This is a genomic window from Rathayibacter sp. Leaf248, from assembly GCF_920939495.1.
In the GTDB taxonomy this organism is placed as follows: Bacteria; Actinomycetota; Actinomycetes; order Actinomycetales; family Microbacteriaceae; genus Rathayibacter; species Rathayibacter caricis.
Genome location: NZ_CAKLAV010000001.1, coordinates 1969419 through 2430791, shown reverse-complemented (window position 1 = coordinate 2430791; position 461373 = coordinate 1969419). Strand labels below are relative to the sequence as shown.

Genomic DNA, 461373 nt, shown 5'->3' with positions numbered 1-461373 from the left:
CCTCCCGGTGCAGAGCGACGAGTCGCGCTACGAGACCACCGCGGCGATCGCCGAGTGCCTGACGTCGACCGACAACCTCGTCACGACCGACGACACGCTCTCGTACATCGCGCCGACCGCTGCCGCCCAGGAGGCGCAGGTCGCCGGGAACGCCGACCTCGAGCCGTGGGTCGAGGCGGTGCAGTCCGCCAAGGGCCGCACCTCGGACGATCTCGGCACGAAGTACCCGCAGATCTCGGAGCAGCTCTGGACGGCCGTGCAGAACGCGCTGAGCGGCTCGCAGTCGCCCGAGGACGCACTGAAGGCCGCGCAGGCCGCGGCCGAGTCCGCCACGAAGTAGCCGGATGAGCCGGGTCGGTGCCGCGCGCACCGACCCGGCCGTCAGAGGGAAGAGACCATGACCACCACCACCGAGACCGCCCGGCTGCTGCAGCGCGCAGGCGAGCGGAGGGACGCCGCCCCGGCGGTCGTCGCTCCGCCCCGGCGCCGCACGCGCCTCGAGGGCAGCCAGCTGATCGCCTGGGCGTTCCTCGCTCCGCTGGTCGTCTACCTGCTCGTCTTCTACGCGTTCCCGCTCTACCGCAACCTCGAGTTGAGCCTGAAGGACTACACGGTCCGCTCGTTCGTGCAGGGCGACGCGGCGTTCATCTGGTTCGACAACTACATCCAGGTGTTCCAGGACGCGACCTTCGGGCCGGCGCTCCTGCACACGGCCGTCTTCACGGTCGTGTCGATCGCGTTCCAGTTCTCGATCGGGCTCGCGCTGGCGGTCTTCTTCTACCGGACCTTCCCGCTCTCCTCGACGCTGCGGGCGCTGTTCCTGGTGCCGTGGCTCCTGCCGCTGATCGTGTCGGCGTCGACCTGGTCGTGGATGCTGAACAGCGAATCCGGGATCGTCAACGCGTTCCTGCAGTCGTTCGGCATCGGGCAGATCAACTGGCTCACATCGCCGTCGACCTCGCTGATCGCGGTGCTGATCGCCAACATCTGGATCGGCATCCCGTTCAACCTCGTGATCCTCTACTCCGGTCTGCAGAACATCTCGCAGGACCTCTACGAGGCGGCCTCGCTCGACGGCGCGACCGGCGCCCAGCAGTTCTGGCGCATCACGCTGCCGCTCCTGCGACCGGTCTCGGCGATCACGATCCTGCTCGGCCTGGTCTACACGCTGAAGGTGTTCGACATCATCTGGATCATGACGAAGGGCGGCCCGGCCGACTCGTCCACCACGCTCGCGACCTGGACCTACCAGCTCGGCTTCGGCTCGATGCTGCCCGACTTCGGACCCGCGGCGGCGGTCGGCAACCTGCTGATCCTCCTGGCCCTCGCGTTCGGCGTCGTCTACATCCGGGTGCAGCGGAAGCAGGCGCAGTCGTGACCGCGCGCAGGCCCTGGTGGCTGACCGCGATCGGCATCGCGCTCACCGCGATCATGCTGTTCCCCGTCTACTGGATGGTGAACGTCTCGCTCACTCCGACCGGCTCGATGCGCAAGGATCCGCCGGACTGGTTCCCGCTCTCGCCCACCTTCACCGGCTACGAGGCGGTTCTGCGCGAGCAGCTGCCGTTCCTCGGCACCAGCCTGATCGTGGGGCTCGGGACGGTCGCGCTCACCGTCGCCATCGCCGCTCCGGCCGCGTACTCGCTGGCGAAGCTGCGGCCGCGCGGAGGCAACGGAGTCTCGTTCGTGCTGCTGATCGCGCAGATGATCCCGGCGATCATCATGGCGATGGGCTTCTACGCCATCTACCTCAACCTCGGGCTCCTCAACTCGGTGGCCGGGCTGATCGTGGCCGACTCCACCATCGCGGTGCCGTTCGGCGTGCTGATCTTCACCGCGTTCATGTCGGGGATCCCGGACGAGCTGACGCAGGCGGCGCGGATGGACGGCGCGAGCGCCTGGCGCACCTTCACGTCCGTGATCATGCCGATCAGCCGCAACTCCGTCGTCACGGTCTCGCTCTTCGCGTTCCTCTGGGCGTGGTCCGACTTCGTCTTCGCGTCGACGCTCGACAGCGGAGGCGACCTGCAGCCGATCACGCTCGGCATCTACCGCTACATCGGCAACAACAACCAGGAGTGGAACTCGATCATGGCGACCGCCGTCGTCGCCTCCCTCCCGGCCGCCGTGCTCCTCGTCGTCGCCCAGCGCTACGTCTCCGCAGGAGTCACCGCCGGCGCCGTCAAGGACTGACCGTTCCACCTAGGAGAACTCCGTGACCACGACGTCCCCCGCGACCACCACCGCCCTCGGCGGGCCGGTCGCACCCGGCTCCGGTCGGCTGCGCCCGCTCGGGCAGCACGAGATCCGCCTGACCGGCGGTTTCTGGAAGCAGTACCAGGATCTCGGCGCGCGGGCCGTGATCGGCCACTGCCTCTCGTGGATCGAGCGCGTGGGCTGGGCCGGCAACTTCGACCGCGCGGCCGACGGCACCCTCTCGGACGCCTCCGGGAACCGCCACGCGGGCATCGAGTTCGTCGACTCGGAGGTCTACAAGCTGCTCGAGGCGATGGCCTGGGAGCTGGGCCGCTCGGACGACGCGGCGCTCGCCTCCTCCTACGACGCCCTCGTCGCCCGGGTCGCCGCGGCGCAGGAGGAGGACGGCTACCTGCACACGAGCTTCGGCCGCGAGGGCCAGCCCGCCCGGTACTCGAACCTGGAGTGGGGGCACGAGCTGTACTCGTTCGGGCACCTGATCCAGGCGGCCGTCGCGCGGCTGCGCACGGGGCACGACGACCTGCTGCCCGCGGTGGCGCGGCGGCTGGCCGAGCACGTCTGGCGGGAGTTCGGAACCGGCGGGCGCGTCGCGGTCTGCGGGCACCCCGAGATCGAGCCTGCGCTCGCCGAGTTCGCCCGCGCCACGGGCGACGGACGCTGGCTCGAGCTCGCCCGCCTCTTCGTGGAGCGCCGCGGCACGGGCACCCTCGGCGCCGTGCAGTTCGGGCCGGAGTACTTCCAGGACGACGTCCCCGTCCGCGAGGCGGACGTGCTGCGCGGCCACGCGGTCCGCGCGCTGTACCTCGCCTCCGGAGCCCTCGACGTGGCGGTCGAGACCGGCGACGCCGAGCTCGAGGACGCCGTGCGGCGCCAGTGGTCGAGCACCGTCGCGCGGCGCACGTACATCACCGGCGGCATGGGCTCGCACCATCAGGACGAGGCGTTCGGAGCCGACTACGAGCTGCCCTCGGACCGCGCCTACGCCGAGACCTGCGCGGCCATCGCCTCCGACATGCTCAGCTGGCGGCTGCTGCTGCGCTCGGGCGACACCGCCTACGCCGACCTGATCGAGCGGACCCTCCTGAACGCGGTGCTGCCGGCGACGCGTGCCGACGGCCGCGCCTTCTTCTACACGAACACCCTGCAGCAGCGGGTCGACGGAGTGGAGCCCGACGAGTCCGTCGAGACCGACCGGGCGCAGTCGAGCCTGCGGGCGCCCTGGTTCTGGGTGTCCTGCTGCCCGACGAACACGGCGCGGACGCTCGCGAGCGTCGAGCTGGGCTTCGCGACGGCAGACGAGGACGGCGTGCAGCTGCACCAGTACGGCGCCTACCGGATCGAGACCGGCGGCATCGCCCTGCAGGTCGAGACCGAGTACCCCGCCGACGGAGAGATCGCGGTGCGCATCGAGCAGGACGCGGAGTTCTCGCTCACCCTGCGCATCCCGCCGTGGGCCCGCGGATCGGCGCTGCTCGACGGTTCTCCGGTCGAGGAGTCGCGCGACACGGTGACCGTGCGGCGCGCCTTCCGCGCAGGCGAGGTCGTGCGGCTGTCGCTCCCGATGACCGCGCGATTCGTGACGCCCCACCCGCGCATCGACGCCGTTCGCGGGCAGGTCGCGCTCGAGCGCGGACCCTTCGTGCTGGCGGTCGAGTCGATCGACCTGCCCGCCGGGCTCGACACGGAGCACATCGCGATCGACCGCTCGGTGGAGCCGGTGCCGACGCCCGGAGGCGGCGCGCGCGCGGCGATCGCGGCGGTCGGCGCGCAGGAGGAGGAGTGGGCGTACGGGGCCGCGGCGGTCTCCGTGGAGCGGCGCGTCGACGTCGAGTTCCGGCCGTACTACACCTGGGCGAACCGCGGGCCGTCGACGATGCGCATCTGGACTCCCGCGCTCTGAGGGCGTAGGACTGTCGTGCCCGCGGGGGCGCGGATCTTCGGGTGATCCGCGCCCCGGCGGGTTCTCGCGATGCGCGCGGGTCTCTGAGGAGATGTCTCACCAGGCGTATGGCCGCCTGCTTGCTGATCGAGTAGCCCGCGCAGCGGGCATGTCGAGATCCACCCTCTCCAGAAGACGTGATCATGGTCCCGATCTGCTGAACCCCGACGGTCTCGATACGCGTGTCCGGGCGGTGGTGGGTCGCGACTCAGTGCTGAGCCGGGCGGCGCCCGCCTACTGCGAGAGCTGCAGGTCGAGGCGGTCGAGGAGGGTCTCGAGGGAGATCTCGAACTCCTCCGTGCTGCGGTCCTCGCTGAGCAGGGTGCGCAGGCGCCGGACCTCGGGCGCGGAGTCGAGGGAGAGGTTGCCGTCGCGCTGCGGGATGTCGGCGTCCCCCTCGTCGAGCGGGAGGTCCGTCGGGGACGTCTCGGCGCCCAGGACGGCGGACTGCAGGAGCAACTGGCCGAGCAGGAAGCTGCTGAAGGACCGGTAGGCGCCGACGGCCTGCTCGTCGGTGAAGCCGTTGGCCGTCAGCGTCGTGAGGAACGTGTTGACGACCTCGATACTCCGCAGCGGCGGGCGCAGCCAGGGTGCGGCCGGGTGCCGGGTCGCGACCAGGGGGAACGCCTTCGGGTGGTCGATCGCGATGCGGCGTACCGCGTGGGCGGCGGTCTGCAGGAACTCCTGCCAGTGCTGGGCGTCCGCGTCGGCGAGAGTCGCGGTGAGATCCTTCATCAGGGCGGCGATGACGCCCTCGAGGAGGTCCTCCTTGCCGTGCACGTAGCGGTAGAGCGACATGGCCTCGACGCCCAGCTCCTGCGCCAGCGACCGCATCGAGAGGGCCTCGGCTCCCGATCGGTCGATGTGGGAGAGGGCCGTGTCGATGATCAGGTCGCGGCTGAGCCGCGGCGCGGACGAGCCGGATCGGGACGGTCGTGCGTGATCGACCACGGATGACACCTCTCTGCAGTGCTCGGGGCGATCCGGATATCAGGTCGGAGAGCGACGCACAAGCTCTTCCACCCTAATGACGCTTACACCGTAAGGTTCACCAGGGCTTACACCGTAAGTCCGTTCCCAGCGGAGCGACGGAACGAGCTCGCTCCGCGGCCGGTCCTGCTCCTCCGGGGGAATCGGAGAGCGCTCCCAGTGTGGGAGCGCCTCCGGACCGCTCGTCCGTCCGTCACCGCTATCCGGGCCAGTGCCCGGCGAAAGAGAGTGCACCATGATCGACAGCAGCACCGTCAACGACCTGATGGGCGCCGACGTCCACGGCACCGACGACGCCAAGATCGGCACCGTCGGCCAGGTCTACGTCGACAACGACAGCCAGCAGCCCACCTGGGTCACCATCCGCACCGGCCTCTTCGGCTCCTCGGAGTCGTTCGCGCCGCTGAGCGACGCCTCGTTCGACGGCGGAGTGGTCCGCGTCGCCTACGAGAAGTCGTTCGTGAAGGACGCCCCGCGCATCGAGGACGACGGCGCCCTGACCGCCGACGACGAGCAGGCCCTGTACTCGTACTACGGAGTCGGCGGCACCCGCACCGAGAGCCCCCTCTACGACCAGGACGCCGACAACGGTTCGACCACCGACTTCGTGACAGACGGGCACGACACGGCGGGCCGCGGTGACGACGCCCACCGCACCGAGGGTCACGACACCTCCGGCCCCACGACCGACGACGCCATGACGCGCTCCGAGGAGCGCCTGCGCGTGGGCACCGAGACGGTCGAGGCCGGCCGCGCCCGCCTGCGCAAGCACATCGTCACCGAGCAGGTCACCCGCACCGTCCCGGTCAGCCACGACGAGGTCACCCTCACGCGCGAGCCGATCACCGAGGCCAACGCCGGCGACGCCCTCGCGGGCCCCGACCTCAGCGAGGAGGAGCACGAGGTGATCCTCACCGAGGAGCGCGTCGTCACCGCCAAGGAGACCGTCCCCGTCGAGCGCGTCAGCCTCGGCACCGAGACCGTCACCGAGCAGCAGCGCGTGGACGAGGAGGTCTCCCACGAGGAGATCGAGCTCGTCGACCCGACCACGACGCGCACCACGACCACTGACGAGACCGGCACCCGCTAGTCGCGCACCGGTGCGGCCGACCCGATCGGCCGCACCGTCCCTTCCCCGCCCCTTCCCCGCCCGAAAGGCTCCCCATGGACTTCCCCGCCGCACTGCAGAACGGCCTGGCCGCGGTCATCGCGTTCGTCCCGCTCGCGCTGCTCTTCCTGCTCATCCTCATCGTCGGACTCATCGTCGCCAAGCTCATCGAGAAGGGCCTCTCGCGCCTGCTGACCAAGGTCGGCTTCGACCGCGCCGTCGAGCGCGGCGGCATCAAGAAGGCGCTCGCGAACTCGAAGCTCGACGCCTCCGACATCGTGTCGAAGATCATCTACTACACGCTCGTGCTGTTCGTGCTCCAGTTCGCGTTCGGTGTCTTCGGCCCGAACCCGGTCAGCGATCTGCTCCAGGGCATCATCGGCTTCCTGCCGAAGATCATCGTCGCGATCATCATCATCGTGATCGCCGCCGCGATCGCCGCGGGCGCCAAGGGGCTCATCCAGAACACCCTGGGCGGACTCTCCTACGGCAAGCTCCTCGGCAACATCGTCGCGATCTTCATCCTGTTCCTCGGAGCCACCGCGGCCCTGAACCAGATCGAGGTCGCCACGACCGTCACCACGCCGATCCTCATCGCCGTGCTCGCGATCATCGCCGGCGTCATCATCGTCGGTGCCGGCGGCGGCCTCATCAAACCGATGCAGCAGCGCTGGGAGGCGATCCTCACCAAGGCCGAGGCCGAGGCGCCGAAGATCCAGCAGGAGGCGAAGAACGCCCCGTCCGTGACGGAGCAGGCCTCGCGCGCGGCCGAGGCCGCGAAGCAGCAGACCGGTCAGAAGACCAGCGCGCGCCGCGCGGTCTGACCCGAGCAGCACTCCTCCGGCCGGTCCCGCTCCTCGGAGTGGGGCCGGCCGTTCCCTTCTTCCCCGGCGCTCCCGTCGCCGGCTCGCTCCTCGCATCGCATCGGAGAGACCATGCATCCCTGTTCCCGGCTCCTCGCATGAGCGCATCGCCCGAGACCCCTCCGTCCGTCGTTCTGCACGAGGAGCGACTCGTCGTCTCGACGCGGCGGTTCGCCACCGAGCGCGTCCGGCTCGAGCGCGTCGTCGTCACCGAGCAGCGGACGATCACCGTCGACGTCCGCCGCGAGGAGATCCGGCTCGTGCGGGAGCCGCTGCCCGGCGACGATCCGCTGCCGGGTGACGGAGCCGCCGCGTCTGTCGAGCCGGTCGTCGTGATCCTGCACGAGGAGCGGATCGGGATCACCAGGACCGTCGTGCCGGTCGAGCGGGTGACGCTCCGGGTGGCCTCGGTCGCGGGCGAGCGGGACGTGACCGCGGAACTGCGGCGCGAGGTGGTGGACGTGGACCGGACGGACATCTGAGGGGTCGGTCCTCGGCGGACGCGGGTCTCGATACGCCCCTGCGGGGCTGCTCGACCAGCAAGGGGTTCGGGAGGTGCTGCGGGGTGGGGCGGCGCGCTCTGCTGATCGAGTAGCCCGCGGAGCGGGCGTATCGGGATCCGCCGACGCCGAGCGCGGCGCGCATGGGACCCTGATCCGACACGACGGAGGGGGCGCACCGTGGGCGCGATGGACGACCTGATCGGCCCGGAGGTCGTCGAGCGGCTGGCCGCGTCGATCCGGGCGGTGGGTCCGGAGGAGCTGCCGGCGCTCGCCGCGGTGAGCGACTCGCTGGACGGCCTCCGGCTCCGACAGCGCGCGGACCTCGTGCGCGACGCGCTGCTGAGCGACCTGCCCGCAGGGTTCCCGGCCGTCGAGAGCCTCGTCCTCGACCTCGTCGAGCAGCCGCTCCTCGAGGGCTGGATGATCTGGCCGGTCACCGAGCTCGTCACCGTCCGCGCTCTCGAGAGCGGATCCGCCGAGCACTTCGACGCGGCGCTCACGCTGCTCGCCCGGCTCACGGTCGGACTGACCGGCGAGTTCGCGATCCGCGACCTGCTGATCGCGCGTCCGGAGCGGGCGCTCGCCGTGATGCTGACCTGGACGGACCACGAGAACGAGCACGTGCGGCGGCTCGCCACCGAGGGCTCGCGCGCCTTCCTGCCCTGGGCGAAGCGCGTGCCGTGGCTGCTCGCGAACCCGCGCGCGACGCGGGGGATCCTCGACGTCTCCTATCGGGACGAGTCCGAGTACGTGCGCCGCTCGACGGCCAACCACCTCAACGACCTCAGTCGCGTCGATCCGGAGCTCGTGATCGAGACAGCCGCCGGCTGGGCGGCGGACCCGGACGCGAACACGCCTCGGGTGGTGCGTCACGCGCTCCGGACCCTGCTGAAGAAGGGCCACCCGGCCGCCCTCGTCCTCGCGGGCTTCGACGGCGGACTGCTGCGGGTCGGCCGCCCGAGTCTCTCCGTCGACGCGGTGCCCTGGGGCGGCTCCGTCCAGATCTCCGCCGAGATCGTCAACGAGGGCGGGACGGAGGCGACGGTCGTCATCGACTACTCGATCGGCTTCCAACGGGCCGACGGCTCCGTCCGACCCAAGACCTTCCGGCTCGCGACCCGGCGCCTCGCCGCGGGCGAGAGGACGACCGTGACCCGGACGCACTCGTTCCGCGAGATCACGACCCGGCGGCACTATCCGGGCGCCCACTCCGTCACCGTGCAGGCGAACGGGGTGGTGTCGACGCCGGTCGACTTCGTGCTCGAGCGCTGACGGCACGGCGCCGCCCTACGGCACAGCGCCGCTCACAACGCAGCGCCGCCCGGGAGGAACGGCCTCCCGGGCGGCGCTGCGTGCGGTGAGGAGTGCTACGCGTCGGTGCGCGAGTCGACGTCCTTCGCGGTCTCGATCGGCTCGCCCTCGACGCTCGCGCGGTCGGACTTGCCACGGTCGCCGCGCGTCTTGAGCAGGCTCGCGATCGTGGCGACGGCGATCGTCGCTCCGATGAAGGTGAGCGAGAACCAGATCGGGATCTCGGGCACCCACAGCAGCGGCTCGCCGCCGTTGATGAAGGGCACCTCGTTGACGTGCAGGGCGTGGAACACGAGCTTCACGGCGATGAACGCGAGGATCACGGCGAGGCCCTGGCTGAGGTAGACGAGGCGCTCGAGCAGTCCGCCGATGAGGAAGAACAGCTGGCGCAGACCCATCAGCGCGAAGGCGTTCGCGGTGAACACGATGTAGGCCTCGCTGGTCAGGCCGTAGATCGCGGGGATCGAGTCGAGCGCGAAGACGAGGTCGATGAAGCCGATCGCGACGATCGTCAGCAGCATCGGAGTGACGAAGCGCTTGCCGTCCTTCTTCACGGTCAGCTTGTCGCCGTGGTACTCGTCCGTGACGGGGAGGATGCGGCGCACCAGGCGCATGAAGGCGTTGTTTGACGGGTCGCCGTGGTCGCCCTTGATCTGCTGGTAGGCGAGGACGAAGAGCAGGGCGCCGAACAGGTAGAAGACCCACGAGAAGTTCTCGATCAGCGCCGCACCGACGGCGATGAAGGCTCCGCGCATGATCAGCGCGATGACGATGCCGATCATCAGCACCTTCTGCTGGTACTTCTTCGGCACCGCGAAGCCGCTCATGATGATGAGGAAGATGAAGAGGTTGTCGAGCGACAGCGCCTTCTCGGTCAGGTAGCCGGCGAAGTACTCGCCGCCGTAGCGCCAGTCGGCGACGACGCCGATACCGACGCCGAACAGCAGCGCGAGGCCGATGTAGAAGGCCGACCAGCGGGCGGATTCGCCGATGGTCGGTTCGTGGGGCTTCCTCACGTGGACGAAGAACTCGTAGACGAAGAAGGCGATCGTCACGGCGATCGTGATCAGCCAGACGGCGGGGGTGACCTGCACGGCGTACTCCAAGGGGTGGGTGGTCGGGATGACACCAAGGTCTCCTCCACTCCGCCGCGGACCTGAGGTCTTCGCGGGCGGAGCCGATGGCCCGGGATGCTCTGTCGCATCCGTAATGACGGGCTCACCGCAGACGGGAGTACTCCCCTTGCTGGGGACAACTGTAGCGAAGGGTCCGACTCGCCAACCTGGGAAGGGACTGCGGTGGAGCCGCCGAGAAGCTGGGCGGGGGTGCGCGGCGGGAGGCAGCGATGCCTCGACCGTCGGCGTCCGAGCCCACGTCGTGTTCCGCCTCAGCCTCTGCAGATCGACTGTTCAGTTCTAAACTGAACAGGGAGGTGTCCGATGCTGCGAAGAACCCGTTTGCGCTTGGGCCTGGGCGTCCGCGATCTCGCACGCAGAGCCGGAGTCGCGCCGAGCGCGGTCACGCAGTGGGAGCAGTCGGAGGCGCGAGGAGTTCTCCGACGATCCACTCTGGAGCGTGCGCTCGGGGCCATGGGGACGTCGATCGAGGCCGAGGACATCGCGCTCCACTCGTCGACCCCGCTGGAACGTCGCGAGGATCGTGTCGCGCTCGAACTCCATCGGGCGGTGGCCCGTCAGCTGGTCGACCGTCCGGACGACGTCCTCGATCGCGTCCCGGAGAACGTCCGGCGGATGCGGTCGCGCGTTCGCGGCGGCGCCGTCGCGCTCCTCGAGCTCTGGAGCGACCTGGCCGCGCAGCGGGAGATCGGCCGCCTGGTCGACGTGATGCTCTCCCCCTCCCTCCGCGCGATCGAGATGCGCCAGATCTCGCCGTTCGCCGGGGTGCTCAGCGAGGAGGAACGCGCACGGGCGATCGCGCGGGCCGCGCGATGAGAAGAGAAGAGCTGGAACTCGCGATCGCGACGGCGGCTCGCATCGTTCAGCAGGATCGGGTCCTCGTGATCGGATCGCAGGCGATCCTCGGCAGCTACTCCGAGGACGTCCTTCCGGAGCGCGCGACGATGTCCCGCGAGGCCGACATCGCTCCGCTCGAGGACGATGCGCAGGAGTCGCTGGCGACGCGGATCGATGTTCTCGTGGGCGAATGGTCCCCTTTCGACGACGAGCACGGCTTCTACGTCCAGGGCGTCAGCGTGCGCACCGCGTATCTGCCTGAAGGATGGGCGGAACGCGTCGTCCGGGTCGAGGTCGAGGGCGGCTCGACCGGACTCTGCCTCGAACCGCACGACCTGTGCGCGGCCAAGCTCGGACGCAACGACATCAAGGACAAGGAGTTCGTCCACGCGCTGATCACCGCCGGACTGATCGATCCCACCCTGCTGGGCACGCGCTTCGAGGCGATAGCGGATCAGCGGCTCGAGGGGGCCCGGAGGGTCGCGGTGCGCTCGTTCCTGCGGAGCTACGTCGATGGCCGTACCGTGGGAGAACGCGAGGATCGAGCATGATGTCCTCCCCAGCGGAGATCCGCAGCAGACTCGAGGCGGCTGCGGCGTCGCAGCGGCTCGTACGGCTCGAGCGCGTCTCACGGCCCGGGCAGTCGATCGACGGCTTCGTCATCGGCGTGGGCGCGAAGTGGGTGCTGCTCGCGCGGATCATGGCGGGCGGCTACTTCGACGGAGTCACTGCTGTCCGGTCGCGCGAGATCTCGCGGGTACGGCATGACCGGTCGTTCGAGAGCCGCTCCGCCTCCGTCCAGCCGGAGTGGCCGCCGCAGGCGCCGAGTGGAGTGGAGCCCTCGGATCTGGACACGACCGCCGGCATGCTCGCGGCGCTCCTGCGACCGGGAGTGCTCGCGAGCATCGAACGCGACCGGAGGCACGACTCCCTCTGGGTCGGGGTGCCGAACGAGCTCGTCGGCCGCTGGCTCTACCTCTCGGAGATCCGGCCGGACGGGACCTGGCACGAGCGACCATTCGGCTACCGGTTCCGGACGATCACGGTCGTGACCGTCGACGACCACTACCTCAGGGGTCTGGCTCTCGTCGCGGGGGAACCGCCGGTCGAGGAGCTGCCGCACCATTGGACGGCCCGCGCGCGGACGCGGGTCCGCTCGGACGCTCAGTCGTGACGACGGGGCCGTCGCCGCAGCCGGTAGACGCCGAGACCTGCGAACGCGAGGGCGACCACCAGGCCGCCGACCGCGAATCCGGTGTTCGGGATCGCGAATCCCCAGATGCTGATGCCCGCCCAGAGTGCGGCGATGACGAAGGCGGCCGTCGGGGTCATCGTGGGGCGCATGCGCCCACGGTACGCGTGCCGGCCCGTCAGCGCGGGTAGGTCCTCAGGGGCACCGGCGGCAGGGCGGCCAGCTCGGGGGAGACGAAGCCGACGACGTCGGAGTAGTGGTCGACTCCGTCCTGGCGGAGGAACGACCAGCATTTGAGGGATCGAGGGCGCTTCGCCAGGGGCAGCGGCGTCGCCTCGACGACGATCAGTCCGCGGTCCTGGAGGAGGATGCGGGCGGTGAGCTTCTCGGCTCGGCCGTCGACCGTCCACAGGCCCACCGCGCGCAGGCGGCCCTCGCGGCTGTCGACTCCGAGGGACATCACCGAGCTGTAGTCGTCGGAGGCGGCGCCCATGCCGATCTGGAAGTCGCCCGCGGCGCCGTCGAGCACGAACGCGACATCGAGCCCGGGACGGTGCCGCACCGAGTACGTCGAGACCAGGCGACCGCGCCCGAACGACTCGGACCGGCTCTGCGCCGCGCGGACGTGATCCTCGGCCTGCCTGCGCTCCACGCCGTCCTCCTCCGCTCCGAGCACGGCGGTAGCGGCGCTGCCCCCGACCCTAGTGGGCGGTGCGAGCGCGTCGGCCGCCGTCCGAGGCCGGGGCCGACCAGCGTCCGGGAGCCGGCGACCCGCCGGCCGGTACGGTGGAACGGTTCCGAGCACCACCCCGCACCGACGAAGGAGCCCCCATGCCCACCACTGTGAGCGGCGTCATCGCCCGATCGAAGGGCGCTCCCGTGGAGCTCGTCGACATCGTGATCCCCGACCCCGGGCCCGGCGAGGCCGTCGTCGACATCGAGACGTGCGGCGTCTGCCACACCGACTACCACTACCGCGAGGGCGGGATCAGCGACGACTTCCCGTTCCTGCTCGGCCACGAGGCCGCGGGCCGGGTCAGCGCGATCGGCGAGGGAGTGACGCACGTCGCCGTCGGCGACTTCGTCGTGCTCAACTGGCGCGCGGTCTGCGGCGAGTGCCGGGCGTGCGTGCGCGCGGAGCCCTGGTACTGCTTCAACACCTTCAACGCCACCCAGAAGATGACCCTCGAGGACGGCACCGAGCTCAGCCCGGCGCTGGGCATCGGCGCCTTCGCCGAGAAGACGCTCGTGCACGCCAAGCAGTGCACGAAGGTCGATCCGTCGGCCGATCCGGCGGCGGTCGGGCTGCTGGGCTGCGGCATCATGGCGGGCCTGGGCGCCGCGATGAACACCGGGAACGTGACGCGCGGCGACTCCGTCGCGGTCATCGGCTGCGGAGGAGTCGGCACGGCAGCGGTCGTCGGCGCGAAGCTGGCCGGAGCGAGCACGATCATCGCGATCGACCGCGACCCCAAGAAGCTGGTCGCCGCGCAGAAGCTCGGCGCGACCCACGTCCTCGATTCGAGTGGACTCGACGAGGCGGGAGTCGTCGCGGCCGTGCAGGAGTTGACGGACACCTTCGGCGCCGACGTCGTGATCGACGCGGTCGGCCGTCCCGAGACCTGGCGCCAGGCGTTCTACGCCCGCGACCTCGCCGGCACCGTTGTGCTGGTCGGGGTGCCGACGCCCGAGATGACCCTCGAGATCCCCCTCCTCGACGTCTTCGGCCGCGGCGGATCGCTGAAGTCGAGCTGGTACGGCGACTGCCTGCCCGAGCGCGACTTCCCGATGCTGACCGACCTCTACCTGCAGGGCCGACTGCCGCTGGACGAGTTCGTGAGCGAGCGGATCGGCATCCGCGACATCGAGCAGGCCTTCGCGACGATGGCCGGCGGCGACGTGCTGCGCTCGGTGGTGGTGCTCTGATGGGCGCGCGGATCGACCACCTCGTCACGAGCGGCACGTTCAGCCTCGACGGCGGGACCTGGGACGTCGACAACAACGTGTGGATCGTCGGCGACGACTCCGAGTGCGTCGTCATCGACGCCGCGCACGACGCCGACGCGATCCTGGCGGCGGTCGGCGACCGGACCCTCGTGGCCGTGCTGCTGACCCATGCCCACGACGACCACATCGACGCGGTGGCGGGCGTGCGCGAGGCGACGGGCGCGCCGGTGCTGCTGCACGACTCCGACCGCATGCTCTGGGACGTGGTGCACCCCGACAGTGCGCCGAGCGCGGCGCTCGTCGACGGCGAGCGTATCGCCGTGGCCGGCCTCGAGCTCGAGGTGCGGCACACGCCCGGCCACTCGCCGGGAGCGGTGTGCTTCGTCGCCGAGGAGCTCGGCACGGTCTTCACGGGCGACACCCTCTTCCAGGGCGGGCCGGGCGCGACCGGTCGCTCCTACAGCGACTTCCCGACGATCATCGAGTCGATCACCGACCGGCTGCTGACGCTGCCGACGGAGACGGTCGTGCGCACCGGGCACGGCGACTCGACGACGATCGGGGCGGAGGCGCCGCACCGCGAGGAGTGGATCGCGCGCGGGCACTGAGGGCGGGCCGGCCGCGATCGGCTCCGTCAACGGCGCTCCTCACCGCACGAATGCCCACGACCGCGTGAAGCGATCGACTACCAGCGGATGGTCACCGGCAGCGGTGGTCGATGCTCCTCCAGTCGTACTGTCACTCGCCGCTGGGCTGCGCCCGGCGGGAGCCTCGGCTCACGATCGGCGGCACCTCGAGGATCGGAACGGCTCGCTTCATGAAGCGGTCGAAATCCGGGACCGTGAATGCGGCGTAACCGTGCTGAGGGGTGAAGAGGAGCCCCATCTCGATCAGTTCGGCTCGAGTCGGGCCGAGTTGTTGGGACGACCGCTCGAGGAGGACGGCGACGTCCCCCGCCTTCTGAGGTTCGGGGCCGAGTTCGGCCATCGCACGCATGTACGCGGTCTGAAGCGGCGTCGCCCGATCGAGTCGGACGCGGAAGAAGGAGCTGTCGAGCTTCGCTTCGTAAGCGTCCCTGGCGAGTTCGACGTCCTCCTTGACGATCCGGTTGTTCCTCGCCACGGTCCAGACCTGATAGCCCAACTCCTGAATGAAGTAGGGGTATCCGCTCGTGATCTCGACGGCGAGTTCGACGGCCTCGTCCTCGTACACCGCTCCTTCCGCCGCAGCCGGCTCCCGGAGCGCTGCTGCAGCGTCGTCGTGATCGAGGGAATCGATGAGGGGGAACTTGAAGAGCCGCTCCGCATACGACTTCGCGTCTCCGACGAGCTCGGCGATCTGCGGCAGTCCGGCACCGACGAAGGTGACGGGCAGGTTCCGCTGAACCGTCTTGTGGATGGCCTGGATCAGCGCTTCGAGCTGAGGCGAGTCGAGGAACTGGACCTCATCGATGAGGAGGACGATGCCCTCGCCCTGCTCGGCCGCCGCTTCCCCGACGGCGACGAGGACGTCGGTCAGATCGAGGCCGAGATCCCGGTGATCGGCGAGCCCTTCCGCCGGCGGGACGTCCCATCCGATGGACCAGACACCGTCAGCACCGACCGACACCGCGAACGCGCTGAGGACCGCTGCAGCGTGTCGGCTCCGGTCCGTCCAGCGAGCACGCGGGGAGAGCCGCAGCAGTGCGGCCTTCAGCTGGGAGGCGATGACCTGGCGGAAACGGCCTTCGCCGTGCTTCACGGCCTCGAACTCGATGACCTCCCAGTTCTCCTCCTGGGCGATCGAGCGGAAGCTGTTCAGGAGGACCGTCTTGCCGACCCCTCGCAGACCCGTGATGATCATCGACTGGTCGGTCCGGCCGCGTCGCAGCCGCCTGAGGAGGGTGCGGAACGCCTCGGTCTGCTCGTCGCGACCGATGAGGATCTCGGGTCTCGCTCCGGCGTTAGGGGTGTACGGGTTGTCGACGGCGTCCATGACGACGACTTTAGGAGTGTTAGAGCGTTTTATCCAGATCTCCTAAAACGCTCTAACTTCCCCAAACCCACATCCGGAGAGGGTGGTGAGCCGCGGGCGCCGCGCTCAGATCCAGCCGTGCTCGCGGGCCTCGATCACCGCGCGCTGGCGGGTGTCGACCTGCAGCTTGCGGAGGATCGACGACACGTGGTTGCGCACGGTGCCGTTCGAGAGGTGCAGCGCGGCTCCGATCTGGCCGATGGTCTCGCCGCGGGAGCCGGCGCTGAGCACGTCGAGTTCGCGGTCGGTGAGGGGGCTGCGCGTCGTGGCGAGAGCGTCGGCGGCGATCTCGGGATCGACGTAGCGGCGTCCGCTCGCCACGAGGCGGATGACCTGCGCGACGTCCTCGGCGCGGCGCGACTTGGGGAGGAAGCCCGCCACTCCGACGGCCAACGCGCGGCGCAGCACCCCGGGGCGGGCGTGGCGGGTCACGACCACGACGCGGGTCGCTGAGGACCGGCGCAGTCGCTCCGCGGCCTCGATGCCGTCCATGCCCGGCATCTCGACGTCGAAGAGGCAGACGTCGGGCTCGAGGCGCAGCGCCTCGGCCACCGCCTCCTCGCCGTCGCGGCACTCCCCGACGATCTCGAGGTCGTCCTCGAGGCGGAGCAGCGCGGCGAGGGCGGTGCGGATCATGTCCTCGTCGTCGGCGAGGAGCACGCGGATCACCGCGCACCTCCGACGGGCAGGCGCGCCTCGAGCTCGAAGGTGCGCCGCGTCGGACGGGTGCGCAGGGTGCCGCCGGCGCGCTCGATCCGCTCGGTCATGCCGGCGATGCCGGCGCCCTGCTCGTCGGGTGCCTCGGGCTCGGCGGGGAGGTCGTTCTCGGCGTGGAACCGCCACTCGCCCTCGTCGCGGGCGAGCCGCAGGCGGGCGGACTCGCCTCCGCCGTGCTTGAGGATGTTGGTCGTGCTCTCGCGGACCACGGGGCCGAGCGCGTCGGCGGGCGCGAGGTCGGCGTCCGGGCCGATGTCGAGCTGCACGCGCAACCCGGCCGAGCGGAGGAGGTCGGCGGCGTTCTCGAGCTCGTCCGAGAGCGAGACGCTGCGGAAGCGGGTGGCGAGCTCGCGGGTGCCGGTGCGGGCGCCGTCGACGCTGCGCTGGGCGGCGCGGAGCTGATCGAGGGCTCCGTCGGGGTCGTCGCGGAGGAGGCGCTCGGCGAGCTCGAGCTGCAGGGCGATCACCTGCAGGTGGTGCCCCTGCAGGTCGTGGACGTCGCCCGCGAGGATCAGCCGCTCCTGCGCGGCCGCGAGGCGACCCTCCGCCGCCCGCGCGCGGTCGAGCTCGCGCACGATGTCCCACCACCAGAGCATGCTGACGATCGAGAACGGCAGGGCGGCGGCGAAGATCAGCATCATCGGCCAGAGATCGGCCGCGGACAGCGGCCCGGCGCTCAGCCGCTCGTGCTCGAGCGCGGCGGACACCACGAGGACGACGGTGAGGAGCCCGGTGAGGCGACCGCGGACGCCCTGCGGCCACGGCAGGACGCCGACCAGGGCGAAGGCGAGGGAGAGTGCGGAGGTCACGCTGCCGGTGGCGACCCCGCCGCCGGCCGCCGCTGCGACTCCGACGACGAGGACCGCCGACGGGCCGACGGGCGAGTCCTCCCGCGCCCGGCGGTAGCGCAGGATCAGCATCGCGAAGGCGGCGCACCAGACCACGGCGCTCCCGTAGTACGCGGCGACGCGCCACGGCTGCGGATCGCCGACGAGGATCGGCACGGACCAGACGAACAGCACGGCGAGCACGAAGGAGCCCGCCGAGACGAGGGTGTACCACCAGGTGGCCGACACGCCGCGGCCGGACGGCGGGGCGTCGATCGTCTCGGGCGCAGTGCTCATGCCGCCCACAGTACGACCATGACGGATGTCACCCCTCGGGGGTGCGTTCCTCCCCTGCGGAGGTGACCCGGCGGCACTGCCCGGGCGCTCGCGACTCCGGTCGGATGGAGTCATCCCGAGAGACGGGAGGGCCGCCGACGCGGTCAGCAGAGCGGAGAGACGACATGTCGAACATCGCAGCCGACGCCATCCTCGGATTCCAGGACCTCCTCGCCCGGGTCCCCGACCTCGTGCAGCCCCTCGTGGTGGCCGCCGCCGGGGCCGTGCCGTTCATCGAGGGCGAAGGTGCGGCGACCATCGGGATCATCGGCGGCATCGACCCGGTGATCGCCGCGATCTCAGGTGCGGTGGGGAACTTCGTCTGCGTGGCGCTGCTGGTGCTGCTGGGCGCGGGGGTGCGCTCGGCCGTCACGAAGGGGCGGACGCGGAAGTCCTCCGCGCGGCGCGAGAAGTTCCAGCGCGCGTTCACCCGCTACGGGGTGCCCGGAGTGAGCCTGCTGGGGCCGCTGCTGCTGCCGACGCACTTCACGGCGGTGATGCTCGCGGGGGCCGGAGTGGCGAAGGGGCGCGTGCTGCTGTGGCAGGGCGTCGCGATCGTGCTGTGGACGACGGCGCTGACGGTGGTGGTGAGCCTCGCGGTGGGCGGGGCGGGGCTGGCCTGAGGACGCGTTCGGAACCGAGGTCGGGAGGGTGTGGCGAGGCCGTTCCGGGCCGTTCGCCGGCTCTGGCCCTCGGTTGCGGACGAGATCCGCGCGCCGGACCGTCGGAAGTAAGGCGGAGAGGCCGGAATCGCGTGGAGTGCGCGATATCCGGCCTCTCAGCCTCACTTCTGCAGGCGCCGGCGCCGGGATCCGGGCCTCAGGCGCTCACGCCGCGACGCGGGCGTGCGCGTCGGCCAGCAGCTCCACCGAGCGCAGGCGGGCGGGGGTCGCGAGCGACGCGTGGGCGACGATGACCTCGTCGGCGTCGGCCGAGCGGGCGAATCCGGCCACGTAGTCCGCGACCTCGTCGCCGGTGCCGACTCCGGTGTAGTGGGTCATGCTCGCCACGTGCGCGCCGACCGGGGCGCTCAGCAGGCTGTCGAGTTCGTCGTCCGAGAACTGCTGGTCGAGCGGGATCTGGCCGCTCTGGCGCAGCAGCATCAGCAGGCGCGCCCGCTTCATCTCGGCGAACTGGCGCTCGGCGTCGGCGGTGGTGTCGGCCGCGATGGCGTTCACTCCGGCGATCACGTAGGGGGTGTCGAGCTGCTCGGACGGGCGGAAGCCGCGGCGGTACTCCGCGACGGCCTGGTGCAGCGCGTCGGGCGCGAAGTGCGAGGCGAAGGCGTAGGGGAGGCCCAGAGCCGCGGCGAGCTGGGCGCCGAAGAGCGAGGAGCCGAGGATGTAGAGGGGCACGCGGGTGCCGGCTCCGGGCGTCGCGCTGACGCCGGGGATCCGGGACTCGCCGGCCAGGAAGGCCTGCAGCTCGAGGACGTCCTGCGGGAAGCGCTCGGACGACTCCGGATCGCGGCGCAGCGCCCGGAACGTCGCCTGGTCACTGCCCGGCGCGCGGCCGAGCCCCAGATCGATGCGGTCGGGGTGCAGCGTCGCCAAGGTGCCGAACTGCTCGGCGATGGTCAGCGGGGAGTGGTTGGGCAGCATGACGCCGCCGGAGCCGAGGCGGATCGTCGAGGTCTGCGACGCGACGTGCGCGATGAGCACAGAGGTGGCGCTCGACGCGATCGAGGCCATGTTGTGGTGCTCGGCGTACCAGACCCGGCGGTACCCGCTGCGCTCGGCCTGCTGCGCCAGCGCCACCGAGGCGGCGAAGCTGTCGCGCGCGGTCTCTCCGGGGGCGATGGGGGCGAGGTCGAGGATCGAGAGGGGAACGGTCATGTCAGAGGGCAACGCGGGGGAGGCGGTCGGTGTTCCCGTCGACAGCGGTGAGTTCTCTGCGCAACGTCAGCCGTGAGGCACCCCTGACCGCTGACAGCCGACAGACCCCCCGCTCAGCTGATGTTCCGCAGCGCACCGCCGCTCGCCGGGGCCTTCCGCCCGCCCCGCGCTCCTGCTACGGTGCTCTGAACCGGTTCAGTAAACCGGTTCAGACTCGACGAGGAGGCGCACGATGGCGAGCAGGCCCACGATCCTCGACGTCGCCCGCGAAGCCGGGGTCAGCAAGGCGCTCGTCTCGTTCGCGCTGAACGATCGGCCGGGCGTCTCGGTCGGGACGCGCGAGCGGATCCTGCAGGTCGCCTCCGAGCTGGGCTACCGGCCCAGCGTCACCGCCCGCTCCCTCTCGACCAGCGTCTCGTTCGCCGTCGGCCTCGTCGTCGCGCGCGACCCCGAGGTGATCGCCGCGGATCCGTTCTTCCCCTCCTTCATCTCGGGCGTCGAGCGCGTGCTCGCCGAGAACGGCCGGGTGCTCGTGCTGAGCGTCGTCGAGCCGGGCCCCGCGGAGGAGGCGGTCTACCGCACCCTCGCGGCCGACCGCCGCGTCGACGGCGTCTTCCTCACCGACCTGCGCGAGGGCGACTCCCGGTCCGCGCTGCTCGCCGAGCTCGGCCTGCCCGCCGTCACCCTCGGCCGCTACGACGGGTCGGCGTCCCCGGCTGTCGTGATGGACGATGCGGCCGGCATCGCCGACGCGGTCGCCCACCTCGCCGCCCTCGGCCACGAGCGCATCGCCCACGTCGCCGGACCCGACCACCTGCTGCACTCGCAGCGGCGCCGCACCGCGTTCCTCCGCTCCTGCGCCGCCGCCGGCCTCGAGCCGGGCCCCGTCGTGGCCACCGACTTCAGCGCGGGCCAGGGCGCCCGGGCGATGGAGCAGCTGCTCGACCTCGCCGAACCGCCCACCGCGGTCGTCTGCGCGAACGACCCGATGGCCATCGCCGGCCTCGGTGTCGCGCACACCCGCGGGCTCCGGCTGCCCGACGACCTCTCGATCACCGGATTCGACGACTCCGAGATCGCCGCCCACGTCTACCCGTCGCTGACCTCCGCCCGCACGCGCCCCGCGCGCTGGGGGGAGGCGGCGGCCCGCACGCTCCTGGATCTCATCGAGACAGGGAGCGCCCCCGACGTCGACCTCGAGCCCGCCGGGCTCGTCGTGCGCCACTCGACCGCTCCGCCGCGGCCGACCCACTGAGAGGCGCGCGCACCGCCGCGCGCGCCGAGCACAGGACAAGGAGAACACCATGAGCAGCTCGACGACGAGACGATGGCTCACCGGGATCGGCATCGCCTCACTGGCGACGATCGGCCTCACCGCCTGCAGTGGAGGAGGTGGAGGAGCGTCCACCGACCTCACCGCGACCGGCCCGATCACGATCTGGTACTCGAACAACGAGCAGGAGGTCGCCTGGGGAGAGGCGATGGTCGAGGCCTGGAACGCGGACAACCCGGACCAGGAGATCACCGGCCAGGAGATCCCCGCCGGCAAGAGCAGCGAGGAGGTCATCGGAGCCGCGATCACCGCCGGCAACGCGCCGTGCCTCGTCTTCAACACGGCCCCCAGCGCGGTCGGCCAGTTCGAGCGACAGGGCGGCCTCGTCGACCTGTCGGAGTTCGAGGACGGCGACGACTACATCGAGACCCGCAGCGGCGACCTCGCCGAGCAGTACCAGAACGCCGACGGCGACTACTTCCAGATGCCGTGGAAGAGCAACCCGGTCGTCATCTTCTACAACAAGGACCTCTTCGCGCAGGCCGGACTCGACCCCGAGAACCCCTCGCTGGCGACCTACGAGGAGTTCGTCGCGACGTCGAAGACGCTCGTCGAGTCCGGAGCCGCGCCCGCCGCGATCCAGCCCGCGCCCACCAGCGAGTTCTTCCAGACCCAGTTCGACTTCATGCCGCTGTACGCCGCGGCCACCGGAGGGACGGGCCTGGTCGAGGACGGCGAGGCCACCTTCGCGAGCGAGGACGGCTACGCGGTCGCCGAGTTCTGGAAGAGCCTCTACGACCAGGGCCTCGCCGGCCGCGAGCAGTACCAGGGCGACGCGTTCGCCGACGGTCAGGCCGCCATGTCGATCGTGGGCCCGTGGGCCGTCTCGGTCTACGAGGACCTGAACTGGGGCTCCGTCTCGGTGCCCACCCCCGACGGCACCGCGGCCGAGGACACGTGGACGTTCAGCGACGCGAAGAACGTCGGCCTCTACTCCGCCTGCGAGAACAAGGGCACCGCGTGGGAGGTGCTGAAGTTCGCGACCAGCGAGGAGCAGGACCGCTCGCTGCTCGAGACCACCGGCCAGATGCCGCTGCGCACCGACCTGCAGACCACCTACGCCGACTACTTCGAGGCGAACCCCGCCTACCAGCGCTTCGGCGATCAGGCGAGCCGCACCATCGAGGTGCCGTCGGGACCGAACACCGTGCAGATGCTGCAGGCGATCCGCGACGCGTGGGGCAAGACCGTGATCTTCGGGGAGGGCGACGTGGAGTCGGCGCTCGACGGAGCGGCCGAGACCGTCACCGGGCTCGCCGGCCAGCAGTGAGCCGGCCGTGACCACGCTCACCCCGAAGGCTCCGGCGTCCACGGGCGCCGGGGCCCCGGGTCCGGCCGCGAAGCGGAGCCTGCTCCGCCGCGTGCTCGGACCCCAGCCGCTCGGGCTGCTGTTCGGCGGCCCGTACCTGGTCTTCGTGCTGGCGGTGTTCGCGTTCCCGGTCGGGTACTCGGTGTACATCGCGTTCCACGACTTCTTCTTCGCCGCTCCCGGTGTGCAGGTCGACCGGCCGTTCGTGGGGCTCGAGAACTTCGTCACCGCGTTCTCCAATCCGCAGGTCATCCGCTCGTTCGGCAACATCGGGATCTTCCTGATCATCAACGTGCCGCTCACGGTGATCCTGGCGCTGCTGCTCGCCTCGGCGCTGGACAAGGTCGTGCACCTGCGCACGTTCCTCCGGGTGTCGTTCTACGTGCCCTACGTGACGGCGAGCGTCGCGATCGTCGCGGTGTGGCTGTTCCTGTTCAACGGGAACGGGCTGGTCAACAGCCTGCTCGGCCCGCTGGCGCCGGATCCGTCGTGGCTGATCAACGAGAACCTCGCCATGCCGGTCATCGCGATCTTCGTCACGTGGAAGCAGCTCGGGTTCTACATCCTGCTGTACCTGGCGGCGCTGCAGAACGTGCCGAAGGAGCTCTACGAGTCGGCGTCGACCGACGGAGCCGGGCGCATCCGCCAGTTCTTCTCGGTCACCGTGCCGAGCGTGCGGCCCGCGACCCTGCTCGTGCTGCTCGTCTCGACGGTCACCGGAGCGAACCTCTTCACCGAGCCGTACCTCCTGACCGGCGGCGGCGGGCCCAACGGCGCCTCCGCCTCGCCCGTGCTGCTGATGTACCAGCTGGGCCTCCAGCAGGGGCAGCCCGATGTGGCGTCGGCCATCGGAGTCGTCCTCGTCATCGGCGTCCTGATCATCGCCTACCTGCAGAACCGGTTCGCCGGGGAGAGGAACTCATGAGCGCGCAGGTCAGCGCGGGAGGAGCGGCCCCGGCCGTGCCCGCCGTCACTCCGATCAGAACGCGCCGACGCCCCGTGGGGATGAGCCGCTCGGCGGTCGTCCTGCGCGGCGTGGTCCTGGGGCTCGGCGCGATCGTCTTCCTGTTCCCCTTCTACTACATGGTCGTCGGCTCGCTGCAGACCGACCCCGACCCGACCCTCGCCGGGGCGGTCCCCGATCCGGCGAACCTCACGCTCGACAACTACGTCAACGTGAACGAGCGGATCAGCCTGCTCACCGGCCTGGTCAACTCCGGGATCTTCACGGGCGGCGTGCTGCTGTGCACCGTGGTGCTCGGGGTGCTGGCCGGCTACGCGCTCGCGATGCTGCAGTGGCGCGGCCGCAACGCCGTCTTCGCGCTCGCGCTGCTCGTGCAGGTCATCCCGTTCCAGCTGCTGCAGATCCCGCTCTACGTGCTGATCGCCCGCGACTACGGACTCGCCGACAGCCACGTGGGCATGATCCTGCCGTTCGCGATCAACTCCACGGCGGTGATCATCTTCCGGCAGTACTTCCTGCAGCTCCCCAAGGAGCTGTTCGAGGCGGCCCGGATCGACGGCGCCGGCGAGCTGAAGCTGCTCTGGAACGTCGCCCTCCCGCTGGTGCGGCCCGCGCTCGTCACGGCGGTGCTCCTCACCTTCATCGGCCCCTGGAACGAGTTCCTCTGGCCCTTCCTCATCACCAAGGACGCGTCGCTGCAGCCGCTCGCCGTGTCCCTGGCCAACTACATCTCGAACGTCGCGTCGTCGACCGACAACCCGTTCGGGGCGATCCTGGCGGGCGCCGTCGTGCTCGCCGCCCCTGTCGTCGTGCTGTTCATCGTGTTCCAGCGCTACTTCGTCTCGACCGATCTCGGATCCGGAGTGAAAGGATGACCATGACTCCCACCCTCACCACCGTCCCCTACCGACTCGAGCGCGTCGGCATCGTGATGGAGCCCCTGCCGGGCGACGACCTCGAAGCCGAGGGCGTGCTGAACCCGGGCAGCGGACGCGGCCCGGACGGCGAGCTGTACCTGCTGCCGCGGATGGTCGCGACCGGCAACGTCTCGCGCGTGGGCCTCGCCCGGGTGCTCGTCGAGGACGGCGTGCCCGTCGGCGTCGAGCGCGAGGGCGTCGTGCTGGCACCCGACCGCGGGTTCGAGCGGGGCGCGGCGAACTCCGGAGTGGAGGATCCGCGCGTCACGTTCGTCGAGGCGCTCGGGCTCCACGTGATGACGTACGTGGCGTACGGGCCGCTCGGCCCGCGGACGGCGCTCGCCGTGTCGGAGGACCTGCACGAGTGGCGCCGGCTCGGCCCGGTGACCTTCGCCTACGACGACGCGCTCGACATCGACCTGGGGCTGTTCCACAACAAGGACACCGTGTTCTTCCCCGAGATCGTGACGGCGCCCGACGGCACGCGCGCGTTCGCGGTGCTGCACCGGCCCATGTGGGACCTCGGCGAGACGAAGCCGGGGGAGGGCGTGCGCCTGCCCGCCGGCGTCGAGGATCCGCGGCAGAGCATCTGGATCAGCTACGTGCCGGTCGCCGACGTGGACCGCGACCTGGCGAACCTCACGCGGTGGACGCGGCACCGGTTCCTCGCGGGGCCAGAGTTCCCCTTCGAGGAGCTCAAGATCGGAGGCGGCCCGGCGCCGCTCCGGGTGCCCGAGGGCTGGCTCCTGATCCACCACGGGGTCACCGGAGTGATCGACAACGCGTTCGCGCAGCAGCAGAAGGTCAACTACGCGGCCGGAGCGATCCTCCTCGACGGCGACGACCCGTCGCGCGTGATCGCGCGCACCGCCGAGCCGCTGCTGGCCCCCGAGACGGAGGAGGAGCGCTCGGGCATCGTGCCGAACGTCGTCTTCCCGACGGCGATCGAGGAGATCGACGGGCAGCACTTCGTCTTCTACGGCATGGCCGACTCGAAGATCGGCGCGGCCCGGCTCGTGCGGACGGACGGGTGAGCCCGCTGCGCCCCTCTTGCTGATCGAGTAGCCCGCGGAGCGGGCGTATCGAGATCCCCGTCTCCGGGCGGTGGTGGGTCTCGATACGCCCCTGCGGGGCTGCTCGACCAGCACGCAATCGCGACCACCCCTGCTTCGCCGGCGGCAGCCGCCCCTCCTCGTCCCTTGCTGATCGAGTAGCCCGCGGAGCGGGCGTATCGAGATCCCCCACGACCAGAAGCACCACCCACCCCCACCCATCGGAGAGTTCAATGACGAACGCCAGAACACGCACGGCGGCCGCCCTGGCCGCCACCGCCCTCGTCGCCGGGGGTCTCACCCTCGGCGCGGCCCCCGCGCACGCGGCGGACCCCCTCGCGAACACCGCGCACCTCGACTTCCTCCTCGACACCGCCACTCCGACTCCGGAGCCCGGCCACACCACCTACCGCCTCGCGGAGGAGCCCGAGCTGGTGATGCCGTGGACCTACGCGGACGCCCGCGACGGCGGCACGTTCGAGCGCGTCGGCGGCGGTCCGCTCGACGCCGCGACCGGCGACTGGGGGCAGGGCGCCTACAACACCGACGACATCTCGCGCGCCGCGGTCGCCTACCTCCGCCACTGGCAGCAGACCGGATCGACGGCCAGCCGCGAGAACGCCTACGAGACCCTGCGCGCCCTCGCCTACTTCCAGACCACCGACGGCGACGACGCCGGCAACGTGGTGCTCTGGATGCAGCCCGACGGCGAGCTGAACCCCAGCGCCGAGCCGATCGAGCTGCCGGACCCGAGCGACTCCGAGGACAGCTACTGGCTCGCCCGCACGCTCTGGGCCCTCGGCGAGGGGTATGCGGCGTTCGAGGACGACGACCCCGACTTCGCCGCGTTCCTGCAGGAGCGCCTCCGCCTCGGTGTCTCCGCGGTCGACCGCGAGGTGCTGACGCGCTACGGCCAGTACGCGACGGCCGACGGCGTCCGAGTGCCCGCCTGGCTGATCGTCGACGGGGCCGACGCGACCGCCGAGGCGCTGCTGGGCCTCTCGGCGTACGTCGAGGCCGTACCCGACGACTCCGCCGTGCGCGCCAGCACCGTGAAGCTCGCCGAGGGCGTGGCGGCGCTCGCGCGCACGACGACGGAGGGGGACACCACATCGTGGCCGTACGGCGCGATCCTGCCGTGGGCGAAGTCGCGCTCGCTCTGGCACTCCTGGGCGTCGCAGATGCCCGCGGCGCTCGCCGAGTCCTCCGTCGCGCTCGGTGACGCCTCGCTCCTCGAGCCGGCCGTCGTCGACGGCTCCCGCTTCGCGCCCGAGCTGCTGACCTCGGGCGGTCCCGACAACGGCCGCTACCCGAGCCCGACCGAGACGGTGCAGATCGCCTACGGAGCGGATTCACGGCTGCAGAACTCGCTCGCCCTCGCCGACGCGACCGGGTCGAGCGCCTTCACGGACCTCGCCGGTGTGCAGGGCGCGTGGTTCTTCGGCCTCAACCGCAGTGGTGCGGCCGTCTACGACCCGGCGACGGGAATCACGTTCGACGGCGTGCAGGCCGACGGCAGCGTCAACCGCAACAGCGGGGCCGAGAGCACGATCCACGGGCTGCTCGCGATGATCGCGCTCGACGACCGGCCCGAGCTGGCCGACCGCGCGCGGTCCGTCGCGACCCAGGTGAGCCGCGAGGGCCTCGAGGTCGTCGAGGCCGAGACGGCGCAGGGCGGCACGGTCGTCACTCCGGAGTCGAGCTGGACCGGCGAGTCGTCGTGGAGCGGCTCGTACCTGTCGCTGACGAACTGGCGCCGCTCGGCGACGATCGGCATCGGCTCCTCGACGCAGGAGCGCGTGATCGAGCCGGTGATCCAGCGCGTCGGGAAGGGGACGGCGACGACTCCGCTCAGCGTGTGGACCACCGGGAAGCGCCCGCTGGACCTGCTGAAGAGCACGGTCGGCGCACGCGGGATCACCGAGGCGTCGGGCGCGCTGCTGCCGCAGAAGCTGCGGCGCACGGTGCCGGCGGACGCTACGACCGTCGAGGTGCGCGGAGTGACGGGCGAGACGGCGCTCGACGCGCTGCTCGTTCGACCTGTCGTCTCGCGCCTCGTGCTCGAGGGCGACGGCGGGCGCACCGAGCTGGTGCGCAACTCGACCACGACGACCCGCTCGGCGACGCTCGAGGGCTCGGGCACGCTGCGCGTGTACTCGGCCGACGGCGTGCTCGTGAGCGAGCAGACCGCGGCCGGCGCGGTCACGGTGCCGGTTCCCGCCGAGGGCTTCGCGGTGCTGATCGGCTGACGCCGCGCCGTTCGCGACGGATCGGCGGGCGCGAGTGCGTCGATCCGTCACGAACGGCCGGGTGGCCCCGTCGATCCGTCACGAACGGCCGCTCGGATCGACGAGCGGCGGCCGTCCGTGACGGATCGCGCGTCAGGCGACGGAGCGCAGGTGCCGGAAGGCCGACGCGTGGAACACCAGGGGCTCGATCGTCTCGTCGTTGTGCAGCGCGGTGACCTCGAGCAGCACGACGTGGTGGTCGCCGGCCGGGATCTCGCCGAAGATCGAGCACTCCAGCCAGAGCGGCGAGTCGTGCACGAACACGGCGCCCGACTCGCTCCTCTCGATCGCGAGGCCCGCGAAGCGCCCGGCCTTGTCGCGCGAGGCGAGCTGTCGGACCGCGGCGTCGTGCCCCGCGCCCATCACCGAGACGCCGAGGCGATCGGCCGCCCGCAGCACGGGCCAGGTGGTCGACGAGTTCTGGATGGCGAACATCACCAGCGGCGGGTCCATCGAGACTCCGACGCTGAAGGACGAGGCGACCATCCCCTCCAGCCGCCCGTCGACCTGCGCGGCGAACGCCGCCACTCCCGACGGGAAGTGCGAGAAGGCCTGTTGGAGCAGCGCCGGATCGGGCGAGTAGGTCGTGAGCGGCACGGGAGGGTCCTTCCGGGGGGACGGGTGCGGGAACGGAGGCGACGGCGGGCGGTCAGACGGCCGCGGCGGCCCTCAGGCGGGCTCCGGGGTGGTCCGGCGCGAGTCGGGCCCGGCCGTCCGCGCGGAGGCGTCCGCGCAGGGTCAGCCCGGCCGGGACGTCGACGACGTGGCCGCGGGCGCGCAGCTCGGGCATGACGAGGTCGAGGAAGCTGTCGAAGTCGCCGAAGGGACCGGGCTGGACGAGGAAGCCGTCACCTCCGGTCGCCGCCAGCGCCGCCTCGGCCTGGTCGACCACCTCGGCGGGGTCGCCGATGAAGGGGGCGCCCATCACGGAGTTGGCCTGGAACTCCTCGAGCACCTCGCGGACCGTGGGCGCACCGGGGCCCAGGAAGCGCTCGAGGTTGGTTCGGCCGGTCTGCGACACGGTCGACGGGTCGATCGGCTTGTCGGGGTCCATGACCGAGAGGTCGACGCCGGTGTAGAAGGCGTAGGAGGCCGCGGCCTCGTCGAGGGTCCGGCTCGCGACCTGCCTCTCGCGCAGCTCCTGCGCCTGCGCGCTGGTCGGGGCGACGATGAAGGTGCCGGCCTGCAGGCACGCGATGCTCGCAGGGTCCCGGCCGAACGACTCCGCTCGGCGGCGGATGTCGGTGATCTGCTCGGCCATCTTGGCGATCTCGGCCGCCAGGAACACGCCCTCGGCGTACTTCGCCGCGAGATCGCGGCCCGGTCCGGAGGCCCCGGCCTGGAAGAGCATCGGGGTCCGCTGCGGCCCCGGCGGCACGTTCAGCAGGCCCTTGCTGCGGAAGTGGGGCCCGTCGTGCTCGATCTCGCGCACCTTCGACGGGTCGGCGTAGACGCCGCCCTCGCGGTCGACGACGATCGCGTCGTCGTCCCAGCAGCACTCCCAGAGCTTGAGGGTGAGCTCGACGTGATCGGCCGCGATCTCGTAGCGCAGGTCGTGCTCGATCATCGGAGCGCCGAAGAGCCGGGCCGAGGCGTTCTGGCCGGCGCCGGTGACGATGTTCCAGCCGATGCGCCCCTGGGTCATGTGGTCGAGGGTCGCGAGCTTGCGCGCCACCATGGGGGGCTTCTCGACCGAGGTCGACTGCGTGGTCACCAGGCCGAGCCGTTCGGTGACCGCGGCGAGGGCGGGCAGGATCATCGACGGATCGGCCTTGGGCACCTGGATCCCGTTGCGGATCGCGGCGTCCGGGACCGAGTCGTTCACGACCGGGTAGCCGTAGTCGTCGGCCATGAACAGGAAGTCGACCCCCGCCTCCTCGCAGCGCTTCGCCATCCGGATCCAGTGGTCGAGCTCGAGGAACCGGGTGGACGTGTTCTCGGGCAGGCGCCACGAGCCCATCAGCATCGCGGACTGGAACATCCCGATCTTCCAGCGCTCTGTCATCGCGTCTCCTCGCGTCGTCGTCGCCGGTTCGAGTGAACCGATCAGTTCAACGGTAGGCGAGCGATGTTTCCGGCACGTCACAGTCGGGGAACGGTCTGCGTCCAGGGGCGCGGGACGGCCGCGGATCAGCGTCCCGCGTCGAGCTCGGCGACGAGCGAGCGCACCCGCAGCGCGTAGCTCGCATCGAGCTCGGCCGCGGGAGCACCCGTCAGGAGCAGGATCTGCAGGCCCCGCCAGAGCGACAGGATCTCGATCGCCGCGGTGCGGCTCCGCTCGGGCCCGAAGCCGTCGGCCAGCAGCTGCGCGCCGAGCGACTCGAGCCACTGCGTCGCCGAACGGGCCAGGAACGGCGCCCAGGCGTGCCCCTCGTGCACGGCTGTGCCCAGCTGCTGGAAGTAGAGCCGCAGATAGGGCAGGTGCTCCGGGAGCGAGAGGTCGTGCCACGCGCGCAGCAGCCGGGTCTCGAGGCTGCCGGGGCCGGCGAGGTGCACGAACAGGTCGCGCAGCAGGGGGAACCGGTCGAAGGCGCGCACGGCGGCCTCGTCGAGCAGGTCCTCGCGGGAGGCGAAGTAGTACAGCAGCATGCGGTTGTTCGAGCCGATGCTGCGGGCGATCCCGCTGAGGCTCATCTGGATCATGCTCTCGTCGAGGATCCTGTCCACGACCAGTTCGAGGAGTCTGTCCCGCTCCGATCGCCCCGCCACTCGTCCGACCCTACTGGGCGAGTGGACGGCCTCCGCGCTCCGAGGGGACTGCACCGCGGCCGGCCCTCGAGGTCAGGCCAGCCAGGCGTCGATGCGGCGCCGGGCCTCCTGCTTGAGCGCGTCCGGGGCCGCGGTCGTCTCGATCGACGTCCAGGCGCACTCCGCGAGCTGCTCGTCGCTCAGCCCGAGCGTCGAGCGGCACAGCTCGTACTCCGAGAGGATCTGCGGTCCGAAGATGATCGGATCGTCGGCGTTGATCGAGCAGCGCACTCCCGCCGCGAGCAGAGCGGGCAGTGGATGGGCGTCGAGCGACTCGACCACGTCGAGCAGCAGGTTCGAGGTCGGGCAGACGTCCAGCGGGATCCCGCGCTCGGCCAGCTCGGCGACGAGCGCCGGGTCCTCGACGGCGCGGACGCCGTGCAGGATGCGGTCGGCGTGGAGCACGTCGAGCGCCTCCCGGATCGACTCCGGTCCCACCAGCTCGCCCGCGTGCGGCGTCGACTGCAGCCCTGCCGCCCGCGCCAGCGCGAACGCGTCGGCGAAGGCCGCTCCGGGGTGCCCGCGCTCGTCGCTCGCGAGCCCCAGCGAGACCACTCCGCGACCGGCTGCGCCGACCGCCGCGCGTGCGACCAGGAGGGAGTCCTCGACGCTCCCCGTGCGGTCGATCGTCACCATGAAGCCGAAGGCGACTCCGTGGCGTTCGGAGGAGCGGTGCGCGTGCTCGAGCATGACCTCCAGCGCCGCCGCGTGCGAGCCGTAGCGCTCGACGTAGAAGGACGGATCGACGCCGAGCTCGAGGTAGACGACGCCGTCGGCCGCCTGGTCCTCGAAGATCTCGTCGATCAGCCGCGCCAGGTGCTCCGGCTCCTGCAGGACTGCGAGGAGGGTGCGGTAGACGACGTCGAACTGCGTGAATCCGCTGAAGACCGTGGTCTCGGGTGCCGCGATGCCGACGGCCGCGGCCATCGACGCCAGGGTGGCGGGTCGGACGGACGCCTCCATGTGCAGGTGGAGGTGCCCCTTGGGCAGGTCGCGGAGGTCGCGGAGGTCGCGGAGGTCGCGGAGGTCGCGGAGGGGCGCGGAGCCGGTCGCGAGGGTGCTCATCGTGTCGGTCACGGCGGTCACTCGACCCGCGCCGCGGCGGCCTCGAGGTAGGACATGTCGACGTACTCGGCGGGGTCGGGGAGGTCCTCGTAGCCGGCGGCCTCGAGCCCCGGGTACATCTCGTCGCGCAGGCGCGCCTCGCTCATCCAGAGCAGCGGGTCGCCCGTCGTGCCGACCACCAGCGGCTGCTGCAGCTCGTTCTCGCGCGTCTGCTGCACGAGGTCGAGTCCGAGGTCGGCGCCGTACTCGTCGACCGAGAGCTGTGCGCCGACGGCCGGGTCCTCGCCGTTCTCCTCCCAGCCTCGGAGCGACGCCGCGAGGAAGCCCTCCATCACGTCGGCGTTGTCCTCGACGTAGGCCGAGTCGCCGTAGATGATGTTGCCGTAGGTGGGCAGACCGAGGTCCGAGTAGAGGGTCACGACGTAGTCGTCGGGAGCGAGGTCGTACTGCTCCTCGAGCATGATCGGCTGGTTCGTGGCGTAGGCCGTGTAGGCGACGCCCTGTCCCTCGACCAGCGGGGCGATGTCGAAGCCCGCCGGGAGGAACTCGTAGTCGGGCTCGAGGCCGGCGACGCGGAAGACGGCGTCGTAGTCGATCTGCGTGCCCTCCTGGCCCAGCACCGTCTTGCCCACGAGATCCTCGGCCGAGGTGACCGGGTCGTCGGCCAGCGAGACGATCGAGGAGGGGCTGTCCTGGTAGACGGTTCCCACCGCGGTCCAGTCGTTGCCGTCGGCGAAGCTCGCGAGCCACGCCTGCGCTCCGGGCTGGATGCCGAGGTCGGCGTCTCCTGCGGCGACGGTGGCCATGGTGGTCGGCGCGTTGGGCCCGCCGCCGATCCACTCGATGTCCAGGCCCTCGTCCTCGTAGTAGCCGTTGGCGTCGGCGAGCCAGAAGCCCGCCCACTCGACGTTGGTGATCCAGCCGAGTGAGACGCGGACGGTGGTGAGGTCGTCGGCCGCGGCCGCGGAGCCGTCGGACGACGAGCAGCCCGCGAGGGCGGCCGCGGTGGCGGCGACGAGGCCGATGCCGGCGGTGCGGAGCAGGCGGGGCGGGATGGATCGGGACATGGGACTCCTTCGGAAGACGGCGGGAGGGGAGGAAGAGGACAGAGGTGCAGAGGACGTCAGCCCACGCGGGCGACGACGCGGCGCTCGAGTCCGCGGGCGGCAAGGAACACGAGCACCGAGAGGACGGTCGCGACCAGCGCGACGCCCCACGAGCGCTCCATGTCCATGTAGCTGCGCGACTCCGAGAAGAGAGCGCCCAGTCCGTGCGCGCCCATCAGGAACTCGGCGAGCATCGCTCCGAGCACCGCGGTGGGGGCGGTGATGCGGACCGACACCATGAGCTGGGGCAGGGCGTGCAGGATGCCGAGCCGCCTCAGCACCTGCACCTTGCCCGCGCCGAGCACCGCGAACAGGTCGCGACCGGCGGAGGGGATCGAGGTGAGCCCCGAGAGGGTGAAGACGAACGCGGGGAAGAAGCAGATCAGCACCGTCGAGGTGATCACCGCCGGGTCGCCGTAGCCGACGATCCGGGCGATGATCGGGATCATCGCGGTGATCGGCACCGAGCGGATGATGAGCGCGGCCGGAGTGACGACGCCCGCCACCGCGGTCGAGGACCAGACCAGCACCGCCGCGGCGAAGCCGATGGCCGTTCCGCCGACGAGGCCGACCAGTGCCACGCCGAGCGTGTAGCCGACCGACGGGAGGTAGTCCACGAAGCCCAGCACGACGTCGCCCACCACGGGCCACGGTCGGGGCGCGACGGTGGCGGTGTAGCCGTTGAGCACGACCCAGAGGTCCCAGGCGACGAGGACGAGCAGGACCGGCCAGAGGTGCACCAGGCCGCGGAGGGCGGGGCGGATCACGAGAACCTCCCGACGGCCAGGCGCTGCAGCTGCACGAAGACGAGGTAGGCCGCGAGCGAGACCACGGTCGCGACCAGCGCCGCCGACCACAGCAGGGTCATCTGGTAGTTCTGCATCGCGCTCACGAGGAGGAGCCCGAGGCCGCGCGGGGCGCCGAACCACTCGCCGATCGTCGCTCCGAGCACGGCGGCGGGTGCGCTCATGGTGAGCCCGTCGAAGAACGCGGGCACCGCGCGGGGGAGCTCGAGGCGGCGCAGGCGCTGGGCCCGGCTCGCTCCGAGCACGGTCAGCACGTCGGAGTGCGCCGACGAGCCGGTCGAGAAGGCGGAGGTCATCGTCACGAACATCACGAAGCCGACGCTCAGCGCGGCGATGACGAGCGGGGTGTTCTCGCGGCCGACGGTGGTGATCAGCAGGGGCGCGAGGGCGATCGTGGGGAACGCGTTCAGGATCGCCGCGAAGCGGTCGAAGCCGGGGCGCAGCGCCGGGACGATCAGCGCGAGACCGGCGCCGAGGACCGCGACGACCGCTCCGAGGACGAGCCCCTGCCCCGCGGCCGTGATCGTCACGACTCCGTTGCGCCAGAGCAGGCTCGACCCGGCGGAGGTCGCCGCGTAGGCCAGCACCTCGGTCAGCGGGGGCCACGCCCGCCCGGCGAGGCCCGAGCGGCCGACGAGCTCGGCGACGACGAGCAGGAGGACCGCGCCTGCCACGGCGGAGAGGGCCGCCGAGCGTGCGCGCGTCACCTCGGCACCGTCTCGGCGCCGTCGAGCAGAGCCGTGAGCTCGTCGACCAGCTCGTGGAACTCGGGAGTGCGCGTCGTCACCGCGTCGCGGGGCCGGGCGAACGAGACGTCGCGCACGGTGCGCACCTGCCCCGGTCGGCCGCTCATCACGATCACGCGGTCGGCCAGGATGAGCGCCTCGTCCACGTCGTGGGTGATGAGGACGGTGGTGATCCGCTCCTCGCTCCAGATACGGGCGAGCTCGGCGTTCATGCGGCGGCGCGTGACCGCGTCGAGAGCGCCGAAGGGCTCGTCGAGGAGGAGGAGGTCGGGGCCGAGCGCGAGCGCCCTGGCGATGGAGGCGCGCTGACGCATGCCGCCCGAGAGCTGCTTGGGTCGGGCGTCCTCGAAGCCGGTCAGGCCCACGAGCCGGATCAGCTCGTCGACGCGAGCGTCGTCGATCCGGCGCCCGGCGACCTGGAACGGGAGCGCGATGTTGGCGCGGACGCTGGCCCACGGCAGCAGCGCGTGCTCCTGGAACGCGACTCCGAGGCGGTGCTGGCGCGCGAGTCGGTGCGGGTCGTCGCCGAAGACCTCGACCGTGCCGGAGGTCGCGACGTCGAGGCCCGCTGCGAGGCGCAGGATCGTCGATTTCCCGCAGCCGGACGGGCCGATGATCGCGACGAACTCGCCGTGAGCGACCTCGATGTCGATGCCGGTCAGGGCCTGCACGCTGCGTCCCCGACCGAGCGGGAACACCTTCTCGACGCCGCGGATCGACACCGCGGACGTGCTCTCGGCACCGCGGGGCGGCGCCGCGATCGGGCTGGTCTCGCGCATGGGGGACTCCGCTCCGGGGGGTCGCTCCCGGTTCGGGAGGGACGAGTGAACTGATCAGTACAAACCCTACGAAGGCTCTGTTTCGCCCGTGTGTCGGGCCGATGCGGTGCGTGTTAAGTCCACCGAGGGGGTCGGAGCAGGACCGCGCGCCTGCGCCGGTACCTGGCCGCGACGTCGTCCCCGTTCATTTTGAGAGCGCTCTCTCAAAACTCTTGACCTCTCCGCAGAAGTGTTCGTACACTCGCCCTACACCTCGTGAGAGCGCTCTCACGGACGCAGCACAGCCGCGTGAGAGCGCTCTACGGGATGCCCTCACCAACTCACGAAGGAGTGACCGTGCTCGCATCACGACGCGCCAGGATCGCCGCAGCGATCTCCGGCGCCGCAACCCTCGCCCTCGTCGTCACCGGATGCTCGTCGTCCGGTTCCGACGCCGCCGAGGGCGGGAACATCGAACTGACCGTCACCACGTTCAACGCGATGGGGTTCGAGGACCTCTACGCCGAGTACGAGGAGGCGAACCCCGGGATCACCATCGTCCCGAACAACATCGACACCGGCGGCAACGCCCGCACCGACGCCTTCACCAAGCTCGCAGCGGGCTCCGGCCTCGCCGACGTCCTCGCGATCGAGGAGGGCTGGCTCGGCCAGATCATGGAGGTCGCGGACCAGTTCGTGGACCTCCGCGACCACGGCATCGAGGACCGCAAGGCCGACTGGGTCGACTGGAAGTACGAGCAGGCGACCGACCCCGACGGCCGCGTCATCGGCTACGGCACCGACATCGGCCCCGAGGGCCTCTGCTACAGCACCGCCGCCTTCGAGGCCGCCGGTCTGCCGACCGACCGCGAGGCCGTGGCCGAGCTGCTCGGCGGCGCGGACGCGACCTGGGACGACTACTTCGCCGCCGGCAAGCAGTACAACGACGCGACCGGCAAGGCCTGGTTCGACCACTCCGGATTCGTCTGGAACGCCATGGTCAACCAGCTGCCCGAGGGCTACTACACCGCCGACGGCGAGCTCAACATCGAGGGCAACCCCGAGCTCGAGGAGCGCTGGGGCCAGCTGACCGATGCCGCGGCCGCAGGCCTCTCGGCCGGCCAGAAGGCCTGGGACTGGAACAAGGGCAAGTCGTTCACCGACGAGACCTTCGCCACCTTCGTCTGCCCGGCGTGGATGTTCGGCACCCTCAAGGGCGGCGTGGAGGCCGGAGGCGGCGACCCCGCCAGCACCGGCTGGGACTTCGCCGACGTGTTCCCCGGCGGTGCGGCCAACTGGGGCGGCTCGTTCCTCTCGGTCCCGACCCAGTCGGAGCACCCCGCCGAGGCCGCCGCTCTCGCCTCGTGGCTGAGCGAGCCCGAGCAGCAGATCAAGGCGTTCGAGGCGGCCGGTCCGTTCCCGAGCACCCTCGCCGCTCAGGAGGAGCTCGCCTCCGCCGCCGAGCCGGACCCGGCGCTGAACGGCTCGCCCACCGGTGCGATCCTCGCGAAGCGCGCCGAGGGGGTCGTCGCCCAGTACAAGGGACCGGACGACTCGCTCATCCAGGAGAACGTCTTCGGCCCCGTGCTGCAGAAGGTCGACCGCGGCGAGCTCGACGGCGACGCCGCCTGGGCCGAGGCGCTGAAGCTCCTCGGCGAGCTCGTCGACTGACGCGCCTCTCCCACCTCGGGCTCCCATCCGGCGGCACCGTTCCGCCGGGTGGGAGCCCCTCCCTCCGAGCCCTCCCATCGAGGAAAGCGATCGCGCCATGACGAGCACACTGACCCCGCCGGCGACGGCGACCCCGCCGAGGGGCGAGCGGCCCACCGCCCGCGTCCCCCTGACCTTCCGCCAGCGGCTCGGCCGCTTCGACGTGAAGGCCTCCCCGTACCTCTACATCTCGCCGTTCTTCCTGCTCTTCGCGATCACCGGCGCGTTCCCCCTCGTCTACACACTCGTCGTGTCGCTCTTCGACTGGGAGCTGCTGCAGGGCCAGGGCGACTTCGTCGGCCTCGGCAACTTCGCGGCGGTGCTCGGCGACCGCTTCTTCTGGAACTCGATCGTCAACACCATCAGCATCTTCCTGCTGTCCACGATCCCCCAGCTGCTCGTCGCGCTCCTCCTGGCGGCGGCCCTCGACCAGTCGCTGCGCGCCAGCACCTTCTGGCGGATGAGCGTGCTGCTGCCCTACATCGTGTCCCCGGTCGCGGTGGCACTCATCTTCTCGAGCGTCTTCAGCGAGCAGGAGGGTCTCGCCAACAACCTGCTCGGCCTGATCGGCGTCCCGCAGATCGACTGGACGAACGACCGTCTCGCCAGCCACGTCGCCATCGCCTCGATGGTGAACTGGCGCTGGACCGGCTACAACGCCCTGATCCTCCTGGCCGCCATGCAGGCCGTGCCGCGCGATCTGCACGAGTCGGCCGCGATCGACGGCGCCGGCGCCTTCCGCCGCTTCGTCTCGATCACGATCCCGAACATCCGCCCGACCCTGATCTTCGTGATCATCACGGCGACCATCGGCGGCCTGCAGATCTTCGCCGAGCCGCGCCTGTTCGACGTCTCGAACGCCGGCGGCATCGGCGGCTCCGACCGTCAGTTCCAGACCACCGTGCTCTACCTGTGGGAGATGGCGTTCTTCCGCGGGAACTTCGGCGAGGCGGCCGCGATCGCGTGGCTGCTGTTCCTCCTGATCGTGCTGATCGGGCTGGTGAACTTCGCGGTCTCGCGGAGGATCGCCTCGGTCGAGAACCAGGTGCTGGGCAAGCGCGCGCAGAAGAAGGCCGCGGCCGTGCTCGCCTCCTCGGCCGACCGCGCCGACGAGATCGCCGCGACCGACCCCCTCCTGTCCTCCACCGGCCTCGGCCAGAAAGCGAGCGAGCGATGACCGCCCCCGCACCCACGGCCGCGTTCCCGGTCCGCCGCCCCGTCGAGGGGGAGGCCCCTGCGAAGGAGCCGCGCCGCCGCCGCGGAGGCGCCGGGCGCGTCGACCGTCCCGGCTTCCTCGTCTACGGACTGCTCAGCGCGTTCATCCTCGGCTCGACCTACCCGCTGTGGTGGTCGTTCGTGGTCGCGAGCGGCACCAACGCCACGCGCAGCGAGACGCTGCCGCTCGTGCCGGGCGGCAACTTCCTCGCCAACGCGGCGAAGGTCTTCGACGCCCTGCCGTTCTGGACGGCGCTGCTGAACAGCATCATCGTCTCGGGAGTCATCACCGTCTCGGTCGTGACCTTCTCGACCCTGGCCGGCTACGCCTTCGCGAAGCTGAAGTTCCGCGGCCGCGACGGGCTGATGATCACGGTCGTGGCGACCATGGCGATCCCGACGCAGCTGGGCATCATCCCGCTGTTCATCCTGATGCGGCAGCTGGGCTGGACCGGCGAGCTCGGCGCGGTCATCGTGCCGACCCTGGTCACCGCGTTCGGCGTGTTCTTCATGCGCCAGTACCTGATCGACGTGATCCCGGACGAGCTGATCGAGGCGGCCCGGATGGACGGGGCGAACCAGTTCCGCACGTTCCTCACGGTCGCGGTTCCCGCCGCCCGACCGGCCATGGCGATCCTCGGGCTCTTCACCTTCATGATGGCGTGGACCGACTTCCTCTGGCCGCTGATCGTGCTCAGCCCCACGAACCCCACGCTGCAGACGGCGCTCGCGCAGCTGCAGTCGGGCTACTACATCGACTACTCGATCGTGCTCACCGGAGCGGTCATGTCGATCGTGCCGCTGCTCGTGCTCTTCGTGCTCGCCGGACGCCAGCTGATCGCGGGCATCATGAGCGGCGCGGTCAAGGGATAGAGGGGCGCCGAGCGGTGTCGCGGCTCCACTACCCTCGGATCACTGATCCGAGAGGCCCGTTATGAGTCACGACACCGCCTCGGCCGCGCCGACGCTCGAAGAGGTCGCCGCCCTCGCAGGAGTCTCGCGCTCCACGGTCAGCCGCGTCGTCAACAACTCGCCCCGGGTGAAGGACGACGCGGCCCAGGCCGTGCGCAAGGCGATCGAGGAGCTCGGCTACGTGCCGAACCGCGCGGCCCGGTCGCTCGCGAGCCGCAAGACCGAGGTCATCGCGCTCGTGGTGCCGGAGTCGACCGCGAAGGTGTTCTCGGATCCGTTCTTCGCCTCGGTGGTGCAGGGGGCGGCGCTCCGCCTCGCCGACACCGAGTACACGCTCAACATCGTCATCGCCTCGGAGGCGGCGCCCGAGAAGACCCGCCGCTACCTCCTCGGCGGCAACGTCGACGGGGCGCTCGTCGTCTCGCACCACAGCGGCGACCACTCCTACGCCCGGCTCGGCACGAGCCTCCCGGTGGTGTTCGGCGGTCGGCCGCTCAGCGCCGAGGAGCAGGGCAGCTACTTCGTCGACGTCGACAACATCGCGTCGGCCCGCGAGATCACCGAGCACCTGCTCGGCCTCGGCCGCCGCGAGCCGGCCATGATCGCGAGCCGCCAGGACATGCCCGCCGCCGTCGACCGCCTGCTCGGCTGGCGCGACGCGGTCCGCGAGGCCGGACTCGACGACTCCCGCGTCGAGATCGGCGACTACTCGCCGGCCGACGGAGCCGCGGCGATGCACCGCCTGCTCGACTCGGGTCGCCCGATCGACGCGGTGTTCGCCTCCAACGACCAGATGGCGGCGGGCGCACTCGCCGCGCTGCGCGACCGCGGACTGTCGGTTCCCGGGGACGTCGCCCTCGCGGGCTTCGACGGCGACTACTTCGCGCAGGCCGCGGATCCGCCCATCACGACGATGCGCCAGCCCTCGACCGAGCTCGGCTCGGCGATGGCGGAGGTGCTGGTGCGCCTGCTCGCCGGCGAGACGGTCGAGCGCGTGACGATCATGCCGACGGAGCTGCTGGTCCGCGGCTCGACGGTGCCCGGGGCCTCCTCGCCGATCGAGTAGCCGCGGAACGGCGTATCGAGATCCGCGTCTGCGGGAGTCGGCGGGTCTCGATACGCGCCTGCGGCGCTACTCGACCAGCAGAGGCCGCGCCTGCGGCGCCACTCGACCAGCAGGGAGGCCGCGAGTGGTCACTGAACGGTGCCTGCCGGCCTCGCAGGCCCCGTTCCGGGTCGACTCGGCGTGAGCCGGCGTGCCGAGTGGTCGCGAGCCGGGCCCTGGCTGAGGCACCGCGCCCGGTTCGCGCCCACTCGCTGATCGAGTAGCCGCGCAGCGGCGTATCGAGATCCGCGTGTCCGGGGGTCGTGGGTCTCGATACGCGCCTGCGGCGCTACTCGACCAGCGGAGTGGGGGGCGGCGGGCCTCGCTGATCGAGTAGCCGCGCAGCGGCGTATCGAGATCCGCGTGTCCGGGAGTCGGTGGGTCTCGATACGCCCCTGCGGGGCTACTCGACCAGCAGGGGGGGGCGTCACTCCACCAGCGTGTACACGCTCGACGGCCGCCCCGTCGAGTAGCGCAGCGTCCGCGCAGCGCGGCCCGACGCCACCAGGTGCTCCAGGTACCGCCGCGCGCTCACCCGCGAGATGCCGACGGCGACGCTGACCTCGGTCGCCGACGCGTCCGCATCCGGTCGCAGCGCGCCCAGCACCGACGCGAGCGTCTCGGTGCTCAGCCCCTTCGGCAGCGCCTGCGCCCGCGCGCCCGAGGTGAAGAGCACGTCGATCTCGTCCTGGTGCAGCCCCGCCGCCCCCTCGAACAGCCGGCGGTCGTGCGCCACCTCGTCCAGCCGGTTCCGCAGCGCCGTCGCGCTGAACGGCTTCACCAGGTAGTGGTGCACCCCCGCCGCCCGCGCCGCGCGCACGCTCTCCACGTCGCGCACCGCCGTCACCGCGATGAAGTCCGGCTGCGGCCCGGCGGTCGCCCGCACCGCCCGCAGCACGTCGAGCCCCGAGAACCCGGGCAGGTGGAAGTCGAGCAGCACCACGTCGGGCTGATGCGCCTGGATCGCGGCGACCGCGGACGGTCCGTCGCCCGCCACCTCCCGCACCTCGAACCCGGGGTGCGCGGCGACGAACCGCTCGTGCAGGGCGGCGATGGCGGAGTCGTCGTCGACGATGACGACCGACAGCGGGCCGGTCACCGCACCACCTGGACGGCCGCGACCGGCGGCAGGTGCAGGCGCGCGGTGAGACGCGCCCCTCCCCACTCCGACGCCCCCGCCGTGACGGTGCCGCGGTTGCGCTGCGCCACGCGGCGCACGAGAGCCAGCCCGATGCCGCGCCCGTGCACCCGCTGCCCGGAGTCGGGGCCGCCCTTGGACGACACGCCCTCCTCGAACACCTGCTCGCGGTGCTCCGGCGGGATCCCCGCTCCGTCGTCGTCGACCTCGATCACGAGGTCCTCGCGGTCGATCGAGAACTGCACGCGCACGCGGTGCCCGGCCGAGCAGGCCTCGAGCGCGTTGTCGACGAGGTTGCCGACCACGGTGACGACGTCGTCGCGCAGGGTCGAGGGCAGGCGGCCTGCGAGGGCCTCGGCGTCGGGAGTCGCGGAGACGGCGAGGTCGATCCGCAGCTCGCGTGCGTGGGCGCTCTTGACCATGAGCAGCGCCGTGAGCTCCGGATCCTCCATCAGCATCTCGGGTGCGATCGCTCCGCCGACTCCGAGCGGGCCTCCGCTGCCGAGCCGCGCGATGAACGCGCGCGCCTCGTCGACGCAGTCGAGCTCGAGCAGCCCCGAGACGACGTGCATGGTGTTCGCGAACTCGTGCGCCTGAGCGCGCAGGCCGGCGGCGAGCGACTGCGCGCCGTCGGTGTCCTGCATCAGCTGGTGCAGCTCGGTGTGGTCGCGGAGCAGGAGGGTCGCGCCGACCGTGCGCTCGCCGCGGCGCGTGCCGGTGCCGCGCGCGATCAGGATCCGCTCGCCCGCGAGGACCAGCCGTCCTTCGCGCTCGCCCGCCTCGAGCACCTCGAGCAGCGACGGCTCGAGCACGTCGCGGGCCAGCGGAGGAGGCTGGGCCGGATCCGGCGACCAGCCCAGCAGCGCCGTCGCCGCGTCGTTGACCAGCACGATCCGCCCTGCCGCGTCGACCGTCACCACGCCCTCCGAGAGCCGGTGCAGCATCGTCTCCTGCTGCGTCACGAGCGACGCGATCTCCTCCGGCTCGAGGCGGAAGATGCGGCGGCGGATGATCGCGGTGACCCAGGCGGCGCCGAAGATCCCGAGCACGGCCGCGCCCGCCATCGCCCAGAGCAGCCAGCTGAGGTGGCCGAGGAAGTCCTTCCGCAGCGCCGACTCGAGGATCCCGACCGAGGCCGTGCCGATCACCTCCCCGTCGGAGCCGAACACCGGCACCTTCACCCGCCACGACTCGCCGAGCGTGCCGGTCTGCGTGCCGACGAAGGTCTGCCCGGCGAGAGGCACGGAGGGATCGGTCGAGACGCGCTCGCCGATCCGCTCGGTGTCGGGGTGCGAGAACCGCACGCCCGCGCGGTCGGTGACGACCACGTAGGTGACGTCGGACGCCTCGCGGATCACCTCGGCGATCGGCTGGATCACGATCGAGGGGTCCTCGTCGTCGAAGGCCTCGGTGATCGCGGGCAGGTTCGCGACCGAGCGCGCGACCCCGGTCATGCGGTCGAGGTAGGAGGAGCGCAGCGAGCGCTCCTGCAGCGATCCGGCGACGAGGCCGGTCGCGACGACGGCGACAGCGACGATCAGCGCCTGCAGCAGCAGGAGCTGTACTCGAAGCGACATTGCCCGAACCACCCGCCCATCATGTCGCGCCACGGGTGCCGCTGCGTCGCTCCGGGACCGGATCGAGACCGACCGGTCGCCGACCAATAGTTACGAAAGCCCGTACTTAGTTTCCGAAGCCGCGGCCGCCGCGCCGCTCTCATTAGGTTCTGACTCGCGCGCCGCAGCGGCGCATCACCCCGATCTCGCACTCGGGAGTTCTCAAAGGAGAGAAAGAACCATGCGATCCAAGCCCTTCCTCGTCGTGCTCGCCGCCTCGACCCTCGCCCTCACCGCCTGCTCGTCCGGAGGGACCGCCTCCGAGGAGCCCGCGGCCGCCGGCGGCGCCGTCGAGTCGCTCCAGATCATCGTCCCCGCCGACCCGGGCGGCGGCTGGGACCAGACCGGCCGCGCGATGTCGCAGCTGCTGACCGCCGAGGAGCTCGTCGGCTCGGCCCCCGTCACCAACGTCGGCGGCGCGGGCGGCACCGTCGGCCTCGCCTCCCTCGCCAACGAGAAGGACCCGAACACCCTGATGGTCACCGGCCTCGTCATGGTCGGCGCGGTCGAGACCAACGCCGCCGACGTGCGGATGGAGGACACCACTCCGATCGCCCGCCTCACCGAGGAGTCTCTCGTCATCGTCGTGCCGGCCGACTCCGAGTACGAGACCCTCGAGGACCTCGCCGACGACATCGTCGACAAGGGCCAGGAGGTCACCGTCACCGGCGGCTCCGCGGGCGGCGCCGACCACATCCTCGCGGGCCTGCTCCTCGAGTCGGCCGGCCTCTCGGGCGACGAGATCGCCGAGAAGCTCAACTACATCCCCAACTCGGGCGGCGGCGAGGCCGTCTCGCTGATCCTCGGCAACAACGTGGGCGCCGGCATCTCGGGCGTGGGCGAGTTCCTCGAGCACATCGAGGCGGGCACCATGCGCGCCCTCGCCGTCTCGTCGGCCGAGCCCGTCGAGTCACTGCCGGACGTCGAGACCATGACCGAGGCCGGTTACGACGTGACCCTCACCAACTGGCGCGGCGTGCTGGCCCCCTCCGACATCACGGAGGAGGAGACCGCAGCCCTCACGGACCTCGTCACCGAGCTGCACGGCACCGAGGCGTGGACCGAGGAGCTCGCGACCCGCGGCTGGACCGACGCGTTCCTCACCGGCGACGAGTTCGGCGACTTCCTCGAGTCCGACATCACCGAGGTCGGCGCGACGCTGAAGAACATCGGGCTGGTCGACTGATGTCGACCTCCGCTCCTCCGGTGGCCCCGGGGACGGATGCGGCCCGCGCCGACCGGGGCCGCCTGATCGGCGAGCTGATCTTCGCGGTGCTCGCCGTCGCCCTCGGGATCTTCGTCTTCGTCGGCGCGTTCTCGATCCGCGCTCCCGGCGCCGGCTCGCAGGTCGGCCCGCGGGTCTTCCCGTTCCTGGTCAGCGGCATCCTCACCTTCTCGGCGGTCATGGTGCTGATCGACGTCCTCCGAGGCCGCCTCGGCCCGCAGGAGGAGGGCGAGGACATCGACTCCTCGGCGAAGACCGACTGGGTCACCCTGGGCAAGCTCGTCGCCTTCGTCATCGCGCACATCGTCCTCGTCGATCTGATCGGCTGGGCGCTCGCCGCGGCCGTGCTCTTCGGCGGAGTGGCCTGGTCGCTGGGCGCGAAGAAGTGGTGGGTCGCGATCCTCGTCGGCCTGGCGCTGGGCCTGGTCGTGCAGATCGTCTTCGGCGGTCTGCTCGGGCTCTCGCTGCCGCTGGGTCCGCTCCTGGGCTGGCTGCAGCCCCTCCTCGATGCGATCGGAGGCTGACGTGGACAACATCTCGGCACTGCTCGAGGGCTTCGCGATCGCCGCGCAGCCCGAGTACCTGGTCTTCGCGTTCCTGGGCGTGCTGGTCGGCACCGCCGTCGGCGTGCTGCCCGGCATCGGCCCGGCCATGACGGTGGCGCTGCTGCTGCCGCTGACCTACACGCTCGACCCCACCGCGGCGCTGATCACCTTCGCCGGCATCTACTACGGCGGCATGTACGGCGGCTCGACCACGAGCATCCTGCTGAACACGCCGGGGGAGTCGGCCTCGATCGTCACCGCGCTCGAGGGCAACAAGATGGCGAAGATGGGGCGCGGAGCCGCGGCCCTCGCCACCGCGGCCCTCGGCTCGTTCGTCGCCGGCACCGTCGCCACCGTGCTGCTGACCCTCCTCGCCCCGACCATCGCGGCCTGGGCCGTGAACCTCGCTCCCGCCGACTACGTGGCCCTGATGGTCATCGCGTTCATCACCGTGGGCGCCCTGCTCGGCTCCTCCGTCTGGCGCGGACTCAGCTCGCTGGGGCTGGGCCTCTTCGTGGGCCTGGTGGGCACCGAGATCCTCTCGGGCCAGCAGCGCTACACCTTCGGACTGCTGCCGCTCGCCGACGGCATCGACGTGGTGCTCGTGGCGGTCGGCCTCTTCGCGGTCGGCGAGACGCTCTACGTGGCGTCCCGGATGCGGCACGGCGGCATCCAGGTGATCCCCGTGACCCGCGGATGGCGCAGCTGGATGACCCGCGACGACTGGAAGCGCTCGTGGAAGCCGTGGCTGCGCGGCACCGCGATCGGCTTCCCGATCGGCACGATCCCGGCCGGCGGCGCGGATGTGGCGACGTTCCTGTCGTACGCGACCGAGCGCAAGCTCTCGAAGCACAAGCACGAGTTCGGCCGTGGGGCGATCGAGGGCGTGGCCGGTCCGGAGTCGGCGAACAACGCGGCGGCGGCGGGCGTGCTCGTGCCGCTGCTGACCCTGGGCCTGCCGACGACCGCGACCGCCGCGATCATCCTCTCGGCGTTCCAGAGCTACGGCATCCAGCCCGGACCGCAGCTGTTCACCAACCAGCCGGGACTCGTCTGGGCGCTGATCGCGAGCCTCTACATCGGCAACGTGATGCTGCTGGTGCTGAACCTGCCGCTGGTGGGCATGTGGGTGAAGCTGCTGCAGATCCCGCGCCCGTACCTCTACGCGGGCATCCTGACCTTCGCGGTGCTGGGCGCGTACGCCGTCAACTTCTCGACGGTCGACATCGTGATCCTGCTGGTCGTCGGAGTGGTGGGCTACTTCCTCCGCCGCTTCGGCTACCCGGTGGCGCCGCTGGTGATCGGGCTGATCCTCGGTCCGATGGCGGAGGCGCAGCTGCGCCGGGCGCTGCAGCTCTCGCAGGGCGACCTGACCGCGCTGGTCACCCGTCCGTTCGCGGCCTTCGCGTACCTCGCGCTGATCGTCATCATCGCGCTCGGCCTCTACCTCCGCTCGCGCCAGAGCCGGATGGAGCGGGCGATCGCCGCGGCGACGGTCGTCGACGAGTCGGTGCAGTCGGCGGTCGACACCGCCTACCGCCCGGGCGAGCGCCCGACCGACATCGACACCACCGGCGTGAACCAGGTGACGGGCACGACCGGCATCCGCACCGTCGAGAAGGGCCCTCGCCGCAAGAAGTAGGAGGGATGTCGAGACGGCCGCTGCGCGGCCTACTCGATCAGCAAGGACCCCCTTGCTGGTCGAGTAGCCGCGCAGCGGCGTATCGAGACCCGCCCCTCACGAGACGTCCTCGGACCGTCGAGACACCCCGCAGCAGCGGGACGTGTCGACGGCACGGGGACGTCTCGTCGTTCGGGCCTCGGGAGGCACCGATTCAGTCGACGGCAGAAGGTCCGATCGAGAGTCGCTCGATCTCGCTGGTCGGCCAGTCGGGCTCGTCCCTCGCATCCGCCGCCGTCACGACCTTGTCGAACATGCGGATGAGGGGGCCGAGGTCCATCTGGTCGGAGCCTGCGCGCGCTGCGGCGTGGTTCTCCTCGCCGTGAACAGGGCGCCAGTCGAGCTGCCAGCCCGCGCGCAGAGCCACCCGGTTCCAGAAGATCCGCTGAGTGCGACCGTTCCCCTCTCTGAAGGGATGGAGGTAGTTGATCTTCTCGTAGTGGTACGCCAGCTTCTCGACGAAGACCGGACGGCTCAGTCCCACTAGGAGGCCGTCGTCGACCAGCTCGGCGAACGAGGTCCGCGCGGCCCGTTCGATGAGTCCCCAGGGCAGGAAGTACTCGGCGCCGGGCACGTCTTTCCGGACGTCCACGATGCGGATCTGCCCAGCCCAGTCGTACACGTCCTGGAAGAGGTGGCGGTGGATGGCGCGCAGCTCGGCCAGATCGTTCGTCGGAGGAACCGGGGCGTCGATGAGCTGCAGGGCCCGCGCGAAGGAGAGATCCGCTTCAGCGCGAGCGAGGACGGAGTCGCTGTCCGCACCGACGAGATTCCGGAGAATCGACGTGCCCGGTATCAGGTACGGGTCGACGAAGTCAGGAGAGGCCATAGCGGGCTCGGACCCGATCGACCAGTTCGGTCGAATCGATCTGCCCTGCGACGTAGCGATCGGCATCCGCGAGAGTCTCGTCGGAGACGGTCAGCCCCTCGATCTCGGCGCTGTGAACGGCTGCTTCGACGTGCGACGCGCGCGTCTCGGTGATCGTCATCGTGCCTCCTCTCGCTGTCCGTCCATGCTAACCAGTGCCTCCGACAGGGAGGGGCGCCCGCGCGTTCGACCGCTTCTGGAGCGCAACCCCCGACGGCTCCGGTCTCGGGCTCGCGATCGCCCGGCAGGTCGTCGAGCACGACTCCGGCACCATCGAGCTGCTCGACACCACGGGGGGGCGGAGTCACGGCGCGCCTGGTGCTGCGGCGCGCGGGGTGACGACGGATCTTCTGGGAAGCGCGGGTCTCGATACGCCCCTGCTCGGCTACTCGACCAGCATGCAGAGGAGGAGTCTCCTCCCGGTGGACCCACCCTCACGAGACGTCCTCCGAACGTCGAGACAGCCCGCAGCACCGGGACGTCCCGACGGTCCAGGGACGTCTCGTCGTCGGTACCGCCGGCCGCGCGAGGGCCGTATCAAGACCCGCGTCCGCCGACGGCCGGCGTCAGCCCTCGACGGGCTCCCACCCGTTCTCCCGGCAGGCGTCCGCGAAGGCGGCCGACGCCGTGGTGAAAGCGGCCTCGTCGCCGGATCCGAGCGCCGCCGTCATCGCGGCCGACGCGCTCCGGAGCTCCGCCGGATCCTCGCCCGTCAGCAGCTCGGCGACGGTCTCGACGATGCGCTCGCGCCGTTCCTCCAGCCGTCCTCCGCTCACCCATCCCGCGTGAGCGTTGCACGCCTCGGTCGCCGGGGTCGAGAGGCCGGGCGCGCAGCCCGCCAGCGCGAGCACCAGCGCGGTCGCCACTCCGACCTGCGCGCCGAGTCGCCCGGGAAGGCGCGTTCTCCCGGCGTGTCGGCAGCCGTTCCGGGCAGCTGAGCGCGGGCCGGTCATGCCGGCAGCAGGCCGATGATCACCGACATCACCAGGATCGTCACGAGCTCGTGCGTGACGTTGAGGATCGTGAGCTTCGCGGGGCGGCCCTCGAAGGCGTCGTGGGTGATCATCCGGGCTGCGGTGAAGCCGACGAAGAGGAACAGGCCGGTGATCAGGGAGTTCGCGAACCAGCTTCCGCCGTAGAAGGCGTGCGCGATGTCGACGCAGCCGGCCAGGACCAGCGCGGTGACGAGGCTGACGACCAGGGTCACCAGGATCGGCACCACCGCGCTGCGGGTGCGCATGCTCTCGTCGGTGATGCCGGTGAGGCGCATCCAGAGCGTGCCGAAGACCTTCGGGGTGTACCAGACCGAGCCGACGATCATCGTCGAGAGGGTGGCGAGGGCGACGGCCCAGGGATTGATGTCGGGGACCACGGCGGGGCCTTCCTCGAGGGGCGCCGCGGGTTCGGCGTGCCGCTCACCCTAGGGCCGCGGCGCCCGCTCCGGGCGGCCCCTCAGCGCGCGGGCGGCACCTCGATCGCGTGCGCGCTCCCGCTCACCGTGATCCCTCCGGAGGCGGGGACATCGACGAGCAGCACGCTCGGCCGGCCGACGTGGCGACCCTGGCGCACGACGACGCGGGTGGGAGGCGCGGCCGCGCCGATCGCGCGCAGCCAGCCGCCGAGCGCGGCGGCCGCGGAGCCGGTGGCGGGGTCCTCCGAGAGGGTGCCGACGGGGAACAGGTTGCGCGTTTCGAACGCGCCGTCGGGCAGGGCCCGCGCGATCGTCACCGTGCCGCTCCAGCCGCGCGCGTCCATCAGCAAGCGCATCGCCGCCGGCTCGAACGAGAACCCGTCGAAGACCGCGGCGTCCTCGAGCACCAGGATCGGATGCCGGTTGCCGGCGTACGACTCGGCCGGCGCGAACCGCGCATCCAGCGCCGCCCGATCCAGGCCCAGGAGCCTCAGGATCGCGTCGATGTCGGCGTCCGGCAGCGGGACGACCCGCGGCTCGACGCTCGTGAACGAGGCGAGCACGGCGCCGTCCTCGACGCGCGTCCCGATCGCGACCTCGCCGACGGGGGTGTCGAAGACGAACGCTCCGGCTCCGTCGCGCTCGGCCAGGGCGACCGCCGTGGCGATGGTCGCGTGGCCGCAGAACGGCACCTCGGCGACCGGCGAGAAGTAGCGCATCCGGAACCGCCGCGGCCCGATGCGCTCGATCGCGAAAGCGGTCTCGGCGTAGCCGACGTCGGCGGCGATGCCCTTCATCGCGGCGTCGTCGAGGGCGGTCGCGTCGAGCACGACCCCGGCGGGGTTGCCGCCGTCGGGGGTCGCGGGGAAGGCGGCGAGGCGGAGGATCTCGGTCACGCGGTCCACCGTGCCCGACCCGGGCGGGGTGCGGTAGGGCCGATGCGGGGTGCGCGGCCCTCCCCGGGCGCCGATCCGTCGAGAACGGCCGGCCCGCGCGCTCTCCGCCGGCCGTTCGTGACGGGTCAGCGGCCGCAGGACGCCACCGACCGCCGAAGCCGCGCCGACCGGACGGCGCTCAGAGCGACGCGAGGTACGAGCGCCACCCGCCGAAGCGGGTGATGTCCTCGGCGCCCTCGACCGCGATCGGCTCGACCAGGAACCCGCTCACGAGTGTCCCGTCGGCCAGCGTCACCTTCCCGATCGCCATCGGCTGCGGCAGCGCGGCGACGAACGAGCCGAACGCTGCGTCGTCCAGCCGCCACACCTCCACCTCGAGGGCCGAGCCGTCGGCGACGCGCACCACTCCGGGCTTCGGCGGCGTCGTGGCCAGGGCGACCAGCCGGTAGTCGGTGCTCGTCGTGGTCGTCGAGACGAGCTCGGCGCCCCGATCGGTGAGCTGCCCGTTCAGCGGCTGGCCGGTCAGGTGGGCGCCGGCGACGGCGAGGAGGACGGTCATGAGCGGTTCCAGACGAGGTCGGCGAGTCGGTGGTCGGAGAAGGCGGGGCCGATGAGCTGGACGCCGAACGGGAGCCCGTCGACGACGCCGGCGGGGTAGGCCACGGCCGCCAGATCGAGCAGGTTGGCGAAGTTCGTGAAGCGGCCGAGGCGCGAGTTGACGCCGATCGGATCCGCGGCCACGGCTGCGAGCGTCGGATGCTCGACCGTCGTCGGCAGCAGCAGGGCGTCGATCCGCTCGAAGACCTCGTCCGAGACGACGCGGGCCCGGTCCAGGCGCTCCTGGTCCTGGAAGAGCTTCCACGCCGGCAGCTCCCGCGCCGCGCCGATGATGCGGCCCACGGTCGGGTCGACCTCGTCGGGGTGCGCGTCGACGAAGGCGCCGACGGCGGCGTAGCGCTCGGCGACGAACGCGCCGTCGTAGAGCATCCGAGCGGTCTCGAGGAACACCTCGATGTCCAGGGGGACCACCTCGGCCCCCGTCGCGACCCAGCGCGCGACCTCCGCGTCGAAGGCCTCGGCCCAGCCGGGGGCCAGTTCGCCGACCTGCCCCGGCAGCGGCACGCCGATCCGCGGGGTCCCGGCGACCGGAGCCGTGGATCCGGAGCGGCTGAGCGGGTCGCGCGCGTCCGGCCCCGCCATCACGTCGAGTGCCCGCCGTGCGACGGCGGGGTCGGCCGCCATCACCGTCACGACGTCCAGACTCCGGCAGGCCGGCACGACACCCGCCGCGCTCACCCAGCCCTTCGTCGGCTTCAGCCCCACGAGTCCGTGGAACGCAGCGGGAACGCGTCCGGAGCCCGCGGTGTCGGTTCCGAGCGCGAAGTCGGCCGCACCCAGCGCGACCGCGACGGAGGAGCCCGAGGACGAGCCTCCGGAGATGCGCGTCTCGTCGACCGCGTGCCGCACCGCCCCGTAGGGGGAGCGGCTGCCGACGAGCCCGGTCGCGAACTGGTCGAGATTGGTGGAGCCGAGGACGACCGCTCCGGCCGCGCGCAGCCGCGCCACCGTCGTCGCGTCCTCGACGGGCTCGAAGGCGAAGGCCGGGCACGCCGCGGTCGTCGGCAGTCCCGCCACGTCGATGTTGCCCTTCACCGCGAAGAGCAGCCCGGCGAGCGGCAGCGCCGGATCGACCGCTGCCAGCTCGGCCACCACGTCGGCCTCGGGTCGCAGCGCGATGAACGCCTCGGGTCGCGACCGCAGCCGCTCGTAGCGCTCGGCGACGTGCGCCGCCGTGTCCCGGATCATGCCGCCTCCTCCTCGATCAGCGGTTCGAGCACGACGAGCACCGTCCCCGCCGTCACCTGGACGCCCACCTCGGCGACCACCTCGACCACGCGGCCGGCCGTCGGCGCGGTGACGGGCGCCTCCATCTTCATCGCCTCGAGGGCGACGAGCGTCTGACCGGCCTCGACGAGATCGCCGACCGCCACGTCGAGCCGGAACACCGTCGCGACGAACGGCGCCTCCACGGCCTCGCAGCCCTCGGGCACGACGACCGCGGGGCCATCGGCCGGAGCCGGCACCGCGTCCTCGCGGTCGAACTCGCCCGAGGCGCGCCACGCGTCGCGCTCGGCGCCGAACGCGGCGGCCTGCCCTTCGCGGAACTCGGCGATGCCGGAGGCGTTCTCCGCGAGGAACTCCTCGTACTCGGCGAGCGAGAACTCGCCGTCCTCGATCCGCAGCGGCAGGCGTCCCGCGGCCATCTCGGCGCGCAGCTCGAGCAGCTCCTCCGGCTCCACCGGGTACCAGCGGATGCGGTCGAAGAAGCGCAGCAGCCACGGCACTCCGTCCTCGAACGCCCCGGCCGGGTGGTGCGTGGACCAGATCGGCACCGTGCGGCCGACGAACTGGTACCCGCCGGGGCCCTCCATCCCGTAGATGCAGAGGTAGGCGCCGCCGATGCCGACCGCGTTCTGCGGAGTCCAGGTGCGCGCCGGGTTGTACTTCGTGGTCACCAGGCGGTGCCGGGGGTCGAGCGGAGTCGCGACCGGCGCGCCGAGATAGACGTCGCCGAGCCCCAGCACCAGGTACTCGGCCTCGAACACCGTCCGGTACACGTCGTCGACGCTGTCGAGGCCGTTGATGCGGCGGATGAACTCGATGTTCCACGGGCACCACGGAGCGTCGTCACGGACCCCGGCCATGTAGCGGCGGATCGCCTCGCGCGTCGACGGGTCGTCCCACGCCAGCGGCAGGTGCACGGTGCGGCTCGCGACCCGCAGGTCCGCGGTCGCCGGCAGCACCGCCTCGGCCGCGAGGACCGCCTGCGCGACGGCCTCGGTGCTCGTGGTGCGCGGATCGAAGTGGACCTGCAGCGAGCGGATGCCCGGGGTCAGCTCGATCACGCCCGGCAGGCCGGCGGCCTCGAGCGTCTCGGCGATCGCGTGCACCCGCATGCGGGAGGCGATCTCGAGGCTCATCTCGCCGACCTCGACGAGCAGGTTGGCGTCTCCGCTGCGCCGCAGCACGACCGAGGGTGCGCCGTCGCGGGCCGGCAGCCGGTGCAGGACGCCCTGGTCCTCGACCGGTGCCCGTCCCGCGCTCGGCACGTCCAGCGGCGCGTCCAGGAGTCCCGTCGCCTGCGCGGAAGTGACCGGCACGAACCGCACGGTGTCGCCCGGACGGAGCTGACCGAGCCGCCAGAGGTGCCCGGTCGCGACCGTCGCGGGGCAGGTGAAGCCGCCCAGGCTCGGACCGTCGGGGCCCAGCAGGATCGGCAGGTCGCCGGTGTAGTCGACCGCGCCGACCGCGTACGGGGTGTCGTGGATGTTGGAGGGGTGCAGTCCCGCCTCGCCGCCGTCCGAGCGGGCCCAGCGCGGCTTCGGCCCGACGAGGCGGACGCCGGTGCGGGCTGAGTTGAAGTGCACGTCCCAGTCGGTGGCGTAGAAGACGGCCATGTCGTCCTCGGTGAAGAACTCCGGAGCGGCGTGCGGGCCCTCGAGGGCCGCGATCGTCCACGCCTTCGGGAACTCGGGGCGCTCGGCCGACGGCACCGGAGCGACGGGCTGCGGTGCCGCCGGAGTCCGGATCCCGAGGACGTCGCCCGGCGCGAGGGCGCGTCCGGCGTGTCCGCCGATCGCGCCGAGGTCGAAGGTGCTCGCCGATCCGAGGATCAGCGGCACGTCGAGGCCGCCCTCGACCAGGAGGTACATCCGCATGCCGCGCTCGGCCGTGCCGACGGCGAGCACGCCGCCCGCGGGCACCTCGACCGGCTCCCAGGCCGCGACCGGTGCTCCGTCGAGCGTCGCGGGAGCGGGGGCGCCGGTCAGCACGATCCGCGTGGCGCTGTGGAAGCGGAGCGTCGGCCCGCTCATCGTCATCTCGAGTCCGGGCGCCGCGGCGGGGTTGCCGAGAGCCTCGTTGCCGAGCCGGAACGACAGCGGGTCCATCGGCCCCGACGGCGGGATGCCGACCGGCCAGTAGCCGAGGCGCCCGGGCAGGTCCTGCACCGTGGTGAGCATGCCGCCCTTGAGCACTTCGAGCCGCGGAGTCGCGTCGCGGATCCCGTCGAGCGTCGCGGTCGAGTGCTCCGCGGCGAGGACGGCGGGCTCGACGGCGATCGCGCGCAGGAGGCCGGTGTTCGTCGCGATCCCGTCGACCCGGGTGCCCTCGAGCGCCTCGCCGAGCGCCGCCCAGGCCGCAGCGCGGTCCTCGGCGTGCACGATCACCTTCGCCAGGAGCGGGTCGTACGCCGTCGAGACCTCGCTGCCGGGGCGGATCCAGCCGTCGATCCGCGCGCCCGCCGGGTACTCGAGGGCCGTGACCGTGCCCGAGCTCGGCGCGTTGCCCAGGTCTGGATTCTCGGCGTAGACGCGCGCCTCGACCGCCGCGCCGGAGGGCTCGGGAAGCGTGTCGAGGAACGCCGTCTCGCCCTGCGCGAGTCGCAGCATCCACTCGACCAGGTCGATCCCGTAGCGCGCCTCGGTGACGGGGTGCTCGACCTGCAGGCGTGTGTTGACCTCGAGGAACGCCGCCTCCTGCCGCACCGGGTCGTAGATGTACTCGACGGTGCCGGCGCTGCGGTAGCCCGCGTCGGCGCAGAGCCGCGCCGACGCCTCCGCGATGCCCGTGCGCACGGAGTCGGGCAGGTCGGGGGCGGGACTCTCCTCGATCACCTTCTGGTTGCGGCGCTGGAGCGAGCAGTCGCGGTCGCCGAGGGTGAGCACGCGGCCGTCGCCGTCTCCGAACACCTGCACCTCGATGTGGCGGGCCCGTTCGACGAGCCGCTCGAGGAACACGCCGGCCGAGGAGAAGCCGGCCTCGGCGAGACGCCGCACCTCGCGCCACGCGGTGCGCAGCTCGGACTCGTCGCGGCAGGCCCGCATGCCGATGCCGCCGCCTCCCGCCGTCGCCTTGAGCATCACGGGGTAGCCGATCCGCCCGGCCTCGGCGGCGGCGTGGTCGGCGTCGTCCAGCAGCCCGGTGCCGGCGAGCATCGGCACCCCGGCGCGCTCGGCCGCGTCGCGGGCGGTGTGCTTCGCGCCGAAGATCTCGAGCTGCTCGGGGGTCGGACCGACGAACACGATCCCGGCGGCCTCGCAGGCACGCGCGAAGTCGGCGTTCTCGCTCAGGAACCCGTAGCCGGGATGGATCGCACCCGCGCCGGTCGCCCGCGCGGCCTCGAGGATCCGGTCGATCCTCAGGTAGCTGTCGCTCGCGGCGGCCGGACCGATCCGCACGGCCTCGTCGGCGAGCGCGACGTGCGCGGCGCCGAGGTCGGCGTCGGAGTGGACCGCGACGGTGCGCAGGCCCATCCGCTTCGCCGTCCGCAGGATCCGGACCGCGATCTCGCCGCGGTTGGCGACGAGGAGCGTGTCGAAGGTCATCGTGCGGCCACTCCGTCGAAGACGATCATCTCGGCGCGCGAGGGGTCGAAGCCGTTGCAGGGGTTGTTGATCTGCGGGCAGTTCGAGACGACCACGAGGGTGTCGCGCTCGGCGCGCAGCGTCACGCTGAGACCGGGGGAGGAGATGCCGTCGACGATGCCGAGAGCGCCGTCGGGGTCGACGGGCACGTTCATGAACCAGTTGACGTTCGACACCTGGTCGCGCTTGCCCATCCCGTAGCGCGAGAGCTCCGCGACGAAGTTCTCGGCGCACGCGTGCTGCGAGTAGGTGTGGAAGCCGTAGCGGAGCGTGTTGCTCTCCTTCGAGCAGGCGCCGCCGAGGGTGTCGTGGCGCTCGACGTCGGTCGCGATCACGCTGAGCAGCGGGCGGTGCTCTGCGTCGCGCAGCACCGAGCCGGCCGTCAGGTAGACGCTCGACTGGGCCTGCAGCGTGGCCGGGGCGGAGTAGGCCGTGTGGTCGACGGCGTCGTAGGCGAGGAAGTCGACGGCCTGGTTGCCGTCGACGTCGACGATCACGAGGACCTCGCCCGCCCGCAGCAGGCGCGACCAGGGCGCACGGGCGGCGACGGTCTCGCGGTGGATCTCGGTGCCGTGGTCGGTGTCGGTCATGCGATGCCCCTCGCCTGCAGGAAGTCGTCGGTGTTCAGGAACGCGCGGCGCCCCTCCGGAGTCGCGGAGCGCAGTGGATCGTCGGGCCCGGCCGGCTCGCCGCGCCAGGCGAGCACGTCGACCGGCCCGCACGAGTAGGCCGGCCGGGGGTCGAGCGGATGCGCGGTGTTCGCCAGGAGGACGATCGCGGGCATCTCGAGGCGGAGGACGACCGAACGGCCCGGTCCGGCGCTGCCGAGGTACTCGGGGGAGCCGTCCGCGCGGATCCGCACGCCCTGGAAGTAGGAGACGCTGGGCGCGAGATCAGGGCGGCCGAGCCCCTGCTTCGCGGCACCGAGCAGCAGCAGCTCGCGACCGGCGGGCGAGGGCCCCTGCGGGGAGCCGTCGCCGTAGCGCTCGACGTTGCGGGCGAGGGCGCTCGTGCCGTAGATCGTGTCGTGGTGCCCGGAGTCGTCCGAGACCGTGCTCGCGAGCACGCGGCCCTGGTCGCTCAGCAGGAGCTGACCGGCTCCGGCGTAGACCTGCCACTGCACCTTGACGGTGTCGGCGACGTTGAGGCGCTCGTGCGTGCCGACCGCGCTGGAGAGCAGGAGCGAGACGCACGCGTCCCCGGTGACGTCGGTCAGGCGGAGGTGGGTGCCGCGGGCGAGAGCGCGGTGTCCGTACCCGCCGCCGGCGATCCGCTCGGACCAGCGCAGATCCTCCGGCGTCGTGCCCGCGGGCGGATCGGCGTGCAGGCTCGCGGGCAGCAGCGGGCCGGTCTCGGCGGGTGTTCCCTCCTGGGCCCGGGCGTGCGCGCGGGCGCCCGCCGTGGTGGAGGTGGTCGATGCGCTCATCGGTCTGCGCCCTTTCTCGATCGTGCTCCGCGCGGCCCGGCGGTCCCGAGCTTTCTATCGTTCGACAGGAAGTCGATCACGCGCCGGTGTCGCGGGCGTGACCCCGGTGTTGCGATCGTGTTTCGCGCGCGGCGCCTGCGCCGCTTCTCCGAGAGCCGCTTCTCCAGAAGTTGCGGGAAGTGCGAGCGATTACCGCAACTTCTGGAGGAGCACCGAAGGGCCGCCACGCCGTTTCTCCACAAGTTGCGGGAAGCGCGAGCGGCTAGCGCAACTTCTGGAGGAGCGCGGAGGAGCCGGGCAGGACCGGCGCCGCCCCGCTGCTACCGTCGAGCGCATGGCCAGCGCACCCACCGGACGGCCGCGCGCCTCCGGAGCGTCGCTCACCGGCCTCGGCACCCGGGCCGACATCCTCGCCGCCGGTGCCGCGCTCTTCTGCACCGAGGGCTTCGGCAGCACGAGCACGCACGCCATCGCGGGCGCCGCCGGGATCCGGCAGGCCTCGCTGTACCACCACTTCGCCGGGAAGCACGCGGTGCTGCTCGAGCTGCTGCTCGGCACCGTCCAGCCCTCGCTCGACGCCGCCGCCCAACTGCTGGCGCGCGACGAGTCACCTGCTGCGCGCCTCTGGGCGCTGTGCGTGTCGGACGTGCGGCTGCTCTCGGCGGGCGAGCACAACGTCGGCGCGCTCTACCTGCTGCCCGAGCTGGGCGACGAGCGGTTCGCGGCCTTCCGCGAGCGGCGCTCCGAGCTCGAGACCGCCTACCGCACCCTCGTGGCGGCGTGCGGAGCCGAGGACGTCGAGGTCGGAGCCGCTCTCGTGCTCGCCCTCGTCGAGAACGTGATCCTGCAGCGCCGCCGCCCCGAGATCGACCTCGAGCGCCACGGCGAGGCGGTGGCGCTCGCCGCGCTGCGCGTGCTCGACCTCGACCGCGCGGCCGTCGCGGAGGCACTCGCCACCGGCCCCGCCGTGCTCGCGCACCTGACCTGAGTCACCGGCCCGCCGAGTCCTCACGAGTCGTCGTCGTCGAGCGCCGAGTACGACGATTCCTGAGCAGTCGAGCGACGCCCCGCGCGGCGGAGTTAACGCGATCGTTGCACGCCCGAAAAAATCGGCGCCTCCGGGCGCGGCAGGATCCGTGTCTATCAACCGATAGAAACACCCGCCGCACCACGAGCAGCCTGGAGCACGCATGATCATCCTCGGAGTGGGGATCACCGTCCTGGTGATCCTCGCCGTCGGCATCGCGGTCGCCCGCAAGATCGACGGCGACAGCGCCAACTACCTCGTCGCCGGCCGCCGTCTGGGCATCCCGCTCGTCGCGGTCTCCCTCACCGCCGCTGCGGTCGACTCGAACGCGACCGTCGGCAACACCGACCTCACCTCGCAGTTCGGCTTCTGGGCCGGCGCCTCGCTCGCCATCGGACTCGCGATCTGCCTCCTGATCACGGGGCTCTTCCTCGCCAAGCCCATGAACGCGATGAAGCTCTTCACGCTCGCCGACTTCTTCCGGATGCGCTACGACCGCACCACCGAGATCGTCGCGTCGGTGATCATGGTGCTCTCGTTCACGATCCTGCTCGCGGGCAACCTGGTCGCCTGCGGTTTCCTCCTCGAGCGCTTCGCCGCCATCCCCTACGCGTGGGGAGTGATCCTGTCGGTCGCCCTGGTGCTGACCTACACGATCGCCGGCGGACTCTTCTCGGACGCCTACACGGCCGCCATCCAGACCGTCATCACGGTCGTCGCCGCGATCTCGCTGCTCGTCTGGGTCGCACTCGCCTACGGCATCGTGATCCCCGAGGGGATGGGCCCGTTCGACTTCGAGCAGCTGACCGACCCGGCCATGGGGGCGCCGGTGAACTGGGCGACCCTCGTCGCTCTGGGCATCGGCGACCTCGTCGCCATCGACTTCATGCAGCGCATCTTCGGCGCCAAGTCGCCCGAGGTCGCCCGCCGCGCGTGCTACGCCGCCGCGGCCGGGACCGCCGCGATCGGCACGATTTTCGCGATCGTGGCGCTCACCGCGAGCGCGGTCCTCGGCATCTCGGCGGCCGACGGACCGATCCTGTTCACGCTCCTCGACGACTACGCGCCGCCGCTGATCGCGATCCTGGTGCTCTCGGGCGTCGTGGCGGCGTCGTTCTCGACCGCGTCCGGAGCGATCCTGGCCACGTCCGCGATCGTCGTGCGCAACGTCCTCTCGGTCCGACGCCACACCGGCTCCGGGGTCGACCCGCTGCTGAAGTGGACCCGTGTCGCGATGGTCCCGATCGTGATCCTCGGCTCGTTCCTCGCGATCCGGGTGAGTCAGACGGGCATCCTGCTCACGCTGGCGTTCGACCTCATGCTCGCGTGCCTCGCGGCGCCGTTCCTGATCGGGCTCTTCTGGAAGCGCCCGGGAGTGACGGCCGCGCTCGTCGCGGCGGGAGTCGGCTTCACCGTGCGGATCGTGTTCCTGGCGCTCACCCCGACGCTCTACGGAGTGCCGAACGACATCCTCTATGTGCCGAACGACCTGATCGGAGCCGGTTTCGACGGCTACGCCACGCTCGTCGCCGGAGCCATCGGCTTCGGGACCTTCGTCGTCGTCGGTCTGCTCGCTCCGCGCTCCTCGCGCGAGCTCGACGGCGAGCGCACGGTGCGCCGCGAGCTCGACGAGGAGCAGGCGGGCGTCCTCGAGCCCGCGGGCGTCTGACCCGGCCCGATCCACCCGCACATCCCGATCCGTCGCGAGCGGCCGCCCCGGCGGCGGTCCGACCCGCCGTTCGCGACGGATCGTTGTGCGGATCCGGTCAAGCCCCTCCCGCGGGTGCGGCGCATCCCGTTGGCTCCTGAGGGTGGGGACGACGACGCGGAAACGGCTCGTGCGCGAGCGCGCCTACCAGGGCGGGTTCCTGATCGGCGTCGCGCTGATGGCCGCCGTCGACGAGATCGTCTTCCACCAGATCCTCGGCTGGCACCACTTCTACGACCGCTCGACCCCCGCGATCGGACTGCTGTCGGACGGGCTGCTGCACGCGGTCGAGGTCGTCGCGCTGGTCGCGGGGTTCTTCCTGCTGCTCGACGCGCGCCGCCGCTCGGCGCTCCGCGTGCCCGTCGCGGTGGCGGGCGGACTGACCGGCGCGGGACTCTTCCAGCTGTGGGACGGCGTCGTCGACCACAAGCTCCTCCGCGTGCACCAGGTGCGCTACGAGGTCGACCTGCTGCCCTACGACATCGCGTGGGTCGCCTCGGGCGCACTCCTGCTCGTCGCAGGGGGGGTGCTGTCGATGCGCGTGCGGCGGGGCGCGTGACTCCGCACGTCCACCCCCTGCTCGATCCCGGCCTCGTGCTGAGCCTCCCGCTCGTCGTCGCGGCGGCGCTCGCCGTCGGGGCGAGCCACGCGGAGTCCCGCCGCGGCCGCCCCTGGCCGCTGCGCCGGCTCCTCCTGCTGCTCGCCGGCCTCGGAGTCGCGATCGCCTCGCTGACCGGCCCGTTCGCGCAGTGGGCCCACGCGGATCCGCGCGGCGCGATGCTCGCGCACCTCGCGCTGGGCCTGCTCGCGCCCCTCCTGATCACGACCTCGGCGCCCGTCACGCTCGCCCTGCGCGCCCTCGACGTGACCGCCGCCCGCCGTCTCTCCCGCGTGCTGCGGAGCCGCCCGGCCCGCGTGCTCGCGCACCCGATCCCCGCCGTCCTGCTCTCGACCGGCTCGCTCTGGCTCGTGCACGCGACGGGCCTGCTCGAGGCCGCGCACGCGGATCCGCTGCTCCACGCTCTGCTCGGCGTGCACTTCCTCGCCTCGGGCTGCCTGCTCACCGGCGCGCTGGTCGGCGTCGACCCGGCGCCGCACCGCGCGCCGTTCGGACTGCGGCTCGGAGTGGTCCTCGGCAGCATCGCCGCGCACGCGCTGCTCGGCACGACCCTCTACGCAGAGGCCCCGAGCGACGTCGAGCGGCAGGCGGCGCAGATCCTGTACTACGGAGGCGACCTGCTCGAACTCGCGCTCGTCACGGTCCTCTTCGCGCAGCACTACGCGGCGACCGCCCCCGGGAGGGCGCGCAAGCCCCTCGGCGGCCGGCCCGTGCATCCGTAGAGTCGCCGGATGCTGCTGATCTTCGGGACCCGCTCGATCGAGGACGTCCTGCGCGTGCTCGTCTTCGTCTGCCGCGTCTGCGGCGTGCGCGACGAGCAGCGCGTGATCCGGAGCCGGACGCGGCTGTCCCTCTTCTTCGTCCCGCTGTTCACGGTGTCGTCGCGGTACCTCCTGGAGTGCAACAACTGCGGGACGGTGTCGCGCATCACGAAGCAGGAGGCGGAGGGCACCGTCCGCTGGGCGGGCAACTCGGACGCGTGACGCGGCGCGAGTGGACGCGAAGCGGACCCTGAGTCGCACCGACCGCCCGTTCCGCGCCCACTCGCGACGCGTAGCCACCGCGACTAGGCGCGAACCGGGGACCGGGGAGAGATGAGCGCCCGTTCCGCGCCCGCTCGCTCCGGCGTGCCGCGTCGCCCCGACGGACGACACGGACCGCCCCGCGGATCACTCCGCCGCGCGCACCTGCAGCGTCGTGAACGGCGCAGACGGGAACACCAGTTGGGTCAGCGTGCTCAGCCCGCCGCCGACGAACACCTCGAGCACCGTCGCATCGACGACGATCCGGATCGACACGCGGTCCGCGCCGCCGCGAGGAGGCAACGGGGCCCAGTCGACCGAGGGGAACGACGGCGCGAAGTCCACCGCTCCGCTCCGGGTGCGGTCGCAGGTGAGGACGCCCTCGTCGGCGTCGACCGTGAGGATCACCGCCTCGTCCGTGGTGTCGGTGAGGAGGCGGAGCTCCGTGCGGTCCCCGGGCCGGCACGAGACGTCGACGTCGAAGACGCGCAGAGCGGAGGAAGCGGGCAGGATCGGGCGCTGCGCCAGGGCGAGGCGGCCGTCGGCCCCCTCGACGAGGTCGATCTCGCGCACGAGCGACATCGACGAGCGCCAGGGCGTGGTCGGAGTGTCGCCGGCGTAGTCCCAGTTGCTGGCCCACGCGATCGTGAGGCGGCGGTCATCGGGGGCGTCGTTGAACGAGACGGCGGCGTAGTAGTCGCGGCCGTAGTCGAGCCAGTCGTAGTCGGCGGGATCGGCGGAGTCGCTGATCCGGTCGGCCGTGAACTTCGCGCCGTCGAAATCGCCGACGAAGTACTGGCTGCCGGATCCGCCGGCGATCCCGCCCGGGTTGAGGCTGACGATCATCAGCCAGCGGACCTCGTCGGTGCCGCGCACGCGCAGGGGGAACAGGTCGGGGCACTCCCACACGCCGCCCGTGGCGTGCGCGGGGCCGAAGTGCGAGCGCCGGGTCCACTCCTTCAGGTCGTCCGAGGTGTAGACGACGACGCGGCGCTCGACCGCCTCGACGGCCACCATCACCCAGTGGCCGTCGTCGCCGCCGAACCGGAACACCTTCGGGTCGCGGAACTCGGCCGAGCCGATGTCGAGCACCGGGTTGCCGGCGTACCGCGTCCACGTGCGCCCGTCGTCGACGCTGAAGGCGAGCGCCTGCGCCTGCGAGGCTCCCGTGCCGTCGGCACCCGGCGCGCGGGCGGCGGTGTACACCGCGACGAGGGCGGTCTCGCCCGGTTCCGCGAAGCCCGCGGTGTTGCGGACGTCGGCGACCGCGCTGCCCGAGAAGGCCATCTCGCCGTCGAGGACGGGGATCGCGACCGGCTGCTCCTCCCACGACACGAGGTCGGTCGATGTCGCGTGCCCCCACGAGATGTTGCCCCAGGTGCTGCCGGTCGGGTTGTTCTGGAAGAACAGGTGGTAGACGCCGTTGTGGAAGAGCAGCCCGTTGGGGTCGTTCAGCCAGGTGTCACGGGCGGTGAAGTGCGCGGACGGACGCCAGGCGTCGGTCGTGGAGGTGAGGGTCACAGGGGCTCCTGAATGCGAGGGGGTCGGTGCGGCCGGTCGGGGGAACGGGAGAGGGGAGGCGCGGACGGACGTCCGCCCGCGCCTCCGGGACTACTCGCCGCCGCTCTGGAAGCGGTCGTACGCCTGCTGGTAGGTGGCGGTGACGTCCTCGACGCCCATCGACTCGAGCTGCGAGACGTACGAGTCCCACTCGTCCTCGACGGTGCCGTTGACGATCCAGGCCGCGAACTTCTCCTTCACCAGCGTGTTGATGTCGGTGAGCGCGAACGAGACGCGGTCGAGCTCGTCGTTCGAGAGCAGCACCGGCGGGTAGGCGTCGTTCGCCTTGTACGGGAGGTAGTACTCGTTCACGAGGTCCTGGCGCTCCTTCGCGCGCGGCTCGGGAGCCACGACGGTCGCGAAGTCCTCCTCCGTGGTGATCTTCGGGCCGCCGGGGGCGACCTTCTGGCGGCGCTCGCCCTCGGACTCGCCCGCCGCGGCGGGGATCTGCACGAGCATCCCGGAGGCGTCCTTCTCGAGCGTCGTTCCGATCGGGCCCCAGCTGGTCTGGGCGCTCATCTCGGGGTCGAAGAGGCGGTCGGCCCAGCGCATGGTGGCGGCGGGGTACTCGTTGGAGCGCGTGATCGCCATCGCTCCGCGGTTGATCTCCTGGTTGCTGGTGACGCTGGCGCGCTTGACCCCGTCGACGCCTTCGAGCACGCCGAGCACGGCGTAGTCGCCGAGGCGGTCCTCGCCGATCATCTCCTTCGCCTCCCACCAGAAGAACGAGCCGAGGATCTCGGTGTCGGCCTTGCCCTTCGAGAGGTACGCGACGTCGTCCTGCGAGAACGACTCCGGGTCGATCAGGCCGTCGGCGTACCAGTCGGCCAGGGCCTCGACGCCCTGCTTGTAGCCGTCGGTGTCGGCGGTGAACTGCACCTCGCCGTCGACGACGATGCGGTGGTCGTTGTTCTCGGGCTGGCCGCCGAGCGCCGCGATCAGGTCGTGCGGGTTCGCGCAGAAGGAGTCGGTGCGGAACGACAGCGGCAGCTCGTCGGCCTCGCCGTTCCCGTTCGGGTCCTGGGTCGCGAACGCCTCGAGGGCGGCGCGGTACTCCTCGATGGTGGTCGGCATCGGGATGCCGAGCTTCTGGAGCCAGGCCGTGTTGATGAAGAGGAAGTTCGGGTACTGCAGGATCCCGAGCTCCTCGACCGAGGGCAGCGTGTAGATGTGCCCGTCCGAGGCGGTCAGGGCGGCGCGGATGTCCGGCCGCTCGTCGAGGATCCCCGAGAGGGTCGGCGCGTGCTCCTCGATCAGGTCCTCGAGCGGCAGGAGGGTGCCGTTCTCGCCGTACTGCACGATCTCGGCGTCGGTGAGCCCGGAGTTGAAGAGCACGTTGGGCACGTCGTCGCTGGCGAGGAGGAGGTTCTTCTTCTCGGCGTAGACCTGCTCGGGCAGGTTCTTCCACTCGATGGCGATGTTCGTGTCCGCCTCCCACTGCTGCACGAGCTGCATCGTCGAGTACTCGGGGGCGAGCGCCGACTTCGTGCCGCCGAAGGTCAGCGAGAGCTTCTCGTCGACGATCGGCAGGCCGGTCTCGCGGAAGCCGACCTCGGCGGAGCGGTCCTCGACCGGGTCGGAGGCGCCGCCGCCCGTGCAGCCGGCGAGCAGGAGGCTCCCGGACAGGCCGAGGGCGGTGAGGGTGAGGAAACTGCGGTGTCTCATCGGTGTGATCTCTCTCGTGTGAGGGTGCGACGGGGTCGCGGGAGGGTGCTGCGAGGCAGCAGGAGGGAACGGCGGAGCCGCGGGTGGTGAGGAGGGAGGGGTCAGCTCTTCACGGCGCCGAGGAGGGCGCCCTTGGTGAAGTGCTTCTGCATGAACGGCAGCACGATCAGGAGGGGGATCGTCGAGACGACGATCATTCCGTACTTGATCAGCTCGCCCAGGCGCTGCGCCGCGGCGTAGGAGTCCATGGCTCCCGAGCCGCCGGCGGACGTGACCTCGGACTGGATGAGCACGTTGCGCAGCACCAGCTGGAGCGGGTACTTGCTCTCGTCGTCGAGGTAGATGAGGGCGTCGAAGAAGGCGTTCCAGTTGGCCACGAGGTGGATCATGATCATCAGGAAGATCAGCGGCTTCGACAGCGGCAGGACGATGCTGAAGAAGAAGCGGAAGTCGCTCGCGCCGTCCATCTGCGCCGCGTCCCGCAGCTCCCCGGGCACGTTGTTCTCGAAGAAGGAGCGGGCGATGATCAGGTTCCAGACGCCGACCGCTCCCGGGAGGACCACCGCCCAGATGCTGTCGAGCAGCCCGAGATCGCGCACCACGAGGTAGCGGGCGATGAGGCCTCCGTCGATGAACATCGTGACGATGAACAGCAGGAGGAAGAAGGTCCTCCCGTAGAGGTCCTTCCGCGACAGCGCGTAGGCGGCGCAGAGGATCGTCGCGACGCTGATCGCGGTGCCGACGACCGTGTAGAGGACCGAGTTGCCGAAGCCCTGCCAGATCGCCCCGTCCGAGAAGATCCGGGCGTAGCCCTCGAGCGTGAAGCCCTCGGGCCAGAGCCAGACGTTGCCGTTCAGGATCTGGGACGGCTCGCTGAACGAGGCGATGACGATGAAGTACATCGGGTAGACGATCGCGACGATCGCCAGCAGCAGCACGGTGATGGCCACCGTGTTGAAGACGGGGTCCGCGATGCGTCCGCGGGTCGGAGGGGCGGGCTGCCTGCGCGAGGACGGTGCGGTCCGGGGGCGGACGGCGGGCTCGGGGCGGAGGGTCTGGGTCATGTCGTCGTCACCACAGGCTCGATTGGCCCGCCCGGCGGGCGACCTGGTTGAAGGTCGCCAGGAGGACGAGGTTGATCAGGGAGTTGAACAGGCCGATCGCGGCCGAGTAGCTGAACTGCGCTTGCTGCAGGCCCGCCTTGTAGACGTAGGTCTGGATGACCTCGGAGGTCGGCAGGTTGAGGTCGGTCTGCATGAGCAGCACCTTCTCGAAGCCGAGGTTGAAGAGGTTGCCGATGGCGAGGATGAACAGGATCGTGATCACCGGCATGATCCCGGGGATGTCGATGTGCCGGATCCGCTGCCGCTTGCTCGCTCCGTCGACGCGGGCGGCCTCGTGGAGCGCCGGGTCGATCGCCGTCAGTGCGGCGAGGTAGACGATCATCGAGAAGCCGGCGTTCTGCCAGATGTCGGAGCCGATGTAGAGGGGCCGGAACCACTCCGGCGACCCCATGAAGAACACCGGTTCGCCGCCGAGCGCCACGATCGCGCTGTTCACGATGCCGGAGCGCGGCGAGAACAGCAGGTGGATCATCCCGACTACGACCACGACCGAGATGAACGACGGCGAGTAGAGCACGGTCTGGGTGAACTTCTTGAACCGCTCGCTCTGCAGCTGGTTCACGATCAGCGCCAGCACGATCGGCACCGGGAACGCGATCAGCAGGCCGAGCGCGTTCACCGTGAGCGTGTTCTCGATGAGCCGCCCGAACTGGAACGACGTCACGAAGCGGGTGAAGTTGTCCAGGCCCACCCACGGACTGCCCGAGAAGCCCAGCGACGGGTTGTAGTCGCGGAAGGCGATCTGCGCGCCGTACATCGGCCAGTACTTGAAGAGCAGGACGAAGACGACCGCGGGAGTCAGTAGTACGTATAACTGCCAGGACCGCAGGGCTCGTCGGAGATGCGAGCCGAGGCGCTGCCTCGGACTCAGGAGGCGCCGGGGTCGGGCGACCCGGGCGGGGGACTGCGTTGCCGTCATGCGCGCACCTTTGCACTCGCCACCGATCCGCGGAGGACCGGTGAGCATTCGAGGGGATGGAGTCGGGGCTCCTCGCGGTTCTCGGCGAGGAGGAGGGAGACGGCCTCTCGGGCCATGCGCTCGTAGGGCAGCGCCATGGTCGTCAGGCCGGGGTCGAGGTAGGGGGCGACCGTGTCCTGGTCGTCGAAGCCGACGATCGAGACGTCGTGGGGGACCCGCAGTCCGCGGGCTTCGAGGGCGCGGTACGCGCCCCACGCGGTCCGGTCGTTGCCGCAGAAGATCGCGGTGGGGGCGTCGTGCTCGTCGAGCAGCTCGGCGGTGAGCTCGAGCCCGTCCTCGACGACGCCCGTCCCGTAGCGGACGAGCCGGGGGTCTGCGGCGAGTCCGGCGTCCTCGAGCGCGCGGCGGTAGCCCTCGCGTCGGCCGATGCCGGCGGGGAGCGTGCTCTGGGGCGACTGGATGTCGATGTAGCCGATCCGCTCGTGGCCCGCCTCGATCAGCTGGCGGGTGGCGACGTAGCCGCCGTCCACCTCGTCCGGGAAGACGCTCGAGAAGCGGCCGCCCAGCGACTGGGCGTTGGCGACGACCGTGGGGACGCCGGCGAGCGCCTCCGGGACCTCGAGGACCTGGTGGTACATCGAGGCGTAGATGACGCCGAGCACCCGGTACGACAGCATCATGTCGATCGCCGACGCCTCGAGGGCCTGCTCGCCGAAGGTGTCGACGCTGAGGATGATGTGCCCGCTCTCCCAGGCCTGCATCTGCGCGCCCTTGAGCAGGCGTCCGGCGAACGGCGAGCTGGCGACCTCGTCCGAGACGAAGCCGACGATGCCGGACTGCCCGCTGCGGAGGGACTTCGCGAACGCGTTCGTGCGGTAGTCGAGAGCGGCGACCGCCTCCATGACGCGGGTGCGGGTGGCCTCGGTCACGCGGTTGCTCGGAGCGTTGTTCAGCACGAGGGACACGGTCGCCTGCGAGACGCCGGCGCGTTCCGCCACCTGCCGCATCGTCGCGGTGCGTCGAGCCATGTCCACCTCCTCGTGGTCCTCGTTATTCGTATAACTGGACGGTACACACGCGTCCCCCCGCCGTCAAGAACGAATCGGCAGGAGGTCCGTGCGGTCGCCCGACTCGCGTCCGGGCGAGAGGCGGGGGTCTCATCCGGTGCGCGCGCGCCGTCCGTCGTCGTCCGTGCCCGGCGGGCGCCGTCGCAGCAGTACGACCCCCGTCAGCACCTGCCACGCCGTGATCGAGTACACGGCCAGGCGCTCCCAGACCCCGTCCGGCAGCAGGTCGAAGCCGGTCGTCCCCGAGTCGATCCGGAGCAGGATCAGCGCCGCGAGCCCGACGGCGCCGAGCGCGCTGCTCGCGATCGCGTAGGACCGGGGCAGCTGGTGGCGGCGGGCGGTCGCGCCGGCGGCGATCGAGGCGGCGTTCCCTCCGATGATCGCGAGGGCCGCCCCGAGGACGTGCAGCCAGCCGATCCCGCTCTCGGCGCTCGCCCGGCTCCCGTGCACGACTCCGATCAGCGCGCTGCCGACGGCGAAGGCGGCCGCGGGAGCGAGGAGCGCCCGCCACCGCCCGCCGGGCACGGCGCGCGCCGAGACGATCGCGGCGGCGAGGTAGAGCAGGCCCTGCAGCACGAAGGCCGTGTTCATCACGGCGCTCAGGGGCGAGTCGATCGCGCGTCCCTGGTAGAGCTCGACGTCGGGGACTCCGAGGTCGCTGATGTAGTTCGTGGCGTAGCTGTAGCCGGGGAACGCGGCCGCCGCGATCGCCTCGCCGCCGACGTAGACGACGGCGCCGAGCAGCCACAGCACGCCGGCCGCCCGGGCGAGTGAGCGTCGAGAGGTCACGAGGCGACGAGGGACAGGAGCGTCGAGAGGATCCCGAGCACGACACCGGCCCCGAAGAGGATCAGGCCCGTCAGCCGCAGCGCCCGCACGGCGTCGCTCCAGCGGTGCAGCCGGATCCGCTCGGGGTCCTCCTCGCGGTAGTGCACCTCCCGCTGATCGGATCCGACGGGCGCGAGGGGGTCGCCCGAGGTCAGCGGATGCGAGCGCACCTCGCCGGCGCGCGTCACCCAGTGCAGAGAGCGCGGGGGTCCGTCCTCGAGGTACGCGGTCGTCGGCAGCCAGCGCCCGTCGATCAGCGCCGCGACGAACGCCGCGAGGAGGAACAGGAGGCCGAGCGGAGCCGCGGTCAGCGACACCGCCTCGAGGATCGTCTCCAGCATCCGATGCCTCTCCTCGTCGTCGGACCACGAGAGTAGCGAGTGCGCCCTGAGTGGAGCGTGGAGTCAGAGCAGGTCGCGGAGCGCTTCGAACGTGCGGTCGGGATCCTCGAGGTGCAGGTCGTGGTGCAGGCCGGCGAGCCGGCGGACGCCCCAGCCGAGGTGCTCCAGCGATCCGACGAGTGCGTCGGGGATCACGGAGGGGGACTCGTCCGACAGGACGAGGGTGGAGGGCACGGCCGGCGGCGCGGCGGCGAGCGGATGGAAGGCGACGTCGCGGAACACCCCGATCGCCATCGTCCGGTCGAACCGCTCCTGGGCGTGCGCGACGAGCACCCGGGCGTCCGGGTCGAGCGGAGTCGCCGCTCCGCTGCGGCGTGCGCGGAGCGCCTGGGCGACGCCGAGGCTCACGAGCGGGACGAGCCAGAACAGGCGTCCGGCGACTCCCGTGGTCGGCAGGGCGAGCTGGAATCCGGGGTCGAGGTAGATCGCGCGGGACGGCGCGAGGCGCTCGACGGCCCGGACGAGGACCGGTCCGCCGAGGGAGTGCCCGACGATGCTGTGGAGGCCGGCGGGGAGGGTCTCGACCAGATCGTCGGCCAGCGCCTCGAGCCCGTACGACGCGGCGCGGTCGCTGCTCCCGTGCCCGCGCAGATCGACGGTGGTCACCGTGCACCGCCCGTCCGCGAGCATCCGGTCGATCAGCGGCCGCCACGTCGCTCCGCTCGCGCCGAGCCCGTGCACGAGCCCCACCGTCACCGGGCCTGAGCCGTACGTGTCCGTGCTCAACCTCATGGACCCATACTCCTCCGGGGCGGGGTCATGCGGGCGGCGTGCTCTCGTGGAGCCGGCTCTCCAGCTCTGCGACGAGCTCCATGCAGCGGAGGCGGGCGGGGGAGAAGTCGTACGGCATCCTCCCGACGGCCTCGACCGCGCTCATCTCTCTTCCGCCCTCGACGCCGTCGGGATGTGCGGCGTCCCACTCGTCGAAGAGCGCCTCGTCGTCCTGATCCTGGCCGGAGGCCGCGATCACGGCCTGCAGCACCTGCTCGAAGGCGTGCCGCTCGGCGGCGACCTGCGCCACGCGGGGATCGTCGACGGCGACCGCGTCGTCGAGCGCCTCCTCCGCGGCCTCCACGCGGTCCGACTCCTCCCGCAGGCCCGGACGGGTGGCCAGAGCGAGGAACCGGCCGGCCTGGACGGCGGCGCCGAGCGGGCCGAGGATCCGCTCGGTGACCAGCAGGGTGTCGAGGTCCGCCTGCCGCAGCGCGCCCTCGGGCACGCTCTCGAGACGGCGGATCACGAGGTCCGAGAGCAGTCCCGCCCGGCTGCCGCTGCCGCGCATGCTCCGCACGGCGGCGCGCTGCCGTCGCAGCTCCTCCTCCTGCGCGGCGAGGCTCCGCTCGAGCCGTTCCAGCACGGCTCGAGCCCCGTCAGCGAGCGCCGCGTCGGCGAAGGCGTCGCGGATGTCGTCGAGCGCGATCCCGGCCTCGGCCATCCGCCGGATCCACAGCAGCCGGATCATCTGCTCGTAGCCGTACCGGCGGCGGCCGTCGGCTCCCCGCTCGGGCTCCGGGAGCAGCCCGATCCCGTGGTAGTGCCGGATCGCTCGCGGAGTGGTGCCGACGAACGCGGCCGCGTCGCCGATCATGACCTGGCGGGGCGGGATGAGGGACGGGTGCATGGCGGGAGCCTTCCTCGAGTGGACGTGGGTCCAGCGCACCACATGACGCTACGAGAGGAGCAAGACGGCCGCCCTGCCGCCGCGGAGGGGTCTGAGCCGAGGTCGAGCCGCAGCCTCGTCCGCGGAATCGTGTTCAGAACGAAGGAAGGATGGTCGAACGGTGGCGTGGACACGCGCCCCCGCCGCCCGCTCGAGCGCATCCTTCCTTCGTCGTGAACGCGGAGTCCGGCGCCCGGACTCCGCTCAGCGTCAGGCCGGGCCCTCGGTCATCCAGCGCTGGAACGTCACGAGCATGTCCTTGTTGGTCTGCGACGGCACCACGTGGCCGTACTGGCCGCCCGCGCCCGAGTGCGACAGGAGCGACACCTCCTTGGCGACCGGAAGCGCGCGGCGGTAGAGGCGGGCCGAGTGCTTCTCGTAGGGGACGACCTGGTCCTCGGGCGAGCCGCTGATGCGCAGGCGCGTCTTCGCCCAGACCGACTGCGGCAGGTAGATCGGGTTGGTCGCCTTCACCTTGGCCGGGTCGTTGCCGTAGGCGGGCAGCACGCTCTCGGGCCGGCGGAGGAGGACGTCCTCCATGTCGTACACGCCGCTCGCGTGGTACGCCCCGCGGATGTTGGGGACCATCCGCTTGCCGTACGCGTAGCAGAGCAGCGCGCCGCCTCCGGAGTTCGAGCGGAGGAACGAGACGGACACCTTCCAGAGCTTCTGGACGTAGGCGGTCGCGTTCCGCTGCGCCTGCAGGGCCGTCTCGCTGGTCCAGACGCTGCCGCCGTAGTTCGGGCAGATGCAGACCATGCCCTGGTCCACGACCTGGTCGGCGGTGTACTGGAACGCGCCGGACAGGGCCGCGTAGCTGCTCCCGTTCGCGTGGTAGTACCAGAGGAAGCCGGCGCCGCGGGTCAGGCTGGGCGGTGTCGCGTGCGGGACGAAGAGGCGCGTGCGGTCGCCCGAGATCACGACGTCGATGACCTCGTACTTCTTCTTGCCGAAGCGGGACGTGACGGTGTCGCTCCGCCCGATCTCTCCCGGGAGCTTGGGCACCTTGCTGTAGTTCGGTGCAGCGGAGGCGGGCGTGGCGAAAGTCAGCGCCGCGCCGAGGCCCAGGACGGTGCCGCTGACGAGCGAGCGCCGCGAGAGCGCAGAGGGGATCCGGTCAGGATCGGACATGGTGAGGTCCCTTCGGGAGAGTCGCCTTGCCGACCGCGAGCGGATCGGGAAGTGGGAGGGGTGCGGAGAGCGCCGGGTCCACGCCTCGCCGTTCCAGCGTACCCGCGGGCCTCAGCGCGTTCCAGGGCGGGAGTGGAACTGCCCGCCCCCCGTTCGGCAGCCGGCCGCTCGAGGGGATGAGCAGGGAGCGCGCGCGAAGCGGACCGGGTCATGGCGCAGAGGTCTTGTGCGGCGAGCGGGGGTCTACCATGGACGAACACCCCCGGATACTTCGGTTACCGGTTAGAAGGCCCCGCTTCGGCGGGGCCTTCGGCATTCACGCGTCCCCGTCAGGCCCACGCCGCCGGACGGTGGAAGATCCGGCCGCGGCTGTCGACGAGCTGCGCGGGGAACTGCGAGGCCGCCAAGACGGCGTCCGTGATGTGACCGATGAAGGCCGGCGCGGTTCTGACCAGTTCCTTCGAGCTCCGCGCCGAGGCCATCGGGAAGATGATGCCGAACTCGTGACCCGACTCGCGCAGGATCTCGAGTGGCGGCACCTGGTCGGAGTCGTTCGAGAGGAGCACGGAGATGTCGGCCAGGGATCGATGGGCATCGGCGATCATCCGAGCAGCCAGATGCACATCCGAGCCCTTCTCCTCCACCTTGCGCACCTTGACCTGCACGTACCGCCCCGTCAGCGGATCGACCGTGAGGGGGACGCTGTCCATCCACCGGTTGTCGTTGCGGAACCTCCCGTGATGGATCGACACCGCCGAGTCGGTGCCGAGCGCACGGAGGTACGTCTGCTGGCGGACGGGGGCCTGGACGTCGCCCGACATTCCGGGGCGCACGTTCGCCGTGAAGTAGCGGACGAAGGTGACCTCGTGGTCGGGCATGATCGCCTGGCCGAGCGCCCGCAGATCGAGCCACTTCAGATGCGGCTTGTCGTCGAGGGCGCGACGGTAGAGGTTGAACCCGTCGACGTAGAGGCGCGCCGTCGGCTTCCCTGTCATGACGAGAGAGCCTAGGACCGTCGCCCCGCCTTCCGCGCAGGGCTGTGGACAACGTCCTCAGACGCCGTCCTTCCGCGCGAGGGGACGCTCGCCCGGGGCTGCGCGGGAGGCGGAGCCCGACCGTGGTCTCGGTCAGCTGCGGGGGATCCGGTTGCGAAGGGACCTCGCACCTCCCTCCCGGACTCGTCAGTGCGAGAGCGCGGTCAGCCCGGCAGCCGCAGCAGCCCGCCGGCCGAGCGGATGGTCGCCGCGGCGACCGCCATCGCCCGCGTGAGCACGGCGGCCGGGTCCGCATCAGGCCCGTCGAGCCCGGCGACGACCGCCGAGAACGTCGCGTCGCCCGCTCCCATCGTGTCCACGACCGGTCCCGGGGCGCCGGCGATCGGCACCGAGACGCGCCCCGTCCGCCGCACGAGCGCGGCACCGTGCGGGCCTGCGGTCTCGAGCACTGCGGAGGCGCCCGCCGCGAGGATCCGCTCGGTCGACTCGGCCAGGCCCGTGCCGAAGACCAGCTCGGCGTCCTCCGCTCCCACCTTCACCAGGTCGGCGCGGGCCGAGAGCGCGAGGAGCCCCGCGGCGAAGGCGCCGCGGTCGCGCAGCAGGCCGGGCCGCGGGTTCGCGTCGATCGCGAGCCGGGCGCCCGCGGGCACCAGGGCCTCGAGGGTCGCCACCTCGGCCGCGTCGTCGAACGGGAAGCCGCTGACGACGATCCGCTCGGCGCGGGCGGCGGCCGCGCGCAGCTCGCCGGTCGGCAGGAGGGTGCGCGAGCGCGACGCCTCCGAGAAGGAGTAGCGGGGCTCGCCGTCGGTCCGGTCCGACACCGCCCGGCCCGTGCCCCGCGGCGCCGGCGTGGCGAGGAAGGGGACGCCGTGCGCACGCAGGTGCTCGCGGAGGAGCAGCCCGGCGTCGTCGTCGCCGACCATCCCCGCGAGCAGGGACGGCGTGCCGAGGACGGCCAGGCCGACCGCGACGTTGAGGGCGGAGCCGCCCGGGACGTCGATCGAGGCGGTGGGATCCCGCATCTCGTCGATCAGGAGGTCCCCCAGGACGAGGACGGGCGCGGGGAGGGAGGAGGACATGACGCCTTTCGAGGGGAGGAGCGTGGGCGCGCCGAACGGCGCCCTCGACGGGGCGGAGGAGCGAGGGGATCAGAGAGCGGGTGCCTGCACGGAGTCGCGAGGCACCAGCGGGCAGGGCAGCAGCACCGGGTGCGAGGCGAGGAGGAGCTCCTCGCCCGATCCGCCGATGAGCCGGACGAGCGTGTCGACCGCCCAGGCGCCCATCTCGTAGTGCGGCAGGGCGACGGTGGTGAGCGGCGGGTGGAGGCCCTCGGCGATGATCTCCTGGTTGTCGAACCCGACGACGGAGAGATCGCGCGGGATCTCGAGGTGGAGCTCGGCGGCCGCGCGGTAGGCGCCCATCGCCATGCGGTCGTTGTAGCAGAAGAGGGCGGTGGGCCGGTCGGGGCGGGAGAGGAGCCGGGTGCCGGCGCGGTAGCCGCCGGGGCTCTCCGAGACCTCCTCGACGATCAGCGACTCGTCGACCTCGATGCCCGCCTCGGCGAGCACCTCACGGTACGCCTGGAGGCGGAGCCGGGTCGCGGGCACGTCGTCGCGGTTCGTGAGGAACCCGATCCGGCGGTGCCCGGCGCGCACGAGCTCGCTGACCGCCGCGCGCGCCCCGCCGAGCTCGTCGGGCACGGCCGACGGGATCCGGCCCTCGGTGTCGCGCGCATCGATCAGCACCGACGGGACCGCGTGCAGCGACTCCGGCAGCGAGACCTCGCGGTGGAACATCGTGGCGAAGAGGATGCCGTCGACCTGGTTGTCCATCAGGGTCCGGATGGGGGCGCCGAGATCGCCGGAGTCGCGCATCGTGTTGATCACGACGAGCGTGAGCCCGTGCGCCTGAGCGGCCTCCTGGGCGCCGAGGATGATGCGACCGGCGTGCGGAGTGGTCGCGATCTCCTCGCTGATCAGGCCGATCATCTCGGTCCGCTGCCGGCGGAGGCTGCGCGCGATGCGGTTGGCGCCGTAGCCCAGCCGGGCCGCGGTGGCGCGGACCCGCTCGCGGGTCTCGTCGCTCGCGCGCGCCGACTCCACGTCGTTGAGGATGTGGGAGACGGTCGTCACGGAGACGCCCGCCTCGCGAGCGACGTCGCGGATGCCGACTGCCTTAGGGGTCACGTCTCCCACATCCCTCATCGCTCGAACGTCGAGACTATCGCCGCGCGCCCGCTCATCCCTTGACCGCGCCCAGCGTGAGCCCGGCGACGATGTGCCGCTGCAGCACGAGCGTGAGCAGGATCACGGGGAGGGAGTAGAGGACGGCCAGCGCGGTCATCGCACCCCAGTCGAGCCCGAACTGCGTCTGGAAGTTCGCGATGACGATCGGAGTCGTCTGCGCGCGCACCGCGGTGAGCAGCAGCGCGAAGAGGAACTCGTTCCACGAGGCGAGGAACGCGAAGATCGCGGTGACCGCGACTCCGCCCGCCGTCACGGGGATCACGACGCGCCACAGCGCGCCGAGCCGCGACGCTCCGTCGATCTTCGCCGCCTCCTCGAGCTCGCCGGGGACCGCCTCGAAGAAGCTCGACATGAGCCAGATCGAGAGCGGGAGCGAGATCGTGGTGTGCGCGATCGCCAGGGCGAGCGAGGTGTCGGCGATGCCGAGAGTGCGGAAGATCGAGATCATCGGGGCGCCGACGACGATCGGCGGCACCATCCGCATCACGAGCGCGCCGACGATGAAGATGCGCCCGAGCCGCGTGCGGAAGCGGGTCACCGCGTAGGCCGCGGGGATCGCCAGCACGAGCGAGACGGCGGTGCTGAGGACCGCGGTCACGATGCTGTTGATGAACGAGGCGACGACTCCGTCGCGGCTGAGCGCCGCCACGTAGTTGTCGAGCGTCCACTGCGTGGGCAGGATCCGCGGGGGGACCGCGATCGTCTCGAGCGGCGTCTTGAGCGACGTCAGCAGCATGTAGACGAACGGGAATCCGTAGAGGACGACGGCGAGGGCGAGCGCGATCCAGATGATCGCGCGGGGGCCGACGCGGGTGGCTTCGAGTCCGTTCACGAGGTGCTCTCTCCTCCGGGTCGCCAGATCGTGAGGATCGCGACGAGGGCGACGGTCAGCATGACGACGAGGTACACCGTGCCCATCGCGCTCGCGAGCCCCGGATCGCCGAACCGGATCATGGTGCGGTAGATCAGCAGCGACATCGTCTCGGTGCTCTGCTGCGGTCCGCCGTTGGTCTGGATGAGGATGACGTCGAACGCCCGGGCGGCGTCGATCCCGCGCAGGATCAGCGCGACCGCGATCACCGGCCGCAGCAGCGGGATGACGATGCGGAAGAGGATCGCCGGGTAGCGGGCGCCGTCCAGGCGCGCGGCCTCGATCACGTCTCCGGGGATGTTCTGCAGGCCCGCGAACAGCACGAGCGTGACGAACGAGGTGGTCAGCCAGATGTCGGGGATCGCGACCGAGAACAGGGCGATCGACGGGTCGCTCAGCCAGGCGATCTGACCCGGCGAGGACAGGATGCCGACGCGGCTCAGGACCTCGTTGACGATGCCGAAGTTGTCGATCAGGAGGAAGCGCCAGAGCAGTCCGGCGACGATCGGAGCGATCATCAGCGGGTACAGGAAGATCGTGCGGAAGACCCGCGAGGCGTCGCCCAGCGCGGTGAACAGCAGCGCGACTCCGAGGCCCAGCACGAACTCGAGCGTCACGACCACGATCGTGTAGACGAGGGTGCGCCACGAGGCGTTGAGGAAGTCGGGCGAGCCGAAGGCGGTCGCGTAGTTGCCGAGGCCGACGAACTCGCGGCTGCCGGCGATCGGGTCGATCTCGAAGAAGGAGTCGCCGACGAACTGCAGCAGCGGCCAGCCGACGAAGGCGGCGAGGAACAGGGCCGCCGGCACCATCAGCAGGGCGGCGAAGCGGCGGTCGGTGAGGGCGCGGCGCGGGGGCCGGCGCCGGGCCGGGGAGGTCCCCGACCGGGCGCCGCGCGCGGTGCTCACCTCGGTGGCGGAGGTCACTCGGCCACCAGCGACTCGACCTGCTGCTTCGCGTCGTCGAGCAGGGCCTGGTTGTCGGCTCCGGGCTCGACGGCCTTCTGCAGCATCGGCACGAGCACGGTGTCGACGATCTGCTGCCACTCGGCGACCGCGGGGCGGGGGAGCGTGGCGGGCGCCTGGAGCGTCTCGAGCAGGGGGCCGTAGTTCTCGTAGCCCTCGACGGTGGAGTACTTCTCGAGCACCGAGATGCGCGAGGCGAGGCCCAGGCTCGAGTCGGCGCTGAGCTCGTTGTTGTCGAAGGCGTACTGCACGAACTCGAGCGCCTTCTCCTGCTTCTCGCTCGCCTTCGCGACCGAGAGGTACCAGGCGCCGGGGACGCCCGCGGGGCCGGCCTCGCCGCCGATCATCGGAGCGACGCCCACGTTGCCGGCGACGGCCGCGTCGGCCGGGATCTGGCGGTAGGCGTGCGCCCAGAAGCGCATCATCGCGGTCTTGCCCTGGTTGAACAGGTTCTGCGCGCCGGCCCAGTCGAGCTGAGCGGCTCCGGGCGGGGCGTAGGGGAGGAGGCTCGTGTAGAAGTCGAGCGCCTCCTTGCTGTTCTCGTCGCCCAGCGAGACGGCGCCGTCGGTGTCGGTGACCATGGTGGTCTCGCCGGTCTGCGACAGGGTGGCGAGCCACTCCGTCTCGACCGCGCCCTTGACGTCGGTGCCGTAGAGGTCGGGCGTGCCGTCGCCGTCGGTGTCCTGCGTGAAGAACTCGGCGGCGTCGGTGTACTGCTCCCAGGTGGTGGGCGGCACGAGGTCGTAGCCGTACTCGGCCTTGAAGGCCGTCTTCTGCGCCTCGTCCTCGAAGAGGTCCTTGCGGTAGTAGAGGATCTCGGAGTTGGTCCAGGCCGGCATGCCGACCTTGCTGCCGTCGACGGTCGCCTCGGAGACGAGCGAGGGGAACAGGTCGGACGTGACCTCGTCGGTGTAGAGGTCGTCGAGCGGAGTGACGGCGCCGGCGAACGCGGGCAGCCAGATCGCGTCGAGCGCGGCGACGTCGAACGAGACGCTGCCCGAGGAGAACTCGCTGTTGAGGCGGTTGTAGAGGCCGTCGTAGGGGAGCTCGACGAACTCGATCGAGGTGCCGGTCTCCTCGGTGTACTGGTCGGCGATGGGCTGCAGCTCGCCGTGGCCGCCGGCCTCGACGAGGACGGTCACAGTGCCGGCGTCGCCGGACGCGCCGGTGCCGCCGCCGGCGCCGCAGCCGGCGAGGACGGTGGTGGCGGTGAGGGCGGCGGCGCCGATCACGAGGAGGCGGCGGGCGGGTCGGGGGGAAGGTCTGCGAAGCGACATCACTTCGGCTCCAATCGAAAGCACTGCGGGAGGGGGAGCGGCCGCTGTCGAGGCGACCGCACGACGACAGCATGCATCGGATGCGCGCGATTGACAATACGTTTTGCCAAAACGTATTGTCACGATATGACCAGCACCTCCCCCCTCGGCCTCGAGCGCGCCGACGCCCTCCGCCCGCGGATCCACTTCACCGCCGAGTCCGGCTGGATCAACGATCCGCACGGGCTGACCTTCCACGACGGCCGCTACCACCTCTTCCACCAGTACGTCCCGGGCAGCACGGTCTGGGCTCCGAACTGCCACTGGGGCCACGCGGTCGCGACCGACCTCCTGCACTGGGAGCACCGCCCCGTCGCCCTCGCCCCCGGCGACGGAGACGGCGGCATCTGGACGGGCAGCCTCGTCGTGGCCGAGGACGGAGCGCGGATCCTCTACACCTCGACCGTCGAGGCGGACTACGCGCTCGGCCGGGTCCGCGTCGCCCGGCCGGTCGACGAGAGCTGGGACGAGTGGGAGAAGGGGGACGTGCTCATCGAGCCGCCCGCCGACCCGGACGTGGTGGTGTTCCGCGACCCCTTCGTGCTCCGCGAGGGCGACGGCTGGCGCATGTTCGTCGGCGCGGGCACCGCGGCGGGCGAGGCGCTCGCGATCACCTACACGTCGAGCGACCTCGACTCGTGGCAGCACGACGGAGTCGCCGCGCGCCGCTCCTCCGCCGAGCGCGAGCCCGTGTGGACGGGCGCGCTCTGGGAGTGCCCGCAGGTGGTCGAGGTCGACGGCCGGCACGTGCTGATCAGCTCCGTCTGGGACGACGACGTCCTCCACTACGCGGCCTACGGCATCGGCGACTACGCCGACGGACGCTTCGAGGCGCGCGACTGGGGGCGGCTCAGCTTCGGCGACTCCTACTACGCCCCCTCGTTCTTCCGCGACGAGGACGGGCGGCCGTGCCTGATGGTCTGGATGCGCGGTGTCGCCGACGCCGAGGCCGGCTGGAGCAGCGCGCTGAGCCTGCCGCACCTGCTCGCGATCCGCGACGAGCGCCTCGTGCTGCTGCCGCACCCGGCGTGGGCGGGAGGTCGGTCCGTCGAGACCGAGGGGCCGCTCGACGGCCCCGTGCGCCTCGACTGGACGCCGGAGGCCCCGGGCGACCGCCTCGAGATCGCCCCGTCGTCCGCGCTCGTGTGGAGCGGCTCCGAGCTCGTGCTCGAGCGGGCCGGCTCGGAGCCGTGGACGGCACCGCACGCGGGCGGGCCTGTCGCGGTGGCCGTGGACGGACCGGTGCTGGAGGCCGTGACGACCGCCGGAGTGCTGGGCGGGCCGATCGAGCCGGCCACCGGCGTCCGCGTGCTCGGCGGCCGGGTCGAGGCGCGCGCGATCGACTGATCCGCCGGCCTCGTGCGGGTCAGGACGCCGAGGCGGTGAGCTCCGCGCGGAGGATCTCGGCGCCGGCGGTCAGCGCGCTCAGCTTCCCGTGGGCGACCGCGCGAGGCAGGGGAGCCATGCCGCAGTTCGAGCTCGGCAGGAGGTCCGCCGCGTCGACGAACCGCAGTGCATCGCGGAGGGTGCCGGCGACCTCCTCCGGGGTCTCGACGGTCTCGCTCGCCACGTCGATCGCGCCGAGCATGACCTTCTTGCCGCGGAGGAGTTCGAGGAGCTCCATCGGGACGTGGGAGTGGTGGCATTCGAGGGACACGATGTCGAGGGTGGAGCGCTGCAGGAGCGGGAACGACGTCTCGTACTGGCGCCACTCCGGCCCGAGGGTCCGCTTCCAGTCGGTGTTCGCCTTGATCCCGTAGCCGTAGCAGATGTGCACGGCCGTCTGGGCGCGCAGCCCCTCCGCCGCTCTCTCCAGGACGGCGACCCCCCAGTCCCGCACGTCGTCGTGGAAGACGGTGAACGCCGGCTCGTCGAACTGGATGATGTCGACCCCGGCGGCCTCGAGCTCCCTCGCCTCCTCGTTGAGGATCGCCGCGAACTCCCAGGCCAGCTTCTCCCGGCTCCCGTAGTAGCGGTCGGCGAGGGTGTCGATCATGGTCATCGGTCCGGGGAGGGCCCACTTGATCGGCTGGGACGTGTGCCGGCGGAGGAACGCCGCGTCGTCGACGAACACGGGCCGCTCACGGCTCACGGCACCGACGACGGTCGGCACGCTCGCGTCGTACCGGTCCCGGATCCGCACCGTCTCGCGGTTCACGTGGTCCACTCCGGCGAGGTGCTCGATGAAGGTCGTGACGAAGTGCTGCCGGGTCTGCTCTCCGTCGCTGATGATGTCGATGCCGCGTCGGTGCTGCTCGTGGGCGGCGATGCGCAGGGCGTCCTGCTTGCCCTCGACCAGCTCGTCGCCCTCGAGCTTCCAGGGGGACCACAGCGTCTCCGGCTCGGCGAGCCAGGAGGGCTTGGGCAGGCTGCCGGCGATGGAGGTGGGCAGGAGAGTGTTCACGGGTGGCGATCCTTCTCTGATCAGCGGGCGGGGGTCCGGTGCTCCGCCGCCCAGGCGTCCAGCAGCTCCCGGTGCGGCTCGATGAAGTGCTCCGCCGTGTAGGCGCCCTGCTCGACGGCGAGGCGATCGCGTTCGGCGCGGTCGTAGTCGATCCGCGTCCGCGAGTAGTCCTGCTGCTGGAGGCTCGGCCGGAACAGGTCCGCCGCCGCGGAGTTCGTGTTGTAGATCTCCGGGCGGTAGATCTTCTGGAACGTCTCCATCGTGCTGATCGTGCCGATCAGCTGGAGGTTCGAGTGGTCGTTGAGCAGGTCGCCGCGGAAGTAGTACGCGAGCGGCGCGACGGAGCCGGGTGCCAGGAAGTACCGGACCTGCAGCCCCATCCGGCCGAAGTACTCGTCGGTCAGGGACCGCTCGTCCTGCCGGTACTCCACGCCGAGGATCGGGTGGTGGTTCGGGGTGCGGTGGTAGGTCCTGCTCGTCGACACGCTGATGCAGATGACGGGCGGCGCCGAGAAGCGCTCCCGGTACGCGTCGGACTCGAGGAAGCTCTGGAACAGGGCGCCGTGCAGATCGCCGAAGTCCTCGGGGACGGTGAACTCCTCCGCACCCGTGTTCGCGGCCGGCAGTCGCACGCTGAAGTCGAAGTCGCGGACGTAGGACGAGAAGTTGTTCCCGACGATCCCGTGGTGGCGCACACCGGTCAGCCTGTCGACGATCCGCACGTCGAGGACCTCGAGGAGAGGGAAGTCGCGGACCGCCTCCTCGGCGGGGAACCCCACCTCGACCGAGACGATCTCGAGCTGGACGGTGTAGCGGTCCCGACCGGGGTTGTCCCAGTGGGCGAGGTCGTTGAACCGGCGGTCGATCATCGTCAGGGCGTTGCGGAGGTTCTGCCTGCGGTGCTCGCCCCGGGCGAGGTTGGCGAAGTTCGTGGTGCTCCGAGAGCTGGTCGACGGGGTGTAGTCCTCGTCGAAGCAGGTCGTGGTGATCCTGAAGGTGACGTCGTTCGCCATGAGCGCCCAATCCGATGATCAGCAGGCCGCACCGGCCCTGAGGGAAGCGTGCGGACCCAGAGTGCCCGTCACACGGAGGCATCGAAGAATCCGGCGCGACTATGCCGGGGTATAGTCCCGCCCTATGGCACGACGAACGGGCGGGATCTCGCTCCAGCAGCTCCACTACTTCGTCGAGGTCGCCTCCGAGGGGTCGATCTCCGCTGCGGCCGACCTGCTCTACGTCGCTCAGCCGACCATGTCCGCGGCGATGAAGGATCTCGAGACGCGGGTGGGACGCGCCCTCCTCGTCCGCTCCGCCCGCGGGGTCGCCCTCACCACGGACGGTGCCGAGTTCCTCGGCTACGCCCGGCAGGTCATCGAGCAGGTGGCGCTCCTCGAGCAGCGCTACCTGGGGCGGCCGCCGTCGCGTCGCCTGCTCGGGGTGTCCACGCAGCACTACTCGTTCGCCGTCGACGCCTTCGTGCGGATGGTCAGGAGCACGGAGGGGGAGAAGTACGAGTTCTCCCTGCGCGAGACCCGCACCCGGGACATCATCGAGGACGTCCGCACTCTGCGCAGCGAGCTGGGGATCCTGTACCGCAACGACTTCAACCGGGACGTCATCGACAAGATCCTCCGCGACGCGGGGCTCGCCTTCCATCCCCTCTTCCTCGCCCTGCCGCACATCTTCGTCTCGCGGAGGAACCCGCTGGCCTCGCGCGAGCGGGTGACCCTCGCGGATCTCGCCGATCTGCCGCGGCTCACCTTCGACCAGGGGGCGGACAACTCCTTCTACTTCGCCGAGGAGATCCTCTCCACGCTGTCGAGCGACCGGGAGATCCGCGTGTCCGACCGGGCGACGATCTTCAATCTGATGATCGGCCTCGACGGGTACACCATCTCGACCGGCATCATCAGCGACGACCTCGACCCGGCCATCGTCGCCGTCCCGCTCGACGTCGACGAGCGGATCGAGATCGGCTGGATCGGTCACTCCGCCATCCCTCTCACCGAGCAGGCGCGGCGCTACCTGACCGAGCTGCGGGCCGTGGTGACCGAGGGTGGCATCACCCTGCTCGGGTGAGCGGCACGGCGCGGCCGCCCGTGCGGCCGGAACCGCTGCTTCGGCGTGCCGTCGCGGTTCCGCTCGCCCGCGCGGCTCACCCTCGAGAGCCCGCACGCCGGCGACATCGAGGCCGTGCCCAGGATCTGCGGAACCGGCCCCGAGCACCACGCCGGGGGCGCGGCGAGCCCCTCCCTCCGCGGGGTCAGCTCGGGATCGACGGGGTCGCCCGCACCGCGTTCACGGCGCGGTCGGCGACGACCTCGTCCTCGGTGCCGGAATCGAGGATCGTGTTGCGCGTCGACGCCGGGTCCACGAGGACCGTCGTCAGCGGGAGCCGATCCGAGGTCGCGGTCGAGAGCAGCGCGTCGACCTGCGCCTCGAAGGCGGATCCGCCCGAGGCGGCGCGGACGTCCTTGCCCACGATGTGGTTGCCCGAGACCTGGTTGCCGGTGCCGCCGACCAGGCGGACGATCACCGGCGCGGATCCCTCCGGGCGCACCTTCCGGGCGTCCACCACCTCCGAGACGTGGTTCGCGAGCACGGAGTTGTCGCTGCCGTCGATCCGGACGAGGCCGAAGTCGTCGTCGCGGCCGTTGTCGATGCCGAGGAACGGCGTCCACGGCTCGTGGTCGCGCAGCAGGTGGTTCGAGGCGACGAGGTTCTCGGAGCTGCCCTCGTCGAGCAGCACCATGCCGGGGTAGAAGGAGTGCAGGCGGTTGGCGACGACGCTCGAGCGCGTGACTCCGCTCAGGTGCACGCTGCTCGCACCCCGGGGGAACACGTTGTTCGCGGTGATCAGCAGCCCGCCGTGGTTCTCGGCTCGGATGGAGTGCCCGTGCGGGCCGGCGCCGAGCAGGTTGTCGGTGATCTTCGACGCCTGGCCCCAGCCGAGCAGCTCGATGCAGCTGCCGCTCTCGGCGAGGAAGTTGTCGTGGATCGAGAGCGCGTCGGCGTGGTGGATCGTCAGCGCGTGCTCGAGGTAGACGAAGCCCATGCCGGTGACCCGGAAGGAGTCGTTGGCGCTCGTGACGAGGATGCCCGTGCGGCGGTTCACGTAGGTGTTCTCGGGGTGGACGTCCGTGCCGTCGGCCTCGAAGTGCATCCCGTCGAGGCAGAAGTCGACGAACTCGACCGAGCTGATCCGCGGGCTGCCCTCGCGGCGGACGAGGAACGCGGCGCCCTCCTCCTGCGTGGCGCCTCCCTCCAGCAGCACCTGGATGCGGCTGCCGCCGGGCCACAGCTCGTGCAGGTCGGGCCACTCCGCCTCGGGCACGTTGAACCGGATGCTGGAGGAGGTGAAGCCGTGGCCGGAGCCCTGGATGCGCAGATAGCTGATGTCGATGACGACCTGCGTGCGCAGCGGGTAGTCGCCCGGCGGGAGGTGGATGACGGCGCCGGGCCTGCCGCCCTGCTGCTCGTCGGTGGCGGTCTGACGGCTCCGGACGTCGTCGAGGATGCTGTTCAGCACCTCGCCGACGTCGCGGGTCGGATCGCCGACGGGCCAGGTCGTGACGTCGTACTGGAAGGGGCCGGGCATCGGTGCTCGCTCTCGTGTGCTGGGGGTGCGGCGTGCGGAGGAGGGAACGCGGTGCTCCGGATCGAGGAGCCCGCGGGTGGTGCTCGCTCCGCAGTGCTGTGGCGACAAAACGATTTGTCACGACCGACTGTAGGACCATTCCCGGGGTGAGGAAAGGGGGAGTGGTGACGGCGATGCTCGAGCGGGCGGCGACTGGTCGCTCGTCGGTCTCTGCGGGTCGTATCAGGCCCGATCCGAGTCCACTCGCGGATGCGTCGCTGCACGAGTGGGCGCGATCCGGGTTCTGCAGGCCGGATGGGGCCCGTTCCGGGTCCACTCTCGGGGCCGCTACTGCACGAGTGGACGCGATCCGGGCTCGGCGGGCCCGTGGGGGCCCGTTCCGCGCCGACTCGCGGGTCAGTCGCGGTCCGGGTCCGCGGAGTCGGAGACGCCGTTCGCCTCCGGTGCCCCGATCGTGCTGATGATCGGGAGGGTCCCCGTCCGCACGAGCGGCTCGTGCGGATCCGAGGGGGAGGGCGCCGGATCCGCGACGGGCAGCGGCGCCGTGGTCGGGGACGGCTCGCCCTCCCGGTACAGCACGTCGGCGGCCAGCGCCGCGTCCATCCCGCGGTCCCGCCGCGCCCGCGCGCGCACCGGCGCCACCGCGCGCACCACCGGAGTCCGCAGTCGGCGGTATGCGATGCGCCCGAGCGTGACGCCTCCCGCGAGCCCGACGGCGATCATCCCGGCCTGCAGCAGCAGCTCGATGCCGCTCGCCGGGTCGCCGCCGGACGTCAGGTCCAGCACGCCGCGGTAGAGCGTCAGCCCGGGCAGCAGCGGCACGATCCCGCAGGCGGTCGTCACGACGGCGGGGATCCGCATCCGGTCGGACAGGGCCTCGCCGAGCAGGCCGATGACGAGCGCGGGAGCGGCGCTGGCCATCAGCGGAGCGGCGCCGAGCGCGAGGAGCGAGTCGGAGGCGAGCCACGCGCCCGCACCCGTGAGCGCGGCGATCAGCGCCGGCCGCGGCGGGGTGTGCGACGAGAGCGCCCACGCGCCGGCCGCGATCCCCGCGCCGAGGATCTGCACGCCGGCCGGCCAGGGGCGGGCGTAGGAGTCGACGAGCACGAGCTCGACGCCGAGGGAGCGCGCCGCGTCGAGCACGGCGGCGATCCCGACGACGATGCCCAGGGTGAGCAGTCCGACCTCGAGCAGGCGTCCGCCGGCGGTGATCGGGAAGCCGTTGATCGCGTCGTCCGCGGCGCCGACGAACGAGAGGCCGGCGAGCAGCACGACGACCCCGGAGGCGACCACCAGCGCCGGCGGCAGCGCGGCGAGCTCGACCGGCAGCTGCGGCACGACCGCGAGCAGCAGCACCGCCACTCCGGTCGCGACCGCCGCGCCCGCGATCTGCTGGAAGAACGCGGGCAGGCCCCACCCGCCCAGCAGTCGGGTGACGGTGTCGATCAGGGCGGCGGTGGCGGCCGCGACGAGGACCACGAGCGGTCCGCCGCCCAGCAGCACCGCGACTCCGGCGGCCATGACCGCGAGAGTGAGGGTGACGACGGCGCGGCGGTAGCGGTGCGGCTGCACGAGGATCGCGTCGAGCCGTTCGTGGGCCGCCTCGAACTGGTGCCGGGCCTCGTCGCGCGCCTCGGTCGAGTCGACGGTGTCGGCGACCCGCACCTCGGGGGAGCCGTCGGTGATCGCGGTGACCAGCGCCGTCACGCGGGCGAGCCGCTCGTAGTCGGCGCTGCGCGTCTGCACGACCCGCAGCACGCTCACGCCGGCGGAGTCGTCGCCTCCGTCGTGCACCACGAGGATCGACGTGAACGTGAGGTCGACCTGCACCTCGATGCCGTACGCCCGGCAGACGCGCTGGATCGTCTCGGTCACCTCGGCCGCCGCCGCTCCGAGCGAGAGCAGCGTCTCGCCGAGCCGCACCGCCAGCTCGAGCACGCTGCGCACGGTCTGCTCGGCGAGGGAGGCGCGGCGGGCACGGCGGCTGACGGGTGCGGCCGGCTTCTGCCCGCTGAGCGTGCCGACGACCTGCTGGAGGAGACGTGGAGGGCGCATCCGTCGAGCCTAGGCAGACCGCGGGGTGTCCGTGACCGCGCTCTCCGACACCCCCTGGCGCCTCCGCCCGGGATGTGAGGGGATGGAGCCCGGTGCACCTCGCACCTCCCCTCTCGGAAAGGTCGAGCATGTCGCTCAGCGTGCTGTTCATCGGTGGAACCGGCATCATCAGCGCGGAGGGCGTCCGCCGCTCCCTCGCCGTCGGGCACGACGTGACCGTGCTCAACCGGGGGCGGACGTCGATCCGGCCGCTCCCCGAGGGCGTGCGGACCCTGACCGCCGATGTCCGCGACTCCGCCTCGATGCGCGACGCCCTGGGCGACGAGCACTTCGACGTCGTCGTCGAGTTCGCCGCGTTCACCCCCGAGCACGTGCAGCAGGACATCGACCTGTTCGCCGGGCGCACCGGCCAGTACGTCTTCATCAGCTCGGCCTCGGCCTACCAGAAGCCGCCGGCGCGCGTGCCGGTGACCGAGTCGACTCCGCTGCGGAACCCGTTCTGGACGTACTCGCAGGACAAGATCGCCTGCGAGGACCTCCTCGTCGCCGAGTACCGCCGCAGCGGCTTCCCCGTGACGATCGTGCGGCCCTCGCACACCTACGACCGCACCGCGCTGCCGGTCGACGGAGGCTGGACCGTGATCGACCGGATGCGGCGCGGCCTCGAGGTGGTCGTCCCGGGCGACGGCACCTCGCTCTGGACCCTGACCCACAGCAGCGACGTGGCCGTCGGGCTCGTCGGCCTGTTCGGCGCCACGGCCGCGATCGGGGAGGCGTTCCACATCACCGGCGACGAGACGCCCACCTGGGAGCGCATCCACCAGGACCTGGCCGCGGCGGCGGGAGTGGAGGCGCGGATCGTGCACGTCGCGTCCGACGCGATCGCCGCCGCCGATCCGGAGCTCGGCGCCGGGATCCTGGGCGACAAGGCGCACTCGATGGTCTTCGACAACGCGAAGGTGCGGAGCCTGGTGCCCGCGTTCTCGCCGGCCGTGCGGTTCAGCGACGGCGCGCGCGAGATCGTCGAGTGGTACGACGCCGATCCGTCGCGCCGGGTCGTCGACGAGCGGATGAACGCGCTGTTCGACGCCCTGATCGAGGCGTACCGGCCCCGGCCGCTCTGAGCGCGTCGGACGCGCTTCTCCGGTGGGGGTCTGTCCGGTTTGCAGGGGATGTGCGTCCTCCCGGACGTTGCACTGCGGCGGGAAGCGCGTTCCCGCTCGAAGCCCCTGCGAATGGCACCGCCCCCTCGCGAGAGCGTCTCTCCGCAGTGACCTGTGCGATGTGCAGGGGATGTGCGCCGCTCGGGACGCTGCGATGCGGTGGGAAGCGCGTTCCCCCTCGGATCCCCTGCGAATCGTGCGCGCGCCGGATCGAGCGGGACCTGGATCGTGCGCACCGACTCGAGAGCGGCCTGCGCCGTCGGGGCGGCGCCCGTGCGCGAGGATCGGAGGCATGAGCGCGCAGCGAGGTCTCCCCGCCGGACGTGCCGACGGCGTGTGGTGCCAGCTCGGCGAGCCCCTGACCGCGGTGCAGATCGCGCGCAGCGGAGTCGACTGGCTCTGCCTCGACGCGCAGCACGGGGCGTTCGACGACTCCGCCGTCGTCGCGACGCTGCGGGCCGCGGCGGTGCTCGAGGAGCGGTCGCCCGTCGCCGTGCGGGTCGCCGAGCTCTCGGACGCCCTGATCGGCCGGGCGCTCGACGCCGGTGCCGACGTGGTGATCGTGCCGATGGTCGAGACGGTCGCGCAGGCGGAGGCGGCCGTCCGGGCCGCGCACTACCCGCCGGTCGGCCGTCGCAGCTGGGGCCCGATGGCGGGGCTGTGGGGAGCGGTCGCCCCGACGCCCGCCGAGGCGCGCTGCGAGCTGTGGGTGATGATCGAGACCCGCGCCGGTCTCGACGCGGTCGAGGGGATCCTCGCGGTGCCGGGAGTCGCGGGCGTCTTCGTGGGTCCGTTCGATCTCGCGATCGCACTCGGCGTCGCGCTGCCCGACCTGATCGCCGCCGACGGACCCGGCGACCCGCTGCCCGCGATGGTGGCGGCGGCCCGTCGCTCCGGCGTGCGCGCAGGTGCGTTCGCCGGCGATCCGGAACGGGCGGAGCGGCTCCGTGCGCTCGGCTTCGAGGTCGTCGCGGTCGTCACCGATCAGGCGCTGATCGCCCTCGGGGTCGCCACCCTGCGATCGGACGAGCGCGGCTGATCGCTCACGGCCCGGTCGCGGATCCTTGACTGTTCCCGCGCCCGCGCCCCGCCGTTCACCGCGCCCGCGTAGCGTCGCGGCATGGCGATCACCGAGACGGCACCCCGCGGCACGGCGAGCGTCGTCCTCGCGCTCGTCGCCTTCGCGAGCGCCGTCCTGCTGCTGGGCCACGCCGCGGTGCAGGGAGTCGGCGCGCTCGTGTTCTGGCAGCCGTGCTGGTCGCAGGGGTACGAGAGCCGGGCCTGCGCGTACCTGCAGTACGAAGCTCCGACGCCGGAGTGGGTCGCTCCGCTGTGGGTCTGGTTCGCCGAGCTGCTGCTCTCGATCGCCGTGCTCGTGCTCTCGATGCGCGCGCAGGGGCGCATCGTGCCACCGGCCTTCGCGCTGCTGGCGGTGCTGGGCTCGAGCATCCTCGTCGACTACGTCTTCACCCCGGCGGTCAACGGCGGCTACCTCTCGGCCGACAACCCTCCGGGCTTCGGGCTGATCGGCGCGGTCTGCCAGGCGGTGGCCGGCGTGCTGCTGCTGGTGACCGCGGTCCCACCGCGCCGCTGAGCCGACGGCGACGAGCACCCCGCCGCGGTTCCGCAGTAGTCGCGGCGATCGTTCGCGCTCCCCGCAACTTCTGGAGGAGCGAGGTCACCCGGTGACCCGCGGCGCGCGGCCTACGCTGGCCGGATGGACGGACCTCTCGCCGGCGGCAACATGAACGACGTCGAACGCAGCGGGGACACGGTCCTGCGGAACGCGGGACCGTGGACGCCGACCGTCCACCGCTACCTCCGGTACCTGGCCGTCGCCGGGATCGACTGGGCGCCCCGGCCCCTCGGCGTTGAGGGCGGGCGCGAGCGGATCTCGTTCGTCGAGGGGGAGGTGCCGCTCTACCCGCTGCCCGCCTGGGTGTGGAGCGACTCCGTCCTCGAGGAGGGAGCGCGCCGGCTGCGCGCACTGCACGACGCGAGCATCGGCTTCGGCGTCGACGGCGCCGTCTGGCAGGCGCCGGCCAAGGTTCCGGCTGAGGTTATCTGCCACAACGACTTCGCCCCGCACAACCTGGCGTTCGTCGACGGCGCCCTCGTCGGCGCGATCGATTTCGACATGTGCTCGCCGGGTCCGCGGCTCTGGGACATCGCCTACTTCGCGACGCGCGTCGTCCCGCTGACGGCCGTGACTCCGGAGGGAGCGCCCGGGATGGACGACGCGCGTCGCCGGGTCGAGCTGCTCCTGCGCCGGTACGGCTCGGACGCGACATGGGCGGACGTCGTCCGCGTGGCGGTCGTCCGCCTCCACGACCTCGCCGAGATGTCGATCGGCAAGGCCGAGGAGCTCGGGAAGCCGCACCTCCTCGGAGAGGCGGCGGAGTACACCGCGGACGCGCGGTTCCTCCGCGACCTCCTCGACCGCGACGCGCGCGCCGCCGCGCTTCCTCACTAGTTGCGGTAACGGCTCGCGCTTCCCGCAACTTTCGGAGGAGCGACGCCCTGCGCCCGGACCCGCCGCGGTTCCGCAACAGTTGCGGTAACCGCTCGCGCTTCCCGCAACTATTGGAGGAGCGAGCCGAGCACCCCGTCGCGGTTCCCCAGTAATTGCGGTAGCGGCTCGCGCTTCCCGCAACTTCTGGAGAGCCGAGGAGGCGCCACACCCGGAGCCGCCCACCCCGCGTCACCCCACGTGCACCGCCGGCCGGCGCCCCGGATCCGGCTCCGCGCGACGCAGCACCTCGCGCGTCACCGGCGCCACCTCGCCCGCTCCCGTGATCAGGAAGCGGAACATGTTCGACAGCGGGCTCCCCTCCGTCCACTCGAAGTAGATCTCGGGGATCACGCCCGTCTCGGAGCGGATCTCGAGCAGCACCGCGGCCAGCGTGTTCGGCACGTTGCCGCTGCTCACCTGCAGCACGCGGAAGCCGTGCCGCACGACTCCGCGCACCTCCAGGTCCTCCTCGAAGTTGGACGAGTCGGCGCGGTGCACCTCGAGGAACAGCACGGGCGAGCGGGCCGGGATGTTGCTGTCGCGCCGCTCCTCGCTGAGCTTCGTGCGGTACTCCTGCTCCGAGTCCTCGTCGGGTTCGTGCGAGACGATGCGGATCACTCCGTAGTCGTCGGCGTCGGAGCGGACGAAGGCCAGCGCCTGATCGTCGAGCACGACGGAGGTCGCGCGCAGCTGGAACGACCGCTGCACCCGCGAGATCAAGGAGACGACGACGATGCCGACGATGAAGACCGCCGCGATCCTCACTCCGTCGGGCCGCTCGATCACGTTGACGACCGTCGTGTAGACGAAGACGAGCGCGATCAGCGCGAAGCCGACGGTGCGCTTGCGCTGCCGCTGGCGCCGGGCCGAGAGGAACACGGCGACGGACGCCGAGGTGATCAGCACGAGCACGCCCGTCGCGTAGGCCCCGCCCTGCGCGTTGACGTCGGCCTCGAAGAGGATCGTGATGAGGAACGCGATCGCGGTGAACACGAGCACCAGCGGCCGCACGGCGGCGGCCCACTGCGGAGCCATGCCGTAGCGCGGCAGGTACCGCGGCACGATGTTCAGCAGCCCCGCCATGGCCGACGCGCCCGCGAACCAGAGGATGCAGATGGTGCTGACGTCGTAGACGGTGCCGAAGCCGTCGCCCAGGTACTCGTGCGCCAGGTAGGCGAGTGCGCGTCCGCTCGCCTCGCCGCCGGGCTGGAACTGCGCCTGCGGGATCAGCAGCGTCGTCACGATGCTCGACGTGATCAGGAAGCTCGACATGATGATCGCCGCGGTCAGCAGCAGGCGCTTCGCCCCGCGGATCCGCCCCGCCGGGTTCGCGGGGGTGTCGCCGGGCGCGCCGGTGATCTGCGGCATCACCGCGACTCCGGTCTCGAACCCCGAGAGCCCGAGCGCGAGCTTCGGGAACACGATCAGCGCGATCCCGACCATGACCAGCGGATTCCCGTGCTGCGTCGTCAGCGCGCTCCACCAGTCGGTGATCACGACCGGGTTCTCGGCCACGTGCCCGAACGACACCGCGATCACCACCAGGTTCAGGAGGAGGAACACGGCCACGAGGACGACCGCGATGCCGATCGCCTCCTTGAACCCCTTGAGGAACACGAGTCCGAGCAGCGCCACGAGTCCGAGGGTCAGCGGCACCTCCGCCCCCTCGAACCAGGCGGGTGCGAACGGGTTCTCGACGGCGTGCGCCGTGGCGTCGGCCGCCGAGAGGGTGATGGTGATCATGAAGTCGGTGGCCGCGAATCCGAGCAGCACCAGCACGAAGAGCTTGCCGCCCCACCAGGGCAGCAGCCGCTCGAGCATCGCGATCGAGCCCTCGCCGCGGAAGCTCTCGCGCGCGACGCGACGGTAGACGGGCAGCGCGCCGAACAGCGTGAGCAGCACGAGCACGATCGTGGCGAGCGGAGAGAGGAGCCCCGCGGCGACCGCGGCGATCGCGGGCTGGTAGCCGAGCGTCGAGAAGTAGTCGACGCCCGTGAGGCACATCACCCGCCACCACGAGTGCGTCTTCTCGACCGTGGTCGCGTGCGGACCCTGGTGCGCGCCGGACTCCTCGGACAGGCCGGTGAGCATCCAGGCGCGGAGTGCGCGGCGCTTCACGGGCGGGGGAGGAGTGGCGGCGGCGCGCGCCGGAGAGGAGGTCACCTCCCGTTTCTACGCCCCGCGGGTGATCGGCCAGGACCGATCCGGGAAATCACCCGTGAGGATTCCGTAGGGATTTCGGGCGCAGGGGCGCTCGGGGCCTCGCGCGCCCCTGCGGAGAGGCCGAGGATGCTCTCTCGAGCAGTAGCCGGTCATCGGGATCGTTCAGCCCGGGCCCGGCTGCGACCCCCGACGTCCGCTACACGCGGGGCCAGTCGCTCGTAAGAGAGGCCTCCACGGCGCGGTTGCGGAACGAGTACGGCTTCCCGCGGTCGATGATGCCCCGCACGGTGTCGAGTCGTTGCGAGAACGGTCCGACCTGCGTCGCCGACGTCAGACCCATCCGCTCGGCGATGCTCGTCAGTGTCCGCTCGGCGGGCGGCAGTGCTGCCATCGCCTCGACGAACTCGCGCTCTCGCGTCGGGAGGCGGTTCAGGATGCGTTCGACGTGGGCCGAGGCCTCGCGCTCGGCGCCGCGCCAGCCGGACACGACGTCGTCCTGGGAGATCACCGCCGTCGTCGCCGCGTTCCAGGCGCGCTGCCCGGCGAGCTGGAAGAGGAACGGCTCGCCGCAGCAGAGCGCGGTGATCGCCGTCGCCGCGTCGGCGCTCATGGTGACGGTCTCGGCGCGGCCCTCGGCGGTCGTGGTCCGCCACCCCTCGAGGACGAACGGCTGGAGCGCTTCGAGCAGATCCCGCTCGTCGAGGGCGGTGAGCGTCGTGGTGCGGAATCGCCGGGCGAAGGTGGCGCCCTTCCTCGCGCCGGCCATGTCCTCGAAGTCGGGCAGCCCGGTCAGGTAGACGGTGACGGGGAGGAACCGCGGTATCCGCGCCCCACCGGGGGCGATCGCCTCCACCTCGTGCGCCAGCACGTCGCCCAGTGCGATGAGCAGCTGCGACAGCGCGGCCTCGTCGGTGATGTTCTGAACCTCGTCGATGTGGATCATCACGACGGCGTCCTGCTCGATCGCCGCCTCGCCGAGCTCGACCAGCAGTTCGAACAGTGCGGTGAACGGCTCCTGGCCCGTCCCGCCGCGCACGGTGAGGGAGAGCCCGGCGACGGCGACCTGCTCCACGCGCGCGAGGAGCTCGACGACCCGCTGCCGTGGGGAGGTGCCCAGCCCCGCCCGCTCGGCCAGTCGGAGCACCGCGGAGGCCACGAGCCGCAGCGGGTCGGCTCCCGACGGCATCCGCAGTTGCGGCGTGACCCAGTCGCCGGCGTCCGCCGCGCTCCGGGCGATGCGGCGGACCAGACTGGACTTGCCCGTTCCGGGCTCGCCGAGGATGGTTCGGCCGGTCTCGTACAGACCGGCGGCGCGGCGCGGGCGGACGACGTCCCGCCAGTCGCTCAACTGCTCGACCCGCCCCGCCCAGACATCGGGCACGACGTCCGAGCCGGGTTGGAAGGGATTACTGAGAGCGGATCGCACACGATAAATTTATCACGCCCACCGGAGAGCGACGATAACTTTTACAGAACGCGCCTGCGCGCCTCTTCCACGCGGTCACCAGTCGACGAGCGCGTCGAGGTCCTCCGCGACGAAGATGCAGAACGGATGACCGGACGGATCCGCGAAGACGTACAGCGGTCCCTCCGCGTCGTCGCTCTGGTCGTCGATCACCTCGGCGCCCAGCGCCACGGCGCGCTCGCGCTGCTCCTCCAACTCGGCGGCGTCCGCCACCATCAGGTCGAGGTGCAGCTGCTGCGGGTGCTCGCCCTCGGGCCACGTCGCGCGCTGCAGCCGGTCGACGCGCTGGAACGCGAGCCGCACCCCCTCGGGCGTGCGCAGCGCGACCCACTCCGCGCGGTCGTCGGAGCCGTCGGCCGGCGGTTCGTCGCCGGGCCGGTAGCGGCCGCCGAGGAGGGCGGCGTAGAAGGAGGCGAGACCTCGCGCGTCCTCCGTGTCGAGCACGATCTGTCGCAGTCGCAGTGCCATGGCGGCAGGGTACGCCGGCGTGGGTCGGGCCGACAGGGCCGGAATTCCGCTCCCGCGGCCGGTCGGCGACCGGTCCGTGTCCGCAACCGAGGACCGAACACCGATCGGCAGCGCGATGCGGCCCTACGGGGCTCCTCACCCTCGGTTCCGTACGCCTCAGGTGGGAGCTCCCGCCCTCAGCGGCTGGGCGGGGCGCCCGCACCGCCGCCGGGAGCCGCTCCCGCGGTCGGCGTGGTCGTCGTGTCGACGCGGGCGGTGAGCGCCACGGAGTAGCCCGTCGCGACGTCCCCGGTCGTCGTGCCGAGCTGCAGCACGCCTCCGTCGTCGCCGAAGACGTTGTCGTCGGCGAGCGAGACCTGCGCGAGGTTCTGCGTCGATCCGCTGTACTCGTCGAGCGCGTAGACGGCGGCGCAGGCGTCCTCGGGGAGGGCGACCTGCGAGGTTGCGATCGCGTTCGCCGCGTCGGTGATCGAGGCGGCGTCGGGGTAGACCTCGAAGTGGATGTGCGGCCAGCGGCCGGAGTAGCAGGCGGGGAAGACCGAGGTGAACGTCACCGCTCCGTTCGCGTCGGCGACCTGGACCCCGCGCAGGTAGGTCTCGTCCTCGACCCCGGAGGAGTACATCGAGTAGTTCCCGCCCGCGTCGCAGTGCCAGACGTAGACGGCCGCACCGGCGAACGGCACGTCGCCGTTCGCGGTGTCGAGGATCGTGAGGGTCAGCGCCATCGGCACGCCCGCGGCGGTCGCTCCGCCGTCGATGCTCGAGCGGATGTCGCTGCGGACGACTCCGGCGTTCTCGAGCACGTCGACGCCGTTGGATCCGTCGCCGGGGTAGGGGCCGGCGGTCTCGTCGGGGATCTCGCCGGTCGCTGTCGAGGCGGTGCCGGAGGACGCGGTGCCGGAGGATCCGCTCGCGGACGACGTGCCCGTGCTGCCGCTCGCGACGGTCGTGCACGCCGCGAGCCCCACCGTCGCCGCGCCTACTCCGATCAGCGACAGCACCCGCCGACGGCTGAACAGCGTGCCGACGTCGAAGAGCAGCCCCTGGTCGACGACCTCCTCGTGCGGCCGGTCGAGACGCCGCCCCTGGTAGGCGGGCCCCTGCGGGGTGAGGTCGGGCTCGGGGATGCGGGTCATGGGGTCCTCCTCGGACGTCGGCTGCGCGTCCGACTCTGACGATCGGGTCTATGAGCCTCCGATGTGGGACCGATGACGTGGCGAAGGGTCCGCTCGAGGCTCTGCTGACCCGATCGGGGAGGCGCGACAACGTCGAGCGCGGACGCTGAGCGTAAAGGTTAGAGGCACTAACCTTGACCACACATCGACCCCAGCGCGCTGAGGCCGGTCTTTCGCCCGCCCGCCCGCGGAAGGACGCTGTCGTGCTCCGGATACTGGACCGACTCGCGATCGATCCGGTTCTGACGGCGGAGACCGCCGCCCGGAATCACGGCGTCTCGACCGTCGCCGCGCACGGAGCCCTGGCCCAGCTGTCCGCCGCCGGGATCCTCTCTCGGAACAAGGACCACAAAGGACGGCTGTTCTGCTGGACGGCGGACGAGCACCTCGCTCACGTCGCGCTGACGGAGCGCAGCAACCGCATCGGGGGAGGGGACACGCTCAACGAGGTGCCCCGGCACGGGCCCGCCCGACCCGACACGCGTGTCGTCGGTCGGCTCCTCCGGTGACGCCGTCGATCGCCTCGGCGTCCGAGGAAGCCCTCGACCGGACTTGCCGGTGCAGTCCCTCCAGGGAAGGGCGATCGTGACGCGCGGGTTCCGCGCCCTCCCGCTCCTCGCTGCCGTCGCCCTGCTCGCCGGCTGCGCCGTGAGCCTGGACGGCTCGCCCGAAGCCTCCGCCGAGTCCGCCGAGACGGCCGCTCGGGAGTCGGCGGCCGCGCTCGCCGACGGCATCGGCACCGACCGCCCCGACGACATCGACGAGGTCGCGCGCGAGGCCGTCGCGGCCGGCGCCGACCTGATCGCGATCGAGTCCCTCGAGGCCCCCGAGCTGATCGACCCCTTCGGCGCGCTCACGACGCGCGTCACCGGCGCTGACGGAGAGGCCTACTGCTTCCGCATCGAGTACGGCTTCTACGGCCGCCACAGCGACGACGGCGAGACGGTCCTCGGCACGACGACCGGGGTGGAGGACGTCGAGTGCGACGCGTCGACCCCGGGCGTCGCTCCGCCGCCGGACACCCGCGAGATCGTCGTGCCCGCTCCGAACGCCGAGGAGGCGGCGACGGAGGTGCTCGCCGGGCTGCCCGAGGATCCGGGTCCGGCGGACGCCGTCGCCGCCGCGATCACCGAGCGGCTGGCCGCCCCGACGGGGGTGCGGGAGGTCGCGGCGCCGCCGACGGCGGTCGTGCGGGGGAGCGATGTCGGAGTGGCGATGGGCCGCGCCGAGGACTGCGTGCTCGTCAAGCGCGAGGACGGAGTGGTCACCCGCGTCGTCGTCGCGCCGGTCCGGCTGCAGCCGGGCGAGCTCGGCTGCACCGCCGAGACCGCCCTGCTCCCGGCGGAGTCGCTCGGGTCGCCCCACTGAGGGGCCGGCTCGCAGGCGTCCTCGACGAGGCGTCCCCCGGCAGCCCGCGCCGGGTCGACCCGTCCGGCGAGGTCGGGATGCGCGCGTCGAATCTGTCGCCCTCCTCGGGGGGTACCGGAGCCTGAGAATCCGCCCCGAACACGGGGATAGTGGGGAGCCACTCGTCCCCTCGCGTCCGAGCGCCGCCCCCGGGCGCTCACGCGCCTCCTCAGAGAGATCGTCGTGCCCGGATCCGCGCCCCCCGTCCGCTCCTCCCTCCGCTCCCGACTCGCCACCGCCCTGGCGGCCGTCGTGGTCGCCGCCGGCCTCGTCGCGATGCCGACGGCGGCGCCCGCGGCCTCGGCTGCGGCCTCCTCGGCATGCGGTGAGGCGGGAGTCGTCAATACGGCCATCGCGGCCGGCCCCGACGCCGTGGAGTGCCGGTACGTGAACCGCAGCGCCGACGGCATCGGCGGGGCCCCCGACACCTTCACGGTGCCGCCGAACACGCACTCCCTGAAGGTGCGCGTCGACGCCGGGCGCAACGGCGGACTGACGACCGCGAAGCTCTGGGTCACCCCCGGGCAGGTGCTTCAGGTCAACGTCGGCGGGGTGGGCGAGGACGCCCGTCCCAACGGCGTGTCGATCGGCAAGCGGGCCCTCGGCGGCTGGAACGGAGGCGGCACGGGAGGAACCGACGGGTTCGGCTGCACCCTGAATCCCTGCGGTGACGGTGGCAACGGTGCGACCGACGTCAGGACCGGCGATTTCGGGCTGAGCGATCGCGTCCTCGTCGCCGGCGGCGCGGGCGGCGACGCCTACTTCATGGGAGTCGGCGGAGGCGAGAACGGCCAGGACGGCGGTCAGGAGGTCAACTCCAGCGTCTACGGCGGCAAGGGCGGCGGCGGCAGCCAGAAGGCGGGAGGCTACGGCGGCGGGAACGCGAGCGGCGGCACCTTCGGCGGCGGTGGCGGCGGCGGCGACGCGAAGCCGTTCCCCGGCGCCTCGGCGATCGGCGGAACCGGCGGCGGCGGCGGCTGGTACGGCGGTGGCGGCGGAAGCGGGCGGTACTACGCGCCGTGGCTCATCTACTACCAGGGCTCGGGCGGCGGCGGCAGCGGGCACGCGGGAGCCGGCACGACGGAGGCCGTCCTCACCCAGGGCGGAGGCAGGGATCGCGCGAACGTGGTCATCCGCTCCATCCCCGACGAGTACCCCACGACGGTCTCGGTGGTCTCGGCCACCAACCCCAGCGCCGTCGGGGACGACCTCCGGTTCACCGTGACCGTCGAGACCGCCGACCCGGCGAGGATCCCTCTCGGGTCCGGACGCGCCGGCGTCGCGTACCAGGTCGTGGACAACGGAGTCTCGACCATGATCGTTCCGAACAAGCTCGTCACGATCGACCCCGCCCTGCCCGGCAGGGGCACGGCCGAGATCCAGATCACCGGGGCGGATGGAGCCCTCACTTCCCGGGCGGGCGACGCGATCTTCTACGGCACGTTCTCGGGCCGCGAGACCGACACGGCCACCGGCACTTTCCGCACCCGGTCGAACGCCTCGGCCAAGCAGACGCAGACCATCGTGCGCCCGCCCGTGCCGATCATCCCGGTGGAGCAGACCATCACGTTCTCGGAGCTGCCGGAGCTGCGCATCGACGGCCCCGCCGTCGATCCCACCGCGACCTCGTCGTCCGGTCTGCCCGTCAGCTATCTCAGCAACACGCCCGAGTCCTGCACGGTGACGCCCGAGAACAGGATCACTCCGGTCGGGGGCGGCGCGTGCGTGATCGTGGCGCTGCAGCCCGGCAATGAGCGGTTCCTCCCCGCGACGCCCGTCGAGCGCTCCTTCGAGATCGCCTTCCTTCCGCTGTCGATCGAGCTCGACGCCCTCGCGAGCAACACCCTGGGTGAGGAGACCGTGACGGCCCGTGCGCGATCCTCGGCCGGCGTGCTGGTCGACATCGACACCTTCGACTACGACATCTGCGAACCCGTGGGCACCGCGCAGAGGGACGCGACCGGTTCCGTGACGCGGGACATCCGCCTCGTCGGCCCGGGGCTCTGCAGGGTCGCCGCCATCTACGGCGACGAGAGGTACGACTTCACCTGGAGCAACGTGCAGGAGTTCGAGGTCCTCCCCATCAGGCAGAGCATCTCGTTCCGGCTGCCGCAGGTCGCGGTACCCGTCGGGTACTACGAGGACGTCCTGACCTACCCGAGCTCGACCAGCGGGCTCCCCGTCGCGGTGACCACGACGACTCCGCTGGTGTGCGCCGTCAGAGACGAGGCCTTCGTGCGCACGGTCGGCGCCGGAACCTGCGAGCTGCAGTTCCAGCAGCCCGGCGACGAGCGGTACCTGCCTGCGCCCACCGCTTCCGGATCGTTCGAGGTGAGCAAGCGGGCTCAGACCATCGACTACTTCGCCCCGGCGGACGTCGATCCGCGGGCCGGCAGCACGTACTCTCCGCGCTCCATCACCAGTTCGGGGCTGTCCGCGGTCTACGGCGCGTCCGGCGCGTGCACGATCTCCGAGGGGATCGTGACCTTCACGGTCGTCCGCGGCGTGTGCACGATCACGGCCGACCAGCCCGGCGACGCGAACACGCTCCCGGCCGCTCAGAAGTCGTACGACCTCACGGTGACCAAGGGCCGGCAGTCGATCACGGTCACCTCGACGCTGCCGGCGACCGCGGCGCTCGACACGCGCCACGTCGTCTCCGCCACCGCCGACTCGGGCCTGCCGGTCAGCGTCTCGGCCAGCGGCTGCACCCTCTCGACCGATGAGCAGGGTCGGCGGATCGTGGTGCTGACGGACGCGGGTCGGTGCGGTCTCGCCTTCAACCAGGCGGGCGACGCCGACCACGAGGCCGCTCCGGAGGAGCAGCGCACGATCACCGCCACCCGCCTCCCCCAGGCGATCACCGTCGACTCGACGCCTCCTGCCCGCGCTTTCGACGGCGACACGTACAGGGTCGAGGCGACCGGAGGCGGATCCACTGCTCCGGTGGTCGTCTCGATCGTGCGGGGCGGCGACTGCACCGTCGAGGGCTCGGTCGTGTCCTTCTCCGGAGAGGGCTCCTGCACGCTCACGATCGATCAGAGCGGAGACGCCCGGTACGCCGATGCTCCGCAGATCAGGCAGACCATCACGGTGGGCATTCCGGAGGGCGACCTCGCTTTCGGGGGAGAGGCCCCGGTGACCGGTCGCGTGTTCGGGACCTACACGCCCGTGATCGTCGCGGGCCCGTCGACGGGCGAGCCTGTGCTGTCGGCGAGCGGTGCGTGCTCCGTCCGGGCCGACGGGAGGACCGTGCAGAACGACAGCACCGGGACCTGCCGGATGTCGCTCGACCAGCCGGGCGACGGCGACTGGCCGGCGCGCCGGGCGGAGAGGAGCTACTGGGTCCTCAAGGCCGAGCAGACCGTCCGCATCACCAGCACGCCCCCGGCCTCGCCGGTGGTGGGCGGGACCTACACGCCGACGCTCGCCGGAGGCGGATCCAGTGAGGCGCCGCGGATCCTCACCGGCGTGCTGTGCTCGGTGAAGGACGGGGTCGTCACGTTCACGACGAAGGGCGTCTGCCTCGTCTCGGCGTACCAGAACGGCGACGCGCAGTACGAGAGCTCCCGCCCGGACAACCAGGAGATCGAGGTGGGCTACGCGCCCGGCTCCGTGTCGTTCGGCAGTGCGGCTCCGACCGACGCGAAGGTGGGCGGTTCCTCCACTCCGGTGATCGTCGCCGGTCCGGCTGCGGGCCGTGCGGTGCTGTTCGCCTCGGGCGCCTGCTCGCTGGGCGAGGGCGGCGTGGTCTCGTACGACTCCGCCGGCACCTGCACGCTGACCGCGCGCCAGAGCCGTGACGACACCTACGGGTCCGCGCGCGCCGATCAGACGTTCGAGATCACGAAGACCGCGCAGACGGTGGCGTTCACGACGCGCGCCCCGGCCACGGCGATCCCGGGAGACGACCACACTCCGAGCGCGACGGGCGGGGCCTCCGAGCAGCCCGTCGTGATCGGCGCCGCCGGCGCGTGCGCGATCGAGGACGGGGTCGTGACCTTCAGCGGCAGCGGCACCTGCACGATCACCGCCGACCAGGCGGGCGACGACCGCTTCCAGTCGGCGCCGCAGATGTCGCAGACCGTCGCGGTCGCGCTCCTCCCAGGCACCGTCGCGTTCGACGTCGATGCTCCGATGGGCGCACGGGTCGGCGGATCCTCGACTCCGGCGATCATCCGCGGCCCGTCGAGCGCCGATCCGGTGCTGACGGCGTCGGGGGCCTGCTCGGTCGCGTCGGGCGTCGTCTCGTACGACTCCGCCGGAACGTGCACGCTGACGCTCGACCAGGCGGAGGATGCGCGCCACGGCGCGGCTCCCCAGGTCGTGCGCACCTTCGCGATCGCGAAGATCGCGCAGACGGCGGTGTTCACCTCCACGGCTCCGGCCGCGGCGGTCCCCGGAGGCACCTACACGCCGACCGCGACGGGCGGACCGTCGGGTCGCCCGGTCATCGTCGCGGCGACCGGGTCCTGCTCGATCGAGGACGGAGTCGTGACCTTCGTCGGGAGCGGCACCTGCACGATCACCGCCGACCAGGCGGGCGACGACCGGCACGAGGCAGCGGCCCAGGTGTCGCAGTCGATCGCGGTCGACCTCGCCGCCGGAACGGTCGCGTTCGGCGGTGACGCTCCGGTCGGTGCACGCATCGGCGGCTCATCGACTCCCGTGATCGTCCGCGGCCCGTCGAGCGCGGATCCCGTGCTGGCGGCTTCGGGCGCCTGCTCGGTGGCCGCGGGAGTCGTGTCCTACGACTCTGCGGGGACCTGCACGCTGACGCTGGATCAGGCGGGGGATGCTCGCCACGGCGGGGCTCCGCAGGCGGTGCGGACGTTCGAGATCGGACGGGTCGCGCAGTCCCTCGCGTTCACGTCGATCGCTCCCGCCGCGGTCGCGGGCGGCGCCGGCTACACGCCGACGATCAGCGCGGGCGGGTCCAGCGCCCCCGTGGTCTTGGGCACGACGACGCCCGAGGTGTGCTCGATCACGGCCGGCGCCGTGAGCTTCGCGAAGGCCGGTACCTGCGAGCTCATCGCCGACCAGGCCGGGGACGCGACCCACGAGGCGGCCCTTCGCGTGACCCAGTCGATCACGGTCACCGCGCCGGCCCCGATCGTGAGGAAGGCCCAGAAGATCGCGTTCACGACGAAGATGCCGACCTCGCCCGAGCGCGGCGTCGCGTACCCGGTCGCTGCGACCGCCACCTCCGGCCTGCCGGTCGCCCTGTCCGCGAAGGGCGGCTGCGTGCTGAGCGCCACGGGCCCGGGCACCGCGACCGTCAGGCTCACCGGGCTCTCGAACTGCGTCGTCACGGCGACGCAGACCGGGAACTCGCAGTGGCTGGCTGCACCGTCGGCGAAGCAGTCGCTGCGGATGAAACTCTTCACCCGCGCCGACCTGAGGATCGCCGTCGCGCCCGCTCCCGGCCTCGCCGCGAGCGCCCCGCTGTCGGCGATCGTCACGGTGAAGAACGTCGGCACCCGCGACGCGGCGACCACCACCACCCGAGTGGTCGTCTCGGGTCAGGTGGCCAGCGCCCCGGGTGCGGTGCAGACCCGGGGATCCGTGGCGGGCACCACGGTGCTCACCTGGACCGCTCGGAGCGTCGGCACCGGCGCGAGCATCGCGTACCCGGTGACCTTCTCGAGCCGACCGAAGTCGACCACGTTCGACGCGAAGGTCTCGACCGCCGCATCCGACCCGACCCCGGCCGACAACACGGTGAAGCGCACGCTCCGGTAGAGCCCGGGGCCGCGCGGCCGGACCTCTCGGGTCTGCCGCGCGGCCCGGGGTGCATCGGAGGTCGGTCTCGGGCTGAGGCGCGACCGGCTCACGGGCAGCTGCGCTCCGCCTCCTCGTTCAAGGCCGGTGCGGCGCGGGAGGCCGCCTCCTCGGGAGTCCGAGCGACCGCGTTCCGTCGGACGTCCTCGAGGAGTGGCTGCGGTCCAGCGCCACTGAGGCCGACGGCTCAGCGGGCCGCCCGGTCCCGGATCGCGAGGATCACGTCGGTCTTCGCGTCCGAGTACGCGTTCATGTCGTTCCAGCGGCTCCGCAGCAGGTCGCGCTTGACGCCCTCGTAGAGCGCCCGGTCGGCGGGGTCCGAGCGGAGGCGGTCGCGCAGCAGGAGGTACGCGTCGATCGCGGCGGCGCCCCGCTCGTAGACGTGCACGTGCACGTCCCGCGCGGGGGTCCGTACGAGGCGGTGGCCCGGCTCCCGCACGCGCAGCAGGTACCCGGCGGCCAGGAGCGCGTCGAGGTACTCCTCCTCGGCCGTGATGTCGTCGACGATCACGACGATGTCGATGATCGGCTTGGCCGCGAGTCCGGGGACGGACGTCGATCCGATGTGCTCGACCCCGACGCCCGGCAGCGCTTCGAGGATCCGGCGCCGGTGCTCCTCGAAGTGCGCGGGCCAGCTCTCGTCGTACTCGTGCAGCGCGACCTCGAGCGGCTCGACGCCGCCGATCAGCTCGACGGCGGTGGCATCGGGGCGGCGGGAGGACATCCGCTCATCCTCGCAAAGAGAAGGGCCGGAGGGATCGCTCCCCCCGGCCCGCAGGAGCTACGCCTGCTCCTCCTGCACGTGCTTCTCGACCATGTTCGCCCGCGCGTTCGGAACGGTGTGCGTCATGACGAGGCCCTCGACGTCCCGCGACCCGTTGCGGCCGAGGTTCGCGAGGCGTGCGAGCTCGTCCTCGGACAGGGTCTGCGACTGCAGCGGAGGCAGATCCTTCACCTCGTCGAGGGTGATGCCGAGGCCCTCGCCGACCCGGCGGCCGAGGTCGTCCTCCACGAGGTAGAAGTGCCACAGCATCCGCTCCTGCACGGGGCGCGCGGCCTGCGAGATCAGGTCGACGAAGTTCGCGACCAGATCGTCGCGCTCCCACTCCTCCATCAGCAGGTAGCGCTGGCCGGCCTGCGTGTAGTCGTTCGTGCGCGGGATCCGCTTGCGCGTGAGGCGACCGGTGATCTCGGGGCCCTGGTCGTCGTGGGTCGGGTACTGCGCCTCGCGCAGCCCGCCGGTGATGGAGGGCTCGTAGTTCACGTGCGGGTTCTCGCCGCCGTGGTCCTGGTGGAACGCCATCTGCCCGTCGCGCTGGTTGGTCGCGACGTGCACGTTCTTCGGCGCGTTCACCGGCAGCTGCAGGTAGTTCGGGCCGACGCGGTACCGCTGGGTGTCGGAGTAGGAGAAGGTGCGGCCGACCAGCATCTTGTCGTCCGAGAAGTCGAGCCCGTCGACCAGCACGCCGGTGCCGAACGAGAGCTGCTCGTTCTCGGCGAAGTGGTTCGTGACGTTGCGGTTCAGGACCATGCGCCCGACCGTCTTCGGCGGAAACTCGTTCTCGGGCCAGACCTTCGTGTCGTCGAGCGGATCGAAGTCGAGCTCGGGGTGGTCGTGGTCGTCCATCAGCTGCACGCGCAGCTCCCACTCGGGGTGCTCGCCGCGCTCGATGGCCTCGTAGAGGTCCTTCGACGCGTGGCCGAGGTCGCCGCCCTGCACGACGGCGGCGTCGGCCTCGGTCATGCTGCTGACGCCCACGGAGGGGATCCAGTGGTACTTGACCAGCTTCGTGTCGCCGGCCTGATTCACCCACTTGTAGGTGTTCACTCCGAAGCCCTGCTGGTGGCGGTAGTCGGCCGGGATGCCGCGGGGGCTGAACAGGTTGACCAGCATGTGCATCGACTCCGGCGTCTGCGACATGAAGTCGAAGATGCGTGCGGGCTCCTGCCGGAACGTGACCGGGTCGGGCTTGAGCGAGTGGATCACGTCGGGGAACTTGATGGCGTCGCGGATGAAGAAGACGCCGAGGTTGTTGCCCACGAGGTCCCAGTTGCCGTCCTCGGTGTAGAACTTCACCGCGAAGCCGCGGGGGTCGCGCGCGGCCTCGGAGGAGTCGCGGCCGCCGATCACGGTCGAGAAGCGGATCGCGACATCGGTGCGCTTCCCCGCCTCCTGGAACAGCTTCGCGCGGGTGTACCGCGAGATCGGCTCGTCGCCCCAGGTGCCGGTCGCCTCGAAGTAGCCGAAGGCGACGGCGCCACGGGCGTGCACAACCCGCTCGGGGATCCGCTCGCGATCGAAGTGGCTGATCTTCTCGAGGAACTGGTAGTTCTCGAGCGTGGCCGGCCCGCGGGCCCCGACCGTGCGCTGGTTCTGGTTGTCGTAGACGGGGTGTCCCTGACGGTTGGTCAGGATCTTCCGGTCATCGCCCTCGGCGGGCGGCTGGGAGGAGACGTCGGTCATGGATCAGGTGTCCTTTCCAGGTGGCGGTCCCCTCCATCCGATCAGAGACGACCTGGACGACGCCCCGGGGTTGACGTCAGCGGTCGGCGCGCACGTGCACCGTCTCGCCCTGGAGGACGAACCGGAGGCCGCTCCCCTCGCCGAACTCCTCCCGCAGCTCGGCGGGAAGCGACGACGAGACGGTGAGCTGCGCGGTCGCGGGGAACGAGCGGGCGCTGCATCCGCTCGACACGATCACGCTCTCGCCGGACGCGGCGAGCACCACCGACAGGCACGCGCCGCCGTCGTCGCCGCTGGGCCGCTTCACCAGGCGGAGGCCGTGGAACGGCTCGGACGCGAGGGTGCTCTCGGCGCCGCCGAAGCGCGGCAGGTCCTCGGCGGGGGTCAGCGGCAGGGACGCGACCTCGCGGTCGAGGGCGGTCGTCGCCCAGAGGGTCGCGCCGGCGCCGGCCGCCCCGGCGACGACCAGCGACGCCGCCCAGAGCAGGGCGAGCGGGCGGCTGATCCGAGGGCGCGGTGCGGAGTCCGGCTCCTCGGCGAGGAGCGGGCCGCCCGACTCGAGGGTCCGCAGCCGGGCGAGCTCCCGCGGCTCGAGGTCGGGCCGCCGCCCGTAGGCGCGGCGCTGCAGCTCGCGGAGCTCGTCCTCGTCGGTCACCCTCCGAAGTGTGCCACCGGGCGGTGCGGGCGAGGCGTCCCGCTGCCGTCGAGACGTCCCGTTGTTCCTGGACGTCTCGACGGGAACGCGACGCCTCGACGGAGTGCCCCGCCCGTACCATCGGAGGGTGCCCGAGGAGCCCCGCCTGACCGAGACCACGGCCGCCGACACCGTGGCGCTGACGCTGTTCGTCCTGCAGGAGGCCGAGATCATGCGGCGCTACGGCGGCGACGACCCCGGGCCGCGGCCGGGACCCGAGACCCCGACGCTCCTCCTCCGCGTGGACGGCGAGGTCGTGGGCTGCGTGGCGCTCGCCGCGGAGGGCGAGGTCGGCGAGATCAAGCGGATGTACGTGAACGAGCAGGTGCGGGGGCGCGGCTTCAGCCGGCTCCTGCTCGCGGGGGTCGAGGAGCTCGCGGCGCGTCACGGAGTCGAGCTGCTGCGCCTGGTGACGGGCACGCAGCAGCCCGAGGCCGTGGCCCTCTACGAGAGCTCGGGCTACGAGCCGATCCCGGGCTTCGGCTACTGGGGCGACGAGCCCGAGAGCCTCTGCTTCGCGAAGCGGCTCGGCTGAGGCGTACGGAACCGAGGTCGGGAGCGGCTGCGGGCCTCGTCCGGGGGCCCAGCGCCCCTCCGCTCCTCGGTTGCGAACGGAGAGACCCTCGGAACCAAGGCTGAGCGCCCCGATTCCGAGAGAAGAGGCTCGTTCGGCGCTCTCAGCCTTACTTCTGCAGGCGTTCGGCCGCGCACCCCGCCCGCCACGCGTCGGCACGCGCCGAGCGGACCCGCGGAGGGCAGCGGTAGTCTGATCCGGACCCCGGCGCGCGCCACGCCCGCGCCGCCGTCTCCTCTTCCGCCATCGCGGAGGTCCTCGGTTGCCCACGCGGCCGAGGCGACACCGTTCCGCAGAGCCGGAGCGCTGGTCGCAGCAGCACCGGCCGGCCCGGTGCGCCCCCATGCCACGCACATCCCGGCACGACGCCGGCCCCTCCTATCGGAAAGCACCCATGCGAAACGCCCGCACAGCCAAGCCCGCCCGCCACCACCTCGAACTGGCGGCTCCGAAGCCGCTCGAGAAGGGCGGTCTGCGCATCACCCCTCTGGGTGGTCTCGGCGAGATCGGCCGCAACATGACCGTCTTCGAGCACAAGGGCAAGCTGCTCATCGTCGACTGCGGCGTCCTCTTCCCCGAGGAGAACCAGCCCGGCATCGACGTGATCCTCCCCGACTTCGCCGCGATCCGCTCGCGCCTGAAGGACATCGAGGCCATCGTGCTCACCCACGGCCACGAGGACCACATCGGCGGCGTGCCGTACCTGCTCAAGGAGCGGGCCGACATCCCGATCATCGCGTCGACCTTCACGCTCGCGCTCATCTCGGCGAAGCTGCAGGAGCACCGGATCACCCCGCGCACCCGCCCGGTGAAGGAGGGCGACCGCGTCGACGCCGGCGTGTTCGACCTCGAGTTCCTCGCCGTGAACCACTCGATCCCGGACGGCCTCGCCGTCGCGATCCGCACCGAGGCCGGCCTCGTGCTGCACACGGGCGACTTCAAGATGGACCAGTTCCCGCTCGACGGCCGCACCACCGACCTCCCCGGCTTCGCGCGCCTGGGCGACGAGGGCGTCGACCTCTTCCTCGTCGACTCCACCAACGCCGACGTCCCCGGCTTCGCGATCTCGGAGGGCGATCTCGCCCCCGCGATCGACCAGGTGTTCCGCACCGCCCCGCGCCGCATCGTCGTGTCGAGCTTCGCGAGCCACGTGCACCGCATCCAGCAGGTCCTGGACGCCGCGCACCGCCACGGCCGCAAGGTCGGGTTCGTCGGCCGCTCGATGGTCCGCAACATGGGCATCGCCGCCGAGCTCGGCTACCTCAAGATCCCGGCCGGCCTCGTCGTCGACATGAAGGTCCTCGAGAAGCTGCCCGCGACCGAGATCGTGATGATCTGCACCGGTTCGCAGGGCGAGCCCATGGCCGCACTCTCGCGCATGGCCAACAAGGACCACATCATCGACATCGGACCCGGCGACACCGTGCTGCTGGCCAGCTCGCTGATCCCCGGCAACGAGAACGCGATCTACCGCATCATCAACGCGTTCACGCGCTGGGGCGCGACCGTCGTGCACAAGGGCAACGCCAAGGTGCACGTCTCGGGCCACGCGAGCGCCGGCGAGCTCGCCTACTGCTACAACATCCTCCGCCCGACGCACGTGCTGCCCGTGCACGGCGAGTGGCGCCACCTCACGGCGAACGCCGCGATCGCGACGCGCACCGGCATCGATGAGAAGAACGTCTTCGTCATCGAGGACGGCGTCTCGATCGACCTCGTCAAGGGCCGCGCCCGCATGAGCGGACGCATCGACGCCGACCACATCCTGGTCGACGGCACCACGATGGGCGTCGCCACCGAGGACGCCATGATCGACCGCCGCGTGCTCGCCGAGGAGGGCGCGATCACCGTGCTCGCCATCGCCGACCTCGACCGCGGCACGCTCGGCGAGCCCGTCGAGTTCTTCACCCGCGGCTTCGTGGAGGAGCCGGGCTGGCAGGCCAACGCGAGCAAGGCGATCGACGACGCCGTGCTGCAGGCCGCCGGATCGCCGACCGACCGCGAGGCGCTCGAGAAGCTGATCACCCGCACGCTCGGCCGCTGGCTGACCCGCCGTCACCGCCGGAACCCGGTCATCACCACGATCGTCGTCGAGGAGTAGTCCCCGCACGTCCGAGCGCCCGTCCCCTGCAGAAGGGGGCGGGCGCTCAGTCGTGCTCGGTAGAGTCGATCCGATGTCCTCCCCGTCCCGCGCCCGCGCCCGTGCGGCGGCCGCGTTCCCGAACCGGCTGCTGCTGACCAAGCGCGCCTCGGGGACCAACGGATGGCTGAGCTCGTGGGGCACGAACGCGCATGGCGAGATCGCCGGCTGCCCGCCGCCGCGCGCCTAGACCGCGACCGCCCCTCCTCCGGAGACAGCGGCCGCGCTCCCGCGCTCGCCACCACTCCGAACGGACGACCGATGGCTCACCACGACCTGCCCGCTGGCCAGGCACCGCACTCCCTCTGGCGGGGGCTCCGCCAGACCCTGCAGAAGGACACCGTCGGCGGTGCCTTCCTCCTCACCGCCACGCTGCTCGCGCTGATCATCGCGAACAGCCCCGCGTCCTCGCTCTACGAGGCGGTGCGCGACTTCCGGTTCGGCCCCGAGGCGCTGCACCTGAACCTCAGCGTCGGCTCGTGGGCGGCCGACGGCCTGCTCGCGATCTTCTTCTTCGTCGTCGGCCTGGAGCTCAAGGAGGAGTTCGTCGCCGGCTCGCTGCGGAACCCCCGCACCGCGCTCGTGCCGATCGTCGCGGCGGTCGGCGGAGTCGTCACTCCGGCCCTGATCTTCGTCGCCGTGAACCTGCAGCGCGGAGGAGCGGCACTCGACGGCTGGGCGATCCCGGCCGCCACCGACATCGCGTTCGCGGTCGCGGTGATCGCGGTCGTCGGCAGGTTCCTCCCGCCGGCGCTGCGGACGTTCCTCCTGACCCTCGCGGTGGTCGACGACCTCATCGCGATCACGATCATCGCCGTGTTCTACACGGCGGGCATCGACGCGCTGATGCTCGGCCTCGCGCTGATCCCGCTCGCCGTCTTCGCCGTCTGCGTGCAGCGCGGCGTGCGCGCGTGGTGGGTGCTGATCCCGCTCGGAGTCGCGACGTGGGCGCTCGTGCACGCGTCGGGAGTGCACGCGACGGTCGCCGGAGTGCTGCTGGGCTTCATGGTGCCGGTCGTCGCGACGAAGCGGGCCCGCGTGCAGGTCGGGACCGACGCGGCCGGGAAGCCGATCTACGACGGCCTCGCCGCGCACTTCGCCGACCGCTGGAGCGTGCTGTCGACCTCGTTCGCCGTGCCCGTGTTCGCGTTCTTCTCGGCCGGAGTGACGGTCGGCGGTGTAGCGGGGCTGGCGGAGTCGTTCCAGGACACCATCGCGCTCGGCATCATCGCCGGCCTCGTGCTCGGCAAGCCGATCGGCATCGTCGGCAGCACGTTCCTGCTGACCCGCTTCCGCGGGATCTCACTCGATCCGTCGCTGCGCTGGATCGACATGCTCGGCATGGCGTTCGTCGCGGGCATCGGATTCACGGTGTCGCTGCTCGTGGGCGAGCTCTCGTTCGGCGCCGGCAGCGAGTCCGACGACCACGTGAAGGTCGGCGTGCTCGCGGGCTCGCTCCTCGCGGCGGTCATCGGAGGCACGATCCTCGCGGTGCGGAACCGGCGCTACCGCGCGGCGCCTGCTGCCTCGCCGATCGAGTAGCCGCGGGAGCGGCGTCTCGAGGCGCTCGGCTCCGGGCGGTGGTGGATCTCGATACGCCCTCTGCGAGGGCTACTCGATCAGCAGCTGTCTCGCTGGGCGAATACGAGCGCAGCGCGGGTGCCGCTCCCTTCCGCTGGTCGAGTAGCCGCGCAGCGGCGTCTCGAGACCGACGTGTCCGGCGGTGGTGGATCTCGATACGGCCTCTGCGAGGCCTACTCGATCAGCAGGGGGGCGAGTGCCGCTCCCTTCCGGTGGTCGAGTAGCCGCGCAGCGGCGTATCGAGACCGACGTGTCCAGCAGGATCCGGGTCCGTAGGGTGGGTCGGAGCGGAGGAGAGGCGGGCGGATGCGCGGCACGCGGTCGTCACGGGAGGTTCCCCTCGTGCAGTGGAACTGGTTCACGCGGGCGAAGACGCCGAGCGAGAGCATCCTCATCGGGATGCTCCTGCTCGCGATCCCCGCGTGGAACTTCTCCGGGTTGCTCATCGACGGTATCTCGTTCGGCCTGAGGCTCGGCGTCCTCGTGGCCCTCTCCGTGATCCTGTTCGGCGTGATGGCGGTGCTCATGGCCGTCAGGCACCCCACTCCGCACGCCGATCTCGCCGCGCGCACCGTCCGGGTCCGATCGCGGGTCACTCCGTTCGCCGACTTCACCTCGGCGAAGCGACTCTTCCGCAGCAGCCGGTCGAAGCGGGTGGTGATCGAGCTGCACGCGCCCGGGCAGACCGTGCTGCTCGAGCTCCGCGATGACCTCGGTCGCGTGACGACAGGGCGGACGCAGGAGGCGATCCTCGAGTTCCTCCACGGGAGCGGAGTCGTGCTGCCCACGTCGAGGGACGATCCGACGGGGCGCTTCACCGAGCTGAACTTCCCCGGCAGCCTCAGCCGGGAGCAGGCGATCGCGCTGGCCGAGCGTCCGCTGACCGCACCCGACGTCGGCTCGGGGGCGCACGGCTGAGGTGCGAGGCCGTGGATCCGGACGCGATCCGGAACGACCGCGACACGGACGTCCCGCGGAGACCGAGGTCCGAGCCGACTGGACGCGAACCGGGTCGTGAGGGCGCTCGGCGCCCCGTTCCGAGTCCGGTCGCGGAGGCGGGGTGGCCCGAGTGGGCGCGGGACGGGGTCCACAAGTGCTGCAGAGCCCGATCCGGGTCCACTCGACCGCGTCGGCCGCGCCTCGAACACGTCCCTCATCCGGGGTGGCCTTCCGTGAACCGTCTCACTTAGAGTGTTCACGTTCACATTCCGTGCGAAGACGCGCGAATCCGCGGAGCCCTGCGGGTCGGTCGTCGACGCCGCACCGACCACAGAGGGCCTTCTGCATGACTCGATCACGTTCGGCGGTGAGGATCGCACTGGCGATCGGCACCGTCGCCGCCACGGCGCTGCTCGGCGCCACGGTACCGAGCTCCGCTTTCGGAGCCACGGAGACTCCGCTCCTGCACTACACGTTCGACACCGCGCCCACCGGCACGACGATCGACGACGTGAGCGGCAACGACCACGACGCGACGCTGCGTCGCACCGGTGCGGAGGTCCGCAACGGCGCGATCAGCTTCCCCGGCGGCTCCGCGACCGCCGCTCCCTACCTCGAGATCCCCACCGCGCCGCTCGCCGGCAAGAAGGACCTCACCTTCTCGACGTGGCTCTCGCCCCGCTCCGGCGCGGCCAACACCGCCGCGGCGTTCGTCGGCGCGCCGATCGCGAGCGGCGCCCAGCACTCCTCCGGGTACTGGCTGCTGAACCCCACGAACACCGCCGGCTACGTCAAGTCCGTCGTCACCAACTCCGTCAACGCGGGCGCCCCCTGGGGCACCGAGGTCGGCCCCGGAGCGACGAACACGCAGACGCTCGGAGCACGCACGCCCGCGGGCCTGTCGCTCTACACGACGGTCATCGACGGCACGAACGGCACACTGAAGGTCTATGTCAACGGCACTCAGATCGGCACCACGACGACGATCGCGCGCGACGTCTCGTCCTTCGGCTCCTCCCTCGTCGCCTACCTCGCGCGCTCGACCTACCCCGACGCGGGCTGGAACGGCGACATCGACGACTTCGCCGTCTACGGCAGCGCCCTCACCGGTGACGCCGTGAGCGCCCTGTACTCCTCGCAGGCTCTCGATCGCGCCGTCGCCTCGGTGACGATCCCGACCGAGGCCACCGCGAGCTTCCCGCTGCCCGCCACCGCCAGCGGCGTCGCGATCACCTGGACCTCGAGCAGCTCCGCGATCGCGGTCAGCGGAGGCACCGCCACCGTCACGCGCCCCGCCGCCGGCTCGCCCGTCGCCTCCGTGGTGCTCACCGCGACCTACGCGGTCGGCGGCGCCACCCGCTCCGTCGCCTACCCGGTGTCCGTGGCGGCGCAGCTCTCCGACACCGAGAAGGTGGACCGCGACCTCGCCTCGATCACCATCCCGAACGTCGGCGACATCCGCACCAACGTCACCGTGCCCTCGACGGGCGCGCTCGGCTCCGGCCTCGTCTGGAGCGTCGTCAGCCCCACCGGCGCGACCCTCCGCGACGGCAGCGCCGCCGGCACCCGCACCATCGACGTCGAGCGCCCCGCCGCCGGCGGCACCGCGATCGACGTCGTCGTCCGCGCCACGGCGACCAGCGGAACGGTGAGCCGCACCCGCGACATCACCCTCCGCGTCCAGCCGCTGCCCACGGGCACCGACGACACCGAGGCCTACGTCTGGGCGTTCTTCACCGGAGAGGGCGACGGCGCCGAGCAGGTCAGCCTCGCCGCCTCGAAGGGCAACGACGCGCTCTCGTGGAACACCCTGAACGGCGGCAAGCCCGTCTTCTCCTCGACCCTGGGCACCCAGGGACTGCGTGACCCGTTCATCATCCGGTCGAAGGAGGGCGACAAGTTCTTCATGCTCGCCACCGACCTCAAGATCGCCGGCCTCGCGGGCGGCTTCGACACGTCGCAGAAGTCGGGCTCGAAGCACATCGAGGTGTGGGAGTCGACCGACCTCGTGAACTGGTCCGCGCAGCGGCACGTCAAGGTGTCCTCCGACTTCGTCGGCAACACCTGGGCGCCCGAGGCGTACTGGGACGACGCACTCGACACCTACGTGGTGTTCTGGGCCTCGAACATCTACCCGACCACGAACGTCGCCGATCGCACGTCCGTCACCTACAACCGGATGATGTACGCGACGACCGACGACTTCGTCACCTTCTCGGAGGCGAAGCCGTGGATCGACGTCCAGCGCGGCACCGGCCGCGGCACGATCGACTCGACGATCGCGGAGGAGGACGGCGTCTACTACCGCTTCACCAAGGACGAGGCGTCGATGACGCTGCGCGAGGAGAAGAGCACCGACCTGCTGGCCACCGTCTCGGGCGCGCTGCCCGGCACGGCCGGCCCCGCCGACGAGTGGACCCTGATCAAGGAGCGCGTCGCGTCGGGCCTACCCAACGGCTCCGGCGGCACCTTCACCAGCGGTGAGGGCCCGAACGTCTTCCCCGCCAACGAGGGCGACGTGAACGGACTCGACTGGTTCCTCTTCATCGACCAGCCCGACTACCACCAGGGACCGAACCACTACGTGCCGTTCGGCACCGACGAGATCGCGGACGGGAACTCCTGGCAGCCGCTGGGCTCCAAGCTCGCCGCGAACCTGCCGCAGAACGCCGACGGAGGGAAGCCCCGCCACGGCACGGTGATCCCGGTCACCCGCGCCGAGTACCAGAAGGTGCTCGAGGGCTTCGCCCCGACCCTCGCGGTCGCCTCGGTCGCTCCGCTGACGGCGACGACCGCCCCGGGCACCGCGCCCGTGCTGCCGCGCGCCACGATCACCACGGCGGCCGGTGCCACGAGCGCCGTCGACGTCGCGTGGGACGCGGTCGCCCCCTCCGCCTACGCCACGGCCGGGACCTTCACGGTCTCGGGAGTCGCGCAGGACGCGTCGCGGATGCCGGTGCAGGCCGTCGTCACGGTGCAGGCGTCGCTGAAGGTCACGGCGACGGCCTCGAGCCGCTGCCTCGCCGGCAAGGTCGTGCTGACGGTCGTCGCCCGCAACGGCGACACCGTGCCGATGGACGTGTCCATCCGCACCTCGGAGGGCGTGAAGACGTTCGCCGGAGTGAAGCCGGGCGCGAACGCCTCGGCCGCCTACACGGTGCGCTCGACGCAGCTCGCCGCGGGCGAGGCGACGGTCACCGCGACGGCGACGGTCGGCGGCTCGCCCGTCACCGCGACGACCGCGGCGCCGTACACGGCCCGCAGCTGCGGCTGACCGGTCGGGATCAGCGCTGCTGACGGGAGCCCGTCGCACCCCGGTGCGGCGGGCTTCCGCCGTTCCCGGACGCGCGCCGACGCGACGATCGAGATGGCCCACTGCCCGGGAGGCGCGAATCTCGATACGCCCCTGCGGGGCTACTCGACCAGCAGGGTCGTCCTTGATCGAGTAGGTCGCGCAGCGGCCGTATCGAGATCCCCTACCGTTCGGGAGGCGCGGGTCGTGCCCGTCGCCGCCTCGACGCCCGCTGTTCCTCCGCCGTACCCGGGGCGGCGCTAGCGTGCCGCCATGACGGCCGTCGCGACTCCCACCCGCCGTGCCCGCACGTCCCCGGCGTGGGCGCTGCTCGCGGCCGCCGCGTTCCTCGCCTCCGCGGCGCTGCAGCTGCAGGCCGCGGTGCAGCGCTGGCTGATCGTGGGGGAGGCGGGGACGCCGGCCGACCGGACGATCCAGGACCACCTCTACGACTACTCCATGCCCGCGGACCCGTGGGTGAACGTGGGGGCGGCTGCGCAGGTCTTCGGTGTCGCGACGCTGCTGCTCGCCGCGGGGATTCTGGCGCTGATGCGCGCTCTCGCGCCGGTGAGCGCCGTGTTCCGGGCGAGCGCGGTCGCCGTCGCCGCGGTGTTCGCGCTGAACGGAGCGCACGCGCTGGTCTCGGGGCTCCTCGGCGCCCCGACTCCGATCGGAGCCCCGCTGCTGCAGATGGCGCTCAGCCTGATCCCGGTGCTCGGCCTGGGGGCACTCGCGGTGCGAGCCCTCGGGCGCTCGGTGGCGCTGGGCGTCGCGTTCGCCTGCCTGCTCGGCAGCACGATGCCGGGCGTGCTGCTCGCGACGTTCGTGATCGCTCCGGCGGTCATGGGCTTCCAGTCGCACGACACGACGCCGTGGAGCGAGGCGGTGACCGCCGTCAGCACCGCGGCGGCGGGCCTGGCCGCGCTGGTCGGTGCGGCGGTGGGCGCGATCCGGTCGCATCACTGATGCGCGCCGTCACCTGAGGGGGCGACATCCTTCTCGCTCGGGAAGGTCCTGACGATCGTTCTGCGTCGATGACCTTGCCGAAGCCGTCAGGGTTTGCGATTATCGCAAATCAGCGTACTCTTGAAAAATGACAAATCTTCTGACGGAGCGAGTCCGGCAGATCCTCGACGCGACAGGTATGACGCATGCCGCCTTCGCAGAACGCATCGGGATCGATGGATCTAAACTCTCGAAGAGTCTAGGTGGACAACGGAATTTCTCGTCGAGCGAGCTCGCGGCAATTGCGCAACTAGGTCGTCAGAGCGTCGACTGGTTGATTACCGGTGCCCCATCTCGATCGTGGCAGATCGCCGCTAGAGCGGAGCCGGCATCGCTCAGTGAGCTTCAGGAGAGCAGCAAGGCGCTGATCAGTGCAGTAGCGGAGCGCTTCGATGCACTCGAAGCGCTGGGTTTGCAGAGCAATGCGCCGGCTCTTCCCGCTCCTGGTGGCGCTCCTCGACTCGGGCTTCAGGCGGAAGAGCTCGCAATGCAGGCCCTTCAGCTCCTCGGTGAGAGCATCTCGTTGAAGCCCACGCCGGATGTCATCGACTTGGTCGAGAAGAAGCTCGGAATCAATGTCGTAGTCGCGAACTTGCCACGCGGCTGTGACGGCGTCTCCTACCAAGATGGGCCGTTTCGCCTAGTAATCCTCGGTACAACCCAGCAGTTCGCTCGTCAGCGATTCACGCTGGGTCACGAGATTGGGCATATCCTGCGCGGCGACGCGACGGAAATCATCGAAGAGTATGCGGTGAACAGTACTGGCTCCTCGATGGACGAGAAGTCGGAACGTCGAGCCAATGCCTTCGCCTCGATTTTCCTCGCGTGTGAAGAGGATATTCGGAACTTCCTCGATGGTAGGGTCGCCGAGGATCATTTCGATGAGCTCTGCTGGACGTTCCGCTTGACGCCCGACGCCATGTCCAGACGACTCCTGGCGTTGGGAATGATCGATGCGGCGACACGCGATACTCTCGGTGCGAGAACCATGCGATCGGTTGGGATGGGTCTAGGGCGGGGCGCTTCACTCCTCACCCGCACTGGTAGATCGGCGAGTCCTCGAGCTCCGATGCATCTTGTCCAGCGCTGCATAGACGCCTATCTGGCGGGCGAGACGACTCTTCAAGCGGCTGCGGATCTGATGTGTCAGCCGGTCGAGCAGGTGCGCGAGGCGCTCGAGGACGATACTGGCGACTCGCCTTCGAACTCCGGCAGGTACTGAAGTCCGTGGCGACACACCTTTTTCCGGACACATCTGTTCTCTGCAACTTCGCCTCAGTGGACCAGCTCGGGGTTCTGCGCACGTTCCTCGCCGATAAGGGGCGTGTAGTAGAAGCGGTTTCTCGCGAGATCGTACAGTCCCGCAAGTTCGTGCCGAACCTTCGTCAGATAAACCTGCAGGAGTGGTTCGGTGATGAGATCCGCATCGATGACCCCATGGATGTCCGAGCTGTCGAGCAAACCAGAGTCGCGCGCTTCGGCGGGAGGAAGGACGAGCCGACCAAGCATCTGGGCGAGAGTCAGACGCTCTATGTCATTGGACGGTTCGCTGGATTCACGGATTCGGTGTGGCTCACCGAAGATCGTTCTGCATACGACCTGGCGCAAAAGCGCGGCATCATCACCAAACACACCTGCGAGGTGCTGCAAGCGCTCGTCGCTTACGGTGAGATGACGTCCGTTGACGCCTATGAAACGGCTATCGGGATCCTCGACCGAGATCGCTCCCTCCTCGTTCAGCCCCCATCTGCGCGCTACTTCGAATAGCGCCGCTCTGACTGAGGTCGCGTCAGCCGTTCAGGATCGGGTTCGGCGAGGTGGAGGGACCCGCTGAGACCTCGTCGACGATGCGCAGGAACTGCTCGACCGCCTGCTCCGAGGTGAGACGACCGGCGTCGACGAGGTCGGCGATCCGGAGAACGTCGAGTTTGCGGGCGGCGCGGGCCGCGGTGTCGAGTCCGGAGGCGCTGATCGCGGACGACGCGCGCACACGCGCGACGATCGCTCCGACGTGCCACCGTCTGCTGCTGGAAGCCATTCGATCTCCTTCTCTGTCGCAGGGTCTTCGGAGCGAGGCGTGCCTCGGATGGGGGTCGTCGCGGGATCGGAGCGGTCGGGCTGCTCCGGATCCCGTCACAGGTGCAGGATGCTCCAGTCGATGATCACGGCCGCGGCCGTGTAGATCGCGGCGACCGCTCCCACGGCCTTGCCCGCGCGGTCCAGGTCGCTCCGCGGAGTGGGGCGGATGTCGGCGACCACGCGCAGCAGCGCGCCGAGCATCGCGATGACGGTGATCGCCAGCAGCCACACCTTGAGGGCGACGTGCGAGTCGACGTCCATCAGCGTGAGCGTCAGGACCGGTGCGAGCACGAGCACGATCGAGAGCAGCACCAGCAGCACGCCGCGACGGGTCAGCTCGGTGGGGCCGAGCGAGCCCTCGCGGAGCCACGCGCGCAGGCGGGACCGGCGGGTCGCCGGCGTGGCGGGTGCCTCCGCGACGGCGGGCTGATGCGGATCGGACGCGGAGGGACGCGGATCGGAGGCGGACAGGCCCGCACCCGCGTCGGGCTCGGCGGACGGCGTGGAGACCGCGGCCGCGCTCTCGATCGTGCTCACAGGGCCGACCCGTACGCGGAGCGCCCGACCTTCGACCGGGCGACGGAGGGAGCCGACGCGGTCGGCCGAGGTGCGAGGTGATGCCGCACGGCGTCCTCCAGGGGATCGTGGCGACCGTCGAGGGCCGCGTCGCGAGAGGGTCGCGAGCTCTCAGTGTCCAGCCGTGAGAGCGCTCCGACAAGCGCCGCTTGCGGACTTGTCCGCTTCCGGACACCGTCGAGGTCGCGCTCAGAGCCGGATGATGCTCCAATCGACGACCACGGACAGCACCGTGAACACCGCGGCGACCGCTCCGACCGCCTTGCCCGCCCGGTCGAGGTCGCCCCGCGGAGTCGGCCGCGCGTCGGCGATCACCCGCAGCACCGCCCCGACGAGCGCGGTGACCGTGATCGTGACCACCGTCACCTTCAGCGACACGTGGGCGTCGACGTGCAGCAGGGTCAGCGCGGCGATCGGCACCAGCACCAGGAGGATCGACAGCAGCACCAGGATCCCGCCACGGCGCGACAGCGCGGTCGGTCCGAGGGATCCGCCGCGGAGCCAGGCGCGCACGGCACGGTCACCGACAGGCGCGGGGGAGGGCGGGGAGTCGGTCGAGGCGGGCAGAGGATCCTCCAGGATCGGGGCGGGCGGCCCCTCAGTCTCGGGACCGGTCCGCACGCACGCAAGGCCCGCTAGCGGACACGTCCGCAAGAGGACGTCCCGCGTTCCGGGCGGTCGCCGCCTCTGCTGAACCTCTGCTCCTCCCGGCAAGGCCCTGACAAGCCCTCCCTGCCTGAGGAACCCCTCAGTAACGTGGATGTACCCCTTCGGGACGGAGCGCGAGACCCCCGCTCGCGTCGATCCGACGTCACTCCGTCCGCCACCGCATCGCCCGTCCCCCGTGAAAGGCCACCCATGACGGATTCCCCGCCCGTCCCGACCGCAGACCGCTCCCGTACCCCGGAGCGGTCGTGACGACCGTGTGCGCCCCGCTCGCCCGGACCGACGCCCGATCGGTCGTCGACGACGCCTGCTGCCGCGCCGACGCGCTCCTCAGCGCGCGCATCGCGGACCTCTGGACGGCGAAGTCCGATCCGGAGGCGACCCGGCTGCTTCTGGAGCGCGCCCGCGCGGAGGTCGCCGCCGCCCGCACGCTGCTCGCCGAGGCGGGGTCGGGGGAGTGGTGGTCGGACCTGACCGCCGCCCGCCTGGCCGACGCCTGCGTCGCCGCGCGCCTGTGGGCGGAGGGCGACCCCGCCTGCGCCGACCTCGAGCGCGTCTTCGCCTCCCGCCTGCGCACCGAGCTCGGCATCGACCTCGCGTCGATCCCGCGCCGCTCGGCTCCGCCCGCCTGACCCGCGCTGCTGGTCGAGTAGCCCCGGAGGGGTGCATCGAGACCCGCCGCCTCCAGCGGGTCGCCCTTCGATCAGGATGCGATACGCCCGCTGCGCGGCTACTCGTTCAGCGAGGAGGGGTGCCGCACTTGGTCGGGATGCACCGCGCCGAGCGCCTCCCGCTCGACCTCCCGCGCCAGCCCCGACCGGCGCGCACGGCCGATCCCGCGCGCGATCTCGTCGCTGAGCACCCGTTCGACCGTGTCGCTCAGCGGACGGAAGACGCCTCCGGACGCCCGGTACGCGGCTCCGCTGCGTCGCGCGAACGCCGTGTCGGGCCGCGGGAGGGACAGCGGCAGCGACCGCGGCCCCGCCCAGTGGTCGATCCCGTGCTCCCGGAGCCACTCGTCGGAGCGCGGAGCGAACTCCCCGTCGAATCCGGTGGCCGACCTGACCGCGGCGAGGAACTCCTCGAACGGAGTGCTCGGTCCGACCGCGTCCACGGTCCCGGTGAGGCCTCCTGCTCCCGCCGACGCGATCCACTCCGCGAGATCCGCCACGTCGATCGCCTGCACCCAGCGGCCCGCCGGCTCCGGCAGCAGCACGGTGCCGCCCCGCATCAGGCGGGCGGGCCAGTACCCGAAGCGGTCGCTCGGGTCGCCGGGGCCCACGATGAGGCCGGGCCGTGCGATCAGGAGCCGGTCGCCGAGCCGAGCGGTCGACGCCTGCTCGGCGAGCACCTTCGCGTGCGCGTAGTCGGAGGGGTCGGTCGGAGTCACGAGCTCCGCCGACTCGTCGGCACCGCGCTCGTCGGTGCGCGCGTAGACCGAGACGGAGGAGACCAGGGTCCAGTGCGCCGCTCTGTCCGCCAGGGCGCCGAGCGCCCCCTCGACGAGCGCGGGCGGAGCGGCCAGCTCGACGACCGCGTCCCAGTCGCCGTCGAGCCCGTCGTAGGCGCCGGGCTGCGTGCGGTCCGCGACGACGAGCCTCACGCCGTCGGGCACGGGTCCCGTCACTCCCCGAGCGAGGCAGACCACCTCCGCGCCACGCCGCGCCCAGGCCGACGCCGTTTCGCGGCCCAGCCATCCCGTCCCACCCAGCACCAGAATCCGTTGCACGTCCCCAGCTGAGCCGATGCGGACGGCGAGCGGAACACGTGTTCGCTGCGGGCGGCACTCCGATCCGCCGCGTGAGCCCGCCGTTCCGTAGCGTGCTCCTCGTTCCGTCGAGGGACGACGTCGATCCGTCAGGAACGGCGGTCGGTTCGCGGTCGGGACGACCGTCCGTGACGGGTGGGTCCGACCCGTCCGGAGGACGTCGATCCGTCGCGAACGGCCGTGGATCCGCGGCGATCCGCACGGCCACTCGCGACGGATCGATCGCGCTACTTCCCGGTCGGGCCGTAGAACGAGCTGATCTCGTCCAGCTCCATCTCGGCGGTCGTCTGGATCAGCTTCAGCAGCTCGGGATCCAGGCCCGGCGAGAACTCCTCGAAGCGCTCGGGCGCGATGACCGAGGGCACTCCCTCCGGAGCCTGCTCCTTCGACTCGAGGGTCGTGCCGTCGTTCGACGGCGAGGCGCCGCGGAAGATCTTCCCCGCCTCCGACGCGCCCTCGAGGTCGAACGTGTACTGCTTGCTCTGCAGCCCCAGATCGACCAGCTTCTTGACCTCGGGGAACCTCTCGGCGTTCGTCTTCGGGATCGGCAGGGTCTTCTTCCAGTCGATGCCGAGCGTCTCGAGCGCCTTGGCGTAGCCGTTCTCGTGGGCCTGGTCGCGGACGATCAGGTAGGCGATCGTCGAGCGGGCCGTCTTGTTGTCCGTCATCTCGTAGATGCGGCACTTCTGCAGGCGCCCGGTCGATTCGAGCATGAGGTTGTAGAGCAGATCGAGCACGAGGTTGCCCGAGTTGTAGACGTAGCTTCCGCTCCACGGGTTGCCGACCGAGTCGACCGGCAGGGCGCCCTGTGCTCCGACGAGGTAGTGGTGGATGTTGCCCGTGTCGAGGGCGATGTTCAGCGGAGTCGCTCCGCCGGCCCCCGGGGTGTCGAGCGGATCCGTCGGCTTGCCGTTGTAGCGCGGGGAGCCGTCGAGCAGGCGCGAGATGGTGGTGCCGATCAGCTCGACGTGGCTGATCTCCTCCGTGCCGATGCCCTGGATCAGGTCGCGGTACGGCTTCGCGTCGGCGCCGCGGAAGTTCATCGCCTGGAAGAGGTACTGCATCATGGTGCGCATCTCGCCGAACTGCCCGCCGAGCCCCTCCTGCAGCGCGTTCGCGGCGGCCGGATCCGGCTCGTCCTGCTCGATGTCGTTGATGAGTCGCTGCACGTGGAAGAACATCATTGCCTCCGAGAGGATCGTGGTGTCCCCTCAGAGTCCGTCGTGCTCCTCGAGCACCGCGCCCCCTTGCCCTTCACCGAGTGCGGAGGGACACTGCCGCACCTCTCGACGGCGGCGCCCGCAGCCGGGACGCTCGGCGCGGAGGCCGCGGACCGCCGCCGCTGTGCTCCGAGAGCGCCGCCGCGGCGAGGGGCTCACGCCCCGGTCAGCGCCTCCACGTCGGCCGCGAGGCTCTTCTGCACCGCGAACTGGGTGCGGTGCAGCTCCTCGTACCGCCCGCCGGCGGCCAGCAGCTCGTCGTGCGTGCCGCGCTCGACGATGGAGCCGTCCTCGATCACGAGGATCAGGTCGGCGCTGCGGATGGTGGACAGGCGGTGCGCGATGACCATCGCCGTCCGCCCCTCCAGCGCCTCGCTGAGCGCGGCCTGCACGGCCGCCTCCGAGGTCGAGTCCAGCGCGGCGGTCGCCTCGTCGAGGATGACGACCCGCGGCTGGGCGAGCAGGAGCCGCGCGATGGTCAGGCGCTGGCGCTCGCCGCCCGAGAGCCGGTAGCCGCGCTCGCCGACCACCGTGTCGAGCTGGTCGGGCAGCGAGCGGAGGAGCGGCTCGAGCCGCGCGCGGCGGACCGCGTCCCACACGTCGTCGAGGGACGCCTCCGGTCGGGCGAGGCGCAGGTTCGACAGGATCGTCTCGTGGAACAGGTGGCCGTCCTGCGTCACCATGCCCAGGCTGTGCCGCATGGAGTCGAACGTGACATCGCGGACGTCCGTCCCGGCGAGCCGCACGGCACCGCTGTCGACGTCGTACAGGCGCGAGAGCAGCTGCGCGATCGTGGACTTGCCGGCTCCGGACGTGCCGACGAGCGCCACCGTCTGACCGGGCTCGATCCGGAAGGACACACCGTGCAGCACCTCCTCGCCGCCGCGGGTGTCGAGCGTCGAGACCTCCTCGAGGGAGGCGAGGGACACCTTGTCGGCGGACGGGTAGGCGAAGCGGACGTCGTCGAACTCGACGGCGACGGGGCCCTCGGGGACGGAGACGGCGTCGGGCTTCTCCTGGATGAGCGGCTCGAGGTCCAGCACCTCGAAGACGCGCTCGAAGCTGACGACCGCGCTCATGATCTCGACGCGGGCGTTCGCGAGGCTGGTCAGCGGCGCGTAGAGGCGGGTGAGCAGGAGCGCCAGGGTGACCACCTCGCCCGTGTCCAGGGCGCCGCCGAGGGCGAGGACGCCGCCGAGCCCGTAGACGAGCGCGAGGGCGAGGGCCGAGACGAGCATCAGCGCCGTGAAGAAGACGAACTGCAGCATCGCGGTCCGGACGCCGATGTCGCGGACACGGGCGGCGCGGACGCGGAACTCCTCGGCCTCCTCGTCGGGCCGGCCGAACAGCTTGACGAGGGTGGCGCCGGGGGCCGAGAAGCGCTCGGTCATCTGCGTGCTCATCGCGGAGTTGTGATCGGCGGCCTCGCGGCGGAGCGCGGCGAGGCGGCCGCCCATCCGGCGCGCGGGCACCAGGAAGATCGGGAGCATGACGACGGCGAGGACCGTGACGAGCCAGGACGTGGTGAGCATGACGATCAGGGTCAGGATGAGCGCTACGAGGTTCGTGACGACGCCCGACAGGGTGCCGCTGAACGCCTGCTGCGCGCCGATCACGTCGTTGTTGAGGCGGCTCACGAGGGCGCCGGTGCGGGTACGGGTGAAGAACGCGATCGGCATCTTCTGCACGTGATCGAAGACGGCGGTGCGCAGGTCCAGGATCACGCCCTCGCCGATCCGCGCGGAGTACCAGCGCGTCACGAGGGACACGGCGGCGTCAGCCACGGCGACGAGCGCGATGACGACGGCGATCCGGATGATCGTGGCGACCTCGCCCCGCGCGACGATGACGTCGACCACCTGACCGGCCAGCACCGGCGTCGCGACCGCGAGGAACGCTCCGACGATCGAGAGGGTGATGAAGATCAGCAGCTGCGACCGGTACGGCACGGCGAACGTCATGATGCGCCGGACCGAGGCGCGGGAGATGCCGTGCTTGCCGTCCCTGACGGTCGAGATCTTGTAGAGCGAGCTCCAGGCCGCGCCTTCCATGCTCATCGGCAGTTCCTTCCCTCGACCCCACGCCCCAACTTAGGGGGTGGGTGGCGGGGATTCCTGGGGTGGCTCATGGTCCCTCCGCTCGCGGTGCGCACCCTCCTTCAGAAGCGGCCTGCGCGCTTCTCCAGAAGTTGCGGTAACTGCTCGCGCTTCCCGCAACTTCGGGAGAACGAGAGGTGCGTGGAGCGGCGAGGCGCGGGCGGAGGCGCCGCGCTCCTCCAGAAGTTGCGGTAACGGCTCGCGCTTCCCGCAACTTCTGGGGAGAGGGAGGGGGAGCCTGGCCGCGAGGCGCGGTGGTTCTTCGAAAGTCGCGGTAACTACTCACGCTTCCCGCAACTTCCGGGAGGACCGGGAGGACCGGGAGGCCCGCGGGCACACGAGCCACGCGGTCGCGCGCTGTCAGTCTCCGTACCGCGACGCCCCCCATGATGGGGCGATGTTCCTCCCGACCCGAGCCGCCGGGCTCGACGCGCTCGCCGATTTCGTCCCCCGCGCCGGCGGCGCCTACGCCCGCGACCGCAACCACGACCTCGGATCGTCGCGCGACAACGTGTCCGGGCTCTCCCCGTACCTCCGCCACCGGCTCGTGACCGAGCGGGAGGTCGTCGCCGCGGTCCTCGCGCGCCACCGGTTGACCGCTGCCGAGAAGTTCGTGCAGGAGGTGTTCTGGCGCACCTACTGGAAGGGCTGGCTCGAGCAGAACCCGGAGGTGTGGCGCCGCTACCGCCGCGAGGTGGACGACCTCGCCGCGGCCGGCCTCCCGTCGGGGTACCGCGACGCGATCGGCGGGCGGAGCGGCATCGACGCGATGGACGAGTGGGTGCGCGAGCTCGTCGAGACCGGCTACCTGCACAACCACACGCGCATGTGGTTCGCGAGCATCTGGATCTTCACCCTCGAGCTGCCCTGGCAGCTCGGCGCGGACTTCTTCTACCGGCACCTGCTCGACGGCGACGCCGCGTCGAACACGCTGTCGTGGAGGTGGGTCGCCGGCCTCCAGACACCGGGCAAGACCTACCTGGCGTCCGCCTCCAACATCGCGCGGTACACCGACGGGCGCTTCTCTCCGCAGGGCCTCGCCACCACGGCTCCCGCGCTGGTCGAGGAGCACTTCCCGCCCCGGGAGGCGATCGGCTCGGACGACGTGGTCGGGACCGTCGGCGCCCGCCCCGGCCTCCTGCTGCACGAGGAGGACCTCGACGCCGAGAGCCTCCTCGCCGAGCAGCCCGGCCTGGCGGACCGGATCGTGGCGAGCGCCGCGGCCGCCGACGCCCAGGAGCGCTCCCCGCTCGCGGTGTCGGAGGCGGTGCAGGCCTTCACCGGAGCGGCCCTCGTCGACGCCGCGTCCCGTGCGCAGGATGCAGGTGGTCGGCCGGCCCGGCTGCTGGCCGATGCGCGTCCCGCGACGGTCCTCGAGTGGGCGACGTCCGAGCGGCTCGACACCGTGGTGGTCCCGTACGCACCGGTCGGTCCCGTCCGTGAGCGGCTGGACGCACTCCGCCCCGCCCTCGCGGGCGAGGGAGTCGCGCTCGTCACCGTGCGACGCCGATGGGACGGCACCGCGTGGCCCTCGGCGTCGCGCGGGTTCTTCGCGTTCCGGAAGCGGATCCCGGTGCTGGTGCGCGGCCTCGACGAGCCCTCCGACGCGGTCCGCCTGTTCTGACCCGCGCCCGGGGCGGTGCCGCCACCCGCGCGCGAACCGTCGCAGAGGGCTGACCGAGAGGTCGCGGACGGCCGCCGATCGCGGGATCACGCGGCCCCGCGCGACGGATCGACGTGCCCGAGCGCGCTCCGCCGGCGGGAGTCCGCCGACCCCTCACCCGGTCAGGCTCGGGGCGCCGGGCTCGAGGCGAGGAGGGAGGCCGCGAGGTCCCGGAGGGAGCGGCCGGCGACCGAGGGGATGGTCACTCCGCTCACGACGTCGACCGGCCCCGCGTCGACCGCGCTGCCGACCGCGCCGCAGAGGGCTCCCACGAGCGCCGGCAGGCTGTCCTGGTGCCGGGTGATCGAGAAGGCGAGAGGCATCGCGCGCTCGTGGTCGCCGTCCGCCCGCTCGGCGAGGGCGAGCGCGAGGGGGAGCGTCTCCGTCACCGTGCCCGGGTGGCTGTAGGTGCGCGGGGCGAAGCGCGCGACCAGCGCGGGGACCGCCGCGAACATCGTCGCGTGCTCGTCCAGGATGCGGCGGGCATCGGCGATGCCGTCGAGCAGCCAGTCGTCCAGGTCGGACGACGCCAGCTCGGCGTCCAGCGCCCGGGCGAGGGCCTCCCCGCGCAGGGCGCGCGAGACGACCGCGGCGAACAGCCCGGCCGCGTCCACTCCGACGCCGTCGTGGGTGATCTCGGCGAGCGTGCGGGCGAGAGCGGACGCCTCTGCCGGGTCCTCTCTCGCGACGGCGGCGGCGAGTGCGCCCGGGAGGGCCGTGTCGTCGTAGAAGGCGGGGTTGTCGCGCCCGGTCTGCGGCGGCAGGAGGCCCTCGTCGGCGTTGAGCAGGGCCGAGCGCTGCGCGGTGCCGGTCCAGGTGCCGTCGACGGACATCAGGCGGCGCCAGCTCGCGAAGAGGGCGCTCGCGTCCGACGGCCCCGCCTCGAGGATCGCGAGCGCGGCGACCGCGAAGAGCTCGGTGTCGTCGGTGCCGACGAGCGACTGCGTGCCGAGGGCGCTGAGGACGAACGGGACGACGGGCCGGAGCACCAGCTCCGCGTCGAGCTCCGCGCGACCGCGGCGCAGGCTCTGGCGCACGAAGGGGTCGTGGATGGTGCGGTGCTCGCTGGCGGGGGCTCCGAGGGCGTCGCCGAGGGCGAGTCCGTGCACGGCGGCGACGGCGCGCCGCTCTCGATCGGTGGTCATGCGGCGATCCTCCTGTCGGCGGTCGACCGGTCGACGAGGGCGTCGGCGAGGTCGATGAGGTCCGTCCCTGCTGTCGCCTCGATGCAACGGCCGGCGACCGACCTCACCTGAGCGACCAGTGCGGGGTCGAGGGCGCCGGCTCCGTGCAGGGCGCCGGCGACCGCTCCGCCCATGGCGGCGATCGTGTCGGAGTCGCGGCCGATGTTGACGCCCGACTCGATGACCGCGAGCGACCCCCGGGTGGCCTGCAGCAGCCCCATCGTGAGCGCCAGGGCCTCGGGAGCGGCGTCCGCCCACATGTACTGCCGGAGCGGGATCCTCTCGAACAGCTCCTCCTCCGCGGCCTCGACCGACGACGCGGAGGAGGCGACGTCCAGCGCCCGCCGCACCAGCCGCAGCGACCACGAGTCGGCGGGGAGGGCGTCCAGCATCGCCTCGAGGACCGGATCGATCGAGTCCGCGACCATGGCGACGGCGACGCCCGCCGCGATCGACTCGGCGCAGAAGACGCCGTCGCGGTCGTGGCTCACCCGGGCGTCGACGACGGCGAGGCGGCGGGCGAGGGTCGGATCCCCCGCGGCGTAGATCCCGATCGGAGCCGCGCGCATCGCCGCTCCGTCGCTCCACATCTCGGAGTTGCGCTGCCCGCTGACCGGCGGACGGAGCCCCGCCTGCAGGTTCGCCAGCGCGATCATCTCGCTGAAGCCCGCCCCGTGGAAGCCGGCCTTCTGCACCTCCAATGCCGCGAGCCAGGCGCGGGCGACGTCGTCGGACGTCATCCCGGCGCCGCCGGCCAGCACGCTCTGCGCGGTCAGCACGGCGTACTCGGTGTCGTCGGTGCCGGCGGCGTCCTCCTCGACGAAGGTCGTCACCCGCCCCCATCGCTCCCGGATGGCGAAGAGGGTCATGCCCTCGGTCGGAGCCCCCATGGCATCGCCGATGGCGAGCCCCAGCAGGGAGCCCCGTGCGCGGTCCTTCGTCATGATCCTCCGCCTGTGCAAAACGTTTTGAGTGAGCGTACCCGTGAGCGAGGACTGCGAAGCGCTACTCTGCGAAGACTTCGGTGCGGATGCGTGCACGCCACCCCGCGCTGATGCACAAGCTTTCGACGTCGGGGGGACACGCGATGGCGGGAATCAGGGACGTCGCCGCTGCGGCCGGCGTCAGCGTGTCCACGGTCTCGCACGTCCTCTCGCGGAACCGGCCGGTCGCGCCGGCCACCCGCCTCCGTGTCGAGGCGGCGATCGCGGAGCTCGGCTACAGCGCCCACCCCGGAGCGGCCCAGCTGCGCTCGGGACGCACGAACACCATCGCCCTGGTCGTGCCGACCCTCGAGAACCCCTTCTACCCGCTGGTCGCCGGGGGGATGCAGGATGTGCTCGTGCCCCGGGGGCTCTTCCTCAGCATCACCGACTCGAGCGGGATCGGCCGATCGGAGGCGACACTCCGCCAGCTGATCTCGCGCCGGGTCGACGGGGTGGTCGCCGCGCCGTACGGCATCACCGCGACGATCCTGCAGGAGCTGAGCTCGGCCGGCATCCCGTTCGTCACGCTCGGTCGCACCGTCGCCTCCGGCGGGGACGTCGTGCACACCGACGACGCCGAGGGCGTGCGCGCCGTCACCGAGCACCTGCTCGGTCGCGGCTACCGGAGGATCGCCTTCGTCGGCGGCGACGAGAACGCGACGACCACCACCGAGCGCCTCCAGGGCTTCGAGCGGGCCCACGGGGACGCCGGTCGCCCGATCGTCGCGAGCGACATCCGCTTCGAGTCGTTCACGCGCGAAGGCGGTCGCGCGGGCGCCGCGGCGCTCCTGGACGGAGCCGATCGCCCCGATGCGATCGTCGCCGCCAACGATCTCATCGCCATCGGAGTCCTCGACGCCGCCCGGGAGAGGGGACTGCGGGTCCCCGAGGACCTCGCCGTGACGGGCTACGACGACATCGACGCCGCCTCGCTGGTGAGCCCGGCGCTCACCACGGTCGAGAACCCCGCCCGCGAGATCGGGCGCGCGTGCGCCCGCCTCCTGCTCGAGCGGCTCGACGGAGACACCGCGGGAGTCGCGCGCACCGTCGCCCTCTCGCACCGGCTGGTCGTCCGGCAGTCGTCCTGACGCGCCGGCGGATGCGGGTCTCGATACGCCGCCTGCGGCGGCTACTCGACCAGCAAGGGGTGGTGGTCTCGCGCGGCGGGGAGGGCTTCGGGCGCTGTGCTGCTGGTCAGGTAGGCCGCGGAGCGGGCGTATCGAGACCCGCCTGTCCGAGGGATGCGGGTCTCGATACGCCGCCTGTGGCGGCTACTCGACCAGCAAGGGGTGGTGGTCTCGCGCGGCGGGAAGGGCTTCGGGTGCTGTGCTGCTGGTCGAGTAGGCCGCGGAGCGGGCGTATCGAGACCCGCGTCTCTGGAGGTCGCGGGTCTCGATACGCCGCCTGCGGCGGCTACTCGACCAGCAAGGGTGATCGACACGTCGCGAACGGCCGCCGATCGGCGGGTCACGCGGCCGTCCGTGACGGATCGACGGTGGCTCGGCCGCGTTCAGCGCTGCACGCGCTCCCACAGCTCCGAGCCGAGCAGGGCGTCGGTCGCGTCGTCGATCAGCACCTGGCCCTGCTCCGGCGTGACGCGCTGCGCGATCACGAGCGCGGCCGTGCCCTGCACCGACGCCGCGAAGAGGAGCTGGAAGCGCTCGCGAGCGCGGGGGTCGCCCGACGGCTCGACGGTGAGGGCTCCGTCGAGCACCTGGAAGAGCCGCGCGGACGCCTCCCGCACTGGCCCCTCGTCGGCGGCGAGCCGGAACATGAGCTCCATCAGCGCGGCGTGCTCGACCGCGAAGACGACATGGGCGCGGCCGACGCGGCGGAACCGCTCCGGGAACGCGCCCGGCGACTCGACGGCCGCGTGCACCGCCTGGGTGAGCCGGTCGAACCCGCGCACGGCGAGCGCGTCGAGCAGCGCCTGCCGGTCGACGAAGTGGCTCCGCGGGGCCCCGTGGCTGACGCCGGCCCGCCGGGCGAGCTCGCGGAGCGACAGCGCGTCGACGCCGTCGGTGCGCAGCAGCGTCTCGGCCTGCTCGAGCAGCTCCGCGCGGAGGTTGCCGTGGTGGAAGGGCGGGGTCACCCGTCGATCGTACTGCTAGGCATTGACTAGATTCTAGACAGTGCCTAGTCTCGCCCCATGACCTCCTCTCCTCCTGACCAGTCCGGCCGCACCGTCGTCGTCACCGGCGCCACCAGTGGGATCGGCCTCGCCACCGCCCGCGCCCTGGCGGCGGCCGGTGCGCGAGTCGTGCTCGCGGTCCGCGACACGGCGAAGGGCGAGGGCGTCGCCGCCGCGATCGCCGGTGACACCCTCGTGCGCCGCCTCGACCTCGCCGACCTCGCGTCGATCCACCGCTTCGCCGAGGAGTGGAGCGGACCGATCGACGTGCTGATCAACAACGCCGGAGTCTCGACCGCCCAGCGCGAGAGCACGGCGGACGGCGTCGAGCTGCAGTTCGGCACCAACCACCTCGGCCCGTTCGCGCTCACCAACCTGCTCCTGCCGCGGATCACGGGGCGCGTGGTGTCGCTCGCGTCGCAGGCAGAGCGGATGGGGCGCCTCGACCTCGACGATCTGAACACCGAGCGGACCCCGTACCGGGAGTCGCGCGTCTACGCGACGTCGAAGCTCGCCGGGCTGCTCTTCACGGCCGGGCTGCAGCGGAGGCTCACCGGGGTGGGATCGCCCGTCCTCGCAGTGGCCGCCCATCCGGGCTTCGTCGCCACGGGCATGACCGGGCGCGCGACGGGGATCGCGGCGCGCCTCACCGCCCTGCTCGCGCAGAGCCCGGAGGACGGCGCTCTGCCCGTGCTGCTCGCCGCCACCGGGGACGTGCCGCCCGGCGCGTTCACCGGCCCGGAGCGGTTCCTGCACATGCGCGGAGGGGCTCAGCTCATCGGCCGGTCGCGGCAGGCCCGCGACGAAGCGCTCGCGTCCCGCCTGTGGGCCGCGTCCGAGCGGATGAGCGGGGTCGTGTTCCCGCTCTGACCGCGCCGGGTGCTACTCCTCCGCGCGTCCCGAGTCCTCGATCAGGCGCACCTTCACGTTGACGGCGAGCGGACCGGTCACGCTCGGCTCCTCCCGGAGCATCCCGTGCAGCAGCTCGCCGACCGCGCGCAGGATCTCGGGAGCGGGCAGCGCCGCGGAGGTGGCGATGTGCGCGCTGACCGTCGTGAACCCCTCCGACCGGTCGATGTCGACCAGCACGTCGGGCTGACGGAGCGAGAGCGTCACGGCGAGCGCGTCGGCGGCCGCCTCGAGCGGCGGCTGCGCGGGGTACACGCCGACCACGCCCTCCGCGTCGCGGACAGCGGCGGTGAGGCGCTGCGAGAGCGCGGTGTCGTCGGTCACGGTCGGTCCTCCCGGCGGGCGTAGACGTCGTCGACGGTGACGTCGATCTCGGTGACGACGAGGTCGGTGTGGCGCTCGAGGGCGTAGCGGATGCGCTCGCGCAGCCGGTCGGCGGCCTCGTCGACCGACAGGCCGAACTCGAGGGCGCAGGTCACGTCGACCCGGACGGGCGCGCCGGGCGTCGCCACGTCGCCGTCGAGCGTGCAGCGGCCCATGATCACGCCGCCCATCGTGTCGCCGGCGCGGCGGATCATCCCGCGGACGGCGGCCTCCGTGAGCGCCAGGCGCAGCGTGGGATCGGGGTGGCCGATCGGCACGTCGCGTCCGGAGCGCACCTCGGAGCGGATCGCGTCGAGCAGCCCCGCGATCCAGACGTCGTCGCGGTCGGGCTCGCGGTCGGCCCGGCTGCGCAGGGCGCTCGCCGACAGCTCGGTCAGGCGGGTGAGGTTCGCCAGTGCGAGGCGGCAGGCGGCGGAGTTCTCGATCGAGGGGTCGAGCGGGGTGCGTCCACGGTCGAGGTACTCGCCGAGCTCGTCCAGCGTGTGGCCGTCGAGGTCGTCGTCGGGCACGGCGTCGTCGGGGTTCATCGCCATGCCTCCAGTTCGTGGAGCAGGAATCGTCGAGCGCGGGAGAGGAGGCCGCGGATCGTCGAGACGGGGAGGTCGAGAGCGTCGGCGATCTCCTGGTAGCTGTAGCCGGCGGTCTCGCGGAGCAACCAACAGCGTCGCTGATCGGCGGGCAATCGGTCCAGTGCCTCCCAGACGGCGTCCAGCTGGAGGCGGGCCTCGACGATGCGCTCGGGGGAGTGCTCGGCGGGAGCGGGCGGGTCCCAGTCGTCGATGTCGTCGTGGCGGCGGCGGACGCGGATCCGGTCGATCGCCTTGTGGGTCACGATGCGCATCAGCCAGTTGCGGATGTTCGCGGGGCTGTCGAGATCGGCCAGGCGGCGCCAGCCGGTGAGGAACGCCTCCTGCACCACGTCGTCGGATTCGACGTCGGAGCCGAGGAGCTTCGCGGCGTAGACCCGCATCAGGGCGCCGTGGCGGCGGGCGAGCTGCTCGAACGCGGCGATGTCGCCGTCGACCGCGCGGGCGGCGAGGGTGGCGTCCGAGGCGTGCAGGAGGGGGTCGTCGTCGATGATCGCCTCCTGCCGTCGGGTCGCTGCCGGCGTCCGGGCGTCGTGGTCCGGGACGTCGTCCCACGGGCGGCGCCCGCGGATCGGGCCGGTGCGCGGCCCAGAGGGAATGCCTACCAGGCTCGAGGCCAGGGAGCCCGTGGGATGGCCGCTCGGCGCACGAACCGGCCGTCCCGCTCGCTGTGGAGGGACTTCTCAGGCGACGGAATCGTGACGAAACGCCCCCCGAACGCGTCTGAATAGCAGCCGACGTGCACGCGGACCCCGACCGGGGCCGGGCCGTCGGGCTCACGACACAGCGAGGTCCCTCCATGCGACACACCCCCTTCGGCCGGCCCGGGCGGCCGTCATGAGCGGGTCGACGTTCACGACGGGCAGCCCCTTCGGCTCCTCCTCCGATGCGACGGGAGGCGCCGAGCGGCGCTTCGAGGTGACGGGCGTCGATCCCGAGGCGGCGTCGGCCGTCTACGCCGACGCGTACGGCGGAGGGCGCTTCCGCGTCGCTCCGGGAGCCGGCGCGTTCTCGTTCCGCTACGCGTTCCGGGGGAGCGAGCGCGTGACGCTGCGCACCTCCGACTGCGCCGGCGCCCTCTCGGGCGAGGTGCCGCACCTGCGCGAGTACGTCGTCGGCTGGTTCCGCGCGGGCGGCGGCGCGCTCACCCTGCGCCCCTTCACCCGCACCGGAGCGGCGTCGGCGCCGTTCCTCTTCCCCGCCGAGCGCCACTTCGGCCTCGACTTCCTGCCGCACCGGCAGAACCTGATCCACTTCGCCCCGGCGTTCCTCGAGGACGTCGCCACGGAGTCGCACGCCGGCCCGCGCCGACCCGTCTCGTTCGATCACGAGGCCGACCCCGATCCGAGCGTGCTCGCGCGCTGGCGCACCGCGGTGTCGGAGGCGTCGTCGGCGCTGGCCGCCGCGGCGACCGCTCCGCTCGTGCGCTTCACGGCCGAGCTGAACCTCGCCCGCGCGCTGCTGGCGCTGTTCCCGTGGCGCGCGTGGGACGTGCCCGAGATCCTCCGCCGCCCGTCCGCCTCGCGGACCCGCGTGGCGCTCGACTTCCTGCAGCACCACGCCCGCGACCCGATCACCCCGGCCGACGCCGCCCGCGCGGCCGGACTGCACACGCGCACCCTGCAGCAGGCGACGCAGCGGCACCTCGGAGTCTCGCCGTCGGTCTACCTGCGCGACGTGCGCCTCGACCGCGCGCACACCGACCTCGTCGCGGGCGACCCGTGCTCGACGACCGTCGCCGCCGTGGCGCGCGAGTGGGGCTTCGGCAACCTCGGGCGCTTCGCGAGCACCTACCAGGCCCGCTTCGGCGAGAAGCCGAGCCAGACGCTGCGGAGCTGAGGCCGGATCGGCGAGTGGGCGCGGAGCGGGCGCTCATCCGCTCGATGCGCCCGGTCCGCGTCCACTCGGCGACCTGCCGTGCGCTGACTGGTCACGCACCGGGGCGTGCGTCGCGCGCAGGCCCCGATCCGCGACCAGTCCCGCGCGCACTCCCACGCTCCAGCGGACGCCGCCCGCTCAAGCCGCCGGGTCCGGGCTCGCCGACGCGAACGGCTCGAACGCGTCCGCGCCCTCGTCCGCGAGCCAGGAGTAGTCGACCACCTCGTCGCCGGCCCGCCAGCGCGACGGCGTCGGCGAGTGCATCCAGTCGAGCGGCTCGATGCCGCCCGACGTTCCGCCGTCCAGGGCCAGGCGCAGGGCGGCCGCGAGGTCGGCGTCCACGGCGTCGGTGCGTGTGGCGGGGTCGACCGAGACGAAGAGGGCCGTTCCGCTGCGGGCGACGAGGTCGAGGAACTGCCGGTTGAGCGCCCAGTCGGTGCCCGGGGTGCTCGCGACGCAGTCGGCGTCGGCGGTGAAGAACGCGTCGTGCTGCGCGAGGCGGAAGGCCAGCGTGTTGACCCCGACGCGGCGGGTGCGGTCCCAGTCGAGTCCGGAGGTGTCGTCGCCGATCCGCTGGGCGTCGACGAGTCCGGCCGCGAGGTGGCCGACGACGTTGCAGCCGAGCACGAGGGACGCTCCCGCGGCGGCGTGGACGGTCCGGTAGAAGGCGACGAGCGCCTCCGCCGTGGTCGACGAGGGGTCGGCCAGCGCCGGTCCGTCGCCCGGGGAGGCGCCGAAGTCGGGCCCCCAGGCGCCGAGGAGGTCGTAAGTCGAGAAGTCGTGCTTGATCAGCTCGTAGCCCCAGCCGCGGAGCCGGTCGACGTCGGCGGCGACGAGGTCGAGCACGGCACCCGAGCTCGGGTCCAGCGCCAGAGCGCCGTCGCGCGGACCCCGGATGCCCGCGACCGAGGCGTCGCGGGTGAGCAGCGGCCGGTACCAGACGCCCGGCCGCACCCCCTCGGCGCGCAGCGCGTCGGCCGCGGCAGACATGTCCGGGAACCGGTCGGGGCGCCCCTGGAGCCACGGACCGGGCGAGGCGGCTAGGTGGTCGGCGGTGCCGTCGGAGCTCCAGCCGTCGTCGATCACTCCGAAGGGCCGCACGGCGTGGTCGCCGACGAGATCCGCGACCATCCGCGCGTCGCGCACGACGGCGTCGATCCCGAAGTCGCGGCCGTAGGCGTAGTACCAGTTGTTCGCCCCGACCAGCGGGACGGAGCGGCGCAGCGGATCCGCGCACAGGGCGCGCATCAGCTCCTGCTGCACGCGGAAGGGGCCGTTGCTCCCCTCGACGCGGTGCACGGTCGCCGCGTGCACGGCGCGGTCGCCCGGGCGCACGGCCGCGCCGCCGCTCCGCAGGTCGAGGGTCAGGGTGACGCCCAGCGGGTCGCACTGCCAGAAGGCGAGCGCCCCGCCCCGCACCGCGACGCCGAGTCCCTCCGTCGAGCCGGTGGCGGGGTCGTGGAGGAGCACGCTCCAGGGCAGCACGCGTTCGGGCCGGACGGACGCCCACTCCAGCTCCCCGTAGCTGCGCTCCCACGCGTCGCCCAGCACCAGGGTGCCGGCGGGCACGGGCCGACGCCAGCGCAGCACCACGCGCGCCACCTGCCGGGTCGTCGAGACCTCGATCCGCAGGCTGTCGCCGTCGGCGCCGAGAGCGACGTCGACGGGGGAGCGGGCCGCGTCCAGGAACGCCCCGCCCGGCTCGAGCTGCACTCGGACGCTGGTGGGCTCGGGAACGGACGACGTTGTCATGAAGGTTCCATCTCGATGTCGCGAAGGGTGACGGCCCCCATGTCAGGACATCTTGCCGACATGTGTACAAGGCCGAGCTACTCGTGTAGCTTCTCCTCACAAGCTACACGAGTAGCTGCTCGTATGTACTGACAAAGGAGTCACCATGACGACCTTCCCCGGCGCGCATCGGCACCGCGGATGACGGCCGCGCAGGGCGTCGCCGCACGGCCCCGGCTCACCCCGAACCGCCGCCGCGCCCGCGGTCGCGAGCTCCTCGTCGCGATCGCGTTCATCCTCCCGGCGGCCATCGGCTTCGGCACCTTCTACGTCGCGCCGACCGTCCGGGGCATCTACCTCAGCTTCACCGACTACAACCTGATGAGCGCCCCGAGCTTCATCGGGTTCGACAACTACGTGCGGCTCGCCACCGATCCGCTCTTCTGGAACTCGGTCTGGGTGACGCTCGAATACGTCTCGATCAACATCGTCGTGCAGACCGTGGTCGCCGTCGGGCTGGCCGTCCTGATGCACCGCGTGACCCAGTCGGTGGTGATCCGCGGAGCGATCCTGCTGCCGTTCCTCATCTCGAACGTCATCGCCGCGATGATCTGGTTCCTCCTGCTCGACTACCAGCTCGGGCTCATCAACAGCCTGATCGAGACGGTCGGCCTCACCCGCATCCCGTTCTTCGCCGATCAGGACTGGGCGATCCCGACGATCGCGCTGGTCAACGTCTGGCGGCACATGGGCTACACGGCGCTGCTCGTGTTCGCCGGGCTCCAGATGATCCCGCCGTACGTCTACGAGGCCGCGCAGATCGACGGCTCCAGCGAGTGGCGCTCGTTCTGGCGGATCACGCTGCCGCTGCTGCGACCCGTCCTCGCCCTGGTGCTGGTCGTGACGGTGACCGGCTCGTTCCAGGTGTTCGACACCGTCGCCGTGACCACTCGCGGCGGACCCGTGAACGCCACCCGGGTCATGCAGTTCTACATCTACCAGGTCGGCTTCGGCGAGAACGACTTCGGCTACGCCAGCGCGATCTCGGTCGTCCTGCTCGTCATCCTCGCCGGCGTCGCGCTCCTGCAGCTCCGGCTGCTGCGCGCCGACCAGTCCGACCTCGCGTGAAGAAGGAAGACCGATGACCGCCACCCTGCCGCTGAGCGATCCGACGCTCGCCGCCGCCCCTCCCGCCCCGCGTCGGCCCGTCCGCCGCCGTCCCTCCGCCGGCCGGATCCTCGCCTGGGCCGCCCTGATCGCCGCGCTCTTCGTGACCCTCTTCCCCTTCTTCTGGATGATCCGCACGGCCTTCTCGACCGAGAACGCCCTCGCCAGCGACCCCACCTCGCTCCTGCCCGTCGAGTTCACCTGGGGCGCGTTCGCCCGGGTGCTCGGCTTCGCGACGCAGGAGCAGGCGATCGCCGAGGGCGGCTCCGGCGCCTCCGTGAACTTCTGGCTCTACCTGCGCAACTCGGTCGCCTACGCGACCCTCGTCACCGCCGGTCAGCTGCTGTTCTGCTCGCTCGCCGCCTACGCCTTCGCCCGCCTGCGCTGGCCGGGGCGCGACGCGGTGTTCTTCCTCTTCCTCACCGCGCTCATGGTGCCGCCGATCTTCACGGCGCTGCCGAACTTCGTCCTCATGCGCGACCTGGGGCTGCTCAACTCGTTCGCCGGGCTCGCCCTGCCGAGCCTGCTGATGACCCCGTTCGCCGTGTTCTTCCTCCGCCAGTTCTTCCTCGGGATCAGCAAGGAGATCGAGGAGGCGGCCGAGCTGGACGGCGCGGGCAAGCTGCGCATCTTCTTCCGCCTGATCGTGCCGATGAGCGTCGCTCCGCTGGCCACGCTCGGGATCCTCACCTACATCAACACCTGGAACGACTACTTCTGGCCGCTGCTCGCCGGCAACACGGAGGAGTCCCGCGTCCTCACCGTCGCCCTCGGTGTGTTCCGCTCGCAGACCCCCAACGGCAGCCCCGACTGGGCCGGCCTCATGGCCGCGACGCTCGTCGCCGCCGTGCCCGTGCTCGTGCTCTTCCTGGCCTTCGGCCGCCGCATCGTCGACTCGATCGGCTACTCCGGCGTCAAGTGACGCCCCGCAGACCCCTTCCCCCACCTCGTGCAATGAAGCAGATAGGACCCACCACCGTGTCACGCACTCTCCGCAGATCCGCCACCGTCCTCGCCGGCGCCACCGCGCTCGGCCTCTCCCTCACCGCCTGCGTCGGCGGAGGAGGGGGTGGCGCCGCGTCGAACGACGGCGCATCGATCGACACCAGCGCCGCCACCGGCACCGTCGAGTACTGGCTCTGGGACAACAACCAGAAGGCCGCGTACCAGCAGTGCGCCGACGACTTCTCGGCCTCGAACCCCGACGTCACCGTGAACATCTCGCAGTACTCGTGGGACGACTACTGGACGAAGCTGACCAACGGATTCGTCGCCGGCACCGCCCCCGACGTGTTCACGAACCACCTCTCGAAGTACGCCGACTTCATCGCCAACGACCAGCTCGTCGCCCTCGACGACGTGCTCGAGAAGGACGGCGTCGACGTCGACCAGTACCAGGACGGCCTCGCCGACCTCTGGGTCGGCCAGGACGGCGCGCGCTACGGCCTGCCCAAGGACTGGGACACCGTGGCCGTGTTCTACAACGAGGCCCTGATCACCGACGGCGGCTACACCCCCGAGCAGCTCGCCGAGCTGGAGTGGAACCCGGAGGACGGCGGCACCTACGGCGAGGCGATCGCCCACCTCACCGTCGACGTGAACGGCGTCCGCGGCGACGAGGACGGCTTCGACAAGGACCGCGTCGCGGTCTACGGACTGGGCCTGGACGGCGGCTCGGGCGGCGGCAACGGCCAGACGCAGTGGAGCATGTACGCCGGCAGCACCGGCTGGACCTACACCGACGAGAACCCGTGGGGCACCGCCTACAACTACGACGACGAGAAGTTCCAGTCGACCATCGGCTGGATGGCCGACCTGATCGAGAAGGGCTACATGCCCTCGGTCGCCGCGGTGACCGGCAGCGACGCCGCGCAGACGTTCGGCGCCGGCAAGTACGCCATGACCACCAATGGCTCGTGGAACATCAACTCCTTCACCTCGCTCACGGGCGTCGACGTCGGCATCGCGCCGACCCCGATCGGCCCCGACGGCGAGCGCTCGACCATGTTCAACGGCCTCGCCGACTCGATCTGGGCGGGCTCCGAGAACAAGGACGCCTCGGCCAAGTGGGTCGAGTACCTCGCCTCGGCCGAGTGCCAGGACGTCATCGGGGCGGCCGGAGTCGTCTTCCCGGCGATCCCGAGCGGCACCGACGCGGCGAAGGCCGCCTTCGCCGACAAGGGGATCGACGTCACCGCCTTCACGCAGCAGGTCGACGACGGCACCACCTTCCTCTTCCCGATCACCGACAACGCGGCGAAGATCGCCGGCATCATGACGCCGGCCGTGGACGCCGTCCTCGAGGGGCAGGCCGACCCGTCCTCGCTCACCGACGCGGACGAGCAGGTCGACGCGCTGTTCGACTAGCGTCCGACAGGGGGACCCGGGCCGCGGGTCCCCCCACGAGTCCGAGGAGACCGCTGTGCTCGATCGTTCGCTGCCGCGCAAGGCGCCGACCCGCAACCAGGTCGCCGAGCACGCCCAGGTGAGCACGGCGGTCGTCAGCTACGTGCTCACCGGCGCCAAACGCGTCTCGCCCGAGAAGGAGCGCCGCGTGCACGAGGCGATCAAGGAGCTGGGCTACGTGCCCAACACCGCGGCGCGCGCCCTGCGCACGGGCCGCACGCACGTCCTCGCCCTCCTCATCCCCGACAGCAGCAACCCCTACTTCGCCGAGTTCGCCCTGCAGATCGAGACCGCGGCCGCCGAGCGCGGCTACGCCCTCCTCATCGCCAACACCCACGACGACGCCGAGAACGAGGAGCGGCTCGTCACCGAGATGGGCTCGCGCGGGGTGGACGGGCTGATCATCGCGAGCGTCCTGCAGGGCCTGCGGCCCGGCTCCTCCTCGGACGCGCAGGTCCCGACCGTCGTGATCGACGCGTTCCACCCCATCGAGGGAGCCCCCTCCATCGGGGTGGACGCGATCGGGAGCGCGGCGGAGGCGGTGCGGCACCTCGTCGAGGTGCACGGCCGCCGGCGGGTCGCGCTCGTCCTCGGTGCGAGCTCCGACCCCGATCAGCGCACCGATCCCCGGCAGATCGGCTGGGAGCGGACGCTCCGGGACGCCGGGCTCGAGCCCGGCCCGATCGAGATCACCGGGTGGTCGCGGGAGGGCGGGCTGGAGGCGGCGGCGAGGCTGCTCTCGGGGCCCGGCCGTCCCGACGCGGTCTTCGCGGGCTCCGACCTCATCGGCATCGGCTTCCTCCGCGGCGCCGCCGACCACGGCCTCCGCATCCCCGAGGACCTGGCGGTCATCTCCTACGACGGCACGTCGGAGTCGGCCTTCAGCGTCCCCCGCCTCACCACCCTCCAGCAGCCCGTGCGCGCCATGGCCCGCGCGGCGATCGATGCCGTCCTCCACACCGGCCCGCCGCCGAAGAGCATCACGACCTTCCCCGGCGAGCTGATCCTCCGCGAGTCCTGCGGATGCGGCGCCCACCGCGCCCCCGTCACCTCCACGAAAGGCCCTCCGACATGACCTCTCCCCGCACGACCGGCGTCGTGATGCGCACCGCCGGCGTCTCGCTCGTCGTCGACCTCAGCGACGACCGGCTCCCCGCCGTCCTGCACTGGGGCGCCGACACCGGCCCGCTCGACCTCGAGGCCTTCGAGGCCTTCGCCGCGGCGGGGCGGACCCCCGTCGGCCCGAACGACGTCGACGAGCCCGTCCGCGTCGCGCTCCTCCCCGAGCACTGGACGGGCTGGACGGGACGCCCGGGGCTCAGCGGCTCGCGCTCCGGCGCCGACTGGTCGCCGCGCTTCACCGTGGCCTCGATCTCGGTGACCGAGGGAGGGAGTGCCTCGACGCTCCCGCAGGACGTTCCGCTGGTCGTCGCCACCGGCCCCGCATCGCTGCGGGTCCGGGCCGTCGACGCCGTCGCGGGGCTCGCCGTCGAGATCGAGCTCGAGCTCGACGCGTCGGGAGTCGTCCGCACCCGCGCCGAGGTCACCAACCTCGGCGACGACGTCTACCAGCTGGACGAGCTGCTGCTGTGCCTGCCCGTGCCCGCGACGGCGAGCGAGATCCTCGACTTCGCCGGGCGCTGGGGCAAGGAGCGCACGCCGCAGCGGCGCCCCGTGGGCATCGGCGCGCACCGCCGCGAGGGCCGCCACGGCCGCACCGGGGCCGACGCCGCGACCCTCCTCTCGGTCGGAGCGCCCGGCTTCGGCTTCGCCGACGGCGAGGTCTGGGGGCTGCACACCGGCTGGTCGGGCAACCACGTGCACCAGGTCGAGCGCGTCTCGACCGGCGTGCAGCTGCTCGGCGGAGGGGAGCTGCTGCTCCCCGGCGAGGTCCGCCTGGCCGCGGGCGAGAGCTACCGGAGCCCCTGGGTGCACGGCTCGTACGCCGTCGGACTCGACGCCGTCGCGCGCCGGTTCCACCGGATGCTCCGCGCCCGGCCGGGTCACCCCTCCTCCGCCCGCCCCGTGACCCTCAACGTCTGGGAGGCGGTCTACTTCGACCACGACCTCGACGTGCTGACCGAGCTCGCCGAGCGCGCCGCCGCGCTGGGCATCGAGCGGTACGTGCTCGACGACGGCTGGTTCGGCAGCCGTCGCGACGACCGCTCGGGCCTGGGCGACTGGACCGTCTCGGCCGACGTCTGGCCCGACGGGCTGCACCCGCTCGTCGATCGCGTCCGGGCGCTCGGGATGCAGTTCGGCCTCTGGTTCGAGCCCGAGATGGTGAACCCCGACTCCGATCTCGCCCGCGCGCACCCGGACTGGATCCTGTCCACCGGAGGCCGCCTACCCGTCGAGTCCCGGACGCAGCAGGTGCTCGACCTGGCGAACCCCGACTGCTTCGCGCACCTCCGGGACGCGATCACGGCGATCCTCGACGAGTACGACATCGCGTACATCAAGTGGGACCACAACCGCGACCTCGTCGACGCGGGGCGCCCGCCCGGCGGGGAGGCGGGAGTGCACGAGCAGACGCTCGCCTTCTACCGCCTGGTCGACGAGATCCGCGAGCGCTTCCCCGACCTCGAGATCGAGTCGTGCTCCTCCGGCGGCGCGCGAGTGGACCTCGGCGTGCTCGAGCGGACCGACCGCGTCTGGGTCTCGGACAACATCGACCCGCTGGACCGTCAGCAGATGAACCGCTGGACGACGCAGCTGATCCCACCGGAGCTGATGGGCTCGCACATCGCCTCGGCCCTCTCGCACACCACCGGGCGCCGGCACGACCTGTCCTTCCGCGCCGTCTCGGCCCTCTTCGGGCACCTGGGCGTCGAGTGGGATCTGCGCACGGCCACGGAGGAGGAGCTCGACGAGCTCGGCGCGTGGATCGCGTTCCACAAGGAGCAGCGCGCGCTCCTGCACGGCGGCGACCTCGTCCGCCTCGACCACCCCGACGCGACGCTCGCCGTGCACGGCGTCGTGGCGGCGGACCGCTCGGCGGCGGTCTACTCGCTCGTCTCGCTCGCCCGCTCCGAGGTGGTGTCGCCCGGCCGCGTCCGGCTGCCGGGTCTCGACCCCGACGCGTCCTACCGCGTCGAGCCGGTGCTCGTCGGCGGTGTCGGGCGCGGCACGACTCCCGCCGAGTGGTGGGGGCTCCGAGCGGAGCCGTCGGCGGACGCCCACGGCGCGCCGTCGTGGGTGCCGCGGGGCGAGCGGATCGGCACGGTCGTCTCGGGAGCGGCGCTCGCCTCCGCGGGGCTGATGGCGCCGCTGCTGCACCCCGAGCACGGGGTGGTCTACACGGCGACGCGGGTCTGATCGCGCGGCCGCCGCGACCGGCTCACTCCGATCGCGGCGGCTGCGGGTGACAGCGCGAGGGTTCTCCTGTATGTTCATATGTAAGTACATGGCGGGTCGCAGAAGCACGGCGCCCACCCCCTCGACAAGGAAGTTGTACAGCGACGTATGACCGAGCACACTCCCTTCGACCTGATCACCATCGGGCGCTCCGGCGTCGACATCTACCCGCTCCAGGACGGAGTGGGCCTCGAGGACGTCGAGACCTTCGGCAAGTACCTCGGCGGCAGCGCGGCGAACGTCACCGTGGCCGCCGCGAAGCACGGCCTGAAGTCCGCCATCATCACCCGCACGGGCGACGACCCCTTCGGCCGCTTCGTCTCGCGCGAGCTCGAGCGCCTGGGCGCCTCCGCCGAGTTCGTCCGCACCGTGTCGGGGCTGAACACCCCCGTCACCTTCTGCGAGATCTTCCCGCCGGACGACTTCCCGCTCTACTTCTACCGCGCGCCCAAGGCCCCCGACCTGGTCATCACCGTCAACGAGCTCGACCTCGACTCGATCGCCCGGGCCCGCATCTACTGGTCCACGGTCACCGGCCTCTCGGAGGATCCCAGCCGGACCGCGCACCACACGGCCTGGGAGGCGCGCGGCCGCCGCCCGCTCACGATCCTCGATCTCGACTACCGGCCGATGTTCTGGAAGTCGCCCGACATCGCCCGCCGCGAGGTGTCCCGCGCGCTCGAGCACGTGAGCGTCGCCGTCGGCAACCGCGAGGAGTGCGAGATCGCGGTCGGCGAGACCGACCCGCACCGCGCCGCCGATGCACTGCTCGACCGCGGCCTCGACCTCGCGATCGTCAAGCAGGGCCCGCGCGGCGTGCTCGCCAAGACGCGCGACGAGACCGTCGAGGTCGCTCCCTACGCGGTCGAGGTGGTCAACGGCCTCGGCGCCGGCGACGGCTTCGGCGGCGCCCTGTGCCACGGCCTCCTGCAGGACTGGTCGCTCGAGGAGGTGCTCCGCTTCGCCAACGTCGCCGGAGCGATCGTCGCCTCGCGGCGGGAGTGCTCGACCGCCATGCCCTCGACCGACGAGGTCGCCGAGATCGTGAGGAGCATCGCCGATGTCGCTGCCTGAGACCCTCGCCGCCCTCGATTTCGAGACGCTGCGCGAGATCCGCACCACCGCCCCCGAGACCGTGCTGCCCCGCGTGCGCGACCGCGTCCGCCGGCCGCTGCTCGCCGAGGACGGCCGCCTCTTCATCGTCGCCGCCGACCACCCGGCGCGCGGCGCCCTCGGCGTCCGCGACGACCCGACCGCCATGGCCGACCGCTACGGGCTGCTCGCCCGCCTCGTCACCGCCCTCGAGCGGCCGGGTGTGGACGGCGTGCTCGGCACGCCCGACATCATCGAGGACCTCGCCCTGCTGGGCGCCCTCGAGGGCAAGGTCGTCGTCGGATCGATGAACCGCGGCGGCCTCAAGGGCGCGCGCTTCGAGATGGACGACCGCTTCACCGGGTACGACGTGCCCGGCATCGTGGCGGCCGGGATCGACTTCGCGAAGCTGCTCCTCCGCGTGAACCTCGGCGACTTCGCGACCGCGGCCACCATCGAGGCGTCGGCCCGCGCGGTCGACGCGGCGGCGGCGGCCCGCGTGCCGATCATGCTCGAGCCGTTCCTCAGCCGCTGGGCGAACGGCGCGGTGCAGAACGACCTCTCGGCGGAGGCGGTCATCACCTCGATCGCGATCACCGCCGGGCTCGGCAACACGTCCGCCTACTCCTGGCTCAAGCTGCCCGTCGTGCCCGAGATGGAGCGGGTGATGGCGTCGACGACGCTGCCCACCCTCCTGCTCGGCGGCGATCCCTCCGGCAGCCCCGACGAGACCTACGCCTCGTGGGAGGCGGCGCTCGCGCTGCCCGGAGTCCGCGGGCTCGTCGTGGGCCGCACCCTGCTCTACCCGCCCGACGGCGACGTCGCGGGCGCGGTCGACACCGCCGCCGCGCTCGTGCACGGCTGACACCTCCCCTTTCGAGAAGAGAAGAAGGAACATGTCCGAAACCCTGGGAACCGAACCGATCCACGCGCTCGCCGTGGTGCCGCACTGGATCGACGGCCGCGAGTCGCCGTCGACCTCCGGCCGCACCGCTCCGGTCTTCGATCCGGCGCTCGGAGTCGCGACGAAGGAGGTCGCGCTGGCCGACGACGCCGAGATCGAGGCCGCCATCGCCTCCGCGAAGGCCGCGTTCCCCGCGTGGCGCGACCTGTCGCTCGCCAAGCGCCAGCAGATCCTGTTCCGCTTCCGCGAGCTGCTCGAGGCGAAGAAGGGCGAGCTGGCCGAGATCATCACGTCGGAGCACGGCAAGGTCGTCTCGGACGCGCTCGGCGAGATCACCCGCGGCCAGGAGGTCGTGGAGTTCGCGACCGGCCTCGCGCACCACCTTAAGGGTGAGTACTCGGAGCAGGTGTCGACCGGCGTCGACGTGTACTCGACGAAGCAGCCGCTGGGCGTCGTCGGCATCATCTCGCCGTTCAACTTCCCGGCGATGGTGCCGATGTGGTTCTTCCCGATCGCGATCGCGGCCGGCAACACGGTGATCCTCAAGCCGTCCGAGAAGGACCCGACCGCCGCGATCTGGCTCGCGAAGCTGTGGAAGGAGGCCGGTCTCCCCGACGGCGTGTTCACGGTGCTCAACGGCGACAAGCAGGCCGTGGACGGGCTGCTCACGCACCCGGACGTGCGCTCGATCTCGTTCGTGGGGTCGACTCCGATCGCGCAGTACGTCTACGAGACGGGCACCAAGCACGGCAAGCGGGTGCAGGCGCTCGGTGGGGCGAAGAACCACATGCTGGTGCTGCCGGATGCGGACCTCGACCTCGTGGCCGACTCGGCGATCAACGCGGGCTTCGGCTCCGCGGGGGAGCGCTGCATGGCGATCTCGGTGGTCGTCGCGGTGGAGCCGGTGGCGGATGAGCTGATCTCGAAGATCCAGGACCGGGCGTCGCAGTTGCGCATCGGCGACGGGCGTCGCGGCTGCGACATGGGTCCGCTGGTGACCGAGGTGCACCGCGACAAGGTCGCCTCGTACATCGCGATCGCGGAGGAGGACGGTGCGGAGGTCGTCATCGACGGTCGCGGCATCGAGGTCGACGGCGACCCGAACGGCTTCTGGCTCGGCCCGACGCTGCTCGACAAGGTCCCGACCACGTCTCGCGCCTACACCGAGGAGATCTTCGGCCCGGTGCTGTCGATCGTCCGCGTCGGCACGTACGAGGAGGGCGTCGAGCTGATCAACGGCGGCGCGTTCGGCAACGGCACGGCGATCTTCACGAACGACGGAGGGGCGGCCCGCCGCTTCCAGAACGAGGTCCAGGTGGGCATGATCGGCATCAACGTGCCGATCCCGGTGCCTGTGGCGACGTTCTCGTTCGGCGGCTGGAAGTCGTCGCTGTTCGGCGACACCAAGGCCCACGGCGCGGAAGGGGTGCGCTTCTTCACGCAGCAGAAGGCGATCACCAGCCGCTGGCTCGACCCGTCGCACGGCGGCATCAACCTGGGCTTCCCCCAGAACTGAGTTTCTGAGCCTCTCTCCTCGCTTCGCTCGTCGATCGGCCGCGGTCGGCGGGGCAGGAGGCGGGGTTCCGCAGAGCGTCCTGCGTCCGCACACGACGATCCGCTGACACGCGGATCGCCGGTTGTGCTCGGACACCTCTGCTGGTCGAGTAGCCGCGCAGCGGCGTATCGAGACCCACCACCTCCCGACTCCCACCGACCACCCCTCCACGGAAGGCCCCGCACATGACCACGCAGAACGACTGGGTGTTCCCCCGCGGCGCCCTCGCGCGCGACGGGTGGGAGTCCGTCGTCGACGACTCCCGCGCGGGCTGGCAGCACACCGGCCTGCGCGTCGCCGACCTCGCCGCGGGGACCGTGCTCGAGCTCCCCGCCGACGGCGTCGAGCGCCTCGTGGTCCCGCTGTCCGGATCGTTCACGGTCCGGCACCAGAGCTCGGGTCCGTCGGAGACCACCCTGCTGGAGGGTCGGGTCTCGGTCTTCGACGGTCCGAGCGACGTCCTCTACCTCTCGAGCCTCGCCTCCGCGACGCTCGAGGGGGAGGGGCGCGTCGCCGTCGCCGAGGCGCCCACCGCCGAGGTGCACCCCAGCCGCCACATCACCCGCGACGAGGTGCCGATCGAGCTGCGCGGCGCCGGCCGCTCGAGCCGGCAGGTGCACAACTTCGGCACGCCGCAGGCCCTCGAGGCCGGGCGCTTCATCGTCTGCGAGGTGATCACTCCGGCCGAGAACTGGTCGAGCTACCCGCCGCACAAGCACGACGAGTCGATCCCGGGCCAGGAGTCGCGCCTCGAGGAGATCTACTACTTCGAGACCGCCGTCGCGAAGGGCCTCGACGCCCCCGCGCAGGCCGACCCGTTCGGCTTCCTCCGCACCTACTCCTCGCCGGCCGGCGAGATCGACGTGCTCGCCGAGGTCCGCACCGGCGACGTCGCCCTGCTGCCGTACGGCTGGCACGGCCCGTGCGTCGCGGCGCCGGGCTACGACCTCTACTACCTCAACGTGATGGCGGGGCCGGATCCCGAGCGCGTCTGGAACATCTCGGACGACCCGGCCCACGGCTGGATCCGCGCGACGTGGGAGGGTCAGGACATCGATCCGCGCCTCCCCTATGACCGCTGACCCCCGGCACCGACACGACACCCCTCGACGAAGAAGGACGGCACGACATGAGCACCACCAGGCGGATGACGGTCGGCCAGGCGCTGATCGAGTTCCTGGCGAACCAGTGGACGGTCGACGGCGACCACCGCGAGCGCACCATCGCCGGCACGTTCGGCATCTTCGGGCACGGCAACGTCGCCGGCATCGGCCAGGCGCTGCAGCAGCTCGAGGCCGAGCAGCCGGGACTGATGCCGTACCACCAGGCGCGCAACGAGCAGGCGATGGTGCACCAGGCGGTCGGCTACGCGCGCATGCGCCGGCGTCGCGCGACGTTCGCGAGCACCGCCTCCGTCGGCCCGGGCGCGGCGAACATGCTCACCGGAGCCGCGCTCGCCACCACGAACCGCCTGCCCGCTCTGCTGCTGCCGAGCGACACCTTCGCGACCCGCGTCGCGGATCCGGTGCTGCAGCAGATCGAGCTGCCGCACGACACGAGCGTGCAGGTCACCGACGCGTTCCGCCCGCTGTCGCGCTTCTTCGACCGCGTCGACCGCCCCGAGAAGCTCTTCTCGATCGCCCTCGCGGCGATGCGCGTGCTGACCGACCCCGCCGAGACCGGCGCCGTGACCATCGCCCTCCCCGAGGACGTCCAGGCCGAGGCGCTGGACGTCCCCGAGGAGTTCCTGGCGCCCCGCGAGTGGCACGTCCGCCGCCCGGTCCCCGAGCGCGGCCCCCTGGCGCGCGCCGTCGACGCGATCCGCTCGGCGAAGAACCCGATCGTCGTCGCGGGCGGCGGAGTGATCTACTCCGGCGCCGAGGACGCCCTCCGCGCGCTCGTCGAGGGCACCGGCATCCCGGTCGGCACCTCGCAGGCCGGCGGCGGCTCCCTGCTGTGGGACCACCCGCAGTACCTCGGCGGCATCGGAGCGACCGGCACCACGGCGGCGAACCGGCTCGCGGCCGAGGCCGACGTGGTCATCGGAGTCGGCACCCGCTACTCCGATTTTACGACGGCGAGCCGCACCGCGTTCCAGAACCCCGACGTGACCTTCGTCAACATCAACGTCGCCTCCTTCGACGCCTACAAGCACGGCTCGCAGCTGCCCGTCATCGCCGACGCCCGCGAGGCTCTGGAGGCGCTGCTCGCCGCGCTCGAGGGCTGGAGTGTTCCCGAGGAGTGGTCGTGCAGGGCCGCCGAGGAGAAGGCGGCGTGGGACGCCGTGGTCGACCGCGCGTTCGAGCCCTCCGGCGGCGAGCTGCCCGGTCAGGCCGAGATCATCCACGCCGTGCAGTCGGCCTCCGACCCGCGCGACGTCGTGGTGCAGGCGGCGGGCTCGCTCCCGGGAGACCTGCACAAGCTGTGGCGGGTGCGGGACAGCCTCGGGTACCACGTCGAGTACGCCTTCTCGTGCATGGGCTACGAGATCGCGGGCGGACTGGGCGTGCGCCGCGCGGCTCCCGACCGCGACGCGATCGTGATGGTCGGCGACGGCTCCTACCTGATGCTGCACACCGAGCTCGTGACGGCGGTGGCCGAGGGGCTGAAGATCATCGTGGTCCTGCTGCAGAACCACGGCTACGCGTCGATCGGGCACCTGTCCGAGACCCTCGGAGGCGAGCGCTACGGCACGCGCTACCGCGACGGGAGCGGCGCGGTGCTGCCCGTGGATCTCGCCGCCAACGCGCGCAGCTACGGCGTCGAGACCATCGAGATCGCTCGCGGACCCGAGGCGGTGGCCGACCTGGGCCGCGCGATCACGGCCGCGAAGGCGTCCGCGACGACCACGCTCATCCACATCGAGAGCGACCCTCTGCAGTACGCGCCGAGCGGCGAGGGCTGGTGGGACGTCCCCGTCGCCGAGACCTCGACCCTGCCCGGCACCCAGCGCGCCCGCGAGGAGTACGTCGAGCACTCCGCCGCCCGCCGCCCCCTCCTCGGCTGACCGCGCCGCTATTGCTGGTCGAGTAGCGCCGCAGGCGCGTATCGAGACCCGCGATGTCCTGGAGCTGGTGGATCTCGATACGCCCGCTGCGCGGGCTACTCGATCAGCGGGCCTCTTTTGCTGGTCGAGTAGCCCCGGAGGGGCGTATCGAGACCCGACGGTCCCAGCGTCTCGGTCTCTCGGTCGGCTCTTCTGGAGTGGGTGGATCTCGATACGCCCGCTGCGCGGGCTACTCGATCAGCGGGCCTCTTTTGCTGGTCGAGTAGCCCCGCAGGGGCGTATCGAGACCCGACGGTCCCAGCGGCTCGGTCTCTCGGTCGGCTCTTCTGGAGTGGGTGGATCTACTTGGAAGAGACCCCCGCCTCCTTGCTGGTCGAGTAGCCCCGAAGGGGAGTATCGAGACCCACGTCTCCCAGAAGATCCGTCTCTTCCCCGCCCTGCGTTGGCGCCGAAGGCGCCCCCTCCGCTCGATACGCCCGCTGCGCGGGCTACTCGATCAGCGGGCTGGGGGTCGCGCCTCTGTTGCTGGTCGAGTAGCCCCGGAGGGGCGTATCGAGACCCGACGGTCCCAGCAGATGTGTCTCTCGATCGGCCCTTCCGGAGTGGGTGGATCTCGATACGCCCGCTGTGCGGGCTACTCGATCAGCGGGCTGGGAGCCGCGCCTCTGTTGCTGGTCGAGTAGCCCCGGAGGGGCGTATCGAGACCCGACGGTCCTAGCGGCTCGGTCTCTCGGTCAGGTCTTCCGGAGTGGGTGGATCTCGATACGCCCGCTGCGCGGGCTACTCGATCACCAAGCGGGGGCTGCTCCCACGAGAAGCGTCCTGCTCGGAGCCGCCTTTTGCAGACGGTCGATCGCGACGGGCAGACCCCGGGTCAGCGCTCGACGAGCGTGATCTCGAACGAGTACAGGTCCGGGCGGTAGCAGTGCTGGCCGTACTCGACCGCGCGGCCCGAGCTGTCGAACGCCGTGCGACCCATGGTCAGCACGGCCGCGCCCTTGGGCAGGTCGAGCAGGCGGCTCTCGGAGGCGGTGGCCGAGCGCGCGCCGATCCGCTGCTTCGCGACGCGCATCGTGACTCCCCGGCCGCGCAGCAGCTGGTACAGCCCGTGGCGAGCGAGCGACTCCTCATCGAGGTCGACGAACGCCTCGGGCAGCACGTTGTCGAGGATCGCGAGCGGCACTCCGTCGGCGGAGCGCACGCGCTTGAGGTGCAGGGTCGGGCTGCCGACCGCCACGGAGAGCGCCTCGGCGGTCTTCTCGTCGGCGCCCTCGACGGAGGAGGAGAGGAGCGTCGTCTCGGGCTTCTGCCCCGTGCGCTCGAGGTCCTCGTAGAGGCTGGTCAGCTCGACGTTGCGGGTGACCCGGCCGTGGACGACCTGGGTGCCGATGCCACGGCGGCGCACGAGCAGGCCCTTGTCGACCAGCTCCTGGATCGCGCGGCGGATCGTGGGGCGCGAGAGGCCGAGGCGGGCGCTGAGCGCGACCTCGTTCTCGAGGCGGGCGCCGGCCGGCAGCGTCTCGTCGAGGATCGCCTTCTCGAGGAGGTTCGACACCTGGTAGTAGAGCGGCACCGGACCGGAGCGATCGAGCCCGAGGAAGAAATCGGGGGGCAGCATCTGCTCGTCCTGAGGCATGGGCTCCGCTCTCGTTCGTCGATCTCCCATCCTGACATATCGGCCGATTGTCGGGTCGCGCGAGCATAAGAAAGACAGTATGTTAGGACATAAGGACGAAGACGCCCCGCTCTGGTCCTCCTGCCACCGTCGAGAGAGAGCCTCCATGAGCACCGTCCGGACCACCAGCGACACCAGCACCCCGCTCGCCCGGGCGGCGCAGGCGAGTCCGACGAGTCTCTGGAACGACTCGGCGGACCTCTCGGAGCTCTCCCGGTCGATCGGGTTCGGCGCCGTCGGAGCGACCTGCAACCCGGTGATCGCCTACACGACCATCCGCAAGAACCTCGACGTCTGGGGCCCGCGCCTGGCCGAGCTGGCCGCCGAGCACCCCACCCTGGGCGAGAGCGCCCTGGGCTGGCTCGCGATCGAGGAGATGTCGGTCCAGGCGGCCGAGCTGCTCCTCCCCGCCTTCCGCGAGAGCGGTGGCCGCAACGGCCGGCTCTCGGTGCAGACCGACCCGCGCCTGCACCGCGACGCCGACGCCCTCGTCGAGCAGGCCGTGCACTTCTCGCACCTCGCCGAGAACATCATCGTGAAGATCCCCGCGACGAAGGTCGGCATCGAGGCCATCGAGAAGGCCACCCGCCGCGGAGTGAGCATCAACGCGACCGTCTCGTTCACCGTCGCGCAGGCGGTCGCCGTGGCCGAGGCGATCGAGCGGGGTCTCGACGCCCGCGCCTCCGACGGCGAGCCCGAGCGCGAGTTCGGCAGCGTCGTCACGATCATGGGCGGGCGCCTGGACGACTGGCTGAAGGCCTCGGCCGCCGCCGACCGTCTGCTGCTCGACCCCGGCTACCTCGAGTGGGGCGGCGTCGCCGCGCTGAAGGAGGCGTACCGGATCTTCCAGGAGCGCGGCTACCGCTCCCGGATCCTGTCGGCGGCGTTCCGCAACCACCTGCAGTGGTCGGAGCTCGTCGGCGGCGACCTCGTGGTCTCGCCGCCCTTCGAGTGGCAGCTGCTCATCAACGAGAACGGCATCGAGGCCGAGCCCGACCGCATCGACGTCCCGGTGCCGCCGCAGATCCTCGAGACGCTGCTCGGGCGCCTCCCCGAGTTCCGCCGCGCCTACCTCGAGGACGGCATGACCATCGACGAGTTCGACTCGTTCGGAGCGACCCGTCGGACCCTCCGGCAGTTCCTGGACGCCGACGCGCAGCTCGACGCGCTCGTGCGGGACATCCTGCTCCCGGTGATCTGAGCCGTCGTGCCGGACCACCAGGACGAGAGCGTCACCTTCCGCTCGCGCCGCTGGGTGCGTCCGGAGGACTTGAACGCGCACGGAAGCCTCTTCGGCGGCAGCCTGCTGCGCTGGATCGACGAGGAGGCGGCGATCTACGCGATCCTCCAGCTCGGCAACCCGCGGGCCGTGACGAAGTACATCTCCGAGATCGACTTCGTCTCCTCCGCCGTGCTGGGCGACCTGATCGAGATGGGCCTGCGCGCCACGTCCTTCGGCCGGACCTCCCTGACGATGCGCGCGGAGGTGCGCAACATGATCACCCGGCGCAGCATCCTGGTGATCGAGCGCCTCGTGTTCGTGAGCCTCGGCGACGACGGGCGGCCCGCTCCGCACGGCTACAGCACGATCACCTACGACCGCGACCGGCTGCCGGTGGGTGCAGCGTGACCGGCTGGCGGATCCGCGACCACCACTCCGACGACGTCGACGGCGTGCTGCGCCTCTGGGAGCAGGTGAACGCCTCCGAGGCCCGGCCCGTCTACAACCTCGCCGAGGTGCTGGCGTCGTGCGCGAAGGACCACGCCGTCGTCGCGCTGGTCGACGACCGGGTCGTGGGCGCGGCGGTCGGCCGCGCCGCGCACGCCCAGGGCTGGGTCGTGTTCCTCGCGACGGCTCCCGAGCACCGGGGCCGCGGGATCGGCTCCGCTCTGCTCGCGGCCCTCGAGTCGCGGATGGCGCCCGCCGGCATCTCGAAGCTGTCGGCGCTGATGCCCGCGGCCGAGACCCGGGTCGGCGCATTCCTCCGCCAGGGCTTCGAGGTGGGGCAGAACCTGCACTACTTCGAGCGGCGCGTGCCGGTGCAGGGGGAGGAGCTGCGGCTGCTCGCCGAGCTCGGCGGCCGCGTGCTGCCGCGCGGCCTGTGGGACGCGGTCGGCGGCATGACCGCCGAGAAGGAGCTGCTGGAGCGACGACTGGTGATGCCCCTGGCGCGTCCGGGTCTCGCCGAGCGCTACGGAGTCGCCCCGCCGCGCTCCGTGGTCCTGTTCGGCCCGCCCGGCACCGGCAAGACCACCTTCGCGAAGGCCATCGCCTCGCGCCTGGAGCGGTCGTTCGTCGAGGTGTTCCCCTCGCGTCTCGCCGCCGATCCGGCCGGTCTCGCGGGCGGGCTCCGCCAGACCTTCGAGGCGATCGCCGGACTCGAGCGCGCGGTCGTGTTCCTCGACGAGGTCGAGGAGATCGCGTCGCACCGGCAGGGCGAGCCGCCCTCGCCGACGCAGGGCGTCACGAACGAGCTGCTGAAGCTCATCCCGTCCTTCCGCGAGCAGCCCGACCGGCTGCTGATCTGCGCCACGAACTTCATCCGCGCGATCGACTCCGCGTTCCTGCGCCACGGCCGCTTCGACTACGTGATCCCGATCGGCCTGCCCGACGCCGAGGCCCGCCGCGCCATCTGGGCGCGCTACATCCCGGCCGCCGCGGTCGTCGACGTCGAGGTGCTCGTCGAGCGCACCGAGGGCTTCTCGCCGGCCGACATCGAGTACGCGGCACGGAAGGCCTCGCAGGCGGCGCTGGAGTCGGCGGTCTACTCGGGCGCCGACGACTCCGGCCCGTCGACCGACGACTACGCCGCGGCGATCGCCTCGACCCGGGCGACAGTGTCGCCGCAGGTCGCCGCGGAGTTCCTGGAGGACATCGTCACCCTCGGGCGCGTCTGACCTCGCACGCTCGCTCCGCCGTGCGCTCGCTCTGTTCCTCGCGACCCTGAACGCCCCCTCGCACTGCCCCGTGATCCGTCACGGGTGGCCGCGCAGCCGGCCGTCTGTGACGGATCGATGCCGTCGAGGTCGGAGCCGTCGTGGCCGTCCCGCGGAAGTCGGAGCGGTCGAGGGTCCTTGAGCACCGCTCTGCCGCGCAACTCCGCTGCGCATCATCAGCTGAGGAGGGGGTCTCGCGGCTGTCAGCCGTCAGACCCCCTCCTCAGAAGATGTTCTGCACCCTGCCGCCCGCACGGAAACGATCCGCCGCGATCCGCTCCTCCCGGGCAGGGAGGGAAGCGGATCGCGGCGGATCGCGGAGGGGTGGTTCGTCAGGCCCGGGGCGGACCCGCGGGCGTCGTGGCCACCCCGGCCTCGGCGGCGACCTCGCGGGCCACCGGGGAGTCGGGCATCTCGCGCTGCAGCTCGTGCGCCAGCGAGTCCAGCTCGGCGCCGCCGGCCATCAGGCCGGTGAGCTCCGCCAGCGAGATCTCGCTCTTCTCGAAGTTGCCGAGGCTCGTGCCGCGGTTCAGGAGGAGGAAGCGGTCGCCGACCGGGTACGCGTGGTGCGGGTTGTGGGTGATGAACACCACTCCGAGGCCCTCGTCGCGCGAGCGGGCGATGTACTTCAGCACCACGCCGGACTGCTTGACGCCGAGCGCGGCGGTCGGCTCGTCGAGGATCAGCACGCGGGCGCCGAAGTGGACGGCGCGGGCGATGGCGACGCACTGGCGCTCGCCGCCCGAGAGGGTGCCGATGGGCTGGTCGACGTCGCGGAGATCGATGCCCATGCGGGCGAGCTCGTCGACGGTGATCTGCTTCATCGACTTGACGTCCAGGCGGCGGAACGGACCGACGCCCGTCGTCAGCTCGGAGCCGAGGAAGAAGTTCCGCCAGACCGGCATGAGCGGCACGACCGCGAGGTCCTGGTAGACCGTGGCGATGCCGGCCGAGAGGGCCGCGCGAGGCGAGGCGAACGTGATCGGCTCGCCGTCGAGCAGCAGCGTGCCCTCGGTGGGCGTGTGGGCGCCGGCCAGCATCTTGATGAAGGTCGACTTGCCCGCGCCGTTGTCGCCCAGCACGCAGGTGACCTGCCCCGCGTTCACGGTGGTCGAGACCCCCGCGAGCGCGTTGACGGCTCCGTAGCTCTTGCCGATGTCCCTGACCTCGACGATGGTCGTGCCCACCGGGGTCTTCGGGGTGGCCGGTCGCCCGGTCGAGGGTCCTGCGGTGTCGGTGCTCATCGCCCGCCTCCTGCTCGTGTGCGGACGAAGTTGTTCAGGAGGACCGCGGCGAGCAGCATGCCGCCGAGGACCGTCCGGAGCCAGTTGGTGTCCCACTGGGCGAAGGTGATGCCCTGGAAGACCATGCCGTAGATCAGCGCGCCGAGGGCGGCGCCGATCGCGGAGCCGTAGCCGCCGGTCATCAAGCAGCCGCCGACGACCGCGCAGATGATGTAGATGAACTCCTGGCCGACGCCGGTGTTCGCCTGCACCGTCGAGGTGCGGAAGAGCGAGATCATGCCGACCAACCACGCGGCTCCGGCCGTTCCCATGAACAGGCCGATCTTGGTCTTGAACACGGGCACGCCGACCTGGCGCGAGGAGTTGAGGGCGCCGCCGACGGCGAACACCCAGTTGCCGGCGCGGGTGCGCAGCAGGAGCCAGGTGGCCACCGCGGTCACGACGAACCACCAGAGCACCGAGATGTAGAACGTGCCGTTGCCGATCTGGAGTGAGGCGCCGAAGAGCGGCTGGATCGAGTCGTACGCGGGGACCTGGGTCATGCCCTGGATCGCCACCTGCCCGGTGATGAGCTTGGTGACCGCGAGGTCGATGCCCGCGAGGGCGAAGAAGGTGCCGAGGGTCACGATGAAGCTGGGGAGCCCGGTCTTCATCACGAGGACGCCGTTGAGCGCGCCGACGCCGAGGCAGACGACGAGCGAGACGAGGACGGCGACCCAGATGCTCAGCCCGTAGTGGGTGGTCAGGATGCCGACGATCAGCGCCGAGAACCCGGTCATGACTCCGGCCGAGAGGTCGAACTCGCCGCCGATCATGAGCACGGCGACGGCGACGGCCATGATGCCGAAGGTGGAGGCCGACTCGAGCCAGACGCCGGCTCCGGCGAGGCTCAGGAACTGCGGGGTGTAGAGGGAGAAGAACACCAGCACGGCGAGGGCCGCGACGAAGGCACCGGTCTCGGGCCGGGCGAGGATCTTGCGGATGGGACGCCGCTCGAGGCGGGGCCTCGTCGCGATCGTCACGATGTCTGTGGTCGTCAACGGTGACTCCTGATTCGTGGGACGAGCGGGGGGCCGGGCGCGGGGCGCACCGGCCCCCGTGGGGGTCTGGAGCGGGTCGCGCTCTAGCGGGTGCCGTTGGCGGCGAACTCCGCGACCTCGGCCGCGTTGTCCTCGGTGACGAAGGCAGGTCCGGAGTAGACGGGCTGGCCACCGCCGATGATGTTGCCGTTGGTCGCGTAGAGCTCGAGCGCGGTCACACCCAGGAAGCCCTGGACGTAGGGCTGCTGGTCGACCGCGAAGAGGACGCTGCCGGCCTCGACCGCCGAGACGACGTCCTCCGAGAGGTCGAAGGTGCCGATCTGCGCGGTGCTGCCCGACTCCTCGACCGCACCGACCGCGTCGATGGCGTACTGGCCGCCGAGGGTCAGCACTCCGTCGATGGACGGGTCGGCCTGCAGCTTCGACTTGATCGTCGCCTTGACCTCGGCGTCGTTGGTGCCGTCGACCTGCAGGTTCGTCATCGTGCCGCCGAAGGTGCTCGCGGCGGCCTTGCAGCGCTCCTCGAGGCCGACGTTGCCCGCCTCCTGGATGACGCAGAGCGCGTTGGTGAGGCCGGCGTCGGCGAGTCGCGTGCCGACGGCCTCTCCGGCCACGGTCTCGCTCTGGCCGATGTGGGTGAGGGCGCCGAACTCGGCCGAGCGCTCGATGCCGGAGTTGATCGTGACGACGGGGATGCCCGCCGCGACGGCCTTCTCGACGCTGTCGCGGACACCGTCGGGGTTGGCCATCGAGACCACGATCCCGTCGACGTCCTGCGCGACCGCGTTGTCGATGAGCTGCGACTGCTTCGCGGGGTCGGGGTCGGAGTTGTAGGTGACGGTGGCGGAGTAGTCGGCTCCGGCCGCCTCGGCGCCGGACTTCACGCGGTCCCAGAAGGCGTCGCCCGGTCCGGAGTGGGTGACGACGGCGTAGGTGAGGTCGCCGCCCTCCGTCGTGGTGGCCGCGGTCTCCTGGCCCGTACCGGTGCAGCCGGCGAGGAGCACTCCGGTGGCCGCCGCCAGGCCGAGGCCGGCGAGGAATCGCTTCTTCATTGAAAAGTCCCTTCGGTTCGGATCGCGTCGCGCGGGACGGTCCGGGGTGACGTCGGTGTCGGGTCGAGTATGAGCGAGGGGATCATTCATGTCAATACATTCTGTCATTGAGCTACGATGGGGGTGTTCAGAGTCGAATACGTCAGGAGCATCGTGTCCTCATCGCCCCGCATCGGAGTAGGCCTGGTCTCGTTGGGATGGATGGGGCGCCTGCATTCGCGGGCGTACCGCGCCGTCCGAGACCACTATCCCGAACTGTCCGCCACCGTGGAGCTGGTCTCGGCCGCCGACACCGACGCGGGAGTCCGCCGCAGCGCCGAGGAGGTCCTCGGCTACCGCCGCACCACCGCGGACTACCGCGAGGTGCTGGCCGACCCCGAGGTCGACGTGGTGTCGATCTGCGCCCCCAACTTCCTGCACCGCGAGGTGGCGCTCGCCGCCGCCGCCGCGGGCAAGCCGTTCTGGATCGAGAAGCCGATGGGACGCTCCGCCGCGGAGTCGTCCGACATCGCGCGCGCCGCCTCCGCGGCCGGCGTCGTCACCTCGGTGGGCTTCAACTACCGCCACGCGCCCGCCGTCGCGCGCGCCCGCGAGCTCGTGCGCTCCGGCGCGATCGGGACCGTGACCAACGTCCGGGTGAGCCTGCTCGCCGACTACTCCGCCGATCCGCTCGGCGCTCTGACCTGGCGCTTCGTCCGCGAGCGGGCGGGCTCCGGCGTGCTGGGCGATCTGCTGTCGCACGGAGCCGACCTCGCGCAGTTCGTCGCGGGGCGCATCGACTCCGTCACGGGGCTGACCGAGACGTTCATCCGCGAGCGGCCGCTGCCCGGCTCCGGCGCGGCCGGGCACTTCAGCAAGGGCGAGGAGGGCGGGGCGACCGGTCCCGTCGAGAACGAGGACTACGCCGCGCTGCTCGGCCGCTTCGAGTCGGGCGCCGTGGTGGTGCTCGAGTCGAGCCGCGTCGCGATCGGGCCGCGGGCCGAGTACGCGCTCGAGGTGTACGGCACGAAGGGCTCGCTGCGCTGGGACTTCCAGCGCCTGAACGAGCTGCAGTTCGCCGACGACACGAGCGGCTACCGCACGATCATGGCGCAGCCGGGCTTCGGCGACTTCGCCCGCTTCCAGCCGGGAGCCGGGACGAGCATGGGCTTCGACGACCTCAAGACGATCGAGGCGCAACTCTTCCTGCGCTCGGTGCTGGAGGGGCGCCAGCTCGCGCCGTCGGCGGCCGACGCCTGGTCGGCCGCCGAGATCGTCGAGGCGGCGGTGCGGAGCGACCGCGCCCGGGCGTGGGAGCCGGTCGGGCGCGTGGAGGGCGACACGACGTACGACCTCTGAGACGGCGGAAGGGGGCAGGGCGCTCGGCGCCCCGCCCCCTCCTCGTCGTCGATGGATCTCGAGACGCCCGCTGCGTGGGCTACTCGATCAGCAGAGCTTGCTGGTCGAGCAGCCCCGCAGGGGCGTATCGAGACCCACGTCTCCCGGAGCCGGTCGAGCCGTCGTCAGGCGAACGCCGCGCGGAAGCGCTCCAGCGCCGTGTCGGAGTCGCCCGACGGCCACGCCTCCAGGCCCACGACGCCGTCGTAGTCCAGCGCGCGCAGCTCCTGCGCGATCGCGGGGTACCGGATCTCGCCCGTGCCGGGCTCGCAGCGCCCGGGCACGTCCGCGACCTGGATCTCGCCGATCCACGGCAGGGCGCGGCGCACGAGCTCGATCAGGTTCCCCTCGCCGATCTGCGCGTGGTACAGGTCGAGGTTCAGGCGCAGCCCCGGGCTGTCGACGGCGCTGACGAGTGCGAGGGTGTCCTCGGCTCGGGCGAACGGCACGCCCGGGTGGTCGACGGCGAGGTTGAGGTTCTCGAGCGTGAAGACCCGCCCGTGGCGCTCGCCCAGCGCGGCGAGCCGGGCCAGGGTGTCGATCGCCCGCTCCCGCTCCTGGGCCGTCACGTCGGTCCCGGGGCGCACCGGCAGGCCGTCGGGGTCGAGCCCCGTGCCGTGCAGGTTGAGCCGCGGGGAGTCGATCGTCTCGGCGGCGGTGAGCGACAGCTCCGCTGTGCGCAGTAGCTCCGCGATGCCGTCGGCCGTGATCAGGTCGCCGGTGAGGTACCCGGTCATCGACGAGAACGTCGCTCCGGTGGCGGCGAGGGCGGGCAGGTCCTTCGTCGACCAGTCCCAGATCTCGACCTCGAAGCCGAGCTCGTGGAGCCGGCGGACGCGGTCGACGACGGGCAGCTCGCGGAAGAGCATCTCGGCCGAGGCGGCCAGGCGCACGGTCATCGCGGTCTCAGACCTCGACGGCGACGGAGACGCGCTCGACGGCCGAGCGGGCCGCCGCGTCGGCGAGGATCAGCGCGGCGCGGCCGTCGGCGAACGTCGGGCTGGTCGACTCCTCGCCCCGGGCCAGGCGGATGAACGCGCGCAGCTCCGCGATGTACGCGGCGGAGTACCGCTCCAGGAAGAAGTCCTGGTACGGCGGCTTCGCCTCGACGCTCGACGCGGTCGAGAGGCTGACGAGGCTGGTGAGCGAGTTCGACACCTGCAGCGAGCCGTTCGCGCCGAACGCCTCGATCCGCTGGTCGTAGCCGACGGCGCTGTGGCGCGAGTTGGTGATCGAGACGAGGGCTCCGGAGGAGGAGCGGAGGGTCACCATCGCGGTGTCGAAGTCGCCGTGCTCGCGGGCCCCCGGGTCGAAGGTCGTGGTGCCCGTGGCGGTGACCTCGACGATGTCGGGGAGGAAGAAGCGGGCCATGTCGAAGTCGTGGATCGTCATGTCGCGGAAGATGCCGCCCGACACTCCGATGTACGCGGCGGGCGGCGCCGCCGGGTCGCGGCTGATGATCGAGAGCTGCTCGAGCTCGCCGATCTCGCCGGCCGCCACGCGCGCCCGCGCCTCGGCGAAGGCGGGGTCGAAGCGGCGGTTGAAGCCGAGCGCGATGGGCACGCCGGAGGACTCGACACGGGGCAGCAGGGCGTCGACGCGCGCGATGTCGAGGTCGATCGGCTTCTCGCACAGCGCCGGGATGCCGGCCTCGATCGCGGCCTCGAGGAGGTCGACGTGGGTCGCGGTCGGCGAGGCGATCAGCACGGCGTCGATGCCGCCGGAGGCGAACATCTCGGCCGCGTCGGTCGTCACGGTGCCGCCGTAGCGGGCCGACACGGCGTTCGCGCCGTCGACGAACGGGTCGCAGACCCAGGAGAGGGAGGCGTCGGGATCCGCGGCGATGTTCGCGGCGTGCACCTGGCCGATGCGGCCGGTGCCGATGAGTCCGAAGCGGAGCGGGGTCGTGGTCACGTCACTTGTCCTTGCTGCCCCGAGGGGCGTCGGGTGCCCGGAGAGGGCGGGAGGAGGGGTCAGGCCCAGTCGCGCAGCGCGTCGCGGTTGACCCGCTGGTCGGCGCCGCGCTCGTCGCGGAACTCGGAGATCACGGCGTCGGGAGCGTTCAGGACGTCCTGCTCGACGACGATCCAGCCGTCGTAGCCCAGGAGGTCGACCGCGGTCATCACGGCGGAGAGGTCGATGTCGCCGCGTCCGAACGCGACGAAGGAGCCGGAGGACCAGACCTCGCGCATCCCTCCGCCCGCGGCGAGCACGCGCTGCAGCTCGGCGAGGTCGACGTCCTTGAGGTGCAGGTGGTTGATCCGCGAGCCCCAGCGCTCGACGGCGAGCAGGGGGTCGCCGCCGGCGATGAAGAGGTGGCCGGTGTCGAGGGTGAGGCCGATGTCGACCGCGCCGAGGAAGCGGTCGATCTCCTCCGGCGACTCGATGAACGTGCCGGCGTGGTGGTGGAAGGTCGGCTCGAAGCCCGCCGCGCGGGTCAGCTCCACGGCGCGCTCGACGTTGGCGACGAGGGTCGACCAGCGCTCCTCGCCGAGCGGATCGGTGGCGGCGCCGCGACCGGGGGAGGCGCGCCGCGCATCCGATCCGTCGTCGGCGAAGGTCGGCAGGGGGAGCCGCGCTGGCCCGCCCTCGGAGGCCTCGGAGAAGATCCGGAGCGTCTCGTGCAGCTGGGGGAGGGCGGCGGTGAAGGCCTCGTCGTCCGAGAAGGGGAGCTGGATCCAGCCGCCCGCGAGGTCGAGTCCACCGCGCTCGAGGCGGTGGCGGAGCTCCGCGCCGCGGCCGAGGTAGCCGACGGGGCCGAGGTCGACGCCGGTGTAGCCGGTCTCGGCGAGCACGTCGACCAGCTCGTCGGGGCCGACGACCTCGGCACCCTCGGGCGTCAGCTCGAACACCCCGAAGCTGACGGGCGCTCCGGCGACGGACGCCTTCATCGGGTGCCTCGGCGAGGGGCGGTGGCGCGCGGGCGTGCTCTTCTCATACGACGGTGTACGACTTCCTCGAGGGGGACAGCTTATGTCCTTACAATAGCACAAGCTCGTCGAGGCATGACGGGTGTGATCGCGGCTTCTCCACAGCCTCCCACCGCGCTGATCCACCACCGCCTACAGTGCGGTGGTGAGCGCTCGTCTGAACCGGATGATCTACGTCGACGACTCCGGTCATCCGCCGTCCGGCCTCGTCGTCTACGGCTGGATCGAGTTCCCACCCGACCGTTGGGCCGACGTCCTGCGGAGCTGGCTCGACACCCGCAAGCGACTCTGGCGCGAATTCGGCATCCCGGTCGTGGAGGAGCTGCACACGACCGCCTACGTGAACGGGCGAGGCAGGATCTCGAAGCGGATCCCCGACCGGCACGTGCACGCCGGCGTCGAGTACTGGAAGGACTTCGGTCGTGAAGTCGCGCTCGAGTGCTTGCAGACGCTCCGCTCCACCGAGGGTCTGCGAGTCGGAGCCGTCTGGCGGAGGGGGGATCCGCAGCGCCTGGCACGTATCAGGCAAGAGACGTATGCAGCGCTCGTCACGCGGTTCGAGCGTGAGCTCACGCAGGACGAGTCGCTTGCGCTCGTCTTCATGGACGGCGACGGAAGTGACACGAGCTACCGGTCGACGCACCGCGCTCTCAAGCTCGCGGAACGTCGAGTCGTCGAGGACGCCGTCCATCTCGATTCGCGCGGCTCGCAGCTGGTCCAGATGGCGGACCTCGTCGCATGGTCCGCGAACGCTCATGTCGATCGTCATGCTCGCAACGAGTTCGCGTGGGAGTGGTATTCGGACCAACTCAGTGAACGCGACCCAGCTCGTGCACCCCTCGAGATCTGATCGTTTAAACAGCGAGACCCCCTTGTCCACGTGTGTGGGGGGGTCTGCACTGATGACTCTACCCGAGCCCGTGGTGGGTGTCGAGATGCGTGCTCGCCTCCCGCCCAGGCGTTCCCTCCCTCTCGATCCCGCACCGAGCACGCGAGATGTGGTCGCCGACCGCTATCGGACGACGGCGACCGTCGCCGCCGACGTGCGGGCCGCCGTCGCGTAGCCGGTCTTCCTCCCGGTCACCGTGACGGTGATCCTCGTGCCGGCGGTGGCGGTGGTGGGGCGGTAGGTCGACGAGACGGCGCCGCTGATCGCGGTCCCGTTGGTGCGCCACTGGTACGAGACGGTCACCGGCGCCGGGCCCCAGGCGCCGGGATTCGCGGTGAGGAGCGAGCCGACTTTCGCGGTGCCGGAGACGGTCGGCGTGGGCGCGACGAGGGTGCCGGCGACCACGGCCGCGGTGGCGTTCGAACTGCGGACGGCGGTGGTGAAGCCCGGCTTCGCTCCGGTCACGGTGACCGAGATCGTCTTCCCGACGGTGGCGCTCGAGGGCGTGTAGGTGGCGCCCGTCGCGCCGGACAGCACCGTTCCACCGGCCTTCCACTGGTAGGTGAACGAGACCGGAGCGGGTCCCCACGCGCCGGGGACGGCGGTGAGGACGGAGCCGACCCTCGCGGTGCCGGTGACGGTCGGCGCGGCCGTGGTGAGCGTGCCGGAGGCGACGGCCGCGGTCGCCGCGGAGGTGCGGCTCGCCGCCGCGTACCCGGTCTTGGTCCCGGTGACCGTGACGGTGATCACCGTGCCGAGCGTCGCGCTCGAGGGCCGGTACGTGGCGGCGGTCGCTCCGCTCAGCGGGGAGCCGTCGGCCCGCCACTGGTAGGCGTAGGTCACCGGAGCCGGTCCCCAGGCCCCCGGGGTCGCGGTGAGGGTCGAGCCCACTCGCGCGGTTCCCGTGATCGTGGGAGTGACGGAGGTGAGGCGGGCGGTCGGCGCGAGACGGACGGTCGCGCTGGAGGCGGACCCCGTCCCGATCGCGGTGACGGCCTGCACGGTGAGGGTGTAGCCCGTCTCCGCGCGGAGGTTCGTGAACGTCTGCGAGCGCGCCGTGGCCGGCAGCACGGTGGACCACGCTCCGGCACCCGAGGCGTCGGTGCCGTCCCGCGCGACCCGGTAGCCGGTGACGGGCGAGCCGCCGTCGGCGAGGGGCGGCGACCAGCTGAGCGCGGCGGACCGCGCGGTGTCGTTCGGGCTCGCGGAGACGCCGGTCGGCGCGCCCGGGATGGTGACCCGCGGAACGGTGACGGCCGCCGATCCGATCGCTCCGGCCCCGAGGGCGTTGATCGCCCGGACGCTCAGCTCGTAGGACGACCCGGCCGCCAGATCCGTGAAGCGCTGGGAGCGCGCCGTCGCGGGCACGACGGTCGACCACGGGCCGTTGCCCGCCGCATCCGTCCCGGTCCGCGAGACGCGGTAGCCGGTGATCGCCGAGCCGCCGTCGGATACCGGGGGCGCCCAGGTCAGCGTCGCCGTGCGGTCGGCCGCTCCGGTCGCGCGGACGGCGGTCGGGGTCGGGGGAGTGGAGGCGCCTTCGGCGTAGAGGAGGCGACCCGTGGATCCGTTCGTGTCCTGGACCGCCGACGTGGCGCTCGAGGTCACGAGTGCGGCCAGTCGCGCCGGGGTCGCGGCGGGCTCGGCCTGGAGGAGGCGGCCGACGACGCCCGTGACGTGGGGCGCGGCCATGGACGTCCCGCTCAGGACCGCGGTGGCGGAGTCGGACCAGGGAGCCGCCGAGAGCACGGACGATCCGGGCGCCCAGACGTCGAGGCACGGGCCGTGGTTCGAGTAGTAGGCGGGGCTGTCGTCCGGCTCCGTCGCGCCGACCGTGAGGGCGTTCGGAGTGCGTGCGGGGCTCGCGGCGCAGGCGTCCGCGGTGCTGTTGCCCGCCGAGACGATCACCGGGATCCCGCTGCTGACGGCCCGTTCCACGGCCTCGTCCACGGGGGCGTACGCGCCGCCGCCTCCGCTGATGTTGATCACCGACGGTCCGGTCCGCGTGCCGATGACGAAGTCGATCGCGGCGATCATGTCACTCCACGTCCCCTGCCCGGAGCAGTTCCAGACGCGCACCGGCACGATCGCGACGTCCTTGGCGACGCCGTACGTCGCTCCGCCGATGGTGCCCGCGACATGGGTGCCGTGACCGTTGCAGTCGGACAGCGCGTCGGCGTCGTCCTCGACGACGTCGTAGCCGCCGCTCACCCGCCCGCCGAACTCGTCGTGGCTCGCCTGCACGCCGGTGTCGAGGACGTAGGCGGTCACTCCGGCGCCCGTCGTCGAGTAGCGGTACACGCCGTCGCCGGTCGTCGCGCGCTGGTCGAGCCGGTCGAGGCCCCAGGCCGGGTCGGACTGCTCCGCGCTCGCGCGGGTCTCGCCGTCGGCCGTCACGTCGACGACCGACGGGAGTCGGCGGAGGGCCGCGACCTCGGTGCCCGTGAGCTCAGCGGCGAAGCCGTTCAGCGCCCGGCTGTAGCGGTGCAGGATCCGGTCCAGCGGCAGGGCGGCGGCGGCGGTCCCCGCGGCAGCGACGCCCGTCGTGCGGACGATGTAGCGGCTCAGCGAGACGGACTCGGTCGCGGACTGCGTCGCGGACGCCGCCGGGGCGCCGCCGGCGATCAGCGCGAGCGCCGTGACGATCGCGCTCCAGCTCAGGACTGTTCTTCTGCGGGTCACGGGGCTGCTTCCGGATGTGCCGCGCTGCGCGCGAGAGGGGAGGGGAGACGCTGCGACGTCGGGCGCGAGCGGGGGGTCCGACGCTGAACCGCGTGTCGTGGACCGGAGTCGCGGCCGACGCTATCTCCCGGCGGGTTCTCGGGAACCCCCCTCTTAGAGCCGGACCGGGAGGCCACCCTTCCGTGTCCTCCCTCCGGTGACGGCGGGCGCGGGCCGCCGGCTCCGCGACCGCTGCCCTTCCACCGCCCTCCTGCGCGATCTGCAGGTGGATGCACGATCTGCAGGCGGATCGATCTGCAGGTGATCCGCCCGGGAAAGCCCCTTCCTCCGCTTGCCGCTGACGTCCGGTCCCCGGATCCCCTGCAGATCGAACCGGCACCCGCCCACATCCCCTGCGAATCGAACCGACACCCACGGCAGCCCGCACCCCCGCCTGTGGACAGCCCTGGCCGCCCAGCGAGCGCCCCCGCCCCCGCTGTGGACGCCGCTGGCCGCGGAACGCGCCCCGCACCCCCGAACCCTGCGCACCACCTGATGCAGCAGGACGACCGCCGCGGCGCGCACGTCTTCATCGTGTGCCACACCTCGTCGGCACCGCGGTCTCCAGGCCGCGACCCCCGTCGTCACAGGAGAAGATCATGAGCAACGTCACCCCCGGCACCCTCGCCACCAGCGGCTCGGCCAAGCACGGCACCACCACCTCGACCGGCAAGAACACGATCGCCGACGGCGTCGTCGAGAAGGTCGCCGGCATCGCGGCCCGCGAGGTCCCCGGCGTGCACGACCTGGGCGGCGGAGCGGCCCGCGCCATCGGCGCCATCCGCAACGCCATCAACGCGCAGGACCGCGGCCAGGGCATCTCGGTCGAGGTCGGCGAGAAGCAGGTCGCCGCCGACATCACCGTCGTCGCCGAGTACCCCGTCGCGCTGCAGAAGCTCGCCGACAGCATCCGCTCCGCCGTCTCCGAGGCCATCTCCTCGGTCGTCGGCATGGAGGTCACCGAGGTCAACGTGACCGTCGCCGACGTGCACATCCCCTCGGACGACAAGGACGACGACACCGAGAGCCGCGTTCAGTGAGTCCGTCCACCACAGGCCTGGTCATCGGCGCGGTCCTCGCGCTGACGGCGGTCGTCCTCGGCTTCGGCGCGTTCGTCGTCGTGGCCCTGGGCATGGGCATCGGGTACGGAGTCGGCCGCGTCGTCGAGGGCAAGCTCGATCTGCGCTCGCTCGGCGACACCCTCCGCGGGCGGCGGTCCTCGTGACCGCGGCGGTGATGGCCGACCCGGCCCGCCACGGCCGTACGACGATCTCCTCGCGCGCTGTGCGCCGGATCGTGTCGGCCGTCACCGCGGACGCACTGGACGTCGGCCCGTCCGACGTCTCGGTGGACCTCGACGACGACGGCGGCTCGCTGCACGTCGTCGCCCAGGCCCCCATCCGCGTGTCCCCGCTCGGCGAGACCGATCGGCGCTCCTCCGGGACGCTGCTCGACCGGCTCGCCGAGGCGCAGACCCTCATCCGCGACCGCTGCCTCGAGCTCACCGGCTCGAGCATCGGCCGCGTCGACCTCCGGATCACCGGTGTCGACCTCCGAGAACGAAGGAGGGTGTCGTGACGACTCCCGCTCATCCGTCGCCCGACGCCCTCTACCGGCGTCTCGTGCGGCGCGAGACCCACTCGTCCCGCTCCGGGTCGGCGATCGCCCTGGCGGTCCTCCTGATCCTGCTGTTCGCGTGGCTCGGGACGGAGGCGGTGCTCGCGGTCCTCGGACAGCCCGCGCTGCTCGTCGCTCCGCAGGACGGCGCGTCCTCGCTGCTCCAGGCGGCCGGCGCCCCCATCGCGCTGACCGCCGCCGCCGGTGCCGTGCTCGCGGCGATCGGCTTCGTGCTGGTCGTGCTGTCGTTCGCTCCGGGTCGCCGCGGTCGCCGCAGCGCCGGGATCGACCGCACGGCCGCCGTGGTCGACGACCGGGTGATCGCGCAGAGCGTCGCCCGCGCCGCCGCCTACGCGGGCGGTGTCGATCCCGATCAGGTCCAGGTCTCGGTCGGGCGCCGCGGAGTCGGCGTCACCGTCCAGCGCACCAGCGGAGTCTCGGCCGACGTGGCGAGCATCCGCGAGGCCGTGGACGCCGAGCTCGGGAGCTACGACGTGAGTCCCGCGCTGAAGGCCCGCGTCCGCGTCTCCGAGAAGGGATCGGTCCGATGACCACCACCAACCGCTTCCTGAACCGCCTGCTCCTGCTGCTGGTCGGCCTCGTGCTGCTCGCCGTGGGAGGAGCGGTCGCCGTCGGCGCGCTGCTCCCCGACGTCCAGCAGACCGTGTCGACCGCGGCTGAGGATGCGAGCGGACCCGCGTCCGACGCGCTGTCCGGATCGCAGCCCTGGATCCTCTGGGTGACCGCGGCCGTGGCGCTCGTGCTGATCCTCCTGCTGCTGCGCTTCATCGTGCGGCAGGGACGCGGACGCACGTCGACGCTCCTGCGCGTCTCGGCGGGCTCCGGCGGATCCACTCCGACCGGCGGCACGCTGACCCTCGATGCGAAGGTCGCCGAGCAGGTGCTCGAGGAGGCGCTGACGCGCGATCCGGGCATCGTCTCGGTCGACGTCACCGCGTTCGACATCCGGCACCGCCGGGTGCTGCGCATCACCGCGCACACCCGTCGCGGAGTGTCGCCCATGCAGACGCGTCGCACGGTCGACACCGCCGTGCGCCGCTGGGACGCGGTCCTCGGCGAGGAGACCCCCGTCGTCGTCCAGATCGTCAGCGGCCTCCGCAGCCGGATGAGCTCCGCCTCCCGCGTGGAGTGACGCGCCGCTGACCCCTCCGGCCCTCCGCCTCCCCGCGGAGGGCCGGACCCCCTCTCCACCCCGAAGGACTTACCATGACCGACGACTCCACCGGCTTCCGCGCCGGCCTCGCCCAGAAGGCGATCGACCCCGTGGTCCGCGCCGTCCGCGAGGAGCTCGCCTCCGCCCGCCGCGAGATCGGCGATCGCGTCTCGGGCGCCCGCAGCGGAGTCGTCCTCGCGGCGGTCGGCGCGGTCCTCGCGCTGGTGACCGCGGGGCTTGTGGCGGCGCTCGCCGTCGCCCTGCTCGCGCTCGCCCTGCCGCTCTGGTCGGCCGTCGCGATCACTCTCGTCGTGTTCGCGGTCGCCGCCGCGATCCTCCTGGCCACGGGTCTGCGCGGCATCGGCCGCGGCGTGCCTCCGCTGCCCGTCGACACCGTCGCCGAGGTACGCGAGCGCGTCGGCGGACCTCGCCACTGACCCCCCCTCCCTCTTTCTGCCTCCGGAAGGCGCTCCCATGAGCCGCACGAGCACCGCCCCCGCCGCCCCCGCCGCCCCCGCCGCCGAGCGGACCGCCGACGCGCCCGTCCCCGCCGCAGTCCGCCTGCTCGCGGAGGTCTTCGGCACCGCCCTGCTCGTGGGCGGCGGCGTGGGCGCGGCCCTCTTCGCCTCCGCGTTCCCGACCGAGCAGAACACGCTCGGCATCGGCTTCCTCGGCGTCGCGCTCGCCTTCGGGCTGAGCGTCCTCGTCGGCATCGCCGCGGTGGGCCACCTGTCGGGCGGCCACTTCAACCCCGCCGTCACCCTGGGCCTCGCCGTCGCCGGACGCACGCCGTGGCGCGACGTGCCCGGCTACGTCCTCGCGCAGCTCGTGGGCGGCCTGCTCGGAGCGACGGCACTCGTCGCGATCGCGGCCGACGGTCCCGAGGGCTTCCTCGCCTCCGCGCAGCAGAGCGGATTCGCCTCCAACGGATTCGGCGAGCACTCCCCGGGCGGCTTCGGCCTCGGCGCCGTCCTCCTGGCCGAGACCCTGCTGACCGCCGTCTTCGTGACCGTGATCCTCTCGGTCACCGCCCGGGCCGCGGCCCTCGCGCCCGTCGTGATCGGCCTCGCCCTCACGCTGATCCACCTGGTCTCGATCCCGATCAGCAACACGTCCGTGAACCCCGCGCGCTCGCTCGCCGCCGCCGTGCACGGCGGTCCCGACGCGCTCGCGCAGCTGTGGGTGTTCGTCGCAGCACCCCTGCTCGGCGCCGCGATCGCCGGAGGCGCGCACCGCCTCGCGCAGACCCGGACCGGCGCCAGACCCCTCGCCCCGAGCGCGTGACCCGCGCCCCGGCATCCGCACGCAACGCTAGGAGCACCCCATGACCGACGAACCCCGCATCGACGACGCCCGCTCAGACGGCGCCCGTCTCGACGACGCGCGTTCCGACGGCGCCCGTCTCGACGACGCGCGCCTCGAGGACCTCCGTCTCGACCCCGACGTGTCGCTCGACGACGCCCGTCCGATCGACCTCGGCGCCGTGCGCGCCGACGACGGATCGCCCGACAGCCTGCTCGCGACGACCGTCGCCGAGACCGCGCTCGGCGTCACCGGCGTGCACCACCTGGGCGGACCGGTCGCCCGCAGCCTCGACCGCGCCTCGCGTGCCGTGCTGGGCACCAGCACGATCCCCGGAGTCACGATCTCGGAGGACGAGGGCCGCACGATCATCGACCTCGACCTCGTCGCCGAGTACCCGCACAAGGTCGCCGAGGTGATGGAGGAGGCGCGCACGCAGGTCCTGAAGGCCGCGTCGCAGGTCCACGCGTCGCCGATCGCCGTGAACATCACGGTCACCGACGTGCACGGTCCGTTCGATCCGATCGAGCCCGAGCCCGTTGCGGAGGGCGACTCGCTGGTCGAGAAGGCCGGCGACCTCGCCGACGACGCGCGCGAGCGCCTCTCCGACGCGGGTGACCGGATCTCGGACGCCGCCGGCGCGGCCGCCGACTCCGCCGCCGATGCCCTCGACTCCGCCGCCGACGCGGCCGCCGACTCCGCCGCCGATGCCCTCGACTCCGCCGCCGACGCGGTCGACGAGCAGGCGGACCGCGCCGACGAGCGCGAGCGGGCCGCGGCCGACCAGGACGACGTCTCCGAGACCGAGGCACCCCGTTCCGACGACGACGGATCCGCTCCCGCGCAGATCATCGAGGTGCCGACCGACGGGACCGCGCCGGTCGTGGTCGTCGTGGTCGAGCAGCCGTCGGAGGAGCCGGCTGAGACCGACGAGCGCGTCGACTCCGCCGAGCCCGCCGACCCCGCCGAGTCGGAGAGCGGCGTCGAGCGCAGCCACTCCGTCCCCGCCCCCGCGAAGACCGAGGAGTAGTCCCGTGGCCCGCATGCGCAGCTACGGCGGCCGTCGCCGCCCCCGCGCCGCCTGGATCGCCTTCGCGACCGGGGTCGTCGTCTCGGGTCTCGTCGTCCTCGGCGTCCTGCTGCCCGTCCTCGGGTTGATCGCCGCCGCCGACGGATCGATCGCCGGCGCGCTCGACGTCCCCGTCGGCACGATCACCGCCTCGATCGTCATCAGCTTCCTGGTCGGACTGGCCTTCCTCGGCCTCGCCTTCGTGGCGCGGAAGCCCGCGGTCGCCTGGGTCGCCGCGGTGGCCGCCGTCGTCGCGACCCTGATCGGCTCCGTCTGGCCGCTCGTCGCGACCGCCCTCGCGAGCGTCGACCAGGCGCAGGACGTCGTCCCCTTCATCCAGGACCTGATCGGCCGGATCGGCGGCTGACGCCCGGCCGCGGCCGGCCTCCGGACGGTCGGCCCGCGGCGTCGCCGAGTGGGCGTGGATCGGGCTGCGCTCGTCCGCCGGAGCCCGCTCAGCGTCCACTCACGCCGCCCGGCGCCGTCCAGTCGCCGCGGAACGGGCCGTGACCGCCCCTCGCGTGCCGTTCCGCGTCCGCCCGCGGCCCCCGTGCTGCGAGGCGTCCCGCCCGACCTCAGCGCAGCGGCGACCCGACCACGTCGAACCGGAACCCGCCGAACTCCCCCGAGAGCAGCGGGCGCGCCCGCGCGATCGCGTCGCGCACCTCCGGCAGCTCGAGCGAGGCCCGGTGGGCCTCGGCGCTCGTCCACAGCTCGACCACGAAGACCGTGTCGGGCTGCTCGTCGCTGACACCCACCTCGTACGCCAGGCACCCGACCCGCGCGAGCGCCTCGTTCGACTCGACGAGGATCGCGACGAGCTCGTCGCGCCTCCCGGACCGGACGCCCAGCGTCCCCACGTTCGCGAAGCTCATGCCGCCACCGTACCGACCGCCCCCGACACGCGGCGTCCGGTACCGTGGCGCGGATGACGACGAGCGCCGAGTACCTGCAGGCCTACGACGAGCAGCTCCGCTCCGACGCCGAGACGCCGAGCGCCGTCTCGGTGGCGCGTCGGGGTCCGCTCCGCCTCGTCACGTTCGCCGGCGGTCGCGGCTTCGTCACCTACCGCGATCTCGGCGGCGCCGATGAGGCCGCGATCCGCGAACTCGTCTCAATGGCTCTCGCGCACTTCGCCGCCGATCCCGCGATCCGGAGCGTCGAGTGGAAGACGCGCGGACACGACTCCGCGCCGGGCCTGCACGACGCCCTGATCGCGCACGGCTTCGCGCCCGACGAGCCCGAGTCGATCATGATCGGGCCGCTCGAGGCGCTCGCGGGCGACGTGTCCGTCCCGGTCGGGACGACCCTCCGCCGGGTCGTGGAGGAGGCGGACGTGCGCGCGATGAGCGCCGTGATCGACGAGGCGTTCGGCGAGCCCGTCGACGTCGGGATCGCCGACGCGCTAGTCGCGCGGCTCGCGCGCGGCGACGGCATGGAGCTGTGGGTCGCCGAGGTCGAGGGCCGGATGGTCGGCGGCGGCCGCCTCGAGCCCGTGCCCGGAACCGAGTTCGCGGGCATCTGGGGCGGCGCGATGCTGCCGGAGTTCCGAGGCCGCGGGATCTACCGGGCGCTCACCGCGGCCCGCGCCGCGTCCGCGCTCGCGCTCGGCAAGCGACTCGTGCACAGCGACTCGACCGAGGACTCGCGCCCGATCCTCGAGCGCGCGGGCCTGGTGAAGGTGTCGACCACGACGCCCTACCGCTGGCGCCGTTCGTAACCGAGGAGGAGACGGCGGAAGCGGCCCGGAATCGCCCGCGGGACGCTCTCACCCTCGGTTGCGAACCCCGCGAGCGGCAGAACGAAGGCCAGGGGCCGGGAAGAGCGCGAATTCCGCCGGATCCGAGCCCTGAGCCTTACTTCTGCAGCCCGATCGCCGGTGAGCGCAGCCCCGGCAGCGTCCGTGAGCCCCGCCCGCCCGTCAGTCCAGCTCGGTCGGCCGCGCCGGCTCCTTCAGCAGCGCCCGCGCCGCCATCCCGATCACCGCGCTGTACGTCGGATACGCGAACCGCACGTTCGCCAGCGTCGCCACGTCGACCCCCGCCGCCATCGCCGTCGTCACCGACTGCACGACCTCGATCGCGTTCTCGCCCACCGCGTGCGCGCCCAGCAGCAGCTCGCGCCGCCGGTCCGCGATCAGCGTCAGGAACCCGCTCTCGCGGTCGTCGATCACCGCGCGGTCCACGCCCGAGAAGGGCACCGACGCCACCACGCACTGCGGATCGCGCTCGCGGGCCTGCTCCTCGGTGAACCCCACGCCCGCGTAGTCGGGGTCGGTGAACCCACCGGCCGGCAGCAAGTGCTGGGGCGTCCGCCGGTTGGCGCCGAGCACCGCGTTCTCGGCCGCCGCCTCCGCCTCGAACTGCGCCGCCTGCACGAGCATGTCGCGCCCGTTCGCGTCGCCGACCGCGAAGACGTGCGGCACCACGGTGCGGAAGTACTGATCCGCCGGGATCGCCGAGCGCACGACCTCGATGCCCGCGTTCTCGAGACCGAGGTCCTCGACGTCGGCCGGCCAGCCCGTGGCCATGATCACCGCGTCGAACTGCTCGGCGTGCGAGTCGCCCGCGTCCTTCCAGCGCAGCGTCAGGGCGTCGTCGGCGCGCTCGATGCCCTCGACCGTCTCGATGCCCGTGCTCACGCGCACGCCCTGGCGCTCGAAGGCGGCGGCGACGTACGCCGAGATGCTCGCGTCCGAGGTCGTCAGGATCCGGGGCGCCACGTCGAGCAGCGTCACCTCCGACCCGAACGCGTTGAAGACCGTCACGAGCTGCGCACCGGTGTTCCCTCCGCCGATCACCGCGACCCGGCGCGGCAGCGACGGCAGCCCGAGCACGTCCTCGGGAACGGTCGCGAGCTCGGCTCCCGGGATCGGGAGGCGGCGCGAGTGCCCGCCGACGCAGATCAGGATCGAGGAGGCCGTCAACCGGCGCCCGCTGTCGAGCACCAGGGTGCTCTCGTCGGCGAACCGCGCGCGCCCCTCGTGGATCAGCTCGACGCCCGCCTCCGCGAACCGCTCCGCCTCGCGCTTGATCGAGCGCACCTTGTCGACGCGCTCGTGCACGTGCCGCACCGTGGCGTCCCAGTCGATCCGCGGCGTGCCGACGTCGACCCCGTAGTCGGAGGCGGTGCGCGCCTCGCGGATGATCCGCGCGGTCTTCGCGAGCACGCGGGTGGGCACGCAGCCCGTGTTGACGCAGGTCCCGCCCACGCGGGCGGCCTCGAGCACGACCACGCGCGCTCCGAGTTCGGCGGCGCGCAGTGCGGCGGCGGTGCCCGCGGGCCCCGCGCCGATCACGGCGACGTCGTAGTGCTGGATGCTGTCGGGCACGGCGGCCTCCCGGTCGAGTGGATGTCCCCGCATCCTGACGCGTGCGGCCGGGGGTTCTCTGAAGGACCGCGCAGGCTTGACACGCGGCGGCGGGCTCAGGGCTCCGACGGGTCCCGCGTGAGGAGCTGGTATCCGCCCTCGATCGATCCGTCCGGGCGCATCGTCACGCGCGAGTAGACGCCGGATCCGTCCTCGACGTCGGTGCCGACGATGTCGAGCGATCCGGAGTCGAAGAACTCGGCGAGCCCCGTGCAGCCCGCCGAGAGGGATCCGTCCACGCGCTCCAGACCGAGGCAGAGCGACGTCCCGTTCGGAGCCGTCAGCAGGATCCGGTCCTCCTGCACCGTGTCGAATCCGGGGGTGAAGACCTCGGCGGGGCCGGCGATGAGGTCCATTCCGGCCGGCGGGTCGGTGACGAGGGTCCAGCCGTCGACGTAGGCGGCGAAGCGGTTCTCCGGGCGGACGGTCGCCGTCGGGCTCGCCGTGGGAGCGGATGCTCCGACGACCTGCGGAGCGACGCTCGCCGCCACGGCGCCCAGCACGAGTCCGGCCGCGAGCGCGCCGCCGACGATCAGAGCGGGACGTCGGCGTCGCGGCGCCGAAGCGGCGGGTGCCTCGGACGCGGCCACGGGAGCGAGCCGCGGAGCCTCCGGTGCGACCACGGCCGCCTCCGCCCGCACGGCGTCCTGCTCGAGCCGGAGCCGCCGCTCGGCGTCGATCCGCCGGCTCTCGCCTTCGGCGTCCCCGCTCGGCCGCGCGAAGAGCGCACGCTCCAGATCCCTGCGCTCGTCGTCCTCGTCCTGCACGCCCGCCAGTATGACCGAGGCGCGCTACTCGAACATCTCGGCCAGCAGCGCCCACGGCTCCCCGTCGACGACGTGCGTCGAGCGGTGCGCGGGCCACTGCACCTCGTCGCCGTCCCACGACGGCACCACGTGAAGGTGCAGGTGCGGCACGCTCTGCCCCGCGGAGGCGCCGCTCGCCTGCAGGACGGCCACTCCCGTCGCTCCGAGAGCCGCCCGCATCGCCCGGCCGACGCGCTGCGCGAGCGACATCGTCGCCGCGAGCGCCGCGGGGGAGGCGTCGAGCAGCCCCGCGCTGTGCTCGCGCGGCATGACCAGCGTGTGCCCGGGGGCGAGCTCGGAGGAGGGCAGCGGGCGGAACGCGACCGCCTCCTCCTCCCGCTCGACCCACGTCGCCTCGCCGTGCCCGGCCATCAGATCGCAGAAGACGCAGGTCACGCCGGACCTCCCACGAACTCCCGCAGCGCCGCGATCCAGCCCTCGGCCGCGTCGAGGTGCGCGTCGTGCGATCCGCCCGGCAGGTCCACCCGTCGCACGTCGCGCCCGCGCGCGGCGAAGGCGTCGCGCACGTCCTCCGCGAACATCCCGTGCTCGCCGTAGACCAGCAGGGTCGGAGCGGCGACCGCCTCCCACTCCGCCCAGCGCGGCGCGGCGAGCGGCTCGATCGCCCGCGCCATCACCTCCGGATCGAACCGCGGGCGGAGTCCGTCCGGACCCTCGACGAGGTCGGCGATCCAGGCGTCCGCGAGCGCCCCGTCGCCCAGGAACGCGCGCGCCGCGTCCCGGTCGGCGAACGGCAGCGGCCAGGAGCGGAACCAGTCCGCGACTCCCTCGCCCCCGTCGCCGCCCTCTGCGGTCTCGAGCAGCACGAGCCGGTCGACGAGCTCCGGATGCGCGGCCGCGACGAGCATCGCGGTGTGCGCCCCCATCGACTGGCCCACGAGGATCGCGGGCCCCTCGCGCTCGAGCAGGGCGGCGACGTCGGCGACGAACGCCTCGCGCGAGACGTCGGAGGGACGCTGCTCGCTGCGTCCGTGCCCGCGCTGATCGAGGAGCACGACGCGATGATCCGGCAGCGCGCGGGCGGTCGGAGCGAACTCCTCGGCGCTGCCGGCGAGGCCGTGCAGGATAACGACGAGCCGGCCCGTGCCTCCGGAGTCCAGGAGCGAGAGCCGGGTTCCGTCCGGCGTGACGAGCGCGCGGCGTTCGAGGTGCATCCGTCGAGCCTAGGAGCCCGGGCAGGCGGAAGGGCGACCGGGTCCCGATCGCCCTGTTCGGCGCCCGCTCGGCTCAGTGCTCGTCGTAGTGGCCCTCGTGCGCCGCGTGCTTGTGCCCGTCGTGGACGTAGTCGGTGTGGTCGTCGTGGGCGACGGCCTCGTGACCGCAGTCGGCGCCGTGCGCGTGCTCGTCGGCCGAGTGCTCGGCCTCGGCCTCGTGCTCGTCGTAGTGGTCGTCGTGCAGCGCGTGACGGTGGGTGCCGTGCACGTAGTCGACGTGGTCTCCGTGCTGCACGCTCTCGTGACCGCAGTCGGTGCCGTGGCTGTGCTCGGCGACGGCGTGCTCGGCGTGGGTCTCGGTGGTGCTCATGGCGGTGCCTCTCGGAGGATCGGGGTCGGTGCGGCTGTCCGCCGCTGACCCAGTCGACCACACGCATAAACGCATTGCAATACGTGCGTCCAATCGAGGATGACACTCATCCTCAGGAGGCGGGCGTCGTCAGGCGGTCTCCAGCGCGTGCTTCATCGCGTCCTCGACGATGCGCGTCACGTGCGTGTCCGAGACCGCGTAGTGCGCCTCTCGGCCGACCCGCTCGACCGAGACGAGTCCCGCCGCGCGGAGCGTCCGCAGGTGCTGCGAGACGAGCGGCTGCGAGAGCCCCGAGCGCACGACGAGATCGCCCACGGTCGCCTCTCCGCCGGCGAGCAGTCGGAGCAGCGTGAGGCGCGACGAGGACGACAGCGCCTTGAACAGCTCCGCGGCGGGCTCGAGATCCTCGTTCACCCCCTCATCCAAGCAGACGGGCCCGCTCCGTCCCGCTGTCAAGCCTCCTCCGCGTCCCGGGCCGCGGCGGCTGGGATGAGCGCATGACCAGCACTGCTCCCCGCGCCGCGACGCGGGTCGACACCGGCCGACTGCTCGCCGTCCTCCGCGCCCGCCGCGAGCTCCTGCGCTCCCGCCTGACCGAGTGGGTCGCGATCCCGTCGGTCGCCGGCATGGCCGAGCACGTCGACGACGTCCGGCGCTCGGCCGAGTGGCTCGCCCGGCTCTGCGCCGAGACCGGCTTCCCCGAGGTCGCGGTGCACCCCACCGGCGAGTCCTCCGCAGTGATCGCGCGCTGGCCCGCCGAGGACCCGGGCGCCCCCGTCGTGCTCGTCTACAGCCACCACGACGTGCGCGCGGCGAAGGCGGAGGAGTGGACAGTCACCTCGCCGTTCCAGCCCGTCCACCGGGAGGGCCGGCTCTACGGCCGCGGCGCCTCGGATGCGAAGGCGCAGGTCCTGGCGCACCTCTTCTCCGTCGCGGCGCTGCGCGAGGTCACCGGCGGCACCCCTCCGGTCTCGCTCGTCCTGCTGATCGAGGGGCAGGAGGAGCTGGGCTCGCCGGGGCTCGAGGACCTGATCCGCGACCGCCTCGACGGGCTCCGTCCCGACGCCGTCGTGTTCTCGGACACCCTGCAGTGGCGCGCCGGCGAGCCCGCGATCTGCATGAGCGTCCGCGGCATGCTGCCGATCCACCTCGAGGTGCACGGCACCGAGAAGGACGTGCACAGCGGAGCCGTCTCGGGTCCGGCTCCGAACGCCGGCCTGGTCCTCGCCGAGCTGCTCGCGCGCCTGCAGGACGCGGACGGCCGGATCCTCCTCCCCGGCTTCTACGACGACGTGCCCGAGCCGACCCTCGAGCGCCGGGCCGAGCTCGCCGCGCTCGGCTACACCGACGAGGACTGGCTGCGGCGCACCCGCACCCGCGCCATCCGCGGTGAGGAGGGCTGGTCGGTGCTCGAGCGCCTCTGGGAGCGCCCGGCGCTCGAGGTCGTCGGTCTGCTCACGGGCGACCCCACGGGCATGCCCCGCGCGGTGATCCCCTCCTCCGCCAGTGCCGACCTCAGCATCCGCACCGTCCCCGGGCAGCCGATCCACGCGGTCGCGCGGCGGATGCGCGAGTTCGTCGAGCAGCACGCCGACCCCGAGCTGGAGTACGTGGTCGAGATCTCCGAGGACAGCGCGCAGGAGGGGTACCGGACTCCGCCCTCGGCCGCTCTCGACGCCCTGGACGAGGCCGTCCGCGCGGTGCGCGGCGTGGACGAGGCGGGCCGGATGGGCAACGCCGGCGGTGGGCCCGCGGAGCTGCTCGCGCGGCTCTTCGACGCGCCCGTCGTCTTCTTCGGCACCGGTCTGCCGGAGGACCACTGGCACGACAGCGACGAGAGCGTCGACCTCGACGTGGTCGTGCGCGGCGCCGCCGTCCTCGCCCGCTTCTGGTGCTCGTTCGCCGACGGTGCGGCATGAGGACCTTCGGCGTCGAGGAGGAGTTCCTGCTCGTGGACGCCGAGACCTTCACTCCGGTCCCCGCGGCTCCCGCGCTGCTCGCGACGGGCGCGGTGCGGGGACGCAGCACGCTCGCCGCCGAGCTCAAGGCCGAGCAGATCGAGGCGGACGCGGCGCCGCAGCGCACCGCCGACGAGCTGCTCGAGGCCGTTCTCGACGGCCGCCGGCTCGCCGACTCCGCCGCCCGCCTCGTCGGAGCGAGGGCCGTCGCCACCGCGACCAGCCCCGCCGCGTTCGAGCCGCACCTCACCGACGACGTGCGCTACCGGCGGATCCTCGACCGCTTCGGCCAGGTCGCCCGCGACCAGTACACCTGCGGACTGCACGTGCACGTCGCGATCGACTCGCCGGAGGAGGGCGTCGCGGTGCTCGACCGGATCCGCGGCTGGCTGCCCGCGCTGCTGGCGCTCAGCGCGAACTCGCCACTCGCCTCGGGGGTCGACACCGGTTACGCCAGCTACCGCTACCAGGCGTGGGGCCGGTGGCCCACCTCGGGTCCGTCCGAGATCTGGGGCGACCCGGAGCGGTACCGCCGCGTGACCGACTGCCTCGTCGCCTCCGGAGTGCTGCTGGACGAGGGGATGGTGTACTTCGACGCGCGGCTGTCGCGGAGCCATCCGACCGTCGAGGTCCGCCTCGCCGACGTGCCGCTGCACCCCGAGGACGCGGCGCTGATCGGGGTGCTCGCCCGCGCTCTCGTCGCGACGGCCGCTGGCGAGTGGCGGGAGGGGATCCCTCCGTTGCCCGTCCCGACCCCGGTGATCGGCGTGTCGGCGTGGCTCGCGAGCCGGTGGGGAGTGTGCGGCGACCTGGTCGATCCGGTGAGCTGCCACGCCGTCCCGGCCGCCGAGATGCTCGCGCGGCTCCTCGTGCACGCGGGCGCCGCGCTGGAGGAGTCGGGGGAGGAGGAGGTCGCGAGGGAGGGGATCCGGCGCATGCTCGCCCGCGGCACTGGAGCGCAGTTCCAGCGGGCGGTCTGGGAGCGCTCCGGGGATGTCCGGGCGGTGCTCGCCGCGGCCGCCGAGGCGACGCGGAGGGAGCCGGCGCTGCGGTGACGCGGGGGCGGGTGCCGCTGGGCGAGAGCGGGGGATGCTGGGATGATCGGGTGCGGCTCCGGATCCTCCGGCGCGCACGGCGGCCTCGCGGCCGGAGCGGAGCACCCATGGGACTGCTGATCTACCCCGGCGGCATCGAGGCCGACTTCGAGGACCGGCTGCTCGCGCACCTCGAGATCGTGATCACGGCGAAGCTGCGTCGCGACGAGTCCTTCGCCTTCTCGTGGACGCAGACCCAGGACACGGGCGGCGGACGGATGAAGATCTGGCTGCACCCGTCGGTGCCGCTCTCCTACAAGTTCTTCGGCGGACGCCAGCCGGCGATCAACCGCACGTGGGTCGACGCGCTGATGGTGTCGGCGAGCTCGCAGTCGGGCCTGCAGGTCGTCGCCGAGCCGGAGCAGCAGGGCTGACGCCCGGCCCCGCCCTCCCTCGCCCCGCTCCCGCTCCTCGCTCCCGCCTCCGCTCGCGCTCCTCCAAAAGTTGCGGTGAGCGCGCGCCGTTACCGCAACTTCTGGAGAAGCGGCGGCGAGGGTCGCCTCCGTTCCCGCACGAGTTGCGGTGAGCGCACGCGATTACCGCAAGTTCTGGAGAAGCGGCGGCGAGGCCTCCGCCTCAGGCCTTCGGCTCGGGCAGCACGCGCAGTCCGGCCGGCGACAGCGCCGAGCGCAGCAGCAGGTCGATCCACGCGCGGTTCAGCGGCTGGCCGCCGGGGGAGTCGTAGCTGAAGTAGAGCGACGAGCTCTTCGAGACCCAGACGCTGCCGTGACGGCCGCTGTCGGAGCGCGTGACGTCCTCGCCCACGTCCGGCTCGCCGTCCCAGTGGAACGAGAAGCTCTCGTTGCGGCGCAGCTTCGAGATGATGACCGCTTCGACGTGCCGCAGCGCGCGGTCGTCGATCTCGACCGCCGGAGCGACTCCGTAGATCAGCTGGCCCATCGTCATCCCTCTCGCCGCCCCGGGTGATCATCCCATGAGCCGGGAGGGCGGCGCCTCCCGCTGACGACGGCCGAACTGTGCTCGCTCCCAGTCCCGCACAGCCGAATTGACGCAGGTCGGTTGCGCCGAACCGTCTTGACGGCTCTTGAGTGCCTCCGCAGACTGGGAGCGCACACAGTTCAAAGGAGAACCGCACCGCACCGATCCGCCTCGAGCCCGCTCCTGCGCGCTCCGAAGGCCCCGTGAGCGCTCCGAGCGCCACCACCTCACCCCGCCCGTCCGGGCTCCTCCCTCCCCTCCGCCTCCGTGTGCGCGGCGGTCGGCACGAGGGCCCGGCGGCGGTCGCACCACGAAAGGACACGCATGTCTGCACGCACCAGGAGGACCGCCGGCACCGCTGCCGTCGCCGCGGTCTCCACGCTCCTCGGCGCCTTCGCCGGCGTCGGAGCGACCAGCGCCTCCGCCGCGGAGGGACCGGTCGACGCCGGGATCTTCGTCGAGAAGGTCGACGGCCTCCCGGCCGACTTCATCAAGGGCGCCGACATCTCGAGCGTCCTGTCGCTCGAGGAGAGCGGAGTCGTCTTCCGCGACGAGACGGGTCAGGAGGCCGACGTCTTCGAGGTCCTCGCCGACGAGGGCGTCACCTCGGTCCGCGTCCGGGTCTGGAACGACCCGTTCGACGCCGAGGGCAACGGCTACGGGGCGGGCGACGTCGACGTCGACCGCGCGATCGAGATCGGCGAGCGCGCCACGGCCGCCGGACTGGGTCTGCTCGTCGACTTCCACTACTCCGACTTCTGGGCCGACCCCGCCCGCCAGCTGGCGCCGAAGGCCTGGGCCGGCCTCGCCGCTCCCGAGCTCACCGCCGCCCTGCACGACTACACGGCGGAGTCGCTGCAGCGCTTCGAGGACGCCGGCGTCGATGTCGACATGGTCCAGATCGGCAACGAGACCAACAACGGCATGGCCGGCTACAGCCGCGCGGCGACCGACATGGACGCGACCCTCGCCGGGCTGTTCTCGGCCGGCAGCTCCGCGGTCCGCGAGGTCCTGCCGGACGCGCAGGTCGCGGTGCACTTCACCAATCCCGAGACGCCGGGCCGCTACTCCGCCATCGCCGCGGGCCTGGACCGCTTCGACGTCGACTACGACGTCTTCGCGAGCTCCTACTACCCGTTCTGGCACGGCAGCCCCGAGAACCTCACGGCCTCGCTGTCGCAGATCGCCGACACCTACGGCAAGAAGGTCATGGTCGCCGAGACCTCGTGGGCGCACACCCTCGAGGACGGCGACGGCTACCCCAACGTCATCGACGAGAGCACCGTCACCGACGACTACCCGATCAGCGTGCAGGGCCAGGCCACGGCGCTGCGCGACGTGATCGCGGCCGTGCACGCGGTCGGCGACGCGGGCATCGGCGTCTACTACTGGGAGCCGGCCTGGCTGCCGGTGGGCCCCGCGAGCGAGGTCGAGCAGAACCGCGTGCTCTGGGAGCGCGACGGCTCCGGCTGGGCCACGAGCTTCGCCGCTCCCTACGACCCGGTGCACGTGGGCGACGACTTCGGAGGATCGGGCTGGGACAACCAGGCCCTCTTCGCCGCCGACGGCACGCCGCTCGAGTCGCTCAGCACCTTCCGCTACGTCGACACCGGAGCGGTCGCGCCCCGCGCGGTCACCGGGGTGGACGCGGTCGAGCTGACCGTCGTCGACGGCGAGCCGGTCGAGCTCCCCGCCACCGTCTCGGTGAACTTCAACGACGGCACGGTCGAGACGCCCGCGGTCACCTGGAGCGGAGCCGCCTCCTGGATCCGCGGACCCGGCGAGTACACGATCCCCGGTCGCACGGACTCGGGGCTCGACGTCTCGGCGACCGTCGTGGTCGTCGCTCCGAACCTCGTGCGGAACCCCGGATTCGAGGACGCGGACACGTCGGCGTGGACCTTCACCGGACCGGCGGCGCGCACCGAGACCGGTGACGCCGCCGAGGGCGACTTCGCGGTCACCTTCTGGAACGGCACCGCCTACGAGACCTCGGCGCGCCAGACGATCACCGGAGTCCCCGCCGGCGAGTACACGCTGCGAGCGACGACGCAGGGCACCAACAGCCCGGCGAGCGACGTCCGCACCCTGAGCGCGACCACCTCCGCAGGCACGACCAGCGCCCCGCTGGTGCTCACGACCTGGAGCTCCTTCTCGACGACGACGGTCCCCGTGGTGGTCGGCGAGGACGGCGTGGTCGAGATCGCCGCCGACTTCGCGCTCACCGGAGGAGCGTGGGGCGTCCTCGACGACGTGCGCCTCGTCGCCGACACCGCGGAGTCGACCGCCGACACCACCTCCCTCGAGGCGGCGCTCGCCGAGGCCGACGCCGTCGACCGCGACGCGTGGACCGAGGAGTCGCTCGCGCGTCTCGACGAGAGCCGCACGATCGCCGCCGTGGTGCTCGCCGGATCCGCTGCGACGCAGGCCGACGTGGACGCCGCGGAGCAGGGACTCCGCGACTCCCTCGGCGCCCTCGAGAACGCGCTGCGCGTGAACCTCGGCGCGACCGTCACCTGCGCGGCCGGCAAGGCCGTGATCGCGGTGAGGGCCGCCAACGGCGGCACCGACCGGGTCGCCCTCTCGGTGCGCACGCCCTACGGCAGCGCGAAGCTGCCGTCGCTGTCCGCGGGGAAGTCCGCGTCGGTGACGGTGCCCACTCCGCTGCGCTCGGTGCCGGCCTTCTCGCTCACGGTCGACGTGCGCGGCACGGTCGCCGGCACGCCCGCCTCCGCCGTGGTCCCGATCGAGTCGGCGGCGAAGCGCTGCCGCTGACCCCTCGGTGAGCCCCCGCGAGATGCCACTCCGGTACACGACACGCCGTCCCCGGCGTACCGGAGTGGCATCTCGCGGTCTCGCGCGCCGGGCCCTCAGCCGGAGTGCGTCGTCACCAGCAGGTAGCGCGCCGCCCCGGCCGCGTCGGCCGGCACCGACCAGCGGTGCGGGCGCGTCGTCTCGATCGTGATCGACTCGCCCGCCGACACCGTGCGGGACGCCCCGTCGGCGTAGGTCAGCACGGCGGCCCCCTCGGTCACGAAGACGAACTCCTCGCCCGGATGCGCGAAGTCGACGTCGTCGGACTGGCCCGGCTGCGCGGTGAAGAGGTACGCCTCCGTCCGGCGCCCGGGTCCCCCCGCGACCAGCCGCGCGCGCGGGGCGTGCGGTGCGTCGCTCGCGCGCAGGTGCGCCTCCGGGGTGGTGTCGTCGGAGGAGGCGATCGCCGGCACCAGCTCGGCCGGCGGTACGTCGAACGCCGCGGCCAGGGCGTAGAGGGTCGAGAGGCTGGGCAGCAGCCGGCCGTTCTCGAGCTTCGAGAGGAACGGCTGCGAGACGCCGGCCTCGGCCGCGAGCGCCCGCATCGACAGGCCGCGGGAGGTGCGCAGGGCGCGGACGAGCGCGCCGATCTCGGAGGCGAGGGCGGGTGCCTCCGCGGCGTCGTCGCTCATCGGTCCTCCGGGTGGTGCGGTGGTGCGGTCTTGCGGCAGCTGATTACTCCTGGTTATCATCGCCGTGTTGATAACGCGAGGTTATCAGCCCTCCGATCGGGAGCATCCGATCGCCATCGAAGGGCGGCACCCGTGACCAAGCAGATCTTCCTCGGTGCGTTCGAGGAGTTCACGCCGAACTTCATCAGCAACGCCTGGCACCACCCCCGCGGTGACACGAGCGGATTCGCGACTCTGGAGTACTGGCAGGACCTCGCGCGGAAGCTGGAGGACGCCGGCTTCGACTTCCTCTTCCTCGCCGAGGCGCTCGGCTACCCGATGAGCGGCGACGACGTGTCCGAGGTCGTGATCCGCGAGGCCGTGCAGGTGCCCGTGCACGATCCGCTCGCCCTCGTCAGCGGGCTCGCCGCCACCGTCGACCGCCTCGGCTTCGTCGTCACCGCCTCCACCACCGCGCAGCAGCCCTACCTCAACGCCCGCACCTTCACCACGCTGGATCACCTGACGAAGGGCCGCATCGCCTGGAACATCGTCACCTCCGACAACCAGGTCGCGCTCACCAAGCTCCTCGGGCACGACGGAGTCACGCCCCACGACGAGCGCTACCGCCGCGCCACCGAGTTCGTCGAGCTGTGCCTGAAGCTCTGGGAGGGCGCGTGGGAGGACGACGCCGTCGTCTACGACAAGGCGACCCGGACCTACGCCGACCCCGCGAAGGTGCACCGCATCACGCATCAGGGGGAGTACTTCCGCTACGACGGCTACTTCCCGGCCATCCCGTCGGTGCAGCGCACGCCGCTCCTGCTGCAGGCGGGCACCTCCTCGGCCGGCCGCGCCTTCGCCGGCCGCTACGGCGAGTGCGTCTTCATCCAGGACCGCGACCTCGGCAAGGCCGCCGCCACCGTCGCCGACCTGCGGGCGCGGGCCGAGGCGAACGGCCGCGACCCGCGGCACATCACGGTCATCCCCTCCGTCTCGATCATCGTCGGCGACACGGAGGAGGAGGCGGTGCGCCTGCGCGCCGAGCTCGACGCGACGCCCTCGCGCGAGGCCGCCGCCGCGCTGTTCATGGGCTGGAGCGGCGTCGACCTGATGTCGTTCCCGCTCGACGCGACCCTCGCCGAGGTGACGACCGAGGTCGGGCAGACCATGCTCGCGATGTTCCAGCAGCCCGAGTACAGCCCGACCGTCGCCGAGATCCTCGACGTGATCACGTCCTCGATCGGGGGCATGCGCGTCACCGGCACCGCGGAGTCGGTCGCCGATCAGCTGCAGGAGATCGTCGACCGCACCGACGTCGACGGCTTCCTGATCGAGTACACCTACGGCTCGTGGGAGACCTACCGCGACTTCGCGGAGCAGGTGATGCCGCTCCTGCGCGAGCGCGGCATGCTGCCCGAGACGCCCCGCTCCGGATCGATGCGCGAGCGGATCCTCGGACGCGGCGTGCCGACGCTGCCCGCCGGGCACCCCGGCTCCGCGTTCCGGGTGGGCGAGGCGCGGTGACCCTCCTGGACGCGGTGGTGCAGCCGCACCGCGCGGTCCCGACTCCGGTCGCCGCGATCGCCGCCCTCGTCGACGGCGCCCCGATCGGCATGGTGGTGGCGACCCTGGCCCTCGGCGTCAGCTTCGATCCGCCGCTGTGCACGATCGCGGTGCAGCGCTCCTCCAGCACCTGGCCGCACCTGGCCGGCGCGGCGCGTCTCGGAGTCTCGGTGCTGGGCTCGGATCAGGACGCGGCGGTGCTGCGGATCGCGTCGCGCGACCGGGCGGGCCGGTTCGCCGGAGTCGCGTGGACCGCCTCGGAGGCCGGAGCCGTGACCATCGACGGTGCCGCGCTGCACCTCGAGTGCTCCGTCGAGCAGGTGCACGACGCGGGCGACCACCTCCTCGTCGTCCTGCGCGTGCAGGACGTGCGTCACGACTCCGCCCGCGAGGCCCTGCTGGCCCGCGACCGCCGCTTCGGCCGCTACGTCGAGTCGGCCTGACCCCTGGGGACCGTCGTTGGGCACTCTTCGCGGCGTCGAGCCGCTCGGAGCAGCAGGACGTGCCCAACGGCGCCACAGTCACTCGCCCCGGTTCGTGTACATCCGGGCCAGGAGCTCGGCGGCGCCGGCGGCGTCGAGCCCCAGGATGTCGTCGTCCGATACCCCCTGATCGCGCAGCGCATCGCGCAGGTACAGGGGCACCGACCGCCTCGGCGGGAGGGGCTGCGGCTCTCCTCGATCGGGCCGCACACCCTCGAGCACGCAGGCCCAGAAGACGTCGTGCACGACCTCGAGCTGTGTGCGGAGGATGTGCGACCACATCGAGGCGGCGTACTCGCTCCTGTCGACCGGTCGCGAGATCCTCGTGCGGAGGAACCGGCCGTCCCACAGGGTCAGCTCGTAGGTGCGGTGGTGGGTGACGGGCTTCCCGCTGGCGCCCCGGACCAGCACCCACGCCTCGGTCTCGCAGAACCGGTCGTGGTGCTCACGGGTGGCGGGGGGTCGCTTCTCACTCACCGCCGTGCCGGAACCAGGCGAGGAGCTCCTCCTCGGTCGACAGCTTGATCAACTGCACGAGCGCCCAGTTCCCGGCGTGGTTCGGGGCGTGCTGAAGGCGATCCTCCCAGTCCTCGGCGTACTCGCGGAGGGAGAGCGCCAGGTCGTCGAGAGCGTCGTCGACGTCCGCTCCCTCCGAGACGAACGGCCGATCGTCCATCAGCGCGATGACGCGGTCGTCCTCCCGTGTGAGCGAGACCCGGGGGGACACGGTGTGGAAGAAGTAGTCGCGGAGTCGGTCTGCGGGCACGACGGCCGAGACGAGCTCGTCCCGGCGGACCGTGACGATCCTCCCGCGCTGCACGGAGTCGAGGACGTCCTTGAGGTGCTTGCGGGCGTCGGACGCGGTCGGGTAGTCGACGGTGAGGGGCATGGGCGAGGGGGATCCTTTGGTATGCGTGTACGCAGTGTACAAGTTGTACTCCCGCTTGGCTCCGCGACCGAGACGACTGGCGCGGAAGACGCGCCGGGCCCCGGACGCGACGAAGCCCCGAGGCGCCGGAGCGGCTCGGGGCTTCCGTGACGAGCGGGCGTCAGCCCGACGGGTTCTCGACCGGGTCGCCCTCGGGGTCGGTCGCGGTGTCGGGGTCGACGTGCTCCGGATCGACGGTCTCGGTGTCGGGAACGTCGCCGGGTGTGGTCTTGTCGGTCATCGGATCCTCCTTCTGGTCGTGTCGGATCGTGCGGTTCGCGGGCAACGCTACGTCGCGCTCCTCGCCCGCCGCGCCCCCGTTGACGCGAGGGGCGGAGGAGTGCCACGCGGGCGCCGCGGCCACGCGCGGGTCGTGCGCGGCCGCGCGGTCGAGGGCGGAGGCGAGGAGGCCCGCGCCGAGGTCCCCGAGGCGGGCGGCGAGCAGGTGCCGGAGCGAGCGCAGGAGCCGGATCATCCGCTCATCCTCCCGCCACCGCTCGCCCGACCGGCGTCCCGTGCCAGTCCTTCGCGCCGTCCGCAAGGCCTGGAGCGGGTTCCGCCCGGTTCGTAGTCTCGACACGACCGATACGAGGAGCGCCACCTGATGATCCGAACCACCGTCACGATCGACGGCAAGACCTACGGGCTCTCGCAGGGAGCGGATGTCGCGGGACTCAAGCAGTCGACGACCGAGGCGTCCCGGGCCGGTGGCGGCATGGTCGAGTTCGTGGTGGTCGGCAACCGTCAGGTCAGCGCGCTGGTGTCGCCGGGCGTGCCGGTGATCTTCGAGGACCACGAGGTTCCGGACGACGACCGCGACACGGGCGACGTCCAGGAGCCGTGGGACGACATCGAGTACCTCGACTGACGCACTTCCCGGGGCGAGTCCCCGGGTCCTGAGCGCCTGAGGGGTGCCGCCGGCTCGACCCGGCGCCTCTCGGGCCCCTCGTGAGAGTGCGGAGGAGCGCCTACTCGGCGCCCTCCGCCTCCGCGAGCTCCCCCTCGACCAGCGCGCACGCTGCGGCGGCGAGCGACGAGCGCACCTGCTCCTGCGTGACGCCGAGGATCCCTGCGATCGCGTCGAGGTCGTGCCGGCCGGTGTGCCGCAGCAGCCAGCACTGGCGCTGGAGCGTGGGCAGAGCGTGGAGGCGGCGGTGGAAGCCCGAGCGGAGCAGGTCCTCGTCGCGCAGGCGGGCCGGTGCGACGGTGGACACCGCCTGCTCGCCTCGCTCCAGGCTCGCCCGGCCGATCTCGGTGCGCGCGAGCTCGAGCGCCGACGCCTCGTCGACGACCTGCGGCGACCCGCTGCGGAGGGTGACGGCCGCGTTCTGCAGGGCGGCGCCGGCCGCCGACTCGGACAGCGTGAGCCGGTAGGCGTAGGCGTAGAGCCCGGAGCCGCGCGAGGCGAGCACGCGTCCGACGAGCATCTCGCGCTGCTGCTGCGCCTGCGACGCACCCACGGCCGCCACGGGCCCTTCGTACGCGTTCACGGTCTCTCCCTCGACTCGGTACCACCCGTCCGGGGTGGTTCGCACCGATGCTAGGGGGAGGAGAACGCTCGTTCTACCCTTGACTTCTCAGGAAGTCTCCATGCGGATGCATGGGAAGCGCTTGCCAGTCACTCCCTCGCGGAGAGGATGCAGAACTCGTTCCCCTCCGGATCCGCGAGCACGACCCAGGACTGCTCGCCCTGACCCACATCCACCCGGGACGCGCCCGCCCCGAGCAGACGCGCGACCTCGGCGTCCTGGTCGTCCGGCACGAAGTCCAGATGCAGGCGGTTCTTGACGCTCTTGCGCTCCGGCACGTCCAGGAACAGCAGGCTCGGCCCCCGGCCCGACGGAGGGAGCAGCTCGATGCCCTCGTCGTCCTCGTCCACGACGTCCCAGCCGAGCGCCTCCTGCCACCAGTGCCCGAGCATCCGGAAGTCGGTGCAGTCGACGATGATCTCTTCGAGTCGGAGGGCCATGCCCCCGACGCTAATCGGCGCTCGCGGCGTCGCGGAACCCCTTCCCGAGAGGCGACTCCTGCTGTTCCAGCACGACCGCTCGCCCCGCCGCCCCGCACCCGGCATCCTCGACCACGACGGAAGGAACCGCGATGACCACCGCACGCGACCACTGGGAGGCGCGCTACGCCGACTCCGACCGCATCTGGTCGGGCCGGCCCAACGCCGCGCTCGTCGACCTCGTCCAGGACCTGCCGCCCGGCCGCGCCCTCGATCTGGGTTGCGGCGAGGGCGGCGACGCCCTCTGGCTCGCCGCACAGGGCTGGAGCGTCACCGGCCTCGACCTCTCCGAGACCGCGCTCGGCCGCGCCCGACAGGAGGCGGAGCATCGCGGACTCGCCGTCGAGTTCCGGCAGGCCGACCTCGGCGCTGACTGGCCGACCGCCGGGCCGTTCGATCTCGTCTGCGCGAGCTTCCTGCACTCGATGGTCGAGCTGCCGCGCACCGCGATCCTGCGGCGCGCGGGCGATCTCGTCGCTCCGGGCGGACGCCTCGCGATCGTCACGCACGCCGCCCCTCCGCCCTGGTCGGGCCACAAGCACCCCGTGCAGCACCTGCCCTCGCCCGAGGAGGAGCTCGCCGAGCTCGCCTTCGACCCGACCGAGTGGATCGAGCGCATCGTCGGCACCCGAGAGCGCACCGCCTCCGGGCCCGACGGCCACGAGGGAGTGCTGCTCGACGGAGTGGTCCTGCTGGAGCGCCGCGCTCGGTAGCGTGTCGGCGTACCCACGACCTGGAGGCGCCCGTGCCGCTCGACCCGTACCTCGCCGCCCGCGTGCACCTGCTCGAGGGCGTCATCGATCCGCTCGATCCGGAGCAGGCGGCCCGCCTCGCCGAGTTCGCCGTGGATCCCGCCCCGTGGACGCTGTCGGAGGGCGTGAGCGTCTCGGAGGCCGCGATCGAGGGCCCGCACGGCCTTGTGCCGCTGCGGATCTACGAGCCCGCGGAGCCGTCCGGTCGGGCACTGCTCTGGGTGCACGGCGGCGGCTTCGCCGCGGGCGACCTCGACATGCCGGAGTCGCACGTCGTCTCGGCCGAGCTCGCCGGCCGCTCGGGCGCCCGCGTCGTGTCGGTCGGCTACCGGCTCGCCAGCGCGAGCATCCGCTACCCCGTGCCGCTCGACGACGTGCACGCCGCGTGGCGGCACGTGCGCGCCGAGACCCCGCGCGAGCACCCTGTCGCGATCGGCGGGGCGAGCGCCGGTGCCGCGCTCGCCCTCGCCACCGCGCTGCGCGAGCGCGACGCCGGGGCGCCCGGGCCCGAGCACGTCCTCCTCGCCTACCCGTTCGCGCACTTCCCGAACCCGACCGTCGACGACGACGTCGTGCGCGAGCTGCTGACGCTGCCGGCCGCGATGCGCTTCCCCGCCTCGAGCATCGAGGCGATGGTGCAGAACTACGTCGGCCGCCTCTCTGCTCTGCCGTCCGACGCCCTGCCCGGAGCCGCCCCGCTCGCCGGGCTCCCGCCGATCTCGGTGCTGGTGAGCGAGTTCGACGAACTGCGCGGCTCGGCCGAGCTCCTCCTGCGTCAGCTGGCGGAGGCGGGCGTCGCCGCGACGGGGTACCTCGCGGCGGGCATGCCCCACGGGCACCTCAACCGCACGCCGTCGCTGCCCGAGGTCGACCGCTCGCTCGCCTTCTTCGCCGCGCAGCTCCGCGCGCTCGGCTGAGCACCGGCGGGCCTGCTCCGCGCCCTCGGCTGAGCGCCGGCCGCGCTCACTTCACGCCGAAGTAGTCGAAGCCGACGTAGCCGACCGGATTCGTCAGCCGGACCTCGACGGTGTGCGTCCCCGCGGCCAGCCCCGTGACCTCGGCGAGCTTCATCCCGAACTGGTTCACGGACGCGGCCGTGCTGATGTTCGCCTGCTGGAGCCGCCCGTCGACGTAGAGGTCGAACTTCCCGGGGTTGGTGGCGATCCTCCGCCCCCAGACCGACACCGAGGTGCCGGTGAACGTGAGGGCCGCCCGCGCGCCGGCGCGGTTCGAGACCGACTTGGTGCCGGAGTAGTAGCCCGCGTCGGCCGAATGGGTCCAGATCCCGCTGTAGAGGACCGTCGGAGCGGAGTTGTCGGTGATCCGGCCCGGCATCTCGTCCAGGGTCAGGCTGAGGGGGTCGTTCATGTAGGCGGGTGCGTTGAGGTTGCCGATGATGCTGTAGTCGACGGTCGTCTTCATCCAGTTCATCGCCCCGACGACCTTCGGGAAGCGGCCGCGGACCTCCCGGAGCATCTGCGTGGTGTCCCACGGTGCGGACGTGCCCGTGGTCTGCCCCGCCTCGGTGAACAGGATCACCTTGTTCTTCTGGATCATCCAGTCGTACCGGGCGGTGTCGGTCAGCTCCCTCCAGTAGCGCTCGTGGCCGAGCACGTCGACGTAGGCGTCGCCCGGGTAGCGGTCGGTGATCGCCCGGCCGAACGCCGTGCCGCTGTTCGGCGACCACGCCCAGAGCACGTTCGTCAGCCCGCGTTGCACGGTCAGGTAGTCGTACATGTGCTTCCACAGCGCCGTGTACTGGGACGCCGGAGCCGCGCCGCTGGCGTGGTACCCCCACCAGAACGAGGTCCCGTTCATCTCGTGGAACGGACGCCAGACCACCGGCACGCCCGCGTCCGAGTAGTGCTGCAGGATGTCGCCGACCCGGGTGAGCCACTGCATGTACTCCCCGTAGGCGGCGGTGCCGGGCGTGTACGCCTCGGACAGGGTGTGGCCGGCAGGGATGCGCGACCACGCGTCCTCCGCGGTCCACGGGTTCGAGGCGTGCCAGCTCAGCGTGACGACGCCGCCTTTCGCCGCGTGCGCGATCGAGGGAGCCAGGATGTTGCTGTCGCTGGGCATGTTGGCGGCGGTCGTCGCCGTCCCGCTCTTGTCGAACGTTCGATTGGTGAGATCGAAGCCGACGAGCGCGGGGGACTCGCCCGTCGCGGTCTGCACGCGCCCGATGTGGTAGTTCCAGCAGTCCTGCACGGTGGTCAGGGTGATGCCCGGCGTCGACCGCTCGGGGCGGCCGTAGTTCGGAGCGACGAACTGGCCCGTCAGGAACTTGTCGCTCGAGCGGTACTGCAGCGCCGAGAGGAACTGCAGCAGCTCCGTCGCCGACGCCGTGGCGGCGGGAGTCACCGGAGTCTGCGCCATCGACACCGCTCCGGTCGCTGATCGGGAGGCGCTCGATCCGAGGCCCGCGGCGGTCGGGGCGACGAGCAGGACCACGGCGGTCACTGCCGCGGTCACTGCGGAGACGATTCTGAACTTCATGATGGTCCTTCGGGGCACGGGGTCTGGGGGCTGCGCAGGAGGGGCGCCGCCGACGCGGAGGTGTCGGCGGACGACGCCCGTCGAGCCGCGGTGACGGCACCGGATAGCGACGACGGGTTCCGCGGTGGGGACGCGACCGCGGAGCAGCGGTCGCGGGGGGAGGGCCGGCCGGCGCTCGCAGGAGCCGACGGCCGGCGCGCGTCAGCCGCGCGGAACGAGGCGGGTGATCTTCCGCCCACCCAGCTCGGTGACGTAGATGCTCCCCGAGGCGGCGTGCTGCGCCACGTCGAGCGGCTGGTCGAAGCCTTTGAACCCGGCCACCCCGAGCGTGCGGTTCACGATGGTGCCGTCGGCACCGCTCGGGTCCAGCACCATCAGGTCCTGACTCGCGCTGTAGCGGACGACGATGAGCTTGCCCTTCAGTGCGCCGCCGAAGCCGCCGCCGAGGTACTCGATCACCCCGTTCGCCGACGCGTGCAGCCCGGCGTCGAACACGTCGGCCTTGCGGTAGTTGCGGTCGGGGAGCACGCCCACGGGGTAGGCGGTCGCCTCGAACGCGTCCTGCGCCGAGGTGGGGTTGCCTCCGTTGAAGACCCACTCGCAGCGCGACGGGTTGGGGTGGCCGTAGTAGCCGCCCTGGGCGACCTTGAACACCCAGTCCGTCTCGTCGACCGGGTTGGAGCCGACTCCCGGCGCCCTCGGTCCGGTCCAGGGGCCGTCGAGTCGGGAGGTGCACGACGAGGGGAGCGTCGCGGGGGTCGCCGGGAAGGCGCCGCCGCGGGCGGATCCGTTCGTCGGCACGTAGAGGCGCCCGTTGCTGTGCCAGATCAGGTCGTAGGCGTTGCGCACCCCGGTCGCGTAGAGCGTCAGGGCCGCGCCGGGCGCGGACGGGTCGTACGTGCCGCCCTCCGCGGTCTTGACGTTCAGCGGCAGAGTGGCGGGCAGCTTCGCCGGGTCCAGGCGCAGCACCGCGGCGCTGAGCTTGCTCTCGGGTCGGTACTCCCAGGCGGAGTCCGGGGCGCCCATCGCCGTGTTGCTGCCCTGGGTGAGGTAGAGCATCCCGTCCTTGAAGGCGAGCGAGTTGCTCTCGTGGTCGCGGGCCGAGCGGGGCAGTCCGACGACGACGTCCTGGCCGTTCTGCAGCGCCGCACCCGACAGGCGGACGATCTTCCCGGTCCAGTCCGGCACGTCCGAGACGCCGACGTACTTGCGGTTCTCGGTGACCCAGAGGATCGGGTTCGCAGCCGTCGCGGCCGGATCGAACGCGAGGCCGATCACCGTCCGCGCTCCGCCGGCGAGCGTGCGGATCGTGTCGATCCGCTCGCCGGTGCCCAGCGACCCGTCGGCCGCGACCGGGTAGCGGAACAGGTACCCGTCCAGCGTCGCCGCGTAGAGCTTGCCGTCGGGGCCCATCGCCACGCTGGTGAAGCCCTGCCCGGTCGCGGTCGTCGCGACCTGGTCGAAGGCCACTCCGGTGATGCCGGTGCCCTCGCTGGCCGTGCCCACCGTGAAGACGCTCGACCAGGGGTGGAAGGCGTTGCCGGACACGTCCCGCACCGCGCTCGTCACGTCGAAGCGGTAGGTGGTGCCCGCGACGAGCGGGGCGTCAGGAGTGAGGACGATGACGTCGCCGCCGCCGCTGGTGTTCACGTTGGCCGGGACCGACGAGCCGTCGGCGGCCACGCTCAGCCGCACCGTCTCCCGGGTGAGGGTCGACGTGGCGATCCCTCCCGCCGTCACGGCCAGGCCGGCGGTGACGCTGATGTCGCGGGTCGCGCCGGTGGTGAGGTTGACCGGGGTGACGCTCGCCACCTGCGGGCGGTCCGGGCTCGCCGGCACCGGCTCGACCTCGACGAAGTTGATCTTCGTGTTGGTTCCGCCGCGGGGACTCAGCGTGAGCCGTCCGTCCGAGACCTGCACCGTCCGGACGGCCGTCCGGAACCGGTCCTCATCGCTGGGCACGAACCTCGCGACCGCGTTCTGGTTCTCGATGCTGACCTGGTCGACGCTGTCGAAGTAGTTCCCCGCGTCGCCGACCGAGATCGTCACCGAGTACAGGCCGTTCGGAACGGCCATCTCCCATGAGCCCGCACCTCGGGTCCCCGTGGTGCCTCCTCGCCAGTCCATGTGCATGACACCGGTAAGCCGGGTGTCCAGGGTGGGGGTCCCGGTGCGCAGGCGGCCGTTCAACGTGAGGTCGATCGCGGTGCTCGAGCCGTCGCGGACCCAGCCGTAGCTCCGGCCGCTGCCCTGGCCGGCGCTCGTGCGAGCTCCGTAGGGCTGCCCCCAGTCGGCGAGGTAGCCGGTGGGAGGGGTCGCGGTCGCGGTGGCGAAGCGCACCTTGACCGACGTCGCTCCGGAGGGAGTGGGCGTGGGCGGCGGAGTCGCCGGCGACGGTGACGACGCGCTCGTCGGGGTGAGGATCTCGTGCACCCGGCTGTAGGACGATCCGCCTCGGGGGCCGCCCGCGATCACGTGGAGCCTGCCCGAGACGACGGCGCCGACGGCACCGTGGCGGGGCGTGATCATGTTCGGCAAGGAGCGCCAGGTGTTCGTCGCAGGGTCGTACTCCTGCGTCTGCGGCCAGGTCGCTCCGCTCGGCTGCTTCTCGCCGCCCGCCGCGATCACGCGTCCGTTCACGACTCCGACCGCCATGGTGCGGCGTCCGGTCGGCATCGGAGCGCGCGACAGCCAGCCCCCCGAGAGCGGGTTCAGCATCTCGGCGCTCGCGAGGTTCGGGTTGACCTCGGTGCCGCTCGCCAGTCGGGTGCGGCCACCGAAGACGTGGATCCGATCGTTGACGACCGCGGCCCCGGGGTTGTCGCGAGCCGTCAGGAGCGACGGACCAGCCGACCAGGTGTTGGTCGCGATGTCGTACTTCTCGGTCGTCTTCAGCGAGGCGCCGGTCGAGTCCATCCCGCCGATCGCCCAGATCCTGCCGCCGACGACGACGCCCGCGACTCCTCCGCGGCCGGTCGCCATGCTCGCCCGCGCCGTCCAGGCGTTGGTCGTCGGGTCGTAGCGGTACAGGCTCCTGGACGCCCCCGAGAACGGACCGGTCGATCCGCCGAAGGCGTAGAGCTTGCCGTTGTGCGCGACGACCGCGGGGTTCTCGACCGCGCTGCCCGGCAGCCCGGCGCCGATGGTCCAGGCGGAGGTGGTGGTGTCGAAGATCCGCAGCGACGACTTGGGGCCGGTGCTGGTCTTGCCGTCGACCACGTAGATCTTCGTGCCGATCGCGGCACCGCCCGCGTCGAGGAGGTCGATCGGCAGGGCCGGTCCGGTGCTCCAGGCGCCGGCGGTGCCGGTGGAGGGCGAGGGGGACGGCGACGGCGACGTGGTCGTGGTCGTGGATCCTGACCACGTCTTCGTGGTCGCACCCGACGCGGTGCGTCCACCGCTGACGATGATCTTCCCGTCGATCAGGTCGGCGACCGGGCTCTTCAGCGCTTCGGGGAGGCTGGTGCGCGTGATCCAGGCGTTGGTCGCCGGGTCGTACTCGTACAGGGTCCGGGAGGAGACCGCGCCCGCCTCGGAGCCGCCGAGCACCAGGACCTTGCCGTTCCACGCGAAGGTGGAGGCGCTGATGTGGCCGCGCGCGACCGGCAGGTCGGCGCGTCGGGTCCACGTCTTCGTCACCACGTCGAACGCGTCCACCTGCACCTGCGGAGTGCCCGACTCGTTCTCGCGGTGCTGCCCGCCGATCACGTAGATCTTCGAGCCCAGGACGACCGTGCCGACGTGGTTGCGGGGGTTCGGCACCGGCGTCGACGCCGTCCACGTGGTGCCGCCGTCGAGGTTGAGCACCCAGTGGTCGGGGTGGTCGACGGTCGAGGCGCCCGTCGAGTCCTGCCGGACGGCGCCCGTCAGGTAGTGCAGCTGACGGCCCACGATCGCCGCGCCGCCGCCGCCGCGCGCGGCCGGCAGTGCCGGACCCGCCGTGTACGTGTCGGTCGGGATGTCGTACTTCCACACCCGCCGCGACGAGTCCTTCTTGTCGAGTCCGACGTAGCCGCCGAGGATCCACAGGGTGGTCCCGTCGGCGACGACGGGCGCGTGCGTGATCAGCTCGGGGAGGTCGCGCAGGCGCGTCCAGCTGTTCGTCGCCGGGTCGTATCGGTCGGAGCGCAGCGTCTGCGTGACTCCGGAGAACTGCCCGCCGAAGACGTACAGCTTCCCGCCGACGGCGACTCCGCCCGCTTCGGCGCGCGCGATGGCCGCCGACGCTCGCTGCAGCCAGGTGATGCTCGCCGGAGTGACCGCCGCGGCTGACACGACGGCCAGGGCCTCGGTGCTCGAGTGGTCGTGCGGAGCCTCCTCGGAGGCGGTGTGGTCGTGAGCCGGTTCCTCGACGGCGTGCGTGTGCGCTTCTGTCTCGGTGTGCGCGGGGGGAGCCGCTTGACTCGCGCCGTTCGTCGCGCCCACCATCCCCGCCGCCAACGCGATCGTGAGGGCCACGGCGAGCCCCGGCCTGATCGCGGAGTGAGGGGTCCGCTTCGCACGCGGAGTTCTTCCTGACATCTGGTCCCTCTTCCTCGAGGATCCACAAAACTCCGCGCGGTGCCTCCGTGGGTGAGGCGGAGGACCGAGCGGGAACGCCTTCGGGTGGCGTCGCTGGACGCCTTCGGGTGGCGTCGAGCGAGAGTCTCTTCGCCTCCTTGTCCCCTGTCAAGGGGCTTCCGATACCCTGAGAGACTTTGTGTCCCGAGCGGCCGGTCGGGGCTGGGAGCGGCCCTGATCGGCGTCCCCGCATCGGTGACTCCGCCCCACCCTCGCTGGTCGAGTAGCCGCCGCCGGCGGCGTCTCGAGACCCCCGTCCCGGCCGTCGCGGCCCGCCCCCGGAGCGCAGTGAGGTCCCCGAACCCGCCCTCGGCGTCCGGCCAGCACGTGGTGATGAGGTGTCCTGTCTGCGCGGTCACCGGTCCTCGGTGCGGGGCTGAGTGGTGACGGCCGGAGCCGTGACGCTGCCCACCGCGTCGACAGAGGGCCGGATGAACCGCCGGCCCGACGGTGTGTGCTCGCTCCGGGTGCGCCTACCGACTCACCGCGCTCCGCGTCAGACCACCAGATCGGCCTCCCAGTTGGTGCGCTGGATCGCCGCGTCGAGGTCGCGCAGCTCGCGGGCGATCTCGTCGGCGCGCGTCCGCAGCTCCTTCACGGGGAGGGCGGACAGCTGACGCAGCTCGCTGCGCATCTGACGCCGACCCCACGAGCCGGCCGCCGCGTCGGCCGCGCGCACCAGCATCGAGTGCTCGGCGCGCAGCGTCTCGCGCCGGGCGAGGGCGGCGGTGAGGGTGCGCCCGTCCGGCATCAGCACGGCCGTGTTCGTCAGGTTCACCGCGGTCACGATCCGCTCGAGTGCGGTGAGCGCGCGCGTGCACTCGGCGAGCAGCTCGGCGGGGTCCTCGGCCGGGGCCTCGCCCTCCTGGTAGGAGGCGTTCGCGACGATCCGCGACTGGAGGGCCTCGATCCGCTTCTGCAGGTCCGCCCGTTCGAGGAGGGCTTCGGCGAGTCTCATGCCTCGAGGCTCGCACACGTCACCGACATCCGTCTCGGCCCCGTGCTGCCCCGCCGTCCAGGGCCTGGTGAACACGATCTCGCGTGCTCCGCTCGTCCTGATCGCACGATCTGCGGCGTCGGGAATCTCGACCACTGCCCGCAGTGGCCTTCGCTTCCCTCCTTGCAGCTCGCACGATCAGGCCGTGCTCGCGACGGCGATCTCGCGTTCACCAGGCCCTAGGCTGCGACCGTGCCGCTGCAGAATCACCCGGGTGATGTCGAGTTCCCCGTCCGCCCCCGCCTGCGCTTCACCCGGGCCGCGGATCAGCGCCGACGCGGCTCCGGTCGGGCCGGCGCCCGCCGTGCCGTGCTGCTGACGGCCCTCGCGGCCCCCTTCGGAGTCGTCGGGTTCGTGCTCGGCCTCGCCGGGGACGAGGGCGGCGAGCCCGCCTTCCCCTTCTTCACGTTCGCGGTGGGCATGGCGATCGGCCTGGCCGTCGGCTCGCTGGTCTTCACCGTCCGCGATGCGGGTGCTCCGCGACGGGAGCAGCTCGCCTACCTCGCCGAGGCGGGCACCCCGTCGCCGACCCTCCGTCAGCAGCAGCTGCTGGCTCTGGACGCCGTGAGCGACTTCTCCTTCGGCGGGTGGAACTCGTCCCTCGCCTTCCAGCCGACGTGGGCCGAGCTGCCGCAGCCGCTCCGCGCCCGCTTCGCCGACGGCGCCAAGGGGTCGCCCTGGACGGAGCTGCCGATGCCCGTGCTGAGCGAGCAGCGCGCGGCGCTCGATCGCGACTTCCGCATCGCATCGGCCGAGGATCTCGAGCTCTTCGTCGCCGACGTGCTAGCCGTCGGCCCCCTGTCGGCCCGCTTCGCCGAGGTGTCGGCGTCCGATGAAGCCGAGCGGATGCGCTCCCGCGTCGCCGCGCTCACCGGCGAGAGCGAGTTCCATCTGCTCGAGCGCGCCCAGCCGCTCGGCGGCCGGCCTCCGGTGCTGCTGCTCGCGGGAGACGCCGAGCGCGCGATCGGAGCCGTCCGCTACGCCTACGTCGCCGGCTACCTGCCCGCGGAACGCGCGTGGCAGCTGCTCGAGGCGATCGGCGACCGGGTCTTCACCCGCTACGAGAGCTGGGACGACTACTGGCGCGACGGAGCCGTGTCGATCGCGTTCCGCACCGACTCCCTGAGCGCCGTGCAGCAGTACCACCGCCTCCGCTCCGAGCTGCTCGCCTCGTCGTGGCCCGCGGCGTCGGTGCCCTACCCGCGCTGAGCGCCCCGCGGGCCTCTCAGCCTTCCGGAGCCTCGTCGCCCCGGCTCGCCGCCGGGATCCCGTCGAGTGCCGCCGCGAGCTCGGCGCGCGACCGCACGCCCAGCTGGCGGTAGACCGCCCGCAGCTGGGTCTTCACGGTATTGACGCTGATCCCGTTCTCCTCGGCGATGTCGGGGGCGGAGGCGCCGCGGGCGGCCGCGTAGGCGATCCGGCGTCGTGCCGGAGTGAGCTCCGCCGGCTCGCCGATCGCACGCAGTCGCCCCGCCACGTCGTGGTCGCCGGAGGCCGCGAGCTCGTCGGCGATCCGCTGCCGCCGGTCGGCGGGGAGCAGGCCGAACGCCCCGAAGCTCGCGTGAGCGTGCGCGAGCGCCGCGACCTCCTCCACCTCGCCGGCGGGGTCGGCGGAGGCGGCGAGCAGTGCAGGGATGAGCACGCGGGGGCACTCGGCGGAGTCGAGGAGGGGCGCGGCGAGTCGGCGCGCGGTGGCCTCGTCGCCGCGCAGCTGCGCCGACAGCGCCCGGGTCGCCGCGGTGATCCGCGCCATCATCGAGAGCGGTCCGTCCTGCGGGACCCGCCGTTCCGCCGCGTCGGCGAAGGCCTCGACCGCGTCGAGGATCTCGGGATGCCCCCGTCCCGGCCGGGGCCCGGCGACCCTCAGGGACGCGCGGACGTCGTGCAGGACCGAGTCCGACAGCAGCGGCCGCCCGCGGGCGACGACGCCTCGGACGAAGTCGACCGCCGGACCGCGCTCCCCGAGGGCCGTGCCGTCGAGGCCGTCCAGGAGCAGCGCGGCGCCGTCGGTGTCGAGCCGATCAGCGCGGAGGAGCGCCTCGGCGAGGACGGCGGCGACGACGGGCCTCGCCGACCGGGCGGCGCAGTCCAGGTCGGGCGCTCGCCGGAGCCAGTCGCTGGCGGCGGTGTTGCGGCCGGCGACCGCCTCCAGGAGCGCCGCCGATCCCGCCGTCGAGGCGGTCATCGTGCGATGGCCGATCACCATCGCCCACTCGTGCGCGGAGGCGTGGAGCTCGAGGGCCTCCTCGAGGCGCGAGTCCTGCTCGCAGGTGAGCGCCCACTCCTGCAGGAGTTCGGGAAGCGCGGCAGAGAGCGAGGCCTCTTCCAGGGGGGCGAGCCGGTTCAGCAGCGCCCGAGCGTCCTCCATCAGCCGGAAGGCGTCCTCCATCCGTCCCTGGCCGCGCGACACCGAGCCCCGTGCCGCCCAGACGCTCAGCTGATCGGCCGCGGACAGCGGCACCGGCAGCGGCCGCCGTCCGGGCGCCGGCTCGACCCAGCCGTCGCCGTGGAGGGTGCGGCCGAGATGGGCCATCGCGATCCGCAGGCGCGGCGACCGGTCCAGGACCTCCGGCGGCATGCGCTCGAGGGCACGGAGGAGGACCGCGGGCTCGACCTGCACGAGATGCGTGTACGAGGAGCGCAGCAGGTCGAGGACCGCCGTCCAGTCGCCCTGGTCGACCGCGGACGTCAGCCGTCGGGCGACGGGATCCGGCGTCACGAGGGGCCGCCCGGAGCGTGGTAGTCAGGACGCCTGCACCCCTCGAGGTCGACCGCGGCGGACGCGCGGTGCTGATCGATGACGGCGAGGAGTGCGGCGCGGCTGTCGGTGTCGATCATGAGTGGATGATCCTCGGGGGCGGAGACGGGTGCGGCCGTCTCCCGCCGGCACAGCGGGGAGGGGTGACGGAGAACCGGTCGGGCCAGAGTAGGCCCGCCGAGCGCACGTCGGAGGGAGGCGCCCGACTGCTGCTTCGAGATCCGCCTGCACGGGCACGCCTCCCCTCCCTATCGTCGGAGAGGGGAGGCGGGCGAGTACCGTCAGTGCAGCCCTTCGGACGCCTCCGGCTCGAGGTGCCGGAGATCCCGCTGCAACCGCTGCGAGCGGAGGTAGCCGCTCATCGCGTGGCCCGGAACGGGAGGGGCCGACAGATCGCCGAGGACCGCCCGCGCCGTCGCCAGCCGCGCACGTCGGATCTCATTGAAGACGGTCGTGCCGTTGGCCGCGAACACGCGCTGGAGCGTCCGCTTGGGCACCCCGAGACGCTCCGAGACCTCCTGCACCGAGAGGTTCGCATCCGCTGACATCGCCGCGATGAGCGCGAGGGCGCGGGTGTGCACGGTCTCGGTCCGCTCCCGGGGCAGCGAGGTGGCCAGCACGGCGCCCGTGAGCTGCTCGATCGCCGCGCGCACGAGCGGGAACGCGGGCGAGTCGGCGTCGAGCGAGGAGCCGAACGTGGCGTTGACGGTCGACAGCAGGATGCCCCGGCCCGCGGTGTCCGCCTCGGTCACCAGCGCACCGCCGTCCTCCCAGTCGAGGAGGCCGAGGAGCGGGCTCTCGAGGGCGATCTCGATCCGCGCGCTGGGCCCGTCGGTGACGAGCGTGTAGGAGTGGCTGCGCCGCAGATACGCGATGCATCCGACGTGCACGCGCACCTCGAGCGCCGCGGGGTCGTCCGGCTGCACGACGATCTCGCCCTCGAGGGGGATGAGGAGCCGGATCCCGGAGCCGAGGGGCGCGCTGCGGTGCAGCCGGGCCGCCGTGTGCCAGAGCCGGACGACGTCGAACGTGCCGCTCCGGAGCACGTCGGCGACGACGCGCAGAGGGCCGGACGGCCTTCGCCTCGAGTCCGATACGGCGGAACCAGGACCTCGCCTCGTCGTCGCGGCGGGTGACGCCCCGCTCGATGGAGGTCCGGTCGAACGCGCTGATGGTCATGACGGTGCACCTTTCTGCCGAGCCGTTCGGGCGGTTCGACAGGCAGAACACTGCCCGCGGCGACCGGACTCCTGAGAGAGTTTCACCCTTCGAGGGGTCGGGGATCACCCTCGTCGTTGCGCGCTACCTCACTAAGGGGTACAGCACGGACGGAGTCCGGTCGGGGCGGACCGCGACGTGCACCTGCCCGTGGCCGCTGATCGGAGCACCGTCGGCGTCCGTTCCCCGGACGTCGAGCGAGTTCACGATGGTCCGTGGTGTCGCGAGCGGACGGACGGTGTAGCGGGCCGCCGTGACGAATCCTGCGCCGGGAGCGATCCGCTCGGCGCAGCCCACGAGGGTCGACGGGGCGGTGTCGTACTCGAGATCGTCGGCCGACCCGTCCGAGAATCGGTCCTGCAGCAGGTGGAGGTCGTGGAGGCTCGCCCGCGTGCCGTTGCGGACGCTGATCCAGAACACGAGGACGAGCGCGTCGCTCCGGAGCCCCTTTGCCGCGGTGAGCGGGAGGTGCGACACGGTCACCTCGAGCTCCAGGCGGGGAACCGGTCCTTCGGGTGGAGCGAGCGGGTTCCTCGAGAGCGCCGCGGGCGGGCAGGGGGGCATCGTTCTCCTTCGGGGCGGGTCGGGCGGCGGCACGACGATGATCGACGGGGCGCTCCTCTCCCCGCCCGGACTCGTCGCGAAGACGGTCGTCCTGGGCGCGACCGGCGGGATCCGCGACGGCTCGCGCCATTCGCCCCGGACCGTGTGCCAGGCCGGTCGCGTCGGGCGCGGCGCACCCATAATCAGATGACCCCGCTCGCTCCAGCGCGCTGCGCTCGGACGCGCGCCCGCTCGCTCCCGCCTCCCCGGCTATGACGAGCCCGCACCGCCGATCCGTCGGCGTCCGCCCCGAACCGAACCAGAGGTGATCGACGATGATGACGGAGATCCTGCGCGCCGCAAGCCCTCGACTCCGGCGACCCCGGGCGGAGGAGCCCGGCCGTCCGACCGGACTCGGCGATCGCGTCGACCGCGCCCTGCGGCAGTTCCATGCGGTGCCCGAGCTCGACGCCGGCGCCGTCGCGCGGGTCCTCGGCGTCTCCGAGATCCGCGTGCGGGTCGTCCACCGACTGCATCACGGGGTCTCGATCCGTCGCCGCGTCGAGCGTATCCGCCTCACCATCGCCGAGGACGTGCTGCTCGCCGACTCCGGCTCGGGGGAGTCGGCTCGGGTGCGGGCCGTCGAGGCGGCGGGCTTCCGCTCGACGGCCGAGCTCGATCGGATCTCGTCGCGGGCCCGTGCCCATGCCAGCGCACGGCGGTGAGGCGGGCCGATCCCTCCCGGCGCGCCATGGTGAGATCATCGTGCGCCACCGCGTCATAGATCGGCAGCGGGCGAGTCTCCTCACCATGCCCTTCCCTCGTCGCCTGACTCCCGCCTCCCGTCCCTTCCGATCCCGCGCACCCCACCGACCCGACGTGCTCGCCGTCGCGACCGCGGCGCTCGTCACCGAGCGCTTCCTCGATCCGCGCTTCACCCCCGCCCGCCTGGCCGAGGAGCTCCGCGTGCCGGTGCTGACGCTGCGCCTGCGGTTCCGGCACTCCTACGGGTTCTCGATCGACGAGCACCTGGCCCGGTGCCGGATGGAGCTCGCATCCGTCCTCATGGCGAGCACTCCCCACCGCCTCGGTGCGCTGGAGGACATCGCCCGCGCCTCCGGCTACCGCGGAGTCCCGTCCCTCGACCGCGACTTCCGCCGGTGGCGCGGCACCCCTGCTCTCGCCGCGTGGTTCCGGACGGGAGCGAGCCGCGCCTCCGCTCCCGTGCCGTCGGCCCGCGCCGAACAGGACGCGGAGGGCCGTCCTGCTGTCCCGATCCGGGGTCTCGAGACGCCGCTGCGCGGCTACTCGACCAGCACGGCGACGCTGCTGATCGAGTAGGCCGCGCAGCGGCCGTATCGAGATCCGCCCTCGCTCGGAGTCAGCGGGTCTCGATACGGCGCTCCGGCTCGGTCGCCGCGGACGGGACGCGGTCGCTCCGCCACTCCGTCGTGATCTCCTCGCCCCGATCGAAGGCCTCCTGCTCGCGCTGGCGCAGCTCGACGCGGCGGATCTTGCCCGAGATCGTCTTGGGGAGCTCGGCGAACTCGATCCGGCGCACGCGCTCGAACGACGAGAGCACGTCTCGGGTGTGCGCGAAGATCGCCGCCGCGGTCTCGGCCGTCGGCTCCCAGCCCTCGGCCAGCGCGACGTACGCCTTCACGATGCTCTGCCGCACCGCGTCGGGTGCGGGCACCACCGCCGACTCGGCGACCGCCGGGTGCTGCAGCAGCACGCTCTCGACCTCGAAGGGCGAGATCTTGAAGTCGGAGGACTTGAAGATGTCGTCGGTGCGGCCGACGAAGGTGATGGTGCCGTCGACCGCGCGCACCGCGACGTCGCCGGTGTGGAACAGGCCGTCGGCGCGGGCGCGGGCGGTGCGCTCGTCGTCGCCGTGGTAGCCCGACATCAGGTTCACCGGCTCGGTGGAGAGGTCGAGGCAGATCTCGCCGGTGGAGGAGCGCTCGCCCGTGAGCGGGTCGATCAGCGCGATCGCCACTCCGGGCAGCGGGCGGCCCATCGCTCCGGGCACGATCTCGGAACCGGGAGGGTTCGCGATGATGGCCGTGGTCTCGGTCTGGCCGTAGCCGTCGCGGATCCCCAGACCCCACTCGCGCTCGACCGTGCCGATCACCTCGGGGTTCAGCGGCTCGCCCGCCGAGAGGATCTGCGCCAGCGCGCGGGGCTTCGCGCCGAGCTCGGACTGGATCAGCATCCGCCAGACGGTGGGCGGCGCGCAGAAGGTGGTGACCTCCGCCCGGTCGAGCTGCTCGAGCATCGCGGACGGCGAGCAGCGGCTGTAGTTGTAGACGAAGACGGTGGCCTCGGCGTTCCACGGGGCGAAGAAGCAGCTCCATGCGTGCTTGCCCCAGCCGGGCGAGCTGATCGCCGAGTGCACGTCGCCCGGCTGCACGCCCAGCCAGTACATCGTGCTGAGGTGGCCCACGGGGTACGACTCGTGGGTGTGGACGACCATCTTGGGCTTCGAGGTCGTGCCCGACGTGAAGTAGATCAGGCACGGATCCGTGCTCTCGACGCTGACCGTCGGGCTGATGCCGAAGGGCTCCGCGGAGTCGGAGTAGTCGAGCCAGCCGTCCACGGCGCCACCGACGGCGATGCGGCCGAAGTCGCCCTCGACGTCGTCGAACTTGGCGGTCTCGGAGGCGTCGGCGATGACGTGCGCCACCTCGCCGCGCTCGAGCCGGTCGGCCAGATCGGCGGGCGAGAGGAGCGTCGTCGTCGGCAGGATCACCGCGCCGAGCTTCATGATCGCGAGCATCGACTCCCACAGTTCGACCCGGTTGCCGAGCATGAGCATGACGTGGTCGCCCTGCTCCACGCCGACCGAGTGCAGCCAGGTGGCGACCTCGTCCGACCGCCAGCGCATCTCGTCGAACGAGACCTTCTGCTCCGAGCCGTCCTCCTCGACGATCCACAGTGCGGGGCGCTCGTTGCCGATCGCGATCGCGTCGAACCAGTCGACGGCCCAGTTGAAACGGGGGCCGACATCCGGCCAGTGGAAGGCCTCGGTGGCGGCCGCCACGTCGGTGCGGTGCTCGAGCAGGACGTCGCGCGCGGCGCGGAAGCTCCCGGTGGGATTCATGCGCTCATTCTCCTCCGGTCGCGCCGGCGGCCGGGGTTCCCCCGCGGAGGCGGAGGGACGGACGGGATCGGCCGCCGTGGCGGCGCGTCCCGTCCGTCCGACGCGGGGCTCAGTACTGGATGGACTGGCCGCCGTCGATCGGGAGGACGACGGCGTTGACGTACGCGGCGTCGTCCGAGAGCAGGAACGCGACGACGGAGGCGATCTCGGCCGCCTCTCCGTAGCGCTTCGTCGGGTTGACCTGGATGAACTCCTCCGCGGCCTTCCGCGGGTTCTCGGGGTCGAGCTGCTTCATCGAGTTCTCGACCATGGGCGTCCAGATCGCACCGGGCGCGATCGCGTTGATCCGGATGCCGTAGCGGCCGTACTCGACGCCGGAGTTGCGGGTCAGGCCGACGACTCCGTGCTTGGCGGCCGCGTAGCCGGACTGGTTGCCGATGCCGGTGATCCCGCCGACGGACGCCGTGTTCACGACCATGCCGGAGCCCTGCTCCCGCATCACCTTGAGGACCTTCTCGAGGCCGAGGAACACACCCCGCAGGTTGATCGCGACGACCTTGTCGAACTCGGCCGCGGTGAAGTCCTCGGTGAGGTTCTGCTTCCCCTCGATACCGGCGTTGTTGAAGAAGCCGTCGATCCGGCCGAAGCGCTCGAGGGTCGCGGCGACGTAGGCGTCGACGTCCTCCTCCTTCGACACGTCGGCGGTCACGGTGAGGGTCTCGGCACCGGGAACGGCCGCGGTCACGGCCTCGACGGTCGCGGCGAGACCCTGCTCGGAGATGTCGACGAGGGCGAGCTTCGCTCCCTCCTCGGCGAGGCGGACGGCGCTGGCGCGGCCGAGTCCGGACCCTCCTCCGGTGATGAGGACGACGCGGTCGGCGAAGCGCTGGGTGGTGGACATGGTGACCTCCTGCTCGTGGAGCGAAGGGGTCGGCGGGCCGGCGAGTCCGGCTCCGTGCTCGTTCACGGACGCCCTTCGACTCGCTCCCAAGTGTTGCTCGGTTTTCTGGGTGCCGCCTCCGTGCCGGGGCGCAGCGCCGCGCCGGCGGACCCTGGCAAGGGCCGCAGAGACCGTCCGGCCGGATGCCGACCTCGGGTAAACCGGAAGGACCGAGACGGACAGGGGGAGCCGCGATGGTGATGAGAAGGACGACCACGACAGGGGCCGCGACGGTGCTCGCGGTGCTCGCGCTGGCGGGCTGCACGGCACCGGCCGAGGAGGAGGCGGCGACGCCGACCGCGACGGCCACGTCGACACCGACACCGACCCCGACTCCGATCGGGCCGTTGGATCTGCCGGAGGGTCAGACCGCGGCGGTCACCTGGACCGACGAGATCGGGGCACCGGAGCCGCAGACGGTCCGCCTGGTGGGTGAGCCGCTCTCGATCCGGCTGGCCGTCGCCTGCGACACCGCGGACGCCGAGGTGACGGTCGAGATCGAGGGCCTGATGACCAGCGGCTCGAAGTGCCTCTACAACGAGGGCATCACGCGCGGCGACCCCAACGAGGGCAACGGCGCGAGCATGCAGATCTCCGTCGACCAGGACGCCCGCATCGTGGTCACGACCGTGCCGGCGGACGCCCGCTGGTCGGGGACCGTGTCGACCGGACCGCGGACGGTGCCGGCCCCGGGCTGAAGCGCGTTCGGCCCCGGGCTGAAGCGCGTCCGCGGAGTGACGCGGGTCAGCCCAGCGGCACGCCCAGCGCGCTCATGAACGGCACGGCGTCGACCGCCTCGCCGTCGACGCGCGTCTCGAAGTGCAGGTGGCAGCCGGAGGAGGCGCCGGTGGATCCGAGCAGCGCGACCACGTCGCCCGCCTCGACCACGTCGCCGACGCCGACGAGCAGCTCGCTGTTGTGGGCGTAGCCGGTCTCGATCCCGCCGCCGTTGTCGATCAGGACCCAGTTGCCGTAGGTGCCGAAGTAGCGGGACTCCTCGACGACGCCGCCGGAGGCCGCGACGACCGGCGTGCCGCAGGCCGCGGCGAGGTCGGTGCCCTTGTGGAACAGGTTGACGCCCGACACGGGCGCGTCGGGACGCGGGCCGTAGCTGCTGCTGATGCGGCCCGAGACGGGGAGGACCCAGGTGCCGGAGGCGCCGTTCGCCGCGGCGGTCGACTCGCCCGCTCCGGCCGTGATGGCGTCGAGGGACGCGGTGGGAACGAGGACCTCGGGCTTCGCCTCGGCGGCGAAGGCGTCGCGAGTGACGGTGTGCTGCACGGCACCGGCGGCGACGAAGCTCTGCGGGCGGGCGGCCGCGACGGCGGTCGCCGTGTCGTGAGCGAGCTCGGAGTCGGGGGCGCCCGGCGTGGCGAACGCGGGCATCGTCGTGGTGACCGCGATGCCGACGACGAACGACATGGCCGCCAGAGCGGAGGCGCGGGGCCGGGTCGGACGACGCGACGCGCGACGCGACGCGGTGCGCTGCGCCTCCTGCTGGGCGCGCAGCTGCCTCCGGGTCGGGAGGGCGGTGGAGCTGTCGGTCTGCTCGACTCCCCGGGGGCAGGGGGTCGGGGCGAGATCGGAGTGGTGCATGCAGTCAGAGTTTCCGGGTCGTGCGCCGCGCGGAGATGCGCGCGGCTGGGGCGGGGAACCGTCGGGCGCGGAGGGGTTGTCCGCGCCGTACGACCCTCCAGAGTACCCGGGATGCTCCGGAACGCACCTGGGAGACCGCTCACCGTCCGGGGTCAGCAGTCAAGCCCCCTCGTGCGGGCTCGTGTTTCCGGCCGTCGTATGTGGCGTCAGTCGTCGGCGCCCGCCGGCTCCCAGAGCTGGATCCGGTTGCCCTCGGGGTCGTGCAGATCGGCGAACCGCCCGTTCGGGTAGTGCTCGGGGTCGACCACGACCGTCGTCCCGGAGCTCCTCAGCTGCTCGACCATCGCGTCGAGACTCCGCACGCGCAAGTTCACGGCCCAGCCGGTCGGGCCGAGGTGCTTCGAGCCGACCGGCATCGGCGCGAGGACGGTCGCTCCGGCCTCCTGCCGCCACGACGAGGATCCGTAGGAGGTCGGCGGCTCGTCGACGCCGAGGTTCTCGGCGTACCAGCGCCCGAGTGCCGCGGGATCGCGGGCGGCGAAGAAGAGGCCGCCGATCCCCGTGACTCTCTCCACGGTCGCGCCTAGCCCGCTGTGAAGGCCAGGAGTGCGACGACCCCGCCGACGACGACCGCGACTCCGGTGCCCAGGCGCCACCACATCCAGCGGTCGCGCCTCGGGCCGCGCATCGGCCGCCGCTGAGCGGCCTTCCCGAAGAAGCCCGTGGGGTTCGGTTGAAAAGCCATGACCTCAGCCTGCCCGGCGGTGCTGCGGGGCAGGCGGCTTTCGAACCGGACTCCCAGACGCACGAGGCGGACCCGCGCTCACTCGCCCCACGGGCTGTCGTCGCGCCAGGGTGCGAGATCGACCTCGTTGCCCTCCGGATCGGCGAGCGTCCACCAGTCCGGAGCGTGGTCGTCGTCGGCCACCCTTCCGCCCGCGGCGAGGGCGGCGGCGATCCTCGACTCGACCGCCTCGCGCGGGACGTACAGGTCGAGGTGCACGGTGTTGCGCTCGGAGCGCGTCTCGTCGATGCGCTGGACCCAGACGTTCGGGGCGAGGCCGCGGGGATCCGCCGCATCCGCGTCCTCCCGGGGCGAGTAGCCCAGCACGGCGGCCCAGAAGGCCCGCACGGCGTCGACGTCGACCGCATCGATCGCGATCTGCAGGCTCTGCACGGCCGACGGGTCGGCGACCAGCCCGAGCTCCTGCGCCGCGGAGGAGATCCGGCCGGCCAGCTCCGCGTCGCGGCGGCTGACGTCGCCCACGTCGTGGCTGGTCAGGCGCACCCCGACGCCGCCGAATCGCAGATCGACGTCCGGATGGTGGTCGGCCTCGTCGGCGAGAGCGGCGACGGCGGCGACCAGCGCGGCTCCGCGGGCGAAGGAGCCGGTGGGGAACCAGGCGCGGGCGCCGTCGCCGACGACGCGCCAGCCCTCGGTGCCGGGCGTCGCGCGGAAGGTGCGGGGGGAGATCCGATCGCTCATGCGGCAGTTCTACGCCGACCCGCGCCCGGCCGCCAGCGCCACCACTCCGCGGATCGCCCAGGCGCCGCACGGGCCCGGCTCGGTACTTTAGGAGGATCACGGCCGATCGGGCCCGACGAGCGGAGGACGACACCATGGCGCAGACCACCGGGAACGACAAGGCGGCTCAGAAGCGGGCGAAGAAGGCTCTGAAGAAGGCCGAGAAGTCGGTCCGCGCGGCGCACGAGGCCGTGCGCGACTCGAGCAAGAAGCTGCGCAAGAAGGCGCGCAAGCTGTCGGAGCAGACCGAGAAGCTGCGCCGCCAGCAGGAGAAGGCCGCGAAGAAGGCGGCCGCCGCCGAGCGGGGAGCGCAGCCGAGCGAGCCGAAGCACGCTGCGCCGGTCGTCGATCCCGACACGACCCCCGACCTCACTCCGCCGCTGCCGAGCGTGCCGCACGAGGACGAGCCCGTCGTCGACTCCGACCCGGAGCACACCCCGGATCTCACTCCGCCGCTGCCCTCGGGTCACTGAGAGCGCACCCTCGGCTGGGAGTGCTCGTCAGCCACGATCGTGCGCGAGGAGCACTCCCGACCGAGGTCCTGCAGCCCGCTCGCCCGGTGAAAGTGAATAGCCGGTAAATACATCCGGGGACCCCGCCACAGGGCCCGTCAGCAAGCGCATGATTCCTGCGTGGATCCCCTCGTTCTGCTCGTCCTGGTCGTCGTCACCGCCCTCGCCTTCGACTTCACCAACGGCTTCCACGACACCGCGAACGCGATGGCCACGTCCATCGCGACCGGTGCGCTGAAGCCGAAGGTCGCCGTCGCCCTCTCCGCGTCGCTCAACCTCGTGGGCGCCTTCCTCAGCATCGAGGTGGCGCTGACCGTCACGAACGCGGTCGTCCGGATCCAGGACTCGTCCGGCGCACCCGACCCGGCGCTGCTCGAGAGCGGCGGATCCGCTCTGCTGCTGATCGTGCTCGCTGGACTCATCGGCGGGATCATCTGGAACCTGCTGACCTGGCTGCTCGGACTGCCCTCGAGCTCGTCGCACGCCCTCTTCGGCGGGCTGATCGGCTCGACGCTCGCCGGACTCGGCGTCGACGGCGTCAACTGGGCGGGCGACGGCTCCAAGCTCGACGGAGTGGTCGGCAAGGTGATCCTGCCGGCGCTGATGTCGCCCGTGCTCGCCGGAGCGGTCGCGGCGATCGGCACCTGGCTGGTCTTCAAGGTCGTCGGGAACCTGGCCTCGAAGGGCCTGGACCACGGCTTCCGGATCGGCCAGATCGGCAGCGCCTCCCTCGTCTCGCTCGCGCACGGCACCAACGACGCGCAGAAGACGATGGGAGTGATCACGCTGGCGCTGATCGCGGCCGGCGGATGGAGCGACACCGAGTCGGTGCCGTTCTGGGTCAAGCTCAGCTGCGCCCTCGCCATCTCGCTCGGCACCTACCTCGGCGGCTGGCGCATCATCCGCACCGTCGGCAAGGGCCTCGTCGAGATCGACACGCCTCAGGGCATGGCGGCCGAGAGCTCGTCGGCCGCGGTGATCCTCGCCTCCAGCCACCTCGGCTTCGCCCTCTCGACCACTCACGTCGCGACCGGCTCGATCCTCGGCTCCGGCGTCGGCCGCCCCGGCGCCCAGGTGCGCTGGCGCGTGGCGCTGCGGATGGTGATCGCGTGGGTGATCACGCTGCCCGCCGCAGGGCTCGTCGGCGCGGTCATGTGGTGGATCGGGCACCTCGCGGGAGGGGCGCTCGGCGGACTGCTGATGGCGGCGGTCCTCGTCGCGGTCGCGGTCCTCATCTACCTCCGCTCGCGCCGCGACGCGATCGGCTCGCACAACGTCAACGACGAGTGGCAGGACGCCCGCCGCTCGCCCCAGCCCACGAACGCCTGAGGAGTCGCACCGTGCTCGCACTGTTCTTCGAGGCCGCCGGTCAGGTGGCCGTGGTCGCCGTCCTCCTCGGGGCCGGGCTCCCCGTCCTCTTCGCCCTCGGCGTGCGCTCGTTCGCGGTCGCCGGTGGCGCGGCCGGGGAGCAGCCGCGCCTACCCGTCCCGCTGCTGCGCGCGATCGGAGTCGCCTGCTTCGCGATCGTGGTGCTCGCGGTGGTCGTGGGGCTGAGCGTCATCCTCGCGACCGGCTTCGGCCAGGAGGTCGACTTCTCGCACGGCGTGCCCGTTTTCGTCCCGAAGGGCTGAGCGTGGGTGAGCAGACCGTGTCGGGGCCGGTCGCCCGCGTCGTCGGCTGGCTGCGCGCCGGCTACCCGACGGGAGTGCCCGAGCAGGACTACGTGCCGCTGCTGGGCATCCTCCGGCGCAGTCTCACCGCGGACGAGGTCGAGCAGGTGGTCGAGCGGCTGGTGCTCGACGCCGCGCGGGCCGACGCGGACGGCGTGCCCCTCGACCGCGCGCAGCTGCGGCACCGCATCGAGGAGCTCCTGCTGGGTCCGGCCCTGCCCGAGGATCTCGTGCGCGTCTCCGTCCGCCTCGCGAGCGCGGGCTGGCCGCTCGGGATCCCGGAGGAGGACGCGCCGCAGGCCGGGCTCGTCACGCGGATCGTCCGCTGGCTGCGCGCGGGCTACCCGGCGGGACTGCCGGAGCAGGACTTCATCCCGCTGGTCGCGCTGCTGCGCCGCCGCCTCACCGACGACGAGGTGACGGAGGTGGGCACCCGCCTCGCCGCCGAGGGCGCCCTGCCCGCGAGCCGCATCGACGTCGCCGCGGCGATCGCGCGCGTCACCTCGGAGCTGCCGTCGGACGAGGACGTCGAGCGGGTGCGCCGCTCGCTCGCCGAGCGCGGCTGGCCGGACGACTTCCCGGGCTGAGGGTCGCGCACGGCGATCCCTCCTCGAGGAGGAGTGCCGACCATCGGTTCCTCGACCGCGACGGAGCGCCGCTGAAGGCGTTCGCAACCGAGGAGGAGACGGCGGTTTCGATCCCCCCGGGCGCTTGACGAGCTCCCACCCTCGGTTGCGAGCCGCTGCACCAACAGAACTAAGGTCGGCAGCCACGATTCCGGCGGATTCATCCGGTTCCGCGCGCTCAGCCTTGTTCCTGCAGCGTCTGTCGATCCGAACCGATCAGGCGAGCCACAGGGATCGCCCCGGCTCCGTACACTGGACGCATAATCCCGCAGCGCGAGCTGAGCAGGGTTCCGGAAGCCGTCGTAGCCCTTGAGGGCACGGCGGCTTCACCTGTTCCCTGCCGCCGCGGACGCTCAGTCGAGGAGCACCCGGGACGGGTACACGTCGTGGCTGAAGCAGAGGGTGATGCCGGAGGCCTCGAGGCGCAGCAGCTGCTCGGAGGTGCGGTGGTGCGCCGCCGGGTCGTCGCTGATGAGGCGGGGGAGCGGCCGCAGGCGGTCGGACCACTCCAGGAACTCGCGGCCCCACGCCGCGTCGCCGGCGATCAGGAACCGGCCCTCCACGAGGACGCCCAGGTGGCCGAGGGCGTGCCCGGGCAGCGGAGTGACGACGCAGCGGCCGTCGCCGAAGAGGTCGAAGCCGCTCACCCCGGCGACCGTGCTCACCGGCTGCTCGTCGACGACGAGGCGGTCCGAGTCGGCGAACCAGGGCGGGATGAGGCCCGCGAAGACGCCGTCGGTGACGCGGCTCCGCTCGATCCTCTGCAGCTGGCCGCGCGAGAGCACGAGGGTCGCGTCGGGGAAGTGCCGGAGGCCGCCCACGTGATCGGGGTGGAGGTGCGTGAGGACGACGAACTCGATGTCGCCGGGCTCGAGGCCCTCGGAGCGCAGCCGGGCGTCGACGGTCTCGGCCGGAGTGACGCGCGCCGGCAGGATCCGCCGGTAGAGGGCGCCGACAGGGCCGGTGCCCGCGAAGGACGGCGGGTAGCCGGTGTCGACGAGCACGCGGCGGCCGCTGGGGTGCGTGTACAGGAAGACCGCGGAGGGGAAGGTGCGGCAGGGGAGGCCCTCGCCGCGGAACACGCGCGAGAGCGGGAAGGTGGTGTCTCCGCACGCGAAGACGCGCAGGGCGGGCTCGCACTCAGGCACGGGACGCGGCCCGGTAGTGCTCTCCGACGCGGCGGATGCCCTCGGCGAGCGGCACGACGGGCTCGTAGCCCAGCTCGGCGCGGGCGCGCGAGATGTCGAGGGTCTGCGCGTAGGCGAGGGTCGCGACGGTGTAGCGGGTGAAGGGCGGCTCGGCCCCGCCGGGCAGCCGCGCGTAGACCCGCTCGAGGACCTCGGCGACTGCGGTCAGGAGGCGCAGGTCGACGGTGAGGAAGCGCGGCTCCTCGCCCATCGCGGCGAAGAAGGCGCGGAGGAGCTCGCCGAACGGGGTCGGCTCGCCGTTGGTGATGTTGTAGACGCTGCCGTCCGCGTGCTCGGTGCCGGCGGCGAGGACCAGTGCGCGGGCGGCGTTCTCGACGCAGGTCACGTCGACGACGTTGCGCCCGCCGTCGAAGAGCGGGATGCCGCGGCGCCGGTTCGCGGCCACGAAGCGGGGGATGAGGCTCGGATCGCCGACTCCGATGAGGCCGCGGGGGCGCAGGATCACGAGCTCGCGGATCCGTCCCTCGGCGAGCGCCCGCTGCAGCAGGCGCTCCGCCTCGATCTTGCTGCGGATGTAGAGGCTCATCCGGCTCGCAGGATCGAACTCGTCCTCCCGCACCAGGTGCTGGTGGCGGCGGGCCGAGTAGATGCTGGGCGAGGAGACGAAGACGATGCGCGGGATGCCGACGCGCTCGGCGAGGCCGATCATCGCCTCCGTGCCGTCGACGTTCGCCTCGCGGAACTCGCTCCACCGGCCCCACGGGCTCGACAGGGCGGCGGAGTGGACCAGCACGTCGGCGCGCACGGGCAGGGTGGCGAGGTCGGCCAGATCGGCGGCGATCGTCTCGGCGCCCTCGGCTGCAAGACGCTCGAGGGCGGGGAGGCTGCGGCCGGCGGCGACGACCTCGTCGCCCGCGGCGAGGAACTCGCGCACGGCGTGCCCGCCGAGGAAGCCCGTGGCGCCGGTGACGAGGACGCGGCGGGGCGCTCGGGGCCCGGCGGACATCGAGGGCTCGACGTGGAGAGGCGGCTCAGCGGACATCGACGACCTCCAGCCCCTTCTTGCGGCCCCAGTACCAGAGCAGGATCCCCAGGTAGCCCAGCGCCTTGCCCTTGCGGATGGAGCAGCGGACGATCGCGCGGCGGTTCAGCCTCGCCTGTGTTCCCGGGATCACCCGGCAGACCTTGAGGTGCAGTTCCAGGTCCTCGTCGGTGTCGTCGATGCTCGAGCGCGGGAAGCCGCCGACCTCGAGGTACAGCGCGGCGTCGATGGCGAGGTTCAGGCCGGCGATCATGAACATCCGGTAGCGCTGGCCCGGGCGGCTGTAGACGATGCCCGGGGCACGCTCGAGGATCCGGATGAGACCGGTGCCGATCACTCCGTCGTACCAGCGGTACTCGGGCTCGTCGGTGCGCGGAGTGACGCGGCCGCCGACGAAGCGGAAGCCGGCGCGGAAGTCGGCCTTCAGCAGCTCCACCCAGCGCGCGTCCGGCAGCGAGTCGGCGTCGGTGCGGGCGACCACGGAAGCCCCGTGCGCGATCGCGTACCGGAAACCGGTGTCGGAGGCGGCTCCCGTGCCCTTCTGCGCCTCGCCGATCGTGAGGACCGGCCGCTCGGGGCGCTCGGCGGCGAACGCGTCGATCACCGCACGCGAGCCGTCGGTGCTGCCGTTGTCGACCAGCAGGAGGGTGAAGTCCTGATCGGACTGCGCCGCGAGGGCGTCGAGGGTACCGCGGAGCAGCTTCTCCTCGTTGAAGAGCGGCACGACGACCCAGAAGCTCACCCGGACCCCCTCGCGCTCCGCCGGGACCACCCTAGCGAGGGGAGGGGGCGGCCTCGTGGGCGGAGCCGGACGGGGAGGGCTTCTGGTGGACGTGGGTCTCGATACGCGCCTGCGGCGCTACTCGACCAGCAGAGGGGAGGGCGGCCGCTCGAGACGGCCGGCGCCGTCCTTGCTGATCGAGCAGCCGCGCAGCGGCGTATCGCGATCCCCGTGTCCGGGGGTGGTGGGTCCCGAGACGCGCCTGCGGGGCTGCTCGACCAGCAAGGGGAGGGCGCTCGCGGGAGAGCGCAGAGTGCATATCCCCGCTATACAGGGGGAGCGGCGTCCCTCCGGCAGGTCGGCGCAGGAGGGACGCGACCGTGTCCGATGTGCTCCCCGTCCGCATCCTCGGCACGGGCGAGGCCCTGCCGCAGCGCCTCGTCCCGACGGCCGAGGTGGCCGCCCTCTGCGGCATCGACGCGGACGAGGCGATCCGCCGCACGGGCGTCGTGACCCGGCACTGGCTCGCGGACGACGAGGATCCGTTGGAGCTGGGCCTGCTGGCCGCGCGGCGGGCGCTCGCCGCCGCCGAGCTCGAGCCCGGCGACATCGACGTCGTGCTCAACGCCTCGGGCACGCACCTGCAGGCGATCCCCGACGGCGGGGCGCTGCTCGCCGCCGGACTGGGCCTCGCCGACGTCTCGGCCTACAGCCTCCACGCCACCTGCCTCTCGTTCCTCTTCGCGCTGCAGGAGGCGGGGTTCCTCCTCGCGACGCACCGCGCCGAGCGGGTGCTCATCGTGTCGACGGAGGGCGGCAGCCGCGGCATCGACGTCGGCCAGCCCGAGAGCGCCCTGCTGATCGGCGACGCGGCCGCGGCCGTCGTCGTGGGCCGGGCGACGACTCCGGGGCAGGGCATCACGACGTCGAGGTTCACGACGCGCACGAGCGGGGTCATGCACGCCGAGATCCGCGGGTTCGGGACCCGCATCCGGATCGAGGAGGCCGCCGAGCGCCTCGCCGACTTCCGCTTCGACATGGACGGCACCCGCCTGCTGATCGAGGCGCTGCGGCACTTCCCCGCGTTCCTCGAGACGGTGCGGCCGGGGCTCGGTTCCGGGCTGCCGGGTATCGACCGCGTGGTGCCGCACCAGACCAGCAAGGCGGGCCTCGAGGGCATGGCGCGGCTGTGGGGGCGCGAGCGGATGGTCGTCACGCTGGCCGAGGTCGGCAACACGATCGGCTCGGCGATCCCGCTGGCGCTGCATCGCGCGCGGGTGCAGGAGGGGGAGTCGGTGCTGCTCGTCGGGACCGGCGCGGGCACCCACTACGGAGCGGTCGTGCTGCAGTGCTGAGGGCCGCCGTGGCGGTCGGCGCGGTCCGAGGTTTGACGGAAGCGTAAAAACACCGGTTCTTACAGTGGCTCCGGCCGGCACCTGCCCGCGCCTCTGCGCCAGGCTCGAAGCGACCCGATCCGCTGCTCGACGAGGACTCGCGACGACGCTGATGCCCCTGCCGAGCGGAGCGGGAACCGGCGGCCGGCCGTGGAGCAGAACTCCGCGGCGGCCCATCGACGCCACCGGGACGCCGTACCCTCCGGCGACCGCGAGACCCTCCAGGAGCCCCGAGTGAATCTGACCGATCACCAGCTGCAGGCCGCGACGTGGGAGGACCGTCAGGCGCTCGCCGAGACGATGATCCCGCTGATCGGCGATCTCTACCGCCGCCGCCGGGTTGTGACGTCGCTGCACGGGACGAGCCTGATCAACCGGTCGACGATCGAGCTGCTGAAGGCGCACCGCTTCGCCCGTCACCTGGACGAGTCGGAGCTGTCGCTGGCCGAGACCCTGCCGATCCTGCGGGTCCTGACACGGCTCGAGCTGGGTGCGGCGTCGATCGACGTCGCGCAGCTCGCGTTCCTGTTCCGCACGCGGGAGGGGTCCGAGTCGCTGGAGGAGTTCCTCCGGGAGCAGCTCGCCGAGGTCGTGGGCGGAGTGCCGCGGGTCGTGGGCGGGCAGGGGCCGCGGGACGTGGTCCTCTACGGGTTCGGGCGGATCGGGCGCCTGGTGGCGCGACTCCTGATCGAGCGGGGCGGGCAGAGCTCGACCCTGCGGCTGCGCGCCGTGGTCGTGCGCCGCGGCTCGGCCGACGATCTGCGCAAGCGCGCGAGCCTGCTCCGACGGGACTCGGTGCACGGACCGTTCGCGGGCACGATCACGGTGGACGAGGAGAACGACACGATCCTCGCGAACGGGACGCTGCTGAAGTTCCTCTACTCCGACGACCCCGCGAGCATCGACTACCGCGCCCACGGGATCGAGGACGCGATCATCGTCGACAACACGGGCCGCTGGCGCGACGAGGCGGGCCTGGCCCGGCACCTCGAATCGCCCGGTGCCCGGCAGGTGCTGCTGACCGCGCCGGGCAAGGGCGCGCTGAAGAACATCGTGCACGGCATCAACCACGACGCGATCAGCGCCGACGACCGGATCGTGTCGGCCGCGTCGTGCACGACGAACGCGATCACGCCGATCCTGAAGGCGGTGCACGACCTGGTCGGGGTGCGAAGCGGGCACGTCGAGACGGTGCACTCGTTCACCAACGACCAGAACCTCATCGACAACTTCCACGCCGGCGATCGCCGCGGCCGCTCGGCGGCGCTCAACATGGTGATCACCGAGACCGGAGCGGCGACCGCCGTCGCGAAGGCCCTGCCCGAGATGGAGGGACGGCTCACCGGCAGCTCGATCCGGGTGCCCACGCCCGACGTGTCGCTCGCGATCCTGAACCTGCGCACGGAGCGGCCGATCACGAGGGACGCGATCAACGCGCACCTGCGCCGCGCCTCGCTGGACTCGCCGTTGCGCCGGCAGATCGACTACCTCGAGTCGCCCGAGATCGTGTCCACCGACATCCTCGGCTCCCGTCACGCGGGCGTCGTCGACGGCCTCGCGACGATCGCGACCGAGGACGGCGTCGTGCTGTACGTCTGGTACGACAACGAGTTCGGCTACAGCTGCCAGGTCGTGCGGGTCCTCGAGACCCTGGCCGGCGGCCAGGCGCCGTCGTTCCCGGCCGTCGCGCCCAGGAGGGACCTCGCGCCGGTTCCGGCGTGAGCGCAGACCACCGGGACCGTCGCGTCCCGGGTTCAACGGGAGCGGGCGTCCGCGTCCGCTCCTCGGGCCGGGGTGTCTGGAGGGTCGCCCCGGCCCCACTCCGCTCCGCCATGACCGCCGTATAGCGTGAGCGGAGGGAGTCGCCGCCGTCGAGCGCGCCGGGCCGCCGTGTGCGGGAGCGACCGCCGGACGAGGGGGAGGCCGCGATGGATCTCGAGATCGGGCGCGGCCTGACGATCCCGGCGTCGGAGCTGCAGTGGCGCTTCTCGCGGTCGTCCGGGCCGGGCGGGCAGCACGTGAACACGTCCGACAGCCGCGTGCAGCTGACCTGGGACGTGGCGGGATCCGCGGTGCTCGGCGAGGAGCAGCGGGCGCGCCTCCTGGAGCGGCTGGAGCGGCGGCTGGTCGCGGGGACCGTGACCGTGACGGTGTCGGAGCAGCGGTCGCAGCTGCGGAACCGCGAGGCGGCCCTCGAGTCGCTGCGCGGGCTGGTGAGCGCGGCGCTGGCGCCTCCGGCGGCTCCGCGGCGCCCGACCCGGCCGACCCGCGGATCGGCCCGGCGCCACCTGGCGGCGAAGCAGCAGCGGTCGGCGACGAAGCGGCAGCGGCGGCGTCCGACGGACGACTGACGGGGGCGCGCGTGACGTTTCGTGCCACCCCCGTCTGAGGGGCGTACTGGCTGATCGCGTCGATCCGACACGTGTCGTCTGCCAGAGTTCCCTCGAGTGCTCCCCTCCGGGAGGAGCGCGAGCGGCTCGCTCGGGCCGGAGGTGCTCTTCGAGGAGAGGTGCTGCCACGTGACGCAGAATGCGCCGATCGATCGGTCGGTGGCGCGGGAGCGGATCCGACTCGCGGCACTCGACGACCTGCACATCGTGGGCACCGGCCCGGAGGAGCGGTTCGACCGGGTCACGCGGATGGCCAAGGAGCTGTTCGGCGTGCCGATCGCCGAGATCAACTTCATCGACCAGCAGCACCAGTTCACCAAGTCGCCGCAGCGGCCGGGAGGGTCCCCCTACACGCCGCGGGCCGACTCCTTCTGCGACGTCGTCGTGCAGCAGCCCGACATCGTCGTCGTGCAGGACGCGCTCGAGGACCCGCGGTTCTCGGAGCGGGGCACGGTCACCGGTCCGCCGCACGTGCGCTTCTACGCCGGCCGCCCGCTCAGCGTGGCCGACGGCGCGCGGGTGGGCACCATCTGCCTGGTCGACACGGCGCCGCGCGACCTCAGCGGCGAGGACCAGGAGCTCCTCGACGAGCTCGGCCGGTGGGTGGAGCGCGAGCTCGTGGAGCAGCGCGCGGCCGACCACGCGGGCTGGACGCAGCGGCAGATGCTGCCCGCGCCGGTGCGCGTCGACGGCTACACCTTCGCGGGATTCACGCGGCCCCACTCCGAGGTGGCCGGCGACTACTTCTCGGTCGATGTGCTCGAGGGGCGCGTCGACGCGACGCTCGCCGACGTCATGGGCAAGGGCGTGTCCGCGGCTCTCGTCGCCTCCGCTGTCCGCTCGGCGTTCCAGGCCCGACGCGGCTGGGAGCCCGGCGCGGCCGTGACCGCGGTCAACGAGCAACTGCTCGCCGACCTGTCCGCGACGGGCACGTTCGCGACCCTCGTCCACACCAGCCTCGACACGCGGACCGGCGAGCTGCACTACGCCGACGCGGGCCACGGGCTGACCGTGATCGTCCGCGCCGACGGCACCGCCGAGCGGCTGACGTCGTTCGACTTCCCGATCGGCATCGGCGAGGACGTCGGATGGGAGGCGCGCGCGACGACGCTCCTCCCGGGCGACACGCTGCTCTCCTGCTCCGACGGGGCGCTGGACCTGTACGACGGCACCCTGGCCGCGCTCGACGAGCTGGCGGCCCTCGTCCGCTCGTGCGCCGACGACGGCGAGCTCTTCGCCGCGGTCCAGGACCTCATCGAGTCGGTCCCGCCCGACGACGACGTCACCCTGCTGGTCCTCCGCCGGGACGAGGAAGAAGGAGGAGAGCGCTGATGCTGTCCGTCACCTACGTGAGCACGGCCTCCGAGACCTTCGGCGACGCCGACCTCGCCGAGCTGCTGCGGCAGAGCCGCGAGAACAACGCGCGCTCCGGTCTGACCGGGATGCTCCTGTTCAAGAACGGCCGCTTCATGCAGGTCCTCGAGGGCGAGGAGGAGGACGTGCTCGAGCGGTACCGCGTGATCGCGGCCGACCCGCGGCACACCGACGTCACCCAGCTGCTGAGCGAGTCGATCGAGGGCCGGCGCTTCCCGCAGTGGTCTATGGGCTTCCCGACGCCGGAGGACGCGGAGCTGCGGCGGGCGCCGGGCTACGACGCGTTCTTCGACTCCCCGCAGAAGCGCCGGAGCAGCTGGGACGAGCCGTCGCGGGCGCAGCTGCTGCTGGACTGGTTCCGGCAGCGGGCCTGAGGACCGCGGCGCGGCGTCGCGCTCACGAGCCGGCGAACGGATCGACGTGCCGCCACGCGCGCCCGAGGCCGACTTCGCGGCGCAGGGCGAGAAGGGGTGCTGCGGCGGTGTAGGCGCGCCCCCGCTTCTCGCCGGTCGCCTCGAGGAGCCCGGCCTGCGCGAGCGTCGCCAGGTCGCGCGTCGCGGTCTGGGGGCTGACCGTCACGCCCACTTCGGCGAGCGAGGAGATGTAGCGGCCTCTGGTGAGCGTCGCGCCGAGGAGGGCGTCGAACAGCGCGTCCAGGGTGCGGTCGTCGACGCCGGCCGCGAGGACCATCGTGCTCAGGTCCGTCGTCGCCTCGCTCGCGGCGGCGATGCGGAAGGCTCGCTCCTGGGCCTGGTTGAGGTGCGCGGTGAGCATGAACCGGATCCAGGGGCGGGCACGTTCGGGAGGCGCGCGCCCCGGAGCCCACTCCCCGCCGCCGACCTCGGCGAGCACGTCGTAGTACGCCTGGGTGTGGCGGCCGAGGTACTCCTCCGTCGAGAGGAAGACGGGCGAGACGTCGTCGTCGGCCGCGAGGACGAGGGACTGCAGGATGCGGGCCATGCGCCCGTTGCAGTCTCGGAACGGGTGGATGAGCACGAAGTTGAGGTGCGCCATCGCCGCGTCGACGAGACTATCGCCGGTGCCGCGCACGGTCGTGGCCAGCTCCTCCATCAGCGGAGGGAGGTCCTCGGCGGGCGCGCCTTCGTGCACGATGTCCCCCGTCGACTCCTGCTGGACGAACACCGGCCCGAGCCGGTAGCGCCCGGGCCGCACCGACGGGTCGTGCGACGCCACCATGTAGTGCAGGCTGCGCAGGAGTGTCGGGTCGACGACCACCGGATCCTGCGCGAGCTGGAGGACATAGGTCATCGCGAGCTGGTAGCCGAGGAGGGCGCGCGCCGTGTCGTCGCCCACTCCCGGGGGCTGCTCGCCCTGCGCGAGTGCGCCCACCTCGTCGACGCTCGCGGTGATGCCCTCGATGCTGTTCGACCCCTGCACGTTGCGGGCGATCGTCATGCGGCGCAGCGGCGCCGTCCAGCGGTTCGCCTGGCGCACCTGGTGCAGCAGGGAGTCGCTCACGGTCCTGATCTCGCGGCGGACCTCGAGTTCCTCGTCCGTGAGCTCCGGTGCGGTGTACATCGATCCTCCATGACTATTAATAAGCATCATATGACCTCGGGTTCTCACGGGCGGACGCGAAGGGCGCGGCAACGCTGAGAGCGCTCCCGGCGGATCGGACCGGGTCCGGTTTGTCAATCGTCTTCACCCCGGTCGGCGGGTTTCCTACGATCGGCTGGTCGGGCCGGATCGTGGTGCCCGGGAGCAGCGAGGGGCGCAGTGCCGGACTTCGCGTTCCTCCGGCCGCGCTCGACGGCGGGGGCGGTGCTCTCGCAGCTCGCCGCGACGGGCGCGCGGCTCGAGGGCCCCGACGTCCGGGTGACGAGCGCGACCGTCAGCGACCGCGAGGTCGAGCCGGGCGGGCTGTTCGCCGCGCTGCCGGGGCGGGGCGCGCACGGTGCCGACTTCGTCGAGCGGGCGCGGGCGGCGGGAGCGGTCGCGGTGCTCACCGACGAGGAGGGGGCCGCTCGGGTCGCCGGCCTGCCGGTGCTCGTCGCTCCGGATCCGCGGCGGGTCCTGGGACGGATCGCGGCGCGCGTCTACGGCACCGACTCCGCTCGGCCGCCGCTCTTCGGCGTGACGGGCACGAACGGCAAGACGACGACCGTGCACCTGCTCACGGCGGTGCTCGAGCAGCTCGGGAGGCGCGTCGGGCACAGCTCGACGGCGACGCGGCGCAGCGGCTCCGTCGAGATCGCGAGCCGGCTCACCTCGCCCGAGGCCCCGGAGCTGCACGCGCTGCTGGCGCGCATGGTCGAGGACGGGGTCGACGCCGCCGCCCTCGAGGTGAGCGCGCAGGCGCTGACGCGGCACCGGGTCGACGGGCTGCACTTCGACGTCGCGGGATTCACCAACCTCAGCCACGACCACCTCGACGACTACGGCGGCATGGACGAGTACCTGCGGGCGAAGGCGAGGCTGCTGCATCCGTCGCTCTCGCGTCGGGCGGTGGTGCTGCTCGATTCGCCGGCGGGCGAGCGGATGCGCGACCTGGCCGAGGTGCCCGTGGTCACCGTCGCGTCGCTCGGCGGCACCGGCGCGGACTGGCGGGTCGAGGTGCTCGAGTCGACGACGACGCGTACCGCGTTCCGGCTGAGCGGGCCCGGCGGCTCGCTGACCACCTCCGTCCCCCTCGTCGGCCGGCACATGGCGGCGGATGCGGGGCTCGCGCTGGTGATGCTGCTGTCGGCCGGGCATCCGCTCCCGGCGCTCGCCGAGGCGGTGCGCGACGGGATCCACGCGCGCGTGCCGGGCCGCTCGCTCCTGGTCTCGGGGGAGCGCGGGCCGCGGGTGTACCTCGACTTCTCGCACACGCCCGACTCGATCGAGAAGACGGTGGCGGCGCTGCGCGAGGTGACTCCGGGACGCGTGATCGTGGTGCTCGGAGCGGACGGCGACCGGGACCCCTCCAAGCGCGCACCGATGGGGCGGGCGGCGGCCGAGGGGGCCGACGTCGTCGTCGTGACCGACCACCACCCGCGGTCGGAGGACCCGGCGCGGATCCGCCGCGCCCTGCTCGAGGGGGCCCGGCTCGGGGGCGACGTGCGCGAGATCGCGGAGCCCGCGGAGGCGATCCGCTCAGCGCTGGGCTCGGCCACCGCCTCCGACAGCGTGCTGTGGGTGGGTCCGGGCGACACGGACTACCGCCTGGTGCGCGGGGTCGAGGTGCCGTACTCGCCGCGTCGCGACGCGCGCGAGGCCCTGGTCGAGCTCGGCTGGGGCTGAGTCGACGATCGGAGTGGTCCGTGACGGATCGACGCGGGCGGAGGCCCGGCAGAGATCGGAACGCGGCCGTTCGCGACGGATCGGGGCGCTGAGCGGGTGGCGACGCGGGGGGCCACCGCCCGCTCAGGCGGCGGGGCGCTCCTGGAACCAGCGGACGAGCTCGCGCAGGGCCGGCAGGGTCAGGCTCGTCTCACGGTCGCCGGCGAGGTCCTCGAAGGTGGTCCGGAAGCCTTCGGGCTGCGCGGTCTCGGGCACGGCGGCGTACGCCATCGACCACTCCGGGAACAGGCGCTCGGTCGTCGTCTCCTTGAGCAGGATGCGGATCGACTCGTGCCGGGGATCGTGCTCGATGGCGTCCATCCGCTCGCGCACCGCCTCGTCGGGGCCCTCGAGCACCTGGAGGAAGCGGCCGTCGCGGTACAGGAGCATGCCGGTGAGGTCGACCCGCGCGTTGTCGGCGCGGCTCTGCTGCAGGAGCGACGCGAGGCGCGCCTCGTCGAACGGGGCGGTGGCGCGGCTGGAGTAGACGAGGGAGAGCATGGGACCGGCTTTCGGGAGGTGTGCCTGCAGTCGATCACGATCGCCGACGCCGCGCAGGGACTGGCTGAGCCGGGTCGGTGCTGCTAGCGAGCCCCCGTCAGACGCCCGGGTCGTCGTCGTACGAGACCGAGTAGGAGCTGCTCATCGCGGACGCGGAGTACCCCGCGGTCGTCACCTCACCGTGCGGGTCGGCGTCGTCGGGGCCTGCGTCGTGCGGGTCGACGTCGTCGCCCTCCGCCTCCCTCCGCTCGCCCGGGCTGCCCAGGAGCAGGCGGGTGAGCGACTCCGCCGACGACAGCAGCACCTCGAGCGCGGCCGTCAGGTCGCCGTCGCCGGGCGCGGAGCCGCGGAGGGCGGCGGCGAGGACGCTGCGGCGCATGAGCTCCTTCGCGAACGAGCCGGTCGTCCCCTCCGCCCGCTCCGCCGCGGCGTCGAGCGCCGCCCCGCTGAACGGCAGGGCGTCGGCGTACCGGCGGAAGAGGCGGCGGCGGGCTTCGAGTCCGGGGAGCGGGATCTCGACGCCGAGGTCGACCCGGCCGGGACGCGCGGCGAGGGCGCGCTCGAGCACCTGGACGCGGTTCGTGGTCATCACGAAGGCCACGTCGGCGTCCCCGTCGAGGCCGTCGAGCGCGTCGAGCACCTCGAACAGCAGCGGCTGCGGGCTGTGCGAGCGCTCCATCGCCACCAGGTCGATGTCCTCGAGCACGACCAGCGCGGGCGGGAAGGTGCGCGCGATCTCGGCGGCGGCGCCGATGAAGCGGATGCTCGACCCGGTCAGCACGATCGCGGTCGTTCCCGGGGTGCGGGAGAGCAGGTGGCGCACCGTGAGCGTCTTGCCGGTGCCGGGAGGGCCGTAGAGCAGCAGGCCGCGCTTGAGGTGCTGACCCGCCTCGAGCAGCTCGGCGCGGTGCTCGCCGATGCCGACGACGTGATCGACGACGGAGTCGAGCACGCCCTCCTCGAGCACGACCTCGCTCGCGGCGACCGCGGGACGGGGGAGGAAGACGGCTCCGGCGTGACGGCCGAACTCGGTGCCCGCGAACGAGAGCACCTGGCCGCGCAGCACGCTGTGCTCGATCATCAGCGCGTGCAGGCGGCGGACGAACGCCGGCACGATCCCTTCGTCGGCCGCGAGGATCTCGAGCGTCGCGGTCTCCCGACCCACCTGCGGCATCGCGTCCCGCTGCAGCACCGCGACCGGCACGCCGTCGAAGCGGAGCAGGCGCACGCCGAACGCGATCACGCGGCGGTCGGAGTCGGGTCCGGTGGCGCGGGTGGCGTACGTCACGGGGCCGGGCGCGAACCGGTTGTAGGGGTTCGCGAGCATCTCGCCGATCGAGGAGTGGGCGCGCTGCTCGCCGCCGCCGACGCCGAGAACGGAGGAGTCGGCTCCCGAGAGGACGTCGAGCGCGAGGTCGGCGTCGACCAGGCGGTGCGGGAGGACCTCCTCGGTCGTGACCGACAGGGTCGTCGCGTCGACGCCGAGGTGCTCGCTCACGGCGTCGCCGAGCGGCGTGCGCTCGGCGATCTGCTCGGTCGCGGCGAGCTTCTCGACGTGCTTGAGGTAGCGGGAGACGACCCGCATCAGCTCCCGGTCGGATTCCTCGAGCATGCGGACCTTCCCCCCTGGCGGTGGTCCGCCGTCGGGGGAGACGCTAGCGCGGGTCGGCGGGCGGTGGGGGAACCCCGAACGGTCGAGGGAACCGGCTCGAGCGGGCCCCGTCGGCACTCCGGGGTTCCCGCGGCGGAGTCACCGCTCGGTCAGCCCCCTCTCGGGGCACGAGCAGACCGGTCGGTTAGCGTGGCGGCTCGCACCGCCCACGGGATCCAGGACGCGCACCGGATCCGGGACGGACAGCCGGAGCCGGGACCACGCACAGGAGGAGACACCATGACCGAGCAGATCGGGATCCCCGAGGCCACCGCACTCGAGCAGCAGCGGCGCACCGTCGCGATCCTCGGGGCCGGAGGCGACCTCACCGAGCGGCTGCTGCTCCCGGGGCTGGGACGGGTCGCGGAGCTCGCGCGCGACTCCGAGCTCACCCTCGTCGGAGCCGCCCGCACGCCGCAGAGCGACGAGGAGTGGCAGGCGCTCGTCCGCCGCAGCCTCGAGGACGCGGGGATCGCGGCGCACACCGTCGACGACCTCGCCTCGCGGGCGCGCTTCGTCGCGACCGACGCCTCCGATCCGGAGCAGCTGGCGGCCCTGCTCGACGCGTGCCCGTCGACGCCCGTGCTCTACGTGGCGCTCCCGCCGGCCATGGGACACGCGGTCGCGGAGTCGCTGGGGCGGATCGAGCTGCCGGAGGACCTCGTCGTCGCGATCGAGAAGCCGTTCGGCGAGGACCTCGACGACGCCGTCTCGCTCAACGCCGCCCTCGCGGCCGTGATCCCCGAGGACCGCCTCTGGCGCATCGACCACTTCCTCGGCAACGCGACGGTGATGGGGATGCTGGGCCTGCGCTTCGGCAACCGGCTGCTCGAGGCGAGCTGGAGCGCCGAGCACATCGAGAAGGTCGAGATCGTCTACGACGAGACGCTCGGGATCGAGGGGCGCGGGAAGTTCTACGACGGCACCGGGGCGCTGCGCGACATGCTGCAGAGCCACCTGCTGATGGTGCTGGCGTTGACGGTGATGGAGCGGCCCGACGAGGTCTCTCCCCAGGACGTCCACGCTCGGATGGCCGAGGCGCTCGGTGCCGTCCGCCTCTGGCGCGACGACCCCGCCACGGCCCGCCGCGCCCGCTACACCGAGGGCCGCGTCGACGGCCGCCTGCTCCCCTCCTACGTCGACGAGCCCGACGTCGACCCCGAGGCCGGCACCGAGACGCTCGCGCAGCTCCTCCTCCAGGTCGACGTCCCGCGCTGGGCGGGCGTGCCGTTCGTGCTGCGCTCCGGCAAGGGGATCGGCGACCCTCGCACCGAGGTCGCCGTCCACTTCCGCGCCGCGACTCCGCCCCGGGGCCTCCGCTCGGGCGGGGAGGACGCCGGGACCGTTCTGCGCCTGTCGCTGAAGGGCGGCGACGTCGGGCTCGACCTGTTCGTGAACAGCGCCGACGACCTGACCGACCTCGAGCGCGCGACGCTGGAAGCGCATCCCGGGACCGCGACCCTCGACGCCTACGGACAGGTGCTCGCGGGGATCCTGCAGGGCGACACCCTGCTGTCGGTGCCGGGCGACGTCGCCGAGCAGTGCTGGCGCATCGTCACTCCGGTGCTCGCGCACTGGGCCGACGGGGCGGCGCCGCTCGAGGAGTACGAGGCGGGGAGCGCGGGGCCCGAGGGCTGGTGAGACGTCCTGGCGGCTTCTCGACGGTGATCGGCCGTCGTCGCGCCTCGCGGGACGCGGCGCGCTGACACGGTGGGAGCAGTGCGGAGGATCCGCACGCCGGAGACGGCCGATCTCCCGAGGGGGACCCATGCGCAGCACGACCACACCCGATCGACTCCGAGGGGGACGCGCGTGATCACGATCCACCTGCGCTATCAGATCGACCCGTCGCTCCTGGACGTGTTCACCGACTACGCCACCCGGTGGATGGCCCTGGTCGACCGCTTCGGCGGGCAGCACCACGGCTACTTCCTCCCGGCGGAGGGGGACAGCGACGAGGCCTTCGCGCTCTTCACGTTCCCGTCCCTCGCGGACTACGAGCGGTACCGGATCGACTCGCTCACCGACCCGGAGTGCATCGCCGCCTACGAGCTGGCGCGGGACTCCCGGTGCATCGTGCGCTACGAGCGGCGGATGCAGCGGCCGCTGCTGCCGGGCGGGGCGCAGGGCGTTCCGGCCTGACGCCCCGACCGGCGGCTCAGCGGTCGATCGAGGCCATGTTCGCGTCGTCGTGCCGGGCGCCCGCCGCGGGTTCGAGCGCTTCGAGGCGGGCCGCCTGCTCCGGGCTGAGCTCGACGGCGTCGGCCGCCGTGTTCTCCTCGACCCGCGAGACGCGGCGCGTGCCGGGGATGGGCGCGATGTCGTCGCCGCGGGTGAGGATCCAGGCGAGGGCGGTCTGGGCGGGAGTCGCGCCGATCTCGGCGCCGATCGCGCGCACCTCGTCGACGAGGGCGAGGTTGCGCTCGAAGTTCCCGCCGGTGAAGCGGGGGTTCGACGTCCGCCAGTCGCCCTCGGGGAGGTCGGCCGCCGAGCGCAGCTGCCCGGTCAGCAGTCCGTGCCCGAGCGGGGAGTAGGGCACGAAGCCGATGCCGAGCTCGCGCAGGAGCGGGAGGATCCCGTCCTCGACGTCGCGGGTCCAGAGAGAGTACTCCGTCTGGAGAGCCGCGATCGGGTGCACGGCGTGAGCGCGGCGGATCGTCTCGGCGGATGCCTCCGAGAGCCCGAGGTGGAGGACCTTGCCCTCGGCGACCAGCTCGGCGACCGCTCCGATCGTGTCCTCGATCGGAGTGCCGGGGTCGACGCGGTGCTGGTAGTAGAGGTCGATGCGGTCGGTGCCGAGGCGGCGCAGCGAGCCCTCGACGGCCGCGCGGATGTTCGCCGGGCTGCTGTCGATCGCTCCGCTCGTCGAGCCTCCGTCGTGCCGGATCAACCCGTACTTCGTGGCGACGACGACCCCGTCGCGGCGTCCGCGGAGGGCGCGGCCGACCAGCTCCTCGCTGTGGAACGGGCCGTAGACCTCGGCGGTGTCGATGTGGGTGACGCCGAGATCGAGGGCGCGGTGGATCGTGCGGATCGACTCGTCGTCGTCGAGCCCTCCGCCGGTCGTGTACGTGCCGGCCATGGTCATCGCGCCGAGTCCGATGCGGGAGACCTCGAGGGCTCCGAGACGTGCGTTCTTCATCTGCTGCTGCTCCTGTGCGTCGGTGAATGGGGGATCAGGCCTGCGAGGTGGGCATCGCCCAGAGTTCGGCGATCGAGGAGCGGCGGTTCCGGGTGACCATGTAGAGGATGCTCTCGGCGATGTCCTCGGGCTGGAGCCGCTCCGGGATCGCCTCCGCGTCGGAGGCGGCGAGCTGCTCCTGGATGCGCTGGGTGTTCTGCGCGACCAGCTCGGTCGCGACAGCGCCGGGCTGCAGCACGCCGACGCGCACGTTCTTCTTCGTGACCTCCTGGCGCAGCGCCTCGCTGAAGCCGGTCACTCCGAACTTCGTCATCGCGTACGCGGCGAAGCCGCCCCAGGCCTGGCGGCCGGCGATGGAGGAGATGTTGACGATGTCGGCGACACCGCGCAGGTCGTCCTCGGCGGCGCGCAGGAGGTGCGGGAGGGCCGCCTTCGTCGTGTAGAGCAGGCCGAGCTGGTTGATCGCGATCATCCGCTCCCACTCCTCGACGTCGGTCTCGGCGACGGGGCCCAGCAGCATGAGGCCCGCGTTGTTGACGAGCACGTCGAGGCGTCCGAAGCGCTCGACGACGGTCGCGATCGCGGCCTCGACCCGGTCGCGGTCGGTGATGTCGGTGGGGAGCGCGAGGGCGGTGCCGCCGAGGCCCTCGATCTCGGAGACGAGCTCGTCGAGGCGGTCCTCGCGACGGGCGACGAGAGCGACGGAGGCGCCTTCGGCGGCGAGGGCGCGAGCGGTCGCGCGGCCGATGCCGCTGGAGGCGCCGGTGATCACGGCGACGGTTCCGGAGAGCGTCGGAGTCATGGAGGAGTCCTTCCTGTCGATGCCGACGGCCCGGGCGCTTCCTGCGCGGAGTCCTGCCGGCGGATCCACTCTCCGCTCCGCAGGGGATCCGTGAGAGTCCCTGCGGGAAGGGGCACCGGCGGGGCCCCTCTCCCCGCACGGGACACCCGTAGCGTCGAGGGCATGGACACCCGCACCGAGATCAGGGACTTCCTGATCTCCCGCCGCAGCCGGCTCACGCCCGTGCAGGCGGGACTGCCGGACTTCGGCGGACGGCGACGGGTCCCGGGGCTCCGCCGCGAAGAGGTCGCCCTCCTCGCCGGGATGAGCGCCGAGTACTACCACCGCCTCGAGCAGGGCCGTGTCGGAGGAGTTTCGGAGGACGTCCTCGACGGGCTCTGCAGCGCACTGCGGCTCGACGACCGGGATCGGTCCCGGCTCTTCGAGCTGGTGCGCGCCGCCAACGGAGGCGAGCAGCCGCGCAGGCGCCGTTCCGCGCCCCGACCGATCGGACTGCGCCCGCCGGTGCAGCAGCTGCTCGACGCGATGGGCGACGTACCGGCGCTCGTGCAGAACGGGCGACTGGACGTGGTGGGCGCCAACCGCCTGGGAGCCGCGCTGTTCTCCGAGGCGCTCGACGCTCCGGCACGGAACCTCTGCCGCTTCGTCTTCCTCGACGGGCGCGCTCCCGTCTTCTTCCGCGACTGGGAGCGCATCGCGCAGCAGTGCGCGGCGCTGCTGCGTGCGGAAGCGGGCCGCCGCCCGTTCGACCGCCCGCTGACCGACCTGGTCGGCGAGCTCTCCACGCGCAGCGACTGCTTCCGCCACCTCTGGGCGTCGCGCGACGCGGGCGAGCACAGCGCAGGGCCGAAGCGGCTGCACCATCCGCTCGTCGGCGACCTCGACCTCGACTGCGAGGTGCTGGAGATCACGAGCGATCACGGGCTGCTGCTCGTCGCGTACACCGCATCCCAGGGATCGCGGTCGGCGGAGGATCTGCGGTTGCTGGCGAGCTGGTCCGCACCGGCCTCGGGGCCGGACGCCGTCGACGGCGGGACCGGGCCGGCGCGCTAACTCGAGTGGCGGGCCGGTGCGCCGGACCCCGCCAGGCTGCCGAGCAGCCGGAGCGCGTCCTGCGACGCGCTTCCGGGCTCCGCGGTCCAGGCCAGGAACAGCAGACCGGGGTCGCCGGAGAGCTGCATCGCCTCGTAGCCGAGGTCGAGATCGCCGACGTCGGGGTGGTGCAGCCGCTTCGCGCCGGTGCCGTGCTCGTCGACGTCGTGCTCGAGCCAGAGGCCCGCGAACTCGTCGCTGCGCCCGCGGAGCTCCGCGATCAGCTCGGCCAGCTGCGCGTCGCGAGGGGAGCGCCCGCTCTCGGCGCGCAGCAGCGAGACGATCTGCCGGGCGGAGTCGTCCCAGTCGCGGTAGAAGTCGCGCGCCTGCGCATCCAGGAACAGGAAGCGGGCGAAGTTCGCCGGCCGTCCCGGTCGGGCGTCGAGCCCCGCGAACAGCGCCCGCCCGAGCGCGTTGATCGCGACGACGTCCATCCGCCCGTTCTGCACCAGCGCCGGAACCCCGGTCATCGCGTCGAGCAGGCGCAGGACGCCGGAACCGACCCGCTGCTCGTGAGCCGCTGCCCGGCGCCGGGACGGGCGGACTCCGTCGGTCGCGGCCTGCACGAGGTCGTCGAGGTGCCGGCGCTCGGCGGTTTCGAGCTGGAGCGCCCGGGCGATGCCGTCGAGGATCTCCTCGGACAGCCCGAGGGCGTTCCCGCGCTCGAAGCGGACGTAGTACTCCACGCTCATCCCCGCGAGCAGCGCGACCTCCTCGCGGCGCAGCCCGGGGACGCGGCGCCGGCCGCCGTAGTCCGGCAGACCGGCCTGCGCGGGCGTCAGCCGGGCCCGCCTCGTCGTGAGGAACTCGCGGATCTCGGCGGCGGCGTCCATGCCCCGACGCTACGGCAGCGGTCGCGGTCGAGGGGGACCCTGCCGGTGACCCTCACGAGCGGGTCTGTCTCGACCCGTCGCTCCCCTCGTTGACTGACCTCAGCGCCCGCCCGACTCCCGGACGGGCCCTCGACGAAGGAAGCACGAGCATGGCTGACACGAACGTCTGGTTCATCACCGGAGCAGGACGAGGACTGGGCGTCGACATCGCCCGCGCCGCTCTCGCCGCGGGGCACGAGGTGGTCGCGACCGGTCGCGACTCCGACCGCGTGCGCACGGCGATCGGCGACCACGAGAACCTCCTCGCCGTCGCCCTCGACATCACCGATCCCGCCGCCGCAGAGAAGGCCGCGGCCGCCGCCGTCGAGCGCTTCGGACGCATCGACGTGCTCGTGAACAACGCGGGCAACTTCTACGCCGGCTACTTCGAGACACTCAGCGATGCGCAGATGCGCGCGCAGTTCGAGACGAACTTCTTCGGCGCCCTCTCGGTCACCCGCGCCGTCCTGCCGCTGCTCCGCGGGCAGCGGTCCGGGCAGATCATCACGGTCACCTCGACGGCCGGCTTCGTCGGCGGCGGCTTCACCTCGGCGTACGCCGCGTCGAAGTTCGCGCTCGAGGGGTGGATGGAGTCGCTCGATCCCGAGGTCGCGCCGTTCGGAGTCTCGACGATGTCCGTCGAGCCCGGCTTCTTCCGCACCGAGCTGCTGGTGGAGGGCTCCTCGACGATCCACCCCGAGATCGCGATCGACGACTACGCCGAGGGGACGGCGCAGACTCTCGCCGCCTTCTCCGGGATGCACGGGCAGCAGCCCGGCGATCCCGCGAAGCTGGCGCGCGCGCTCGTCACGCTGTCCGACTCCGGCGACCTCCCCCTCCGCTTCATCGCGGGAGCGGATGCGGCGGCATCGATCGAGCAGAAGCAGGCCGCGGTGCAGCAGCAGATCGACGCGCACCGCGCGCTCTCCGAGTCGCTCTCGCACGACTCCTGACCCCTCTCCCCAGGAAGGACACCACCGTGAACGCACCCCTCGGCATCATCGGCAGCGGAGCGATCGGGAGCACGCTCGCGCGCCTCGCGGTCGCCGGCGGCCTGGACGTCGTCCTCAGCAACTCCCGGGGCCCCGAGAGCCTCGCCGAGCTCGTCGAGCAGCTCGGGCCGCGCGCCCGAGCGGCGACCGTGCGGGAGGTGGCGGAGGAGTCGGACGTGATCGTCGCGGCGATCCCGCTCATCGCGCACACCGACCTCCCCGCCGACGCCCTCGCGGGCAAGGTCGTGCTGGACACCACGAACTACTACCCCCAGCGGGACGGCCGGATCGCGGTCCTGGACGACCGGGAGTCGACGGCGAGCGAGCTCGTGCAGGCGCACCTCGCGGACTCGTTCGTCGTGAAGGCGTTCAACAGCATCACGTTCGCGAGCCTGGGCAACGGGGCTCGACCGGCCGGGGACCTCGAGCGCAGCACTCTGCCGATCGCGAGGGAGGACGCGGACGCGAAGGCCCGGGCTGCGGAGGTCCTCGACGCGCTCGGCTACGACGCGCTCGACATCGGCGGACTCGCCCAGAGCTGGCGCAGCGAGCCGGGAACGCCGATCTACTGCGATCCGTACATGCCGGAGTGGCCGACCGAGGCGCTCCCGTTCGATCAGCTGCTCGCCTGGCTCCTCGCGGCGCCGGTCGTACCGGTGTCCCGGCGGCGAGCCCGGGACCTCATCGCGAGCGCCGTCCGCGGCCCCGCGGGAGGGTACTTCCCCGAGACGGCCTGAGCGGGTCAGGGCCCCGCTGTGCTCGCTCCCGGGCCGGTCGTGACGGGGTCGCTCCCGGCGGCCCGGCGGGCGAGCGAGGTGAGCGCGTCGTGGGACGCGCTCCCCGGGGCCGCCGAGAACACGATCAGCTGGAGACCCTGCTCCGAGGCGAGGTCCATCGACTCGAAGGACAGATCGAGGTCGCCGACGAGCGGGTGGTGCAGGCGCTTCACGCCGGTGCGGTGCTCCTTCACGTCGTGCGCCGACCAGATGCCGCGGAAGACCTCGTTGCGAGTCGAGAGCTCGCCGATCAGCGAGGTGAGCTGCCGGTCCGAAGGGCTCCGTCCCGCTTCGCGTCGCAGGAGCGCGACGGACTGCCGTCGCGAGTCGGCCAGGTCGCGGTAGAAGGTCTCGGCGCGAGCGTCGAGGAAGCCGAAGCGCGCCGCGTTCATCGGCGCCGGCTGATCGGCGAACATCTCCGAGAACACCGCCCGGCCGAGCCGGTTGGTCGCGACGCAGTCCAGCCGCCCGTTCTGCACGTAGACCGGGACGGTCGACATCGCGTCGACCATCTGCTGGACGGAGGCTCGCACGCGGGACGTCCGCGGGACGGTGCGACGCTGCATTGGATGCGCGGCCGCGTTCGCCGCCCGCACGAGGTCGAGGAGGTGCGCGTGCTCCGCCTCCGTCAGCTGCAGTGCTCGGCTGATGCCCTGGAGGACCGCCTCGGAGACCCCGGCGGCGTTGCCGCGCTCGAGGCGCTTGTAGTACTCGGAGCTCATCCCGGCGAGCAGCGCCACCTCTTCGCGGCGCAGGCCAGGCACGCGTCGGCGCCCGCCGAAGTCGGGGAGCCCGGCCGCCTCGGGTGTGAGCTTGCCGCGCCTGGACGTGAGGAACTCGCTGATCTCGGCACGGCTGTCCATGCGAGCGACGCTACGCGCTGGAGCGGCGGGGAGGGGGTCCTCCGTGTTAACCCCCGGGCACCGGCGCCATCCCGCAGGCGGGTCCCGCCGGGGCACCCTACGGGCGGGACTGGCTCGGATCCGGCGACGCGGATCGACTGGGGGCATGAGAAGAATCCCCGCCGTCCTCGCTGCGACCGTCCTCGTCGCCGCGCTCTCCGCCTGCTCGACCGGATCGACGGGTGAGGCGTCCGACGTCCTGTCCACGCCGACCAGCGCGGCCTCCGCGACCGGTTCGGCCTCACCCGGCCCTGCCTCGCCCGGCCCTGCCTCGCCGCCTCCGATCGCGACGGCTCCCGCGGAGACTCCCGCGACGTCGACCGCGATCACCCTGACCGCGGGCGACGAGGTCGTCATGGCCGTGCTGAACGACAGCCGGGTCTCGCAGGACCTCCTCGCGATGCTCCCCGTCGAGCTGCCCTGGTTCCGCAACCTCGGCATCGAGTACATCACCGAGCTCGACGCGCCGCTCACCGAGACCGGTCCGTTCTTCACGGACGTCCAGCCCGGCGACATCGTCTACTACAACCCCGCGGACAGCTTCACGATCATCTACGAGGAGACGAGCTCGGTCCCGACCCTGACCCTCATGGGAGAGATCTCGTCCGACCTCTCGGTGTTCCGCAGCCTCCCGGACGACGTGGTGTTCACGGTCGAGGTCGCGGAGTAGCCGGTCCGCGCCCGCCGGCCGCTCGTGCGGACGCCGCGAGCGGGGAAGGGCGGGTGCGCTCCGCCGGGGCCGCCGTGCCGACGTCGGGAGGGCTCAGCCGACTCCGACGTCGGCCTTCTCGGACCGGGCCCGCGCAGCTCTCCCGGCCAGGTAGGCGTCGGTCTCCGCGCGCACGGCGTCGAGGGAGCGACCGCTCCACCGCGCGATCGCCTCATCGATGTGGTGCCGCACGACCCCCTCGAGATCGATGCCCGGGTCGATCAACCAGCCGAGCTCGACGCCGTCGAGGACGCCGATCATCACCCTGACCTCGCGCTCGACGAGCTCGGGGGAGAGAGGCTTCACGACGCCGTCGTCGACCAGGCGCTGCAGCTCGCGCGTCATCGTCCGGTGGGTGGTCTGCTGACGCGCGCGCATGAACGGCCGGGCGGGGTGGTCCTCCTGCGTCGCCTCGGTGGACATCGTGAGGAACAGCTGGATCAGACCGGGATGGGCGACGTGGTAGCGCATCAGGGGGATGTTCGCGCGGAAGTAGTCCAGCCCGCGCTCGCCGTCGGACTGCGAGCTGACGACGTTCCAGTTCTCGAGCACCGCGACAAGGAGCAGCTCCTTGCTCGTGAAGTAGCCGACCAGGGTCGCCGGAGTCGTGCCGACCATCTCGGCGATCGTCCGGAGCGATCCGCCGTGGTAGCCGTACTGCCCGAAGACCACCGTCGCGGCGTCGACGATCTCGCGACGGCGCTTCAGTCCGTTCTTGTAGGGGCCTCTCGGCTTCGTGCCCCGGTCCTCGCGCGCTGTCATCGACCGCCTCCTCCGGCAGTCTATTCGGTCGTTGCTTAAACCTGAACGTGCATGTATGTTTCAGGAAACCTGACCGGTCGATCAAGTTTCGAGCGGTCCACTCGACGAGGAGAACCGAATGCCGAGATCGATGAGCGTCCGGACGATGCTCTCGCCCGTCCGCGACCTGCTCGACGACCGCGAGGTCGGCGCGTGATCGGCGTCGGCATCCTGGGAGCCGGCCCCGTGACCCAGGCGATCCACCTGCCGGCGCTCGCGCGCTTGACCGGGACCTTCCGGGTGGTGCGCGTCATGGACGTGAGCGCCGAGGTCGCGCGCGCCGTGGCGGACCGGGTCGGCGCGACCTGGACGACCGACGTGGTGCAGCTCCTGTCCGACCCCGCGGTCGAGGTCGTGGCCGTCTGCTCTCCGCACCGCTTCCACGCGGAGCAGGTCATCGCCGCGTGCCGAGCAGGCAAGAAGGCGATCCTCTGCGAGAAGCCGTTCGCGATGACGAGCGAGGAGGCCGAGCGCATCGCCGCGGTGAGCGCCGAGACGGGCGTGCCCATCCTGGTCGGCGCGATGCACGCCTACGATCCCGCCTGGCTCGCGGTGTCCGACCGCCTCGCCACCGGGGACGTGCACACCGTCCGGTCGTCGATAGTCCTGCCGCCGAATACTCGTTTCGAGGACTTCGCGACCGAGGTGGAAGGACGGCCGGAGCCCGCGGAGCAGGGCTCGGTCCGGAGCCTCGAGCAGGCGGCCGAGGCGATCACGGGCGGAATCATGGGGCTGGCGATCCACGACCTCCCGCTCGTCCGCGCACTCGTCGGTCCCGGCTGGGACGACATCGAGGTGCACTCGGCCGAGATGCTGGACCCGTTCGGGTACCTCATCGTGCTGACGGCGGGCCGGGTGCAGATCGAGCTCCACGCCCTGATGAGCGACAACTGGGCCCCGGACTGGCGTCTGACGGCGATCGGAGTGGACACCGTCGCCGAGATCGAGTTCACTCCCTCGTACGTCCAGGCGGGCTCGGGCACGGCCTCCCTCGTCGGCGGCGGACTGGTGCGGACCTTCCTCCCCGCCGACCACAACGGCTACGAGGGCGAGTGGCGCGAGATCGCGTCGGCCGTGGACGGCGCCCCGCCCCGCATCGCGGCGGACGCGCTGATCGACGATCTCCGCTTCGCGCTGGAGATCGCACGCCGCGCCGCCGATCGCGTGCTGGCGGGGGAGGGGGTCCTCGTATGACCGCTCTGACCCTCGCCGCCCTCGGCACCGTGCGCGAGACGGGAGCGATCGATGCCGTCGTCGCATCCCTCCCCGTCTCGCTGGCGTTCGGCCGGAGCGCGGTGGACCTGGTCGCCGTGGACGGCTCCACGGGATGGACGACCGAGGTCCTCCGAGCACGCGAGGCCGGCGCGCGAGGAGTGCTCGTCGTCGATCCCCGCGAGGAGGACGTGAGCGCTGGTCACGCGCTCGGCTTCCCGGTCGTCCTCGACCGTCCCTTCTCCGGGAATCCGGGCGTCGAGGACGTCAGGTCCGCCCTCGCCGACGTCGAACCGCGAGCTCTTCTGGAAGCCCGTGTGGTCGTGCCGACCGGCACGGCCCTCCGGCACGCCCTGCTCGAGCAGCTCGCCCTCGTGCGCGCCGCGCACGCACCGCTCGAGTCGGCCGCCCTCGTCATCAGCACTCCGCGCGGGTACACCGTCCGGGGCCGGCTGCGCACGGGTCGCGCCGTCCTCCTCACCGGCGCGGTGAGCGACGCCGTCCCGACATCCGCCACCCTCCGAGCCGTCGGCGCGGACGTGATCGTCGATGCCTGCATCCCCTCTCCCGAGACGGCTCGGCCGCTCCGGGCGACGATCACGACGTCGAACGGGCAGACCATGCTCCCGACCCGCTACGAGACCGCCCACCGGTTCAGCTGGCGCCGTCTGATCGCTCTCGTGCGAGCGGAGGAGTCCTCCACCGATCTCGAGGACTTCGCGGCCGATCGAGCCGTCATCGCCTCGCTCTCACCACTCCTGCACTGATCCGCGCACGCTGCACCGCCCACCGACCCCTCACCTCACTAAGGAGACATTGCAATGACGCAAACACACATCTTCCAGAGCTCGGCCTTCTCGCGCCGCGGCTTCCTCGGCGTCGCCGGAGGCGCGGCGGCGCTGGCGACCCTCGCCGCGTGCTCCTCCGGGGGCGGGAGCTCGTCCTCCGACGCCCTGAAGTTCTGGGACATGCCCTGGGGGCCGGCGGAGTACAGCACGGCCGCCCAGCGGGTCACCGAGTCCTACGCTCCGAGCGGCTCTCTTCCCGCGGCCGAGTACCAGGTGATCCAGTGGTCGAACTTCTCGCAGACGTTCTCCTCGGCCATCGCGTCCAGGACCGGCCCGGCGGTGTCCACGGGCGGTGGCTTCCAGGCGTTCCAGTTCGCCGAGCAGGGCGCGATCGCGTACGCCGACGACCTCCTCGAGAGGTTCAAGGCCGACGGCACCTATGACGACTTCCTCCCCGGCACCATCGAGAGCCTGAATACCCCGGACGGCTACGCGGCGATCCCCTCCGCACTCGACATGCGCGTGTGGTGGTACAACAAGCGCATCTTCGACGAGAACGGCCTCACCGTGCCGACGACGTGGGACGAGTACTTCACCGTCGCCCGGGCACTCAAGGCGAAGGGCCTCTTCGCCTTCGGCAGCGGAGCCGGCGCGAACAACAACATCGGCCTGCACAGCATGCTCGTGATGATGATCAACAACGGCGGCGGGCTCTACAACCCCGACGGCGAGCTCGACGTCGTGAACGAGCGCAACATCGAGGCGATGGAGTTCGTCCGCCAGCTCGCGCTGGAGGGCATCATCGACCCCGCCTCGCCGAGCTACTCGACCGACAACCTGACCGCGCAGTGGGCCAACGGCACGATCGCGATGGGCATCAACACCCCGGGGCTGAACGCGACACTCGGCGACACGAACGCCGACGTGGTCGTCGCCGAGCCGATGGCCTCGCCCAGCGGAGAGCAGGGCACGCTGCAGTTCGTGAACAACCTGATGATGTACACGAACACCCCCTCCCAGGAGGGATCGGAGGAGTTCCTCACCTACTGGATCAAGAACATGACGCCGCTGTTCCAGCAGAACCTCCAGTCGAACCTGCCCATCCTGAAGTCGCTCACCGCTCTCCCGGAGTTCCAGGCGGACACCGAGAAGACGAAGATCATCAACGACTGGCAGCCGGTCGCCAAGACCTACGCCGCCCGGTCCTCGTTCGTCGACGCGCGACTCGCGTCCATCGACGGCGGTCAGGGTCTGCGTGCCTTCGCGCAGACCATGCTCGCCGGACAGACCGACCCGCAGGTCGCCCTCGAAGCGCTGGGTGCCTCGCTCGGTGAGCTGTAGGCGAACCGGATGACCTCCACCAGCATCACATCGTCGCTGAAGCGCGCGGCGACCGGCGTCGGCGCGAGCGGGCGGGGGGCGTCGCAGCCCCTCCGCCCGCGGCGCCGCCGCTCCCGTGGAGCGCTCACTCTGGTGCTCCTCGTCGCTCCGTCGGTGTTCCTTCTCCTGCTGATCAACGCCTATCCGGTGATCTACGCAGGGATCCAGTCCGTGCGCAACGGCTCCCTGATCGCCACGGGGGACTTCGTCGGCCTCGCGAACTTCACCGATGTGCTCCAGGCGCCCACCTTCTGGAAAGCCGCTGGCTTCACGCTCGTCTTCACCGTGGTCGGGGTCTTCGGGTCGTGGATCATCGGCCTCGCCCTCGCGCTCCTGCTGCGCACCCGGGTCCCCGGCGCCGGCACTTTCAAGGTCCTGCTCCTGCTCCCGTGGATCATCCCGGTGGTCGTCTCGGCGACCGCCTGGAACTACCTGGTCGCGACGCCGGACTCCCCGGTCCCCGCTCTCTTCCAGGCCCTGGGCTGGGGGACGCCCCTCTTCCTCGCCGATCCCACTCTCGCGGCGGTGATGGTGTGCGTCTTCAAGGTGTGGGTGTCGTTCCCGTTCATGACACTGATGACCTCCGCGTCACTGGCGGCCGTGGACGGGAACGTCTACGAGGCATCCGGGATGGACGGCGCCTCGAAATGGCAGCAGTTCCGGCTGATGACGCTTCCGCTGATCGCCCGATCGACGTACATCTCGTGGATCCTCATGACGATCTTCTGCGTCAACGACTTCCCGACCATCTACCTGCTGACTGGCGGTGGCCCGGTCGACGCGACGACCTCGCTCGTCGTCCTCGCCTACCGGAGGGTCTTCCAGGACTTCCAGACAGGACCCGGGGTCGCGATCGCCTTCCTCATGACGATCACCCTCGTCATCGTCTCCGTCGTCCTCTACCGCCAGATCAGAAAGTCGGCCATCGAATGAGCACGTCGATCCTGCACGAGAACGTGAAGGCGGCACCGTCGCCCGCACGTCGCCGGACGTCCGCTGTCGCCCCCGGTGACCGCGGCAAGTGGGGGCGCTTCACGCTGCTGCTCGTCGTGACCGCGATCATCCTCATCCCGATCGTCGTGACTCTCGTCCTCTCCGTCCGGCCCGGCACCTACTCCAGCGGAACCGGCTTCACCCTCGAGAACTTCACCTACGTCTTCACCACCACCGCCACCCTCACCTGGCTGGGGAACTCGGTCGCCGTGACGCTGGCCTCGGTGCTGATCTCGGTCGCGGTCGCGGCTCCCGCAGGCTACGTGCTCTCCCGAGGACGCAGCAGGCTCGTCTCCGGCTACTCGCTGCTGCTGTTCGTCGTGCAGTCACTCCCGGTCATCACCTCCGTCGTGCCGCTGTTCATCCTGTTCGCGAACTTCGGCCTGGTCGACAACCTCGTCGGCATCACGATCATCTACGTCGGGTCGGCGATGTCGGTCGCCACCTGGATGATGGCGGCCTACTTCGACACGATCCCGATGTCGCTCGAAGAGGCGGCGTGGATCGACGGCGCCTCCGTCTTCGGCGGCTTCCTCCGCGTGGTGCTGCGCAACTCGCTGCCGGGGATCCTCTCGACCGCGATCTTCACGTTCCTGCTCGCGTGGAACGACTACCTCGTCGCGATCGTGTTCCTGCGTTCGACGGACACCTTCACCCTGCCGATGGGTGTGCAGTCGTTCTTCCAGCAGAACGCGACCGACTGGGGCTCGGTCATGGCCGTCGCGGTCGTGATGATGCTCCCGCCGGTGATCATGTTCGCGTTCCTGAACAGGTACTTCTCGGTCGGCGGGATCGGAGGCTCGCTCGCCGGACGATGATCGCAGCGGGCGCCGGATCCTCGGTCTGCGACCGGGCTCGGCCGGCGCCCGTCGTCGTCGGAGTCGCCGCCGTCCCGCCACTGCTGCTCGGGCGTTCTCCGAACATCGGCTGACGGGGAGGTCCAACGGCTGACGGCCGAGAGACCCTCTTCCCAGCTGAGGTTCTGCGCCCGGGTCAGAGCGGCTCGATGCGGAGGATGCGGTCGTCGCCCTCGCGCGGCTCCAGACGGCTGTTCGTGTTGCCCGTGACGAACCAGAGCGAGCCGTCGGGTGCCGGGGTGACGGCGCGGATCCGTCCGTAGTCACCCGTGTAGAGGTCGGTGGCGGAGGAGGGATCCCCGACCGGCACGGTGCGCAGGCGCTCGCCGCGCAGGTTGGCGAGGTAGACGGTGCCGTCCAGCACCGCGACTCCGCTCGGGCTGGCGTCGGCCGGCGCCCACTGCTGCACCGGGTCGACGAAGTCGTCGTCGCCCGCGACTCCCTCGGCCTCCGGCCAGCCGTAGTCCGCACCGGCGGTGATGATGTTCAGCTCGTCCCAGGTGTCCTGGCCGAACTCGCTGGCGAACATCGTGCCGTCCTCGGCCCAGCCCAGACCCTGCACGTTGCGGTGACCGGAGCTGTAGACGAGGGAGTCGGGGTACGGGTTGTCCTCGGGGACGCCTCCGTCGGCGGTCATCCGGAGGATCTTGCCCGAGAGTGCGCCGAGGTCCTGCGCGCTCGCGCGGTCGCCTGCGTCGCCGACTCCCGCGTAGAGCAGTCCGTCGGGGCCGAAGGCGATCCGCCCGCCGTTGTGGAACGTCGCCGACGGGAGACCGTCGAGGATCGTGCGCTCGTTCTCGAGCCGGAGGGACCCGGGGGAGCCGGCGAGGTCGAAGCGCTGGATGCGATTGCCGTCGGGTCCGGTCGAGTAGGCGTAGAGGCGGCTCTGCTCGTCGACGGCGAGACCCAGCAGCCCGCCCTCGCCCTGGCGCACGACGTCGTCGAGCTCGGCGACCTCGCGGGCCTCGCCGCTGTCGTCGAGCTCGAGGATCCGGCCGGTGTCGCGCTCGCTGACGAGCGGCGTCGTGCCGGCGAAGACGATCGACCAGGGGGTTGTGAGGCCGGTCGTGATCTCGGTCGGCGCGGGGGCGGCCGTCGCGGTGGCGGGAGTGGTCGCGGCGCCCGGGGTGTCCGAGGCGGTGCAGCCGCTCAAGAGCGCCGCGACGGCGACGGTGAGGCCGAGGGAGGTCGTGGTGCGGCGGGTCATGGCGGTCTCCTCCGTGACGATTCGTGCTCGAGCAGCCGGGTACGTCACCCGGTCACGCTAGACGCGGCAGCTGCGCGATGGCCGATCGATGGTCCACCGGCCGGCGCCCGCAGTCCTCCGTCGCCGATGTGTCGGAGCGACTCGCCGACTCCCGCGGACAGCGCCGAGCGCGGCGAAGGCACCGGACCTGCGGGCCCCGAGGGGCTCGCCGGTCCGGTGCCATGCGGGAGGCGTCGCAGCTCCTGCGACACCTCCGTCAGCAGCTGCGGCTGGCGTACGCCGTCGTCTGCGTCGTCGACGCCCGCTGGCCGGAGACGGTCCCGGTCCCGACGACGGAGACTTCGCCGGCGGGCATGCTGCTCTGGCGCGTGGTGAAGGCGACACTCGCACTCTTCCCCGCCGCGATCGCCGTGAACGACTTCGTGCCGTACGCGCTGGTGACCACGGCGTCGATCGGTCCGGTGCTGCGGTTCGTCACCTTGACCGTGAGGATCGACTTCGCAGTCAGGCAGCGGCTGGTGGCACTCGTCTCGAAGGCGACCACCGGGCCGACGGCGGCGGTGGTCTCCCTGGCAAGACGCACCGTCGCCGTGGCCGCTGCGAGACCGGGGAGAGCGAGTCGCGCGGTCGCACCGTCGCTGGTGATCGGCTGGCCCGTCGAGACGCCGTCGACGGTCACCGTGTAGCGACCGGCGGGGAGCTTCGACAGGACGATCGCCGGGGTGCCGGCGACGCCGGCGGGCCGGTCGAGGACCAGCTCGATCGTGCCGAGGTCGTTCGCGACATCGGCACGGGAGTAGCGGGCTCCTGTGATCTCGAAGCGGAAGCCGCCGCGTGTGAACATCGTCAGGCGCTGGCGGACCCCGTCCTTCGGGACGACCCGGGACGAGGTGCCGACCGTCGTCAGGTCCGCTCCGTACGCGTAGGTGCCCACGATCGGATCCTCCACCACGGTGACGGTCGCGGCGCGGACCCCTCCCCAGAAGCCGAGCGCCGACTCGCCGGACCACGCCCACCAGCCATCGAGGATCGGCATCCAGCCGTACTCGTTGGCGCCCTTCTCGCTCTGGTAGATCCACGACGCTGCGCCGATGTTCGCGGCGAGCGGGCTGATCTGGCCCGAGTTGATGTTGGCCCAACCCGCCAGGTAGGCGCCGTAGGTCGATCGCGTCGCGTCGGCGAAGTCCCGGTCGGAGGTGCTCGCGTAGTTCACCAGGTAGTCGTGCTGCTGCCATGCTCCGAGCTGGCACTCGTAGCTCAGGTTCCACCAGGACTCGCCCATGTGCCGGTTGTCGGAGCCGTAGAAGTACCAGAGCGGCTGGAGCCCGCGGCAGGCGAGCGAGGAGCGCTGCACGCGGTCGACGAGTTCGCGGTTCCCGTACATCTTGCCGAGGGTGTACGTCGACTCGAACCCGGTCGTGTCGATGCTGATCTCAGAGCGGAACGGGTACTTCTCGGCGAACAGCACGTCGCGCTTGCCCTCGATCAGCGTCCGCAGGCGGTCGGCCTCGGTGGTCCGCCCGGCACCGCGCAGCGCCTCGAGGATGAAGGGGTAGGTCTGCTCGCCCATGAGTCCGTGCTCACGGGCGGCATCGCCGATCGGAGTCGGCAGCGGGACCTTCGTGTACATGGCTTCGAGGGTCCGGTAGGTCAGCTCGAGGTACTCCGCCGAGCTGCGCGCGGTCCCGAGCGAGGGGTACTGCGCCGCGATCCGGTGCATCGCGAAGTACGTGTTCGCGACGTGGATGTAGTTGTACACGCGCCAGACGCCCTGGTCGTTCGGGGTGTCGTCGCGACCGTCGTACCAGCGGAAGACCTGGTAGGTCGGAGTGCCGTCGGCGTTCTTCTTGCCCTGGAGGTAGCCGAGCAGGAAGTTGTCGATGTAGTAGTCGATCGCGTCGATCTCGGCCTTCACCGGTGCGACGAGGTTCTTCTCGGCGAGGAAGGCGGCGGGAGCCAGACCCAGGTCGTCGGAGCCGCCGGCCATCCACTCCTTCCACCCGCCACCGGGATAGTCGTCCCAGGTGATCAGCTTCTGATTGCTGAGGTCCCACTGCAGGAACGCGCCGTCGTAGCCGCGGGTCGTCCTGGCCTGCTGCTTCGAGGTGAGGAACGCGGAGTGCAGCCCGATGAGCCTCTCGACCGGTTCGATCGCGTAGTACTGCAGGACGGATTCACGGGTGCCGCCGTACGTGACGGTGACGGTGCTCGCTCCCAGCTGCGGGAGGGAGAGCTCGAAGAGCGAGTAGCCGTTGCGCTCGCCCTGCGGTGTCACCGTGATGTTGCGGCCCGCCTGCCCGACGACGGAGGTGATGCCCGACTTCGCGCGAACGGCCAGCGTCGCCTTCTGATCCTGCGGGATGACCATTCCCGGCAGCGAGACGACGTCGACGACGCCCGCGTCGAAGAGCACATCCCGCAGGTCGGCGTAATCGGCCGCCCAGCGGAAAGTGAATCCGTAGGTCTTCTCCTGCCCCGGCGCGAGGACGAGAGAGGTGGTGGGCAGGTAGGTGCCGGCCTGATTGCGACGCTGCGGTACGGAGCCGGCCGAGTGGATGTAGAACTCGACGAGTCCTTCCCACTGCGGGTCCCGCTCGCCGAACGGCCCCTCGCCGGGTCGGGCCTTGTTCTTGAACTCCAGGGAGGTGCCGTCTTGAGGCACGAGCACGAGGAACGGGCCCTCTCCGTTGGGCCGCTGCCAGTAGAGGTAGGAACCGTCCTTGGCGACGAAGGAGTGGCGCGCGACGTTCTTCTCGTAGATGCCCGTCTGGTTGGAGCCGTCCCACCACGAGTTCATCAGGAAGGGCAGTCCGACGTCGACGAACTCCAGCGACTCGGTCGAGGTGTTCCGCAGGGTCATCGTCCAACTGATCCGGTCGCGGGCAGCGCCGGTCAGTTCGTACTTCTGCGTGAGGTCGAATCCGCGGATGCCGTACTGGTTGCCCGCCTGACCGGAGTACGCGACGGTGATCGACGACGCGGTGGAGGTCACCGTGCGGATGTCGTCCGAGAGGCCGGTGATCGCGGGCGCGATCGCGGTCGAGGCGCCCCGCTTGACCCCGAAGACCGCGTCGCCCGTCCATCGGGAGTCGTCGAGGTCGAACTCCGGGCGCAGATCCGGGTTGGAGACGTGGTTGGTCGCGTACTGATCCGTGGGGTTGACGAGGGTGAAGACGCCTCCCGTCGCCTGGTCGACGCGGAAGTCGAAGACGGGGGAGGAGAGGCTGCGGTACGGGCCGACGGCGGCCGCGGCGAGCGGGCCGGCCGTCGCCGCGAGAACAGCACCTCCGGCGGAGCCGACGAGCACCGTGCGTCGGCTGAGGTCTTTCGAGAGCGGGTTCCGACCGGCGAGGGGCGAGGCAGGGGTGTGAGGGAGCTTCATTGCTTCTCTTTCGTGAGGAGGAGGGGGACGTCGAGGAGGGGGTGCAGCTCGCGCGCTACTCCATGAGCGTCAGGGTGAGCGTCGAGCTGTAGTCGCCCGCTTCGCTCGTGGGCAGGGTCTCCAGCGTCAGGTCCGCTGTCGAGGTCCAGGAGCCCTCGGCCGAGACGGCGGCGGATTCCTCCGTGACGGCGAGGAACTCCTGGTCGACGAGACCGACGTCGTTGGGCCCGTCGTCGAAGACCGTGCCGACGTCCGATCCCGCCGAGACCACTCCGCTGTCGCCGCCGTCGATCAGACGCGGCGACCAGCCGAGCTGGCCCGCGGAGATCGGCGACTGACCGGCGGACCCGACGAAGTCGGAGGCGGTGCCCAGCACGTACCAGCCCGCATCCTCCGGGATCTCGTCGGTGGGGCGGGTGTCGGTGACGGTGACGCTCGGCAGTGTGCCGGTGAATCGGCGCAGCTCGGCCGTCGATCCGGTCTCGGTGAGTTCGGCGCTGGTGCCGGCGACACTCATCGAGAGTGCACCGGTACCCGTCAGGGGCGTGATCGTCACGTTGACGTCGACGACGTCGTCGTCGAGTTCGGCGGCTACGGCCTGCCCGGCGACGGTGGTGAGGAGGAGGCATCCGGCTGCCGCGATCGCGGTGCGGGTCCACAGGGTTCTGAGCGTCATCGGGTCTTCTTTCGGGTCGGACTCGCGGTGACGAGTGAGAGGTGGTGCGGAGGGTTTCGGGCGCGGGAGGGTGTCGCGCGGGAGGAGGGGTGGGAGCGGATGGCCGCTCCCACCCCTCCGGTGCTCAGCAGGTGCGAGCGGTGTAGGGCGCTTCGACGGTGCGGCTCAGCGCCGTGCCGTTCACGGTGGCCGTGGCGTCGACCGTGGCGGTGCCCGCCGGGATCGAGCCGAGACGGGTCGTGAACGCCTGCGTGGCCGAGGAGCCGGGCTTCACTCCGCTGAACACCTTGGTGCCGTAGGCGGTGCGCAGCGTGATGCCCATCGGAGTCGACTCCTCGTTCTTCGCCGTCAGCGTGAGCACCACCTTGCCGTTGATGCAGCGCGAGCTCGTCGACGCCGTCACCTTCAGCGCGGGGGCCGCGGCGATGGTGAAGGTCGCGGTGGGCGACGCGGCGGAGGTGCCGACCGGGTTGGTCGCGACGACGCTCGCCGTGTACGTCCCTGCGGGCAGGGCGGCGAACACCGCGCTCGTGGTCGTGCCGGTCCGCGTGATCGCCGCGCCTGCGGTCGGAGTGACGGTCGCGGTGTAGCCCGTGATCGCCGCTCCTCCGTCGGCCGGAGCCGTCCACGACACGGTGGCCGCGTCGCCGGCGACGGCGACGGCGGGTGCCGCCGGTGCCTTCGGAGCGGTGGCGGCGCCCGGCTCGACCGTGACGGTCACGCTGGGCCGGACCGTGGTCCCCGCCATCGCGCCGAGCACGGTGAAGGTCCCCGCGGTCGCGTACGCGGCCGGAGCGACGGCGTCCCAGGTGACGGCGCGCGACTCCTTCGCCCCGGTGCCGCCGCTGAAGACGGCGACCGCGGTGCGCGGGAGGACGGGTGCCGTGCCGAGGGCGGTGGTGGCGGTCTGCTGCTCGATCGAGGCGATCTCACTGCCGCTGTCGCCGACGCTGATGGTCGCGGTGACCGCCTGCGTCGAGCCCGTCAGCACACCGGTCGCGGTGATCGTGCCGGGAGTGGCGAAGCGGGAGGCGGGGATCGCGTCCCAGGTCGCGCGCAGCTCGCCGCGCGATCCGTCGGAGTAGACGCCGATGACGGTCGCGGGAAGCGTCACCGGGGTGTTGACGGTGGTGCGCTTGGCCACGGCCTCGAAGGAGCCCGGGTAGTCGGCGTACACGTCGAACTCGGATGCGGCGATCGCGGAGTGGGCGCCGCTGGTCGAGCGGCTGGCCTGGAAGGTCGCGCGCAGCTGCGTGGTCGTCACCGGGGTGAAGGCCACCTCGCTGGGCGTACCCATCGCGTTCACCGGGTACTGGGTGCCGGGGCGCAGAGCGACCGGCTTCCAGGTGGTGCCGTCGAGGTACTCGAGCGACCAGGAGGCGGGGAGGGCGACGCCGCCCCCGCTGCCCTGGGTGGCGTCGTTCCAGAAGGAGGCCCCGGCGCCGGCTACCCGCATCGGGGTGGCCCACGTGTAGGTCAGTGTCTGGCTCGCCGGCCGGTTGTCGCTGTAGGTGCCCCAGAGCTTGTTCTGCTCGGTCTGCACGCCGGGGACGGTCTCGCCGTCGTTGATGGCGGCGAGACGGTTCCACGGGGCGACGTAGGAGGCGGACGGAGTCGCGTACGACCCGACCTCCGGGCCCAGCGGGCGGACGTCCGAGACCTCGACGACCTGCTCGGAAGTGGTCTGCTTCACGGTGTCCGAGGCGGTGAAGCGGAGCGTGTACGAGCCGGGCTTCGAGAAGCGGACCGTCGTCGCCGCGGAGGCCGCGTCGGTGAAGGTCGCCGTCGAGTCCGCGGGCTTCGCCACCACGGTCCAGGCCTGGGTGAGCTCGCCGATCGGCAGTCCGTCGTCGGACGCGGTGCCGACGAACCGGGCGATGCTCGGGTCGGCGACGGCGAGGCGCTGGATCGACACGACGGGAGCCGCGTTCTCGGCCGGCGTGTAGGCCGCAGCCACGTTCTTCAGCTGCACCTCCTTGATGCCGGTCTTCTGACCCTGCTGGTGCGAGACGAGGACCCGGATCTTCTGGGTCGTGACGTCGGCGAACCGGACGGTGTTCTCGTTGCCGGTCGGGACCTTCGGCGTGCGGGCCTGGGCCGTCACCGACTTCCAGGCCGTGCCGTCCCAGTACTGCACCGAGTACGACTTCGGGGCCGAGTAGCCCTGCACGGTCGTGCCCGAGGAGGTGCGGTAGAAGTAGATCCCGGCCTGGTTCACCTTCTGCGCGCTGCCGAGGTCGATCTCGAGCCAGTCACTGGCGTTCGGCGATCCGGCGGTGCCCCAGAAGGGCTCGTTGACGGTGGAGCCGTCGACCGCGTTGGCCGGCACGAGGCTCTTGCCGGAGGGAGTGGTTCCGCTCGCCGAGTAGGAGGCCGTGGCGGTCCTGCCCTGGGCGAGGTCGGGAGCCGCACTGGTCGTCGGGTCGATGTCGACGCCGGCCTTGCCGAGCAGGTCGACGACCCGATCGGTCGAGGCGAAGCGCACGTCCTGCGCGGGCTTCACGGCGTTCGCGGCCGAGAAGAGCACGGTCGCGTCGGTCGTGACCTCACCGGTCACGGTGTCGAACTCGACCGGCACGAGGCTGTCGATCGTGAAGGCGCGCTCGCCGTCGAGGTAGACGGAGTAGCCCTCGGGGGTGTCGCCGTAGTGGCGGGTCCCGCCGGGCTCATCCCACACGATCGTGAGGTCCTTGTCGTGGTACTTCAGGTTGTTCGCCGTGAAGTGGTCCCAGTCGATGTCGATGGGCGAGAGCTCGAGGACCGAGTCGGTGCGGGCCTGCAGGCCCATCGCGTCCTCGACGACGGTGAAGTTCGTCGTGCCGAGCTGCGTCTGGTGGATCCACGAGCGGTACTTGATCGATCCGCCGTCGGCGGCCGAGCCGTGCGACCAGAACTCGTTCTCGTTCTGGCGGGTGACGTCGCCCTTCTCGTAGCTGGCCCAGGCGTTCCAGTAGAGCATCTTCTTGTAGTAGTCGCTGGTCAGGTACGAGTTCGGGTAGTCGCGCAACGTCGAGGACAGCAGGCGGAACATGACGGTGGAGTTGATGGTCGAGAAGTTGTTCGAGTAGTGCTTGCCCGATCCGGCGTCGCGCAGCGCGCGGGCCTTCGCGTCCTTCTGGTTGGCGGTGTAGAAGGGGAACGGCGCGTACTGCTCGCTGTCGACGAAGAGGCGGAAGGCGTCGAGGTACTTCTGGTCGAAGTCGGCGTCGCCGGGCTTGGGCATGAGGCCGACGGTGTACGGGTAGTACATGTTGACCTCCTTCCACGGGATCTTCGATCCGGCGGCCAGGCCCGAGGAGCCGTCCGAGTAGGAGGCCTTGATCATGTTGCCGAAGAAGCCCGCCTCGTCGGCGGTGCTGCGCTTGTCCTCCCAGAGGACGTCGAGGACCGACTTCTTGATCGCCTCGGCCTTGGCCGTCATGCGGTCGGCTCCGGCGGTGTCCCCGGCGAGGCGGTACGCCTCGGCGGCGGCCACGGCACCGGAGTAGAGGTACGCACTCTCGGGGCGGTCCATCGGGTACGAGTTCCACGCCTCGGTGTTGCGCCACGAGAACGACACGGCGTCGACGTCGTTGCCGGTGAGGGCCGGGTTGGCGTACTCGAGGAGGTTGTTCTTGTTCTTGTCGAACTCCGCCAGCTGACCGGCGATGTCGTCCTCGGCGTAGGTCGCGAGCTTGTCGGCGATCGCGGCGTCGCCACCGTGCAGCGCGTAGGAGTTCCACGCGGCCTCGGAGATGTAGTTGGTGTAGCTGCTGTTCCAGTTGACCGGGTTGCCGGGGTTGTCGATGTAGCGGCTCTCGCGGGCCGTCTCACCGGCCGACAGCCACGTGCCGTAGGCGCTGGAGGGGTCGCGGAAGTACTTCATGTCCTCGATGAACATGCCCGCGGTGAGGACGATCGCGTTGTTGTAGGCCTGACCGAAGACCCCCTCCATCGAGGTGGGGAACTGGTAGTCGTTGCCCGGGACCTGCGCGTCGAGGAAGTTCGTGCGCAGCAGCCACCAGCGGTAGAAGAGCGTTTTGTCGATCTCGCCCGAGGGGGTCTCGAGGTAGGGGATGTTCTCGACCCACCACGTGTTGTAGCTCGTGGTCTGCGTCGTGAACGCGGACGCCGGAGTCGCCGCGGCGATCGACTGGAACTCGGTGGTGCTCTCGGGGATCTCGGTGGTGGTGAAGCCGAGCTGCAGCTTCACGTCGGCAGGTGCGGCCGAGGCCGAGACGGTGCGGGTGAGCGCGGTGCCGTCGACGCCGAAGCCGTCGCCCGAGAAACGGGTCGCCACCTGGGTGACGTTGTGGGCGGTCGTGACCGACCCGGTCAGCTCGCTGCCGGCCGCGGTGCGGGCCAGGCCCGACTCGGCGCGCAGGGCGACCGTCTTCGTGGATCCGTCGGTGGTGCTGATCTGCAGCCGCTCGACCGCGACGTTCTGCCGCGAGATGAACTTGGTCTGCTTCACCAGCAGGCCGCCGCCGGTGTACTCGGAGTACCAGTAGCTGGGGGTGTTGTGGCGCTTCGCCTGGTTCTCCTGGAGGGAGACGGCGGCACCGTTCACGCTCGCGGTCAGCGTCGATCCGCTCTGCCCGAGGTCCTCGATGTAGGCGATCCGGCCGCGGAAGCCCAGGCCCGCGTCGGAGTTCTGCATGTAGACCGCGCGGCCGCGCGAGAAGAAGACGCCGTTGTTGTCGTAGTCGATGTTCGCGGGCTGGTCCGAGACGAAGTCGAGACCGCCCGCCTCGTCGGGCTGCACGCCGTCGCGGGAGAGCATCCGATCGAGCCAGAAGTCCTTCCCCGGGGCGGAGCCGGCGCCGGCGGCGAGGTCCGCGGCGTAGATCTTCCCGAGGTGGGAGACGGTGGGGTCGTAGGTCGCCGTCGTCGGCGGGATCGCCGTGGCGCCGTTGGTGAAGGTGGGGTAGCCGAGGCTCTCGTTGCTGTTCTGCAGGCCCTCGTCGTAGGGGTCCCAGGCGGTGGCCGCCGAGGCGGGAGCCGCGACGAGGACCGAACCGGCGAGGACCGCCGTGAGGGCGGTGGCGAGTGCGGTCGTGACCGCTCGGGTTCTTCTGGGTGTTCGCATCGTCGCGGACGCTCCCGTTCTGTTCGGCAGTGAGGAAGGGACGGGTCGCTCGAGCCGGCGGGCAGGAGGGGCCACGTGCACGGTAACAATTTCCTCAGAAGAACGAAAGCCTTTTTAAGTGTTTCGTCCGGTGCGTCTCTCGCGAGGTGGAAACGCCGCCCTTAAAGAGATCCGAGCCCACGATTCCGGCGAAAGCCTCGAAAACAGTCGACCCTGCACGATCCCGACAACGACGGAGGGCCGCCGCGGAGCACTGCTCCACGACGGCCCTCGTCCGAGCGGTCGGCGACCGCCCCTCGATGTCAGTCGGCGACCGGGATCCACACCCGCATCGTCGAGGGACCCCGCTCGGCCCAGTCGTAGTACGGGGTCAGCGAGACGGGCCAGTGCCCCTCCACCCGGCTGCTCGCCGAGGGCGAGGAGGAGTAGGGCCACGTGCCCTCCACCGGCGCGATAGAGATCAGCCGCACCTGCACGTCGCTGCCGACGGTGCGCGGCTCGACGCCCGTGTCCAGACGCAGCGTCGAGACGTCGGCGGCGTGCAGCTGCTCGGGCACGTCGGTCGACTCCAGCGCGTAGACCAGGGGGCCCCGCTCGACCGCGACGCAGCCGCGCACGGCGTCGACCCGCGGGTCGGCGCGGACGAAGCGCGCGGGCAGGGCCAGCTCGACGACGATCTCGTCGCCGCGGGCGAAGGTCGCGCCGAGCTCGAGGTAGCCGTCACGGAGTCGCTTCTCGAAGGTCTTGACCGAGCCGTCGGCGCGGCGGAGGGTCACCGGGGGCTCGGCGGCCCAGCCGGGCACGCGCAGACTCAGCGTCCACGGCGCGGGTCCGCTCTCGAGCACGCGCACCGCGATCCGGCCGGTGTCCGGGTAGGCGGTCTCGACCGAGAGGTCGATCGCCTGGCCGCTCGCGAGCGTCGTGGTGATCCGCGACGACGCGAACTGGTGCAGCTGGATCCCGTGCGCGTCCTTCGTCGCCAGGTAGGCGGCGAGACTCGCGAAGGTGCGCGCGACGTTGGTCGGGCAGCACGACACCTCGAACCACGGGGCGCGCAGCGACGAGGACGCCCGCACCGACGCCTCGTAGGGGTCGGCGGGAGCGCCGGGGCGGCGCTGGTGCAGGGTGTTCGCGTAGTAGAAGGCCCGGCCGTCCCGCGACGGCGAGGTCGCGACCACGTTGAACAGCGTCCGCTCGATCAGGTCGGCGTACTCGACGCCGCCGCGCGCCAGCAGCAGGCGCCAGCTGAACTGCACCGACGCGATGCCGGCGCAGGTCTCGGAGTAGGCGCGGTCCGGCGGCAGCTCGTGGTCGTCGCCGAAGGCCTCGTCCTGATGGTGCGAGCCCTGCCCGCCGGTGATGTAGGTGCGGCGGGAGGCGGTGGCGTGCCACTGGCGGTCCAGGGCGTCCAGCAGCTCCTCGTCGCCGGTCTCGACGGCGAGGTCTGCGGCGCCCGAGGCGAGGTAGTTGGCCCGCACCGCGTGGCCGCGCATCACGGTCGAGGAGCGGATCGGCTCGTCGTCCTGGTAGTAGGAGCGGCCCCACTCGATGTCGGCGAGGACGCCGTGGCCGCGGCGCTCGACGAACAGGCGCGCGAGCTCGAGGTAGCGGTCGTCGTCGGTCACGCGCGAGAGCTCGACGAGGCCCGTCTCGACCTCGGCGTGACCGCAGACCGACTCGATCCCGCCCTCGCCGAAGACGAGGCAGATCAGGTCGGCGGCGCGGCGCGCGATGACGAGCAGTCCGTCGTCGGCGCCGGGGCGGGTGCGCTCGCGCGCCACCGCCGCCTGGAAGAGGTGGCCCAGGCAGTAGAGCTCGTGGCCCCACTCCAGATCGGACCAGCGGGGCTGCTGCCCCTCCCGGCCGAAGCGGGTGTTGAGGTAGCCGTCGCGCTCCTGCGCCGCGCCGATCCGGGCGACGAGAGCGCGGAACCGCGTGTCGAGAGTGGCGGAGTCGGTGCGCCCGATCTCCCAGGCGAGCGCCTCGAGGTACTTGTAGACCTCCGAGTCCGCGAACTCGCGGCCCGTCCGGCGGCCGGCGAGGGTGCCGGCGGCGGCGTGGTCGAAGTTGGGCAGCCAGCCCTCGCGCTCGAGCCAGTACTCGATGTGGTCGAGGGTGGCGGAGCCGTTCACCCGCTGGCGATCGGCCCAGAATCCCGAGGTCAGCACGACCTCGTCCAGACCCAGCGGAGTGAGGGCGCCGGCGGCGGGGACGGCCGGGGCGACGGTCCGGGTGAGGGCGTCGCGGTCGCGGGACGTAGGAGTGCGGGGGTGTGTGTCGATGGTCATGGTCATCCCTTGAAGGCGCCGGACATGAAGCCGCGGACGTAGTGGCGTTGCAGGAGCAGGAACAGGAGGATGCACGGCAGCGCGAGGACGACCACGCCGGCCTCGGTGGCGCCGTAGTCGACGACTCCCTGCACCTGTCCGCGGAGGTTCGAGATCGCGAGCGGCATGGTCATGCGGTCGGAGTCGGTGATGAGGATCAGCGGGGCCATGAAGTCGTTCCAGGCGGCGAGGAATGCGAAGAGCCCGACGGTGATCAGTCCCGGCTTCACAGCGGGCAGCAGCACCTTCCAGAGCACCGACCAGGTCGTGCAGCCGTCCATCTTCGCGGCCTCGTCGAGCTCGCGCGGCACGGCGTCGAAGCCGATCCGCATGAGGAACGTCGACAGCGGCAGCTGGAACATCGTCAGGACCAGGGCGACTCCGACGAGCGAGTTCGAGAGGCCGACGATGTTCAGCAGTACGTAGAGCGGGATCAGGAGCGTCGCGTACGGCACCATCAGGATCGCGAGGGTCGAGAGGAACAGCAGGTTCTTGCCCGGGAACTCGAAGCGCGAGAACGCGTAGCCGCCCAGCAGCGAGGTGCCGAGCGTCAGTACGACGGTGAGCCCCGAGACGAGCAGCGAGTTGCCGAGGTAGACCCAGATGCCGGCCTGGTAGTCGACGAGGGTGGCGTAGTTGCCCAGCCCCCAGCCCTCGGTCTGCCCGGTGCCGGCGCGAGGGGCGACGGAGGAGACCGCGGTCCAGATCAGCGGGTAGAGGAAGATCACGGCGAGTCCGCCCGTGAGGACCCAGAACGGGGTCTGCACGGCGATGCCGGCGAGACGGGAGCCGCGCGGTCGGCGGGCGGAGTGCGAGGGCGACGGCTCCGGGGCCGGTTCGGCCGCAGCGAAGCGCTCGAGGTCGGTGGAGAGGGTCATCAGTCGTCTTTCTTTCCGAAGGAGCGGATCTGCGCGATGTTCAGCACGACGAGCGCCAGGAGCACGATCACCGAGAGGGCTCCGGCGACGCCCAGATCGTTCTGGCCCTGGAAGGCCATGCTGTAGATCAGCTGCACGACCGTGATGGTGGAGTTGTCCGGCCCGCCCTTGGTGAGGATGTAGAACTGCTCGAACGCGAGCAGCGACCCCGTGACGCAGAGCACGGTGGTGAGGGCGAGGGTGGGCTTGAGCAGCGGCAGCGTCACTCCGGTGAACGTCTGCAGTCTCGAGGCGCCGTCGATGCGCGCGGCCTCGTAGACCTCCTCGGGGATGCCCTGGAGACCGACCATCATCAGCAGCATGTAGAAGCCGGCGAAGCGCCAGACGATCAGGAAGATCGTCGACCAGAGCGCGCCGGTCGGGGTGCCGAGGAACGTGATGCCCCAGCTCTCCATCAGGCCCGCGAACGGCCCGGCGAGGGGGGAGTAGAGGACGTAGAAGAGGAGCGAGGCCGAGGCGAGGCCGAGCGCGGTCGGGATGAGGAACGCCGTGCGGAGGAAGTTCTTCCACCGGGTCGACTCCTGCACGATCAGCGCGAGGGCGAGGCTCAGGGCCAGCAGGATCACGGTCGTCAGGACCGTGTAGAGCAGCGTGAACCGGATGGACGCCCAGAAGAAGCGGTCCGTCACGGCGTCGCCGAAGTTGGTGGGGAAGTTCACACCCCGGTTGCCTGCGAGCAGGGGCCAGTCCGAGACCGACATCTGCAGCACGAGTCCGAGCGGGACGAGGAAGAGCAGCGCGACGAACAGCGCTGTCGGGGCGGCGTACGCCCAGCCGAGGAGTCCGGGGGCGCGGCGGCGGACCCGGGTGCGGCCGACGTCGCTGGCGGTGGCTGTCATCGTGTGCTGACGCTTTCTGTGGGGCGCTCGGGCCGGAGCCGTGGACGGCGTCCGGCCCGAGCGGGTGGGTGGAGCGGCCTACTGACCGAGGATCGACGTGATGGCGTCGTTGTCGGCGTCGACGGACTCGCCGTCACCGAGGACCGCGTCGCGCACGAGGGTCAGCCAGGGGCTGCTCGGCGCGTTGAAGGCCTGCTGGAAGCTGGTCGAGAACGGGGTGTCGCCCTCGGACGCGACCTCGTTGATCGTGACCAGGCGCGGGTCGAGCTCCGAGTACTGGTTGCTGGCGAGGTCCGAGCGCGAGACGACGTCGTTGTTCTTGGCGAGGACGCCGACCTGGGCGTCCTCCGACATCATCCAGTTGAGGAAGTTCCACGCCTGGGGCGACTTCTCGGAGTCCTTCGAGATGCCGATGCCGTCGCCGCCCACGAACGTGGAGCTGCCGCCGTCGGGCCCCGGGATGCCCGAGACACCCGCATCGAACGGGGTGGAGGAGAGCAGGGTGGCCGGGTAGAACTGCAGTCCGACCTTGCCCTCGGTGAAGCCGGCGGTCCAGGTCGGGCCCGCCTCGTCCTGCGAGGAGGGGAGCACCGCTCCGGAGTCCCAGAGGTCCTTCCAGGTGGAGTAGACCTCCTTGGCGGTGTCGCTGGCGAGGAGCGACTCGGTGCCGTCCTCGTTCATGACCTCGTCGCCGCCCGCCCAGATGGTCGGGAACCAGGTGAAGACGAGGCAGCCGCCGCAGTTGAGGCCGGTGGCGGTGCCGTAGGTGTCGGGCTTGTTCAGGGCCTGGATCGCCTTGGCGTGCTCGGCGAACTCGGCCATGTCCTTCGGGCCCTGCTCGGGGTCGAGACCGGCCTCCGCGTAGAGCTCCTTGTTCCAGAACAGCATCGAGAGGTCCAGGACGAAGGGGAGCGCGTACTCCTTGTCGTCGTAGGTGCCCGCGGCGAGGTGGCCCTCGTTGATCGAGTCCTTGAAGTCGAGGCCGTCGATGCTCGAGGTGAGGTCCTGGAACAGGCCCTGCTCGGTCCAGTTGGGCATGTAGACGATGTCGGCCGCGAACAGGTCGGGGAGGCCGTCGGAGCCGGCGGCGGCTCCGACCTTCGCGACGTAGTCGTCGTTGGGGACGACGGTCAGGTCGACCTGGTTCTCGTGGCTGGCGTTGTAGGCCTCGACGAGCGCCTTGGCCTGCTTCTCGAGCGGGGCGCGGGTCCACAGGGTGAGCGTGGTGCCGTCGTCCGTCCCCTCTGCTCCGCCGGCGGCCGGGTCGGCGGTGCCGCCTCCGGCCGAGGCCGAGCAGGCGGCGAGCGACAGGGCCATCGCTCCGGCGAGTGCGGCAGCGGCCAGACGGCCGAACCGACGATGAGTGACGTTCATCTTTCTCCTCATTGAGCTTCTGTGAGCCGACCTGGTGGGGGCTGGCGCCAGGTCGAACGAAAACACCGAAATGCGTTTCGCTCAGTAAAGACGACTCGATGCGCCACCGTCAATAGTGGTGACTGTTACCGTTGCGTAACGGAGGCGAAAACATGGCGCAATCACGATCGTCAGGATCCCGGACCTCGACCCTGAGCGATGTGGCGAAGCTCGCAGGCGTGTCGATGGCTACGGCGTCCAAGGCCATCAACGGTCGCAGCGTGGCCCCGGCCACCCGGGTGAAGGTCATGGAGGCGGCGCGCGAGCTCTCGTTCACGCCGAACGCCCTCGCCCGGAGTCTCGTCGAGGGTCGTACCGGAACCGTCGGCATCCTGACGAACGACCTCGAGGGCCGCTTCGTCATCCCGATCCTGATGGGCGCCGAGGACGCGTTCGGCGCCGGCGCCGTCAACGTCTTCCTCTGCGACGCGCGAGGCGACGCGATCCGCGAGCAGCACCACCTCGCGGCGCTGCTCAACCGCCGGGTCGACGGGATCCTCGTCGTCGGCAGCAGCACGAACCCCCGACCGTCGCTCGGGCACGACCTGCCGGTGCCGGTGGTCTACGTCTACGCGCCGTCCGAGGACCCGACCGACGTCTCCCTCGCCGCCGACAACTACCAGGGCGGCCGGCTCGCGACCGAGCACCTCCTCGGGCTGGGCCGTCGGAGGATCGCGCACCTGACCGGCGATCCGAGCTACCAGGCCGCCCAGGACCGCGCACGGGGCGTCCGCGATGCGATGCGCGACGCCGATCTCGAGCTGGTGGGCGACGTCATGTTCTCGGAGTGGTCCGAATCGTGGGGCCGCGACGGCACCGCCGTGCTGCTCGAGCGCCACGCGGACCTCGACGGCATCGTCTGCGGCTCCGACCAGATCGCCCGCGGCGCGCTCGACAGCGCCCGCGACCTCGGCCGGAAGGTGCCCGAGGACGTCGCCGTCGTCGGCTTCGACAACTGGCTCGTCCTCGCCACCAATGCTCGCCCGCAGTTGACGAGCATCGACGCCGACCTCCAGGAGCTGGGCCGCGCCGCCGCCCACCGCGTCTTCGAGGCGATCGGCGGATCGCCGACCGCCGGCACGGAGTACCTGCCCACCCGTCTCGTGATCCGCGGCTCCACGATCCAGCGCCGCTGACCGCCTCCGCTCGCCCGTCCTCCTACCAGCGGCTCCGGATGCGGGACAGCCCCCTCCCGCAGCCGGACGCGTGAGGTGGACTGGACGCGACGGCCCGAGACCCGGCCGGGGAGCAGCAGGAGACCATGCCCGATCAGTACACCTTCACGAACCCGGCGACGCAGTACCCCAACACCACGCCTCCCGTGCAGCACCAGGAGGAGCCCGGGCTGCAGTCCCGCCTCGACCCGCGGCCCGATCTGGGGGAGGACACCTACCGCGGCACGGGCCGGCTGACCGGCCGGCGCGCGCTCATCACGGGGGCGGACTCCGGGATCGGCGCGGCGGTCGCCATCGCCTTCGCCCGCGAGGGGGCGGACGTGGCGCTCGCCTACCTTCCCGAGGAGGAGGAGGACGCGCAGCACGTGATCGAGCTGGTCCGCGCGGCCGGGCGCACGGCCCTCGCGCTCCCCGGGGACCTCCGCGACCAGCGGTACTGCACCGAGCTGGTCGAGCAGGCGGTCGAGGGGCTCGGCGGGCTCGATGCGGTGGTGAACGTCGCGGGCAAGCAGGTGTGGCAGGAGGACCTGCAGGAGCTGAGCGACGAGCAGTTCCTCGAGACGTTCCAGGTCAACGTGCTCGCGATGTTCCGCATCGTGAAGGCGGCGGTGCCGCACCTCGCGCCCGGATCCACGATCATCACGACCGCGTCGGCCGAGGCCCACACTCCCGCGCCCGACCGGCTCGACTACGCGATGACCAAGGGCGCGATCAACAACCTGTCGAAGGGGCTCGCGCAGCAGCTCGCGCCGAAGGGCATCCGCGTGAACGTCGTGGCACCGGGGCCGACCTGGACGGTGCTGCAGGTCACGGACGGGGTCGACCCCGAGAGTCTGCCCGACTTCGGCTCGAGCGAGTCGCCGATGGGGCGGCCGGCCCAGCCGGCCGAGCTCGCGCCCGCGTACGTGTTCCTGGCGTCGGCCGAGTCGAGCTTCGTCGCGGGCGAGACGCTCAACGTGAACGGCGGGATGCCGACGTCCTGACGCCGCGCCCTTCTCTGGTCCGTCGCGGTCGGCTGCCCCGGGGCGTCCGGACCGGCCGTCCGTGACGGATGACCGTGCTGGTCGAGTAGCCCCGCAGGGGCGTATCGAGACCCACCGACTCCCGGAGTCGCCCGCGGAGCGGGCTGCTCGATCGGCAGGAGCCGCCGTCACACCGCGCGGCGCAGCACCAGCACCGTCACGTCGTCGTCGTTCGCGCCGCCCTCGGCGCGCGCGCTGATCCGCGCGACCGCGTCGGCCGCATCCGTCGACTGCGACACGAGCGCGGCGACGTGCCGGAGCGACTCCACCCGCCCGTCGTACAGGTCGAGGATCCCGTCGCTGCAGCTGACCAGCGAGTCGCCCGGCAGCAGCACGAGCTCGGCGGTCGCCCAGGCGTCCTCGCCGATCCCGACCGGCAGGTTGTGCGAGGCCAGGCGGTCCCACGACCGGTCGGCGCGCACGTGCAGCGTCAGCCCGTGCCCGGCGTCGAGGTAGCGGACGACGCCGGTGGTCTCGTCCAGGCGCGCGTGGAACATCGTGGCGAAGGAGGCGGTGTCGCCCAGGTCCGAGGCGAGGCTCTCGGAGGCGCGCGACGCGGCCACCGCGAGGTCGTCGTGGTTGCGGGCGCTGCGTACGACCGCGCGAACGGTGGCGGCGATGATGCCGGCTCCGACGCCCTTGCCCATCACGTCGCCGACGGTGAAGGCCGCCCCGCCCCGGATGTCGTACCAGTCGAAGAAGTCGCCGCCGATCGCGCGCGAGGGCAGGCACACGCCGGCGAAGGCGTAGCCGTGCAGCTCGGCGCGCTCCTTGGGCAGCAGCGCCTGTTGCACGGCCGACGCCTGGGTCAGCTCGAGGTGCGTGAGCTTCTCGCGCGCGCTGATGTCGGCGACGCGCTCGCGCGCCATCCGGGACAGCTCGTTGACGACCAGGGCCGCGAGGCCGAAGGCGCCGGCCGAGAAGACGCCGCGCGCCAGCTCGTTGGGGTTCTCCTCGAGCGTCGACCCGAGGAGGAACGGGAGGACGAGACCTGCGACGACTCCGAGGCTCGCCAGGGCGATGTGCCGTCGGCCCGGCCCCGCCGCGACCCACACGGTGGGCAGCACGGCGAGGGAGGCGAAGATCGACGCGCTCTCGCCGGTCGCGAAGCGCAGCACGCCGACGGCCAGGAAGTCGATCGCGGGGATCACCAGCGCCACCCGGCCCAGCGCGTCCGTCCGCGGCATCACCGCGGCCAGCGCGGTCGCCGCGACCATCATCAGCACCGCCGCGACCAGCGCGGTCGCGCTCGTGACCACGAGGGTCGGCACCGACACGCTCAGCGCGACGGCGACCAGGAACAGCCCGAGGACCGGGAGCTGCTTGACCAGCGGGGTCTGCTCGTCGAACCCGTTCGCCGTCAGGGCGAGGGAGTCGACGGGCGGCAGCTCCCGGACGCGGCGGCGGGCGAGGACCGGTCTCACGGCGCGGGGCGGTGCTTCGCGATCGTCCAGACGTTGCGCCCGTGCTCCCGCTCGTGCTCGAACGTGTCGACCAGGGCCTGGATGAAGGGGATCCCGCGACCGGACTCGGCGAACTCGTCCGGCATCTCGACCACCGTCTCGGTGTCGACGAGCGGCGGGTCGGCGGTGTCGACCAGCGTGGCCCGCAAGACGTGCTCATCCGCCACGAGGCTCAGCTCGCAGATGATCGTGGTCGTCGAGGAGGCGTGCTGGACCACGTTCGAGACGAGCTCGACGAGCGCGGTCTCGAACATCATCCGCTCCATCTCGTCGACGTCGGTGCGGTCCTGCCACAGCGTCTCGAGGGCCGAGTGCACGGTCTCGACACCGTCCGGAGGAGTCCGGAAGACGACGGAGCGCTCAGACACGGTAGGCGTCCTCGGCGCTGTCGAAGCTCGCCAGGACGCGGTCGAGGTTCGAGAGCCGGAGGACCATCGAGACCTGCGGGCTCGGGGAGGCGATGCGCAGGTCGCCGCCCGCCTGACGGGCGCTCTTGAGGCAGCCGACGAGGGCGCCGAGTCCGGAGGAGTCCATGAACTCGATGCCGCTGAGGTCGACGACGACGCGGTTCTCGCCCTCCTCGATCACACGCAGCACGAGGGTGCGCAGCTCGGGGGCCGAGACCATGTTGAGCTTGCCCTCGCCGCGGACGACGGCGATGTCGGGCTCGATCTTCTCGGTGGTGAACGTCATGCGGACTCCTTCTCGGGAACGGGGGACTCCTCGGGGGAGAAGCCCTGGTAGTGGACGGCCTGGAACAGGACGCTGAGGACGACCAGATCGTAGATCGCCCAGGCGATGTTGACGCCCGTGCCGATCGGCTCGGCGCCGTTCACCAGGAGGTGGAAGGTGCCGACGACGATCGCGATCACGAGCAGCACCATGACCACGAGCTGCACCTTGATCAGTCTCCACGGTGTGCCGGTCGACTCCTGCCGCGTCTTCGGGGTCACGGCGAAGCCGAGCGGGATGCGCAGGATCACGTTGTTCACGGCGGTCCGGCACGCCTCGATCCAGACCGGGAACAGGGCGAGGCTGTACTGCTGGCCCCGCCAGGTGGGCGTGCCCTTCGCTGAGACGAGGAACAGCAGCTGGTTCGCGATCATGAACGGGATGAACCGGACGAAGAAGTCCGCCGCGAGCGAGGACACCGGCAGGATCCCGAGCACCAGGAACACGATCGGCGCCGCGAAGTAGACGACCGCCGCGTAGCCGCTGAGGTAGCTCCACATCGTGGCGAAGTACATCAGCCGCTGCGGGATCGAGAGGGCCCGCTGCAGCAGCGGGTTCTCGCGGAGGAACACCTGCATCGTGCCCTGCGCCCAGCGCAGCCGCTGCACGAGCATGGTGCCCGCGTCCTCGGGGGCGAGGCCGTCGGCGAGCAGCTCGTGGTGGTAGACGGTCTTCCAGCCCAGGCCGTGCAGGCGCATGCAGGTCGCCATGTCCTCGGTGACCGAGATGGTCGCCAGCGGCATGATCGGCTGCGCCTCGTCGGGCCGGTCGACGGCGATGCCCTGCAGCACCGCCTGCACCGACTCGAGCGCGTTCAGCGGCGAGAGGTCGCGGTCGGCGAGCGACGAGACGATCTGCTCGATGTCGACGATCGTGTCGCCGTCGCCTCCGTCGGCCCGCGCGAGCGCGCGGATCTCGGCGAGGTCCTCCTCGAGGCCGGCGACGTCGGAGGCGACGAGGGAGTAGCTCGCCTGGTCGACGGCGCGGTGCAGGTCGTAGGTGATCGAGCCGATCGGCGCTCCGGAGGCGAGCGCGGTGCGCGCGTGCGCGATGGCCGCCGACACGTCGTCGAGGGCGCGGGCGACCGCGGCGTCGCGGGCGGCGGGGTGCGAGCGGGCCTTGGCGACGGCGCGGGAGGCGGTGCGCAGGGCCCGCGCGATGCTCCGGTCGAGCTCGCGGATGTAGCCGGTGATGCCGAGCTGCATCAGCGCCTCGCGGCGCAGCATCGCGTTCGAGCCGCAGAAGAAGGCGGCGTTCCAGCCGTCCTTGCCCTGCTGGATCGGTCCGTAGAACAGCGGAGCCTGGCTGCCGAGCGGGTCGCCGGTGGCCACGTTCGAGAAGACCTGCGGGGTCTGCACGAGCGCCACCTCCGGGTCGCGGAAGTAGCCGAGCGTGTGCTCGAGGATCTCGGGCCGCGGGATCTGGTCGGCGTCGAGGATCAGCAGGAACTCGCCGGTCGTCTGCTCGAGGGCGTTGTTGAGGTTGCCCGCCTTCGCGTGCCGCGGCATGTCCTTCCACGCCTGCGAGCGGGTGATGTAGCCGAGCCCTGCGCCCTCGGCGGCGGCGCGCATCTCGGGCCGGTCGCCGTCGTCGAGCACCCAGGTCGAGTGCGGGATCCGCGCGGCCTGCGCGGCGAGCGCGGTCTCCATCACGAGCTCGATCGGCTCGTTGTAGGTGGTGATGAAGATGTCGACGGTGGCCTCGGGGTCGGGCTCGGGGGGAGCCGGCCGGCCACGGGCGCGCCACATCGTCATGCCGTACAGGCACACGTCGATCAGGCTGTAGGTCTCGGCCGCCACCAGCGGCACGGCGATCCACCAGGCGTCCCAGTTCAGCGAGGCGATCCAGCGCCAGGTGACGTAGTTGACGCCGAGCACGATCGTGAGCAGCACGATGATGCGCAGGAGCAGCATGCGCGCCGGGGAGACGAGCGTGCTCTCGGTACCCGGCCCCGTCACTCCGCTCGTCTTCTTCTTGTCGTCCCGGTGGGCGCTCATCGCGGCACGATCCCGAACAGGAAGCGCGTCTTGACCATGACCCAGAGCAGGGCCAGGACGACGACGTAGGCGAGCGAGTCGATCACGATGCTCCCTCGATCGAGGAACGGGAGGTTGGCGACGATCAGCACGAAGAGCACGTGCATCACGAAGACGTAGAGGGTGGCCTGGCCGAGCGGGATGAGGAACCAGCCCAGGACCCGGTGGATCGGCTTCCAGAGGACGCTGAGGAGCGCGTACCCGGTGATCGTCACGAGCAGCACGTTCAGCACGCGGCCCGGGTCGAGCGTGGTCCGCTCGAAGGCGACGGAGTAGATCGACGAGAACGTGTTCGCCGGCACGAGGTCCAGCCGCAGGTCGTAGGCGCTCGAGAGGTACGGGTTGTTCCACGAGAACAGCGCGAGCCCGACCGTGGCGATCACCGAGACGGCGAGCACGATCCGCCCGGCGCGGGTGGCGAACCAGCCCAGGATCTCGCGACGGTGGAAGCCGGCGACCATTCCCGTGACGAACAGCGCCTGCCAGGTGAGCAGCGGGAACGAGTCCTCGAACTGCGAGGGCAGCAGGCGCAGGCCGAGCAGCATCTGCAGCACGTAGAGCCCCCAGCTCACGGCGAGCACGAGGATCCAGCGGCGCCGCGAGAGCGCCCACAGGATCAGCGGCGCGAGCGCGAGCATCACGACGTAGAGGCCCAGGACGTTGACCTGCCACGGTCCGATGCGCAGGAGCGCGAGGTCCACGATCACCGACGGATCGACGGGGTAGCGGACGAGCCCGTCGAAGCCGGAGTAGAGGTCGTAGACGCGTCCCGTGGCCTCGCTGCCCGCGGCTCCGGTTCCCTGGTCGACGTAGGTCGTCGCCGGCACGGCGTTCAGGAACGGCACGAGGCTGACGAACCCGACGATCAGGGTGACCGCGATCGCCGTGACGTAGAGCTTCCAGGCGCGAGCGCCGGTGCGCAGCGTCACCTCGCCGATGCCGCCGCCCACGATCTTCGGACGGTGCACGAGCCCGAGGACCGCGCCCGAGAGCAGCACGAACAGCTCCGCTCCCGAGACCATGCCGATCGCCTCCTGCGTCGCGTTCTGGAACACCGAGACGAGGGCGAGGTGGTTGATCACGACGAACACGATCGCGCCGCCGCGGAGGAGGTCGATCCGCAGGTCGCGCGAGGGCGGCCCGACGTAGGCGAGCCGGCTCGTGCGGCCCCGGAGCAGTCCCCAGACCGTCAGTGCGACGGCCGCCAGCAGGACGGTCGCCACGACGATCCACGCGGCGGCGCCGTCGATCGTGCCGCCGCCCGTGCTCACCGGCCCGGCCGTGCCGTAGGGCGCGTAGAGCGGGCCGAAGACGAGCTCGCTGCCGGCCGCATCGGCGCGGAACGCCGAGGCCGTCTCCTCGCTGGTCGAGATGCTCCAGTCGATGACGACCTCGCCGACCACGGCGCGGGCCGACGACGAGTCGCGCCACAGCACGACGTCCAGCAGCGGGTGCTCCTGCTCGGAGGCGGCCGCGAGGACCTGGCGCCACCACTCCTGCTTGATCTCGAGCGCACCGGGCCCGCCCGCGCCGGGGCTGAAGAACGCGGCCGTCTCGAGCATCATCGGGGTGCCGGTCGCGGCGGCGAAGCGCTCGTAGAAGTCGAGGTCGCCGCCGCCGTCGAGCGCCGTGTCGAGGGCGCCGGCGCGCGGCACCTCGTTCAGCGGCTGCCCGCCTCCGCTGGGGTCGTGGTAGGCCGAGAGTCCCACCCAGTCGACGTACTCGTCGCCCGGGTAGTACGGGCCGTACGGGTCGTCACCGGCCGCGAGCCGGCCGTCGCCGTCGGTGTCGAGCGCCGGGTCGGCTCCGTCCGGCTCCGCCGTGAAGGGGTAGGCGCCGCCCGCGACCGGGGACCACACCACGACGGCCCCGGGAAGCTCGGCGCGCACGGCCTCCGAGAAGAGCCGGAACGCGTCGATGTAGGCGTCCGGATCCTGGCCCCACTGCACCCAGTCCGCGTTCATGTCCGGCGCGAAGCGCAGGTAGAGCGGCAGCGCGTCGTCCTGGCGGGCGCGGGCGAGAGCATCGACCGTCTCGGCGGCGTCGGCCTCGTCGAACCCGACGAGGTCACCGGAGGGGCGCAGCGTGATCGCGGCCAGCGCGCCCTCGCCCTCCGCCTGCCGCAGGAACTGGGCCAGGTACGTCGTCTCGTCGTCCGAGACCGGCAGTGTGGCGGAGTGCTCGAGCACGGCGGCCGAGGCGCCGAGGCGCTCGCTCTGCTGCGCGGCGCTGTCGATGCTCCAGTCGAGGCTCGCGCCGAAGTAGGCGCCGGAGTCGGGCACGAGCACGTCCGCGGACGGCGCGCTCTCGGCGGCGGCCGCCGCGGGCGCGCCGAGGAGGGTCAGGGCGAGGGCCGACGCCGCCAGGAGGAGGACGCGTGCTCGGTGCGGGTGACCGCGCTTCACGTGCGGGTCACCACCAGCACCGTGATGTCGTCGAGGGCCTTCTCCGTGGCAGCGAGGGCGCGGATCGCGTCGAAGAACTCCTGCGTGCTGCCGCACGAGCGGGCGAGCGCGGTCGCCTCGGCGAGCGACTCGAGGGTGCCGTCGTAGAGGTCGAGCAGGCCGTCGGTGAACGAGACGAGGGAGTCACCGGGCGCGAGCTCGACGGTCTGGTCGGCCCAGCCGCCCTCCGGGGCGATGCCCAGCGGCAGCCCGAGCGACGCGAGGCGCTGGAACGAGCCGTCCGGGCGCAGCAGCACCGACAGGCCGTGGCCGGCGTCGACGAAGTCGAGGCGCCCGGTCGCGGTCTCGAGCCGCGCGTGGAACAGGGTGGCGAACGTGCCGGTCACCGCGAAATCGTCGAGCAGCTGCTCGTTGACGGCAGCCACGGCGACGCTCGGCGTGGATCCGGAGCGGGCGTGGAACGCCGAGCGGACTCCCGCACCCACGATCGCCGCGGCCGCTCCCTTGCCCATCACGTCGGCGAGGGTGAGGTCGATGCTCTCGTCGTCACCGCGCCAGCTGTAGAAGTCGCCCGCGAGCCCGTGCAGCGGGATCGACAGGCCGGCGAGCTCGTAGCCCGCCGGGTGCGTCTCGTCGGCGGGGCTCAGGCGCATCTGCACGTCGGCCGCGCGGTCCCGCTCGACCCGGTCGCGGAGCTCCCGCTCGACCCAGTCGCCCAGCTCGTCGAGCAGCGCCTGCTGATCGGCCGAGAGGTCTCGCGGCACGAAGTCGATGAGGCAGAGCGTTCCGACCGCGAGGTCGGCCTCCACCATCAGCGGGCGGCCCGCGTAGAAGCGCACGTGCGGGGCTCCCGCGACGTTCTCGTGCTGCGCGAACTCGCCGTCGGTCCCGAGATCCGGGATGACGAGCATCCGCTGCTCGCGGAGCGTCGCGTCGCAGAAGGTGCCGGCCCGCGGGTACTCGAGCGGCCAGCCGGGCAGCTGCGGCGACTTCGTGAAGAGGGTGGTCTCGTCGAGGAAGTGGATCTCGGCCACCGCCACGCCGAACAGGTCCTTCGCCATCCGGGTGATGCGGTCGAAGCGCTCCTCGGGGGGCGTGCCCATGATGTCCAGCTCGTCCAGGGCGGCGAGCCTCGGATCCGGTACTCGGTCTCCCAGCATGGCGTGACTCCTCCGGTCGACGGTCCCGAGCGCGGGCGATCGGCACCGCCCCAGCGGTGCACCCACGACTCTGCACGGAGGTTCGGCGCCGGTGCGCGGATAGATGGGAATCGTCACAGAAACACCCACTGACGGGGGGTCGGGGGCGACGTCGTCCTCTGCTGGTCGCGGCCCTATCCAGTCCCGTGTGCTCGGGGCGGTGGTGGATCTCGATACGGCCGCTGCGCGCCCTACTCGATCAGCGGGGTGGGGGTCCTGCGGGGCTCTCGATCAGCGGGGTGGGGGCGCCTCCCCTTGCTGGTCGAGTAGCCCCGGAGGGGCGTGTCGAGACCCGCGTGTCCGGGAGTGGGGGGATCTCGATACGGCCGCTGTGCGGCCTACTCGATCAGCAGGGAGGGGGTCCTGCGGGCCTTCGATCAGCAGGGAGGGGGTCCTGCGGGCCTCCGATCAGCAGGGAGGGGGTCCTGCGGGCCTTCGATCAGCAGGGAGCGGTCCCTGCAGGCCTTCTCGATCAGCGGCGGGGAGGGCGGGAGGGGGCGGCCCTCCCGCCCGCCCGTCACTCGAAGAGCGAGAGGGTGAGGACGGAGTCGTACTGCCCGGCTCCGACCGTGGGCAGGGTCTTCAGGGTCAGCTCGGCGTTCGCGGTCCAGCTGCCCTCCTCGGCGACGGCGGCCGAGTCGTCGGTCTTGGCCAGGAGCTCCTGGTCGACGAGTCCTACTCCGTTGACGCCCCCGTCGAGTGCCGGGTCGACGACGTCGCCCTCGGAGACGAGACCGGACTCGCCGCCGTCGAGGAGCGCGGGAGCCCAGCCCAGGTTCTCGGCTCCGATCGTCCCGCCGGTGGTGCTGGTGAAGTCGCTCGCCGACCCGAGGACGTACCAGCCGGCCTCCTCGGGGATGTCGGCGGGATCGCGGGTGTCGGTCACCGTGACGGTGGGCAGGGTGCCGGTGAAGCGGCGGGTTCCGGCGTCCGATCCGTTCTCGGCCAGGACCGTCGACGTGCCGGCGACGGTCATCGAGAGCGCACCGGAGGTGAGCGGGGAGATGTCGACGGTGACGTCGACGGCGTCGGCGCCGATCTCGATCTCATCAGCGGCTGCGGTGCCGGCGACGCCGAGGACGAGCAGTCCTCCGGCCAGGCCGGCGACTCCGCGGATCAGGAGGGAGCGGTGGGTCATTCGTGGTTTCTCCGTTCATCGCGCCGGCGTCGTCGCCGGCAGGAGCAGGGTGGTGGGAGCGGCGGGGTGGGACGCCTCCGAGAGGCGCCCCACCCCGCCGGGGGCGGCTAGCGGCAGGTCGCTGCCGCGTAGGCCGCCGTCCGCTTGTCCGTGACCTTCGCGCCACCGATGACACCCGACGAGTCGACCGTCACGGAGCCCGCCTGCACGGACGCCTGGCGCGTCGTGAAGGAGCTCGTGGCGTTCTTGCCCGGGGCGACGGCCGTGAAGGACTTGGTGCCGAAGGCCGACGTCATCACGACGTCGATCGGCGCGGACCCTGTGTTCTTGGCCGTGGTCGTCAGCACGACCTTCCCGGCGATGCACCGCGTGGTGGACGAGGTCTCGACCGACAGCTTCGCGGTGGACGCCACGAGGGGCGTCACCGAGATCTTGTCGATGTTCGGCGCGTACTGCGACACGAGCTGGACGCCGGGGAAGGTGTCCGACAGGTACGTCGTTCCGTCGAAGCCGGGCAGCTCCTTCGAGGTGATCTCGATGACGTTCGCGCCCTTCCTCAGCGTGACGGGCACGCTGAGGTCCCACAGCTGGTTCTGGTGGAACGTGTGCGGGAAGAGGACGCGCTGCGTGACTCCGTTGACCGTGATGTCCGCGTGGCGGGCGATCGGGTCGGGGTTGTAGTGCGTCGCGGGGGACTGCTCCTCGTTGGAGTAGCGCAGCGTCAGGGCGTAGGAGCCGTCGGCAGCCGCCTGCACGTCGCCGAAGACGACCTTCGACGCTCCGTCACGACCGCCGCCGATCTGGCCGACGGCCTTGCCGCCGGAGGCCAGCGACAGGTCGCGGACGACTGCCGGACCGGTGATGGTCGCCGCCTCCGCTTCGTACGACGTGGTCGGCTGGGGCGCGACGGCCTTGCCGATCACGACGCGGTCGACGAGGAGCGTGCCGCCGGTGCCGACGACCTCGATCTTGTTCACGCCGCCCGAGAGGAAGACCTGCTGCGTGCTGCTGGCGCTCACCGCTCCGATCTTCACGCCGTTGACCCAGAGGTCACCGGTGCCGCCGCCGAGGGTGTCGACGGTGACCGCGGAGGGCGCGTCCTTCGCGCTGTACGCCCAGACGACGCTGCTCGCGCCGGTGGTGAGCTTCGCGGTGCCGGAGCCCGAGACGCCGGTGCGGGAGTAGTCGGTGGTCGCGCCCTTGTCGAGGGTGCCCGTCTCCGACTCGTAGATCGTCGAGGCGGCCGTGGCGCTGGCCAGCGAGAGCTCGATCTTGTCGACGATCCCGTCGCCGATCGTGCCCTTGGTCCCGGCGAGGTTCCTGGCCGAGAGGCTGATCGTGTGGGTGCCGGCGGTGAGCGTCACCTTCGTGTCCACGTGGTCCCAGACGACGAACTTGTAGGCGAGGGGGAGGTAGATCTCCTGCTCGGCTGCTCCGTCGACGGTGAGGAACGTGTTGATGGGCCCCTGCTGAGCGTTGGCCGCGTAGGTGTTCTGGGAGTTCCCGAAGACGCTGAGGTCGTACTCGCCGTCCTTGGGGACCGTGACCTGGAAGTTCACCTTCAGGTCGCCACCGGTGCGGAAACCGCCGATGTTGCGCTCTCCGGAGGTGTAGAAGCCGCCGACGTTGCTCGGCGAGCCCTCCGGTCCGTTGAGGATGCGGGTGCCGGTGTACGGCGCGCTCTCCGCCTCGTACTTCTGTCGGAAGTCGACAGGGGAGGACGAGGAGGCGGTGGCGTTGGCGCCGGGTGTGAGGATGACCTCGTACGCGGAGTCGACGTCGAGCGCGGGGAGCGAGCCGCCGAAGTCGAGCGCGACGCTGCCGTCGACGGGTGCGACGTCGAACTCCTTCACGGTCTGCGGTGCACCGGAGTCGCCGACCTGGCCGGTCCAGCGGATCTCGTTGACCTTGACGTGCACCTTCGACCCGAAGGTCGCGGCCGGCACCCGGTCGAAGACGACCGGTGCGGAGCCACTGGCGCCGCCGAAGACGGCGCGAGCTTGCTTGAGCTCGGTGTCGAGGGTCGCGACTCCCTGGAGGCTGTAGCTCTCCCCGGGCTTGGGCGGGTTCACCTGCACGGTGTCGCCGCTCATCTGGGTGTAGCTGTTCAGCAGCCACCACTGCCCGTTGGCGCGGTTGGCCTGGACGGCGGAGTCGCTGAGGTTGCCGTCGATGTTCCAGTAGGCGATGTCGCCGTCGACCTTCTTGTCCTCGAGCGCACTGATCCACTGGATCATCTGCCCGGGAACGGAGGTGTGGTAGTTATGGGCGTACTCGTTGAGGTTGATGGGGAGGTGCTTCCCGGCATACTCGGTGCCGGCGAAGATGGTGTCCTCCCAGCCGCGGTAGCGGTCGACGCTGGCGCGGATCTGGCCGGGGTTACTGAGTTCGTGCCAGGTCATGACCTCGGGCACGGTGTCGTTCTCGACCGTGTGCTCGAGGAAGCCCTGGATCTGGTTGTAGAGGACGCTCGTGTTCGGTCCGGCGATGCGCGCGTCGGGGATCTTGCTCTTGATCAGCGCGTGGACGCGGTCCCAGGCCGCGAAGAAGGCGGTGGGGTCGTCGAGCCAGCTCCGCCCGTTGTAGCCCCACTCGTTGCCGCTGAACATGTTGCCCTCGGGCTCGTTGAACGGGACGAAGACGACGTTGTCCTGGTACTCGGCCGGTTCGGCGAGGACCTGGTCGACCTGCGTGGCGATCTTGGCGAGGTAGTCGTTGAGCCGCTCCTCACCGGTGTTGCCGGGCCACTGGTAGGGGAAGCCGCGGTAGATGTCGGTCATGTAGATGTAGGTGTCACCGTCCGAGGAATCGGTGACGGCGCGGTTGACGGAGAGCGCGTCGGCTCCGGGGTGCTGCGGGCCGTCCTGCGCCTTCGTCGAGACCGTCCGCAGATCGATCCCCTCGAGCAGGTTCTTGGACGGAAGACCCTCGCCGTACACGCCGTAGAGCGTTCCGGACGCGCCGCCCATGAAGGCGCCGGTGGTCTTCCCGAGGTCGATGTTGAACTCACCGGCCAGCCGCACGGCGACGGTCGCGGTGACGGCTTCACCGGTCTCGGTCACCGTTCCCTTGACCGTGAAGCCGCCTCGAGCGGCGTACGCCGAGGCGGGGATCGCGTCCCAGGTCACGGCGGCCTCGCGTTCGATACCGTCGGAGAATTGCGCGCGGACGCCGGGCAGCACGGGTGCCACGCCGACAGCGGTCGTCGCGGTGGCGGTCGTCGAGAGGAGACTCGTGACCGTCGGGATAGTGCCTCCGACGAGGCCGCGGATCTGGTCGGCGTTCAGCGCCCGGTCGTAGACGCGAAAATCGTCGATCGCGCCGTCGTAGTAGGGGTGGACGTTCCACAGTGCGCGGCCGATGTTGCCGCTCTTCGAGGCGGAGGTGGAGTGCAGCTGTGCGGCGAGATCGACCGAGGCGGCCGCCGTGGCGACCTGGAGGCCGTTGACGTACAGGACGACAGTGGCGCCGTCCATCGTCGCCGTGACGTTGATCCACTGGTCCTTCTGCAGGGGCGAGTCGCTCGACACTCCGCCCTCGCCGCCGCCACGGAGCTGCTTGATGATCGCGCGAGCGCTCGCGTCGCCGTCGAGGAAGGACGGCGAGAACGCCGAGGCCGCGTCGGGGCTGATGCCCAGGCACCACAGCCACTGGAAGCCGCCGGTACCGGACCACTTGGTCCAGGCGGACACCGTGGTCGCGGTGACGCCCTGGAACAGGCCGTTGGGCACGGTGAGGTACGGCGCGGTCGTCGAGTTCGCCGCGCCACCGGGGAGGTCGATCGCCGTGGTGCCGGCGGTGCGGCCCTCGACGTAGGTGGCGCCGGCGCTGTTCACGACGGTGCCGTTCAGCTTCTTGGAGCCCTGGTCGGTGACGGTGGCGCCGTTCACCTGACCCTGTTCGAAGTCGTACTTCAGCAGCAGCGCGTCGGCGGGGATGGAGGTGTCGGCCGCAACGGCGGTCGGTGCGCTCGGGAGAGCGACGGCGAGAGCGGCGATGGTCGCTGCGCTCAGGGAGAGGGCGAGCGTGCGTGCTCCGCGTCTCCGGGGGGACATCGTTGTCACAGTGATCACTTTCTGTGCGAGGGGCCGGTCGGCCAGCGGGTGTTCCCACTGATCGCGAGTCGAGAGCGTCTCTGCTTCGAACCGGTTCGATGACCGTACGATCGAACGCTGTCGACGCACAAGAGCGCCGACGAACTCGCTCGAGTCCCCGTGGGGGCTCAGCCGACGAGGGTCGGGTAGCCGGCGCCGCACCCGAAGACGGGGATCCGGTGCAGCGGAGCATCGACCTCGACGACCCGTCCGCCCTCGTAGGAGATCCCCGTCCAGAGCTCGGTCCAGCGCGCACCGTGAGGCAGATAGACCGAACGTCGCCGAGCCCCGGCCTCGAGGACCGGAGCGACGAGGAGGTCCGGTCCGAAGAGGAACTCGTCCGCCGTCGTCCAGGCGCGAGGGTCCTCGGGGAACCCGTGGAAGAGCCCGCGGAGCACGGGCTGCCCGCCGGTGTGCGCCTCGTCGAACACGGCCCGGGTGTACGGGCGCAGCCGCTCGCGGATCGCCAGATGCTCGGTGAGGATCCCGGTGGCCTCGTCCCCGAAGCTCCAGATCTCGTTCGCCCCACCGGACGGACTGCGTCGGCTGCCGTCCGCCGCCGCGACCTGCTCGGTGGGCCGCCGATCGCCGTGCAGGCGCATCACGGGGCAGAAGGTCGCGAACTGGAACCAGCGGATGAGCAGCTCGCGGAACGCCGGATCGTCCGGGTCCCCGCCGTGGAAGCCGCCGATGTCGGTCGTGAACCACGGGATCCCGGCGGCGCCCACGTGGATCGCCGCGGTGATCTGCCGGCGGAGATCCGCGAAGGTCGTGCCGATGTCGCCCGACCAGACGAGGGCTCCGTAGCGCTGGCTCCCGGCCCAGGCGCAGCGGACGAGGTTCACGACCCCCTCCTGCCCGGCCGCCCGCTGGCCCTCGAAGAAGGCCCGAGAGAAGCGCTGCGGGTAGATGTTCCCGGTCTCCAGCGCGGACCCGGAGTGGAAGCGGTAGTTGTCGTGGTCGTAGACCGCGTACTCCGGCTCGGCCTCGTCGAGCCAGAAGAGACGGATGCCGAGGTCGTGGTAGTTGCGCTTGCAGAGCTCCCAGAGCCGATCCGCCGCCTCCGGGTTCGTGACGTCGCGGAACATGCTGGGGCCCTCGAACGACATCTGCACGTCCGGCCCCCGGAGCGCGGTCGCGAGGAGGTTCCTCTGCCGGAACTCGGCGAAGTTCTCGGACTCCACCGACACCTGGGGCCAGACCGACACCATGAGCTCGATGCCGAGTTCGTTCAGCTCGGCGACCATGGCGGCGGGATCGGGCCAGAACTCCTCCTCGAAGCGGAAGTCGCCCATCCGGGGCCAGTGGAAGAAGTCGGCCACGATGACGTCCATGGGCAGGCCTCGTCGGCGGTGCTCGCGGGCGACCGAGAGCAGCTGCTCCTGGTTCCAGTACCGCAGCTTGCACTGCCAGAAGCCGAGGCCGTACTCGGGCATCTCGGGGGAGGCTCCGGTCGCCCGGGCGTACGAGCGGGTGATGTCGGCCGGGGTGCGTCCGGCGGTGATCCAGTAGTCGATCTGCCGAGTGGCCGCCGCATGCCATTCCGTGCGGTTCGTCGCGAACACGGCGCGGCCGACGGAGGGGTCGTGCCAGAGGAATCCGTAGCCGCGGCTGGAGAGGACGAAGGGCACCGACGCCTGGGAGTTGCGGTGCGCGAGTTCCAGCGTCGCGCCCTTGAGGTCGATGAGGTCCTGCTGGTAGACGCCCATGCCGACGAGGTGCTCGCCGGCGGGCGGATCGAAGCTCATCGTCGCCGGACCGGCTCCGTGCGCGGTCGGCCGGTGGTCGCGGGCGCGGAGCTTCAGCGACCCTCCCGACGAGAGCTCCGAGAGGAGCTCGCGACCGTCGGCATCGCTGTAGGAGACCCGGCACGCGAAGACGTCGTGCCCGAGCTGGAGATCGAGCACGTGCTCCTCGGTCAGAGTCGCGACGAGCCGGCCGACGCGCAGAGTCGCCGTGCGCCCGTCGATGACGAGGGTCGACTCGGCGTCCTCGGGGGGCAGCAGCGCCCAGTCGGTGTCGAGGACCGGACCGAGCGGGACGCTCCTCGCCCGGATGCTGTCCGGCCCCAGGGCTGCAGCAGCAGCGTCTCGCCGTTCCCGGTCCACGCCACACCGTCGCCCTCCCGCCGGAAGCCGCTGAGCGCCGGGGCTTCGGAGGCGCTCACTCCGCGGATCCGGCCGGGGCGGGAGATTCGCGGGCGAGCAGGAGGTAGACGCTCGCGGTCCAGGTGTAGGCGCGGTCGCGCAGTCCCTCGCCGGTGAGGGCGTCGAAGTTCTCGGCGAAGCCGCTGCGCTCGCACAGGCGCCGGAAGCGGGCGGAGACGTCGTCGGCCAGGTCGTCCCGGCCCGCCCGGCGCAGCCCGTCGACGAGGAGGAACGTGGACGGCGCCCAGATCGGTCCGCGCCAGTACCCGTCCGGCTCGTAGTGGGGTGAGCTCGGCGCCTCGGTCGCCGGCCCCCACTCGGTGAGGTGCGGGGCGAGCGACTCGAGCATCGTCGCGATCATCTCGTCCGTGAGCTCCTCGGCGGCGAGGAGGGGGAGGAGGTTCAGCAGGCTCGTCGTCGTGGCGGTGCGGCCGTGGAGCGGCGAGCGTCCTGCCAGTGCCGTGCCGTCCCACATCCCACGCAACTCCTCAGCGAGCACGCACCGGCTCTCGCGCCATGCGGAGCTCGGCAGCCCCAGCTCGTCGGCGAGACCCGCGACGACCTCGAGCTGGAGGAGCAGGAACGCGGTGAGATCGGGCGACTCGACGACGCGGTCGCGATCGAAGCTCGTCGAGTTGTCCCAGCCGGAGTCGTTGCCGTGCTGGTAGTAGGGAGCGACGCGACCGGGAGCGGTGCGGTGGTCGAGCCAGAAGAGCGACCAGCTCGCGAGCCGGTCGTGCACCTCGCGCAGCTTCTCCGTGGTCAGCGGCTCGAGGGACGAGCGCATCCTCGCGAAGGCCCAGCCGTGGATCGGCGGCTTGACGTAGTTGTAGAGCACCTCCGAGTGCGCGATCGAGTCCGGCAGCGCGCCCTCGGGCGTCTGGTGGTCGAACGGGAGGAGGAACTGCCCGAGCGCCTCCTCCGGAGCGCCCTCGGCGAGGGCGAGGGCGTTGAAGCAGTGGTCCCAGCTCCAGAGCTTGTCCATCCAGTGCTTCGACATCAGGATCGCCTCGCGCCCGAGGAACCCGGCCGGAGCGACGGTCGCCGACCAGAGGACGTAGGCGGCGAGGGCCGCCGCCGGTGCGCGGTCGTCCCGCCAGCCGGCGATCGCGTCGAGGTAGGCCTCGAAGCGATCGTCCGCCTCCCGCAGCGCCTCGTCGAAGCCGGTGCCGAGCTCGAGCGGAGGAGCGGCCGTCGCGAACTCCTCCACGGCGATCTCCCAGCGGTCGCCGGAGATCGTCAGGGACCGCTCGCCCGCGCCGAGAGCCTCGGACCCCGTGGCGCGGACGGCCCCGGCGAGCACGGTGACGCGGTAGCGGCGCCCGGTCTCGTACGAGGTGAAGGTGAAGGCGCCGGACATCGGGTCCTCGTAGAGGAAGGTCCCGGTGAAGGGCGTCAGCTCGCTCGCCGCGTCGGTGAGGGTCAGCTCCGAGCCGGTCCCGGCGAACCGGAGGACGTCGGGCCCGTCGAACAGCGCCCGCACCCGCGCGCCGTCTCCGCTCCAAGTCAGCACCGAGCTGTCGGCCGAGGGGCTCAGCCGCTCGCCGGAAGCGCTCCGCGCCTCCAGTCGGAGGACGGCCGTCATCCGGGTCCGGTGCGAGACCAGGTGGAGGTCGTCCACGATCCGGTGCAGGCCGATCACGGGCGAGACGTCCATCCAGGCGCCGCGGGTGCTGAAAGGGATCTCGCGGATGTCGAAGGGGATGCGGGTGGTCATGTCGTGCCTTTCGAGAGCGGAGGAGAGGAGTCAGTCCTTGACGGCGCCGGCGGTGACTCCGGCCGACACGTAGCGCTGGGCGACGATGAGCAGCACCGCCGCGGGGACGGAGGCGACGACGGCGGTCGCCATGATCGCGTTCCACTCCTGGTTGTTGTTGCCGATGTAGGCGTAGATGCCGAGCGTGATCGGCCGCAGGTCGCCTCCGCTGTTCAGCGTCGACGCGAAGATGAAGTCGGACCACGCCCAGAGGAACGCGAAGAGCGACACCGTGACGGCGGAGTTGCGGCTGACGGGCAGCACGACCGAGCGGAAGGTCCGCCACTGCGAGGCGCCGTCGATCTTCGCGGCGTTGAGCAGCTCGTCGGGGATGCCCTGCATGAACGCCGAGAAGATCAGGACCGCGAACGGCACGGCGATGGTCGAGTCGGCGATGATCAGCCCGAGCAGGCTGTTGAGGATGCCCAGGTTGAGGTAGATGGCGTAGAAGCCCATCGCCATGATGATCGCCGGGATCATCTGCGCGATCAGCAGCACGAAGTTCAGCACCCCGGTGCCGCGCGGGCGCAGCTTCGCGAGCGCGTAGGCGGCCGGAGCCGAGATCGCCAGGGTGAGGGCCACCGTGCCGAGCCCGATGATCAGGCTGGTGCCGAGGAACGGCAGCTGCTGGCGCAGCACCGCCTCGTAGCCGACGAAGGTCGGGTCGAGCGGGAGCAGGCTCGGCGGGCGCTTGCGCATGTCGCCGGTCTTGGTGAGCGAGACGACGATCATCCAGTAGACGGGGAAGAGCATGATCGCGGTGAAGAGGACGCCCAGGGCGGTCCTCCACCAGCTGCGGGCGGCGGTCACGAGTTCTCCTGGCGGCTCTGGACGCGGATGTAGACGAGGCCGAACACGAGGGCCAGCAGGATGAGCAGGTTGCCCACCGCGGCGGCCGGTCCGAAGTCGGGGAGGGTGGATCCGAAGCCGAGCTGGTAGGTCCAGGTGGCGAGCGTGGTCGAGGAGCCGGCCGGGCCGCCCTTGGTCATGATCCAGATGATGTCGAAGACCTTCAGCGTGTAGACCAGGCCCAGCAGCACGGTGATCGCCGAGACGGGCCGCAGCAGCGGCACGGTGATCAGCATCAGCTTCTGCCACGCGTTCGCGCCGTCGAGCGCGGCGGCCTCGTAGATGTCGGTCGAGATCCCCTGCAGACCCGAGTAGAGGATCACCAGGTTGAACGGGATGCCGATCCAGATGTTCGCGATGATCACCGCGGTGAGGGCGACGTCGGGGTCGGTCAGCCAGTTGATCTGCGGGCCGCCGATGGCCTGCAGGAAGGCGTTCACGATCCCGGAGTCGCTGTTCAGCATCCAGGACCAGGTCGACGCCGAGACGATCAGCGGCAGCAGCCACGGCACGAGGAAGAGCGCTCTGAGAATTCCCGAGAGGCGGAAGCCGCTGTAGAAGAAGACCGCGAGCGCGAAGCCGATGACGTACTGGAACACGATCGACGCCAGGACGAAGACCGCCGTGTGCGAGACGGCGGGCAGGAACGTCGCCGAGGTGAAGACGTCGAGGTAGTTGTCGACGCCGACGAACGGGGCGCCGCCCTGGACGAAGCTGCGCACGGTGTAGCCGCGGACGCTCAACTCGAGATTGCGGAACAGCGGATACGCGTAGAAGACGGCCAGGTAGACCAGCAGTGGCGCGAGGAACGCGAGGGCGGCCCAGCGCTCCGGCGACGGTCCGCGTCGCGGGGAGCGGCGCTCGCTCCTCACGGAGGACGGAGGGCGGGTGGCCGGTGCGGGACTCGGCGCGATGGGGGTGGTCGTCATGACTGCCTCTCGTCGGCCGGGCCTCCCGCGAGGTGCGGGAGGCCCGGCTGCTCGGTCGCTCTACTCGGTGGCGGAGGCCGCGGCGTCCTGCGCGGCCTTCAGGGCGTCCTCGGGGCTGGAGCTGCCCGTGATGGAGCTCTGCACCGCGGTCCAGAGCTGCTCGGAGATGAGCGGGTAGTCGGTGCCCAGGTTGTCGCCGGTGCGGCCCTGCGCGGCACCGACCGCGTCGATCCACGGCTGCAGCGTCGCGTCCTCGGCGAGCTGCGCCTCCTGCGCGTCGGTGGTGGGAGCGACGTAGTTCAGGGCGTTGTCGGTGCCGACGATGTTCTCGGTGTCGGTCATGCACGACGCGATCTGCGCCGAGACCTCGTAGCGGGAGTCGTCCGACTGGACGGGCAGGCTGAGGAACTCGCCGCCGGTGGGAGCGGCGGCGTTCCCGCCGTCCTTCGCGGGGATCGGCAGGACCTCGTAGCCGGCCTCGGCCGCGGACGCCTTCTGCCAGGTGCCGTTCTCGGCGAACGCGACGTTGCCGGCCTGGAACTCCTGCCAGCTCGTCGTCTGGGTGTTGTTGATGACGGAGTTGGGCGCGTAGCCCCTCTCGATCCAGTCGGTCCAGAGCGCGAGGGCCGAGACCGCGTCGTCGCTCGAGAGGTCGGTCAGCTCGGCGCCCGATCCCCAGAACCACGGCAGGAACTGGAACGAGCCCTCCTCGGTGCCGACCGCCGAGAACGTGATGCCCGTGTCCCCGGTCGCCGCGACCTTCTCGAGCGCCGCGGTCAGCGAGGCCCAGTCGGTCACGGAGGCTATGTCGACGCCCGCCTTCTCGAGCACGGCGGGGTTGTAGTAGAGCGCGAGGGTGTTCGCGCCGATCGGGACGCCGAAGGTGTCGCCGTCGATCTGACCGGCCGAGAGGATGTTCTCGGCGAAGCCGTCGGTGCTGAGGCCGCTCTCGTCGGTCGACGTCAGGACGCCGGCCTCGGCGAGCGTGGAGACGACCGGGTTGTCGATCAGCAGCAGGTCGGGGGAGTTGTCCTGCTGACCCGCGAGGAGTGCTTTGTTGGTGAGATCGGACGTGTCGTACGCCGTCCGCTCGATGGTGACACCGGCGTCGGCGGCACAGGCGTCGATGACCTTCGCCCAGTCCGAGGACGCGTCGTACTGGGGGTACGGGTCCCACCAGGTGTAGGCGCCGCCGGCGGCGTCGGTGGACTCGCCTCCGGTGGAGGCCGAGCAGCTCGCGAGAGCGAGCGTCGAGAGGGCGGCGACGGCGAGTGCGGTGCCGGCGCGGGTGGACTTCCTGGTGATCACAAGATCCTCCTTGATGTCGTGAGTGCTGTGTGGGGGAGTGGCTCGGGTTCGAACCGGTTCGACGAATGATCGACGAGAACAGGGGACCGGGCGGTGCCGGGTCAGAGGGCGACGGCGCTCCCGCGGTCGACGAGTCGGGCGTCGAGGAGGCGGATCGCCGGGGCATCCGCGCGTTCCGGATGCTCGATGCGGTCGACGAGGCGCTCGACGACCTGTGCGCCGAGCTCGGTGGGACCCGTCTCGACGAACGTGTAGGGGAGCGAGAAGTCCCGGGCGAACTCGCCCGAGTACAGGCTCACGACCGAGAGCTGCCCGGGGACGGAGATGCCGCGACGACCGAGGATCGAGGGGAGCATCGCGACCGCGCGGTCGCTGTGCACGATGAGCGCTGTGAGATCGGGGTTCTCGTCGAGGAACGTGTTGACCATCGGCTCCATCGCCGCGGCCGTCGTCTCGGACGCCCGGATGCTCAGCTCCACGTTCCGAGCGGCGGCGGTCTCGACAGCGGCGTCGCGGAAGCGGACGCCGTAGGTGCCGCCGCGCTCGAAGACGTGGATCGGGGGCGTGATCAGACCGACCCGTCGGTGGCCGAGCGCGGCCAGGTGCTCGACGAGCAGGCGACCCGCGTCCCGGAAGTCGAGGTCGAAGACGTCCACGCCGGCCGCGTCCTGGGGGACTCCGATGGCGGCGCCGGGCTGACGGGCCGCCGTCAGCGCGGGGAGGCGGTCGTCCTGGGTCGAGACGCTGAGCAGGATCACTCCGTCGACCATCTCGGAGCTCGTGACGCGGGTGAGGGCGGCGGCACCGTCGGGCTCGGTGGCCATCAGGATGTCGTAGCCGAGCTCGCGGGCGCGGGTCGTGATCGGGAGGATGTACTCCATCATCGCCGGGGCGAACTCGTCCGGATCGAAGTGGACGAGGAGGCCGAGGGCCATCGTCCTGCGCGTGGCCAGGGCGCGGGCGCCGGCGTTGACCGTGAAGTCGAGGTCGCGGATCGCGTCCTTGATGCGCTGCTGGGTCTCGAGAGAGATGCTCCGCTTGCCCGAGAGTGCGTACGAGACGGTGCTGCGCGAGACGCCGGCCGCTTTCGCGACATCGCCGATCGTGGCCATGTCCACCTCCTCGTGTTCGAACCGGTTCGACTATGGCAGACGTCGGGAACTCCTGCAAGCGGACGGCTCGAGGAGCCGCGCGCCCGCTACTCCGCCCGCGGCCACTCGCTCGTCAGGTACGCCTCGATGGCCCGGTGCCGGAACCGGTACAGCGTTCCGCGGTCGATGATCCCGCGCACGGTGTCGAGGCGCTGCGCGGTGGTCCCCGCCTCGGTCGGCTTCGAGAGGCCGATCGCCCGGGCGATGCGGGTGAGGGTGCGGTCGCGGGCGGGCATCGACGCCATCGCCTCGAGGAACGCGAGTTCGCGCGGAGGCAGCCGCCCGAGGATGCGCTCGACGTGCGCCGCAGCCTCTCTCTGCGCTCCGCGCCACCCCGCGAGCACCTGCTGCCGGGTGATCGTCGTGCCGGTCCCGGCGTACCAGGCGCTCTCGCCCGCGAGCTGGAACAGGAACGGCTCGCCGCGGCACAGCTCCACGACCGCCGCGACCGCGTCGCTCTCCATGCGGATGCGGGTCGTCCCGCCCCGCTCGTCCGGAACGTCCCAGCCGGGCAGCACGAAATCCTGGAGCGCCGCGACGATGTCGTCGTCGTCGATCGCCGTGAGCACGATCGTCTTGAACCGTCGCGCGAACGTCGCGCCCTTCTGCGCACCGGCCCGGTCCTCGAAGTCGGGGAGGCCGGTCAGGTAGACCGCCAGCGGCAGGAAGCGGGTCACCCGGACGCCTCCGGGCAGCTCGACGGCCACCTCGTGCGTGATCGCGTCGCCGAGGGCGATCAGGAGCTGCGAGAGGGCGCTCTCGTCGACGATGTTCTGCACCTCGTCGAGGTGGATGAGCGCGACCACGTCCTGCGCGATCGCCGCGCGGCCCACTTCGACGAGCAGCTCGGTGAGAGCGGTGTGGGGCTCGGGCCCTTCTCTCCCGCGGAGGGTGAGCGAGATCCCGGACGCGGCGACGGCCTGCACTCGTTCGAGCACGCCGGCGAGCCGCTTCTCACGCGCCGTCGCGAGCCCGGCGGCGTCGGCGAGCACCAGTAGCGCGGCGGCCAGGAGCTTCAGCGGATCGGCGCCCGAGGGGATGCGCAGCTGCGGAGTCACCCAGTCGCCTCCCGCCGCCGCGTCCTGCGCGATGCGCCGCACGAGTGACGACTTGCCCAGTCCCGGCTCGCCGAGGATCGTGCGGCCCCGCTCCGGCAGCCCGCGATGCAGGCGCGGACGGAGGATGTCGCGCCAGTCGCTCAACTGGGCCGTGCGACCCGCCCAGATCTCGGGAACGGTGTCGGAGCCGGGGCTGAAGGGATTGTCGACGGCGTCGCGCATGCTGATAACCTTACCAACTCCCTGAACTTTGATAAAGTTACCGAGGTCGAGCTGCCCACACCTCTTCGAGTGGTGGCGGATGTACTGGGAAGAGACCCGCGCATCCGTGCTGGTCGAGGAGCCCCGCAGCGGCGTCGCGAGACCCACGCCTCAGAGGCTCACCGCCCCGGCGGCGGCCCCGTCGTCGCGCGCTGCACCAGCTGCGTCGGCAGCCGCACGTGCAGCGAGCGCGGCGTCTCGCCCGCCATCAGCGCCGTCAGCATCTCGGCGGCCGTCGAGCCGAGCGTCTGCATCGGCTGCCGGACGGTCGTCAGCGGCGGATCCAGGCGCGACGCCTCCGGGACGTCGTCGAAGCCGACCACCGACAGGTCCCGCGGCACGTCGAGCCCGATCCGCGCCGCGATCTCGATGATCGCGATGGCCGACACGTCGTTCGCGGCGAACACGGCGGTGGGCCGGTCGGGGAGCGACAGCAGTGCCGAGGCGGGCCGGCGCGCAGTGTCGTGCTGGTACAGGCCCACGTGCACGAGCCGCTCGTCGAACGCGATGCCCGCCTCCGACAGCGCGGCGCGGTAGCCGGCCTCGCGCAGGCGCGCGGAGCGGAGGTCCGGACGGCCGGCGACGAAGCCGATCCGCCGGTGCCCGAGCTCGACGAGGTGCCGCGTCGCCTGCAGCGCGCCTCCGTAGCTGTCGGACTCGACCGTGGGCAGGTCGGCCCGCCCGGTGTGCGGGTCGATGGCGACGAGCGGGATGTCCGAGGCCGCGGTGAGGACCGTCGGAGTGACCATGATCGCGCCGTCGATCAGGGTGCCGCTCAGGCGGCTCAGCGAGCGCCGCTCCCAGCCCTCGCCCTCGCCCTGGTGCGAGCCGCTGTAAGCGAGCAGGTCGAAGCGCGACCCGCGCAGCTCGGCGCCCACGCCCTTGAGGATCTCGGCGCTGAACGGCTCGAAATCGGCGACGAGCACGCCGATCACCCCGGTGCGCCGCGAGCGCATGCTGCTCGCGACGAGGCTCGACTCATAGCCCAGCTCGCGTACCACGTCGAGCACGCGCGTGGCCGTCGCGGCGGCGATGCCGTACCGGCCGTTGACCGCCTTCGAGACCGTCGCGACCGAGACGCCGGCCGCAGCGGCGACGTCGTGGATGGTCGGACGGTGACTCACGGGACCGACCGTAGCCCTCCGCGAGGCCGTTTGGAAAATGATTTCGAAAACGTTTGACGGTCCCGCGGAGCAGTACGGAGACTGACCTCGCCCACCGCTGACGCGGAGGGTGCACCTCGGCGCCGCTCTCCCTGGCGGCGCCCACTCGATGAAGAGAACAGGTCGAACGATGAAGTTCAGAAAGATCGCAGTGGCCACCGTCGCCCTGCTCGGCGCGGCCGCGGCACTGAGCGGATGCTCCTCCCAGGAGTCCGGCTCCTCCGACGGCACCGTCTCCATGACCCTCTGGCAGAACTCCACCACGGGCCCCGGCCAGGAGTTCTGGGACAAGACGGTCGCCGACTTCGAGGCCGCGAACCCCGGAGTCACCATCACCCCGCAGGCCATCCAGAACGAGGACCTGGACGGCAAGCTGCAGACCGCGCTCAACTCCGGCGACGCGCCGGACATCTTCCTCCAGCGCGGCGGCGGCAAGATGGCGGCCATGGTCGCCGGCGGCCAGCTGATGGATCTGACCGACAAGATCTCGGACGAGGCCAAGAGCGAGATCACCGAGGGCTCCTTCGGAGCCAACACCCTCGACGACAAGGTCTGGGCGATGCCCGTCGCGGTGCTCCCCGGCGGCGTCTTCTACAGCCAGGACCTCTTCACCGCGGCGGGCATCAGCACCCCGCCGTCGACGCTCGAGGAGCTCGACTCCGCCGTCACCGCCCTCAAGGGCAGCGGCACCCAGGCGATCGCGCTCGGCGGCAAGGACGCCTGGCCCGCCGCGCACTGGTACTACTTCTTCGCGCTCCGCGAGTGCAGCGCCGACACCATGGCCGAGGCGGCCGACTCGAAGGACTTCTCGGACGAGTGCTGGGTCAAGGCCGCCGAGGACCTGCAGACCTTCTCCGAGACCGAGCCGTTCAACGAGGGCTTCCTCACCACCGCCGCCCAGCAGGGCGCCGGCAGCTCGGCGGGCCTGCTCGCCAACCGCCAGGCCGCCATGGAGCTCATGGGCGCCTGGAACCCGGGCGTCATCGCCTCCCTCACCCCCGACGAGAAGCCCCTGCCCGACCTGGGCTGGTTCCCCTTCCCCGAGGTGGACGGCGGAGAGGGCGAGCCCGGCTCGATCATGGGCGGCGTCGACGGCTACTCCTGCTCGGTCGATGCTCCCGCCGAGTGCGTGGACTTCCTGAACTACCTCGCGACCGCCGATGTGCAGAAGGAGTACTACGCCGCCTTCAACGCCCCGCCGGTCAACCAGGTCGCCCAGGAGGCCGTCACCGAGCCGTACCTGCAGGACATCCTGGCCGCCTACAACTCGGCGCCCTACGTGTCGCAGTGGCTCGACACCGTCTACGGCCTCAACGTCGGCAACGCGCTGAACGTCGGAGTCGTCGACCTGCTCGCCGGCAAGAGCGACCCGGAGCAGCTGGTCGAGGCCGTCAACGCCGCTGCGAAGAAGGCGTAACCATGGCGCTTCGCGAGAGCCCGCTCCTCGGAGCGGATGCGCCCCGCGATCGCGAGACCACCGGGGGTGCTGCGGTCGTCGCAGCACCCCCGGTGCGCCGGCGTCGCCGCAGCCTCGGCTGGGCGGGCCGGCTCGAGGTCGCGATCCTGGTCGGCCCCGCGCTGATCGTGTTCCTCGCCTTCGTGATCTTCCCGGTCGTGATGGCGGCCTACTACGGCTTCTTCAGCTGGCAGGGCTACGGAGTGCCGACCGACTTCGTCGGCTTCCGCAACTACCTCACGATCCTCCAGGACCCGACCTTCCACGAGGCGCTGTCCCACAACGGCACGATCGTGATCCTCTCGCTCGTGCTCCAGGGCCCGGCCGCGATCCTGATCGCGCTCCTGCTCAACCGCAAGCTGCGCGGCCAGTCGATCATCCGCGTGCTGATCTTCGTGCCCTACGTCATCTCGGAGGTCGTCGTCGGCACCGGCTGGAGCCTGATGCTCCAGACCCGCGGCGCCGTCAACGGCATGCTCGAGAACATCGGCCTGGGAGCGCTGCAGCAGGACTGGCTGGCGAACCCGGCCATCGCCATGTGGACGCTGATGCTGATCATCACGTGGAAGTACATCGGCTTCGCCGTGATCCTCTTCCTCGCCGGTCTCCAGGGCATCCCCGAGGAGCTGTCCGAGGCCGCGGCCATCGACGGCGCGTCCTACTGGCAGGTCCAGCGGCGCATCACGCTGCCGCTGCTCGCCCCGACGCTGCGCATCTGGGCGTTCCTGTCGATCATCGGCGCCCTGCAGCTGTTCGACCTCGTCTACATCATCTGGGGCCAGTACGTCTCGTCGACCGCCGGCACCTCGACGATGGCGACCTACCTCGTCACCAACGGCCGCAACGCCGGCAACTACGGGTACGGGAACGCCGTCGCGGTCATCCTGTTCCTGATCTCGCTCGTCGTCGCCCTGCTCTACCAGCGCTTCGTGCTGCGGCGGGACACCGAGGGCGCACTCACCGGAGGCAAGCGATGACCACCACGATGACGGCCCCGCCGATCACCCCCGAGACGCGCCGGCCCCTCGCCGTGAAGCGCCGCCGCCCGCCGGTGGGCCGCGGCACGATGATCGCCTACGTCGTCGCGATCGTGGTGATCGCGCTGATGCTCGCCCCGGTCGCCTACATCATCATCGGCGGCTTCCGCACCAACGCGCAGATCACGACCGACCCGGCCGGCTTCCCGTCGCCGTGGAACGTGCAGAACTACATCGACGTCATCACGGGCGGCATCTTCTGGCGCGAGGTGGGCAACTCCGCCATCGCGGCGCTGGCCACCACCCTCGGTGTCGTGGTGCTGGGCCTCATGGCCAGCTACGTCCTCGCCCGATACGACTTCGCGGGCCGCGGAGTGTTCTACGCGCTCTTCGCGGCGGGACTGATGTTCCCGATGACCGTGGCGATCACTCCGCTCTACCTGGTGATCAAGAGCCTCGGCCTGATGAACTCGCTCGCCGGAGTCGTGCTGCCGCAGATCGCGTTCGGCCTGCCGACCACGATCATCATCCTGGTCCCGTTCCTGCGGGCGATCCCGGACGAGATCCAGGAGGCGGCGTTCATCGACGGCTGCAGCCGGATCGGCTTCTTCTTCCGCATGGTCGTGCGCCTGGCGATGCCCGGCGTGATCACCACCGGCATCCTCGCGTTCATCGCGAGCTGGAACAGCTACCTCCTGCCGCTGTTCATCCTCAACGACGAGTCGACCTTCACGCTCCCGCTCGGGGTGCAGGCCTTCTCGTCGCAGTACTCCGTCGACACCGCCAAGGTGCTCGCGTTCGTCTCGCTGTCGATGATCCCCGCGCTCATCTTCTTCAGCGTCTTCGAGCGTCGCATCGTGGGCGGCCTCACCGGGGCGGTGAAGGGATGACCTCCACCCCGCCGTCCGCTTCCAGCAGAGAGGGTCACGCCGTGGCCGAACCGCACGTCTCCTCGGCCCGCGTCGCCGAGCTCCTGGAGCGCATGACGCTCGAGGAGAAGCTCGCCCAGCTCGTCGGCTACTGGGTCGACCAGGGCGGGGAGGTCGTCGCGCCGCTCGCCGGCGAGATGGCCACCTCCACCCGCTACGAGGACGCGACCACCCACGGGCTCGGACACCTGACCCGCGTGTACGGCACGCGCCCCGTCGATCCGATCGAGCGCGCGCAGTGGCTGTGGGCCGAGCAGCGCCGCCTCGTCGAGGAGACGCGGCTGGGCATCCCGGCGATCGTGCACGAGGAGTGCCTGACGGGCCTCGCGGCGTGGAAGGCCGCGACGTTCCCCACTCCGCTGGCCTGGGGCGCGTCGTTCGACGCCGAGCTGGTCGAGGAGATGGGCCGCCTGATCGGCGCGTCCATGCGCGAGCTCGGGATCCACCAGGGCCTCGCGCCCGTGCTCGACGTGATCCGGGACCCCCGCTGGGGCCGCGTCGACGAGTGCATCGCCGAGGACCCCTACGTCGTCGGCACCCTCGGCACCGCCTACGTCCGCGGCATGCAGTCGGAGGGGGTCGACGCGACGCTGAAGCACTTCATCGGCTACTCCGCTTCCCGCGGGGGCCGCAACCACGCGCCGGTCCACGCCGGCCCGCGCGAGATCGCCGACGTGCTGCTGCCTCCGTTCGAGATGGCGATCCGCGACGGCGGCGCCCGCTCGGTGATGAACTCGTACGCCGAGATCGACGGCGACCCCGTCGGCGCGACCCCCGCCTACCTCACCGACGTGCTGCGCGGGGACTGGGGCTTCGACGGAGTGGTGGTCTCGGACTACTTCTCGGTCGCGTTCCTGCACCTCATGCACGCTGTCGCCGCCGACCTCGGCGAGGCCGCCGAGCTCGCGCTCGAGGCCGGGATCGACGTGGAGCTGCCCACGGGCGACGCGTTCCTCGCTCCGCTCGCCGCCCGCATCGCCTCCGGAGCGATGAGCGAGGAGCTCGTCGACCGCGCCGTGCTGCGCCTGCTCGCGCAGAAGGAGCGCCTGGGGCTGCTCGACGCCCGCTTCGACGACGTGCCGGAGTCGATCGACCTCGACTCCCCGGCGCACCGCGACGTCGCCCGCCGCCTCGCGGAGGAGTCGCTCGTGCTGCTCTCGAACGACGGCGTCCTGCCGCTCGCGGCGCCGCGCCGCCTCGCCCTGATCGGCCCGAACGCCGACAGCGCCCAGGCACTGATGGGCTGCTACTCCTTCGCCAACCACGTGCTCGCCCACCACGAGGGCGTGCCGCTGGGCTTCGAGATCCCGACCGTGCGCGAGGCGCTCGCCGACGAGTTCGCGGGCGAGATCCTCGTGGCCGAGGGCTGCGACGTCGAGGGCGACGACGACTCCGGGATCGCCCCCGCCGCGGAGCTCGCGCGGACCGCCGACGTGGCGGTCGTCGTGGTCGGCGACCGCGCGGGGCTCTTCGGCCGCGGCACCGTGGGCGAGGGCAACGACGTCGAGAGCCTCGAGCTGCCCGGCCGCCAGCGCGAGCTGGTGGAGGCGGTCGTCGCGACCGGCACCCCCGTGGTGCTCGTGCTGCTCACCGGCCGCCCCTACGCGATCGACTGGGCGCTCTCGGGCGCGTCGGCCGTGCTGCAGGCGTTCTTCCCCGGGGAGGAGGGCGCCGGCGCGATCGCGGGCGTCGTCTCGGGTCGCGTCGTGCCGTCGGGGCACCTGCCGGTGTCGCTGCCGCGCTCGGCCGGAGCGCAGCCGTTCTCGTACCTGCACCCGATCCTGGGCGGTCCGTCCGACGTGACGAGCGCCGACAGCACTCCGGTGCTGCCGTTCGGGCACGGGCTCTCGTACACGACGTTCTCGCGCGGCGACCTGTCGGTGCTCGACGACGCGGTGCCGACCGACGGAGCGATCACCGTCTCGGTGCGCGTGCGCAACACGGGCTCGCGCAGCGGCTCCGACCTGGTGCAGCTCTACGCCCGCGACGTCTACGCGAGCGTCACCCGTCCCGTCGCCCAGCTGCTGGGCTACGCCCGCCTCGAGCTGGCGGCGGGGGAGGAGGCGCAGGTGCGCTTCGAGGTGCCGGCCGCGCGCCTGGCGTTCACCGGCCGCTCCGGCCAGCGGATCGTCGAGCCGGGCGAGGTGGAGCTCTGGGTCGGCCCGGACTGCGCGACGAAGGAGACGACGGCGTCGCTGACGCTGTCCGGCCCCGTGTCGGTGGTCACGGCCGCCTCGGAGCGCGTGGTGCGCACGTCGGTGCTGCTCGAGGAGGCGGGCGTGCTGGTCGAGTAGCCCCGCCCGCGGCTCCTGGACGTCGTGGATCTCGATGCGCGCGCTCCGCGCGCTACTCGATCAGCAGAGGGGCGTCCCGATGCGTCGCGAACGTCGCCGTCACTCCTGCGGCGGGACCGCGCACGTCACTCCTGCGCGGCCGCCGCGAGGGCGCGGTCGAGCCAGTCCGCGAGCAGCACGCGCTCCGAGGGGGTGAGGCCGGCGAGCTCCGGTGCGAGGGCCCGGACGCCGACGAGGGCGGTGAGCCGCCCGCCGTCGCCCGGGGAGGGCGGGTCGGTGAGGATCCCCGTGAGCACGGCGTCGAGCGCGGCGTCGGCGAGGCCGGGGTCGCGGTCCGCGGCCGGTGTCGAGAGCAGGGTGGTGACCACGCCGGTGCCCGCCGCCTGGATGAGGCCGACGGCGCGCTCCTCCGGCACGCGCAGGCGCCCCTCGGCGGCCACCCGCTGCACGCGCGCGGCGAGGACCTGACGCCCGGAGAGTGCGGCCGGCGATCCGGAGGCGCGGCCCGGATCGCTGAGGAGGCGGAAGAGCGCTGGGTTGGCCAGCCCGAACTCCACCTGCGCGGCCCAGCCCGAGCGCAGGTCCTCGACCGGGTCGACGCCGCCGGCGACGGCCGCCTCGACCGTCCGGGCCTTCGAGTCGACCCAGGTGGCCAGCACGTGCTCCGCGACCGCCTCGAGCAGGCCGTCCTTGTCGCCGAAGAGGCGGTAGATCGCCGGCGCCTGGAGCCCGGCCGCCCGGGCGACCGCGCGTGTGGTGACGGCGGCGGGGCCCTCGTCGCGGAGGAGGCCCGCGGCCGCGTCGACGATGCGCAGGCGCGTGTCGGTCGGAGGAGTCGGGCTGGTCATGAATCGACGGTAGCGCACTGTTGCTATCGATGGAATTCCATGGTTATCTTCCTGGTGGTATCGCCGATACCCCCATCGGAAGGCTCTCCCCATGATCATCGTGACCGGTGCCACTGGCGCTCTGAACGGCGCCACCGTCGACCACCTGCTCGACTCCGTCCCCGCCTCCGCGATCGCCGTCGTCGCACGCGACCCCTCGAAGGCGGCCCGCTTCGCTGAGCGCGGAGTGGAGGTGCGCGTCGGCGACTACGCCGACCCCGCCTCCCTCCCGGCCGCCTTCGACGGAGCGGACCAGCTGCTCCTCGTCTCCTCGAGCGATCCGCGGGCCGACGCCGTCGCCCTGCACCGCATCGCCGTCGAGGCGGCCGTCGCGGCCGGAGTCGGACGGGTCCTCTACACGAGCCACCAGGGCGCCGCCGCCGATACCCCCTTCGGCCCGGGCCGGGACCACGCTGCGACCGAGCGCCTGCTCGCCGAGTCCGGACTCGCCTGGACGTCGCTGCGCAACGGCTTCTACGCGCACAGCCTGGGCCTCTTCCTCGGACCGTGGCAGGAGACCGGAGTGATCGAGGTCCCCTCCGACGGCCGCGTCTCCTGGACCGCCCGCGAGGACGAGTCGGAGGCGGCCGCGCGGCTCCTCCTCTCGGAGAGCCCGCACGACGGGCCGATCACGCTGACCGCGACGGAGGCCCCGACGTTCGAGGAGATCGCCCGGATCGCGGCCGAGATCGGCGGGCGGCCCGTCGAGCTGCGCGTCCTCGGCGACGACGAGTGGGTCGCCGCGCGCGTCGCGGCGGGTCAGCCCGAGTTCCTCGTGCGCTTCACCCTCGGGATGCACCAGGCGGCCGAGGGCGGCTTCTTCGCGGGCACCGGCCCCGAGCTCGGGCGCCTCCTCGGACGCGCGCCGCGCAGCGTCCGCGACCTGCTCGAGGCCGGACCGGCACCCGTCACCCGGTGACACCGCTCGGGCGGCCCCGAGGAGCGCCGTGCATCAGCCGCAGCTGCGCGCGGTCCACGGCGCGGTGGCCGTGCCGGTGACCGTCGCCTCGCCGGCGGCGAGCCGCGTCGAGCGCACCGGAGGCGCCCGGCTCCACTCCGGCGGTCGTCTTCACGCCCTCCGGGTGTCGAGCGGGTCCTCGGCCGTCGTCGGCCCGTCCCGCAAGGGGTTGCCGCTCCGGGTCGCGGGGCGTGGGATGGACGCAGGAGAAAGGAGTCCCATGACTCAGACCTTCCCCGCATGGCTGCGGGACCAGAGCACGCGCGACGACGAGGTGGGCACACTCGCCCAGGAGTTCGCCGCCCGCGACGACCTGCCCGAGCACGGCGGCCGCTCGATCTACGAGGGCTATTTCGCCAGCGAGCCCGCCGAGGCGCAGGCCGGTTTCGACCGGGCCTGGACCGAGTTCGAGGCCGACGTGCAGCCGTCGCCCGCCTCCGACGACCCGGACGGCCTCCGATGAGCGACACGACGTCCCCGGTCCAGGACCCGGACGACCAGTCCGACAAGCCGTCGCAAGCCGAGGGCGAGGACACGCGCGACACCCCCGTCGAGGTGCTGCCGGCCGACGGCAAGCCGTCGAAGGCCGAGGGCTGACGCCACTCGCGTTCACAACGAAGGAAGGATCCGTCCCGAGCTCCCGATCCCCGCGGATCCGGGGCCGCGGGAACGGATCCTTCCTTCGGTGTGCACAGGCGTCACTCCGGAGCGACGACCACCCGCCCGACCCCCCGCGACACGCACGGCATCACCGCCGTCAGGGCGGAGTGCGGCCGAGCTGGGCGTCGATCGGAACCGTGCGGGCCACGACGACATCGCCGGTGTGCGCCGTGGTGACGGTCTCGATGAGGACGATCTCCACCTCCTCGTCAGCGACGGGGTTGTGGCGGACCCCCTTCGGGACGATGAAGAACTCGCCCGGTGCGAGGTGCACGTCCGGGCGGTCCTCGAGCTGGATGCGCAGGGTCCCGGAGACGACGAGGAACATCTCGTCCTCGTCCTCGTGCGCGTGCCACACGAGCTCGCCGAGCAGCTTCGCGACCTTCACGTACTGGTCGTTCACCCGCCCGACGACCCTCGGAGTCCACTGCCGAGTCACGTGCGCGAGCTCGCCGGCGATGCTGGTGCTGTTCTGATCCACGGCTCCACTCTGCCGACTACCGGCCCTCCTCGCGCACCGCACCCGACCGAGGGTTGTGCCATGCCCTACGAACCGGACGCCGGCACCTCCGCAGCATCCGATGCGCCGTTCGCGCAGCCGGTCACCGACCGCTACTTCGACGACTACGTGCCCGGATCCGTGCTGGAGCACGGCTCCTACCGGGTCACCGTCGCCGAGATCGTCGACTTCGGCCGGCGCTTCGATCCGCACGACATGCACACCGACCCCGGGCTCGCGGCCGGCACCCCTCTCGGCGGACTCGTCGCCAGCGGCTGGCACACCACCGCGATGATGATGCGGATGCTCGTCGAGTCCTACCTCAACCAGGCGGCGAGCATCGCCTCGCCCGGAGTGGACGAGCTCCGCTGGTCCATCCCCGTCCGCCCCGACGACCTCCTCCGGGCCCGCTTCACCGTGCTCGACGCGCGCCGCTCCGTCTCGCGGCCCGATCGGGGAGTGCTCCGCACCCGCATCGAGCTCCTGAACCAGGATCGCCTCGCGGTCATGACCCAGACCATGACCAACCTGATCCTGCGCCGCCCAGCGCCCTGAGCGGCGACGTGCTCAGCGCACCGTCGTCGCTGCGGTGTCGGCGTTGCTCCGGATCGACGGGTCGGGCGTCTTCACCGAGAACGTCGACGCCAGCGCCGTGCCCGTGCCCGTGCTCGTGGCCCTGACCGTGATCCTCTCCGTCACGGTCCTGCCGACCGCGAGGCTCGGGCGGTGGAAGATCACGATGCTCCCGACGCGGGTGTACGTCCCCGTCGCGGACACGAACTGCACGCCCGAGGGCAGGATCACCTTCGAGTAGACCGACGTCGCGGTCGCGGGTCCGGCGTTCCTGGTGGTCAGCGAGTACGTGAACGTCCTCCCCTTCACCGCGGAGGTCGGAGCCGACAGGTCCACCCGCAGATCCGCCTTCGTGGCGGTCTTCTGCGGCGAGACGGTCACCGTGCTGACGGCCCGCGCGGCGCCGGCGGAGTTCCTCGCCTGCACGGTGAAGGTGAACGTCCCAGCGGTGGTCGGGGTGCCGGTGAGCCGCCCGGAGGCGGCGAGAGCGAGTCCCGGAGGGAGCGTGCCCGCGACCACGGTGACCGTCGGCGCCGGGGATCCGGTGACCGTGTACGTGGAGTCGTAGGCCGTCCCGACGACACCGGCAGCGGCGATCCCGGAGAGGGTCGGCGCGGTGGCGGCGGCCGCGACGGTCACCGTGTCGACCGTCTGGTTCCGGCCGAAGTCGTTCGTCGCGGCGACGGTGAACGTGAAGGTGCCGGCGGCGGTCGGCGTGCCGGTGAGACGCCCGGTCGCGGTGTCGAGGGCGAGACCCGGGGGCAGCTCGGTCAGGGCGACGAACGCGGGCGTCGGGTAGCCGGTCGCGGTGTAGCCGTAGTCGAAGGCGGTGCCCACGGTGCCGTCCGGCGCTGCTCCCTCGATGGTCGGGCCGGCGAAGCCCGGAGTGACCTCCAGCGTCGTGGACATCCGGGCCGATCCGGAGGCGTTCTCGGCGAGGACCGTGAACGTGGAGGTCCCGGCGGCGGTCGGGGTGCCGGTGAGGCGCCCGTCGCTGCTGAGGGTCAGCCCCTGGGGGAGCGATCCGGACGCGAGGGAGACGGTCGGAGCGGGGAATCCGCCGACGGTGTAGGCGAAGTCGTAGGAGGAGCCGATGCGGCCGACGGGTGCTGCTCCCGACAGCGTCGGCTCGGCGGGTGCCTGTGCGACGGTGATCGTGTGCGCGGCGCCGATCGTGCGGCCGTAGCGGTTGACCGCGGCGACGGTGAAGGTCGACGGACCGCCCTCGGTCGGGGTCCCCGCGAGCACACCCTGCTGCGAGAGGGCGAGGCCCGCCGGGAGAGCGCCGGAGACGACCGTGTAGGCGTACGTGCTCGGGTCCGCGCCGAACGCGTACGAGTAGTCCTGACCGACCGTCGCGGTCGCGGGAGGCGCATCCGCACTGAGGGCGGGCCGGGCTCCGAGTGCGATGTTGTGGTAGCCGCCCGCGTCGATCGCGGTGGGGATGCCGAGGCCGCTCGGCTGCACGAGCTGGCCGTCCTCGTTGCTGCCCCAGGCGACGAGGGTGCCGTCCTTCTTCATCGCCAGGCTGTGCCGGGCGCCGCCCGAGACGGCCACGACGTCCGTCAGATCGGCGGGGACGGAGATCTGCCCGTACTCGTTGCTGCCCCAGGCGACGACCGTGCCGTCGCTCGTCAGCGCGAGACTGTGATCCCAGCCGGCCGAGACCGCGACGACGTCGTCGAGGCCGCTCGGCAGGCCGTCGACCTGAGGAGAGCCGGCCGTGCCCCAGGCGACGACGGTGCCGTCGTCCTTGAGGGCGAGGCTGTGCACGTCGCCGGCGGAGATCGCCGTGACGCCGGTGAGGCCGGCCGGGACGGCGTTGCTGCCCGTCGTGTTCTTGCCCCAGGCCGTGACGGTGCCCCCCTCGCGCAGAGCGAGGCTGAACTGCTCCCCGGCGGAGACCGCGACGGCGTCGTCCAGGTCGGCGGGCGGATCGGTCTCCCCGCGCTCGTTCGACCCCCAGCCGACGACGGTGCCGTCGTTCTGGAGGGCGAGGCTGTGGATCCAGCCGGCGGCCATCGACACGACCGGCTTCAGGTCCGCGGGCACGGCCGTCTGGCCCGACCGGTCGCTGCCCCAGGCGAGGAGGGTGCCGTCGTCCCGCAGAGCGAGGCTGTGGAAGCTCCCGGCTGCGACGGAGACGATCTCGCCCGGGTCGGTCGGGAGTCGCGTCTGGCCGTAGTAGCCCCAGCCCCAGGCCGCGATCCCTCCGGGCTCCACGGTCGCGGGTGCGGCCGGCGCCGCGGCGACGGGGGTGATCCCGGTGATCAGGAGTGCGGCCGCCGCGGTCAGGGCGGTGAGCACCGCGCCGACTCGTGGTGCGGAGGAGGACGGCGGGGGTGTGCGGCGGTGCATGGGGACCTTCACTGTCTCGGGTCGACCGTCACCGGTCGTCGTGCGCGCGGGGCGCTGGTCCGCTCAGTGTCCCGAGCGGGCGCGCCCGCGGGATAGAGCCGCTAGAGGACACGTCCGCTAGCGGACACCCGGGGACACCCGCGGACTCCGCGGACTCTGCGGACTCCGCCCCGACGGCGCAGGCCGCGAGGCGTCACTCCGGAGCGACGACCACCCGCCCGACGCCCCGCGACACGCACGGCATCACCGCCGACTCCCGCTCCGCAGCCGTCAGCACCAGATCCCGGTGATCCGCCTCCCCGCCGACGAGGCGCAGTCGGCAGGTCCCGCAGGTCCCGCTTCCGCACGAGCTCGGCACGTCGATGCCCGCGTCCTCGAGCGCCGCCAGCATCGTCCGGGCGGCCGGTACCGCGATCTCGGCCCCGGTCGGCTGCCACTCCACAGTGAACGGCGCAGTCAGCCCGCCGAACGCAGGCACCCCCGCGAAGTCCTCCGCGTGCACGCGGCTCGGCCGCCAGTGCATCGTCAGCGCGCGGACCTCGTCCTGCAGCGCCTCCGGCCCGCACACGTAGAGGTGCCGCTCGCCCGGGTCGGCGAGCAGCGACCACCAGTCGACCGGCCCGTGCTCACGGCGGTGGTGGACCGTCAGCGCGGGCACCGCGGCGGTCAGCTCGTCGAGGTACGGGGCCTGCTCGCGCGAGCGGGCCAGGAACAGCAGCTCCACGTCCGTCGCGCCGCGGTGCCCCAGCTCGATCAGCATCGCCCGGATCGGAGTCACGCCGATCCCCGCCGCGATCAGGAGGTAGGCGGGCGCCTCGACCAGCTCGAAGGAGTTGCGCGGCCCCTCGACCTCGAGTGAGTCGCCCGCCGAGACGGAGTCGACGAGGCTGCGCGAGCCGCCGCGTCCCTCCGCCGAGCGCCGCACCGCGATCGTGAAGCGGCTCCGATCGCGCAGGTCACCGGTGAGCGAGTAGCTGCGCTTCTCGCCCGAGGGCGTCGCGACCGTGACGTGCGCGCCCGGCTCGGCGGCGGGCAGGGCCCCGCCGTCCGCCTGCCGCAGGACGAACTCGCAGACGTCCGCCGTCAGCATCCGCCGCTCGGCGACGACGAGCCTCACGCCGCCACCACCGCGTCGACCGTCACCGCATCGCCCGGCCGCAGCACTCCGCCCGACAGCACCTCGGCGAACACCCCGACGTTCTCGTGCCCGTAGTTCTCGTGCAGCAGCCGCACCACCGGCACGTCCCTCCGCGCCGTCGTCGGATCGACCTCGGTCGCCGCGCACCGCCCGGTCTCCTCGAGCACGCGCACCCGCACGTCGCCCAGCTGCAGCTCGCGCCCCACCCAGTCGCGCTCGGCCCACGGCTCGAGCCCGTCGAGGTATACGTTCGAGCGGAACCGCAGCGGATCGAGCTCCCGCCCGATGCGCTCGGACAGGTCGCGCACCGACGCGAGCGACACGAGCGAGATCGCGTTCATCAGCCGCGGCCCGTTCTTGGCGTTGTCGGTGAAGTTGTAGCCGTCCTGCTCGGCGAGCACCGGGCGGGCGCCGCCCGGCAGATCCGCGACCCGCGCGTACAGCTCGACGAACGCCTCGCGCCCGTCGGCCGTCGCAAGGTCCGCCTCGAGCACCCGATGGCCCTGCACCGTGACCTCGACCCGCCGCGCGTCGTCGTCGAAGCGGGTGCGCAGCCCCGCGAGCCGCTCGGTGTTCAGCAGCACGAAGTACTCGCGCTTGGGCAGCGGCACGAACGCGTCGGCCCGGTAGGCGCCGTCGGGCTTCGCGAGCGCGAACAGCCGGTCGGCCGGGAACCCGCGACCCGGACGCAGCACCACGCTGTCGAGCCGCTCCGGCGTCAGCCCCTTCACCGGGTAGCGGTAGAGGGAGTGGAGTGTCGTCGGCACCGTGCGAGAGTACCCCGGGGCCCGCGGCAGCCGAGCGGTCCGCCTGTCAGCCCGCGGCTCGCGCCACCCGCCCGGCCAGCAGCGCCGCTCCGGCGTCGTCGAGGTGGTCGAGGGCGTACGACGTCGGCCACAGCCCGCCGTCCTCGTCGAGCGCCGCGTCGACGCTGAAGCCGATCGTCGAGTACCGGGCCTTGTCGACGAGTCCGCTGCGGAAGAACACGATGATGCGCCCCTCCTTCGCCCAGCCCGGCTGCCCGTAGTACAGCTTCGGACGCAGCGCCGGCGCCGCCTCCGTCACGAGCGCGTGCAGCCGCTCGGCGAGCGCGCGGTCCGGCTCCAGCATCTCGGCGATCTTCTCCTCCTGCGCCACCCGCTCGGCCTCGGCCTTCTCGGCCGCCTTGCCCGCGCGCGCCTCGGCCTTCAGCTCGGCCGCCCGCGCCTTCATCGCCGCCTTCTCCTGAGCCGAGAAGCCCGTGTCGTCGCCCATCGCCGTCCCTCCGTCGTGTACTGCCACGGTAGGCCGTCGCGCGACCGCGCCGGAAGGGGACGTCGATGTGCCCGCCGCCGCCCCTTCGTGCGGACACCTCCGGCTCGCAGGAATACGTTCGGCTCGCGGAATCCGGCGATTCCTGCGAGCCGAACGCGAGTCGACGAGCCCGAGTTCCGTCGGCCCCGCGAGCGTCGGTTCCCGGAGGGATCTCCGGCGCGCAGAACCACGTTCGGCTCGCGGAATGGGGCCGTTCCTGCGAGCCGAACGCGATTCCACGAGCCGGAGGTCACGGCCGCAGCCCGCCCCGCGTCACTCCACCCGCACCGTGCGCCGCACGTCGACCGCGATCACCGCGCCCGTGATCACCATCGACAGCGCGACCGAGCCCGCCGTGTCGCTCAGCCAGTGGTAGCCGAGGTAGAGCCGGCTCACGATCTGCACGACGATCAGCGTCACCGCCACGGCGATCGCGATCACGGTGAACCAGCGCCGCTGCAGTCTGCTCGCCAGCAGATAGGTCGTGATCAGGAGGAAGTCGGCCGTGCCGAGCACGTGGCCGGAAGGGAACGAGAAGGTGCGGTCGGGCCCGAACAGCATCTCGGCGACGGGCGGCCGCGGGTGCTGCACGAGCGGTGCGATCACCTGCGCGAGGATCACGCCCGTCGCCATGCCGACCAGCAGCAGCAGCGGCCGCCAGAGGTGCTTGGCCAGGATGATCCAGCCGATCAGCACGACGAGCACCACGATCGGCAGCACGATCGGCCCGAACAGCACGGCCAGCGCGATCATGGGCCCGGTCCGGTCGCGCTCGACGCGCGCGTCGAAGAAGTCCTCGACCGGTCCGTCGAGCCGCTCGATCCCGGTCTGCGTGAGCACGCCGAGCAGGATCGCGACGAACGCGACTCCGCCGAGCAGCGTCAGCAGGCCCGCCGTGATCAGGAGGCGGCGCCGGGCGGCCGCGGGGAGCGTGCGCTCCTCGACGACGAACCTCTCGTGCCAGGCCGAGAGCCGGGCCGTCTTCGAGCCGCTCATCGCGGGGTCCGGTCCAGGGAGCACGGGGCGGTGCTGGTGGTCATCGGCGGGCTCCTCGATCGGTGCTCGCGGCGGTGCGGGCACGCCAGTCTGGCGCGCCGCGTCGCTCCGGGGCGAGGCTTGCGCGGCGCGGCCCGGGATGCAGGGGCCGCCGCCGGCTCTCGCGCGATCGAGTGGGCGGGTCCATCCTGGGGCGATGATCGACGAGAAGCAGACCCTGCTCCTGTACCTGCAGGAGGGCCGCGACGCCCTGCTGAGCAAGCTCGAGGGCGTGTCGGAGTACGACGCTCGCCGCCCGCTGGTGCCCACGGGCACCAATCTGCTCGGGCTGGTGAAGCACGTCGCGGGCACCGAGGCGGGCTACCTCGGCCTCGTCTTCGGCCGGCCGTTCCCCGAGCGTCTCGCCTGGATGGAGGACGACTCCGAGCCGAACTCCGACATGTGGGCCACGGCCGAGGAGTCGCGCGAGGAGATCGTGAGCCTCTACCGCCGCGTGCACGCCCACTCCGACGCGGTCGTCGCCGCCCTGCCGCTCGACGCCCCGGGCGTCGTGCCGTGGTGGACGAACCGCGACGTGACCCTGCACCGGATCCTCGTGCACATCGCGGTCGAGACCCACCGGCACGCGGGCCACGCCGACATCGTCCGCGAGCTGATCGACGGCCGGGTCGGACTCCGCCGCGAGGGCGACAACCTGCCCGAGGGGGATGCGGCCTGGTGGGCCGCGCACCGCGCGCGGCTCGAGGCGGTGGCGCGCGCGTCGGAGTGACGGTGCGCGCCGATCCGCCTGCGGACGCAGGACTCAGCGCCTGACTCCGTCGATCGGCGGGCGGATCCGGTCGCTCGGCGTTGCTTCCGCGGGAGCCGCGTACGCAACCGAGGGCGAGATCGTCGGGTGGCCCCTCCAGCGGCGGTTCGCCTGCCCCCACCCTCGGTTGCGTACGCCTCCGCGACATCGGTGGATCATCCGCCCGCCGCCGAGACCGGTCCGCGGATCCCCGTGGCATCGCGCGAGCGGATCGGTGCGCGGCGGGGGTCTCCGGCGCGCCCCGTCAAGGGGTGGGGTCCGCCGGTGGCGGCGTCCTACCTTCGGGAGAGACGGGTGCGGGGACACCGCGCGACGCACGATCGGGAGGACACCATGCAGAAGCTCTACTACGCCAGCGGATACGTGCTCCTCGGCGACACCATCTGCACGGCGGTCGTGGAGTACGCGCAGGCTCTGGCCAACGTCGGCAAGTCCGACCTCGTCGTCGTGCCGTCGCTATCGGACGAGGGCATGCTCGGCGAGACCCGGCTGCTGCTGGGCCCGGCGAGCCAGCTCTTCGCGAGCCCGGCGCTCGACCGCGGCGTCGACCTCGACGACCCCGACGCCGTGGAGTCGATGCGCGAGAAGACCCGCCGCCTGCAGCCCGCGCGGCCGCAGGCGCAGCCGGCCGAGATCGACGACGACGACTTCCTCTAGGGCCTGGTGGACACGAGACCGTGTTCACCGGTTCGAGGGCCTACTTCTCGAGCGTCGTGCTCGGGCTCTCGCCGAAGCGGTGCGCGTACGACGCCGAGAAGCGGCCCAGGTGCGCGAAGCCCCAGCGGTGCGCGACCTCGGTGACCGTGACGGTGCCGGAGTCGCTCCCGCGCAGCTCCTTCTGCACCGCGTCGAGGCGGATCCGCCGCAGGTAGTCCAGCGCGGTCATGTCGAACTCGCGGCGGAACTCGCTCTGCAGGGTGCGCAGACTCATGTCGGCCGCCTGCGCGATCTGCTCCGTGCGGATCGGCAGGTGCGCGTTCTCGTACATGTACTCGACGGCGGTGCGCAGCCGTCCGCTGCGCGGCACGAGGAGGTCGGTCTGCGCGGTGAGGACCGCGTGGGGGAACGTCTCGAGCAGCGCGATCGCCGCCGCGCGATTCGCTTCGCTGCGCAGGAGCGGCGTGCTCTCGTCGGAGTAGATGACGCGCGCGATCGCCGCGACGGTCGCCGACCAGCGCCGCAGCGTCTCCCCGGTCGGGCGCGCGGTGGAGTCGAAGAGCAGCGGACCGCCCTCGACGCCCTCGACGTCCTGGGCGACGCCCTCGAGGTAGGCGCCGTCGAAGTGGATGAGGTTCTGCCGGTAGTCGTGGAACTCGAAGGCGGTCGGCCGGCCGTTCACGAACATCGCGGGCTGCCCGAGCTGCAGCGCGACCGGATCGCCGTCGATGTCGGTGACTCCGGTGCCGGCGGTCAGCCACGAGACGACGTACTCGCCCTCGGTCTGGATGCGGCCCTGCACGGAGCCGCCGAAGTAGCTGCCCCGGAGCGTCACCTCGGAGTCGCCGACGGACGTGTAGCGGTACGCGAAGTCCTCGCCGGGTTCGACGGCGAAGCGGTGGCCGTTGTAGGCCCCCTCGAACATCAGGCGGGCCTCGTCGATGTCGTGGCCGCTGATGTCGGAGCGGACGACGTCGGGGGAGGAGTCGTTCATCCCGAGGAGCGTCCCACGCGGGAGGGCCCCGCGTCGATGCGGAGGAGGGCGCAGTTCGTTAAGCGGATAAACGATTCAGGGGGCCGTACGCCCGGGTCATCGCGTGCACCGTCGCACTGCGGAACTCCGAGAGCAGGACGACCGAGTGCCGGTGGCGTCCCTGCACGGCGAGCAAGAAGGCGTCGCCCGAGGCGGAGTCCCACCACGCGTCGACCTCGTCCGCCGGGATCCGGACCGTGCCGGCGTCCTCGCTGAGGACGAGGGCGTCGGGGAGGACGAGGAGCGTGCCGGTCACTCCGTGCACGCGGGAGGAGCAGGTGAAGACCGACTGCGGATCCTCGCGGCCGGCGAGACCCAGGAAGTCGGTGATCTCGACGGTGGGAGCATCGAATGCTGTGCCGGTCATCGTGCTCCCCCTTCTCGAGGCGTCCCCCGGGTCGTTCTCGACGTCACCGGAGGAGGTCATCGTGGCTCAGGCCGCGTTCGTCAGGCCGACGCTCTCGGGCTGCGGTGCGGGCTCCGGGATGACGCGCAGGCCTCGGCCGCTGTTGGCCTCCTCCATCAGCGAGCGGACCCATGTGGGGTTGATCGCGGGCATGCGGCTCCCGTTGAACGAGAATTGCAGCGGGATGGCGGGGTGCAGCCAGAGCGTCTGCCGTCCGGTGCCGTGGGTGTTCGACGCCTCGATCTGGAACGCGAACGCCTCGTTGCGGCGGAACTTGTTGATCATGACGATCTGCAGGTGCGCGAGGGCGCGGTCGTCGATGTCGTGGGCGGTGGCGGGAGTGCCGTAGAGGAGGGAACCCATGTGCGGAGTCCGTTCTGTGTGATCGCCGCGGTGTCGGCCGCGACTCGTGCGGGGCGTCCCGACGGATCCGTCGGGGGTGTGGAGTTCGGGGGGCGGTGCCGGCTCGGGGGAGCGGCGTCCGCGCGTTGCCCGGGTTCCGGGGGCGGAGTCGCGGGGCGGTGGGGCCGACGGGGATCGCTCATCCCGCCGTGACACCAAAGTAGGGGAGGGGCAGGGGGCGGTCCCGGTTCCTATCCGCTTTGCGAAACCGTGCTGCACGCTGCCCGCAGGCGCCTGTGCGGCGCCTCAGCGGAGGGTTCCCGAGCGTCGTCCGGAACCGCGTCAGAACGCGTAGCGGACGCGGCAGTAGGGCAGCCGCTCGTGCAGCAGGGCGAGGAAGCGGTCTACCGCCGCGCGCTTGAGGTCGCGGCGGTAGCGGATGTTCACCGCCCCGTTCTCGGAGACCTTCGACTCCTGCACGCCCGGGGTCCAGAGCAGCTCCTCGGCCTTCGGGTGCCAGCCCGTGTTCACCTCGTGCAGCCGCTCGTTGTGGGTGAGCAGGATCACCTCGGCGGCGAGCTGCGCCTTCGCCCGCGGGTGCAGCGCCGCGTCGAGCTGCTGGAAGAGCTCGGCCCAGTCGCGCTGCCAGGTGGGGGTGAGGATCACGGGCGAGAAGTTGACGTGCACCTCGTAGCCGGCGTCGACGAAGTCGTTGATCGCGGCGATCCGCTCGGCGATCGGCGAGGTGCGGATGTCGGTGACCTTGGCCGTCTCGGCGGGCATCAGCGAGAAGCGGATGCGCGTGCGGCCGAGCGGATCCCACTCGAGCAGCTCGCGGTTGACGTACTTCGTCGCGAACGAGGCCTTGGCGGTCGGGGACATGCGGAACAGCTCGCAGAGGTCGCGCACGTTCTCGCTGAGCATCGCGTCGACCGAGCAGTCGCTGTTCTCGCCGATGTCGTAGACCCACGAGTCGGGGTCGCACTGGTTGCCCTCGGTCTTGGGGCCCTGCTTGGCGATGTGGCGGGCGAGGTGCCGCTGGATCTGCTCGATGTTGGTGAAGACGGTGACGGGATTGCTGTAGCCCTTCCTCCGCGGCACGTAGCAGTAGACGCACGCCATCGCGCAGCCGTTGGCGTGCGACGGCGCGATGAAGTCGGCGGAGCGGCCGTTCGGACGCGTGACCAGCGACTTCTTGACACCCAGCACGAGCGCCTCGGTCTTGATCCGCACCCAGCGCGCCACATTGGTCTCGTCGCCGTGCACCTCGGGGATCATCCAGTGCGACTCGACCGGCACGATCTCGGCGCCGGGCCAGCGCGCGACGATCTCCTGCCCGCGCGGCTGCTCGAGCGCCGCCGGCTCGGCGTAGATGCGCCGCACGTCGAGCAGCGTGCGTTCCCGGGTCGCGGACATGAGTCCGTTCTACCGGCGACCTCCGACATCGGGCGCTCGGCGGCCCCTTCGTCCGTCGATGACGCCCGCAGTAGAGTCCCTCGCATGAGCGACACCGTCGAGCCCGCGGCCGACCTCCCCGCCGATCTTCCGGCCGACCTCGTCGCCGCGATCGCGAGGGTCGAGGAGGCGCTCGTCGCGATGGCCGCCGGCGACGCCGATCCGTACCGCCGCTGCTGGGCCGACATCGACGACTCCACCCTCTACGGCGCGTTCGGCACGATCGAGCGAGGCAGCGCCGCCATCGACGAGACCCTGGGCTGGGTCGCGAGCCGCTTCGCCGACGGCGAGCTGCGCCCGCACTACGACGTCGTGCACGCCTCCGGCGACCTCGCCTACACGGTCGGCCGCGAACTCGGCTCGACCCGGCTCGACGGCGGCGAGCCGCGCCCGCTCGTCATCCGCGTCACCCACGTCTACCGCCGCTTCGACGGCCGCGGCTGGAAGCTCGTGCACCGCCACGGCGACCACCCGCCCCGGCTCGAGCGCTGACCACCGCCCGCGTCGCGCAGGATGGGGGCATGGACTCGACCGCCGACTGGTACCGCCGGGCCGCCCGCGAGCTCGCGCAGACGTCCGAGCTGCAGGTGCGATGGGCCCTCGAGGTGGCCGGGCGCGACGACCTGCTCGCGCTCATCGACGAGCTGCCGCGCGCGCACCGCCAGCCCTCCCTCCTCTTCTCGGTCGCCCGGTACCTGGGCGCGCCGACGGAGGCGTTCGCCGACTGGCTCGTCGCCGAGTGGCCGCGCGTCGCACCGGTCGCAGCCGAGCGCCTCACCCAGACGAACGAGGCGCTGCGGTGCGCGCCGCTGGTCGCCGCCCTCGAGCGGATCACCGCGCCGGACGAGCCGATCGCGCTGATCGAGATCGGCGCCTCCGCGGGTCTCTGCCTCGCTCCGGAGCGCTACTCCTACGCCTTCGCGACCGGCGAGAGCATCGTGCGCCTGGGCTCGGGCGGCCCGCTGCTCGAGTGCACCGTGACCGGCGGTTCCGCGCCCGCGCGCCTCCCGCTCGTGGCGTGGCGCCGCGGACTCGACCTGCGGCCCCTCGATGTGCGCTCGGCCGACGACCGCGCGTGGCTCGAGGCGCTGCTGCCGCCGGACCGGCCGGAGCGGACCGCGCGGCTGCGCGAGGCCGTCGAGGTGCTGCGGGAGGATCCTCCGCCGATCGTCGCCGGCGACGCCGCCGACGCGCTGCCCGCCCTGCTCGCGCAGGTGCCGCGAGGGATGCGCGCCGTCGTCGTCTCGCTCGGCACGCTGGTCTACCTCCCGCGTCCGGCCCGCGAGCGCGTGCTCGACGCGGTCGCGGCGCGCGGGGCGAGCCTCGTCACCCTCGAGGCGGAGTCGCTGCTCGCGCACCTCGTCGCGCCCCGCGCCGCTCTCGCCGCTCCCGAGCCGACGCCGTTCCTGCTCGCCGCCGACGGCGTCCCGCTTGCGTGCGCGACCCCGCACGGCGGCCGCCTGTCCTGGCTGACCTGACCGCCGCTCTTCATCACTCCGCAAGAATCGTCGTACTCGAGCCCGAGTACGACGAATTTCGCGGAGTCGATCGAGGCGCGGAGGGCGACGCAGTCCAGTCCTCAAGAATTGTCGTAGCCGAGCGCGAGTACGACGAATTTCGCGGAGTGGGCGGAGGTGCGAGGGACGGCCGCATTCGAGTCCTCAGGAGTTGTCGTACTCGAGCCCGAGTACGACGACTTCCGAGGAGTCGGCGCCGCTACAGCGCGTCGACGAACATCTGCGTCGCCTGCGGCACGTACGACGCGTTCGTCGCCGGGTCCCAGCCGACCAGCGCGACGACGTTCCCGCCGACCCGCGCCGTGATCCCGACCAGCGTGAACGGGCTCGAACCCACCGCGCCCGTGACGGTCCAGCCGACCGACTCGTCGGTCCCGGTCGTCGCCGGCACCGTCTGCGCGACCGTCGTCTGCACCGGCACACCCTCCATCGCGAACAGCGCCGAGCCGCTCGCGCAGCGCTCGAGGGCACCCTTCGCGTCGGCCACCAGGGCGGAGGCGGCGGTCGGGTCGGCCGCGCTCGCCACGACCGAGGTCATCGAGCGGTCGTTGCTCGTGCCGTACTGCACGGTCGAGCCCGGCGACGCCGTGTCCCAGCCCAGCCCGAACGGCGAGAGGCAGCTCGCGTCCGTCGCGGTCAGCCCCGGGTAGATCGAGTCGAGCATCTCCTGGATGCTCGCGTACTGGTCCGGGACGAACTGGATGCCGGTGAACACGGCCGCCAGCTCGGGCTCGCCCAGCTGCGCGGCGGCCACCGGGGCCGCGGGGGCGGCGGCCGTCGGCGTGAGGGTCGGGATGGGCTTCGGCGTGCTGACCTCGCCCACCGTCCCGCCTCCGCCCGCGCATCCCGTCAGCGCGAGCAGCAGTGCTCCTGCCAGTGCGATCCCTGCGGTCGTCCGCCTCATCGTGTCCCCCGATCACTCCGCCACGGCCTGTCGCCGGGCGCGTCACCTCGACGCTAACAGCAGCCGCCCGCCCGGACGGAGTCGTTCGGGCGGGCGGTCGGCCCCCGTCCCGGTCACGCGCGCGGGATGACCACCGAGACGCTCGCGCGCGAGCCTCCCGAGACGGCCGTGACCGTGCCGGTGCCCGCGGCGATCGAGCTCTTGCCCGTGCGGAACACCTTGGTCACCGTGGCGCCCGGGGCGACCGCGGCCGAGGACGCCGTCCCGTAGGGCGTCACGACGGTCAGATCGGCGGCCGCGCGGCCGGTGTTCGTCGCCGTCACTGTGACGACGACCTTCCCGAGGATCACCCGCGAGGTCGCCTTCGCCGTGACGGAGGCACCGGGCACGACGCTCGCTCCGGCCAGCGCCGTCGTCACCCCGTCGACGCGCGCGGTGATCGAGACGGTGCCGGCGGTGGAGCCGGTGCGGATCCGGGGGAGCGCGGCGACGCCGTCGGCGCCGGAGAGCACCGCGGCGGTCGTCGCTCCGCTCTCGAAGGCCGCCGGCCCGGTGATCGCGAAGCCGACCGAGCGCCCCGCGAGAGCACGACCGGAGGAGTCGCGCACCAGCACGGACTGCGCGAGGTCGCGCGTCGTCGCGGTCGGCACGCTCTGCAGCGTCCCGCGCGCCTCTGCCGAGGCCGCGAGGGCGATGCCGTTGACCTCGATCTCGGCCACGCCCGTGGATCCGCCGTACTCGCCGGCGCCCCACGCCGTGAACACGAGCCGCAGCGCCGTCGTGGTCACCGGAGCGAACGCCGCGCGGTTCAGCACGTCGCGCTCGCGGCCGGGAGCCGCTCCGCTCACGGGAGTCCAGACGTCGCCGACCAGGTGCTCGACCCGCCACGACCGCGCGGGGATCAGACCGCGTCCGTCGGCGTCGGCCGCGTCGCTCGCGAAGAGCACCGAGGCGCTGTCGACGGTCACGGCGCTCGGCCAGCGCAGCTCGACGTACTGCTCTCCGACCCGCGGCCACGAGCCCCAGATCGTCGAGGCGGCGCCGTCGGCGACGGCTCCGACCGAGGTCCACGGCGAGGTGTACGAGGCGCTCGTCGACGAGGCGAGCGGAGCGATGTCCCCGACGTAGTCGGTGCACGGCACGGTCACGGTGACCGTCGCGGTGCGGGTGAGCTCGTCGATCCGGTCGACCCGCACCGACATGCCGGAGTTGAGCACCGCGTTCTCGCCCGCGAGCACGAACTCGTTCGCCTCGCTCGCGTCACCCGGACGCTCGAGCAGGTCGCCGGCGTACGGCTGGCCCGGGTTGGAGCGCAGGATCTGCACGCCCGAGACGTCGCGGCGCACCTGGAAGGGGCTCGTGTACGCGCCGCCGTCGGACGTCGTGTCAGCGCGGTCGTTGTACTGCGCCCAGTAGCGGATGCCCGCGTCCTGCGGGTCGTTCCAGGTGAGCGCGCGCCGGCCGGCGGGTCCGGCTCCGAGGGTGTCGAGGGTCGTGGTGCGGGGTGCGCCGCAGACGGGCTGGCGGGTGTTCGGCAGCGTGCCCAGGCGCGCCAGCGACGGGGACGACAGCGGCAGGAACGACCAGGAGTCGCCCATCACGTCCGTCCGGTTGCCGTACTCCTCGCGGCGGCAGTCCGCGGGCAGCGGGGTGGAGGCGTAGTCGCGGGTCGTCGCGCAGTTCACGCTGTAGGCGTGCGGCAGCGAGAGGTTGTGGCCGAGCTCGTGCGCGAGGAAGTACGCGTCCGGTCCGGGCTGGAACGCGCGTCCGCCGTCGTCAGGATCGCCGGGCTGCTCGCCGTTGGCCCAGTTCGGGCACGGGTCGCCCTCGGGCACCATGGCCACCAGGTGCTTGCCCGGTCCGCGCTGCCAGCCGGTCCTCTGAGCGATCCAGTCCTGCAGCCCGCCCGTGTTCGTGCAGCCGATCGGCTGGTCGACGACCTGCCAGTCGACGACCTGGTCGAGCTCGAAGCGGATCGCCCCGCCGGTCTCGCGGGAGTAGAACCGGTCGACGAGGTCGAGGGCGCGGACGGCGTCGGCGGTCGTGTACCCGCCCGGGACGGTGCCCTGCGGAGCGACGAGCGCGATCGTCACCCGGTGCGTCTGCACCTGGGCGCGCGCCGGGATGTCGACGTCGATGAAGTCGGCGTCGAGGGCGAGGGCGGCCTGCTGCGTCGTCGCGTCCGCCTCCGGCTCGATCACGGTGGGCTCGGCGTCCGGAGCCGCGACGGGGCGGTCCGGAGCGGGAGCGGCGGGAGCGGGGGCGGGAGCCACCGGAGCGGCCGCCGCCGGAGCCGCGGCGGATCCCCCGGCGACGAGGCCGGAGGCCAGCAGCAGTCCGGTGAGCGCTCCGGGGAGCAGGGCGTGTCGTCGTCGCATGGTCGTCCTCTGGGTCGGTCCTCGCTGAGTGCCCTGAGCGGCAGTGGCGGAGGCACGAGCTCCCGCCGACCTCCTCGCCGCTGAGGAGTCGGCTGACGTTACCGTGAACATCCGCGCAGGAACGAGCGGATGTCCCTCCGCGACGGCCCCTTTCCGGGTGGGGACCAGAAATGCCGGAGGCCGGGGGCGCACCCCCGGCCTCCCGCGTCGATCAGATCTCGGTGTGGCCCAGATCCGCCGCGTCCAGCAGCCGGATCGCGGTCTCGGCGAAGGCCTCGAGCTCGAGCACGACGACCTCGTTCCGCCCCGCCCGCGTCACCGGCGACGGCACGATCAGCGTGCGCTGGGGTCCGCGCCGCCAGTAGCGGCCGAGCAGGAACCCGTTCACCCAGACCAGGCCCTTGCCCCAGTGCAGCGTGTCGACGAAGAGGTCGGACGGAGCATCGAGCTCGAACGACCCCGAGGCGAGCGAGGGCCCGGCGGCGAAGCCCTCCGCGGCCCCGGCGAGCGAGGGCAGGCGTGACACGTCGAGCGCGCGGGCCGTCCATCCGGTGAGGGGTGCCCCGTCGAGCTCGACTCCGCCGATCAGTCCCTTGTGCTCGCCGATCCGCACGCCGTAGTTCACGCGCCCCTGGTTCTCGACGAGGATCGCGAGCGCCCCGCGGCCCCGGGGCAGCGTCAGCGCGCGCTCGTGGTTGTCGCGCGCGAGCACGCCCACGGGCGAGCCGTCGAGCAGCACCCAGGCGCGGTCGCGCACCTCCTCACCGACGACCAGGCGGGCGGGGGCGTCGGAGGAGTCGAGCACGGTCTCGAAGAGCACGAAGCCGTCGGCGTGGCCGAGCTCGTCGAACGACGCCATCGCCTCGAGCGCGGTCGCCTCGCCGAAGGCGTCGAGCCCGAGCAGAGCGGGGCCGGGGAGCAGCGGCGCGGTGAGCGCGGGCGACGGCGTCCGCGGGGCGGGAACCTCCTCCGGCACCGGTGCGTAGCGCGCGATGACCTCGCGGAACGCCCAGAACTTGTCGGTCGGGTGCCCCGCCTCGTCCAGCGGGGCGTCGTAGTCGTAGCTCGTGGTGATCGCGGCGTAGCGGCCCTTGTCGTTCGCTCCGCTGGTCAGGCCGAAGTTCGTGCCGCCGTGCAGCATGTAGATGTTCACGGAGCCGCCCACCGCGAGGAGCGCGTCGAGCTCGCGGGCCGAGGCGTCGGCGTCCGTCGTGTGGTGCTGGGTGCCCCAGTCGTCGAACCAGCCGCACCAGAACTCCATGCACATCAGCGGGCCGGTCGGCTGGAACTCGCGCAGCGTCGCGAGGCGCTCGGGCGTGCGCGAGCCGAACGAGCCGGTCAGGTGCAGGCCGGGGAGGCTGCCGTCGGCGAGCATCTGCGGCGTGGGCTGGTCGATGGTCGTGAGCGGCACGGTGACACCGGCGTCGCGCGTGACGCGGACGAGCTCGGCGAGGTACTCCTTGTCGGAGCCGTACGCTCCGTACTCGTTCTCGATCTGCACCAGGACGACCGGCCCGCCCCGGTCGATCTGCCGCGGCGCGACGATCGCGTAGACCTCTCGGAGGTACTCGCTCACCGCGGCGACGTAGTGCGGCTCGGACCGGCGGACGCCCACCTCGGGGTCGCGGAACAGCCAGGCCGGGAGCCCGCCGTTGTCCCACTCCGCGCAGATGTAGGGGCCGGGGCGCACGATCGCGTGCATGCCCTCGGCGGCGACGAGGTCGAGGAAGTGGCCGAGGTCGAGGCCGCCCTCGGCGCGGAAGGAGCCGCGGACCGGCTCGTGCGCGTTCCAGGCGACGTAGGTCTCGATGGTGTTCAGGCCCATCAGCCTCGCCTTGCGGATGCGGTCGGCCCAGAGGTCGGGGTGCACCCGGAAGTAGTGCAGCGCGCCGGACAGGATCCGGTGCGGCCGTCCGTCGAGCTCGAAGTCGGTGGCGCCGATGGCGAAGCGGCTCTCGGGTGCGGTGGTCATGATCATCCCTCGGATCAGGAGAAGCGGGTGGTACGCGAGGAGGCCGGCCGGAGCGATCCGGCCGGCCTCCCAGGGGGTCTGCGACTACTCGGAGACCGTGAAGCCCTGCTCGTTGCCGTACTGCACGAGCTTGCTCTGCCAGTCGGCCAGGCCGTCGTCCAGGCTGGTGCCGTTGGCGTAGGCCTGTCCGACAGTGTCGCCGAAGACGCTGTTCGCGTAGACCTGGTAGGGCAGGTACGACCAGCCGGGGCGGACGTCCTCGGAGGCCTGGGTCAGCACCTCGTTGATCTTCTGGCCGCCGAAGTACTCCGACTCGGCCGAGACGAACTCGGGGTCGGTCAGGTCGGCGGTGGTCGACGGGAATCCGCCGCTCTCGAGGAACACGTCGACCGAGGCCGGGTCGCTGTTCAGCCAGCGCAGGAACGCGGCCGCGAGGGCCGGGTTCTCGCTCTGCGAGGTGACCGACTGGCCGCCTCCGCCGTTCTCGGCGCTGACGGGGGTGCCGTCGTAGGTCGGGATCGGCGCGACGGCCCAGTCACCCGAGGCGTCGGCGACGCTGGACTCGAGCACGCCGGGCATCCAGGCGCCGGTGATCAGCGAGGCGATCGATCCGTCGCCCAGGCCCTTGTACCACTCGTCTCCCCAGCCGGGGGTGTCCGAGAGCAGGCCCTTCTCGACGAGCTGGTTCCAGACGCCCGTCCACTTCTTGGTGCCCTCGTCGGCGACGTCGACGGTGATGTCGGTGCCCTCGAACTGGAAGGGCTGGCCGCCGGCCTGCCAGATCATGCTGGTCGCGAAGCCCGCGTCGCCGGTGTCGGCGGTGATGTACTTCGTGGGGTCGGCGGTGTGCAGCTGCTCTGCCGCGGCGACGTACTCGTCCCACGTGGTCGGCACGGCGATGCCGTACTGGTCGAAGACCGTCTTGTTGTAGAACATGGCCATGGGGCCCGAGTCCTGGGGGAGGCCGACGAGCTTGCCGTCGACGTTCACGCTGCCCCAGGTGGAGGCGCTGAACTTGTCCTCGAGGTCGCCGAGGCCGTACTGCGAGAGGTCGAGCAGCGAGTCCGACAGGGCGAACTGCGGCATGGCGTAGTACTCGATCTGCACGACGTCGGGAGCGCCCGAGCCGGCCTTGATCGCGTTCTGGAGCTTGGTGTACTCCTCGGTGTTCGTGCCGGCGTTGACCAGCTCGACGTCGACCTCGGGGTAGGCCTCCTCGAACGCGGCGACCTGCGCCTCGGCGCTGGGGGTCCAGCTCCAGTACGTGATCTTTCCGCCGGCCTCGAGGGCGGCGTCGAGGTCGGCCGCGGTGCCGCCCTCGGCGCTGGTGCCGCCGTTCCCGCCGGGGGAGGGGGCGGAGCAGGCGGCCAGCGAGCCGGCGGCCAGGGCGGCCGCGGCGGCCACGGTCAGGGTCCGCCGGAGGGCGGAGCTCGTGAACTTCATAGGGGGGGATCCCTTCACTTCTTCGTGCTGCGGGTGGTGGCGGCCGGCGCGGGTGCTCCGGCTGCAGGGGGGAGGTCGGAGGGCGTCAGCCCTTGACGCTGCCGGCGCTCAGCCCGGACTGCCAGAAGCGCTGGAGTCCGAGGAAGGCGACGACGATGGGGATGATCGTGAGCAGCGAGCCCGTGATCACCAGGTTGTAGATCGGCTGCGCGCTGACGCCGGTGGCCTGGGCGTTCCACTGGTTCAGGCCCACGGTGAGCGGGTACCACGAGGGGTCGCTCAGCATGATCAGCGGCAGGAAGTAGTTGTTCCAGGTCGCGACGACCGAGAACAGCAGCACCGTCACGATGCCCGGCGCCAGGAGGCGGATCGAGATCGTGAAGAACGTGCGGAACTCGCCCGCGCCGTCCATCCGCGCCGCTTCGAGCAGCTCGGTGGGCACCGACTCCACCGCGTAGACCCAGACCAGGTAGAGGCCGAAGGGGCTGATCAGCGAGGGGATGATGATCGCCCACGGGGTGTTCGTCAGGCCCAGCTGGCTGAACATGAGGAACGTCGGGACGGCCAGGGCGGTGCCCGGCACGGCGATCGCTCCGAGGACCACCGCGAAGACCGCCTTGCGGCCGGCGAAGCGGAACTTCGCGAGGCCGTAGCCGGCGAGCGTGGCGAGCAGCGTCGCTCCTCCGGCGCCGACGACGACGTAGAGGAGGGTGTTGCCGAGCCAGCGGAGGAAGATGCCGTCGCGGTAGGTCAGCGTCTCGGCGATGTTCTGGAAGAAGACGAAGTCGCCGTCGAACCAGAGCCCGAAGCTCGAGAGCAGCCCGGCCTGCGTCTTGGTCGCGTTGATGACCAGCCAGGCCAGCGGCACGAGGCTGTAGAGGATGAACGCCGACATCAGCAGGGTGAAGGCGATCGACTTCTTCGGGTGGACGGAGGATCCGCGGCGGGGAGCGCGGCGGACGCGGGAGGCGGTCGGGCGGGAGGCGGTCGTGACGGCCATCAGTTCTCCTTGCGCGCGCCGCGGAGCTGGACCACGTAGGCGATGATCGCGGTGATCACGCCCATCACGATCGCGACCGTGGCCGACGCGTTGTACTGCTGACCGGCGAAGGACAGGTTGTAGGCGTACATGTTCGGCGTGAAGTAGGTGGTGATGATGTTCGGCGCCAGCGTCCGGAGGATGTTGGGCTCGTTGAACAGCTGGAAGCTGCCGATGATCGAGAAGATCGTGGCGATGACGATCGCGCCGCGCAGGGCGGGCAGCTTGATCGAGCGGATGACGCGCATCGGGCCGGCTCCGTCGATCTCGGCGGCCTCGTAGAGCTCGCCGGGGATCGTCTTGAGCGCGGAGTAGAAGATCAGCATGTTGTAGCCGACGAACTCCCACGTCACGATGTTGCCGATCGAGACGAGGATCCAGTCGCGCGAGAACGGAGCGACGACATCGGAGCCGAGCAGGTCGTTGACGTTCGCCGCGAGGCCGAAGTTGTCGCCGTAGATGAAGCCCCACATCAGGACCGCGACGACGGCCGGGACCGCGTAGGGGAGGAACACGACGATGCGGAAGAAGCCGGTGCCGTGCAGGCGGCCGCTGTCGATCGCGAGGGCGGCGACGAGGGCGAGCACCAGCATGACCGGCACCTGGACCGCCAGGAACAGGACGACGCGGACGAAGCCCTCCCAGAAGTTCGCGTCGCCGAGCAGCGTCAGGTAGTTGTCGAGGCCGACGAAGGCGGTGCCGCCGACGAGCTGCTCGCGGAACAGGCTGAGGTAGATCGAGTAGATCACCGGAGCGATGAAGACGAGCAGGAAGACGACCAGGAAGGGGGCCACGAAGGCCAGGCCCTTCCACTCGCTCTTCGCTCGCGAGCGCGGCACCTGCTTGAGGGGCGGAGCGGGCGGGTCGACCTCGCGCAGGGGGACGGGTGGAGACGTCGTCGTCATCAGTGACTTCCGTTCGATTTCGGCCACGGTGGGGGAGGCGGCGTGTTCACGTCAACATGGCAGATCGCCACCGTATCATGTTCACGTCAACACGTTCAGTATCGATCGGATCACGGTGGTTTCCCGCACGGGGGCCCCTGGCCGCCCCGATTATGTTCGGCGACGCGCTATAAACGAGGGACCATGGCATCCGACGCGACTCCGACGACGAGCACCGCCCCGCGTCGCCGCGGGCCCTCCATGGCCGACGTCGCCCGGCTCGCGAAGGTGTCGGGTCAGACCGTCTCGCGCGTGTCGAACGGGCGGTCGAACGTCGATGGCGAGACCCGCGAACGGGTCCTCCAGGCGATGCGCCAGGTCGGCTACCGCCCCAACAGCGCCGCCAGGGCCCTGCGCACCGGCCGCTTCCACAGCATCGGCGTGATCATGTTCACGCTGTCCTCCTTCGGCAACATGCGCACCCTCGACGCGATCGCCGTCGCCGCGGCCGACGCGGGCTACTCCATCACCCTCATCCCGGTGCCGCACCCGACGCAGGGCGAGGTCTCGGTCGCGTTCCACCGGCTGAGCGAGGAGGCCGTCGACGGCGTCATCATCATCGTCGAGGCGCACCTGCTCGACGAGGCCGACATCGTGCTGCCGCCCGAGCTGCCGGTCGTCGTCGTCGACTCCGCCGGCGACGACAAGCACTCCGTGATCGACACCGACCAGATGTCGGGCGCCCGCCAGGCCGTCGAGCACCTGCTCGACCTCGGGCACCGCACCGTGCACCACATCTCGGGCCCGCCGCGCTCCTACTCGGCCGAGCGCCGCCGCGAGGCCTGGGAGGCGACACTGCGCACCCGGGATGCAGAGGTGCCCGAGGCCCTCGTCGGCGACTGGTCCAGCGCATCGGGCCATCGGCTCGGAGTGGAGCTCGCCGCCGACCCCGCGGTGACGGCCGTCTTCGCCGCGAACGACCAGATGGCCCTCGGAGTGCTGCGCGCCCTGCACGAGGCGGGACGCGCTGTCCCGGGCGAGGTCAGCGTCGTCGGCTTCGACGACATGGAGGAGTCGGCGAGCTTCTGGCCGCCGCTCACCACGGTGCGCCAGTCGTTCGCCGACACCGGCCGCCGCTCCGTCGACATGCTGCTGCGCGAGCTCGAGACGGGCGAGCGCACCGGAGCGACGCTCGTCCCGACGGGCCTCGTCGTCCGCGCCAGCACGGGGCCCGCCCCGGCCTGAGGCCGTCGCTCCCGGTCCGCCCGCGCCGAGTCGCCCGGAAGGGCGCGTGCCGGCGGCGTGTCGGGAGCCCTTCCGGGCGACTCGGCGACGTGCGGTCTCGGCGCCGTCAAGGGGACCGGGCGCGCGGTGCGCGCGTCGGTACTGTGGACGTCGTCCCGGTCGAGCGGCCGGGCGAGACGATACGGGAGAAGAACATGTCGGTCGGTCTGCTCGCGGTGGTCGATGACATCCTCACCGCCGCCCTGAAAGCCAGCGCCAAGACCGCGGGCGTCGTCATCGACGACGCGGCCGTCACTCCGCAGTACGTGCAGGGCCTGACGCCGGCGCGCGAACTGCCCGTCGTGTGGAAGATCTCGCTGGGCAGCCTGTTCAACAAGTTCGTCATCATCATCCCGCTGGCGCTGCTGCTGTCGGCGTTCGCGCCGGGGGTGCTGCCGTTCCTGCTCATCATCGGAGGCGCGTTCCTCTGCTTCGAGGGCGCCGAGAAGGTGTCGGAGTGGTTCGGACTGCACCACGCGGCCGCCGAGACCGAGGCGCGCGACGAGAAGAAGCTGGTCTTCGGCGCGATCCGGACCGACCTCATCCTGAGCACCGAGATCATGCTGATCGCGCTCGACGGGCTCGACCCCGACTTCGGATTCGGGCCCACGCTCGGAGCGCTCGCGATCATCGGCCTCGGCATGACCGCGCTGGTCTACGGTGCCGTGGCGCTGCTGGTGAAGATCGACGACGTGGGCCTCGGGATGATGAAGAACCCCTCGCGCGGAGTCCGTCGCGCCGGCGTCCGCATCGTCGCGTCGATGCCGTTCGTGTTCCGCGTGATCAGCATCATCGGCACTCTCGCGATGCTGTGGGTCGGCGGGCACCTCGTGATCGCGAACCTGGCCGAGACCTTCTGGCACGGACCCTACGACCTGGTGCACGTCGTGACCCACGCGGTCGAGGCGGCCGGCCCGGTCGTCGTGTGGCTGGCCGACACCTTCGTCTCGATGATCTTCGGCCTCGTGCTCGGAGCGATCATCGTCGCGATCATCACGGGCGTCTCGGCGCTGCGTCGCAAGGGTGCGCCGGCGCCGTCGGCGCACTGAGCGCGGGCGGCCGTCGGGTCCCCCTCTGCTGATCGAGTAGCGAGCGGATCGAGATCCGCGATGCCCGGGAGTGGGCGGGGCTCGATACGCCCCTGCGGGGCTACTCGACCAGCAAGTGTTGTGCGGAACCTCGGCCGAGAGTGCTCCTCAGCCGCGATGGTGGCTGACGGGTGCTCCTGGCTGACGTTCTGCGGCGGCGCCATCCTGTGGCCGCCGCGCCCCCTCCTCCTGCTGATCGAGTAGCGCGCGGGGCGCGCGTGTCGAGATCCGCGGTGTCTCGGAGTGGGTGGTCTCGATACGCCCCTGCGGGGCTACTCGACCAGCAAGGGAGGGGGGGACGACGTGACCGCCCCCGCCCCGAAGGGCGGAGGCGGTCACAGGTGGTGCGTCGGCCGGAGCGTCAGCCGCAGTCGCGCGCCGTGTAGGCCGCGGGGACGACCGTCGTCACGGTCTTCCCGTCGACCACGGCGGTCGCGGTGACGGACGCCTGGCCCGCGGCGACCGAGACGGCCCGCGTCGAGAACGCGGCGACCGCGCTCTTGCCGGGGGCGACTCCGGTGAACTGCTTCGAGCCCCACGACGAGGCCGAGGTCAGCGACACCGGCACGGCCGAGTCGTTGCGCGCGGTCACCGTCAGCGTCACCTTGCCGGCGATGCAGCGCGTGGACGCCGTCACCGTGAGGGCGAGCGCGGCGGGCTGCCGCAGCTCCACGGTGACCCGGGTGGTGCTGGTCCGCGAGCCGTCGGCCGACGTCACCGTGACGGTGCCGACTCCGTTGGTCGCGGTGCTGGGCTGGGTCACGCGGACGGTCGCGGCCGAGTCGGTCGCGACGGCGGTGAGCACGGGCATCCGCGTGCCCTCGACGACGACCGCGTAGTCGGTGCGCGCCGGGTCGAAGCCGGCCACGCCGACTCCGTCGACGCGCAGGGCGCCGAGCGTGCTCACCGAGGCGGGCACGGCCACCTTGTCGGCGGCGTCGAACAGCTGCACCTCGGACACGATCATGTGCGTGTTGGCGTAGGCGTTCATCACGACGCGGAAGGCGGTCGCGGTGACCGGGGCGAACGACGCGGTGTACGTCGGGGCTCCGCCGGCGGGGGACTCGACGGGCTGCGCCGTCTCCCAGCCGGGGACCGACGTCCAGACGCCGTCGACTCCGCGCGCCTGCAGCTGGATGGTCTGCGCCCAGCTGTTGGTGCCGTCGCGGTAGAACTGCACGCTCGCCTTCTCGACCTGCTTCGCGGCCGGGAAGGTGTAGGTCAGCGTGCTCTGGGTCGCCTTGTTCGACGCGACCCAGTTCGACCAGCCCTTGTCGCCGAGCACGCCGTTGCGGGTGCGCTCGGGGCCGTAGCCCGACTCGGACGACGACGCGGTCGCGACGATGCCGGCGTCCGGGTTGAAGTTCCGCGGCGTTCCCGCGGTGACGAGCGCCGTGAGGGTCGCGGGCAGCGTCGCTCCGTCGGCGGTCGCCGTGCCCGTGATCCGGACGGATCCGGTCTGCGCGAGCGAGGCGGTGGTCAGCGGGGTCCAGTCCCACGTGACCGGCACCGGGAAGGTGTTGGTCGAGGCTCCGACGCGGGCCGGGACGGTGGTGGGGGCGGCGGCGCGGACGGCGCTGGTGGAGGCTCCGCTGGCGACCGTCACCGACACGGGGTCGGTGGCGGTGAGTCCGCCCACGTCGACGAGCGCCGTGACGGCGATCGACTGGCCGTAGAGGTCGGTCGCGGTGCCGGGCACCTCGACGCGGCCGGCGGTGCCCCACACGGAGGACGCCGGCTGCTGCCAGGTCACCGCGACGGGTGCGCCCGCGCCCCACTGGTACTGCGGGGTGACGGAGGCGGGCAGGGTCGGCGCGACGCCGACCGTGGTGCGCACCGGGACCGTCTGGGTCGCGAGCGGCGCGAGGCCGCGCAGCTGCCACGACTGGTTCGCTCCGCCGTTCGAGCCGTAGACGCCCACCGTGGTGTTCTCGGCGGTCGACTGGCCGTTGACGTCGAGCGAGAGCCCGAGCGCCTCGTTGACGAGGGTGTAGCGGACGCCGTCGGTCGTGTTGACGATCCAGCGGGTCGCGGGAGCGGCCTTCGCGGCGGCGACGGAGACGCTGCGCAGGTCGGTGCCGGCGCTGGTCGCTCCGAGCACGCGTCCGTCGGCGTTCTCGAGGACGACGCGACGGGTCGCCTCGCGCTCGCCGGCCGGCACCTCGTGCACGGTCCAGGTCTGCTTGGCGGCGGTGGCGGAGTCGGTCGCGACCGTCGTGATCGCGGTCGACGAGGTCGTCGCGGTCAGCGCCTTGCTGCTCTGCGTTCCGACCAGCTGGTAGTCGTGGCCGTCGCGCAGGGCGGGGGCGTTCTCGGCGACGCCCGAGACTCCGTCGATCGAGAAGGTGGTGACCGACTTGGCGGGCACCGTGACGGTCGCGGTGCGCGCCTCGCGGTCGATCACGACGGGGGCCTTCTCGACGAGCGCGTTGCCGGTGGGCGCTGCGGCCGAGGCGGCCTGGGTCGTGACGTACGGAGTGACCGACGCGCCCGCGGCGATCGTGCCGAAGCGCGAGAGGTCGAGGGTGACGGTGCGCTCGGCGGTGGTGGTGTTGGTGTGCACGACGGTCGCTCCGGAGCCGTCCGCGCGGGTGGCGGCGGTGGTCGCGGCGTCGTCGACGGCGATCAGGTGGTCGCCCTCCTGGATGAACTTGGTGAAGTTGCGGATCGTGTTGAACTTCGAGTTCGTCTCGACGCCGCAGACGGGAGCCTTGGTCGAGTCGCCACCGGCGTCCGCGACGCGGCGCACCGACTTCCAGACCTCGGCCCCGCCCTCCTGGTAGGGCTTGCAGTCGAGGTCGATGAACACCGAGCCCCAGTTGAGGTTCTCGCCCTTGGGCGGAGCCTTCTCCATGTTGTAGTAGTCCTCGACGGGCTGCCAGAGCACCCACGCCTTCGGCTCGAGCTCGCGGAGGTCGTCGGTGATGCGGCCGGCGATGCCGAGGCCGTTCTCGATGCTGGTGGGGTTCCAGCCCTGGACCCAGTTGCCCTCGATCTCGCTCATCCACAGGTCCTTGTCGGCCTGCTTGGCGAGGTCGCGGACCGCGAGGCGGTCGCCGGTGCCGTAGGTGTGGACGTTCATCCGGTCGACGAGATCGCGGGCCGACTGCGGGTAGGCGGCCCAGTTGGTCTTGAAGATGCTCGGGTTGGTCTCGTCCATGGCGGCGATGCCGGCGTCGGAGTCGGACGCGGCCAGGGCGGCGGCGACGTCGGGGAGCAGGCTCACCTGGGCCGCGGGGCCCATGTGCATGCCCTCCTGGCGACCGCCGGTGGGGACGCCGTTGGTGAGGGTGGTGCCCCAGTAGTTCGTGTTCGGCTCGTTGAACGGGTCGAGGGTGTCGAACTCGATGCCGTACTCGGCCTCCATCCGCTCGGTGACCGTGGCGAGGTACTCGGCGAACTTCGCCTCGGCGGCGGGCTTGAGCTGCTCGCTGGTGGCGTTGAAGCCGCCCGAGACGTAGCCGCTCTCGGTCATGAAGTACGGGGCGGAGTTGGCGAACGACTCCCAGTGCGTGATCTGCTGCTCGGCGGCGAGCTTCTCGACCCACCAGCGCTGCGTCTCGTCGGCGGTGAAGTCGTAGGAGGCGGGATCGGCCGGATCCCACTTCGCGAGCAGGGCGTCGCGATCGGCGAGGTTCGTGGAGGTGCCGCCGTAGACGGACGCGTCGCCGGTGGGGTTCTTCGCCCACCAGCCCTCGACCGCGCCGCCGGGGCGGAGGTAGTCCTTGACGTCGGAGGCGTTGCCGCCGCCGATGTTGTAGCGCGCGATGTTGAGGTCGAGACCCTCCTCGCCGAACACCTTCTGGTACAGGTCCTCGCGGAGGGCCTCGGGGTAGTTCCCGGTGGCGTTCGCGAACCAGACGAGGCTGGTGCCCCATCCCTCGTAGGCCTCTCCGGAGTAGGCGGGGTTCGGGGTGATGCGGACCCCGTCCGCGGCCGCGGCGGGAGCGGCCGCCGTGGGGAGGGCGAGCACCGCCCCGGCGGCCAGTGCGGCGCTCGTGGCGAGCGCGGCGAGTCGTCTAACGGACATCGACATTGATGCTGTCTCTCTTTCGCCAGTGAAAAGCGGCGCGTGTTCGCGTGAACACGTCCGGACGGCCCACGCTACATGTTGACGTCACCATGCGGAAGGCGGGCGGGTGCCGGGATCGCCGACGGGGGCGCGACTCCGGTTCCGACTGCGCGAGATGCCACTTCGGTCCAGGTGCTCCGGCGAGTCGCGTACCGGAGTGGCATCACGCGGAGACGGACGGGGTCAGGGGTGCTCGGGCGGGTCGCAGGGCTCCGCGGCGGGGTCGACGTGGTGGACCAGCAGGGTGTGGCCGACGTGGGCGAGGCCGAGCTCGAGGAAGTCGCGCACGTGGGCGTCGGCGAGGGCGTACGAGGCGGTGCGGCCCTCGCGGCGCACCTCGACCACGCGGTGCGAGCGGAGGAGCCGCAGCGCGTGCGAGGTCGCGGACGGGCTCAGCCCGCTGCGCTCCGAGAGCTCGCCGACGCGCAGGGGGCCGCCGAGCAGGGCGAGCAGGATCCGCATCCGGCCCGGGTCGCCGAGCAGGCCGAACACGTCGGCGAGGTCGGCGACGGCGGCATCGGAGGGGAGTCCGGTCACGGCTGCTCCCTCGGGGTCGGGTCGGGTCGCCCCGGGCTCAGATCGCATGCGCCTGCTCCGGGAACTCCTCCGGCTCGCACTGGATCGTCGCGTGGGCGACTCCGTGATCCTCCCGCAGAACGGCGAGCACCGCGCTGAGCACCTCGCGGTAGTCGGCGTCGGGAGCGACCACGATGTGACCGCTGGCGCTCTCCATCCCGGACGTGATGGTCCAGACGTGCAGGTCGTGCAGTGCGAGCACTCCGGGCACGGCGCGGACGTCGCGCTCGATCGCGTCGACGTCGAGGTGCGCCGGCGCCGACTCCATCAGGATGCCCAGCGCCTGGCGGGTCAGCGACCACGTGCGCGGCAGGATCAGCAGCCCGATCAGCACGCCGACCACCGGATCCGCCCAGGCCCAGCCGGTCGTGAGCAGCACGATCGCGGCCACGATCACTCCGACCGAGCCGAGCGCATCGCCGAGCACTTCGAGCGAGGCTCCGCGGAGGGTGATGCTCTCCTTCGCGCCGGCCGAGAGCAGGCGCAGGCTCACCAGGTTGACCAGGAGTCCGACGATCGCCGTGAGGAGAAGAGGCAGCCCGGGGACCGCGGGCGGCTCGGCGAAGCGGCGCACGGCCTCGACGATCACGAAGGCCGCGACGCCGAAGAGGAGGAGCCCGTTGGCCAGCGCGGCGAGGACCTCGAGCCGGTAGGAGCCGTACGTGCGGCCGCGAGCGGCCGGGCGGGCGGCGAGCGAGATCGCGGCGAGGGACATGCCCAGGGCGATCACGTCGGTGCCCATGTGCGCGGCGTCCGAGAGCAGGGCGAGGGAGCCGGTGCGGACGCCGACGACGAACTCGACGACCATGAACGCGGCGGTGAGGACGAAGGCGGCGAGGAGGGGACCGCGGTGGCGTGCGGCGGCGGATCCGCTCGCCGCTGATCCGCTCGCCGCGGGGCCGTGGGAGTGCCCGGCGCCCACGGTCAGGCCGCTCCTGAATGCCTGTTCATATGAACAGTCTTGCACATGTCGCTCCGTCAGCGGAGGGACGGACCGTCCCAGAGGGTCTCGAGCGGGTCCTCGCGGTCGACGCCGTCGAGGTGCTCCCGGTGGCGCCGCTCCGCCTCGGCGGCGGAGATCTCGCCGCGCTCCTCGGAGGCGCGGATCGCGGCGGCGCGACCGCCGTCGCGGGTGAGGAACGGATCGGCGGGAGTCGCGTGGCGCACGCCATCGCGGCGGTCGAACGAGCGGGCGCTGATGCCGGTGACGGTGCCGGAGGAGGCGAGGAGGGCGAGGGCGACGGAGTCGGCGGCCCGCCAGGCCGCGGCACTGGAGCGGCGCTCGACGGACACGGGGCCCTCCGCCGTCTCGAGGGTCAGCTGCTCGACCTCGGGGAGCAGGTGCAGGATCCGCACCGCCGCATCGAGGGTCTCGGCGGGCACCGACTCGACCGAGCCCGAGAACCGGGGCGACCAGTCGTCGTCGGTCGGGAGGTGACGCCGCCACTCGTCCATCGCTCGTCCTCTCCGCTCCGCACGCCCAGGGAAGGACGGCACCGGGGTCTCGGGTGCTCTATACGGGCGAATGTATCCGAACGGTTCACCGATGTCACGATCCCGCGCGCGATCAGGGCTTCTTCCCCCCACAGCTGGGGCGACCCTACCGGGGGGTGGGCTCACCTCGGGGTGAGTGCGGCGTCGGAGGGGTGGTGGCGGCTCGCAGAACATGAGCTGAGGGAGGGGGATGTCGGCTGTCAGCCGTCAGGGGTCACTCCGGGCTGACGTTCTGCCGCGAGGAGGGGCGGTCTCGGCGCCGGTCGCCGTGAGGCGGAGGTCAGCGGTTGTCGCGGCGGAACCGGGCCTCGCGGCTCGCGAGGTGGATCCCGAAGCCCGCGATCCCGACGGCGAAGGCGGCGAGCGCGCCGAGGAAGGCGATCTCGATCCCCGCGCCGACGGCGAAGGCCGAGGCCAGGAGGGCGAGGGCGGCGACCGCGATGACGACCAGACCGGTGATCTCACCGGCTCCGGCGCCCGAGGAGGGGCTGTGCTCGTTCGTCATGCCGCCAGCCTGCGGGGCGGGAGCGCGCGGCGCAAGGGCGTGAGGCGGCACCCGGGTGAACAGCGGGCCGCTCCCTCCGGGCGACCTGTCGGGAAGTGCGGGCGCTGAGCCGCGCGGAGCGCGGGCGGGTGCCTGCGGTGCGGTGCCTGGTCGATCCACGTGCCCCGGGGTGACCCCGGAGAGAACGGTGCAGCTCGTGCATCGTCCGCCTCGCCCGGAGGGAGCGGTGCCGCCCAGCCTAGGCTGGTGCGGGGGGTTCGCATGCGGGGTCGGGACGCGCTCGTCGAGGCGCTCGTGCACGCGTTCCTCGGGGCGGAGTGGACGCACGACGCCCTGCGCGCCGCGGCGGCCGACTCCCTCGGCGCCCGTCGGCGCTGGCTCGGACCGCTCGTCACGCGGGTGCTCGTCGCGTTCCCGCATCCGCCGGTCGACGCTCCGCGCGAGCTCGGGCGCTGCATCGCGGCGCTGCTGCCGGACAAGGCGCAACCCGTCGTCGCGCACCTCGCGCCGGTCGCCGCGAGTGCGGCCGAATCCTCGTCGCCGGTGCCGAGGATCGACGGGATCGCCGATCTCGCCGCGCTGCTCGGGCTGAGCGTCGACGCCCTGGACGGGCTCGCCGACGCGGGGTCCTGGAACCGCCGGGCACCGGAGGGGCGGCTGCAGCACTACGACCACGTCTGGCGGGAGCGGCCGGGACGCGTCGCGCGCCTGCTCGAGGTGCCGCGCGGTCGGCTGCGCGCGGTGCAGCGCTCGGCGCTGGACGAGATCGTGGGCCTGGCGCCGGTGCATCCCGCCGCGCACGGGTTCGTGCCGGGTCGGAGCGCGATCACCGGGGCGGCGGAGCACGTCGGCAGCGCGGTCGTCGTGACGCTGGATCTGCAGCGGTTCTTCGCGCAGGTGACGGCGCCGCGGGTGTTCGGGCTGCTGCGCCGCGAGGGGCTGCCGGAGGCGGTCGCGTACACGCTGACGGGGCTCTGCACCCACGCGGTGCCGGTCGCGGTGCTGCGTCGGCTGCCGGACGGCGGGTCCCCGGAGGAGCGCGCGGGGCTGCGGCGGGCGCTGACGCTGCCGCACCTGCCGCAGGGCGCGCCGACGTCGCCGGCGCTCGCGAACCTGGCGCTGCGGCGCCTGGACGCGCGGCTCACGGGGTACGCCGAGGCGGCCGGCGCGCGCTACACCCGGTACGCCGACGACCTCGCGTTCAGCGGCGACGAGCGCTTCGCGCGGCGGGCCGAGGCGTTCGCGCGCGGGGCGCAGCGGGTGGTGGAGGACGCGGGGTACGCGGTGAATCCGCGGAAGACGCGGATCCGGCGGGCGTCGGTGCGGCAGAGCGTGACCGGAGTGGTGGTGAACGTGCGGCCGAACGTGCGGCGGGTCGATGTGGACCGGCTGCACGCGATCCTGCACAACTGCGCGGTGCACGGGCCGGCGGGGCAGAACCGCGCGGGGGTGGGGGACTTCCGGGCGCATCTGCTGGGGCGGATCGCGTGGGTGGCGGCGGTGAATCCGGGGCGCGGGGCTGCGCTGCGGGCGGTGTTCGACCGGATCGAGTGGGGGTGAGGGGCGCGCTGCGCTGCCCGTAGCGTACGGCCGTTGCGCGGCGGTCGGGCCCACCGTCGGGTGCGGGAGCAGCGCCGGCACGGAGGTGAGGCGCGGAGGCGCCGAGCCCGGCAGCCCCGCCGCTGGACGGCGCGCCGCGGGGTCGAGAGGATGAGCGCGTGCGGAGGCGGCGAGCGGCAGCGGGGGGAGCGGTCCTCGTCGCGGCCGTGGTGCTCGCGGGGTGCGCGCCGGCCGAGGGATGCCGGGGGTGGAGCACGACGCTGACCGTGAGCGTCGAGGGGCCGGGGAGCGGCTCCGTCGCGGACGTGCGGCTGTGCTCGGGCGACGTGTGCTCGCGGCCCGAGGCGATCACTCCGGACGGGGCGCCCACCTACCCCCTCGCGCGGGACGAGGACGGCGGCTGGGTGTTCGAGGTGGGCACGGAGCCGCCGGACGAGGCGACGGTCACGCTCGCGGACCGCTCGGGCGAGGTGCTGATCGAGCGGGAGCAGCCGCTGTCGTGGCGGCTGCTCGGCGAGCCCGAGGGGCCGGAGTGCGGCTGGCGCGCGCAGTCGCGGACGCTCGTGATCGCGGTGCCCGAGCCGCGTGGATCCGTGTTCGGGACCCGCTAGAGCGCTCTCACGAAACCGCGGGAACGGGTGCTAGCGTCGCCCGGACGACCGATCGCACCGAGGCGATCCCCACGAGAAGGCGACCCATGACCGTGACGCTCCCCGCTCCGCGACCGATCGACCCCGGCTCCGTGCCGGAACTGCGCTGGGGAGTGATCGGCACCGGCATCGCGGCCCGCTTCGTGCACGCGATCCACGCGCACACGACCCAGCGCGCCGTCGCCGTGACCGCGCGCGACGCCGAGAAGACGCGCGCGTTCGCGCAGGAGCACGGGATCCCGACGGTGCACGACTCGGTCGAGGCGCTGCTCGCGGACCCGGAGGTCGACGTCGTCTACGTCGCCACTCCGCACCCGCTGCACCGCGACCAGGCGCTCGCCGCGATCGCGGCCGGCAAGCACGTGCTGATCGAGAAGCCGATCGCGATGTCGGCGCGCGAGGCCGAGCAGATCACCGACGCCGGACGGGCGGCGGGCGTGCTCGTCATGGAGGCGATGTGGACGCGCTACCTCCCGCAGGCCGACGTGATCCGCCAGGTGCTCGAGAGCGGGGTGCTGGGCGAGCTGCGCCTCGTGCGCGCCGACTTCGGGTTCCTGATGCCGTTCCTCCCGGAGCACCGGCTCTGGAACCGCGAGCTCGGCGGCGGCGCGCTGCTGGACGCCGGGGTGTACCCGATCTCGTTCGCGTCCTCGGTGCTCGGCGCCCCCTCCTCCGTCACCGCGTCCGGCTCGATCAACCAGGCGACCGGAGTCGACGCGAGCGCCGACCTGCTCCTCGAGACGGAGTCGGGCGCGCGGGCGCTGCTGTCGACGTCCCTCGAGGCGTCGCTGCCGGTCGAGGCGCTCGTCGTCGGATCGGCGGGGCGGCTCCTCGTGCACAGCCCGTTCTTCGGCCCGAGCGGGCTCACCCTGACCCTCGGAGGGCTCGGGGCGGACGAGTCCGCCACGTGGATCGACGACTCGCACCCGGAGCTGCACGACGGGCTCGCGCACCAGGCCACGGCCTTCGCGTCGTACGTGGCGCAGGGGCTCGTGGAGTCGCCCGTGCACCCGCACCACGAGATCGTCTCGGTGATGGCGACCATCGACGAGGCCCGCCGGCAGGTGTCGGAGGAGATCGCTCCGGGCGCCTCGATCCAGCACACCGTCGCGTTCTCGCTGGTGCACGCGGCGGGCTCGCCCGAGGAGGAGGAGTTCCTCGCGAGCGCTCGCCGGATCCTGACGGGGATCCCGGGGGTGCAGGACTTCACCGTGAACCGGCAGGTCAGCCCGAAGAACGGCCTCGCGTGGCAGTTCTCGATGGTGTTCGCCGACCGGGCCGCGTTCGCGGCGTACGACGCGCATCCGGAGCACGTGGCCTTCGTGCAGGAGCGGTGGCTGAGCGAGGTCGACGAGTTCCAGGAGGCCGACTTCGAGGAGGACGCGCGGATCGGCTCCGTGGCGCGGTGACGACGGCGCGGATCGACGGGTGCGACGGCACGGGTCCGGTCTGTCCACGGGGTTGCGCCTCGGGGGTCCCTGAGTAGCGTCGAAGATGCGAGGGTTCACGACACCGCCCGAGCAGCGGTCCGGCGGGGATCGCGACGGCGACAGGGGTTCACCATGGGCAGGATGATCTACGACTCGACGACGGAGGCCGATTTCGACGATCGCCTGCTCGCGCATCTGCAGATCGTGATCGGCACGAAGCTCGGCAAGGGCGAGTCGTTCTACTTCTCGTGGCGCGACGCCGGAGCGGCCGGGGACGGTCGCACCTCGCTGTGGCTGCATCCGGCGATCCCGCTGCGCTTCAAGTACTTCGGCGGGCGCGCCCCGTCGATCAACCCGGAGTGGGTGCGGCGGCTGCTGATGGACTCGTACAGCGCTCAGGGCCTGCGGATCTCGCCGGAGCCGGAGCACGCGGTGCACACGGCGGCGATCCCGACGGTCTGAGGAGCGGCCCAGGCCGTCAGAGGGGCGACGATCACCGAACGTTCGACGCTCGGCGATCATGGAGGTTCGCGGGTCAGCGCACTTGGTCGGCCAGTCGGCCGATGATCCACTCGCCCGTGGCCCCGCGCGCCCGCACGAGCAGTCGCGTCACCGACGCGATGTCCGGCTCGTCCGGCTCGGCCGAGTCGTACTCGATGACCATCGGAGTCGCCTCCGACAGCGCGATCGTGGCGACCGAGAGCGGGGTTCCCTCGGCGACCCAGACGAACAGGCCGGAGCCTCCGTCGCGGCGAAGGATCGCCGTCGCGTACTCGAGACGGGTGAGAGTGGCGTCGTCCACCTGCAGGGACGGCAGGGAGTCGAGTTTCAGGAAGCCCATGGCGCCGCCCCGCGCCGTGCTCGTGGTCCGTCCGTGCGTGCCGTGTCCATGCGTCTCCCCAACCCTCTGAGGCCTGTCGGCCGTGCATCGTGGTCCGGGATGCGGGAGCCACGTTACGCCCCCGCCCGGGATGCGTCGGTGGGGTTGCGCCCGGCCGGGTCGCGCGAGGGGGAGGCGCAGCGGCCCGGTCCGGTCCGGCAGAGTCTCCCTCGCTGCGGGATCAGAGGGTGCCGGTGGTTGAGACCACTCCGTTCGCCACGTCGCGCAACCGCGCGCCGGTGCGGCGGGCGTGACTCCGGAGCAGTGTGAACGCGTGGTCGATGCTGATGCTCTGCCGCTCGGCGAGCACGCCCTTCGCCTGCTCGATCACGATGCGGGAGTCGAGCGCGTGCTGCAGCTGCGCGGTGAGGTCGTTCTGCTCGCGCAGGGTCTCGCTGAAGACGATGCCGAGGGTGGCGACGTCGGCGAGGGCCTGCAGGACGGCCACGTCGTTGTCGCTGAAGGGGCCGGGCTCGGTCGCGAAGACGTTGATGGCGCCGAGGGTGCGGTCGCGGTGGCGCAGCGGAGTCGCGTGCACGGCCCGGAAGCCGCGGTCGAGCGCGGTGCGGGTGAAGTCGGGCCAGCGCTCGGACTGCTGCAGGTCGGCGAGCTCGACGACGGCGCCGCTGTGGAACGCCTCGAGGCACGGGCCCTCGTGGGTGCCGAGCTGCTCCTCCTCGATCTCGGCGGCGCGCTCGCTCGTGGAGGCCATCACGTGGAGGGCGCCCTCGCCGTCGGCCAGGACGATGCCGGCGTCGACCGCCGCGGTGAAGCGGGTCGCGGCGTCGACCAGCGTGTCCATCGTGTCGATGACGTCGTGCTCGGGGCGCAGGGCGTCGGCGAGCGCGACGAACACGTCGGCGAGGCGGGCTTCGCGATCGGAGGAGGACATGCATCGAATCTACGGACGGGTCGGCGGGCAGGGGAAGCCGGGAGTGCGACGACTTCGCTCCCGGTCCGTCGGTCGCGGTCGCTGCCGGGACGGTGCGGCGGGGCGGTCCGTTCGGCCGCGCGCGCACTGCCAGAGACGGGCGGCGGAGTCAACGCCCTCCACACGGCACGGGAGCCCGACTTAGTGTCCAGAGCATCCGGAGGAACCGCGCGACCGACTCGGAGCGCGGCGGCCCCCGGGTGCGACGAGGGGAGTCGACGATGTCGAGGGACGATGTGGCGCCGGGGCGGTTCGCGCGCTTCGTGAAGTGGGTGCCGCGGGCCGACGGCTGGGAGCCGCAGTACCTGCGCGGGCGCGTGATCGCGAAGCGGGACGGCGAGTGGATCGTCTCGGTGAACGGCGAGGAGAAGCACGTGGTCAAGAAGGAGTGGAGCGTCTACCGCTGACGCCGCTCTCGGAGGACGGGAGGAGGGCGGCGTGAGACTGCCCGATCGACGCAGCCCCGAGGTCCGCGAGGCGCGACCCGGGGTGTTCGTGCTGGAGCTGCGGCGCACGCGCACGCGGCCGGCGCAGGAGCTGGGCGTGCTGGTGCGGACGGGGCCGACCTGGACGGTGCTGAGTCTGGAGGGCGTGGCCGCGGGGGTGGGCACGTTCCACGAGGCGGTGTCGACGCTGACGCCGGCGCAGGCGTGAGGGGGGCTGCGGGAGGCGGGTGCTGTGTGGGTGCGGTGGTTCTCCAGTAGTTGCGGGAGACGCGCGCGGTTACCGCAACTTCTGCGGAAGGGCCGGAGGTGGCCGAGGTGTTGGGGGACTCCCCGTGTGGTGCTTCTCCACTATTTGCGGGAAGGGCGCGCGGTTACCGCAACTTCTGCGGAAGTGCGGAAGGGCGGGACGGGACGCGGGTCAGACGTGGCGGCCGGGGCGTTGCACGCCGACGGCGGTGAGGGTGATCGAGCCGGTGGTGCCCTGGGCGGCGGAGGGGGCCGACTCGGGGAGCCGCAGGGTCAGGCGGAGGTGATCCGTCACTCCGTTCGCGAGGGCGGGGGAGGCGGGCAGGTCGATCCGGGCGGTGGCGGGACGGTCGGGCGAGACGGCGGTGATCGTGCCGCCGCAGGTCGCGCCGTCGGAGGACCAGGGCTGGGAGCAGCGATCCAGGGCGATCTGCAGGCCGTCGGAGGGGCTCGCGCCAACCGCGGGCGCCGCTGATTCGAGCTGCAGGGCCGAGACGGCGACGGAGCCGGCGTTCGTGAGGTCGACGAGGCGGCGGGCGGTGCCTCCGGGCACGAGTCCGGTGACGGCCACCGGGACGGTGGTGGCGGTGGTCGCGGTGAACGAGAGGGTGACGACTCCCGAGCTCGTGCGGGCCTGGACGGAGTCGCGCGACGTGAAGAGGGCGGTCGCGGTGGCGGTCCCGGCGAGGACGAGCGCGGCCGCGAGTCCGGCGGCGAGCAGGGTGCGGTGGCGGCGCGGGGGGCGGCGGCGCGTGGCGCGGTGTGCGGCGCGGGTCACGAGGCGGCTCCGGAGGGGGTGCGGGTGGCTCCCTCGGCCGCACCACTCTGCTCCGCCGCACCTTCCTCCGCCCCGCCCGCGGGCCGCCGCCAGATGACGAGCAGCACCGCGGCGACCACGAGCGCGCCGCCGCCCGCGAACAGGGCGAAGCGCGCCTCCGGGGTCGTCAGGGCGAGGGCCGGCCAGCCCAGCAGCGGCACGACGGCCTCCTCGCGCCAGACGCGGGCGTCGCCGATGGTGAGGATCCACGGGTCGGCGGAGGAGTTGTTGTCGCCCTTCGTGGTCAGGGCCAGCTCGCCGGGCTCGCGGCCGCGCAGCTGCGCGGCGTCCGCCTCGGAGTAGACGAGGGTCACCCGGTGGATCACGCGGCGCGAGGACGCGGTCGGGTCGGTGAACACGATCACGTCGCCGGCGCGGATCTCGGCCTGCGCGGCGGGGAGGGTGACGGCGAGGGATCCGACGGGCATGCCGGGGGCCATCGAGTTGGAGAGCACGGGCACCAGGCGGACCACTCCGAGCGCCGACAGGGCGAACGCGGCGACGCCCGCGACCGCGAGCAGGGTGACGAGCACGCCGGCGAGGGCGCGGAGGAGGCGGCGGATCACGCGGGGTCCTCCCGGCGGCGGCGGGCGAGAACGAGTCCGGCCGCGAGGGCGACGAGCGCTCCGAGCAGCGCGGCGCCGAGGTCGCGTCCGGTGACGGCGAGGCCGCCGGGACGCGCGGGGGAGTCGGGGGCGGCGACTCCGGAGTCAGCGCCGGGACCGCCGGCACCGGGCCCGCCAGCGCCGGGACCCCCGGCACCCGGACTCCCGACACCAGGCCCGTCCGCCTCCGCCGCCCCCGCCACCGAGAACACGACCCGCAACGACCCGTCCGCGTCCTCGAGCGCGTTCCCCGCCGACTCCGGGAACGCCACGCGCACCCGGACGCCGACGGTCGCGCCCTCGGCGATCGGGCGGGCGGTCTCGAGCCGGCCAAGCCCGGCGGCGGGCCCCGATCCGAGCGGCACGTCGCCCGAGGCGCAGGTGAAGCGCTCGACGGTGCGGCCCTCGGGAGTGGGCAGCGGAGTGGAGTCGAAGGGGGCGTCGCAGAGGTCGACGGCGAGGCGGAGCCCGTCAGGAGCGGTGAGCAGGGGCCCCTCGGAGTCGAAGCCGACGGTGAGCGCGTGGCCGACCGAGTCGGTGTTGGTCACCTCGGCGGCCCACTCCGACGAGTCGCCGGGCGCCAGATCGGCGAGGGCGAGCGTCGAGGAGGAGCGCTCGCGCACGTCGAGGACGTCGCGCTGCTCGGCGCTCGCCGCGGGCGCGAGGAGGATCGCCGCGGGCGCGAGCAGGACCGTCGCGAGGACGGCGCCGAGCGCGCGGGCGGGATGCATGGTGACTCCGGGAGTAAGAGGGAGGGGTCCGCGCCCGACCACGGGGGCCGGGCGCGGACGGGGTGCTACTTCTGGATGCCGTCGCGCTGGATCGCAGCGGCGGTGTACTGGATGGTCGCCGCGGCGTTCTCGTAGTCGTTGTCGGCGGCCGTGGGCAGCACGAGCTCGACGAGCGAGTTCAGGGTCGCGCCGGTGCCGGTGTCGGACGGGAAGGTGCCCTCGGTGGTCGGGGTCAGGCCGAAGTCGGCCGGGCCGAAGTCGATCGCGTTCGCGAGGCCGCCGATGGTCGACAGCTTGCCCTGGGAGGTCACGGTGGTGTCGCCGCCGCAGGTGTACGGGCCGGTCGGCGCGGTCGAGGTCGTCCAGGCGACCGAGCAGGTGAGCAGGCGGTAGTCGAGGCCGTCGGTGCCGGTGACGAGCGACTCGCCGAGGCCGGTCAGCGCCGGGTCGTCGGTGCCGAGGGTCTGGGCCGTGACGTCCTGGTAGAAGCGGACGGACTCGACGAGGTTGCCGTCGTTGGTCGCGTTCGGCAGCTCGATCAGCAGCGGGCGCTGCACCGTGTCGCCGGGGGCGATGTCGGTGATCACCCAGTCGCCGGTGGCGACGATGTCGAGCTGACCGGCGTCGACGGTCGTCTCGGCGGTGTCGGAGTCGGTGAACACGGCGAAGGCGCCGGCGCCGGCGAGCGCTCCCGCGGCGAGCAGGACACCTCCGGTGAGGGCGATCTTCTTCCACGGGGTCGTGCGGGTGGGTCGGGGTGCTGCGGAGGTCATGGCGACCGTTCCTCTCTGGTCAGTGCCCGGTGCGGGCGTGGTCTCCCTTTCGCAGGACTGCGCAGAGGGAAGCTTCAGGGGGCGAGCGGGCATCAGCAGCCCCTCGCCGAGACGACGGCCGGAGTGGTCACGGCGGTCGAGGCGGGCGACGCGACGCCGAGCCAGCGCTGCAGGTCGGGGCGGATCCGCCACTGGTAGCCGCGGCCCTCGCCGACCCGGTCGTCGGTGAACGACGTGGCCGCGGCGGTGGGAGTCGCGACGACGGTCCACGGTCCGGGCGTCGTGCCGGATGTGCGGCGCTCGAGCGTCCAGCCGGTCGTGCCCGCCACGGCCGCCCACGAGACGAGCACGGTGGGCCGGTTCGCCGTGCAGCTCGCGACGGGGGTCGCCACGACGGCCGAGCGGGTCCACGTGCCCAGGCTCACGGCTCCGCTGGTCACGTCGGTGTCGGTGAAGCCGCGGCGGGTGAGGGGCTGCGGATCGACGGACACGGTGATCGTGGACGCCGCGGTGAGTGCGCCGTCGCTCGCCGTGTACGCGATCACGACCGGCCCGGTGAAGCCGCCGCCGGGCGGCGTGTAGGTGCAGGTCGTGGTGCACGAGAGCGTGCCGCGGGCGGCGGTCTGCGCCGTGAGGGTGAGCGTCGTGCCCGGGTCCTCGTCGGTGTCGTTGGCGAGCGGCGAGATCGCGACGGGCGCGCCTCCGGTGATCGCGACCGCCCGGTCGGCGCGGGCGATCGGCGCGTGGTTCACCGCGGTGACCGTCACCGTGACGCGCACGTTCCAGGTGCCGTAGGTGCTCTGCAGCGCGTAGTCGAAGACGTCGGTGCCGACGTACGCGGCGATGGGGCGGTAGGTGCACTGGCCGCGCGTCGCTCCGGTGTCGACGCAGGTGACCGACCCCTGCACGGGAGTGGCGGGCGCGGGCGACGCCGCGCCTCCGATGCTCTTGGGAGTCGTCGAGAGCTGCGCCCGCGAGAACGTGGCGCCGGTGGCGACCGCCCCGTCGTTGGCCAGCACGTCGATCACGACCGAGCCGCCCTGCACCACGGTCACGGAGTCGGCGACCGGGTCGGGCACGACGGTGATCGCCACGGAGGCGGTGCGGGTGAACGCGGGGCCCGTGGGCGGAGTCGCGGTGACGGTCGCCGTGTTCGCGATCGTGCCGGCCGTGACGTCGGCCGCGGTGGTCGTGTACGTGGCGGTGGCCGTGACGATCTGGCCCGGAGTGAGGCGGCCGGCGGTGCCCGGCCAGGTCGGAGTGATCGTCGAGAGCCCTGCCTTCGGGTCGCTGATCGCGACGCTCGTGAGGGTGGTGTTGCCGGTGTTCGTGGCGCGGAACGTGTAGGTGATGACGGTGCCGGCCGCGCTGATGAACGAGGGGTTCGCCGTCTTGGTGAAGGTGAGGTCGTTGGTGCGGGTGAGCGCGACGGTCTTGGATGCGGTGGACGTGACGGCCGCTCCGCTCGTCGGCGTGCCCGTCGCGGTCGCGGTGTTGAGCACGCTGCCCGCGTCGATGTCGGCCTGCGTGATCGCGTAGCTCGCCGTCGCTGTGACCGTCTGCGCGACTGCGAGCGTGTTCGCGGTGCCCGGCCAGGCGCCGTAGGTCACCGTCGCCCGCGGGTCGGCGATGCCGACGGCCGTGAGCGGCACGTTGCCGGAGTTGGTGAGGGTGAAGGAGTAGTCGATCCGCGCGCCGACCACGGCGGTGCCGGTGAGCGTGCCGTCCTTGGTGAGGGTGAGCCCGGGGGCGTAGCGGATGGGCGTGGTGGCGGTACTGGTGGCCGTCACGGTCGTCGGAGTCGCCGCGAGCGTCCGCCCGCTGACCGTCGCCGTGTTGGTGAGCGCCGTGTTCGCGTTGATGTCGGCCTGCGTCACCGTGTACGGGGCGGAGGTGAAGGTCGCCTGCCCGCCCGGTGCGATCTGCGCGGTGGTCGGCGTGATGCCGGTGACCTTCGGGTCGGTGACCGCGACTCCGGTCAGCGTCACGTTGCCCGTGTTGCGGGCGACGAAGGAGTAGGTGACCGTCTCGCCGACGTCGGCCCGGGTGTTGCCGTTGGTGTCGGCCAGGGCGCCGGTCTTGGCGAGCGTGATCACGGGGGCGGGGGTGGTGATCGGGGCGGTGACGGTGGACGTGTTGCTCGTGATGGTGGTGGTGCCGGAGCGACCCGTCGCGGTCGCGGTGTTGACGAGGGAGCCGGCGACCGCCTCCGCTGCCGTGACGACCTTGCTGCCGGTGCAGGTGACGGAGGCGAGCGAGGCGAGCGTGGTCACCGGGCAGCTCACGACCGGGATCTTCGGGTCGCTGACCGCGATGTTCGTGATGCTGGCGAGCGACGTGTTGGTGACGACGAACTGGTACGGGATCGTCTGGCCCTCGGCGTAGCTCGCGGGCTGCGCGGTGGTGCGGTCGATCTGCTTGACCAGGTTGAGCGCGCCGAGGTCGTTCACGGTCGAGACCGTGACGTTGCGGACGAGGTGGGTGTCGCTGGAGCCGCCGGTGGAGGCCGTGAAGCCGAGCTTGTAGGTGGAGGGGGCGGCGGTGGTCATCGTGAACTGCATGACCTGCGTGAGCTGTGCGGCGGTCATGCCGGCGGAGGCACCGTAGAAGACGGTGACGACCGGGAACGCGGCGGGCGAGACCGTGACGCGGATGGTGCGGCCGTAGGAGGTGGGCGGGTTGGTCGCGTTGAGGCTGATCGCGGTGCGGACGGATCCGAGGGCGGGAGGCGCGACGCCGGCGATGTAGCAGTAGTTCAGCTTCGCCTGCCCGGGCCCGCGCGCGACGATGCGGTTGCCGACCAGGCCGGGAGCCGCCGGAGTCGCGGGGCAGCCCGCGCCGAGCCCGCCCGACGCGTTCGAGAAGTTGCCGTAGGCGTCGAGCCCGATGCCCAGGTATCCGCCGTTCACCCCGTCGACCGTCGTCGACTGGCCGTAGCCGAGCGATCCGCCGGGCGCCCCCGCCGCCGTGAGGTTCCGCGACCCGTCGGTGAGGAAGAACCCGATGCCGTCGGCGCCGTTGAGCCCCAGCGCGGTCGAGTACTGGTACTGGTCGAACAGCACGTCGATCCCGCCGGTCGCCGGGATCGCCCGGTTGAGCACCGCGCCGCCCTTGCTGTTGGTGCGGTTGTCGGTGAGCTGGAGGAAGCCGAGGTCGGCGGTGGTCGCGGGCGAGGCCGTGCGGTTGGCGCAGACACCGAGGTTCGAGGCCCCGGCCGGAGGGGCGGTGGTCGCCTTGGTCAGGCAGGCGCTGTCGAGCATCTGCCACGCGGAGTCGGGCACGCTCGTGCCACCGAACGACTCCTGGACGAGGAGGGTGGCGGCGTCGGCTCGTTGGGCGGCGGTCGGTCCGATCACGAGGACGGCGGCGAGGAGCGCGAGGACGAGGGTCAGGGCGATCGGGCGGCGGGATGCGCGGTGGGCGGGGTCGGTGAGGCGGCGCCGAGATGCGCGCACTGCCGCCATGATCCGATCCCCCTGGGAGCGCTCACCGGACCGTCCGGGCTGAGCGGATACGAAGATACGGTTGCGGCGGGAGGGGCCTTGTCCCCCTAAGAAGGCACGCGGGGGAGGGGTGCGTGTGCCCCTTCTCGAGGTGAAGTCAGGAGGCGGTCATCCGGCGCTCATAGACTTCTCAGGGTCGGGCGCTCATGGCCCCGCGGGCTCGTCGCTGAGGGCTATGCTTCCGCGCCGTTGTTGAGATCGGCCGATACGCGGAGCGCGTTCGTCCCGCGTGAGCGATGCGGCGTCGTCTCCGACACGTGGCGGAGAACGGCACCCCTCTGACGCGAGATCACGTCGGTCCGGGGTCTGCTCCGGAGCGGTATCGGAGTGTCACGAGGACACTGCGCGGTGCGGTCGAGTCGCCCGGAAGGGCTCGTTCTCTGGAGCGAGAACGAGCCCTTCCGGGCACCTCAGTGCAGTCAGCGCGGGATGTAGGTCCCCAGGTCGGTCCGCGCGATCCGATCCGCCGCGACTGCCCCCGCGATCGTGTCCTCGACCAGCGCGCGGATGTTGTCCGTCATCCGCTGGATGCCGAGGAACGACATCGTCGCCCGCATCAGGGCGAGGTGGTCGATGCCGGGAGCGGAGCGGACGCACAGAGCGACGGCGTTGATCGCCTCGAACGGGTCGATGTGCTCGTAGATCCGATCGACCGCCACGTAGGCCCGGAGGCGAGCGGTGCGGTGCGAGTGCGGGTCCTGTCCGGCGGCCCAGAGGAAGCCCGGATCGTCCGCCCGGCGCAGCCCCTCCGGGAAGCAGCGGAGGATGCTGTCGGCGCGCACACCGTGCACCTTGAGAAGCCCGAACGCCCCGGCGACGAGCTTGGCGGCCCGGATCTCGTGGATCGGGCCCTCGGCCTCCACGATCTGGACCACGAGGTCGGCGATCAGGCGCGTCGGCTCCGGCGACGGCAGTGCGTTGAGCAGATCGAGGGTGCCGACGGTGTGTGCAGGCCAGCTGGTGTAGCCGAGCTCCTCCGCTGTTCTCTCGACGACTGAGGATGCGGCGCCGTCAGCGAGAGAGGAGGAAACACGCTCGACGTCTCGTTCGGTAGAGCGCTCGGTGTCCCGAGAGGGGAACCTCTCGACGATCGGCGGAAGGTACAGGGACGACGTACTGCGGACGAGCAGCACGTCGTCCTCCCGGTCCGCCGCTTCGTCGACGGGCACGAGCTCCAGCGGAAGCTCGAGTGGCTCCGGCACGGCCGCTGCGACGCGCGCCGCTTCGAGCTCCCGCCGCTCCCGCATCTCCGCATCGGCGCGATCGACCGCCGCCCGCAGTCGCGCGATCACGGCGTCGCGATCCGCGAGCCACTCCGGCAACCAGACGCGTTCCACGGCCGGCCAGCCCATCGCGTTCTTCAGCACCGACTCGGGAAGCCCGTCCCTGTCGCTGACCGTCCGGCGTCGACGCCAGGACGGACCGTCGAGCAGCACGGCGACGAGCGGTCGATCGGGCTCCTCGACGGTCGACAGCGCGACGTCGACGCGGAACTCCGACAGCCCGATGTCGGCCCGTGCAGAGAGGCCCGCCTCGATCAGCGCCTGTGCGAGTTCATCGCGGTGCGCGTCCGGGAGCGACGCCCGATCGAGGGAGCCGTCCGCCGCTCCGAAGCCGGCCTGCGCGATCTGCAGGTACGCCTTGAGGTGCTTCACTCCGACCGACTGTGTCTCGTCGGCGCGCAGTTCGGCCGGGTCGAAGCTGCAGTAGAGGACCACCTGACGCCGCGCTCGTGTGACGGCGACGTTCCAGCGCCGCTCGCCGCCGGCGCGGGTCAGCGGCCCGAACTGCAGCGGCACCACGCCCTTGTCGTTCGCGCTGAACGCGACCGAGAAGAGGATCGCGTCGCGCTCGTCGCCCTGCACGTTCTCGAGGTTCTTGACGAAGAGACCGTCCGACACATCGAGCGACTGGGCGACCCGCGCGTCGGTGGATCCGCGCAGCATCCCGTCGATCAGATCGCGCTGCTGGGCGTTGAAGGTGATGATGCCGAGGGACGGGATCTCCTCGGGAGAAGCCTCGAAGCGCCGGTGGACCTCGGCCACGATGGCCTCTGCTTCGGCGGGGTTGGTCCTCAGCGCCTTGCCGCGCCCGGTGCGGATAAACGAGCCCGCCACCCGGACGAACGAGATGCCGTAGCCGTCGTGACCGGTCCCCGTATCCCCGTCGTGCGGAGTCGGGAACGACGAGAGCCGGCTGTCGTAGTACCGGCTGTTGCTGAAGGCGATCAGCCGCTCGTCCTGACTGCGGTAGTGCCACGACAGCCAGCGCGAGGGCACGCGGGCCTGCGACGCCTCCGAGAGGATCGACTCCTCGTCGACGACGGTCTCGGCGGCTGCCGCCTCGTCGTCGGCGGCCCCGGTCTCGGCGAAGCTCGTCGGGGGCATCTGCTTGCTGTCGCCGACGATGACCGCACTCCGTGCGCGTCCGAGAGCACCGACCGCGTCCGCGACGCGGACCTGCGATGCCTCGTCGAAGACGACGATGTCGTAGAGGTCGGAATCGACGGGGAGGAACCGCGCGACGGATTCCGGACTCATCAGCGTGCAGGGAGCGATCTGCGTGATCAGCGGGCCGAACTCCTCCATCAGCTTCCGGACCTTCATGCCGCGCAGCTTGTACTCGAGTTGGCGCTTGAGGCCGCCCATCATCGAGGTCGGGACGGAGCTCAGATCGCGGCGGGCCAGCACCTGCGCGGGGATGATCCGCGGGAGCTCGTCGCGGACGGCGCTCGCGCCGGTCGTGTAGCGACCGAGCAGCCGCTCGTGCGCAGAGGTCTCGAAGCTGTCGAGCTCGGTCCCGGCGAGGCGTTCCGCCACTGAGGCGGATGCCACGCCCTTCTCGAAGGCGAGCAGAGCCTCGTCCGCCGGCTCCGTGCCCTCGAGGTAGTGCTTCCGCGCGGTCGTCATCAGGGCCGCGCGGAGGGGCTCGAGCTGCTCCAGGAGGGTCAGCCAGGCCTGCAGCGACCTGACCGCCGTCCGACCCGTTCCGCGCTCGACGGCCGACGCGCGCCAGCGCTCGAGGACGGGCAGGCCGTCGGCCCACTCGTTCAGTTCCGTCGAGGGCGCGCCAGCGAGCGAGAGCACGGCTCGGTACGCGTCTCCGAAGCGCAGCAGTGCGGCCCCGAGTTCGACCCGGTCGGACCGTCGGTACACCTGACGCAGCAGGTCGCGATCGACGACGTCGTTCGCTCCTTCACCGTCGACCACGAGTCGCCGCAGTCGCCGCAGGACCTCGATCTCGTCGGCGATGGCTCGGAGGGCATCGCCGTCGAACGGGCTCCAACCCGCAGGTGCCAGCGGTGCGGGGATCTGCTGCACGCGCCCGCGCAGATGCTCCGCGTAGCTGCGTGCCTCGAGCAGACGGTCGACGAGGGGGACGAGACCGTCGAGCGGAACGCTCTCGGGGTCGACCCGGAGATACGGAGCGAGCCAGTCCCGGACGCCGCGTCTCAGCCGCTTCCGCGAGAGCAACCCGGCTTCGTCGGCTGCGACCGCCGACGCCCGGAGGCTGTAGAGGTCGCCTTCGAGCACGGCCTCCCGCACCCTGTCGAGCACGTCGAAGTGTGTCGGGACGAGCCGGAGCAGTTCGTCCTGGGTACTCGCGAAGTGCGCATCCCAGCCGGGATCGACGAACTGGTCGAGCACGGACGCGGGCCGGAGCTCGGCCTGGGTGAGACGGATCGCTGGCGCAAGCACGGCAGGGTCCGAGGCGCTCGAGAGCCCGGCAGTCGGGAAACCGAGGCGGTCGAGGTCGGCGAGGGCGGCGTCGAGCTCGTCCGATGCCGGCGCGAGCTGCTCCGCGAGCCCGGGAGCGAGCCGGGTCGGCGAGACGAACGACCAGGGGTGGCCGCGCCGAGGGCGTGCGGCATCCGATGCGTCGGAGAGGAACCGCAGCGCCTGCCGGATGCGATCGAACTGCTCGGAGGTTCCGTTCTCGACGAGCGGCAGCGGCACCTCGAGAGGGCGCACGTGCTCCTCCGCGAGTACCTCGCGCTGGCGCGCCTCGTACAGCGAGAAACCTGCTCCGTTCTCGTCGTGGACCCTGCCGGCGTACTTCCGGAGTCCCCGAGCAGTCGACTCCACCACCAGTTGCTTGGATTCGAAGCCCTGCTTGTCGGGCCGGACCGAGAAGTCCAGGGCCGCACGGATCTGAGCGCGCGCCTCCGCCGGCCGTGCGCCCTTGTCGTGCAGATCTAGGCAGAACGGCCCCAGCCCGACCTCCTCCAGCCGCCGCTTCACGACGTCGAGCGCCGCGCGCTTCTCGGCGACGAAGAGGACCCGCTTGCCCTCCGCGAGGGCCCGTGCGAGGAGATTCGTGATCGTCTGCGACTTGCCGGTTCCAGGAGGGCCTTCGAGCACGAAGGTCTTGCCGGCGACCGCCGCGGCGACCGCTTCGAGCTGCGACGCGTCGGCCGGCACGGGAACGGCGGCGGCCAGGGCGTCGAGATCGAGCGTGAGATCCTCCCCGGCCGGGTCCTCGAACGGCTCGAGCGGCGAATTGATCAGGTGCGAGACCAGCGGGCTCTTCGCCAGCGTCTCCCACTGCTCGTCGAGGTCCTTCCAGAGCCGGTACTTCGCGAACTGGAGCACGGCGAGGTCGACCGTCTCCTCGACGCGGAACGGCAGACCGCGCTCGGCGAGGGTCGCTCGGACGGAGTCGAAGGCGACCCGCAGGTCGATGCCCGACTCGTCTTCGGCGGGCGCGGCGAGCCCCGGCAGGTCGAGACCGAGACTCACCCGCAGCTTCTCGATGAGGCAGAAGTTGGGTGTCGACGAGCCCGACTCGTCCAGCGTGATCGTGAAGACGGAGCCGCGCGATGTCTCCTTGATCGTGACCGGCACGAGGACCATGGGGGAGCGCAGCTCGCGATGGTCGAGGGTCCAGACGAGCGTGCCGAAGGCGAGGTAGAGGTTGTTCGCGCCGGTCTCCTCCACGATCGTCTTCGCCGACGCGGCGAACTTGCGGAGCTTGTCGGTGTATGTCGCGGTCGTGACGTCGACGAAGACCCGCTTCTTGCCGAACAGCATCTCGGTGCGGGACTGCTCGGGCATGTCCCGTCCGAAGCGGATGCCGCGCTCGCGCTCGATCTCGGGGATGTCGTCGGACGCGACCAGCTGCACCGGTGCCGCACGGTTGACGATGTCCTCGAAGCGGGCGAGGTCCGCTCCGGGCACTGCCAGGGAGAAGCCCGCGCGGTTCGTGTAGTTGATCAGCCGGTTCCGGAGGCTGAGGTCGAGCAGGGCGTTCTTCCACGTGGCGACACGCGCGGGTCCGGTGGCGACCTCGCGGCGCCGACCGCGGTTCTCGCCGCCGAAGTCGAAGACGAACTCCGACCCCGCCAGGGTGTATTCGTGGACGGTGACAGCGCCTTGGGCGTCGACGGACCGGCTCGGCAGCGGGTAGAGGCCGCTGTTGCGCGCCTCGCGCACGTCGGCGACCCCGAGCAGCCCGGCACTCCCCGTTGCGAGGTACGAGCGGGCGGTCTGCTGCGCCTGCGCGATCGTTCGGGAGTCGCCGGTGAGCATGGTCGTCTCGACGACGCGGATCCGATCCATGTCGGCGTAGTTCACGGCGGTACTGGCGTCGAGCGAACCCGCTGTGCCGAGGGTTGATTCGACCCGCCAGTAGCCGAGGAAGATGTGCCCGGGCAGGAGCCAGAGAGTGCTGTTGATCCCCGCCTGCTCCAGCGCCGCTGCGAGAGTCAGAGTCAGATCGAGGCAGGTGCCGAGGCGCCCGTCGAGCACGTCGGCCGGGGTGCGGACTTTCTGCCCGTCCTCTCCCCAGCTGGCAGGCGGCTCGGTGTAGGCGATGCCGCGCGAGCGGATCGAGTCCCACACCGCCTCGACGATGCTGTCGACGCGCTCCTCGCTCTGGCTCTGGTATCCGTCGAGGTCGGAGCGACCCGTCGCCGCGCCCAGTCGCTCCGCTGCGTCGCGCAGAACCGCGCCGACCACCGCGGCGTTCGGCTGCACGAAGGACGAGAGCAGCTCGAGCCCGAGCTGGAGCGGCCGTGCCTTCCACTCGCTCGCCGCGAGGACGGTCACGTCGATGGAGGCCTCGGCGAGACGATCGCCGTCGGCGGTGCGCAGTGTCGCGCGGATGCTTCCCGGTCGACGCTGCTCGACGGCGAGCATGCGGCCGGGATCGAGGGTCAACGACACGTTCTCGAGCGGCTTGTCCTGGCCGGCCGCGAGGTCGAGGCGGATGGTCCGCGGCCCACCGAGGGAGCCGTTGGCATCGACGACCTCGAGGTCGAGCGACGCACCGCGGAGCTCCTCGCCGGAGTTGCGGACGAGGATCCGGGTGACCGGCTGGATGCGCGCGTTCGCCATGGCGTAGGAGAGCTCGTCATGAGCGTCGATCTCGATGACGAGGGCCGGCGCATCGACCTGAGCCGGGTCCGCGCTGTCCGGCTCATCCGCGACCGAGGTCGGTTCGGCGTAGCGTGCCGCACCGCGAGGACGAGTCAGAGACGGCTCTTCCTCCGCTTCGGGTGGGGTGGCATCGGAGCTGTGCTCGGCGGTCGTCTTTCCGAGATCGACCATCCGCAGGGCATCCGCGCCGACCTCAGTTGGCGCGGGTTCGTCCACCGCCGGAGCCGCGCCCTCCTCCTGCGCAGGAGCCGACCGCCCGGCGGTCGCACGATCCGCCTCCGCCAGGATCCGGAGGCGCACCTCGCCCAGTTCCTCCGCGAGGTGGTCCATCGCGATCTCCTGCAGAAGGGTCTGGGCCGCCTCGATCGCACGATTGGTCTGCGCTCGATCGAACTGCTCGCCGTGCGCCCACAGGTTGCGCACCGACTTCAGATACTTGAGGCATCCCTCGGCCACAGGCGAGATCGCTCGCGCGAAAGGCGATCCGAGCGGATCGATCGGCTGCGTCAGCAGTCGGACCAGGAGCGAGAAGTCACGCTCGCCGTATCGCTGGCCGCTGTACCTCGGGTTCGCTTGAGCTCGGTCGTGCCGCTGTACGACGACCGTCCAGTTCTCCCCCTCGCCGATGTGCGGCGCGAGCACGCTGCTCACCGTCGGGAGCAGTCCGTCGACGACCACGACCAGTGCGCGGTCGATGAGCTGGCGGTACTCGAGATCGTTCATCCGACGGGGTCCCCCTCCGATCCGTCGCGCGGCGCGCCACGGCGTTGCTCGATCCTATTGAGGGGTGCCGACACCGACGGTCGAGGATGGGGGAATTGCCTACCTCCGGCCCAGTGTGCGAGGTCCGTCAGTTCGTCCCCGCCGTGTCGAGGTGCCCGGTGATCCGCCCGACCAGCACCAACCCGTTCGAGCTGTACGTGTCGCGGAAGTACAGGCGCGGTGCGTTCCCGCGGTGCGTCGCGAGCGGCACGTGCGCGAACATCTCGATCATTCCGTCAGCCGAGATCTCGACTGGCGCCTTCACCTGCCGCTGCCGACGCATCCGCGGGTCGTTCCGCACCGTCTCGCTCTCCTGCCAGGCCACCCGTGGGAAGCGGTTGAACCGGCCTCCCGGCGTCTGCTCGATGTACCCGCGCAGGGTCTCGGAGAAGACGCCCTCCCGCCGGCACATGACGTACGCATCGGCCGTTGCCAGAGCATCCCAGGCTTTCTTGACCGCAGCGACCCCCAGCGCGCTCTGCGCGTCGAGCTCGCGGGTCTCGTCCGGGTCGCCGAGGAAGAGGAGCCCGTCGAGCTCACTCATCCGCTCGAGCAGCTCGCCGAAGGTCGCCGGGTAGTCGATCTCAGGGGTCGGATCGACGACGAGCGTCACCGCGTCCTGCGGGTGCACAGCGAAGAGCCGGCGGCTGAGCCGAGTCTCGCGGTCGCGGATCTCGGTGAGCCGGTCGTAGAGGTCGTCGTTCTGCTGCACCAGGTCGTCGCGCTCGGTCCGAGCGAAGTCGAGCGCGTCGTGAAGCTCGCGTAGGCGGAGGACCGAATCTTGAGCCTCCTGCTGCGCGCGGCTGTACTGCTCGAAGAGGTCCTCGACGAAGGCGCGGTCGAACTCGCCGCTGGAGGTCGGAGTCGTCGCCTCGGCGTACCGCCGCTCGAGCTCCTGATAAGGAGCGGCGCGGGAGGCGCGGAGCAGCTCGTAGTCGGCCTCGCGCAGGATCCGGGGGAGGGGTGTCCGTGCGATCGCGGCGATCTGAGCGTTGCGGATCACCCGGTTCAGTCGGCGCCGATCGGAGTCGGCGAGCGAGCGCGCCTGCAGGATCCGGTGGCGGAAGCCGTCCTCCGGGTTGCCGGGATCGGCCCCGGGCAAGAACGTCCGCATCGCTCCCGCGGGCACCCGGTGGAAGCGGCCGAGCTGCGCCCCCAGCTCGTCGGCCACCGCCGAGGCCACGACGTATCCCACGGCGAGTCCCTGCGTTCCGCGCACGATCCTGCTCAACGACTCGCTCCAGCGATCCACCGCGACGCCGTCGGGAGGCACGCTCACATAGACCGCCCCGATTCGGGAGTCGTCCCGGACGATGTCGACCAGCTGCTCGACGTGCGAAGGCGTCGCGATCACTTGGAAGTCGGCCCACGGCTCGGCGCGTCCGTCCACGAAGGGGACCGCATCGATCAATCGCGAGACGAATCGCGGAGTGCCCGTCTGCTGCGGCTCGACGCGCGATTCGCCCCGGGCGTCCTCCAGCGTCAGCGACGGCGGCTCGATGTCGACCCACACCCACGTGCGCTCGGCCGTCTCGACGACGGTCACGTCGATGAGCGCGAGGCGGCTGGTGTCGGCATCTGCGTACCACGGAGGAGGAGTCCACGTCTCGCTCAGACGCCAACGCCTCGCGGCGATGCCCCGCCCTTCGACGGCCGAGACCTCCACGGTCGCCTCACCGACCCTGGCCGAGCCCTGAGGCGGCAGATTCTCGAAGCCCTTCTCCACGAACCACTCGGCGAGGATCTCGTTGATCCGCTCGCGGTGCTCGGTCGAGGTCTCGGTGGACAGGATGGAGCGGTAACCCACGGGCATGGCGGTGTCCTTCGACGGCGAAGCGGTTGCAGGGGACTCTAGCTACCGGAACGTGTGGCGAAGGCCGACGGCCGACCGAAGAGGTAGTTCTTCTCATCGTCGGTCATGCGCTCTGCTCACGGAGGTGACCGGGTGTCTGCCGTTGCCGGTAGCGTCGAGATACCCGACATCTGGTCGCCTCGAGTGGCCCTGAACGATCTACGAGAGCTCGCATGTCTTCATCGCACGAAGTCAACCCCGGCACCGACGTAACCTCGGCGGAGGAGCCGAGTATGAGTCTCGTCGAGATCGAACCAGGAGTGGCAGTCCTCTTCGCCGACAAGGCGCCGACCGATCTCGATCTCTTCGCGTTCGAGATGATGAGCGGGCCGAAGCGCCAGGAGCTCGTCGACAAGCTCGGCGTCGCCGTTGGTGGCGGCAATGTGCTTGCGCAGGGGATCTCGGGAGCGATGTCTGCCCAGGGTTTGGTGCGGCTGGCCCCGGAGACTCTTGCGGGGTTGAAGACGGCGCAGCCCATGGTCTCGGGCGGCTGGAACCTCGGCTCGCTCGTGAGCGACGGGAAGATCGTTTCGTCAGTGCGGTGGGCGCCTGCAGCTGGAGCGCAGAGCGCAACTCTGCTCTCCGCACTCGGACCCGCTGCCGCTCTACTCGCACTCCAGCTCCAGCTGGCGTCGATCTCCCGCCGGGTGGACGAAAACATCGTGCTCACCCGCGACGTCCTCATGGCACTTCACGGTGATCAGTGGGCCACGCTCCTCGGACTGCACGAGACGACGATGCGGGCCGCACGAGAAGCTCAGACGGCCGGCATGGTCAACGACCACATCTTCGCCGCTGTGGCGACGAGGGAGGCCGACCTCCGGAAGCAGCGTCACCTTTTCGCGAGCTTCATGAAGCGCCACCTGGACGCGCTCGATACCGACGCGAAGAGCCGACGCACCTACCTCCAGCGGAACATTGAGCCGATCCTGGCCGACGCCCACGGGCTTCTCATGGCGGAAGGCTCGTGGTACCGCTCGCAGGTTCTGCGCGCCGGCCGGATCAGCCACGACACGGCGAACTCGGTCGAGAACGAGCGACTCCTCGCCGGCCTCGTCGAGGAGACCGAGCGGGAGCACACGAAGGCGATGGAAGACATCGCCCGGCTGCTCGGCGAACTCGAGCGCCAGTGCCGTCTTCTCGTCGAGCTGCCCGGCGAGCCGAGCATCCCGTTCACCTCGAAGCGCCGGAACATCCGAGTTGCCGTGGCGATGGCAGGCGCTTTAGCGGAGCGGGTCGCCGAGATCCGGAACCGCCCCTATGCGAAGCCGGTCGCGCTCGAGCCGACCGTGGCCGTCTTCAACGGCGAAGCTCCCGCGGAGCTCCTCCGCATTCTGGGCTTGGTGCTCCCGGAGGATAGCGAGCTCCTGGCGCTCGCCGACGTCAATCTCGAGCGTCTCGTCGGAGCGAACGCCTACCTCGGCATCACTCGCGATCGCGTGTTCATCTCTGAGCAGGGCGCGCTGCGCAAGCAGGGTGCCGTCGAGCGCGAGTTCCCGCTCGCCGACATCCGCTACGTCCGCTTCACGGAGCGCGCGGGACAGAGCCCCGTGCTCGACGTCATCACGAAGGACGAGAACATCAGACTCACCTTCGACGGATGGGCGACGAAAAGGGCGGGCCTCGAGGGCGCGCGCCGACTCGGCAATCTGCTTGCTGCAGCTATGGACCTGCCTGATGAGGAGCGACGCACCGATCCGCTGCTCGTTCGCGAATCAGGGGGCGAGCACGCCCTCTGTAGCTAGCTTCCCTGCACCCTTTGAAATGGAGAGTCGGCGGCGTGCGGGTTCACCGTACTGTAGACAAACAGCGAGCCATGTCGCTGGAAGGTGATGCGGACGAAGTAGATTCACCGAACCTGTCGCAATGCCCGGTGGTCGCCGCTTGAGCGGACTGTTGGAAGCGGGGCAAGTTGCACCTGCGACACAAGCGACGTCGAGCGGAGCATGCGCCGAACGGAGCATGCGCCGAACGGCCTTTCTTGGCTGCGGCCTCGGTGCACTTTCGGGAGTTATCCTTAACGTAGTGCTGTTTAGGAACCAAGTTGAGAGCAGCGTTATCGGCTTTTTCCCGAACTACTGCCGGACCTCGCGGATGTAGGTGATGCCAAACGCCCGCACCTGCCGAAACTCCTGGCGGCTGCTACCGAAGTCGAACCAGCTACCCTCCGCCTTTTGGAAGATGTCCAGACCGCGCCCGAGATTGATTCGCCACCCTGTGTTCGTTCGGATCCATCGGTCATGACCGCCAGGGTCTTTTTCGACGTGGACTCTAATTCCCTGCTTTGCAGCCCCATTTACAATCTGGTTGAGCATCTGGAGCTGACGCCTTTGGTGCTCAGGATCCTCCTCGAGCAGGGTAAAGAGCTTGAAGGCCACCTCGTCCGCCGGGTCCTTGATAGAAGCAATGAGCGCCAGCAACTCGACGAGGTTTCGCCCTTGGTGCGACTGGCGAATGTAAGGATCGTGGAGCTCGATCTCAGAGGCGCCTCGTAGGTATGGCAGCAGCAGACTCTCATAGGAAATGCCGCGCTGATTCTCCACGAAATCGGTCTGTCCTTCGTGCAGCTTTGCGTTCGTGGATGCGGCCACCGCGATGGGTTGTCGCTGCGCAGGCTGAAGGCCCGTCGGCTCGTGGTCAGGCGTCGGACTCTCGATTCGATCACGATGGTAATGCCTGGGGTATTCATCTTCCTCGAGCGTGGTGACGGCGGTCCACTCCTCATTCGTCGAAGTGAAACCAAACTCGACTGCCGCCATTGTGTCGTCGATCCGCAGAATTTGGTCCTTTACGCGCTTGCGGCCCTCGATCGCAAGTCGCAAGATCTCTTCAATCTCCGCAGTCGTCGCCTGCTCATGTGGGTAGAGCAACTTCATGAGACCGGAAAAGGTCTTGTGGATGCCGTCGCGATCACGAGTCGAGATGTCCGAGCCGAGGGTGAAGTGCGGCTGGTACCGGTCGGAGTAGTCTAAGTCCCGCATCGACTTGAGTACCTCGGCGATGTAGTCGACGACGAACCCGTAGCCGTTTGAGAACATCTCGCTACGGATCGTGTGGACTTCCCATCCCGGGATGTAGAAGTGCAACCGATCGAGGAATGCCGAGTCGTGATAGCTCTCTGGCAGCTCGTCAAACAGGTCAGAGTGCTTGAGCATGTACGGGACCGTGTGCGATGTGTTGCCGACGAACACCATGGACGCCTCGGCGCCGAGAGTCTCGACGCCACGAGAGAACGACTTGTTCGCCATGTAGTTCTTCATGATGTCGACCAGCGCCTTGTCGGTTCGCTTCTTCTTACCCGCGAACTCGTCGAAGGCCACCGCGTCCCAGTACCCGACGAGGCCGAGGCGACCATTGGCGTTGTTGACGAACAGCTTGGGCACGGTGACCTCTCCGCCGGAGATCAGCATGCCGTGTGGCGAGAACTCCGAGTAGATGTGCGACTTGCCGGTGCCCTTCGGACCGAGCTCAACGAGGTTGTAGTTCCGCTCGGCGAACGGGATCAGACGGATGAGCTGCAGCAACTTGGCGCGTCGCCCGAACATCTCGGGGTTGAACCCGATGGACTGGATGAGCAAGTCGATCCATTCGTCGGTGGCGAACTTCGCGCGGGACTCAAGGTAGCCCTGGTAGTCGAAGTTTGACAGTTGGACCGGCTTCAGGCTCCCCAAAATCCACGGCACGACACGGGCATCTTCGTTGTGGAAGTACTCGACATCGCAGAGGCACCACACCCCACCGACCAAAAGCTTCTGATTCGCGGTGACGGTCCTCGCCTCGACGATCACACCGCTGATGCCGAGGTTCGCGAACGACGCCTGGTAGACGTCGTCCTTCTCGTTCAGCGTGACGCTGACCTTGTCAATTATTCGGAAGCGGCCCTTCTCGCGGATCTTCGACTTGACGAGTTCCGACTCGTTGCGGTGCACGTAGTGCTGGGCAAGGATACCCCGCACTTTGTCGATGCCTGCCTGGATCGTCGCTTCGTCGTCGGATGCCGCGTATTGGCCGAGCAGGTATTCCAGCACGTACGACGGCACTATCGCGTTGCCCTTGACAGCCTTGACGAGATCCTTGCGAACAACGGCACCAGCGAAATGCTCGTTGATTTTCCGGTCGAGTTCGCTCTCCGTGGGGGTCTCCTGTGTGGCCTCGCTATCGATCGCGTCCGCGAGAGGCGAGGCTGCCGTGAGGTCGATGTCGTCGCTCATTAGAAATCCCATCCGTCGTCACTCGCGAAGGCGCGCTTTACCGTGTACGGCACACTCCGATACTTCTTCCACTGGTCGGTGCCTTCGATCGGCTCCGACAACCGGAACTCAACGCTCTGGTTGTTTGCGCTGTCGGCGTCTTTGCTCAGCAACAGGGTCACACTTTGGAACCGGTCGCGTCCCTCCGCGCTGTCCGAGTCGAAGGTCATCTCTTGCTCGTTCGAAATCAGTTGGTCCCCGAAGTAAAGCCCAGCGCGCAGCCGCCGCGCGGGCCGGTTCGGCTCCACCTTCGTCGACTGGTACAGCTTCACCACGACCTGCCCAGTCGTGATCTTGTCAGACTCCGGATGGATCTCAACGTTGATGGACTCGACTGTGTCGCTACGCCCCTTGTTGATCGAGATGACGGGCACGATGATCTCCTGCAGCGACGCTCCTCCATGCACAAACTGAAACCCGGCGCCGGGCTGCACGATGCGCTGGATTGAGTTCGGGATCTGCACCTCAAGATCGCTCGAAAGGCCGATCTGCTCCGGCTTGAATGTCCGGAATGCGGGGTCCTGCTTCAGACCTCGGCCAAGCACATAGCGACGCTTCTCAGCTACGATTTTCTCGCCCTGCGGCTTTGCGGTGAGGTTGAACTGTGGCACCAGCGCCGACCGCTGGTACAAGAAGCCGTGGTCCGCGGTCACGAAGATGTTCGTCGCGTTCGCGCTCGCGAGCTTCTTGATGATGTCGAGCAGCTCGCGCATGGCGTCCGCTGCGGCAGCGAATGTGCGATGCTCTGACACCGCCTTGTCACCGGTGGCGTCGATCGTGTCGTGGTAGACGTACAGCACCTGGTGGGATGCGTAAAGATCTCGGCGGTCGCCCGGCTTCATCTCAATGAAGGTCTTAGCTTGGATCGCTGCTCCACCAACAGAGCCAAGAATTTTCGTCCGGTTCGCAGTGCCGTCCGACTTCTGTCCGTCGACGAGTACGGGATCGCCGTTTGGCGAATGTGCCAGCGTCCGGTTCGGCAGCAGAGATGCCATTCCCAACTGGGTGTAGCTCGGAAGCACGCCCAGCATCGCTTCAATCTTCGCTTCGAACTTGTTCTCCCCGCGGATGGTCGAAGTGAGCTCTTCCGCGACCTCGTAACGCAAAGCATCCGAGATGACGACGACTGCCTTCTTACGGCCCTTGAGAATCTTGGCCACGTAGTGCTCGTAGAACGATGATTGCGATGGGACGTTCAGAGTGCGCCAGCGCTCTACCCCGTCGACCTGTGCCTGCCAGCTCGCGCCGAGTTTCGCCAGGAAGTCGGTGACGTACGCGTTCTCCACGAGGTTCCCCAACGTTTCGAGCGGCTGTTTGAACTCCGCAGTCAGGTAGGCATGGGTGAACAGTCGGTAGAGCTGATCGATGCGGAACCATTCGTCGCGATATCGTGTCAGCCCGTCGTCGAAGGATGCGATCTCGAGTTTCGCAGTTCGGATCGCAGGGATCAGTTCTGCCGCGGCGCTCAGCCCGTCGTACAAGGTCGCATAGTCGTCGGACCAGAAGCTTTCGCGGCGTCGGGCGCTGATCGTGTCGAGGACATCTCGCGTCGACATCCTCTGCGACACGATGCTCTCGACGAGACGGTGGATGACTTCACGCTCGGATACCTCGAAGACATCTGTGTCTTGGATCATCTCCCAGGGTAGCTGCGAAGCGACCTCCTTGTAGGCGAGGTCGTCTTCAATCTTCCGCGCAAGTACCTTCATCGCGGGTGCGCTCCGCTTGGAATCGCGGAAGCTGCGGAAGTCGATAGCGAGATTTCGTACCTTGCTTGAGGAGGCAGTATCGAAGCCCTCGACGGCGCGTTGGAACATCCACAGCGCGAAGCCCTCGATGGTCGGCGCGGTCGTTGCATAGCCGTAAATGTGCTCGGCGCCGGCCCAATGGAAGACCGCGAGATCGTGCTTCTGAAGGGCCTCAACCCCTGCAGCGCCGCCCTCGGCGTACTGGATGAGCAGCGTGCGCGTGAGCTCGGAGAAGCTGTGCTCCTTTTGCCCTAGCAAGGCCGCGCACATCTTCGCGCGCACGACAGTCGGGTCGTCTCCAGGCGAGAGCAGTGCTCGGAACCTAGACACCAACCTGCTGTCCCCGAAAAACCTGGAATACTGCGCGACGAGTTCGGCGGCGCCCGGTCCGGTCAGGCCGAGGGTCGCCCCCATGAGCGCGCTGCGGTCTGCGGTGAAAATCGGGCCGTTCGCGAGCTCAATGTCCAGCAGCCAGTTCCCCACGCCCTCAGGCACACTGCCGGTGCGATAGACAAGGAACTTCGACACCTTGTCCTCGCGCAGGATCCGATGTTTGAGAGCGAACTCGTTGTAGGCAACGCGCAGTACCGTGACGCCCACGGGCAACTGACCGTCGAGCTCATCGGCATAGCTGCCGTCAGCGTCGTGCCACACGACGATCCGTGCGCCCTCGAATCGGGCTTCGAGATGATCGGCGATAGTTGGCGTGTTACTCATTCTTTGTCCTCGTGATCGCGGCATGGACCGAGTGCTCCGCGCGCGGCGCACTGCTGGGCGGCGCGGCGAATCTTTGCAATGCGCTGCCGAAGTTTTTCCTTGGGCGGCTGGGCCGTCCAATACTCCGCCACCACCATGCCGTCCTTGTGCATCTCAAGGAGCGCGACCTGCTCACGACTCGTCTCGGTGCACAGGATGAGTCGGAGCGGCGCTTCCTCGTCGTTTCGACGCTCGCAACGGTCAAGCCACTTCGAGTACAGGTCCATCTGTCCCTTGTAGACGGGACCGAACTTGCACAGCTTCAGCTCCTCCGCAGTCAGGCGGTGCAGTGGCCGGGAGTAGAAGGGCAAGTCGAGGTAGAAGCCGTCGTTGTCGACGATCATCCGCTTCTGCCCCGCCACGAAGCTCCAGCCATTGCCGACTTCGAGGAGGAACGCCTCCATCCGCGGATCAGCGCCTTTTCGAGGTCGCGCTCCGCGGACGCGGCTTTGAGCTCGAAGAAGTCCACGCAATATGGGTCGGTGAGGGCGTCTAATGGCACCGAGGATGCACCGGGAGTCTGCGCATTGGCGATCTCACGGCGCTCGAAACTCTGACGTCCAATTAGTTCACGGAGGGCGCGAACGCTGAGCCGCGCATCAAGTGCCTGCTTGACGGAGAAGGCTCGCGCCTCGTCGGAGTAGACCTGAATGAGCGCCCTAAAGTGAGTCCAACTCAATTGTTGGCACAACGAGGCCACAATCTCTCCGGCGTACCCAGCACGCTGCTCACCAAGTACCTCCGCGTCGGTCAGATGGCCGATCTGCCAGTTCATCATCGTGAGCGCAGCGTTCGCCTGTGACGCTATAGACGTGCGAGTCTGCTCGATCAGGGCCGCGACACGATCGATCAGGACGCTCGCTCCGCCGTCCGCGATCCGTTCTAGGTCAGCCATCGCTCGCCTCCAGCGCTGCGATCTTCTTCACCGCTGGCCGCAACTTCGGGTAGTTCACTTTCACGCCATCATCAAGATCGATCGCAATCTGCTTGGTTGCGAGCGGGTAGAGCACATCGTGCTCGTAGTCTCGCAGCTCGGCAAGCACCTTGCGGAGCCGGTCGGCCTCCTTCTGGTTCTTGACCGACCCGCCACCGACTGCAGCCATTTCGGCCTGTTGGAGGGCGACCGTGAGCTTCGCCTCGTACTCGCGCAGGTACTCGTTGAGCACCGTCGAGGCCGTCGACGGTGTGTAGCGGTGCAGGTAGATCAGTGCATTGAACGACCCCTTTGGACTAGAGAACATCCAGTAGATCGGTCGCTGCTTGTATCGCTGCACGTGATCGTCGTAGAACTTCGACTTGCCCGACTTCGTGATGAAGTAGTCGCGCAGTGTCGTCACACCGAGCGACTCCTCGACGAAGCGCAGATTTTCCTCGAAGTGTTCGGCGGAGAAAGACGCACGCAGGAACTGTCGGAACCGCTCGACGATGTCATCCTCGAACCACCCGTCGTCCACGAACGGGATCACGTTGTCAGTGTCGGGTGTAAACGTCGGCGCAGGGACCTTAGCGAGGTAGTCCTGGAGCGTGGAACCCTGATCGGCGAGAATCAGGCCAGGCTCGTCGAGACTGTAGCGGCCGAACATACAACCAACCGCGTAAGACAGAAGATCACGAGCAAGATCTGCCGCAGAGAGCCGATCGTATTCCTCCGCAGATTTCCCTGCGCCGTATCGATAGGCAGGGTTAGCAAACAATGAGTGCTCCTCTTGGGGAATCCGAATAGGATTCGCAAGCCCCGCAGCGGCCGTTACCGCACGCTCAATCTGATTTTCCAGCTCGATAAATTCCTCAGTCATTCGCGAATTCAGGCTAAGGGTGTCCGACACTGTAGCCGACAGGGCCTTCGCTCTAGATGGGATGAGAACCGGGCTCGCGAAATCGAGTGAGAGCTCATCTCGATCCCAGTCACGTTTACTCAGCTCGCGACATAAGCGGCCCTGGGAGGGATCAATCTCGACGAAAGGAAAATCAAGGAACGATGACGGACGCAAATTGAGCGTTGGATTGAACTCCTTGACCAACGATGCGATTGTCCGCGAATTAAGATACGAAGAGATGCTATCGATGTCCGCACCATCAGCGACTACGAAGCAACTTGCATCATTATGGACTAGACGATCATCACCAAAGCGAAATGATGGTATCTTCGTGCCAACTTTCGACCAAGAAAGGTGTGGGCGAAAGTAGATTCGAGAGTTGCGGATTACCGCCCCCTTGCTCTCGCGCTTTAGAACCTCGCCATCACCACGCCAGTCCATTACACTCAAGGTCGGGTCGTACCAACGCCTGAACTCGCCGCCTTTAGTAGAAGGCGTCCACTTCGCCGTATCGACGCCATCCCGCCCATCGAGATTTAAGTCAGCTTGGCTGACTTCGAACCAGTAGCGAACATATTTGGAGTTTTCGCCAGTCTGCGACCCAACACCCGCTTCTACATAGTTCCGCAGAGCGGTTCCGGCCAAAAAGTCAGATAAAGCCGCGTCTGCAAAGTATGCCAGGATCGCCCGGTGCGCGTCGATAAAGTCTGCAGATTTGCGATGGTAACGCATCGGGTGCCCCGGATCATCAATCATGGTGCGAAGCTCCGAATCACGATCAGCGATGTCGACCAGTCGTAGGTAGACTCCGGATGCAGCGGAGGTAGCCTGCCGAAAGACCGTAGCAACAACAGCTACCACTTCTCCGCCGAGCGAGTCGAAGACGCCAGTGCCGAGGTGACAGAGGGTAGAGATGCTCCGTGTACCGAGAATCCGGCGCCTGAATTGCTCAAACGACGACAAATACATCCAACTTTGCATCGTCACAAGTGCACTTATGCCACCGCGAAGCGTCATCGAACCGGCTCGAGAGATGAAGCTCGCATCGAGCCCTCCGGCAGAGTCCGAATAGTGAGCATCAACGAACTCGATAAGTCGAGCCCCCATATTCCCGCGCCCCATGTACGGAGGGTTTGCAACAAACGCGGCATATTGCGTCGACAGTGCCTCACCTTGCTTTACAAGCTTCCAAGCGCGTTCAACCGCCTGCGCGTAGAGGATGTCGTTCGCAACGTTTACGCGTTCGAGCGCGGTCCTCGCGTTCGTCACCTGCCAGGCATCCGGCTGGATTAGCGCGCCGAGGGTGTCCGCGTGCTCGAACTGAGTCCAGAACGCCCCGCCAGTCGAGCTGCCCCCTTGCTCCGCGGAGATTACCTGGACCTCGTCATCCCTTAATCTAATCGGCTCGATCACGCAGATCTTCGGCTCTGTAGCACGCGTGAAGAATCGGCGGTCCTTCGCCCGCGCCTTCATGGTGAGCGCGAACGCCGCGAGCGCACCAGCGCGTGGGTCGATCTCGGTGCCATGGATGTTGTGCGTAAGGATCAAGCTCGGGATCTCAGAGGGTGCATAGCCTTCCTCGTCATAGATCGCGTAGAGGAGATCGAAAGCATAGGTGAGCATGTGACCCGAGCCGCAGGCTGGGTCGATCACGGTCAGCTCTTCTGGACCGGAGAGCTTCAGGAAGTCGATCTCCTTATCGGCCGGTGCAATGTAGTAGCCCATGCGATCGACGAGTCGGGATGCTGGCCGGTTGAGCATCCACAGTCTGCCGACCGAGTTCTCAACGAGGTAGCGGACGATCCAGTGCGGCGTGAAGAGCTGCGTAGCGGCAGGGATCTCGTCAGCACCGGCCTTCTTGTTCTGTTTGAACCCGGCGAATACCTCGTCTTTCCGCTCGGAGATGTAGAACTGGTAGAGCCAGCCGATCACCTCGACGTCGTCGCAGACTTCTTCAGTAAGCACCTTACGAGTTCGTGCGACGATGCCGCCGTCGGCGAGCAGGCCGGCGGGAACCAGCAGTTCGGTGTAGTCGCCTTCGCGTTCGAACATGAACGGCATCGACTTGTGCCAGTAGCGGCAGTGCTCGGTGAGTAGCAACGCGTACGCTTCGCCCTCCGCATCGGTGCTACGGCGAGTGCCATCGAGCAGGCCGAGAATGGCGCCCCGCGTGGTAGAGCTCGTGACGACATCGGCGTCGATATCTCCGCGCTTCGCATCGGCGAGGATCTCGGGCTGGCCGTGTGGTTGGCCCTGCGCGGGCGAGACGATCCCAGCGCCCATGTAGCCCTTCGCGTCCATGAACCGCAGTGCGATGAGCCGGTTGAACCAGGTGTACGCGACCTTGTCGATCACGTGCTCGTGGCCGTGCACTGCGATTTCGGTTTCGAGTCGACGCACCGTCTCCGCTCGCTCAGTTCGGGCGACGGATCCGGGGGCGAGCACTGCCGACGCCTGCGCCGAGACCGCAGAGATCAGTTCGCGGCGAGCAGCTTTCGCAAAATTCTCTAGGTCTTTCGTGTCCATGCTGGTTCCTTAGAGCGTAATGCGCTTGTTGTCGTTGATCGTAGTAACGAGTAGCGCACGGAGTTCGCCGAGGTATGCGTTGATGTCATCCTCGGTTTCGAGCAGCCCGCCGGCCATGGGGAGCGAGAGTTTCTTGATCGAGATGCTCTGCTTGGGCGGGACGGGATCGATCGACGGCGTGTCCGGATCCACCGACGGATCAGCAACCTGCTTCAGCTGCCTGGTCGATTCCAGCTCGTCCAGGATGGCCGGGTAAGTCGTGTCGGCGAATTGCGCTGCGAGATTACGGATCGCCGGGATCTGCGTCTCGCGCTTCACCAGCTCAAGCACGGCCTCTGCTTTGCGAGTCACGGACTCCCGAGAGGCCTCGGTCGCACGCTCAAACGCTGCGCTGACCGGCACCTGCTTCCAGTAGTCGTTGATCGATCCGACGGCAGCGTCACGCTCCGTGGAAACGATGCCGCCCAGCTGTGCCCGTAGATCGGCGATCGCAGCTCCGAGCTGCGTCGTCCTGTTGCCCCGGAAGATCTGCGGATCCTCGAGTGCGATCTCGACTCTGTCCGAAACGCTCGGAGTCAAGAATGCAAGGTTGGTGCGGTTGAGCTGCATGAAGCTTGTCGCGTTGTCGTAGATGCTGCGTTGGTTGCCGTTGAGGAACGCCTTAATCGGATCGATCGCGTTGTCCTTCGCGTCCAGCAGCTCGTCCGCGATAGCGTCAGCCTCGTTGAAATGCTCTAGGAACCAGTCCGAGTTGTTTGCCGTCAGTTCGCCCAGCAGTCGGATCGGTCCGTCTAGTTGATCGATGAACGGATAGGTGGCAGCACCGGACCGCAGTGCCTTGAGTTCGACGAGCTTCGACTCGAGGTGCTCCTTCCCTAGGCGGCCGAGTTCAGCCGCATCCTTCGTGAGGCTTCCGTCGTCGGTGAACTCGATGACGAACTTGCGGAAAGTGTTCACGATCTTCTGGTCATAGACCCGCTGCGGAGCGACGACGAGGTTCGGGTATCGCTGCGTGTTGCGCAGAGTCCCGGTGATCTCGGTGCGAGCGAGTGTTTTGCCGTCGAGCTGAAGCTCGATCTTCGACTGTCCCGCGAGGTGGGCCACTACCGCAGCGATCGACCATTGGTCCCAGCCAAAAGGCTTGGCGGAGTACCGGTCGACGAGCTGCTTCATCGTGACCATCTCATGCCGCTTGCCACGCATCTCCAGGTGCCCGAGCACATCATCTGCGGGCACCTCTAGGATGTTGAGGCTCTCATCGAACATCCCGTCTGCCGGGTTTACCAGTCCGTTGAGACCCTGCTCACTGAAAGTCTTGCCACCCAGCATGCTCAGGTTGGTGTACGTAGCCGCAATGACCTTCGCGAAGCCGTCATTGATCCGAGTCTGTGCGTCGCTGGCGGTGACATCGATCACTGCGGCATTGTGAATCAGCGTCGCGCTGCCGACCGCAGTGCGGAACCTTTCGACGATCTCCTTCTCGCGCTCGGAATTCTGAGTGCCCTTCTCGCCGAGGATACGGGTCTCGATCGCAGTGCGACTCGAACCTTGTGCACGCTTGACGTACTTCTCGGTCTTCAGCAGCAAGCGAAGATCCGCGAGGATCCGATTCGCCTCGGCCGGGAGAACAACGCGCAGTTCATCGAGACCCGCGCTGTGCGCCTTGATCTGGTCCAAGCTGAACTCGGTCTCGGGACTGGTGAAGTGCAGCGCCAGCTCGTGCTGCTTGCCGTACGGGGTGCCATCGAGCTTGTAGCCGAACGGGAAGTTCTGGCCATTCTTCGCGACCGTCTTCGTCGTCTTCACGACCGACTCGGCGAGAAGCTTGTTGAGCTTCGCGGAGACCTCGGAGTTGTCGATATCGACGTCCTTGATCTCCTGCTCGATCTTCTGCTCTTCGTTCGTCAGGTAGTCGTACAGGTCACCATTGCGCTGAATGTAGGTCTGCGCCTCAAGCGCGTTGAGGGCTTCGTTGACGTTCTTACCGAGCTGGATGAGATCCGTACCGAAGCGGTCGTAGACCAGGACCGTGAGATTGCGGGCCGTGGCCTTGAAGCTGTCGACGTACTTGACCAGGAACAGCGCCTTCAACAGGCGCACCGCGAGCGCGCTGAGCTTGCCGCTGCCGGTGGCGCTCTCGGCGTTGATGATCGCCCGCTGATTTGTGGATTTCAGTGAGGCACGGATGCCCTCGAACATCTGGTCGAACGATGCCAACGATCCGAGCGGCCGATCGGCAAGGTGGGTTGCCACCTGCTGTACGACGCCGAGCATCGACCGCTCACCGACGGAGCTATTGCGTCCTTCGAAGATGTTGTGGTCACTGATGCCCTCGATCGCGGCTTGGAAGAGCGGGAACTGGTACGTCACGAACGGGTACGTGCCGACGAAGTGTGACTCGTCGCGATAGTTCGGGTAGTGGCGGCCCTCGACGAAGTCGAACAGCGTCTTGAAGTTCGCGTGCTCGTCGTCATACACCGTGGCGACCTCACCAGCAGCAGCATCCGTCTTCGCGAGAAGACGCTTTCGGATGACCTCTTCGACGTCCTGGCTGGTGAGCTTGAGCCGGTTCTTGAAGCGAGCCTGGATCTTGGAGAAGTCGTTAGCCTGCTGCTTGGTGCGGTCGCCGCCGACCTTCTCCATGTCTTCCTGCGAGGTGACGAAGATCCACGATTGGCCATTGCATTTCGTGGCAAGTGATTCGGCGATGGTCTGGAGGTTCAGCATGAGCTGCGTGTTCGTGCCGATGAATTGGCCGACCTCGTCGACGAAGAAGTTTAGCCGGAAGCCTGCTGGTTGCTTCTCAAGCCACGCCGCGACCTCTTCGGCAAAGTCTTCGATCGCCACCGAGTAGTTGGCACTGTACTGACGGATGATGCCCGGGCTCTCCGAGCCGTTCACCTCGGCGAAAGCCTTGTCGATGTTCCCTGCTTCGAGCGCCGCCTGTTCGCGGCCCCGCGCCCAATCGATTCCCGCAGCTCGCGCGAACGCCGCTTTGAAGTCGTCATACTGGCCGCGCGAATCAAGGTCCCGCTCGAATCGAGCGATGTGGCCCTGGTTACCGTAGTACCCCCGCGCTTCGTCGAAGATCTTCACGAACACCTTTAGCAGGGCGTCGTTCTGATCCTTGGAGATCAGGGTTGCCTTCTGATCGATGTTGAATAGGAGGCTGCGCGATTGGATCCGGTCGGCCTTCTCGATCAGTGCGGGTAGGAACGCGTCGTCAGCCTTGGAGCGGAACTGCTCCGAAACGAGGGTACGTGGGTAGTCATGGCCTTCGATGTCCCCAAGCAGGTGCGCGAGCATCTTCAGCAGGTGCGACTTGCCGGATCCGAAGAAGCCCGAGATCCACACGCCGTTGGCGTTCGTGTAGTTGGTGTATGCCTCAAGCACATGCTCAAGTCCCTTGGCCGCCTCGTTCGTGAGGACGTACTCCTCGACCTCGATCGCGAGATGCGAGGTGTCATCTGCCTTGATGACACCCTCGATAGCGCGGCCGATCGGCTTCGCGAAAATCTCATTGATCACGGTCGCGCTCATGCCTCTTGCTCCAAAATGTCTTTGGCCCGGTAGTAACTGTCACTGGCGCTGAGATTCAGCGCGCGCAACTGATGGCCAGCTGTCTGTGTGAACTCGTACGTGCCAGGGAACCACGCAAGCATCGGCCGCCCCACCACAACGCTCTGCAGGTTCTCCAGCACCGTGTGGGTGCGGATGAAGGGGAAGACCTCGCCAAGCCCGGTGAGGAAGACGATGTCGCTCGACTGGTCCTGCAAGCGAGCACGGATCGCGGGCGCGATGTGATCGTGCGGATCGAGCATCCCCTGCAGTACCTCGCGGAACTCGCCCTTGTCCATCGTCGGCTCCAGCTCGACGACTCGCTCCCAGACGCCTCGCTCGGTGAGGAGCTCAACGGCGAGATCGTACAAATCGATCTGTGCGACAGTGAGTCCGTCGTCACTCTGGAGCTTCGTCCGCACCCGGTCCCGCATGCTCTCAACGTCGTGCGTCCACGAGGGCGGGAAGTGGTAGATGAAGAAGGGGACCTCTTTCGAGAGCCCCTCCATCTTCAGGAATCGCTCGCTTCGGAGCACGTCATAGACGTGCCTCTCGTCGCTCTGCAAGCTGCGCTTCGCCTGTGTCATTGCTTAGCCCCTGCGGATGTCGTCGTCGGGAAGAATCTGATATCGCTCGGGGTGCGCTCGTTCAGGGTATTGATGACACGTTGCGACATTACTGCGGGAACAAGATTTCCGCTCTCCGTTAGTAGCCCGGCGTCTTGTAGCATCCGGAACACGTTCTGACGTAGCTTCATACTCGTCGACGGCTTCAGCTCGTTCAGCTCGGGATGCCACAGGCTCTTTCCAATTAGAAAGCGATCGAAGTGATCAGTGCTTAAGCTCGGCGTCATTAGCAAGAATCGCTCGCGTACGACCCCTTCGGCGAATTCTCCGATAAGACCGTACCGACGGCACGCTGCGGCCCACATCAGGATCTGCTTTTCACTCGGCCCAGCGTCTACGAGCAGATTGACCTCGGCGTCTGTGAGTACGGATAGCCGCTGGACTGTTTCTCGGATCACTCTGACGCTTGAGGACGAAGTGCGCGCTTGCAGGACGTTCAACTCGACGGCGAGCTTCCGTACTTGGCCCCAGTCGCGCTCCGCGGAATAGATGGATGCGAGCACGGCTGCTTCGCGCATCAGGAGACCGCCGCTCGTGAACGACAGCGCATAACGCTCGGGTGAGTCCGTGATCACCGGGGCCTCCTCTCGACGTCGGGCAGCGGATCAGGATACAGGGAATCGACGACGCGGCTGCGGTCGGTCCTGGCGGGGGGTGTTGCCAAGGGGCCGCTTCGTCTGGTTCGGGTCAGTCCCGGCGCGGAGCGTGCGGGGGAACGAGCCCGACATCTATGTCGTCCGCACAAGGAGTTCAGTCCATTCCAGAATCATGCCTGCTCGATCAGACTCGCGCGTCGCTACCCAACCGCCGCCCCATCGCCGCGACCTCCGCCCACGCTCCCGTCGCGCGCTCCTCCTCCGACACCTCGCGCAACAGCGAGGCGAGCCGTTCCCGCAACCGCAGCTCGGCAGGTGACAGCGCACTCTCGTGCCCATCCGCCAGCAGATACGAGTGCGCATCCGTCGCGAAGGCCCCGAGCGCGTCCAGGAAGATCTCGAGCAGGCGGGCCGCCTCGGCGACGCGAGAACGGTCGAACTCTTCGCGGAGCATCGGCACCAGGCGCAGCCGGCCCTGCCAGAGGCGCTCGTCCAGCGGGTCCTCGAAGAGGGTCAGCGCGGTGGCGAGGTCGCCCGATCCGCTCGACGGGAAAGCGCGGCGGACGTCGTGGACGATCTCGTGGAAGTGGTCGTCGGTCAGGCCGAAGCCGACGAAGAGGAGGTGCCGGGTGGCGAGGGTGGCCTGCACGATCGCCGAGAGGGCGCGGCGCGAGGAGTCGAAGCCGAGGTAGTCGTCGCGGGTGAGGACGATGGAGGACGGGTCGCCGACGGTGCCGTGCAGCTTGAGCAGCCACCGCTCACTTCCCTCCTCCTGCACGCCGGGGATGACCGAGCGAGGCGTGCCGGCGTCAGCGGCGGCGGTCTCGAAGAGGCGGTCGTAGTTGAGGGTGATCGCCTGCTCGGAGTCGATCGCGGTGAGTAGCGCGGGTGCGAGTCCGTAGCGCTGGAGGGCTCCGATCTCGTCGGCGACCGCCTGGGCGAAGGAACCGGGCTCCTTCTCGTCGAAGAGGGTGGCGAGGTAGGAGGCCTGGTCGAGGACGTTCTTGTCGGCGAGGCGTGAGGCGGTGGTGCCGTCGAGCTCGATGTGCGCGGCGAGCTTCTGCAGCAGCTCACCCCAGGACGGGCCACCGGCGCTCACGCTCGCACCGGCTCCGAGGAAGGGGACGAGGCGGCCGGCTCGAGCCCGCTCGGCGAGATCGTGCACCTCGTCGAGCATCAACGGCGACAGCTCCGGCCAGGAGGCCTCCGCCTCCGCCCGTCGACGGGACTGCGCGAACGCGTGCACCTCGTCGCGGCGGGTGACGAGCGCGATGTCGACGTGGAACGCCTCCGCTGCTTCGCGCAGCACGCGCAGTTGCTGCACGAGCAGGGCGTCGCGAACCCGGCCGGAGCCGCCTCCCGCGCTGGCGAACATCGGTACGGCCAGCAGGGGCAATGGGCGCTTCGTGCGGCGGTGACTCGTCGCAACAGCGGCTCCGTGCTCCACGAAGGCCCGAAGCCTGCGGGCGACCTCCGCGTATCCCTCCGCGTCGTCGGTGCGGGTTATCGGGCGGAGCGGCACCGCGGTGAGCACCGGCGTCGGTTCTCCGTCGACCGGCACCAGCGGCAGGGCGACCGCATCGCCGCGCGCGAAGGCTTGATCGCGGACGGCGTCGACGCGGTTCTGCAGGTCAGGGATAGAGCGCCAGAAGTCGGTGATCGAGAGGTACTGGTCCGTCGGCAGGAGCCAGGCGTCGCAGGCGAAGTTGAGCAGGCTGCCTCGGGTGACGAAGACGTGGGGGAGCGGCATGCGCTCTTCCTATCAGCCGCCGCGGTGCGGGCTCGGGTCTGAACGAGCGCTCGGGGACCGCGCCGGTTCTCACGATGTCTCGCAAGCGACCCGCACAACTCAGGCTCAGAGCCCGACATCCGCCGATCCATGCCGCGTCCTGAGTCCCAGCCTTACTTCTGCAGCGGCCCCGCCACCGAGCAACCAAGGTTTGCCTTACTAAGCGCACCCTAAGTAAGGTGAGCCGACCCTAACTCAGCCCTCAGAGAGGACCTCCATCCGTGGATCCACTACGACCCCGAGCCGCCCGCGCGTCCGCCGCGCTGCTCGCCACGATCGCCCTGGCCGGCGGGGCGCTCGCGTTCGCGCCCAGCGCCTCCGCCGCGGCCTCGCCCGGCACCATCACCGACGCCTCCTTCACCTGGGGACTGAGCAATGAGGCCGGGGGTGGCGCGTTCTTCGGCGGCTGCAACTTCCTCAGCGCGGGGACGGCCGGCGACACCGGCAGCTCGCGCGTCTGGACCGAGGCCGACGGCTTCTACAAGCAGTCCGAAGGGAACGTCTCGGTCGTGAAGCCGAACGCGTCGGGCGCGCTCGTGCCCACCAGCTGGGCGACCAAGTGCCAGACGCCGGCGGGCACGCCCGTCACGGCCGCTTCCGCGACCTCTCTGACCAAGAACGCGGTCGTCTTCGAGAACGGCACCGGCACCGTCGCGGCCGACGGGTCCACCGAGATCGAGTGGGACGGCTCCTTCACGGTCGCGTTCTACGGCGGACTCACCTACTGGAGCGCCAGCGACCCCGTGCTCGAGATCGACGGCTCGGGCAACGGGCAGCTCACCGCCACGGCGAGCGGCTACGGCACCGACATGAACGACCAGACCAAGTGGGTGCCGGTCGCACCGCAGACGATCGTGCTCGCCGACATCTCGAACGCGTCGGCCGACGACGACGGCTTCACGGTCACTCCCGACTACCTGGGCGTCGCGGTCACCACCGAGGCCACTCCGCAGACGACGACCGGAGCGACCTGGGGCTCGTTCCCGCAGAGCTTCGTCGACTTCCAGAACCTGACCGGGCAGAGCAGCTACTGGTACAGCTCGGGCGGATCGCGCGATGCGGCGAAGCCCGCCGCCCCTCTGACCGTGGACTACGCGCTCACCCCCGCGACGACTCCGACCACGCCGCCGACCACCCCGCCCACGACTCCTCCCACCACCCCGGCCGAGCCGGAGCCTGGTGAGCAGGACATCACGGTCGAGGTGCCCGAGGTGACGGCTCCGCCCGCCACCGGCAGCTTCGGCTGGGCCTTCGAGAGCACCGACGCGGTCAGCCTCGGCACGGCCACGCAGGCCGGATCGACGTTCGTCGCGACCGGCGCGCTCAACACGATCGCGGTGACCGACACGCGCTCCGGCGGCACGACTCCGTTCGGCTGGAGCATCTCGGGCTCGGTCAGCGACTTCGCGTCGGCGTCGGGCGGCTTCGACGCCGGCTACCTCGGCTGGACCCCGTCGGTCGGCAACGCGGGCAGCGGAGTGGTCGCGGGAGCGGCCGTCGGCTCGACCCTCGAGAGCGGCGCAGGTCTGTCGGATGCGGCGACGCTCGCCTCCAGCACCGCCGCGGCCAGCGCCGACGTCGACGCGGCACTGCGCCTCGTGATCCCGACGACGACGCCCGCGGGCGACTACTCGGCAACGCTCACCATCACGGCGCTGGGCTGACCCTGCGCTGACGGCGCGAGGTGACCTGCGCTGATCCTCCGGTGCGGGGTGACCCGCGCTGACGACCCGGTGCGGGGCCAGCCGCGCTGATCCCGCCCGGGGCGGGCCGTCCTCTCGACACGGAGGAGGGTCCGCCCCGTTCCCGCGCCCGCCTCGACGACGAGAGCGCCGCGGGACCGGGCTTCCGAGTCCGCCCACTCCTCTTCCTCCGCCGTTCCGGCATCGACACTGCAGAGACGACCCATGCGCCGCTTCCCCGCCCTCCTCGCCGCCGCCTCCCTGAGCGCCGCGGCCGCCGTGCTCCCGCTCGCCCCGGCCGCCGCCGCCGACGGCCCGGCCTGGAGCGTCGGCCCGACCGCCGATGCCTCCGGCGCCACCCGCGCGAACTTCGACTACTCCCTCGACCCCGGCGCCGTGGTCGAGGACTCGATCTCGGTGCGCAACGACGGAGCGACCGAGCTGGTCCTCGACGTCTACCCGGCCGACGCGTTCACCACCCGCGAGGGCGGCATCGACGTGCTGACCGCGGGCACCGCCTCCGAGGACGCGGGCACCTGGATCGCGCTCGCCTCCTCCTCCGTCACCCTCGTGCCGGGGCAGGAGGCAGCGGTGCCGTTCACGGTGACGGTGCCGGCGGACGCGCAACCCGGCGATCATCCGGCGGGCATCGTCACGTCGCTCCGCGTCGAGGACCCCGACTCGCAGGTGCAGATCGACCGGCGGCTGGGGACGCGGCTGCAGCTGCGCGTCTCGGGCGAGCTCGTGCCCTCGCTCGAGCTGTCGGATCCGGTGGTCGCGTTCTCGGGGGTCTGGAACCCGTTCGCGACAGGATTCGTGACCGTCGACTACTCGGTGGGAAACACCGGGAACACGCGGGTGACCGCGCTGGCCGATACGTCGATCGCCGGTCCGCTGGGGGTCGCGGGGGTGTCGGCGCAGAGGCAGCTGCCGGAGGTGCTGCCCGGGTCGACGATCGACGTGCGCGAGGAGCTCGACGGAGTGGGCGCGCTGCTGTGGCTGTCGGGTGCGGTGAGTCTGCGGCCGACGAGCGTGGGCTTCGGCGCGGCGACTCTGGATCCGGTGACGGCGGACTTCGCGCTGGCCGCGGTGCCGGTGGCGACGCTGCTGATCGTGCTGGTGCTGGCGGCGGGAGTGGTGGCGGTGCTGCTGGTGCGGCGGCGACGGCATGCGCGGGCTGCGTGACGGGTGCGGGTCGTCGGCGGCGCGAGCCGGGGGTGGGGTCGAGTCCTCAGAAGTCGTCGTAGTCGGGTGCCGAGTACGACGACTTCTGCATAGTCGGGGGCGTTGCGAGCGGAGGGGCGTGACGCGGGCTCGGCAGGACGGCGTCGAGTCCTCGAGAGTTGTCGTACTCGGCGTCGAGTACGACAACTTTCGCTGAGTGGGGAACGCGGAGGGGCGCACGAGCGCCATGAGGGGCGCGCGGGCACGTTTACGCAGAAGTTGCGGTATCCGCTCGCGCTTCCCGCAACTTCTGGAGGAGGGCGGCGGGAGGCGCGGGGCCGGGAGGCGGCGGCTCGCGCCGGTTCCGCAGAAGTTGCGGTAGCGGCTCGCGCTTCGCCCTACTTCTGGAGGAGGGCGGCGGGAGAAGTGGCTCCGGAGTTCGGGGCCCGCCTCGGTGCTGGAGGCTGGTCGCGTCGGGCGTAGGGTCCGGGCGGCCGAGCAGGTTCCGCAGAAGTTGCGGTATCCGCTCGCGCTTCCCGCAACTTCTGGAGGACGGTGGTGGGAGCCGCGGGCCCGGGAGGCGGCGTCCCGAATCGGTTCCGCAGAAGTTGCGGTAACGGCTCGCGCTTCGCCCAACTTCTGCAGGAGCGCGGCGGGAGTCGCGGGCCCGGGCGGCGGCGTCCCGGCTCGGTTCCGTAGAAGTTGCGGTAACAGCTCGCGCTTACCGCAACTTGTGGAGAGTGGGGGCGGGCAGCCGAGCGGGCCGTCACTCCGGAGGCGCGGGGCGGCGCCAGGGCAGCACGCGGCGGCCCGAGAGGTGCAGCACGGCGAGCACGGCGATCAGCACCGCCAGCGCGAGGGCGCCGATCAGGAGTGGCAGGAGTCCGGAGCTCGCGACCGCCTCGGGGACGAGTCCGCCGCCGTCGCGGACGACGGTGCTCGTCTCGGCGACGAGCCCTGCGGCAGCCTGCGCGGCCGGAGTGGCAGCGGCACCCGCACCCGCGCCGGCACCCGCCGCGGCACCCGCACCCGCCGCGGCCCCCGCACCCGCCGGCCGCTGCGCCACCTCGTTCACCGGCCCCGCCGCTCCGCCCGCCGGCGACTCCGGAGCCGCCACCACAGCCGGAGCCGACGCGTCGAAGTTCACGAACAGCGCGGTCGCCGGCTTGGCCGCGTCCCGAGTCCCGCCGGTCGTCAGCCAGTACCCGGCCTGCCCCGTCTGCACTTGGAACTGCAGGAAGCTCGCCGGGAACGAGCCCCAGTACGCCGCGTTCTCGGCGGTCCGCGGGGCCTGGCCGCCGGTCTGGCTGGCGACGCCGAGGTACTCGGGCAACACGCTGAAGCCGCCGTCGCCGAGCGGAGCGCCGCGCACCTCCGCGAGCACGATCTCGGTCGCGGGCAGTGGGCGCCAGAGCGAGGTGTCCTCCATCGAGGTGCCGTAGCCGCTCGCAGTCGCGATCAGCCGGCCGTTGCCCGCGGCGTCGAGCGAGAGCACGGGGTCGCTCGCGCTCCAGTAGGTCATGCCGCCGTAGAAGGCGACGGTGAAGGAGCCGCTCCAGCGCAGGGTCAGGCCGTCGGCCGAGACGGAGCCGCGCCCGCCGTCGACGACGACCTGCGACTGCGTGCTCGAGGCGAGCGACGACGCGGTGACGGGCGCGCCCGACGGATCCGTGCAGCGGGTCGCGAAGGAGGCGCGCGTCCATCCGCCGGCCGCGGTCGCCTTCTCGATCGAGACGGCCCCGGCCTCGGCGGCGTACAGCCCGTCGGACTCGGACCAGACGCGCGCGCCTCCGCTGTTCCCGGCGACGCCGGCGCTGAGGAAGTTGCAGCCGCCGGCGAAGGCACCGCCGGAGGACTCGCGGTTGAGTCCCCAGCGCAGCTCGGCGTTCTCGATGTCGCCGAAGCCGGCGGAGGTGCCGGTCGGCACGGACACGTCGATGTCGACGCCGTCCTCGACTGCCGCGGCGGCGGGTGCGAGTCCGAGCGTCAGGGCGGCGGCGAGGAGGAGGGATCCGAGCCGCCTCATCGCGCGTCCGCCGTCTCGCGGGCCGGCAGATGGCGGGCGGTGGAGAGCTCCTCGGTGGGGGCGTCGGGGGAGGAGGGAGCGGCGTCGGCGTCCGGTTCCGGAGTCGCCTCCACGGGAGTCGCGCTCGACGCAGCGATCCGGGTATCCGGCGACACCGCCGCGCCCCCACCGGCTGTATCCGACGACCCACCCGCACCCACTCGCTTCCGCGCCCGCCGCCTCCGAACCCCCCGCACGATCCCCACCACGACACTCGCCAGCACGAGCCCCGCCGCGATGAGCAGCGCGATCCCGAGCGCCACGTACAGCCACACCGGCACCTCCGGCTCCGCCGCGGCGCTCGGCACCGACGCGGCCGACGCTCCCACCACGGTCAGCTCGCTCTCGGCGACCGCCCCGGATGCGGCGCCGGTCAGCGTCAGCAGGTGCGTGCCTCCGCGCAGGTCGCCCGGCAGGGGCAGCACCCCGGCCACCTCGCCGCGGGTGCCGGCCGTGAGCGGGCCGACGGCCACGACTCCGTCGTCGAGGGTCGCGACGACCTGCTCGGACACGGCGAAGCCCTGGCCGGTGAAGGCGAGCGCGTTGCCGGCGACGGCGGAGGAGGCGGTGTAGCCGACGCGCGCGGAGCCGGCCACGGGCGCCTCGGTGGGCGACGCCTCCGGAGCACCCGCGGCGGGGGCCGCGTCCGCCGCGGGATCGGAGGCCGCGCCGGCCGCCGGCGCCGCGAACGACACCGGCGTGAACGTCTCGTTGTTCGCGTTCTTCACCCCGTGCGCGCCGATCGTGATCACTCCGCACTGCACCTCGAGGCAGTCGACGGTCGTCACCTCGCCCGAGCGGTCCTGCGCCTCGAAGCGCGCCGACGGGATCGTGAGGTCGACGCTGAACGAGCCGTCGGCCGTGAGCACGCCGTTCGCGGCCGACTCCGTCTCGCTGCCCGGGAACGCGACGAAGCGCTCGAAGCCCGCGTTGTCCTTCGACTCGGAGTCGGGGACGTAGCGGTAGTCGGTGCCGACCTCGCCGCCGCTGCTCGGTCCCCAGCCGGCGCCCGACACCCAGCCGAACAGCACGTAGACGCCGCCGAAGCCGCCCTGGATCGACTGGAAGCCGCGGCCCGAGACCGTGATCGACGTGGCGTAGTCGGGGTCGGCGGCCGTTGCCCCGTCGGCGAAGGACACCGACACCGAGCCGGCGGCCGACGCGGCGGGGGCGACGAGCGGAGTCGCGGCCACCGCGATGCCGAGGGCGGCGGCGAGGAGGAGGGTGCGCGGGGTGCGGGTCATCGAGGGTCTCCGATCGGGGGAGCGGGGGAGGGGGATGGGCCGAGGTCGGCGACTGCGCCTCGCCGCGCCCGCTCCGGCCGGATCGACACCGAGCCGTCGTCCTCGACGACCACCCGGATCGGATGCCGGTACACCTCGCTGAGCAGCTCGGTCGTCAGCGCCACCGCGGGCGGACCGTCGGCGCGCACGCGTCCGCCCTCGAGCACGACGACGCGGTCGGCGTACGCGGCGGCGAGCCCGAGATCGTGGAGCACCACCACGGCAGAGCCGCCCGACTCGGTGTGCGCGCGGACCTGGCCGAGCAGCCGCTCCTGATGCCGGATGTCGAGGCTGGCGGTGGGCTCGTCGAGCAGCACGAGGTCGCACTCCTGCGCGCGGAGACGGGCGTAGGCGACGCGGGCCCGCTCGCCGCCCGAGAGCTCGGGCATGCGGCGGTCGCGGAACGCGGCGACCTCGGCGTCCTCGAGCGCGCGCTCGATCACCGCGGTCCCGTCGCCGCCCCGGGGCGCCCGGCCCATCTCGACGACCTCGAGCACGGTGAAGGGGAACGACACCTCGTTCGACTGCGTCAGCACCGAGCGCAGTCGCGCGAGATCGGGGGCGCGGTAGGAGCGGAGGGGGCGGCCGTCGAGGTCCAGCGTGCCGGTCTGCGGAGCGGAGTCGCCCGCGAGCACCGAGAGCAGCGTCGACTTGCCGGCGCCGTTGGGTCCGACGAGCGCGACGAACTCGCCGCGGTGCAGGCGCAGGTCGACGCCGTCGAGCCCGGGGCGCGCGCCGTAGGAGAGGCCGACGCCGGTGGCGCGCATCCGCTCGCCGTGATCGGAGGCTTGAGCCGCGCCCCGCTCGACGGTCGTGCCGCTCGAGACCGTACCCGCACCCCCGCTCACGCCCACCCTCCCGACCGCACCCGCGCCCGGCGCAGCAGCCAGAAGAAGAACGGAGCGCCGACGATCGCGGTCAGCATGCCGATCGGCAGGTCGGCGTAGGGGACGGCCGTCCGCGCGACCGCGTCGGCGCAGACGAGCAGCAGCGCGCCTCCGATCGCGCTCGTGCCGATCAGGGCGCGGTGCGCCGGGCCCAGCAGCATGCGCAGGAGGTGCGGCACGACGAGTCCGACGAACGCGATGATGCCGCAGAGGGCGACGGCGGCCGAGGTGAGCGCGGCGACGACCACGATCGCGGCGATGCGGGTGCGCTCGATCGGCACGCCGAGGTGCTGCGCCTGGCGCTCGCCGAGGGCCAGCAGGTCGAGGCGGCGAGAGAGGAGGGCGGCGGCGACCACTCCGACCACGGTGATCGGGAGCACGATCGCGACGTCCTGCCAGCGGGTGCCGTTGAGCGAGCCGAGCTGCCAGAAGACGATCTGCTCGCGCTGCTGCGTGGTGCCGAGGAAGGTCATCAGCGCGATGCCCGCGCCTCCGACCGCGTTCACTGCGATGCCCGTGAGCACGAGGGTGACGACCTCGGTGCGGCCGCCGGCGCGGGCGGTCAGGTAGACGAGGAGCGTCGCGGCGAGGCCGCCGACGAAGGCGAAGACGGGGGCGGTGAGCGGCCCGAAGACGTTCAGTCCGAAGACGATGACGGCGCTCGCCGCCAGTGCCGCTCCGGAGGAGACGCCCACGACGCCCGGCTCGGCCAGCGGATTGCGGAACACGCCCTGCATGACCGCGCCGCCGACCGCCAGCGCGGCGCCGACGACCGCCGCCATCGCGATCCGCGGGAACCGGATCGCCCACAGTGTCGCGTCGCCGTTGACGTGCGCGGGCAGCTCGAGCACCGGCAGCAGGCGCACGCCGAGCGCGTCGTTGAGGTGCTGCGCGATCGATCCGAGGATCTGCGCGGGCGGGACCGCCAGCTGTCCGAGACCGGCCGAGACGACGGCGACCACGACGAGGGCGCCGGTGAGCCCGGCGGTGACGAGCGTCGGTCGACCGAGGCGGGCGGGAGCGGCGACCGCCGTCATCGGGTGCTGTCCGGCGCGTAGATCGCGACCGCGAGCGCCTCGAGCGTGCGCGGGGTGTCGGGTCCGAAGCTCAGGATCTGCGTGTCGGCCATGTCGACGATGCGGCGGTTCTGCCCGGCGGGGGTCTGCGCGAGCGCGGGCATGGCCTCGAGCAGGCCGTCGACGCCGTCGACCGATTCGAGGCCGCCGGTCATCATCAGCACGAGGTCGGGGGCGGCGGCCACGAGGCCCTCGTCGGTGAGCGGGCGCATGCCCTCCCAGCCGATCTCGGCGGCCACGTCGATCCCGCCGAGCGAGCGCACGAGGTCGTCGGCGCCGGAGCCCTCGCCGAAGAGGTAGTAGACGCCGGACTGGCCGCGCACGTAGAGGAAGACGATGCGCAGGCGCTGGGCGGGGTCGGCGGGCGCGACGGCGTCGATCCGAGCGATCGTCTCGTCGACGGAGGCGCTGAGGCGCGCGGTGAGCTCGCCCCCGCGCTCGGGGACGCCCAGGGCCGCGGCGACCTCGCCGACCAGCGTCGGGATCGTGGCGATCGAGCGGTCGGAGCCGACGACGACCACGGGGATCCCCGCGTCGCGCATCTGCAGCACCGTGTCCCACGGGCCCAGGCTCGAGTCGGTGAGGATCACGGTGGGCGCGAGGTCGAGGATCGCCTCGGCGTTGAGGTCGTGGCCGTTCTGCGTGACGAGCGGGCGGTCGGCGATCTCGGCGAAGTCGCTCGAGACGTCGCGGCCGACGACGGAGTCGCCCAGGCCCAGCTCGAAGACCAGGCGGGAGGTGGAGCCGTAGAGGTCGAGGGCGAGGATCCGCGAGGTATCGGTGACGGTGACGGTGGTGCCCTGGGCGTCGACGATGCTCGCGGGCAGGGCGTGGGTGCCGGTGGTGATCGGATCGACGGACGCGGCGTCGATGCGCGCGGTCGAGGGGCCGGTCGCGGTGCGCGGCTCGGCGAGCGGAGTGACGTCGGCCAGGCGCGGCGACGGGGCGCCCTCGGCGGCGGTGCTCGCGGAGGTGCAGCCGGCCAGGAGGGCGATCGCGGCGAGGACGGCCGCGACGCGACCGGCGGAACGGCGGGGGAGGAGGGGCACGGTCTCGCCTTCGCTGCAGGTGCCCCGTGCGGGGGCTGGGGTCGAAAAGTTAGCTAATGCTAACCTAACTTCACCCGCTCGCCGCGGGACCTGGACCCCGACGAGACGAGCCGTTCGTGACCGCTGCCACCGCTTCCTCCCTGCCGGCGATCGTGCCCGTTGGACCGTCCGTTGCTCCTGTGGACGCTTCCCCGGTGACCGCTGCGCCTCTCTCCGAGGCCCCTCCGCTCGGCGTGGCCGGCGCCCTGCGCGAGGCGACCGGTGACGAGCACCGGCATGCGGAGACGCGCGGTTACATCACCGCGCTGATGCAGGGCGAGCTGTCGCTCGCGGAGTTCGCGCGCTACCTCGGTCAGCTGCTCCCTGTCTACGAGGCGCTCGAGGCGCGGGTGCCGTCGGCCGCGGATCCGGCGCTGCTGCACGACACCGCGGTGCACCGCGTGCCGGCGCTGCGCGCGAGCCTCGTGGCGCTGGGCGTCGATCCGTCGACCGTCGTGCCGCTGGACGCGACCGCGCACTACGCCGCGCGCATCGTCTCGTTCGGCGACAGCGACGGGATGCTGCACCTCGCGCACCACTACACCCGCTACCTCGGCGACCTGTCGGGCGGCCAGGCGATCGCCACGATGATGGCGCGGCACTACGGAGCCAACGCCGAGCAGCTCGCGTTCTTCCGCTTCGACGCGATCGAGAACGCGGTGCACTTCAAGCGCGCCTACCGCGCACAGCTCGACGCGCTGTCGCTGCCACCGGCCGCACTCGACGCGATGGTCGCGGAGGCGCGGCACGCGTTCGCGCTGAACGCGGCGGTGTTCGACGCGCTGGACGCGTCGCGCGTGCCGGTCTGACGCGTCGCGCGTGCCGGCCTGATGCGTCACGTCTGCCGGTCTGACGCGTCACGCCTACCGACGGCGGTCGCCGCACCTCGACTCCGCAGAGGTCGTCGTACTCGGCGGCGAGTACGACAACTCTCGAGGAGTCGCGGGACCTCAAGCCACGACGTCCGCCGGTCGGCCCCTCCGGCGCCGCTTCCCCAGAAGTCGCCGTAACGGCTCGCGCTTCCCGCACCTTCTGAGGAAGCGCGAGCCGGGCCCCGTCGCGCTCCTCCAGAAGTTGCGGTGATCGCTCACGCTTCCCGCAACTTCTGGAGGAGCGCCGACGGCGGCGCCGGGCGGTCAGCGGTGCGAGCGGAGAGAGCCGCCGCCCGTCGGCCGCCCCGGCGCGACGGTCACGCGCGCCACTCGCCGGCGGCGCGGAGGCGGAGGATCTCCTCCTTGAGCGAGCCGTCGCGGCCGGCGACCTCGTTGACGAGCTCGGACCCTCCGCCGTCGCCCCAGAAGTCGTCGACCGAGCGGCCGGCGAGCTGACCCCTGCGGGTGTGCACGTCGAGCGCGTAGTCCGGGATCTCGAAGGGCTTCTCGGAGGCGTTGATGAGGTGCAGGGTCAGGTTGGCGAGCTCGTCCGAGGTGCGGTCCTTCGTCCGCTCGGACAGGAAGCGGATCGCGTGGGTCGCGAACAGCCAGCGGTCGCCGAAGGAGCGGTCGAGGCGCTCGTGCATGAGGTAGAGGCTGTTGACGACGACCGGCTCGGAGTAGCTGCCGTCGCCGACGTCCTCGCACGAGATGACGTTCAGGCGCGCCCACATCATCTCCTCGAGGTCGGCGCTCGACTCGTACATCTCGCGGCCGACGAGCAGGGCCAGCCGCGTGTCTCCGCGGCGGATCGACTTCTGCAGGGTCGAGATGAGCTCATCGGCGGCGTAGCCGCGGACGGAGGTGACGCGTGTCCAGGGGTCGTCGGAGAAGTGGACGGGCATGAGTGGTCTCGCTTTCTGAGGAGGGAGGGAGGGGGAGAGAGGTACGGAGGAAGGCCGGGTCCGCCGCGATGACGGCGACCGGACGACGGGAGGATCGCGAGAGAGGACCCCCGGCGGTTCGGACGTGCCTCCGACACGCGAACGTCCTCCGGCGAGCCGGCCTCGCCGGGAGGACGCCGGCGGCATACCCGTGATCGCGGACACAGGGGGGCGGGCTGCGGATCCGGCTGCTCGCGACGCGAGTCGACGCGTCAGGAACACCGCGCGATCCGAGCGGAGGAACGCACGGAACGGGGCGCGTGCGGTGCCGCGGTCAGGCCGCGGCGGGCGCGCGCGAGTTCGAGAGCCGCCAGGTGCCCAGCCGCCAGGCGCCGCTCAGGCGGTGGAGGGGCGTGGACTCGGACACGGCGGGACTCCTCGGCGAAGCGGCGGGCTGTCGGGCGCTCCCCGTCGACGGGTGACGGGCGCCTGTGCAGGACCCTATCCGCCGCAGGAGGAGGGGCGGCGGCTCCGCGCGCGAACATTCACACGGCGGAAACCTGCCGAAACGAGCCCGTCGCACAGGGCGCGGAAGCCGACCACCTCTGAGCGGGAGCGGCGGGAGCCGAGTCGGCGTTCCTCCCGACCGCGGGACGTCCTCCCGACCGCGGGACGTCCTTCCGCTCCAGCGAGCCCGGCTCCGATCCGACCGCGGCCCGTCCGGCCGCCGCCTCGGGAGTCCGGGGGGTGTCTCAGGCTCGCGACTCGGGGTCGGCCCGGGCCCCCGCCGCAGGGTCGTCCCAAGCCCGCGACACGCCGACGACCCGTCCGCGACACGCCGAAGCGAACCCGCGACACGCCGAAGAGTGTGCACCGGACGCCGCCTATCCGACGCCGCGCGACATTCGCCCTCAATAAGCCCCGCGAGTTCGCAGTAATCGTCGTACTCGAGCTCGAGTACGACGACTTCGGAGGAGTGGACGCTGCGCGCAAGCGAGGAGGAGCCGGCTTCTCGGACAAGTGATCGACTCCGCTCGGAGAAGGGTCTTCGGGAGACGACTCGGCACCTTTCCTTCGATGCGACTGCTCTCCCGAGCGCTGTCCCGCTCCGACCGAGCGGCGCTCGTCCCTCCCGCTGTCCCCGCTCTCCGCGCCGGTGCGAGCAGGCGTCCATCGAGCCTCCGGTCGGGCGGAAATCCTGGTCAAGGCTACTTTTTCCCCCGAGTCATCGTCGTCGCGCCGCCTCTGCTCTGTCAGGAGGCACCTGCTGTGGACTGCGATCCTCTCCCCGTCCGGCCACGTTCCACTGCCGTGATCGCACCCGTCTCATTCCTCCGGATCCCAGCTACTGGAGAAGGCCCTACCGAGCTCCGAACAGCACCGTCGATATCGGTTACACCGTCGATATCGGAGGGAGAACGGACGTTCTTCCCCCTTTCCCTGATTCGTCGCGTCACGGTGTCTCAGAAAGGAGCCGGACGTCCATCCATAAGCTCTTTCCCGTGGCAACCCCCTCGTACCCCCGCATCCGGGGGGAAAAATTCTCTTGATTCCGCATGGATCGAGGATGTAGCTTCACCATCAAGCAACCCGATGCTGACGGATCCGCTACCCGCCACCGCGCTCACCCGAGAGCAGGCAGGTCTCTCCTCCTCAGCTCGACCGGCGCCCCGAATCGCCGGCCGAGCGCGTCAGGTGCGCCCGCTCTCCCCGTCCGAACGATCCTCGAGCGCGCCCGAACGCGCTCCGGAATCGCCGGTCGTCCCCGTCCGAACGTTTCGTGAGCGCGCCCGAACGCGCTCCCGAACGCCTCCCCCCGATCGCGGCCCCCACGCGACCCCCCTCAGCGCGCGACCTCCCCCGATCGCGCCCTCCGACTCGAGGACCCTGGCCTTGACTGTGCACTCCGCGGGCACGATGCCCGCTGTGCGGATGCCCTTCCCGCACACGACATCGACGCGCGCCGCGACGCTCACCGAGCGCCCCGCCGCCCGTCCGCTGACCGCCGCGGCCCCGTTCACCCCGGTCGCCGCCGGCAACGCGAAGCCGCTCCCCGTGCGCTTCGTCGACGCCCCGGCCCGCGGTGCGAAGGCCGTTCCGGAGGAGCCCGTCCGCCGGTCGCAGACCCGCGGCGGACGCCACGCCTCGCCCGTCGTCGGCCGCCTGGTCGCCGTTCTCCCCGCGCACAACGAGGAGGCCGGCATCGCCGCGGCGATCCACGGCCTGCAGAACCAGACCTCCCCGCCCGACCGGATCGTCGTCGTCACCGACAACTGCACCGACGGCACCGCGCGCATCGCGCTCGAGGAGGGCGCCGAGGTCTTCGCGACCGTCGGCAACACCGACAAGAAGGCCGGGGCGCTGAACCAGTTCCTCGAGGTCCTGCTGCTGGAGCTCGAGGACGACGACCTCGTCCTCGTGCAGGACGCCGACTCCGCCCTCGACCCCGACTTCCTCGCGATCGCGCGCCTCAAGGTGGGCATCAAGCGGATCGGCGCCGTCGGCGGCGTGTTCCGCGGCACCCCGGGCGGCGGCGTCGTCGGCCACCTGCAGCGCAACGAGTACGCCCGCTACGCCCGCGACGTGCGGCGCCTGAACGGCAAGTGCCTGGTCGTCACCGGCACGGCCGCCGTGCTCAAGGGCGGGATGCTCCGCGAGATCAGCCGGGCCCGCCTGGACGGCAGCCTCCCCTCGGGCGACAGCCGCGGCGGCATCTACGACACGACCGTCCTGACCGAGGACAACGAGCTCACCTTCGCCATCAAGCACCTCGGCTACGACGTGCTGAGCCCCGCCGGCTGCACCCTCGTCACCGAGGTCATGCCCACGTGGAAGGAGCTCTGGCACCAGCGCCTGCGCTGGAAGCGCGGCGCCGTCGAGAACTGCGTGCAGTACGGCCTCACCCGCGTGACCTGGCCCTACTGGGGCCGCCAGCTGCTCACCATGGCCGGCTGCGTGATCACCTACGTGTACCTCGCGACCGTGATCTACGCCCTCGCGCTCGGCCAGCTCTCGATCCAGCCGTTCTGGCTCGGCATCACCCTCATCTTCGTCGTCGAGCGCATCGTCACGGTGCGCGACCGCGGGTGGAAGCACATGCTGCTCGCCGCGTCGATGTACGAGCTGTTCCTCGACCTGTTCCTGCAGATCGTGCACACCAAGGCCTACTTCGATGCGCTGACCCGCCGTCAGCGCGCGTGGTGAATCGGAAGGAAGATCCAGATCATGTACAGCAACCTCTCGCCCGCCCTGGGTGCCGGAGCCGGCGCCGGAGTCCTCGCGTCGACCGGGTTCAACTCGCTGTGGTTCGGCCTGGCGGCCTTCGCCCTCATCGCCACGGGCACCGCGATCATGCGCATCGTGCCGCGCCGTCACCGCGAGGTCGAGGAGGTCTGAGCCTCAGCGGGTGACGGACGCGGTGGCCGCGGAGGTGCGCACGGTGCTCGTGTAGCCGGTCTTCGTGCCGGTCACCGACACCGTGATCTTCGAGCCGAGCAGCAGAGTGCCCACCTTGTAGGTGGCGGCGGTCGCTCCGCTGATCGCTACTCCGTTCGCCCGCCACTGGTACTTCAGCGTCACGGGTGACGGACCCCACGTGCCCGGCTTGGCCGTCAGCGTCGAGCCGATCCTGGCGCTCCCCGAGATCGTCGGCGTCGCCGCGGTCAGCGTCCCCGTGGCGACCGGCGCCGTGGGAGCGGAGGTGCGGGTCTCGGGCGCGTAGCCGGCCTTCGAGCCGGTCACGTCGACGGTGAGGACCGCCCCCGCGGTCGCGCTGGTCGCCGTGTACGTAGCGCCGGTCGCCCCGCTGATCGGCACGCCGTTCGCCTCCCACTGGTACGAGAGGGCGACCGGGGCGGGAGTCCACACGCCGGGCTGCACGGTCAGCGTCGAGCCGACCTTCGCGGTCCCGGTGATCACGGGGACGCCGGCGCTCAGCGCGGCGTCGGAGCGGTAGACGGCGACGTGGTCGACGCTCATGGTGCCGCCCGAGGACTTCGGCGCGCTCGCGCTGTCGCAGCCGCAGACTCCGTTCGGGAGGCCGCCTCCGATCGCGAGGTTGAGGATCAGGAAGTAGTCGTTGCCGATCGCGGCGCTCCAGGCCTCGGGGCTGAGGCCGGCCTGCTCGACGGTGTGGCGGACCTCGCCGTCGACGAGGAACTGCAGCGACTCCTGGCCGGCGACGCGCCGATCGATGAGCGCGGAGTAGGTGTGGAACTCGGTCAGGCAGCCGGCGCAGTCCTGCAGCCCGCTCGTCAGCCCGTACGGCTCATCGCACTCGCCGGCGTCGACGAGGTCGCAGTGGAAGGTCTGGATGACCTGCGAGGTGCCGTTGACCGCCTCGAGGATGTCGATCTCGCCGGTCCGCGGCCAGTCGATCGCTCCGTTCTCGTCGAGGCCCAGCGCCCAGAACGCGGGCCAGTAGCCGGTCGCCTGCACGGGGTTCGGCTGGCGGATCGACGCGGTCATCAGCAGCTGCCCGCCGGCCGGCGCCGAGAACGACTTGTCGGCGGTGATGATGCGGCCGGAGGTCCAGGCGCCCGACGCGTCGCGGAGCGCCCGGATGCCGAGGTTGCCGGCGCCGTCGAGGAACACGTTGCTGGTGGAGGCGGTGGTGCGGTCGATCGCGCCGGTGCCCCAGGTGCCGAGCTCGTGGATCCACGCGGAGCCCGCGGGGGAGCCGGCCGCGCCGGTGAAGTCGTCGGCGAAGACGGTGGTCCAGCCCTCGGCGGGCGCGGGGGCGGCGAGAGCGACGGCAGCGGCGGGGGTGCTCGTCTCGGCGGCCTCGGCGGTCGGGACGGAGGCTCCTCCGCTCAGTGCGACCACGGTCGCGACGGACGCGATCGCGGCCAGGACACTCGTTCGAACGGCTCGTAGACGCACGGCGGACCCCTGTCTTCCTCGGCGGACCGAGGCGGCCCCTCGTTCTCGCACCGCAGGTTAGGAGCGGGTGTCGAGGGTCGCTCACCCGTCGCTCGGGGGTCAAAGGCTGGATGAAACCTCAGGTTGCGCTGGGTGTCCACCGGACGAGGGGCGGTCTTCGGGCGGAGGGCGGCCGTCGAGGTGCGTAACCGAGGTCGTGAGTGGCGGCGAGCCCCTTCCGACGCCGATCCGCCGCGCTCGACCTCGGTTGCGAACCGTGCGGCCTGCACAAGTAAGGAGGAGAGCGTCGAAGTCGCCCGAGACGGAGCGAGTGCGCCGCTCAGCCTGATCTCTGCAGGTCGGGAGCCCGACACCGTGGTCCACCGCCGGCAGCAGCGGCCGCAGGCCCCTCGCCTCCACCCGCCCCCGCCTACGATGGATCGCGATGTCGATCGCCGCCCCGCCCCGCCCCCGGTCCCGCACCGGTCGCCGAGTGGGCATCGGGCTCGCCCTCGTCGCCGCCGCCGTCGCGCTGCGGCTGCTCTCGCCGGACGCCGCGGGCGACGTGCTCTCCGACGCGATGCGCGACTTCCTCACCCTCTCGATCAGCGTCGTCATCGAGTCGCTGCCGTTCGTGTTCCTGGGCATCGTGCTCTCGATCGCCGTGCAGCTCTGGGTGCCCGAGGCGGTGCTGCTGCGGGTCCTGCCCAAGCGCGCCCTGCCGCGGCGACTGGTGATCTCGCTGCTCGGGGTGCTCCTCCCGGTCTGCGAGTGCGGCAACGTGCCGCTGGCCCGCGGGCTCATCGCGAAGGGCCTGTCGGTCTCGGAGTCGATGACGTTCCTGCTCGCGGCACCGATCGTGAATCCGATCACGATCATCACGACCTACCAGGCCTTCGGCTGGGAGGACGGGATCCTCGTCTGGCGCATCGTCGGCGGCTTCGTGATCGCGAACCTCGTCGGCTGGATCTTCAGCCGCCACTCCGAGCCGATGTCGCTGCTCACCGACCGCTTCCGCGCGGCCTGCGAGGCGGGGGAGCGCGCCCCCGGGACCCTCCGCGCCCGCTCCCGCCGCAGCGTGCTGCTCTTCGCCGAGGAGACCGGGGCGATGCTGCCGGCGCTGTTCGTCGGCTCGGCCATCGCGGGGCTGATCCAGGTCGGCGTCTCGCGCGACGTGCTCACCACTCTCGGCGGCAACCCGCTCTGGTCGGTGCTCGCGCTGATGGTCCTCGCCTTCGTCATCTCGATCTGCTCGAACGTCGACGCCTTCTTCGTGCTGTCCTTCGGCTCCACGTTCCTGCCCGGCGGCATCATCGCGTTCCTCGTCTTCGGCCCGATGATCGACATCAAGATGCTGGCGCTGCTGCGCACCACCTTCTCGGTGCCCACCCTCGTGCGGATGACGGTCCTGGTCGGACTCTGCTCCGCCGTCCTCGGATTGGCGGTCAACTATGCGCTCTGAGCGACTCCTCACCCGCTGGAAGGGCGTGGTCCTCAGCGTCATCGGCGTCGTGTCGACGCTCTGGCTCGCGGCGACCGGCCGGCTCGGCCTCTACATCCACCCGCGCTACTTCGAGTTCACGGTGATCCTCGCCGTGATCGCGGCGGTGCTGCTGCTGCTCGCCTTCGCGATCGTGCCGGGCGCCGACGAGAGCGAGGGAGCGAGTGTCGAGGAGTCGGACGCGCACGGCCACCTGCACGATCACGCGGCCGGGAACCCGTGGCGGGCGCGGCTGGCGGTGCTCGGCGGGGTCGCGATCATCGTGGCCGCGGGAGTCGCGCTGCTCGTGGTGCCGCCCGCCGCGCTCACCGCGGGCACCGCCGTGCAGCGCGAGGTGAACACGAGCGCGGTCGACACCAGCGCCGTCGTCGATGCGCCCACCGGCGACTACGCGTCCTTCTCGGTGCGCGACTGGGCCACGCTGCTGCGCTCCGGAGCGAGCGAGCAGTTCCTCGCGGGCACGACCGCGACGGTCAGCGGATTCGTGACCCCCGACGCCGACGACCCCGAGAACGTCTTCTACGTCGCCCGCTTCGTCGTCACGTGCTGCGCCGTCGACGCGCAGCCGGTCGGCGTCCCCGTGTACCAGCCGGGCTGGGCCGACACCTACACCGAGGGCCAGTGGCTCGAGATGTCCGGCGGCTTCGCGACGAACGCGAGCGTGACCAGCGCCGAGGCGGTCGTGCTCGAGCCGTCGGCGGTCGCCGAGATCGACGAGCCGGCGATGCCGTATGTCTACTGACGCTTGGGAGGAGGACGGGGGCCCGCGCCGCTCCCGGGAGCCGCGTGCCGCCTCCGCCCGCGGCTTCTCCCGCGTGTTCTGGGGCGCGACCCTGGCCCTGGTGCTCGGCGTCGGCGGGCTGACCGCCGCGACGATCGGCAAGGGCCCCCGCGTGACCTCGCTCGAGGTCAGCGCCGACGGCGTGGTCGAGCGCGACGGCGGACGGGCCCGGGTGCACCTCGATCAGGACCTCGCTCCCGACGCGCTCGAGCGCGTCACCGTGACTCCCGAGGCCGAGCACGCCGTCGAGCTCGAGGACGGCGTGGTCACCGTCACCTTCGCCGACACCCTCCGCTACGCGACGGAGTACTCGATCGCGATCGACGACGCACGCGGCCTGGCGACCGGCGCGACGGCGGACGTGACCGCCTCCTTCACCACGAAGGACCCCGACCTCTTCACCCTCGACCGCACCGCCGATCCGGCCGAGCCCGACGCGATCCGCGTGCGCCCGCTGTCCGGAGGGGAGGCGCGCGTCGTCGCCACCGCCGACCGCATCCAGGACTACGTCGTGGTGGGCCCGCTGCTCGTGCTCGCGACCCTCGAGCCCGACGACACGAACCTCCTCCGGACCGTCGCGCTCGACACCGGCGACGAGGGCGTCATCCCGCTGCCCGGACCGGGCGTCGTGCGCGAGCTGCACGCGGCGTCCGAGAAGGGCGTGCTGGGCTGGACCTTCACCGGCGAGGCGCCGACCGGGCCGCTTGACCGAGCGCTCTACTCCTACGACCTCACCGACCAGAAGGCCGAGGCGGTCGCGGTCACCGGGATCGACGGCGGCCCTCTGCGCGCCCGCGACTGGCTGTTCGTGCCGGGCACCACCTCCGTGGTCACCCACTCCGTCGACGACACGGTGCTGCTGGTAGACCTGCTCGTGCCCGGAGCGATCAGCCCGCTCGGCCAGCACGCCGAGCTGCGCGGCTTCGTGCCCGGAGCGAACCGGCTCGTGGTCGCGGACCCCGACCGCGGCGCGCTGATCGACCTGGCCGACGGCTCGGTCGAGACGCTCGCGCTGCCGGTCGCCGACGTGAGCGCGACCGCGTCGCCGGTGCAGCTGCTGCTGCTCGAATCCTCGAGCTACGTCGAGCTCGAGGCCGAGTACTCGCCCGAGGACGGATCGACGCAGTACTCGGTCGTGCGGGTCGACGCGAGCGGCACGACCGAGATCTTCCGCACGTCGCCGACGGGTCGCATCCGGAGCATCTGCCTCTCGCCGAACGGGCAGTTCCTGGCCGTCGAGGCGGTGTCGGTCGAGGGCGAGCCCGACGACTACCCCGAGGTGCCGGGCTTCAGCGCGACCTCGACGGTGCTCGTCGACCTCGGCTCGGGCGACACCTCCCGCAGCGTGAACGGAGTCTCGCGCGACTGGTGCGCGTAGGGGCTGCTGCTGATCGAGTAGGCCCCGCAGGGGCCGTATCGAGATCCCCCGTCTCCCGGGACTGCTGGTGGATGCGGGTCTCGATATGCCGCTGCGCGGCTACTCGACCAGCAGAGGGGGCCCGCGCCTCCTGGCTGATCGAGTAGGTCCCGCAGGGGCCGTATCGAGATCCCCCGTCACCAGAACTGCGGGCCCGCGCAGCTACTCCACCGGCGGCGTGTCGAACCGCTCGCCCTCAACGCGGCCGGGCATCAGGAACCAGATCATCAGCACCACCCAGCCCGCGATCGGGATCAGGATGATCAGGAACCACGTGCCGCTGCGACCCACGTCGTGCAGGCGCCGCCAGATCAGCGCGAGTCCGGGGATCAGCGTCACCAGGGCGATCAGGATCGACAGCCCGGTGACCCACGGCGTCGCGAAGTCCGTCCCCGTCGAGAAGGGCGACGTCGTGAACGTGTAGCGCGACAGCGACCCGTCGGCCCACCGCAGCAGGAGGTTCACGATCAGGGTGGCGAGGATGATCCACCAGTACTCCGCGCGGCTCGCGCGCCCGCTGAACGTCGCGTACTTGCGGAAGAAGCGGGTGATCGCCTCCCCGGCGGGCGCTCCCGGGTAGGGCAGGTGCAGCGGAGGAGTCGGCGCGGCCATGTCTTCGACGCTACCCGCGCGTGCTCCGCCCGCCCTCCCTCGCCAGGGGGACCTGCGAGATCCTCCTCGAGTCGATGCCGAGGGTCCGCCTGCGGTGATCCGCGCCGACGAGACGACATCGGCTGTCGAGAGAGCACCCCGTTAACGATGATTGCCCCAGCGCGCCGACGCCGGAGCGTCCCGTCTGGGGCTTACCCGACCGACGGTACCAGGACCTCGTCCTCCGATCCACCTCCGGGACCACTGTGAACCTCTTCGACCCCGCCGAATCGACCCGTCTCGCCGAGCTCATCGGCACCGGCCGACTGACGCCGTACCTCGCCTCGACCGGCGGGGACGCCGCCGCTGCGATCCGGCTCTACTGCTGGAACATCGAAGCCGGTGCCGCGATCCTCGGTGCGAGCGGCGCGCTCGAAGTGGGTGTCCGGAACTCGATGCACCGCGAACTCAGCGCGCACTGGTCTCAGGAGTCCTGGTGGGACTCCGCGCCGCTGCGGGCGAACGAGGCCGACCAGATCCGCGACGCCATCCGCTTCCTCGAACGCCGACGGGGTGCCGGGAACTGGTCTCCCGGTCATGTCGTCGCCGAGGTCAAGGCGTCCTTCTGGGAGGGAATGCTGGTGAACCGCTACCACCGCTCGCTGTGGGAGCCGGCGCTCCGGTTCGCGTTCCCGATGTTCACGGGTCGGCGCGGGGAGCTGCATGGGCGCATGGAGCGTCTCCGGCTGCTGCGCAACCGGGCGGCGCATCACGAGCCCGTCCACGCGCGCGACCTGATGGTCGACCATCGCTACATGTGCGAGCTCGCGCTGTACGTCGACCCCGACCTGGCCGAATGGATCCGCAGCCATTCCCGCCTCCCCGGGATCGTGGCCGCGCGCGGGGACACGATCGACGGTCGACGACCGACTCGATTCTGACGGTCGCGCTGGCACCGGAACGGCCGCTTGTGCGGTCTCAGCGCGTCGCGTCGCTCCTCACCCGCTCCGCCCGACCCTGCACCGGAGCCGCCGCCCGGCCCGCGCGCCACTCCACGAGCAGGCTCACCACGAGTCCGAGGGCCACGATGCCGAGGGCGAACCAGGGCAGCGCGCCGAGGCCGCTGCCGTCGATGACCAGGCCGCCCACGATCGCTCCGCCGCCGATGCCGATGTTGAACGCCGTCGTCTGCAGGGCGGCCGCGAGGCTGCGCAGCTGGAAGGAGGCGGTCCGCAGCATCCGCGTCTGCAGCATCGCGGGGATGCCTCCGAACGCGATGTTCCAGACGACCGCCGCGACGACCACGAGCGCCGGCACTCCGGAGCCCGCCGCGAACGACAGCCCCGCGAGAGCCGCGAGGACCGCGAGGGCGGCCACCACGAATCCGGAGCGGGGGAACCGGTCGGTCGCGAAGCCCGCGAGCACGAGGCCCACGGCTCCCGCACCGCCGAAGGCGAACAGCACGAGCGGGATCGTGTCGGGCGCGAACTGCGCCTCCTCCAGCCACGGCGTGATGTAGGTCGAGAGCGTGTTCTGGCCGATCAGCACCAGCAGGATCACGAGGCAGACGCCGAGGATCCGGGGCAGAGACCGGTCCTTGCGCGCGGGGAGGCGGATCTCGCCGGTGCGCACCGGGACGATGTGCTCGACCGCGGGGAGGTAGCGGATGACGACGAGCGCGAGGATCAGGACGATGCCGCCGAGGATCGCGAAGGTCGGCCGCCACCCGAACGCGTGACCGAGTGCCGTGCCCACCGGCACGCCGAGCACGAACGCCGCGGAGCCGCCTCCTGCCGTGATCGCGGTCGCCCGGCCGAGGTGCTCGGGAGCGACGAGGTGCGCGGAGTAGGCGGCGACGACCGCCCAGAACAGGCCGTGGGCGAGTCCGCCGAGGATCCGGGCGCCGACCAGCAGCTCGAAGGTCGGTGCGAGGGCCGCGAGGACGTTCGCGACCGCGATCGTGCCGAGCGCGACGAGCACGAGGCTCTTCCGCGAGAAGCGCTGCGTGACGAGGGTCAGCGGAGTCGTCGCCACCACGACCGTCGCCGCGAAGATCGTGACCAGCTGGCCGGTCAGCGGGATGCTCACGCCGAGGTCGCGCGACATGTCGGGGATGAGCCCGGTCGGCAGGAACTCGCTCGTCACCGAGACGAAGATCGCGCCGGCCAGCGTGAGCAGGCCGATCCAGGGGAACACGGGGGTCTTGACGTCGGTCAACGGAGTCCAAGCGGGGGAGGGGGCGGAGGGGGACCCTCCAGCGTCGCACGCCGCCGGGGCCGGAGGCGGCGGGCGACGGATTCTGGACAGGGGGTGTTCATGTGGGCGGATGCGGCTCCGATCGCCCTCAGAACTGAGGCTGAGGGGCTCGAACGAGGCGGAATCGCTCGGATCGGCGTGACCAGCCTTGGTTCTGCAGGCGGATCGGCGATGACCGCACCGTCGACCCTCCTCCATCGCCTCGGACGCGGAGAGGTCCACGCGACGACCGGCGGCCCGCGCCGGTTCCGCCGACAGCTGTCGTGCACCTACGGTCGTAACCATGCCCCCCTCCGTCGCCCGCCGCCGCCTCGCGATCTTCGCCTTCATGCTCGTCTTCGGCATCGGGATGGCGTCGTGGGTGGTCCGCACGCCCGCCGTGCGCGATCTGCTCAGCGCCTCGACCGCGCAGATGGGGCTCGTGCTGCTCGGGCTCTCGGTCGGCTCGATGACCGGCGTCCTCTCCTCCGCGGCGATCGTGCGGCGCCGGGGAGTGCGGTTCACGGTGACGATCGGCGGCGTCTCGTTCACGAGCGGAGTCGCGCTCGTCGGTCTCGCGGCGGACCTCTCGTCGGCTCCGGGCGTCTTCGTCGGCCTCGCGCTCGTGGGCCTCGGCATCGGCGTGTCCGAGATCGCGCTGAACCTCGAGGGCGCGGCGCTCGAGGCGGTCTCGGGCCGCTCGGTCCTCCCCGCGCTGCACGGATGCTTCAGCCTCGGCACGGTCCTCGGCGCGGTGGCCGGCATCGGGCTGACCGCGATCGACTTCCCCGTGCTCTGGCAGCTGCTGGCGGTGGCGGCGCTCAGCGCGGCGCTGCTCGTCACGGTCATCCGCTCGGTGCCGACCGACACGGGCAAGATCGTGCCGGGAGCGCCCGGGGAGCCCGCCGCGGTGCGCGCGGGCGGACCGGTCTGGCGGCAGCCGCGCGTGCTCGCGCTCGGGGCGATCGTGCTCGCCCTGGCGCTGGCCGAGGGCTCGGCCATGGACTGGCTGCCGCTGCTGATGGTCGACGGCTACGGAGCGACCGCCACGGTCGGCACGATCGTGTTCGCCGGATTCGCGGCGGCGATGACCGTCGGGCGCTTCGTCGGCGGTCCGCTGCTCGCCCGGTTCGGCAACGTCGCCGTGCTGCGGGCGAGCGCGCTGGTGTCGGCCGCGGGTATCGCGGTCGTGGTGTTCGCGGACAGCGCGGCGATGGCCGGAGTCGCGGTCGCGCTGTGGGGGCTGGGCGCGGCGCTCGGTTTCCCCGTCACGCTCTCCTCGGCCGCCGACAGCGACGACCCGACCGCGACCGTCGCGGCGGTGGCGACCGCCGGGTACGTGGCGTTCCTGGTCGGGCCCCCGCTGCTCGGATTCCTGGGCGAGCACTTCGGCCTGCGCGGCGCGATGATCGTGGTCCTCGTGCTGGTCGCGGCGGTGTCGCTGCTCACCGGAGCGGCCCGCCCGCGCGCCGCCGCCGAGCGCGTGGCGGAGCCGGCCTGACGCCCCCTGCTGGTCGAGCAGCGCCGCAGGCGCGTATCGAGACCCGCGATGTCTTGGGGCTGGGGGATCTCGATACGCCCGCTCCGCGGGCTACTCGATCAGCGAGGGGGGGTGGCGTGTCTCTTTCCCCCCTTCCCTGCTGGTCGAGTAGCGCCGGAGGCGCGTATCGAGACCCGCGATGTCCTGGAGCTGGGGGATCTCGATACGCCCGCTGCGCGGGCTACTCGATCAGCGAGGGGGGAGTGGCATGTCTGCCTTCTCGCCCCTGCCTGCTGGTCGAGTAGCGCCGGAGGCGCGTATCGAGACCCGCGATGTCCTGGAGCTGGCGGATCTCGAGACGCCCGCTGCGCGGGCTACTCGATCGGCGAGGGGGGGTGGCATGTCTGCCTTCTCCCCCCTGCCTGCTGGTCGAGCAGCGCCGCAGGCGCGTATCGAGACCCGCGATGTCCTGGAGCCGGGGGATCTCGATACGCCCGCTCCGCGGGCTACTCGATCAGCGAGGGGGGGGGTGCGAGTCCGCCTTCTTCCCGCCCGCCTGCTGGTCGAGTAGCGCCGCAGGCGCGTATCGAGACCCGCGATGTCCTGGAGCTGGCGGATCTCGAGACGCCCGCTCCGCGGGCTACTCGATCAGCGAGGGGGGAGTGGCATGTCTGCCTTCTCGCCCCTGCCTGCTGGTCGAGTAGCGCCGCAGGCGCGTATCGAGACCCGCGATGTCCTGGAGCTGGCGGATCTCGATACGCGCGCTGCGCGGGCTGCTCGATCAGCGGAGGGCGATCAGCCCTCGACGGCCGCGATCTCGATCGGGGCGCCCGGGAGGGACGCGGTCTCGAGGATCTCGCCCGTCGCGGTGTCGACCGCGTGGATCTCGGAGGTGGCGGGCTCGGTCACGTACGCGACGTCGCCGAGCACGACCAGCGCGGGGTGCGCGTCCTGCCATTCGATCGGGCCGGACCACGGGGCGACGACCGGGTACGACGCGGTGATCTCTCCGGTTGTCACGTCGAGGGCGTGCAGCGCGCCGTCGGTGCCCAGGATCAGGCCGTTGTCGTCGCTCGTGCGGGCGATGCTGCGCCAGGTGTAGCCGACACCCTCGGGCAGGTCGAGCACGGTGGAGGTCTTGGCGACGGTGTCGGTCAGCACCACGGAGGAGAGCTCGACGCCTTCCGCGTCCGGGTCGCTGTTGTAGTCGCCGATCGTGATCGCCGAGGTCTCGCTCACGTACTGGTTGCCGGTGCGGCCGTAGGCGTCCGGTGCGGTGATCTTCGTGAACGCGCCGTCATCGTAGACGAGCACGCCGTTGCTGCAGCCGAAGACCGCGATCTCGTCGGCGGCCGCACCCTCGCCGTGCACGGCGGGGCACTCCTCGCTGCGGCCGATCTCCTCGCGGGAGGAGTCGAGGGCGCGGACTCCGGTGCGCGACTCGCTGTCGCCGATCGTGGTCAGCAGGGTGCCGTCCTCGAGCTCGATCGAGACGCCGTGGTGCGCGGCGGGGGACTCGATCGTCTCGGACTCGGGCAGCTCGCCGTCGGCCACGGCCGGGGCGAGGTCGGCGGTGTCGAAGACGGTGGTCGCTCCGGTGCCGTCGGCGAACAGGATCGTCTTCCCGCCGTGGCGGACCACGTGGCCGGGGGTCGGCGCGTCGAAGACCAGGTCGGTCAGCTCGGGCTCGCCGGCTCCGGCGCCCGTGTCGAGGACCCGGAAGCCCTCCTCCGTCGACACGAGCACGGTGCGCCCGTCGCCCGCGGAGTTGACCCGGTTGAAGCCCGCGAGCTCGATGTCGGACTCGAGGTCCAGCGTCGTGCCGTCGAGCACGAGCAGTCCGCCGTCGTAGGTGAGGGCGACGCGCGGTCCCGACGGGGCCGCGGAGGAGGTGGGCGACGCGGCGTTCCCGGAGCCCGAGCAGGCGGTGAGGGCGAGAGCCGCGGTGGCGGCGAGTGCGGCGGCGGCGAGCGCGCGGCGGTGAGGGGTGTTCATGGGTTCCTTCGTGGTCGAGCCGTTCCCGGCGCGTGGACGGAGTGTCAGGGAGACAGTCCGGTGGAGAGGAGGCGCTCGTTGCTGCGCATCATCTCGAGGTAGGTGGGAGCGCCTCCGTCGGGGGCGGTCAGGGATTCGGTGAACAGCGCGACGACGTCGACGTCGAGGTCGGCCTCGTCGGCGAGCACCTGCACGAGGCGGTCGGGCTGCGACGAGTCGGCGAAGATCGTCGGCACTCCGGCCTCCTCGATCGCCGAGGTCAGCTCCTCGAGGTCGGAGGCGCTGGGCGCCGCGAGCGTCGTCCCGCTCGGCAGCACCGCGCCGATCACGCGGAAGCCGAAGCGTTCGGCGAGGTAGCCGAAGACGTGGTGGTTCGTCACGAGCGCGCGGCGCTCCTCCGGGATCGCGGCGAACGACGCCGTCATCTCGGCGTCCAGCGCTTCGAGCTGGCCCCGGTACGCGGCGACGCTCGCGGCGAGGGCGGAGGGATCCACTCCGTCGATCGCGAGGCGCGGCTCGAGGCCGTCGACGACGTCGATCATCCGCTGCGGGTCGGTCCAGAAGTGCGGGTCGACCTCGCCCTCCGCGTCGCCCTCGGTGTACGCGAGCGTCTCGATGAGGTCGCCCGCGGCGACCACCTCGACCCCCTCGGCGGCGGCCGCGTCGACGTGCTGCTGCAGTCCCTCCTCCAGGCCCAGCCCGTTCGAGACGATCAGGTCGGCGTCGAGCAGGCGCGCCGCCTCCCTGGCCGAGATCTCGAAGGAGTGCGGGTCGGCGTCGGGCGCCATCAGCGTCATCACCTCGGCCTGGTCGCCGACGAGACGCTCGACGACGTCGCCGAGGATGTTCGTGGTGACGACGACGAGCGGCCCGTCGGCGGAGGCGGGCCCGGAGCAGCCCGCGGTCAGAGCGCCGAGCGAGAGGGCGGCGGAGGCGGCGAGCGCACGGGCGAGGCGCCTCATCGTCCGGTCTCCACGAGCAGGCGGGCGTCGAGCTCGAAGCTGCGGGCGAGGCGGGCTGCGTCGTCGTAGTCGATCTCGTGCACGAGCCCGGTCGCGGGCGAGTTGACGTAGGCGCGCGACACGTCCACCTCGAGCGAGACTCCGGCGGGCAGGCGTCCGTCGACCAGGTCGGCCGCGAGCAGCGGGTCCGTGGCGGCGGCGCCTCCCTCCGGGATCAGGGCGACGACGCGGCCGCTGCGGTCGAGGCCGACCACCGTGTCGTCGGTGTCCGAGACGGCGCTCGCCGCGAGCAGCGGCTCGGCGGTGGGGATCAGGGTCCAGGCGCGGGCGCGGGTGTCGAGCAGCCACGCGCCGCGCTCGCCGGCCACGGCGGCCACCGAGGGGCGGCCCGGGCGCGACGAGAACGCACCGGCGACGTCGGCGGCGACGGTCCCCTCCGGGTACGGGATGCGCTCGAACACGACTCCGTCGTCACCCGCGACGGCCAGCACCGCGCCGTCGGCGCAGCCGAAGACCGCGCCGACCCGGGTGATCGCGGAGCCGCGCAGCTCGAGGCACTCCGCACTGTCGCCGGTCGCCTCGCCGTCGGCCGAGAAGACCGCGACGGAGGAGGCGCGCTCGTCGCCCTCCTCCGCGACGGAGCCCACGAGCACGTCGCCCAGCGGGAGCAGCGCGCCGTCGTGCGGCACGCCCTCGATCCGCCCGCGCTCCTCGATCCCGCCCGAGGCGAGCGCGTCGGCGTCGAGCACGACGCCCGTTCCGGAGTCGCCGAACCAGGCCGCGGTCAGGGTGGCGGAGGAGGCGACGCGCGCCTCTCCGGCACCGCCGTCGATCTCGCCCACGACGCGCGGCTCGGCGAGGTAGTAGTGGGAGTGGTCGCCGTGCGGCACCGTCCACGCCCCGCCGTCGACGATGCGGAGCACGCCGTCGGCCGAGGAGGCGAAGGCGTAGCGGCCGTCGGTCTCGAGCCGGGTGACGTCCCCGTCGAACTCGGCGAGCTCGACCGACTCCTCCGTGGCGGGGTCGAAGGCGCTGAGCACGGCGCCGGACAGGGTGACGAGGCGCAGCTGCGGCTCCTGCATCTCGGCGGCGCCCTGGATGTAGCCGTGGCCGTCGGAGTCTGCGGCGCCGGAACTCGTGGCGTCGGAACCCGTGGCGTCGGAGGCGGCGGGGGAGCTCGAGCAGGCGGCGAGGGCGAGCAGCGCGCCCGAGGCGGTGAGGAGCAGCGGGGTGGAACGGGGAGTCACGGGTGGGACGGCTCTTTCGTGTCGGCGGCGGAGGAGGTGGCGGAGTTGAACTCGGAGTCGGAACCGGAGACGGCAGCGGCGGCGAGCGGAACGGAGGCGGCGGCGGAGCTGGAGTCGCACGCGGCAGTGGCGGCGGGGACGGAGTCGAAGCCGGCAGCCGCGGCGACCGGAGCGGCGGCGGCGGCCGGGACCGCGGCCAGCGCCGCTCCCGATCGCGCGGCCAGGCGGGCGACTCCCGCGCGCAGCGCCGCCGAGACCACGACGAGCCCGACGGACGCCGCGGCGATGCTCGCACCGGCGGCCGTCGCGGCGTACCAGGACACGAGCAGCCCGATCACGACGGCGACCGCGCCGAGGACGGCGGCCAGCGCCATGGTCGCGGGGATCCCGCGGGTCCAGTGCCCGGCGGCGGCGGCGGGCGCGAGCAGCAGGCCGACCACGAGGAGGCTCCCCACGGCTTGGTACGACGCGACGACCACGAGGGTGACCAGCCCGACCAGCACGACGTGCGCCAGTCGGGGGCGCAGGCCCAGCGTCGCGGCGACGCGCTCGTCGAACGCGAGAGCCACGAACGGGCGGTGGAACACGACGACGAGCACCAGGACGACGGCCAGTGCGACCGCCAGCAGCAGCAGATCCCCCTCGCCGATCGCGAGGACGTCGCCGAACAGGATCGCGGTGAGGTCGGTGGCGAAGGAGCGCGAGCGCGACACGATGATCACGCCCAGCGCGAGCATCCCGACGTAGAACAGGCCGATCGTGACGTCGGGGGAGGAGCGGGGGCGGCGGGCGACGAGGCCGACTCCCGCGGTCATCACGCCGGCGCTGACGGCCGCGCCGAGCACCGGCGGCAGGCCGAGGAGGGCCGCGATCGCGACCCCGGGGAGCAGTCCGTGCGCCATCGCCTCGCCGAGGAACGCCATGCCGCGCAGCACGACCCAGGTCCCGACGACGCCGCACAGCACGGCGACGAGCACGCCGCCCAGCAGGGCGCGCAACAGGAAGCCGGAGGTGAACGGATCGAGGAGGAAGGGCACGGGGCACGACCCTACATGAAAACGATTATCGTTATGATCAAGCCGTGACCTCCTCCGCCGCGCTCCTCGCCCCCGTCGTCCGCCTGCGCTCGGTCGACGCCGCGCACGACGGAGTCCCCGCGCTGCGGGGCGTCGACGTGACGCTCGACCGGGGCTCGCACACCCTGCTGGTCGGGCCGAACGGATCGGGGAAGTCGACGCTGCTCTCGGTGCTCGCGGGCGTGCATCCGCTCGTCGCGGGCACTGTCGACCGGGCGCCCGGAGTGTCGATCGGCGTCGTCGTGCAGCGCAGCGCCGTGCCGGACCGACTGCCCGTGACGGTGCGCGACGTGGTGTCGATGGGGCGCTGGGCGGGCCGGCCGCTCGGGCTGCCGCTGGGGCGGGCCGACCGCGCGATCGTGGACGAGTGCCTCGAGGCGCTCGACATCGGCGATCTCGCTCGACGGCCGCTGTCACGCCTCTCGGGCGGTCAGCGCCAGCGTGCGCTGGTCGCGCAGGGGCTCGCGCGACGCGCGGATCTGCTGCTGCTCGACGAGCCGACGTCGGGGGTGGATGCGCAGGCCCAGCGCCTCATCCGCCGGGCGGTGTCGCTCGAGCTGGCGCGCGGGGCGACGGTGGTGGAGGCGACGCACGACGCGTCGGATCTCGGGGTGGGGAGTGTGGTGGTGCGGCTGGTCGACGGGCGCCGGGTGGGGTGATCGGCGGGCGCCCCCCCCGCCTCGCTGATCGAGCAGCCCGAGGGGGCGGGGCCGGAGCTGTGAAGGTGTCCGACGCCGGATGCGCCGACGCAACCTCAGTCGCGGAGGTGGCCTAACGCCTGACAGGCGAGACGCCCCTCGCTCAGCTGACGTTCTGCAGCCGACTCGAGTTCAGTCGAGCGTGTACGCGCGCCCGTTGATGAGCAGGGTGTCGGGGTTGTCGACGCCGCGGTCCTCGGAGGTGTTCGACGACTCCGACGCGGCGGCGGGCTGGGCGGCCACACCCGTGGTGAGCAGGAGTCCGGCCGCGAGGGCGGTGATCATCTTCGTGCGGTTCATCGGCGTCGTCCTTGGCGTCGTGGTGTCCGTCGCACTCCGGGTTCGAAGGCGTCGTGCGGGCGAGACTACGGTCGGAGTCGATGAGGGCCCTGGGTCGTTCCTGTGACCCGCCTGTGCCCGACGGCTTCGTCGGAGCGAGGTCGCACGAGGACCGGCCCCAGCCTATGTTCACGCTGCCACCGGCGGAAGAGCGGAGTCGAGCGGAGTCGCCCGGAGTCGCCCGGAGTCACCGCGCCAGCGCCGCCAGCTCCGCCCGGTTCCGCGCCCCCGCCTTCCGCAGCAGGTTCGAGACGTGGAACTTCGCCGTGTTGCCGCTGATGCCGAGGTCGTCGGCGATGCGCTGGTTCGAGGCGCCGAGCGTGATCAGGTGCAGCACCTCGCGCTCGCGGGCGCTCAGCTCGGCGAGGTCGAGGCCGTCGGGCTGAGCGGGCGGGTCCAGAGGCAGGCGGATCGACAGGGTCGAGCCCCAGCCGGCGGTCGACGTGATCGCGAGGTCGCCGTCGAGGCCGCGGACGCGCTCGGCGATCGGGCGCAGGGCCTCGTCGCGGGCGGTCAGCTCGCCGCGGCCGTCGTCGCGGATCTCGATCAGGAGATTCAGCCCGTCGCAGTCCCACTGGATCCGCACGCGCCGCGTCTGCTCCGACTCGACGAAGGCCAGCACCGCGCTCCTGACGATGGCGCGGGCCGCGTGGGCGACCTCGCCGGGCAGGGCGCGACCGGTGGTCGGCGGCTCGACGAACTGCACGTCCAGGTCGCCGAAGCGCACGAGCGGGCGCAGGTCGCTCCGGAGGCGCGCGAAGGCGCCCACGACGGGCTCGAGCATGGCGCTGCGCTGCTCGTCCGTCGCGGTGCGCAGCTCGACGAGGGCGTTCGCGGCGATGTCGATGGCGACGGCGCGGGCCGCCCGATCGTCCAGGCGCTCGGCGCGCAGGGCGGCGAGCACCGACTCCAGTGCGACCGCGTGCCGGTCGGCCTGCTCGGCGACGGTGCGGGCGTGCTCGAGCAGCAGCGCGCGGGAGGCGGGGGAGGAGTCCATCCGTCGAACCTACCCGTCCTACCTCCTCCGAGGCCCGCCTACCTGATCGGGTAGGCGTGCCTGCTCCATCAGGGGGCCGACTCCGGCGACCGGCGAGAGCAGGCTGGACTCATGCCCGACATCGAGGACCCCACCGCAGACCCCGCGACGGCGCTGGCCGTGATCGTGGCCGAAGTGACCGCGGCGGCCACGTCCCTCACCGAGGACGACCGGCTCGAGCCCGTCGCCGCGCTGCTCGCCGACGCCGACCGCGTCTTCGTGCACGGCGCCGGCCGCTCCGGCCTCGCCCTGCGGATGACCGCCATGCGCCTCATGCACCTCGGTCTCGTCGTGCACGTGGTCGGCGACGTCACCACTCCTGCGATCCGCGAGGGCGACGTGCTGCTCACGGCGAGCGGCTCCGGCACCACGGGCGGCATCGTCCGCGCGGCGCAGTCGGCCGTGGACGCCGGTGCTCGAGTCGCCGCGATCACGACGGCCTCCGGATCGCCGCTGGCCGAGCTCGCCTCCGCGGTCGTGATCGTGCCGGCGGCCGAGAAGCTCGACCGCTCCGGGACCGCCTCCGCGCAGTACTCGGGCGGGCTCTTCGAGCAGGTCGTCGTGCTCACCGGCGACGCCCTGTTCCACGCGCTGTGGAAGCGCCGCGGCGAGAGCGCCGACGAGCTCTGGCCGCGCCACGCGAACCTCGAATGACCCCCGCACTCCCCGCACTCCCTAGAGAAAGAAGAACCCCGTGAAGCTCCAGTTCGCCATGGACACCCTCAGCACCGAGGCCGCCCTCGAGCTCGCCGCCGCCGCGGCTCCGCACGTCGACATCCTCGAGCTCGGCACCCCGCTCATCAAGAGCGCGGGCCTCTCGGCCATCACCGCGATCAAGGACGCCCACCCCGACAAGATCGTCTTCGCCGACCTCAAGACCATGGACGCCGGCGAGCTCGAGGCCGACATGGCCTTCACGGCCGGAGCCGACCTCGTGACGGTCCTCGGAGTCGCCGGCGACAGCACGATCGCGGGCGCGATCGCCGCCGGGAAGAAGCACGGCAAGGGCGTCGTCGTCGACCTCATCGGCGTGCCGGACAAGGCCGCCCGCGCCCGCGAGGTCGTCGCGCTCGGCGCCGAGTTCGTCGAGATGCATGCGGGCCTGGACGAGCAGGCCGAGGACGGCTTCACCTTCGACACGCTGCTGCGCGACGGCGAATCTTCGGGCGTGCCGTTCTCGGTGGCGGGCGGAGTGAGCACCGCCACGATCGAGTCGGTGCAGTCCGCGGGCGCCGTGGTCGCCGTCGCGGGCGGCGCCATCTACGGTGCGCCGGACGTCGGCGAGGCCGCCGCGGCTCTGCGCGCGAAGATCTCCTAGCCCGCTCGGGGCCGGCTTCCGCACCTCCGGCTCGTCACATCGCGTTCGGCTCGCAGGACTCCTCCGATCCTGCGAGCCGAACGCGTTCCTGCGAGCCGACCCCGCCGCCTGCGACCTCGACTCCGCAAGAGTTGTCGTACTCGAGCGCCGACTACGACAACTTTCGCGGACTCGCGGGACCCGCTCTCTCCGCCGACCAAGCCGCGCTCGACTCTCCAGAAGTTGTCGTACTCGAGCGCCGAGTACGACAACTTCGCGGACTCGCGGGCCGCAAGGGTCGCCGCACCCGCCCCACCGGTCAAGCCCCTCCCGCCCCTCCGGCCCGCACGATTGCCTGGAGGACCCGACACGACAGGAGCCCCGTGCAGTCCAGCACCACCCGCATCGCCCCCATCGAGACCTACGCCGACGACGACGGCTGGCACAACCGCATCGCCGACGCCCGCGTCCCGCTGACCCACCACTCCGACCGCGACGAGGCCGAGCGCGAGGGCGCCGCGATGGCCCGCCAGCGCGGCGGCGGCCACATCGTGCACGACTGACGCGAGAGCGCGCCGAACCCGACATCCGTCCCCTATCGTGCCGCGTCCCGCGGGGTCAAGTCTCTGTCCGCCCCCGCCGTGCCCGGCCTAGCCTGGCCCGTCGTGCCGCCCGATCCCGGAGCGCACGTGACGGGAGGACGACATGGCGACCACGAGTGAGCCCACCACGACGACCACCGAAGGACAGAAGCTGAAGCGCCGCATCACCGGCCCGCTCCTCTTCTTCTTCATCCTCGGCGACGTGCTCGGCGCCGGCATCTACGCCCTCATGGGCACCCTCGCGAACGAGGTCGGCGGCGCCGTCTGGATGCCGCTGCTGCTCGCGCTGGGCCTCTCACTCCTGACGGCCGGCTCCTACGCCGAGCTCGTCACCAAGTACCCGAAGGCGGGCGGCGCCGCGGTCTTCGCCCAGCGCGCGTTCCGCCGTCCGATCGTCTCGTTCCTCGTCGGGTTCGCGATGCTCGCGGCCGGAGTGACGAGCGCGGCGGGTCTGTCGCTCGCGTTCGCCGGCGACTACCTCGGCACCTTCCTCGACGTGCCCACCGTGCCCGCCGCGATCGTGTTCCTGATCCTGGTCGCGTGCCTGAACGCGCGAGGCGTGGCGGAGTCGCTCCTCAGCAACACGGTGATGACCGTGATCGAGGTCAGCGGCTTGCTCATCGTGATCGCCTGCGTCGCGCTGCTCGTCGCAGGCGGCGGCGGCGACCTCTCGCGCACGGTCGAGATCGGCGGCGAGCAGGGGCCCGCCCTCGCGGTGCTCGGCGGCGCGATCATCGCCTACTACTCCTTCGTCGGCTTCGAGACCTCGGCGAACGTCGCCGAGGAGGTGCGCGACCCCAGTCGCGTCTACCCGCGCGCCCTCTTCGGATCGCTGCTCGCCGCCGGTGGCGTCTACGTCCTCGTCGGCCTCGCCAGCTCGATCGCGCTGCCCGCCGACGAGCTGAGCGGATCCTCCGCGCCGCTGCTCGACGTCGTCACCGCCTCCGGAGTCGGCGTCCCGGCCTGGCTCTTCAGCCTCATCGCGTTGATCGCGGTCGCCAACGGCGCCCTGCTGACCATGATCATGGCCAGCCGCGTCACCTACGGCATGGCCGAGGAGCGGCTGCTGCCCGCCGTGCTGAGCAAGGTCCTGCCGAAGCGCCGTACGCCCTGGGTCGCGATCGTCGTCACCACCGTGGCGGCGTGCCTCCTGACGCTCGTCGGGGATCTGGCGACGCTCGCCGAGACCGTCGTGCTCCTCCTCCTGCTCGTCTTCATCAGCACCAACGTCGCGGTCCTGGTGCTGCGCCGCGACCGCGTCGAGCACGACCACTTCCGCGTCTGGACGGCGATCCCGGTCCTCGGAGTCGCGTCCTGCGTCCTCCTGCTCACGCAGCAGGACCCGATCGTCTGGGCCTACGGCGCCGCCCTGCTGGGCATCGGCGCCCTGCTGCACCTGGCGACGAAGCGCCGGAGCGAGCGCGGCGAGCGGGCCCGCGACCGCGACTGACCCCGGTCGCGCGCGGTCGGCCTGCAGAACGAAGGCTGAGCGGCGCGATCCTCTGGGAACAGGCCCGATCGCCCTCCTCGGCCTTGTTCGCGACGGTCGATACCCGCCCTGACGACGAGGACCTCCCGGGCCGAGCAGCAGCTCGACCCGGGAGGTCCTCGTCGTCAGGGCCGGATCACGTCGGACCAGGTCCGCCGCTCACCGCCCGCGACTCACCGGCAGGTCAGCGCGGGGTGCGCCACCGTCTGCGTGTGCGCTCCCGCTCCGCCGCCGGACCGGCTCACCGCCACCGACACGTCGCCGGCCGGCAGCACCGCCAGGCGGGTGCTGAAGGCGTGGGTCGCCGCCTTGCCGGGCACGACCGACGCGAACGACTTCACGGTCGTCCCCCGGGTCATCGTCACGTCGACCGGCACCGCGTCGCGGTTGACCGAGGTGACCGTCACGACCGCCTTGCCCGAGATGCAGCGCACGGCGGCCGTGCTGGCGACGTTCAGCTTCGTCTCCTGCGCCGGCAGGACGAACGGAGCGAAGTCGATCCAGTCGACGTCCGGCGCGACCGCGTAGCCGGGCAGGACCCGGTCGTCGCTCGTGCTGGTCGTCGGGCCCTCGTCGATGAACAGCGTCGAGCGGGTGTTGCCGAAGGTCACCGGACCGGAGTCGGTCGCGAGGTCCAGCGGCAGGACCGCCTCCCAGAAGTTGCTGGAGGAGTAGGTGTAGCGGAAGGTGGTGCGGCCCACGAGGCCCGTGGTGCCGGCCTCCTCGGCCTGCAGCCCGAGGTCGACGACCTGCGGGTTGTAGTCGTGCGTCCCCTCGATGTCGTCGTTCGAGTAGTGCACGACGGCGTCGTAGGCGCCGGCCTTGTCGAAGCCCGGCAGGCGGGGCACGGTGAGCGTGCCCTCGTTCGCCGGGTTCGCGTCGGTGATGCCGAGCCCCGTCACGTAGCCGGTCCCGGATCCGTTGGTGAGGGCTCCGCCGAAGCCGGCGACCGCGGCCGTGCCGCCGAGGTCGACGGTGGCGAGGTCCTCGGCCTGCACGCGGACGATGGAGGCGTCACCCGCGACCGCACGGGTGGTCGTGACCGACCCGACGCGGACGCTGCCGGTGCTCGCCAGCTCGACCTCGCTGATGCCCTCGGGCAGGTGGACGCGGACCGTCGTCGTGCCCGGCGCGAAGGTCCCCGCGCGGCGGCCGTTGACATCGACCGTCAGCGTCGTGCCGGCGGCACCCTCCCACGCCACGGCGAGGTCGTAGTAGCCGGACTCGAACGTCGACGGGTAGAGGTCGGCGCGCTCGCCGGTCTCGAGCGAGAGGCGTCCGCCCGAGAGCGTCGCACCGTCGATCAGGCGGAACCCGGTCGCCGGGTACTCGACGGACTCGGTGTTCGCCGTGTCGCCGACCCGGACGAGCTCGAAGCGGTCGAGCGTCACTCCGCCGTCGGCACCGGCGCCGGGCAGGAGGGTCGTCCCGTCCTTGCTGGTGCGCACTCCGACGGTGTGGGTGCCGGCGCTGAGGGCGACGTACACCTCGGCACTGCCGCGGGCGACGGTGCGGACGTTGCTCGGCTTGATCGCGTTCGCTCCGTACTGGGCGAGCGTCGAGAACGCGCCGTCGACGAAGACCGCGTGCTGCGCGGCCCGGCCGGGCGTGGCCCCGAGGATCTGCAGGCGGTAGAGGCCGGCCTGCGCCACCGACACGGTCCAGTCGGCGCGCGAGCCCACAGCGGCGAAGCCGGAGACGTCGCGGTCGCCGGAGGCGCGGTAGCCGTCGGGCGTGCGGGTGGCCGCGGCGGTGAGGCGCGTGGCCTCGGCCTCGATCACGTGGCGCTCGCCCTGGGCGGCGGCGGCCGCCTCCACGTCGCGGGTCGCGGCGGGAGTGACGACGACCTGGTAGGCGCTCGACGAGTTCGCGGAGGGGATCCGGAGCTCGACGCGGCCGTTCACGACGGACACGGCGTCGTCGGCGAGGACGACCCGGGGAGTCCCCGCGATGCCGTCGGTGCCGCTGACGACGGCCTCGCGGACCTCGACGTCGACGGAGGGGCCGAAGGTCGCGCTGTCGAGGCCGTTCAGCGTCAGCGCGCCGTCACGGCCGTCGGGGATGCCCGCGACGATGACCTGGGCGCGGTCGGCGTCCCGGTCGATCGCGGCGATCGCCTTCTCGCGGTTCGTGGTGACCGCGGCCGTGCGCGATCCGGTCAGGTCGCCGTACCACTTGAAGAGCCACCAGCCGCCGTTCGCGGCGTTGACCTTGGCCTGGTTGTCCGAGAGCGTGCCGGAGGCGGTCCAGTAGGCCGTCTGGGCGTCGATCTTGGCCGCCTCGAAGCCGGCGAACCAGCGCAGGAGGTTGGCGGGCGAGCTCATGTCGGTGCTGGCGCCCCACTCGGTGATGTTGATCGAGGGGATGTCGGCGGCGGCGATGCCCACCTCGGCGGCGTAGCGGCGGAAGTCCGACGCGCGGTCGGGGAGCCACTGGTAGCCGCGGAGCTCGTGCCAGACGTAGATGTCGGGCACCGTGTTCGTCGCGCGGGCCATGTTCAGGAACGTCTTGATGTTGCCCTCACCGCGCCAGGCGGCGTCTCCGGGGCCCGCGATCTGCGGACGTGCGAGACCGTGCTTCGCGTAGGTGGCGGTGATGACGTCCCACGCCGCCTTCCAGTCGGTCGCCCCACCGGGGGTGAAGCTGTTGGGCTGGTTGCCGACGTGCATGTAGCGGTTGTAGAGGTCGTCCGAGTTCAGCCACTGCAGATCGACCTCGTTGAACGGGATGAAGACGTACTTCTCGGGGTTCTCGGCCTCGCGGGCGACCTCGTCGACGACGATCTCGAGCACCTCGAGGTAGTCCCAGACACCGTTCGGAGCAGAAGTGAAGTCGTCGGTCAGGCGTCCGCTCGCGTCGCGGACGTAGCTGCGGTCGTCACCGGGGCGCTTCCCGCCGTTGTAGGGCCAGTCGGGGTAGTAATCCTGGGTGTAGAGGTAGAGGTCCTCGCCGTACTTGTCGAAGAAGGTCTTCTCGACGGTGAAGGCGTCGCCGCCCGGGTGCTGCGTGCCGAACGGGGGCTTCTGCGACACGTTGGTCATCGCCGCGCCGTTGACGAGCGCCTGCGTGGGCGAGCCCTCGTCGCCGAGGCCGTAGAGGGTGCCGGAGGCTCCTCCGCGGAACTCGCCCGTGTCCTGACCGAAGTCGACGGCGATCGGCTCGGTCGGCCGCGCCGTGACCGTGACGGCCGTGGTGAACGGGGTCGACCATCCGGCGACGGTGCCGTTCACGGTGAACGTCGCACCGGCGGTGGCGTAGGCCGAGGCGGGGACGGCGTCCCAGGTGATCGCCGCGGTGGCGGGCCCGGACTCGCGCGTGACGTTCACGCTCGCGGGGAGGGCCGGCGCGACCTTCGCGGCGGTGGAGACGCTGAAGCTCTGACGCTCGACCGACACGATCGCGCCCGCGTCCTCGAGGTAGGCGTTCGAGACCTGCTCGGCCGTGAGGGCGGTGCGGTAGACCGCGAAGTCGTCGAACTGGCCGCCGAAGAACGCGGCGTAGGGCCCCGCCCACGGCACGCGGCCGATGAGGCCCGAGCGGGTGCTGGACGGCGAGGCGAGCTTCGCGAAGTCGAGCGAGACCGCCTCCGTCCGCACGAGCGAGCCGTTGATGTAGTACGAGACGGAGTCGGTCGTGGCGACCGTGGTGATCTGCGCCCAGGTGTTCGTGGGCAGCGGAGTGGAGGACACCGCCTTGACCTCGGTGCCGGTGTTGGCCGCGGCTTTCGACTGCCCGCCCTCGTTCGGCACGTGGTAGAGCCCCCAGTTGTCGCGGGGGAGCGCGTCGCTGCCGATGATGTAAGACCACGGGAGCTGGCCGGCGTTGGCGCCGTCCCACTTGATCCAGGTCGAGACGGTCATCGCCGACGTGTCCGCGAAGAGTCCCGCGGGGATGTCGAGGTAGGGCGCGGCGGTCGTCGACGAGCCCTGCGCCCCTCCGGGGAAGAGGCCGGAGGCGCCGGACCCGGCGACCGGACCGGTTCCGCGCGGCAGCGACGTCGCGTTGCGGACGCGGGCGTCGAAGGCGGAGCCGAGGGATCCCTGGTTGGCGATGGTGGCCGCCGAGGGGTTCTGGTCGAACGTGTAGAGGACGGCGGGGGTGGGAGGAGTGTCGACCGCTGCCGCGGGACCACCGCCGACGAGTGTCGAGGCGGCCAGCACGGGCAATGCGACCAGGGCGGCGATCGAGGCGGTGATCCGCCTCGAGAAGGGGTGGGGAGTGTGCATCGGTTCCTCAACGCTGAGAAGGGATCTGGACTCGCTGTCGAGGCGAGGTCGAGACGGGTCGGTGCCAGCACGATATCGATATCACGCGCTGATCTCCAGACATCTCTGAAATCGCTACCAGACTCCATCGCCCCGCCGGCCGAGCGTGCAGATAACGCTTTCATCACGGGCTTGCACTTTCGTGAAATCGGTATCAGTATCTGTCCAGTCCCGAATCCGGGACCACGCCCTTCCCACTCCGCGACGACGAGGAGCCCCTGTGCCCGAGCAGCTGACCTGGGGGCCCCGCGACGGGCTCCGACTGACCTTCGACTGCCCGCCCGGTGCTCCGCTCGCGCTGTCCGCCGTCGCCGCTCCCGGCGTCCGGCTCGAGGCGACGCACGTCGCCCCGTTCTTCGAGATCACCACCGCCGCCGCCGGCCACGACCCCGCGAGCTCCCGCCTCACCCACACCCGCATCGGTGCGGCGATGCGCTACGTCTCGCACCGCGAGAGCCTCGTCGACGGAGTCGCCGTCCTCGAGATCGAGGCCGAGGCTCCGTCGTTCGGCGTCGTCGCCCGGGCGGTCCTGCGGCAGGTCGTCGGAGTCGCGGCCGTCACGTCCGAGGTCGCGGTCGGAGCGCTGTCGCGCCAGGTCCTGCGCTCGGTCGCGTCCTGGAGCGCCGACCTCGGGGCCCCGGCCGGCGCCGACGGCAAGGACGCGTTCACCCGCTGGTCGCTGCTGCGCGGCGAGAACGACTGGCTGGGGGAGGGGCGCTGGCGCACCGCGCCCGTCCGCGACTCCGGCTTCGTGACGCTCCGCGAGGACATCACCGGCCACGACCCGCGCGGCGCGGTCGGCGCCGTGTCCACCGGCAGCTGGTCCACCGGCTCGCACCTCCCGGTCGGCGGCCTCCTCGCCCCCGACGCCGCCCTGCTCTGGCAGATCGAGCACAACGGAGCGTGGCGCTGGGAGGTGGGCGAGGACATCGACGGCGGAACGCTCGCCCTCTCGGGTCCGACCGACCTCGATCACGGCTGGATCCGCGCCCTCGAAGCGGGGGACGTCTTCACCTCGGTCCCGGTGACCGTGGCGCTCGGAGCCACGGCCGACGCCGCGGTCTCCGCGCTGACGCACCACCGCCGCGCGACCCGCCGGTCGCACCCCGACGACACCGCCCTGCCCGTCGTCTTCAACGACTACATGAACACCCTCAACGGCGACCCGACCACCGAGAAGCTGCTGCCGCTGATCGACGCCGCGGCCGCCGCGGGTGCCGAGATCTTCTGCATCGACGCCGGCTGGTACGACGAGAGCGGCGTGCCCGGCGGCTGGTGGAGCAGCGTCGGGGCCTGGCAGCCGTCCGCGAAGCGCTTCCCCGGCGGTCTCGGCGAGGTCGTCGATCGGATCCACGGGCACGGCCTGGTCCCGGGCCTCTGGCTCGAGCCGGAGGTGATCGGCGTCGACAGCCCGATGGCCGACCGCCTCCCCGACGACGCGTTCCTGCAGCGCTGCGGCATCCGCATCGAGGAGCACGAGCGCTTCCACCTCGACCTCCGCCACCCGGCCGCCGTCGCCCACCTCGACGAGACGGTGGACCGCCTGGTCGCCGACTTCGGCATCGGCTTCTTCAAGTTCGACTACAACATCGACGCGGGCCCGGGCACCGACGCGGCCTCCGACTCCGTCGGCGACGGACTGCTCGGCCACAACCGCGCCTACCTGGCCTGGCTCGACGCCCTGCTCGACCGGCACCCGACCCTGGTGATCGAGAGCTGCTCCTCGGGAGCGATGCGGCAGGACTGGGCCGTGATGTCGCGGCTGCAGATGCAGTCGACCTCCGACCAGCAGGACTTCCGCCTCTACCCGCCGATCGCGGCCGCGGCGCCGATGATGCTCCTCCCGGAGCAGGCGGCCAGCTGGGCGTACCCGCAGGCCGACATGGACGACGAGGAGATCGCGTTCTGCCTGGTCACGGGCCTCCTCGGCCGGTTCTACCTCTCGGGCTACCTCAACCGGATGTCCGACCCGCAGCTCGCGCTGGTGCACGAGGCCGTCACCGCGGCCAAGTCGCTCCGCGGCGCGATCGCCTCCTCCGCGCCCCGCTGGCCGCTCGGCCTGCCCGGCTGGACCGACGACGCGGTCGCCCTGGCGCTGTGCACCGAGGACGAGCACCTCGTCTCCCTCTGGCGCCGCAGCGGCACGGACGACGTCGTGCTGCACTTCCCGGAGCTGCTCGGGCAGGACGTCGACGTGTCGGTCGTCTTCCCCGTGGCGCTCCCGGCCTGGGGTGCCGACTGGGACGCGGCCACGGCCCGCCTCACCGTCCGGCCCACCGGCTCCGGTCCCTCCGCCCGCACCTTCCGACTGTCCCTCCGCACCACCTGACCCCCCTGCCGGGTCCACCCGTCCCGGCATACCCTCTCCACACACAGAAAGCTCGAGTATTTCGATGAAGAAGTCACTCCTCAGTGCGGCCGTCCTCACGGCCGCCTCCGCCCTGCTCCTCGCCGGCTGCAGCGACCCGGGGGCCGGCGGCGGCACCGACGGCGGCGCTGCCGCTCCCGCCTCCTGGCCCGCCCAGGACGCCGACCTCGAGGGCACCGAGCTCACCATCTGGGCCGCGCAGAACTCGAACACCGTCCCGGAGTCGGTCGTCGAGGGCTTCGAGGAGCTCACCGGCGCGTCCGTCGAGATCGAGACGATCCCGGACCCCTACGAGCAGGGCGTGCAGACCAAGGTCGCCACCGGCGACAAGCCCGACCTGGCGTTCTGGCAGCCCACCGCCTCGCAGCTCACCGCCCTCAACGCGACCACCAACCTGCAGAGCCTCGACGGCGCCCCCTGGCTCGAGGACTTCGATCCCGCGCTCGCCGACATCACCGGCACCCTCGACGACACCCGCTACGCCGCGCTGGTCTCGACCCCCGCGGTCGAGGGCGTGTACTACAACAAGAAGGTCTTCGAGGAGAACGGCATCACCGAGCTCCCCACCGACTGGGCCTCGTTCCTCGAGACCGCCCGCCAGCTCAAGACCGCGGGCGAGACCCCGTTCTTCGAGATGGGCGCCGACCGCTGGGCCACCCAGTGGTGGGTGCAGGTGCAGCTCGCCGACGCCGCGGCCGACGGCCTCTGGGACCGCGTCAACTCCGGCGAGGAGAAGTTCACCGACCCGACCATCCAGGGGGCGATCGACTCCTACAAGGGCCTGATCGACGAGGGCCTCTTCAACGAGGACATCAAGACCGCCACCTTCGAGGACCAGGGCGCCGCCCTCCTCGCCGGTGACGCGGCGATGGTCGTGCAGGTCAACTCCTTCTTCGGCCAGCTGCAGTCGCTGTCCGACACCGAGACGCTGAACGACACGATCGGCTTCTTCCCGATCTCGCCCTCGGGCAACGTCGGCACCTTCATCCCCGACCAGTCCAACGCGCTCGTAGCCTTCAAGACCGGTGACGAGAAGAAGGAGGCGGCCTCGCGCCAGCTCCTCTCCTACTGGCTCGGCGACGGCTACGCCGACTTCGTCGAGGCGCAGAACACCATCTCGCTCGAGCCCTCGGTCACCACGCCCGACACCGTCCCCACCGCGCTCGTCTCGGTCAGCGAGTCGGTCGGCACCTCCGTCGGCTCGATGCAGGCCCTGGCGATCGCCAACCCGGACCTGTACATCTACCTCGCCGACATGATCCAGGGCACCAAGACCCCGGAGGAGGTCGCGCAGGCGACGCAGGACCAGTTCGCGCAGCTCGCGAAGGCTCAGGGAGCCACCGGCTTCTAGCCACTCGACGCCGGGGCCCGTCCGCACGACGGGCCCCGGCACTCCTCCCCATCGAAAGGCAGTGACCGCGTGTCCACCACCCGAGCAGCCGCGCCTCCCCGCGTCCTCGCCCGCGCCCTGAAGTCCGACGGGTCGCCCCGCGGTCGCCGGTCCGATCATCCGCTGGTCTTCCTCGTGCCGGCCCTCGTCGTGCTGGTCGTGTTCTTCTTCGTGCCGACACTCTTCAACTTCGTCTACGCGTTCACCGACTGGTCGAGCTTCAAGTCGGCCATCGGCTTCGTCGGGATCTCGAACTTCGTCGACCTGTTCCAGAGCGGCACGCTGACCCAGGCGCTGCGGGTGACACTGGTCTACGCAGTGCTCGTCGCGGTCTTCCAGAACCTGTTCGGGCTGATCCTGGCGCTGCTCTTCGAGAAGGACACGCGGGTCAACCGCTTCGCCCGGGTGATGTTCTTCATCCCGGTGATCATGTCGGCGCTCGCCGTCGGCTACGTGTTCCAGGCGCTGCTGAAGCCCGACGGCGCGCTCAACGGCATCCTGTCGTTCGTGACCGGCCAGACCGTCTCGACCGCGTGGCTCGGCGACACCACGTGGACGATCGTCGTCGTCGCCCTCATCCACTCGTGGAAGTGGATGGGCCTCTCGATGCTGATCTACCTGGCGGGCCTCAAGACGATCAGCGGCGACGTGCTCGAGGCCGCGCGCCTCGACGGATCCTCGTGGTGGCAGACGTTCCGCGACATCCGCTTCCCGCTGATCGCGCCGGCGCTGACCTTCAACGTGGCGACCGCGCTGCTCGGATCGATGAACGGCTTCGACATCGTGCAGGCGACCACCGAGGGCGGCCCGGGCGGCACGACCGAGCTGCTCAACATCTTCATCTTCCGCACCTTCGGCCAGGGCCTGTTCGCCCAGGCGACCACGATGAGCCTCATCCTCTTCGTCGCCGTCGCCCTCCTGGCCTTCCCCGTCATCCGCATCCTGCGCCGTCGAGAGGACGTGCTGTGAGCACCATGGTCGAGAAGCTCGCTCCGGCGCGGAACCCCGCACCTGCTCCCACCCCCGTCCGGAACCGCCCGTCCGCCTCGCGGACGCTCGCCCGCCTCGCGCAACCCACCGCCGCGCTCGCGGCCGTCGTCCTGCTCCTGGGCGTCCCGTTCTGGCTCATCGTCAGCACCGCGGGCAAGACCCAGGCCGAGGCGCTGAACCCGAACCTCGCGGCTCCGTCGCAGTGGCAGCTGCTCGAGAACTTCGCCACCGTCTTCACCGACGGGCGGATGGTGCAGGCGTTCCTCGGCAGCGTGCTCGTCATGGTGCCGTCGGTGCTGGGAGTGCTCGTGCTCGGCTCGATGGCCGCGTGGATCCTGGGCCGCCGCACAGGGCGGGGGATGGCCCTCGTCTACGCCCTCGCGATCAGCGGCATCGTCCTGCCGCCGGCCGTCGTGACCGTGGTGCTCCTCCTGCGCCAGCTCGGACTCGCCGGCACCGCCGTCGGCATGGTCGGCGTGTACATGGGGATGTACCTCTCGACGGTGATCTTCTTCGTCACCGGCTTCGTCCGGACGATCCCGGCGGAGCTCGAGGAGGCGGCCCGGGTCGACGGGGCGCGACCGTTCCGGGTGTTCTTCACGATCATCCTGCCGCTGCTGATGCCCGTGCTCGCGACGGCGACGATCCTCATCTGCCTGTACATCTGGAACGACGTCTTCTACGCGCTGTTCGTGGTCGGCGGGCGGCTCGACACCCTGCCGCTGAACCTCTACCAGGTGGCCAGCGCGGGGCTCTACCTCCAGAACTGGCACCTGATCTTCTCCTATATCATCCTGATGAGCCTGCCCCTCCTCCTGGTGTTCGTCTTCGCCCAGCGCAAGATCATCTCGGGCATCACGAGCGGCGCGGTGAAGTGAGCGCCTCCGAGACCGACGCGGCGCCGATCGCCTCCGCCCCCTCGTGGCTCGCCCTGCACCAGCGCGACGGCCGAGGACGGAAGCGAGACGACATGAAGCGGGACAGGGCGGCGAAAGCCCCGGTCATCGCCGACGTCGCGGCGCTCGCGGGAGTCTCGGTGCCCACGGTCTCGCGGGTGCTCACGGGTGCCGCGAAGGTGGCTCCCGACAAGCGCGAGCGCGTGCTCGCCGCGATCGCCGAGCTGAACTACCGCCCCAGCGCCGCCGCGCGCACCCTCGTCACCCGCCGCTCCCGCACGATCGCGGTCGTCGCCGGCAACACCTCGCAGTACGGCTACGCCGAGGCGATCCGCGGCATCGAGGAGGAGGCGCGCGCCGGCGGCTGGACCGTCACCATCACGGTCATCGAGTCGGCCGACCCGGACGACATCGAGAAGGCGCTCTCGCTCGTGCTGAGCCAGAGCCCCGACGGCATCGCGGTGCTGAAGTTCGACCCGCCCGGCGTCGCCATGGTCGCGGCGCTGCCGCCCGGAGTGCCGGTCGTCGCGCTCTCGGGGGTGCGCGGGCGGGGGATCCCGCAGGCCGTGCTCGACGAGCTGCACGCCGCCCAGGCGCTGACCGAGCACCTGCTCGAGCTCGGCCACCGCACCGTGCACCACGTGCGCGTGCCGCCGTCGCGCCGCGAGGACGGCCGGACCACGGGATGGCGCCGGGCGCTCAAGGAGGCGGGCGTCGCCGTGGCGCCGACTCCGCTCGAGGCGACCTGGGAGCCGGAGTCGGGGCGCGCTCTGGCGCACCGGCTCGCGGAGGATCCCGAGGTCACGGCGGTGTTCTGCGGCAACGACGAGATCGCGATGGGGGTCATCAAGGGGCTCACGGAGGCGGGGCTCCGCGTTCCGGAGGACGTCAGCGTGGTCGGCTTCGACGACCATCCCCTCGCGCGGATGTGGACCCCCGCGCTGACGACGGTGCGCCAGGACTTCGCGGGCCTCGGCCGCCGCGGCTTCGGCCTGCTGCTGCGCGCGATGGAGGACGGCGGGGGCGCCACCTTCTCGTCGGAGCGCCCCGAGCTGATCGTCCGCGAGAGCTCGGCGCCCCCGCGCGCGTCCCGCTGACGGGTCGGCGCTTCTGCTGATCGAGCAGCCCGCGCGGCGGCCCGTCTCTGCTGATCGAGTAGCCCGCGCAGCGGGCGTATCGAGATCCACCCCCTCCTGATGACGTGGGTCTCGAAGCTTCTATTTGTCAAGGTCGGCAGAGGTGGGGGAAGAGTTCGCGGCAGAGGGCTCGTTTGAGGAGGCGGAGGGTGTCTTTGGTGGTTTTGCCTGCGGCGAGGTGGGCGTCGCGGTAGTCGCGGGTTCGTTGTTCGTGGGAGAGGCGGACGACCGCGATTTGATAGAGCGCGGAGTTCGCTTGCCGGTTGCCGCCTCGGGAGAGGCGGTGCCGGTGGGTCTTCCCGGAGGACACGGGTTGCGGGGCGGCGCCGAAGAGTTTCGCGAGGGCTGCTTCGTTGCGGATGCGGTGGCCGTTCTCGCCGACCGCGACGAGGAGTTCCGCGGCTGTGATCGCGGCGACGCAGTAGACCTCGAGCAGGCGCGGAGCGCGGAGTTCGACGAGGACGCGGAGTTGCTTCTCGAGTGCTGCGGCGTCGGTGTCCAGAGCGATCCAGCGGATGGCGTGTTGACGCAGCAGCCGGGTGAGGGTGTCGGTGACGACGTCGCCGGTCGTGGCGTCGGGAAGGGCGGCGAGACGGCGCATCCGGGTCTTCCGAGTTCCTTCGCGGGGTAGGTCGCGGAGGGCGTCGGGGGCGGTGATCAGGAACTGGTCGACTTGACCGGTGATCTCCTTCTGCTGTTTGACCAGCAGATTCCGGGTCGCGCTGAGCAGTCGCAAGGCTTCGACGGTGGAGGTCGTGTCCTTCGGGATCCGCGGGGATCGTTCCTCGAGCGCGCGTCGGGCGGCGGCTTCCGCGTCGAACGCGTCGGTCTTCCCCCGTCGGCGGCGCGCGGCCGCGTCACCGGGTGGGACCTCGATCACGGACACGTTCTGCGCGAGCAGGAACCGGGTCAGCGCAGCGCCAAAGGAGCTGGTTCCCTCGACGCCGATGCGCAGCAGCGTCCCGAACACGGCGATCCAGGACAGCAACGCCACGAATCCGGCGGTGGTCGCGGGGAACGCCTGATCGGCGACCAGGCGGCCGGCCGTGTCGAGGACCGCGACGTGGTGGCTATCCTGATGAGTGTCGATGCCCGCGACGATCTCGCGGCCGGGCTGGGCTTGAACGGTGTTTGTTGTCATGCTGGACACGTCCCTTCCGAGGGTCACGCGTCCGATCAGTGGACAGACAAATCGGTGATGAGACCACAGGTCGGTCAGGCTTCTATCAAGTCATGACCGCCGACCGGACGCTTCAAACGGTGTCGCGGGGTTCGACAATTCGAGACCAAGACAGCCCGGCTAGGCGTCAGATACGCGATCGAGTCAGAACCCCGCGACACCACCAAGGCAATCACCGATACGCCGCTGCGCGGCTACTCGACCAGCAGGGGGAGCTTGCTGATCGAGTAGCCCTCGGGGAGGGCGTATCGAGATCCCGATCTCCGGGCGGTGGCGGGTCTCGATACGCCGCTGCGCGGCTACTCGACCAGCAGCGGCGTGCCGATCGAGCGGCCCGCGCAGTGCTCCCTGCTGCTGATCGAGTACTGCAAGCAGCGGTCCCTGCTCGCTGATCGAGCAGCCCGCGAAGCGGGCGTATCGAGATCCACCCTCCCGGCGACGGCGTGCGGCTATCGCTCGCGCAGCAGTGCCAGGAACTCGTCGGCCATCTCGAGCTGCTCCTCGAGCTTCGCGCGGCGCGCGGCGGCCTCGGCGACGAACGCGTCCAGGCGCGTGCGGATCGCGGCCGCCTCCTCCGCGGTGGCCGCGCTCTCGAGGCTGTCGACGACGCTCAGCAGCTCGGCCATCGCGTCGAGCGAGAAGCCGAGCGGCTTCATCCGGCGGATGAGGAGGAGTCGGTCGACGTCGCGCTCGGTGTAGAGGCGGAACCCGCCGACCGTGCGTCCGCTCGGCTTCAGCAGCCCGACCTCGTCGTAGTGGCGGAGGGTGCGCAGCGACATCGAGGAGCGGTCGGCGAGCTCGCCGATGCGCAGGGTCGCCTCGACCTCCTCGGCCGTCCGCTCGTCCGTCACGCACTGCTCCGCTCGCTCGAGGTGTCCGCAAACCTCACGTTGCGGTAGGTTTGCTGTCGATCCGCTCCCCGCCCCCATTCTCCGGCACGGCCGGAGCGGTCCCCGCGCGATGTGGCGCTCCTCCCTCGACAGCCGCTCGTCAGAGCCGACCCGCCCCGGAGCCACCCCATGGCCGTTCCCGCCCGCCCCCAGCCCGTGCACCGGGTCATCACCGTGCTCGACGCGCTGCGCTCGCCGCGGCAGCTGTCGCGCGAGGTCCTCGCCGGCATGGTGACCACTCTCGCCCTCGTGCCCGAGGTGATCTCGTTCTCGGTCGTCGCTGGCGTGGATCCGATGGTCAGCCTCGTCTCGTCGATCGTGCTCGCGCTCACCATGTCGATCCTCGGCGGGCGGCCCGGAGTGATCACGGCGGCCGCCGGATCCGTCGCGCTCGTCATCGCCCCGCTCGTGAGCGAGCACGGGGTGCAGTACGTGCTGCCGACGGTGATCCTGGCCGGAGTGATCCAGATCGTGTTCGGCCTCGCCGGACTCGCGCGGCTGATGCGGTTCATCCCGCGCTCGGTGATGATCGGCTTCGTCAACGCGCTCGGGATCCTGATCTTCGTCGCGCAGGTGCCGCACGTGATCGGGGTGCCGTGGGTCGCGTACGTGCTCTTCGCCGTGACGCTCGCGATCATCCTGGTGCTGCCGCGCTTCACGAAGGCGGTGCCGGCTCCGCTCGTCGCGATCGTCGTCGTGACCACCGCTGTGATCGTCGCCGGACTCGTCGTGCCGGACGTGGCCGACGAGGGTCCGCTGACCGGGCAGCTGCCCGGGATCACCCCGTTCCTGGTGCCGCTGACGCTCGAGACGCTGCAGCTGATCCTGCCGACCGCGCTGAGCGTGGCGTTCGTCGGGCTGATGGAGACGCTGCTGACGGCGAAGCTCGTCGACGAGATGACGGACACCCCGTCGCACAAGGGCCGCGAGTCGTGGGCGCTGGGCGTCTCGAACATCCTCGCGGGCTTCTACGGCGGCATCGCGGGCTGCGCGATGATCGGGCAGACCGTGCTGAACGTGAAGACCGGACGCGCGCGCACCCGCCTCTCGACCGTCGTCGCCGGCGTGTTCCTCCTGGCGCTCGTGACCGGGCTGAGCTCGCTGATGGGGCGGATCCCGATGGTGGCGCTCGCCGCGGTGATGATGATCGTGGCGATCACGACGGTCGACTGGCACAGCCTCCGTCCGTCGACGCTGCGGCGGATGCCGCTGCCCGAGACGCTGGTGATGGTCGTCACCGTGGTCGTCGTGGTCGCGACCGACAACCTCGCGCTCGGCGTGCTGGTGGGGGTGGTGCTGGCGATGGTCCTGTTCGCGCGCCGGGTCGCCCACGTGATCGCGGTCGAGCGGATCCTCGCCGACGACGGGGAGTCGGTGCGGTACGACGTCACCGGGCCCCTCTTCTTCGGCAGCAGCAACGACCTGGTCGACCGCTTCGCCTACGCCGATGACCCCGCGCACGTGGTGGTCGACCTCCGGCACGCGCAGATCTGGGACGCCTCGACCGTCGCGGCGCTCGACTCGATCGAGACGAAGTACCGCGACCACGGCGCGACCGTGTCGATCGAAGGGCTCGACGAGCGCAGCACCGGGTTCCACCGCCGGTTGACGGGGCGACTCGGTTCCTGAGCAGCGGTCAAGCCCCTGGGGCCCGGTGGCCGGAACCGCTGGGATGGAGGCGAACGGAAGGAGCACCATGTCGACCGAACCCTCCCGCGAGGACCTGCCGCTGCCCGACTGGAACGACATTTCGCTCGGCACGATCGCCGAGCGCATCCGCCCCCTGGACGAGGAGGGCGTCGTCGCGCTGCTGAGCTACGAGGAGGCGCACGGGGACCGCGCGCCGATCACCACGATCCTCCGCTCGCGACTCGCTCAGCTGCGCGAGGGCGCCGAGCCCGCCGGCCGCGTTCCGGAGTCGCTGCCCGAGACGTCGCAGGGATCCACCGGGTCGCCGGTGTCGCCCGCGACGTCCGGGCCGCCGATCAATCCGCCGTCGCACGAGGTGCCGACGAACCCCGCTCAGCCGCGCTGACTGCACACGGTCCGCACAGTGAGGCTTGCCACAATGGGGGACAGCCGATGACGGCGACCGGACGAGGGAGCAGTACCCGGACAGCGACAAGACTGACTCGGTAGGAGTCGTCATGTCCTGGATCGTGCTCGTTCTCTCGGGGGTCCTCGAAGCCGTGTGGGCCACCGCCCTCGGCAAGTCCGAGGGATTCACCCGCGTCGGCCCGACCGTCGTGTTCGGAGTCACCGTCGTGGCCAGCATGGCCGGCCTCGCGTACGCGATGCGCGAGCTGCCCACCGGCACCGCCTACGCGGTCTGGGTCGGGATCGGCGCCTCGCTGACCGTGCTGTACGGCATGTTCTTCGGCGGCGAGGGCTTCTCGCTCGTGCGCACGCTGCTGGTGTTCGGAATCGTCGCGTGCGTGATCGGGCTGAAGGTCCTGCACTGATCCGCGAGACGCCGCTCCGGTCCGCGACACGCCGGGGTGGGCGTCCCGAACCGGCATCTCGCTGTGCATCCCGAGGGGTGGTTGCAGGAGAACGCGCGTTCCCCGTAGGCTCGGAGCATCAGGGGAGAACGATCGTTCTACTGCTCTCCCCGTCTGCTTGAGGAGGAACCATGCCCACTCGTTCTGCACGCACCGCCTGGAACGGCTCGCTCGAGACCGGCGAGGGCCAGGTCGAGCTCTCGAGCTCGAAGCTCGGCACCTACGACGTCTCGTTCCCGAAGCGCGCCGCCGACGACGCCAACGGCGCGACCAGCCCCGAGGAGCTCCTCGGCGCCGCCCACTCGGCCTGCTACGCCATGCAGTTCTCGGCCGTGCTCGGCCAGGCCGGCGGCACAGTCGAGGCGCTCGACGTCCGCGCCGACGTCTCGCTCGGCCCGGACTCCGCGGGCGGCTTCAAGCTGACCGGCATCCACCTCGTCGTCAGCGGAGAGGTCTCCGATATCGACGAGGCCGCGTTCCTGAAGGCCGCCGACGAGGCCAAGGCCACCTGCCCGGTCTCGAAGGCGCTGACCGGAGTCGAGATCACCCTCGACGCCACCTTCGAGAGCTGAGCCCCGGCTCCACGCACTTCGAGCACCCCGTCGCGCACTGCGGCGGGGTGCTCGTGCGTCCGCCCCCCCCTTTCTTGCTGATCGAGTAGCCCGCGGAGCGGGCGTATCGAGATCCGCCGGCGACGGGGGCTTCTTCTGGGCCGGCTGGGTCTCGATACGCCCCTGCGGGGCTACTCGACCAGCAGGGAGGGGAGGCGTTCCCGACTCCGGTAAGGATCGCGGCCGAGCCGGACAGGGAAGACTGTGCAGATGCCTCCCGCCGACGAGCGACGAGAGCGGTTCGAGGCGCTGGTCGCCCGGACCGCGGATCCGGTGCGCCGCTACCTCCTGCGGCGGACCGACGCCGCCACGGCCGACGACGTCCTGTCCGAGACGATGATCGTGCTCTGGCGCCGGATCGATGCCGTGCCGGAGGAGGAGATCGCCTGGGCGATCGGAGTCGCCCGCCTGCAGCTCGCCAACGCCGAGCGCGGCCGCCGACGGCAGGACAGGCTGGCGCACCGCATCCTGGTCGTCGACCCGCCGCGGGACACCGGACCCGAGCCCGACGACGACGTCGCCGACGCCGTCTCGCGGGTGCTCGCGCAGCTGAAGCCCGCCGACGCCGAGCTGCTCCGGCTCTCGGTCTGGGAGGAGCTCGCCCCCCGCGAGATCGCGGACGTGCTCGGGGTGACTCCGGGTGCCGTCTCGGTGCGGCTGCACCGGGCCTGCGCGAGATTCGCGGCTCTGTGGAGTAAGACCGGCGGCGCCGCCGGACATGCAGGGGAAGAGGAGGGGAGCGGACGATGACCGATCCTGATGCGCACGAGCTGCGCCGGCTGATCCGCGCCGCCGACCCCGCCTCGTCGCTCGCGCCCCTGCGCGACGACCAGCTCGTTCGACTCGTGGAGGACGCCATGACCCAGAATCCCGCCACTACTCCCGCCCGCACGACCGCCCGCCGCCGGGCGCCCCTCTTCGCCGGACTCGGCGCGCTCGCCGGCGGACTCGCCGCTGCCGCCGTCGCGCTGACCCTGGCGCTCGGGCCCGGCTCCGCGCCGACCCGCCTCGACCAGCCGCCGGCCGGCAGCGGCCTCAGCGCGATGTGCGCGGTGGTGACCGCCGAGGCGATCGCCGACTCCGACACCGCCTTCCGCGCCGAGGTGACCGGCATCGACGGGGACGTCGTGACCCTGTCGGTCCTCGATGTGCTGCACGGCGACGTCGGCGACACGGTGACGGCACCGCAGGGCGGCGGCACGGCGATCGACGGCGAGCCGCTGCAGTTCGCCGAGGGGGCGACCTACCTGCTCGCCACCCGCGACGGCGTGATCTCGACCTGCGGGCTGAGCGGCGAGGACTCGCCGGAGCTCGAGGCGCGGTACACGGAGGCGTTCGGAGGCTGAGTCCGTCAGCAACCGAGGTCGGATCGGTGAGGCGTGGCCCGAACCGCCGTTCCGGCCGCTCCTGCCCTCGGTTGCGAACACAGAGGCAGCGCCAGGAGATGGGCAAGCGCTTTCCAGAAGCGACCCGACCCGGGTAGCATCAGGACTCCGCATCACCGTCGATCGCCGCAAGGACGCCATGACCGCCGCCCCCCTCCTCCGCGCCGCCCTCGTCGGGACGGGCGCGGTCGCCCACCTCCACGCGCAGGCCCTCGCCACCCGCGCCGACGTGCGCCTCGTCGCCGCCGTCGACACCGACCCGGTCCGCGCCGCCGAGTTCGCCGAGCGCTACGGCATCCCCGCGCACGGCACGAGCATCGACGACCTGCCCGAGGTCGACGTCGTGCACCTCTGCACCCCGCCCGCCGTGCACGCCGCTCAGGCCGAGGCCGCCTTCGCCCGGGGCGCGCACGTCGTCGTCGAGAAGCCGCCGGCCCTCTCGCTCCTCGAGGTCGATCGGATGACCGCCGCGGCCGACGCCGCCGGTCGCCTCCTCGCCGTGGTCTTCCAGCAGCGCACGGGCACCGCCGCCGCGCACGTGAAGCGGCTGCTCGACTCCGGAGCGCTCGGCCGCGTGCTCGTCGCCCGCTGCGACACCCTCTGGTACCGCGACCCCGCCTACTTCGCCGTGCCCTGGCGCGGCACCTGGGAGTCGGAGGGCGGCGGCACCACCCTCGGCCACGGCATCCACCAGATCGACCTGCTCGCGCACCTCGTCGGCGACGTCCTCGAGGTGACCGGCCAGGCCTGGCGCGAGGCCCGCGACATCGAGACCGAGGACGTCTCGACGGGCGTGCTCCGCTTCGCCTCGGGAGCCGTCGCGTCGGTGCTCACGTCGGCCGTCTCGCCGCGCGAGGTCAGCGCGATCCGCCTCGACACCGAGCGCGCCACGATCGAGGTCGAGCACCTCTACGGCCACGGTCGCACCCACTGGCGCATCACGCCGTCGCGCGAGGTCGCGCCGGAGGAGGCGGAGGCCTGGGCGTTCCCCGACGACGAGGACGTGCCCAGCGGCCACGCGCCCTACCTCGACGCCGTGTACGACGCGATCGCGACGGGCGGCCCGCTGCCCGACGTCGCCTCCGGACCGGCCCGCTCGCTCGAGATCGTCGCCGCCCTCTACCTCTCGAGCACCCGCGGCGGCCCCGTGCGGATCGACGAGCTCGCGGATCCCGCGCTGCGCGGTCCGATGCGCGCCGACGTGCGGGACCAGCGCCGATGAGCGCCGTGGAGCTGCCGGCGGGCCTCGGCGTCCTCGTGCTCGCCGAGGACGCACCGCGCCACGTCGAATCGCCGCGCCCGTTCGTCCATCCGCTGCGCACCCCCTCCGGAGTCGTCGTCTCGGATCTGCGCCCGGCCGACCACGACTGGCACCACGGCCTCTCGCTCGCCGTGTCGAACATCCGCATCGGCGACGAGGCCGACGAGATCAATCTCTGGGGCGGCGTCACCTGGGTCGCGGGCGACGGCTACCGTCAGCTCGACAACAACGGCTCCCAGCTCGTCGAGTCGGTGACGGAGGAGCACGACGGCGTGCGGCTGCGGGTGGGCTGGTACGACGCCGGGGGCCGCCGGTTCCTCGAGGAGGAGCGCCGGCTGACCGTGCACGAGGGGCCGACCGCGACGGTGCTCGAGGTCGTGAGCGAGTGGACGTCGCAGACCGACCGTCCGCTCGGCTTCGGCTCGCCGACCACGGCCGGGCGGCCGGGAGCGGGGTACGGCGGGCTGTTCCTCCGCGCGGCGCCGCGCCTCGACGGGGCCCGCGTGCTCGCCCCGCGCGGCGAGAGCACCGAGGCGATGGGCCGGTCGGAGGAGTGGCTCGCGCTGGTCGGCGCGGGCGTCACCGTCGCGATGCGCGCCGACTCCGCGAATCCGGTGGCGCCCACTCCGTGGTTCGTGCGCAGCGAGGGCACGCCGATGCTGTGCGCCGCGCCGTTCTTCCACGAGGTCTGGACCCTGCCGCCCGCCGAGTCGGCGCGCTGGCGCTGGCAGGTGCTCGTCGCCGACGGCGAGCTCGAGGCGGAGGCGATCGGGGCCGCCTGGTGACGGCGCTGCACCGCGACACCCTCGGCTCGCCCTACGAGGATCCGCTGCTCGACGGCCCCACGGATCCCGTGCTCGTGCAGGCGCCCGACGGCTCGTGGCGCCTGTTCTACACGCAGCGCAGGGCCGCCCTCGATCTGCCGGGCGTCGAGTGGGTGCACGGCACGCGCATCGGAGTCGCGGAGTCGGCGGACGGCGCGTCGTGGCGGTACCTCGGCACGGTCGACGGCCTCGATCCCGCCGGCGCCCCGGACCCGTCGACGCAGTGGGCGCCCGACATCGTGCGGATCGACGGCCGCTACCTGATGACGCTGAGCTGGATCGAGGGCGTGCGCTCGGACTGGACCGGGCGCGCGTCCCTCGTGCAGTTCGCGAGTGACGACCTCGTGTCGTGGACGCGCCTGGGCGCCGTCGACGTCGGCTCGGACCGGGTCATCGACGCGGCGATCGCCCGGTGCGGCGACGGCCGCTGGCGGCTCTGGTACAAGGACGAGGAGCAGGACTCGACGACGTGGGCGGCGGTGTCGGACGACCCGTTCGATCCGGAGTCGTGGCGGGTCGAGGGGCTCGCGATCGGCGGACGGGCGCACGAGGGGCCGAAGGTGTTCGTGCTCGGCGGGCGGTACTGGATGATCACCGACGAGTGGCGCGGGCTGGCCGTGCACTCCTCGCCCGACGGGGTCAGCGGCTGGGAGCGGCAGGGGCTGATCCTGACGGCGCCGGAGCGGCTCGGCGAGCGGCCGGTCGTGGGGCGCCATGCGGACGTGGTGGGGCTCGACGCGGAGTCGGCGCTGATCGTGTACTTCACCCATCCGGGGTGGGACGGCGCGGAGCTGGCCGACGCGCCGGCCGATCGGGCGCGGCGGCGCAGCCACGTGCGTGTGGCGGTTGTGCGGGTCGACGCGGGAGTGCTGCGCTGCGACGCGGACTGAGGTGTCCCGGGCTCGGGAGGACGTTCGGCTCGCAGAAACCCGTTCGGCTCGCAGGAATCGAGTGATCCTGCGAGCCGAACGAGGTCTCGCGAGCCGGAGGTGACCCGGACGTGATCCGAGGTCGGGCCGGCGGTCAGGCCGGAGTCGTCGCCGCCCGGTACCGGAAGCCCGCGCCCAGGTGCTCGGACGGCAGGCGGTCGCCGCGCCCGTGCAGCTTGTTGCGGAGGCTGCCCTCGACGTACTCGTCGGGGTAAGCACCGCGGCGGCGCAGCTCCGGGACGATGAACTCGACGACGTCCTCGAAGGTGCCCGGCGTGATCGCGTAGGCGAGGTTGAACCCGTCGACGTCGGTCTCCTCGACCCATTCCTGCAGGTGGTCGGCCACCTCGGTCGGCGAGCCGACGACGAACGGGCCGAGGCCGCCGATGACGCTGAGCTTGGCGATGTCGCGGACCTTCCACTCGCTGCCGTCCTCGTTCGCCTCCTGGAAGTTGGCGACGGCCGACTGGATCGCGTTGCTCTTCACGTTGCCGATCGGCTCGTCGAGGTCGTACTGCGAGAGGTCGATGCCCATCCAGCCCGACATGAACACCAGCGCGCCCTCCTCGCTCGTGTACGAGAGGAAGTCGCGGTGCTTCTCGTGCGCGGCTTCGCTGGTCTCGGCCGTGATGATCGTCAGCAGCGTGTAGATCTTGGCGGAGTAGCGGTCGCGGCCCGCGGCCTCGAGCGCGTCGCGGATCCGCGAGACGGTGGCCTTCAGGCCGGCCTTCGTCGAGGACGCGACGAAGATCGCCTCCGCGTTGCCCGCCGCGAAGCGGACGCCGCGCGGCGACGCTCCGGCCTGGTAGATCACCGGGGTGCGCTGCAGCGACGGCTCCGAGAGGTGGATGCCGGGCACGGTGAAGTTCTTGCCGCGGTGCCCGATCTCGTGCACCTTCGACGGGTCGGTGAAGACTCCGGAGTCGCGGTCGCGGACGACCGCGTCGTCCTCCCACGAGCCCTCCCACAGCTTGTAGAGGACCTCGAGGTACTCGTCGGCCACGTCGTAGCGGTCGTCGTGCTCGAGCTGGTCCTCGTGGCCCATGTTGCGCGCGGCGCTGGGCAGGTAGCCGGTGACGACGTTCCAGCCGACGCGGCCCTTGGTCAGGTGGTCGAGCGTCGACATGCGGCGCGCGAACGGGTACGGGTGCTCGTAGGCGGTGCCCGCGGTGATGCCGAAGCCGAGGTGCTCGGTCGCGGCGGCCATCGCCGAGACGAGCAGGATCGGGTCGTTGACGGGGACCTGCGCGCCGTGGCGGATGGCGGCCTCGTTGGAGCCTCCGTACACGTCGTAGGTGCCGAGGACGTCGGCGATGAAGATGCCGTCGAAGGTGCCGCGCTCGAGGAGCTTCGCGAGCTCGGTCCAGTACGAGAGGTCCTTGTAGCGCCAGGACTGGTCCTGGGGGTGGCGCCACATGCCGGAGGACTGGTGGGCGACGCAGTTCATGTCGAAGGCGTTGAAGCGGATCTGGCGGGTCATGGGCACGATAGTGCCCGACGCTCCCGAGGACTCGGCGGGTGCCCGACGCGGGGCGTCACACAACGACGGGTGTCGGGCGTCGGTGTCGCGTCCGCAAGCCGAATCATCGCCAGAGACGATTCGGGTTGTAGAGTCAACCCGAATCATCTCCTGCGATGATTCGGGTTGCGAGAGGGCACGTCCATGGCATCGACGACCGAGTGGCCGCCGCACCGATCCGAGACGCGGCCGTGGCGGCAGGCCGCTCGTGCCGGATCGCGCGCGGACAGGACGCTGTCCGAGGTCGTCGTCTCGCTCCCGCCGCTCCTCGCCGGGCTGACCTGGGACGCCGGAGTCGACCTGCAGCAGGAGCTCGACGCGGCGCGTCGGGCGATCATCGGTCTCGACGCCCGGCACGGGAACCGGCTCGGAGCACTCGGCCGGCTCCTGCTGCGCACGGAGGCCGTCTCGTCGTCGAGGATCGAGCGGGTCGATGCGACCCTGGAGGACTACGCGCGGGCGACGGTCGGGAGTCGTGCGAACGCGGGCGCGCTGTCGATGGTGGCCGCGACGGAGGCGCTGACGACCATGGTCGACCGCGCGGGCCTCTCCGGCACGATCGAGGAGGAAGCCCTGCTCGCGGCGCACAGGACGCTCCTCGCGGACGACCCGATGGACGGACGGTACGCGGGCGCCTACCGGACGATGCAGAACTGGATCGGCGGGAGCGACTACTCGCCCCGGGACGCGATCCACGTCCCTCCGCCTCCGGGGACCGTGCCCGAGTACATGACGGATCTCCTCGCCTTCGCCAACAGGGACGACGTCGACCCGATCGTCCAGGCGGCGATCGCCCACGCGCAGTTCGAGTCGGTGCATCCCTTCACCGACGGGAACGGGAGGATCGGCCGGGCGCTGATCACCGCGATCCTGCGCAGACGGGGTCTGACGACCGTGGTCGTCGTGCCGATCGCGTCCGCGCTCGCGGCTCGGCGCTCGCGGTACTTCTCGCTGGTGAACGAGTACCGCCAGGGGTCCCTCGCCCCGTTCGTCCGGGAGCTCGCGACCGCAGGTCTCGTCGCGGCGGAGGAGGCGGGCCGCACCGCCGAGCAGATCGAGCGGCTCCCCGGTCTCTGGGCTCGGGAGGTCGCTCCGCGCGCAGGGAGCTCCGCGGCGCTCCTGCTCGACGCGCTCCTCGACGATCCCGTCCTGACGACTGCGCGCGCTCGGGCGATCACCGGTCGGGCGGCGTCCAGCGTCGGCTCCGCCGTGAAGCAGCTCGTCGACGCCGGAGTCCTCCTCCCGCTCACCGAGAGGACTCGCGATCAGGCGTGGGTCGCCACCGACGTCCTCCTCGAGCTCTCCGATCTGGAGGAGCGGATCGGCGCCGCGATGCGGCTCCGGGCGTCCCCCTGACCCCTCAGCCCAGCTGCCGCGCCAGGAACGCGAGGTGCTCGGCGATCTGGAACGCCTCGCCCTGCTCGTGGCCGTTGTACGGGTAGATCCGCATCTCGCGCGGGCCCGTGTAGCGGTTGTAGGAGGCGTACACCGTCGACGGCGGGCAGATGTCGTCGAGGAGGCCCACCGAGAACATCGCGGGGATCCGGGCGTGCGGCGCGAAGGACGTGCCGTCGAAGTAGGCGAGGGTCGCGAAGACGCGCTCCTCGGAGCCGCGGTGGATCCGCAGGTACTTCACGATCTCGCCGTACGGCATCGTGTCGATGATCCGCGTGGCGTGGCGCATGTGGCTGAGGAACGGCACGTCGATGATCGCGGCCTGCGCCGACGAGGACTCATCCAGCATCCCGAGGATGCCCGCCACCGCGAGGCAGATGCCGCCGCCCTGGCTGCCGCCCGAGATCGCGACCCGCGACGGGTCGACGGCCGGATGCGCGCGCAGCACGTCGAGGGCGCGGACGGCGTCGGTGAAGACGCGGCGGTAGTAGTACTCCTCGGGCGAGGCGATGCCCTGGGTCATGAAGCCGTTGGCGTGCGGGCCGCTGCCGACGGGGTCCGGGGTGTCGCCGGTGCGGTGGCCGGTGCCCTGGCCGCGGGTGTCCATCACGAGGTGGGCGTAGCCGGCGGCGCTCATGGTGGTCCACTCGGTGAGGTGCCCGCGCCCGCCGCCGTAGCCGATGTAGCTCACGACGGCGGGGAGGGGGCCCTCGACGCCGCGGGGGAGGATCAGCCAGGCGCGGATCGGGTGGCCGCCCCAGCCCGAGAACGTGACGTCGAAGGTGTCCAGCAGCGTGAATCCGGCGTCGACCTGTTCGAGCACGGGCTCGTCGGCCAGCGCGCGGGCCTCGGCGACGGTGCTCCGCCAGAAGTCGGCGAAGCCCTCCGGCTCGGCGAGTTCGGGCGCGTACTCCTCGAGGAGCTCGAGGGGCAGGTCGAACTGGGGCATCGGGGTCTCCTTCCGCGGTGCGGCGACGGTGCCGCGGATCCGCTACTTGACGTCCATCCGATATCGAACCTATCGTAGGGCAAACGCTTTCCCGGAACGTTTCACATGCCGATGCGCACCCCCGACAGATGTCGGGTAGGTTCGGATCGAATGCTCCGGGACTGGAACGAGGAAGTTCACGAGAGGACGATGATGTTCAGCACCAAGCGCACACGACTCGCCGCCGCGGCGATCGCCGCCGTCGCAGCGATCAGCCTGACGGGATGCTCCGGAGGGGGTGCCTCCGGCTCCGCCACCGTCGACCCCGACGAGGAGATCACGCTCGACTACACCTTCTGGGGCAACGACGACCGGGCCGCCCGCTACGACCAGGCCATCGCGCTGTTCGAGGAGGAGCACCCGAACATCACGATCAACTCCACCTTCACGGACTACCCCGGCTACTGGGAGAAGCGCCAGACCGAGGCCGCCGGCGGCGGACTGCCCGACGTGATGCAGTTCGACTACACCTACCTCCGCCAGTACGGCGACAACGGCCTGCTGGGCGACCTCAGCGAGTACTTCGGCGGCGTCGTCGACGAGAGCACCATCTCGGAGGACCTCCTCGCGACCGGCGAGCTGGACGGCGCGACCTACGCGATCCCCACCGGCTACAGCGCCTGGGCGATCTTCCAGAACCAGGACCTCCTCACCGCGAACGGCCTCGAGCCCTACCCGGGCGGCGGCAGCTGGGACGACTACGCGGCCTACGTCGCGGACGTCACCGAGAAGACCGGCGGCGCCGTCTACGGCGGCACCGACTACACCGGCCGCATCCAGAACTTCGAGCTGCAGCTGCGCGCCGACGGCAAGGAGCTGTTCACCGAGGACGGCGAGCTCGGCTTCACCGAGGGCGACCTCGCGGCGTTCTGGGAGCAGGGCGACGAGATGCGCACCACGACCGGCGTGCCGGCCGCGCGCCTCCAGGAGCTGCTGCCCAAGTCCGGCTTCGGCGCCGGCATCGCCTCGAGCGAGATGAGCTGGAGCAACTTCCTCGGCGGCTACATCGGCGACTCCGGAGCCTCCGAGATCGTCATGACCGCGCCGCCCACCGCGGACGAGGGCACCCAGGACCTCTACCAGAAGGTCGGCCTGATGCAGGCGATCTCCTCGGCCACCGAGCACCCCGAGGCGGCGGCCACGTTCCTCGACTTCCTCATCAACAGCCCCGAGGTCGGCGAGATCTTCGGCGCCACGCTCGGCATCCCCGCCTCCTCGGCCCAGCTCGAGGGCGCGAACCTCGAGGGCCCGGACAAGCAGGTCTCCGACTACCTCGAGTCGGTCTCGGACCGCATCGGAGAGGCCCCGGCCGCTCCGGTCGCCGGCTACGGCGCCATCGAGGCGAACTTCCTCGACCTGGGCACGAGCCTGGGCCTGGGTGCGGTGAGCGTCGACGAGGCGGTCCAGCAGTTCTTCGACGAGACCGCCATCACCCTCGGCAACTGATCGATCCCGACGGCCAGGAAAGGCATCACCCATGACGACGACGTCGACCCCGAGCGGCACCGCCGCAACCGGTCGCGTCGCGCCCACCGCCGGCCGGACGAGCACTCCTCGTCCGGCCGGTGACGGGCCGCGGCGCCGCCCCAAGCGCGACACTCTGGCCGGATACGCCTTCCTGTCCCCCTGGCTCATCGGCTTCGTCGGGCTCACGCTCGGCCCGATGCTGATGTCCCTCTACTTCGCCTTCACGGACTACAACCTCTTCACCGCACCCGAGTGGGTCGGTCTGGCCAACTTCGAGCGCCTGATCGGCGACCCGAAGTTCCTCCAGTCGGTGCAGCTGACCCTCGCGTACGTGTTCATCGGGACGCCGGTCAAGCTCGCCGCGGCGCTGGTCGTCGCGATGCTGCTCAACTACTCCGCCAAGGGCACCGGATTCTTCCGCTCGGCCTTCTACGCACCGTCGCTGATCGGAGCGAGCGTCAGCATCGCCATCGTGTGGCGCGCGATGTTCTCGACCGACGGCCCCGTCGACTCCGGTCTGCAGGTCTTCGGGATGGACTTCGGCGGCTGGGTCGGCGTGCCGGCCCTCATCCTGCCGATGATGATCATCCTCGCGGTGTGGCAGTTCGGCGCCCCGATGGTCATCTTCCTGGCCGGTCTCAAGCAGGTCCCGGCCGAGCTGTACGAGGCCGCGATGATGGACGGCGCCGGATTCTGGCGCAAGTTCCGCAGCGTCACGCTGCCGATGCTCTCGCCGGTCATCTTCTTCAACCTGCTGCTCGAGATGATCAACGCGTTCCAGGTCTTCGCCTCGGCGTACATCATCGGCAACGGCACCGGCGGCCCCGCCGGAGCGACCAACTTCTACACGGTGTACCTCTACACCCGTGCGTTCACGAACAACCAGATGGGCTACGCCTCCGCGATGGCCTGGGTCCTCCTGCTGTTCGTCGGCATCCTCGCCTTCGTCCTCTTCAAGACCCAGAAGAGCTGGGTGCACTACTCGGGAGACACGCGATGACCACCTTCGACACCACTCTTCCCTCGGCCGACACTCAGGTGCTGACCGAGCCGGCGCCGAAGAAGCGTCCCGCCCGCAAGCGCCCCAAGGCGACGACGATCGTCTGGATCGTCGCGATGATCGCCCTGACGGCGGTCGTGCTCTATCCGCTGATCTGGATGGGCGCCGCGGCGTTCAAGCCCAACAGCGAGTTCGGCGGCCAGACGTCGCTCCTGCCGCAGAACCCCACGATCGACAACTTCGTGAAGGTCTTCGCGGGGGTGGGAGGAGTGCCGCTGTGGCAGTTCTTCCTCAACTCCACGGTGCTCGCGATCGGGTCGGTCATCGGAGTCGTGATCTCGTCGTCGATGGCGGCCTACGCCTTCGCGCGGCTCGACTTCCGCGGCCGTCCGCTCTACTTCGCGCTGATGATCGGCACGCTGCTGCTGCCGATGCACGTGCTGCTGATCCCGCAGTACACGATCTTCCGCACGCTCGGCATGATGGACACCTACTGGCCGCTGCTGATCGGCAAGTTCCTCGCGACCGAGGCGTTCTTCGTCTTCCTGATGGTGCAGTTCATCCGCAACCTGCCCCGCGAGCTCGACGAGGCCGCACGGATCGACGGGGCCGGCCACATCCGGGTCTTCGGCTCGATCACGATCCCGCTGATCCGCCCCGCGCTGATCACGTCGTCGATCTTCGCGTTCATCTGGAGCTGGAACGACTTCCTCGGCCCGCTGCTCTACCTGAACACCCCCGACAAGCAGCCGCTGCCGCTGGCGCTGCGCGTCTACAACGACCAGACCTCGGCGTCCGACTACGGAGCGACCATCGCCGTCTCGGTGCTCGCGCTGCTCCCTGTGCTGATCTTCTTCATCATCTTCCAGCGCTTCCTCGTCGACGGGGTCGCGACGCAGGGTCTGAAGGGCTGACATGACGCTCCAGCGAGGGGAGTCGAAGCGGCGCTCGCGCGCGACGGCCTCGGCCCGGCGCGCGGCCGCCGACGGGAGCGGGCTGCGCTGGCCCGGTGCCGCCGACCGCTTCGCCCTCCTCGCGGAGGTCCTGTTCACGGGACTGATCGTCGCGACTGTGTCGCTGGGGATCGTGACGATCCCGCTCGCGCTGGCCGTGGGCATCCGCCACCTCCGCCGCTTCGTGCTGGCCGAGGCGACGGGGCTCGCGCTGGTGTGGGGCGACGTCCGGGCCGGCTTCGTCGGGGTGCTGCCGGTGGGGGCCGGCGTCGCGCTCGCCGGTCTCGTGCTGGGTGCCGACCTCGTGCTGATCTCGTCGGGCGTGCTGCCCGGCGGAGTCGCGGTGGCGGTGGTCTGCACGGCGCTGCTCGCGGCGATCGCGGTGGTCGTGCTCGTCGCGGCGACCGACTGGGAGCCGGGGTCGCGGTGGGGGGCGCTCGTGCGGTCCGCCGCCCGGCGCTCAGTGCGCGACGTGCGCGGCTCCGCTCTGCTGGCGGGGGGACTGCTGCTGACCGTGGTGTCGGCGTGGCAGCTGGCGCCGCTCGTGGTGCCGGCGCTCGGATGCCTGGTCTTCGCAGCGCTGGCGGTGCGGTTGTCGGGGGAGGCGCGCTGACAGCGCGATCTTCTGCGCCGCTCATGTACGTGAGATCGGGTGTACAAGTACACTCGGAATCTCACGTACGACGGGATCACCATGAGCGACAGCACACGACCCACGCCCGGAGGCGCCCTGTCGCTCGACGACATCGTCGGGCGCGACGAAACGGTGGACCGCTGGCTGGTCGTGCTGCGATCGGGGTCGGGCCTGCTGAGCGAGCCGCGTCGACTCGGCAAGACCCAGGCGCTCAAAGTACTGAAGGCGCGAGCGCCCGCTGACGAGTGGACGGTCGTGGTCACGTCCTTTCAGGCGGCTTCCACTCTCGCCGAGATGGCCGAGACCGCCATCGGCTCGATGATGAACGCCGCCGGCGCGGGCACCAGGATGTGGATGTCGCTCAAGGCGTTCGGCTCCACCGTCAGTCAGTTCGGTTTCACGCTGAATGATGGCACCTCGTTCTCCCTGTCCCCGGTCTTCATCGACGACCCCTTGAGTGCGCTCGAGAAGGTGCTGGTCGCTGCCGCGAGGAACCAGGATGGCTCGATGCTCCTGCTCGCCTGGGACGAAGTCCCCGACATGGTGTCCGCCATCGCAGCGAACGAGGGGAAGGCGAGCGCGATCCGCCTGCTCCGAATGCTGAGGCGGTGGCGGGAGGACCCGCGGCTGGGGGCGATCAGGTGGATCCTGACCGGTTCGGTCGGGCTCCACCACGTCGTTCGGCAGCTCGCGATCACCGTCGATGTGACGAACGACCTCCAGAACCTCCGTCTGGGACCCCTGGGCCCCGATGATGCTGCGATCGTCGCGAGGAAGACTCTGAGAGGCGCGGGAATCATTGCGCCGACCCGTGAGGTCGTCCTCGCACTCGTCGAGATCAGCGACGGTATCCCGTTCGTCATCCACCTGGTCGCAGCGGCGGTCGAGGAGAGCCGTGTCGTGGAGATCTCCGCACCCTCGCTCGAGGCGACGTTCCTCGGAGTGATGCGGGACTTGGATCACTCGAAGCAGCTGACGCCGTTGCTCACGCGAGTCTCCGGTTTCTACGGACCGGACGACGTGCTGGCGGAATCGCTGCTGGACCACACGTGCACCGGTAGTCGCTCGTTCGTCGAACTGTGCGATCTGGGCGCGGAGAAGGCGGACGCGTCCGTGCGCGATGTCGAGCGCGTTCTCGGGCTTCTCGTGCTCGATCACTACCTCGTCGACGACGGGTCGTACCGCTGGCGGTACGACGTCCTTCGCCGCTTCTGGGCGCTGCGCACGAGAGGGAGGAGAAGCGTATGAGTGAGAGCCGTGGCAAAGCTTTGCGCAGTCGTTTCACCCCCAGCCTCATGCAGGAGGCGGACCTCGAGACTCTCTTCGTCGCGAGAGAGAACCTCCTCGGCATGGTGGCCGGCAGGATCGACGAGGCCGTCGTCTCGGACTCGAGATCGCACCTCGTGTTCGTCGGACCGCGCGGAGCGGGCAAGACCCACCTGACGAGTCTCAACTACTACCGGGCCAAGCGCAGGGACGACTTCGGTGCACGCTTCGCGCTCAGCTGGCTTCCCGAAGATCCATGGCTCGTCGATTCGGTCGACGACTTCTTCGCCTCGGTCGTCGAGCACGCCGAGCCGTCCATCGACGGAGACGGACCGCCGGAGCGGATCATCGCCGATTGGTCGCGCCGTCACGGCCCGATCGTCGTCTTCGTCGAGAACGTCGACCAGATCCTCGACGCGATCGGCGGCGAGGGGCAGCGGCGCCTGCGCGCCTTCCTCGAGAACACGAACGCGCTCCTCCTCATGGCGACGTCGACGCGCCTGCTCCAGCCCGGCGAATTCGCTGCGCAGAAAAAGGAGGGTGCGGCGACCCACCGTCAGGAGTCGCCGTTCTACGGATACCTCCGTGAGGTCCCGCTGAAGCCGTTCACCACGGACGAGGCGCGGGAGATGCTGACCGCCATCGCCCACCTCGACGGCGACCAGGAGCTGGTCGGGGCGCTCGGTTCGACTCGCGGGCGGTCGAGGCTCTCCGTGATCGAGCACCTGGCGGGTGGCCAGCCTCGGGTGTGGGCGCTGCTGGCGTCCGGGCTCTCGGTGCACGGACTCGAGAATCTCGTCGCGCCGCTGATCGACCGGTTCGATGACTTGACTCCCTACTACCAGGAGCAACTGGCGCGGTTGTCGCCTCACGAGCGGAAGATCGTGCGAGCTCTCGCGAAAGCCGACCACCCGATGTCGGTGAAGCGGATCGCTGCAGCCACGGGAATCGCAGAGCGGAGCGCCGCGCGCACGATCGTCGACCTCCGATCGAAGGGATGGGCCGTCCCTTATGACGGTGCTCTGACGGAGATGCTCGACAAGCGGCTCCAGATGTACGAGCTGGCCGAGCCGCTCGCCCGGCTGGTGTTCCAGATCAAGGAGTCGCGCGGGAAGCCGATTCAACTGGCGGTGGATTTCCTCACGGCTTGGTTCGAGCCGGAGGAAATCGACGGAGTGTGGAGCAGCTCGAGCGTCGAGGCGGATCTCGACGCGGCACTACGCGACGGGCGGCCTGCAATCGAGCTCGCGCGTGACTGGGCGACGCTCATCTCGAGCGATGAATGGGATCACCGCGAGCGATCCGATCTGTTCGAGCAACTTCTCCTCAGGGTTGATGAGTCCCTGGTGCTGCTCGCCTCGGGGGACGCGACCTCCGTCATGGAACTCCCCAGGTCGATCTCGCGGGTGATCGAGGAATGGATGACCATGTCGAGCATCGGTCTCCTTCGACTGAAGTTGCTCTGTCTCTCTCGTGCTGATGCCGCCAGGGCCCTGCAACGGGCGGAAGACGCGCTGGCGAGCGTGAACGAAGAGGAGAAACCTGAAGCTTGGGGTTACGCCTGTGTCGTCTACGCGGGTGTCGGCGAGAAGGAAGCGGCGAGGCGTATCGCCGTCGAGTTAGTCGAGTCGTCCGAGACGTCGATCGAGGCCCTGAGGAGGGCGACAAGGCTCCTCCAGGAACTCGGCGCGGTCGAGCTGAGGGACGTCGTCCTGGCCGCCTTGGTGCGCAAGGCCAGATCAGACGCTCCGGATCCTGAAACCCTCGCTCGCTTGTACGAGGAATCGGACTCTGCGACCGACGTCCTCGTCAAGCGTGATGCCGACCGACCCGCGCTCTCTTTCGACCTCTTCGTCGCGGTCGGCAGCGCCGTGCAGTATCTTCTCGCCCTCGAGCTGGAGGCAGATGTCCACCCGGAACGCCGGAGTGCCGCCTCCGAGGAGGCAAGCCGCGTCCGCGCCGCCTATCGATCCGCCGTGGGGACGATGCTCCGAGGAGGAGGTGGTCTGCCAGTGACCGGAGACGCCTCTGCGAGAGTCGTTCCCTTCAGCGACGAGCGCGGGTAGGAAGCGCGGCCGTTCGGCCTGGGAGGCGAGCTCTGTACTGGTGCAGATTCGGTGATGACGCCTTTCCTCACAGAACTGTGCGAAGTCCGGGAACGGGAACACGTGCGCGGGGAGTGCGTTGAAGCCCGTATGACGACTTACGGAATCATCGGAGCAGGCAACATCGGCAGCCAGATCGCTCGCGCGGTCATCGGCCAGGGCGACGACGTGGTGATCGCGAACTCCCGCGGACCCGAAACGCTCGCGGACCTGATCGCGGAGCTCGGCCCGCGGGCGCGGGCCGCGACGGCGCAGGAGGCAGCCGAGGCCGCGGACGTCGCCGTCGTGACGGTGCCGCTGAAGAACCTCGACCAGGTGCCGGTGGCGCCGCTCGCGGGCAAGATCGTGCTCGACACGAACAACTACTACTTCGAGCGCGACGGGCACATCTCCGCGCTCGACGCGGGAGAGACCACCACGGCCGAGATGGCGCAGGCGCACCTGCCCGAGTCGAAGATCGTGAAGGCCTTCAACCACATCATGGCCGCCGACATCACCACCGACGGCTTCCCCGCCGGCGACCCGCAGCGCCGCGCGCTCGTCGCGTCCAGCGACTACCCCGAGGCGCTGCACTTCGTGACCGACCTCTACGACCGGCTCGGCTTCGACACCGTGACCGTCACTCCGCTGTCGGAGTCGTGGCGCGTGGAGCGCGACCGCCCCGCCTACGGCGTGCGGCAGTCGAGCGCGGAGCTCGAGGCGAACCTCGCGAAGGCGCCGCGCACGGTCTGACCCGCTGCCCCGGTCCGAGCTCGGCCTCGCATGTCGCTTCCGCCTGCGAGAGTGGACGGGAGTGAGCACGAGCCGCCCGGCTCGGACCGGAGGGAACCGCCATGGCATCCGACGCCCGTCGCATCCGCACGAGAGGCGCGCTGTCTCGGCGCGGGATCGTGCTCGGCCTGACCGCGCTGCCGGTCCTGCCTCTGCTGAGTGCGTGCACGCCCGACGGCGGAGGCCGCGAGAGGCAGGCGTCCGACGCCCCGCAGCGCCCGAGGACGGTCACCGCCGCACCCGCCGGCCCGGTCGTGCTCGCCGCCGATGCCGCCGCCGTCAGTGCGGCCCTGTTCACGAGCGCGCCGCTGGTCGTCGTCGTCGAGGAGGCTCCCGCCTCCGTGATGCTGGCCGCGCAGCTGGCGATCACGTGGGGGGTGCCGCTGCTGGTGGCTCCCGCCGGCTCCGCCTCCGCGTCCCCGGCGCCGGGTCCCTTCGATGCCGAGCTCGAGCGCCTCGGCACCGAGCGCGTCGTCGCCGTGGGCTCCGTCACCGAGCCGGCGGGCATCGAGACCGTGCGCGCCGAGGCGGCACCCGAGGCGATCGCCGAGGCCACCGGAGTCGAGGTGTCGGCTCTCGCGATCGCCGACCTGGCCGCCTTCGCTCCCGGCTCGCTCCCCGAGCCGCCCTTCGGCGCAGTGCCCGACCGGGCGGAGCCGCTCACGGGCGTCCTCGCGCTCGCGCAGCCGGTCGAGGCCGACGTGCCCGCGCTCGCCACGGCCAGAGCGGCGGGGATTCCGGTGACCCTCGTCGAGAGCGCCGATCTCCTCGCCTCGGGAGCCGCGGTCTCCGCCGTCGCCGACTCCGCTCCCACCGCGACCCTCCTGCTCGGGGCGCAGCTCGCCGCGCAGACCGCTCCGGAGTGGTCCCTCCGCGCCGCCGCGACCGGCTGGCAGCTGCCGGGCGGCGGGCAGCGCCTGTTCGGCGGGCACCTGTTCGTCGCGATCTACGGCACCCCCGGCGCCCCCGTGCTCGGGGTCCTCGGTGAGCAGGGCCTGGAGGCGACCATCGAGCGCGCCGCGACCGTCGCCGAGCCGTACCGCGAGCTCACTCCGCTGCAGGTCGTGCCCAGCCTCGAGATCATCACGACCGTCGCGGCCGGCAGCGCGGGAAGCGACGGCGACTACTCCAACGAGCTGCCCGCCGAGGGCATCCGTCCCTACATCGACGCGGCGGCGGCCGCCGGCATGTACGTCGTGCTCGACCTGCAGCCGGGCCGGTCCGACTTCCTCACCCAGGCCCGCGCCTACGAGGAGCTGCTGCGGCTGCCGAACGTGGGCCTCGCCCTGGATCCGGAGTGGCGGCTCGCCCCCGACGAGGTGCCGCTCGCGCAGATCGGTCGCGTCTCGGCCGCGGAGGTCGACAGCGTGTCGAGCTGGCTCGCGGACCTCGTGCGCGACGCCGGACTGCCGCCGAAGATGTTCGTGCTGCACCAGTTCCGGTCGTCGATGCTGCAGGACCGCTCGAGCATCCGCCGCGACCGCCCCGAGCTCGAGTTCCTGGTGCACGTCGACGGCCAGGGCGCGCAGCCCGACAAGCAGGCCACCTGGAACGCGCTGCACCGCGACGCCCCCGAGGACCTCGCCTGGGGCTGGAAGAACTTCTACGACGAGGACCTGCCGATGCTCACCCCCGCCGAGACGATGGCGGAGGTGTCGCCGCTGCCAGATCTGGTCACGTACCAGTAGGCGGCGGGCGGCCCCCGAGCTCAGCGGTGGTGGGTCTCGATACGCGCTGCGCGCTACTCGACCAGCGGGGGACTTCGCCGATCGAGAAGCCCGCGCAGCGGGCGTATCGAGATCCCCCACCGCATGCACGGTGGCCGAGCGGCCCCGAAACGGGGCCTGCGCCGCTCCGAGAGCCCGGTTCGGGCCCACTCGGAGTCCGTCATCGCCGCGAGTCGGCACGAGTCGGGCTCTGAAGGCGCCCGCCGGCCCGTTCCGCGACCACTCGCCGCGCTACTCCGGAGCGTCGACCAGCGTCAGCGCAGGCAACCTCACCGAGGCGTCGGCGCTCCACGCCGCGAGGACGCACGGTCCGAGATCAGCGGCGGCCGCGACTCCGGCGTCGAACCGCGTGGTCCAGAGCGCGAACGTCGTACCGTCGACGTCGAGCGGCTCCCAGTCCCCTCCGGTCGCGGCGAGCACGTCGGCCTGCACCGAGACCGCCTCCATGGCTGCACGGTTCTCGGCCCGCGAGCCGGCGAACACGGTCGTCTCGAGCAGCAGGCTCCTGGCCGCCAGCGCCGCCACGGCCCGGCGGTCGGTCGGGGTGGCGAGCACCGCGTCCCGGACCATCCGCGTGCCCGTTCTCAGCAGCGTCCGCAGCACGACTCCGTCCGACGCGACGGACACGTCGTCCGGCCCGCCGCCGACGATCTCCCAGGGCCGGTCGACGGGGACGAGGATGCGCATCGTCGCATCCTGCCACCTCGGCCACGGTCAGGCGTCGGCCACCCGGCCGAGCCGTGCGCTGATCTGCGCCGCAGCCTCGGCCGCCAGCTCGTACGAGTAGCCGCGCACGAAGGGGAGCGACCTCGACACGAGCAGGAAGTCCGACTCGACCTCCTCGGCACCGTGCCGCCAAAGGATCCGGAGTGCGGGGATCGGATCCACCCCGTTCACGTGGACCGCCTCGGCGGACAGGACGTCCGCGAGCGGGAGCGCGACGAGTTCTCGCGGGGGATCCGCCCGCCACACCGCGATCCGCTCGTCGTCGATGCTCAGCACGTAATGCATCGAGACGGTCCAGGCATGCGCCCTCTCGGCGAGCCGGTCGGTCAGGTCCTTCACTCCCAGATCGTCGCCCGCGTCGTGGCCCCGCGCAGGGAAGAGCACGGCGTCGGGGAGGAGGCGCCGGAGTGCGCGCTCCGTCAGCAGCGCACCGCGGCGGGAGAGGTACCAGAGCATCGCGGCCAGCAGCAGCCCGCACAGGGCCGCGGCCCATCGGGACTGTCCGACGGACATCAGGACGGCGGCGCCCGCGATCACCGCGATGCAGTCGGCCGGAGTCGACCAGCGCTCGATCGACTCCTTCACCCGCCCATGATGGCAGGCGGTGCTCACGAGTCGGCGACGGCTCTCAGCGCACCCCGCCGGTCGACGCGCGGACGATCAGCTCGGGCTCGAAGCCGGCGGAGCGGACATCGGTGTCGCCGCGGATCGCCGCGATCAGCAGCTCGGCAGCGCGCTCGCCCATGCGGTGGGTGGGCTGCCGGATGGAGGTCAGCGGCACGACGGCCGCGTCGGCGAACGGGATGTCGTCGTAGCCGACGAGGGCGATGTCGCCGGGGATCGAGACGCCGCCGCGGACCAGGCTCTGCATGACGCCCAGCGCCAACTCGTCGTTCGCGGCGAAGATCCCGTCGGGCCGCTCGTCCGCCGGCATCGCCAGGATCCGCTCGCCCAGCTCCCGGCCGAGGCCCGGACCCATGCCGACGGTCTCGATCGAGGAGAAGGCGGCGCCCGACGCGCGGACGGCCGCCGAGCAGCCGTCGAAGCGGTCGCGCACCTGCGGGATCCCGAGGGTGCCGCCGAGGAACAGGAGGCGGCGGCACCCGTTCGCGAGGAGGTGCTCGGCCGCCATCCGACCGCCGAGGACGTCGTCGAGGGCGACCGACAGCAGTCGGCCGCGCGGATCGACCTGGTCGACCAGCACGACCGGCACGCCGCGGTGCTCGAAGACGTCGAGGTGGTCGAGCGAGGACGCGATCGGCGCGAGCAGCACGCCGTCGACGCGCTGGCGGGCGAACAGGTCGAGGTAGCGCAGCTCGCGGGCCGCGGAGTCCTGCGTGGCGCCGAGGACGAGGGAGTAGCCCGCCTCCTCGGCGCCGTGCTCCGCTCCGAGCGCGAGCTCGGCGTAGAACGGGTTGCCCAGGTTCACGACGGCCATGCCGACCGCCATGCTCTTGCCCGCGCGCAGCTGCCGGGCGGCCACGTTCGGGATGTACCCCAGGGCGGCGACCGCGTCGGCGACCGCCGCCATCGCCGCGCTGGACACCCGCTCGGGGCGGTTCAGCGCGTACGAGGCGGTGGTCACCGAGACGCCGGCGCGGGCGGCGACGTCGCGGATGCCGACCTGGGGCACGGGATCAGTCCGTGCTCGAGGAGCGGCGGCGGGAGCCGATCAGCAGGGCGGCGCCGCCGAGCAGGAGCGCGAGGACTCCGGCCGGGAGCAGCGACAGGTCGGCTCCGGTCGACGCCAGCCCTCCGTGCGAGCCGCCCGAGGCGCCGGGCGCCGCGGTGCGGGTCGGCTCGGGACCCGGCGCGACGGGCGCCGGAGCGGTCGCGGTCGGCTCGGGAGTCGGCTCCGCGGTCGGTCCCGGAGTCGGCTCGACGGTCGGTCCAGGCGTCGGCGCCGGCGTCCCCTCCTGCGCGAGCACCGGCACCGTCGACCAGTCGATGTCGCTCGCCAGGCCGTACGAGGTGTACGACGGCTGGTTGTACGCGGTGTTCTGGCGCGCGACCTCGACCCGGTACTGCGGGTCGTGCATCAGCGTCGTCAGCTTGCGATCGGTGACCTCGGTGCTCGAGTAGATCCGGATCGCGCTCGAGTCGGCGGTCGGCAGCAGCAGCTCCTCGCGCCAGTCGCCCAGCACGTCGGCGACGAGAGAAGGGTTGCCCTTCGTGCCGTTGTTCGTGACGGTCCCCTCGGCCGAGAGCAGCACCTCGCCGGCACCGGTGACGATCGTCGGAGTGACGGGAGTCGCGTCCTGCATCGTCGTGCTCGCGACGATCTGGGTGGTCATGTCGGCCGCCCAGCGGATGCTCTGGTTGGTGCCCGGCTGCGTGTCCGAGAGCGGCGCGCCGCTCGCGCTGAGCGTGCCGACGGCCCAGACCTCCTGGCCGGGCAGGGCGGGGTCGATGTCGCCGATCATGCCGCGACCGGTGTCCTTGCCGGTGTAGGCGCCGAAGAGCACCTCTCCGGTGGCCGCGTCGCGCAGCGCGTAGCCGTACGGGGCGTACGCGCCGCCCTCGTGCACCGTGAAGACCTCCAGCCCGGGGCGGGCGGGATCGATGTCGGTGACGTGCATCGCATCGCCGTGGCCGAGTCCCGCCTCGGTGCCGGGAGCCGCGCTGCCCTCGGGCAGGGTGTCGAACGACGTGTACAGCAGGCTCCCGTCGTCGTCGAGGGTCGCGGAGCCGTAGACGATCTCCTGGCGGCCGTCGCCGTCGACGTCGGCGGCGCTGAGCGAGTGGAAGCCCTGCGTGGTGAGGCGGCCCCACTCCTCGCTGGTGCCCTCGCGACCGTGCGGGCCGTCGTTGAACGGGTTCGTCATCGGCACGTGGCCGCTGTCGGCGATCCACCGCCGCGTCAGGTCGGAGCCGTCCCAGTCGTAGGCGACGACGACGGCGCGCGTGTAGTAGCCGCGGGCGAAGACGGCCGAGTGGGTCTCTCCGTCGAACGACGCGACTCCGGCGAGGAAGCGGTCGACACGGTTGCCGGGCTCGATGCGCGACATCGCGTAGTCGCCCCAGAGCAGTCCGTCGTCGCCGCGGCCCGGCTCGTAGGCGGCGGTCTCGAGCTCGGCTCCGGTCTCGCCGTCGAACACGGTGAGGTACTCGGGGCCGGTGAGGACGAAGCCCTCGAAGGTGGTGAGGTCGTTGCGGTCGCTGCGGCCGGGTGCGTAGACGTCGATGAAGTAGTCGACGAGCTCCTCGGCGCCGGCGCGGTCGAGCGGGTACTCGTGCGTCGGAGTGGTGCCGAACGCCTCCTCGAGGGTCGCGGGCCACTGCCCGCTCGTCACCTCCTCGCGCTCGCCCCAGCCCTGGAAGACCCCGATGAGGTGCCCGCGGTAGTCGGCCGCGGACATCCTGTAGTCGTCGTCGGCGGTGACGCCGGCCGCGACGTCCTCGGGCAGCAGGGTGATCGACTCCGCCCCGGAGGCGTCACCGCCGGGCAGCACGCGGGTGCCGGGTGCGGTCTTCGTCATGATCTCGGAGCGGCCGTCGCCGTCGAAGTCCGAGACCATGAACTGCGTGTAGTGCGCGCCCGAGCGGATGTTGACGCCCAGGTCGATGCGGTGCAGCAGTGTGCCGTCGGCCTCGTAGGTGTCGAGGTAGGTGTTCCCGGTGTACCCCTTCTGCGAGACGTCCTTCGCGTTCGACGGGTACCACTTCACGACGTACTCGTAGTCGCCGTCGCCGTCCATGTCGCCGACGCTCATGTCGTTGGCGCTGTAGGTGTACGCCTCGCCGGCCGGAGTGACTCCGTCGGCCGGCTTCTGCAGCGGCAGGGTCTCGAACGCGTCGGCCGAGGCCGTGGCGGGAGCGCTGGGCTCGCCCGGCTCGCCGTCGACGATCGGCACGACCCGGTACGCGTCTCCCGGGGCGCCGTCGGGGTCGTGCAGGTTGGTGCTGTCGGTGACGACTCCGATCCGCTCGGTGCCGCGGAGTACGGCGAAGTCGGCGCCGACCATGCCGGTCGCGGAGGAGCCGGTTACCTCGGTCGCGAGCAGCCGCCAGCTGACGAACACCCCGCCGTCCGGCGAGGCGAGGGCGACGACTCCGCGGTCGAGGTCTTCGAGCTGCTGGGTGAGCAGCGGATTCGCGGCGGGCGCGGTCAGCGGGGCGGCGGAGGAGGGGGCGGCGGCGGCGAACGAGACGCCGGCGACCAGGGCGAGGCAGAGGCCGGAGCGCAGGGCCCGGCGGGAGGAGGCGGGCCCGGTCGGGACCGGACGGCGTGGACGTAGGAACGAATTCGGCATTGAATCCCTCGGCATCGATGGAGTCCGGGAAGCAGGAATGCGTTTTCCCGGCACGTCCGCCAGCCTAGGCGACCCCTTTCACGAGGGTCAACCACGCTGCCAGCGGTCGGACTCCGCGCAACACCTTCCGGGCGATCGCGCGCCGATCCTGGAGCCGACTCTGCGACGCTGCCTACTCTGGCCGGGCGCGGCCACCGCGGCCGCAACGTCGAAGGAGTTTCGATGTCGAAGCGCAGAACGACCGCCCTCTTCGCGACCATGGTCATGGCCGTCGTACTCGGAGCGTCAGGAGCGCCCGTGGCGACTGCCGCGGAGATCAGCGCACGGTATGTCGTGACGACTGCCGCCATGCCTCAGAGCGTCGTCGATTCCGGCGTCGCGGGTGGTGGAATGACGACGATGGCGAGTCCGGTTGCGTCGAGCTGGAACGACCACCGCGGCCGCAGAGTCGTGCTTCGCGCCGACGCTCAGAACAAGCTCTGGACGAAGCACAACATGAACCGGAACGTTCCGCGGGTCGCTACTCAGTACCCGGACAGCTCGCGCGCCGAGTCCGGCACCTCGTGGGAATACTTCACCACTTTCCAGCAGCGGAACGGAACGAAGATCACCCGGCAGCAGCAGGTGCGAACAGTCGTCGACTTCCGTAACGTGGGAGGGAGCCCGCAAGGCGTCATCACTGCCTACTGCGTAGGGCTCGTTCGTTGCCCCGATTGGATCGACCAGGTTGTCGGCTAGTCCATCACTTCCCCGCGGTGCGACGTTCCGGGGCAATCTCCTCGCGGAGCTGACGCGGCTGGAGGACTCGCAGGTCGAAGGCTGTTTCCTCGTTGGAGGGATCACCTTCACGAACACCTCGACCAAGCTCGCTCTCGTGACTGGTCGAGTTCTCGACGTGCCGGCTTTCGTCACCGCCGACGACCTCTACGACACTCTCCGCGTCCACATGGAACTTCGGCCCGTCAGTGAGACGAGCTGGGCGACGTACCCCGGCACTTCGGTCTGGGGGCACTGGCTGATGCTGCATCACGACCTCGCCCTCCTCGAGAAGAACATGGCGGAGGAGGTGCCGGGCCTGCACTACACGTCCATCGTCCGTGACGGAGAAGACGCCGCGGTCGCCGTGGCGGTCGGGCTTCACCGGTACCAGCAAGTGGTGCCTCTCACGGCGCAGCCGCTGGGCGTTCCGATCGATCTCGCGCACTCCGTGATGGAATCGCTCGCCGCTCCGGGCGGAGGGTAGTCGGACAACGACGTCCCGGCGGATGCGCCGCGTCAGCTCGCGCCGAGCAACCGCTTCGGAGCGCGCGCCCGCCAGGCCTCGTGCAGCACCTGCTCGAGCTCCTCCGCCGACACCTGCTCCAGCCGCACGATCACGCTCGCGTGCCCGTCGTAGTGCGGAGTCGTCGTGAACGCCTCCGGGTCGCGGTGCAACAGCGCCTCGCGCTCGGCGAGGTCGGCGCACCAGCACAGCAGCTCGCCCGGCCGCTCGAGCAGCCGGGCGAAGACGGTCCGCCCGACGGCCCAGGCGGGCGTCCCGTACGAGGTCCGCTCGTGCACCTCCGGCAGCGCCAGGGCGATCCGGCGGGCGTCGTCCTCGGTGCTCATGCCGTGCCTCCTGCGGATCAGACGCCCGTGCGGGCGCCCTCGCGCAGTCCTTCCTCCTTGGCCTCGCGCACGAGCCGCTCGATGCGGCGGCGCGAGCGGATGCGCCCGGCGAAGAGGGCGAAGAGGATCAGCGCGATGCCGAGCAGGGCCAGCAGCTGCGGCAGCGGGATCGCGGTCACCGAGGACGACTCCGAGACCGGAGCGACCTCGATCTGCTCCTCCGACGGGGTGACGACGGTCGGCGACACGGTGAACTCCACCGGCACCGAGAACAGCGGCCAGACGTCGTCGAGGGCCACCGACACCGCGCGGCGGTCGCCGGGCAGCAGCTCCTGCGCGGTGGCGTCCTCGGGGATGAGCGCCGCGGAGGCGCCCTGCGCGCTGACCGTGCCGTCCAGCAGCAGGCGCACGTTGCCGGTGTTGACCACCTCGGCGTCCACGGTCACGGAGCCGGGACGCAGCGGGTTCCAGGAGAGGCGGTAGTCGCTCTGCACGTTCTCGACCGCGACTCCCGGAGAGACGTCGCCGGACACGCGGGTCATCACGCGGAAGCCGATGCGGCTCTCGACGCCCACGGCGGCACCGCCCGCCTCGGAGCCGACCGAGAGGACGGACGCGGCGATGCCGGCGGCGTGGTCGCCCGGCTCCGCGTCCTCCGGGACCGTCACCGTGAAGGGCACGATCGCCGTGGCGCCGGGGTCGACGGTGACGCTCTCGGGAGCGTCGATCCAGGTGCCGGCCTCGACCGACTCCTCGGAGGAGGAGAGCATGTTGAAGCGGCCGGTGTCGGTGAAGTAGCCGTCGGCCGCGGTGATGCGGAAGGTCACGGGCTGCGTGCTGAGGTTGCTGACCGCGGCCTCCTCCTGCGCCTCGGCGCCGGGATCGAGATCGAGCTCGATCCACGAGCGCTTGTCGGGAGCGCCGTCTGCGGCGGGGCGCATCGCCCACGAGATCTGCCCGGCCGTGTCGTCGGCGAGCGCGGGAGGTGCCGCGGACGCGGCCACCGCGGCGACCGCGAGGGCGAGGAGGGTGCGGAGGGCGGCTCGCGGCCGGCGGGAGGATCGTCGCTGATCGGTCATGAGGTGTCCAGGATGCCACGGTCGGGGAAAGGGCGACGCGGCCGAGCAGTGGCTGCTCGACCGCGTCGAAGGGTGCGGGAGGCCGGAGCCCCCCGGCGTCACTCGAAGAGCGACAGGGTGAGGGTCGACGAGTAGTCGCCGGCCTCGACCGTGGGGGCGGTCCTCAGGAAGAGGTCCGCGTTCGCGGTGAAGGGGCCGGTGGGAGCGACCTCGGCCGACTGGTTGGTGAGGGCCAGGAGCTCCTGGTCGACGAGGCCGACGGCGTCGTCACCCTCGTCGATGATCGTCTCGACGCGGTCGCCCTCGGCTACCAGACCGGTGTCGCCGCCCTCGATCACGCGAGGCTGCCAGCCGAGGTTGCCGGCGGGGATGACGTCTCCGGCGGTGTTGGTGAAGTCGGACGCGGATCCGACGACGTACCAGCCGGCCTCGGCGGGGATGTCCTCGGGGTCGCGGGTGTCGGCGACGGTCACGGTGGGCAGGGTGCCCGTGAACTGGCGGATGACGGACGTCGAGCCCTCCTCGGTCAGCTCGGTGGAGTCGCCGGCGACGGTCATCGACAGCGTGCCGCCTCCGGGCAGCTCGGTGATCTCGACGTTGACGTCGACGTCGTTGGAGTCGAGCTCGGCGGCCATCGCGGTGCCGGCGACGCCGAGGAGGAGGAAGCCGCCGGCGAGGCCGGCCACTCCGCGGGAGACGATCGTTCGGGTGTTCATTGCGGGTGTTCTCCGTTCTCCGCGGCGGCGCCGTCGCCGCCGCGGTTCTGTGTGTCGGATGGTAACCGAGGTCAGCCGCAGCTGATCGCGGAGGTGGGGGTCGTGGTGGTCGCCGTCGCGGGACGGTTCGCCACGAAGGCGGTCGAGGTCGTGGTGACCTCGCCGGCGGCGATGCTCGCCGTGCGGGCGGTGAAGGCCGCGGTCACCGTCTTGCCGGCGCCGACCTCTGCGAAGGTCTTCGAGCCGGCGGACGAGGTGACCGTCATCTTGACCGGGAAGGCGTTCGGGTTCTTCGCGGTGACCGTGATCACCGGCTTGCCGGCGACGCAGCGGGTGCTGGTCGTGGTGGTCGCGCCGACGATACCGGTCGTCCCGGCCACCGCGGCGGTCTGCGCCGTCGCCGTGGCGGGGGACCATCCGGGCTTCGTCGCCGACACCGTCACCGAGACCACCGTGCCGCGGTCGGCCGCGGTCAGGACGTACGTCGACGCGGTCGCGCCGGCGATGTCCACTCCGCCGCGCTTCCACTGGTACGCCGTGGCGGTCCAGGGAGTCGAGGCGGTCGCGGTCAGCGTCGTGCCGACCGTCGCCGCACCGGTGATCGTCGCACGCAGCGGCGCCGGGTCGGTGATGGTCTGCGGTGCGACGCTCTCGAGGGTCGGGACGACCTTCTGCATGAGCCCGGTCGCCGAGTCGAAGGTGACGCGGTCGATCGTGGTCTCGCGGTGCTGGCCGTCTCCACCGGGCATCGCGAACCGGTGGTACGCGATGTACCAGTCGTCGGTGCCGGGGACGTTGACGATCGAGTTGTGGCCGGTCGCGAGGATCCCCAGCGACGGGTTCTTCTCGAGGAGGACGCCGCGGTAGGTCCACGGGCCGTCGACGCTGGTCGAGGTGGCGTAGCCGACCTTGTAGTTCTCGGAGCCGGTGTCGTCGATCGAGTACGTCAGGTGGTACAGCCCCTGGCGGTAGTTGACGAAGCTGCCCTCGCGGTAGTCGGTCAGTCCGCTCATCCGCTTGATGGTGCCGGCCTTGATCGAGAGCATGTCGTCGGACAGCTCGCCGTAGACGGGCGCCCCGTTGCCCCAGAAGAGGTAGCTCTTGCCGGTGGCGGGGTCGGTGAACGCGGCCGGGTCGATGGCCTGACCCGAGGTGACGGATTCGCCGTTGGTGATCATCGCGGTCGGCTGCGCCGTGAACGGACCGGCGGGGCTGTCGGCGACGGCCACTCCGATCGTCTTGCGGTCCAGCGAGGCGTTGTGGCCCGAGAAGTAGAAGTAGTACTTCCCGCCCTTCTCGATGATCGTCGGCGCCCACGCGTTGCCGGTCGCCCAGGGGACGTTCCCGTTCTGGCCGTCGAGGGTGAGGATCGGCTGCGCCGAGCGCGTCCAGTCGACGAGGTTCTTGGAGGACCAGACGTAGAACGTCTTGCCGCCCCAGCCCGGGAACCCGTCGGACGTCGCGTAGATGTAGAAGGTGTCGCCGAACGCGACGATGTTCGGGTCGGCGTAGAGACCGGGGATCACCGGGCTCTTCATCTCGACGGCCTTCATCGTCCAGGTGGCGGTGGCTCCACCCGCTGCCGTGAGCGTGTACGTGACCGGCGTACGCAGGTCCCGGACGGTGCCGGAGGCGGGGGAGGAGGTCGTGCCGGTCGCCGTGGCGAACACGGGGGCCAGCTTCGAGCGGTCGGTGCCGGGCTTCACCGCGAAGGTGACGGTGCGGGCGGTCGAGTCGACGAGCGGAGCGACCTTCAGCACGTCGGGTGCGGTGAGCGTGACTCCGGCGATCTGGTCGGCCGACCCGGAGCGGGTCAGCACCTCGCTCTCGCTGAGAGCGCGGTTCCAGAGCGCGAACTCGCGGTACTCGCCCTTGAACAGCTTGTCGCCGCCGTACAGCGAGCGGCCGAGGTAGTTGGCCGCGGTGCGTCCGCCACCCAGGTCGGCCGGCGTCGTGGTGACTCCGGTCTTCGTGGCGACCTTCGCGCCGTTCAGGTAGATCGTCGCGGTGCCGCCCGAGAGCGTGTAGGTGAGCTTCGCCCACTGGCCGCGGGGGAGGTTCGATCCGGTCCCGGCGGTCTGCTCGGTCTGCCAGTTCCCGGAGGCGATGCTCGTGCGGTACGAGTCGCCAGTGGTGAACAGGTAGCCGTTGCCGGCGTTGTTCGACGAGTTGCCGAGTCCGTAGAGGAAGTACGGCGTGCCCTGGGTCGGGTCGATCTTGACCTCGGCCTCGACGGTGATGTCCTCGACTCCGGTCAGCACGTCGTCCGGCAGGTCGACGTGGTCGTCGGTGCCGTCGAACGCGAGGGCGCCGGACTGCCAGGTGGCGCCGCCGACGATCGTCGCGTCGCGGTCGTTGCCCGACACGTCCTCGAGCGTCGTGCCCGAGCCGTTGTCGAAGGAGTAGCGCAGGATCTCACCGGCGGCGTTCGCGGTCACCGGAGTCGGGCCGGCCGGCTCGGCGGCGCGCAAGGCGGCGAGCTCGGTGGCGGTCACCGGGAGGACCGTGCCGTGGCGCGGGCTCGCGGGGAGGTCGTAGTTCGAGGCGACCTGCCAGTTCGGCGCGTTGAGGTCGGCCGTCTTCAGCGGGATGTAGCCGCGTCCGCCGTACTCGTCGACGAAGAGGTAGTTCGTCTGGCCGTTCACGTCGCCCGGGTTCGCGGCGAAGGCGGTGGGGCCCTCGACGGCGCCGGTTCCGGCGTCGCGGCCGATGCAGCTGTCGACGGTGGTCCAGCCGGTCAGCGGCGCGCGGAGCTGCGTCGACTTCTCCTGGATGATGTCGGAGCAGCCGGTGCCGCTCGCGCCCTCGTCCTTCGTGAAGCGGTGGAAGGTGCCGTTCTGCTCGATCACGGTGGAGTCGATGCGCGAGGTGTCCTGCCAGACCTGCGGAGTGGAGAACGTCGTGAAGTCGCGGGTGGTGGCGTACATCATCACGTTGTTCACGTTGCCGGTGTGGTTCGGGTCGTTCTCGGCGTAGAGCTTCGAGGCCCAGTAGACGACGTAGGCGCCGATGCTGGCGTCCCAGTGCGCCTCGGGCGCCCAGGTGTTGCCGGCGGTCTCGGGCGAGACCAGCACGTGGCGCTGCTCGGACCAGTTCACGAGGTCGTGCGACTCCCAGACCTCGAGGTAGCGGCTGCCCTGGCGCTGCGAGCGGTCCCAGTTCCCGTCGCGTCCGATGGAGAGGTCGGTGGCGATCAGGTAGAACGTGTCGCCCTCGGGGGAGCGGATGAGGAACGGGTCGCGCAGGCCCTTCTCGCCGAAGGTCGAGGTCAGCACGGGCTGACCGCCGTTGAGCTCGTCCCAGGCGAGGGCGTTGTTGCCCTTGCTCGCGGCCAGGAAGATGTTCTCGCCCTCGATGCTGTTGCCGGTGAAGTAGGCGAACGCGTAGCCCTCGAGCGGAGCGAGCTGCTTCGCGGCGCGCACGGTGGCGACGAGCTCGCGAGTGGCGGTGGCGGAGTTCTTGGTCACGGTGGCGCGGAGCGTCACGGTGCGGTCGGCGGACTGGCGCGTGACGACTCCGGCGGTCGAGACGACCGCGGGGTCGCTGGAGGTCCAGCTGATCGAGGTGCCGGCGGGAGCCGCGGGGATCGTGATGTTGCCGCGGACATCGGTGAGGTCCGGGATCGAGAGGCCGGCGGCGGCCGCGTCGACGATCTGCTGGTCGCCGGCCATCGAGAGGACCGTGGCGGTGAAGGCCTTGGTGCGGGTCTCGGAGCCGCTCGTGATCGTGGCGGTGAGCGTGACGGTCGCGTTGCCGGCCGACGCGGCGGGCCGCGTGACGACTCCGCTGGTCGAGATCGTCTGCGGAGCGCTCGAGGCCCACGTGATCGCGGAGCCGTTGGCACCGGTCGCGGGCAGCGCGAGGTTCGCTTGGACGGCCGAGAGGTCGCCGAGCGACAGCGCGGACGCGTCGCGGGTGGCCTTCGTCGCCGCGGTCGGCTGCAGGGCGGTCACCTCGGCGGCCGTGAGCGCGTTGTCGTAGATGCGGAAGTCGCGCACGCTGCCGGCGAGCGTCTTGTCGGCGGCGTAGTTGGAGCGGCCGATGAAGTTGGAGGTGGTGGTGCCGCCGCCGATCGCGGAGGGTTTCGTGGTGACGCCGGTCTGCACCGCGACCTGGGTGCCGTCGAGGTAGAGGCGGGCGGTGTCGCTCGCGTCGTCCAGCGTGTAGGTGAGGGTCTTCCAGACACCGCGGGGGAGCGGGGACGTGGTCTCGGCGTTCTGCTCGCCCTGCCAGTTGCTGGGCGTGATCGTCGTGCGGTAGCGGTTGTCGGCGAGGGTGGCGAGGTAGCCGGCGCCGGAGTTGCTGGTCGCGGCGGTGCCGAGTCCGTAGACGAAGTAGTTGCCGGACTGCTCGGGCCGCACCAGCACCTCGGTGCTCACGGTGATCGAGTTCAGCCCGGCGAGGATGTTGTCGGGCAGCTTCACGGCGTCGTCGGTGCCGTCGAGGACGACGCCCGCGTCGCCGCCGGTCTTCGCACCTCCGACGAGCGTGCCGTTGCGGTTCTTCCCCGAGCTGTCGACAGCGACAGTGCCGCTGGTCTCGTTCAGCTGGTAGCGCAGCACGAGGTTCTCGGGGTTCGCGGCGGCCTGGGCCGGCATCGCGGAGAGGAGGGGGAGGGCCAACGCCGCGGCTGTCGCCAGGACGAGGGGTCGTAGGTAGGGCTTCATCGCGCTTGCTCCTGGATCGGCACCATTGCTGAGGGAGGGGGGTGCCGAGACTCTCGGCGTGTTCACGGTAACACGATGTTCACGTCAACGTGAAGGGCTCCGGCGGTATCGATCGCACTCGATCACCGGATGCTCGAACGGCACCCCCGCGCCCGGGCAGGGGCGCGGAGGTGCCGTCGCAGCGAGCGTCGGAGGGGCGCCCGCTAGGTCCTGCTGCGCGACATGACCGCGCGCTGCAGGAGGACGAAGACGAGCAGGATGCCGCCGGTGATGATCGTGGTGGCCTCCGGGGGGATGCCGCCGTCGCGGGTGATCAGCACGTTCATCAGGCCCAGGACCAGGGCGCCGACGACCGAGCCGAGCACGAAGCCCACCCCGCCGGTGAGCAGCGTGCCGCCGATGACGGTCGCCGCGATCGCGTCGAGCTCCCATCCGGTGCCCGTGATGTTCTGCGCGCTGCCGAGGCGGGCCGTGTAGACGACGCCGGCCAGACCGGCGAGCGTGCCGCTGATCACGTAGATGAAGAGCTTCGTCCGGAGCACCGGGAGGCCCATCAGGGCCGCCGACTGCTCGGAGCCGCCCATCGCATAGACCGTGCGGCCGATGCGGGTGCGGTGCAGGACGAAGAACGCTCCGGCGACCACGAGCAGGGCGATGATCACGCCGGGGCTGATCACGAAGTCGTTGACCTTCGGGCCGTCGATCAGCTTGATCGGCGTCGCGAGCGAGGTGACCGCCGAGTCCTCGGGGAGGCGCTCGGGCACCGTGCTCAGCATCGAGGCGAGGCCCCGGGCGAGGAACATCATGGCGAGCGTCGCGATGAACGGCTGCACGTCGAAGTACTGGATGAGGATGCCCGAGATCAGGCCGAAGGCCGATCCGATGACGACCATCAGGACCATGACGAGCCAGGGGTTCCAGCCCGCGTTGATCAGCAGCACGCCGCTGACGCTGCTGAAGGCGATCACCGCGCCGACCGAGAGGTCGATGCCGCCGGTCAGGATCACGAAGGTGAGCCCGACGGCCAGGATGATCAGGTGCGCGTTGTTGACCAGGAGGTTCGACAGCGTGCTGGCCTGCAGGATCCGGCCGTAGGCCGCCTCGCCGTAGACGAGCATGCCGACGAAGATCACCAGGGCCGCCACGGTGGGCAGCTTGTCGAGGTGCTGGCTGAAGAAGGAGCGGGCGCTCGTGCGCTCGGAGCTCGCCGGAGGGGCGGAGCGGGTCAGCAGGGCGCTCATGCGGGGATCGCCTCTTTCTGCGGGGCGCGACGACGCGCTTCGCGACGGTGGGAGAAGGCGGAGCGGACGCGCTCGGACTGCAGGAGGCAGAGAGCGACGATCACGATCGCCTTGAAGGCGGGCGTCGCGGAGGAGGAGACGCCGAGGAAGACCACGGTCTTGTCGAGGGTCGCGATCAGGATCGCTCCGACCGCGGCGCCGGCGATGTTGAACTTGCCGCCCGCGAGCGAGGTGCCGCCGATGACGACCGCGAGGATCGCGTCGAGCTCGAGCTGGTACCCGGTGCGGGAGGTGTCGACGGTCATGACGCTCGCGGTGGCGAAGACGCCCGCGACTCCGGCCAGCACGCCGCTGCTGATGTAGGCGGTGAGGAGGAGGCCGCGGCGGTTGATGCCCGCGAGGCGGGCGGCCTTGGCGTCCATGCCGATGGCCTCGATCATCAGGCCCAGCGCGCTGCGGCGGACCAGGAGGCCGACCGCGACGACGATCGCGATGGCGAGGAGGAAGACGACCGGGAGGCCGAAGACGTAGCCGTTGGCGAGCCAGCGGAACGGCTCGTTGGTGGCGGCCGTGTTCTGGCCGCCGGTGATCACCTTCGCGAGTCCGCGGCCGGCGAGCATGACGACGAGGGTGCTGATGAAGGGCTGCAGGCCCACCACCGACACGAGCACGCCGTTGACCGCTCCGAGCACCGCGCTGACCAGCAGGGCGAGGCCGAAGGCGGCCGCGGCGGCGCCGAGGGAGTCGGGAGCGCCCTGGGCGTTCAGGAACTCCATCGAGACGGCGCCGGCGACGACCATGATCGAGCCGACCGAGAGGTCGATTCCTCCGGTCGCCACGACGAGGCACATGCCGACGGCGATCATCAGGATCGGAGCCGCTGCGCGCGCGATGTCGATCACGTTGCCGACGAGGTAGCCGGTCGTCGGGCTCATGGAGACCGAGAGGTATCCGGGGTCCTTGACCACGTTGATCAGCAGGAGGAGGACGATCGCGACCGCTCCCCAGAACCACTGCCGCCGGATCAGGCCGGTGAGGAGCGAGGTCCTCCCGGTTCGGGTGTCGCTGCTCATGATGCGGCCTCCTGCGTGGCGCCTTCGAGGACGACGACGTCCTCGTCGACGACTCCCTCTGCGGCGATGGTAGTGACGATGGACTCCGCTGTCACCGCGGGTCCGTTGAGGATCTCGGCGATGACGCGGTGGTCCTTGAGCACGATGATGCGATCGCTGAGGCGGACCACCTCGTCGAGCTCGGACGAGATGAAGATCACGGCGACGCCTTCGCCGGCGAGGGCGACGACCTTCTCCTGGATCTCGGCCTTCGCGCCGACGTCGATGCCGCGGGTGGGCTCGTCGAGGATCAGGATCTCGGGGTGCGTGGCGAGCCAGCGGCCCAGGAGGACCTTCTGCTGGTTGCCTCCGGAGAGCTTGCTGATCGGGCGGTCCGGGTCGGCGGGGCGCACGTTGAGCTCGACGAGGTACTTGTCGACGATCTCGTCCTTCTCCTTCTTGGAGAGGGGGCGGGCCCAGCCGCGCTTGGCCTGCACCGCGAGGATCAGGTTCTCGCGGATGGAGAGGTCGCGGATGATGCCCTCGTCGCGGCGGTTCTCGCTCGCGAAGGCGATCTTGTGCGCGAGCCCGGCGGTGGGCGTGGGCACGTCGACCTTCTTGCCGTGCAGCGTGATCTCGCCCGTCTCGGGCTTGTCGACGCCGTAGATCAGGCGGGCCAGCTCGGTGCGGCCGGAGCCCAGGAGGCCGGCGAAGCCGACGACCTCACCGCGGTGCAGCGTGATGTCGGTGGGCTCGATCGAGCCCTTCCGGCCGAGGCCCTTGGCCGAGTAGAGCGGCGCGTCGCGGTAGAGGTGGTCGCTGTTCTCCCGCTCGGAGTCGAGGGAGCGCAGCGCCGCGATGTCCTTGCCGATCATCTTCGAGATGAGCGAGGTGCGGTCCAGGTCGGGAGTGAGGTACTCGCCGATGTACGTGCCGTTGCGCAGCACCGTGAGCCGGTCGCTGATCGCGTAGACCTGGTCGAGGAAGTGCGAGACGAAGAGGATCGCGACGCCCTCCGCGCGCAGCCGCCGGATGACGACGAAGAGGTTCTCGACCTCGTTCGCGTCCAGGCTCGAGGTCGGCTCGTCGAGGATCAGGACCTTCGAGTCGCTCACCGTCGAGCGGCTGATCGCGACCAGCTGCTGCATCGCGATCGAGAGCGACGAGAGCGACTGGCGGGTGTTGAGGTGGTCGAGCCCGAGCTTGGCCAGGGCGACCTTGGCCGCCGCGTGGGTGGCCTTCCAGTTGATGCCGAAGGGGCCGCGGACCTCGTAGCCGAGCATCACGTTCTCGCCGATGGAGAGGTTCGTGACCAGGTTCACCTCCTGGTACACGGTGGAGATGCCGGCTGCCTGCGCATCGGCGGTGCCGGAGAGGCGCTTGGGCGAGCCCGCGACGAGGATCTCTCCGCTGTCGATGCGGTAGACGCCGGTCAGGGCCTTGATGAGCGTGGACTTGCCGGCGCCGTTCTCGCCCATGAGCGTGTGGACCTCGCCCGGGAAGAGGCGGAAGTCGACGCCGTCGAGCGCTTTGACACCGGGGAAGCTGATCGAGATGTTCTTCATCTCGACGATCGGAGGCGAAGCTGTCATGTCGCGTCCTTCCGTTCTCGAGCGGGGCGGACCGGAGCGGTGACGCCGAGGGACGGAGACGCGGGGCCCGGAGATCGTCCGGGCCCCGCGTCGTCCGCAGGGGTGGGCGTGAGCCCTGGTGGTGCTGCCTCCCGGGAGGCGCCGACCTGCGACGCCTCCCGGTGGGTCCGATCAGACGGTTCCGACTGGACCGTTCCGACTAGAACTTGCGGTCGGGGAGGACCTCGGCGGCCACCTCGGGCGAGTCGAAGGTCTCGCTCGGGACGACGATCGAGGACTCGACGGTCTCGCCGGCGAGCGTCTTCTCGACGGCGTCGAGGGCGGTCTCGCCGAACAGCGGGTTGTACTCGGCGACGAAGCTGAGTTCACCGTCGGCGAGGGCCTGCAGCGCGTTCTTGGTGCCGTCGATCGTGGCGATCTTGACGTCGGTGCCGGGGGTGAGGCCGGCTTCCTGGACGGCCTGGACGGCTCCGAGGCCCATCTCGTCGTTCTGGGCGAAGACGAGCTGGACGTCGTTGTTGTTCGACTTCAGCACGGTCTCGAAGACGCTCTTCGCCTCTTCGGTCGACCAGTTGGCGGTCTGCGCGCCGAGCTTGGTGAACTTGGAGTCGGCTCCGATGACCTCGTCCCAGCCCTCGTTGCGCTCGTTGACGACCGAGACGCCCGCGGGGCCCTCGAGCGTGAAGTAGTTCGCTCCGTCGGGGAAGGTCGACAGCGCCCAGTCGGCGACCGAGGTGCTGACCGCGATGTTGTCGGGCGCGATGCGGGTGACGTAGAGGTCGGTGTTGTCCGGCTCGATGCCGCGGTCGATCAGGATGACCGGGATCTCGGCCTCCTGCGCGCGCTCGAGCGAGTCCTCCCAGCCGGAGCCCTCGGTGGCCGAGAGCAGGATGATGTCGACGCCCTCGTCGACGAACGAGGTGAAGGAGTCGATCTGCGACTTCTGGTCGCCGTTCGTGGCGGGGGCGTACTTGAGCTCGTAGCCGGCCTCCTCGGTGAACGTGTCCTCGATGTTGGTCTCGTTCGCCTGGCGCCACGCGCCCTCGGGGCCGACGGCCACGAATCCGATGGTGGTCAGGTCGCCCTCGCCGCCGGCGCCTGCTTCCGAGTCGCCTCCGGAGCAGCCTGCGAGGCCGAAGGCCATCGCTCCGACCGCTGCGAAACCCAGGAACTGGCCGATACGCCTCTTCGTGGACATGTGTCTCCTCCTTGAGACCGCGGGCGCGCTGAGGAGCGCCCGGGATGGGGTGGGTCCGAAGACCCGGGGAATGGGGCCCAGGGGCCCTGAGATGCGGTGATTGCAGTGCTCGTGGACACGACGGGAGCGCGTCCTGTTCCGAATGTTACCGTGAACAATCTTGGCGGTGCAATGACCGGTTTATAACGGGTAAGTGTCGTCCTCGTCGACGTCCGGATCCGCGTCCGCGGCGATCATCTCGACGATCGTGTCGACCGTCAGCCACGGGCCGTTGCTGACCTCGCCGATCTTCTCGCGGTCCTTGAACACGACGATGCGGTCGCTGAGGCGCACCACCTCCTCGAGCTCCGAGGAGATGTAGACCACCGAGACGCCCTCCTTGGCGAGCTGCGAGACGTGCGCCTGGATCTCGACCTTCGCGGCCACGTCGATCCCGCGGGCCGGCTCGTCGAGCACGAGCAGCCGGGGGCGGGTCGCGAGCCAGCGCGCGAGCACGACCTTCTGCTGGTTGCCGCCCGAGAGGTACTTCACGGGGATGTCCGGGTCGGCCGGAGTGATGTTCAGCGCCTCGATGTACGTGGAGACCAGGTCGTCGGCCTCGGCCGCCGAGAGCGGGTGCGCCCAGCCGCGCAGCGCCTGGAGGCCCAGCACGAGGTTGTCGCGGAGGGAGAGGTCGCCGATGATCCCGTCCTCGCGGCGGTTCTCGCTCGAGTGCGCGATCCGGTTCCGCAGGCCCGAGCCCGGGTCGGTGATCTGCGCGGGCTCGCCGTCGATCAGCACGCGGCCCGAGTCGGCGCGATCCACGCCGCTCAGGAGGGAGGCCAGCTCGGTGCGCCCGGAGCCGCGCAGACCCGCGAAGCCCACGATCTCGCCGCGGTGCAGCTCCAGGTCGGTCGGGGCGACGGCTCCGCGCCGGCCGAGGCCGAACGCCCGGTAGATCGGGGGCCCGGTGGGCTGGCGGCGGTGCTCGCGGCGGTCCGAGCCGATCTGCCGCAGCGCGTCGATGTCCTTGCCGATCATCTTCGCGATCAGCTCCGCGCGGTCCATGCTCCGGGCGGGGTACTCGCCGACGGTGCCGCCGTCGCGCAGCACCGTGAGGCGGTCGCTGAGGGTCAGGACCTGCTCGAGGAAGTGCGAGACGAAGAGGATCGCGACGCCGGAGTCGCGCAGCCGCCGCAGCACGGCGAAGAGGCGGGCGACGTCGCCGAGGTCGAGGCTCGACGTGGGCTCGTCCAGCACGAGCACGCGCGGATGATCGACCATCGCGCGGCTGATCGCGACCAGCTGGCGGATCGCCGGAGAGAGCGAGCGCAGCGGCAGGCGCGGATCGAGGTCGCCCAGACCGAGCTCGCCGAGCATCTCGGCCGCGCGCTGATGGGTGCGCGACCACGAGATGCCGAAGCGTCCGCGGACCTCCTGCCCGAGCATCATGTTCTCGCCGATGCTGAGGTTGTCGGTCAGCCGCTCGTCCTGGAACACGGCCGAGATGCCGGCGGACTTGGCGTCGGCGGGCCCCGAGAAGCTGCGCTCCACGCCGTCCACGGTGATCACTCCGGCGTCGGGGCGGTGGATGCCGGTGAGCGTCTTGATCAGCGTCGACTTGCCCGCGCCGTTCTCGCCCATCAGGCCGTGGATCTCACCGGGGAACAGGCGGAAGCCGACGTCCTCGAGGGCGCGGCCCGAGGCGAACGAGACCGTGATGCCCGTCATCTCGACGACGGGGACGGCGGAGCGCTCCGTCGTCCTCGACTGAACTGCCACGTGCCGCCCTCGGTTCGTGTCGCGCGCGAGCAGATGTCTCACGCCAATGGGTGCCGCCGATGATACGCGAGCGCGGGGGCCGGGAAGGTCCCGGAAGGATCACGACCGGGGAGCGGCCGTCGACTCCCTCACGATCAGCTCCGTGGGGATCCGCGTGCGCTGCGGGATCTCCTGGCCGCGGATCCGTGCGTGGATCACTTCGGCGACGGTCGAGCCGAGCTTGTCGAAGTCCTGCTTCACCGTGGTGAGCGGCGGCAGGAAGTGCCGCGCGGTGGGCAGGTCGTCGAAGCCGATGATGCTCACGTCCTCGGGCACGCGGATGCCGCGCTCGACGAGTCCGTGGATCACTCCGAGCGCCATCTCGTCGTTGGCGACCACCATCGCGGTGAAGTCGGGCACCGAGCGCAGGCTGGTCGCGAAGTCGTAGCCGGAGTCGGGGGTCCAGTCGCCGACCACGATGGGCCGCTCGTGCATGCCCCACGCCTTCGCCCGCGCGTGGAAGGCGCGCTCGCGGGCCCGGGCGTCGAGCCAGTCGAGCGGGCCGGACATGTGGAGCACGTCGCGGTGGCCGAGCGCCGCGAGGTGGTCGACGGCCTGCGCCATGCCCGCCTGCTGGTCGACCGAGACGGTGAGGAAGGTGGGGTCCTTGTCGGACTTGACGACGAGGGTCGGCACTCCGATCTCGACGGTGCGCAGGGTCGCGACCGAGGAGGAGCGCGGGGCGATGACGCAGAGAGCGTCGATCCCGAGGCCCGTGAGGTGGTTGATCGCGTCGACCGGAGTCATGTCGTGGTCGTCGCGCAGGGCGACCGACGTGATCGAGTAGCCCTTCTCGCGGGCCGCGCGCTCGATCGCCCGCAGCGTGCTCGAGGGCCCGAACTCGGCTCCGCTCTCGACCATCACGCCGATGCGGTCGGTGCGCTGCGTGACCAGAGAGCGGGCCGCGATGTTGGGCCGGTAGTTGAGCTCGTCGACCGCCTCGAGGACCCGCTGCCGGGTCGACTCCTTGATGTTGGGATGACCGCTCAGCACGCGGGACACCGTCATGTGCGAGACGCCGGCGACGGCGGCGACGTGCCGCAGATTGGGCCGGTCGGCCATGTGCACCCCCTCCGGTCCCCGGGCGTCGAGGTCGCGAACCCGCGGATCGGCACGGACTCGCCGGTCGTGGGTGGCACAAGCATAGTCAGCCGCTGTGAAGGGGACCGGAGGGGCGGACCCCCTTTCAGGGCGCGCTCTCATGGGACCGGGCCCGGCTTCAGGGGTCGGCGAGGAAGGCGCCGCGCGCCTGCAGCAGCCGGCGGAGGTGCCGGGTCACGACGAGGCGCTCCGCGATGCCGCCGAGCGGGCCGAGCGGAGCCGCGTACTCGAGACGGTCGATCATGACGGAGCCGGTGCCGTCGGCCTCGAAGAGGTGCTCGTGCCGGAATCGGGCGAACGGGCCGCGGACCTGCTCGTCGACGAAGCGGTGCGGGGCGTCGAACGCGGTGATCCGGCTGGTGAGGAGGAGCGGCGCACCGAAGTGGCGGGCCCGCCACGTCACCTCCTCGCCGAGACCGATCAGGCCGGTGACGACTCCGGCCACCGCGCGCTCGTCGGCCGCGGACTGCGAGGCGGTGTGCAGGCCGATGTCCCGCGCTCGGTCGAACATCTCGGCGGGAGAGAGGGAGGAGCGGGTCGTGCACTCGATCGAGGCGGTCACGGGGACGATCCTCGCGCAGGCAGGAGGGGTGCGGGGACGCGGTCGTCGGCGAGGGGAGTCGCGTCGCCGGCGGAGCCCGGCCTACCGCTCGCGGTGCTCGTCTGAGAGGCTCGCCCGATGACCGACGATGCTCCCGCCCCGCCCCGGTTCGCCGATCCTCGCCGCACCGGTGCGCTGATCGGGCTGGCCGGAGCCGCGGTGTTCGTCTTCTCGTACACGTCCTCCGGCGCTGCGGCGCTGGTGGTCAGGGTCGGGGCCGTTGCGCTGATCGCGGCAACGCTCTGGTTCCTGTTCGTCCGGCCGCGCGGCCTCGGCCGCTTCGCACCTCCGACACGAGTGGGCATCGCCGTCTACCTCGCCTGCGTCGTCGGCGAGCTGGCGCTCATCGCGGTCGGCACGCGGCTGCTGGAGGAGACGGGTGCCGGTTCGCTGCGGCCCGCCCTCATCGCGCTGGTCGTGGGTCTGCACTTCCTGCCCTTCTCGTGGGCGTTCCACGAGAAGATGTTCGCGCTGCTGGGCGGGCTGCTGGTCGTGCTCGGCGGGATCGGGCTGCTGACGGGTGCGGCGGAGGCGATGGCGGTGGCGTCCGGAGTCGTGATGGCGGCGCTGCTGCTCGGGTACAGCCTCGGGGCGTTCGCGCGGCGCGGGTGAGGGGGTGCTCGGCTGGCTCGCTGAGCCGCTGGCTCGCTGAGCCGCTGAGCCGCTGAGCCGCTGAGCCGCTGAGCGAAGAGGGGTGGGGCCGACCCTGGACGACCCCACCCGTGAGGACGGCGGGGGAAGAGCGGCGTACCCGAAACGCCTGCTCGACCCGGGGGCCGTCCCGCTCCCTGCGACGCGGTGTTCCGCGGTCGCCGGGTTCCGGATCGAGACGGGTCCGGGTCTCGTGACTCCGACGAGTGTGGCGCACGACGGTTCCGGTGTCCAACCGGCTCGGCCGCGGGTCGTGTCCGATCCGTCGCGAACGGCCGCACGGCCGAGCGAGGGGCGGCCGTTCTCGCCGGATGGGTGGCGCTCGTCGTCGATCCGTCGAGGAGGGCCGTCGGGAAGCGTCAGAGGCGGGAGGCGAAGACGACGAGGTTGTCCTCGTAGCGGCCGATGGCCGTGTCGTAGTCGCCGGCGCAGGTGACGAGCACGACCTCGTCCTCGAGGGTGCCTCCGAAGACGGCGGCGGTGGGGAAGGCGGCCTTCGGGTGCGCCTCGGTCGCGGTCACCCGGTAGCGGTGCAGCGAGCCGTCGACTCCGGTGAGCTCGATCTCGTCGTCGACGCCGAGCTCGCCCAGGCGGAAGAAGACGGCCGGGCCCGAGCGGGAGTCGACGTGCGCGGCGATCACCGTGCGGCCGGTCCCGCCCGGACGGCCACCGCCCGAGAACCAGCCGACGTCGTCGTAGTCGACGGGCACCTCCATCGTCCCGTCCGCCGCGATCCCCAGCGGGATCAGCGCCTCGTCGAGGCCCATCGCGGGCACGGAGAGGCGCGCGGGCTCGACGCCGACGCCCAGGACGGGGGTCGGGGCGGCCGTGACCGGAGCGGGCGCCACCGGCGCCGAGTCCGTCGGGGGCGGTGTCGCCGGGGAAGACGGGGTCGGCGTGGTCGCCGTCGGAGCGGCCGCCGCCGGCTCTGTCGTCGCGCGCGGGGACGCGACCGCGGGAGGCGCCGCTCCCGCCGCCTCGGACGCGGGAGGCGCGGACGCGGCGCACCCGCTGAGGAGCAGCGCCGCGCAGAGGACCGCACCGCTCCTCAGTCGAGTGCCCACAGTCAGGAGGCGGTGCGTCGGCGGGCGACGACGACCCCGAGAGCGCCGAGCGCGGCGAGGGCGCCGATGCCCGCGACTCCGATCACTCCGGCGTCGGGGCCGGCCGCGGTCGCGCCGCCACCGGTCTGCAGGCCGCCGACGGGCACCTGCGAGAGCTGGCCGCGCACGACTCCGGCGGCGAAGGACGCGGTGTGCGCGTCACCGGTGAAGCCGGCGGGGTCGGCCTCGAGCGCCTTCAGCGAGAAGCCGGCGCCGGTGTCGGCGCCGTTCGCCTGCACGCCCGTCGTGAACGGGCCCTGCAGGCAGCCCGAGCTGGTGCGCGGTCCGTCGCCCACCGGCGAGGGGTTCGGGAACGCGATCCGCGGGGGGCCGGACTTCCCGAGCGCGGCCTGGTGGATGTGCGTCGCGGTCTTGGCCGGGCTCTGGTACTCGCCGGTGACGCCGGTCAGGGTGATGTCGTAGCAGATGATCTCGAGGTCGCTGTTGACCCGGAAGGTCATCTCGCCGGCGGCTCCCGCCTCGCCGGGGGTCGCCACGGAGTCGGCGTTGACGACCTGGTCGGGCGTGGCCATGACGGTGAACGCGCTGGTGAAGCTCGACGGCGCGGCCACCTCGGTCTCGGCGTGGGCGGGCGCGGCGGCGAGGAGTGAGGCGGCGGTGACGGCGGTGATGCCGCCCAGGGCGAGCAGGCGGTTCCGGGTGGCGGACGTCTTCGTCATGGTGGAGCCTTTCGTTCGCGGGCGACCGGGTGGGCCCGATGCAGGGGTGTACGGACGCGGGGTGCTGCGCGTTCATCCGCTTCTGAGAAGTTCTTCATAGACTCGGGATCCGCCTCCGGATGAACGGAGCGTCCCGCGCGGACGTACTCCTCTCGACGGGCCGATCGGCCCACGATCGGGGAGGTGCCGATGACGGCGACGGCGACGCGACGACGGGAGGAGCCCGCGGTGACGAGGCTCCCTCGCGACCCCGCCCCGGTCTCTCCGCTGCATCCCGGGGCCGGCTTCGACCTCGCAGCCGCGTACGACGAGCACGGCGCTGCCCTGCTCGGCTTCGCGGTGAACGCGCTGCGCGACCGCCAGCTCGCGGAGGACTGCGTGCAGGAGACGTTCCTCCGCGCGTGGCGGTCGCGCGCCGGCTACTCCGCCGAGCGGGCGAGCCTGCGCACCTGGCTGTTCGCGATCGCCCGCAACGTCGTGATCGACGTGCACCGATCGCTGCAGCGCCTGCCCCGCCTCGTCGACGCGGAGGTCCTCGAGGAGGTCCCGGGCGACGAGCGCGACCCCCTCGAACCGCTCGCGATGGCGGAGGCGCTCGCGCGGCTCACGGAGCAGCACCGCGCCGTCGTGGTCGCGATCCACCTCCGCGGCGAGAGCTACTCCGATCTCTCGCAGGCCACCGGTGTGCCGGTCGCGACGCTGCGCACCCGCGCTTTCTACGCTCTCCGAGCACTCCGCACCCACCTCGCGGAGGCCGACCCCACCGACCAGGAGCGACCATGACAGGCACCGAGCACCCCGGCGGACGCCGCGAGGAGCTGATCGCCGCGGCTCTGGCCGGCGAGCTCTCGTCCGAGGAGGCGGTCGAGTTCGACCGTCTGCGCGCCGAGGACCCGACCGTCGACCGCGAGCTGGCGGCGTTCAGCGTCGTCGTCGACCGCCTCGGGGCTCTCGGCGGGTGGGAGGACGGCGAGGCGTCGGCCGCGCTCCGCTCGCGCGTGCTGCGCATCGAGGAGGAGGAGGAGGCTCCCGCGCGGCCTCGGCGCGGTCGCCTCGCGCTCGCCGTCGGAGCGGTCGCGGCGTCGGTCGCCGTCGGCGCGCTCGGCGCGACACTGCTCCAGGGCACGGGCGAGCAGCCCGTCGCCGGACCGCCGGGAACCCTCGGCGCCGTCGAGACGATCGCCTTCGAGGAGTCGACGGCGGTCGACGTCGAGGGCTCCGTCATCGCGCACACCTGGGGGACCGAGACGGTGCTGAGGGCGAGCGGCTTCGCGGTGGGCGAGAGCTACGACCTGGTGCTGGTCACCGAGTCGGGGGAGCGCCTGCCGTCGGGCTCGTTCCTGGGCAGTGCGGTCGAGATCGACTGCGAGATGAACGCGGCCGTGCCGCGCGAGTCGGTGGCCGCCGTCGAGATCGTCGCGGCCGGCGGCGACGTCGTGGCCAGCGCGGAGCTGCCCGTCGTCGAGAGATGATCCGCCCGGACGAGTGCGAGTCGAGTTGCCCGCAAAGGTCCGTTCTTGTAAGCGAGAACGAGCCTTCTCGGGCAACTCGCGAGGGCGGGACGCTCATCGGGGGCTCAGAGGATTCCGAAAGGGTCGGGAGAAGCGGGCTGCCTACGGTCGTCCCATGATGACCACGGACCCCACCCCGCGCCCGCGACGATCGAGACTCCTGCTGGGGACGAGCATGCTCCTCGTGAGCGGGCTCCTCCTGGCCGGCTGCGCGACGCAGAACACGAGTGCCGCCCCTTCTTCTTCATCTACTACTTCCTCTCTGGCCGCCTCCACCGTGGCCGACTCGGCGACGCAGGTCACGAGCTCGACCGCCGCCACCACCGCCGAGACGATCGCGGACACGACCGCCGCGGTCGAGGCGTTCCTCGCGACGCTCTCGGACGAGCAGCGTGAAGCGGTCACGTACGACTACGACGACGAGACGAAGACCACGTCGTGGTCGAACTTCCCCGTCACGTTCGTCGAGCGAGCGGGTCTGAACCTCGCCGACCTCACTCCCGAGCAGCAGGTCGCCGCCCTCCAGGTGGTGGAGGCGCTGCTCAGCGACGAGGCGTACGCGACGGCCGCGAGCATCATCGCGGGCGACCAGTACCTCGTCGAGAACAGCAGCACCACGGAGGACTCGCTCGGGCAGTACTACCTCGCGCTCTTCGGCGACGCCTCCGACACGAGCGCCTACGAGGTGCAGTTCGGCGGCCACCACCTCGGCATCAACGCCACCCTCGACGGCGCGGCCGACGCGATCACCTTCGCCCCGACGCACCTCGGCGTGCAGCCCGCCGACTGGATCGCCGCCGACGGCACCGAGGTGCAGGCCTTCGACGGGATCTACACCGACGCCTTCGCGTTCGTCGACTCGCTGACCGCCGAGCAGCAGACGACGCTCACCTCGGGCGACGTCACCATCTGCGCCCCCGGCGACACCTGCGAGTTCGCGACCGGATCGGGCCTCACCGGCGCCGACCTCACCGTCGAGCAGCGCGAGCTGCTGCTCGACCTGATCGCGAACTGGTCGGGCATGGCCGACGAGCAGAGCGCCGCGGCCACCCGCGCCGAGATCGAGGCGACCCTCGACACCACCGTGATCGCCTGGTCCGGAGAGACGACCTACGACATGAGCACGGGCGACGGCATCAGCTTCTCGATCTCCGGCCCGAACGTCTACGTCGGGTTCCAGGCGCAGAACGGCTCCGCGGGCGCGGACGTCGACGGGGTGAGCACCTCGGGCTGGGGCCACGTGCACACGATCTACCGCGACCCGACGGACGACTACGCGGGCAGCGTCGAGCAGCAGGCGGCGACCGGGATGGGCGGCGGGGGCGGCGGCACTCCGCCGTCCGCCTGACCGCGCGCCCCGGATCCGGTCGCGCGGACATCCGGATGCTCACCCCCAGCTCGCGGCGGCCCTCGCGTAGGGTCCCCTGGTGACCAGCACCCGAGCAGCCCGAGCCTGGCGAGCGGCGACGGCCGCGCCGCGCCTCCTCCTCGCCGCGAAGACCGCGCTCGCGGTCGGGATCGCCTGGACCCTCGCGCCGCACGTGCCCGGCGTCGCGGAGGAGTACCCCTACTACGCGCCGCTCGGCGCGCTGGTGAGCATGTACCCGACCCTGATGGGCTCTGCGCGCACGGGCCTTCAGACGCTCGCCGGGCTCGCAGCGGGGATCGCGCTCGCGACTCTCGTCGTCGTGACGGTCGGGCCGACGTGGTGGACGATCCCGATCATCGTCGGGCTCGGCGTGCTCGTCTCGGGCACCGGATGGTTCGGGGCGGGCAAGGAGTACGTGCCGATGGCGGCGCTGTTCGTGCTGATCATCGGAGGAGCGGACGCCGAGGACTACTCGCTCGGCTACCTCGTGCAGATGGCGGTCGGAGTGGTCGTGGGACTCCTCGTGAACCTGATCGTGGTGCCGGGGCTGACCAGCGAGGCGGCGGCGGCCCGGGTCGACGAGTTCCAGGAGCGTCTGGCGGGCGTGCTGCGCGACACGGCCGACGCCCTCGACGAGCCGTGGCCGCCCGAGCACGATTCGTGGGCGAGCACGGGGGAGGAGCTCGCGGCGACCTCGGAGGACGTGCGGCGCACGCTGGTCGAGGCCGACGAGAGCCGCAAGGGCAATCCGCGGGCGCTGCTGCACCGCCGCGACTCCCGCTCCGATCACGACCGGCTGGCCGTGCTCGACACGGTCCTCTTCCACGTGCGCGACGCGACGAGCGCCCTCGCCGACACCCTGTGGGACCGGCCGGGGGCGCTGCGCTTCGACGAGGAGCTGCGCCGCCCGCTCGGCGACGCGCTGCGGACGGTCGCCGCCGCCGTCGACCGCCACGGCGCGGGGACGGCCGAGGCGCACCGACTGCTCGCCGAGGCGACCCGCTCGGTGCGCCTGCTGGTGCAGGCGGTGGACGAGCGGGCGGTGGCGGCGGGCAGCGCACTCGGGCCGGGAGTGCTCGTCACGCTGCACCTGCGCCGGATCGTGGTGCTGCTGGCGCACGGCGCGGGGGAGCGGGACTAGCGGGAGCCCCCTCGACTGCGGGACGCTACTCCGCCCCCTCCCGCAGGAACTCCGAGAACCACCGGCCGCTCGTCTTCACCGTGCGCTGCTGCGTCTCGTAGTCGACGTGCACGATCCCGAAGCGGCGGCTGTAGCCCCACGCCCACTCGAAGTTGTCCATCAGCGACCAGACGAAGTAGCCGCGCAGGGGCAGGCCGTCGGCCACGGCGCCCGCGCACGCCTCGAGGTGGGCGCGCAGGTAGTCGGTGCGCTCCGCATCGTGCACGGTCCCGTCCTCGTCGACGGTGTCGGGATAGGCCGAGCCGTTCTCGGTGATGAAGAGCGGCAGCTCCGGAGCGAGCTCGTGCGCCATCGCGAGGACGTCCTGCAGACCGTCGGGGTGGATCTCCCAGCCCATCTGGGTGCGGGGCGCGTCGGTGCCGGTGAAGACGACGCTCTCGCTGCCGGGGTAGGCCGAGGGCGGTGCGTCCCGATCGACGACGGCCGCGTCGGCCGCGGCGACCGTGTGCCGGCTGTAGTAGTTGATGCCGAGGAAGTCGATCGGAGCCGCGATCGCGGCGAGGTCCTCCTCGGGCGCGTTCTCGGCGAACCACTCCGCCTGGCCCAGATCGTCGAGGACGTCGGCGGGGTACGCGCCGCGCAGCACCGGGTCGAGGAAGAGGCGGTTGCCCAGCCCGTCGATCCGGCGGGCGGCGTCGGCGTCGGCAGCGCTGCCGCTCGCCGGGCGCACCGAGTAGAGGTTCAGCGTGATGCCGACCTCGGCCTCGGGAGCCGCGGCGCGCAGGCGCGGCACGGCGAGACCGTGGCCGAGCAGCAGGTGGTGGGCGGCGCGCGCGGCGCGGCTCCCCTCCTGTCGTCCCGGGGCGTGGTGCCCGCTCGCGTAGCCCAGGAACGACGAGCACCACGGCTCGTTCAGCGTGATCCAGTGCGACACCACGTCGCCGAGCTCCTGAGCGACGAGCTCGGAGTAGTCGGCGAAGCGGAGCGCCGTGTCGCGCTCGAGCCAGCCGCCCCGCTCCTCCAGGGCCTGGGGCAGGTCCCAGTGGTAGAGCGTCGCCCAGGGCGTGATGCCGCGGGCGAGCAGCTTCTCGACCAGGCTCCGGTAGAAGCCGAGCCCGGCGGCCAGGGCGCGCCCCGTGCCGTCGGGCTGGATGCGCGGCCAGGCGATCGAGAACCGGTAGGCGTCGAGGCCCAGGTCGGCCATCAGGGCGACGTCCTCGTCGACGCGGTGGTAGTGGTCGTCGGCCGGCTCGCCGGTGCGGCCGTCGGCGATCGCTCCGGGGCGCTGCACGAAGGCGTCCCAGATGCTCGGGCCCTTGCCGTCCTCGGCGACGGCGCCCTCGATCTGGTACGAGGCGGTCGCGGCGCCCCAGACGAAGTCGGACGGCAGGTCGGAGCGCTGCACCACGTCACGCCTCCTTCGAGGGGGCGAGCCAGTCGCCGTCGCCGTTCTCGCTGAGCGCGATGAGGATGTCGTCGCGCTTGATCCCGAGCGCGGCGAGCCTCTCGACGACGAGCGCGGCCCCGCGCTGCTTCACCTCGGGGCTGTAGCCGGTGTACACGAGGATCTGGACGAAGACGATGTCGCTGCGGTCGGCGTCCGGGAACGTCCGGCTGTAGAAGAGGTCGCCCTGCTCGTGCAGGCGGAAGATCTGGAAGAGGTCGTCGGCGGGCATCTCCCAGCCCTCGACGAGCGCGCTGTGCACGGCCTCGCTCATGGCGGGCCGGAGGTCGGCCAGGTGGTCGTGCATGTCGATGCGGACGAGAGGCATGGTCACTCGGTTTCTGTGAGGGGTGCGGAGTCGGAGGAGTCGAGCCAGTTCTCGGGAGGCGGGAGCAGCTGCTCCATCCGGTCCCAGAACTCCTCGGGGAGCTCGGCGGTGGCCGCGCTCACGGTGGTGGCGATGCGCTCGGGCCGGCTGATGCCGACCACGGTCGACGAGATGCGCGTGTCACGGGTGGAGAAGCGGAGCGCGGCGGTCGCGAGATCCGTCCCGTGGTCACGGCACACCTCCCGCATCGCCGTGATCGCAGAGAGAGTCGCCGGGCGGGCGGGCCGGTAGCCGTACTGCGTCCGGGACCCCGAGTCGTCGGCGAGGATCCCGCCTCCGAGCACCGCGGCGTTGAGCACCGCGAGCCCGTCCGCCGCGGCGCGCTCGAGCAGGGGGCCCGCGCTGCGGTCGACGAGCGTCCAGCGGTTGTGCACGAGCAGCACGTCGAACACGCCGAGGTCGAGGTAGCGCGACATCACGCGCACGTCCCCGCCGGCGAGGCCGAGGTGCCCGATCTCGCCGCGGTCGCGGGCGGCGACGAGCGCCTCGACGGCACCGCCCGGCCCGGTCATCCGCTCGAAGGAGTGGAACTCGGGGTCGTGCAGCTGCACGACCGGGAGCGGGTCGATGCCGAGCCGCTCCCGGCTCTCCTCGAGCGAGGCGCGGATGCGGTCGCCGCTGTAGTCGCCGTCGAGCGGGTCCACCTTCGTCAGGACGAGGGCGTCCTCGGGCAGCCCGCCGTACTCGGCGACGGCCCGTCCGATCCGCTCCTCGCTCCGGCCACCGGAGTAGCCGTTGGCGGTGTCGATCGTGCGGATCTCGCTGTCGAGGACCGCGAGCACGACGTCGATCGCGTCGCGCTCGGCGACGGAGTACCCGAAGTTCTCGGGCATGCTGCCCAGCGGAGCGCCGCCGAGGGTCACCGGGCTGACGCGCAGTCCGGTCGAGCCGAGCGGGGCGAGCTCCCAGCCCACGGATCAGGCTCCGGTGGCCGCGTGCACGAGGCCGTCGGGATCCGTGTACAGATCGAGGCCGGCGGCGGAGCCGACGGGGACGGCGCCCGCGGGCGGAGCGCCCTCGAACTCGGCGGCCACGAAACCGGTCGAGGCCACCTGCGCGGCACGGTGCGACTTCTCGACCCGGGAGTAGGTGAAGATCTCGAGCGACGTGTCGCCGTCGCGGAGGAAGTCGATCTCGAAGCCGCGCGGGTCGTGCGCCTGGTGGATGCCCGCCATGCGCGTGAAGCCCAGGGCTCCGAAGTACTCCTCGGTGGCGGCCAGGTCCTCGACGGTCTCGGCGACGTGGTCGAAGCGCGGGCGGTCGGGGCTGCCCAGTCCCCAGTCGCGGTCCACGGCCTCGCGGTCGTAGACCTCGTGGTACTGGAGCGGCCCCTCGACCAGTTCGAGCAGGGTGCCGTCGGGGTCGTAGAAGAAGGTGATGCGCACGTCGCCCTCTGCGTGGATCGGCTCGAGCTGGAAGGGCACCTCGGCCTCGTGCAGAGCGGCGACGCGCTGGTCGAGATCGGCGACCTTGAAGCCGATGTGGCGGAAGCCCGCCTGGAGGTCGTCGGGCTCGAAGGTCGACGGCTCCGCGCTCTCGAGGCGGGCGAGGCGGATCACGGCGGTGACGGCGTCGAGCACGGCGGAGTCCTCGGACTGCTCGACCACCTCCACTCCGAGGAACCGCGTGTAGAAGTCGACCGAGCGGGAGACGTCGGTCACGTGCAGGAGGACGGAGCGAATGGCCACGGGCCAGTCCTTTCTGGAGAGGGGGCCGGAGCCCGGGGTCGGCGACGATGTCGACGAAAGAAACTATATAACCTTTTGATAGTAAGTTCGGACGAGAGAAGAAGCAGGGGCCGCGATGGCCGGGGTCACGCCCGGCGGCGGGTGTCCGGGTCGGCGCGCAGGCGCTCGATCCGGGTGTGCGGCAGCAGCACGTGCTGGAGCGCGAGGGTCGCCGCTCCGATCGCCGCCGCATCGAGGCCGGGATCCGAGAGCTCCACCTGCACGCTGTGCACGGCGCGGGCGCGGGCGAGCCGGGTGACCCGGTCGCGCACGGAGCGCACGTAGACCGCTCCCGCATCCGCGAAACCGGGACCGGCCAGGAAGAGCCGGTCCAGGTCCAGGAGGTTCACGGTCGACAGCACGGCGGCCGCGACCGCCGAGGCCGAGCGCTCGATCAGGGCGCGGCAGCGGGCCTCCCCGCTCGCCGCGGCACGGGCGACGGCGTTGAAGTCGTGCCGGAGGCGATCGTCGTCGCCCGACAGGTCGAGCTCGGCGGCGAGCGCGGCGTCCTCGAGGGCGCGCGCCACGACGGCCCGCGGGGCGGCGACCATCTCGAGGCAGCCCTGCGCTCCGCACCAGCAGTCGGGGCCGTCGAGGTCGACCACCATGTGGCCGATCTCGCCCACGTTCGACGACGCGCCGCGGCTGACGCTCCCGCCGACCATGAGCCCGAGGCCGAAGCCGTTGGACATGTAGAGCGTGGCGAAGTCCTCGGTGGCGGGGATCCGGCCCACCCAGAACTGGCCCAGCGCCGCGCAGGCGGCGTCGTTGTCGCGGACCACCGGCAGGCCGATCCGGGTCTCGAGCGCCTCGCGCACCGCGAAGGAGTCCCATTCGTCGGCGGTGAGCGAGAGCCGGCCGGCCCCGGTGTCCAGGTCGAGACCCGCTCCCGCGACCCCCACGCCCACGACGTCCGACGGGGGGATGTCGAGCTGGCGGAACAGCTGCTCCAGCTCCTCGGCGATGCGGGGCACCACGTCGGCGGGGGCCGACTTGCCGATGCCGGCCGAGACCAGCTGCCCCACGACGGAGCCGCCCAGATCCACGACGACGTAGGTGAGGCGCTCGTCGTCGAGCGAGACGCCCACGGCGTAGCGCGCTCGGGGGTTGAGCTCGAGCAGGCTGCGCCGCTTGCCCCCCGTGGAATCGCTGAAGCCCGTCTCGATCACCAGGCGGTCCTCGATCAGGGACTTCACGATGCGCGTGATCGACGTGGCGGTGAGCCCCGACATCTCGGCCAGCTCGATCCGGCTGACGGTGCCGCTGGAGCGGACCATGTCGAGGATCGCGCTGCGGGTGTTCTCGGAGGAGGGGCCGATGCGCCGCGTGAGGCTCACGTCGTCTCCCCGACCACGACGAAGGGCTCGGGGGCCCGGGCGGAGGAGCGGTCGGCGCCGTCGATCGCGTGGAGGATCCGCTCGCCCAGCAGGGCGCCGATCTCGGTGCCGCGGCGGTCGAGCGCGGTGATCGAGGGACTGGCGCTCTGGCAGAGGGCGGAGTTGGTCCACGAGACGATCGCGACGTCCTCCGGGATCCGCGACCCGCGCTCGCGGAGGGCGCCGAGGGCCGCGGCGGCGTGGACGTCGCTGTCGAAGACGAGGGTCACCGGACCCGCCTGGACGGCGGCGATCGCGGCGGAGACGGCGGAGTCGACCCCGCGCTCGACCCGCACCACGTGGAACAGGTCGTCGCCGCCCGCGGTCTCCACCGCCGCCGACCGGGCCGAGCCGATGCCTCCGTCGTCAGGACCGGTGATGTACACGGCCGTGTCGTGCGACCGGGTGGCGAGGAACGCGCGCAGCACCGAGAGCGAGGCGTCGAAGTCGACGGACACCGCGGGGAAGTCGACCGTGAGCGAGGAGTGGACCACGCCCGCCAGGGGGAAGCCGAGGGAGCGGAGGAGCTCCACCCGGCCGTCCTCGCGGTGGACGTCGAGCAGGGCGACCGCGTCGATCCCGCCCACCTCGGCCCAGTGGCGGTAGGCCCGCTCCTCCGCGTCGCGATCCTCGACGACGCGGGTCACGAGTCCTCGACCGGCCTGGAGGAGGGGATCGGCGAGGGCGTGCACGAGTGCTGCGACGAAGTGGTCGTCGATGCTGCTCGCGGGAACGGCGAGTCCTACTGCGCTCATCTCTCCTCCTTCCGTCCGGTACTCGTTCATCTTGCCCGCAT

General features: G+C 71.4%; 404 protein-coding genes and 1 riboswitch (1 of these 405 cut by a window edge). Of the genes, 182 read left to right on the top strand and 222 right to left on the bottom strand.

Annotated features, from left to right (window positions below; genetic code table 11):
* The 4 genes in view from LRG51_RS11605 to LRG51_RS11590 are tightly spaced (at most 57 nt apart) and all read left to right on the top strand, a layout consistent with a single transcriptional unit that may run on beyond the window.
* Window positions 1-340: the final stretch of a sugar ABC transporter substrate-binding protein gene (locus tag LRG51_RS11605; protein ID WP_230672844.1), read on the top strand. It extends 914 nt beyond the left edge of the window; 340 of the gene's 1254 nt are visible here — the last part of the coding sequence; its start codon lies off the left edge, out of view; it ends in the stop codon at window positions 338-340.
* A gap of 57 nt (window positions 341-397) precedes the next feature.
* Entirely contained in the window at window positions 398-1378 is a 981-nt protein-coding gene (locus LRG51_RS11600) for a carbohydrate ABC transporter permease (protein WP_230672843.1), read from the top strand.
* A complete protein-coding gene (locus LRG51_RS11595) occupies window positions 1375-2193 on the top strand; it encodes a carbohydrate ABC transporter permease (RefSeq protein WP_230672842.1) in 819 nt (272 codons plus the stop codon). The genes LRG51_RS11600 and LRG51_RS11595 overlap by 4 nt, the downstream gene beginning before the upstream one ends.
* A gap of 22 nt (window positions 2194-2215) precedes the next feature.
* Window positions 2216-4117, top strand: a complete 1902-nt coding sequence (locus tag LRG51_RS11590; RefSeq protein WP_230672841.1) for a glycoside hydrolase family 127 protein — start codon at window positions 2216-2218, stop codon at window positions 4115-4117.
* A gap of 273 nt (window positions 4118-4390) precedes the next feature.
* Here the strand turns inward: LRG51_RS11590 and LRG51_RS11585 are convergent, their stop codons facing one another.
* Window positions 4391-5107: a TetR/AcrR family transcriptional regulator C-terminal domain-containing protein gene (locus LRG51_RS11585; RefSeq protein ID WP_230672840.1), complete on the bottom strand. Its 717-nt coding sequence runs from the start codon at window positions 5105-5107 to the stop codon at window positions 4391-4393.
* Window positions 5108-5381: 274 nt separating this feature from the next.
* Between LRG51_RS11585 and LRG51_RS11580 the strand changes: the two genes are divergently transcribed.
* The 4 genes from LRG51_RS11580 to LRG51_RS11565 all read left to right on the top strand — a co-directional run bounded on the left by LRG51_RS11580 (window position 5382) and on the right by LRG51_RS11565 (window position 8892).
* Window positions 5382-6236, top strand: a complete 855-nt coding sequence (locus LRG51_RS11580; RefSeq protein ID WP_230672839.1) for a PRC and DUF2382 domain-containing protein — start codon at window positions 5382-5384, stop codon at window positions 6234-6236.
* Between the two features lie 74 nt (window positions 6237-6310).
* Complete coding sequence (locus tag LRG51_RS11575; RefSeq protein WP_107573992.1) at window positions 6311-7078, top strand: mechanosensitive ion channel family protein; 768 nt, start codon at window positions 6311-6313, stop codon at window positions 7076-7078.
* Between the two features lie 137 nt (window positions 7079-7215).
* A complete protein-coding gene (locus LRG51_RS11570; RefSeq protein ID WP_230672838.1) occupies window positions 7216-7599 on the top strand; it encodes a YsnF/AvaK domain-containing protein in 384 nt (127 codons plus the stop codon).
* Between the two features lie 207 nt (window positions 7600-7806).
* Window positions 7807-8892, top strand: coding sequence for a DNA alkylation repair protein (locus LRG51_RS11565; RefSeq protein WP_230672837.1), 1086 nt, complete (start codon window positions 7807-7809; stop codon window positions 8890-8892).
* A 95-nt stretch (window positions 8893-8987) separates the two neighbouring features.
* On the opposite strand, the gene LRG51_RS11560 is transcribed toward LRG51_RS11565, so the two are convergent.
* Complete coding sequence (locus tag LRG51_RS11560) at window positions 8988-10025, bottom strand: TerC family protein (protein ID WP_055788630.1); 1038 nt, start codon at window positions 10023-10025, stop codon at window positions 8988-8990.
* Window positions 10026-10370: 345 nt separating this feature from the next.
* On the opposite strand from LRG51_RS11560, the gene LRG51_RS11555 reads away from it, so the two are divergent.
* Genes LRG51_RS11555 through LRG51_RS11545 form a run of 3 tightly spaced genes read left to right on the top strand, consistent with a single transcriptional unit; the run spans window position 10371 to window position 12078 of the window.
* Window positions 10371-10883, top strand: coding sequence for a helix-turn-helix domain-containing protein (locus tag LRG51_RS11555; protein ID WP_329958733.1), 513 nt, complete (start codon window positions 10371-10373; stop codon window positions 10881-10883).
* A complete protein-coding gene (locus LRG51_RS11550) occupies window positions 10880-11455 on the top strand; it encodes a DUF6036 family nucleotidyltransferase (RefSeq protein WP_327205430.1) in 576 nt (191 codons plus the stop codon). Before LRG51_RS11555 ends, LRG51_RS11550 begins: the two co-directional genes overlap by 4 nt.
* The gene (locus LRG51_RS11545; RefSeq protein ID WP_230672835.1) at window positions 11452-12078 is read left to right on the top strand and encodes a hypothetical protein; all 627 of its coding nucleotides are present in this window, start codon (window positions 11452-11454) and stop codon (window positions 12076-12078) included. The genes LRG51_RS11550 and LRG51_RS11545 overlap by 4 nt, the downstream gene beginning before the upstream one ends.
* Here the strand turns inward: LRG51_RS11545 and LRG51_RS11540 are convergent.
* On the bottom strand, window positions 12069-12248 hold the full coding sequence (locus LRG51_RS11540; protein ID WP_055784648.1) for a hypothetical protein: 180 nt from the start codon (window positions 12246-12248) through the stop codon (window positions 12069-12071). The two genes, LRG51_RS11545 and LRG51_RS11540, sit on opposite strands and share 10 nt — an antisense overlap.
* Before the next feature lie 26 nt (window positions 12249-12274).
* Entirely contained in the window at window positions 12275-12748 is a 474-nt protein-coding gene (locus tag LRG51_RS11535) for a hypothetical protein (protein WP_055784652.1), read from the bottom strand.
* Window positions 12749-12927: 179 nt separating this feature from the next.
* Between LRG51_RS11535 and LRG51_RS11530 the strand changes: the two genes are divergently transcribed.
* Both LRG51_RS11530 and LRG51_RS11525 read left to right on the top strand, forming a co-directional pair.
* Window positions 12928-14022: an S-(hydroxymethyl)mycothiol dehydrogenase gene (locus LRG51_RS11530; protein ID WP_230672834.1), complete on the top strand. Its 1095-nt coding sequence runs from the start codon at window positions 12928-12930 to the stop codon at window positions 14020-14022.
* On the top strand, window positions 14022-14651 hold the full coding sequence (locus LRG51_RS11525) for an MBL fold metallo-hydrolase (RefSeq protein ID WP_230672833.1): 630 nt from the start codon (window positions 14022-14024) through the stop codon (window positions 14649-14651). Before LRG51_RS11530 ends, LRG51_RS11525 begins: the two co-directional genes overlap by 1 nt.
* Window positions 14652-14781: 130 nt before the next feature.
* Here LRG51_RS11525 and LRG51_RS11520 read toward each other — a convergent pair whose 3' ends face one another.
* The 3 genes from LRG51_RS11520 to LRG51_RS11510 all read right to left on the bottom strand — a co-directional run bounded on the left by LRG51_RS11520 (window position 14782) and on the right by LRG51_RS11510 (window position 17897).
* Complete coding sequence (locus LRG51_RS11520; RefSeq protein ID WP_055784661.1) at window positions 14782-16017, bottom strand: AAA family ATPase; 1236 nt, start codon at window positions 16015-16017, stop codon at window positions 14782-14784.
* Window positions 16018-16122: 105 nt separating this feature from the next.
* Window positions 16123-16725: a response regulator transcription factor gene (locus LRG51_RS11515; RefSeq protein WP_056868877.1), complete on the bottom strand. Its 603-nt coding sequence runs from the start codon at window positions 16723-16725 to the stop codon at window positions 16123-16125.
* Window positions 16722-17897, bottom strand: coding sequence for a sensor histidine kinase (locus LRG51_RS11510; protein ID WP_230672832.1), 1176 nt, complete (start codon window positions 17895-17897; stop codon window positions 16722-16724). Before LRG51_RS11510 ends, LRG51_RS11515 begins: the two co-directional genes overlap by 4 nt.
* Window positions 17898-18061: 164 nt before the next feature.
* On the opposite strand from LRG51_RS11510, the gene LRG51_RS11505 reads away from it, so the two are divergent.
* On the top strand, window positions 18062-18559 hold the full coding sequence (locus tag LRG51_RS11505; RefSeq protein WP_230672831.1) for a small multidrug efflux protein: 498 nt from the start codon (window positions 18062-18064) through the stop codon (window positions 18557-18559).
* Window positions 18560-18763: 204 nt separating this feature from the next.
* Here the strand turns inward: LRG51_RS11505 and LRG51_RS11500 are convergent, their stop codons facing one another.
* On the bottom strand, window positions 18764-19771 hold the full coding sequence (locus LRG51_RS11500) for an LLM class flavin-dependent oxidoreductase (RefSeq protein ID WP_230672830.1): 1008 nt from the start codon (window positions 19769-19771) through the stop codon (window positions 18764-18766).
* Window positions 19772-20003: 232 nt separating this feature from the next.
* Between LRG51_RS11500 and LRG51_RS11495 the strand changes: the two genes are divergently transcribed.
* The 6 genes from LRG51_RS11495 to LRG51_RS11470 all read left to right on the top strand — a co-directional run bounded on the left by LRG51_RS11495 (window position 20004) and on the right by LRG51_RS11470 (window position 27595).
* Window positions 20004-21026, top strand: a complete 1023-nt coding sequence (locus tag LRG51_RS11495) for a LacI family DNA-binding transcriptional regulator (RefSeq protein WP_230672829.1) — start codon at window positions 20004-20006, stop codon at window positions 21024-21026.
* 49 nt (window positions 21027-21075) lie between these two features.
* Window positions 21076-22374 (top strand): extracellular solute-binding protein, encoded by a 1299-nt coding sequence (locus tag LRG51_RS11490; RefSeq protein ID WP_230672828.1) that lies wholly within the window; start codon window positions 21076-21078, stop codon window positions 22372-22374.
* Window positions 22375-22381: 7 nt separating this feature from the next.
* A complete protein-coding gene (locus tag LRG51_RS11485) occupies window positions 22382-23338 on the top strand; it encodes a carbohydrate ABC transporter permease (RefSeq protein WP_055784684.1) in 957 nt (318 codons plus the stop codon).
* Window positions 23339-23418: 80 nt separating this feature from the next.
* Entirely contained in the window at window positions 23419-24252 is an 834-nt protein-coding gene (locus tag LRG51_RS11480; RefSeq protein WP_055788634.1) for a carbohydrate ABC transporter permease, read from the top strand.
* 2 nt (window positions 24253-24254) lie between these two features.
* Entirely contained in the window at window positions 24255-25328 is a 1074-nt protein-coding gene (locus tag LRG51_RS11475; protein WP_230672827.1) for a glycoside hydrolase family 130 protein, read from the top strand.
* 251 nt (window positions 25329-25579) lie between these two features.
* A complete protein-coding gene (locus LRG51_RS11470) occupies window positions 25580-27595 on the top strand; it encodes a hypothetical protein (RefSeq protein WP_230672826.1) in 2016 nt (671 codons plus the stop codon).
* A 132-nt stretch (window positions 27596-27727) separates the two neighbouring features.
* Here the strand turns inward: LRG51_RS11470 and LRG51_RS11465 are convergent, their stop codons facing one another.
* The 8 genes from LRG51_RS11465 to LRG51_RS11430 form a co-directional block, all read right to left on the bottom strand.
* Window positions 27728-28231, bottom strand: coding sequence for a flavin reductase family protein (locus LRG51_RS11465; protein ID WP_230672825.1), 504 nt, complete (start codon window positions 28229-28231; stop codon window positions 27728-27730).
* A 52-nt stretch (window positions 28232-28283) separates the two neighbouring features.
* Window positions 28284-29639, bottom strand: coding sequence for an NtaA/DmoA family FMN-dependent monooxygenase (locus LRG51_RS11460; protein WP_230672824.1), 1356 nt, complete (start codon window positions 29637-29639; stop codon window positions 28284-28286).
* Between the two features lie 125 nt (window positions 29640-29764).
* Entirely contained in the window at window positions 29765-30301 is a 537-nt protein-coding gene (locus LRG51_RS11455) for a hypothetical protein (RefSeq protein ID WP_230672823.1), read from the bottom strand.
* Between the two features lie 114 nt (window positions 30302-30415).
* Entirely contained in the window at window positions 30416-31459 is a 1044-nt protein-coding gene (add, locus tag LRG51_RS11450) for an adenosine deaminase (RefSeq protein ID WP_230672822.1), read from the bottom strand.
* Between the two features lie 5 nt (window positions 31460-31464).
* Window positions 31465-32514, bottom strand: coding sequence for an ABC transporter substrate-binding protein (locus LRG51_RS11445; protein ID WP_230672821.1), 1050 nt, complete (start codon window positions 32512-32514; stop codon window positions 31465-31467).
* 56 nt (window positions 32515-32570) lie between these two features.
* Window positions 32571-33320 (bottom strand): ABC transporter permease, encoded by a 750-nt coding sequence (locus LRG51_RS11440; RefSeq protein WP_230672820.1) that lies wholly within the window; start codon window positions 33318-33320, stop codon window positions 32571-32573.
* Window positions 33317-34066, bottom strand: coding sequence for an ABC transporter permease (locus LRG51_RS11435; RefSeq protein WP_230672819.1), 750 nt, complete (start codon window positions 34064-34066; stop codon window positions 33317-33319). The genes LRG51_RS11440 and LRG51_RS11435 overlap by 4 nt, the downstream gene beginning before the upstream one ends.
* A complete protein-coding gene (locus tag LRG51_RS11430; protein ID WP_055784715.1) occupies window positions 34063-34884 on the bottom strand; it encodes an ABC transporter ATP-binding protein in 822 nt (273 codons plus the stop codon). The genes LRG51_RS11435 and LRG51_RS11430 overlap by 4 nt, the downstream gene beginning before the upstream one ends.
* 306 nt (window positions 34885-35190) lie before the next feature.
* On the opposite strand from LRG51_RS11430, the gene LRG51_RS11425 reads away from it, so the two are divergent.
* From LRG51_RS11425 to LRG51_RS11410, 4 genes are all read left to right on the top strand, one after another.
* On the top strand, window positions 35191-36534 hold the full coding sequence (locus LRG51_RS11425) for an ABC transporter substrate-binding protein (RefSeq protein ID WP_442966658.1): 1344 nt from the start codon (window positions 35191-35193) through the stop codon (window positions 36532-36534).
* A gap of 97 nt (window positions 36535-36631) precedes the next feature.
* Window positions 36632-37750, top strand: coding sequence for a carbohydrate ABC transporter permease (locus LRG51_RS11420; RefSeq protein ID WP_055784723.1), 1119 nt, complete (start codon window positions 36632-36634; stop codon window positions 37748-37750).
* On the top strand, window positions 37747-38661 hold the full coding sequence (locus LRG51_RS11415) for a carbohydrate ABC transporter permease (RefSeq protein ID WP_230672817.1): 915 nt from the start codon (window positions 37747-37749) through the stop codon (window positions 38659-38661). Before LRG51_RS11420 ends, LRG51_RS11415 begins: the two co-directional genes overlap by 4 nt.
* 61 nt (window positions 38662-38722) lie before the next feature.
* A complete protein-coding gene (locus tag LRG51_RS11410) occupies window positions 38723-39766 on the top strand; it encodes a LacI family DNA-binding transcriptional regulator (RefSeq protein ID WP_230672816.1) in 1044 nt (347 codons plus the stop codon).
* A gap of 466 nt (window positions 39767-40232) precedes the next feature.
* Here the strand turns inward: LRG51_RS11410 and LRG51_RS11405 are convergent, their stop codons facing one another.
* Both LRG51_RS11405 and LRG51_RS11400 read right to left on the bottom strand, forming a co-directional pair.
* Window positions 40233-40904, bottom strand: a complete 672-nt coding sequence (locus LRG51_RS11405) for a response regulator (RefSeq protein WP_200919763.1) — start codon at window positions 40902-40904, stop codon at window positions 40233-40235.
* Window positions 40901-42520, bottom strand: a complete 1620-nt coding sequence (locus tag LRG51_RS11400; RefSeq protein WP_055784733.1) for an ATP-binding protein — start codon at window positions 42518-42520, stop codon at window positions 40901-40903. The genes LRG51_RS11405 and LRG51_RS11400 overlap by 4 nt, the downstream gene beginning before the upstream one ends.
* 220 nt (window positions 42521-42740) lie before the next feature.
* Here LRG51_RS11400 and LRG51_RS11395 point away from each other — a divergent pair, with 220 nt between their 5' ends.
* Genes LRG51_RS11395 through LRG51_RS11385 form a run of 3 tightly spaced genes read left to right on the top strand, consistent with a single transcriptional unit; the run spans window position 42741 to window position 45971 of the window.
* Window positions 42741-43745 (top strand): Bug family tripartite tricarboxylate transporter substrate binding protein, encoded by a 1005-nt coding sequence (locus tag LRG51_RS11395; protein WP_230672815.1) that lies wholly within the window; start codon window positions 42741-42743, stop codon window positions 43743-43745.
* Window positions 43745-44308, top strand: a complete 564-nt coding sequence (locus tag LRG51_RS11390) for a tripartite tricarboxylate transporter TctB family protein (protein WP_082480876.1) — start codon at window positions 43745-43747, stop codon at window positions 44306-44308. The genes LRG51_RS11395 and LRG51_RS11390 overlap by 1 nt, the downstream gene beginning before the upstream one ends.
* A 1-nt stretch (window position 44309) precedes the next feature.
* Window positions 44310-45971, top strand: coding sequence for a tripartite tricarboxylate transporter permease (locus LRG51_RS11385; RefSeq protein ID WP_230672814.1), 1662 nt, complete (start codon window positions 44310-44312; stop codon window positions 45969-45971).
* Between the two features lie 193 nt (window positions 45972-46164).
* Here LRG51_RS11385 and LRG51_RS11380 read toward each other — a convergent pair whose 3' ends face one another.
* The 10 genes from LRG51_RS11380 to LRG51_RS11335 form a co-directional block, all read right to left on the bottom strand.
* Window positions 46165-46839: a Fic/DOC family protein gene (locus LRG51_RS11380; protein ID WP_230672813.1), complete on the bottom strand. Its 675-nt coding sequence runs from the start codon at window positions 46837-46839 to the stop codon at window positions 46165-46167.
* Complete coding sequence (locus tag LRG51_RS11375) at window positions 46826-46999, bottom strand: hypothetical protein (RefSeq protein ID WP_230672812.1); 174 nt, start codon at window positions 46997-46999, stop codon at window positions 46826-46828. The genes LRG51_RS11380 and LRG51_RS11375 overlap by 14 nt, the downstream gene beginning before the upstream one ends.
* Before the next feature lie 445 nt (window positions 47000-47444).
* Window positions 47445-47744 carry a hypothetical protein gene (locus LRG51_RS11370; protein ID WP_055784743.1) on the bottom strand — a complete coding sequence of 100 codons (300 nt, stop codon included), beginning with the start codon at window positions 47742-47744 and terminating at the stop codon, window positions 47445-47447.
* An 83-nt stretch (window positions 47745-47827) separates the two neighbouring features.
* Window positions 47828-48250: a DUF1761 domain-containing protein gene (locus LRG51_RS11365; protein ID WP_055784746.1), complete on the bottom strand. Its 423-nt coding sequence runs from the start codon at window positions 48248-48250 to the stop codon at window positions 47828-47830.
* A gap of 80 nt (window positions 48251-48330) precedes the next feature.
* Complete coding sequence (locus LRG51_RS11360) at window positions 48331-49185, bottom strand: PhzF family phenazine biosynthesis protein (protein ID WP_055784749.1); 855 nt, start codon at window positions 49183-49185, stop codon at window positions 48331-48333.
* A 178-nt stretch (window positions 49186-49363) separates the two neighbouring features.
* Window positions 49364-49744: an allophanate hydrolase-related protein gene (locus tag LRG51_RS11355; protein WP_200930944.1), complete on the bottom strand. Its 381-nt coding sequence runs from the start codon at window positions 49742-49744 to the stop codon at window positions 49364-49366.
* Window positions 49741-50991: an allophanate hydrolase gene (gene atzF, locus LRG51_RS11350; RefSeq protein ID WP_230672811.1), complete on the bottom strand. Its 1251-nt coding sequence runs from the start codon at window positions 50989-50991 to the stop codon at window positions 49741-49743. Before atzF ends, LRG51_RS11355 begins: the two co-directional genes overlap by 4 nt.
* Window positions 50988-54572 carry an urea carboxylase gene (gene uca, locus LRG51_RS11345; RefSeq protein WP_230672810.1) on the bottom strand — a complete coding sequence of 1195 codons (3585 nt, stop codon included), beginning with the start codon at window positions 54570-54572 and terminating at the stop codon, window positions 50988-50990. Before uca ends, atzF begins: the two co-directional genes overlap by 4 nt.
* Window positions 54569-55201 carry an urea amidolyase associated protein UAAP2 gene (locus tag LRG51_RS11340; protein ID WP_230672809.1) on the bottom strand — a complete coding sequence of 211 codons (633 nt, stop codon included), beginning with the start codon at window positions 55199-55201 and terminating at the stop codon, window positions 54569-54571. Before LRG51_RS11340 ends, uca begins: the two co-directional genes overlap by 4 nt.
* A complete protein-coding gene (locus LRG51_RS11335) occupies window positions 55198-56037 on the bottom strand; it encodes an urea amidolyase associated protein UAAP1 (protein ID WP_230672808.1) in 840 nt (279 codons plus the stop codon). Before LRG51_RS11335 ends, LRG51_RS11340 begins: the two co-directional genes overlap by 4 nt.
* Window positions 56038-56371: 334 nt before the next feature.
* Between LRG51_RS11335 and LRG51_RS11330 the strand changes: the two genes are divergently transcribed.
* The 5 genes from LRG51_RS11330 (at window position 56372) to LRG51_RS11310 (ending at window position 60374) form a co-directional block, all read left to right on the top strand.
* Window positions 56372-57025: a TetR/AcrR family transcriptional regulator gene (locus LRG51_RS11330; protein WP_230672807.1), complete on the top strand. Its 654-nt coding sequence runs from the start codon at window positions 56372-56374 to the stop codon at window positions 57023-57025.
* A 202-nt stretch (window positions 57026-57227) separates the two neighbouring features.
* Window positions 57228-58733, top strand: a complete 1506-nt coding sequence (locus tag LRG51_RS11325) for a sodium:solute symporter family protein (RefSeq protein WP_055784766.1) — start codon at window positions 57228-57230, stop codon at window positions 58731-58733.
* A gap of 142 nt (window positions 58734-58875) precedes the next feature.
* Window positions 58876-59331 carry a DUF2243 domain-containing protein gene (locus LRG51_RS11320; protein ID WP_055784770.1) on the top strand — a complete coding sequence of 152 codons (456 nt, stop codon included), beginning with the start codon at window positions 58876-58878 and terminating at the stop codon, window positions 59329-59331.
* The gene (locus LRG51_RS11315) at window positions 59328-60113 is read left to right on the top strand and encodes a cytochrome c oxidase assembly protein (protein ID WP_230672806.1); all 786 of its coding nucleotides are present in this window, start codon (window positions 59328-59330) and stop codon (window positions 60111-60113) included. The genes LRG51_RS11320 and LRG51_RS11315 overlap by 4 nt, the downstream gene beginning before the upstream one ends.
* A gap of 9 nt (window positions 60114-60122) precedes the next feature.
* Window positions 60123-60374: a zinc-ribbon domain-containing protein gene (locus LRG51_RS11310; RefSeq protein WP_055784776.1), complete on the top strand. Its 252-nt coding sequence runs from the start codon at window positions 60123-60125 to the stop codon at window positions 60372-60374.
* Window positions 60375-60560: 186 nt separating this feature from the next.
* Here LRG51_RS11310 and LRG51_RS11305 read toward each other — a convergent pair whose 3' ends face one another.
* From LRG51_RS11305 to LRG51_RS11230, 16 genes are all read right to left on the bottom strand, one after another.
* Window positions 60561-61934 carry a glycoside hydrolase family 32 protein gene (locus LRG51_RS11305; protein ID WP_230672805.1) on the bottom strand — a complete coding sequence of 458 codons (1374 nt, stop codon included), beginning with the start codon at window positions 61932-61934 and terminating at the stop codon, window positions 60561-60563.
* A gap of 90 nt (window positions 61935-62024) precedes the next feature.
* Window positions 62025-63638, bottom strand: a complete 1614-nt coding sequence (locus LRG51_RS11300) for an ABC transporter substrate-binding protein (RefSeq protein ID WP_230672804.1) — start codon at window positions 63636-63638, stop codon at window positions 62025-62027.
* A gap of 101 nt (window positions 63639-63739) precedes the next feature.
* Complete coding sequence (locus LRG51_RS11295) at window positions 63740-64702, bottom strand: carbohydrate ABC transporter permease (protein ID WP_107574038.1); 963 nt, start codon at window positions 64700-64702, stop codon at window positions 63740-63742.
* A 7-nt stretch (window positions 64703-64709) separates the two neighbouring features.
* Window positions 64710-65681 carry an ABC transporter permease gene (locus LRG51_RS11290; RefSeq protein ID WP_230672803.1) on the bottom strand — a complete coding sequence of 324 codons (972 nt, stop codon included), beginning with the start codon at window positions 65679-65681 and terminating at the stop codon, window positions 64710-64712.
* Window positions 65678-66709: a LacI family DNA-binding transcriptional regulator gene (locus LRG51_RS11285; protein WP_230672802.1), complete on the bottom strand. Its 1032-nt coding sequence runs from the start codon at window positions 66707-66709 to the stop codon at window positions 65678-65680. Before LRG51_RS11285 ends, LRG51_RS11290 begins: the two co-directional genes overlap by 4 nt.
* Before the next feature lie 129 nt (window positions 66710-66838).
* The gene (locus tag LRG51_RS11280) at window positions 66839-67537 is read right to left on the bottom strand and encodes a DUF998 domain-containing protein (RefSeq protein ID WP_230672801.1); all 699 of its coding nucleotides are present in this window, start codon (window positions 67535-67537) and stop codon (window positions 66839-66841) included.
* Window positions 67534-67917, bottom strand: a complete 384-nt coding sequence (locus tag LRG51_RS11275) for a hypothetical protein (protein ID WP_055784793.1) — start codon at window positions 67915-67917, stop codon at window positions 67534-67536. Before LRG51_RS11275 ends, LRG51_RS11280 begins: the two co-directional genes overlap by 4 nt.
* 63 nt (window positions 67918-67980) lie before the next feature.
* The gene (locus tag LRG51_RS11270) at window positions 67981-68709 is read right to left on the bottom strand and encodes an alpha/beta fold hydrolase (RefSeq protein ID WP_230672800.1); all 729 of its coding nucleotides are present in this window, start codon (window positions 68707-68709) and stop codon (window positions 67981-67983) included.
* Window positions 68710-68734: 25 nt separating this feature from the next.
* The gene (locus LRG51_RS11265) at window positions 68735-69598 is read right to left on the bottom strand and encodes a MerR family transcriptional regulator (RefSeq protein WP_230672799.1); all 864 of its coding nucleotides are present in this window, start codon (window positions 69596-69598) and stop codon (window positions 68735-68737) included.
* Between the two features lie 249 nt (window positions 69599-69847).
* A complete protein-coding gene (locus tag LRG51_RS11260) occupies window positions 69848-70768 on the bottom strand; it encodes an alpha/beta hydrolase family protein (RefSeq protein WP_230672798.1) in 921 nt (306 codons plus the stop codon).
* Between the two features lie 329 nt (window positions 70769-71097).
* Window positions 71098-71763 carry an NYN domain-containing protein gene (locus LRG51_RS11255; RefSeq protein ID WP_230672797.1) on the bottom strand — a complete coding sequence of 222 codons (666 nt, stop codon included), beginning with the start codon at window positions 71761-71763 and terminating at the stop codon, window positions 71098-71100.
* 203 nt (window positions 71764-71966) lie between these two features.
* Entirely contained in the window at window positions 71967-72842 is an 876-nt protein-coding gene (locus LRG51_RS11250; RefSeq protein ID WP_230672796.1) for a PfkB family carbohydrate kinase, read from the bottom strand.
* Between the two features lie 69 nt (window positions 72843-72911).
* Window positions 72912-73949, bottom strand: a complete 1038-nt coding sequence (locus tag LRG51_RS11245) for a LacI family DNA-binding transcriptional regulator (RefSeq protein WP_230672795.1) — start codon at window positions 73947-73949, stop codon at window positions 72912-72914.
* 52 nt (window positions 73950-74001) lie between these two features.
* Window positions 74002-74841, bottom strand: a complete 840-nt coding sequence (locus LRG51_RS11240) for a carbohydrate ABC transporter permease (protein WP_056868938.1) — start codon at window positions 74839-74841, stop codon at window positions 74002-74004.
* Window positions 74838-75692, bottom strand: a complete 855-nt coding sequence (locus LRG51_RS11235) for a carbohydrate ABC transporter permease (protein ID WP_077222346.1) — start codon at window positions 75690-75692, stop codon at window positions 74838-74840. Before LRG51_RS11235 ends, LRG51_RS11240 begins: the two co-directional genes overlap by 4 nt.
* Window positions 75693-75802: 110 nt before the next feature.
* On the bottom strand, window positions 75803-77122 hold the full coding sequence (locus tag LRG51_RS11230; RefSeq protein WP_230672794.1) for an ABC transporter substrate-binding protein: 1320 nt from the start codon (window positions 77120-77122) through the stop codon (window positions 75803-75805).
* 126 nt (window positions 77123-77248) lie between these two features.
* Here LRG51_RS11230 and LRG51_RS11225 point away from each other — a divergent pair, with 126 nt between their 5' ends.
* Complete coding sequence (locus LRG51_RS11225; RefSeq protein WP_230672793.1) at window positions 77249-78508, top strand: glycoside hydrolase family 32 protein; 1260 nt, start codon at window positions 77249-77251, stop codon at window positions 78506-78508.
* A 19-nt stretch (window positions 78509-78527) separates the two neighbouring features.
* On the opposite strand, the gene LRG51_RS11220 is transcribed toward LRG51_RS11225, so the two are convergent.
* Window positions 78528-79565 (bottom strand): methionine synthase, encoded by a 1038-nt coding sequence (locus LRG51_RS11220; protein ID WP_230672792.1) that lies wholly within the window; start codon window positions 79563-79565, stop codon window positions 78528-78530.
* Window positions 79566-79585: 20 nt separating this feature from the next.
* Window positions 79586-80578 (bottom strand): putative oxygenase MesX, encoded by a 993-nt coding sequence (locus tag LRG51_RS11215; RefSeq protein WP_230672791.1) that lies wholly within the window; start codon window positions 80576-80578, stop codon window positions 79586-79588.
* 124 nt (window positions 80579-80702) lie between these two features.
* Here LRG51_RS11215 and LRG51_RS11210 point away from each other — a divergent pair, with 124 nt between their 5' ends.
* Window positions 80703-81644 carry a LysR family transcriptional regulator gene (locus LRG51_RS11210; protein WP_055784840.1) on the top strand — a complete coding sequence of 314 codons (942 nt, stop codon included), beginning with the start codon at window positions 80703-80705 and terminating at the stop codon, window positions 81642-81644.
* 184 nt (window positions 81645-81828) lie between these two features.
* Here the strand turns inward: LRG51_RS11210 and LRG51_RS11205 are convergent, their stop codons facing one another.
* Together LRG51_RS11205 and LRG51_RS11200 are read right to left on the bottom strand one after the other, a co-directional pair.
* Complete coding sequence (locus LRG51_RS11205; RefSeq protein WP_230672790.1) at window positions 81829-83163, bottom strand: NosD domain-containing protein; 1335 nt, start codon at window positions 83161-83163, stop codon at window positions 81829-81831.
* A 396-nt stretch (window positions 83164-83559) separates the two neighbouring features.
* A complete protein-coding gene (locus LRG51_RS11200) occupies window positions 83560-85218 on the bottom strand; it encodes a threonine/serine ThrE exporter family protein (RefSeq protein ID WP_230672789.1) in 1659 nt (552 codons plus the stop codon).
* A gap of 128 nt (window positions 85219-85346) precedes the next feature.
* On the opposite strand from LRG51_RS11200, the gene LRG51_RS11195 reads away from it, so the two are divergent.
* The 4 genes from LRG51_RS11195 (at window position 85347) to LRG51_RS11180 (ending at window position 88854) form a co-directional block, all read left to right on the top strand.
* Complete coding sequence (locus LRG51_RS11195; RefSeq protein ID WP_230672788.1) at window positions 85347-86342, top strand: SDR family oxidoreductase; 996 nt, start codon at window positions 85347-85349, stop codon at window positions 86340-86342.
* Window positions 86343-86673: 331 nt separating this feature from the next.
* Entirely contained in the window at window positions 86674-87420 is a 747-nt protein-coding gene (locus LRG51_RS11190; protein ID WP_230672787.1) for an HpcH/HpaI aldolase family protein, read from the top strand.
* Window positions 87421-87501: 81 nt separating this feature from the next.
* A complete protein-coding gene (locus LRG51_RS11185; protein ID WP_107574058.1) occupies window positions 87502-87975 on the top strand; it encodes a hypothetical protein in 474 nt (157 codons plus the stop codon).
* Window positions 87976-88098: 123 nt separating this feature from the next.
* Window positions 88099-88854, top strand: a complete 756-nt coding sequence (locus LRG51_RS11180; protein WP_230672786.1) for a phosphotransferase — start codon at window positions 88099-88101, stop codon at window positions 88852-88854.
* A 228-nt stretch (window positions 88855-89082) separates the two neighbouring features.
* Here LRG51_RS11180 and LRG51_RS11175 read toward each other — a convergent pair whose 3' ends face one another.
* The 4 genes from LRG51_RS11175 to LRG51_RS11160 form a co-directional block, all read right to left on the bottom strand.
* Entirely contained in the window at window positions 89083-90984 is a 1902-nt protein-coding gene (locus tag LRG51_RS11175; protein ID WP_094742689.1) for an amino acid transporter, read from the bottom strand.
* A gap of 268 nt (window positions 90985-91252) precedes the next feature.
* Complete coding sequence (locus tag LRG51_RS11170) at window positions 91253-92482, bottom strand: ATP-binding protein (protein ID WP_230672785.1); 1230 nt, start codon at window positions 92480-92482, stop codon at window positions 91253-91255.
* A gap of 75 nt (window positions 92483-92557) precedes the next feature.
* The gene (locus tag LRG51_RS11165) at window positions 92558-92989 is read right to left on the bottom strand and encodes a VOC family protein (protein WP_055784866.1); all 432 of its coding nucleotides are present in this window, start codon (window positions 92987-92989) and stop codon (window positions 92558-92560) included.
* 176 nt (window positions 92990-93165) lie between these two features.
* Window positions 93166-94125 (bottom strand): intradiol ring-cleavage dioxygenase, encoded by a 960-nt coding sequence (locus LRG51_RS11160; protein ID WP_230672784.1) that lies wholly within the window; start codon window positions 94123-94125, stop codon window positions 93166-93168.
* Between the two features lie 242 nt (window positions 94126-94367).
* On the opposite strand from LRG51_RS11160, the gene LRG51_RS11155 reads away from it, so the two are divergent.
* From LRG51_RS11155 to LRG51_RS11145, 3 genes are all read left to right on the top strand, one after another.
* Window positions 94368-94673 (top strand): hypothetical protein, encoded by a 306-nt coding sequence (locus tag LRG51_RS11155; protein ID WP_230672783.1) that lies wholly within the window; start codon window positions 94368-94370, stop codon window positions 94671-94673.
* A gap of 49 nt (window positions 94674-94722) precedes the next feature.
* Window positions 94723-95532 (top strand): hypothetical protein, encoded by an 810-nt coding sequence (locus tag LRG51_RS11150; RefSeq protein ID WP_230672782.1) that lies wholly within the window; start codon window positions 94723-94725, stop codon window positions 95530-95532.
* Window positions 95533-95754: 222 nt separating this feature from the next.
* Window positions 95755-101313: a glycine-rich protein gene (locus LRG51_RS11145; RefSeq protein WP_268966583.1), complete on the top strand. Its 5559-nt coding sequence runs from the start codon at window positions 95755-95757 to the stop codon at window positions 101311-101313.
* Between the two features lie 226 nt (window positions 101314-101539).
* On the opposite strand, the gene LRG51_RS11140 is transcribed toward LRG51_RS11145, so the two are convergent.
* From LRG51_RS11140 to LRG51_RS11130, 3 genes are all read right to left on the bottom strand, one after another.
* Entirely contained in the window at window positions 101540-102076 is a 537-nt protein-coding gene (locus LRG51_RS11140) for a GrpB family protein (RefSeq protein WP_230672781.1), read from the bottom strand.
* A gap of 57 nt (window positions 102077-102133) precedes the next feature.
* Complete coding sequence (locus tag LRG51_RS11135) at window positions 102134-103816, bottom strand: catalase (RefSeq protein ID WP_230672780.1); 1683 nt, start codon at window positions 103814-103816, stop codon at window positions 102134-102136.
* Window positions 103817-103892: 76 nt separating this feature from the next.
* On the bottom strand, window positions 103893-104471 hold the full coding sequence (locus tag LRG51_RS11130; protein WP_230672779.1) for a hypothetical protein: 579 nt from the start codon (window positions 104469-104471) through the stop codon (window positions 103893-103895).
* A gap of 127 nt (window positions 104472-104598) precedes the next feature.
* On the opposite strand from LRG51_RS11130, the gene LRG51_RS11125 reads away from it, so the two are divergent.
* The 9 genes from LRG51_RS11125 (at window position 104599) to LRG51_RS11085 (ending at window position 115808) form a co-directional block, all read left to right on the top strand.
* Complete coding sequence (locus tag LRG51_RS11125) at window positions 104599-105045, top strand: GNAT family N-acetyltransferase (RefSeq protein WP_230672778.1); 447 nt, start codon at window positions 104599-104601, stop codon at window positions 105043-105045.
* Between the two features lie 433 nt (window positions 105046-105478).
* Window positions 105479-107185: a ribonuclease J gene (locus LRG51_RS11120; protein WP_230672777.1), complete on the top strand. Its 1707-nt coding sequence runs from the start codon at window positions 105479-105481 to the stop codon at window positions 107183-107185.
* A 73-nt stretch (window positions 107186-107258) separates the two neighbouring features.
* Window positions 107259-107414 (top strand): hypothetical protein, encoded by a 156-nt coding sequence (locus LRG51_RS11115; protein ID WP_170116319.1) that lies wholly within the window; start codon window positions 107259-107261, stop codon window positions 107412-107414.
* Between the two features lie 71 nt (window positions 107415-107485).
* Window positions 107486-108766, top strand: a complete 1281-nt coding sequence (nhaA, locus tag LRG51_RS11110; protein WP_230672776.1) for a Na+/H+ antiporter NhaA — start codon at window positions 107486-107488, stop codon at window positions 108764-108766.
* A 381-nt stretch (window positions 108767-109147) separates the two neighbouring features.
* The gene (locus LRG51_RS11105) at window positions 109148-109723 is read left to right on the top strand and encodes a hypothetical protein (RefSeq protein WP_230672775.1); all 576 of its coding nucleotides are present in this window, start codon (window positions 109148-109150) and stop codon (window positions 109721-109723) included.
* Window positions 109724-110111: 388 nt separating this feature from the next.
* Window positions 110112-113018: a LamG-like jellyroll fold domain-containing protein gene (locus tag LRG51_RS11100; RefSeq protein WP_230672774.1), complete on the top strand. Its 2907-nt coding sequence runs from the start codon at window positions 110112-110114 to the stop codon at window positions 113016-113018.
* 291 nt (window positions 113019-113309) lie between these two features.
* Window positions 113310-114002: a hypothetical protein gene (locus tag LRG51_RS11095; RefSeq protein WP_230672773.1), complete on the top strand. Its 693-nt coding sequence runs from the start codon at window positions 113310-113312 to the stop codon at window positions 114000-114002.
* 127 nt (window positions 114003-114129) lie between these two features.
* Window positions 114130-115263: a helix-turn-helix domain-containing protein gene (locus tag LRG51_RS11090; protein ID WP_230672772.1), complete on the top strand. Its 1134-nt coding sequence runs from the start codon at window positions 114130-114132 to the stop codon at window positions 115261-115263.
* Between the two features lie 56 nt (window positions 115264-115319).
* A complete protein-coding gene (locus tag LRG51_RS11085; RefSeq protein WP_230672771.1) occupies window positions 115320-115808 on the top strand; it encodes a hypothetical protein in 489 nt (162 codons plus the stop codon).
* Between the two features lie 22 nt (window positions 115809-115830).
* Here LRG51_RS11085 and LRG51_RS11080 read toward each other — a convergent pair whose 3' ends face one another.
* The 3 genes from LRG51_RS11080 to LRG51_RS11070 all read right to left on the bottom strand — a co-directional run bounded on the left by LRG51_RS11080 (window position 115831) and on the right by LRG51_RS11070 (window position 117209).
* Window positions 115831-116079: a hypothetical protein gene (locus tag LRG51_RS11080; protein ID WP_055784904.1), complete on the bottom strand. Its 249-nt coding sequence runs from the start codon at window positions 116077-116079 to the stop codon at window positions 115831-115833.
* A 95-nt stretch (window positions 116080-116174) separates the two neighbouring features.
* On the bottom strand, window positions 116175-116657 hold the full coding sequence (locus LRG51_RS11075; RefSeq protein ID WP_230672770.1) for a hypothetical protein: 483 nt from the start codon (window positions 116655-116657) through the stop codon (window positions 116175-116177).
* A 228-nt stretch (window positions 116658-116885) separates the two neighbouring features.
* A complete protein-coding gene (locus tag LRG51_RS11070) occupies window positions 116886-117209 on the bottom strand; it encodes a hypothetical protein (RefSeq protein WP_107574075.1) in 324 nt (107 codons plus the stop codon).
* 401 nt (window positions 117210-117610) lie between these two features.
* On the opposite strand from LRG51_RS11070, the gene LRG51_RS11065 reads away from it, so the two are divergent.
* Window positions 117611-117994, top strand: coding sequence for a hypothetical protein (locus LRG51_RS11065; RefSeq protein WP_055784915.1), 384 nt, complete (start codon window positions 117611-117613; stop codon window positions 117992-117994).
* Window positions 117995-118092: 98 nt separating this feature from the next.
* Here LRG51_RS11065 and LRG51_RS11060 read toward each other — a convergent pair whose 3' ends face one another.
* The 3 genes from LRG51_RS11060 to LRG51_RS11050 form a co-directional block, all read right to left on the bottom strand.
* Window positions 118093-119076 (bottom strand): NAD-dependent epimerase/dehydratase family protein, encoded by a 984-nt coding sequence (locus LRG51_RS11060; protein ID WP_329958735.1) that lies wholly within the window; start codon window positions 119074-119076, stop codon window positions 118093-118095.
* Window positions 119077-119357: 281 nt separating this feature from the next.
* A complete protein-coding gene (locus LRG51_RS11055; protein ID WP_055784925.1) occupies window positions 119358-120311 on the bottom strand; it encodes a manganese catalase family protein in 954 nt (317 codons plus the stop codon).
* A 194-nt stretch (window positions 120312-120505) separates the two neighbouring features.
* Complete coding sequence (locus tag LRG51_RS11050) at window positions 120506-122407, bottom strand: ABC transporter ATP-binding protein (protein ID WP_230672768.1); 1902 nt, start codon at window positions 122405-122407, stop codon at window positions 120506-120508.
* A 436-nt stretch (window positions 122408-122843) separates the two neighbouring features.
* Between LRG51_RS11050 and LRG51_RS11045 the strand changes: the two genes are divergently transcribed.
* Window positions 122844-124070, top strand: coding sequence for an FAD-binding domain-containing protein (locus LRG51_RS11045; protein WP_230672767.1), 1227 nt, complete (start codon window positions 122844-122846; stop codon window positions 124068-124070).
* A gap of 161 nt (window positions 124071-124231) precedes the next feature.
* Here the strand turns inward: LRG51_RS11045 and LRG51_RS11040 are convergent, their stop codons facing one another.
* Together LRG51_RS11040 and LRG51_RS11035 are read right to left on the bottom strand one after the other, a co-directional pair.
* The gene (locus LRG51_RS11040; protein ID WP_107574080.1) at window positions 124232-125254 is read right to left on the bottom strand and encodes an ADP-ribosylglycohydrolase family protein; all 1023 of its coding nucleotides are present in this window, start codon (window positions 125252-125254) and stop codon (window positions 124232-124234) included.
* Window positions 125251-126237: an ADP-ribosylglycohydrolase family protein gene (locus tag LRG51_RS11035; protein WP_230672766.1), complete on the bottom strand. Its 987-nt coding sequence runs from the start codon at window positions 126235-126237 to the stop codon at window positions 125251-125253. Before LRG51_RS11035 ends, LRG51_RS11040 begins: the two co-directional genes overlap by 4 nt.
* A 143-nt stretch (window positions 126238-126380) precedes the next feature.
* On the opposite strand from LRG51_RS11035, the gene LRG51_RS11030 reads away from it, so the two are divergent.
* Window positions 126381-127367, top strand: coding sequence for a LacI family DNA-binding transcriptional regulator (locus LRG51_RS11030; RefSeq protein ID WP_230672765.1), 987 nt, complete (start codon window positions 126381-126383; stop codon window positions 127365-127367).
* Window positions 127368-127789: 422 nt separating this feature from the next.
* Here LRG51_RS11030 and LRG51_RS11025 read toward each other — a convergent pair whose 3' ends face one another.
* A complete protein-coding gene (locus LRG51_RS11025; protein ID WP_230672764.1) occupies window positions 127790-128371 on the bottom strand; it encodes a TetR/AcrR family transcriptional regulator in 582 nt (193 codons plus the stop codon).
* Between the two features lie 57 nt (window positions 128372-128428).
* Between LRG51_RS11025 and LRG51_RS11020 the strand changes: the two genes are divergently transcribed.
* Complete coding sequence (locus tag LRG51_RS11020) at window positions 128429-129280, top strand: oxidoreductase (RefSeq protein ID WP_230672763.1); 852 nt, start codon at window positions 128429-128431, stop codon at window positions 129278-129280.
* A 12-nt stretch (window positions 129281-129292) separates the two neighbouring features.
* On the opposite strand, the gene LRG51_RS11015 is transcribed toward LRG51_RS11020, so the two are convergent.
* The 3 genes from LRG51_RS11015 to LRG51_RS11005 are packed head-to-tail and all read right to left on the bottom strand — an operon-like array spanning window position 129293 to window position 130715.
* A complete protein-coding gene (locus tag LRG51_RS11015; protein WP_230672762.1) occupies window positions 129293-129643 on the bottom strand; it encodes a hypothetical protein in 351 nt (116 codons plus the stop codon).
* Entirely contained in the window at window positions 129640-130230 is a 591-nt protein-coding gene (locus LRG51_RS11010) for an Asp23/Gls24 family envelope stress response protein (RefSeq protein ID WP_162238011.1), read from the bottom strand. The genes LRG51_RS11015 and LRG51_RS11010 overlap by 4 nt, the downstream gene beginning before the upstream one ends.
* Window positions 130227-130715 (bottom strand): RNA polymerase sigma factor, encoded by a 489-nt coding sequence (locus LRG51_RS11005; protein ID WP_268966592.1) that lies wholly within the window; start codon window positions 130713-130715, stop codon window positions 130227-130229. The genes LRG51_RS11010 and LRG51_RS11005 overlap by 4 nt, the downstream gene beginning before the upstream one ends.
* A gap of 412 nt (window positions 130716-131127) precedes the next feature.
* Between LRG51_RS11005 and LRG51_RS11000 the strand changes: the two genes are divergently transcribed.
* Window positions 131128-132129 (top strand): helix-turn-helix transcriptional regulator, encoded by a 1002-nt coding sequence (locus LRG51_RS11000; RefSeq protein ID WP_230672760.1) that lies wholly within the window; start codon window positions 131128-131130, stop codon window positions 132127-132129.
* Window positions 132130-132306: 177 nt separating this feature from the next.
* On the opposite strand, the gene LRG51_RS10995 is transcribed toward LRG51_RS11000, so the two are convergent.
* Complete coding sequence (locus tag LRG51_RS10995) at window positions 132307-133920, bottom strand: hypothetical protein (RefSeq protein WP_230672759.1); 1614 nt, start codon at window positions 133918-133920, stop codon at window positions 132307-132309.
* 180 nt (window positions 133921-134100) lie between these two features.
* Here LRG51_RS10995 and LRG51_RS10990 point away from each other — a divergent pair, with 180 nt between their 5' ends.
* From LRG51_RS10990 to iolD, 10 genes are all read left to right on the top strand, one after another.
* Window positions 134101-135027 (top strand): carbohydrate ABC transporter permease, encoded by a 927-nt coding sequence (locus LRG51_RS10990; RefSeq protein WP_230672758.1) that lies wholly within the window; start codon window positions 134101-134103, stop codon window positions 135025-135027.
* Between the two features lie 13 nt (window positions 135028-135040).
* Window positions 135041-135988 (top strand): carbohydrate ABC transporter permease, encoded by a 948-nt coding sequence (locus tag LRG51_RS10985; protein ID WP_056868991.1) that lies wholly within the window; start codon window positions 135041-135043, stop codon window positions 135986-135988.
* A gap of 56 nt (window positions 135989-136044) precedes the next feature.
* Window positions 136045-137433: an ABC transporter substrate-binding protein gene (locus LRG51_RS10980; protein WP_230672757.1), complete on the top strand. Its 1389-nt coding sequence runs from the start codon at window positions 136045-136047 to the stop codon at window positions 137431-137433.
* Window positions 137434-137488: 55 nt separating this feature from the next.
* Window positions 137489-138547: a LacI family DNA-binding transcriptional regulator gene (locus tag LRG51_RS10975; protein WP_107574088.1), complete on the top strand. Its 1059-nt coding sequence runs from the start codon at window positions 137489-137491 to the stop codon at window positions 138545-138547.
* On the top strand, window positions 138544-140790 hold the full coding sequence (locus LRG51_RS10970; protein ID WP_230672756.1) for an alpha-galactosidase: 2247 nt from the start codon (window positions 138544-138546) through the stop codon (window positions 140788-140790). Before LRG51_RS10975 ends, LRG51_RS10970 begins: the two co-directional genes overlap by 4 nt.
* Window positions 140791-140937: 147 nt before the next feature.
* A complete protein-coding gene (iolC, locus tag LRG51_RS10965; RefSeq protein WP_230672755.1) occupies window positions 140938-141903 on the top strand; it encodes a 5-dehydro-2-deoxygluconokinase in 966 nt (321 codons plus the stop codon).
* Window positions 141890-142786: a Cgl0159 family (beta/alpha)8-fold protein gene (locus LRG51_RS10960; RefSeq protein WP_056868996.1), complete on the top strand. Its 897-nt coding sequence runs from the start codon at window positions 141890-141892 to the stop codon at window positions 142784-142786. The genes iolC and LRG51_RS10960 overlap by 14 nt, the downstream gene beginning before the upstream one ends.
* Window positions 142787-142817: 31 nt before the next feature.
* Window positions 142818-144341: a CoA-acylating methylmalonate-semialdehyde dehydrogenase gene (locus LRG51_RS10955; protein ID WP_230672754.1), complete on the top strand. Its 1524-nt coding sequence runs from the start codon at window positions 142818-142820 to the stop codon at window positions 144339-144341.
* Between the two features lie 224 nt (window positions 144342-144565).
* A complete protein-coding gene (gene iolB, locus LRG51_RS10950) occupies window positions 144566-145462 on the top strand; it encodes a 5-deoxy-glucuronate isomerase (RefSeq protein ID WP_107574092.1) in 897 nt (298 codons plus the stop codon).
* A gap of 47 nt (window positions 145463-145509) precedes the next feature.
* Window positions 145510-147387 carry a 3D-(3,5/4)-trihydroxycyclohexane-1,2-dione acylhydrolase (decyclizing) gene (iolD, locus tag LRG51_RS10945; RefSeq protein ID WP_230672753.1) on the top strand — a complete coding sequence of 626 codons (1878 nt, stop codon included), beginning with the start codon at window positions 145510-145512 and terminating at the stop codon, window positions 147385-147387.
* Window positions 147388-148261: 874 nt separating this feature from the next.
* Here iolD and LRG51_RS10940 read toward each other — a convergent pair.
* Window positions 148262-149023, bottom strand: a complete 762-nt coding sequence (locus LRG51_RS10940) for a GntR family transcriptional regulator (RefSeq protein WP_230672752.1) — start codon at window positions 149021-149023, stop codon at window positions 148262-148264.
* Window positions 149024-149168: 145 nt separating this feature from the next.
* Between LRG51_RS10940 and LRG51_RS10935 the strand changes: the two genes are divergently transcribed.
* From LRG51_RS10935 to LRG51_RS10925, 3 genes are read left to right on the top strand one after another with little or no spacing between them, the layout of a single operon-like run.
* Complete coding sequence (locus LRG51_RS10935; RefSeq protein ID WP_230672751.1) at window positions 149169-150263, top strand: transaldolase family protein; 1095 nt, start codon at window positions 149169-149171, stop codon at window positions 150261-150263.
* A 6-nt stretch (window positions 150264-150269) separates the two neighbouring features.
* Complete coding sequence (locus LRG51_RS10930) at window positions 150270-150692, top strand: acyl-CoA thioesterase (RefSeq protein WP_230672750.1); 423 nt, start codon at window positions 150270-150272, stop codon at window positions 150690-150692.
* The gene (locus LRG51_RS10925) at window positions 150689-151960 is read left to right on the top strand and encodes an ATP-binding protein (RefSeq protein WP_230672749.1); all 1272 of its coding nucleotides are present in this window, start codon (window positions 150689-150691) and stop codon (window positions 151958-151960) included. Before LRG51_RS10930 ends, LRG51_RS10925 begins: the two co-directional genes overlap by 4 nt.
* A 371-nt stretch (window positions 151961-152331) precedes the next feature.
* Here LRG51_RS10925 and LRG51_RS10920 read toward each other — a convergent pair whose 3' ends face one another.
* The 3 genes from LRG51_RS10920 to LRG51_RS10910 all read right to left on the bottom strand — a co-directional run bounded on the left by LRG51_RS10920 (window position 152332) and on the right by LRG51_RS10910 (window position 155335).
* Window positions 152332-153243 (bottom strand): ATP-binding cassette domain-containing protein, encoded by a 912-nt coding sequence (locus LRG51_RS10920; RefSeq protein ID WP_230672748.1) that lies wholly within the window; start codon window positions 153241-153243, stop codon window positions 152332-152334.
* Window positions 153240-154283, bottom strand: a complete 1044-nt coding sequence (locus LRG51_RS10915; protein WP_056865909.1) for an ABC transporter permease — start codon at window positions 154281-154283, stop codon at window positions 153240-153242. The genes LRG51_RS10920 and LRG51_RS10915 overlap by 4 nt, the downstream gene beginning before the upstream one ends.
* A gap of 83 nt (window positions 154284-154366) precedes the next feature.
* Window positions 154367-155335, bottom strand: a complete 969-nt coding sequence (locus LRG51_RS10910; protein ID WP_056865910.1) for a sugar ABC transporter substrate-binding protein — start codon at window positions 155333-155335, stop codon at window positions 154367-154369.
* A gap of 153 nt (window positions 155336-155488) precedes the next feature.
* Between LRG51_RS10910 and LRG51_RS10905 the strand changes: the two genes are divergently transcribed.
* Window positions 155489-156673: a Gfo/Idh/MocA family protein gene (locus tag LRG51_RS10905; protein ID WP_230672747.1), complete on the top strand. Its 1185-nt coding sequence runs from the start codon at window positions 155489-155491 to the stop codon at window positions 156671-156673.
* Between the two features lie 164 nt (window positions 156674-156837).
* On the opposite strand, the gene LRG51_RS10900 is transcribed toward LRG51_RS10905, so the two are convergent.
* The 3 genes from LRG51_RS10900 to LRG51_RS10890 are packed head-to-tail and all read right to left on the bottom strand — an operon-like array spanning window position 156838 to window position 159603.
* The gene (locus tag LRG51_RS10900) at window positions 156838-157611 is read right to left on the bottom strand and encodes a TIM barrel protein (RefSeq protein WP_230672746.1); all 774 of its coding nucleotides are present in this window, start codon (window positions 157609-157611) and stop codon (window positions 156838-156840) included.
* Between the two features lie 7 nt (window positions 157612-157618).
* Window positions 157619-158626 (bottom strand): inositol 2-dehydrogenase, encoded by a 1008-nt coding sequence (gene iolG / locus LRG51_RS10895; protein ID WP_230672745.1) that lies wholly within the window; start codon window positions 158624-158626, stop codon window positions 157619-157621.
* 59 nt (window positions 158627-158685) lie between these two features.
* The gene (locus tag LRG51_RS10890; protein WP_107574102.1) at window positions 158686-159603 is read right to left on the bottom strand and encodes a sugar phosphate isomerase/epimerase family protein; all 918 of its coding nucleotides are present in this window, start codon (window positions 159601-159603) and stop codon (window positions 158686-158688) included.
* Between the two features lie 184 nt (window positions 159604-159787).
* Between LRG51_RS10890 and LRG51_RS10885 the strand changes: the two genes are divergently transcribed.
* Window positions 159788-160492, top strand: a complete 705-nt coding sequence (locus LRG51_RS10885) for a DUF3800 domain-containing protein (RefSeq protein WP_230672744.1) — start codon at window positions 159788-159790, stop codon at window positions 160490-160492.
* Between the two features lie 162 nt (window positions 160493-160654).
* Here the strand turns inward: LRG51_RS10885 and LRG51_RS10880 are convergent, their stop codons facing one another.
* Window positions 160655-163213 (bottom strand): S8 family serine peptidase, encoded by a 2559-nt coding sequence (locus LRG51_RS10880; protein WP_230672743.1) that lies wholly within the window; start codon window positions 163211-163213, stop codon window positions 160655-160657.
* Between the two features lie 638 nt (window positions 163214-163851).
* Here LRG51_RS10880 and LRG51_RS10875 point away from each other — a divergent pair.
* The 9 genes from LRG51_RS10875 (at window position 163852) to LRG51_RS10835 (ending at window position 168781) form a co-directional block, all read left to right on the top strand.
* Window positions 163852-164292, top strand: coding sequence for an Asp23/Gls24 family envelope stress response protein (locus LRG51_RS10875; RefSeq protein WP_055785034.1), 441 nt, complete (start codon window positions 163852-163854; stop codon window positions 164290-164292).
* Window positions 164289-164477: a DUF2273 domain-containing protein gene (locus LRG51_RS10870; protein WP_055785037.1), complete on the top strand. Its 189-nt coding sequence runs from the start codon at window positions 164289-164291 to the stop codon at window positions 164475-164477. Before LRG51_RS10875 ends, LRG51_RS10870 begins: the two co-directional genes overlap by 4 nt.
* The gene (locus LRG51_RS10865; protein WP_230672742.1) at window positions 164474-164830 is read left to right on the top strand and encodes a hypothetical protein; all 357 of its coding nucleotides are present in this window, start codon (window positions 164474-164476) and stop codon (window positions 164828-164830) included. The genes LRG51_RS10870 and LRG51_RS10865 overlap by 4 nt, the downstream gene beginning before the upstream one ends.
* On the top strand, window positions 164827-165420 hold the full coding sequence (locus LRG51_RS10860) for a DUF6286 domain-containing protein (protein WP_055785040.1): 594 nt from the start codon (window positions 164827-164829) through the stop codon (window positions 165418-165420). Before LRG51_RS10865 ends, LRG51_RS10860 begins: the two co-directional genes overlap by 4 nt.
* Entirely contained in the window at window positions 165417-166022 is a 606-nt protein-coding gene (locus LRG51_RS10855; RefSeq protein ID WP_107574105.1) for a hypothetical protein, read from the top strand. Before LRG51_RS10860 ends, LRG51_RS10855 begins: the two co-directional genes overlap by 4 nt.
* Before the next feature lie 74 nt (window positions 166023-166096).
* Window positions 166097-166480 carry a phage holin family protein gene (locus tag LRG51_RS10850; RefSeq protein WP_107574106.1) on the top strand — a complete coding sequence of 128 codons (384 nt, stop codon included), beginning with the start codon at window positions 166097-166099 and terminating at the stop codon, window positions 166478-166480.
* Between the two features lie 37 nt (window positions 166481-166517).
* Entirely contained in the window at window positions 166518-167327 is an 810-nt protein-coding gene (locus LRG51_RS10845) for an aquaporin (protein ID WP_230672741.1), read from the top strand.
* A 40-nt stretch (window positions 167328-167367) separates the two neighbouring features.
* Window positions 167368-168375 (top strand): Asp23/Gls24 family envelope stress response protein, encoded by a 1008-nt coding sequence (locus LRG51_RS10840; protein WP_230672740.1) that lies wholly within the window; start codon window positions 167368-167370, stop codon window positions 168373-168375.
* Between the two features lie 13 nt (window positions 168376-168388).
* The gene (locus LRG51_RS10835; protein WP_230673116.1) at window positions 168389-168781 is read left to right on the top strand and encodes a hypothetical protein; all 393 of its coding nucleotides are present in this window, start codon (window positions 168389-168391) and stop codon (window positions 168779-168781) included.
* 208 nt (window positions 168782-168989) lie between these two features.
* Here the strand turns inward: LRG51_RS10835 and LRG51_RS10830 are convergent, their stop codons facing one another.
* Window positions 168990-169289, bottom strand: coding sequence for a putative quinol monooxygenase (locus LRG51_RS10830; protein ID WP_055785052.1), 300 nt, complete (start codon window positions 169287-169289; stop codon window positions 168990-168992).
* Between the two features lie 53 nt (window positions 169290-169342).
* On the opposite strand from LRG51_RS10830, the gene LRG51_RS10825 reads away from it, so the two are divergent.
* Entirely contained in the window at window positions 169343-170134 is a 792-nt protein-coding gene (locus LRG51_RS10825) for a GNAT family N-acetyltransferase (protein ID WP_230672739.1), read from the top strand.
* A 201-nt stretch (window positions 170135-170335) separates the two neighbouring features.
* Here LRG51_RS10825 and LRG51_RS10820 read toward each other — a convergent pair whose 3' ends face one another.
* The 6 genes from LRG51_RS10820 to LRG51_RS10795 form a co-directional block, all read right to left on the bottom strand.
* The gene (locus tag LRG51_RS10820; protein ID WP_329958732.1) at window positions 170336-171745 is read right to left on the bottom strand and encodes a dihydrolipoyl dehydrogenase family protein; all 1410 of its coding nucleotides are present in this window, start codon (window positions 171743-171745) and stop codon (window positions 170336-170338) included.
* A gap of 95 nt (window positions 171746-171840) precedes the next feature.
* Window positions 171841-172551 (bottom strand): hypothetical protein, encoded by a 711-nt coding sequence (locus LRG51_RS10815; RefSeq protein ID WP_230672738.1) that lies wholly within the window; start codon window positions 172549-172551, stop codon window positions 171841-171843.
* Between the two features lie 24 nt (window positions 172552-172575).
* Window positions 172576-172986: an HIT family protein gene (locus tag LRG51_RS10810; RefSeq protein WP_200930947.1), complete on the bottom strand. Its 411-nt coding sequence runs from the start codon at window positions 172984-172986 to the stop codon at window positions 172576-172578.
* Window positions 172983-173765, bottom strand: coding sequence for an alpha/beta fold hydrolase (locus LRG51_RS10805; protein WP_230672737.1), 783 nt, complete (start codon window positions 173763-173765; stop codon window positions 172983-172985). Before LRG51_RS10805 ends, LRG51_RS10810 begins: the two co-directional genes overlap by 4 nt.
* Window positions 173766-173838: 73 nt before the next feature.
* Window positions 173839-174135, bottom strand: coding sequence for a hypothetical protein (locus LRG51_RS10800; RefSeq protein ID WP_055785068.1), 297 nt, complete (start codon window positions 174133-174135; stop codon window positions 173839-173841).
* 129 nt (window positions 174136-174264) lie between these two features.
* Complete coding sequence (locus LRG51_RS10795) at window positions 174265-174549, bottom strand: ArsR/SmtB family transcription factor (protein WP_055785071.1); 285 nt, start codon at window positions 174547-174549, stop codon at window positions 174265-174267.
* An 83-nt stretch (window positions 174550-174632) separates the two neighbouring features.
* On the opposite strand from LRG51_RS10795, the gene LRG51_RS10790 reads away from it, so the two are divergent.
* The 3 genes from LRG51_RS10790 (at window position 174633) to LRG51_RS10780 (ending at window position 177561) form a co-directional block, all read left to right on the top strand.
* Entirely contained in the window at window positions 174633-176054 is a 1422-nt protein-coding gene (locus LRG51_RS10790; protein WP_230672736.1) for a M20/M25/M40 family metallo-hydrolase, read from the top strand.
* Window positions 176051-177148, top strand: a complete 1098-nt coding sequence (locus LRG51_RS10785; protein WP_230672735.1) for a carboxylate-amine ligase — start codon at window positions 176051-176053, stop codon at window positions 177146-177148. The genes LRG51_RS10790 and LRG51_RS10785 overlap by 4 nt, the downstream gene beginning before the upstream one ends.
* 107 nt (window positions 177149-177255) lie before the next feature.
* The gene (locus LRG51_RS10780; RefSeq protein WP_230672734.1) at window positions 177256-177561 is read left to right on the top strand and encodes a DUF7882 family protein; all 306 of its coding nucleotides are present in this window, start codon (window positions 177256-177258) and stop codon (window positions 177559-177561) included.
* Between the two features lie 202 nt (window positions 177562-177763).
* On the opposite strand, the gene LRG51_RS10775 is transcribed toward LRG51_RS10780, so the two are convergent.
* Window positions 177764-178093, bottom strand: coding sequence for a DUF7882 family protein (locus LRG51_RS10775; RefSeq protein WP_230672733.1), 330 nt, complete (start codon window positions 178091-178093; stop codon window positions 177764-177766).
* 357 nt (window positions 178094-178450) lie between these two features.
* Between LRG51_RS10775 and LRG51_RS10770 the strand changes: the two genes are divergently transcribed.
* A complete protein-coding gene (locus tag LRG51_RS10770; RefSeq protein ID WP_230672732.1) occupies window positions 178451-180901 on the top strand; it encodes a glycosyl hydrolase 53 family protein in 2451 nt (816 codons plus the stop codon).
* Between the two features lie 95 nt (window positions 180902-180996).
* Here LRG51_RS10770 and LRG51_RS10765 read toward each other — a convergent pair whose 3' ends face one another.
* Window positions 180997-181572, bottom strand: coding sequence for a helix-turn-helix domain-containing protein (locus tag LRG51_RS10765; protein WP_055785077.1), 576 nt, complete (start codon window positions 181570-181572; stop codon window positions 180997-180999).
* Between the two features lie 132 nt (window positions 181573-181704).
* Here LRG51_RS10765 and LRG51_RS10760 point away from each other — a divergent pair, with 132 nt between their 5' ends.
* Together LRG51_RS10760 and LRG51_RS10755 are read left to right on the top strand one after the other, a co-directional pair.
* Complete coding sequence (locus LRG51_RS10760; RefSeq protein ID WP_230672731.1) at window positions 181705-183078, top strand: NtaA/DmoA family FMN-dependent monooxygenase; 1374 nt, start codon at window positions 181705-181707, stop codon at window positions 183076-183078.
* Window positions 183075-183560: a flavin reductase family protein gene (locus LRG51_RS10755; RefSeq protein ID WP_230672730.1), complete on the top strand. Its 486-nt coding sequence runs from the start codon at window positions 183075-183077 to the stop codon at window positions 183558-183560. Before LRG51_RS10760 ends, LRG51_RS10755 begins: the two co-directional genes overlap by 4 nt.
* Before the next feature lie 78 nt (window positions 183561-183638).
* Here LRG51_RS10755 and LRG51_RS10750 read toward each other — a convergent pair whose 3' ends face one another.
* The 3 genes from LRG51_RS10750 to LRG51_RS10740 form a co-directional block, all read right to left on the bottom strand.
* Window positions 183639-184076, bottom strand: coding sequence for a cytotoxic translational repressor of toxin-antitoxin stability system (locus LRG51_RS10750; protein WP_230672729.1), 438 nt, complete (start codon window positions 184074-184076; stop codon window positions 183639-183641).
* Window positions 184069-184488: a hypothetical protein gene (locus tag LRG51_RS10745; RefSeq protein WP_055785088.1), complete on the bottom strand. Its 420-nt coding sequence runs from the start codon at window positions 184486-184488 to the stop codon at window positions 184069-184071. The genes LRG51_RS10750 and LRG51_RS10745 overlap by 8 nt, the downstream gene beginning before the upstream one ends.
* 160 nt (window positions 184489-184648) lie before the next feature.
* Complete coding sequence (locus LRG51_RS10740; protein WP_230672728.1) at window positions 184649-185002, bottom strand: hypothetical protein; 354 nt, start codon at window positions 185000-185002, stop codon at window positions 184649-184651.
* A gap of 129 nt (window positions 185003-185131) precedes the next feature.
* On the opposite strand from LRG51_RS10740, the gene LRG51_RS10735 reads away from it, so the two are divergent.
* Complete coding sequence (locus tag LRG51_RS10735; protein ID WP_056865957.1) at window positions 185132-185395, top strand: hypothetical protein; 264 nt, start codon at window positions 185132-185134, stop codon at window positions 185393-185395.
* A 100-nt stretch (window positions 185396-185495) separates the two neighbouring features.
* Here LRG51_RS10735 and LRG51_RS10730 read toward each other — a convergent pair whose 3' ends face one another.
* Both LRG51_RS10730 and LRG51_RS10725 read right to left on the bottom strand, forming a co-directional pair.
* Window positions 185496-186017, bottom strand: a complete 522-nt coding sequence (locus tag LRG51_RS10730) for a hypothetical protein (protein WP_230672727.1) — start codon at window positions 186015-186017, stop codon at window positions 185496-185498.
* A gap of 128 nt (window positions 186018-186145) precedes the next feature.
* Complete coding sequence (locus LRG51_RS10725; protein WP_230672726.1) at window positions 186146-186496, bottom strand: VOC family protein; 351 nt, start codon at window positions 186494-186496, stop codon at window positions 186146-186148.
* A 131-nt stretch (window positions 186497-186627) separates the two neighbouring features.
* Between LRG51_RS10725 and LRG51_RS10720 the strand changes: the two genes are divergently transcribed.
* Both LRG51_RS10720 and LRG51_RS10715 read left to right on the top strand, forming a co-directional pair.
* Window positions 186628-187248, top strand: coding sequence for a class I SAM-dependent methyltransferase (locus tag LRG51_RS10720; RefSeq protein WP_230672725.1), 621 nt, complete (start codon window positions 186628-186630; stop codon window positions 187246-187248).
* Window positions 187249-187280: 32 nt separating this feature from the next.
* Entirely contained in the window at window positions 187281-188204 is a 924-nt protein-coding gene (locus LRG51_RS10715) for an alpha/beta hydrolase (protein ID WP_230672724.1), read from the top strand.
* A gap of 46 nt (window positions 188205-188250) precedes the next feature.
* On the opposite strand, the gene LRG51_RS10710 is transcribed toward LRG51_RS10715, so the two are convergent.
* The 3 genes from LRG51_RS10710 to LRG51_RS10700 all read right to left on the bottom strand — a co-directional run bounded on the left by LRG51_RS10710 (window position 188251) and on the right by LRG51_RS10700 (window position 195304).
* Window positions 188251-189786 (bottom strand): glycosyl hydrolase, encoded by a 1536-nt coding sequence (locus LRG51_RS10710; protein WP_230672723.1) that lies wholly within the window; start codon window positions 189784-189786, stop codon window positions 188251-188253.
* 201 nt (window positions 189787-189987) lie between these two features.
* A complete protein-coding gene (locus tag LRG51_RS10705; protein ID WP_230672722.1) occupies window positions 189988-194244 on the bottom strand; it encodes a Kelch repeat-containing protein in 4257 nt (1418 codons plus the stop codon).
* A 598-nt stretch (window positions 194245-194842) separates the two neighbouring features.
* Window positions 194843-195304 carry a DIP1984 family protein gene (locus tag LRG51_RS10700; RefSeq protein WP_230672721.1) on the bottom strand — a complete coding sequence of 154 codons (462 nt, stop codon included), beginning with the start codon at window positions 195302-195304 and terminating at the stop codon, window positions 194843-194845.
* A 231-nt stretch (window positions 195305-195535) separates the two neighbouring features.
* Here LRG51_RS10700 and LRG51_RS10695 point away from each other — a divergent pair, with 231 nt between their 5' ends.
* Complete coding sequence (locus tag LRG51_RS10695) at window positions 195536-196552, top strand: DUF1266 domain-containing protein (protein WP_230672720.1); 1017 nt, start codon at window positions 195536-195538, stop codon at window positions 196550-196552.
* A 16-nt stretch (window positions 196553-196568) separates the two neighbouring features.
* Here the strand turns inward: LRG51_RS10695 and LRG51_RS10690 are convergent, their stop codons facing one another.
* From LRG51_RS10690 to LRG51_RS10680, 4 genes are all read right to left on the bottom strand, one after another.
* Window positions 196569-198062 carry a LuxR C-terminal-related transcriptional regulator gene (locus tag LRG51_RS10690; RefSeq protein ID WP_230672719.1) on the bottom strand — a complete coding sequence of 498 codons (1494 nt, stop codon included), beginning with the start codon at window positions 198060-198062 and terminating at the stop codon, window positions 196569-196571.
* Window positions 198059-198181 carry a hypothetical protein gene (locus LRG51_RS19520; RefSeq protein WP_268788492.1) on the bottom strand — a complete coding sequence of 41 codons (123 nt, stop codon included), beginning with the start codon at window positions 198179-198181 and terminating at the stop codon, window positions 198059-198061. Before LRG51_RS19520 ends, LRG51_RS10690 begins: the two co-directional genes overlap by 4 nt.
* Before the next feature lie 201 nt (window positions 198182-198382).
* Window positions 198383-199147 (bottom strand): hypothetical protein, encoded by a 765-nt coding sequence (locus LRG51_RS10685; RefSeq protein ID WP_230672718.1) that lies wholly within the window; start codon window positions 199145-199147, stop codon window positions 198383-198385.
* 256 nt (window positions 199148-199403) lie between these two features.
* A complete protein-coding gene (locus LRG51_RS10680) occupies window positions 199404-199802 on the bottom strand; it encodes a hypothetical protein (RefSeq protein WP_230672717.1) in 399 nt (132 codons plus the stop codon).
* A gap of 395 nt (window positions 199803-200197) precedes the next feature.
* Here LRG51_RS10680 and LRG51_RS10675 point away from each other — a divergent pair, with 395 nt between their 5' ends.
* Complete coding sequence (locus tag LRG51_RS10675; protein ID WP_230672716.1) at window positions 200198-200587, top strand: hypothetical protein; 390 nt, start codon at window positions 200198-200200, stop codon at window positions 200585-200587.
* Window positions 200588-200672: 85 nt separating this feature from the next.
* Complete coding sequence (locus LRG51_RS10670; RefSeq protein WP_230672715.1) at window positions 200673-201203, top strand: helix-turn-helix domain-containing protein; 531 nt, start codon at window positions 200673-200675, stop codon at window positions 201201-201203.
* Between the two features lie 40 nt (window positions 201204-201243).
* On the opposite strand, the gene LRG51_RS10665 is transcribed toward LRG51_RS10670, so the two are convergent.
* Together LRG51_RS10665 and LRG51_RS10660 are read right to left on the bottom strand one after the other, a co-directional pair.
* Window positions 201244-202965 carry an AMP-binding protein gene (locus LRG51_RS10665; RefSeq protein ID WP_230672714.1) on the bottom strand — a complete coding sequence of 574 codons (1722 nt, stop codon included), beginning with the start codon at window positions 202963-202965 and terminating at the stop codon, window positions 201244-201246.
* A gap of 109 nt (window positions 202966-203074) precedes the next feature.
* Entirely contained in the window at window positions 203075-203866 is a 792-nt protein-coding gene (locus tag LRG51_RS10660) for a glucose 1-dehydrogenase (protein ID WP_107575745.1), read from the bottom strand.
* 233 nt (window positions 203867-204099) lie between these two features.
* Here LRG51_RS10660 and LRG51_RS10655 point away from each other — a divergent pair, with 233 nt between their 5' ends.
* On the top strand, window positions 204100-204603 hold the full coding sequence (locus LRG51_RS10655) for a hypothetical protein (protein WP_230672713.1): 504 nt from the start codon (window positions 204100-204102) through the stop codon (window positions 204601-204603).
* Window positions 204604-204649: 46 nt separating this feature from the next.
* Here LRG51_RS10655 and LRG51_RS10650 read toward each other — a convergent pair whose 3' ends face one another.
* The 4 genes from LRG51_RS10650 to LRG51_RS10635 form a co-directional block, all read right to left on the bottom strand.
* Complete coding sequence (locus LRG51_RS10650; RefSeq protein WP_230672712.1) at window positions 204650-205501, bottom strand: M23 family metallopeptidase; 852 nt, start codon at window positions 205499-205501, stop codon at window positions 204650-204652.
* Between the two features lie 206 nt (window positions 205502-205707).
* Entirely contained in the window at window positions 205708-206076 is a 369-nt protein-coding gene (locus tag LRG51_RS10645; protein WP_055785146.1) for a VOC family protein, read from the bottom strand.
* An 8-nt stretch (window positions 206077-206084) separates the two neighbouring features.
* Entirely contained in the window at window positions 206085-206246 is a 162-nt protein-coding gene (locus LRG51_RS10640; RefSeq protein ID WP_157602110.1) for a hypothetical protein, read from the bottom strand.
* Window positions 206247-206324: 78 nt separating this feature from the next.
* A complete protein-coding gene (locus LRG51_RS10635) occupies window positions 206325-206987 on the bottom strand; it encodes a VOC family protein (RefSeq protein WP_230672711.1) in 663 nt (220 codons plus the stop codon).
* Window positions 206988-207121: 134 nt separating this feature from the next.
* On the opposite strand from LRG51_RS10635, the gene LRG51_RS10630 reads away from it, so the two are divergent.
* The 4 genes from LRG51_RS10630 (at window position 207122) to LRG51_RS10615 (ending at window position 209795) form a co-directional block, all read left to right on the top strand.
* Window positions 207122-207499, top strand: coding sequence for a hypothetical protein (locus LRG51_RS10630; protein ID WP_055785152.1), 378 nt, complete (start codon window positions 207122-207124; stop codon window positions 207497-207499).
* Between the two features lie 159 nt (window positions 207500-207658).
* The gene (locus LRG51_RS10625; protein WP_055785155.1) at window positions 207659-208867 is read left to right on the top strand and encodes an inorganic phosphate transporter; all 1209 of its coding nucleotides are present in this window, start codon (window positions 207659-207661) and stop codon (window positions 208865-208867) included.
* An 11-nt stretch (window positions 208868-208878) separates the two neighbouring features.
* Window positions 208879-209169, top strand: coding sequence for a hypothetical protein (locus tag LRG51_RS10620; protein WP_055785159.1), 291 nt, complete (start codon window positions 208879-208881; stop codon window positions 209167-209169).
* Window positions 209170-209171: 2 nt separating this feature from the next.
* Entirely contained in the window at window positions 209172-209795 is a 624-nt protein-coding gene (locus LRG51_RS10615) for a DUF3349 domain-containing protein (RefSeq protein ID WP_230672710.1), read from the top strand.
* 392 nt (window positions 209796-210187) lie between these two features.
* Here the strand turns inward: LRG51_RS10615 and LRG51_RS10610 are convergent, their stop codons facing one another.
* Genes LRG51_RS10610 through LRG51_RS10600 form a run of 3 tightly spaced genes read right to left on the bottom strand, consistent with a single transcriptional unit; the run spans window position 210188 to window position 212766 of the window.
* Complete coding sequence (locus LRG51_RS10610; protein WP_230672709.1) at window positions 210188-210982, bottom strand: MBL fold metallo-hydrolase; 795 nt, start codon at window positions 210980-210982, stop codon at window positions 210188-210190.
* Window positions 210975-212024, bottom strand: coding sequence for an NAD-dependent epimerase/dehydratase family protein (locus LRG51_RS10605; RefSeq protein WP_230672708.1), 1050 nt, complete (start codon window positions 212022-212024; stop codon window positions 210975-210977). The genes LRG51_RS10610 and LRG51_RS10605 overlap by 8 nt, the downstream gene beginning before the upstream one ends.
* Window positions 212014-212766 (bottom strand): glycosyltransferase family A protein, encoded by a 753-nt coding sequence (locus tag LRG51_RS10600; protein ID WP_230672707.1) that lies wholly within the window; start codon window positions 212764-212766, stop codon window positions 212014-212016. The genes LRG51_RS10605 and LRG51_RS10600 overlap by 11 nt, the downstream gene beginning before the upstream one ends.
* A gap of 359 nt (window positions 212767-213125) precedes the next feature.
* Here LRG51_RS10600 and LRG51_RS10595 point away from each other — a divergent pair, with 359 nt between their 5' ends.
* The 5 genes from LRG51_RS10595 to LRG51_RS10575 all read left to right on the top strand — a co-directional run bounded on the left by LRG51_RS10595 (window position 213126) and on the right by LRG51_RS10575 (window position 218277).
* Window positions 213126-214100 (top strand): 3-oxoacyl-[acyl-carrier-protein] synthase III C-terminal domain-containing protein, encoded by a 975-nt coding sequence (locus LRG51_RS10595; RefSeq protein WP_230672706.1) that lies wholly within the window; start codon window positions 213126-213128, stop codon window positions 214098-214100.
* Between the two features lie 273 nt (window positions 214101-214373).
* Window positions 214374-215861 (top strand): glyceraldehyde-3-phosphate dehydrogenase, encoded by a 1488-nt coding sequence (locus LRG51_RS10590; RefSeq protein WP_268966581.1) that lies wholly within the window; start codon window positions 214374-214376, stop codon window positions 215859-215861.
* A 206-nt stretch (window positions 215862-216067) separates the two neighbouring features.
* Entirely contained in the window at window positions 216068-216490 is a 423-nt protein-coding gene (gene arfB, locus LRG51_RS10585) for an alternative ribosome rescue aminoacyl-tRNA hydrolase ArfB (RefSeq protein ID WP_056865981.1), read from the top strand.
* A gap of 168 nt (window positions 216491-216658) precedes the next feature.
* The gene (locus tag LRG51_RS10580; RefSeq protein WP_230672705.1) at window positions 216659-217861 is read left to right on the top strand and encodes a PP2C family protein-serine/threonine phosphatase; all 1203 of its coding nucleotides are present in this window, start codon (window positions 216659-216661) and stop codon (window positions 217859-217861) included.
* Complete coding sequence (locus LRG51_RS10575; RefSeq protein ID WP_055785181.1) at window positions 217861-218277, top strand: BLUF domain-containing protein; 417 nt, start codon at window positions 217861-217863, stop codon at window positions 218275-218277. Before LRG51_RS10580 ends, LRG51_RS10575 begins: the two co-directional genes overlap by 1 nt.
* A 22-nt stretch (window positions 218278-218299) precedes the next feature.
* Here the strand turns inward: LRG51_RS10575 and LRG51_RS10570 are convergent, their stop codons facing one another.
* Window positions 218300-219442 (bottom strand): Fic family protein, encoded by a 1143-nt coding sequence (locus tag LRG51_RS10570; protein WP_230672704.1) that lies wholly within the window; start codon window positions 219440-219442, stop codon window positions 218300-218302.
* A gap of 198 nt (window positions 219443-219640) precedes the next feature.
* On the opposite strand from LRG51_RS10570, the gene LRG51_RS10565 reads away from it, so the two are divergent.
* The gene (locus tag LRG51_RS10565; protein WP_230672702.1) at window positions 219641-221146 is read left to right on the top strand and encodes a Mur ligase family protein; all 1506 of its coding nucleotides are present in this window, start codon (window positions 219641-219643) and stop codon (window positions 221144-221146) included.
* 123 nt (window positions 221147-221269) lie between these two features.
* On the opposite strand, the gene LRG51_RS10560 is transcribed toward LRG51_RS10565, so the two are convergent.
* Together LRG51_RS10560 and LRG51_RS10555 are read right to left on the bottom strand one after the other, a co-directional pair.
* Window positions 221270-221686, bottom strand: coding sequence for a BLUF domain-containing protein (locus tag LRG51_RS10560; protein ID WP_107574156.1), 417 nt, complete (start codon window positions 221684-221686; stop codon window positions 221270-221272).
* Between the two features lie 97 nt (window positions 221687-221783).
* A complete protein-coding gene (locus LRG51_RS10555; RefSeq protein ID WP_230672700.1) occupies window positions 221784-223298 on the bottom strand; it encodes an AAA family ATPase in 1515 nt (504 codons plus the stop codon).
* A gap of 279 nt (window positions 223299-223577) precedes the next feature.
* On the opposite strand from LRG51_RS10555, the gene LRG51_RS10550 reads away from it, so the two are divergent.
* Together LRG51_RS10550 and LRG51_RS10545 are read left to right on the top strand one after the other, a co-directional pair.
* Window positions 223578-224978 carry a glucose-6-phosphate dehydrogenase gene (locus tag LRG51_RS10550; RefSeq protein ID WP_230672697.1) on the top strand — a complete coding sequence of 467 codons (1401 nt, stop codon included), beginning with the start codon at window positions 223578-223580 and terminating at the stop codon, window positions 224976-224978.
* Window positions 224979-225149: 171 nt separating this feature from the next.
* Window positions 225150-225479, top strand: coding sequence for an NIPSNAP family protein (locus LRG51_RS10545; protein ID WP_230672694.1), 330 nt, complete (start codon window positions 225150-225152; stop codon window positions 225477-225479).
* A 16-nt stretch (window positions 225480-225495) separates the two neighbouring features.
* Here LRG51_RS10545 and LRG51_RS10540 read toward each other — a convergent pair whose 3' ends face one another.
* Window positions 225496-226479, bottom strand: coding sequence for an aldo/keto reductase (locus LRG51_RS10540; protein WP_055785205.1), 984 nt, complete (start codon window positions 226477-226479; stop codon window positions 225496-225498).
* 34 nt (window positions 226480-226513) lie between these two features.
* The gene (locus LRG51_RS10535) at window positions 226514-227281 is read right to left on the bottom strand and encodes an SDR family oxidoreductase (protein ID WP_055785209.1); all 768 of its coding nucleotides are present in this window, start codon (window positions 227279-227281) and stop codon (window positions 226514-226516) included.
* 162 nt (window positions 227282-227443) lie between these two features.
* Between LRG51_RS10535 and LRG51_RS10530 the strand changes: the two genes are divergently transcribed.
* Window positions 227444-228334, top strand: a complete 891-nt coding sequence (locus tag LRG51_RS10530; RefSeq protein WP_055785211.1) for a helix-turn-helix transcriptional regulator — start codon at window positions 227444-227446, stop codon at window positions 228332-228334.
* On the opposite strand, the gene LRG51_RS10525 is transcribed toward LRG51_RS10530, so the two are convergent.
* Complete coding sequence (locus tag LRG51_RS10525; RefSeq protein ID WP_230672692.1) at window positions 228331-229206, bottom strand: helix-turn-helix domain-containing protein; 876 nt, start codon at window positions 229204-229206, stop codon at window positions 228331-228333. The two genes, LRG51_RS10530 and LRG51_RS10525, sit on opposite strands and share 4 nt — an antisense overlap.
* Before the next feature lie 149 nt (window positions 229207-229355).
* On the opposite strand from LRG51_RS10525, the gene LRG51_RS10520 reads away from it, so the two are divergent.
* Both LRG51_RS10520 and LRG51_RS10515 read left to right on the top strand, forming a co-directional pair.
* Window positions 229356-230198, top strand: coding sequence for an SDR family NAD(P)-dependent oxidoreductase (locus LRG51_RS10520; protein ID WP_055785217.1), 843 nt, complete (start codon window positions 229356-229358; stop codon window positions 230196-230198).
* A 26-nt stretch (window positions 230199-230224) separates the two neighbouring features.
* Window positions 230225-230974 (top strand): NADPH-dependent F420 reductase, encoded by a 750-nt coding sequence (locus LRG51_RS10515; RefSeq protein ID WP_230672689.1) that lies wholly within the window; start codon window positions 230225-230227, stop codon window positions 230972-230974.
* Window positions 230975-230979: 5 nt separating this feature from the next.
* On the opposite strand, the gene LRG51_RS10510 is transcribed toward LRG51_RS10515, so the two are convergent.
* Window positions 230980-231876: a helix-turn-helix transcriptional regulator gene (locus tag LRG51_RS10510; RefSeq protein ID WP_230672686.1), complete on the bottom strand. Its 897-nt coding sequence runs from the start codon at window positions 231874-231876 to the stop codon at window positions 230980-230982.
* A gap of 145 nt (window positions 231877-232021) precedes the next feature.
* Here LRG51_RS10510 and LRG51_RS10505 point away from each other — a divergent pair, with 145 nt between their 5' ends.
* The gene (locus LRG51_RS10505) at window positions 232022-232585 is read left to right on the top strand and encodes a cyclophilin-like fold protein (protein WP_230672684.1); all 564 of its coding nucleotides are present in this window, start codon (window positions 232022-232024) and stop codon (window positions 232583-232585) included.
* A gap of 93 nt (window positions 232586-232678) precedes the next feature.
* On the opposite strand, the gene LRG51_RS10500 is transcribed toward LRG51_RS10505, so the two are convergent.
* The gene (locus LRG51_RS10500; protein ID WP_055785229.1) at window positions 232679-233386 is read right to left on the bottom strand and encodes a TetR/AcrR family transcriptional regulator; all 708 of its coding nucleotides are present in this window, start codon (window positions 233384-233386) and stop codon (window positions 232679-232681) included.
* A gap of 192 nt (window positions 233387-233578) precedes the next feature.
* Between LRG51_RS10500 and LRG51_RS10495 the strand changes: the two genes are divergently transcribed.
* From LRG51_RS10495 to LRG51_RS10475, 5 genes are read left to right on the top strand one after another with little or no spacing between them, the layout of a single operon-like run.
* Window positions 233579-234619, top strand: coding sequence for a Gfo/Idh/MocA family protein (locus LRG51_RS10495; RefSeq protein ID WP_230672681.1), 1041 nt, complete (start codon window positions 233579-233581; stop codon window positions 234617-234619).
* Complete coding sequence (locus tag LRG51_RS10490) at window positions 234616-235404, top strand: hypothetical protein (protein WP_230672678.1); 789 nt, start codon at window positions 234616-234618, stop codon at window positions 235402-235404. The genes LRG51_RS10495 and LRG51_RS10490 overlap by 4 nt, the downstream gene beginning before the upstream one ends.
* 54 nt (window positions 235405-235458) lie before the next feature.
* Window positions 235459-236766, top strand: coding sequence for an ABC transporter substrate-binding protein (locus LRG51_RS10485; protein ID WP_230672676.1), 1308 nt, complete (start codon window positions 235459-235461; stop codon window positions 236764-236766).
* Window positions 236767-236775: 9 nt separating this feature from the next.
* Entirely contained in the window at window positions 236776-237738 is a 963-nt protein-coding gene (locus LRG51_RS10480; protein ID WP_230672673.1) for a carbohydrate ABC transporter permease, read from the top strand.
* Window positions 237735-238616: a carbohydrate ABC transporter permease gene (locus LRG51_RS10475; RefSeq protein ID WP_055785246.1), complete on the top strand. Its 882-nt coding sequence runs from the start codon at window positions 237735-237737 to the stop codon at window positions 238614-238616. Before LRG51_RS10480 ends, LRG51_RS10475 begins: the two co-directional genes overlap by 4 nt.
* 175 nt (window positions 238617-238791) lie before the next feature.
* On the opposite strand, the gene LRG51_RS10470 is transcribed toward LRG51_RS10475, so the two are convergent.
* The 8 genes from LRG51_RS10470 to LRG51_RS10435 form a co-directional block, all read right to left on the bottom strand.
* On the bottom strand, window positions 238792-239862 hold the full coding sequence (locus LRG51_RS10470; protein WP_230672671.1) for a PQQ-dependent sugar dehydrogenase: 1071 nt from the start codon (window positions 239860-239862) through the stop codon (window positions 238792-238794).
* Between the two features lie 256 nt (window positions 239863-240118).
* Window positions 240119-243244 (bottom strand): DUF5695 domain-containing protein, encoded by a 3126-nt coding sequence (locus LRG51_RS10465; RefSeq protein WP_230672668.1) that lies wholly within the window; start codon window positions 243242-243244, stop codon window positions 240119-240121.
* Window positions 243245-243299: 55 nt separating this feature from the next.
* Entirely contained in the window at window positions 243300-243920 is a 621-nt protein-coding gene (locus LRG51_RS10460) for a hypothetical protein (RefSeq protein WP_230672666.1), read from the bottom strand.
* A gap of 124 nt (window positions 243921-244044) precedes the next feature.
* Complete coding sequence (locus LRG51_RS10455; RefSeq protein WP_230672665.1) at window positions 244045-248988, bottom strand: Ig-like domain-containing protein; 4944 nt, start codon at window positions 248986-248988, stop codon at window positions 244045-244047.
* Between the two features lie 302 nt (window positions 248989-249290).
* Window positions 249291-251276, bottom strand: a complete 1986-nt coding sequence (locus tag LRG51_RS10450; RefSeq protein ID WP_230672664.1) for a glycoside hydrolase family 127 protein — start codon at window positions 251274-251276, stop codon at window positions 249291-249293.
* Window positions 251277-251278: 2 nt separating this feature from the next.
* A complete protein-coding gene (locus LRG51_RS10445; protein WP_082480905.1) occupies window positions 251279-252193 on the bottom strand; it encodes a carbohydrate ABC transporter permease in 915 nt (304 codons plus the stop codon).
* A complete protein-coding gene (locus LRG51_RS10440) occupies window positions 252193-253092 on the bottom strand; it encodes a carbohydrate ABC transporter permease (protein WP_055785263.1) in 900 nt (299 codons plus the stop codon). Before LRG51_RS10440 ends, LRG51_RS10445 begins: the two co-directional genes overlap by 1 nt.
* 78 nt (window positions 253093-253170) lie before the next feature.
* On the bottom strand, window positions 253171-254466 hold the full coding sequence (locus LRG51_RS10435) for an ABC transporter substrate-binding protein (RefSeq protein ID WP_055785266.1): 1296 nt from the start codon (window positions 254464-254466) through the stop codon (window positions 253171-253173).
* A gap of 152 nt (window positions 254467-254618) precedes the next feature.
* Between LRG51_RS10435 and LRG51_RS10430 the strand changes: the two genes are divergently transcribed.
* Complete coding sequence (locus LRG51_RS10430) at window positions 254619-255641, top strand: LacI family DNA-binding transcriptional regulator (RefSeq protein WP_055785269.1); 1023 nt, start codon at window positions 254619-254621, stop codon at window positions 255639-255641.
* Between the two features lie 125 nt (window positions 255642-255766).
* Complete coding sequence (locus LRG51_RS10425; protein ID WP_055785272.1) at window positions 255767-256663, top strand: SDR family oxidoreductase; 897 nt, start codon at window positions 255767-255769, stop codon at window positions 256661-256663.
* A gap of 167 nt (window positions 256664-256830) precedes the next feature.
* Here LRG51_RS10425 and LRG51_RS10420 read toward each other — a convergent pair whose 3' ends face one another.
* The 16 genes from LRG51_RS10420 to LRG51_RS10345 form a co-directional block, all read right to left on the bottom strand.
* Window positions 256831-258126: a PP2C family protein-serine/threonine phosphatase gene (locus LRG51_RS10420; protein WP_055785275.1), complete on the bottom strand. Its 1296-nt coding sequence runs from the start codon at window positions 258124-258126 to the stop codon at window positions 256831-256833.
* Window positions 258123-258533 carry an ATP-binding protein gene (locus tag LRG51_RS10415; protein ID WP_055785278.1) on the bottom strand — a complete coding sequence of 137 codons (411 nt, stop codon included), beginning with the start codon at window positions 258531-258533 and terminating at the stop codon, window positions 258123-258125. Before LRG51_RS10415 ends, LRG51_RS10420 begins: the two co-directional genes overlap by 4 nt.
* Window positions 258526-258858 carry an STAS domain-containing protein gene (locus tag LRG51_RS10410; protein WP_055785281.1) on the bottom strand — a complete coding sequence of 111 codons (333 nt, stop codon included), beginning with the start codon at window positions 258856-258858 and terminating at the stop codon, window positions 258526-258528. The genes LRG51_RS10415 and LRG51_RS10410 overlap by 8 nt, the downstream gene beginning before the upstream one ends.
* Entirely contained in the window at window positions 258855-260810 is a 1956-nt protein-coding gene (locus tag LRG51_RS10405; protein WP_055788721.1) for a glycosyltransferase family 2 protein, read from the bottom strand. Before LRG51_RS10405 ends, LRG51_RS10410 begins: the two co-directional genes overlap by 4 nt.
* Window positions 260811-260890: 80 nt before the next feature.
* On the bottom strand, window positions 260891-263338 hold the full coding sequence (opgC, locus tag LRG51_RS10400) for an OpgC domain-containing protein (protein WP_055785284.1): 2448 nt from the start codon (window positions 263336-263338) through the stop codon (window positions 260891-260893).
* Window positions 263335-264498: a PP2C family protein-serine/threonine phosphatase gene (locus tag LRG51_RS10395; protein ID WP_230672662.1), complete on the bottom strand. Its 1164-nt coding sequence runs from the start codon at window positions 264496-264498 to the stop codon at window positions 263335-263337. Before LRG51_RS10395 ends, opgC begins: the two co-directional genes overlap by 4 nt.
* Before the next feature lie 556 nt (window positions 264499-265054).
* Window positions 265055-265675 carry a hypothetical protein gene (locus LRG51_RS10390; RefSeq protein WP_230672660.1) on the bottom strand — a complete coding sequence of 207 codons (621 nt, stop codon included), beginning with the start codon at window positions 265673-265675 and terminating at the stop codon, window positions 265055-265057.
* A 107-nt stretch (window positions 265676-265782) separates the two neighbouring features.
* Complete coding sequence (locus LRG51_RS10385; RefSeq protein WP_230672658.1) at window positions 265783-269730, bottom strand: LamG-like jellyroll fold domain-containing protein; 3948 nt, start codon at window positions 269728-269730, stop codon at window positions 265783-265785.
* A 167-nt stretch (window positions 269731-269897) separates the two neighbouring features.
* Window positions 269898-271877, bottom strand: coding sequence for a glycoside hydrolase family 31 protein (locus LRG51_RS10380; protein WP_230672656.1), 1980 nt, complete (start codon window positions 271875-271877; stop codon window positions 269898-269900).
* 55 nt (window positions 271878-271932) lie between these two features.
* A complete protein-coding gene (locus tag LRG51_RS10375; RefSeq protein ID WP_230672653.1) occupies window positions 271933-273633 on the bottom strand; it encodes an amylo-alpha-1,6-glucosidase in 1701 nt (566 codons plus the stop codon).
* A gap of 30 nt (window positions 273634-273663) precedes the next feature.
* The gene (locus LRG51_RS10370) at window positions 273664-274425 is read right to left on the bottom strand and encodes a carbohydrate ABC transporter permease (protein WP_442966663.1); all 762 of its coding nucleotides are present in this window, start codon (window positions 274423-274425) and stop codon (window positions 273664-273666) included.
* Window positions 274426-274478: 53 nt separating this feature from the next.
* A complete protein-coding gene (locus tag LRG51_RS10365; protein ID WP_082480908.1) occupies window positions 274479-275450 on the bottom strand; it encodes a carbohydrate ABC transporter permease in 972 nt (323 codons plus the stop codon).
* A gap of 60 nt (window positions 275451-275510) precedes the next feature.
* The gene (locus tag LRG51_RS10360) at window positions 275511-276758 is read right to left on the bottom strand and encodes a sugar ABC transporter substrate-binding protein (protein ID WP_055785297.1); all 1248 of its coding nucleotides are present in this window, start codon (window positions 276756-276758) and stop codon (window positions 275511-275513) included.
* A 101-nt stretch (window positions 276759-276859) separates the two neighbouring features.
* A complete protein-coding gene (locus LRG51_RS10355; RefSeq protein ID WP_107574173.1) occupies window positions 276860-277870 on the bottom strand; it encodes a LacI family DNA-binding transcriptional regulator in 1011 nt (336 codons plus the stop codon).
* An 86-nt stretch (window positions 277871-277956) separates the two neighbouring features.
* Complete coding sequence (locus LRG51_RS10350) at window positions 277957-279189, bottom strand: ATP-binding protein (protein ID WP_230672649.1); 1233 nt, start codon at window positions 279187-279189, stop codon at window positions 277957-277959.
* A 158-nt stretch (window positions 279190-279347) separates the two neighbouring features.
* Window positions 279348-280352 carry a LacI family DNA-binding transcriptional regulator gene (locus tag LRG51_RS10345; RefSeq protein WP_055785306.1) on the bottom strand — a complete coding sequence of 335 codons (1005 nt, stop codon included), beginning with the start codon at window positions 280350-280352 and terminating at the stop codon, window positions 279348-279350.
* 169 nt (window positions 280353-280521) lie between these two features.
* Here LRG51_RS10345 and LRG51_RS10340 point away from each other — a divergent pair, with 169 nt between their 5' ends.
* The 4 genes from LRG51_RS10340 (at window position 280522) to LRG51_RS10325 (ending at window position 286047) form a co-directional block, all read left to right on the top strand.
* Window positions 280522-281808, top strand: a complete 1287-nt coding sequence (locus LRG51_RS10340; RefSeq protein WP_230672647.1) for an extracellular solute-binding protein — start codon at window positions 280522-280524, stop codon at window positions 281806-281808.
* 2 nt (window positions 281809-281810) lie between these two features.
* Window positions 281811-282824, top strand: a complete 1014-nt coding sequence (locus tag LRG51_RS10335) for a carbohydrate ABC transporter permease (RefSeq protein WP_056866020.1) — start codon at window positions 281811-281813, stop codon at window positions 282822-282824.
* A complete protein-coding gene (locus LRG51_RS10330; RefSeq protein WP_442965557.1) occupies window positions 282821-283714 on the top strand; it encodes a carbohydrate ABC transporter permease in 894 nt (297 codons plus the stop codon). Before LRG51_RS10335 ends, LRG51_RS10330 begins: the two co-directional genes overlap by 4 nt.
* A 92-nt stretch (window positions 283715-283806) precedes the next feature.
* Window positions 283807-286047, top strand: a complete 2241-nt coding sequence (locus tag LRG51_RS10325) for a glycoside hydrolase family 3 N-terminal domain-containing protein (protein ID WP_230673114.1) — start codon at window positions 283807-283809, stop codon at window positions 286045-286047.
* Window positions 286048-286172: 125 nt separating this feature from the next.
* Here LRG51_RS10325 and LRG51_RS10320 read toward each other — a convergent pair whose 3' ends face one another.
* Window positions 286173-286895, bottom strand: coding sequence for a TetR/AcrR family transcriptional regulator (locus tag LRG51_RS10320; RefSeq protein ID WP_055785321.1), 723 nt, complete (start codon window positions 286893-286895; stop codon window positions 286173-286175).
* A gap of 91 nt (window positions 286896-286986) precedes the next feature.
* On the opposite strand from LRG51_RS10320, the gene LRG51_RS10315 reads away from it, so the two are divergent.
* Window positions 286987-287853, top strand: a complete 867-nt coding sequence (locus LRG51_RS10315; RefSeq protein WP_055785324.1) for an NAD(P)H-binding protein — start codon at window positions 286987-286989, stop codon at window positions 287851-287853.
* Here LRG51_RS10315 and LRG51_RS10310 read toward each other — a convergent pair.
* The gene (locus tag LRG51_RS10310; RefSeq protein ID WP_157603009.1) at window positions 287843-288007 is read right to left on the bottom strand and encodes a hypothetical protein; all 165 of its coding nucleotides are present in this window, start codon (window positions 288005-288007) and stop codon (window positions 287843-287845) included. The two genes, LRG51_RS10315 and LRG51_RS10310, sit on opposite strands and share 11 nt — an antisense overlap.
* 105 nt (window positions 288008-288112) lie before the next feature.
* Here LRG51_RS10310 and LRG51_RS10305 point away from each other — a divergent pair, with 105 nt between their 5' ends.
* Window positions 288113-288355, top strand: a complete 243-nt coding sequence (locus LRG51_RS10305; protein WP_230672645.1) for a hypothetical protein — start codon at window positions 288113-288115, stop codon at window positions 288353-288355.
* Window positions 288352-288489, top strand: coding sequence for a hypothetical protein (locus LRG51_RS10300; protein WP_157602116.1), 138 nt, complete (start codon window positions 288352-288354; stop codon window positions 288487-288489). The genes LRG51_RS10305 and LRG51_RS10300 overlap by 4 nt, the downstream gene beginning before the upstream one ends.
* A gap of 160 nt (window positions 288490-288649) precedes the next feature.
* Here LRG51_RS10300 and LRG51_RS10295 read toward each other — a convergent pair whose 3' ends face one another.
* Window positions 288650-289033, bottom strand: a complete 384-nt coding sequence (locus LRG51_RS10295) for a cupin domain-containing protein (RefSeq protein WP_230672643.1) — start codon at window positions 289031-289033, stop codon at window positions 288650-288652.
* 60 nt (window positions 289034-289093) lie between these two features.
* Between LRG51_RS10295 and LRG51_RS10290 the strand changes: the two genes are divergently transcribed.
* Window positions 289094-289606 (top strand): MaoC family dehydratase, encoded by a 513-nt coding sequence (locus tag LRG51_RS10290; protein ID WP_230672641.1) that lies wholly within the window; start codon window positions 289094-289096, stop codon window positions 289604-289606.
* Between the two features lie 12 nt (window positions 289607-289618).
* Here the strand turns inward: LRG51_RS10290 and LRG51_RS10285 are convergent, their stop codons facing one another.
* The 5 genes from LRG51_RS10285 to LRG51_RS10265 all read right to left on the bottom strand — a co-directional run bounded on the left by LRG51_RS10285 (window position 289619) and on the right by LRG51_RS10265 (window position 295409).
* The gene (locus tag LRG51_RS10285) at window positions 289619-291982 is read right to left on the bottom strand and encodes a putative Ig domain-containing protein (protein WP_230672639.1); all 2364 of its coding nucleotides are present in this window, start codon (window positions 291980-291982) and stop codon (window positions 289619-289621) included.
* 193 nt (window positions 291983-292175) lie between these two features.
* Window positions 292176-293099, bottom strand: coding sequence for a PDR/VanB family oxidoreductase (locus tag LRG51_RS10280; RefSeq protein ID WP_230672636.1), 924 nt, complete (start codon window positions 293097-293099; stop codon window positions 292176-292178).
* Window positions 293096-293887: an MOSC domain-containing protein gene (locus LRG51_RS10275; protein ID WP_230672634.1), complete on the bottom strand. Its 792-nt coding sequence runs from the start codon at window positions 293885-293887 to the stop codon at window positions 293096-293098. The genes LRG51_RS10280 and LRG51_RS10275 overlap by 4 nt, the downstream gene beginning before the upstream one ends.
* Before the next feature lie 46 nt (window positions 293888-293933).
* Window positions 293934-294374 (bottom strand): DUF1801 domain-containing protein, encoded by a 441-nt coding sequence (locus LRG51_RS10270; RefSeq protein WP_230672632.1) that lies wholly within the window; start codon window positions 294372-294374, stop codon window positions 293934-293936.
* A gap of 312 nt (window positions 294375-294686) precedes the next feature.
* Entirely contained in the window at window positions 294687-295409 is a 723-nt protein-coding gene (locus tag LRG51_RS10265; RefSeq protein WP_230672630.1) for a phosphatase PAP2 family protein, read from the bottom strand.
* Between the two features lie 196 nt (window positions 295410-295605).
* On the opposite strand from LRG51_RS10265, the gene LRG51_RS10260 reads away from it, so the two are divergent.
* A complete protein-coding gene (locus tag LRG51_RS10260) occupies window positions 295606-296178 on the top strand; it encodes a DinB family protein (RefSeq protein WP_107574184.1) in 573 nt (190 codons plus the stop codon).
* Between the two features lie 372 nt (window positions 296179-296550).
* On the top strand, window positions 296551-296874 hold the full coding sequence (locus LRG51_RS10255; RefSeq protein WP_230672628.1) for a hypothetical protein: 324 nt from the start codon (window positions 296551-296553) through the stop codon (window positions 296872-296874).
* Window positions 296875-296914: 40 nt separating this feature from the next.
* Here LRG51_RS10255 and LRG51_RS10250 read toward each other — a convergent pair whose 3' ends face one another.
* The 4 genes from LRG51_RS10250 to LRG51_RS10235 all read right to left on the bottom strand — a co-directional run bounded on the left by LRG51_RS10250 (window position 296915) and on the right by LRG51_RS10235 (window position 300071).
* Window positions 296915-297868 carry a helix-turn-helix transcriptional regulator gene (locus LRG51_RS10250; protein ID WP_230672626.1) on the bottom strand — a complete coding sequence of 318 codons (954 nt, stop codon included), beginning with the start codon at window positions 297866-297868 and terminating at the stop codon, window positions 296915-296917.
* 58 nt (window positions 297869-297926) lie between these two features.
* Window positions 297927-298274 carry a hypothetical protein gene (locus LRG51_RS10245; RefSeq protein WP_230672624.1) on the bottom strand — a complete coding sequence of 116 codons (348 nt, stop codon included), beginning with the start codon at window positions 298272-298274 and terminating at the stop codon, window positions 297927-297929.
* A gap of 66 nt (window positions 298275-298340) precedes the next feature.
* Complete coding sequence (locus LRG51_RS10240; RefSeq protein WP_055785367.1) at window positions 298341-298676, bottom strand: DUF7882 family protein; 336 nt, start codon at window positions 298674-298676, stop codon at window positions 298341-298343.
* Window positions 298677-298997: 321 nt separating this feature from the next.
* Window positions 298998-300071: a spore photoproduct lyase family protein gene (locus LRG51_RS10235; protein WP_230672622.1), complete on the bottom strand. Its 1074-nt coding sequence runs from the start codon at window positions 300069-300071 to the stop codon at window positions 298998-299000.
* Window positions 300072-300155: 84 nt separating this feature from the next.
* Here LRG51_RS10235 and LRG51_RS10230 point away from each other — a divergent pair, with 84 nt between their 5' ends.
* Window positions 300156-300602: a YybH family protein gene (locus LRG51_RS10230; protein ID WP_230672620.1), complete on the top strand. Its 447-nt coding sequence runs from the start codon at window positions 300156-300158 to the stop codon at window positions 300600-300602.
* Between the two features lie 29 nt (window positions 300603-300631).
* Entirely contained in the window at window positions 300632-301588 is a 957-nt protein-coding gene (locus LRG51_RS10225) for a DUF2332 family protein (protein WP_230672616.1), read from the top strand.
* 238 nt (window positions 301589-301826) lie between these two features.
* Here LRG51_RS10225 and LRG51_RS10220 read toward each other — a convergent pair whose 3' ends face one another.
* The 6 genes from LRG51_RS10220 to LRG51_RS10195 form a co-directional block, all read right to left on the bottom strand.
* Window positions 301827-302531 (bottom strand): hypothetical protein, encoded by a 705-nt coding sequence (locus tag LRG51_RS10220; RefSeq protein WP_230672613.1) that lies wholly within the window; start codon window positions 302529-302531, stop codon window positions 301827-301829.
* A gap of 113 nt (window positions 302532-302644) precedes the next feature.
* A complete protein-coding gene (locus tag LRG51_RS10215) occupies window positions 302645-304909 on the bottom strand; it encodes an Ig-like domain-containing protein (protein ID WP_230672612.1) in 2265 nt (754 codons plus the stop codon).
* Window positions 304910-305120: 211 nt separating this feature from the next.
* Window positions 305121-306881 carry a glycoside hydrolase family 35 protein gene (locus LRG51_RS10210; RefSeq protein WP_230672610.1) on the bottom strand — a complete coding sequence of 587 codons (1761 nt, stop codon included), beginning with the start codon at window positions 306879-306881 and terminating at the stop codon, window positions 305121-305123.
* 84 nt (window positions 306882-306965) lie between these two features.
* Entirely contained in the window at window positions 306966-308324 is a 1359-nt protein-coding gene (locus LRG51_RS10205; protein ID WP_230672607.1) for an ABC transporter substrate-binding protein, read from the bottom strand.
* An 85-nt stretch (window positions 308325-308409) separates the two neighbouring features.
* Window positions 308410-309324, bottom strand: coding sequence for a carbohydrate ABC transporter permease (locus LRG51_RS10200; protein ID WP_055785392.1), 915 nt, complete (start codon window positions 309322-309324; stop codon window positions 308410-308412).
* On the bottom strand, window positions 309324-310268 hold the full coding sequence (locus LRG51_RS10195) for a carbohydrate ABC transporter permease (RefSeq protein ID WP_077223594.1): 945 nt from the start codon (window positions 310266-310268) through the stop codon (window positions 309324-309326). Before LRG51_RS10195 ends, LRG51_RS10200 begins: the two co-directional genes overlap by 1 nt.
* A 183-nt stretch (window positions 310269-310451) precedes the next feature.
* Here LRG51_RS10195 and LRG51_RS10190 point away from each other — a divergent pair, with 183 nt between their 5' ends.
* Both LRG51_RS10190 and LRG51_RS10185 read left to right on the top strand, forming a co-directional pair.
* On the top strand, window positions 310452-311492 hold the full coding sequence (locus LRG51_RS10190) for a LacI family DNA-binding transcriptional regulator (RefSeq protein WP_230672605.1): 1041 nt from the start codon (window positions 310452-310454) through the stop codon (window positions 311490-311492).
* Window positions 311493-311686: 194 nt separating this feature from the next.
* Window positions 311687-312580 (top strand): DUF808 domain-containing protein, encoded by an 894-nt coding sequence (locus LRG51_RS10185; protein WP_055785402.1) that lies wholly within the window; start codon window positions 311687-311689, stop codon window positions 312578-312580.
* Between the two features lie 400 nt (window positions 312581-312980).
* On the opposite strand, the gene LRG51_RS10180 is transcribed toward LRG51_RS10185, so the two are convergent.
* The 5 genes from LRG51_RS10180 to LRG51_RS10160 form a co-directional block, all read right to left on the bottom strand.
* On the bottom strand, window positions 312981-316649 hold the full coding sequence (locus tag LRG51_RS10180) for an RICIN domain-containing protein (protein WP_230672603.1): 3669 nt from the start codon (window positions 316647-316649) through the stop codon (window positions 312981-312983).
* A gap of 225 nt (window positions 316650-316874) precedes the next feature.
* Window positions 316875-317228 carry an ArsR/SmtB family transcription factor gene (locus LRG51_RS10175; RefSeq protein WP_230672601.1) on the bottom strand — a complete coding sequence of 118 codons (354 nt, stop codon included), beginning with the start codon at window positions 317226-317228 and terminating at the stop codon, window positions 316875-316877.
* 37 nt (window positions 317229-317265) lie between these two features.
* Window positions 317266-318189: a cation diffusion facilitator family transporter gene (locus LRG51_RS10170; protein ID WP_230672598.1), complete on the bottom strand. Its 924-nt coding sequence runs from the start codon at window positions 318187-318189 to the stop codon at window positions 317266-317268.
* Between the two features lie 56 nt (window positions 318190-318245).
* On the bottom strand, window positions 318246-318722 hold the full coding sequence (locus tag LRG51_RS10165) for a hypothetical protein (protein WP_230672596.1): 477 nt from the start codon (window positions 318720-318722) through the stop codon (window positions 318246-318248).
* A 319-nt stretch (window positions 318723-319041) separates the two neighbouring features.
* Window positions 319042-319266 carry a hypothetical protein gene (locus tag LRG51_RS10160; RefSeq protein WP_055785417.1) on the bottom strand — a complete coding sequence of 75 codons (225 nt, stop codon included), beginning with the start codon at window positions 319264-319266 and terminating at the stop codon, window positions 319042-319044.
* A 261-nt stretch (window positions 319267-319527) separates the two neighbouring features.
* Between LRG51_RS10160 and LRG51_RS10155 the strand changes: the two genes are divergently transcribed.
* The 4 genes from LRG51_RS10155 (at window position 319528) to LRG51_RS10140 (ending at window position 323368) form a co-directional block, all read left to right on the top strand.
* On the top strand, window positions 319528-320826 hold the full coding sequence (locus tag LRG51_RS10155; protein WP_268966578.1) for a reverse transcriptase family protein: 1299 nt from the start codon (window positions 319528-319530) through the stop codon (window positions 320824-320826).
* Window positions 320827-320984: 158 nt separating this feature from the next.
* Entirely contained in the window at window positions 320985-321437 is a 453-nt protein-coding gene (locus tag LRG51_RS10150) for a hypothetical protein (RefSeq protein WP_230672594.1), read from the top strand.
* 86 nt (window positions 321438-321523) lie between these two features.
* A complete protein-coding gene (locus tag LRG51_RS10145) occupies window positions 321524-322885 on the top strand; it encodes a Gfo/Idh/MocA family oxidoreductase (RefSeq protein ID WP_230672590.1) in 1362 nt (453 codons plus the stop codon).
* 153 nt (window positions 322886-323038) lie between these two features.
* Window positions 323039-323368 (top strand): DUF7882 family protein, encoded by a 330-nt coding sequence (locus LRG51_RS10140; protein ID WP_055785422.1) that lies wholly within the window; start codon window positions 323039-323041, stop codon window positions 323366-323368.
* A 73-nt stretch (window positions 323369-323441) separates the two neighbouring features.
* On the opposite strand, the gene LRG51_RS10135 is transcribed toward LRG51_RS10140, so the two are convergent.
* A complete protein-coding gene (locus LRG51_RS10135) occupies window positions 323442-323747 on the bottom strand; it encodes a hypothetical protein (RefSeq protein WP_230672588.1) in 306 nt (101 codons plus the stop codon).
* Between the two features lie 220 nt (window positions 323748-323967).
* Window positions 323968-324678: a GAF and ANTAR domain-containing protein gene (locus tag LRG51_RS10130; RefSeq protein WP_055785428.1), complete on the bottom strand. Its 711-nt coding sequence runs from the start codon at window positions 324676-324678 to the stop codon at window positions 323968-323970.
* Window positions 324679-324938: 260 nt separating this feature from the next.
* On the opposite strand from LRG51_RS10130, the gene LRG51_RS10125 reads away from it, so the two are divergent.
* Window positions 324939-325124, top strand: a complete 186-nt coding sequence (locus LRG51_RS10125; RefSeq protein ID WP_146168385.1) for a hypothetical protein — start codon at window positions 324939-324941, stop codon at window positions 325122-325124.
* A gap of 31 nt (window positions 325125-325155) precedes the next feature.
* Entirely contained in the window at window positions 325156-325371 is a 216-nt protein-coding gene (locus LRG51_RS10120) for a hypothetical protein (protein WP_055785431.1), read from the top strand.
* Between the two features lie 210 nt (window positions 325372-325581).
* On the opposite strand, the gene LRG51_RS10115 is transcribed toward LRG51_RS10120, so the two are convergent.
* From LRG51_RS10115 to LRG51_RS10085, 7 genes are all read right to left on the bottom strand, one after another.
* Window positions 325582-326187, bottom strand: a complete 606-nt coding sequence (locus tag LRG51_RS10115) for a peptidase (RefSeq protein WP_230672586.1) — start codon at window positions 326185-326187, stop codon at window positions 325582-325584.
* Window positions 326184-326792, bottom strand: a complete 609-nt coding sequence (locus LRG51_RS10110) for a signal peptidase I (protein WP_055785437.1) — start codon at window positions 326790-326792, stop codon at window positions 326184-326186. Before LRG51_RS10110 ends, LRG51_RS10115 begins: the two co-directional genes overlap by 4 nt.
* Window positions 326789-327562: a hypothetical protein gene (locus LRG51_RS10105; RefSeq protein WP_055785440.1), complete on the bottom strand. Its 774-nt coding sequence runs from the start codon at window positions 327560-327562 to the stop codon at window positions 326789-326791. The genes LRG51_RS10110 and LRG51_RS10105 overlap by 4 nt, the downstream gene beginning before the upstream one ends.
* Before the next feature lie 65 nt (window positions 327563-327627).
* Window positions 327628-328335: a TasA family protein gene (locus LRG51_RS10100; RefSeq protein WP_055785443.1), complete on the bottom strand. Its 708-nt coding sequence runs from the start codon at window positions 328333-328335 to the stop codon at window positions 327628-327630.
* A gap of 92 nt (window positions 328336-328427) precedes the next feature.
* Complete coding sequence (locus LRG51_RS10095; RefSeq protein ID WP_230672584.1) at window positions 328428-331799, bottom strand: DUF7507 domain-containing protein; 3372 nt, start codon at window positions 331797-331799, stop codon at window positions 328428-328430.
* 458 nt (window positions 331800-332257) lie between these two features.
* Window positions 332258-338938, bottom strand: coding sequence for a DUF3320 domain-containing protein (locus LRG51_RS10090; protein ID WP_230672581.1), 6681 nt, complete (start codon window positions 338936-338938; stop codon window positions 332258-332260).
* Window positions 338939-339065: 127 nt separating this feature from the next.
* On the bottom strand, window positions 339066-340790 hold the full coding sequence (locus tag LRG51_RS10085; protein ID WP_230672579.1) for a hypothetical protein: 1725 nt from the start codon (window positions 340788-340790) through the stop codon (window positions 339066-339068).
* A 272-nt stretch (window positions 340791-341062) separates the two neighbouring features.
* Here LRG51_RS10085 and LRG51_RS10080 point away from each other — a divergent pair, with 272 nt between their 5' ends.
* Window positions 341063-342574, top strand: a complete 1512-nt coding sequence (locus LRG51_RS10080; protein WP_230672577.1) for a DUF1446 domain-containing protein — start codon at window positions 341063-341065, stop codon at window positions 342572-342574.
* A 330-nt stretch (window positions 342575-342904) separates the two neighbouring features.
* On the opposite strand, the gene brxL is transcribed toward LRG51_RS10080, so the two are convergent.
* The 9 genes from brxL to LRG51_RS10035 all read right to left on the bottom strand — a co-directional run bounded on the left by brxL (window position 342905) and on the right by LRG51_RS10035 (window position 358456).
* Entirely contained in the window at window positions 342905-345040 is a 2136-nt protein-coding gene (gene brxL, locus LRG51_RS10075; RefSeq protein ID WP_230672575.1) for a BREX system Lon protease-like protein BrxL, read from the bottom strand.
* Window positions 345040-347544: a BREX-1 system phosphatase PglZ type A gene (gene pglZ / locus LRG51_RS10070; protein WP_230672573.1), complete on the bottom strand. Its 2505-nt coding sequence runs from the start codon at window positions 347542-347544 to the stop codon at window positions 345040-345042. Before pglZ ends, brxL begins: the two co-directional genes overlap by 1 nt.
* Entirely contained in the window at window positions 347541-347987 is a 447-nt protein-coding gene (locus LRG51_RS10065) for a PDDEXK nuclease domain-containing protein (RefSeq protein WP_230672571.1), read from the bottom strand. The genes pglZ and LRG51_RS10065 overlap by 4 nt, the downstream gene beginning before the upstream one ends.
* A complete protein-coding gene (locus LRG51_RS10060; protein ID WP_230672569.1) occupies window positions 347924-348478 on the bottom strand; it encodes a DUF1016 N-terminal domain-containing protein in 555 nt (184 codons plus the stop codon). The genes LRG51_RS10065 and LRG51_RS10060 overlap by 64 nt, the downstream gene beginning before the upstream one ends.
* A complete protein-coding gene (gene pglX, locus LRG51_RS10055) occupies window positions 348471-351926 on the bottom strand; it encodes a BREX-1 system adenine-specific DNA-methyltransferase PglX (protein WP_230672567.1) in 3456 nt (1151 codons plus the stop codon). The genes LRG51_RS10060 and pglX overlap by 8 nt, the downstream gene beginning before the upstream one ends.
* Window positions 351927-351935: 9 nt before the next feature.
* Window positions 351936-355466: a BREX system P-loop protein BrxC gene (gene brxC, locus LRG51_RS10050; protein WP_230672563.1), complete on the bottom strand. Its 3531-nt coding sequence runs from the start codon at window positions 355464-355466 to the stop codon at window positions 351936-351938.
* Window positions 355463-356071: a DUF1788 domain-containing protein gene (locus LRG51_RS10045; protein WP_230672560.1), complete on the bottom strand. Its 609-nt coding sequence runs from the start codon at window positions 356069-356071 to the stop codon at window positions 355463-355465. Before LRG51_RS10045 ends, brxC begins: the two co-directional genes overlap by 4 nt.
* Window positions 356068-356685 carry a DUF1819 family protein gene (locus tag LRG51_RS10040; protein ID WP_230672559.1) on the bottom strand — a complete coding sequence of 206 codons (618 nt, stop codon included), beginning with the start codon at window positions 356683-356685 and terminating at the stop codon, window positions 356068-356070. Before LRG51_RS10040 ends, LRG51_RS10045 begins: the two co-directional genes overlap by 4 nt.
* Window positions 356686-356890: 205 nt before the next feature.
* The gene (locus LRG51_RS10035; RefSeq protein WP_230672557.1) at window positions 356891-358456 is read right to left on the bottom strand and encodes an SIR2 family protein; all 1566 of its coding nucleotides are present in this window, start codon (window positions 358454-358456) and stop codon (window positions 356891-356893) included.
* A 260-nt stretch (window positions 358457-358716) separates the two neighbouring features.
* Between LRG51_RS10035 and LRG51_RS10030 the strand changes: the two genes are divergently transcribed.
* Both LRG51_RS10030 and LRG51_RS10025 read left to right on the top strand, forming a co-directional pair.
* Complete coding sequence (locus tag LRG51_RS10030; RefSeq protein ID WP_107574218.1) at window positions 358717-360159, top strand: hypothetical protein; 1443 nt, start codon at window positions 358717-358719, stop codon at window positions 360157-360159.
* A gap of 243 nt (window positions 360160-360402) precedes the next feature.
* On the top strand, window positions 360403-361362 hold the full coding sequence (locus LRG51_RS10025) for a WxL protein peptidoglycan domain-containing protein (RefSeq protein WP_230672555.1): 960 nt from the start codon (window positions 360403-360405) through the stop codon (window positions 361360-361362).
* Between the two features lie 745 nt (window positions 361363-362107).
* Here the strand turns inward: LRG51_RS10025 and LRG51_RS10020 are convergent.
* From LRG51_RS10020 to LRG51_RS10000, 5 genes are read right to left on the bottom strand one after another with little or no spacing between them, the layout of a single operon-like run.
* Complete coding sequence (locus LRG51_RS10020) at window positions 362108-363367, bottom strand: hypothetical protein (RefSeq protein ID WP_230672553.1); 1260 nt, start codon at window positions 363365-363367, stop codon at window positions 362108-362110.
* On the bottom strand, window positions 363364-364650 hold the full coding sequence (locus LRG51_RS10015) for a hypothetical protein (protein ID WP_230672552.1): 1287 nt from the start codon (window positions 364648-364650) through the stop codon (window positions 363364-363366). Before LRG51_RS10015 ends, LRG51_RS10020 begins: the two co-directional genes overlap by 4 nt.
* The gene (locus tag LRG51_RS10010; protein ID WP_230672551.1) at window positions 364647-365537 is read right to left on the bottom strand and encodes a heme ABC transporter ATP-binding protein; all 891 of its coding nucleotides are present in this window, start codon (window positions 365535-365537) and stop codon (window positions 364647-364649) included. The genes LRG51_RS10015 and LRG51_RS10010 overlap by 4 nt, the downstream gene beginning before the upstream one ends.
* Window positions 365534-366613, bottom strand: a complete 1080-nt coding sequence (locus LRG51_RS10005) for a FecCD family ABC transporter permease (RefSeq protein WP_230672550.1) — start codon at window positions 366611-366613, stop codon at window positions 365534-365536. Before LRG51_RS10005 ends, LRG51_RS10010 begins: the two co-directional genes overlap by 4 nt.
* Window positions 366610-367701 (bottom strand): heme/hemin ABC transporter substrate-binding protein, encoded by a 1092-nt coding sequence (locus tag LRG51_RS10000; protein WP_230672548.1) that lies wholly within the window; start codon window positions 367699-367701, stop codon window positions 366610-366612. Before LRG51_RS10000 ends, LRG51_RS10005 begins: the two co-directional genes overlap by 4 nt.
* 194 nt (window positions 367702-367895) lie before the next feature.
* On the opposite strand from LRG51_RS10000, the gene LRG51_RS09995 reads away from it, so the two are divergent.
* Window positions 367896-368549, top strand: coding sequence for a biliverdin-producing heme oxygenase (locus LRG51_RS09995; protein WP_230672546.1), 654 nt, complete (start codon window positions 367896-367898; stop codon window positions 368547-368549).
* Between the two features lie 380 nt (window positions 368550-368929).
* On the opposite strand, the gene LRG51_RS09990 is transcribed toward LRG51_RS09995, so the two are convergent.
* Entirely contained in the window at window positions 368930-369517 is a 588-nt protein-coding gene (locus tag LRG51_RS09990) for a hypothetical protein (protein WP_055785450.1), read from the bottom strand.
* Window positions 369518-371395: 1878 nt separating this feature from the next.
* On the opposite strand from LRG51_RS09990, the gene LRG51_RS09985 reads away from it, so the two are divergent.
* Window positions 371396-372700 carry a glycosyltransferase family 2 protein gene (locus tag LRG51_RS09985; protein WP_230673113.1) on the top strand — a complete coding sequence of 435 codons (1305 nt, stop codon included), beginning with the start codon at window positions 371396-371398 and terminating at the stop codon, window positions 372698-372700.
* Window positions 372701-372721: 21 nt separating this feature from the next.
* The gene (locus LRG51_RS09980; protein WP_170116332.1) at window positions 372722-372892 is read left to right on the top strand and encodes a hypothetical protein; all 171 of its coding nucleotides are present in this window, start codon (window positions 372722-372724) and stop codon (window positions 372890-372892) included.
* A gap of 3 nt (window positions 372893-372895) precedes the next feature.
* Here the strand turns inward: LRG51_RS09980 and LRG51_RS09975 are convergent, their stop codons facing one another.
* A complete protein-coding gene (locus LRG51_RS09975) occupies window positions 372896-374320 on the bottom strand; it encodes a family 16 glycosylhydrolase (protein ID WP_230672544.1) in 1425 nt (474 codons plus the stop codon).
* Window positions 374321-374801: 481 nt separating this feature from the next.
* Here LRG51_RS09975 and LRG51_RS09970 point away from each other — a divergent pair, with 481 nt between their 5' ends.
* From LRG51_RS09970 to LRG51_RS09960, 3 genes are read left to right on the top strand one after another with little or no spacing between them, the layout of a single operon-like run.
* Complete coding sequence (locus LRG51_RS09970) at window positions 374802-375818, top strand: permease (RefSeq protein WP_230672542.1); 1017 nt, start codon at window positions 374802-374804, stop codon at window positions 375816-375818.
* On the top strand, window positions 375808-376599 hold the full coding sequence (locus tag LRG51_RS09965; RefSeq protein WP_230672540.1) for a TIGR03943 family putative permease subunit: 792 nt from the start codon (window positions 375808-375810) through the stop codon (window positions 376597-376599). The genes LRG51_RS09970 and LRG51_RS09965 overlap by 11 nt, the downstream gene beginning before the upstream one ends.
* Window positions 376589-378016, top strand: coding sequence for a hypothetical protein (locus LRG51_RS09960; protein ID WP_230672537.1), 1428 nt, complete (start codon window positions 376589-376591; stop codon window positions 378014-378016). Before LRG51_RS09965 ends, LRG51_RS09960 begins: the two co-directional genes overlap by 11 nt.
* A gap of 201 nt (window positions 378017-378217) precedes the next feature.
* Here the strand turns inward: LRG51_RS09960 and LRG51_RS09955 are convergent, their stop codons facing one another.
* A complete protein-coding gene (locus LRG51_RS09955) occupies window positions 378218-378667 on the bottom strand; it encodes a DUF805 domain-containing protein (protein WP_055785470.1) in 450 nt (149 codons plus the stop codon).
* 245 nt (window positions 378668-378912) lie between these two features.
* On the opposite strand from LRG51_RS09955, the gene LRG51_RS09950 reads away from it, so the two are divergent.
* The gene (locus tag LRG51_RS09950) at window positions 378913-379587 is read left to right on the top strand and encodes a hypothetical protein (RefSeq protein ID WP_055785474.1); all 675 of its coding nucleotides are present in this window, start codon (window positions 378913-378915) and stop codon (window positions 379585-379587) included.
* 37 nt (window positions 379588-379624) lie between these two features.
* On the opposite strand, the gene LRG51_RS09945 is transcribed toward LRG51_RS09950, so the two are convergent.
* Window positions 379625-380863, bottom strand: coding sequence for an MFS transporter (locus LRG51_RS09945; RefSeq protein ID WP_055785477.1), 1239 nt, complete (start codon window positions 380861-380863; stop codon window positions 379625-379627).
* A 322-nt stretch (window positions 380864-381185) separates the two neighbouring features.
* Between LRG51_RS09945 and LRG51_RS09940 the strand changes: the two genes are divergently transcribed.
* Window positions 381186-382382, top strand: a complete 1197-nt coding sequence (locus LRG51_RS09940) for an MFS transporter (protein ID WP_107574234.1) — start codon at window positions 381186-381188, stop codon at window positions 382380-382382.
* Between the two features lie 774 nt (window positions 382383-383156).
* Here the strand turns inward: LRG51_RS09940 and aztD are convergent.
* The 4 genes from aztD to aztB are packed head-to-tail and all read right to left on the bottom strand — an operon-like array spanning window position 383157 to window position 387602.
* The gene (aztD, locus tag LRG51_RS09935) at window positions 383157-384356 is read right to left on the bottom strand and encodes a zinc metallochaperone AztD (protein ID WP_230672535.1); all 1200 of its coding nucleotides are present in this window, start codon (window positions 384354-384356) and stop codon (window positions 383157-383159) included.
* A 44-nt stretch (window positions 384357-384400) separates the two neighbouring features.
* On the bottom strand, window positions 384401-385318 hold the full coding sequence (aztC, locus tag LRG51_RS09930; protein ID WP_230672533.1) for a zinc ABC transporter substrate-binding protein AztC: 918 nt from the start codon (window positions 385316-385318) through the stop codon (window positions 384401-384403).
* The gene (locus LRG51_RS09925; RefSeq protein WP_230672531.1) at window positions 385315-386565 is read right to left on the bottom strand and encodes an ABC transporter; all 1251 of its coding nucleotides are present in this window, start codon (window positions 386563-386565) and stop codon (window positions 385315-385317) included. The genes aztC and LRG51_RS09925 overlap by 4 nt, the downstream gene beginning before the upstream one ends.
* Complete coding sequence (gene aztB / locus LRG51_RS09920) at window positions 386562-387602, bottom strand: zinc ABC transporter permease AztB (RefSeq protein WP_329958731.1); 1041 nt, start codon at window positions 387600-387602, stop codon at window positions 386562-386564. The genes LRG51_RS09925 and aztB overlap by 4 nt, the downstream gene beginning before the upstream one ends.
* 44 nt (window positions 387603-387646) lie before the next feature.
* On the opposite strand from aztB, the gene aztA reads away from it, so the two are divergent.
* Window positions 387647-388300: a zinc ABC transporter ATP-binding protein AztA gene (gene aztA, locus LRG51_RS09915; protein ID WP_230672528.1), complete on the top strand. Its 654-nt coding sequence runs from the start codon at window positions 387647-387649 to the stop codon at window positions 388298-388300.
* Window positions 388301-388471: 171 nt separating this feature from the next.
* On the opposite strand, the gene LRG51_RS09910 is transcribed toward aztA, so the two are convergent.
* Together LRG51_RS09910 and LRG51_RS09905 are read right to left on the bottom strand one after the other, a co-directional pair.
* Complete coding sequence (locus LRG51_RS09910; protein WP_157602134.1) at window positions 388472-388639, bottom strand: hypothetical protein; 168 nt, start codon at window positions 388637-388639, stop codon at window positions 388472-388474.
* 226 nt (window positions 388640-388865) lie between these two features.
* A complete protein-coding gene (locus tag LRG51_RS09905) occupies window positions 388866-389675 on the bottom strand; it encodes a LuxR C-terminal-related transcriptional regulator (RefSeq protein WP_056866096.1) in 810 nt (269 codons plus the stop codon).
* 111 nt (window positions 389676-389786) lie between these two features.
* On the opposite strand from LRG51_RS09905, the gene hxlB reads away from it, so the two are divergent.
* From hxlB to LRG51_RS09885, 4 genes are all read left to right on the top strand, one after another.
* A complete protein-coding gene (hxlB, locus tag LRG51_RS09900; RefSeq protein ID WP_055785511.1) occupies window positions 389787-390368 on the top strand; it encodes a 6-phospho-3-hexuloisomerase in 582 nt (193 codons plus the stop codon).
* A gap of 40 nt (window positions 390369-390408) precedes the next feature.
* A complete protein-coding gene (hxlA, locus tag LRG51_RS09895; RefSeq protein ID WP_056866098.1) occupies window positions 390409-391032 on the top strand; it encodes a 3-hexulose-6-phosphate synthase in 624 nt (207 codons plus the stop codon).
* A gap of 362 nt (window positions 391033-391394) precedes the next feature.
* Window positions 391395-391574 carry a DUF2188 domain-containing protein gene (locus LRG51_RS09890; protein ID WP_056866099.1) on the top strand — a complete coding sequence of 60 codons (180 nt, stop codon included), beginning with the start codon at window positions 391395-391397 and terminating at the stop codon, window positions 391572-391574.
* A gap of 142 nt (window positions 391575-391716) precedes the next feature.
* A complete protein-coding gene (locus LRG51_RS09885; protein WP_230672526.1) occupies window positions 391717-393063 on the top strand; it encodes an APC family permease in 1347 nt (448 codons plus the stop codon).
* Window positions 393064-393275: 212 nt separating this feature from the next.
* Here LRG51_RS09885 and LRG51_RS09880 read toward each other — a convergent pair whose 3' ends face one another.
* Window positions 393276-397328 (bottom strand): LamG-like jellyroll fold domain-containing protein, encoded by a 4053-nt coding sequence (locus tag LRG51_RS09880; RefSeq protein ID WP_230672524.1) that lies wholly within the window; start codon window positions 397326-397328, stop codon window positions 393276-393278.
* 259 nt (window positions 397329-397587) lie between these two features.
* Here LRG51_RS09880 and LRG51_RS09875 point away from each other — a divergent pair, with 259 nt between their 5' ends.
* The 5 genes from LRG51_RS09875 to LRG51_RS09855 all read left to right on the top strand — a co-directional run bounded on the left by LRG51_RS09875 (window position 397588) and on the right by LRG51_RS09855 (window position 404108).
* Entirely contained in the window at window positions 397588-399696 is a 2109-nt protein-coding gene (locus LRG51_RS09875; RefSeq protein ID WP_230672523.1) for a glycoside hydrolase family 36 protein, read from the top strand.
* 64 nt (window positions 399697-399760) lie between these two features.
* Complete coding sequence (locus LRG51_RS09870; protein WP_055785530.1) at window positions 399761-401086, top strand: ABC transporter substrate-binding protein; 1326 nt, start codon at window positions 399761-399763, stop codon at window positions 401084-401086.
* A 69-nt stretch (window positions 401087-401155) separates the two neighbouring features.
* The gene (locus LRG51_RS09865; RefSeq protein WP_230672521.1) at window positions 401156-402094 is read left to right on the top strand and encodes a carbohydrate ABC transporter permease; all 939 of its coding nucleotides are present in this window, start codon (window positions 401156-401158) and stop codon (window positions 402092-402094) included.
* A 5-nt stretch (window positions 402095-402099) separates the two neighbouring features.
* Complete coding sequence (locus tag LRG51_RS09860) at window positions 402100-402993, top strand: carbohydrate ABC transporter permease (protein ID WP_082481069.1); 894 nt, start codon at window positions 402100-402102, stop codon at window positions 402991-402993.
* A 92-nt stretch (window positions 402994-403085) separates the two neighbouring features.
* A complete protein-coding gene (locus tag LRG51_RS09855) occupies window positions 403086-404108 on the top strand; it encodes a LacI family DNA-binding transcriptional regulator (protein WP_107575759.1) in 1023 nt (340 codons plus the stop codon).
* 127 nt (window positions 404109-404235) lie between these two features.
* On the opposite strand, the gene LRG51_RS09850 is transcribed toward LRG51_RS09855, so the two are convergent.
* Both LRG51_RS09850 and LRG51_RS09845 read right to left on the bottom strand, forming a co-directional pair.
* Window positions 404236-405288, bottom strand: coding sequence for an IS110 family transposase (locus tag LRG51_RS09850; protein WP_230672519.1), 1053 nt, complete (start codon window positions 405286-405288; stop codon window positions 404236-404238).
* A 488-nt stretch (window positions 405289-405776) separates the two neighbouring features.
* Window positions 405777-406178 carry a MerR family transcriptional regulator gene (locus tag LRG51_RS09845; RefSeq protein WP_230672517.1) on the bottom strand — a complete coding sequence of 134 codons (402 nt, stop codon included), beginning with the start codon at window positions 406176-406178 and terminating at the stop codon, window positions 405777-405779.
* A gap of 168 nt (window positions 406179-406346) precedes the next feature.
* Here LRG51_RS09845 and LRG51_RS09840 point away from each other — a divergent pair, with 168 nt between their 5' ends.
* The 9 genes from LRG51_RS09840 (at window position 406347) to LRG51_RS09800 (ending at window position 413689) form a co-directional block, all read left to right on the top strand.
* A complete protein-coding gene (locus LRG51_RS09840; protein WP_230672515.1) occupies window positions 406347-407846 on the top strand; it encodes a SulP family inorganic anion transporter in 1500 nt (499 codons plus the stop codon).
* A gap of 67 nt (window positions 407847-407913) precedes the next feature.
* Window positions 407914-408252 (top strand): hypothetical protein, encoded by a 339-nt coding sequence (locus tag LRG51_RS09835; protein ID WP_230672513.1) that lies wholly within the window; start codon window positions 407914-407916, stop codon window positions 408250-408252.
* Between the two features lie 38 nt (window positions 408253-408290).
* Window positions 408291-408354: riboswitch (guanidine-III (ykkC-III) riboswitch) on the top strand.
* Between the two features lie 10 nt (window positions 408355-408364).
* Window positions 408365-408679, top strand: a complete 315-nt coding sequence (locus LRG51_RS09830) for a DMT family transporter (protein ID WP_055785535.1) — start codon at window positions 408365-408367, stop codon at window positions 408677-408679.
* Window positions 408680-408849: 170 nt separating this feature from the next.
* A complete protein-coding gene (locus tag LRG51_RS09825; RefSeq protein WP_230672511.1) occupies window positions 408850-409290 on the top strand; it encodes an OsmC family peroxiredoxin in 441 nt (146 codons plus the stop codon).
* Between the two features lie 249 nt (window positions 409291-409539).
* Window positions 409540-410079, top strand: coding sequence for an RNA polymerase sigma factor (locus tag LRG51_RS09820; RefSeq protein WP_230672509.1), 540 nt, complete (start codon window positions 409540-409542; stop codon window positions 410077-410079).
* Entirely contained in the window at window positions 410076-410675 is a 600-nt protein-coding gene (locus LRG51_RS09815) for a hypothetical protein (protein ID WP_230672507.1), read from the top strand. Before LRG51_RS09820 ends, LRG51_RS09815 begins: the two co-directional genes overlap by 4 nt.
* Before the next feature lie 178 nt (window positions 410676-410853).
* A complete protein-coding gene (locus LRG51_RS09810; RefSeq protein ID WP_230672505.1) occupies window positions 410854-411936 on the top strand; it encodes a Gfo/Idh/MocA family protein in 1083 nt (360 codons plus the stop codon).
* Window positions 411933-412760, top strand: coding sequence for a PmoA family protein (locus LRG51_RS09805; protein WP_230672503.1), 828 nt, complete (start codon window positions 411933-411935; stop codon window positions 412758-412760). The genes LRG51_RS09810 and LRG51_RS09805 overlap by 4 nt, the downstream gene beginning before the upstream one ends.
* Window positions 412757-413689, top strand: a complete 933-nt coding sequence (locus LRG51_RS09800; RefSeq protein ID WP_230672501.1) for a family 43 glycosylhydrolase — start codon at window positions 412757-412759, stop codon at window positions 413687-413689. Before LRG51_RS09805 ends, LRG51_RS09800 begins: the two co-directional genes overlap by 4 nt.
* Window positions 413690-413822: 133 nt before the next feature.
* Here the strand turns inward: LRG51_RS09800 and LRG51_RS09795 are convergent, their stop codons facing one another.
* Window positions 413823-415208, bottom strand: coding sequence for an LLM class flavin-dependent oxidoreductase (locus LRG51_RS09795; protein ID WP_055785559.1), 1386 nt, complete (start codon window positions 415206-415208; stop codon window positions 413823-413825).
* A 183-nt stretch (window positions 415209-415391) separates the two neighbouring features.
* Here LRG51_RS09795 and LRG51_RS09790 point away from each other — a divergent pair, with 183 nt between their 5' ends.
* Window positions 415392-416603 (top strand): Fic family protein, encoded by a 1212-nt coding sequence (locus LRG51_RS09790; protein ID WP_107574258.1) that lies wholly within the window; start codon window positions 415392-415394, stop codon window positions 416601-416603.
* A gap of 4 nt (window positions 416604-416607) precedes the next feature.
* Here the strand turns inward: LRG51_RS09790 and LRG51_RS09785 are convergent, their stop codons facing one another.
* Window positions 416608-417591, bottom strand: a complete 984-nt coding sequence (locus LRG51_RS09785; RefSeq protein WP_230672499.1) for an acetylxylan esterase — start codon at window positions 417589-417591, stop codon at window positions 416608-416610.
* 189 nt (window positions 417592-417780) lie between these two features.
* Between LRG51_RS09785 and LRG51_RS09780 the strand changes: the two genes are divergently transcribed.
* The 8 genes from LRG51_RS09780 to LRG51_RS09745 all read left to right on the top strand — a co-directional run bounded on the left by LRG51_RS09780 (window position 417781) and on the right by LRG51_RS09745 (window position 427514).
* On the top strand, window positions 417781-419076 hold the full coding sequence (locus tag LRG51_RS09780) for an ABC transporter substrate-binding protein (RefSeq protein WP_230672497.1): 1296 nt from the start codon (window positions 417781-417783) through the stop codon (window positions 419074-419076).
* Between the two features lie 31 nt (window positions 419077-419107).
* Window positions 419108-420097 carry a carbohydrate ABC transporter permease gene (locus LRG51_RS09775; RefSeq protein WP_055785568.1) on the top strand — a complete coding sequence of 330 codons (990 nt, stop codon included), beginning with the start codon at window positions 419108-419110 and terminating at the stop codon, window positions 420095-420097.
* Window positions 420094-421011 (top strand): carbohydrate ABC transporter permease, encoded by a 918-nt coding sequence (locus LRG51_RS09770; protein WP_055785571.1) that lies wholly within the window; start codon window positions 420094-420096, stop codon window positions 421009-421011. The genes LRG51_RS09775 and LRG51_RS09770 overlap by 4 nt, the downstream gene beginning before the upstream one ends.
* Window position 421012: 1 nt before the next feature.
* Window positions 421013-421663 carry a hypothetical protein gene (locus tag LRG51_RS09765; RefSeq protein ID WP_230672495.1) on the top strand — a complete coding sequence of 217 codons (651 nt, stop codon included), beginning with the start codon at window positions 421013-421015 and terminating at the stop codon, window positions 421661-421663.
* 153 nt (window positions 421664-421816) lie between these two features.
* On the top strand, window positions 421817-422932 hold the full coding sequence (locus tag LRG51_RS09760) for a hypothetical protein (protein ID WP_230672493.1): 1116 nt from the start codon (window positions 421817-421819) through the stop codon (window positions 422930-422932).
* Window positions 422929-425016: a hypothetical protein gene (locus tag LRG51_RS09755; RefSeq protein ID WP_230672491.1), complete on the top strand. Its 2088-nt coding sequence runs from the start codon at window positions 422929-422931 to the stop codon at window positions 425014-425016. Before LRG51_RS09760 ends, LRG51_RS09755 begins: the two co-directional genes overlap by 4 nt.
* 102 nt (window positions 425017-425118) lie before the next feature.
* Window positions 425119-425787 (top strand): NADPH-dependent F420 reductase, encoded by a 669-nt coding sequence (locus LRG51_RS09750; protein WP_268788494.1) that lies wholly within the window; start codon window positions 425119-425121, stop codon window positions 425785-425787.
* 101 nt (window positions 425788-425888) lie between these two features.
* Window positions 425889-427514: a hypothetical protein gene (locus LRG51_RS09745; RefSeq protein WP_230672489.1), complete on the top strand. Its 1626-nt coding sequence runs from the start codon at window positions 425889-425891 to the stop codon at window positions 427512-427514.
* 270 nt (window positions 427515-427784) lie between these two features.
* On the opposite strand, the gene LRG51_RS09740 is transcribed toward LRG51_RS09745, so the two are convergent.
* From LRG51_RS09740 to LRG51_RS09725, 4 genes are read right to left on the bottom strand one after another with little or no spacing between them, the layout of a single operon-like run.
* Window positions 427785-428240, bottom strand: a complete 456-nt coding sequence (locus tag LRG51_RS09740; RefSeq protein ID WP_230672487.1) for a hypothetical protein — start codon at window positions 428238-428240, stop codon at window positions 427785-427787.
* A 27-nt stretch (window positions 428241-428267) separates the two neighbouring features.
* Window positions 428268-428864, bottom strand: coding sequence for a hypothetical protein (locus tag LRG51_RS09735; RefSeq protein WP_230672485.1), 597 nt, complete (start codon window positions 428862-428864; stop codon window positions 428268-428270).
* Between the two features lie 43 nt (window positions 428865-428907).
* Window positions 428908-429912: a LacI family DNA-binding transcriptional regulator gene (locus LRG51_RS09730; RefSeq protein ID WP_230672483.1), complete on the bottom strand. Its 1005-nt coding sequence runs from the start codon at window positions 429910-429912 to the stop codon at window positions 428908-428910.
* Window positions 429913-429916: 4 nt separating this feature from the next.
* Window positions 429917-432532 carry a rhamnogalacturonan lyase family protein gene (locus tag LRG51_RS09725; RefSeq protein ID WP_230672481.1) on the bottom strand — a complete coding sequence of 872 codons (2616 nt, stop codon included), beginning with the start codon at window positions 432530-432532 and terminating at the stop codon, window positions 429917-429919.
* Between the two features lie 222 nt (window positions 432533-432754).
* Between LRG51_RS09725 and LRG51_RS09720 the strand changes: the two genes are divergently transcribed.
* Together LRG51_RS09720 and LRG51_RS09715 are read left to right on the top strand one after the other, a co-directional pair.
* Window positions 432755-433270 (top strand): hypothetical protein, encoded by a 516-nt coding sequence (locus tag LRG51_RS09720; protein WP_230672480.1) that lies wholly within the window; start codon window positions 432755-432757, stop codon window positions 433268-433270.
* Between the two features lie 157 nt (window positions 433271-433427).
* Window positions 433428-433775: a hypothetical protein gene (locus tag LRG51_RS09715; RefSeq protein WP_230672479.1), complete on the top strand. Its 348-nt coding sequence runs from the start codon at window positions 433428-433430 to the stop codon at window positions 433773-433775.
* Window positions 433776-433807: 32 nt separating this feature from the next.
* On the opposite strand, the gene LRG51_RS09710 is transcribed toward LRG51_RS09715, so the two are convergent.
* The 11 genes from LRG51_RS09710 to LRG51_RS09660 all read right to left on the bottom strand — a co-directional run bounded on the left by LRG51_RS09710 (window position 433808) and on the right by LRG51_RS09660 (window position 449148).
* On the bottom strand, window positions 433808-434140 hold the full coding sequence (locus LRG51_RS09710) for an MmcQ/YjbR family DNA-binding protein (protein ID WP_230672478.1): 333 nt from the start codon (window positions 434138-434140) through the stop codon (window positions 433808-433810).
* Between the two features lie 17 nt (window positions 434141-434157).
* A complete protein-coding gene (locus tag LRG51_RS09705; protein ID WP_230672477.1) occupies window positions 434158-435219 on the bottom strand; it encodes a WxL protein peptidoglycan domain-containing protein in 1062 nt (353 codons plus the stop codon).
* Between the two features lie 98 nt (window positions 435220-435317).
* On the bottom strand, window positions 435318-435935 hold the full coding sequence (locus LRG51_RS09700; RefSeq protein WP_055785604.1) for a hypothetical protein: 618 nt from the start codon (window positions 435933-435935) through the stop codon (window positions 435318-435320).
* Between the two features lie 71 nt (window positions 435936-436006).
* Window positions 436007-440602, bottom strand: a complete 4596-nt coding sequence (locus LRG51_RS09695) for a family 43 glycosylhydrolase (RefSeq protein ID WP_230672476.1) — start codon at window positions 440600-440602, stop codon at window positions 436007-436009.
* 203 nt (window positions 440603-440805) lie between these two features.
* Complete coding sequence (locus tag LRG51_RS09690; protein ID WP_055785612.1) at window positions 440806-441843, bottom strand: ABC transporter permease subunit; 1038 nt, start codon at window positions 441841-441843, stop codon at window positions 440806-440808.
* Window positions 441840-442916 carry an ABC transporter permease gene (locus tag LRG51_RS09685; RefSeq protein ID WP_055785615.1) on the bottom strand — a complete coding sequence of 359 codons (1077 nt, stop codon included), beginning with the start codon at window positions 442914-442916 and terminating at the stop codon, window positions 441840-441842. The genes LRG51_RS09690 and LRG51_RS09685 overlap by 4 nt, the downstream gene beginning before the upstream one ends.
* The gene (locus LRG51_RS09680) at window positions 442913-444487 is read right to left on the bottom strand and encodes a sugar ABC transporter ATP-binding protein (protein WP_055785620.1); all 1575 of its coding nucleotides are present in this window, start codon (window positions 444485-444487) and stop codon (window positions 442913-442915) included. The genes LRG51_RS09685 and LRG51_RS09680 overlap by 4 nt, the downstream gene beginning before the upstream one ends.
* A gap of 199 nt (window positions 444488-444686) precedes the next feature.
* The gene (locus LRG51_RS09675) at window positions 444687-445685 is read right to left on the bottom strand and encodes an ABC transporter substrate-binding protein (RefSeq protein WP_170116336.1); all 999 of its coding nucleotides are present in this window, start codon (window positions 445683-445685) and stop codon (window positions 444687-444689) included.
* A gap of 180 nt (window positions 445686-445865) precedes the next feature.
* A complete protein-coding gene (locus tag LRG51_RS09670; RefSeq protein ID WP_230673112.1) occupies window positions 445866-447395 on the bottom strand; it encodes a sugar ABC transporter ATP-binding protein in 1530 nt (509 codons plus the stop codon).
* A 150-nt stretch (window positions 447396-447545) separates the two neighbouring features.
* Window positions 447546-448547, bottom strand: coding sequence for a LacI family DNA-binding transcriptional regulator (locus LRG51_RS09665; RefSeq protein WP_055785626.1), 1002 nt, complete (start codon window positions 448545-448547; stop codon window positions 447546-447548).
* Between the two features lie 157 nt (window positions 448548-448704).
* Window positions 448705-449148 (bottom strand): SRPBCC family protein, encoded by a 444-nt coding sequence (locus tag LRG51_RS09660; protein ID WP_200930950.1) that lies wholly within the window; start codon window positions 449146-449148, stop codon window positions 448705-448707.
* A 117-nt stretch (window positions 449149-449265) separates the two neighbouring features.
* Here LRG51_RS09660 and LRG51_RS09655 point away from each other — a divergent pair, with 117 nt between their 5' ends.
* The gene (locus LRG51_RS09655; RefSeq protein ID WP_055785628.1) at window positions 449266-449799 is read left to right on the top strand and encodes a DUF7010 family protein; all 534 of its coding nucleotides are present in this window, start codon (window positions 449266-449268) and stop codon (window positions 449797-449799) included.
* Between the two features lie 398 nt (window positions 449800-450197).
* Here the strand turns inward: LRG51_RS09655 and LRG51_RS09650 are convergent, their stop codons facing one another.
* On the bottom strand, window positions 450198-450686 hold the full coding sequence (locus tag LRG51_RS09650) for a class F sortase (RefSeq protein WP_230672475.1): 489 nt from the start codon (window positions 450684-450686) through the stop codon (window positions 450198-450200).
* Window positions 450687-450904: 218 nt separating this feature from the next.
* Window positions 450905-451621 carry a CHRD domain-containing protein gene (locus LRG51_RS09645; protein ID WP_055785632.1) on the bottom strand — a complete coding sequence of 239 codons (717 nt, stop codon included), beginning with the start codon at window positions 451619-451621 and terminating at the stop codon, window positions 450905-450907.
* Between the two features lie 228 nt (window positions 451622-451849).
* On the opposite strand from LRG51_RS09645, the gene LRG51_RS09640 reads away from it, so the two are divergent.
* From LRG51_RS09640 to LRG51_RS09625, 4 genes are all read left to right on the top strand, one after another.
* Window positions 451850-452404: a sigma-70 family RNA polymerase sigma factor gene (locus LRG51_RS09640; RefSeq protein ID WP_230672473.1), complete on the top strand. Its 555-nt coding sequence runs from the start codon at window positions 451850-451852 to the stop codon at window positions 452402-452404.
* On the top strand, window positions 452401-453093 hold the full coding sequence (locus LRG51_RS09635; protein ID WP_230672471.1) for a hypothetical protein: 693 nt from the start codon (window positions 452401-452403) through the stop codon (window positions 453091-453093). The genes LRG51_RS09640 and LRG51_RS09635 overlap by 4 nt, the downstream gene beginning before the upstream one ends.
* 154 nt (window positions 453094-453247) lie before the next feature.
* A complete protein-coding gene (locus LRG51_RS09630; RefSeq protein WP_230672469.1) occupies window positions 453248-454480 on the top strand; it encodes a DUF3500 domain-containing protein in 1233 nt (410 codons plus the stop codon).
* Window positions 454481-454559: 79 nt separating this feature from the next.
* Window positions 454560-455642 carry an aromatic acid exporter family protein gene (locus tag LRG51_RS09625; RefSeq protein ID WP_230672468.1) on the top strand — a complete coding sequence of 361 codons (1083 nt, stop codon included), beginning with the start codon at window positions 454560-454562 and terminating at the stop codon, window positions 455640-455642.
* Window positions 455643-455667: 25 nt separating this feature from the next.
* Here LRG51_RS09625 and LRG51_RS09620 read toward each other — a convergent pair whose 3' ends face one another.
* The 6 genes from LRG51_RS09620 to LRG51_RS09595 form a co-directional block, all read right to left on the bottom strand.
* Window positions 455668-457050 (bottom strand): GH1 family beta-glucosidase, encoded by a 1383-nt coding sequence (locus LRG51_RS09620; protein WP_230672466.1) that lies wholly within the window; start codon window positions 457048-457050, stop codon window positions 455668-455670.
* Window position 457051: 1 nt separating this feature from the next.
* The gene (locus LRG51_RS09615; protein WP_055785648.1) at window positions 457052-457414 is read right to left on the bottom strand and encodes a tautomerase family protein; all 363 of its coding nucleotides are present in this window, start codon (window positions 457412-457414) and stop codon (window positions 457052-457054) included.
* 2 nt (window positions 457415-457416) lie between these two features.
* A complete protein-coding gene (locus LRG51_RS09610; protein WP_230672464.1) occupies window positions 457417-458388 on the bottom strand; it encodes an aldo/keto reductase in 972 nt (323 codons plus the stop codon).
* 3 nt (window positions 458389-458391) lie between these two features.
* Window positions 458392-459162: a VOC family protein gene (locus tag LRG51_RS09605; RefSeq protein ID WP_055785658.1), complete on the bottom strand. Its 771-nt coding sequence runs from the start codon at window positions 459160-459162 to the stop codon at window positions 458392-458394.
* Window positions 459163-459287: 125 nt separating this feature from the next.
* Entirely contained in the window at window positions 459288-460538 is a 1251-nt protein-coding gene (locus tag LRG51_RS09600) for an ROK family transcriptional regulator (protein ID WP_230672463.1), read from the bottom strand.
* Complete coding sequence (locus LRG51_RS09595) at window positions 460535-461332, bottom strand: substrate-binding domain-containing protein (protein ID WP_055785665.1); 798 nt, start codon at window positions 461330-461332, stop codon at window positions 460535-460537. Before LRG51_RS09595 ends, LRG51_RS09600 begins: the two co-directional genes overlap by 4 nt.
* Between the last annotated feature and the right edge of the window lie 41 nt (window positions 461333-461373).

Bases quoted from the DNA above. Each gene is read 5' to 3' on its own strand.
- LRG51_RS10225 (WP_230672616.1), top strand. From the start codon at position 300,632: ATGGACTCGACCGCCGACTGGTACCGCCGGGCCGCCCGCGAGCTCGCG.
- LRG51_RS11190 (WP_230672787.1), top strand. From the start codon at position 86,674: ATGAGCGCGCAGCGAGGTCTCCCCGCCGGACGTGCCGACGGCGTGTGG.
- LRG51_RS10605 (WP_230672708.1), bottom strand. From the start codon at position 212,024: ATGTCCGCTGAGCCGCCTCTCCACGTCGAGCCCTCGATGTCCGCCGGG.
- LRG51_RS11260 (WP_230672798.1), bottom strand. From the start codon at position 70,768: ATGTCCGATCCTGACCGGATCCCCTCTGCGCTCTCGCGGCGCTCGCTC.
- LRG51_RS10100 (WP_055785443.1), bottom strand. From the start codon at position 328,335: ATGACCTCCGCAGCACCCCGACCCACCCGCACGACCCCGTGGAAGAAG.
- LRG51_RS09820 (WP_230672509.1), top strand. From the start codon at position 409,540: ATGCCTCCCGCCGACGAGCGACGAGAGCGGTTCGAGGCGCTGGTCGCC.
- LRG51_RS10250 (WP_230672626.1), bottom strand. From the start codon at position 297,868: ATGAACGACTCCTCCCCCGACGTCGTCCGCTCCGACATCAGCGGCCAC.
- LRG51_RS10235 (WP_230672622.1), bottom strand. From the start codon at position 300,071: ATGTCCGCGACCCGGGAACGCACGCTGCTCGACGTGCGGCGCATCTAC.
- LRG51_RS10240 (WP_055785367.1), bottom strand. From the start codon at position 298,676: ATGGGTTCCCTCCTCTACGGCACTCCCGCCACCGCCCACGACATCGAC.
- LRG51_RS09670 (WP_230673112.1), bottom strand. From the start codon at position 447,395: ATGACGGGCATCACGGTCTCGTTCGCCTCGGGCCGCGCCCTCGAGGAC.
- LRG51_RS10710 (WP_230672723.1), bottom strand. From the start codon at position 189,786: ATGAAGTTCAGAATCGTCTCCGCAGTGACCGCGGCAGTGACCGCCGTG.
- LRG51_RS10675 (WP_230672716.1), top strand. From the start codon at position 200,198: ATGATGACGGAGATCCTGCGCGCCGCAAGCCCTCGACTCCGGCGACCC.
- LRG51_RS10720 (WP_230672725.1), top strand. From the start codon at position 186,628: ATGACCACCGCACGCGACCACTGGGAGGCGCGCTACGCCGACTCCGAC.
- LRG51_RS11290 (WP_230672803.1), bottom strand. From the start codon at position 65,681: ATGACGGCAACGCAGTCCCCCGCCCGGGTCGCCCGACCCCGGCGCCTC.
- LRG51_RS10960 (WP_056868996.1), top strand. From the start codon at position 141,890: ATGTCGCTGCCTGAGACCCTCGCCGCCCTCGATTTCGAGACGCTGCGC.
- LRG51_RS10640 (WP_157602110.1), bottom strand. From the start codon at position 206,246: ATGGCTTTTCAACCGAACCCCACGGGCTTCTTCGGGAAGGCCGCTCAG.
- LRG51_RS10440 (WP_055785263.1), bottom strand. From the start codon at position 253,092: ATGACAGCCACCGCCAGCGACGTCGGCCGCACCCGGGTCCGCCGCCGC.
- LRG51_RS10530 (WP_055785211.1), top strand. From the start codon at position 227,444: ATGGACACCCGCACCGAGATCAGGGACTTCCTGATCTCCCGCCGCAGC.
- LRG51_RS11460 (WP_230672824.1), bottom strand. From the start codon at position 29,639: ATGACAGAGCGCTGGAAGATCGGGATGTTCCAGTCCGCGATGCTGATG.
- LRG51_RS11205 (WP_230672790.1), bottom strand. From the start codon at position 83,163: ATGCCCGGCCCCTTCCAGTACGACGTCACGACCTGGCCCGTCGGCGAT.
- LRG51_RS10560 (WP_107574156.1), bottom strand. From the start codon at position 221,686: ATGCTCTCCCTCGTCTACTCCAGCCGCGCCACCGCCCCGTTCGACGAG.
- LRG51_RS09710 (WP_230672478.1), bottom strand. From the start codon at position 434,140: ATGAGCACCGAGGACGACGCCCGCCGGATCGCCCTGGCGCTGCCGGAG.
- LRG51_RS10405 (WP_055788721.1), bottom strand. From the start codon at position 260,810: ATGCTGCTCCTGCGCATCATCGTGCTGCTCACGATCGTGCTCGGCGTC.
- LRG51_RS10475 (WP_055785246.1), top strand. From the start codon at position 237,735: ATGAGCACGTCGATCCTGCACGAGAACGTGAAGGCGGCACCGTCGCCC.
- LRG51_RS10955 (WP_230672754.1), top strand. From the start codon at position 142,818: ATGTCCGAAACCCTGGGAACCGAACCGATCCACGCGCTCGCCGTGGTG.
- LRG51_RS11445 (WP_230672821.1), bottom strand. From the start codon at position 32,514: ATGTCCCGATCCATCCCGCCCCGCCTGCTCCGCACCGCCGGCATCGGC.
- iolB (WP_107574092.1), top strand. From the start codon at position 144,566: ATGACCACGCAGAACGACTGGGTGTTCCCCCGCGGCGCCCTCGCGCGC.
- LRG51_RS10520 (WP_055785217.1), top strand. From the start codon at position 229,356: ATGGCTGACACGAACGTCTGGTTCATCACCGGAGCAGGACGAGGACTG.
- LRG51_RS10845 (WP_230672741.1), top strand. From the start codon at position 166,518: ATGAGCCGCACGAGCACCGCCCCCGCCGCCCCCGCCGCCCCCGCCGCC.
- LRG51_RS09695 (WP_230672476.1), bottom strand. From the start codon at position 440,602: ATGAAGCCCTACCTACGACCCCTCGTCCTGGCGACAGCCGCGGCGTTG.
- LRG51_RS10840 (WP_230672740.1), top strand. From the start codon at position 167,368: ATGACCGACGAACCCCGCATCGACGACGCCCGCTCAGACGGCGCCCGT.
- LRG51_RS10435 (WP_055785266.1), bottom strand. From the start codon at position 254,466: ATGAACGTCACTCATCGTCGGTTCGGCCGTCTGGCCGCTGCCGCACTC.
- LRG51_RS11355 (WP_200930944.1), bottom strand. From the start codon at position 49,744: ATGACCGTCCTCCTCGCCGTCGCCGGCGCCCACCTGACCGGCCAGCCG.
- LRG51_RS11480 (WP_055788634.1), top strand. From the start codon at position 23,419: ATGAGCCGCTCGGCGGTCGTCCTGCGCGGCGTGGTCCTGGGGCTCGGC.
- LRG51_RS10105 (WP_055785440.1), bottom strand. From the start codon at position 327,562: ATGCATCCCGCCCGCGCGCTCGGCGCCGTCCTCGCGACGGTCCTGCTC.
- LRG51_RS10085 (WP_230672579.1), bottom strand. From the start codon at position 340,790: ATGCCCGTGGGTTACCGCTCCATCCTGTCCACCGAGACCTCGACCGAG.
- LRG51_RS11275 (WP_055784793.1), bottom strand. From the start codon at position 67,917: ATGCTGGAGACGATCCTCGAGGCGGTGTCGCTGACCGCGGCTCCGCTC.
- LRG51_RS10260 (WP_107574184.1), top strand. From the start codon at position 295,606: ATGATCGACGAGAAGCAGACCCTGCTCCTGTACCTGCAGGAGGGCCGC.
- LRG51_RS10330 (WP_442965557.1), top strand. From the start codon at position 282,821: ATGACCACCACGATGACGGCCCCGCCGATCACCCCCGAGACGCGCCGG.
- LRG51_RS10190 (WP_230672605.1), top strand. From the start codon at position 310,452: ATGGCATCCGACGCGACTCCGACGACGAGCACCGCCCCGCGTCGCCGC.
- LRG51_RS10395 (WP_230672662.1), bottom strand. From the start codon at position 264,498: ATGCTGGGAGACCGAGTACCGGATCCGAGGCTCGCCGCCCTGGACGAG.
- LRG51_RS10140 (WP_055785422.1), top strand. From the start codon at position 323,039: ATGGGCAGGATGATCTACGACTCGACGACGGAGGCCGATTTCGACGAT.
- LRG51_RS09840 (WP_230672515.1), top strand. From the start codon at position 406,347: ATGGCCGTTCCCGCCCGCCCCCAGCCCGTGCACCGGGTCATCACCGTG.
- LRG51_RS10220 (WP_230672613.1), bottom strand. From the start codon at position 302,531: ATGAGGCGGACGACCGCAGGGATCGCACTGGCAGGAGCACTGCTGCTC.
- LRG51_RS09635 (WP_230672471.1), top strand. From the start codon at position 452,401: ATGACAGGCACCGAGCACCCCGGCGGACGCCGCGAGGAGCTGATCGCC.
- LRG51_RS11120 (WP_230672777.1), top strand. From the start codon at position 105,479: ATGCGAAACGCCCGCACAGCCAAGCCCGCCCGCCACCACCTCGAACTG.
- LRG51_RS10195 (WP_077223594.1), bottom strand. From the start codon at position 310,268: ATGACGACGACGTCTCCACCCGTCCCCCTGCGCGAGGTCGACCCGCCC.
- LRG51_RS10270 (WP_230672632.1), bottom strand. From the start codon at position 294,374: ATGGGCGACGACACGGGCTTCTCGGCTCAGGAGAAGGCGGCGATGAAG.
- LRG51_RS10245 (WP_230672624.1), bottom strand. From the start codon at position 298,274: ATGACCGGCACAGCATTCGATGCTCCCACCGTCGAGATCACCGACTTC.
- LRG51_RS10015 (WP_230672552.1), bottom strand. From the start codon at position 364,650: ATGACCCGCACCCCGCGCACCCTCCTCCTCGCCGCCGCCCTCGGCATC.
- LRG51_RS10900 (WP_230672746.1), bottom strand. From the start codon at position 157,611: ATGACCGTGCGCCTGGCCGCCTCGGCCGAGATGCTCTTCCGCGAGCTG.
- LRG51_RS10335 (WP_056866020.1), top strand. From the start codon at position 281,811: ATGGCGCTTCGCGAGAGCCCGCTCCTCGGAGCGGATGCGCCCCGCGAT.
- LRG51_RS11160 (WP_230672784.1), bottom strand. From the start codon at position 94,125: ATGACCCGCATCCCCGAGCCCGACCTCACCCCGCAGGGGCCCGCCTAC.
- LRG51_RS10445 (WP_082480905.1), bottom strand. From the start codon at position 252,193: ATGACCCTCTCCACCGACCTCGAGCGCTTCGCTGCGGCCGAACCGGCC.
- LRG51_RS09880 (WP_230672524.1), bottom strand. From the start codon at position 397,328: ATGCACACTCCCCACCCCTTCTCGAGGCGGATCACCGCCTCGATCGCC.
- LRG51_RS11020 (WP_230672763.1), top strand. From the start codon at position 128,429: ATGACCTCCTCTCCTCCTGACCAGTCCGGCCGCACCGTCGTCGTCACC.
- LRG51_RS11300 (WP_230672804.1), bottom strand. From the start codon at position 63,638: ATGAGACACCGCAGTTTCCTCACCCTCACCGCCCTCGGCCTGTCCGGG.
- LRG51_RS11575 (WP_107573992.1), top strand. From the start codon at position 6,311: ATGGACTTCCCCGCCGCACTGCAGAACGGCCTGGCCGCGGTCATCGCG.
- LRG51_RS11470 (WP_230672826.1), top strand. From the start codon at position 25,580: ATGACGAACGCCAGAACACGCACGGCGGCCGCCCTGGCCGCCACCGCC.
- LRG51_RS09970 (WP_230672542.1), top strand. From the start codon at position 374,802: ATGTCGATCGCCGCCCCGCCCCGCCCCCGGTCCCGCACCGGTCGCCGA.
- LRG51_RS10080 (WP_230672577.1), top strand. From the start codon at position 341,063: ATGAGTCTCGTCGAGATCGAACCAGGAGTGGCAGTCCTCTTCGCCGAC.
- LRG51_RS11270 (WP_230672800.1), bottom strand. From the start codon at position 68,709: ATGAGGTTGAGCACGGACACGTACGGCTCAGGCCCGGTGACGGTGGGG.
- LRG51_RS09870 (WP_055785530.1), top strand. From the start codon at position 399,761: ATGAAGAAGTCACTCCTCAGTGCGGCCGTCCTCACGGCCGCCTCCGCC.
- LRG51_RS10375 (WP_230672653.1), bottom strand. From the start codon at position 273,633: ATGACCACCCGCATCCCCTTCGACATCCGCGAGATCCCTTTCAGCACC.
- LRG51_RS10370 (WP_442966663.1), bottom strand. From the start codon at position 274,425: ATGCTCTTCCCCGTCTACTGGATGATCGTCGTCTCGCTCACCAAGACC.
- LRG51_RS09595 (WP_055785665.1), bottom strand. From the start codon at position 461,332: ATGAGCGCAGTAGGACTCGCCGTTCCCGCGAGCAGCATCGACGACCAC.
- LRG51_RS10670 (WP_230672715.1), top strand. From the start codon at position 200,673: ATGCCCTTCCCTCGTCGCCTGACTCCCGCCTCCCGTCCCTTCCGATCC.
- LRG51_RS10910 (WP_056865910.1), bottom strand. From the start codon at position 155,335: ATGAAGAAGCGATTCCTCGCCGGCCTCGGCCTGGCGGCGGCCACCGGA.
- LRG51_RS10535 (WP_055785209.1), bottom strand. From the start codon at position 227,281: ATGACTCCGACGCTCTCCGGAACCGTCGCCGTGATCACCGGCGCCTCC.
- LRG51_RS10790 (WP_230672736.1), top strand. From the start codon at position 174,633: ATGACCAGCACTGCTCCCCGCGCCGCGACGCGGGTCGACACCGGCCGA.
- LRG51_RS09990 (WP_055785450.1), bottom strand. From the start codon at position 369,517: ATGCCCGTCCACTTCTCCGACGACCCCTGGACACGCGTCACCTCCGTC.
- LRG51_RS10325 (WP_230673114.1), top strand. From the start codon at position 283,807: ATGACGCTCGAGGAGAAGCTCGCCCAGCTCGTCGGCTACTGGGTCGAC.
- LRG51_RS10920 (WP_230672748.1), bottom strand. From the start codon at position 153,243: ATGAGCACCGACACCGCAGGACCCTCGACCGGGCGACCGGCCACCCCG.
- LRG51_RS10490 (WP_230672678.1), top strand. From the start codon at position 234,616: ATGACCGCTCTGACCCTCGCCGCCCTCGGCACCGTGCGCGAGACGGGA.
- arfB (WP_056865981.1), top strand. From the start codon at position 216,068: ATGGATCTCGAGATCGGGCGCGGCCTGACGATCCCGGCGTCGGAGCTG.
- LRG51_RS10785 (WP_230672735.1), top strand. From the start codon at position 176,051: ATGAGGACCTTCGGCGTCGAGGAGGAGTTCCTGCTCGTGGACGCCGAG.
- LRG51_RS09630 (WP_230672469.1), top strand. From the start codon at position 453,248: ATGATGACCACGGACCCCACCCCGCGCCCGCGACGATCGAGACTCCTG.
- LRG51_RS09745 (WP_230672489.1), top strand. From the start codon at position 425,889: ATGGCATCCGACGCCCGTCGCATCCGCACGAGAGGCGCGCTGTCTCGG.
- LRG51_RS10180 (WP_230672603.1), bottom strand. From the start codon at position 316,649: ATGTCCGTTAGACGACTCGCCGCGCTCGCCACGAGCGCCGCACTGGCC.
- LRG51_RS11210 (WP_055784840.1), top strand. From the start codon at position 80,703: ATGGCACGACGAACGGGCGGGATCTCGCTCCAGCAGCTCCACTACTTC.
- LRG51_RS10765 (WP_055785077.1), bottom strand. From the start codon at position 181,572: ATGAGCGACGACGCCGCGGAGGCACCCGCCCTCGCCTCCGAGATCGGC.
- LRG51_RS19520 (WP_268788492.1), bottom strand. From the start codon at position 198,181: ATGATCGACACCGACAGCCGCGCCGCACTCCTCGCCGTCATCGATCAG.
- LRG51_RS11390 (WP_082480876.1), top strand. From the start codon at position 43,745: ATGTCGACCTCCGCTCCTCCGGTGGCCCCGGGGACGGATGCGGCCCGC.
- LRG51_RS09615 (WP_055785648.1), bottom strand. From the start codon at position 457,414: ATGCCTCTCGTCCGCATCGACATGCACGACCACCTGGCCGACCTCCGG.
- LRG51_RS11225 (WP_230672793.1), top strand. From the start codon at position 77,249: ATGACCAGCACCTCCCCCCTCGGCCTCGAGCGCGCCGACGCCCTCCGC.
- uca (WP_230672810.1), bottom strand. From the start codon at position 54,572: ATGACCTTCGACACGCTCCTCGTCGCCAACCGCGGCGAGATCGCGGTC.
- LRG51_RS11250 (WP_230672796.1), bottom strand. From the start codon at position 72,842: ATGTCCTCCTCCCTCCCCGCGCCCGTCCTCGTCCTGGGGGACCTCCTG.
- LRG51_RS10855 (WP_107574105.1), top strand. From the start codon at position 165,417: ATGACCACCACCAACCGCTTCCTGAACCGCCTGCTCCTGCTGCTGGTC.
- LRG51_RS11135 (WP_230672780.1), bottom strand. From the start codon at position 103,816: ATGACCGACGTCTCCTCCCAGCCGCCCGCCGAGGGCGATGACCGGAAG.
- LRG51_RS10650 (WP_230672712.1), bottom strand. From the start codon at position 205,501: ATGCACCACTCCGATCTCGCCCCGACCCCCTGCCCCCGGGGAGTCGAG.
- LRG51_RS11115 (WP_170116319.1), top strand. From the start codon at position 107,259: ATGTCCTCCCCGTCCCGCGCCCGCGCCCGTGCGGCGGCCGCGTTCCCG.
- LRG51_RS10410 (WP_055785281.1), bottom strand. From the start codon at position 258,858: ATGACGTTCACCACCGAGAAGATCGAGCCCGACATCGCCGTCGTCCGC.
- LRG51_RS09965 (WP_230672540.1), top strand. From the start codon at position 375,808: ATGCGCTCTGAGCGACTCCTCACCCGCTGGAAGGGCGTGGTCCTCAGC.
- LRG51_RS11425 (WP_442966658.1), top strand. From the start codon at position 35,191: ATGCCCTCACCAACTCACGAAGGAGTGACCGTGCTCGCATCACGACGC.
- LRG51_RS11090 (WP_230672772.1), top strand. From the start codon at position 114,130: ATGACAAATCTTCTGACGGAGCGAGTCCGGCAGATCCTCGACGCGACA.
- LRG51_RS11505 (WP_230672831.1), top strand. From the start codon at position 18,062: ATGTCGAACATCGCAGCCGACGCCATCCTCGGATTCCAGGACCTCCTC.
- LRG51_RS10985 (WP_056868991.1), top strand. From the start codon at position 135,041: ATGACCGCCACCCTGCCGCTGAGCGATCCGACGCTCGCCGCCGCCCCT.
- LRG51_RS10020 (WP_230672553.1), bottom strand. From the start codon at position 363,367: ATGAGGCGGCTCGGATCCCTCCTCCTCGCCGCCGCCCTGACGCTCGGA.
- LRG51_RS11475 (WP_230672827.1), top strand. From the start codon at position 24,255: ATGACTCCCACCCTCACCACCGTCCCCTACCGACTCGAGCGCGTCGGC.
- LRG51_RS11400 (WP_055784733.1), bottom strand. From the start codon at position 42,520: ATGTCGCTTCGAGTACAGCTCCTGCTGCTGCAGGCGCTGATCGTCGCT.
- LRG51_RS09775 (WP_055785568.1), top strand. From the start codon at position 419,108: ATGACGACGACGTCGACCCCGAGCGGCACCGCCGCAACCGGTCGCGTC.
- LRG51_RS10805 (WP_230672737.1), bottom strand. From the start codon at position 173,765: ATGCACCTCGAACGCCGCGCGCTCGTCACGCCGGACGGAACCCGGCTC.
- LRG51_RS10035 (WP_230672557.1), bottom strand. From the start codon at position 358,456: ATGCCGCTCCCCCACGTCTTCGTCACCCGAGGCAGCCTGCTCAACTTC.
- LRG51_RS09850 (WP_230672519.1), bottom strand. From the start codon at position 405,288: ATGACAACAAACACCGTTCAAGCCCAGCCCGGCCGCGAGATCGTCGCG.
- LRG51_RS10995 (WP_230672759.1), bottom strand. From the start codon at position 133,920: ATGACAACGTCGTCCGTTCCCGAGCCCACCAGCGTCCGAGTGCAGCTC.
- LRG51_RS11565 (WP_230672837.1), top strand. From the start codon at position 7,807: ATGGACGACCTGATCGGCCCGGAGGTCGTCGAGCGGCTGGCCGCGTCG.
- LRG51_RS09860 (WP_082481069.1), top strand. From the start codon at position 402,100: ATGGTCGAGAAGCTCGCTCCGGCGCGGAACCCCGCACCTGCTCCCACC.
- LRG51_RS11570 (WP_230672838.1), top strand. From the start codon at position 7,216: ATGAGCGCATCGCCCGAGACCCCTCCGTCCGTCGTTCTGCACGAGGAG.
- LRG51_RS09770 (WP_055785571.1), top strand. From the start codon at position 420,094: ATGACCACCTTCGACACCACTCTTCCCTCGGCCGACACTCAGGTGCTG.
- LRG51_RS10575 (WP_055785181.1), top strand. From the start codon at position 217,861: ATGCTGTCCGTCACCTACGTGAGCACGGCCTCCGAGACCTTCGGCGAC.
- LRG51_RS09955 (WP_055785470.1), bottom strand. From the start codon at position 378,667: ATGGCCGCGCCGACTCCTCCGCTGCACCTGCCCTACCCGGGAGCGCCC.
- LRG51_RS10890 (WP_107574102.1), bottom strand. From the start codon at position 159,603: ATGAAGGCGTCCGTCGCCGGAGCGCCCGTCAGCTTCGGGGTGTTCGAG.
- LRG51_RS11340 (WP_230672809.1), bottom strand. From the start codon at position 55,201: ATGACCGACACCGACCACGGCACCGAGATCCACCGCGAGACCGTCGCC.
- LRG51_RS09680 (WP_055785620.1), bottom strand. From the start codon at position 444,487: ATGACAGCTTCGCCTCCGATCGTCGAGATGAAGAACATCTCGATCAGC.
- LRG51_RS10390 (WP_230672660.1), bottom strand. From the start codon at position 265,675: ATGACCCACCGCTCCCTCCTGATCCGCGGAGTCGCCGGCCTGGCCGGA.
- LRG51_RS09790 (WP_107574258.1), top strand. From the start codon at position 415,392: ATGGCATCGACGACCGAGTGGCCGCCGCACCGATCCGAGACGCGGCCG.
- LRG51_RS10525 (WP_230672692.1), bottom strand. From the start codon at position 229,206: ATGGACGCCGCCGCCGAGATCCGCGAGTTCCTCACGACGAGGCGGGCC.
- LRG51_RS11165 (WP_055784866.1), bottom strand. From the start codon at position 92,989: ATGGCACTGCGACTGCGACAGATCGTGCTCGACACGGAGGACGCGCGA.
- LRG51_RS11040 (WP_107574080.1), bottom strand. From the start codon at position 125,254: ATGACCACCGATCGAGAGCGGCGCGCCGTCGCCGCCGTGCACGGACTC.
- LRG51_RS11430 (WP_055784715.1), bottom strand. From the start codon at position 34,884: ATGCGCGAGACCAGCCCGATCGCGGCGCCGCCCCGCGGTGCCGAGAGC.
- LRG51_RS11420 (WP_055784723.1), top strand. From the start codon at position 36,632: ATGACGAGCACACTGACCCCGCCGGCGACGGCGACCCCGCCGAGGGGC.
- LRG51_RS10540 (WP_055785205.1), bottom strand. From the start codon at position 226,479: ATGAAGAACGCACGTCTCGGAGCCCTCGAGGTCTCCCGCATCGGACTC.
- LRG51_RS10745 (WP_055785088.1), bottom strand. From the start codon at position 184,488: ATGCCCCTCACCGTCGACTACCCGACCGCGTCCGACGCCCGCAAGCAC.
- LRG51_RS10660 (WP_107575745.1), bottom strand. From the start codon at position 203,866: ATGTCCACCACCCAGCGCTTCGCCGACCGCGTCGTCCTCATCACCGGA.
- LRG51_RS11230 (WP_230672794.1), bottom strand. From the start codon at position 77,122: ATGTCGCTTCGCAGACCTTCCCCCCGACCCGCCCGCCGCCTCCTCGTG.
- LRG51_RS10125 (WP_146168385.1), top strand. From the start codon at position 324,939: ATGTCGAGGGACGATGTGGCGCCGGGGCGGTTCGCGCGCTTCGTGAAG.
- LRG51_RS10990 (WP_230672758.1), top strand. From the start codon at position 134,101: ATGACGGCCGCGCAGGGCGTCGCCGCACGGCCCCGGCTCACCCCGAAC.
- LRG51_RS10060 (WP_230672569.1), bottom strand. From the start codon at position 348,478: ATGGCTGACCTAGAACGGATCGCGGACGGCGGAGCGAGCGTCCTGATC.
- LRG51_RS11030 (WP_230672765.1), top strand. From the start codon at position 126,381: ATGGCGGGAATCAGGGACGTCGCCGCTGCGGCCGGCGTCAGCGTGTCC.
- LRG51_RS11080 (WP_055784904.1), bottom strand. From the start codon at position 116,079: ATGGCTTCCAGCAGCAGACGGTGGCACGTCGGAGCGATCGTCGCGCGT.
- LRG51_RS11330 (WP_230672807.1), top strand. From the start codon at position 56,372: ATGGCCAGCGCACCCACCGGACGGCCGCGCGCCTCCGGAGCGTCGCTC.
- LRG51_RS09810 (WP_230672505.1), top strand. From the start codon at position 410,854: ATGACCGCCGCCCCCCTCCTCCGCGCCGCCCTCGTCGGGACGGGCGCG.
- LRG51_RS10450 (WP_230672664.1), bottom strand. From the start codon at position 251,276: ATGACCATCGACACACACCCCCGCACTCCTACGTCCCGCGACCGCGAC.
- LRG51_RS11265 (WP_230672799.1), bottom strand. From the start codon at position 69,598: ATGCACCCGTCCCTCATCCCGCCCCGCCAGGTCATGATCGGCGACGCG.
- brxC (WP_230672563.1), bottom strand. From the start codon at position 355,466: ATGAGCGCGACCGTGATCAATGAGATTTTCGCGAAGCCGATCGGCCGC.
- LRG51_RS09705 (WP_230672477.1), bottom strand. From the start codon at position 435,219: ATGACCGATCAGCGACGATCCTCCCGCCGGCCGCGAGCCGCCCTCCGC.
- LRG51_RS09980 (WP_170116332.1), top strand. From the start codon at position 372,722: ATGTACAGCAACCTCTCGCCCGCCCTGGGTGCCGGAGCCGGCGCCGGA.
- LRG51_RS09655 (WP_055785628.1), top strand. From the start codon at position 449,266: ATGACCGACGATGCTCCCGCCCCGCCCCGGTTCGCCGATCCTCGCCGC.
- LRG51_RS10130 (WP_055785428.1), bottom strand. From the start codon at position 324,678: ATGTCCTCCTCCGATCGCGAAGCCCGCCTCGCCGACGTGTTCGTCGCG.
- LRG51_RS10005 (WP_230672550.1), bottom strand. From the start codon at position 366,613: ATGACGGCGGTCGCCGCTCCCGCCCGCCTCGGTCGACCGACGCTCGTC.
- LRG51_RS09690 (WP_055785612.1), bottom strand. From the start codon at position 441,843: ATGAGCGCCCTGCTGACCCGCTCCGCCCCTCCGGCGAGCTCCGAGCGC.
- LRG51_RS11540 (WP_055784648.1), bottom strand. From the start codon at position 12,248: ATGCGCCCCACGATGACCCCGACGGCCGCCTTCGTCATCGCCGCACTC.
- LRG51_RS11175 (WP_094742689.1), bottom strand. From the start codon at position 90,984: ATGCTCACCGGCCTGTCCGAGGAGTCCGGCGCGCACCAGGGTCCGCAC.
- LRG51_RS09675 (WP_170116336.1), bottom strand. From the start codon at position 445,685: ATGTCCACGAAGAGGCGTATCGGCCAGTTCCTGGGTTTCGCAGCGGTC.
- LRG51_RS09940 (WP_107574234.1), top strand. From the start codon at position 381,186: ATGCCCCCCTCCGTCGCCCGCCGCCGCCTCGCGATCTTCGCCTTCATG.
- LRG51_RS10460 (WP_230672666.1), bottom strand. From the start codon at position 243,920: ATGACGCTCAGAACCCTGTGGACCCGCACCGCGATCGCGGCAGCCGGA.
- LRG51_RS10700 (WP_230672721.1), bottom strand. From the start codon at position 195,304: ATGAGACTCGCCGAAGCCCTCCTCGAACGGGCGGACCTGCAGAAGCGG.
- LRG51_RS11510 (WP_230672832.1), bottom strand. From the start codon at position 17,897: ATGAGCACTGCGCCCGAGACGATCGACGCCCCGCCGTCCGGCCGCGGC.
- LRG51_RS11000 (WP_230672760.1), top strand. From the start codon at position 131,128: ATGAGCGGGTCGACGTTCACGACGGGCAGCCCCTTCGGCTCCTCCTCC.
- LRG51_RS10305 (WP_230672645.1), top strand. From the start codon at position 288,113: ATGACTCAGACCTTCCCCGCATGGCTGCGGGACCAGAGCACGCGCGAC.
- LRG51_RS10315 (WP_055785324.1), top strand. From the start codon at position 286,987: ATGATCATCGTGACCGGTGCCACTGGCGCTCTGAACGGCGCCACCGTC.
- LRG51_RS09885 (WP_230672526.1), top strand. From the start codon at position 391,717: ATGGCGACCACGAGTGAGCCCACCACGACGACCACCGAAGGACAGAAG.
- LRG51_RS11545 (WP_230672835.1), top strand. From the start codon at position 11,452: ATGATGTCCTCCCCAGCGGAGATCCGCAGCAGACTCGAGGCGGCTGCG.
- LRG51_RS10665 (WP_230672714.1), bottom strand. From the start codon at position 202,965: ATGAATCCCACCGGGAGCTTCCGCGCCGCGCGCGACGTCCTGCTCGAG.
- LRG51_RS10045 (WP_230672560.1), bottom strand. From the start codon at position 356,071: ATGACACAGGCGAAGCGCAGCTTGCAGAGCGACGAGAGGCACGTCTAT.
- LRG51_RS11520 (WP_055784661.1), bottom strand. From the start codon at position 16,017: ATGGACGCCGTCGACAACCCGTACACCCCTAACGCCGGAGCGAGACCC.
- LRG51_RS09685 (WP_055785615.1), bottom strand. From the start codon at position 442,916: ATGAGCAGCGACACCCGAACCGGGAGGACCTCGCTCCTCACCGGCCTG.
- LRG51_RS09645 (WP_055785632.1), bottom strand. From the start codon at position 451,621: ATGACGAAGACGTCCGCCACCCGGAACCGCCTGCTCGCCCTGGGCGGC.
- LRG51_RS10365 (WP_082480908.1), bottom strand. From the start codon at position 275,450: ATGACGACCACCCCCATCGCGCCGAGTCCCGCACCGGCCACCCGCCCT.
- LRG51_RS11525 (WP_230672833.1), top strand. From the start codon at position 14,022: ATGGGCGCGCGGATCGACCACCTCGTCACGAGCGGCACGTTCAGCCTC.
- LRG51_RS10185 (WP_055785402.1), top strand. From the start codon at position 311,687: ATGTCGGTCGGTCTGCTCGCGGTGGTCGATGACATCCTCACCGCCGCC.
- LRG51_RS09815 (WP_230672507.1), top strand. From the start codon at position 410,076: ATGACCGATCCTGATGCGCACGAGCTGCGCCGGCTGATCCGCGCCGCC.
- LRG51_RS10230 (WP_230672620.1), top strand. From the start codon at position 300,156: ATGAGCGACACCGTCGAGCCCGCGGCCGACCTCCCCGCCGATCTTCCG.
- LRG51_RS11310 (WP_055784776.1), top strand. From the start codon at position 60,123: ATGCTGCTGATCTTCGGGACCCGCTCGATCGAGGACGTCCTGCGCGTG.
- LRG51_RS10635 (WP_230672711.1), bottom strand. From the start codon at position 206,987: ATGAGCGATCGGATCTCCCCCCGCACCTTCCGCGCGACGCCCGGCACC.
- LRG51_RS11380 (WP_230672813.1), bottom strand. From the start codon at position 46,839: ATGGCCTCTCCTGACTTCGTCGACCCGTACCTGATACCGGGCACGTCG.
- LRG51_RS09785 (WP_230672499.1), bottom strand. From the start codon at position 417,591: ATGCCCCAGTTCGACCTGCCCCTCGAGCTCCTCGAGGAGTACGCGCCC.
- LRG51_RS10090 (WP_230672581.1), bottom strand. From the start codon at position 338,938: ATGAACGATCTCGAGTACCGCCAGCTCATCGACCGCGCACTGGTCGTG.
- LRG51_RS09755 (WP_230672491.1), top strand. From the start codon at position 422,929: ATGAGTGAGAGCCGTGGCAAAGCTTTGCGCAGTCGTTTCACCCCCAGC.
- LRG51_RS11500 (WP_230672830.1), bottom strand. From the start codon at position 19,771: ATGACCGTTCCCCTCTCGATCCTCGACCTCGCCCCCATCGCCCCCGGA.
- brxL (WP_230672575.1), bottom strand. From the start codon at position 345,040: ATGAGCGACGACATCGACCTCACGGCAGCCTCGCCTCTCGCGGACGCG.
- LRG51_RS10470 (WP_230672671.1), bottom strand. From the start codon at position 239,862: ATGACCCGCCGCACCACGACCTCCCTCGGCCTCACCGTCGCCGTCGCG.
- LRG51_RS10875 (WP_055785034.1), top strand. From the start codon at position 163,852: ATGAGCAACGTCACCCCCGGCACCCTCGCCACCAGCGGCTCGGCCAAG.
- LRG51_RS09805 (WP_230672503.1), top strand. From the start codon at position 411,933: ATGAGCGCCGTGGAGCTGCCGGCGGGCCTCGGCGTCCTCGTGCTCGCC.
- LRG51_RS09960 (WP_230672537.1), top strand. From the start codon at position 376,589: ATGTCTACTGACGCTTGGGAGGAGGACGGGGGCCCGCGCCGCTCCCGG.
- LRG51_RS10455 (WP_230672665.1), bottom strand. From the start codon at position 248,988: ATGCGAACACCCAGAAGAACCCGAGCGGTCACGACCGCACTCGCCACC.
- LRG51_RS09765 (WP_230672495.1), top strand. From the start codon at position 421,013: ATGACGCTCCAGCGAGGGGAGTCGAAGCGGCGCTCGCGCGCGACGGCC.
- LRG51_RS10095 (WP_230672584.1), bottom strand. From the start codon at position 331,799: ATGGCGGCAGTGCGCGCATCTCGGCGCCGCCTCACCGACCCCGCCCAC.
- iolD (WP_230672753.1), top strand. From the start codon at position 145,510: ATGAGCACCACCAGGCGGATGACGGTCGGCCAGGCGCTGATCGAGTTC.
- LRG51_RS09720 (WP_230672480.1), top strand. From the start codon at position 432,755: ATGTCGAAGCGCAGAACGACCGCCCTCTTCGCGACCATGGTCATGGCC.
- LRG51_RS10155 (WP_268966578.1), top strand. From the start codon at position 319,528: ATGCGGGGTCGGGACGCGCTCGTCGAGGCGCTCGTGCACGCGTTCCTC.
- LRG51_RS10830 (WP_055785052.1), bottom strand. From the start codon at position 169,289: ATGAGCTTCGCGAACGTGGGGACGCTGGGCGTCCGGTCCGGGAGGCGC.
- aztD (WP_230672535.1), bottom strand. From the start codon at position 384,356: ATGAACACCCCTCACCGCCGCGCGCTCGCCGCCGCCGCACTCGCCGCC.
- pglZ (WP_230672573.1), bottom strand. From the start codon at position 347,544: ATGAGTAACACGCCAACTATCGCCGATCATCTCGAAGCCCGATTCGAG.
- LRG51_RS11035 (WP_230672766.1), bottom strand. From the start codon at position 126,237: ATGACGAAGGACCGCGCACGGGGCTCCCTGCTGGGGCTCGCCATCGGC.
- LRG51_RS10735 (WP_056865957.1), top strand. From the start codon at position 185,132: ATGATCCGAACCACCGTCACGATCGACGGCAAGACCTACGGGCTCTCG.
- LRG51_RS11295 (WP_107574038.1), bottom strand. From the start codon at position 64,702: ATGACCCAGACCCTCCGCCCCGAGCCCGCCGTCCGCCCCCGGACCGCA.
- LRG51_RS11235 (WP_077222346.1), bottom strand. From the start codon at position 75,692: ATGGTGCCGGCGGCCCTGTTCCTCGCCGCCTTCGTCGGCTGGCCGCTG.
- LRG51_RS09855 (WP_107575759.1), top strand. From the start codon at position 403,086: ATGAAGCGGGACAGGGCGGCGAAAGCCCCGGTCATCGCCGACGTCGCG.
- LRG51_RS10740 (WP_230672728.1), bottom strand. From the start codon at position 185,002: ATGATCCGGCTCCTGCGCTCGCTCCGGCACCTGCTCGCCGCCCGCCTC.
- LRG51_RS11095 (WP_230672773.1), top strand. From the start codon at position 113,310: ATGACGGCCGTCGCGACTCCCACCCGCCGTGCCCGCACGTCCCCGGCG.
- LRG51_RS10215 (WP_230672612.1), bottom strand. From the start codon at position 304,909: ATGCGACGACGACACGCCCTGCTCCCCGGAGCGCTCACCGGACTGCTG.
- LRG51_RS10725 (WP_230672726.1), bottom strand. From the start codon at position 186,496: ATGGCCCTCCGACTCGAAGAGATCATCGTCGACTGCACCGACTTCCGG.
- LRG51_RS09740 (WP_230672487.1), bottom strand. From the start codon at position 428,240: ATGCGCATCCTCGTCCCCGTCGACCGGCCCTGGGAGATCGTCGGCGGC.
- LRG51_RS10025 (WP_230672555.1), top strand. From the start codon at position 360,403: ATGCGCCGCTTCCCCGCCCTCCTCGCCGCCGCCTCCCTGAGCGCCGCG.
- LRG51_RS11285 (WP_230672802.1), bottom strand. From the start codon at position 66,709: ATGGCTCGACGCACCGCGACGATGCGGCAGGTGGCGGAACGCGCCGGC.
- LRG51_RS10350 (WP_230672649.1), bottom strand. From the start codon at position 279,189: ATGCGCGACGCCGTCGACAATCCCTTCAGCCCCGGCTCCGACACCGTT.
- LRG51_RS10835 (WP_230673116.1), top strand. From the start codon at position 168,389: ATGCGCAGCTACGGCGGCCGTCGCCGCCCCCGCGCCGCCTGGATCGCC.
- LRG51_RS10265 (WP_230672630.1), bottom strand. From the start codon at position 295,409: ATGAGCGGCTCGAAGACGGCCCGGCTCTCGGCCTGGCACGAGAGGTTC.
- LRG51_RS11185 (WP_107574058.1), top strand. From the start codon at position 87,502: ATGGCGATCACCGAGACGGCACCCCGCGGCACGGCGAGCGTCGTCCTC.
- LRG51_RS10385 (WP_230672658.1), bottom strand. From the start codon at position 269,730: ATGTCCCCCCGGAGACGCGGAGCACGCACGCTCGCCCTCTCCCTGAGC.
- LRG51_RS10775 (WP_230672733.1), bottom strand. From the start codon at position 178,093: ATGACGATGGGCCAGCTGATCTACGGAGTCGCTCCGGCGGTCGAGATC.
- LRG51_RS10570 (WP_230672704.1), bottom strand. From the start codon at position 219,442: ATGTACACCGCACCGGAGCTCACGGACGAGGAACTCGAGGTCCGCCGC.
- LRG51_RS10825 (WP_230672739.1), top strand. From the start codon at position 169,343: ATGACGACGAGCGCCGAGTACCTGCAGGCCTACGACGAGCAGCTCCGC.
- LRG51_RS10485 (WP_230672676.1), top strand. From the start codon at position 235,459: ATGACGCAAACACACATCTTCCAGAGCTCGGCCTTCTCGCGCCGCGGC.
- LRG51_RS11045 (WP_230672767.1), top strand. From the start codon at position 122,844: ATGTTCCTCCCGACCCGAGCCGCCGGGCTCGACGCGCTCGCCGATTTC.
- LRG51_RS11550 (WP_327205430.1), top strand. From the start codon at position 10,880: ATGAGAAGAGAAGAGCTGGAACTCGCGATCGCGACGGCGGCTCGCATC.
- LRG51_RS11395 (WP_230672815.1), top strand. From the start codon at position 42,741: ATGCGATCCAAGCCCTTCCTCGTCGTGCTCGCCGCCTCGACCCTCGCC.
- LRG51_RS10550 (WP_230672697.1), top strand. From the start codon at position 223,578: ATGACCGAGCAGATCGGGATCCCCGAGGCCACCGCACTCGAGCAGCAG.
- LRG51_RS11050 (WP_230672768.1), bottom strand. From the start codon at position 122,407: ATGAGCATGGAAGGCGCGGCCTGGAGCTCGCTCTACAAGATCTCGACC.
- LRG51_RS10200 (WP_055785392.1), bottom strand. From the start codon at position 309,324: ATGGCCGTCACGACCGCCTCCCGCCCGACCGCCTCCCGCGTCCGCCGC.
- LRG51_RS10285 (WP_230672639.1), bottom strand. From the start codon at position 291,982: ATGCACCGCCGCACACCCCCGCCGTCCTCCTCCGCACCACGAGTCGGC.
- LRG51_RS10480 (WP_230672673.1), top strand. From the start codon at position 236,776: ATGACCTCCACCAGCATCACATCGTCGCTGAAGCGCGCGGCGACCGGC.
- LRG51_RS11600 (WP_230672843.1), top strand. From the start codon at position 398: ATGACCACCACCACCGAGACCGCCCGGCTGCTGCAGCGCGCAGGCGAG.
- LRG51_RS10290 (WP_230672641.1), top strand. From the start codon at position 289,094: ATGCCCTACGAACCGGACGCCGGCACCTCCGCAGCATCCGATGCGCCG.
- LRG51_RS11200 (WP_230672789.1), bottom strand. From the start codon at position 85,218: ATGCGCCCTCCACGTCTCCTCCAGCAGGTCGTCGGCACGCTCAGCGGG.
- LRG51_RS10655 (WP_230672713.1), top strand. From the start codon at position 204,100: ATGGTGATGAGAAGGACGACCACGACAGGGGCCGCGACGGTGCTCGCG.
- LRG51_RS11325 (WP_055784766.1), top strand. From the start codon at position 57,228: ATGATCATCCTCGGAGTGGGGATCACCGTCCTGGTGATCCTCGCCGTC.
- LRG51_RS10065 (WP_230672571.1), bottom strand. From the start codon at position 347,987: ATGGAGGCGTTCCTCCTCGAAGTCGGCAATGGCTGGAGCTTCGTGGCG.
- LRG51_RS10555 (WP_230672700.1), bottom strand. From the start codon at position 223,298: ATGCTCGAGGAATCCGACCGGGAGCTGATGCGGGTCGTCTCCCGCTAC.
- LRG51_RS11255 (WP_230672797.1), bottom strand. From the start codon at position 71,763: ATGACAGGGAAGCCGACGGCGCGCCTCTACGTCGACGGGTTCAACCTC.
- LRG51_RS10510 (WP_230672686.1), bottom strand. From the start codon at position 231,876: ATGGACAGCCGTGCCGAGATCAGCGAGTTCCTCACGTCCAGGCGCGGC.
- LRG51_RS10630 (WP_055785152.1), top strand. From the start codon at position 207,122: ATGGCGCAGACCACCGGGAACGACAAGGCGGCTCAGAAGCGGGCGAAG.
- LRG51_RS11490 (WP_230672828.1), top strand. From the start codon at position 21,076: ATGAGCAGCTCGACGACGAGACGATGGCTCACCGGGATCGGCATCGCC.
- LRG51_RS10300 (WP_157602116.1), top strand. From the start codon at position 288,352: ATGAGCGACACGACGTCCCCGGTCCAGGACCCGGACGACCAGTCCGAC.
- LRG51_RS10780 (WP_230672734.1), top strand. From the start codon at position 177,256: ATGGGACTGCTGATCTACCCCGGCGGCATCGAGGCCGACTTCGAGGAC.
- LRG51_RS09835 (WP_230672513.1), top strand. From the start codon at position 407,914: ATGTCGACCGAACCCTCCCGCGAGGACCTGCCGCTGCCCGACTGGAAC.
- LRG51_RS11375 (WP_230672812.1), bottom strand. From the start codon at position 46,999: ATGACGATCACCGAGACGCGCGCGTCGCACGTCGAAGCAGCCGTTCAC.
- LRG51_RS10165 (WP_230672596.1), bottom strand. From the start codon at position 318,722: ATGGACGAGTGGCGGCGTCACCTCCCGACCGACGACGACTGGTCGCCC.
- LRG51_RS11410 (WP_230672816.1), top strand. From the start codon at position 38,723: ATGAGTCACGACACCGCCTCGGCCGCGCCGACGCTCGAAGAGGTCGCC.
- LRG51_RS11530 (WP_230672834.1), top strand. From the start codon at position 12,928: ATGCCCACCACTGTGAGCGGCGTCATCGCCCGATCGAAGGGCGCTCCC.
- LRG51_RS10210 (WP_230672610.1), bottom strand. From the start codon at position 306,881: ATGACCACCGCACCCGAGAGCCGCTTCGCCATCGGCGCCACCGACTTC.
- LRG51_RS09830 (WP_055785535.1), top strand. From the start codon at position 408,365: ATGTCCTGGATCGTGCTCGTTCTCTCGGGGGTCCTCGAAGCCGTGTGG.
- LRG51_RS11180 (WP_230672786.1), top strand. From the start codon at position 88,099: ATGGACGGACCTCTCGCCGGCGGCAACATGAACGACGTCGAACGCAGC.
- LRG51_RS10850 (WP_107574106.1), top strand. From the start codon at position 166,097: ATGACCGACGACTCCACCGGCTTCCGCGCCGGCCTCGCCCAGAAGGCG.
- LRG51_RS09700 (WP_055785604.1), bottom strand. From the start codon at position 435,935: ATGAACACCCGAACGATCGTCTCCCGCGGAGTGGCCGGCCTCGCCGGC.
- LRG51_RS09665 (WP_055785626.1), bottom strand. From the start codon at position 448,547: ATGGCCGACCGGCCCAATCTGCGGCACGTCGCCGCCGTCGCCGGCGTC.
- LRG51_RS11335 (WP_230672808.1), bottom strand. From the start codon at position 56,037: ATGAGCGCATCGACCACCTCCACCACGGCGGGCGCCCGCGCGCACGCC.
- LRG51_RS09795 (WP_055785559.1), bottom strand. From the start codon at position 415,208: ATGACCCGCCAGATCCGCTTCAACGCCTTCGACATGAACTGCGTCGCC.
- LRG51_RS10160 (WP_055785417.1), bottom strand. From the start codon at position 319,266: ATGACGAACGAGCACAGCCCCTCCTCGGGCGCCGGAGCCGGTGAGATC.
- LRG51_RS09905 (WP_056866096.1), bottom strand. From the start codon at position 389,675: ATGGACTCCTCCCCCGCCTCCCGCGCGCTGCTGCTCGAGCACGCCCGC.
- LRG51_RS11555 (WP_329958733.1), top strand. From the start codon at position 10,371: ATGCTGCGAAGAACCCGTTTGCGCTTGGGCCTGGGCGTCCGCGATCTC.
- LRG51_RS10800 (WP_055785068.1), bottom strand. From the start codon at position 174,135: ATGAGCACCACCGAGACCCACGCCGAGCACGCCGTCGCCGAGCACAGC.
- LRG51_RS09725 (WP_230672481.1), bottom strand. From the start codon at position 432,532: ATGCCGAATTCGTTCCTACGTCCACGCCGTCCGGTCCCGACCGGGCCC.
- LRG51_RS10940 (WP_230672752.1), bottom strand. From the start codon at position 149,023: ATGCCTCAGGACGAGCAGATGCTGCCCCCCGATTTCTTCCTCGGGCTC.
- LRG51_RS11010 (WP_162238011.1), bottom strand. From the start codon at position 130,230: ATGAACCCCGACGACGCCGTGCCCGACGACGACCTCGACGGCCACACG.
- pglX (WP_230672567.1), bottom strand. From the start codon at position 351,926: ATGGACACGAAAGACCTAGAGAATTTTGCGAAAGCTGCTCGCCGCGAA.
- LRG51_RS11055 (WP_055784925.1), bottom strand. From the start codon at position 120,311: ATGTTCTTCCACGTGCAGCGACTCATCAACGACATCGAGCAGGACGAG.
- LRG51_RS10505 (WP_230672684.1), top strand. From the start codon at position 232,022: ATGAGAAGAATCCCCGCCGTCCTCGCTGCGACCGTCCTCGTCGCCGCG.
- LRG51_RS10935 (WP_230672751.1), top strand. From the start codon at position 149,169: ATGAGCACCGTCCGGACCACCAGCGACACCAGCACCCCGCTCGCCCGG.
- LRG51_RS10425 (WP_055785272.1), top strand. From the start codon at position 255,767: ATGCCCGATCAGTACACCTTCACGAACCCGGCGACGCAGTACCCCAAC.
- atzF (WP_230672811.1), bottom strand. From the start codon at position 50,991: ATGATCCGGGACACGGCGGCGCACGTCGCCGAGCGCTACGAGCGGCTG.
- LRG51_RS09825 (WP_230672511.1), top strand. From the start codon at position 408,850: ATGCCCACTCGTTCTGCACGCACCGCCTGGAACGGCTCGCTCGAGACC.
- LRG51_RS10255 (WP_230672628.1), top strand. From the start codon at position 296,551: ATGCAGAAGCTCTACTACGCCAGCGGATACGTGCTCCTCGGCGACACC.
- LRG51_RS11140 (WP_230672781.1), bottom strand. From the start codon at position 102,076: ATGTCCTCCCGCCGCCCCGATGCCACCGCCGTCGAGCTGATCGGCGGC.
- LRG51_RS11195 (WP_230672788.1), top strand. From the start codon at position 85,347: ATGTCGCTCAGCGTGCTGTTCATCGGTGGAACCGGCATCATCAGCGCG.
- LRG51_RS10465 (WP_230672668.1), bottom strand. From the start codon at position 243,244: ATGAAGCTCCCTCACACCCCTGCCTCGCCCCTCGCCGGTCGGAACCCG.
- hxlB (WP_055785511.1), top strand. From the start codon at position 389,787: ATGCCCGACATCGAGGACCCCACCGCAGACCCCGCGACGGCGCTGGCC.
- LRG51_RS10135 (WP_230672588.1), bottom strand. From the start codon at position 323,747: ATGGGCTTCCTGAAACTCGACTCCCTGCCGTCCCTGCAGGTGGACGAC.
- LRG51_RS11495 (WP_230672829.1), top strand. From the start codon at position 20,004: ATGGCGAGCAGGCCCACGATCCTCGACGTCGCCCGCGAAGCCGGGGTC.
- LRG51_RS09780 (WP_230672497.1), top strand. From the start codon at position 417,781: ATGATGTTCAGCACCAAGCGCACACGACTCGCCGCCGCGGCGATCGCC.
- aztC (WP_230672533.1), bottom strand. From the start codon at position 385,318: ATGAGGCGCCTCGCCCGTGCGCTCGCCGCCTCCGCCGCCCTCTCGCTC.
- LRG51_RS10205 (WP_230672607.1), bottom strand. From the start codon at position 308,324: ATGAAGTTCACGAGCTCCGCCCTCCGGCGGACCCTGACCGTGGCCGCC.
- LRG51_RS09910 (WP_157602134.1), bottom strand. From the start codon at position 388,639: ATGAACCGCACGAAGATGATCACCGCCCTCGCGGCCGGACTCCTGCTC.
- LRG51_RS10770 (WP_230672732.1), top strand. From the start codon at position 178,451: ATGTCTGCACGCACCAGGAGGACCGCCGGCACCGCTGCCGTCGCCGCG.
- LRG51_RS10340 (WP_230672647.1), top strand. From the start codon at position 280,522: ATGAAGTTCAGAAAGATCGCAGTGGCCACCGTCGCCCTGCTCGGCGCG.
- LRG51_RS11415 (WP_230672817.1), top strand. From the start codon at position 37,747: ATGACCGCCCCCGCACCCACGGCCGCGTTCCCGGTCCGCCGCCCCGTC.
- LRG51_RS10145 (WP_230672590.1), top strand. From the start codon at position 321,524: ATGACCGTGACGCTCCCCGCTCCGCGACCGATCGACCCCGGCTCCGTG.
- nhaA (WP_230672776.1), top strand. From the start codon at position 107,486: ATGGCTCACCACGACCTGCCCGCTGGCCAGGCACCGCACTCCCTCTGG.
- iolC (WP_230672755.1), top strand. From the start codon at position 140,938: ATGACCGAGCACACTCCCTTCGACCTGATCACCATCGGGCGCTCCGGC.
- LRG51_RS11215 (WP_230672791.1), bottom strand. From the start codon at position 80,578: ATGGCGAACGACGTCACCTTCAGGATCACCACGACCTGCTTCGACGAG.
- LRG51_RS10970 (WP_230672756.1), top strand. From the start codon at position 138,544: ATGACCTCTCCCCGCACGACCGGCGTCGTGATGCGCACCGCCGGCGTC.
- LRG51_RS11580 (WP_230672839.1), top strand. From the start codon at position 5,382: ATGATCGACAGCAGCACCGTCAACGACCTGATGGGCGCCGACGTCCAC.
- LRG51_RS10500 (WP_055785229.1), bottom strand. From the start codon at position 233,386: ATGACAGCGCGCGAGGACCGGGGCACGAAGCCGAGAGGCCCCTACAAG.
- LRG51_RS10430 (WP_055785269.1), top strand. From the start codon at position 254,619: ATGGCGCAATCACGATCGTCAGGATCCCGGACCTCGACCCTGAGCGAT.
- LRG51_RS10320 (WP_055785321.1), bottom strand. From the start codon at position 286,895: ATGACCAGCCCGACTCCTCCGACCGACACGCGCCTGCGCATCGTCGAC.
- LRG51_RS10355 (WP_107574173.1), bottom strand. From the start codon at position 277,870: ATGGCCACGATCGGCGATGTCGCGAAAGCGGCCGGCGTCTCGCGCAGC.